This window comes from Streptantibioticus ferralitis, assembly GCF_029223525.1.
Lineage (GTDB): Bacteria > Actinomycetota > Actinomycetes > Streptomycetales > Streptomycetaceae > Streptantibioticus_A > Streptantibioticus_A ferralitis.
Genome location: NZ_JARHTQ010000005.1, coordinates 1 through 377,281, shown reverse-complemented (window position 1 = coordinate 377,281; position 377,281 = coordinate 1). Strand labels below are relative to the sequence as shown.

The window sequence follows — 377,281 nt, the reverse complement described above, 5'->3', positions numbered from 1 at the left end:
ACCCCAGCCTGCCGCTCAAGCAGCCGACGCACGACGGCAGCAGCGTCCAGCAAGCCATCAACCCCGATGACCGGGACATTCCCTCCCGTCAACTCGTCTATGTGTGCAGTACGGCTTGCTCCTTGAGTGGTGGGCCAACTGCCTGAGGCAATGGCGTGGCATCGCCACCCGCTACGCGAAGACGGTGACCATCGACCTGGCTGGACTCCGCATTGCCGGGATCTCCCTGTGGACCGCGTGGTGATCCCAACCAAGCCACCCGGTCCCGAGGCCTGGCGGCACGAGAATTCCGGCCGCGGTACCTGAGGGTCGTACGAGTGAAAGGGCGGAAATGAAGGCATGCGGAGTGACCGGGAGTGAACAGGACGTCGTTCTCCTGGAATTGACTGACCCGCCTTCTCCCGCCACTGGTCAGATCCTGGTCGAGGTCGAGGCGGCTGGGGTCGGGCCGTGGGACCGGCTGCTGAACGGCAGCGGCTGGAACGTCGATCTGCGGCCTCCCGCCGCCCTCGGAGTGGAGGGCGTGGGCCGCGTGCTCGCGGTCGGTCCTGATGTCCACGAGTTCGCCCTCGGCGATCGGGTGCTCGCGCATGAGGCTCCACTGGCCGGCGGAAGCGGATTCTGGGCCGAACGCGTCCTGATCACCGCGGCTCATGCGACCCGATGCCCTACCGGACTGGATCCCGTTGAGGCGGCCGCGCTGCCGGTCAACGGCCTCACCGCGTGGCAGGCCCTCGCCATGCTGGCGCTTGGTCGAAGCGAGCGGCTCCTGGTCACCAACGGAGGCGGCAACACCGGGTCCCTGGCAGTTCAACTGGCCGCGGCCATGGGGATCGAGGTGACCGCGACCGCATCGGCCTCCGCCACCGGCCGCCTGCGCAGCCTCGGGGCGCCGCACGTCGTCGACTACCACGACCCGGACTGGCCGAGCCGTGTCAGCCCACCGTTCGACGGTGTGCTGGCGGCGGCCCCCGGTACCGCCGAAGTCGCCCTGCCCCTGGTACGTGACGGCGGCCGGCTGTGCTCCCTGACCTCGGACGCGCCCCCATCGGAGCGAGGCATCACCAGTACGGACATGTACGTCCAACCCGACCCCGCCCAACTCGCCGCACTGGCGGAGCGACTCAGTGAGGGAGCCTTGCAGATCACGCCGGAACCTCTCCCCCTGAGCGAGGGGCCGGCCGCATTCGCACGGGTGGTCGCCGGACAGGCCGGCGGCAAGAAGATCGTTCTCGTTCCCTCCGCGTCTCGTTGACGCGGGGGCCGGTCCTTCCGATGAGCCTCTTCTCTTCATCAACCAGTGCTCGTAGCAGGGCAGTAGCCATGGCCGCGTGGTGGCTCGGGCGGGGATCCTGAGAGTGCGTCGAGGGGGAGGCTGATGGGGACTGCGAGGTGCATCCCGATGGGGGTGGCGGCGACGGCGGCCAGGCAAAGGCGGTGGCAAAGGGGACAGCAGCGGTGGCAAAGGAAGCGGCAGTGCCGGTGAGGCCAGCGGTGGTGGCGGGGCCAGCGGCAGTGGCGGAGGCGGCGTCAGTGGAGGCGGGTGAACAAGTGCTCAGCCCCGCGCAGTTGAGCGTGCGGCGTTGGCACCTCGGGGCTATGGGCTGACCAGTCGGCAGGGGATGTCGAGGTCTTCGGTGAGGTGATAGGCGGCGCAGACGCGGTGATATCCGTCGACGATGAGCAGCGGCGCCCCACGGACGAGGAGGACTGGGCTGAGCTTCTTGCCGTCGCGGACCTTGTGGATGTTGTGCCGCACGTGGACGTTGTCTGCGGGCAGCAGCGGTAGTTGGGACGCCCGCATGACGTCCTTCGCCTTCTTGGCCCGCGTCGGGGCTTCGCGGAGCCGGGCCACGATCCGCTCCACCTGATCCGCGTCGACGATCAGGTCCAGGTAGTCGGCCGCCGCCGGAAAATCATGCTCCTCGGGATCCGGAAGCCACAGGTCCGCGGCAGACATGGTGGTGGTCACGGCTTTCTCCCCATGGCCGGAATGCGCTTACTGAGATGGTACGGCGGGCTTGTCGCCAACCGGGCGCATACGTACCGCAACACGCCTGAACGCCGACAGCGAGCCGCGGTGACCGAGCGAGGAGCCTCCCGCCGAGCTCTCGTGGGCCACGCCGTCTCCCAGCGTGCCGCCTTGTCCCTCGGCGGCCCAGAGATCTGCCCCTCGCCCGCCCAGAGAGGTGTGGGCCGTCGGTCAGGCGCCCGCGTGAGCGGTGAACGCAGCCGCGTCCCAGTTCCCGCCAAGGGCGGGCGCCAGCCAACCGGCGGCCGCCTTGCGGAAGTCGGCGGGCGACAGGGCTCCCGCCCCCCGCGGAACCGCGCCCAGCAGCGGTGCGCCAGCCACCTCCGGCAGATCGGCTAGATTGCACCGCGCCGCAAGATCAGGCCGCTCGGGCCAACTGCCCACCACCACGCCGAGGCAGTCCACCCCCCGGCCGCGCAGCTCTCGCGCGGTCAGTTCGGTCGTGTTCAAGGTGCCCAGTCCGGCCGCCGCGACCAGCAGCACCGGCGCGCCGACCAGCCCGGCGGCGTCCGCCAGCGTCCCGCCCCGCTCGTCGAAGCGCACCAGCAGCCCGCCCGCGCCCTCCACCAGGACGAGGTCGTGGTCGATGGCCAACTTGCCTGCGGCGTCCGCGATCTGCTGCGGATCCACCGTGGGCAGACCGGCGCGCCGGGCGGCGGTGCCCGGGGCCAACGGCTCCGGATAGCGCGCGAGTTCGCACGACGTCACCTCTCCGGCCAGCCGGGCCACCTCGGCGGCATCACCGGTCTCGTCCGCCGCCACACCGGTCTGCGCCGGTTTGAGGACGGCCACTGTGCGGCCGAGCGCCAACGCGGTCGCGGCCACGGCGGCGGTCACCACCGTCTTGCCGATCTCCGTTCCGGTCCCCGAGACGACGATCACCGGCATGTCGTACCCGTCTTCCGTCCTCAACCTTGCCGCGCCGCGGCCAGTACCGCCGCGCAGATCCGTGCCACGTCCTCGTCCCCGGTGACGTACGGCGGCATCGTGTACACCAGATCACGGAACGGCCGCAGCCATACGCCACTGCGGACCGCGGCCCGGGTAGCGGCCGCGATGTCCACCTCGTGGTCGAGTTGGACGACTCCGATCGCACCCAGGACCCGTACGTCGCGTACCCTCGCGATCGACGACGCGTCCGCCAGCCCCTCGCGCAGGCCCGACTCGATCCGCTTGACCTCCAACGCCCAGTCCTGGCCGAGCAGGAGGTCGATCGAGGCGTTGGCGACCGCCGCCGCCAGCGGATTGCCCATGAACGTGGGGCCGTGCGCCAGCACCGGCACCTCGCCGCGGGAGATGCCCTCGGCGACCCGGGTGGTGCACAGCGTCGCGGCCATCGTCAGATAGCCGCCGGTCAACGCCTTGCCGAGGCACATCACATCAGGCGCGATCCCGGCGTGCCCGGCCGCGAACAACGCGCCGGTACGTCCGAAGCCCGTGGCGATCTCGTCCAGCACCAGCAGCACATCGTGCTCGTCGCACGCCTCGCGCAGTACCCGTAGATAGCCGGGGGAGTGGAAGCGCATCCCACCGGCCCCCTGCACCACGGGTTCGACGATCACCGCGGCCAGCTCATCGGCGTGCCGCGCGATCAACTCCCGTACGTGTGCGGCGTACCGCGGGTCGGGCGGGTCGTCGAAGCCGCCCGGTGGCGTGTCGGCGAAGACCTGATGGGGCAGTACACCGGACCACAGGTGGTGCATCCCGCCGTCCGGATCGCACACCGACATCGGCTGCCAGGTGTCACCGTGGTATCCGCCCCGCCAGGTCAACAGCCGCCGTTTGCCGGGCCGTCCACGCGAGCGCCAGTACTGCAGGCACATCTTGACCGCGACCTCGACCGATACCGAGCCGGAGTCGGCGAGGAAGACATGGCGCAGCGGTTCCGGGGTGATCTCGACCAGCCGGGCGGCGAGCCGGACGGCGGGCTCATGGGTGAGCCCGCCGAACATCACATGGCTCATCCGGTCCAGTTGGCCGCGCGCCGCCTCGTTGAGCACCGGGTGGTTGTAGCCGTGGATGGCCGACCACCACGAGGACATCCCGTCCACCAGTTCGGCGCGGTCGCCCGCGGGGTCGGTGACCCGCAGCCGGACGCCGCTGGCCGACTCGACCAGGAGCGGCTCCGCACGGCCGGGCATCGGGCCGTACGGGTGCCACACATGCTCCCGGTCGAGATCCAGCAGCTCACGCACCGCGAGCGGCTCAGGCATTGGGCGGCAGGTCCGTGCCCACGCCGCGGCGGCGCACCGCGACCAGGTCGGTACGGGCGGCCGCGGCGGATGCCGCCACCGGCTCCGGCTCCGCGGCGCACGGCGCGCAGGCGCTCTGCTGCGAACCGCAGCCCGACGCACTGGCGCCCTCGTGCGAACCGCAGCCCGACCCCGCGTCGCGCCGGTGCTCGGGCAGGGTGGTGGTGTCCGCGCCCTCCACCTCGAAACCCGCGTCGGCGATCATCTCCAGGTCGGCCTGGCCCGCCTGGCCCTCACTGGTCAGGTAGTCGCCCAGGAAGATGGAGTTGACCAGGTGCAGCGCCAGCGGCTGGAGCGTGCGCAGGTGGATCTCCCGGCCACCCGCCAGCCGGACCTCCACATCCGGACAGACGAAGCGGACCATCGCCAGGATGCGCAGACAGCGCTGCGGGGTCAGCGACCACTTCTCCGCCAGCGGGGTGCCCTCGAACGGGATGAGGAAGTTGACCGGCACCGAGTCCGGGTCCATGTCGCGCAGAGCGAAGACCACATCGACCAGATCGGTGTCGGATTCACCCATTCCGGCGATCAGCCCGGAGCACGCCGACAGGCCCGCGGCCTGCGCCTGCCGGACGGTGTCGACCCGGTCGGAGAAGTCGTGGGTGGTGCAGATGTCGCCGTACGTTCCCTCGGAGGTGTTGAGGTTGTGGTTGTAGGCGTCCGCGCCGGCCGCCCGCAGCCGATCGGCCTGGCCCTCGGAGAGGAGCCCGAGGCAGGCGCAGATCTCCACGTCCTTGTGCTCGTTCTTGATGGCCTCGATGGTCTTCGAGACCCGGTCCACGTCCCGGTCGGTCGGACCGCGCCCACTGGCCACCAGGCAGACCCGCTTGGCGCCGCCCGCGATCCCGGCGCCCGCCGCGCCCGCCGCCTCATCCGGCTTCAGCCACGTGTACTTCAGGATCTCGGCCTTCGAGCCGAGCCGCTGGGAGCAGTACGAGCAGTCCTCGGGGCACAGCCCGGACTTCAGGTTGACCAGGTAGTTCAGCTTCACCCGGCGTCCGAACCACTGGCGCCGGACCTTCCCGGCAGCGGCCACCACGTCGAGCAGTTCATCGTCGGAGGTGGCCAGTACGGCCAGCGCCTCGTCCCGGGTCGGCAGTTCGCGCCGCAGCCCCTTGTCCACCAGCGTGTTCAGCAGGTCCATGGCGATGATCCTCGCCCAGGGGAGCGCCATGGGCCAATGGCAAACCACACAACACCCGCCGAGCAACATGTGTGTATCGCCACACCACGTTTCGCGCCGTACGCCCGTTAGGTTTCACGCAAACCCGGTGCGACCCCGTGCGCCCGCCCGAGCTCCTGGACGACTGGACGACCATGACCCGTGACCCGTTCGACTGGATCGACGCCAGCGCCGAGGCCCGCCGCCGCGCCGGGCTGGTCCGTACGCTGCGCCCCCGGCCCGCCGAGCCGGACCTGCTCGACCTGGCCAGCAACGACTACCTGGGGCTCGCCCGGCACCCCGAGGTCACCGGGGCCGCCGCGCGGGCCGCGCAGCGGTGGGGCGCGGGCTCGACCGGGTCGCGGCTGGTCACCGGAACGACCGAGCTGCACGCCGAACTGGAGGCGGAACTCGCCGCGTTCTGCGGTTTCGAGGCGGCCCTGGTCTTCGCCACGGGCTATGCCGCCAACCTCGCCGCGGTCACCGCGCTCACCCCGTCGGGGGCGCTGATCGTCTCCGACGCCGGCAACCACGCCTCGCTGATCGACGGCTGCCGCCTCTCGCGCGCCGAGACCTCCGTCGTACCGCACCGCGACCCGGACGCGTTCCGCAAGACCCTGGACGGGCATGACGGGCCCGCGCTCGCCATCACCGACTCGGTCTTCTCGGTCGACGGCGACGCCGCGCCGCTGCGTGAACTGGCCGCTGTCTGCCAAGAGGCGGGCGCGGGGCTGCTGGTCGACGACGCGCACGGGCTCGGGGTGCTGGGCGACGGCGGCCGGGGCACGGCGGCCGAGGCGGGGCTGTCCGGTGCGCCCGGCCTGGTGTGCACGGTCACGCTGTCGAAGTCGCTGGGCAGCCAAGGGGGTGCGGTGCTCGGTCCGGCCCCGGTCATCGAACATCTGGTCAACTCCGCACGTACGTTCATCTTCGACACCGGGCTCGCCCCGGCCGCGGCGGGTGGAGCGCTGGCCGCACTGCGCCTGCTGCGCGGCGAACCGGGCCGGGCGGCGCGCGCCCGTACCGTCGCCCGTGAACTGCACCAGCGGCTGACCTCGGCCGGTCTTGAGTCGGCCGCGCCCGACGCCTGTGTGCTGTCGGTACGGGCGCCGGGGCCGCAGGCCGCGGTGCAGTGGGCCGCGGACTGCCGGGCGGCGGGTATCGCCGTCGGCTGCTTCCGTCCGCCGTCCGTGCCGGACGGAATCTCGCGGCTACGGCTCTCCGCCCGCGCCGATATGACGGAGGGTGATATCGCCGAAGCCTGCGACGTGATCATCCGCACCGCCCCGCGCGGCTGAACCTGAGTGTGCCCGCGACGGCCTAACACGGTATTCCCCAATAGAGTTCACCGCTTTGGGGGACAGAGCAAAGCAGCGCTTGGCGGACCACCCGTATCGGCGGCAGCATGGATCGCACTCTGAGAAAAGCAACTGTCCGTAGTCGTGCCACTGACATATCCACAGGCGGCAGGGCGCGGACAGTCCGCTCTCGGAGCCCCAAGCCGGCGGAAGAGGGACAGCGTCGCCATGGCAGATCACCAGGAAGCATCCGTCACCCTGCCGAGCGATCCCGCCTCGGTGACCGTGGCGCGTAGATACGTAACCGGGGTGCTCGACGATTGGGGCCTGCCGGACACCGCGCCGGCCGCGGACACCGTACGGCTGATCGTGTCGGAGTTGGCGACCAACGCCGTGCAGCACACTCTCGGACAGTCGCCGACGTTCACCGTCGATCTGCTCCTCGACCACGACGAGCGGTTGCGCATCGGTGTCAGTGACAGCCATCCGCGCTGGCCCCAACGGCTTCCGGCGGCGGTGCAGCAGGACAACGGGCGGGGGATGGCCATCATCCGCTACCTCACCGCGGAGTCGGGCGGCCGGATGTCCGTCGCGCCGCGACCGGAGGGCGGTAAAACGGTGTGGATCGCGCTGCCCTGGCCCGCACTGTCCGGCGCCCGGGGCGAGTTATGGGACAGGTCGTGCGAACGCACCCCGTGACAGAGCTCGTTGGGCGTTCGGCACGGCGTCCCGTCGGCTGCCCGGTTGCCGTAGCCGCCGGAACTGTCACGCCGCCAAGTCACCACTTGTCCAACGGCGTTGCCGCCAAGGCGGTGGCCCGGGAACCGCGGCGGCAGTCGCAGATGCCGCGGTTCCCGGGCCACCAGGGTCAACGCACCCGTCCGTACCAGACGTGGCGGGTCCAGATCCGTTCGAGGCGCACTCGTGTGCCGGTCTTGGGGGCGTGCAGGATCTTGTTGTGCCCCGCGTAGACGCCCACGTGGTAGACGTAACCTCCGTAGTGGAAGAAGACCAGGTCACCTGGACGGCGGGCGCCGGCAGGGATATGGCGGGTCCGGTAGTACTGGGCCGCCGCGGTCCTTGGCAGTCTGTGGCCCGCCTTCCGGAAGGCGTAGGACGTCAGTCCCGAACAGTCGAAGCTGTACGGGCCCGTGGCGCCCCACCGGTAGGGGGAGCCCTGCTTGGCCGTGGCGATCTTCAGGGCCCTGATGGATACGGGGGAGGCACTCGCCTGTTGTGCGAGCCCCGGGGCCACGATGGTCCCGGCCAGAGCGGCGGTGGCCAGTGCCACGGTCGCGCTGACACGGGAGAGCAGTACAGACGGATTTATCGGCGCACTCATGCGCACCCCTTCGTCGTCCGCCTACGAAGGGTGGCCTGTCGGGTTCGGGCTGGCGAAGTTGCCCGGCCGCCGTGGCGGCTTCACCCCGAGGGACCGTCCTCGGTTTCCCGGACGACCCCGTACTGCTCGGGTCCTCCGCTCCTGCCGTTGCTGCGTCGACTCGGCATCCAGGCGGCGGCAGGACTCGGCGTCCGCCCGGACCGCCCCGTCGCTGTGGCGGGGGCTTGTCGTCGCAGGGATCATTACCCACGAATCACATCGAATCCGACCGCAGGGTCCTCCGTTCGGGCTTCCGGGAGACGGTTCGGACCCGCAATCAGGCCGCTGTCGGCGCTTTTGGGATCCCGCCCGCGAATGGTCCGTCAGAGTGGTGGCGGGGGGATGGCGGGTAGTCGGGTACGCCGCTCGCCGTCCAGCACGCGCAGCGCCCGCACCAGTGCCGGGCCGTGCACTTCGCGCTCGCCGCGCTCGTACATCAGCTCAAGTGCCTCGCGCAGCGCGTTCGCCGTGCCCGTCAGGGCCTGGGCGGCGCGCAGTGCCGAGTACGTTTCGGTGCAGCGGGCCGGGTTGATCCGCCCCAGCAGGTCCACCGTCTCCAGATAGCGGTCCACCAGCGCGCCCTCGGCACGGGTGAGTGCGGGCAGCCGCGGCAGTTCGGGGAGCACCGGCGGTCACCGCTCCCTGAACGGCAGGGCCGTCTTGCGGCTGCTGGTGAGGTGGTCGACCAGCCCGTATGCCAGGGCGCCTTCGCCGTCCAGGACGGTGGCGCGTTCGAGGTCCCCGCGAACCCGTTCCACCGGCTGGCCGGTGTGGTGGGCCAGCAACTGTTCCGTCAACTCACGCTGCCGCTGTACCTCGTTCGCCTGGATCTCCAGGTCCGAGGGTTGGCCGCGCACCGGTTCCGCGATACCCGGCTGGTCGAGGAGGACCCTTGCGCCGGGCAGGGCGAGGCGTTTGCCGGGGGAGCCCGCGGCCAGTAGGACGGCGGCGGCCGAGGCTGCCTGGCCCAGGCATACCGTCTGGATCTCGCAGGAGATGAACCGCATGGTGTCGTACACCGCCGACATCGCGGTGAACGATCCGCCAGGCGAGTTGATGTAGAGCTGGATGTCCTGTTCCGGGGCGGTGTGTTCGAGCTGCAGCAACTGCACCATCACATCGTTCGCCGAGGTGTCGTCGATGGGTGCGCCGAGGAAGACCACCCGTTCGGAGAGCAGCTTGGAGTACGGGTCCATCGTGCGCAGGCCTTGCGTGGTGCGCTCGGTGAACTCGGGAAGGACATACCGGGCGGTCGATTGGATCATGCGGCACCTCCATGCGCGCCAGGGCACCCCTTCGGCCCAAGGGGGCCGGCCTTCTGTGCAAAATGTACAGGATGTACATGACGTTATGATGGGAGCATGGCGTATGAAGTCCCGGTGACACAAGCCCGCGCGGAGCTCGCGGAACTGATCAACCGTGTGGTGTACGGCGGTGAGCGGGTGGTCGTGACCCGGCACGGCAAGCCGCTGGTTGCCCTGGTGTCCGCCGATGACCTGCGACGACTCGAAGAGGGCGAGGAGAAGGAGGGGGAGCGGGTGATCAGCACGGTCTCCACGCATGTCCCCGGCTCGTCCGCCACGGGCGAACGCCGCCGCTTCGGCATCGCCGCCCAGCACATCGACCCGATGGCCTCCCGCCGCGACACCACCTGACGGCTCAGGCACCCCCCATCGCGACCGCGCTAGCTCCTTAACGCGGCGGAAACAGCACCGATCCAGTGGCGTAACCACCCTGCAAAATCCTGAGAACCGGCAGGTGAAACAGGGGTCTGCCACGACTACGGTGCGCGCGGCGCCGCCCGGCGAGGGCGCGGCCGTCCTGCGTTCCGGCCGGTCGCCGGATCAACTGTGAGGTGGTGCGTGTGCAACTGACTCCGCACGAGCAGGAGCGCCTGCTGATCCACGTCGCCGCCGATGTGGCGGAGAAGCGACGGGCCCGGGGGTTGAAGCTCAACCATCCCGAGGCCGTCGCCCTCATCACCTCACATGTCCTGGAAGGCGCCAGGGACGGCAACACGGTGGCCGAACTGATGGCCTCCGGCCGCAAGGTGCTCACCCGCGACGAGGTGATGGACGGCATTCCCGAGATGCTGCACTCGGTACAGGTCGAGGCCACCTTCCCGGACGGAACCAAGCTGGTCACCGTCCATGACCCGATCGTCTGAACCGGCTGACAGGACACGCCACTTCATGATCCCCGGAGAGATACTCGTCGCCGACGAGCCGGTAACCCTCAACGAGGGCCGGCCGGTTACCCGGCTCACCGTGCTCAACGCCGCCGACCGTCCCGTACAGGTCGGCTCCCACTACCATTTCGCCGAGGCCAACCCCGCCCTGCGTTTCGACCGGGCCGCCGCGCACGGCATGCGCCTGGGGATCGCCGCGGGCACCGCCGTACGCTTCGAGCCCGGTATCCCGGTCGAGGTCGCACTGGTGCCCATCGCGGGCGCCCGGATCGTCGCCGGACTGCGTGGACAGACGGCGGGGGCACTCGATGACTGACTCCCTGCGCGAGCCGATCCGGCTGAGCCGTGCCGTCTACGCCGACCTGTTCGGACCCACCACCGGCGACCTCATCCGGCTCGCCGACACCGATCTGCTGGTCGAGATCGAACGCGACCTGTCCGGTGGACCGGGCAACAGCGGTGACGAGGCGGTCTTCGGCGGCGGCAAGGTGATCCGCGAGTCCATGGGACAGTCCCGGGTCACCCGCGCCCAGGGCGCGCCGGACACCGTGATCACCGGCGCGGTGATCATCGACCACTGGGGCATCATCAAGGCCGATATCGGCATCCGTGATGGACGTATCGCCGCCATCGGCAAGGCCGGTAATCCGGAGACGATGGACGGGATTCACCCAGGGCTGGTCATCGGCCCGGAAACCGAGATCGTCGCGGGCAACGGCAAGATCATCACGGCCGGTGCCATCGACGCACACGTCCACTTCGTCTGCCCGCAGATCGTCGACGAAGCGCTGGCCTCGGGCGTGACCACCCTGGTCGGCGGGGGTACCGGACCCGCCGAGGGCACCAAGGCCACCACCATCACCCCCGGCGCCTGGCACCTTGGCAGGATGTTCGAAGCGCTGGAGTCGTCGCCGGTCAACATCGGTCTGCTGGGCAAGGGCAATACGGTCAGCGCCGAGTCGATGTACGACCAACTGCGCGCCGGAGTACTGGGCTTCAAGGTGCACGAGGACTGGGGAGCCACCCCCGCCGCGATCGACGCCTGCCTGACGGTGTGCGAAGCAAGCGGTGCCCAACTCGCCGTGCACACCGACACATTGAACGAGGCCGGGTTCGTGGAGGACACCCTGGCCGCTATCGCCGGACGCGCAATCCACGCCTACCACACCGAGGGCGCGGGCGGCGGACACGCACCGGACATCATCACCGTGGTCTCCCGGCCCAACGTACTGCCGTCCTCGACCAATCCCACCCGTCCGCACACCGTCAACACCGTCGAGGAGCACCTCGACATGCTGATGGTCTGCCATCACCTCAACCCGACGGTGCCCGAGGACCTCGCCTTCGCCGAGTCCCGTATCCGGCCGTCCACCATCGCCGCCGAGGATGTACTGCATGATCTCGGCGCGATATCCATCATCTCCTCGGACTCGCAGGCGATGGGCCGGATCGGCGAGGTCGTGCTGCGCACCTGGCAGACCGCCCATGTGATGAAGAGGCGTCGCGGCTCCCTACCGGGCGACGGCAGGGCGGACAACCACCGGGTTCGTCGCTATGTCGCCAAATACACCATCAACCCCGCGGTCGCCCAGGGCCTCGACGGCGAGATCGGCTCGGTCGAGGAGGGCAAACTCGCCGACCTGGTGCTGTGGGAGCCCGCCTTCTTCGGCGTCAAACCTCAACTGGTCATCAAGGGCGGGCAGATCGCGTACGCGCAGATGGGCGATGCCAACGCCTCCATCCCGACCCCCCAACCCATGCTGCCGCGGCCGATGTTCGGAGCGACCGGTCGGGCACCGTCGGGCAACTCCGTCAACTTCGTGACCCAGACGGCGCTCGACGACGGGCTCGTGGACCGGCTGGGGCTCGGCAAACGGTTCGCCGCCATCCGCAGCACCCGCGCGGTCACCAAGGCGGACATGCGGGAGAACGACGCGCTGCCGCGGGTGGACGTCGACCCGGACTCCTTCACGGTGCGCATTGACGGGGAGGCCATCGATCCGGCACCGGCCGTCGAACTGCCCATGGCCCAGCGCTACTTCCTGTTCTGAGGCCTGCGGGGTACGCCATGACGATCACCACGACGGCACCGGCCAACCGCGCCGCGCTGCTCGTCCTCGCGGACGGGCGCTTCCCGGCGGGCGGGCATGCCCACTCCGGAGGCGCCGAGGCGGCGGTGGCGGCCGGCCGGCTGTATGACGCCACGTCCCTGGAGGCGTTCTGCCGGGGGCGGCTGGACACCGCCGGACTGGTGGCCGCCGCTCTCGCCGCTGCCGCGGCGGCCGGAGTCGATCCGCTGCTGCTGGACGAGGCGGCCGATGCCCGTACCCCCTCGCCCGCGTTGCGGGCCACCGCTCGCAAGCTCGGCCGCCAGATGATGCGCGCGGCCCGCGCCTGCTGGCCGTCGCCCGTGCTGGACGCGCTGGCGGCGGCTCGGCCGCGCGGCGCCCATCAACCCGTGGTGCTCGGGGTGACCGCCAGCGCGGCCGGGCTCGGGCCGCTCGACGCGGCGCACGCGGCGGCGTACGAGGCGGTCAGCGGACCGGCGACAGCGGCGGTGCGGCTGCTCAGCCTCGATCCGTTCGACGCCACCGCCGTCCTCGCCCGACTCGCCCCCGACCTCGACCGCGTCGCCCAACAGGCGGTGGACTCCGCCCGGTTGGCCCTCGACAGCGATGTCGACGCCCTGCCGGCCGCCTCCGCGCCCCTGCTGGAGATCGCCGCCGAGCGGCACGCCGCCTGGCCGGTCCGACTCTTCGCCTCCTAGCCGCCCCGTACCCCCGATCCGCCCGGAGCCGACCATGCATCTGGACCACCCCGAGACCTACCCGCAGCGGTACTCCCACCCGTCGCCCGCCACCGCCCTTTCAGGGAAGCACCCCGCGCCCACCTCTTCGAGCGCTCCGACCGTGCGGCCGGACGGCACCCGACGGGCGCTGCGGATCGGCCTGGGCGGGCCGGTCGGCTCCGGGAAGACCGCCACGGTCGCCGCGATCTGCCGCCAGCTGCGAGACGAGTTGTCCATCGCCGTTGTCACCAATGACATCTACACCCGGGAAGACGCGGAGTTCCTGCTGCGCAACGCGGTGCTGCCGGCCGAGCGGATCACCGCGGTGGAGACCGGCGCATGCCCGCACACCGCCATCCGGGATGACATCTCCGCCAACCTCGAAGCGGTCGAGGATCTGGAGGAGACGGTGGGGCCGCTCGACCTCGTCCTCGTCGAATCGGGCGGCGACAACCTCACCGCCACCTTCTCCAAGGGGCTGGTCGACGCGCAGATCTTCGTGATCGACGTCGCGGGCGGCGACAAGATCCCGCGCAAGGGCGGCCCGGGGGTGTCCACTGCCGATCTCCTGGTGGTCAACAAGACCGACCTCGCCCCGCTGGTCGGCGCCGACCTGGGGGTCATGGCGCGGGACGCCAGGACCCAGCGGGGTGAACTGCCGGTCGCCTTCACCTCGTTGACCGAACCGGATGGGATAGCTCCGGTCATCGGCTGGGTCCGGGAGCGGCTCGCCGGATGGACCGCGGCGGCCGCATGACCGCCGTCGTGCCGACCCGGGCCACCGCACCGGCCAGCGGGGTGCGCGCTGCCGCCCGGATCGTGGCCGCACCGGACGGCCGCGGCGGGACGGCGCTGCCGGTACTCGACGGAGCGGGGCCGCTCGCCCTGCGCCGCACTCGGGCCGTCGCACCGGGCACCGCCCAGGTCACCGTCGTCGGGGCGATGAGCGCGCCGCTGGGCGGCGACCACCTCTCGCTGGACACGCGGGTACGTACCGGGGCCCGGCTCGCGGTGGGCTCGGCGGCGGCCACGGTCTCGCTGCCGGGGCGGTGCGGGCGCTCCGCCACGTATGACGTGCGGCTGACGGTGGATTCGGACGCCGAGCTGTGCTGGCTGCCGGAGCCGTTGATCGCGGCGGCCGGGAGCGATCTGGCGATGACCACCCGGGTGGACCTTGCAGAGGGGGCCCGACTGGTGCTCCGTGAGGAACTGGTGCTGGGTCGGGCGGGGGAGCGGCCGGGGCGGCTGGTGAGCAGGCTGACCGTCCGGCTGGACGGCCGTGCGCTGCTCGATCAGGGACTCGCCCTGGGCCCGGGGGCGCCCGGTTGGTCGGGGCCCGCGGTGCTCGACCGGTACCGGGCCGTCGGCCAACTCCTGGTCGTGGAACCACGGTTCCGGGACCGGCCCTGCCAGGTTGCGGTGCTGCCGTCGGATCCGGCCGAGGGCGAGGCGATGCTCACTCCGCTCGCTGGACCGGCGGCCCTGGTGACCGCGCTGGCCGAGGACGCCCTGATGGTGCGTCGGCTGCTCGACGCCGGCCGGCAGGCCGCGGCGGCCGCCGCGGGGTAGGCCACGCGGAGACGGGAATCCGCCGGACCGGCGCTACGCCGACCGGCGGCATTCGGCTGGCGGAGCGTCAACCCACAAGCCAGTCTTACGAAATGGTAAAGAAATCTCTTGAATATCTGTGCGGATCCTCTAAGTGGACGAAAGGATCTCCCTGGACCTGCTTGATCGCTGCCGCTACCAGCGGCACACCAGCAGAGAGGGGAAATTCTTTGAAACGCATTGCCGTGCTCGGCGCGACCGGTGCCCTGATCGCGGGCACCATCGCGGCAGCTCCCGCGGCCAGCGCGGGGGACCAGACGCCGGGCGGTAGCGCCTACGGCGCGAGTGCCGAGGCGCACGGGGTGGACGTCGCGGCCACGCGCGCCGCGAAGGCCGGAATCCACTGGACCGACTGCCCGTCGGACTGGGGGTTCAAGGCCCCCATCCAGTGTGGGTTCGTGACGGTCCCCATCGATTACGCGAAGCCCGACGGAGCCACCATCAAGCTCGCGGTGGACCGCGTCCGCAGCACCGGGACCCCGGCGCAGCGCCAGGGCGCGCTGCTGTACAACCCGGGTGGACCGGGCGGCTCCGGCATGAAGTTCCCCATGCGGGTCACGACCAAGAACCCGCTGTGGACCAGGACCGCACAGGCGTACGACTTCGTGGGCTTCGACCCACGCGGCGTGGGCCACTCCTCCCCGATCAGCTGCGAGGACCCCCGCGAGTTCGTCAAGGCCCCCAAGGCCGACCCGGTACCGGGCGACCAGGCGGACAAGCTGGCGCAGCGCAAGCTCGCCAAGGAGTACGCGGACGGGTGCGCGCACCGCAGCGGCCCGCTGCTGCGCTATATGACGACGCCCAACGCCGCCCGCGACATGGACGTCATCCGCGCGGCGCTCGGTGAGAAGAAGCTGAACTACCTCGGCGTCTCGTACGGCACCTACCTCGGCGCCGTCTACGCGACGCTGTTCCCGACCCATGTCCGCCGCCTGCTGGTGGACAGCGTCGTCAATCCCAACCCCGACCAGATCTGGTACCAGAACAACCTGAACCAGGACGTGGCTTTCGAGGGCCGGTGGAAGGACTTCGAGAACTGGGTCGCCCAGCATGACGCCGCGTACCACCTCGGTACCACCCGGGCGAAGGTCGAGCAGCAGTGGCAGCGGCTCCGCGCCACCGCCAAGAGCCATCAGCTCGGCGGTGTGGTCGGCCCGGCCGAACTGATCGCCTTCTTCCAGAACGCCCCGTACTTCGACCAGTACTGGCCGATCATCGCCGACGCGTGGGGCAAGTACGCCGCTGGCGACGCCAAGCCGCTGATCAAGGCGGCGGGGCCGGACTACAGCAATGTGGCCGGCAACACCACGGCGGAGAACAGCAACGCCGTGTACACCGCCGTGGAGTGCAACGACGCCCACTGGCCCACCAGTTGGCGCACGTGGGATCGCGACAACACCGCGCTGAACGCCAAGTACCCGTTCCTGACCTGGTCCAACGCATGGATGAACCTGCCGTGCGCCACCTGGACCCAGCCGCAGCACACCCCGCTCGACGTCCGCTCGCGGGGTGGTCTGCCGAGCGTACTGATCGTGCAGAGCACGCGTGACGCGGCAACCCCGTACTCGGGCGCCGTGGAACTTCACCGCAGGCTGCGCGGCTCGGAGATGATCACCGAGCGGGATGCGGGCTCGCACGGTGTGACCGGTCTGGTCAACCCCTGCATCAACGACCGGGTGACCGCCTACTTCGTCGACGGCCGACTCGACGGCCATGACGTCGTCTGTGGTCCGCACGCCGTGCCGACCGAGGCCATCGGCAAGGCGAGCGCCGAGTGACCTTCGGCTAGCCGGAGTTGATGATGGTGCCGCATCCGTACCACGGGTGCGGCACCATTGGTTTGCCGGAGCTGGTCAGGCGATGCGTATGCCCGTCGTCCCGGTGTTGCCGTCACCGTTGTTGACCGTGCCGCGCGGTTCGAACATCAGGATCCGGGTGCCCTGCTCGGCGCGCGGGCGATGCGGAGTGCCGCGCCCCACCGTGAAGACGTCGTTCGGGCCGAGCGTCACCGTGCGGTCCGGCAGATCGAGGTGCAGCCGACCGGCGAGCACGAGGAAGAACTCGTCGGTGTCCGCGTGGACATGCTCGGGGAACTCCCCCTCGACATTGGCGACCTTGACGTCGTAGTCATTGACCTCGGCGACCACATGCGGCAGCCACTTCTCGGCGACCGCGTCCATCACGGAGTCGATGCTGAGCTGGGCGTCTGACATCTCTGCTCCTCCTCGCGCGTCTTCCAGTGGCCGACGCAAGATCAGCCTAGTCAGCGCCGACAGGGCCAGGCCAGCGTATTGCCGGTGACGACTATCGCGATATAACGTGAGTTCTGTCGTTAGCCCGCGCACGCCGTGGAAGAGGATGCCCTGATGCCCGCATCGGCCCCCGTACCCGCCCCGGAGCCCGCTCGGCTGTCCAAACTGCCCGGTGTCGCGCCTGACTTGCGTGCCTCCGACGAGGAGCGTGACCGCGTGGCGGCCATACTCGCGGACGCGCTGGCCACCGGACGCCTGGCACCCGAGGAGCACGCCGAGCGGCTTGAGGCGGTGTACGCCTCCCGCACCGTCGGTGAACTCGCCCCGCTCACCCGCGATCTGCCCGAGCCCGCGGGCGGCCCGGCGCCCGCCGTGCACCTCGATGCCGCCCCGGTCCAGGCGGTGTTCAGCAAGATCCGGCGTGGTGGGCAGTGGCCGGTCCCTCCGGTGACGCTGGTCCGCTCCACCTTCGGCGCCGCCGTGATCGATCTGCGGCATGCGGTGTTCACCCGGCGCGAGGTCGTCATCGAGGCGAACTCCTTCGGCGGCAAGATCGAGATCCTGGTCCCGGACAACGCCCGCGTCTACGACACCGGGACCGCGCTGTTCGGCAAGCGCTCACTGCCCGGCGGCAAGGGCCCGCAGGACGAGGACGGCCCCATCGTCCGGATCACCGGACGGTCGGTGTTCGGCCATGTGCGGGTGATGCGCGGCGGCTTCAGGTGGCCCTGGCACGAATTCCGTTGAGTCGCGGGGCCGTCCAACGGGACCGTCTCGCAGACATGGTCCAGCACGGGGTCGATCGCCGATCCGGTCTCCGCCACGGTCGGCGGGTATGGATCGGCGGCGTTGAGCACCCGCGACCAGGGCCTGCGCGCCGCCAGCGGTACCAACTCCGCGGTGTTCGCGCTGTGGGAGGTGTGGAAGCGGCTCTCACCGCGGTACGCCGGCACCCGCACCGGACGCTTGTCCAGCGCCCGCTTGACGAAGTACAGCTCGCGCGGCAGCCGGGAGCGCGGCCCGTGGACGGCGCCCGCGCGCAGCAGGGCCGTCGGCGGCGCGTCGCCCGCGGCCGTCAACTCCCGTTCCAGAGCTGCCTTCAGGGTCGAGTAACCGCGGTCACCTGCAGGCACGGTGCGCTGTGTCTCCGGCACCGGTGCCGGGTGGGGGGGGAAGCCGTCCGGCTCCTCCTGGATGACGGATCCGCGCCCGCGTTCGTCCCCGTACACCGTGATGCTGGAGATGACGACCGCCGAGCCGATCCGCTCGGACAGCCCGGCCATCTGTCGCATTGCCCCGATCACGAAGACGGTTCCTGCCATGGCAGCGACATCACGCACCTCGGTCGCCGTACCCGGTGGTGTTCGCTGTGCGCTGACTACGCGGCCCCGCGCGGGTGGTGTGCGGTGCCGTTCCGCGTCAACTCGGCCTTGACCTCGGCGGCGTAGCGGTCCACGTACTCCTGGCCGGACAGCTCCATGATCGCGTACATGATCTCGTCGACGATCGAGCGCAGCACGAACCGGTCGCCCTCCAGCCCCTCGAACCGGGAGAAGTCCAGCGGCTTGCCGAACCGGATGGTCACCCGGCGGATCTTCGGCAGCAGCCGTCCCGGCGGCTGGATCTCGAACGTGCCGACCATCGCGCACGGTACGACGGGCGCGTGCGCCTTGAGCGCCATCACCGCCACACCGGTTCGCCCCTTGTAGAGCCGTCCGTCGTGCGAGCGGGTGCCCTCCGGGTAGACGCCCATCAGCTCACCGCGTCCGAGCACGGCGAGTGCCTCCGTCACGGCCGGGTGCGCCGCCTTCCCACCGGTGCGGTCCACCGGGATCTGACCCGCGCTGCGGAAGAACGAGGCGATCAGCGCGCCCTTGAGCCCCGGTCCGGTGAAGTACTCCTGTTTGGCGAGGAAGGTGATCCGGCGCGGCAGGATCGCGGGCATCAGGAAGTGGTCGGAGAAGGAGAGGTGATTGCCCGCGATGATGGCCGGGCCCTCTTCCGGAATGTTCTCCAGGCCTGCGATGCGCGGCCGGAACAGCAGCTTCAGCAGTGGGCCGAGCACCAGGTACTTCAGCAGGTAATAGAACACGGTGGACGCCTCCCGAGTGCACCACGATGACCGCGGTCAGGTCCGGCGGGTCAGTGCGCTGCCCGCGGTCAGCAGACCCAGCACCACCCAGCCGAACCACAGCCACCCGTTGCTGCCCAGCGCGACTGTGTACGCGGTGACCAGCACCAAGACCAGCAACGTGCACACCGTCATCGCCTTCGCGGATCCCGGCATCGTCCCAGCCACCTCCAGGAACCATCGTCGCCCCGCAGCGGTCCCTACCGCTACGGGGCGACAACACCGGAAAACGCGCGATGTCAGCGGCCGCGCCCCTGGAGCGAGGCCAGATAGGCGTTGTACGCCACCAGCTCCTGGTCGCCGTTGCGGTCCGCCGCGCGGTCCTTGCGCCGGGACTGCCGCTGCTCCGAGAAGTACCACTGCATGACCAGCGCGATCAGCACCAGCACCGACGGGATCTCGCTGAACGCCCAGGCGATGGCACCGCCCGCGTGCATGTCGGCCAGCGGGTCCACGCCGAGCGAGGCGGGCGGATGCTCGAAGGTCTTGATCATTGGCTGGCTGGCCATCATCAGCGCGATGCCGAAGAACGCGTGGAACGGCATCCCCATGAACAGCTCCAGGATGCGCATCACATACCCCGGCCGGTGCGGCCCGGGGTCCACGCCCATGATCGGCCAGAAGAAGACCAGGCCCACCGCGAGGAAGTGCACCATCATCGCGATGTGCCCGATCCGGCTGCCCATCAGGAAGTCGAACAGCGGCGTGAAGTACAGCGCGTACAGGCTCGCGATGAACAGCGGGATGGTGAACGCCGGATGCGTGATGATCCGCATGTAGCGGCTGTGCAGCAGGGCCACCAGCAGCTCACGTGGTCCCTTGCGGCCCCGGCCCGCCGTGGGCAGCGCCCGCAACGTCAGCGTCACCGGTGCGCCGAGCAGCAACAGGATGGGCGAGAGCATGCTGATGACCATGTGCTGCACCATGTGCACGCTAAACAGGACCATGCCGTAGTCGTTCAGCTTGGTGCACATCGTCAGGCCCACGGTCAGCACACCGGTGGCGAACGCGACGGTGCGTACCACCGGCCACGCGTCGCCGCGGCGGCGCAGCCGGATCACCGCCCAGCCGTACAGGCCCAGCGCCAGCACACAACCGATCAGGAAGAACGGATCGCCACTGAACTGCAGGCCCCGTCCCAGCGTGAACGGCGGCATATCCATGTCCATGCCGTGCATGCCCGACATGCCGTGCCCGCTGTGATCCATCCGCACTCTCCTGTCGCACCTCGCGCAGGGCGCCCCTTTGTAACCGATTCGACCGGTGCGCCCGCACCAGACTAGAGCCGCCCCCTCCCGAGGCTTCGGGCGGGGGCGGCTCTGGGGTGTCGGGGGAGGCCCTTCGAACGGGGGTCCGGGGGCCGTGCCCCGGAAAGGTCCTCCTTAAGCTGCTGTCACAGCACGCACTCGGCCTCGACGTACCGCTCGGCGGGCACCGTCTTCAGATGGTCGACAGCCTCGGCCAGCGGCACCAGCACGATGTCGGTGCCGCGCAGCGCCGTCATCATCCCGAAGTCGCCGTTGTGCGCCGCCTCCACCGCGTGCCAGCCGAACCGGGTGGCCAGCACCCGGTCGTAGGCGGTCGGCGTACCGCCGCGCTGCACATGGCCGAGGATCACCGGACGTGCTTCCTTGCCGAGCCGCTGCTCCAGCTCGACCGACAACTGCCGGGCCACTCCGGCGAATCGCTCGTGCCCGTACATGTCGGTGCCGCCGGTCTCGAAGGCCATCGACCCCTCACGCGGCTTGGCGCCCTCGGAGACCACCACGATCGCGAACTTCTTGCCCGCCGCGAACCGCTTGCCGACCAGCGCGGTCAGCTCCTCGATATCGAACGGCCGCTCCGGAACCACGATCGCGTGCGCACCGGCCGCCATGCCCGAGTGCAGTGCGATCCAGCCGGTGTGGCGGCCCATCACCTCGACGATCAGCACCCGCTGATGGGACTCGGCGGTGGTCTTCAACCGGTCCAGCGCCTCGGTCGCGACCATCACCGCGGTGTCGAAACCGAAGGTGACGTCGGTCGAGGAGATGTCGTTGTCGATGGTCTTGGGCACCCCGACGATCGGCAGCCCCGCGTCGGACAGCAGCCGGGCCGCCTTCAGCGTGCCCTCGCCGCCGATCGGGATGATCGCGTCCAGGCCGAGGTCCTTGACATGGCCCTTGGCCTGCTCCACACCACCGCGCAGATGGGCGGGCTGCACGCGGGACGAGCCGAGGATGGTGCCGCCGCGGGCGAGGATGCCACCGACCGCGTCCAGGTCCAGCTTGCGGTAGTCGCCCTCGAGCAGACCCTTCCAGCCGTCGTGGAAGCCGATCACCTCGTCACCGTGGTCGGCCACGGCGCGGTGCACCACCGACCGGATGACGGCGTTCAGTCCGGGGCAGTCGCCGCCGCTGGTCAGCACACCAATACGCATTGCTCTCGCTACTCCTGCACCTGCAAGTCAACCGGCGACCGGACCCCGTCGTCCGGAAGGACCCCGCCAGCCTATCCGTACGGGGGAAACATCGGTCCGTCGTGCCGGTTTCGTCCGGATGACGGAACCCCACGCTCCGTGGGGGTGGCCTCAGGCCGACGCCTGCGTCGCGGCCGCGATCCGCTCGGCGCGCAGCGCCTCGTACCACTGCTCGTCGACCGGCGGCAGCGCGTGCACGTCGAGCGCGAGTTTCAGCAGCATGTCGGCGATCAGCGGGTTGCGGGCCATCACCGGGCCGTGCGCGTAGGTACCGAAGACCGTGTCGCACCAAGCGCCCTCGGTGCCGTCGCCGGTGCCGTTGCCGCTGCCGAACCGGAGCCGGGCGAAGGGGCGGGCGCCGGGGCCGACAACCGTATTTCCCTGGTGGTTCTCGAAGCCGGTCAGCGGCGGCAGGCCGAGTCGCTCGTCGATGTCGCCCATGATGTCGCCGACGTGCCGGGAGCCCTCGTTGCGGACGCTGCGCACATCGAGGATGCCCAGGCCCGGCTCGGGGCGGCCGAGGTCGTTGATGAACTCGGTGCCCAGGATCTGGTAGCCCGCGCAGACCGAGAAGACGATGGCGCCGTTGCCCACCGCCCGGTTCAGTCCGCCGTCCCGCCGCAGCCGCTCCGCGGCGAGCCGCTGCGGCCGGTCCTCACCGCCACCGATCAGATAGATGTCGCCCGAGGTGGGGATCGGCTGGTCGGAACGTACGTCGATACGGGTGACGGGGATGTGCCGCTGCTGGGCGCGGCGCTCCACCACCAGGGCGTTGCCCTGGTCACCGTAGGTGCTCAGCAGGTCGGGGTAGACCCACACCAGGCGCAGGCTGGTGTCGCTCATGCTCGCAATCCTTCTGTAGGAGTCCTGGTAGGCGGGTCAGTTGCCCACGACGCGGCGCAGATCCTGGAACGCCGTGTAGTTGGCGATGACCTCGATCTTGCCGGGGGGCGCCGAGCGCACCGCCTCGTCCACATCGGCGCAGACCTGGAACTGCAGTCCGGCCACCTCAAGGCGGACCGCGAGGTCCAGCTTGCGGTCGCCGATCACGTAGATCGGGTGACCGGCGAGCCGGGTGTAGTCCACGTCCCACAGCCAGGAGGTGTCGGTGCCGTCCGCGCCGCGGGCGTTGACGGACAGCAGTACCGGCGCGGGCGGGCCGTCGATCAGCGAGAAGGTCTCCAACCAGCCCGCCGGGTTCTTCGCCAGCAGCAGCCGCAGGTCACGGCCGAGGTACGAGACCACGTCGTACCGTCCGGCGACCGCCTGCACCGCGTACATCCGCTCCAGCGCGATCTTCGGGGCCACGCCGAAGACCGCGGCGACGGCGGCCGAGGTGGCCGCGTTCGCCTTGTTGGCCCGGCCGGGCAGCTGCAGCTGGATCGGCCAGGCGACACCGTCCGGGGCGATGACGTAGTCGCCGGAGAGCGCCCAGGTGGGCTGCGGGCGGCGGAAGCCGCACTCGCCGCAGAACCAGTCGTCACCGGGGCGCTGCAGCACACCGCCGCAGGACGGGCACGACCAGGCGTCGTCCTTCCACTCCTGGCCCGCGGCCACCCACACCACGGTCGGGCAGGAGGACGCGGCCCAGGCCACCAGCGGGTCGTCGGCGTTGGCGATCACGATCGCGTGGGTACCGGCCAGGCCCTCGCGCCACTTCTCGGCGAGCATCCGGGTCTCGGCGGCGCGGTCGAGCTGGTCGCGCGACAGGTTGAGCAACGCGATGGCCTTCGGCGTGACATCGCGGGCGACTCCCGCCAGGTACTTCTCGTCGACCTCTATGACGCCGTACCGGGCGTCCGAGCCGCCCGCCAGGGCGGAGGTGATACCGGCGGGCATGTTGGCGCCCAGCGCGTTGGATACGACAGGACCGGCTGCCCCCAGCGCCTCGGCGATCAGGCGGGTGGTGGTGGTCTTGCCGTTGGTCGCCGACACCAGGACCACGTCCAGGTGGTGAGCGAGCCGGCCCAGCAGCTCGGGGTCGAGCTTGAGGGCCACCCGGCCGCCGATCACCGATCCGCTGCCGCGGCCCGCGGCGCGCGACACCGCCGCCGCAGCCTTGCCCGCCGTCACGGCCAGCTTCGCCCGCGGCGACAGCGGCTCCGAGTTGCCTGCCATCGTCTTTCGATCCTCCTCGCGTCCGGCACCGCGCCTCCGGGCGCGTGGTCCACCACCGCCTGGATGGGGGTGGCGTAGCGCGTCCGCCGGTGCCGCGCCGCGGGTGGGATACCCCCCGCGGTCCGCGCCGGTCCGCCGGGGCGGGAGGCTTCGGTCTCGGATCAGCCTATCGAGTCCTCGGCCCGGCCCCGCACCGCGCCACCGGCCGACGGGCCGCTGGCCGGGCCCGTCGGGGGCCGCCGCCGGGGAGTGGTAGGCCGTCGGGGAGGTGAAACACCCCGGTTGGGGCGGGTGTTGGGGGGGATTGGGGTGCTGAGAGCTCCCGGTGGATCTTCGGTGGGCTGCGCGGGTTGGGCACCGCCGGTCCGCGTGGGCGGACCACTCGGGGTTACGGCGGGCATCGCCGCGGGGTGAGTTCCAACCCTCGGCGGCTCGCCCCCGACAGACTGGTCCGCCGGGGCGGGACCGTAATCTTGCCGCCATGAAACGCGCCGCGATCCCCGGCAGCTCCGGAACCGTCCGGCCCATGCGGCTGCTCGGCGACCCCGTGCTGCGGTCGGCGGCCGCCGAGGTGGCCGACTTCGACCAGGAGCTGGCGCGGCTGGTCGAGGACATGTACGCCACGATGTACGCCGCCGACGGCGTGGGTCTGGCCGCGCCGCAAATCGGCGTACCGGCGAGGGTGTTCGTCTATGACTGCCCGGACGACGAGGACCGCCGCCACCTCGGGTACGTGGTCAATCCGCGCTTGACGGCGGTGGACGGCGTCGTGGTCGCCGGATCGGAAGGGTGTCTGTCGCTGCCTGGTGTCACCGCGGCGACCCCGCGCTTCGACCACGCGGTCGTGGAGGGCTTCGACCTGCGGGGCGAGCCGGTGCGGATCGAGGGGACCGGGTTCTTCGCCCGCTGCCTGCAGCATGAATGCGACCACCTCGGCGGCGAGTTGTTCATCGACCGGCTCACCGGTGTGCGTCGGTGGCGCGCCTTGCGCGCCGCCCGGCGGGTGCGGTAGGTCGCTTCCGGCGGATCCTGGTGGGGGGTGCGGCGGGTTCGGACACCGCTGGTCCCCGCCGCGGGGGTTGCTCGCCGCCGCGGCGGATGTTTTCCTGTGGGCACGCTCCCCACGGACTTTCCGGTCGGGGGCAAGCTCCTGACACCGCCCGGGGCTTGGGGCGCGACCGTCAGCCGGACCCGTACCCGGGAGGTCTGTGGGCTCGCCCCCTAAGAGGGTTCGGGGGGCTCGCCCCAGGAAATCTCCGCCGCGTCGGCGCGCAACCACGGTGTCGTGGTCCGGCGGTAGCCAACTCACCGCACCTGGCGAATCCCGTCCGCCGCGGGCGCCCCCGGTCAGAACCCGGGTCCGCCCGGGGCATCGCCCGCCGCCGCCAGGCGCCCCCAGAGCAGATCGGCCAGATGAGCCACCAACTGGCTGCGCTCGCAGGGGCGTTCGCCGAGCCACCAGTCACCGGCCGCGTGCATCATGCCGACGATTCCGTGGCCCCAGACCCGGGCAAGCTCCTCGCTGTTGGGGCCGAGGTCGAGGCGTTCGGCGATGATCTTCGCCAACTCCTCGCCGAGTCGGCGCAGTAGCGGCGCGGAGTGGCGTCTGGTGTCGAAATCCTTCTCGGCGTCCGCGGCCTCGGTGGGATGCATCAGAAAGCGGTACACCTGCGGGCGCGCCTCGATTGCCGCCAGGTACGCGTCCAAGGTGGCCTCGACCCGCTCGCGGCGGGCGGCCGGGGTGTCCAGCGCGGCACGCAGCGTGTCCAGCAGCGCGTCGGTGTGGCGCTTGGCGAGCGCGCGGTACAGCCCGCTCTTGTCACCGAAGTGGCGGTAGAGGATCGGTTTGGTGATCCCCGCCTCGGCCGCGATCGCGTTCATGGACGCCTCGGGCCCGTCGCGCAGCACCACCCGGTCCGCGGCTTCGAGCAGCTCCCGACGCCTGTTCTCCGCCGCCTGTTGCTGGTCCAGTCGCTGGCTGGTCTGCACTCGAGCCTCCCCGCCCGTTCGATTCCGCGCTGTGCGCAACGTACTGCATTTTCCGCGGAATGCCGCAACGCTCTGCGGCTCTCTCGCGGCCCGGCCCCGGATCCGGCGCGAGTACGGCCGCTGGGCGGACCGCGGTTGACATCCTTACTCGCTGGTAACACACTGCGGTTACCGCAAGTAACAAGCAGGTGGAGGGGAACGATGGGCGACTTCGGCCTGGAGCTCAACGACGACCAGAAGGGGGTCCGCGACTGGGTGCACGGCTTCGCCGCCGATGTGATGCGCCCGGCCGCCGCCGAGTGGGACGAGCGCGAGGAGACCCCGTGGCCGGTGATCCAGGAGGCCGCCAAGATCGGCCTGTACTCCATGGACTTCTACGCCCAGGCGTTCTTCGACCCGACCGGCCTCGGCATCCCGGTCGCCATGGAGGAACTGTTCTGGGGAGACGCCGGCATCGGCCTGTCCATCGTGGGCACCACGCTGGCCGCCGTCGGCGTACTCGCCAACGGCACCGAGGAGCAGATCGGCACCTGGGTCCCGCAGATGTTCGGCACCGCCGACGATGTGAAGGTCGCCGCCTTCTGCTCCTCCGAGCCGGATGCCGGATCGGATGTCTCCGCCATGCGTACCCGCGCGGTCTACGACGAGGCCAAGGACGAATGGGTGCTGAACGGCACCAAGACCTGGGCCACCAACGGTGGCATCGCCAACGTCCATGTGGTCGTCGCGGTCGTCGACTCCGAACTCGGCGCCCGCGGTCAGGCGTCGTTCATCGTCCCGCCGGGCACACCGGGCCTGTCCCAGGGGCAGAAGTTCAAGAAGCACGGCATACGCGCCTCGCACACCGCCGAGGTCGTCCTGGGCCAGGTGCGGGTCCCGGGCTCCTGTCTGCTCGGCGGCAAGGAGAAGCTGGAGGAGCGGCTGGCCCGCGCCCGGGAGAAGCAGCGCGCGGGCGGCGAGCGGATCAAGAACGCGGCGATGGCCACCTTCGAGGCCTCCCGTCCGGCGGTCGGTGCGCAGGCGGTCGGTATCGCCCGGGCCGCGTACGAGGTCGCCCTCGACTACGCCAAGACCCGGGTCCAGTTCGGCCGCCCCATCATCGACAACCAGGGCGTGGCCTTCACTCTCGCCGACATGCGGACACGGATCGACGCCGCCCGGCTGCTGGTGTGGCGCGCCTCGTGGATGGCCACCGCGGGCAAGCCCTTCACCGCCGCGGAGGGGTCGATGTCCAAGCTGTATGCGGGCGAGACGGCGAAGTGGGTCACCGCGTCGGCCATGCAGATCCTCGGCGGCAACGGATTCACCCGTGAGTACCCGGTGGAGCGGATGCACCGGGACGCCGCCATCTACACCATCTTCGAAGGCACCAGCGAGATCCAGCGACTGGTGATCGCCCGCACCATCTCGGGTCTGCCGATCCGCTGAACCATCGCGTTCCCGGTGTCTTGGGCGTCACGTCGGACGGGGGTAGATGTAAGGGGCATCAGTCCGCTATGCTTGCCGTGTCGGGCGCCGCTTCCCCCGTGCGGCGCCCGCATCATCCTTCCCCCGTACGGCAGTTGACGTCGAGGGGCCGGGGCGCCAGGTCTTCGAGCGCCTCCGTGATGGGCTCCGCGGCCCGTGCCGGCACCGGGTCCGCGGGCCGTCCCCGTTCCGCCGCGCCAGCGCCCTCGGCGCCTCGGGTGCGCCGTCGCCAAGAGGGGCCCGGCGCTCGCGGATCGCCTGGGCCCCGGACGCCGTCGCCGAGCGCAGCGCCACGGTGAACGCGTCGGCCTCCGGTTACCGGCGGCGCGTCGCGACCCGGCAGATGAGCCTCCAGTGGCATCCCGCCACGCCCCGTCAAGGTCAGTGCGTCCTTGGCGAGTTCACCCGCCCGGGGTGACGGACCACGGTGCCGCACAGGCTCCGCGCGGGCCCGGCCGACCGCCTGGTCCCAGGCCGGCCGCGCCGAGCGGAAGTCAAGCAGCGCCTCACACACCTGCCGGTGGCGGCGGCGCTCCGCCGGGTGGAGATAGTAAGGAGAATCGCGGCAAAACGGATGGCTCCGTCGTTGTGGGCAGTTCGTGGAGGGGGCGGTGTGGGCCGTGCTCTTTCCGGCCGGATTTCCGGCCGGAAAGATGCGTACCGCATCAACTCGCGCGATGGATACACACCTTCTGGTTCAATGGGGCCATGGCCAGCTTGATTGACACCGCGACGGGTCGTAGTGACCTTGAGCCGTTCTGGCCGTCCCGGCAGGCGCACCACTTCGACCGTCTGTGTTGCCGCGCGACCTCCGCGCGGGCCCGCGTCCACGGCTGAACCGTCAACGGCCACTGCCGTCGTCACCGCCCGGCCCCGCGCACGACGTCCATGCGTCCCCTTCGCGCGAAAGAGCCGAGACCCCATGTCGAACATCTCGAACACCCAGCCCCTGCACGCCCCCGTACCGGCCCGGCAGCGGCTGCGCGCCGTACGCCCTGACGAGGTGGTTCCGGCGCCGGACTTCCTGCCGCCCGGCGCCACCTGGATGCCAGCTCCCGGACACACCCTGCCCGCTGTGGCCGGACAGCCGCCGATGGTCGGCTATCTGGTCCTCGTCCCCGCCGACCAGGCCCCACCTTCGGTGGCGGCCGGGCCCGCGGAGTCGGACGATCCGATCCAGATCGATCTCGACCGCCGCACGGCGAGCATCGACGGCCGTGTGCTGGATCTGACCTATCTCGAATTCGAGCTGCTGGCACACCTGGTGGCCCATCCGCACCGGGTGCACACCCGTGACCAACTGGTGAACACGGTCTGGGGCTACGGCCATGTCGGTGACGGCCGCACCGTCGACGTGCATGTGGCACGGCTGCGCCGCAAGCTCGGCCCCGAGCACCGGGCGGGCATCGTCACCGTCCGCCGGGTCGGATACAAGTACGCGCCGGTCACCCGCGACTGACCGGCGCCCAGCTGGCCGCGGGGTCCGAGCGGCGGGCGCCGCGGCACGGTGGCGTGACCATGGTGCCCCTGGCACCGTTGTTGGTGCTGGGTCGTCCGGGCGGGGAACCAACAGCCGTGGGATGGACGTCCTGACATCCATCACCGATGCTCCGACCGGCTTAAGGATGCGCCAGCGATGAACGCGAACCAGGACGCCGACCGATCAGCGCCGGACACCGCGCCGCCCCCCGAGGCCCCGGAGGACCCCCAGCCGCGGCGCCAGCGGCAACGCGTCGACGTGCGTCGCCGGTTGATGGCGCTGCGCCGCTGGTAGCCCGCGCGAGCCGGCACTCAATGGCCGACCCCGTTCCACCGCCACGGCCGGTCAACCCGTAGCCTTACCTCCGCGTTCACCCGCGATGTGGAAGGCGAGGCACCACCGATGCCCGAAGTCAGCCCACTGGATGCGGCCGTAAGCGGCCCGTTCGGCCCGCACAATCTCCCCTACGGGGTCTTCACCACCGCCGACGCCCCCGGATCACCCCGGATCGGCGTCCGGATCGGTGACCATGTGCTCGACGCGGGCGCCGCCGCCCGAGCCCTCGGCTCCGAGGACGCGGAACTCCTGGCGCATCCGGTGCTCAATCCGCTGATGGCGGCGGGACGGCAGACCTGGCAGCGGGTGCGCGGTGCGCTCACCGAATGGCTCACCGAGCCCGAGCACCGGCGGACCGTCGAACCGCTGCTGCACCCGCTGGAGGCGGTCGTGCTGCGACTGCCGTTCGAGGTCGCCGACTACGTGGACTTCTACGCCAGTGAGCACCACGCCACGACCGTCGGCCGGATCTTCCGGCCGGACGGCGAGGCGCTGACGCCGAACTGGAAGCATCTGCCCATCGGTTACCACGGGCGGGCCGGCACGGTCGTCGTCTCGGGCACCGATGTCGTACGTCCGGCCGGTCAGCACAAGGCAGCCCATGATCCCGAGCCGGTCTTCGGCCCCTCGGCGCGGCTGGACTTCGAGGCCGAGGTCGGCTTCGTGGTCGGCACTCCGTCGCGGCAGGCGGAGCGGGTGCCGCTGGACGCGCTGGCCGACCATGTCTTCGGTGTCTGCCTGGTCAACGACTGGTCCGCGCGCGACATCCAGGCCTGGGAGTACGTACCGCTGGGACCGTTCCTCGGCAAGTCCTTCGCGACGTCGGTCTCGCCGTGGATCGTTCCGCTGGACGCGCTGCAGGCCGCACGGGTCGCACCGCCGCCCCGGGACGCCCCGTTGCTTCCGTACCTCGACGACGCCAAGGCCGAGGGGTGGGGGCTGGACCTGCGCCTTGAGGTGGCGCTGAACGGCGAGGTCATCTCGCGTCCGCCGTTCGCCGCGATGTACTGGACGGCGGCCCAGCAACTGGCCCATATGACGGTCAACGGCGCTTCCTTGCGCACCGGCGACCTCTTCGCCTCCGGCACGGTCAGCGGTCCGGGCGACGACGAGCGCGGCTGCCTGCTGGAGCAGACCTGGAACGGCCGTGATCCGCTGCGCCTTGGCGGCGGAGCGTCCCGGACCTTCCTGGAGGACGCCGACGAGGTCACCATCACCGCGTGGGCACCGGCTCCGGACGGCAAGCGGATCGGATTCGGCGAGGTCACCGGCCGGGTGCTGCCCGCAGTGCGGTAGCCGGCCACCGGCGGGCCCGGTCGCGGTCGGGCCCGCCCGGGGCACGGCGCACAATGGCCCTATGAGCGATACGGAGGGGAACGGCCGGTCTTCGGCGGACGGCCCGGCACACCAGCCCGAGGGAATGCGGCAGCTCGGTGGGCAGTTGCACGCACGGCTCGACCGGATGGAGCGGTTGCTTCAGGACGCGGCGGCCGCCGAGCCGCGCGCCGAGCGGACGGCCGTGCCCGCCTGGCGACGCTCTACACAGGGCGAGCAGCGTTGGGCGGTCACCGTGGCGATCGTCGTCGCCGTCGGCCTGCAGTGGGCACTGCCACCGCGGTTCACCATCCACCCGCACTGGCTGCTGCCGCTGTTGGAGATCATTCTGCTGGTGGGGCTGGTCGCCGCCAGTCCGTACCGGATCGAGCGGCACTCGCGACCGCTGCGCACCGCCAGTCTGATACTGACCGCGCTGGTCAGCGTGGCCAACGGCTGGTCCGCCTTCAGCCTGGTGCGCGCCCTGGTGCGCGGTACGGCGGGGGCGGACGCCGGGCCGCTGCTGATGACGGGTGCCGGAATCTGGATCACCAACATCATTGTCTTCGCGCTCTGGTACTGGGAGTGGGACCGGGGCGGTCCGGCCAGTCGGGCGGCGGGCGCGAGCCCGTACCCCGACTTCCTCTTCCCGCAGATGCAGGAGCGGGAGCTCGCCCCCGCACACTGGGAGCCGGGCTTCCTCGACTATCTGTACGTCTCGTTCACCAACGCGACCGCGTTCAGCCCCACTGATGTGATGCCGTTGTCGCGCTGGGCGAAGATGCTGATGCTCGGGCAGTCCCTGGTGTCGTTGATCACGGTCGTACTGGTCATCGCGCGCGCCGTCAACATCTTCAAGTGACACGGCGCTTGGTGACGACGGCGCCCGGACCGGCTGCGCGGCCCGGGCGACCAATCGCTTTCACGCTACCGCGAGACGACCGTCAGTAGCGGATGACGCTCGGCCGTTTGGCGGGCGCGTGGGGAGTACGGGCGACGCCGCTGCCCTGCGTCATGGAGAACGAGCCGTTGGACAGCGGGCCCGGTGAGTAGCCGCCGCTGGTGAACGTCTGCGGGTTGGCGGCGTCGAACGGCTGACCGTCCACCGTCACTCCGGAGAAGTCCAGCCTGCTGAAGGACGGATAGCTCTGGGTGGGGGACTCGATCACCGCTTCGGCGCTGACGTTCTCGCCGCCGAGGTTCTGGTCTACGTGCTCGGTCCAGCCCTTGGTGTTGTCGGTGAGCGTCAGGGTGTAGCTGCCACCGCCGTTGGAGACCACCGAGGCCGTGATGCTGTCGCCCTCGGATACCGGGTCGTTCCAGTACACCGGCGCGGCGGGGTACATCTCGTACCAGGCGGAGAGCACCGGCGAACCGCTTGAGCAGTCGGTCTGCACGCCGGTCTGCTCGACGGTCTGCGAACCGTAGCCGTCCAGGCCGACCCAGGGGGCGAACAGGTCGTTGCTGCTGTTGCAGGTGACATGCGGTTCGGTCCAGGAGCCGCTGATGGTGCTGAAGCTGCCCGAGGCGACGTAGCCGCCCCAGTTGCTGTCCTGGAAGCGGCCGGCGTGCGGGCCGAAGCCCGCCGCTGTGGCGGCCGCTGACGACCCGGCACCTGCCGGGACGAGAGCGGCGGCCGCGAGCAGCAGACTCGCGGCCGCTGCCCTGCCGGTGAAGCGATTACGTCTTGTTCCTGCATTCGTGCCCATGTACCGGTCTCCTGTGGGGGATGGAGTCGATGTTCGGGGGCCTGTCAGACCGGGGTTCATCGTGGGTCTGGCCTGCGTGAACCCTCAAGAGCCAAGCGCCAACCGGAACCCGCCATGGCGAGAACATGACACAATAGTTGGTGGTGGCGGGTACCGCTCGTCGAGCTTCACCCGCCCGGAACCGAAGGGCGGTCAGGGTGTTCCCAGCCGGTTTCCACACGGTGTCAGGCGGAACCCAGTCGGCCTCTGCGTCAGTGCGCGCGGCCTCGGGCGGTCTGCTCGAAGGCCTTGGCATCCCTGAAGCGGAACAGAACACCTATCTACGTGTACTGGCCTGTCCGCACTGTACGGCAGCTGGTCTCGCCGCGGAGCTCGGCATCACGCCCGACCGCGCCGAGCGACTGCTGGCCGCGCTCACCCAACGCGGTCTGGTCACCCGGCATGACGGCGTTCCGGCCCGCTGGTCGGCCGCCGCTCCGGACGTCGCCGTCGAGGCGCTGCTGCTACGCCGAGAGGAGGAACTGCTGCGAACTCGCGGCCGGGTGAGCGAGCTGATGCGGGCTTACCGGCGGTCCCAGCAGCCGCAGGCGGCCGACCTCGTCGAGGTGGTCACCGGCCAGGCCGCCATCGCCGAGCGCTGGCGGCAGATGCAGGACGGCGCACGGCGGCACCTGCTGCTGTTCGACAAGCCTCCGCACATCTCGCGCACCGACACCGAGCTGGAGCGCTCCTTGCTGGGCCGGGGAGTGCGCATCCGCGCGGTGTACGAGGCGGGTTCGGTCAGTGCCCCCGGCCGACTGGCCGAGATCCGCGATGTGGTGGCGGCGGGGGAGGAGGCCCGGATGCTCCCGGAACTCCCGTGCAAGCTGGCCATGGTGGACGACCGCTGGGCGATGCTGCCGGTCGCCACCGGGTCGGAGTTGAGGGCCGCGGTACTGCTCCGTGCCTCGTCCCTGCTGGACGCGCTGGCCGGGATGTTCGAGGCGTACTGGCACCGGGCGGTACGGGTGCCCGACGTGATCGGCCCGGCGCGGGGGGCGGGCGACCGCAAGGGTGAACTTCTGACGCTGCTTTCGGCCGGGTTCACCGACGACAGCATCGCGCGGCAGTTGGGCGTCTCACCGCGCACCGTCCAACGGTGGGTGCGTGAGGTGATGGACGCGCTCGGTGCGCGCACCAGATTCCAGGCGGGCATCCAGGCGGCTCGCGCCGGACTGCTGTAGCGCCTTACGGTTTGTGATGTTTTGCCGAGGACTTGCCGCTATGAGTGTGGTGTCCGACCGGTGGCGCGCCGGGCGAAATTATTTCTTGAGGAATCCTGCGTAATTTCGGACGGCGGTCGTCGGGCCGGCCAACGCGGGTGACGCTGCGTCAGGCGCCACCCTGAGGCCGCTCCGTTGCCAGCCCTTGGCTAATGCGTTACCGCAGGTAGGTGCAGTTGCGGCAAGGGGCCACGGATGGCGTCGGGTTGGCGGTGTTGCCGCCGGTCGAGGGGTTGCGGATCTCGAACACCCCTTCCATATGGGGGGCGTGGCCTGGTTACATGGGTGTTTCGCGGTGCCCGTGAGGTGGTTGCGGCCTTGTCCCGAGGCGGTCCGTTCGGCTAGCTTCCTAGCGCCAGACACCACTCAGCGGGGTGGCAGTTTCGCTGCATGTCATGGGCATGCCTGACCTGTCATCCATGTGCTACCCCCACCCCTGTCGTGCCCCAATCACGTCAGGGAGCAGCACGCGCACGAGTGGCGATTTCCCGGGATCGCGTCCGGATCGCTCCACCCGACGAGGGTGGCGACCGCGCCGTCCCCATCCCCCCAGGGAGGGCCGTTCATTGCACATATCGTCTCCCTCCGCGCACAAGCGCAAGCGCGGACTTCGTAAGGGCACCATCGCCGCGGCGTCGCTCAGCGCGTTGGTCGCCGGTACCTACGCGCTCGTCGCTCCGGCGGGTGCGGCGTCCACGACGTCGGCCACCGCCAGCCAGCCGCAGGTCAAGCGGATGTGTTCGCAGCCCAGCAAGCCGGGCATGATGGCCTGCCTCGGGCTGGTGCGGACCGACATGGTCAAGCACCACGTGGCCGGCGCCAACGACACCCCGCAGGGCTTCGGCCCCGATGACCTGCGCAAGGCGTACAACCTCACCGGGGACGGCTCGGGCCAGACGGTCGCCATCGTCGACGCCCAGGACGACCCCAACGCCGCGCAGGACCTGGCCGCCTACCGCAAGCAGTACGGGCTGCCGGACTGCGGCGACGGCTGCTTCAAGAAGATCGACCAGAACGGCGGCACCAACTACCCGTCGGCCGACGCCGGCTGGGCCGGTGAGATCTCGCTCGACCTGGACATGGTCTCGGCCATCGCGCCCAAGGCCAACATCCTCCTGGTCGAGGCGAACTCGGCGAACATGAGCGACCTCGGCGCGGCGGTCAACCAGGCCGTCAAGTCCGGTGCCAAGTTCGTCTCCAACAGCTACGGCGGTGGCGAGGACGCCTCGGACGCCCAGGCGGACACCCAGTACTTCAACCACCCCGGTGTCGTCATCACCGCCTCGGCGGGCGACTCCGGTTTCGGCGTGGAGTACCCGGCGGCCTCGCCGAACGTGACGTCGGTCGGCGGCACCTCGCTCACCAAGGACTCCAGCTCCCGCGGCTGGACCGAGAAGGTGTGGGGTACCAGCGGCGGCGGCGAGGGCACCGGCTCCGGCTGCTCGACGGTCGCGGCCAAGCCCAGCTGGCAGAAGGACACCGGCTGCGCGAAGCGTACGGTGGCGGACGTGTCCGCCGTCGCCGACCCGGCGACCGGTGTGGCGGTCTACGACACCTACCAGTCGAACGGTTGGCAGGTCGTCGGCGGCACCAGCGCCTCGTCGCCGATCATCGCCAGCGTGTACGCGCTGGCCGGTGCGCCGTCCTCGGGCAGCAACCCGGCGTCGTTCCCGTACAAGAACCCGTCCGCGCTGAACGACGTGACCTCGGGCTCCAACGGCTCGTGCAACCCGTCGTACCTGTGCAACGCGGGTCAGGGCTACGACGGCCCGACCGGTCTCGGCACCCCGAACGGCCTCAAGGCGTTCACCGGCTGACGTCCGTCAGGTAGTACACCGGGCCCCGGCCGCGCTCCATGCGGCCGGGGCCCGGTGCCATGCGCTGAACCGGCCCGGCGAGGGCTGATTCCCGATCACGCCCACCGGGGTAGCGGTGTGTTGGGGCAGGTGGCCGGGAACTGCCGTGGAACGCCTTGGAGTACGGCCAGGGGGGCCGCCACAGGGTCGAATGTCCCGCTTCGTAGGTGAATTCCGGTCAAGGAGTGGTCATTAGAGGGCAAATAATCACGCAGGGAGGTAAAGCATTTGATAGTAAAAACAAAACACTCTTGTCCTGGTCATGACCTGCCAGATGGGATCGCCGCAGTCGTCTGAGTACGACTTCCCTCCATACAAGGAGAGTTCATGCGAAGAGTTCGTCCCCGGCCGCGCGCCGTGGCCGCAGCCGCCGGGGCCACCGCCCTTGCCGCCGCTGCGGCGATTTCCCCGCTGAGCGGGACAGCGGCCGCCGCGCCGCAGGTCAAGGCGGTCCCGGCGATCGCAGGCCACTCCCTGATCAAGGGCGTCGGTAGCCCGCTGACCACGGAGCAGTGCCAGGCGAAGTGGAAGCTCGCCTGCTACAGCCCGCTGCAGTACCGTCAGGCGTACAACCTGAACCCGCTGTACAAGAAGGGCGTCACCGGCAAGGGGCGCACGATCGTGATAGTCGACTCGTTCGGTTCGCCGACGGTCCAGCACGATCTGGACGTGTACAGCAAGCAGTTCGGCATCCCCAGCACCAAGGTCGAGGTCAAGAAGTGGGGCAACGTCCCGCCGTGGGACCCGAAGAACGCCGACATGACCGGCTGGGCCGGGGAGACCACGCTGGACGTCGAGATGGCCCACGCCATCGCGCCGGACGCGAAGATCGTCCTGATCGAGACCGCGGTGGCGGAGACCGAGGGCGTCACCGGCCTGCCGGAGATGATGGACGCCGAGAAGTGGGCGATCGACCACAACATCGGCGATGTCATCACCCAGAGCTTCGGGGCCACCGAGAACACGTTCCCGGGCTTCGACAAGGGTGACTTCTCCAGCATCAACAACCTGCGGTACGCGTTCAAGGACGCGGCCAAGCACGGTGTGACGGTGCTCGCGTCCTCCGGTGACGGCGGCGCGACCGACAACACCGCGGACGGCAAGGGCTACTACAAGTACCGGGTGAACTCCTGGCCGTCCTCGGACCCGCTGGTCACCTCGATCGGCGGTACCCAGCTGCACCTGAACGACAAGGGCGACCGCATCAAGCCCGAGAGCGTGTACAACGACCATGGCGCCGGCGGTGGCGGGCAGTCACACGTCTTCACCCGCCCGGCGTTCCAGAACAGCGTGAAGAACGTGGTCGGCACCCGCCGCGGTACCCCGGACATCTCCATGGCCGCGGCTGTCGACGGTGGCGCCTGGGTCTACTCCAGCTACGACCCGACCTCGGTCGGCTGGGACGTCTCCGGCGGCACCAGCGAGGCCAGCCCGCTGTTCTCCGGCATCATCGCGCTCGCCGACCAGCAGGCGGGCCACCGGGTGGGCGACATCCACAAGGCGCTGTACAAGCTGAACAGCGAGTCCGCGCACAACCCGAACACCGGGATCGTGGACGTCAAGGACGGCACGAACAACAGCTACGCGGGTGTCACCGGCTACACCGCGGTGAAGGGCTACGACATGGCGACCGGCGTCGGCACCGTCGACGCGGTCCGCTTCGTCCCGGCCCTCGCGCGTGCGAGCTGGATGCGCTGATTCTCCCCGGGGGGTGATGGTTCTCCGGGGGGTTTCAACCCCCGGGTCCCCCGAGTGACCGAAGGCCCGGCCCCCTCTGCGGAGGGAGCCGGGCCTGCCGGTGTTCGGACTTCGATGCGTCGGCCTAGCGGTGCCACGGCTCGCCGGACCGCACCTGGCGGACGTACCGCTCGATGAGCCTGCGCAGCACCCGCACGGTGGCGTCGATGTCCCGCTCGTCGATGTCGTGCAGTGCCTGGTGCAGGCTGTCGCGGTTCGAGCGGCGCAGCCGCGACAGAACGGACGTGCCCATTGGCGTGATCGTGATGTTGCGCGCACGGCGGTCGGTCTGATCGGGGGTGCGCTCCACCAGCCCCTGCAACTGGAGTTGCGCCACCTGGCGGGTCACATGGGAGGGCTCCACCAGCAGTCGCGCGGCCAGATCTCCCACCCGGCAGGAGCCGCCGTCGTTCTCCAGCGCCATCAGCAGGTGTACATCGGACCTGCCTATCTGGACATCCGCCTTGGTCACCGAGCGGTCGTGCGCCTGTGGGCGGGTGAGCAGGTACGACAGCGAGAGCAGAACCCGTTCGAGGGCGGCGGTGGCGTCGTCGGCATCGCAGGCGTCGGCGGCGGCATCGGGCATGCCGGGAACTCTAGCGGCGAAGCGGATCGCGGGCGGCGGATCGCCTGGTATCGGCCAAGTTCTGTCCGGTGCCCCCCGAGCCCTGTTTCGAGGACCGGCACCGGAGTTAGCGTGGCAACAGCATTAATTGCCTTTGTTAGGTATCTAGTTGCCAGGTACCGGGTCGACCCGATGGAGGACAGGCCCTATGCGAGTCAGTGTCGACACTCACCGCTGCTGCGGCTCAGGCCAGTGCGTGCTGGCCGTACCCGAGGTCTTCGACCAGCGCGAGGAGGACGGGATCGTCCGCCTCCTCGACCACCGGCCGCCCGCCGAACTCCACGCCGATGTCCGTACCGCCGCCACCGTCTGTCCGTCCGGAGCCATCGAAGTGCACGAGGCGTAACCGCGCGGGCGCACCCGCACCGGGGCCGTACCGCCGCGTTCCGCACCTGACCGTGAAGGAGATATCCGCGATGACGACCGCGCACCCCGTAGAACCGCTGAGCTTTCCCGCACCCCGGGGCGCCTGCCCCTTCGCCCCGCCACCCGCCTACGAGCAGGCGCGCCGGGAGCAGCCGGTCAGCCGGGTCACCCTGTGGGACGGTTCGCAGTGCTGGATGGTCACCCGGCACGCCGAGGTCCGCACCGTACTGCGCGACCAGCGGTTCAGCTCCGACGCCAGCCTCCCCGGTTTCCCCTTCGTCACCGACGGCCGACGTGCGCTCGCCAACGAGACCATCAGCAACTTAATCCGCCTTGACGACCCCGAACACGCTCGGCTGCGCCGGATGCTCACCGCTGACTTCATGATCAAGAAGACCGAGGTGCTACGGCCGCGGATACAGCGCATCGTCGACGACTTCCTGGACCGGATGGTCGCGCACGGCGCGCCCGCCGACCTCGTCACCGAATACGCCCTGCCCATACCGTCGTTGGTGATCTGTCTGCTGCTCGGGGTCGACTACGTGGACCACGCGTACTTCCAGGAACGCAGCCGGGTCATGCTGCACAACCACTCGACGGTCGACCAGATCCGGCAGGCTCGCGACGAACTGACCGACTACCTGCAGCAGTTGGCGGAGCGCAAGCGGCGCGAACCCGATGACGGCATCATCAGCCGTCTGGTGGCCCGTGGCGAGCTCGGTGACGACGAAGTGGCCACCATGGGCCTGCTCCTGTTGGTCGCGGGCCATGAGACCACCGCCAACATGACCTCACTGTCCGCGCTCGCGTTGCTTCGCGACCCGGCCCAACTGGCCAGGCTGCGGGCCGAACCCGCGCTGGTGAAGACCGCGGTGGAGGAACTGCTGCGCTTCCTCAGCATCGTGCACAGCGGGCTGCCCCGGGTCGCCACCGAGGACATGGTGGTCGGGGGCGAGACCATACGCGCGGGCGAGGGCGTGCTGTGCATGATCTCCGCGGCCAACCGGGACGAGGAGGTGTTCGCCACCGCCGACCAACTGGACCTGGCACGCGAGTCACGCCGTCATGTCGCGTTCGGCTTCGGCGTCCATCAGTGCCTCGGCCAGCCGCTGGCCCGTGTGGAGTTGCAGATCGCCGTGGAGACCCTGTTCCGGCGCCTGCCGGGGCTGCAACTGGCCATCCCCTACGAGGACATCCGCTTCCGTACCGACATGGCGATCTACGGTGTCCATGAACTGCCGGTGACCTGGTGACGCGACCGTCACGGTGACCGGCGGCCCGTAAGGGCCCGGGGCCTGGACCGCTTCCGACCGCTCCGGGGCGGTCCAGGCCCATGCGAGGGCGCCGTCGTGAGGTGCCGTCAGCTGCGAGCGGGCACGCCGGGCGCGTAGGGCTCGGCGGGCAGGATCGGCGTCGTGATCACCGCCGGTGTGCTCGGCGCCGCGGGCACGGTCGGCGTGCTGGGTACGGTGGGCGTGCTGGGTACGGTTGCCGTGCTTGGCAGGGCGGGGGGCTGGGTCGGGCTGGGCAGGTTCGAGACCGACAGACCGCTGGCGGTGAGGACCGCCGAGACGACGCTGACGGTGGACAGCGCGGCGGCGTTGACCGCGTCCAGGATCTTCGTCGGGTTGTTGGTGTCCACGGCGTTGACCACGGAGTTCAGCAGCGCCTCAAGCTGGCTCACCGCCTTGGTGACGAGGTCGTCGGAGGCGTCCGCGGCCGTACGGGGCGCGAGCGTGGCGCCGGCGTGGGGGCTGGGCGAGGCGGACGCCGCCGGGGCGGCGATCTTGCCGGTGGCCGAGCCGGTACCGCCCGGCTTGGCGACCACGCCCGGCTTGGTGGTCTTGCCCGGCTTGGCGACCACGCCCGGCTTGGTGGTCTTGCCCGGCTTGGTGGTCTTGGCGGTCTTGGCGGTCTTGCTGGGTTTGCTGGTCTTCCCCGGTGCGGCGGCGGTGGGGGTGCTGGCGGCCATGGCGTCCAGCTGCCGCTTCGCCTGATTGACGAGTTGGGTGACCTTGGCGGGGTCCTGCTTTCCGGCCATGGCCGCCTGCAGTGACTCGACGACCTTGCTGACCGCGCCGAGGTTGGCCAGCTGACTGAGGGCCGCGTTCGGGTCGGGCGCCTGGACGGCGGGCCGGGCGGGCGGATCAGCGGTGACGGCGGCGGCCGCGGCACCGACGGTGCCGAGCGAGAGCGCGGCGACCGTGGCGGAGGAGACGAGGATGCCGGTCTTCCGGGATATACGCATGTGGGCCAAATCCCTTCACGTACGGGGCGGGCTTCAGACTCGACCACCGTGCGAGAGGTGACCACGCAGCGCAACTGGTGGTGCGCCATACGTGACGAAGGGGCGGGCCCGTGTCGGATACGACGAGGCCCGCACCCAGTGCGCACCGAACGGCAACGTCACACGGCCGGTTGGCCGCTCCCCGCGGGCGGATCACCGAGCAGGGCGTGTATGTAGAGGGCGAGGGTGTCCTCGGTGAAGTACGAGCTGTAGGAGATATCGGGAGTGTCGCCGCCCGTGTGGTAGCCGCCGATCACGCCGATCAGTGCGTAGCCGAACGGGTCTCGCACCAGGAAGGGCCCGCCGGAGGTGCCGTCGATGTACGCCGCGCAGGCGATCTCCAGGAAGTCACCCGGGGCGCCCGGATCCGTGCTGGTGTACTTGTCCGTGGAGGACCAGCAGTCCAGTGGCTTGGGATGGCTGGCGTCGCTGAACCCCGGATATCCGATGAGGCGCACATGGGAATGCGCGTACCCCGGGTAGGGCGCCAGATCGAAGCCGCCGACCACGTCCTCGACCTCACGCCCGTCCTCCCGCGGCGCAAGCCGTTCCACCGAGTAGTCCCAGCGAGCGCCCTTGCCCGAGCCCAGCGAGTAGTACCGGGGATCGATGTAGATCGCCTGAACGGGGAAGATGCCATGCGGCTTGAGTCCGTCGTGGTACTGCGGGACGAACGACAGATACCTCTTGGGGTCCGGGTGGCTCAGGCAGTGCCCGGCGCTGACCACCAGATCGCGCCGCGGGCTGCGGACGACGGTCGCCCCGCAGAAGCGGCCGACGTTGTTCCCGTCGGTCCAGAAGAACGTGCCCACCTGCGGCAGCCCGTTGAACGGATGGCTCGGCGGTACGGCCGCGTCGGACTGTAGCGGCGCCGAACTCGGCTTGCCGTCCGCGACCGGCTGCGCCGCCTCCATGCGCTGCGCCGTCCAGTACGAGTCGACGGTGCCCGCGGCCGCCGGCGCCGAACCGCCGGGCGAGGGGGGTGGCGGCGCGGCGGCGTACGAGGCGGGGCCGGGGTAGACGACGGCCAGCGCTCCGAGGAGCACGGCGGCGAGGGCACGAAGAGCGGTCGATCTGCGCATGAGCGGTTCCTCCACGGGAAACGGGTGCGGGACCGGCGACACGAGCGGCACAACGCTGTCATCGTCTTACGAACGGCAGGTGAGTGACGAGTGGTCAGCGCGCAAAGACCCGGGGGAGGTGGGGGCCACGGGGTCGGCGGGCCGTTCTCAGGAACCGTTCAGGATCGTTCCCTATCAACTCCTCATGCACTCAACGCGAATGACGCAAGTACCGACGACGCATCGCAGGCGCGGCCGGGTCCGGCGCGCTGTTCCGTTCCTGGCCGCCGCCACCGCACTGGTGGCCGCGGCCACCTGTGTCGCGGCCAATGCCGGTCCCACCCGTCCGACCGCCGCGCCGCGGGTCGACGGCAACCGGGTCGACGTCCCCGTCCAGGGCGGTACCGCCACCATCGACACGGCCACCCTGCGGGTGACCGCGCGCACCGACGACGGCCGTTCCGTGCGGCTGTCCGACGCGCCCGCCACCGCTCCCGGTACACCGGGACGTATCACCGTCTCCGACGGCGCCGCCCACTGGAGCTATTCCGGATCCGGGCTGGACTTCACCGCCCGCCCCGACCACGGACGGCTGCAGATCACCGCCGCAGCACACCGCGACACCACCTTGAACTGGCCGGTCACCGGCACCGACCCGGCCGCCGACGCCGTGCAGTTCCCGCGCGGTGAAGGGCTCTCCGTTCCGGTCCATGACCGGTTCTGGAACTCGCCCGCGGCCGGGCTCGCGGGCAGTGACGCCGACATGTCCTCCGACCTGAGCATGCCCATGTGGGGCTACACCATCGGCGGGCGCGGCGTCAGCTACCTCGTCCCCACCGATATCGGCAGCACCCTGCACTTCGCCTCCGACCGGGGTCGGCTGCACACCACCACCAGCCACCGCTTCTCACGCGCCAACGCCACCGGCGACTACACGGTCACCTTCGCCCTGACCGACGGCTCGCCGGTCGCCACGGCCGTCGACTACCGAGGCTGGCTGGCGCAGCACGGCCAACTCGGCAGCCTGCGCGACAAGATCGCCGCCAGTCCGCAGAACGCCAAGCTGCTCGGTGCGTTCCACGCCTACCTGTGGGGCGACGCCCGTACCCCCGACGGCATCGCGCGCCTGAAGAAGCTGGGCGTCTCCCGGATGTGGCTCGGCTACGACGCCGATGACTCACCGATGAGCCCCGCCGCCGTGAGCGCCGCCAAGAAGGCGGGGTATCTGGTCGGCCCGTACGACTCGTTCGCCAACGGCCAGGACCCCAAGACCTCGGACAGCCCCACCTCCACCTGGCCCGGCACGGTGTACCCCGACTTCTGTGTACAGAGCCCGGACGGCAAGCCGTTGAGCGGCTTCCACGGCCGCGGCTGCTACCTCAGCTCGCAGGCGTTCGAACAGGCCGAGCCCACCCGCCACTACCTCGCGGACCGCGCCCGGCAGATGACGGCCAACGGCGTCAACAGCTACTTCCTCGACGTGGACGCCGCGGGCGAGTTGTACCAGGACCACAGCGCCGCGCACCCCATGACCCAGGCCCAGGACCGGGCCGACCGGCTGGCCCGGATGAAGCGGCTGTCCGGTGACGACAAGCTGGTCCTCGGCTCGGAGGCGGCGGGTGCCTGGGCCAACCAGGTCCTGGCCTACGACCACGGCTCCACGACGCCCGTCGCGGACGGCCTGTGGAAGCTGGAGAAGGACAAGCAGGCCTGGGGCGGCTACGCCCCGGCCAAGGCGCCCGGGACCTTCTTCAAGCCGGTGGGCCTGCCCGCGGACCTGGCCACCGCGATGTACGACCCGCGGTACCGGGTTCCGCTCTACGAGACGGCGCTGCACGACTCGGTGGTCAACGTGGAGCGCTGGGAGCTGTCGTTCGACAAGCTGCCGCAGCAGAAGAACACCCGCGCGCTGCTCGCCATGCTGTACAACATCCCGCTCAACTTCGTCCTGGACGGCCCCTCGTTGCAGCAGCACGGCGCCGAACTCGCCGCCCTGCAGAAGTACTTCGCCCCGCTGCACCAGGCCGCGGGCGCCCAGCCCATGACCTCGTTCCGCTACCTCACCGGCGACCACCAGCTGCAGCGCACCGTCTTCGGCGACGGAACGCTGACCGTGACCGCCAACTTCGGCGCCACCCCGCACGACGGGCTGCCCGGCGGTTGCGTCGACGCCTCGTTGCGCGGTGAGCACCGCGCACACCGGCTCTGCCCGGCGGACGTCACCGGCTGACGGAGCGCATGGCCGACCGTAACGATCCGGCCAGGAGCGGGAGAAGCATTTCCGCCATGGGCATGGAAGTGTTGTCACCCGCTGTCCAGAGACAGGAACACCGTGGTCAGAGCAGGTCTGGAGAAGGATCCGGCGGAGGTCGCCGCCATGTTCGACGAGGTCGCGCAAGGTTACGACCGCACGCGTGCCCGGTTGTGGCTCGGCCGGATGAACAGTTGGGGCCGCCGGACGGCCGAGACCGTTCAGGCCGCGCCCGGCCGCCGGATCCTCGATGTCGCAGCGGGCACCGGCACCTCCGGCATGGCGCTGACCGCCCGTGGCGCGCGGGTCGTCGCCTGCGACTTCTCGGCAGGCATGCTGGCCATCGGCCGCCACCGCCATCCGGCGATGGACTTCGTCGTCGCTGACGGTCACCAACTGCCCTTCGCAGAAGGGACGTTCGATGCCGTGGCCATATCCTTCGGGCTGCGCAACGTCGCTGACGCCCCGCAGGTGCTGGCCGAGATGCTCCGGGTCACCCGGCCCGGCGGGCTGCTGGCGGTGTGCGAGTTCAGCCTGCCGGTGACACCGGTGCGGCGCGCGCTGTTCCGTACGTATCTGCGGCATCTCGTCCCGCTGATCGCCCGCAGGGTGAGCAGCAATCCGGAGGCGTACGCCTACCTGGGCGAGTCCATAGAAGCCTGGCCGGATCCGGCGGTCCTCGGTGCGCGCATCACCGCCGCCGGTTGGGACCGCGTCCGCTGGCGTCCGCTCGACGGCGGAGTGGTCCATCTGCACACCGGCACCGCCCCGCACGGCTGACCGCGGCCGATACCGCAGCCTTGGGGGTGACACGTGGACGTGCCGCCCCCAAGGCGGTGCCGTCGTACCCAGCACCCGCCGGGTGGGAGAAGGGCTGTTCCACCGGACGGGTGGACAGCGGCAACGGGACGCGTACGCCATGCGCTCGGCGGGCGGCCAGGGGAAGAATCGGCACATGGCTGACAACGAGATTCTGCGCTGGCACGAAGAGGCGATCGACTTCTTCACCACTGCGGTGCACGCCGTACACGATGACCAGTGGGACGCCCCCACCCCCTGTGCCGACTGGTCGGTGCGCGATCTGGTGAACCACCTGACCGTCGAACAGCTCTGGGTGCCGGACCTCGTGCTCGACGGGGCGACCATCGCGGACGTCGGCGAAGCCTACGACGGGGACCAGCTCGGTGATGACCCGGTGAGCGCCTGGGACCGTGCGTCAGCCGCTTCCTACGAGGCGTTCCGCATGCCGGGCGCACTCGACGGCACGGTCCATCTGTCCTACGGGGACAGTTCGGCGAGCGCCTACTGCGCCCAGATGACCACGGACGCGGCCGTCCACGGCTGGGATCTGGCCCGGGCGATCGGCGCCGACGAGAAGATGCCGGAAGAACTGGCCACCGCGTGTCTACGCGAGGTCGAACCGTATGCGAAGGGCCTGTCCAAGAGCGGTCTGTTCGCGCCGGCGGTGAAGCCGCCGGCCGGGGCGGACGACCAGACCAAGCTGCTGTGCCTGCTGGGGCGGCGCCCCTAGAGGCGCCCGAGCACGGGCCGCCGCGCGTACACCTCGATCTCGATCTTCATACGGGGATCCGCGAGGCCGCACACACGCGATGACCGCAGCCCCCTGGTCGCACGGTTCCTGGAGGTGGCGCGCGATGCGTCCGGCCGGGACGCGAGCGCGCGTCGGGACTGATCCGACGACGGTGGTGCGCGGGTGCGGTCCGGCGGCGGTAGCGCGCGGCGGCGTACCCGAAGGGCCGTCATGCGACGGTCCCCGGCAACTGCCGGGGACCGTCGATCGACAGGCCGCTGGATGGAGCCTGGTCAGAAGTGCCCGAGGAAGCCGCGGTGACCGCCCCAGGCCCAGTTGCCCTGCCAGCCATCGTTCCAGAGGTGGTGGTGATGGTGGTGATGATGGTGGTGGTGGCGGCAGTGCTTCTGGTGCTCGGGGTGGTTCCAGGTCGGAGTCATGGCCTGGGCCACGCCGGCCAGCGGCAGGACGATGGCGGCGGAGAGGAAGGCGGCAGCGGCGCCTCGGGCAAGGGACTTCTTCACGATCGAGCTCCTCGAATCGCGCGAATGGGACGTAAGTGACGCTATGTGCGCCGCGGCGGTCTGTCGCGGCGAGCGGGAGTGTCGCTGCTCCATCGGGGCGGTGCCCGCCGGTGGGATGGGGAGGGGTGGCATGCGGGCATCGCGGAGTGCGGCTCCGAGGAGTGCTGGTGACGGTGCGAGAGGTACGCGAAACAGGTGATTCAGCCGTTGAACGTCACCATTGCGCCGACTGCGGCACGGGTATTCACCTGTTCGAGGGGCATTGCGCCACAAATAGGGCAGCCGTGCGTTGGTCAGTGTCCCAGCCGCCTGTCGGCGGGGAGCGTGATCCGCTGATCTTCATGCATGAAAGGACTCGAGCATGTCGCGTATCGCCAAGGCTCTCGTGGTGACCGCCGTAAGTGGGGCCGCTGTCGCGGGCAGTGCCGGACTGGCTGCGGCCGATTCGGGTGCCGCCGCTGCCGCAGTCGGCTCCCCGGGTGTGATCTCGGGCAATGTCATCCAGGTGCCGGTTTCGGTCCCGATCAACCTCTGCGGCAACACGATCGACGCCGTCGGCATTCTGAACCCCGCTTTCGGCAACGCCTGCATCAACCGGTAAGCCCTCGCGGGGACATACCCCCCGCGACGCGTCCGCTACGGCCGAAGGGCCTGCTGCACGGCGCCCACCCGCGAATTCCCCGGGTGGGCGCCGCCGTGTTCTCGGCGGCCCGCGTGGCCGCAGGCCCGCTGCCTGCCAGGTGGAGGCGGAGCATCAACCGATCGGTGGATGCTGTCCACCAGCCGGTGGGCGCATCGTTTCCACCGGACCGATGCGCCGTCCTATCCGGTCGGGCGAGGCGCGGCGTAGGGTCCGCGCGGGAGGCTCTGAGTGGCCTGACAACGGCGGACGAGGAGCTGATCGGCATGGCGGTCATCGAGGTTGAGGACCTCACCAAGACTTACGGCGGGCGCACAGCCCTGGGCGGGGTTTCCTTCGCCGTTGACGACGGTGAGATCTTCGGTCTGCTCGGTCCCAACGGTGCCGGGAAGACCACCGCGGTGGAGTGCGTCGAAGGGCTGCGGCGCGCCGATTCAGGCTCGGTACGCGTACTCGGCCTGGACCCGGTGCGGCAGGGGCGGCAACTGCGTCGCCAGATAGGCGTACAGCTGCAGCAGGCCCATCTGCCCGACGCCCTACGGGTCCACGAGGCGCTCGAACTGTACGCGTCCTTCTACCCGCGGCCCCGGGACCCCGACGAACTGCTGTCCCAGTGGGGCCTGGAGGACAAGCGCGACACGAAGTTCGGCAAGCTGTCGGGCGGTCAGAAGCAGCGGCTGTTCATAGCGCTCGCCCTGGTCGGCGATCCTCGCGTGGTGTTCCTCGATGAACTCACCACCGGCCTGGACCCACAGGCCCGCCGCGCCACCTGGGACCTGGTCCGGCAGATGCGTGACGGCGGGGTGACGGTCGTCCTGGTGTCGCACTTCATGGACGAGGTGGCGGCGCTGTGCGATCGAGCCGCCATCCTCGACAAGGGCCGCATCGTCGCCGCCGGCACCCCCACCGAGCTGATATTCGGCGCGGGTGAGCAGACCGCACTGAGTTTCCGGCCCACCGCGGAACTGGACCTGGCGACCCTGTCCGCGTTGCCCAGCGTGGCCCGCGTCGAACAGTGCGGAGACACCGTGACGGTCAGCGGCAGCGGAGCCGTGACCGATGAGGTGACCGCCGTACTCGCCCGCAACCAGATCGTCGTCGCCAACCTGCGCATCCACGACCGCACTCTGGACGACGCCTACGCAGCCATCACCGAAGGCACCGAATGAGCGCGCCCACCACCGACCGCGTCATCCAAGCCGCCGCACCGAGCGGCACCACCGTGCACGCCCTGCGCAAACTCACCATCACCGAGGGCCGGTTGTTCCTACGGGACCCGGCCGCGGCGTTCTTCACCCTCGCCTTTCCGGTGCTGCTGCTGGCGATTCTCGGGTCCGTTCCCGCCTTCCGCAAGGCGACGCCGAAACTGCACGGTCTGTCGACCATCGAGGTCTACGCGCCGGTCATGGTGATCTTCACGCTCGTCATGCTGGCGACGAACGGAATCACCCCGGTCCTCACCGCCTACCGCGAAAAGGGCATACTGCGGCGGCTGTCGGCGAGCCCGGCGCCCGCCGCGATGATATTGGGCGCGCTGGTCACCCTGTACGCCATCGTCGCCGTGGTCTCCCTGCTGCTGGTGGCGGTGGTCGGGCGGCTCGCCTTCCATATCGCGCTACCGCAGGCGCCGTTGGCGTTTCTGGTCGCCCTCGTCATGTCCGCGGCCTCGCTGTTCGCCGTCGGCCTGCTGCTCGCGGCGCTGGCGCCGTCCGCCAAGGCGGGCAACGCCATCGGTGTCGCGTCCTTCTTCCCGATGATGTTCTTCTCGGGACTGTGGGTGCCGCGTGACCTGATGCCCGGCACGCTGCGCCGCATCGGGGACTTCATACCCAGCGGCGCCGCCACCCAGGCGGTGCTGGACGCCTGGCACGGCAGTTGGCCGCACGCCGGTGATCTGACGAAAATGGCGGTGTTCGCCCTGGTCGCCGGGTGCGCGGCGGCCAAACTCTTCCGCTGGGAGTGAGTCCGGCAGACCACCAGGGGAAGACAGCCGGGGGAAGGGACCGAACATGCTCGGCACGGTCGAGAGTAGGCCGCTCACGTCCGAAGACGATCGACTGGAGATGTGGGAACGGCGCGTGCAGGCCATGCTGGTCTACCTGCCGTACGCGGCGCTGGTGGTCTCCGTCCTACTGGCCGTCACGGTCCCCGTCCCGACCGCGAAACCCTTCCCGTACAGCCTCACCCTGTCCGCCACAGCGCTCGGTTGGCTGCTGCTGCGGGCGGCGATGGACCGCTATGACCACTACGACAGGCTCGGCGCCGCCGACGGCCGACTGTGGCTGACCGTGCTGCACTTCGCGGGCCTGATCGCGCTGATCTTCCTGATGATCCTGGCCAATCCGGTCTTCGGGTACTTCGGCTTCGCGGGATATCTGCACGCGATGCGCTATCTGCGCGGGAGCTGGCGGAGCATCGGCGGGCTGGTGACCGCGCTGCCGGTGTCCGTCTCACAGACCGGCGGAATGCTGCCGACGTCCACCGCGGCCTACCTCAACCTCGCGGTGACGTTCCTGTTCAACGTGGTCTCGGTCGGCGCGGTGCTCGCCCTGGACGGGATCACCGAGCGGCAGAGCAACCGCCGGAAGCAGTCCAACGCGGCCCTGACCGCGGCCAACGTACGGCTGGCGGCGATGCTCGCCGAGAACCGCGGACTGCACGCCCAACTCATCAGCCAGGCCCGGGAAGCGGGCGTGCTGGACGAACGCCAGCGCATGGCGAGGGAGATCCATGACACCCTGGCCCAGGCGTTCGCCGGGATCGTCACCCAACTCCACGCGGTGGATCAGGCGCGGGAGCGCGGCGGCCACGATGCCGACCGCCGCCACCTGGCGAACGCGGCCCGGCTGGCCAGGGAGGGACTGACCGATGCCCGTCGCGCGGTGCGGGCACTGTGTCCGGAGCCGCTGGAGAACGCGGAGCTGCCCGACGCGCTCGCCGAGGCCGTCGGCCAGTGGCGGGAACTACACGGCACCGAGGCGAAGTTGACCATCACAGGCACCGCCCGACCGCTCCATCCCGAGGTGGAGATAACCCTGCTGCGCGCCGCGCAGGAGGCGCTCGCCAATGTGGCCAAGCACGCCGGAGCGTCCCGGGTCGGCCTGACCCTGTCGTACATGGAGGATGTGGTGACCTTGGACGTTCGCGACGACGGCGCGGGCTTCGATCTGCCGACCCTGCCGGAGCCGGGCAGTGCGAGAGCGGCGGGCGGCGGGTTCGGGCTGACCGTGATGCGCCAGCGGGTGCAGGGCCTCAGCGGGCGGCTGGCGATCGAGTCCGAGCGCGGCGGCGGTACGGCGGTCTCCGCCACGCTGCCCGCGATCACCCGGGGCGGCCTCGATGGTTGAGTCCACGGCGCACGGTGCGCCCCTCCGCTTGCTCATCGCCGACGACCACCCGGTGGTGCGGGACGGGCTGCGCGGGATGTTCGACGGCGACCCCGGCTTCGAGGTGGTGGCCGAGGCGGGTGACGGCGCCGAGGCGGTGACGCTGGCCGAGCGGCTGAGCCCCGATGTGGTGCTGATGGATCTGCGCATGCCGCGGCTCGACGGAGTCGCCGCGATCCGTGCGATGGCGGAACGAGGCCTGCCCGCACGGGTGTTGGTGCTCACCACCTACGACACCGACAGCGATGTGCTGCCCGCGGTCAAGGCGGGCGCCACCGGCTATCTGCTCAAGGACACCGCACGGGAGGAACTGGTCCGCGCGGTGCGGGCGGCGGCGCGGGGTGAATCGGTGCTCTCTCCCGCGGTGGCCACCCGGGTGCTCGGCCAGGTCCGTACCCCAGAGCGGGAACCGCTCAGTCCGCGCGAGGTCGAGGTACTGGGCCTGGTCGCCGCCGGTTCCACCAACCGTGAGACCGCCGCGCGTCTGTTCATCAGTGAGGCCACGGTCAAGACCCACCTGCTGCACATCTACGCCAAGCTCGGCGTCAAGGACCGAGCCGCCGCGGTCGCCGCCGCGTACGAGAGGGGGCTGTTGCGTGTTCCCGGACGGTAACGGCGTTAATTGTTAGGAGTATTGACAGTCGCTTGGTCTAGTCCAATCATGTTCCAGCATCGAGGCTCTCCCCACGCTGCCTCACCCTGCTGGGAGCAAACATGAGACGACTCAGATCGATTCGCGCTGCCCTGACTGCCGTGGCCACGGCCGCGACCTCCGTGGGACTCATGGTGACCGGCGGTGGCGCGGCGCATGCCGCGACTCCGCTTCCCACCCATGTCTTCGCCCCCTACTTCGAGGCCTACAGGGGCGACAGCCCGGCCGCGCTGTCGGCCGCGTCAGGGGCGAAGTACCTGACGATGGCGTTCATCCAGGCCGCGTCGAAGGGCTCATGCACCCCCTACTGGAACGGAGACGCCGGCAAGCCGATCGCCGCCTCGTCGTTCGGCTCGGACATCGCCACCATCCAGTCGAAGGGCGGTGATGTCATACCCTCCTTCGGCGGCTACACCGCGGACAACACCGGCACGGAGATCGCCGACAGCTGTACCGATGTCTCCGCCATCGCCGCCGCGTACGAGAGCGTCGTCACCACCTACGGCATCACCCGCATCGACCTCGACACCGAGGACAACTCGCTCACCAACAGCGCCGGTGTCGACCGCCGCAACAAGGCGATCAAGCAGGTCGAGGACTGGGCGGCGGCCAACGGCCGTACCGTGCAGTTCTCCTACACCCTGCCGACCACCACGAGCGGGCTGGCCGCCAGCGGCCTCGCGGTGCTGCAGAACGCCGTGTCCAACGGTGCGCGCATCGACATCGTCAACATCATGACGTTCGACTACTACGACGGTGCCACGCATGAGATGGCGACGGACACCGAGCACGCCGCCTCGGGGCTGTACGGCCAACTCGCCAACCTCTACCCGTCGAAGACCCCGGCGCAGCTGTGGGCCATGGTCGGCATCACCGAGATGCCCGGGATCGACGACTACGGCGCCGCCGAAACCTTCACCACCGCCGACGCGGCGACGGTCTACAACTGGGCGGTACAGAAGGGGATCAGCAGCCTGTCGTTCTGGGCGCTGCAGCGCGACAACGGCGGCTGCCCGGGCACCGGCGGCTCCGACACCTGCTCCGGCATCGCGCAGAGCCAGTGGTACTTCAGCAGCACCTTCGCCCCCTTCACCGGCGGCGGCGGTCCGGTGGCCGATGACTTCTCGGTGGCCGTGTCACCGGCCGCGGCCTCGGTGCCGCCCGGCGGTACGGCGAGCGCGACGGTCAGTACGGCCGTGACCGCGGGCAGCGCGCAGAACGTGGGCCTCACGGCGACCGGGGCCCCCGCGGGAGTGACGGTGAAGTTCAGTCCGGCGTCGGTGAGCGCGGGCGGGTCGTCGACGCTGACGGCGCAGGTCTCCTCGTCGGCCGCGCCCGGCAGTTATCCCGTCACCGTCACCGGATCGGCTGCTTCCGGGAGCCATTCGGCCACGTACACCCTGACCGTCACCGGATCCGGCGGAGGCTCGGGGACCATCGTCAACGGCGGCTTCGAGAGCGGAAGCCCGAGCCCGTGGACCTGCCAGCCGGGCAGTACCGTGGTCAGCGGCCCTGTCCACTCCGGAAGCCATGCGCTTCAGGTGACCCCGACGCCGAGCCAGACCGGTGAATGCGACCAGTCCCTCACCCTCGCCCCGAACACCGCCTACACGCTGACCGGTTGGGTGCAGGGCGACTACGCGTTCATCGGCGTCAGCGGTGGTGCGACGGCCAACACCTGGGCCTCGTCCACCGGTTGGACCCAACTGACGGTGCCGTTCACCACCGGTTCCACCGGCAGCGTGACGGTCTACCTGCACGGCTGGTACGGGCAGGGCAATGTGTACGGGGACGACTTCTCGCTCAGCTAGCGAGTCGGCCCGGTCGGGCCCGCGTCACGGGTGCGGCAGGCCCGCGGGATGCGATCCCGCGGGCCTGCGGCGTCGTGTCGACCGCCGTCAGGCGGTCCGTGGTCCGGCGGTGAGCGCGGCGACCGTCGCCGCCGCGAGGGCGTCCAGACCGAGCGGGTACTTGAGGCGTACGAGCAGCACACCGGCAAACAGCCGCACCCCGGAACACCGCACGCGGTCTTCCCGACCCGCCCCCGACTCCCAGGCGTAGGCCGTCCGGGTGAATCGCCGGCTGCCGGTCAGCGAATGGTGCGGTGCGGTCTTCGCCGTAGTCGGCCGGAGGCTGGGAATCCGCCTGCGACCCGATCCGGGCGCCCGGCCCGGGACCGTATGCCGGGCCAGCGGCGTCTCGCTCGGGCGGTATCGCAGCGGGTACGCCCAAGTCGCCGCGGACCGCAACTCCAAGGCGGTTTCGCTGGTTTCGGCGCACCAACCGGCAGCGTCTTCACCGGAATCCTACAGACGGCGGGTATCACCAAAGCAGGGCGGTACGCCGTCACCGCCCACTGCTCCACCGGTCCGCACCCGGACTCGGCGGCGCTGACAACGGCTGGAATTCCCGGGACAGCGGTGGGCGGTGCCCATACCGCAGCCGCCCTCGCGTCCGGTCCGCCGTGCTGCCCGCCGCGAACGGCGGACAGGTCTGATCGCCGATCTCCCGATCAGGCTCTGACCGCCGGTGCCCCCGTACCGCCTCAGGCGCGGTACGGGGGCGCTTGTTTCTCAACGCGCTGTGTTCAGGCGTGCCGTGGGCAGTACGTGTCCGCGTCGCCGCACTGTCGCACCACGGTGAACAAGTCGGTCAGCCGGGCAAGGCGCAGCACCCGCTCCAGCCACGGGTCGGTGACGACCAGGGTCACCCGGCCACCCCGACGCCCCATCTGGCAGGCGGTGCGGACCAGCGGTCCGAGACCCGTGGCGTCCATGAAGGTCACCGATCTCAGGTCAACGACGATGTCCGAAGTGGTGAGCGCCGCGGCGGCAAGCAGGCCGGTGGTGCGTGCGGTGGTGAGCAGATCCAGCTCACCGTCGAGCGTCACGGTGGTCGCCATGGCGTGCTCCTCTCCCGAGCGCGCTTCCGCGGACGGTGGGAAGATCAGCCTAGAGGCGTTGGCGCCCACTTCACGGGGATTGCCGAAAGTCGGCCGTCGGCTCTGGAGGCCCATACGGCCAGAGCCCGTTCACCGTGCACCGGTGCGCCGGGCATGCGCCGTGGTCAACCGGTCAGCTCGCGCTCCAGCGGGGTACGGAAACTCGGCCTGATCCGGGTGCCGCCCAGCCATCCGGCGAGCCGGTCGGCCTCGGCGCCGATCGCCGACCGGGCCTGCCGCCCCGCGTCGGTGAGCAGGCGGTAGGCGATGGAACCGTCCGGGCGCTGTGCCCAACCGCCGATCACCCGGCCGTTCCACCACACGGTGGGGCCGATGTTGCCGTTGCGGTCGAAGAGCGGCTGCCGCAACTCCGGGTCGGCGTACCAGTCGCGGTGCCGCCAGCCCATCGCGGTCGGGTCGAGCGCGGGCAACAACGCCGCCCACGGCTCGGGTTCCGCGATGGACTCCGTGTCGTCCGGCAGCAGATGGCCGGTGCCCTCGTCGAGGTCGACGGCGACGGCCCCGGTCGCGGCGATCGCCTTACGGGTGTCGGTGAGCGTCCAACCGGTCCACCACTTCAGGTCGTCGGCCGTGACGGGTCCGAAGGACGCCAGATAGCGGCGGGCGAGGTCGGCCTTCGCCGGGCCTTCCGGCAACCGTGCGAGCGGCTCCGCCACGGCCCACCGGAACTGGCTCGACGTCCAGCCGCCCAGCGGCCTGGCCCGCCGGATCCTGCCCTCCGCCGCGAGGACGCCCAGGATCCTGCTGGACACCCGCTGCCTGGCCTCGTACGGCTTCCCCGGCGAGACCACGATCTGCTCGCGCAGCGCGGGCACATCCGCTGCCAGCTCGGCGGCGCCGGCCTGACCGCGTTCCCGGAGCGCCGCCAGGGCGGCCTCTTCGGCGGCGGCGATCCATTCGGCGGTGAACCCCCCGGCCCGCAGCAGGAGTTTCGCGTGGTGGGCGCGTTCCCGCAACGCGACCGGGCGCGCGGTGGAGGCGTTGACGACCGGGGCGAGTTCGGCGGGGACGACGAACATGGTGCGCCGCATACAGAGCATCCGGGCCAACGTCAGGTCGTCGTACAGGCCGCGCTCGACCTCCGCGACGCTCGGGGCGGTGAGGCGGGCGCACGCGGCGAGGTGGACCGTCGCCGGATCGGTGGCGTGCAGCGCCACGAGCGCGTGCGCGACGTCCTCCACCGCCGCCCCCTTGGCGCCGGGCGCCAGCAGATGCCGGACACCGAGCCGGGCCCGCCGCTGCCCGGCTGCCACCCGCGGCCGGGCACTCACCGGCGTACCGAGCGACGGGCCGCGGTGGGCGGGTTCGTGCGCTGCATACGACAACTCCCGGGAGGGCTGCGGTAGGTCCTGACCAGGCGACCACGGTACCTCTCCCGGCGACGGGCCCGATGGCGCGCCTCGTACCCATGAGCGGACGGATCGCCGACGATTGAGCCATGACGGCGAATGCGGCAGAGGGCAACGCGGCGGGAGGCATCCGGCTGGCCGGTGCGCGCGGACGGTGGGTCCTGCTGGCCACGGTGCTCGGTTCCGGAATGGCACTGCTCGACGGCACGGTGGTCAACGTGGCCCTGCCGCGGCTGGGGGAGAGCCTGCATGCCTCCTTGGCCGCCTTGCAGTGGACCGTGAACGCCTATCTGCTGACCCTGGCCGGGCTCATCCTGCTCGGCGGATCGCTCGGCGACCGGTTCGGCAGGCGCCGGGTCTTCGTGGTGGGCACGGTGTGGTTCGCCCTCGCCTCCGCGACCTGCGGGCTCGCGCCCAACCCCGTCGTGCTGATCGCGGCCCGCGCGCTGCAGGGCGTGGGCGGCGCCCTGCTGACGCCCGGGTCACTCGCGCTCATCCAGGCCACCTATGTCGAGGAGGACCGTTCCCGGGCGGTCGGTGCCTGGTCGGGGCTGGGGGGTGTGGCCGGAGCCATCGGCCCGTTCGTCGGCGGCTGGCTGGTCGACGGACCCGGCTGGCGCTGGGTGTTCCTCATCAACTGTCCGGTGGCCCTGGTGGTGGTGGCGGTCGCGGTGCGCTGGATTCCGGAGAGCCGGGAGGGCGAACGGACCGGTTCCTTCGATGTGGCCGGGGCCGCCCTGGCAGCGCTGGCGCTGGCGGCTCTCACCTACGCGCTGGTCGAAGCGCCGACCGCCGGCGTTTCCGCCCCGGTCCTCGGGTGCGCGGTCGCGGCCTGTGCGTTCGGTGCCGGGTTCGTCGTGCTGGAGCGGCGGCGGGCCCATCCGATGCTGCCGCCCGCGTTGTTCGCGTCCCGGATGTTCACCGTCGTCAATGTGATCACCCTGTGCCTGTACGCGCCGTTGAGCGGGGTCCTGTTCCTGCTGCCGGTACAGCTCCAAGTGGCGTCCGGATACAGCGCGTTGCAGGCCGGTGTCGCCATGCTGCCCATCACCGTGTTGATGCTGGCGCTGTCCGCCCGTGCCGGGGACCTCGCCCGGCGCATCGGCCCACGACTGCCGCTGACCGTGGGGCCGCTACTGGCGGCCGCGGGCATCGCGCTGCTGTACCGGGTGGGCCCCAAGGGCGCCTACTGGAGCACGGTGCTGCCCGCCGCCATCGTGCAGGGGCTGGGGATGGCGCTGTTCGTCGCACCGCTGACCGCCACCGTGCTGGCCGCCGTGCCGGTGCGGTGGGCGGGGATCGCCAGCGGCGTCAACAACGCGGCCGCCAGGGCCGCCGGTCTCCTCGCCGTCGCGGCGCTGCCGCTCGCCGTGGGGCTCTCCGGTGGGCAGTACACCTCCGGGCCCGCCGTGCACCGTGCGTTCCAGGAGGCGGTGGTCATCTGCGCGGTGGTGATGGCCGCCGGGGGCGTACTCGCCTGGTTCACCGTACGGGAACCGCGCCTCGCGGTGCCCTGCGCGCATCCGCAGTGCTCGGTGTACTGCGGCGTCCAGGCACCGCCGCTGGACCCGGGCGGCGGGTAGTCCAGTCCGGCGGTGCCGCTCCCGCCGCGAGCCACGGCACCCCGGTCGTCAAAGCCAAGCGTTCACCGGGTGGACGCGCCCCCATCACCTTGGCAACACCGGAGTCCGGCAGCCTTCTCGGGTCCTGCCGACCGAAAGACGGAACGCTCATGACCACTTCCCCCGTGGACACCGACGAGCAGCTCCCCGCCCCCTCCCGCCTGGCCGACGTCCCTGGCTGGTTCTTCCCGGTCGATCAACTGCTCTTCGACTGGTTCCTGACCCGCCAGCGCCAACGCGACGAATCCGGCGACCTGTTGGAGGTCGGCGTCTATCTGGGCAAGAGCGCGATCTTCAGCGGTGCCTATGTACGCGACGGTGACCGCTTCACCGTGTGCGACCTGTTCGACTCGCCCGCCGAGGACTCCTCCAACAGCGCCGAGATGGCCAAGTCGTACTCCACCTTGACCCGGCGGGCGTTCGAGGCCAACTACCTCTCCTTCCACGACGAACTGCCCACCGTCGTACAGGGCCCGTCCTCGTTCGTCCCGGACCACGTCGACAAGGACAGTTGCCGCTTCGTCCACATCGACGCCTCGCACCTGTACGACCATGTGCACGCCGACATCGTGTGCGCCCGCACCCTGCTGCGGCCGCACGGCATCGTCGCGCTGGACGACTTCCGCGCCGAGCACTGCCCGGGCGTGGCCGCCGCCACCTGGCAGGCGGTGACCAGCGGCGGACTGCAGGCCGTCTGCATCACCAGCACCAAGTTCTACGGCACATGGGGCGATCCGGGCCCGGTGCGCGACGAACTGCTCAGCTGGCTGAGCGGGCGCCGCGACCTGTGGTACGAGGTGCAGTCTGTGGCGGGTGGCCCGCTGATCCGCGTCGACGGCAAGAAGGCCGTCGCCCCGCCGCACCCCGCGTCCCGGCACCCGGCGGCCGACCTGAACCGGCAGGCGTCCGCCCCGGCGGCGAGCGACCGCCCCCGGCCCACGGCACGACGCCTCGCCGCCCGGGTCCTCCCCTCCTCGTTGGCCAAGGCGGTGAGCGCCGCACGACGACGCGGCTGACACAGAAGCATCACGCTGTGTCGTGAAGTGAGCGCAAACCTCCTCGGGTTGGCACGTCCACGTGGCGGCCCGGCGCTTTGCCGGGCATGCTGCGGTGTGCAGGCCACAACCCGGGCGAAGGAGGGACACTGTGGGAACGGCCTTCGCGCTGCCGCTCGTTGGTGTCGCGTTCGCTATGGTGGCGCCGCGGATACTGGCGCGGGCCCGCTGGCAGGACCGCGAACCCGTGGTCGCGCTGTGGGTGTGGCAGTGTGTCGTCGCCGCCGTACTGCTGTGTTTCGGACTGTCCCTGCTCGTCACCGCCGCCGCCCTGTGGGCACCGCTGCGCGACCGGCTCTTCTGGATCGCGCCGCGCGGTGTCCAGGACTCCTACGACCTGACCGTGGGCGGGGCCTGGCGGGGGGTGTTCGCCGCCGTACTGGTGACCGCCGCCATCCACCTCGTACTGCACCTGGTCCGGGAAGCGCACCTCGCCCGCATCAGCCGTCGCCGCCGCTACCACGAACTACGGGAGGCGGCTCCACCGCTGCCGTACGAGCAGCCGCACCGCTGGCGGATCCGGCGGGATGAGCGGCTTTTGGTCATGGAAAGCCCACGACCGCAGGCCTGGTCGCTGCCACTGCCGCGCAAGCCGCTGCAACTCGTCGTTTCCACAGGGGCGATGCGGCGGCTCAGCCGTGAGCAGTTGGACGCGGTCCTCGCCCATGAACGCGCCCACGCCAGGGCCCGCCACCATCTGCTGCTGCAGTCCGCGGGCGCGCTGGCCACCGCGTTCCCCGGTGCGACGCTGTTCACCGCCTACGCGGACCGCTCCGCGCGGCTGGTGGAGTTGGCCGCCGACGACGCGGCGGCGTACCGGCACGGCCATCTGGCCACCGCTCTCGCCCTGTTGGACCTGAACGAGACCCGGCTCGGCACGGCCCGCCCGGTGCCCGCCGTCTGGGCTCCCGGGACACCTCCGCCACCGCCGGTCGAACAGGTCGCCGCGCGCGTCGACCGGCTGCTCACCGGGCCGCCCCGGCTGCGCCCGGTGCAGCGGCTCAACCTGACCGCGGTGGGCCTGATGATGATCATGGTCCCGGTGCTGGTGGCGCTCGCTCCCGGACTGGACACGCTGCTCACGGTGGGCTGGCGAGGCTGAGACCGGCCCCGGCCCAACGGACGCCGGGCCCACATGTGGTAGGCATGCGGCGAACCGGCAACCGCCCGCAGCGTCGCGGGCGGCAGCGGCACCGTAGACACCGGGAGACGACATGAGCGACGCGATGACGGCCGGAACGGTCACCATCACCGCGGGGAACGGCGATCCCATCGAGGCATACCTCGCACGGCCGACGGACCGCCCCGGGTACGGCGGGGTGGTGGTGATCCACCACATGCCGGGTTATGACGCGGCCACCAAGCAGATGGTGCGTGACTTCGCGGCCAACGGCTACGCGGCGCTGTGCCCGAACCTGTACTCGCGTCAGGCACCCGGGGCCAGCCCGGACGACGCGGCGGCCGCGGTCCGGGCCGCGGGGGGCGTCGCCGACGACCAGTTGACCGGTGATGTGGAGGGTGCGGTACGCCATCTGAAGTCACTGGAGGGCGCGAACGGCAAGATCGGGGTGATCGGCCACTGCTCCGGCGGCCGTCAGGCGTTCCTGGCCGCCTGCTCGATGCAGTTGGACGCGGCGGTGGACTGCTACGGCGCCTTCGTCGTCAACGATCCGCCCGCCTCGATGCCCGCCACCATGAAGCCGGTGATCGGCCTCGCGCCGCAGTTGTCGTGTCCGCTGCTCGGCCTGTTCGGCGCCGAGGACTCCTACCCGGCGCCGGAGGAGACCGCCCAACTCGCCGCCGAACTGGAGCGGTTGGGCAAGGAGTACGCGTTCCACACCTACGAGGGCGCCGGGCACGCGTTCTTCTCCGTCGACCGGCCCAGCCACCGGCCGGCGGCCGCCGTGGACGGCTGGCAGCGGATCTTCGACTTCTTCGGCCGCCATCTCTCCGCCTGACACCGTCCCCCTTCCGCCTGACCAGGAGTCCAGCATGTGCACGTACCTCACCGAGAAGATCTCCGTCGAGGGCAGCGGCAAAGGGGCGCGCGGCTGGTTCCCGCTGACCCATGCGACCGTCTATGTCGACCACCCCCAGCACGCGCCGCAGGAGCACACCCTCAACATCGACTTCATCAACCCCGAGCAGGGTCCCGGGGCGCGGGTGGCGGTGGAGTTGACCGAGGAGTCCGCCCTGGCACTGGTACGCGCCATCCACGACGCGCTGGCCGCCGCCCCGCCCGGCCTCGCGTCGGGCGGCGGCACCGTGAGGCCGGGCGGAGCCGCGGTCTCCACGGCGGGACAGCCGGTCAGCTCGTGATCTCGTTGAAGATCCTGGAGTACGCGTATCCGGTGCCCTTGTCGTAGCCGTCGACCTCCCAGAACGACAGTTCCTGAACGCCCTTGGCGGCGGCGAAGCGCTCCAGTGTGGTGGCGTTGGACTGGGTGAAGTTCTCGTTGTCGTCGTTCTTCCCGGCGATCGGGGTGAGCCCGATGCGCCCCCACACCTGCGACGACGAACCGCCGTAGAGTCCGGCGAGCTGGCCGTGCGTGGCGTTGGCGGCCGACTCGGCGTCGGCGAGCGCGTTGTGGCCGTTGCCGAAGTCCATCGTCATGATGTTGACCAGGTTGACCTTGACGCCCTTGCTCTTGGCGTCCCTCAGCAGGTTGAGGGCGTTGGACTCCAGGCCGGTCGGGGCGACCGGCACGGTGTAGTCGATCTGGACCGACGGGTTCGCCTTCTGCAGCGCGGCCAGGGCCTGGTCGCGGCGGGAGTTGGCCGATGAGTCGTCGAGGACGCCGCCTTCGATGTCGAAGTCCAGACGGGTGACGCCGTAGGTGGTGACCACCTTGCTGTACGCGGCGGTGAGTCGGGAGACCGAGGTGCAGGTCTGCGCCAGCTCACCGCCCGCCTCGCCGCCGAACGAGATGATGACATCGCCGCCGGCCGCCTTCAGCGACTTCACCTGGGAGGCGAACGCGCCGAGCGAGTCGCCGCCGTCCTCCCACTGCGGTGTGCACCCCGATTTGGGGGTGAGGAAGGCCAGTGTGTAGTCGCGTACGCCCGTGGTCTTCATGTCCGCCGCCATGTCACCGGCGTCCGAGTGGCTGATCTGGAGGTACGGGGCGGCGTAGTGCGCGGGGAACGAGGCCGCCGCATGGGCTGGAGCGGTGGCGATCAGCAGTGCGGCGGGGATCAGGCCGGATGTCGCCAGTACGGACGCCTGAAATGATCTGCGCATGACAGGAAGCCCCTCATATGCGCCCTGGACGGGCATGGCGGGAGACTGGAAGGAAAGTTTCCTAACTGGTTTGGGTGAGAATGGCCCCGCCGCCAACCGGTGTCAAGGCATGCGACAGGGCCGACCGTTGCCGGTCGGCCGGATCACGTGATGCCGTGCGCTCAGCGGTAGTTGCCGGTGTGGCCCAGGCTGTAGCGGCCGGGCTGCGGGAAGAACGCGAGTCCGTGCGGGTTGGCGCCGACCCGTATCCGGGCCAGCAGCCGCCCGTCGGCGGTGCCGAAGACATACACCTCGTCGTGGTCACGGCCGGAGAGCCACAGTTGTGTGCCGTCGGCGCTGACCCCGCCCATGTCGGGGGAGCCGCCGCCGGGTATTCGCCAGGTGGCCGTCGTGGTGCGTCTGCCGGGGTCCACCACACTGACCGACCCGTCCTGGCGGTTGGACACATACAGCAGGGTTCCGTCCCTGCTGGGGTATATCCCGTGCGCACCGGCCCCGGTGGGGATCGTCCCCTCCTGGCGCATGGTCGCTCCGTCGACAGCGATCAGGTCGCCGTCATGGAAACCGGCGACATAGAACGTGCGCCCGTCCGGGCCGAGCCGGACGTCCTGCGGCATCGCGTTCGGGCCGAGGTCGAGCTCTCCGAGGATCCGCAGCGTGGCCGTGTCGAACTTCAGCAGCTGCCCGGAGAACTCGCAGCTGGCGATGAAGTAGCTGCCGTCCGGCGAGAAGTCGGCGTGATTGATACCGGAACAGGGCGCGGTGACGGTGCGCCGCAAGGCCATGGTGTGCGGGTCCCGGACATCCAGATGGTTCCGGCGCTCCGCCATGACGAGCGCGGAGCCGCCGTCCGGGGTGAAGTACAGGTTGTACGGGGCGTCCACCGGAACCGGCTTGCCGGGCTTGGCGGTTCGGGGGTCCAGCGGTACGAGCTGGTTGCTGCCGCTGGCGTCGACCCAGAGCGTCCGCAGGTCCCAGGACGGGGTGACGTGCTGCGGCAGCCTGCCGACCGGGAAATGGCCGACGATCCGGAAGGACTTGGGGTCTATCACGGTCACGGTGTCGCGGTCGCGGCTGGACGAGATGTTGGTGCCGCCCATGCCGGTCTCGCCGCTGTTGGGCACGTAGACCAGTTCGGGGTCCTTGGCGACGGTGGGGCTGAGCATCCCCGTTCGGGTGAACGCGTAGGCGTCCGCCAGGGCGAGCGGGCGACTGAACGGGTTCGCCGCGCCGGCCTGCGCTATCCAGGGGATGCCGCCGGACGGGTGGTGCACACCGGTGGCGGCGTGCCCGGCCCGCACCGGCGCCGGGCGGCCCGGACGGGTTGACGCGCTGGCGTTGTTGTCGGGGGCGGCCAGCGTACTGACCGCCACGACGCCCGCGGTGAGCGCGAGGCCGCAGACCAATGCGATGCGGAGGGGGCGCGCACGCACAGGGTCCTCCCGTCGTCGATGAACTGGATACGGGACAAACCTAGGCACAGCGCACCGATGGCGCGACTCGCCGCCCCTGGTGCGGCGGGGGTTGGGGCTGCCCTACGAAGATCGACTCGCGGAAGGGCGTGGAAGGACGTAGACGTTCGACGTGCCGGGCGGACAACGGTGACCGCTGCGTGTGTGCCACACGTGGTGCCCGGTCGATAGTGGGGGGACCGGCAGGGCACCACGTGTGGCGGCGGCGAGCTGGACTCGCACTTCCGCAACGCGCCTGCCCCGATCCACATCCGGCAAACAAAATCGATTCCGCACCGGTCCACCGCCGCCTACCGAGGTGTTGACCGCGGGTGTCCGGCAACTCGAATGAGCGGACCGCCGCGATGCCCGGATCGCTGCTCAAGTAGCGGTAGCCGCCAAGCCCCCACGCCTCATGACTCGTCACCGCGTCGGCCACCTTGTACGCGTCGTATCCGTTGGCGTCGCTTCACCAGGCGGTCTGGTTCGGCGGGTCGTACGGCAGTTCGTTCTGGAAGAAGTGCCTCCGCCCGCCGCGGAACGGCTTCTCCCGCGTGGTCGGTGCCTGACCGGCCACGGTGTAGGGCGGGTTGGGGAAGTTGCCGGCGGGCGGATTGGTGTCGCCGACGAACACCATGTTCCAGTCGGACCCGGTCCAGCCTCCCCATTCGGTGTTCCGCGAAAGCCACTGCTGCCGGCTGCCCGACCGCGGCTGCCCGTCGATCACCGAGTCGGCGGTGGAACCACCGCTGGACCAGCCCCCGTCGTACAGGCGCAGCGAACCGCGCAGGTGCTTACTGAGGTACGGCGCCGCCGGGGAGACCGCCCACTGGTCCGTACCCGACGAGGGGTTGGCCGAGAGGTTCTCCGCACCGTGCCTGATGGTGCGTCAAAGCGTTGGCGCGGACTTGACGGCGCCGTCCCGCGTCACGCGCCGGCCGGTCCGGTGGCGGACCGCACCCGCATAGGATGAGCGTCGGATGCCGAATCCCGTGGGGGTCTCCCCGGGAAGCCCCCGGATGGCGATCGAGGAGCCAGGAATGAGTGTCCGCGTCGAGCGCGACGGTCCGGTCACCACGGTCGTACTGTCCCGGCCGGAGTGCCGCAACGCGGTGGACGGGGTGACCGCGGCCGCGCTCGCCGAGGCGTTCCGTGCCTTCGACGCCGATCCGCGGGCGAGGGTGGCCGTGCTGTGGGGCGAAGGCGGAACGTTTTGTTCCGGCGCTGACCTCAAGGCGGTCGGCACCGAGCGCGGCAACCGGGTCGCGCCGGACGGCGACGGCCCCATGGGCCCCACCAGGCTGCGACTGACGAAACCCGTGATCGCCGCGGTGAGCGGGCATGCGGTGGCGGGCGGGCTGGAACTCGCCCTCTGGTGCGACCTGCGGGTGGCCGAGGAGGACGCGGTGTTCGGCGTCTTCTGCCGACGCTGGGGCGTGCCGCTGATCGACGGGGGTACGGTACGGCTCCCGCGGCTCATCGGCACCAGCCGTGCGATGGACCTGATCTTGACCGGTCGGCCGGTACCCGCCGCCGAGGCGCACGCCATCGGACTGGCCAACCGCGTTGTACCGACCGGCCGTTCACGGGCCGCCGCCGAGGAGCTCGCGGGGCAGATCGCCCGGTTCCCGCAGACCTGCCTGCGCGGCGACCGGGCCTCCGTCCTCGCCCAGGACGGTCTCACGGAACAGGAGGCGATGGCCGTCGAGCTGCGGCACGGCCAGGCGGCCATGGCGGAGGCGCTCAGCGGCGCCGCACGGTTCGCCGCGGGCGCCGGCCGGCACGGGGACTTCAGCCAGCTCTGAGGTCCGCCCGGCCCGGGAGGGCTGACGGTACGGCCAGTGTCGGGCGCGGCCCCGGGCTCGCGTACCGCTTGCATCCGCGGACCCAGCGGGTAACGGTGGGTTACGGGGGAGGGCCACGGGCGGTGACCCGCTGTCCGCGGCCGCTGGTGCCTATCCGGAGGAAGGCCGCCATGACCTCGCGAAAATCGCTGGCGGAGTACCACCGCAAACGCGACTTCTCGAAGACTCCCGAGCCCCAGGGCGGCCGGGGCGGCGGACCGCGGGGGTCCCGCTACGTCGTGCAACTGCACGACGCCAGCACCCGCCACTTCGACTTCCGCATGGAGGTCGACGGGGTACTGAAGTCCTGGGCGATTCCGAAGGGCCCCTCCACCGACCCGCACGACAAGCGGCTGGCGGTGCCCACCGAGGACCACCCACTGGACTACCAGGACTTCGAGGGCGTCATCGGCGACGACCAGTACGGCGCGGGAACCGTGCTGGTCTGGGACTCCGGGACGTACCGCAATCTGAGCGAGCGGGACGGCGAGGAGATCCCCATCGCCGAGGCGCTGGCCCGCGGCCATGCCTCGTTCTGGCTCGACGGAAGGAAACTGCACGGCGGATTCGCCCTCACCCGCATCCGTCCGGAGGCCTGGCTGCTGGTGAAGAGGGACGACGGGCACGCGTCCTCGGCGGGTACGCCGGAGCCGGGCCGCGCCAAGTCGGTCCGCACCCGTCGCACCCTGAAGCAGATCGCGGCCGACGCAGAGGCGGCCCGGAAGGACAGGCAGCGTGCCGACGACGCGCATCGGCACGGCACCCGGTCATGACCGTGACCGAGGTGCTGCGGCGGCTGCCGCCGGAGCAGCGTGACCTGCTGCGCCCCGCCCCGCACCCCCGCGAGGTGCGCCCGATGCTGGCCGTGCTCAGCGACCGCAAGTCCTTCGACAGCGGCTGGATCTTCGAGCGCAAGCTCGACGGGGTACGGGCGCTGGGCTTCCGCATCGGTGGCCGCGCGGGTCTGCTGTCCCGTACCGGACGGCCGATGGACTCCACCTACCCCGAGATCATCGACGTCCTGGAGCGGCAGGAGTGCCAGGACTTCCTGGTGGACGGCGAGATCGTCGCCCTGGACGACCAGGGCCGCACCAGCTTCGCCCGGCTGCAGCGGCGCATGGGCCTCACCAAGCCCCACGACGTGCGAATGAGCGGCGTGGCGGTGACGTACTACCTCTTCGATCTGCTCCGCCTCGACGGCCAGGACCTCACGCGGCTGCCGCTGCGCACCCGCGCGTCACTGCTGCGCCGCGCCATCGACGTCCAGCCCCCGCTGCGCTTCACCACCCACCGCAGCTCCGGAGGACCGGAGCTGCTGGCCCGCGCCTGTGAGCAGGGCTGGGAAGGGCTGATCGCCAAGCGGGCCGAGGGACGCTACGTACAAAAGCGGTCAGCGGACTGGCTGAAGCTGAAGTGCTCGGCCGGACAGGAAATGGTGGTCGGCGGGTTCACCGAACCGGCCGGCAGCCGCGTCGGCTTCGGTGCGCTGCTGGTGGGCTACTACGAGGACGACCGGCTGCGCTACGCGGGCAAGGCGGGCACCGGATTCGACACCGCCACCCTGCTGCGGCTCAGAGCCCGCCTCGACGAGCTCGAACAGGGCAGCTCGCCCTTCGCCGAGCCGGTCCGGGAACGGGCGGCGCACTGGGTCAGACCCGAGCTGGTCGCACAGATCGGCTTCACCGAGTGGACGCGCGACGGAAAGCTGCGGCACCCCCGCTTCCTCGGGCTGCGCGATGACAAGAGCCCCCGCGAGGTGGTGCGCGAGCGGGCGACCGGGGCGTAGTCCGCCGGGGCCCGGCGGCCGGCCGTGCGGCGCCGGGGTGGCGGCCCGTCAACCATGCCCGCAACGTCTACTGTGGAATGATCATTCTTGTCAGGTATTGCTCCCCGGCTCACCTTGCCCTCACCTCACCTGGTTCGACCGCGACACGAGGGGTGTATGCACATGGAGTCGCCGCCCGCAGCCGCTCTCGTGACGCCCAAGAACCCCGGTCTCAAGCGAGAGATCGGACTGGTCGGCCTGGTCTGGGCCTCGGAAGGGTCCGTCATCGGTTCCGGCTGGCTGTTCGGGGCGCTCTACGCCGCACAAGCCGCCGGAACCGCCGCATTGCTGTCCTGGGGGATCGGCGCGCTCGCCATCATCGTCCTGGCCTTCGTGCACGCCGAGCTGGGGGCGATGTATCCGGTCGCGGGCGGCACCGCGCGCTTTCCGCACTACGCCTTCGGCAGCGTCGCCGGAGCCTCCTTCGGCTGGTTCTCCTGGCTGCAGGCGGTCACCGTGGCGCCGGTCGAGGTCATGGCCTCGCTGAACTACCTCAGTGTGCACGCCAATTGGGTGCAGACGAGCAAGAACCACCTGACCGCGGGCGGCTACGGGCTGGCCGTCGCCTTCATGGCGTTCTTCGTCGTCGTCAACTTCCTGGGCATCAGGTGGCTGGCCCATACGAACAGTGCCGCGACCTGGTGGAAGATCGCGGTTCCGGTGTTCACCATCGTGGTGCTCGCGGTGACCCGGTTCCACGGCGGCAACTTCGGCTACCAGGGCTTCTCCCCGTTCGGCGCCAAGGGCGTGCTCTCCGCGGTGAGCACCAGCGGTGTCATCTTCGCGCTGCTCGGGTTCGAGCAGGCCGACCAACTGGCCGGTGAGAGCCGCAACCCGGCCAGGGACATCCCGCGGGCGGTGATCGGCTCGATCCTCATCGGCACGCTGCTGTACGCGGCCCTGCAGGTGGTCTTCATCGCGGCCCTGCCGCACAGTGCCTTCGTCCACGGGTGGGCCAACCTCACGTTCAGCGGCAAGGCGGGTCCGTTCGCCGGTCTGGCCGCCTCGGTCGGGCTCGGCTGGCTGGCCGCCCTCCTCTATGTCGACGCGGTCGTCTCGCCGACCGGTACCGGTCTGATCTACGTGACCGCGACATCCCGTGTCTCATACGGCCTGTCCCGCAACGGCTATGTGCCCGAGATCTTCGAACGCACCACCAGGCGCGGCGTTCCGTGGTTCAGCCTGCTGTTCGCCTTCGTCATCGGACTCATCGTCTTCCTGCCCTTCCCCACCTGGCAGAAGCTGGTCGGATTCATCACCTCCGCCAGTGTGCTGATGTACGCGGGGGCGCCGCTCGCCTTCGGCTGCCTGCGCAAGCAGGACCCGGACCGGCCCCGCCCCTACCGGTTGCCGGGCGGAGGGATCTGGGCGCCGGTGGCCTTCATCGTGGCGAACCTGATCATCTACTGGGCGGGGTGGGACACGCTCTGGCGGCTGGGAACGGCGATCGTGCTCGGCTATGTGCTGCTGGGTGGCTCGGTGGCGCTCAAGCTCAACCCGCGGGCCCCGCATCTGGACTGGAAGTCCGCACAGTGGCTGCCGGTATATCTGGTCGGCATGGGCGTGATCTCCTGGCAGGGCGGCTTCTGCAGCAGCGGACCGGCGTCCAAGGTTGCCTGCGGCGCTGCCGACCGTATTCCGCTGTGGTGGGACATCGTCATCATCGCTGCGTTCAGCCTGGTCATCTACTACTGGGCGCAGCTGGTCCGACTGCCCGCTGAGCGGACCCAGGAGTACATCGGCGTCAAGGTCGTACCGGCCGACTGAGCCGACCGCCAACGCGGGCCGTGTACAGCGTGGTTGTGCCGCCGCGGCACAGGAACGGACGTGCGGCCCGTCCCCCGGCCGTGCGGTGCGGGTGCGTCCGTCGACCCTCGGCGTGCCTACCGCGTCACCCCGGCGTCGCGGTTCGATAGCGCCTCTGGCTGACCCCCGGCGTGGGGTCCGGGCACTCGGCTGGCGCCGTGCCTATGGTGAGGCTCCGTCTGAGGGTGGGTCAGCGGGGAGCAGGACTGCGCACGCAGCGCGCAAGTCGACCCTGTCAACCAGCAACGCCGAGGTACCTCAGAGCGAGCCGCGAGTCAAGAGACCGTGCTCCGTGCGCGGTTGGCTCGTTGACCCGTACGACCACGCCGAGCGCAGACCAGCAGAACGCAGCCCTGAAGACCGCAGAACCGAAGGAGGAGGCGTGCCCCCATACGCTCCTGCTGCCGGACCGGAGTCCCGGTCGCGCAGCGCGCCTGCTGCCCCGCGGCAGCGAAACCGGTACGCGTCCGAGTGGCCGGACGGGGAGGATGACGGCTGCGGCGGCGAGCCGCCGGGCCCGCGGTCGGCACGGCACCGGGCGCAGGGCCGGGATCGCCTCGCATGGCTGGTCTGCGCCTGCGTCGGCCTGGGGGTGCTCGGCACCACCGCCCTGTACGCGAATCCAGGCGCGATGTTCCGCTCCAGCAGGTCGGCGTCCGCCGAGGTACGACCCGCGCGCCCGGCGAGCACGGCGCACAGTGCCGCACCGGGTCCGCAACCTCGCCCGTCGGTACGGCGGTTGCCGGGAATCGGCCCGCGGCTCGGCGCCGCGATCCCGGCGGACGCCCGGCAGGCACTCGTGGTGGTCGGCCAGGGGCCGGACTCCTGGATGTCCGCCGCGACGCTGTGGAGCCGTGACGACCACGGGGACTGGCATCCAGGGACGACCTGGACCGCGCACAACGCGCTGCGCGGCTGGACCGCCTACCACCGGACCGACGACCTGCGCAGCCCGGTCGGCGTCTACTCGCTCAGCGCCGCCGGGGGACTCGCCCCGAACCCGGGCACCCGGCTTCCGTATGACCATTCCCCGGCCTTTCGCGCCGTGGGGGCGGGTTTCGAGGGCGAGCCGCTGACCGGCTCCTTCGACTATGTGGTGGCGATCGACTACAACCGTGTCCCGGGCGGTTCACCCCTCGACTCCCGCACGCCGCTCGGCCGGGGCCGCGGCGCGGGGCTGTGGGTGCACGTGGACCACCAGGGCCCGACACACGGCTGTGTCGCGCTGTCCCGCGAGCACATGATCGAGCTGCTGCGAAAGCTGAATCCCGCCGCCCACCCGGTGATCGTCATGGGCGACAGGGCAGCGCTGCGGCAGTGACCGGCGCCGGTTCATGACGATCGGCCGTCGGACAGGGACCCGCGAGGTGACGCGCCCGGCGGCCCGGTGTCAGTGGGGCGCGGGATGATGGCGGTATGGAAGACCCGCCGCGCCACGACGACATCATGGCCCTGGTTACCGCCCGCGCCAAGGAGCGTTGTGCTCCACTGCAACCTCCAGTTTCCGAGGGCGAGTTGGCGGCGGCCGAGAAGGGTTTGGGATTCCCGTTGCATCCGCTGCTGGCGCGACTGTACCGGGAGGTCGCCGACGGGGGCTTCGGGCCCGAGTACGGCCTGTTCCGCCTCTCCACATCCGCCGGCAGCCGGGTGAGCGAGACGGCAGGCCCGCTGACCGCCGCCTACCGGGACCGCCGGGCCCCCGATCCAGGGGATGACGGCTGGTTCTGGCCGGAAGGCGTGGTACCGATCATGACGTGGGGGTGCGGCATGCTCGCCTGTGTGGACTGCCGCAGTCCGCAGGGCACCGTCCTGCTCTTCGAGCCCAACCCGGTCGGCGACGACTGGGCGGACGCCTGGTTTGTCGACTCCAACAGCCTGGCCTCCTGGCTGGAGACCTCTCTCAACGGCACCGGCTGGTACAGCGATCCGGACGCCGAGGACGACTGGGCCGACTTCGACGCCGCCGAGGACACCGCGGCGCCGGAGGCACTGCGGCGCTGGGGCGCGCAGGCCCGGGCCCGGTCCGGCAGTTGACGGTCATTCGGCGATGCCGCGGGTCAGCAGGACCACCGTGACGAACGTCCGGTACAGCCGGATCGGGTCATCGTCGGTGATCCGCACGGTCAGGTTGTCGACGCGGAGCACCCCGGTGATCCAGGTCGCCATCTCGGCGAGATCGGCGTTGCGGAACCGCACGGTCAGCGTCGCGGGCAGTGCGATGCCGGGAGCGGAGAGCTCGGCCAGTCCGCGCGTCGCATCCTCGGCGGCGGCCCTGATCAGCTCGCGCGCCGCCTCGGGGTGCAGACTGTCGGCGGCGAACCGCGACACGGACGTCTTCACGACGGCGCTGCGGATGCCGGGGCAGAACGGCTGGATCTCCGCCGCCGTGATGTCGTCGCCCGTGATCAGCGCCACCGGCACACCGTGTCCGAGCGCGACCAGCGCGTTGATACCGGCCTCGCCCGCCGGAGTACCGTTCAGCCGCACTTCGCTGATGGCCTGCGGGTTGTACGTATGCGACAGCACCGATGACTCGCCGGACATCGAGCCGTGGTAGGAGACGAAGAAGACCCCGTCGAACGAGGCATCCAGGCCCTGCATCATGTACAGCGGCTTGTGGCGGCCCGACAGATAGCGGGCCCGGCCAGCGAGCGCGTCCGGGCGCAGGTTGGCCATCTTCGAGTGCGAGTCGTTGACCAGGAACGCGGACGCGCCAGCCGCCATCGCGCCCTCGATCGCGGCGTTCACCTCCTCCTGGAGCAGGCCGCGGTGGTATCCGTATTCCGCCTCCAGCGGCCTGCACTGGTTCCAGTCCACGATCCCGGCCGTGCCCTCCATGTCGGAGGAGACGAAGATCTTCATCCGGGAGATTTTACCCGTGAACCAGCCTGCGTGGCCTGCGATTTCGCGCCCACCGGAAACTGGCCGCAGGCCAGGAGAACCCCGCGCACAGTGACGGCGTCCTCGACCTCGGGTCCGCCGCCTCGACGTCAGGCGAGGTTCTTCTCCAAAGCGGCGATGTAGTTGTGCATGGAGTGGTCACGCACACCGTCGCTTGCCGGGGCGAAGGCGTCGGCCGTGAGGCCCTTGGCGCGGTCCGCCAGGCCGCCCAGCAACGTCGTCGAGTCGCGAAGCCTGCCGGTGGAGTCGATGTACCTGAGGGTGTCGACGTGGGTGTAGACCGGCTCCGGCGGGAGCTGCGGCACGATGTCGTTGTTGTTGACGAAGCGGTACATGCGGTTCTTGAAGCCCTTGTTGCAGGCGGCGGCGAGGATTCGGTCGCAGGTGCGGGGCTGGCCGAAGGTGTAGACGCCGTCCGCTTGGACCCGCGGCTCCTCCAGGTACATCCGGGCTCCGGCGAGCATCGCCAGCGCGCCGCCGAGGCTGTGGCCGGTGAACCACACGCTCTGGCCGTTGGTGCGCAGCTCCGCCAGGGCCCGCTTGACGTCGGGGAAGATCGACTGCAGGGCCTCGGCGAAGCCGAAGTGGACGTAGCCGGTCTCGGCTGGGCCGGGCCACGGCGGAGTATTGGCGTCCGAGAGCCAGTCGCGGATCTCCCTGGGCTCCGTGCCGCGGAACGCGGTGATGACCATGTGGTCGCTGGCCATGGTGTAGCCCTGGGTGTCCTGGAGCGGAAACGGCGGTGTGAACCGGGTCTGGTGGTGGCGCACGCGGTCGAAGCCCCAGGCGCGGGCCTGCTGGTCGATGGTGGACTCGTCTTTGTATGCGAGGTCGGAGGCTTTGGCGAGCCAGTAGGCGTGCGGAAGGCTGTATCCGGTGGCCTGGTGGTCAATCGCGGACGGTACGGGCATGACGAGGTCCCCTCTCGTGACTGTTCCTGCTGGTCGTCGACATGCGGGCCGACGCGGGCGTTGAGCCCTGTCGTATCCACCCCGAGCCCGTAGCTGGGCGTCGCCGCGCTTGGTTGTCACCCCGATGGGCGTCCCGTGTGCGGTCAGAGCGGCTGCCTCCGTCTTCGGCCGGCAGGGGAGTGGGCAGGCGGCCAGGGAGTGTCCGGTGCGTGATGAGCGGAGCCGCGAGACGACATGCCGGATGAGACAACCGGGCTGTTCATATGACCTTTTCGCCCTGGGAGTTGCCCATTTGGAGGAGGGGCAGCATGACAGCATGATGAGCATTCGCAGAGCCGTATCGGCTCTCTTCGCCGTGGGCATCGCCCTCGGCGTGCCCGCTACCGCGGTAGCCGACGCCGGCGCCGCCGGCCAACCGCCCAGAGCCGCCCATCACTGCTACACGGTCGAGCAGGCCCGCGTCGAGCTCGCCCGCCGTGCAGCGGCGGTCACGCCTGGCAAGAAGGTCCGGCTGATGGTGCCGGTGTGCCAGTCCACCGGTACCGCACGTTGTGACGCGCCGAGCCACACGCTGTTGTGTGGCCAGTTCTGCCAGGACTGCGACGGCCTGGTGTGCTCGCAGCCGTACTTCTCCGAGTACGCCTGCGGAAGCTGCTGACATCGCCGAGTTGGGGGGAATGATGAGATCGGCAAGGGTGCTGCGCAGGTTCCGTGGACCTGCCCTGGCGGCCGCGTCGGCGCTCGTGCTGCTGACGGCGCTGCCTGGCAGTACGCAAGCGGCGAGCGGCTCGTACACGTATGTGACGGCGGCGGGGCAGGGCGTCCAGGTCCTCGACCCGCAGAGTGACACCTGCCTGCCGCTTACGGGCGGCGCGGTGAGGTTCTCGAACGACACCACCGACACGGCATTCCTGTACGGGGACTCCTCGTGCGGCGGGGGCTGGGCCCTGGTGGGGGTCGGCGCTACATGGGACGCGCCCACCGGCGTGCAGGCGTTCGCCGTGCGCTTCGGCTCGACCAGCACGAACAACAGCCCATCGAGGGGAGCCCGTCCATGACACTTCTCAGGCGAGGTGGCAGGGCCCTGGTGACGATGGTCTCCGTCCTGGCCGCCGTGCTCGTCTTCCACACGTCCGCGTGGGCCGGCACCGGGGGCGGTGACGCTGTCCGCTCTGGCATCTCCGGCGACACCCGACCGGGCGTCGCCGCCACCGCGTACAAGTGGTTCAGCTGGGGGGACCTGAAGGTCGGCGACTGCCACCAGACCGGCGGCTACCTGCGGCTCTACTCGGACGGCACGCTCACGTTCAGCGCACGGACCTGGACGGACTTCACGCTCAGCGGTGACATCTGGCACGCGCGCTTCCAGCTGAAGGACTCCTCGGGCCAGAGCCTGTTCACCACGGCCACCTATGACAGCCCGACGATGTGGGCGAGCAAGAAGCACGACTGGACGGCGAACGGCACCTACGAACCCAGCGTCTACAACGCCACCGTCAAGGTGACGCAATGGGCCTCGTGCTGAACGAGCCCCAAGCGGCGGTGGCTTCGCGGCTGACGATGGGTTGCTTGATCACGCGGCGGGGGCGGGTCTGCCGCGCCAGCGGAGGCACATCTCGCCACGGATGCGGGCGCGTTCCGCGCGGCCGTGGTCGCGGTGACGGCGGAGCGAACCCAGAGACGGCAGGCATGGTTGAGCCGGACGTTCCTCATCCAGCGCGCCTCGTAACGCTTGGCTTCATTCCGGAGGAGCCGGTACTTGTGGATCAGGTGGTCCGGCGGGCTGCACTCGTCGGTCTGGCGGTGGGGGAAGCGCTTGCGGATCTTCCGGTTGTTCTCACCGTGCCGGGCCACCTCCCGGAAACGGTGTCGCCGGTAGAAGGCATGAGCACGGGGATTGACCACGAGCACGTCAAGTACCAGGTCCGACCTTCGGTGATGACCTGCCAGCTGCCCGGATCGAAACCGCGCTCCTGATAGGCGCGTTGGTCACAGGGCCCTGCGCGGATGCGTCTCGGGGCCGGTCGACGACCCGGTCATCACCACGTAGGAACTGCCCGCCTGCCCGGCCGCGCCACCGTGCCTGCCGTCCGGGGTGAGGGCGAGTGCCCGCAGTTCGGAGCGGAAGGCGTCCGGCAAGGTGGCCGCGTCCCGGAGCGCGGTGTGGCAGGCCTCGGCGGGATCGTGCCCGGAGGCGAGCAGATCGACGACGGTACGTGCGGTGCCGCCGCGCATCGCCAGCTCTCCGCGCCCGGTGCAGGCGGCGCCGCCCGCCCGTAGGTCGCACCAGTTGCCCGCGCCGGGAATCGCCGAATCGCCCACCCGCCCCGGGTACTTGTACGGGAAGCCGGACGTCGACACGCCGACGCACATCTCGCCGGACGTGTCCAGCGCGATGATGTTGATGGTGCCCCACGGCTCGGCGTGCGGTGCCAACCGGCGGATCAACTCGACGGCGTTGGCGCGGTAGTGGTGGTCGCCGTCGAGCGCCGCCGTGTTCTCGCCCTCGACGGCCTCGGTGGACCACGCGACCTGCTGCCGCCACATCGTCCGTGACTCGTCAGTGATCAACTCTGCGGTCTCGAAGCCGCATTCCCGGGCGAACAACGCCGCCCCTTCGCCCACCAGCAGGCAGTGCTGCGGCAGTTGCTCCAGTACCGCGCGGGCCACCGAAATGGGATGCGGATAGTCGCGCAGCGCCGCCACCGCGCCGAAGCGCCGGGTGGAGCCGAGCATCAGCGAAGCGTCCAGCTCCACCACGCCCTGGGCATTGGGCAGCCCTGCGGTGCCCACGTAATGGTCGTTCGGATTGTCCTCGCAACGGTGCATCGCCGCCTCCACCGCATCGGGGGCGGAACCGCCGCGCCGTAGCACCTCCATCCCCGCCGGCAGGCCGATCTCGCTGCGCTCGCTTCCGATGATGATGGCGTCCGCCATGGCACTCCGTAGGTAGGACGTGCAGATGCTCGGGCGCAGTCTGGCACCGCACACCGCGTCCATACCAGAACGCATGCTGCCTTATGGGCGATTCGCGTCAGAACTAAGGTTGCGCAAGGTGATCGGCGGTAGGTACTCGCGGATCAGCGTGCGCTCCCACCAGGCGCCGGTGAGCCGCAACTCCCGCCAACCGCTGAACCGGTACTCGTAGAGCCGGGCGCGGACATACGTCGGTGGGGAGCCGCGGAACGGATTGGTCCGCAGCAGCTTGATGGTGGGCGGATCGTTGTGCAGCAGTTTGGCGGCGAAGGGCAGGAACCACGACTCGGCGTAGATGGACGACATTCCGGCGAACCACATCAGCCAGTCCAGCCGCAGGTGGTACGGGGCCCACTGGCGCGGCAGCCGCTTCGGGTCGCCCGGCTTTCCCTTGAACTCGTACTCCCGCCACACGGTGTCGGGCGTGATCTCCTGCTCGTCGGTGCCCTCGACGACGATCTCGGTGCGGATGCGGTTGATGCTGCCGAAAGCGCCGTAGGCGTTGACCAGATGGAACCGGTTGAACGAGTAGTTCATCATCTGGCCGCGCGAGACCAGGTTGCGCGCGGGCCAGTAGCTGAGGACGACCACGCCCGCGACGAAGGCGAGCACCAGGACCTCGTACCACAGTGGAGCGGCGGGTAGCGCGGGCGGTTTGGGCAGCGGCAGCACTTCGGCGGCGCGGGAGCCGTCGATGGCGGCGAGCGCGATGACGATCGTCAGCCAGTTCAGCCAGGCGAAGTTGCCGGAGGCGACCAGCCACAGCTGGGTGACGATGATGAGTCCCGCGGCCACGCTCGCGATCGGCTGCGGAGTGAACAGCGCGAACGGCAGCACGAGCTGGGCGAAGTGGTTGCCCGCCACCTCGGCCCGGTGCAGCGGCTCCGGCAGATGGTGGAAGAACCAGCTCAGCGGTCCCGGCATGGGCTGGGTCTCATGGTGGTAGTACAGGCAGGTCAGATCGCGCCAACACGGGTCACCGCGCAGCTTGATCAGACCCGCGCCGAACTCGACCCGGAACACCAGCCAGCGGAACAGCCACAGCACCAGAACCGGCGGAGCGGTACGGCTGTTGCCGAGGAAGACCGCGAGGAAACCGGCTTCGAGCAGCAGGGACTCCCAGCCGAAGCCGTACCAGAGCTGTCCGACGTTGACGATCGACAGGTACAGCACCCACAGGGCGAGCCACAGCAGCATCGACGCCCACAGCGGAACGAGGTCCGCCGCTCCCGCCACGATCGCGGCCGACAGCACCGCGCCGGTCCAGGCGACGAATGCGAAGAAGCGGTCCGAGTAGTGGAGGTGGAACAGGCTGGGCGCGCGGCGGAACGGTGCCCAGGCCAGAAATCGGGGGATGGGCAGCAGTCCGCGCTCGCCGAGCAGCGCCCGGAACTGGTTGGCGGCCACCAGGAAGGCGACGAAGTACAGCGCGGCCAGCGAACGTTGCAGGACCAGCCGGGTCAGCCAGGATCCGGGTGCGGTGAACCAGTCCATGCCAGCCACTCCTGGAAGGGCCCTTGCCTGGGGGCCTGGTGAGGGCGCTCACGCCCCATTGTGTGAACCGCCGCCCCTCCATCCGCAACGCGAACCCTTGCGCACACCTTGTCACCGAGCGCATAGTTGGTTGACGCCAGCTAACTAAATCCCGGCCCGGGGCGCAGCCCAGGAAATGCCGCTGAGCCCCGCGATTCGGGGCCCGGGGGCGGCAGCCTCCGGAAATGCCGCTGGCCCGCAATCTGGTGCCCGGGGGCACAGCCCCAGCAAAGTCCGCTCACCCCCGCGACCCGGGGCCCGGGGGCCATAGGCGCCCGGAAGACCGCTGAACCCCGCGCGGGAGGCGCAATGGCCGGACGCTGGACCGCCGAAGAGCACCCCCGCGCCAAATGGGTGGTGCTGTCCAACACCACCCTCGGCACGCTCCTCGCGATGATCAACAGCTCGGTCGTGCTGATCTCGCTGCCCGCGATCTTCAACGGACTCCGGCTCGACCCGCTTCAGCCCGGCAACATCAGCTATCTGCTGTGGATGCTCATGGGCTACATGCTGGTCACCGCGGTCCTGGTGGTCACTTTGGGCCGCCTGGGTGACATATTCGGCCGGGTCAGGATCTACAACGCCGGATTCCTGGTCTTCACCCTGACGTCCGTGGTGCTCTCGCTCGACCCGTTCCACGGCGGCGCCGGGGCGCTGTGGCTGATCGGCTGGCGGGTCGTGCAGGCGGTCGGCGGCTCGATGCTGATGGCCAGCTCCGCGGCGATCATCACCGACGCCTTCCCGGTCTCCCAACGCGGGATGGCACTGGGCGTCAACGTCGTCGCCGGAATCTCGGGTTCGTTCATCGGCCTGCTGCTCGGCGGGCTGCTCGCCCAGTGGAACTGGCGGTCGGTCTTCTGGGTCAATGTGCCGATCGGTCTGCTCGGCACCGTGTGGGCGTACCGCTCACTGCACGACACCGGGGTCCGTCGCCCGGCCCGGATCGACTGGTGGGGCAACATCACCTTCGCCGTCGGCCTGACCGCGCTGCTCGCCGCGATCACCTACGGCATCCAGCCCTACGGCGGTTCCACCATGGGCTGGGCCAACCCATGGGTACTGTCCGGGCTGATCGGCGGGACCGGGGTGCTGGCGCTGTTCTGCGTGATCGAGGCCAGGTCCGCCGAACCGATGTTCCCGCTGCGGCTGTTCCGCAACGCCACCTTCGCGGGAGGCAGCGCCGGCACGCTGCTCGGCTCGGTCGCCCGCGGTGGACTGCAGTTCATGCTGATCGTCTGGCTGCAGGGCATCTGGCTGCCGCTGCACGGCTACGACTACGCCGATACCCCGCTGTGGGCGGGCATATATCTGATACCGCTGACCATCGGCTTCCTGGCGGCCGGGCCGATCGCCGGGCATCTGTCGGACCGGTTCGGGGCGCGGCCGTTCGCGGCGGGCGGGCTGGTGGTCATCGCGGCCTCGTTCGGCGGACTGCTGGTGCTGCCCACCGACTTCGGCTACACCTCCTTCGCGCTGCTGGTGTTCCTCAACGGACTGGGCAGCGGCCTGTTCTCCGCGCCCAACACCTCGATGATCATGTCGAGTGTGCCCCCGGAGGCACGCGGCGCCGCCTCCGGTATGCGGGCCACCTTCCAGAACGCCGGGATGGTGCTGTCCATCGGTGTCTTCTTCTCCCTGATGGTGGCGGGCCTGTCCGGTTCGCTCCCGGCCACGTTGAGCGGCGGACTCACCGCGCAGGGCGTGCCCGCCCAGGCGGCGCACGCCTTCGCCGCGCTGCCTCCGGTCGGCACGCTGTTCGCCGCGTTCCTCGGGTACGACCCGATCCAGCAGCTGCTCGGACCACAGGTGCTGGGCCAGTTGCCGCCGGGCCACGCGGCGGTGTTGACGGGGCGTGAGTTCTTTCCGCATCTGATATCCGGCCCGTTCCACGATGGGCTGGTGGTGGTCTTCTGGCTGGCGATCGCGATGTCCCTGGTGGCCGCCGTCGCCTCGCTGGTGCGCGGCCGGGCCGGGAACACGGCGGGTACGGATACGGTGAGCGAGCCCGACGCCGCGGCCGCCCGAACCCGCTGACGACCAGGCGGCGTTCACGTACGGCTCCAGGGAGGGCCGCGATGGACATGGCCGATCCGAATCCGGGCAGAATCGATCCTGCGGTGACGTCCCGGCTGCGGCTGGCCATCGCACGCATCCACCGGCAGATGGTCCAGGCATCCAGCGGGCAGGGCCTGACGTTCGCCCAGCTGTCCGCGTTGGCCAGGGTCGAACAGTACGGTCCGCTGCGCCTCGGTGGGCTGGCGGCCCGTGAACGGGTGGCGGCCTCGTCGATGACCAGGACCCTGGCCCCGCTGACCGCGGACGGTTTGGTCGGCAAGGCCCCGGATCCGCAGGACGGCCGGTCCTGGCTGATCGGGATCACACCGCACGGCCGCCAGGTGCTCGCCGAGATCCGCCGGGAGCGCTCGGAGATGCTCGCCGCACGGATGGGCGGACTCACCGCCGACCAGTGCGCGGCCCTGTACGCGGCGATCCCGGTGCTGGAGGCACTGGCCGACGAGCCCGAGTAGCCCGTTCGGGTGCCCGCGGGACGGTGCCTGTGGCCGGGCGCCCCCTGGAGCGGCGCACTTGCGGGTTGGAGGGCACAGTAGGAGGAGCAACCAGGAGGACGACGGGACCATCCCTACGCTTCGCCCGCACGACGGCCCAGGTGCCCTGCGGGTGAGGCAGATGTGGAGCTCAGCGATGTTCGAGGCCGGCGACATCCGGGAGTGGCGCGGTCATGATGTGGTCGACGACGAGGGCAAGCGGATCGGCTTCCTGGAGTCGGTCTATGTGGACACGGCCACGGATCAGCCCGCCTTCGCCACGGTGACGACCGGCATCCCGACCCGGCGCCGACTGGTCTTCGTACCGCTGGCTGGGGCCACGGTCGGGCCCGCGTACCTCAGGGTCAGGTATCCCAGGAGCCAGGTGAAGGACGCCCCGTGGATCGGCACCGACGGCGAACTGCTGGCCACCCAGGAGGCGGCGGTGTTCGCCCACTACAACCTGGAGTACCGGACCGGCGCCGGCGGCGAACGGCGGCTGGCCCGCCGGTGACGGCGGTGCACACCGGGTCAGGCGCGGAAGGAGCGTGAGATGGCACTGATCCTGCTGGTGGTCATCCTGGCGATCGTGTTGGGCGTCATCGGTGTGGTCATCAAGGGGCTGTTCTATGTGCTCGTCATCGGCGTGGTTATCTTCCTCGCCGATCTGGTCTACCTGAGGATGCGGCTGCGCGGCAGGCGGCGGCGCTCACCGCGCTGAACCCTTCTCGGACATGGCACCGGGCCCCGGCCACGCGTTACGCAGCGGCGGGGGCCCGGTGTGCTTGGGCGGGCGGGCGTCAGCCGGTGAAGGCGGCGGTGCCGTTCGGGGTGCCGAGCCCGGTCGGACCGTCGTAGCCCTGCCCCGCGTTGCACAGGTACGACGGGTCGCACGAGCCGTTGGAGCCCGACGTCACGTCGTTCAGCGCGGAGGTGTTGTTGTACGGGAACGAGGCGGGGTTGCTGCCCGAGGACGGGGTACCGGCCAGGGCGTAGACGCTCGCGATGATCGGCGACGAGGCGCTGGTGCCGCCGTAGACGTTCCAACCGCTGGCCTGGTAGCTGTCGTAGACCGCGACACCGGTGGCCGGGTCGGCGACCGCGGAGACGTCCGCGACCGTACGGTTGGAGCAGCCGCTGTCGGTCTGCCAGCTGGGCTTGGCCTCAACGGTGGAGCAGCCGGAGCCGGTGCCGTTGCCGCCGGCGCTGGAGCCCCAGACACTCTCGGACCAGCCGCGGGAGCTGGAGTCCCTGGTGAGCGAGGTGCCACCGACCGACGTCACGTTCGGGGAGGCCGCCGGATACTCCACGCCGTAGCCGCTGTCGCCCGCCGAGGCGGTGATGACGACGCCGGGGTGGTTGAAGTACTGGCTGTCGGCCTGGGTGTCCGACGGGTCCTCGGAGCCGCCGTAGCTGTTGGAGACGTATCCGGCGCCGAGGCTCACGGCCTCGTTGACCGATGTGCCGAGGTCGCTCATGCTCGCCGAGTTCGCCTCGACCAGGATGATGTGCGCGTTGGGCGCGATGGCCGAGACCATGTCCAGGTCGAGGGATATCTCACCGGCCCAACCCGAGTCGGCCGACGGGTAGTTGGTGCTGCCGTCCTGGGCGACCTTGCTGAAGCAGCCGTTGGCGGTCGAGCACTCCGGCAGACCGTACTGCGAGCGGTAAGTGGCCAGGTCTGCCTCGGCGTTGGGGTCGTCCTGCGCGTCGACGATGGCGATCGTCGCACCGGCGCCGCCGTTGGCGGGCAGGTTGTAGGCGCTCAGCAGGTCGGACGGGCCGTAGCCGGAAGGCGTGGCGTTCGGGGACAGCGAGTGGTGCTGCATGATGTCGGTCCGGGCCACCGCGTTGCATGCCATCATGCCGGGCTTGCTGGGTGCCGAGCACAGCCGCTTGACGTGGGGGTGGTGAGCGGCCGGGGTCGCGACCGTGGCGCCGGCCGGAGCGGCGGTCGCCAGGCCCGCGGCGACCAGGGCGGCCACCGACAGGGACGCGGCGGCGGCCTGCCGAACGGCGCGTCTGGACAGCGATGCGGAGATGGTGCGCAAGGAACAGCCCTCCATGGGGGGTGGGGACGACCCACGACAGCGCCTGTGTGGGGTGGCGCTGCCGTACGAGTCCCGGTGCAGGGAAATGGAGCGTGAAGTGCGCTGTGCGAAGAGATCTCGGCAGAGTGCGGGGCGACGGCAGCCAGGGGAAGTAAGCCATGTGCATGACATTCGGCTGCCTGCCACCCCGCAAAGTGGTGTCTGACGAGGAGCAAATTAGCGGACATCCCCCCTGGCCACAAGGGAGTTGACCTAGCGGAGCCCGGTGAACTCGCGCTTATGGCCAGGTGAGCGCCCGTGGTTGACGGGTGGACGACCCCGTCGGGAAGCGGCTCCGGCCCGGATTCAGGGCGCCGAGACCGGCACGTCGGGGCTGTCGGAGAAGGCCTGGATCGGCGACATCGCCACGCCGTTGACGGACACCGTCTTGAACGTGCTGACCTGGGCGCAGGCCTTCGACTGGTCGGCGGTCTGGGCATGCGCGTTGTTGGTCGCCGCCGCGGTGTCGGCCGGTACCGGGCTCGAACTGGGCGGGGCCGGGAAGGCGTTGCCGGTGGTCCAGTCGGTCCCGATCACCAGGGTCACACCGGATACGGAGCTGTCCTGCTTCAGGTGCGCGGCGGGCAGGTGTAGCGCCCGCGCCACCGTCTGGGCCTCCGCCTGCTTGCCCGCCGGGTAGCGCAGCGTGGTGGTCGAGGCGGGGGAGGGGGCGTTGCCGGAACTGGTCGACGGGCTGAACCCCTTGTCCACCAGCGATGCCGCCAGGTCGGCGGCCCGGCCGGTGACTCCGCTGCCGTTCTCCACCGCCACGGCTATCTGCGAGTCCGGCACGCTGCTGGGGGACGGCGAGGGCGTGGAGGTGGCCTTCGAGGTCGCCGCGGCGGCGGCCGAGGACTTGTCGCCGGTACCGGTGGTGAGCGACTGGTCGTTGGCCATGGCGTCGAACAGGTTCTGTGCGGCGGGGGAGACCAGGACCCGGGAGTCGTCCTGCGGGTCCGGGATGTTCTGCATGGTGGTGAAGGTGATGCGGTCGGACGGCACCTTGTTCAGGTCGTTGGCCAAGCCGAGCAGCTTGGGGATGCTGTCCAGTCCGTTGTCCACGGTGAGCGCCTTGGTCGCCGCGTCGGCGAGCCCGTACATGGCGCCCGGGTTGGTCAACGTGCCCGCGCTCTTGAGCGTGCGGATCATTGACGACAGGTATATGTGCTGCCCGTAGGTGCGCCCGAGGTCGCTGCCGTCGCCGAAGCCGTGCCGGGAGCGGACGAACTCCAGTGCCGAGACGCCCTTGAGGGTGTGCGTGCCCTTGGCCAGTTTGAGGTGCGAGTACGGGTCGTAGACGTTGTTGTCCACACATACCGGGACACCACCCACGGCATCCGACATGTTCACCACGCCGGAGAAGTCGACCATCATGAAGTGGTCGATGGGTATGCCGGTGAGTTGGTGCACGGCCGCCACCGTGCACCCGGGCCCGTACTGCAGCGTGCTGTTTATCTGGTCCCGGTGGGCGGACATCGTCGCGCCGCTCTGCGGATCCTTGCAGGCGGGCAGGTTGGTCATGGTGTCGCGGGGGACACTCATCACGGTCGCGTTGGAGCGGTCCGCCGAGACATGGACCACCATCTCCACATCGGCGTTCTGCCCACCCCCGCCGCAGTCGCCGCCCAGCTTGCAGTCCGCGGCGGTGTTACGGCCGTCGGAGCCGATGACCAGGACGTTGATCGGCGTGCGGCCGAAGGCGTCCGGCTTCTCCTTGCCCGCGTCTCCGCTGGCGCCGCCGAACAGCGGGACGCCCTTGATGTTGCCGTTGAGGTGTTCGTAGAGCATGGCGACCCCGCCTGCCGTGACGAGCACCAGCGCTGAGGCGGTTATCGCTATCGTGCGCCCGACCCGGCGCTTGCGCCGCGCCTGACCGGGCCGCTTCGTCCCGCTGCCCTCGGACGCCGTCGCGTCGGTCCCGCTGCCGCGCTGCTCGCTCACTGAAGCGTCGTCGATCGCCACTGGGGCGTCCGTGTTGTCCGTTGCATCAGTCATGCGTCACCCTCACGCGGTCAAGCCGGGTCATTCCGGCATTGGTTACAAGGCGACGGCACGGTGGGACAGGTGCGCGTCGCGGTGCATCCTTGGCGGGGTAGACGAACGAGGTCGAGCGCTGGTTGCACAGTTGCGCAATCTAGCAAGGCTCGCTGTGCCGTCGTACCGTCCCTGGACTGGGGCGATACGTTATGTCAAGCACGTATGGTGACCTTCGCGACGTCCCGGGTGAGCCGTTCGAGCATATGCTGGGCAGCCGTTGTGAGGTGCTGGTCGCTCACGGAGTACACATGGTGGCGGCCCTGTCTGCGGGCATGGGCCACTCCCGCGAGCTTCAGTTTTGCCAGATGCTGACTGACTGCTTGCGGCGTGCCGCCAACCCGTCGCGCCAACTGCGAGACATCGTTCTCTTGCTGTGCGAGGGCCCACACGATGTGCAGACGCATCGGAGACGACAAGAGTGCGAAAGCGGCCGCTGCCAGGTCCAGGGCTTGAGCCGGGGGAACCTCGCGTCTCGCAGCCGGTGCCGCCATCCGTTTCGGACCCCTCCGTCGCCAAAGTGCGTATCCGTGTACCCGCCACGGTCGCCGGGTGGCTCCAGAGTAGCCGAATAACTTGCTACATTGCGCAACTAAGCAAGTAGTGATCCGTTACGCGAAGTGCCCCACGGCGTAGCCGGATCGCCTTGCCCTGCCCACGGGGCAAGCCCAGCACGCCGCCGGACGGACACGCCGGCCGATCGATTGAGGGATTGCGTATGGCGGGCCGCCCAGCCGATGCCTTGGGGGAGAACGCGGAGCGGTGGCAGAACCAGAACGGATCAGGAGCTGAGCCGCTCTCGGCGCGGCGGGTGCCGCAGCAGGCGGCGACCCGTACCGCGAGCCGGTCGCGATCCGGGCGTGTCGCCGGATCCGCCGCACGGGTCCGGGCCGCCCGCGGCGCGGCGATCAGAGCCCGCAGAGGGGAACGGCAACCGGCGCGCGCCAGAGGCGTGGCCCTCCTGCTGGCGCTGCCGGTGATGGGTGCCGCCCTTGACGAGGCGGTCAGCTCCCAACTCGGCTGGGCCTTCCTGCTCATGGCGGTCGCCGCCGCCGCAGTCGCGGCGGCGTCCTGCTCACGGTCCGCGCTGTGGTGGCTGGTGCCCGCGCCGCCGTTGGTGGTGGCCGCGGTGACGGTCACCGCGGAACTGCTGCTCGGCCCGGCCGCGTTCCAGGGCGGCAAGGGGCTGACGACCGGCGCGGTGCGCTGGGGCGTCGACGCGTTCCCCGCGATGGCGGCGGCGGAGGCGGCCGTGCTGGCCGTGCTGCTGGTCCGCTATGCGCGGGCCCGGCTTGGCGGGAGGGCCGGGAGTGCCTGAGCGGGACGATGCCGGTCGGGCGCGGCCGGTCGGGCGCGGCATGCGGCGGATCTCGGAGCGGGTCGCCGGAGCGGGACGTACCGATCACAAGGGGCAGCGCCGCGGGACCACTTCACCGGTGACCCTAGCGGTCCGCATCACCCTGTGCTGCGCGTCGGCGCTGGTCCTGGTGGCCAGCGGCATGGCATGGGGCGCGTACCACTACCTGACCGGTGGTCTGAACACCTCCGACGCACTGGACGCGGTGCGCGGCCGGGCACCCGCGCATCTGGACAACTCGGTGAACCTACTGCTGATCGGCCTGGACAGCCGCAAGGACATGGACGGCAACGATCTGCCGAAGCAGTTCGTCGAGGACGAACTGCACGCCGGGTCCAGCGACATCGGCGGCTACAACACCAACACCCTGATCCTGATGCACATCCCGGCGAACGGCGGCAAGGTCACCGCCTTCTCCGTTCCACGGGACGACTACGTCCAGGTGCTGGACGGCGACGGCACCCCCGGCGGGATGCACAAGATGAAGGAGGCCTACGGACTGGCGAAGGCGGCCGCCGAGGACCGGCTGGCCGCGCAGGGCGTCAAGGGCGCGGACCTGGAGCACCAGAGCCGTGAGGTCGGCCGGGAGGCCACCCTCGCCACCGTGCAGCAGTTCCTCGGCGTGCCGATCGACCACTTCGCCGAGGTCAACCTGCTGGGCTTCTACGACATCACCAAGGTGCTGCAGCCCATCCAGGTGTGCCTGAGGCAGCCCGTCCACGACCGCTACTCCGGGGCCGACTTCCCTGCCGGATACCAGGAGCTGAACCCCCGGCAGGCCCTCGCCTTCGTGCGCCAGCGACACGGTCTGACCGGCGGTGACCTGGATCGTACCCATCGCCAGCAGGCGTTCTTGTCGTCCGTCACGCACAAGCTCAAAGTCCACGGAATCTTCGGCGACCTCAGCAAGCTGCAGGGGCTGCTGGACGTGGTGAAGCAGGACCTGGTCATCGACAGCAGCTGGAACGTCCTGGACTTCGCCCAGCAGGCGCCGAACCTCACCGGCGGGAACGTGGAGTTCCACACGCTGCCGATCGCGGGCTTCGCACAGCGTGGTGGCGAGTCGGTCAATCTCGTCGATCCGGAGCAGATCAGATCCATCGTCGGCAGGATGATCGGCCAGGACCCGGCCACCACCGGAGCACGGCAGAATCCGCCCGCGTCAGGCGCCCAAGGTGGCGCGTCGTTGGTGGTCGACGTGCGCAACGGATCCGGGGTGAGCGGCGCCGCCGCCACCGAGTCCAAGGCGTTGACCGCGTTGGGGTACACCGCGGGAGAGGTCACCAACGCCCCCGAACACGCCACGACCACGGTCGTCTACGGCGCCGGAGCCCAGGACGCGGCGCGGCAGATCGCCCCCGCGGTGGGCGTGGCCGCACCGCTGGCCAGCGCGGCCGTACCGGCCGGGCACGTCGTGGTGACCCTCGGGGCCGGATTCAACCCGCAGGACGCGGACGAGTCGGAATCCGACGACGTGCCGCCCCCGCCCGCCGCGTCCCCCGCGTCCTTCGGCCGGGCCGCTGCGTCGGACGCGCCGGACCCCGTACCGACCACGGCCTTCCAGGGCCAGACGGTCAAGATGGGCGGTATTCCCTGCGTCGACTAGCGCGCCCAGAGCTTGGCCCTACCCACCACAGTCAACCGACGATGCGAGAAGGAAAGGACGGTCGCCCAGCATGCCGCAGGGGGAAATACGTCAGCGGCGGGAGGTCAATCTGCGTATCGGTGCGGCCGTGGCCGAGATAGAGGGCCTGTACGCGGCACTGTTACAGACCACCCGACCGCAGCAACGGATCCGCCTTCTCGCCGAGTTGGCCAGGGCGGGTCGGCGCCTGACCTTCCTGGCGGCGCTGCCACCGGGCCGGCAGCCGCCGCCGAGTGCCCCTGGTTCGCGGCGGCGGCGGCGCCGGGTCCTGGCGGCGCGCGGCGCCGCCTGGATCATCGCCCGGTACGCGGGCCGCGACGGCGGTAACCGGAACGGGGGGTGACCGGCCGCGAACACGTCGGCCAGCGGCGGACCGTCATCTGTTGAACGGCCGCCGCAACCGGCCCCTGGTGGACCGGGCGTGGCGCCGCAGCCGGTGACCGAGCGCCGACTCGGCCGGTACGGTCCGCTGCAACTGGGCTGCCAGCCACTGCGACCGCTTCTCCACGTCGAGCTCGTCCAGCAGCCGGTCGATGCTGGCGATCAGCGCGCCGTGCAGCTGCCAGCCTTCCCACTGCTGCTGCGCCTCCGCGCGCAGCAGCGCGGAGATGTGGTCCCGGTCCTCGCGCGCGTCGCGCAGCGCCTGCTCCAGCTCGGCCTCCGCGCGTTCGGCGCCCGCGGTGACCTGTGCACTGATCAGACGGCCGAAACTGTCCACCGCGTCAGCGATATGGGTCAGCAGATGCTCCAGTTCCGCGGACAACTCGTCCTCATACACCGACTCCTGCTGACTTCGCTCCGTCGACAGGTCGGACAACGAGCGGCACAGTGTGCGCAGCACGACGACGCAGACCTCCAGGGTGTCCAGTCCGCTGCGCAGGATCAGCCGCGCCATCGCGCCCTGGCGGACCCGGGGATTGAGCCGGGTGCTCTCCTCCGCCCGGCGCAGGAACTCGTCGAACCGCGCGATGTCGTTGTCCAGCCGCCGTGCCTCGTGCAGCCAGGCGATGGTCTGGTCATAAGTGGCACCACTACGCAGCTCGATGCCGATACGGAGCAGGAACTGCCGGATCCGGGTGGCCAGTTCGGCGACCGCCTCGCCCGCGGGCTGGACGAAGACCGGGGGAGCGATCACCAGGTTCAACAGCACACCGACCGCGGCGCCGATCACCGTCTCCAGCACCCGGTCCAGCGCCTCGCTCGATGGAGTGGACACCCCGAGGATGAGCATGCCGCTGATGGCGACCTCCGCGACGAACTCGTCCACGCGGATCAGATGGCCGATGAGCAGCGAGGCCAGGATGATCAGGCCGAGGCTCCACCAAGTCAGCCCGAACAGCGCGCTGAACGCCACCGCGATCAGCACCCCGGCGACCACGCTGCCCACCCGGCGGACCCCCGTGGTGAGCGTGGTGTAGAGGGTGACCTGGACGACGAGGAGCGCGGTCAGCGGGGCGGTCAGCGGGCTCGGATTGTTCGACAGCCGCACGGCGGCGACATAGCTGATGACCGCGGCGGCCGTCGACCGCAGCATCTGTACGAGGACGGGTTCGTTGCGGAGCCTGATGAGGCCGACGAGAGGAGCGGGGACTGCGGGCACCTTGCAGCTATCCCCGCCGTGTGCGGCGGGGACACCGATGGGGTAGGCCAGCGGGGTGAATCGGTGCGAAAGCGGTCACTATATGGGCAATATTCGTCAGGCGGTCGACCGCCTGACTTCGCGTCAGGGCAGCACGGCGATGGCCTCCAGTTCCACCAGCGCCTCGCGGTCCCACAGCCGGGAGACGCCGATGACCGCCATCGCCGGATAGTCGCGGCCGACCAGCCGGTGCCAGAGGTGTCCGATGTCGGCGGCGTGCGCACGGTAGTCCTCGATGTCGACGGCGTAGACCGTGACCTTGGCCAGCTGGTCGGGCGCGCCGCCGCTCGACCGCAGCGCGGACAGCAGATTGGCCAGGGCCAACTCGAACTGTTCGACAATGCCGTCGCCGACGATCGCTCCCTGCATGGAGAGCGCCGTCTGCCCGGCGAGGAAGACAAGGGTGCCGCCGGTCGCGCGAACCGCATGGCTGAAACCGGTGTTGGGGGACAGCTGCGGCGGGTTGATCCGCTCCAGCCCGCCGTGCGTCCTGTCCGAGTTCGCGCGTACGCCGCTCATCTACCGGTCCTCTCGCCGCCGATCGCCCACACGCCGGTGATTCGTGTGGTGCTGTGCTGGTCAGTCTGGCGACACCACGACATCACGACGATCCCATTACGCGAATGTAGTCTCTTCGTGACGCATCGTAATGGAGTGAGATCATTCCGTTTGTACCGGCGGGCGCCGCTGGCCGCCACCGCCGCAATGGCCTTCCTCGCGGGCTTGGCCGGGCCGTCCCCCGCCGTCGCGAGTACCTCGGACTCCGCTGGAAACCAACTCACCGATCTGGTCAGCCCGTTTATGGGTACGGCGAACCAGAGCAATACATTCCCCGGCGCCACACTGCCGTTCGGGATGGTGCAACTGTCCCCTGACACCGGTTATGCCACCGGCTACGACTACGCCCAGCACACGATCCGCGGTTTCAGCTCGGTGCATCTGTCCGGCGTCGGCTGCCCGGCGGGCGGCGACCTGCCCATTCTGCCGACCATCGGAGATATCGGTTCCACCGATTACGCGAAATACGCCGTGCCGTACCGGCACCAGCGTGAGAAGGCCTCGCCGGGCTACTACCGGGTGGGCCTGTCCAACGGGATCACCAGCGAGCTGACCGCGACCACCCGTACCGGATGGCAGCGCTACACGTTCCCCGCCACCCGCAAGGCCAATGTGCTGCTCAACAGTGGTCAGGCGCTGCACAAGGTCGTCTCCAGCGAGGTCACCGTGCTCGACGACCACACGGTGGCGGCCACCATCACCGGCAGCGGTTTCTGCTCGGACACCCGGCCCTACTCCCTCCACACCGTGACCCGCTTCAACCGGTCCTTCACCGCGCACGGCACCTGGTCCGGCGGCCGGGTCAGCGACGGGTCAAGCCACTCCAGCGGGGCCGGGCCGCGCGGTGCGTACGTCAGGTTCGACACCCGCGGCGATCGCACGGTGACGGCCACCACCGCGCTGAGCTACGTCAGCCTCGCCGGGGCCCGGCGCAATCTGGAGCGGGAGGGGAGGGGTGACTTCGACACCGTCAGAGCCGCCGCGCGGCAGGCGTGGGAGCGGCGACTGGACCAGGTACGGGTACAGGGCGGCACCGAGGTACGGCGGCGGATGTTCTACTCCGCGCTCTACCGGACCCTGCTGTCGCCGAACACCGGCAGCGACGCCGATGGCTCGTATAACGGCTGGGACGGTCGCGTACATAAGGCCGAGCACTTCACGTACTACCAGAACTGGTCGCTGTGGGACACCTACCGCACCCAGGCGCAGCTGCTGTCGCTTCTCGCTCCCGCGCAGACCCGGGACATGGCGCTGTCGCTGCTACGGGTGCGGGCGGAGGGCGGCTGGTTGCCCAAGTGGGGCTACGGCACCGTCGAGACCAACATCATGAGTGGTGACCCGGTCACCCCGTTCCTGGTGAACGCCTACAACCAGGGGCTGTTGGCGGGGCACGAGGAGGAGGCCTACCAGGCGCTGCGGCAGAACGCCGACTCGGTACCGCCCGCGAACTCCGCCTTCGAGGGGCGCGGCGGCAACCCGCGCTACTTCGCCAAGGGTTACGTCCCCCTGGACACCAACGCACGCCACAAACCAGGCGACTTCGACTCCCTGCACGGCCCGTCGGCCACCTTGGAGTACGCGCTCGCCGACGCCGCGCTGGCCACCATGGCGCGCGGCCTCGGCCATGACGACGACGCCCGGCGCTACGCCGAGCGCGGGAAGAACTACCGCAACGTCTTCGACCGGCGCACCCGGTTCATCCGGGCCCGGGACGCCGACGGCGCCTTCCTCGGCTCGGCGGACCCGAAGGAGAGCGTGGGCTTCCACGAGGGCACGGCCTGGCAGTACCAGTGGCTGGTGCCGCAGGACATGCCCGGCCTGGTCAGGCTGATCGGCGGCAACAACGCGGCCAACGCCCGCCTTGACCAGTTCTTCGCCTACCGCCACCTGCTACGCGACCCGGCGGACACCGCGCGCCACTCATGGGTCAACGGCCCGACCGCGTACTACCACCAGGACCGGTACAACCCCGAGAACGAGCCGGACCTGAACGCCCCGTACACCTATCTGTCGACCGGTCAGCCGTGGAAGACCGCTGACGTGGTGCAGGCGGCGCTGACCCTCTTCAGCGACCGGCCGGACGGCATCACCGGCAATGACGACATGGGGACGATGACGGCCTGGGCGGTGCTGTCCGCGCTGGGCCTCTACCCGGTCGAGCCAGGGATGGCCGTGTGGGGACTGACCACCCCGGCGTTCGGGCGGGTGGACCTCACACTGGACCCCCGGTACTACCCGGGCGGCCATCTGGCCATCACCGCCGTGGGTACTTCGCCGAGCAACCGCTACATCCAGTCGGTACGCGTCGGCGGTCAGCCGCGGTCGGCCACCTATGTCACCGGTGCCGATCTGCGCAGTGCTCACACCATCGAGTTCACCGTGGGCGGTAGGCCGTCCCGCTGGGGCACGGGTGCCGCCGACATTCCGCCGCCCCTCACCGGTCGCTGAGCGGTCGGTCGTCGGCAGATCGCGGCGGGCCCCAACCACCAGTCGGTCGGGGCCCGCCGCGATCCGTCGCGGAACGCGAGCAGGGCCGATGCGGTGTCCGGCACCGCCAGCGCGGCGGCCACCGGGCACCGGCTCCACCACGTCGGTACAGCTGATGTCTCCTCAGGGCCGGTCTGCCAACGGCTCAAAGGAGGTTCGTACGTCTGAGGGGGGAGCGGATGTCCGGGGCCGCCAGGCGGCTACTTGCAGACGTTGCCGATGGCCGGGTTGAGCAGCCCGACCGCATTGAACGTGTTGCCGCAGACGTTGATCGGGATATTGACCGGTACCTGGACCACGTCCCCGGAAAGGATGCCAGGGGAGCCAACGGCGAACCCGGCTGCGTGAGCGCCGCCGGGTTCACCGGCCGAAGCGGCACCGGCGGCGCCGATGACCGCCGCACAGGTGGCCGCGGCCAGGGCGGTGGCCGTGATGATTCGCTTCATTCTCGTCCTCCTCATTCAGGTGGTGGAATCGAATCCGTCATATCAATGAATAGGGCGATAAGCGGTATTTCTCGGCCCTTGCTGGTGTGAGTGCACCCGGAGTGCCTAATGCCGTGGCCCGCTGGCGGCCCTGGGCGCCGATGTGCTCACCGGCCCGCACCGGCGCACCGGCCGGTGAAGGCATGAGGGCCGGGCGGACGCCGTCGCCTGCGTCCGCCCGGCCCGCGTACGGCGACCTGCCGGGAGGAATGGCGGAAGGTCGCCGGGTCTACGGTCCAACCGTCTGAAGAATCGATTCCCCGGACCGGATTCGACATGCTCCGTCAACACGCCCCCACGTGCGACTGCTACTCCTGGTGAACGATCCCCAGCCGTGATCGGCAACGCCCTCCGCCGACTGATCACCTGTCCGGGCGAACGCCAAGGGGAGCCACGGGGCGCCCCGCGGTCACACCGCGGGCCCCCGGTGGGGCAGTCGGGCCGCCGCGACATCGTCGGCACGCCGGATCCGCGGGTGCGGTGCACGGGTGACCGCGGCCGGGGAGGAGGCGGCGCGGCACACCGGCGGCACCGAAGGTACGACCGGCGGCACCGAAGGGGCCGCGGACACCACGCGGGGCCCGTCGTCGACGCGCGCACCGGTCGGTGCGGTCTCACGCGAGAGGGATAACGCCAGCCGCGGCAGCAGGCCCGGCACCGCGAGTCCCGGGAGCAGGTACTTCCACATCTTCGTCACTCGGTACCTCAGGTCGCGCCGTTCGTCGTAGACCTGGGAGAGCAGTTGGATCCCGGTGAACGATCCGACGATGAGCTGCGCGACCTCGCCCGGCTCCACCGTCGCCAGGAGTTCACCGCCCGCCTCCGCCTCCCGGAGCAGGCCGCGGATGACGTCCGCGGAGCTGCGGTAGGGCAGTGCGTCCGGGTGCTTGAACGAGGCCTGACCCAACGTCAGCCGAACCGCCGCACGTAACACGGTGTCGTGCTGTAACCGGTCCGCGAAGCTCAGGGTGAGGTCGATCGCCGCCTGGAGCTTCACCGGGCGCTCGGGCGGCACCAGTGCCTCCGCCTGCGCGGCCACCACCGCGTCCGCGATGGCCTCCTTGGAGGGGAAGTGGAAGTACAGGGCGCCTCTGGTGAGCCCGCATCTGGCGAGGATCTCGGTGGTGCTTGCCCCCTCGTAGCCCAACTCGTCGAAGACGGCGGCCGCCGTCTCCACGATCACCCGGCGGGTCCTCGCGGCCCTGTCCTGCTGCCCCATCTCGTCCCTCGCGTGCCTTGCCCCGGTCATCCCGGTCCCGGGTCGACTGTTCCGCCGTCCGACGGGTGTGCTGTCCGGCTGTGGCAATGCTTGTCTGGTTGTCCCGTCTGGTTGCTGTTCTGTCTGGAAATGCTGTCGGTCCGCTGGCGGCTTCGGCAAGTACGGATCTTCAGCCACAGTGGCATCATCCTTGGCCAACGCAGCGTCGGATCTCGGGGTGAATCTGTATCCGGTGCTGCTGAGGGATCGTCATAGCACCCGTAGCCTGCCACACTGGTTGAATCAGGAATCGCCATGTCGGTCCGCGGATGCCGCCCACCGACGGGCTCGTCGGCCTCAACGCTGAGGAGACGTCGCCGTGATACACCCAGATCCCCTGCCCGGCGATATAGGGCTCGCTCAAATCCCCGGTCCCGTAGGCGTGTTCATCCGTGTCGGGCAGTGGGCGAACGGCAACGGGTTCGCCGACTACGAACACGCCTTCCTCGTACTGCCCGACGGCCAGCTGCTGCAGGCGGAGCCCGGGGGCGCTCGGATGGCCTCACTTGAGGAATACGCCGGGAAGCACACGCTCTACGCTTACCCGGCGGGGCTCACCGACGAGCAGCGCGTGGCGATCTGCACGGCCGCCGCCCGCTATGTCGGTGTGCCGTACAGCTTCCTCGACTACATGGCGATCGGCGCACACCGGTTCCGGCTGCCGGTTCCAGGGCTGCGCAGGTACGTGGCCTCCACCCGGCACATGATCTGCTCGCAACTGGTGGACCAGTGCTACCAGGACGCGGGCGTCCACCTCTTCAGCGACAACCGGTGGCCCGGCTACGTCACGCCGGAGGCGCTCTACGACCTCCTGGCGAGGGAGGAGCGGCAGCGCGCGGCGGCCTGACGTCACGGCGGGAGTCCGTCCGGTGCGCGGGTCGGATCCTACCGCTGCGACGCCGCGGGCTGTCCCGCGGCGGGTGGCGGGCCGCCGTCGAGGAGGCCCTGGCCGCGGTCGGTTTGACCGGTCAGGCGCCGCTGCACCCCTGGCGGCTGTCCGGCGGCACGCAGCAGCGCGTCGCCATCGCCCGGGCCCTGGCCTGCCATCCGCTACTGCTGCTGGTGGACGAACCGTTCGGCTCGGTGGACGCACAAGGTCGCGAGGGGTTGGAGGACCTGCTGCCGGCGGTACGGGACCGGCACCGGATGACCGTTGCGCCGGCCACCCATGACATCGACGGGAGCGTCTGTCTCGGTGGCCGGATCCTGATGCTGAAAGCACCGCCCGGGCGGGTGGTGGCGGAGCTGCCGGTGCCGCTGCCGTCGGAGTGGGGCCAGATCGGCACCAGGGCGCTGCCGGGGTCCGTGTCCCTGCGGGCCACGGTGGGCCGGACGGTACGCGACGGCCGATGCCCTGGGGTCGGCTGAGGCTTCCGCCCCGCACGGCTCACACGCCCGCTCGGCGGTCCGCTTCGGTGCGCGCCGGATGTCGCTCGGCGGCGGAGCCGAGGATCGGCACCTCGATCACCGTGGGACGCCGGGAGCGTAGGGCGTCCGCGATGGCGGGGGCGATCCGCGCGGTGTGCTCGACCCGTACCGCGTCCAGCCCCAACGAGCGGGCCAGCAGCGGCCATTGCACCGCGGGCCGCACCAGGTCGATCCCCGGATAGCCGGCCGCCTCCTCGGGATCCGCCGGTTCCCGGACCGCGCGGTATTCGGCGTTGTTGAGCACCACCACGACGATGGGCGCCTGCTGAGCGGCCGCGCTCCACAGCCCCTGCACACCGAACATCGCCGAACCGTCGCCCACCACCGCCACCACCGGCCGCGTCGGATGGGCGAGTTGGAGGCCGACCGCCGCGCCGATGCCCCAGCCCAGCCCGCCGCCGACGGTGTGGTGGTAGTCGCCCGGGCGTCGTATGCGCAGCGCTCGCCACAGTGCCGGACCGGAGCTGACGGCCTCCTCCACCACCACCGCCGACTCGGGCAGGGCGTCGGCCACCGCCTGCACCGCCGCCCTGTGGTGCATCGGTGCCGCTGCGGCCGCCGCGCGGGACTGCTCCCGCCAGGCCAGCCGCCGCGCGACCAGCCGCTCCCCGATGCGCGCGGCCCGCTGGACGGCCTCGACGGCGGCCTCCGGCCGGCGCCGGGACCGCACCTCGGCGGCCAGTGCGGCGAGCGTCGGGCGCATCGCGCCCACCATGCCGACCTCGACCGGAAAGTTCCTTCCTATCTGCGCCGGATCGGTGTCCAGCTGGACCAGCGTCACCTCCTCCGGCACCGCGCTCTGCGGCCGGAAGTGGTGCGGACGGATGGTGACCCCGGCGAAGAGGACGCTGTCGTGCTCCGCCAGCACGCGATGGACGACCGCGTTGTCCGGCGGCAATGGCCAGGCGGTGAGCGGATGTTCCGAGTCGGCGTTGACCGCGTCGAACATGGGCTGAGGGTAGACCACCGCGCCCAGAACCTCGGCCAGGGCGCGCAGTTCGGCGTCCGCGCCGCCCTGCCCGACCCGGTCACCGGCGACGATCGCGGGCCGCCGCGCCCGGATCAGGACCTCCGCCGCCCGGTCGGCCTCGGGCGCGGTACCCAGCTCGGGCAGCGGGGAGCGCGGTGGGAGGGCCAGCCGGGCCGGAACGGAGAGCACATCGGTGGGGACGGAGACGAAGACCGGCCCCTGTGGTGCGGTCCTGGCCCGGCGGAACGCCCGGCGCATCACCACCGGCAGGTCCTGCGCGTGGTGCACCTGCTCGGCGCAGTGTGCGACCGGCGCGGCCATCGCGACCAGGTCCCCGGTGAGCATCGGCCCCTGGGCGAGGTGGCGTTGGTCCTGCTGGCAGGCGAGGACCACCATCGGGGTGCCGGAGCGCAGTGCGTTGAGCATCCCGATCACACCGTTGGCCAAGCCTCCCGCGGCGTGCAGGCTGACGAACGAGGGGCGGCCGGTGCCGCGCGCGTATCCGTCCGCCATGGACACCGCGGAGTGCTCCTGCAAGGCGAGTACGTACGGCAGGTCGCCCGCCGCCGCCACCTCCCTGATCAGCGGAAGCTCGGTGGTGCCCGGGTTGCCGAACACCCGGTCCACCCCTTCGTCGCGCAGCAGGTCGACCAGGAGCCGGGCAGGCGGCTCCAGGGAACGCTGATATGTCGTCATGCGTGGATCCCCCGTAGTCCTCGTCCTTCCACCGCACGGTGCTCCGGTGGCCATGTCGCCCCAACCGCCAAGGTTTTCCCGGTAGTTGCCCTGAGGAGCGGCCGGAAGCATTGGCAACCACGAACACGCGCAACCGCGAGGGACGGTTGCCTGCGGTCAGTGCCGACGTGCGTACGAGAGGTAGAAGGTGGCGACGACCATGCCGCCGCCGAAGGCAAGGCCCAGGAGGGAGGACTTGAGCAGCGTGGCGCCGCTGAGGTTGATCAGGTATCCCATCGCCATACCGAAGACCACCCCGTAGGCGATCGCCTGGCTCTCCGCCTGCATCCAGCGCTGCCGCCTGCCGATCAGGAAGCAGACCGCCGCCATGACCACCGCGGCGACCAGCCCGCGCAGCGCGGCCGTCCCGGCGGACACGCCGTTGGCCTGTTCGAGGAAGAGTGCGTACGCGCCGAAGATGACGCCGAGCACCGTGGGCACCACCCAGGAGGAGCGGTGAGCTTGCGCGGTCCGGTGGTGCGGCCTGCCGTGCCGCACCGGTCCAGCGGTGTGCGTCGTGCTCATGGCGGGCCTCCGTTCCCCCTCGCCCAGTGCCCCCTCCTCATCAGGTCACACCCGCGGGTCGGGGTCGGCAAGTCGATCAGCGGCTGGCCGGGCCTGGCGGTTCTTCACCCGTGCCGCCGGCTCAGCGCCAACCGGGGACGGCGTACAGGTGGTAGTGCGCCGGTGGGGGTCCGCCGGGCAGGTTGGGGGCGAGGGGCGGCGCGCTGGTGAAGTACCGCAGATGGCGGGCGGCGGCGAAGGCGCGTTCCAGGGAGTCGCGGTTGATCCGCTCGCCGGTCTTGAGCACGACCGCATACGGCCGCCCACCGCGGGCTCGGCTGATGTCCTGCAGGATGAGCCGGATCGGCGGGTACGCGGTGTCGAGGTCGAGTTCCTGTCCCGGCGCGGCCGCCTGCCAGGGCGGCTCCACCAGGTAGATGTCCCGTGGCCCCCGGGGCGCCACGGCCTGCGGGAGATCGCGGCAGTGCACGTTGTGCAGGCGCACACCGGCCCCGGCTCGGGCCAGGTAGGCGTTGCTGACCTCCTGGGTGAAGGCGTCCGGTTCGGCGGCGAACACGGTTCCGCCCAGTCTTCGGGCGAGTTCGAAGCCGAGTGTGCCCGGCCCCCGGAACAGGTCGACGACCAACGGCGGCGCCAGTTGCCGCGGGAGCTGCGTGAGAGCGTTGGAAAGGGCCGTGATGACACGGCTGTCGCAGCCGGTGGACCACGCGCCCGCCACCCTTCGTAACGGTTCGCGCGGGGCCGTCAGCAGCGCGGTGGCCCGGCGGGCGTACGGGGAGACGATGCCGGAGTCCCGGGACAGGCTGCGACCCATCTCGACGAGTTCCTCGTCCGTCAGGAGACGGTTGTAGGCAGGCCAGAGTGGATCGGTTCCCATTCGGCGGGAATCCGCGTGGCGCGGCGGTTCCTGGTGCCCGTGTGTCACGTGTGTCCTCCGCGCGGGGCCGGGGCGGGGAAGGCGCCGCCGGGAGACGTTACCCAGAGGGGGTCGATTTCGGAAGTCACATTCCGCATAGCGGTAGACGTGGCGGTGGCCGGGGCGCCGGACAGCATCGCTCAGTCGCCGTCCGACGCGGTGGCACTGCTCACCAGTACGTCCGGGTTCCGGAACCAGTCCCCCCGTACCGCCTGTTGAACGAGCATCAGCAGTGCGCCGGCCACCAGTGAGCCGACACCGATGACGCTGACCCCGCCGGTGGCGCCGAGCAGCGGCAGGTCGATCGAGGTGTGGCCGTACGACGGGTCCGCGTAGACGTCGAAGGCCGCGTAGCAGAAGAAGAACAACAGCAGCAGGCCGCCGAGACCCGGCAGGATCCCCCGGAACCACGCGTCGCGCATACTGCGGGTCAATGTGCGGCGGAAGTACCAGACGCAGGCGAAACCGGTGAGTCCGTAGTAGAACGCGATGCCCAGCCCGACCGACGAGATGGAGTCGCTGAGCACATTGCCGCTGATCCTGGTCAGCCCGACGTAGAAGGCGATGGATGCCAGCCCCATGCCGACGGTCGACCAGGTCGGGGTGAGGAACTTGCGGTGCACCCGGGCGAACTGGGCCGGGAGCGCCTTGTGCGCCGCCATGGAGAACGCGGTGCGGGCGGTCGGCAGGATCGTGGTCTGGGTGGAGGCGGCGGAGGACGTCAGCACCATGAAGATGAGCAACTTGGCCAGGAATCCGCCGAATCCATGGCCGCCGAAGACGGACGTGCCCAAAGTAGACAGCACATCAGCGGAGTTGTCGGGGTTGGCCAGGCCGAGCCCCCTGGTGCCGACCCCCGCGAAGGCCTGCGCCGAGGTGGCGACCAGGCCGTAGAGGAGCAGCAGCAGGACCGTGGAGGCGACGGCCGCGCGGCCGGGGATGCGCCTGCTGTCCGCGGTCTCCTCGTTCACCGAGACCGCGGTGTCCCATCCCCAGTAGATGAAGACCGCGAGCAGCATGCCCGAGGTGAACGCGCTCACCGAGGCGACGTCGAAGGGGTTGAACCAGGAGGCGGCGATACGGATCGACGTTCCAGGCGGATGACTTCCGTACACCCGCACCAGCGCGGTCACCGAGAGCAGGGCCAGTACCGCGATCTCGACGCACAGCAGCCAGCGCTGCAGGGCGGCGGAAATCTCAATGCCGACGTAGCAGATGACCGTCATCACGACGATCCACGAGACCCCCGCCACGGTGGTCCACAGCGTGCTGGCCGCCAGTGAACCGAGGCCGAGCAGCTGGAAGCCGTACGAGCCCGCGATCTGCGCCAGGTTGGCCATCACGATGATGTCGGCGACGACGATGCCCCAGCCGCCCATCCAGCCGGTACGCGGGCCGAACGCACGAGCGGCCCAGGTGAAGGTGGTCCCACAGTCGGGGTCGACCGCGTTCAACTCCCGGTAGGCGTACGCGATCAGCAGCATCGGGACAAACGCCAGGACGATGATGATCGGCGCCTGCAGTCCGACGCCCGCGACGATCAGGCCGAGGGTCGCCGCCAGGCTGTACGCGGGGGCGGTGGAGGCCAGCCCGATGGCCACGGAGGAGAACAGGCCCAGCGCACCGGTCTTGAGGCCCTTCTCGCCAGCGGTGGAGCCGCCGCTCGCGGGGGCGACGGCCGGGAGGGGGTGGTCGTCGGGAACTGGCGTCATACTCCACTCCCAATTTTGCGCTCAACCTTTTCGTCCTTAATTCTTGTCCCACTGTGGGTCTCGTGCACCCAGAGGGCAAGCCTTCGTACCGGCTTCACAGGTGGGACGAGCCGGGGCTGTTTGCCGTGTCTGCATTACTTCCGGCCGCCCTGCTGCGGCCGTGTTCGACGAGGACTCGCCCCTCAACGCCGCATCGCGCGGATACCTGAGCGCGCTGATGACCGTGGCCGAACCCGCGGTGCCCCGTCAACCGCCCTCTGCCGGACGGACTTCGACGGTGTCCCGTGGGTCGATCACCAGCGGGACGCTGCCGACCGGCCGTCCCGTCGGGAGCGTCTTGTGCAGCACGCCGTCGGTCGCGGTCAGCCGTACCTCGCGGGTCGCCATGCGCAGCAGCGCCGGACGGTGGGTGGTCATCACCACGGTCCGGTCGGTGACCAGCCGGCGCAGTGCGGCGACGACCAGGCGCTCGGCCTCCATGTCGAGCCCCGACGTCGGTTCGTCCAGCAGCACGATCGGCGCGTCGGCGAGCAGGGCCCGGGCGATGCCCACCCGTTGCCGCTGGCCGCCGGACAGCCCGGTACCGCCGTCGCCGAGTCGGGTCTCCAGACCGTCCGGGAGCCGTTGGGCGAAATCGGTGACCAGTGCGGCCTCGGCGGCCTCGGCCACCTCGCGGGGGGAGGCGTCGGGCCGTGAGTAGCGGATGTTGTCCGCCAGCGTGCCGGAGAACAGGAAGGTGTCCTGGAGCACCATGGCGGCCTGGCGGTGCAGCCACTGCTCGGGCAGGTCGGTGGTCGCGCGGCCGTCAATCCGTACCGCACCCCGGGTGGGCCGGTACAGACCGGCGATCAGGGCGAGCGCCGTCGACTTGCCCACACCGTTCGGCCCGGTCAGCGCCACCCGTTCGCCGGGGCTGATGGAAAGGTCCAGGCGGCGCAGCGCGGGCCGTCGGCCGTAGGCCATGGCGACCCCGCTGAAGTCGATCCGCCCGGTGGCACGGGCGGGCAGGTCCGCGGTGGTCCCGCTGGTCGGACGCGGTTCGTCGAGGATCGAGATGATCCGTTCGGCTGATGCCTGCCCCTGACTGAACGTGATGGACAGCTTCGACAGTGACCGCAGCGGGTTGACCATCCCGGCGAGGTAGCTGAGCGCGACCACCAGATGGCCGACACTCCACCAGCCGTGGGTCACGCCCGTGCCGCCGACCCACAGCAGTGACGCGGTGCCGAAGGCCGTCGCCACCTCCAGCATCGGCACCCGCCGGGCCTGGATGTCGGTCGCGTCCAGCCCGGCCCGCAGGGTGCCGTCGCTCTCGGCCGCGAAGTGCTGGTCGTGCAGGTCCTGTCGGCCGAAAGAGTGCACGGTCTTGATGCCGTGCAGGGACTCGGTGACCAGACCGGCCAGCCGTCCTTCGGCCGCCCGCTGCCGTCGCGCCGCCCGATGGCCGAGCCGGTGGTTGCGGGCCCCGGTGACCAGGACCAGCGGAATGCAGCCCAGGCCGATGAGGCCGAACCGCCAGTCGAGGAAGAGCAGGGCGGTCGCGAAGCTGGTGATGGACAGCAGCCCGGGGAACAAGGTGGAGAACAGCGCCACCAGACTGTCCTTGATCCGGCCGCAGTCGGTGATGATCCGGCTCGTCGACTCGCCCACCGACTGCCGGTCGTGATAGCTCATCGGCAGCCGCTGCAGATGGGCGTAGGCGTCCGCACGGATCGCCACGCTGATGCGTTCGCCGGTCCCGTTCATCACCCGGTCACCCGCGTAGTCGAACGCCCCGGACACCACGGCCAGCAGCACCACGGCGGCGGCCGCGGTGGTCAGCATGGCGGTTTTCCCGGTACCGAACAGATCCAGTAGTGAACTGAGCGGATTGTGCGAGGAACTCATTCCGAGTACACGGTCGATGACCGCGGCGACCGGCCACGGGGTCGCCAGGTCCGCGGTCATCTCACAGATACGCAGACCGAATCCCAGCGAAAGTATCCGCAGATACGGCGTGCCGAACCCACGGAATCGCCATAGTGCGTGCTGGGTCTTGTGGGTGCCGCTCATGTCGTCACCACCGGGGTGGATGTGCTTCTTATCCGGGCCCGCAACTCCGCATTGCTGCCCTGCGAATGGATGCCGTGGTCGGCCATGGCGGCCAGCACGGCAGGGGCGAGTACGGGATCGGCGGTGAGGAGTTCGCGCAGCGACTCGGAGAAGCGGTTGCGTCGGTCCTGCTCCTCCCGCACCGGCCCGTCGGACCCGCCGAGCCCCGACAGGCCGCCCAGCAGCATGCGGTTGAAGCGCTCGCTGTCACCGCCCTCCGCCAGCACCCGGGCCCGCGCGGACCACAGGGCCGAGGCCCAGATGGTCCCGTTGGCATGCGCGTGGCCGCTGGACTTGGGCCGGAGGAAGGCCATGGTCCAGCGGGCGTCGAGCTTGCGCCGCCGCGGGTCCCACTCCGGAATGTGCGCCCGGTGCCAGCCGTAGATGTCGGGGGTGCCCAGCAGCAGCGCGGTCAGGAAGTCGGCGGTGCCCTCGTCGAGGGCGACCTTGCCGCTGTGCTGGGCGTCCGGCGGCCGCAGGCGGTTCACCCGGAAGTCGGCGGTGTGGCGGCAGATGTGGTGGCCGACCTCGTGGTAGACGATCGCCGGATTGTGCGCCGGGGCGTGGAAGTACGGTGTGGCCGACCCCAGGACGAAGGCGCGGCCGCTGCCGAGGTGGACTTCTCCGGTCGGCGCCACCGGGTGCGGCTCGGGCGGGTTCGCCGCTCCGGGAAGCCGGTAGTGGCCGCCTCCCCAGCGGGTGGGGGAGGAGTGGGCGCCGATCCGCACCAGCAGGTGCGGCAGCGGTGTCTCCAGCAGGGCGGCGGCCGACCGCAGGGCGCGTTGCGCGTGGTACGCGGCGTTGGTGAGGCCGAACGCCCGCGCCTGCCGCTCCGCCTCGGCGGCGGCCAGCGGGCCGCCGCCCGCCGCCGGGTCGTACACCAGGTCGGCGCCGTGCAGCAGTTCGCCACCGCGTTCGTCGCACACCGTCACCTCGGGCAGCACGAGCTCGGCGGGCCCGACGACCGTCGCGTCGAGTTCCACCTCAGCCAGCCGGCCCGGCCCGGTACCGCCGTCCGGCAGATAGGCGGCGACGCGCATCACTGTGCGAGGGCGTGGTCGGCCAGCAGATCAAGCGCCGCCCCTTCGGCGAGCTGGGCGGGGGACAGTACCGGCAATCCGGTGACGGCGGCGGCCTCGCGCGCCGCCAGCGGGCTGGCCGTCACCAGACCGCTGACGGCCAGCACCGGCACGCCGGTCGACCGGAGCAGATCGACACCGGCGCGGGCGGCGAGCGCGTCGCCCACCGCGAGCACCGTGCCGTGGCAGACCGCGGACAAGGAGGCGGTCAGCAGCCGTGTCTCGTCCTGCAACAACCCGTCCGCGATCTCCAGCACGATCGCGTTCGCCCCGTCGTGTACCAGGGTGTCCCGCATGGCGATCATCGTGGAGCGGAGCCGGTCGGTGGGGTAGCCGAACGTCGAGGACATCCCGAAGTCCAGGAAGTCGACCACATGGGCCGCCCCCGCGTCGATATAGGTCCAGCGGTCCTTGCCGCTGCCGGATCCGGTCACCTTCGCGGCGCCCGCCACCAGCCCGGCGCGGGCCCAGCCGCTGATCAGACCGGCCGCGGTGGTGGTCTTCCCGGAGTTCATCGAGGAACCCACCACCGCGATGGCGTGCGCCCCGGCCCCGGGCTCCGGTAGCTCGGCGGACGCCGCCGCGGGACGGGGCCTGGCGAAGTGCTCCAGGGACAGTGGCAGGTTGTCCTCATTGGTGAGCGCGCCCACGATTTCCAGTTCGGTGGGCGCCAGACAGCTGGTGTGCCAGGAGACGGCGGTGCCGATCACGCCGCCCGCGGTGAGCAGGTGCGCCCGTGGACCGGGCCGGTGGTAGCCCTCGTAGAAGTCGGTCGCATACCGGTTGCCGCATGCGCCGACCACGAGATCACCCTTGTGCAGGCGGACACCCCGGCCGTGGGCGTCCTCCAGCCGTTCATGGCCGCCCACACGGGTAACCTCCGCAACGACCAAATCACCGAGTTGCGGTGGTGAGGCCAGTCCGCCCAGCCGACATCGCCTCATGTCGGGGACTCGGCGGGTGACATGACTCCATTTCGCCGTGGACAAGTCCCTCATCGGTACTCCCAACAGGCCCAAAGCCTCGACCGGCGAGGAGCCTTACGTTGATTTAAAAGCCGCACTGTCGCGGCTCCTTGCCGGAAGCGGAGGCGTTTGCACGGGCATTGCGGCTACGCCGGAATCAGACTGATCGAAAGCTGCGGCAGTGCCATCCGCACAATCATCGTGATTCCTTCCACCTCCCCTCGCAATCCGGCGCGCCAGTCTGGTAGGCCAGCTGGGTAACGTGCCCCATTTCACCGGTGTTCTGACGGGGTGGCGGGTGCCCTCCTGACGGTGAATCGAACACCTTGGCGGCCACGGTGACGGCCGCTTTTGTCGGCCATATGGGCCACGGTTTACGGCAGTTCACCGCGCGGAGCCGTGCTCGGCGCGGGGCGGCGGGCCGGTCTCCTGTCGAGGATGGACGAAATGTCCGGTATGGCAGAGATTCGGATGAGGTTCCCCTCTGCCGGCGGATCGCCGAGCTGGCCGATCGGGTCCCGACAGACCGTCGCGTCGATGTCGCGGGCGTGCGCTCCGGCCGGGTGCCCCAACCCGCTATGCGGCCTCTGTGAGTTAGCTGTGAAGTCGCCGGGACTTCATGGCCGCGCGGTACCCGACGTAAAGAGAAATTCTTGGTAAATTCCCGCCCGTGCATGGCCGGTGCGGTCGCCGGGCGGCCCGATTCTGGAACGGGCCGGAACAGTGCGCGGGGCTTGGCCGCCGGGGGGATGTGGGCGGATGTGCGTAGTTGCCGACCGCTGCCGGTCATCGTGCTCGCTCGTTACCCCGGCGGCGGGGAACCAAATCCCTGGGAATCGCATTCTTGTACAACGGATAACCTCTTCGAGTACGGGAGGGGGGCGCGGCACGATCTGCCGCTGTCGCCTTGCCGTGCCCAGGGCCGGACGGCGTCCGGCAGGTGCCGAAGACGACAAGCAATTCCCGAGGGACCATGACAGACACGAGCCGGCTGCTGCACTCCAAACGGATTGTCAGGATCGGTCGTGCCCCCGACAACGACATCGTCGTCAGCGACCTCATGGCCTCCAGATACCACGCCGAGCTCCACGCCACCGAAGAGGGCGAGTTCGAGGTCGTGGACCTGGACAGCTCCAACGGAACCTATGTCAACGGCCATGCGGTCGAGCGGTGCGCGATAGGTCCGAGCGACCTGGTGGGCATAGGCCAGACCACGTTCCAGCTCGACGACGACCGGTTGGTGGAGCGCGGCGACGCCGAATCCGGCACCTTCACCGCCCGGGAGCTGACGGTCAGGGAACGGCATCGCGGCGAGTACAAGACCCTGCTGGACTCGGTCAGCTTCGATCTGCCGGAGAAGTCCCTGGTCGCGATCATCGGCCCGTCCGGCTCGGGGAAGTCCACGCTGCTGCGCGCACTGACCGGATACCGGCCCGCTGACTCCGGTGAAGTGCTGTACGACGGGCGCGACCTCTACCAGCAGTTCGCCGAACTGCGGCACCGCATCGGCCTGGTACCGCAGGATGACATCCTGCACCCGCAGCTCACCGTGATGAAGGCGCTGCGCTATGCGGCGCGGTTGCGCTTCCCGCAGGACACCGACGCCGCCGAGCGGGACGCCCGAGTCACCGAGGTACTGGCCGAGTTGGGGCTGTCCCACCGGGCCGAGAACCGCATCACCGCGCTCTCCGGCGGCCAGCGAAAGCGCGTCTCGGTCGCTCTGGAACTGCTCACCAAGCCCGCGATGCTGCTCCTCGACGAGCCGACCTCCGGTCTTGACCCGGGTCTCGACCGGCAGGTGATGCAGATGCTGCGAGGCCTCGCCGACGGCGGCCGCAGGGTCGCGGTGGTCACCCACAGCGTGGCCAACCTCCATATGTGCGACCGGCTGCTGGTACTGGCCCCCGGTGGCCGCACCGCGTACTTCGGCCCGCCGCAGTACGCGCTGGACTTCTTCGGACACCAGGACTGGGCCGACGTCTTCCGCGACTTCGACCAGTACCCCGACCGCGACTGGGCCGCCATCTACCGGGAGTCGATCCACCACCGCACTTACACCGCGGGCAAGTCGGAAGAGCCGGACCAACCATCGGACGACGACGCCGTCCAGCCGCAGAGCGTACCCGCCGTACGGCCGCCGAAGCCGCCGAGCTGGGGCTCCCAGTTGGTGACCCTGGTACGGCGCAACTTCTCGGTGATCGCGGCGGACCGCGGCATGTCGGACTGCTCGCCGCGCTGCCGCTGATCATGGGGGTGCTGAGCGCCGCGGTGCCCGCGGCGTACGGCTTCCTGGCCGCGAACCAGCCCAGCGGCCGTCCACTCGCCTGCGGACCGATCGCCAACGTCGACGCCCAGTGCGTACTGCTGGTCCTCGCCATCGGAGCCTGTCTGACCGGCACCGCCAACTCGGTGCGCGAGCTCGTACAGGAGCGGGTGATCTACCAACGGGATCGGGCCACCGGACTGTCCAGATCGGCGTACGTCCTGTCCAAGGTCACCGTGCTCGGAGTGATAACGGCGGCCCAGGGGCTGGTACTCGCCGTGATCGGCCTCGCGGGCCGCCGTCTGCCGACCGCCGGTCTGGTCACCCAACTCTCCGCGGTGGAGCTGGTGTTGGTGGTGGTGCTGCTCTCCATCACCTCGATGATGCTCGGCCTGATCATCTCCGCGCTGGTGCGTACCGCGGAGAAGACCATGCCGCTGCTGGTGGTGTCCACCGTGGCGCAGGTGATGTTCACCGGTGCCATCTTCCCCATGTTCAACGACACCGGGCTGGCCCAGCTGTCCTGGCTCGCCCCGTCCAGGTGGGCGGTCGCGGCGCAGGCCGCCACCATCGACCTGACCAGGATCGGGCCGCCCGCGGACGCCGCGCACCCGAACCTGTCCGATCCGCTCTGGGCGCACACCGCGACCCAGTGGACCCTGGACGTCGGGGTGCTGGTCGGACTCGGCGTGATGGGCGTGGCGGTGGTGACCGGAATGCTGCGGCGGCACGAACCACAGGTCATGCGCCGCCGCTGACCGAGGCCGTCACGTCGTGGCCGTCCCCACCGGGACCGGGCTCGCCTGCCCGGCCGGTCACCCCGCCGCCGACCGTACGGCTCCCAGCAGTGGCTGAAGGCCGCTGCCGCCCCGTCGCCGGGATGCGATCAGCTCCCGGCCGGGGTGCCATGGGACTGAGGAGGTGGTGGTGCCATGGCGCATGCGGTCTGGGGCGGCGCGCTCTCGTTCGGTCTGGTCACCGTGCCGGTGCAGATGTTCGGCGCGACAGAGAGCCACACGATCCGCTTCCACCAGATCCAGCGCGGCACCGCCGACCGGGTGCGCAACAAGCGTGTCAACGAGCGCACCGGAGAGGACGTCGCGCTGTCGGACATCGTCAAGGGCTACGACATCGGGGACGAGTACGTGGTGGTCGAGCCGGACGAACTGGACGAGATCGCCCCCGGCCGGTCGAAGAACCTGGAGATCAGCGGATTCGTCGACCTGGACAAGATCGACCCGGTCTACTTCGACAAGACGTACTACCTGGCACCGCGCGGCGAGGAGTACGCGAAGGTCTACGCCCTGCTGGTGGAAGCCCTGAAGAAGGCCGGAAAGGCCGGGATCGCCACCTTCGTGATGCGCAACCGCGAGTACCTGGTGGCGGTCAAGCCGGTGGACGACGTCCTGGTCGTGCACACCCTGCACTGGGCGGACGAGGTGCGCGATCCGCACCGGGAGATCGGCGGACTCCCGGAGAACACACAGGTCCAAAAGCGTGAGCTGGACACCGCGGTGCAGTTGGTCGACGCACTGAGCGTCGACTGGGATCCCAGGGAATACCGTGACACCTACCAGGAGCGGGTACGCGAACTCCTGGAGGCCAAGCGCTCGGGTGGCACGGTGGAGAAGGCGGAACCGGCACCGCGGTCCACCAACGTCATCGACCTCACCGATGCCCTGCGAGCCAGCCTGGAGCGGGCGAAGGGGAAGGGCGGTGAGGCCGGCGCGAAGAAGCGCGCTCCCGCCCGCGCGGAGAAGAAGACCGACAAGGCGGGTGCCACGGAGAAGAGGCGCGCGAGGAAGACCACCCGGGCGGCGGATCTCGCGGGGCTGAGCAAGACCGCGCTGTATGAGATGGCCGCCGAAGCCGACATCCCCGGCAGGTCCACGATGAGCCGCGAAGAACTGATCGAAGCGCTCTCCGCCGCCGGCCGACGGCGCAAAGCCAAGGCATCGGCCTGACCGCGATGCCGGTAGCGCCGGACCGGCAGGTGCTGGACGTCGACGGCCACCGCCTGGTCCTCACCCATCTGGACAAGGTCCTCTTCCCCGATACGGGCACCACCAAGGCCGCCGTGCTGCACTACTTCGTGCGGGTGGCGCCGGAGATGCTGGACCACTGCGCCGGACGGGCGGCTTCCTTCGTCCGTGCGCCGGACGGCCCCGACGGCCAGATCTGGTACGCCAAGAACCCGCCACCGGGCCTCCCGGACTGGGTCACCACCACCCGGGTGGCCAGCCGGGAGGGCCCGGCGCGCTATGTGGTGATCGACTCCGCCGCGGCACTGCTCGCCATGGTCAACCTCGGCGCCTACGAGATCCACGTACCGCAGTGGACGACCGCGAACGGGCCGGACGCGCACGACCGGCTGGTGTTCGACCTGGACCCCGGCGAGGGCGCCGACCTCGTGCTGTGCTGCCGGATCGCACAGGGCCTGCGGCAACTCCTGGCGGACGACGGCCTGGAGGCCTATCCGGTGTTCTCCGGCTCCAAGGGGCTGCACCTGTACGTACCGCTGCGCCCCGCTCCGGAGAAGCAGGCGTCCGGCTACGCCAGGGCGTTGGCGGTGCGGATGCAGCGGGAGCACCCCGACCTGGTGACGGCGGTGATGACACGCGCCGTACGGGCGGGCAAGGTGTTCATCGACTGGTCGCAGAACGCCTCGGCGAAGACCACGGCCGCCCCCTACACCCTTCGGGTCAAACGACGCCCGGCCGTCACCGCCCCCGTGACCTGGGACGAGGTCATCGCCTGCGAGCACCGGGACGACCTGGCCTTCACACCGGACCAGGTCGCGGAACGCGTCGCCGAGCGGGGTGATCCGCTGGCGGGCCTGGCGGACCCGGCCAACGCAGCCGAGCTTTCGCGCTGATGGGCCTCAGGAACCGGCGGTGCCGCCTGCCGCTCGGGTGAGCCGGGTGCCCAGCGCACCCAGGTACTCGGCCAGTTGCGGCGGCTCGTGCACCTCGAACTCGCAGCCCAGCGCGGCCAGTCGGAGCGTCGGCCACTCCAGGGAGTCCGCCCTGCTGTGCAGTCGGCAGCTGCGCTCGTCGATCGGCTCCAACTGACCGGCGGCGCGGCCCAGTCGGCGCGCCACCTCCTCGACCGGGGCGTACAGCGTCGCCACCGCCCGGTAGCTGGGGGGAAGACCGGACAGCTTGCGGGCGACGTAGGCTGCCGCGTTCCGGGTGAAGAGCTTCGCGGCGGGCATCGGCGTCCAGCTTACTGTGGTGGGTGGCGGGCGGCCTGCTGGCGGTCTTCGCCCTGATGTCCGCGCTGCCGAAGCGGGCGCCGCGGCACGCCGACGAGCCGGTGGCGGTGAACGAGTCCCAGGACGCGCCGCGGGAGACGACCGACGAGCCGGCGCTTGTGAGCTGACCCGTTCGGCGTGCGTCGGCACCGTGACCTCCGGGGGCGGTCACGGTGCCGACGCACGTCCGGTCAGGAACCGCCGATCTGCTTCAGGGAGGGAACGTTGTCGGTGACGTTCGCCCCGTTCTGGCTACCGGCGTTCTTGACGCCGTTGACCGTGTTCTGGATCTGGTTGAAGTCGCTGTCGGTGGCGTTGCCGCCCTTGATCTTCGAGCCCAGGTCCTTGAGCTTGTCGACGCCGCCGGTGAGCGGCGCCACCGCCTTCGACAGCAGCGGGTCGCCCTGGGCGTCGCGGATCGCCGCCTTGAACCGGTTGTATGCGAAGGCCGCGGCCAGACCACCCTTCACCAGGGCGGCGGTGCGCCCCCTGGCGCCCTTCTGGAACGTCCCGGCCTTGTACGGCTTGTAGATCCACTGGTACACGGCGCCTGACGCCAGGCTCGCGTTGGCCACGAACTTCGTCTTGGCGAACCGGACCTTGTCCTGCGAGGCCGACGCCGAGGCCGGGGAGGACGATGTCTGCTTGGTCTTGCTCGAACAAGCGGGCAGCAACAGCAGCAGCGCCGACATCAGTACCGCGAGAACACCGTGGCCTAGCCGGGAGGGTGACGACAGCACCGGATCACTTCCCTTGGTTTCGCGGCTCGTCCCCGCATGCGGTGGGCTGAGCGGTTTCGGGTATCCGTCGAGGCGGTCGCCCCTGATCGGACTCTTTCCCGGCCGTCGGCGCCGCACCACCTCAAGGGCGCCAATCGGGTGAACGGCTGCCACATGCCGCGAAATACTCCAAATGTGGCGAGTCGCACGCTAGCCCGATAGTGTGACGTGACCGACTCATTCGCAGTAAGTGCATCTACTCATCAGGCAGTAGGTGCACTTCGTGACGATGGGAGAAGCGCAGTGAAAGCCATGACGTCCAACTCTGCTCGTCTCGCTGTTGTCGGAGCCCTGTCCGCCGCCCTGCTGGCCGGTGGTACGACGGGCGCGATCGCCGCATCGGCCGCGCCCAAACCCGCGCCCAGCGCGTCCGCCAAGTCGTCGCTCACCATCAAGGTGAGCCCCACCACCGTCAAGGCCGGGCAGCAGGTCACCATCGTCGGCGCGGCCAAGGGCCTGGCGACCGGTAGTACGGTCCAGCTGCAGCACCGGAACGGTTCCAAGTGGACCTCGCTGCAATCGAGCGCCAAGGTGCTCAAGGGCAACATCTACAAGCTGACGGCCAAGCTCAACACCAAGGGCAGGGAAGTGCTGCGCGTCCATGACGGTACGACCACCTCTTCCCCGGTCACCGTAACGGTGCGCTGACGCGCCGCTTCACTCGCACGCCTCATTCAGGGCCGCCCCGCACGCGGGGCGGCCCTGAATGACGTTCCACCGTCACATTCTCATCACACAAGCACCCTACGATCGCCACATGCCCGATGCGCTCGAACTCCCTGACGATCTGATCGCTCTGCAGTGCGCTGCGGACGCGGCCTTGGCGGCACTGGGTGGCCCCGACGTGGGGTCACCCTCGAACTGGTCGCCGCGACAGCGCCGAGAATGGGACGAGCGATGGGAGGCGTACCGGCGGGCGGCATACGCCCTGAACGAGCACCCCCTAATGCGCCGGGCGGCGGTCGAACGCCGCCACCGGGAAATGCGCAACGCACTGCGGGCCGCCGTACGTCATCGCTGACGCTAAGCGGGCGAATTCGACGCCGGGCGTCGAAAGGCCCCGAAAGGAGCAGCCCTTCGGCGGCGTACACACGAATGGGGTGCCACCGCCATAGCCGGGCGTCCGGCCGGAGATACGTTGCGGGCTCCGGAAAACGGCGGCGGAGGCGGCAGTTGACGCTTTCCGCCAGGTGGCTGTGTGGACAGTTCGGAAAACCGACAGAACGACCGCGGCGCAACAGATCTGACGTCTTGCCAATTGTCGGATAATCGCCTAGGGCTTTTGCCATGGCAGTAAACGGCGACGCCATCACTGCCAGTGAGCTCGCCAGGCTTTTTCCTGGTCCGTTTCAGGAGGGCAGGACGGCATGCAGGCAAAGTATCTCGCGTACGGGCTCGCCGCCGCGGTGGCGGCGGGCGCGGTGGGCGCACCGGCAGCGGCGGCCGCACCGGCGGCCCCCGGTGGGTACGCCTCAGGCTCATGGGACCATCTCGCGAACTGCGAGGCCAGCGGTAACTGGCACATAAACTCAGGGAACGGCTACTACGGCGGTCTGCAGATCAGCGGGCACACCTGGCACGCCTTCGGCGGCGGCGCCTACGCCGCGCGCGCTGACCAGGCCAGTCGTTCGCAGCAGATCGCGATCGCCAACAGGGTCCTGTCCAGTCAGGGGCTCGGTGCCTGGCCGGACTGCTCCGCACGAGCCACCGGACTGGGGTACGGCCGCCACCACCTGAGTAGCGGCTACTCGCGCCATACGTACCGGCACGCGTTCCGGTGGCACCGGTACCGGATTCATCTGCGCCACCGGCACTGGTTCCATGCCTATCACCGCTGGTTCCACGGGCGTCACTACCGGCTGCACTGGCGCCGGTACTGGGTTCACCGGCACCGGCACTGGGTCCGCTGACCATCGGGAGACGGCTGACCGGCCGGTCCGCGGGCAACGGAGCCCAAGCCCTGGCGGGCCGGTCGGCCGTCTCACCCGCGTGCCCCGTGCGGCGAACCGGGGGGAAACCGTGCTCCGTTCGAGGGAGTCGGGGCGTGTGAGCGCCGGGCGTGCAGTGCGCCGGGCTGCAATGGCCCAATGGACGCATTTGCACTACTGAGACGCGCCTCGCGATGCCGCTCAGGGCGAGGCGACCGACCTGCGATCTTCGCGGGACCCGGGGACGCTCCCCGGGAGGGCCTGGCGGTCGGAGCCGACTCATGACCGCGCGCCGGCGGCAGCGCCAGCCGGTCGAACGGTCACGGCGCGCTGTGCTGGGCATGGTGGCGATGGCCCTGACCACCGGCGCCGCACCCGCGTCGGCGCTCGCCACCCGCAGGAGTCCCCGGATCGACCCACCGGCCAAGTCCCGAAGCCTGCTCCTCGCGGCCGATCAGGCCAGTGAGCGGGTGCTGGTCCTCGACCCGCACGACGAGTCCTGGGAGGACCGCGGCAGACGCGCCCAGCGGTCCGCCGCGCGGGCGGCGCTGTGGTCCTGGTCGCCGGCTGACGACGGCAGCCTGAACGCCCTTAATCCGCAGCGCAGTTGGCGCAACGTGAGCGAGGCCAAGCACCGGGTGGTCAACGGCCGGCAGTGGCTGCTGACCTGTGCGTCGGGGGGCCTGGCAGCGATGGTGTCGTACCCGCACGGTGATGTCGCGTGGGCCGCCTTGGTCGGCGGAAACACCCACAGCCTGGAGCTCCTGCCCAACGGCAACGTGGCGGTCGCCGCCAGCACCGGAGGGTTCATCCGGATCTACACCGCCTCACAGGGGCCGCGTTCCGCGGGGTACGTCCAGTTCGACCTGCCTGGTGCGCACGGTGTGCAGTGGGACAACGCCAACGACACGCTGTGGGCCCTGGGCGAGAGCGAGTTGATCGGGCTGAAGGTCGACGGTACGGACGCCCGGCCCGAGGTGGAGGCGGGAGCGACCGTCAGCCTTTCCGACCGGGGCGGCCACGACCTGGCGGCGGTGGCGAAGGACGGCAACCGGCTGTGGGTCACCACCACCCACCATGTGCGTCAGTACTCCATCTCCGAAGACGCCTTTGTGGCGTACCCGGGGCAGCGCGGAATCGACCGGGCCGGAGTGAAGAGCGTCGGGGACGATCCGGACACCGGCCAAGTCCTCACGGTGACCCCGCAGTCGGGCAATCCATGCCAGTGGTGCACGTCCACCATTGACTTCCATTCGCCCGACGGCCGCCAGGACACCGCGGGAGCGAGCCTTTACAAGGCGCGTTGGCTGTTGCCGTCCGACGCGGACGGGGAGTGATCCAGTTCCCGTTGGCCGGAGTTGATCTTTTGGTGGGCTGGTCACGCGGCTAGTCTTCGCCGGGGGAGTCTGTCGAATGATCAGCGGGGGGAAGTATGGGCACGGTCAATGTGGGCGTGGTCGGGGTCGGCAACTGCGTTTCCTCGCTGGTACAGGGTGTGCGGTTCTATGCGGATGCGGCGGGTGCGCCTGCCGGATTGATGAACCCCGTGTGCGCCGGTTACGCCGTTTCCGATGTGGTGTTCACCTCGGCCTTCGACGTCAACACCGCGAAGATCGGAAAGGACCTCTCGGCGGCTATCTGGGCGCCGCCGAACAATGCTCGTGAATTCGCCGATGTGCCCCATCTCGGGGTGCCGGTGGTCGAGGGCGTCCTCGGTGACGGTGTCGGTCGGCACTGCGCGGACCGGATCGACGCGCGCGGCGGGGCCACGCTCGACGACGTGGTCCGGCACCTGGAGGACACGGACACCCACGTCGTGGTGAATTTCCTTCCCGTCGGGAGCCAGAGCGCCTCCGAGGTCTACGCCGAGGCGGCGCTGCGGGCCGGGTGCGCGTTCGTCAACTGCATCCCGGCGGTCATAGCGCGCTCGCCGCAGTGGGCGGGCAGGTTCGAGGCCGCTGGTCTCCCGTTGATCGGCGACGACCTCAAGAGCCAGTTCGGTTCCACCCTCGTACACCGCGCACTGCTGGACGTGCTGGCCGCGAACGGGGTGCGGCTGCGGAACACGTACCAGCTGAACAGCGGCGGCAACATGGACTTCCTCAACATGCAGGACGCCGACCGGATGCGGAGCAAGAAGGCCACCAAGGCGGCGGGGATGTCCGCCGGCGCGGGGCGAGGACCGGACATCGCCGCGGAGAACGTCCATGTCGGTGCGGACTACGTTCCGTTCCTGGCCGACCGGAAGGTCGCCTTCATCCGCGTCGAGGGGGAGGCGTTCGGCGGGACTCCGCTCGAACTCGATCTGCGGCTGAGCGTCGAGGACTCCCCGAGCGCCGCGGGCAACGTGCTCGACGCGGTGCGCTACATGAAGTCCGCGTTGGACCGGGGGGAGTCCGGGGTCATCGATCCGATCGCGGCACTGCTGATGAAGGCGGCTCCGCGGCCCGGCCGCTAGGTCAGCCGAGCCACCGGCGCGGTGCGGTCCGGTGCCGGGCGTTGCCGGGCGCTTAAGGCGGTGCTTTCGAGCTATCGAGGATGCCTTACCCGACTCGGACTAACCCCCGTTTGTGGATGGCGAGTTCGCACACGCAGCGCGGCCGGACGCCCGCTCGCGGGCAGTGCGCCGCTGCGCCGGGGGCGGCGCGGGAAAGCGTGGTGGGAAGGCTCAAATTACGCTCAAGTGATTCCCGTGGTCTTGTGACCGGTGGGTAATAAGTGGCTCCGCGTGGTCCCACTGAACTGGACTCTTGACCAGTTCTTTGCTAGTGGCGTGAGGGGCGGCTGAGAGGAGGAGACCTAGGGGAAACACGCAGGACACCAGCAAATTATCTCTGGAAGGTAACTATTCATCGTCGGCTCTTTGCGGACGTATGAACGCTCCCTACTCTGAGGCAACTCTTCTCAGCAAGCTCTGCCATTAATGGAGAGGCCCCTCATGGTCAGTGTTGACAAGTTCGCCCCGCAGACGGCGCGGGACCCCAGTACGCTCCGTCGGGATGTAGGCCTGATCGGACTGCTCTGGGCGTCTGTCGGTTCAATCATCGGTTCAGGATGGTTGTACGGGGCGCAGAAGGCCGTGGTCGTGGCTGGCCCGGCCGCCGTCATCTCTTGGACCATCGGCGCGATCGCGATCGTGCTGCTCGCCTTGGTCCATGCCGAGCTCGGCGGGCTCTTCCCGGTCGCGGGCGGTACCGCCCGCTATCCGCACTACGCCTTCGGCGGACTCGCCGGTATGTCCTTCGGCTGGTTCTCCTGGCTCCAGGCGGCCACGGTGGCCCCGATCGAGGTCGAGGCCATGATCGGCTACGCCGGCCACTGGTCGTGGGCACAGGGCTTCCTTAACAAGGACCAGACACTGACAGTCAGCGGCTTCATCGTCGCGCTGGTCCTCATGGCCGTCTTCGTCGCGGTGAACTTCCTCGGTGTCCGGCTGCTGGCACACACCAACAGCGCCGCCACCTGGTGGAAGGTCGCGGTCCCGCTGCTCGCGATCTTCGTGTTGGCCATCACCCACTTCCACGGTGGCAACTTCACCTCGCACGGCTTCGCACCGTTCGGCGCCAAGGGCGTCCTCGGCGCGATCAGCACCAGCGGCATCATCTTCGCGCTGCTCGGTTTCGAGCAGGCGATCCAGATCTCCGGTGAGAGCAAGAACCCCAAGCGGGACATCCCCCGGGCCACCATCGGCTCGGTGTTCATCGGCGCGGGGATCTACCTGGCGCTCCAGGTGGTGTACATCGGCGCGCTGCCCGCGAGCTCCTTCGCGAAGGGCTGGGCCAAGCTGGACTACGCCGGCATCAGTGGTCCGTTCGCCGGTCTGGCGACCGTCATCGGACTGGGCTGGCTGGCCTGGGTGCTGTACGTGGACGCCATCATCTCTCCCGGTGGTACCGGTCTGATCTACGCCACCTCCACCTCGCGTATCTCCTACGGTCTGAGCAAGAACGGCTACGCCCCGACGCTGTTCGAGCGCACCAACGCCCGCAGCGTTCCGTGGTTCGGTCTGATCATGGCCTTCGTGACCGGCGTGATCTGCTTCCTGCCGTTCCCGAGCTGGCAGCAGCTGGTCAGCTTCATCAGCTCGGCCAGTGTCCTGATGTACGCGGGTGCCCCGCTCGCCTTCGGCGCGCTGCGCAGCCGCCTGCCCGAGCGTGAGCGGCCGTACCGCCTGCCCGGCGGTGGCATCATCTCGCCGCTGTCCTTCGTGATCGCGAGCCTGATCATCTACTGGTCCGGCTGGGACACGCTGTGGCGCCTGGGTGTGGCGATCATCCTCGGCTACGTCCTGCTCGGTTCGTACGCCGTGTACGCCAGCCGGAAGGGTCTGCCGAACGCCCCGATGCTGAACTGGAAGTCCGCGCAGTGGCTGCCGGTCTACCTGATCGGCATCGGCCTGATCTCCTGGCAGGGCGGCTTCGGCAACGGAACCGGCACCATCCCGCTGTGGTGGGACATCGCGATCATCGCGGTGTTCTCGCTGGTGATCTACTACTGGGCCCGTGCCACGGCACTGCCCAGCGAGGAGATCCAGCGGAACATCGACTCGGTGACGGTGGTGGACGAGGGCGGGCACTGAGCCTTCCGCGTCCTGACATGAATGAGCCCGGCCGGTCCTCCGGCCGGGCTCAGTCGTTGCTACGTGGATTCGCCGCGCGCTACGGCGGGCCCTCGGTCCCGGCCGGGAATCCGCTGCCATGGGCGGCGGGACTCGATCTCGGCGGCCAGGCCGAGCAGGGTGTGCTCGCCGCCCAGCGGTGCGACGAGTTGCACCGCGCACGGCACCGCGTGGGACAGGCTGCCCATCGGCACGCTGATCGCGGGCCAACCTGCGAGGTTCCAGGGCGGGGTGAGCGGTGAGTACCGCGTGCTGGTGATCAGGTTCGACAGCCAGCCGCGCTCGTACGACGGGCCCGCCGCCGGGCCGGGACGGGCGAGGGCGGGCATGACCAGCACGTCGTGCCGGGCGAAGAACGGCGCCAGCCGCTCGCGCAGCCGGGTGCGCAGGTCGGCGTGCGGCAGCGGAGTGCGGGCGAGGACCCGCCCGAGTGCGGAGTGCCGCCGGGTGCGCCGGTTGAGCAGCCCGGCGGGCAGCCCCTCGGCGTCAGCGGCGGTGCCCGCGGTCCAGCGGGAGAGCACCGCGGCGCCCAGCCAGACCGGATAGGGCGGATCGGCCGGAGTGACGCGGTGTCCGGCCTGCCCGAGCAACTCGGCAGCGTCGCGGGCGGCCTGGGCGTACGGCGCGGTGACGCCGACGCCCGGCAGCGGGCTGCGTACCGAGACGGCGATGCGCAGCGGGCCGGACGCCGGGCGGTCCGCCCGGGGTGGGTCCTCCCCGGCCAGCACCGAGAACATCAACCGGGCGTCGGCGGCGGTCGTGGCCAGCGGGCCGTTCTCCGACATGCCGAACCAGTCGCCGTCGCCGATTCCGGCGGGCACGGTCCCGAAACCCGGCTTGAGGCCGATCAGTCCGCAGTTGGCGGCGGGTATGCGCACCGAACCCATACCGTCATTGCCGAGGGCGATGGGGACCATGCCGCCCGCCACCGCCGCCGCGCTGCCGCCGGAGGAGCCGCCGGCCGTGCGGGCCGGGTTCCATGGATTGCGGGCGATGCCGTAGACGCTGTCCGTCGTGCCGAAGACGCACAACTCGGGCACGTTGGTCAGACCGACCACAACGGCGCCGGCGGCACGCAGCCGTTGGACCGTGGGGTGGTCGGCCAGGGCGGGGGTGTCGGTGGTGGCCGCGGAACCGTTGCGGTTGGACTCGCCGCGTACCGGCAGGTTGTCCTTGACCGCCACCGGGACTCCGGCGAGCGGCAGTTGGGCGAGATCAGGCCGGGCGGCGACCGCATCCGCCTCGGCCAGGGCGAGTGCGGAGCGCACGGTCCGGAAGGCGCCGATTCCGGAGTCCTCGCGCTCGATGTGTGCCAGATGCCCAGCCACCACCTCGCGGGGCGTGGCCCAGCCCTCGCGTACGGCGGCTGCTATCTCAACGGCGGTACGTCCAGGCCACATTGGCATACGCGCTGACCTTTCCTCGGACCATGGTCGACGGCTGGTGTCGCGGCCCGCCGAGCATATTGCCGGGGCCGCCGGTCAGGCGAGGGCGCGATGCTCGCGCGCCGTCGCATCGTATTCACCGGCAACCGAGCGCAGCAGCAGCACGGCGATGTCGTCCGTGCGGTGCCTGGCCTGCTCCGCGTGCGCGGTGAGGGCGTCGGCCAGGGCGTCCAGCGGTCCGTCGTCGAAGCGGGCGAGTGTGCTGCCCAGCGCGTACAGCGCGTCGTCCATGTCGACGCCGGGCGCCTCGATCAGGCCGTCGGTGTACAGGGCCAGGACCGTGCCCACGGGCATCGCTATCCGGGTGAGCGGATAGCTGGCGATGGCCTCCGCGCCCAGCACTATCCCTCCGGCCACCTTGGGCACCCGTACCTCGCCCTCCGGGGTGCGCAACAGCGGTCGAGGGTGTCCGGCGGTTGCCAGCAGCGCGTACTTACCGCGTAGGTCAACCCGTAGATATATGCAACTCGCGATCAAATTCGTATCAAGGTCATTCATAAGGCGATTGGTCTGGGAAAGAACGGCGCCCGGGTCGGCACCCGCTGTCGCATATGCCCGTACAGCGGTGCGTATTTGGCCCATAAGCGCGGCGGCCGCCACATTGTGTCCCTGGACATCGCCGATGACCGCGCCCGCAGTGCAGCGGTCCACTCGCAGGATGTCGTAGAAGTCGCCGCCGATATCCATTCCCTCGGTTCCCGGGAGGTAGCGGGCGGCTGCCTCCAAACCGGGCAGAACGGGGAGGGCGTGCGGCAACAGGCTTTCCTGTAGACCGTGGGCGAGTTCCAGTTTGGCGTCGTACATCCGCGCCCGGTCCAGGGCCTGCGCGATCAGACCGCCCAGCGAGGTCAGTACCGCGCGTTCATGGACGGTGAAGCGGTGCGGCTCATCGAATGCCAGTACGCAGGTGCCCACCAGCCGTCCCGACGCCACCAGCGGCAGATATGCCCAGGCGGACATGGTGTCCCGCATCTCCGGCCGCACCGGATACATCCGCTCCAGCTCTTCCCGCGACTCGAAGAACGCAGGTGCCCCGGAGATCAGCGCGTGCACGCCCGGAGTCGCGGAGGTCAGGGGCGTGCCGTCGAAAGTGTCGATGAGGCCGGACGGATAGCCGCGGTGCCCGGCGATCAGCAGCCGGTCGCCTTCGGCGATCAGGATCGCCACTGCCTGCGCTCCGAAAGAGGGGACGATCTGGTCGGCGACCAGATCCACCACGTCCACCACTCCGGCGGCCTGGGTGAGCTTACTGGCGAGGTGCAGGATGTGGTAGTAAGCGCCCGAGCGGGTGGGCAGCTCGGCGTCGGCCGCCAGTATCGGGCCCGGCATGTCGTGCGGTGCCACATTGGCCTCGTTGACCCGCACGGTGATCCCGGAGGCATCGGGATAGAGCCGGAAGGCCAGCCACCGGTCGGGCGGCCGGAGCGCCACGAAGGACGAGATCTGCCGACTGGCCAGCGCCGCCCGGTAGCGGTCCTCGTACACCGGATCCCGTAGCCACGGCAGTACGTCCCAGGGCCGGGCGCCCAGCAGTCGGACCGCCGGGGCCCCGAGCAGGCTGGCCGCCCTGGGTGTGACCCAGACCAACCGGCCCCGGGGGTCCAGGGCGCACATCCCCTCCGGCAGCCGCTGGACCATCGCCGCGAGGCTCTCCGGACTGCCCGGGTCGCCGCTCTCCTCGGTCAAGATCAACGGCTGGGGACCGGCCCGCACCGAAAGGCCCGCCACCGCGGCTTCGCGCAGCAGACGGGCCAGGTCGGCGGAGAGTTCCATCAGGGCGTCGTGCTCGGTGTCCGACAGCTCCGGGGAGTGCCAGCCGGGCCAGCATGTGAAGATGGCCCCGATCGCCGCCCCCTCCGCGACCAGCGGTAGGGCGGCGAGCGAGAACGCGTACGGCAGGACCAGCGCGATGGCCGGATACAGCCGCACCATCGCCTCTTCGCTGCCCACCCACACCAGACGGCGGTCGCGCATCGCGTCCGACACCGGTGCCGAAGTGGCCAGCGCCACCCGCTCCCACGGTCCGATGAACTCCCGTGGCATCCCCAGCATCATCACGAGTTCCAGCACGTCCGCACCGGGCACCGGAACGTAGAGCGCGGCCACATGGGCGCCGAGCCGGTCCCTCGCCGCGTCCAGGCGTGCCATCAGAGCGTCGAGAGCCTGGCGAACGCCCGGGTCGATGGCGTCCGTCCCTGAGCCCGGCGAGGCGGACCGTGAGTCGCGAACCATTGCCACCTCCACGTCTGCCCATTCTTGCGCCGATCGCGGCGATGAACGACCGGTGCCGTCCGGCCTTCGGTGGCGGCCGCCGGCAGTGGCTACCGCCACTGTGCGTAGGCGGCCTATTGCGGTTCGTGATCATCATTGGTTCGCGGGCGCCTGGGTTCGCCCCTGGCGGTCAGTGCCGCGGTGGGCGGACGGTCGTCACCCACTCCAGAACGGCCATGGCGCTGGGCAGCTTCATCGCCGCCTGGGTCCAGGCCAGGGACCGCCGACCGTCCAGTACCGCCGGTGAGACCTCGTCCCCTCGATGGGCGGGCAGGTCATGCATGAACCAGGCGTCGGGCCAGCGGTTCACGAACTCCTGGTTCACATGGAAGGGGCGGAACGCCTGCCGCCAAGCCGGGTCCCGCCTGGTGGTGCCGGTGGTCCGCCAGCGTGTCGTGTAGACCACGTCCACCTCGTGCGGCAGGTGGCCCAGATCATGCAGTTGGTCGAGGTGCGCACCCGACCAGGCGGCACGTTTCGCGGCACGGGCCAACTCCGCGTCGGGCAGGCCGTATCCGAGCGGGCAGGCGAAGGTGATCCGGGCGCCGGGCACCGTGCTGAGCCCGTGCGCCAAGGCGACCGCGGTGTTGTTGCCCTCACCGACGTAGAGCAACCGCACCCCGGACAGGTCGCCGAAGCGCAGCTGGAGCGTGGCGAGGTCGCAGATGCCCTGAGTGGGGTGCTCCTCGGCGGCCATGGCGTTGACGGTGGGCAGCTGACCGTACTGGGACAGTACGCGCAGTTCCGTCAGTGGTCCGGCGGTGCGCGCCACCAGGGTGTCCAGCATGGCGCCGAGCACCCGGCCGGTGTCCGGAAGGGACTCGCCGGTGCTGAGTTGCAGATCGTCGGGCCCGTAGGTCACCGGTGTGCCGCCGAGCCGGACCGTGCCGACCGTGAAGGCGGTACGGGTACGGGTCGAGGTCCTGGTGAACAGTACGCCGATGACCTGGTCGCGCAGCGGGCGGTCATGGGCTTCGCGGTCGTCGAACAACTCGGTTGACCGGCTGGCCAGTCGAGTGATGGTCGCGGGTTCCAGGTCGGCCAGCGAGAACAGGCCGGACTCCGGCCCGGGCGGTCTTGACGCGATGTCCATCATGGCGGCTCCGTCTCACCTCGGGAATCGGGATGTCACACCAGAGACAGGGGTTGGCCGGCAACGAGCTCGACGACGACCAGAGGTGACGGCTGTTCCGGCGGGACGGCGGTGCCCGGAGCGCGATCCTGCACAGTGCCCCCTCGGTCGGCGGATCCGGCGCGGATTCAGCCGGTGGAACGTAGCAACCGGATCAACCCGGCACCATGCGCGGGGCAGGGAATCAGCCGGAAGAATCCGGCGGAAAGAGCAGGCGCCAGATCCCTGTCGGTCACCCGGTCGGCCCACCGCCGCGGCCATGAGGAAACCGGCCACTGCTGCGCCCCGGTGAACGCGTCGTCACGGTGCGTGGTTTCCTCCTGCGTGCGGGTAACCATCGCTGGGTGTCGCAACCGCCTGTGGAGGAGACGCCGCTACCCGACGCGGTGAACGCTGCCCGCACGGCTACCGGGGTCGCCGCGGCGGGCCTCGGAAACGCGGAGGTCAGAGGCGAGGAGCGCAAGCTCCACCGCGGACTGGGCTGCTGGGGCCTCGGCGCCATCGGGTTCAGCGACATCGTCGGCTCCGGTTGGCTGTTCGGCGCGATGTATGCCGCACGGATCGCGGGCCCCCTCTCCTTGCTGTGCTGGCTGGCGGTCGGTGCGCTGGCCGGGCTCGTCGCCATGGTGATGGTCGAGCTGGGGGCTTCCCGTCCGGAGGCCGGGGGCACCGTGCGCTGGCCGCTGTACGCCAACGGGCCGCTGGTGGCGAGCGTGATCAGCTGGGCGGTGCTGCTGTCGGTGGGGGCGCACGCCGCGGAGGTGACGGCGATCCTGGGCTACCTCTCGCACTGGCTGCCCTGGCTCTATGACGGCGCAAGGCTCAGCTGGGCGGGGGTGGCGCTGGCCATCGCCATCACCGTCTCGCTCGGTGCGCTCAACTGGTTCGGGGTGCGGCTGTTCGCCCGGGTCAACCTGCTGGTCAGCATCGTGAAGCTGGCCGTCCCCACGCTCACCGTGATCCTGCTGCTGGCCTCCGGCTTCCATCCGCACCGTCTCACCGAGCACGGCGGCTTCGCCCCCTACGGCTGGTCAGCGGGCCTGAGCGCGCTGTCGATGGGCGGCATCATCTACTCGGTCAACGGTTTCCAGGCACCCGTCGAGTTCTCCGGTGAGGCCCGCGATCCCCGGCGGGACGTGCCCCGGGCCGTGCTGACCGCGATCGCGCTGGCGGTACTGCTCTATGTCGGGCTGCAGTTGGCCTATTTGTTCGCCGTGCCGGAACAGGCACTGGTGCACGGCTGGCGGGGCGTCAGGTTCGACTCGCCGTTCGGCCAGCTCGCCCTGCTGCTCAACCTGCACTGGCTCGCCTTCCTGCTGTACGCCGATGCCGTTGTCTCACCCGGCGGCGGCGCCTTCGTCGGCGTGGCGGCGCACGCCCGGCGGACCTACGCACTGGCGAAGAACCGGATGCTGCCGCACTGGTTCATGCGGGTGCACGCCGGTTCCGGCATTCCGCGCCGTGGGCTCGCCCTGAACGTCGCGATGACGCTGCTGTTCCTACTGCCCTTCGGTGGCTGGCAGGACGTGGTCAGCACCGTCGGCGACCTGTTCCTGCTGGGGTACGCGACATCGGCGGTCGCCGCGTACACCCTGCGGGCGGTGGACCGTGGGCGGCTGTCCGGGTGGGTGCCGGGGGTGCGGTGGATCGCTCCGGTCAGTTTCGTGGTGGCCACGCTGTTCGTGTACTGGTCCAGCTGGCACCGTCTGCGGGTGACGCTGCCGCTGGCCCTGCTCGGTGCGCCGCTGTTCTGGCTGGTACGGAGGCATGAGCCAACCGCCGTACTGTTGCGTGAAGTTCGCAAGGGCTGCTGGCTGCTGGCCTGGCTCATCGGATTGCTGGCGCTCTCCGCTCTGGGCGACTTCGGTGGCGCCGGCGCTCTGCCGCAGCCCTACGACTCACTGCTGGTCGCCGGGTTCAGCCTCGGGATGTTCTGCTGGGGTGTGGGCTCGGGCAGACGACACCTCGCCGAGACCGACGCGCTGTCGAGGCCGGAGACGCCCTCCGCCCCGTAGTCGGGACCCCGCGAGTCGGCGCTCCACGCGAGCCGGACGTGTCGCATTTGTCAACTGGTAGGCAGCATGGCGCGTTCCGTTCTCCCCGAACACGATGGCGAGTTCTCTGCGCTGGGCGGAGTTGAGCCCGGTCGACGAACGGGAGCTTGCCAACCGCTGTGCGGAGAGTGGGTCCGGGACGATGCCGTGTACTTCGAGATGGACCGGTACGGCGGGCCGCGTCCGTACGCGATGCCCGCGACGTCGGGCGGCTGTGGCGCGATGAGTTCGACGGCGCCTACTCGCACGGCAGGTTGTTCCAACTCGCCCTGCGTCCACATCTGATCGGGCACCGCTCCCGGCTCATCGTTCTCGAAGAACTGCTGGACTACGTCCACGATCGCGGGGACGTCTGGTACGCCACACACGCCGAGATCGCCGAGTACGTGTGGCGCTGCGCCACGACGGACAACCGGCCGGTCCCCGGCGCTGGAAACCGGACCGGCGCCAGAAGTCGACGCGTGCTAGAAGTTGACCCGTGCCGCCTCGTCGGCACGGCCGACGGACTCCATGCCGTAGGCGCGCTTGTAGGCCGTGCGGATCTCCTCGATGTCCGCGTCCCGGGCGTGGGCCTCGGCCGCCGGGTAGAGCAGTATCAGCTCGTAGGACCGCTCGTGGTTGATGCTGCCGAACCGGTCGCGCCACTGGCCCCGGCCCTTCTGAATGGTCAGTCCCGACCCGAAGTGCGGCGTGACGTGCTGGGCGATGAAGGCCAGGAACTGCTGGTCGGTGACGGGCGGTTCACCGTTGTGCCGCCCGGTGCCGAAGAACAGACGGGTGTCGATGTAGGCGTCGCCGCGCTGCACGCTGACCGCTGGAGCACACCCTCCGGACCCGAGAGCGGCGTGCACGGCGGGTGTTGCGGCGCCGAGCGCGACGAGTGCGATGGTCGCGGTGAGCGCGGCGAGGTACAGACGCGGCTTCGAGATGGGCAACGCGGCGGTTCCCTTCATTCCGGGGGGTTCGAAAGCGGGAGCAGTGCGGAAGGCGGGAGCAGTGCGGCGAGTTGGTGTGCGGCGTCCCGTAGCCGGGCGGGAGTGCCGGACCTCGACTGGATCGTGCGGATGGTGTGCCGCAGTGCGCTGACCGCCCGACCGGACCCGATCCCTCCGGCGTGCGGCATCAGCTGCTCCGCCACGTCGCGGGCCTCGGACCAGGCTCCGGCGTTCACCAGTGCGGAGAACAGCTCGGTGGTGAACAGAACGCGGTAGGGCGGGGAGCCGGGGGCCTGGACCTGTGTGGCACCCCGCAGCAGCGGAATCGCCTTGTCCCACTCCTGGAGTGCGGCGAGAGTGAAGCCGCGGTGGCCGTCGAGCTCGCTTTGGTCCACCCACCATGCCCAGGGCGGATCCTGTTCGGAGAGTCCTTCCTGGAACAGGCTGCCGGCCCGGTCGAACGCGTTCAGCGCGGCGGCTCGTTGGCCCGCCATGGCGAGCGCGCGGGCCTGCCGCACGGCGAAGACCGTCGCGACCCTGGCGGTGGGCGAGGTCTCCAGCCCGGTGGCGGCCGTGCGGAACGAGGTGTGCAATCGGCCGGTGTGCGCTTCCTGCATGCTCAGGTTCGCCAGTACCAGGCGTTCCGTCGAGCGGTCCTCGCACCGCCGGGACAGGGCCAAGGCCCGCTGGTTCAGCCGGTGGGCGAGGGTTTGCTCCTCGGCGTCGAAGAGGATCCAGGCGGCGACCTCCAGCAACTCCGCGACGGCGGCGCACAGTTCATGATCGGCGAGTACCTCGGCGTGCTCTTCTCCGCTTCGCAGCCTCGCGGCGGCGAGCGCGGCGGTCCGGGCCGCCGCCCGGGCGCCGGCCTCGCGGTCCAGGGTGAGCAGTCGCCGGGTCGTCGCGATGACGGACTGACGGCGATGGTGGAGGCCGCTGTTCTCCATGTGCCGGGCTCCTCCCTGGGATCTGGCTCAGCGGTGCGGCGGTCTGCGGAAGCTGTCGGCGACCCGTGTAAGCCAGGCGATCTCCTTGCCGAAGTCCTCGTTGCGGGCACCGGGGAACGCGGTCGTGGGCCCGGTTGGCGGCACCGCGTTGTCGGATCTGGCCCGTAGCGCCGCCTTGAGGCGCAGTGCCTCGTGGGTGGCGGAGGACGGCTCGTCGTGGGCGGGGCCCAACTGCTCGGCCTGCGGCCCGGCCAACGCATGGCAGAGATACGGGCGTAGCGCCAACTGCCCGTCCCTGATCTCGATCACCCGGCGGTATAGGCGGTATTCCAGGTCGCGCGGCGGCAGCAGGTCGAGCAGTGGGGACGGCGGAGGGTCGAGGGCGATGGCGGGAACCGCACGGTACAGAGCCCACCACAGCGGGCGCAGCCGCCGGTAGGACCGGTAGCTTTCGAGCCAGCGGGCGGCGGCCGACAGCCGGGGTCCCCAGGACGGGACGGTCCACCCGAACAGCTGCAGCAGTGAACCGATGTCTCCGGTGAACCAGTACAGCGAGTCCCACGGTGTGGTGTCGAAGCCCAGTCGGGTGGCCGCGATCTCGGCGTACCGGATGGTGCAGTACAGGAGGACGAACGTCGCTCCGGTGGTGACGGACCACATACCGAGCCGCAGCCAGAGCCGGTTGGCGATCCTGGCGTAGCGCAGCGACAGCCGGAAGGCCGCGATCTGCCCGACCGTGCATACGCCGATGTAGTAGCACAGGTATGCGGCGTAGTACGGGTTCTGCATGTTGAGCAGAACCGAGGTCTCCGCTGTCGTCGGGTGCCGGGTGGGGTCGACCACATAGAACATGGTCACCAGCACGACGAGCGCGATGCCGAATCCGAGCAGTCTTCGGCGTGTTCGGCGGCGGGCCTCGGCCGCCGGGTGCGACCAGTGGATGAGCACCACCTGCTGGGCCGCCGTCAGCGCCACCACCGCGGCCTGCACCAGGATGGTGGTGATGTTGGGATAGTCGAGGAGCCGGGAGATGGACGCACGGATGGCGTCCAGGTCCACCAGGAAGCTGAGCCCGGAACTCAGGAAGTAGACACAGAGCGCGAGCATCGCCGGATTGCGGTTGCTGTGCCACAGGGCCGGCAGCTTGTACAGGAACGCCGATAACCCCGCGACGGCACAGGTCCAGGACAGGATCTGGTAGACCATGGTCAGGCCGGTCCGGGGTCGGTGCCGTCGCGGACCACGGCGCAGGCTCCGGGGTCCGGGCCGACCACGCTCTCGATACGGGCGATGGCCTCCGCCTGTTCGAGGGAAGCGGTGGGCACGGGATCCGCGACCTGCCGCCGGGCCCGGGTGAGGATCAGCGAGGCCATCGTCTCGGCTTCCTGCTCGTCGTGGTCCGAATAGCCGGAGCGTTGCAGCATGCCGCGGACCACGTCCGGGCTGATGTCCGGGAACAGTTGCTCGGCCGTGCCGTCGTCGATCTTTCCGCCGCTGTGGTGCCCGCAGAGCATGTGGGAGAGCTCATGGGCGATGATGTGCTCCTGGTGCGGTTTGCTGGTGTGGGCCTCGTAGACGATGAGGTCCGCGACGTCGGTGGCGATCCACAACCCGTACAGCTGGGAACTTTGCAGCTCGACCGGTAAGAGGCGGATCGGGCGGCCGCGTCGTGCGCCGAGGTGCGCGCACAGCTCGGAGATGTCGCAGGTGCCGGGCACCGACAGACTGTCCAGGAGCGCTTCGCACGCGCCGCGCAGGCGCCTCAACTGCCGGCCGGTGGCCGGTTGTCCGGTTCGCCGTGAAGAGGTCATGGTTACTCCTCCACGGGAGGCAGTCCCTGCAGCTTGCGGACCTGGTCGAGAACGGCTGTGATCGCTTCCAGGCTTTCCGGTTGCAGCCCCACGGCACGCAGCGCGACCGCGCGCACGCCCGCCTGGGTCAGCTCCTCCAGGGCCGCGAGTTGGGCGCTGACCCGCTGCGCGTGGTCGGGGTCGACGAAGTAGGCGGGGGAGACCCCGAAGAACTCCGCTATCGCCGTCTGCAACTCCTGGGAGGGATGGGTGCGCTTGCCGGTCCGCAGCGCTGACAGATAGGCGCCGCTGACCCGGATCCGCGGGTACTTCTTCTTGATCTCGGCGGCCACCTCGTCGTTGGTCCACCGGCGGCCCGCGGGTCGGCTCCCGCGGAACAGTCCGTCCAGGCTCGCGGCGAGCGACGGATGTTCCTGACTGCCGGTCATCCGCGCCTCCCGTACAGGACGAAGTGAGTTTGACGAGTGGTTGAAGTCTAACGGCCGCCGCTCGTCCAGCGGTTGACGATGGCGTCAACGGTCTGGCGGCTTCCCGGACGTCTTCAACTGGTAGATGACCTAGCATAGTTGATATCAACCGCTGGTTGGCGGTAGCGGCCACGAAGCGGCTCCAAGGGGAATCCGAAGGCAACGCTTGACGCGGTCGGCGGACGAGGCCCGGGACGGTCTCGCCGCCTTACGGGGAGGCCACCAGCGTGTGCGACATCCTGCGATCCGCCAGTGACGGCCGGGGCCGGAGCGTGCTCATCGAAGGCACCGCGGGCATGGGCCGCACCAGACTGCTGCGCTCCGCCATGGATGCCGCCGATGAGTACGGGCTGCACCTACTGGCCGCGCGGGCCAGGGCGTTGGAGCAGCAGGCCGACTACAGCCTCGCCCAGCAACTCATGGCCGGGGTCGGAAGCATCCTGGACGATGCCGCGCCGGTGCCGGATCCAGGCATCGCCAGCGTGTTACCGGGGTCCGCTTCGGCCTGGAGCGGACACCTGCACTGCCCCTTTCCGTACGATCCGCAACCGGGCGCGCCCGCCCACGCGTTGCATCCTCTGACACGGTTGCTGACCACCGGCGTACCGCTGCTACTGGCCATCAACGACCTGCAGTGGGCGGACACCGCCTCGCTGCGCTGCCTCGGCTACCTGATGGCCCGGCTGGAGAACACACCGGTGGCCGTCATCGCCACGGTCGCACTGGGGGAAACGCCCAATGACCCCGGTCATGGCCGAGGTGCTCTCCGCCTTCCGGCTGCCGCGTCGGCGGGCGGCCACGACCGTGCGGGCCGCCGGCCATCCGGCTACCGTGACCCACGACTTCCGGCCGAAGCCACCGCACGGCACTACCGGTGGCAACGCAACATGATCAACGGCGGGTTGGCGAGGAAGTCGTCCCAGAACCCGGGCGAGAAGACCTGCTCCGCCGCGCCGGGAACCTCCAGCGGCACCCAGGTCACATCGGTGAAGCCCGCCGATGCGAGGGCGCGCTCGTACACCGCGCGCTCCGGGTAGTTGGTGTCGAAGGCGATCGGCGGGTCCAGCAGGGCGGTGATGCGCACCCGGGGGTCGATCGGTCCCGGACCGGTGGGCACGTAGGTGAACCCGTACTTCGCGGTCGTCGCCTCGGTGAACCGGAAGTCCGGGTTCTGGGTCAGTGCCAGGAACTCGCCGCCGTCGCGCAGGTTACGGAAGGCACCGGCGCACATCCGCTCCATGGCCTGCTCGCTGTCCGCGTAGTTGAGCAGATACACGGCGGTCACCGCGTCGAAGCGATCGATACCCGGAAGGTCCGTGGCATCGGCGACGGCGTAGCGCACACCCAGCGGTGCCCGCCACTCGATGGCCCGCGCGGCACCCACCATCTGCGGTGAGATGTCGAGTCCGAGCACGCCCGCCGCGCCGAGCCGCTTGATCTGCCGGGCGTAGAAGCCGGTGCCGCACGCCAGGTCGAGCACCGAGCGGTCGGTCACGTCGCCGAGCATCCGCAGGAAGCTGTGCTGCTCCGGATAGCGGGCCAGCGGCAGGGTCTTGAAACCCTCGTAGGACTCGCCGATGGCGTCGTACTGCTGGTGCCGCCGTGTCTTCAACTCGCTTCCCTTCCAGGGACGATGCTCCCGGGAACGATGCTCCCGGGAACGATGCTTCCCGGAACGATGCTTCCGGGGACGATGCGGGTGGGCGCCGAGCCGGCCGGTAGTGCCGCCACCGCCCGTCCGCGCAGCCGGTCCCCGACCAGCGCCATACGGCGACCCTGGTGGCGGACCGCGGCCATGGCCTGTCTCGTGGGATCCGGTCCGGCCGACAGTGCGTGCGAGGTCCCGTAGGGGTTGCCGCCCGCCGCCCGCACCGCGGGATCGGTATAGCCGGGCGGCACCGCCACCGCGCCGCAGTGCAACAGCATCTGATGCAGTGACAGTAGAGCGGTCTCGCTGCCTGCGTGCGGATAGGGGACGGAGGTGAAGCCGCTGACCGGCTTCCCGGCGAGCGGTCCCGCACCGGACGGTGGAAGCAGGGACTGTACGAAGCTCACCAGCGGGGCGGCCATCGTGCCCAGCCGTGCCTGCGCTCCGAACACCACCGCGTCGGCCCAGTCGATGTCCGCCGCGCTGACGGGGACGGCCGGGGGCGCACCGCTGCGCCAGGTGCGCACCACGGGGTCGGCCACCCGGCGCAGCCGCACCTCGGCGCCGCACTCGCGGGCGCCCGCGGCGCACTCCTGTGCCAGCAGCCGGGTGGCCTCGTCGCCCGCGTGATGGATCACCGCCACCTTCGTACGGCCGACGCCGGGCGGAACCGGTTCGGTCCGGGGCCGTGACCGCGCGGTGATGTCGGCCAGCCGTCTGCCGAGCGCCCAGGCGGCCTGCGACTCCACTGGTTCCGTGACCCGGCCCCGGCGGTAACTCACCGACAGCCCATAGGGATTGCCACCGGTGCCGGGAAACGCGGAGTCGGCGGGATCGGCGCCCACCACCCATGAACCCCAGTGGTACGCCGTCTGGTACAAGGCGAGCAGCGTGGCCTCCTGACCCCCGTGCAGCGAGGTCGCGGAGGTCATACCGGTCACCACCCGGTCGGTCAGCCGCCCCTCGGTCCACACCTTGTCGGTGGAGTCCAGGAACCGCTTGAACGCGGCGGAGACATTGCCGAAGTACGTCGGCGTGGCCAGCACCAGGCCATCCGCCCACAGCAGGTCCTCGGGTGTGGCGGGCGACTCCGCGGGAGCGTCGGACCGGGCGCCGCCGGCCTGGTCCGCGACCCGTAGCAGCCGCACCGTCGCGCCACCGGCCCGGGCGCCCGTCGCCGCGTGCCGGGCCAGCCGCCGCATCGTGCCCGACCGGCTGTGGTAGACGATCGCGACGTGTGTAGTCATGCGTCCTCCCGATCAGATGCCAGGGGGCGGGCGCGCAGTACCAGCCGCACGTCGTCATCGAGCCGTCCCACCGAGTCCAGCCGCAGCCGCCGTGCCTCGCCCAGCGATCGGACCCCGAAGTCGTCGAGCACCGTGCGCCCGCCGGAACCGATCAGAACCGGGGCCACATAGGCGACGACCCGGTCCAGCAGGTCCTGTGCGGCGAACGCGGCCGCCAGCCGACCCCCGCCTTCCAACAGCACGGATCGCACGCCCCGGCGGTTCAACTCGGCAGTCAGCGCGGACAGATCGATGCCGTCCGCGGTCGCGGGAAGGACCAGCGACTCATGGCTGTTCGGCAGCCGCGGCGGTGGAACGGAACGCTCCGTAACGCCCTCCGAACCATTTCCGGCCCGGTACCGAGACAACAAAAGTGCGGCCCTCCTTCCCCTACCGGTGGCAGGGGAGAAGGGCCGCACCGGCGCGTGCGAGCCGCTACGGCTTGGTGGCGAGTCCTGCCACGATGAGCTGTTCCCACACGGTGAGTTCACGCCGCGCGGCGCCCACGTGGGACACGCCGTCCGTGGTGTCGGGCCGCCAGTGCGCGGCCGCGACCACACCGGGCGGCAGGATCTCCATACCGCAGAAGAGGTCGTGGATCTCCTCGTCGCTGCGCCACCGGCCGCGCCCGAACGTCGCCTGGAGCACCCGCTCGGCCTCGGCGGTCTGCGGGTTGTGGCCGCTACGGAAGTGGCTGATGAAGAAGCAGCTGCCGGAAGGCACCTGGTCCTGCCAGTAGCGGACGACCGAGGCGGGGTCCTCGTCGTCGTTGAGGTGGTGCAGTACGGCGCTGAAGACGACCGCGACCGGCTGGTCGAAGTCGATGAGCTCGACGGTGTCCGGGTGCTGCCGGATGCCCTGCGGGTCGCGCACATCGGCGCGGATGACCCTGGTGTTGTCGTTCTCCTCCAGCAGCGCCCGGCCGTGTGCGAGGACGATGGGATCGCTGTCCACGTAGATCACCCGGGCGTCGGGGGTGTGCCGCCCGGCCACCTGGTGGACGTTGTCGGCGGTCGGCAGCCCGCTGCCCATGTCGATGAACTGCCGCACCCCCGTGTGCAGCGCGATGTCGCGGACCGCGCGCACCAGGGCCTGGCGGTTGCAGTGCGCGATGGCGACCGAGCCGGGCAGATCGTTGACGAACTTGTCGCCGATCTCCCGGTCCACCGCGTAGTTGTCCTTGCCGCCGAGCAGGTAGTCGTAGACACGGGCGATGCTCGGCTTCGTCTGGTCCACCTCGGAAACGTCCTCGACCATGTCAACTGCCCTTATCTACTGGGGTGTTCTGAGCAGCCCCATCGTAGGAGAACCAGGGCGGTCACACCCGCCACATCAGTGTCATGGCCGGGGACGACTTCCGGCACCGCGGATCAGCGCAGTGGCAGCGTCAGCTCGGACGGGTCGTTCGCCGGGGAACCGAAGGACACCCGGCTGCCCAGCGTGGTGTCGCTGCCGTACATCGGGTCCTTGGTGTCCAGGACCAGCGCGAGCCGGTGCCCGGCGGGCAGGTCGTAGGCGGTGGCGAACAGCTGGATGTCGAGCGGGACGGCCCGTCCCGGCGTGGTACCCGACCAGCTCTGCGGGGCGTGGGTGATCAGCTTGCCGAGACCGAGCGCGTTCACGTCGTAGAGGTAGGCGAACACGGTGCCCTTCGGTGCGGACGAGGTGACCGTGGTGTGGAACCTGGGCACACCGCGGATGTGCTGTACGTCGGAGTACGGCGCGGACTGCCAGACCGCGGCGACGGCGCGGGGCAGCATCGGGACCTCGACGGTCGGTGGGATGCCCAGGAACTGGTCGAGCCCGCCGGACAGTTCGGTGATGCCGGAGTCGGCGCCCGAATCCACGCCGCCGACGATGGACGTTCGCCATCCAGTGCCGCCCGCACCGCCCAGGGTGCCGGTGCCCAGGGCGTTCGCCGGGCCGAGCCGCAGCCGCTGGGTCCGGGAGCTGATCGCCTGCCAGCTGGGGTAGTCCTCCTGGCCGGCGTTCTCCCTGACCTGCAGTTGCACCGGCGGCTGGCGGTCGCCGGGGCTGTTCTTCAGATGCTGGTCGAACCACTTGCGTCCGTCGTCCCAGGCCGCGTTCTTCAGGCCCAGCATGCCGCCGATCTCCTGGGTGGCATGGTCGCCGGGACGCAGTTCCAACCGCTTGGGGCCGGTCAGCTTCTGGTAGAAGTCGGCGACCTGGCTGGGGTTGAAGATGCTGTCGGTCCAGGCGTTGGCGATGAACACCGCGGTGTGGTGGGCGTTGATGCGGTCCACATAGCTGCCCGGGGACCTGGTCCGGGCCCACTTGATGAGTTCCGGGATGTTCTGGTTGTCGAACATGTCGCTGATCGCCTGGTGGGTTTCCGGGCTCTGGCGGCCGGTCGGGATCTGTACCGCGGTCAGAATGCCGACCGCCCCCACATGCCGGGTCTGCCCGCTGTAGAGTGCGTTGACCAGGTCGCCCCAGGCGCTCATCGCGGCCACCGCCTTGACCCGCGGGTCGAAGGCGGCGCCCATCAGCGACATCCCGGCCCCCAGCGACAGGCCCGTCATGCCGATGCGCTGCGGGTCGGCCGGGGTGTTGGCGATGGTCCAGTCGATGACGGAGGAGATGTCGGCCACGTCCTTGGGCCCCGCGACGTCCACCTGGCCGCCGGAGAGCCAGAAGCCGCGCACCGTGTAGGTGACGACGACATAGCCGTCAGCGGCGAGCTTCCTGCTCTGCGCGAGGAACTCCAGGTCGTTCTGTCCCCAGGAGGCGGGCTCCACGATCGTCGGATAGCGGCCGTGCGCGTCCGCTCCGGGCGTACCGGCGGCGGGGGTGAGCACATCGGCCTTGAGGACGACGCCGTCCTTCATCGGGATGTCGGCCAGTCGGAAGGACCCGGCGGCGTTCGCGGCGGCTGCCTGGTGTCCGGAGTGCGGGGTGGCGGACGCCGGGGAGGCGGCGAAGGTGCCGCTGAGCGCAAGTGCCGTGACGGCCACGGTGCTTGTCACCCAGCGGCGGACGCGGTGCTGGTCGCGGTTGCGGCGTTCTCGGGTGGGGCCGGATCGCGTCATCGGTGTCCCATCAGGCTCGGACCGTGGTGCCCCTGCGGCACGCGTACGGCGGTGTGGTGCTCGGAGCCTAGGGGGGGCCAAGTAGCGGTGGTGAGACGGTGATCAGCCAAATCTACTGGCTGGTAACCGCATGCGGTCCGGTCGTGGCGGGCGGTGCCAATCCGTCAGCACCCCGAGGGGGATCCGTCGGAACTACCGGCGCTCACGGTTCGCCTCTCGGGGGCCAGCAGTGTAAACAGGGGCTATGGCCCGAGGTGAGGGCCGACCCTGGGCCGTGTCGGCCCCTGCGTTCCGCGGTCGGCGCCCCTGGAGTCGGCGTGAGCGCGTGCATACAGAGCGTGAGCGGAAAGATCGCTACGAACAGCAGGCGCCGCAGGCGACGCGGCGCCACGGGTCGCTGCGCCCGATGCGCAGTGTCTCCGGCCAGGTGTTCGTGCTGCAGGTCATCATCGTCCTGCTGCTCGTCCTGGCGGCCGGTGCGGAGCTGATCCTGCAGGCGCAGCATGACAGCCAGCGAGAGGCCAGCAACCGCTCGGTGGCCGTCGCCCAGACCTTCGCGCACTCGCCGGGCATCGTGCCCGCCCTGCAGTCCCCGAACCCGACGGCCATCCTCCAGCCACTCACCGAGGCGGCCCGTATCGATACCGGGGTCGACTTCATCGTGGTGATGAACAAGCAGGGGATCCGCTACACCCACCCCATCCCCAACCGCATCGGCAAGAAGTTCGTGGGCAACATCGGGCCCGCGCTCGCCGGGCAGACCGTCACCGAGACCATCAACGGGACCATAGGCCCCCTGGAGCAGGCCGTGGTGCCGGTCACCGACCAGCACGGCAAGATCGTGGGTCTGGTGTCCGCCGGAATCACGATCAGCAAGGTGAGCGGCGCGGTGAACCGACAGTTGCCGATCCTGTTCAGCGCGGCCGCCGTGGCGCTGGCCCTGGCCACCGGGGGAACGGCATTGGTCAGCAGACGGCTGCGGCGTCAGACGCACGGCCTGGAACCGGCCGAGATGACCCGAATGTACGAGCACCATGACGCGGTGCTGCACGCGGTGCGCGAAGGCGTGATCATCGTCGACGGCAACGGTCGGCTGATGCTGGCCAACGACGAGGCGATCCGGCTGCTGGACCTGCCGCCGAACGCGGAGGGCCGACAGGTCGGCGAACTCGGCATCGCTCCCCGCATGGCCGAACTGCTGGCCTCCGGGCGGGTGGCCACCGACGAGATGCTGCAGTCGGGGGACCGTCTGCTGGCGGTGAACAACCGGCCCACCGACCGCAACGGAGGCCCGCCCGGCAGCGTCGCCACGCTGCGGGACTCCACGGAGCTGCGGCTGCTGTCCGGCCGGGCCGAAGCAGCCCGAAAGCGCCTCAAACTGCTGTACGACGCCGGTGTGGGCATCGGCACCACCCTCGACATCCAGCGGACAGCGGAGGAACTCGCGCAGGTGGCCGTCCCCCGGTTCGCCGACTTCGTCACAGTCGACCTGGCGGAGCCGGTGCTGCGCGGCGAGGAGCCGGAGGTCGACGAGAGCGTGCAGATGGTGCGGGCCGCGCTCGGGGGCGTCCGGAAGGGCCAGCCCTTCTACCCGGTGGGCACCGTGATCGAGTTCGCCCGGTCCACCCCGCAGGCGCGCGGCTTCGGCAGGGGGTCGTCGGTGATCGAGCCCGATCTGCGGCTCGCCACGGGGTGGAAGGCGCAGGACGCGGTGCGGGCCAGAAGGCTGCTCGACTACGGGGTCCACTCCCTCATCACGGTGCCGTTGAACGCCCGGGGCGTGGTGCTGGGGGTGGTCAGCTTCTGGCGCTCGCGGGATCCGAACCCCTTCGACGAGGACGACGTCTCGCTCGCCGAGGAACTCGTCATCAGGGCGGCGGTGTCCATAGACAACGCCCGCCGCTACACCCGTGAGCACAAGATGGCGGTGACGCTGCAGCACAGCCTGCTGCCGCGCGGTCTGCCCGAGCAGAGCGCCGTCGACGTCGCCTACCGCTATCTGCCCGCACAGGAGGGGGTCGGCGGAGACTGGTTCGACGTCATCCCGCTGCCGGGAACCCGGGTCGCGCTGGTGGTCGGCGACGTGGTCGGCCACGGTCTGCACGCCGCGGCGACGATGGGCCGACTGCGTACCGCGGTGCACAACTTCACCACCTTGGACCTGCCGCCCGACGAACTCCTCAATCACCTGGACGAGTTGGTCACCCGGATCGACCGGGACGAGGCGACCAGGGGCGGCGAGGGCGCGATCACCGGGGCCACCTGTCTGTACGCGATCTACGATCCGGTCTCCGGGTACTGCACGATGTCCCGTGCGGGCCACGTACTGCCCGCGCTCGTGACGCCAGACGGCACCGTGCGGTTCCCCGACCTGCCCGCCGGCCCGCCGCTGGGCCTGGGCGGTCTGCCGTTCCAGACGGCGGAACTGCGGCTGGAGCCGGGCAGCCAGCTGGTGCTGTACACCGACGGTTTGGTGGACGAGCGCGACCGGGACATCGGCGTCGGCCTCGATCTGCTGACCGAGGCCCTGGCCCATGCCGACCGCCCGGCGGAGGAGACCTGCGAAGCGGTGCTGGACGCACTGCTGCCAGCGCGCCAGAGCGACGACATCGTGCTGCTGGTCGCCCGCCCGCAGTTCCTGGGTGCCGATCAGATCGCCCAGTGGGACGTGCCGTTCGACCCCGCGGCCGTCGCCGGAGTGCGCGCGCAGGTCACCGAGCAGCTGACGCGGTGGGGGCTGGTCGAGGCGGTGTTCACCACGGAGCTGGTGCTCAGCGAGCTGATCACCAACGCCATCCGCTACGCCACCAGCCCGATCAAGGTCCGGCTGATCCGCGATCGCACCCTGATCTGCGAGGTCTCCGACGCCAGCAGCACCTCTCCGCATCTGCGCTACGCCGCCACCATGGACGAGGGCGGCCGTGGTCTGTTCCTCGTCGCCCAGCTCGCCGAGCGCTGGGGCACCCGGTACACCAGCGGGGGCAAGGTCATCTGGGCCGAACTGCCGCTGACCTAGAACGATGCGGATTCATTGGCCGCCCGCGGTCGCGGCGGCCGGGTCAAGCGATCGGAAAGAAATCCGTCCGGCCATCGCGGAATTGAACCGGAACCACGCCCCCTACGTGTTGTTACCGTCATCCGCGCCTCGGCAAGATCGGTAATCCGACGGGGAGTTAGCCCGGGGCAGCGAAAGAAGTGTGGAGGAGAGTGGCCCCGTGCGCATTTCTCACCTAGCGGTCCTGGCCGCGGCTGGAGCAGCCGTGGCGGTCAGCGCCGCACCCGCCTTCGCCGGCGTCGGAATGGGGCAGATCACCGCCTCGCCGACGACGGTCGGCGTAGGGCAGACAGTGCATATCATGGGCACTTGCCCAAATAACGGCAGTGCATTGCAGTGGGTGGGTTCATCCGCGTTCTCCCCGAGGATGAACGACCAGTACACCGCCATGACCGGATCCGGCGGTTCGGCGTCCATGACGTCCACCAACCCCATGAATTTCTCGGGTTGGGCGAAGATATCCTCGCACGCCAAACCGGGAAGGACCGACGTGGTGGCGCGGTGCGGAGGGGTACGCGTCACCACGCAGATCGTGGTGGTGATAGCGGGCACCGGCGGAATGAAGCCAACCCCCAAGCCCAGCCAGTCCATGACGATGCCGCGTCCCACGATGTCGGCATCGCAGCCGGCCTCCGGGATGATGCCGATGCCTTCGTCCTCGATGTCCACGGCCCCCGGGCAGATCGGCACCATGCCGAGCGGCGCACCCAACACCGGAGCGGTCTCCTCCGGCGTTCCCGGCTACGCCACCGCGGGCGCCGTCGGCGGCCTGCTGCTCGGTGCGGGCGGCGCTGGCCTGCTGCTTCGGCGCCGGGCCAGGGCCCGCCGTTGACGCGGCACTCCGCCAGGGCCAGAACTTCGCCGGGTCGCCGCGGGGGCCGTCTGGCCACCACGGCGGCAGCGGTGATGGCGATGGCCGGAGCGGTCGGGCTCGGATTCGGCTACGCGGACTGGCGAGCGGCGTCTCGGCCCCCCGCGTCGGTCAGCAACCCGGGGAGTTCCGGACCGGCCAGCTCCGCCCCCGGCTCCTCGGCGAAGCCGCCGGGCGGGCTGACCATGGCCAGATCGGTCCCGGTGCGCCTGGACATCCCGTCGATCGGTGTGCACACCTCGCTGATGCAGTTGGGACTGAATCCGGACCGAACCGTTCAAGTTCCGCCCATTCAAAGCAACTCGCCGGCCGGTTGGTATCAGTTCTCACCCACCCCCGGACAACTCGGCCCTTCCGTCATACTCGGCCACGTAACCCTTGGTAATTTCGGCGACGGCGTCTTCTTCCGGCTGGCCGCACTGCACACCGGCGACCGGGTGGAAGTGTCCAGAGCGGACGGCAGTGTTGCCGTTTTCTCGGTGGACCAGACCGCCGAATACCCCAAGGAGAAGTTCCCCAGCCAAGCCGTGTACGGAAACATCGACCACGCCGGACTCCGGCTCATTACCTGTGGTGGCACGAAGAACACGACGACACACGCTTATCCGGACAATGTCGTCGTCTATGCGTCGCTGGTATCGGCCACGTCGGCATCGGCCTGACCGGAATTTCCACGGCAGGCGGGGAGATAGGAGTGAACAAGTGTCCATGCGCGCAGCGGCCGGCTACGCCCGCATAAACAACCCGGTAACCGTCACCAGCGGCGGCGGTCTTCTGACCGCCGCGACCTTCGCCGCCGCACCCCGCGGATGACGCGGGGGGATGGATGGGTTCCCGGACCGCGGACGACGAGACCTTGCGAACGCTGTACGACACGTACGCCGGTTCGCTGCTGAGATACGTACTCCGGCTGACCAGCGGCGACCGGCAGCGCGCGGAGGACGTGGTGCAAGAGACCATGCTCCGGGCCTGGCGCAGCTCCGGCGCGCTGGACCCGGAGCGCGGGTCGACTCGGGGATGGCTGTTCACCGTGGCACGCAACCTGGTCATCGACCAGGAACGGATGCGCCGGGCACGCCCCGCCGAGGTGGGCGACGAGTCGCTGATGCTGCAGCCCTCGTCAACTCCCGGCCCCGACGAGGCGTTCGCCCGCACCCTGTTGTCCTGGCAGCTCGCCGACGCGCTGTCCGGGCTGAGCCCGGACCACCGTGCGGTGCTGCTGGAGCTGTACTACCGAGAGCGCTCGGTCGCGGAAGCCGCCGAAACGCTCGGGATCGCACCGGGCACGGTCAAGTCCCGGGCCTACTACGCGGTTCGCGCGTTGCGTGTCGAATGTGAGGAGCGAGGGTTGAGCCGATGACGTTCTCCGGAACCCACGAGGAGTGCGAGCCGGTTCGGCTCTCGCTCGGCGCCTTTGTGCTGGGCGCGCTGACCACGGGCGAGTCCTTCGACGTGCGCCACCATCTGGCCGCCTGCCCGAACTGCCGCCAGGAGTACGACGAGCTGGCCGGAGTACCCCAGCTCCTCGGACTGGTGTCGAAGGCCGAGGCCGAGGCGGTGTGTTCCGCCTCGGCCTCGGCCGCCGCCCCTGTCCCCAGCCAGTGCATGCCCCTCGGACGGCTGCGGCGGCGGGGACGGCGGCGCAGAAACCGCCGCGGCACCATGGTCGCGGCCGTGCTGGGGGTGTCGGTGCTGGCCGGGATCGGCACTACGTGGTCGCTGAGCGGAGGCGGGCAAGCCGCCCCCGCCCATGTGGCGTCGGCCACCGACGGTACGACCGGCGTGGGCGCTTCCGTATCGGTGCAGCCGGTGGCCTGGGGCAGTCGGCTGACCCTCGCCCTGCACAACGCGCCACCGGGCTCCAGCTGTTCACTGGTCGCGGTGGGACGGCACGGCGAACGCCAGGTCGCGGCGAGCTGGACCGCGAAGTACCGCGGCAACCTCACGATTCCGGGTGCCATCGCGATGTCGCCGGGCGACGTCAGCAGATTCGACGTGGAGACGTTCGACGGTCATCGGCTTGTCTCCGTACCCGAATAGCCGACCGCCGGGGCTATCCGGGCACCCCCTGCTCTTCCAGCGTGCGCCTGAGTGCGCGCAGCCCGTAGTACACCCTTGACTTCACGGTGCCGTTGGGGATGCCGAGCACCGCCGCGGCCTGCTGGATGGTGCGCCCCGCCAGGTATGACTCCACGATGGCCTCGCGGTGCGCCGGGGTCAGGGTGGCCAGCGCGTCCGAAATGGTCATGGCGGACAGCGCGCGGTCGAACTCGTCCGGCCCGGGAAGGAGTTCCAGCGCCTTGTCACCCATCTCCTGCGGACGGGACCGGCGGCTGCGGTAGTCGTCTATCACGATGCGCCGTGCCACGGTCGCGAGCCAGGGGCGGGCACTGCGGGCCGGATCGGTGAGTTGGGCCGCGTGCCGCCATGCCCGTAGCAGGGTCTCCTGGACGACGTCCTCCGCCCAGTGCCGGTCACCGCCGGTGAGCGTCACCACATAGCTCAGCAGCGCGGCGGCGTGCTCGCGGTAGAGCCGTCTGACCAAGTCGGATTCCTCGTTCGCGGTACGAGAACGTTTTGACCGTCTGCGTTGGATTAGCATACGTCAGCCTTCACCCGCCGTTCCCGGTACGCCGATGCCCGTCAACTGGTCCGCCGTTTTATCGGCGGTGATATGCCAGAGGGGCTGGCAGCGGGTGTGCGGCGGTGCGGCCAGCCGGGCGAATTGGTGTACGCCCTCGTCAAAAGGGACACCGGGTAAGGCGTCGGCGATACCAGCCGCCAGACGGGATCCGGACGCCGATGCCGCGGTGGAGCCGCAGCGCTGGTGGGGGGACATGGCAACACGCTCCTCAGCGGGGCAGTCAGTGGCAGTGCGGCGGTCGCGACGTGCCGTGGGGGCGGCGCGCCGCCTGCATGGCGTGCGCAGTGCGTGCATGGAAGGCGACCCGGTAGGGCATGCCTTAGTTGGCGATCACGGGGTGCGGAGATCGGAATAGGAAAAGCCTGCGGGGACCGGGAACATCCAAGTGCCCCTCACTTCGGGGGAGTTACCCCGGAGTACCGCGAAGGTTAACCACAAGCGCGAGTACATATCAATGGGATGACGGCTTGCCCGGCGTGCAGATTCACCGCCAGGGGTTACCCGGCGTCCTGGAGAATTTCGGGAGGATGCGACACGATTCTCCCCGCGGTTCCAGCCAAAGTCCGTGCCAACCGGCAAAGAGACAGTAAATGGAATGTGTTTCAGTGAACCGCGTCCGAGGCCGGGCCGTATTGAACGGTCACACAGCACCGTCCAGCCCGCCTCCCCCGGGACTGGATCGGTGCTGTGTGTACCGGGGAGCCGATACAGCCGGATACAACGGGAGGTCGAGCGATGACCTATCTCGACGAACTGCTGTCCCTGCGCCAGAACGGGCGGGGACGGCACCGCGCGGTTCAGCACAAGCCCATGCCCACCACGACGACCGTGGTCGCCGCGCTGCGTACCGGGTACGCGTGGCTGGGCAGAACGCCGAGCATGGCCGCGCTCGGCGGCTTCCTGCTCTACGTCCTGCTCTCCTCGTACCTGGGCGAGTTGATGAGCCTTCCGGTGCCGGGCCTGTTCAACGTCGGTGTGTTACTGGGTCTGTTGCAGTTCGTCGGGTTCTTCGCGTTGGCCACCCGCGGTCCGCGCACCGACTGCCGGGGAGATCCGCACGGCGGTGAACTCGGTGAGCCCGTGGAGTCGTACCGATGACCAACTCCAACTCGGCTCAGACCGCCGCACTCGTGATCTTCTCCGTACTGGCCACGCTCGCCATGCTGCTGTGCATCCTGGCCGGCTCGGAACCCGATGACCTTGCGGACTTCTACACCGGCTACCGCACCCTGACGCCACCGCGGAACGGACTGGCCATCGCGGGCGACTACGTCTCCGCCGCCACCGTCCTGAGCACTTCCGGAATCGTCGCACTGAGCGGCTACGACGGCGTCGTCCTGGTGCTCAGCACCGTACTGTCCCTGCTGTTGCTGATGCGGCTGCTCGCCGAACCGCTGCGGAACGCGGGGAAGTTCACCATGGGCGATGTGCTGGCCCGTCGCATGCCGGGCCGCGCGGTGCGCGGGGCCGCGTGCGCGGTCACGCTCGTCGCCTCGCTGCCCTTCCTCCTCGTCCAACTGTCGGTGGCCGGATCGCTGCTGACGTTCATTCTGGGCATCTCGGCGGACGGGGCGAAGGCGGCCTGCATCTGCGTGGTCGGCGCCCTGATGATCGGTTACGCCGCGGTCGGGGGCATGAAGGGAACCGCCCTGGTCCAGATCATCAAGATGGTCATGCTGTTCGGCGCCAGCCTTGCCATCACCCTGCTGGTGCTCAGCCGTTTCCACTGGAGCCCCACCGCCTTGCTGTCCGCCGCCCGGGAGGGCAGCGGAGCGGGAGACGCGTATCTGCGCCAGGGGCTTGAGTTCGGCCCCAGCGCCCGCGGCAGACTCGACTTCCTCAGCGCGCAGATCAGCGTCGTCCTCGGAGCCGCCTGCCTGCCGCACGTCACCATGCGGGTGCACAGCGGTGCCGACGCCTCCGCGGTGCGCCGTTCGACGTCCTGGGCGGTCGGGTCGACCGTCGTCATCGCCCTGTTCGTCACCGTGATGGGTACCGCGGCGGCCGCGCTGGTCGGAAACCAGATGATCACCGCGAACGACCCGCAGGGCAGCACCTCGCTGATGCTGCTGTCCCGTGCGCTGGGCGCCGACTACCCCTCGCTCGGCGAGGCCGTGCTGTTCGCGTCCATCGGCGGTGCGATCTTCATGACCTTGCTCACCTCGGTCGCCGGACTGACCCTGGCCGCCGCGACCTCGGTCGCCCACGATCTGTTCGCCGGTACGGTACGCCGCGGGCAGGCCACCGAGCGCGGCGAGTTGGCCGTCGCCCGCTGGACGATCCTCGGCATCGGCCTGGTGGCGATCGTGCTCGCCGCGCTGGTACGCAACTGGAACCTGCAGGTGCTGATCGCCACCGCGTTCTGCATCGGCGCCTCGGCGGTGGCCCCCGCGTTGGTCTACAGCCTGTTCTGGAAGGGCTTCACCCGCGCTGGACTGCTGTGCACACTGCTCGGCGGTACGGCGTGCGTCGTGTTGCTGATGACGTTCTCCAGCGCCGTTTCCGGTACGCCGCACGCCCTCTTCCCCACCCATGACTTCCACTGGTTCCCGTTGCAGACCACCGGGATCGTCTCGGTGCCGGTGGGCTTCCTCAGCGGCTGGCTGGGGAGCCGGGTCCGCTGGCGGACGCTGGTCGGCGCTCTCAGAGAGGCGGACGTCCCTAGTGGATGACGGTCACCGACTTCAACCTGCCCTCCTGCAGAAGCTGCCACATGTGCCGTCGCCGCAGCTTTCCACTGGTGGTCCGCTTGAGCAGGCCGCGTCGCCCGGCGACGAGGGTCAGTGAGGGATCCGGCCCGAGCTCGCCGCGCAGCATCTCGGTCACCGCGTCCGTCCAGGGGCCGGGGGCCGCCTCCACGAAGACGGCCAACCCGGCGCGTCCGTGGTCGTTGACGGCCACCACGGCCGTGCGGTCCTTGTCGAGCCCGGCGGCCGCCGCGACCTTCGCGTCAAGGTCGTCGACGTACACACTGCGTCCGCGCAGCTTGAGGCTGTCGCCCATCCGGCCGAGCACGAACAGCTCTCCGTCGTGCACGAACCCCGCGTCCCCGGTGCGCAGTTCACCGTCGACGAACCGGGTGGACCCCCCGTCCCGGCCGCCGTGGTACCCCTGGGTCACCGAGGTGCCGGTGACGGCGACCTCGCCGAGGTGGCCGTCCGGTAGCGGCTGCCCCTCCTCGTCGAGGATCCGTAGGCCCACGCCGTCCTCGTGGTGCGGGGCGCCATGGCCGACGAGCCAACCCGAGCCCGGCTCGATGGGCTGGTCGCCCAGTTTGCCCGCCGCCTCGATCCGCACGGGCTCGCCAAGCCGCATCGAGGACCACTCGGGGCGTACCACCACGATCGGCGCCTCGGCGCCGGTGACCGCCAGCGTGTTCTCGGCCAGTCCGTACGAGGGCAGATAGGTGCCCAGGGCGAAGCCCACCGGTTCGGCGAACCGGGCGAACGTGTCCAGCGCCGCCGGGTCGACCACCTCGGCACCGACCACCACACTGCGCCAGCCGGACAGGTCCAACTCGGCGAGCCGCTGCGGCCGGACCCTGCGCGCCGCATAGGCGAAGGCGAACGACGGCGAGGCCGAGTGCGCCGCCTTGCCCGGGGCGAAACAGGCCAGCCAGCGCCCCGGATCGCGGATGAACTGTTCTGGCCGCATCAGCCACAGCGGGCTCTGCGAGGCGAAGGGGAACAGCACACAGCCGATCAGACCCATGTCGTGGTGGAGCGGCAGCCAGGAGGCGAAGCCGTCCCCGTCCCGCCAGCCGATCATGCGGCTTTGCAGTGCGTAGTTGGCGGCGAGGTTGTCCCACGACACCCGGACACCGCGTGGCCGGCCGGTGGAGCCCGAGGTGAACTGCAGTAGCGCGATCCCGGTCCGGGCGCTGTCCGGGATGGGGGCCTCGATGGTTCCCTCACGGGGAATCCACGGCGCGTCCGACCGGCCCGCCCGGACCATCGCGTCGGCCGCCAGCGACCTGAACTCCTCGGCGACGACCACCAGGGCGGGCTCGGCCTGCCGGAGGATTCCGGAGACGTACTCGACGTACTCGCCCTCGGACTGGAAGGACGGCGGGAGCAGTGGGGAGACGGTGGCCCCGGCCGCCCAGGCACCGAACAGCGCGGCCAGGCAGTCGCGTCCACTGGGCAGGATCAGGCAGACCACGTCACCGGGGCGCACCCCGGCCGCCGCCATCTCGGCGGCGACCCGGCGGGCCGAGGCGGCCAGTTCCCGGTACGGCACGAACTCCCAGTCGCCCGAGTCGGTGGCGAAGTGCACCCCGCGCTCCGGATGAGGCTGCGTCAGCCAGGAAATGAGACGTGACACGTCGGGAACCGTCCTATCGCTCGATGACCTGAGCGGCGTTCTCCACCGGCTGAGCGGCCTGCGCCGCGGCCGGAATCCTGCCCAGGCGGGGGAAGAAACGGCCGGTCTGCGTGATGTAGCCGCGGTACTCCGCGCCGAACTCGGAGGAGCTCAGACGCCGTTCCTCGCGCGCCGCAGTGGTGTTCAGGGACACCACTCCGTAGACGGCGAACACCAGCGTGCCCCAGTGCGGGAAGGCGAACAGGCTCGCCAGGAAGGCCAGCAGGAACGAGGAGTAGAAGGGGTGCCGGATCCGCCGGTAGGCGCCGTACGTCACGATGTGCCGGGGTGCGTCGTTCTCCTGGTGCCACAGCGCCAGCGGAATGCGGTGGGTGCCCAGCGTCATGAAGATCAGGGCGATGGAACCCACGCTCAACAGCACGGCGACGAGCGTCAGTCCGGTGAGCAGGCTGCCCGAGACGAACGGCTGCCAGCCGACGGCGAGCGCCGCCGCGACGTAGAGCGGGCACAGGAAGAACGGCGCGGCGGTCAGCCACCACTTCAGATTGAAGGTGCCGTCCGAGCGGAAGAAGAGCCGTGGCAGGGCACCGATGAAGATGAAGTTCAGCAGCAGCAGGAGAAGGGCGGAGTCATCCACGTGAGGGTGGATCCTTTCTGGCGGTTACGACCGGACGACGGACTCTTCGGACTCTTGGGTCCTGACGACGGGGGAGGGGCGGTCGGGGCGACCGGGCAGCCACCAGTTCCAGCGGCCCATCAGCTGCATGGCGGCGGGCACCACGACCAGCCGGATGATGGTGGCGTCCAGCGCGATGGCGATGGCGAGGCCGAACCCGAGCTGCTGGATGGGCATGATGCCGGTGAAGGCGAAGGCGCCGAAGACCGCGACCATCAGCACGGCAGCACCGGAGATCAACGGCGCGGTACGGGCCATGCCGTTGGCCACGCTAGTGGTGTTGTCCGCCCCGCTGTCGTACTCCTCGCGGATGCGGTGCAGCAGGAACACCTCGTAGTCGGTGCTCAGGCTGAACAGGATCGCCAGCAGCAGGATGGGAACGAAGTTCTGCAGATAGCCGAACTCCTGGAAGCCGAAGAGGCCGGCGCCGGACTTGTGTTGGAACACCAGCACCAGGGCGCCGTAAGTGGCCCCGAGTGACAGCAGGTTGATCAGGATCGCCTTGATCGGCAGTAGTACGGACCGGAAGGTGATCAGCAGCAGAAGGTAGATCACCACCAGCATGACCGCGACCACCGCGGGCAGCCGTTCCGAGATCGCGGAGTTGGCGTCAATGCCCTCCGCGGTCTCGCCGCCCACCACGGCGTGCAGCCCCGGCGCACCGAGGGTGTCCACGGTGGACCGCATGGCGGTGACGAGGTCGCGGGACGGGGCGCTGGAGGCGTAGTCGTCCGCGATGACCTCCAGCACGATGGTGCGTCGGTCGGCGGATACGAAGTGGTCGATGGTGACCCGGGCGTCGCCGGGCAGCCGGTTGAAGGCCGCGCTGTCCAGCGCGGCGAACGGGCGACCGGGGCTGACCGCCCGTAGCGCGTCCACCGGCGAGTTGACGCCGGTGACGTGCGGGAGCCTGGCCAACTGGTCCCGTAGCGCCAGGATGCGCCCGCTGTCCGACGAGGTGTTCAGCGGGGTGTCCGAGGTGATGACGACCTCGTTGGGCGAGGCGGTGCCCGGCCCGAACTGCTCGCGCATCGCGTCGTATCCCTGGCGGACCGGAGACGACTCGGGCACGATACGCGCGTCCGGGGTGAAGGTGCGCAACGACAGTGACGGCGAGGCGAGCGCCAGCATGGCGGCGATCGCCACCACCAGGAACAGCACGGGCCGGCGCATGATCTGCCGTGCCACGCTGCGCCAGCGGCGCCCCTGCTCCTCGGGCGTCCGCCGCTGCATGGGCAGTCGGCCCCACAGGATCCGATCTCCCAGCAGTAGCAGGACCAGCGGCAGCACGAGGACGGCGGCCAGCACCGCGAACGCCACCACCACGAGGATGCCCAGCGCGATCGACTGGATGACGTTGAGGTCCACCAGGAACAGGCTGGACATGGCCAGGATGACGATGAGCCCGGAGAAGGTGACGGTCTTGCCGCTGGTGCGCAACGTCGCGGCGAGCGCGGCCGTACGATCCCGCCCGCGGGAGAGTTCGTCGGTGTAGCGGGAGATGACGAACAGCGAGTAGTCGACGCTCACCCCCAGGCCGATCATGGTGGCCGCGTTCTCCACGAAGATGGACAACTCGAAGTGCTGGGCGAGTACGGACATCAGCCCGAGGGTGAAGACGATAGCCGTCGCGGAGACCACGAAGGAGACCACCGCCGAGGCGATGCCCCGGTACAGCAGCAGCAGAATCACCAACAGCAGCGGGAACGTGATGAGTTCCGCGGTCTGCAGGCCCTTCTGGCTGAGTGTGTTGATCTCTCCCCACAGCGTTCCGGCGCTGACCAGCGAAACCCGTAGCCCCTGCGGGGCGAAGCGGTGGTCGATGTCCTTCTGCACATCCGGTAGGACGCGACGGGCCGTACCGTCGTCCAGTTTCAGCCCGACGAGGGTGGTGGCGGTGTGCCGGTCCTTGCCGACGAACTGCCCGCGGGACGTCGGCGACAGGCTGAGCCAGCCGTAACTCCCCTTGGCCTCCAGCCGCTTGTCGCCGATGACCTGCCGCATGGCCTGGCCCACCCGCTGGTCGAACGCCGGGGTTCCGGCCGCGTTGCGCTCGTCCCGTACCACCAGGGTCAGATCGCTGGCGCCGCGGTCGGTGAAACCCGACTGGGTGGCGGTGATCGCCTTCTGCGAGCCGGAGCCGGGTACGTACCAGCCGCCGCCGCTCAGCCGGTCGGCGATGGGCAGCGCGGCCACCCCGGCGGCGACCAGCGCCACCAGCCATACGGCCAGCAGCGGCCAGCGGAATCTTTCGATCACGCGGATCAGACGTTCCGACATACCTAGCTCCGGTGAGAGGGGGGAATCCGGCGGGTAGGGGACTGCGGCGGGCGAGAGCCCAGTGGGCGGGAGGAGGCGAGACGGTCCGGGTCAGACCTTCGCGCCCACCAGCCCGGCGAGTTCGCCGAGCGTGGTGATCTCACGCAGCTCGTTCTGGGTGAAGATGGTGTCGAACTCCTCCTGCAGGTCGACCGCCATCTCGACCAGCAGGAAGCTGTCGGCGGCGAGTTCCCGCAGGGTGGTCTGCGGGGTCAGCTTCTCCACCGGTATGGACAGCGTGGAGCTGATGCGGTCGGCGACCTCGTCGAACGTGATCACGGATGGCACGGGTGTCTCTCTTCCTGGTGCGATGGATTGTGGTGTGCGGGTCTCGCCGTGGAACGCCGCGGCAATGGACAACTGCGCGTCGCGCAGCCGGGTGCTCGCATAGCCGAAGACCGCTTCGCGGTGCTGCCGCGTGCGGGCGCGGCCGCGGTGCGCCGCCGCGTCGAGGGTGGTGTAGTCGCGCAGCACGGTGTGCCGGTTGTCCGGATCGGCCTTGAACAGCGCCTCCTTGACCGTCCACAGCCGCAACTGCTCGGTGGCCCTCGCCGTGTCGGGGAGCGAGGCGAGCCAGGACCGCTCGCGCTCGTCCAGGAAGAAGCGAGTGGTGTCCACCCGCGCCTCCCGGTCGGTTTCGAGGTCGACCCCGACGCCCGCCAACTGCCGTGTGTCGCGCACCGCGCCCGCCGCCACCGCCGCCCCCTCGATGTGCGTCAGCGACAACCGGCGGTGCGGAAAGGCGTACCGGGTCGTGTCGAGCGGCAGCCCGAGTACGCCCAGCAGCAGCCGGAGGGCGTGCCGCGAGATCAGCCACTGCCGCCGTACCCGCTGCGGCAGGGCGGCGAGCCGCTCCCGCTCCCGGGAGGTCAGCGCGTCCACGACCAGCGGTTGACGCGTCCACACGGCGAGCACCCGCACGGTCATACTTCGGCGGCGGGAACGCTGAGGTCGACAGGTCCGTCGCCGAGGAAGACGATGCGTTCGCCGTACTCGGCAAGCGTCTTGGCGTAGACCTCCTCGTCGGCCGCGGTGAAGCGGGCGAGCGTGTCGTCGATCAGCTCCTGGCCGTACTTCTGCGCCATCTCCTGCAGCGCGTCGCGTACGTACTTCACATGCCAGCGCTCGTCTTCCATGATCGTCTCAATGGTCTGCCGCACCCGCGGATGGGTGTCCGGCGCCCGCAGGTGGCGGTGGTACTGGCCGATCACCCGCTTCTCGAAGACCTGGGTGATCGCCATGACCTCCATGAGGTTGGCGGGCAGTCCGACGGCTTCGAGGTACTGGTCCTGGTAGGCGCCGGACAGCTTCTCGGCGTTGTAGCCGAGGTCCTCGATGCAGCGCGTCCAGTACTTGGCGTGGTTGGCCTCGTCGGCGAAGTGGTGGGTCACATCGGCCTGCAGCGGGCCGCCGCGCAGGGTACGGGCGACCCGGCCGAAGAACAGGGCGCCGTTGATCTCGGAGGAGCGGTAGAAGCTGAGCAGCCACAGGTCGTTCTCGGAAAGCGTCACGGTGTCTCCTGGGTCCGGCGGCCCCACTTTGATTCGATGAGCCGTATGCAGGTGGTTTCCGCCAGCGCGATCGGGTCGGGGGCCGCGTAGCCGGGCCAGGCGGCCCGCAGTGCGTCGTTGCGGAAGGTCTTCGGTAGGTACAGCTGGTGGGCGAACGGCGAGACCGAGGAGAGCGACTGATGGATCGGGCCGCCGCGCAGCAGGTCGGCGGCGTCCAGCAGATCCTCGAAGCTCTCCTGGTCGCAGGGGAGCGGGCGGATCAACCCGCGCCGCCGGAAGCCCGCGTCACGCTCGAAGACCGTGAAGGCGATGTCGATGAGCTGGTCCAGCGTCGCCGTGTCGGCCGGGTCGGGGCAGATGTGGTAGATGCCGCCGGCGATCGCGGGATCGAGCAGCCTGGTGACCGCCGAGGTGGTGAACGTCGCCGTGGCCAGGCTCAGCGGTGTCGTGCCGTCCCCCGGTAGCAGCGAGAGCAGCCCGTAGTAGAAGAGCTTCAGGGTGTTGTGAAAGGCGTTGTACTGGGTGACCTGGCCGCTGTCGTCGTCGGCGATGAGCGTCGGCAGCCGCAGTACGGAGACCGGAAGGTCGCCGACGGCGTCCAGTACATGGTCCTCGGCGGCCCACTTCGACCACTCGTAGTGGTTGACGAAACCGGCGTCGTCGAACCGCTCCTCGTGGATGTCGCCGCGTCGGCGGCCCGCCGCGTACAGGGTGGACAGCATGGCCAGCCGCTGCAGATTGTCGCAGCGCGCCGCGAACGCCCGCAGCCGCACCGTGCCGTCCACGTTGACGCGCTGCGCGATGTCGCGCTCGACGTTGAAACGGGTGACGGCGGCCGCGTGCACGATACGGGTGATCGCCCGGGTGTCGATGTCCAGCAGCGCGTCGTCCAAGGAGAGGTCGGCCGCGGTGACTCTCGTCCGGCCCACCGCGTCCTGACCGAGTTGCCGGGCCAACCGGTCCTGCTTGGCGGTCAGTTCGGCGTTGTCCTTGGCGCGCACGGCGAGGATGAGATCGTCGTCGCCGTCGGCGAGCAGCGCGGCGGTGAGCCGACGCCCCAGATAGCCGTCCGCGCCCGTGATGAGCGTGGTTCCCCTCATGTCCTGCCTCCCCCCAGGCTTGACCGCACCTTGGTCGCGGCGTCCTCCAGCCTCGGCCAGCCGGCGGGGTCCGTGCCGTGGCGGTCGGTGATGGCGAACAGCCAGCGTTCGATGCCGAAGGCGACACAGCCGCTGTGGGTCGGTTCTCCGCCCCGGGTCAGTTCGAAGTTGACGCCGAAATGGTCGTGGTGGCGGTTGATCGAGGCGATGGCCAGATCACCGCCGTAGGTGGCCTCGTGCTTCACCGGCTCGACGCGCTGCATGATGTACCGCGGATTGGCGCGCGGCCGGAAGAACGGGTCGGTCGCGGTCAGCCACTCCAGCGGCAGGTCGACCAGTTCGAAGAACGCGTCGAGGGCCGCCCTGGCCCGCTGCAGGAAGTCGACGATCTCGGCGCTGGTGCCCAGGCAGACGACCTCCCGCATGGTGAAGCTGCTCAACCGGCGCAGTGGTACGTAGTACCGCTCGTGCCGGAAGCAGGTGTTACGGGTCGTCAGGTAGCGCGGTCCGTCGAACGACTCGCCCAGGTGGTCGCTGAAGACGTGGTAGCAGGCCGCCGGGGTCAGCACCTGGGAGACCGGCGCCAGTTCGGTGACGGCGATGGTGCCGCCCTCGTCGAGGACCGGGCCGTCCAGGAACGCGTCGAGGTTCGGCTCCTCGGGAGCCAGCCGTGCGGCGAAGGTCGCCTGGTGCGGGAACGAGCGCAGGTAGTCGACCCGTTGCAGGCGCTCGGCGGGCAGCGACGCGGGATGCCGCTCCTCGTCGGCCTGCCAGATCCCGGCGAGTGTGACGAAGGCACGGTCGCACTCCTCAGCGAGCCGCAGCAGCGGCCCGCGTAGCGCCGCCTGACCGGATGGCTGCCAGGACAGGCCGAGTTGGGCGAGCTCCGCCGACCGTACCGGATCGACGGCCGGCGCCGGTGCGGCCGTCATGGCGTCGCTCCGGCGTTGCCGAACCGCAGCACCATCGAGTCGATGTCGCGGAAGTCCCCTGGATTCAGGTCCTCCACATCGATCGGTGCGCCGCGCAGTCTCTCCAGTAGCAGGAGCAGTTCGGGCAGATGCACCGACCTGAGGTACCGCTCCTCGAACAGGGCGGTCTGGTCGGTGATCGCGGCACTGTCCCGGTCAGCGGCCTTGGTGAGCACCCAGGACCGCAGGCTGTCACGAATCTCCTGCTCAGAACGCATCGGCGGGCTCCTTGTCGAGAATGCCTGTCGAGATGAGAAAACCGACGACCTTCCTCGACACCTCGCGGCGGTGTTCCCGCTGCGCCGGTGCGGACCATGCTCGTTCGGCGATCTCCCACGGATCTTCGAGTCCGGCGTCCGCGTAGACGTCGGGGTTGTAGTACTCGCGCCAGGAGGCGGTGAAGTACTGCCGCAGATAGCCGCGCAGCTCCGCCACCGTGTCCTCGCCCCAGGACGGGGCGCACGCCTCCCACAGCGCCGTCACCAGACGGCGGCCGAAGATCAGGTGGCGCGACTCCTCGAAGTGGTGGTTGTGGTTGATGAACCGGGCCACCGGGTGCAGCCGGGAGTCCCTGGACTGCACCCAGTTGTAGTTGTCCACGATCTCCTCGAAGACCATGGTCTTGGCGAAGAAGAGGAAGTCCTCGATGTCGCGCGGCCGGGAGTCATGGGACTCCTCGAAGGAGAACTGGCGGCTGCGGTACACCCGTGAGTACCGGGTGCAGAAGCCACCGAAGTAGATGCTGTGCTTGTTCTCCTCGTCCAGGAAGTGGTGCAGGTACTCGGACACATCCAACAGGTCCTTGCGGTACAGCCGTTCGGCCAGGCCCTGCATCAGGGACTTCTCACCGTGGATGTTGAGGCTGTAGAAGTTGGCGGCCTCATGGAAGGCCAGGCGGCACCGAGTGGGCTCGTCCAACCGCTCCCAGTACTCCGTGCCGTACAGGCTCAGATACTCGGGGCTGCTGAACCACTCCTGCTCCGGCCGGACTTCCGCCGGCCATACCTGCAGTTCGGTGTACGGATTCTGGTATGAGCGCTGTGACAGATGGCTGAGCCTGCTGACCGTGGGGCCGAGCGAGGCGAGCGCCTCGGCCAGCTGGGCTTTCGGGACGTTCGAAGTACTCAAGCGGTCCTCATACGATGGAGGGGTGGCGGGTGTCCGGGGTCCCGGGGTCAGTCCCGGGCAGCGGCGGTGGCCACCGCTTCGGTGGCCTCGAGGATCACGCACTGCCAGTTCAACCCGAAGCCGGCCATGATGAGGGCGATGCGCTGGCCCGGGCACACCTGCCCGGTGGCGAGCAGCTCCGCGAGGTTGACCATGTTGTCGGCGGAGATGACATGGCCGACGTCGGGCATGGACGAGAAGAAAACCTTCTCGAAGCCCACCCCCAGCAGCCGGGCCAGGATCTGCCAGGCCTTGTCATTGGTGTTCTGGGTGACCACCCAGTCGAGGTCGGCGGCGGTCAGCCCGGCACGTTCCAGGGTCTCCCGGACCAGTCGGTGGGTGTAGGCGAAGTAGCTGCCCACCGTCTCGTCGTCACCGGCCTGGCCGAGCCCGCCATTGGTTATCTGATGCACCGTCACCAGTCGGAAGGCGGCGGGCTGGCGGCTGACCACACATGCGGCGGCGCCGTCCGAGATCAGGTTGTACGCCTGCTCGTACTTGGCCCCCTCGGGGAACCGGTCGGCCGTCACACACAGCACCCGGTTCCAGTCACGTTCCACCTGGAGCATCGCCTGCGCCAGCCGGACGGAGCCCAACATGGCCGTGCAGGCCTGCTGGTTGAGACCGATGACGACGGCGTTGTGCAGCCCGAAGTCGGCCTGCAGCCGACTGGCGGGGAAGTCCATCAGGTACTTGACGTCCCTGGTGCGCTCCCACTCCCGCGGGTCACCGGCGTTGCCGTTCAGCGGCAGACAGGTGGCGTAGACGATGGCGTCCACGTCGCCCAGCCGATCGGAGTCGGCGAGCTCTCCGGTGACCGCCTTCGCCAAGTCGTAGGCGGTGGTCCCGGGTTCGCACACGTGATGCCAGCGGAAGCCCGCGGACTCAAGGTCCTGCGCGGAAGAGATCAACCGGCCGGCCGCCGCCGTTTCATTGACGTGTATCTTGCGTTCGCCGAGCGAGTAGACGAACGAGTCGACGAAAACATCCGTCACTGACAACTCCCAGCCCCCCGTAACGAACCATGTGCCTGCCGCGGTCGCACCGTCTGCTCCATCGCGGACGGGACCATCGGTATAGGCTCACCGGAAAGCCCATGGTCTTCCGGTGGAGGGCGTCAAACCCTTGCGCCCTCGCGCCCCCTGCTCCATGCTTCCGTCTGGCTCCCTGCCGCGTCGATAGCCGCCTGCTGCGGATTGCTGGGGCCCGACTGTGCACCGAGCACAACAAGCGGTTGCGTGACATCTGCACCCACCAGCGGATCCGGCCGGACTATTCGGTCTCCGCCGAAGTCTGCGCCGAAGTCCGCGCGGGTGTGGTCAGCGGCAGTGTGTGCACCGCCACCAGCGCCATCTGGCAGGCGAGTTGATAGCGGTCGTCGTCCAGGCTGCTGCCGGTGAGCGCCTCCACCCTGCGCAGCCGGTTGAGCACGGTGTTGCGATGGCAGTGCAGCCGCTCGGCGGCCTTGGCGGCCGAACATCCGCAGCGGAACCAGGCGTCCAGCGTGGTCAGCAGTACGTCCCGCTCATCCGGCGGGCAGTCCAGCAGGCGGCCGAAGGCGCGCCGGGCGAGCCGCTGGGCGACGTGCGGACTGGTCACCACGAAGGCCTCCAACAGCCGGTCGTCGAAGGCCGCCACCCCGGTGGTCCCGTAGCGCAGTGTCTGCAGCGCGGTCTCGGCGAAGTGGTAGGCGGTGGCGATGTCGGCGAGGCTGTCGACCTCGCCGGAGATCCCCACCCGGTGCCCGGGATCGACGGAGAGCCAGTCGACCAACCGCCGCAGCGGGGTGCGCCCCAACTCCAGTACGCCGATCTCCCGGTCGGAACGCAGCCGCCAGACGGCCTGCACGGCGTGCGCGGGCAGGGCGGAGCACAGCGTCCGGGACGAGCCGCCGGTGTCCGCGTCCAGTGCGACGACCACGAACCGGCCGCGGGTCGGCAGGCCCAGCGCGACCCGTGCCTCCGCGGCGACCGCGGGCTCGACGCCGCGCCCCTCGATCAGTGCGTCGAACAGCGCGTCCCTGCGTGCCGCGTCCTGGCGGCGGGCGTCCGACTCCGCCGAGCGGTACCCCTCGACGAGCGCCAGCGAGTAGCTGTCCAGTACGTCCCACACCGGTCCGCTCTCGTCGAGGAGCCGTTGCAGCACCTCCGGTGACCTGGCCCGGGCCCCGTCGAAGAGTTTCTCCCACAGTAACCGCGCGGCCAGCCGGTGGACGCGGAGCATGGACTCCAGAGGCACCCCCTCCTGGGCACGGTACCGGCCCCAGGACATGGGCACGGTGAGCGGATCGGCGTCCGCCGTGGGCTTGTCCGCGAGGAACCGCAGGAAGCCCAGCACATGCTCGCGCAGCGAGCGGCGGATGTCGGCCGCGGACAACTGCTGGAAGTGCTCGACATCCCGGCTCGCGGCCAACTCCATGAGCTGCTCGATGAGTTGCGGGGCCTGCCGGATCAGCATCTCGGCCAGGGCCGGGACCACCGTCTCATGCCCGTCCGACGGCCGGGCACGAGGCATGGGTATCACGTCCGACTGGCCCTGCGCGTCGTTGGCGGTGGCGGAGGTGATCGCCCGTACCGAGGCGATGTGCGCGGGTACCGACATCTGTGCTCCTTTGCGCCATGGCCCGCCGAACATCGACGGGTCGCCCTCGTAGACTACGAGGCGTGACGAAAGGGTTGCCCAAAGTTCATGGCTGATGTGGCCAGCGCCACGTCGGCTATCCGCCGGTGTGCCACTCGATGGCCGCCGCCCCGGCGAAGTCCCCAGCGTGCGCGAAGCCGCCGAGGACGACCAGCGCGCCGTCGCTGATCCCGTCCGAGCGGACGGCGTGGTCCAACGTGATCGGGATGGCCGCGCCGAAGAGGTTGCCGCAGCGGTCGAAGGTGTCCGGATGGCGCTCGGGCGGCAGCTTCAACGCGTCCCGCCAGTTGCGCAGGAACATCCTGTTGGGCTGGTTGGTGACCAGCGTGTCGATGTCCGCGGTGTCCCTGCCGAGTTGTCGGCACAGTTCCGTGACCACTTCGGGGACCAGCCGGTTGCCACGGTCCAGCACCTTGCTGACCCCGGTCTCGGTGAAGCCGATCCGCAGCTGTGCCTCGCCCGGCTCCCAGTACCGGCGGCCGTCGTCGCGCACCATCGTCATGTCACCCGCGTACTCGGCGATGTGCCGGACCCGGACGCCCAGCACGGGACTCGGGCCTGAGGCGGTGACGTATCCCACGCCGCAGCCGTCGCCCGGAATCGCGGCCTGGGCGAGCCCGCGCACCTCGGACTGGGTGAACAACTGGCCCGCGGCGCTCTGCGCGTTGCAGATCAGGGCGGTCTTCGCCGTCGTGGTGGTGAGGATCTGCCGGGCCAGCCCCAGCATATGGACGAACGAGGCGCACCCGGCGTTGGCCACGTCGACCAGCCACTCGGGGGCCATCCCGAGCCGGCGGGCCACTTCGGTGCCCGCGCCCACGAACGGCACGTCCGGCAGCTGGCTGTGCACCAGCAGTACGTCCACGCCGCGGATCGCGTTCCGGCCGTGCCGTTCGATCAGCGGCTGGACCGCACGCTCGATCATGTCGACGTTGGTCTCGGCTGCGGCAACATGGTGCCGGAACGGCGGAACCTTGAACATCGGGCTGTCCCGCAGCTTGTCCTCCGCACCGGGGTAGCCGGTGTAGAACTCGGCGGGCACCGGCTCGCCCGGCAGGTAGCCCGACACATCGGTGAGGCTGACCGACGTCACCGGGCCACCGCCCGGACCGGCGGCACGCTGACCGGAAGGCCGTGTCCATGGCGGTGTTCCAGGATCGCCTTGAGGTTGTGCATCTCCACCGTGTGACCGGCGTAGAACAGGTCCCAGTACTCGCCCACCCATCGCCGGTCCGGGCGCGGTGCCCGCTCCGGGTACGGGTTGGCGTCGTAGTACGGATGGCGGCAGTTGGTCCAGGTGATGACCGAGCCCGGCTTGCCGAGCACCAGTGACGCCGGGACCACCCGCATCAGATAGACCATCCACAGTGTTTCGGCCTGGTCCCAGGCGCAGTGGTAATCCACCGTCATCGCCTCGGAGTTGGCCACCACCTTGCAGTAGATGCCGGTGCCCGGCTCCAGCAGGTCGCGGCCGAGCCACAGCCCCGGGGTCCCGGTCGGCCCGAAGTCCCGCAGGCTGCAGGTCCATTCCTCCAGGTGGTGTCCTTGGCGCAGGTAGTCGTAGACCTGTTCCGGCGGGCAGTCGACGTACTCCTCGATGGTGCAGTACCGCCCGTAGACCTGCTCGTGCGGATAGGCCTCCTGGGTCATCCGCGCGCAGTGGGCGGCCAGTTCCTGCGGGCTGGTGTTCTCCACTCGGATCAGCCCGGGGATGTCAGCCAACGTGGAGGGGTCCGCGGTCATCTGTGCTCTCCTCGGTGTGGACGGAATCCTGACCAGCTGCGGTCAGGAAGGGAAGGAACGGGGGGACTTCCCGGTGGTCGAAGTCCATGGCGGCGAGGGCCGGACCGGCACTGGTGTTGCTGCACAGCAGTGCCTGGCGCAGTTCGCGGGCGGATCGCGCCCGGGTCACCTCAAGGCCCGGGAACATGGCGGCCACGCCGGCGGCTATGTCGGACGGCCGGAAGACGTTCTCGGCGCGGGCGCCGCCCTGGAACAACTGCTCGCGGGTCACGCACATGGCGTGCGCGTTGTTGTTGAGGATGACGAAGGTGACCGGAGCGGCGTACTCGATCGCGGTGTGCACCTCCATGCCGTGCATGAAGAACGCGCCGTCCCCGGCCAGTACGTAGGTGCGGCGTCCGGTGGCGAGCGCCGCGCCGATGCCCGCACCGAAGGTGTAGCCCATGCCGCCCATGCCCACCGCCACCACGAAGCGGCCGTCGCGCGGCGCGGGCAGCAGATGGATGGCGCTGGCCCCGATGTTCCCGGCGTCCACGAAGACATGGGCGTCCTCGGGCAGCGCCGCCCCGATCGCGGCCAGCGCATCGGCGTAGGACGTGGCGGCCGCATCGAGCCGCGGCACGGTCAAGGGCCGCGGACCGGCATGCGCCGGTCGCACCCGCGGCCGCCGCTCCAGCCGGTCGACGAGCGTACGCAGCGTCGCGCGCGGGTCCCCCGGCAGCGCGATACCGGGTACGAACGGCGGCTCCGGGTCCACGCAGACCACCGGGGTGCCCAGCAACGCGGGGTCCAGACCGCCGCGTGCCATCAACGGCAGCCGGGTGCCGACCAGCACACAGGCGTCGGCCCGCCGCAGGCAGTCCTCGACGTTCTGATGTCCCATCACCCCGGCCACTCCGACGAACCGGGGGTCGCGGTTGTCGAACACGTCCTTGGCGTCCGGGCTGACCGCCACCCACGCCGCCAACCGCCCCGCCAGCTCGGCCAACTCCGACCGCGCACCGGCCGCGGCCACCCCCTCCCCGGCGATCAGCAGAACGCGGTTCGCGCCGCGCAGCAGCCGCACCGCGCGATCCAGGGCCGACGGATCCGGCCGCGGCGCCGTGGGCTCCGGTGCCGCCACCCGTGTGCTGGGCGCCGTGAGGAGCGCCTGCTGCGCGTCCTTGGGCAGCAGCAGCACCGCCGGGCCCTTGGGATCGCTGCGCGCCGCGCTGATCGCCCGCGCCAACAGCCCAGGGAACGCCTCCGGTTCGGTCACCCGCGCACAGAACCGGGACACCGGCGCGAAGACGTCCGCCGCGTCGAAGGAGCCGCCCTTGCCGCTGGAGTCCTGGAACGCCCCGCGCCCGTCGAGCCCGGTGGGCGGCTGCCCCACCAGCGCCAGCAGCGGAACACGCGAGGCGTACGCCTCCGCCAGCCCCGGCACCAGGTTCATCGCCCCGCCGCCGGACGTGGCGGCGACCACGCCGATCCGGCCGGTGGCGCGGGCGTAGCCGTCCGCCATGGTCGCCGCGGAGAACTCGTGCTTCGCCACCACGCCACGCACCACCCCCGAGGTGCCGTGCACGGCGTCGTACAGATCCTCGATGTTCGCACCGCCGACACCGAAGACGTACCGCATCCCGGCTCGGCCCAACTCCGCGGCCAGGTAGTCGACCAGGCGTACCTGGTCGGCCGCGGTCACAAGCCCACCTCCGCATGGCCGCTGTGGCCCGGCGCGACGATGACACCCGCGGGCGTCAGGACCTGGAAGCGCTGCCGGTACTCGCCCGGGGTGAGCCCCACGGCGCGGTTGAACGACCGCAGGAACGTCTCGGCGGCGGCGAATCCGCAGCGCCGGGCGACATGGCTGACGGGCAGCTCGGTGGTCTCCAGAAGCTCGCGGGCCCGCGCGATCCGCATGCGCTCGACGTACTGGCCCGGCGTCGTCCCCACCTCACGGCGGAACACCCGGGCGAAGTTGCGCGGGCTCATACTGGCCCGCCGCGCCAACTCCGTTACCGGCAGCGGGTGTTCGAGATTCCCCAGAACCCACTCCTGAGCGGCCCGGATCGGCAGCCGGTCGGCCAACTGCGCGTCCAGCACCGCGCTGAACTGCGACTGCCCGCCGTGCCGTTTGAAGAACAGCACCAGGTACCGGGCCGTCTCCAGCGCCACCGCGGCGCCGTGGTCGGCCTCCACCAGGGCCAGGGCCATGTCGATGCCGGTGGACACTCCCGCGGACGTCACATAGCGGCCGTCCCAGACGAAGATCGGCCCCGAGTCGACCGTCACCCGCGGATAGCGGCGGGCGAACTGCTCGCAGTACGCCCAGTGCGTGGTGGCCCGCCGACCGTCCAGCAGCCCCGCCTCGGCCAGCAGGAAGGCCCCACCGCACACCGAGGCGACCCGGCGCGACCGGGCCGCGGCCTGGCCGATCCACGAGATCAACTCCCGATCCCGCAACGCCTCCCGTAAGCCCCAGCCGCCGGGGACCAGCAGGGTGTCGATGGGACCCGCCCCCTCGTCCAGCGGCGCGGCCTCGATCACCAGCCCGGCGGAGGTCCGCACCAGGGGCGCCTCGGCGGAGACGCACTCGATGCGGTAGCCGACCCCCTGATCGGCTAACCGGCGGTTCACCGTGTCGAACACTTCAATGGGCCCGGTGACATCCAGCGCCTGCACGCCGGAGTAGACCACGACCACCACACGTCGCTGGATCACGATCACAGCGTGTATGCGACCGGAGACGGCCGCAATGACAGTCTGTTGATGATTCCTGCCAAACCGCTGACCGAACGCCAACTAGCCGCTGCTGAGCAGCGGTTGACGGGGCGTTCGATCAGCCGGGCGTGAGCGAGGTCACGCCCGTCAGACCCGGTGGCAGTGCCGGGCGGGCGGGCCTGGGTGGTTCCTGATCGCACGGTCCAGATTGGTGGCCGCGCTGATCAGCGCCAGGTGGGTGAAGGCCTGCGGGAAGTTGCCGAGCGCCTCGCCGGCCGGACCGATCTCCTCGGAGTACAGGCCCACATGGTTGGCCTGGGTGATCATCTTCTCGAAGACATAGCGGGCCTCACCCACCCGTCCGGCACGGGAGAGCGCCTCGACGTACCAGAAGGAGCACAGGTTGAAGGTGCCCTCCGAGTCGCTGAAGCCGTCGCTGCCGTCGACCCGGTAGCGGTGCACCAGGCTGTCGCTGACCAGGTACTCCTCGATGCGCCGCACGGTGGTGAGGAACCTCGGGTCCGACGGGGCGGCGAACTTCACCAGGGGCATCACCAGCAGCGAGGCGTCCAGCGTCGAACTGCCGGGGTAGCGCACGTACGCCCCGCGGTCCGGAGCGAAGCACATCTCCTGGACATGGCGGTAGGCCGCCGCCGCGGTGTCCCGCCAGCGCTCGATGGGGGCGGGCATTCCGCGCTGCCGTGCGATGCGCTGGGCCCGCTCGAAGGCGACCCAGGTCATCAACGCCGAGTAGGTGAAGCGCTGGCGCGGTCCGCGCCCCTCCCAGATCCCCTCGTCAGGCTCCTCCCAGTGCTTCTCCAACCACTCCAGCTGCCGGCTCAACGCCTCCCACAACTCATAGGAGATGGGCTGCCCGTACTTGTTGTAGAGGTAGACCGAGTCCATCAACTCGCCGTAGATGTCGAGCTGGAGCTGTCCCGCGGCCGCGTTGCCGATCCGTACCGGCCGCGATCCGCAGTAGCCGTCCAGGTGGTCCAGCACGGTCTCCGGCAGATCCGGCCGGCCGTCGATGCCGTAGAGCACCTGCAGCCCGCAGTCCGGCGGGACCTCCAGGCAGCGGCGCCGCAGCCAGTCGATGAAGGCCGCCGCCTCCTCGGTGAAGCCGAGCCGCATCAGCGCGTACAGGGTGAAGGCGGCATCGCGGATCCAGGTGTAGCGGTAGTCCCAGTTGCGTCCCCCACCGGGTGCCTCCGGCAGCGATGTGGTGGCCGCCGCGACCAGTGCCCCGCTGGGCTGGTAGACCAGCAGCTTCAGCGCGAGGGCGGAGCGCTCCACGATCTCCCGGTATCTGCCCTGGTAGCGGGAGTGCCGCAGCCAGCCGTCCCAGTAGGCCAGCGTGGAGTCCAGCAGCCGGGAGACCTCCGGGTCGCCGATCGGGCGGAGCTCACCACCCCACTCGATGGCGAACTCCAGGGTCTGCCCTGGCTCCAACTCGACCGTCGCCAGCGCCGCGTCGCCCTCGATCCGCAGTGGCGCGGACGACCGCAGCGCCAAGGTGCCGACGGGGCTGGTGAACACCGCCCCCAGACCCTCCACGGTGTGCACCTGGTGCGGCGCGCGGGCGTAGTCGAACGCGGGTCGGCACCGCATCTCCACCACGGCCCGTCCCCTGAGCACCCTGACCTGGCGGATGATCTGCCGGGCGCACGCCTTGGGGCACGAGGGGTGGTCGGGAACCATGAAGTCGTACAGCTCGGCGACGGAGTCATGGGCGAGAAACCGGGTCAGCAGGACGTTGGAGTCCGGCATGTACATCTGCTTGGTGCGTTCGGCCTTCGCGACCGAAACCGAGAAGGAGCCTCCGCGTTTGGCATCCAGCAGCGAGCCGAACACCGAGGGCGCGTCGAAGCGCGGAAGGCAGCACCAGTCGATCGTGCCGTTGTCTCCCACCAGGGCCACGGTGTGCAGATCGCCGATGATCCCGTGGTCCTCTATCGGTGTGTAGTCGGGACATCCACTCTGGGTGACGAGTTGCATGTGCACCCCTCCTCAGGGACGCGCGGACCCCGCCCTTTCCTGTATACCGCCGTACCGGCAGCGACGCGTCCGGTGCGGGCGGCGCACACCGCGCAGTGACCTGGTCCGTCAGGTCCGGTCGCACACCGACTGGAGCCAGGTGGTCTTCGGCTGGGAGCGCTGTACGGCGTCGAGCGTGCCGAGCTGGGTGGCGAGGGTGTCCGGGCGGGCCAGGAAGGTCAGCGCGGCCTGCACGAAGGCATCGCGCATCGCCGGCGGCATGGCGTCGGATCCGTCGAAGCAGTGGACCGCCGTCGAGTCGCGAAGCGTCTCGGCGAGCTTGTGTGTCGTCTGGTCGCCGCCGTAGGCGCTGACTGGCACGTCGGTGTCCGCGGAGAAGCCGTGCTGCTGCAGGCTCCACGTCTGCTGGGTGTCCTTCGAGGCCAGGTATCTGACGAAGTCGGCGGTGCCCGTGGTGCGGCGGAACATGGCCGCCAGGTCACCGGAGACCTCCCAGGTGCGAGAGGGCCGCGCATGCGGGATGAGCTGCGCGGAGGCGACGAAGTCGCCCTTCCCGTTCCTCCAGGGCGGGTCGGTGCGGATGAACGAGGCCTGGTGTTCCAGCCGGCAGATCGGCGGATTGGCGGTCACGCCCGCCGAAGCGGCCGAGTAGTCGTTCCTCAGGGCCCGCTCGGTCTGTGCGTTCTGTCCGGCGCCCACCATCTGCTGCCAGGTGCGCCACGCCTGCTCGACATGCGGATCCTGCCAGCGGATCCTGCCGGTCGCCCACTGCTGGTAGACCTGCCAGCCCGACTGCTGCAGCAGGATGTCCTCGATCCAGTCGGTGGCCGGCCAGCCGGAGGTCGCGTCGGAGCCCATGCCCAGACACCAGTCGCGGGATGCTGTCTTCGCGGCCGTCAGGCGGTCGCCGGGCACCGAAGACGGGTGCCAGACGATGCTCTTGAGGTCTGTCTTGAGCGGGAACCAGTAGTTGTGGGAACCTCCGCCACCGACATCGAGCCGCGACATCCAGGTCTGTCTGCCCTGGCTGTAACCCCGCTGGTCGACAAGGTCCTCCACCGGTTGCAGCTTTCCCATCCGGGCGTAGTCCGCCAGTTCGCCGGGGCCGGGCAGTACCACGATGTCGGGCGGGGTCCCGGCCTCCACATCGGCCTTCAGCACCTGGCTCTCCGCGGTGGTCCCCTGGTAGATGACGTGGACGCCGTACTTCTTCTCGAACGGGGCGATCACAGACGTCCTGAAGAGCGCCTCGTTGTCCCCGCTCCAGTTGGCCAGCACCGTGATGGACGGCTGGGGCCGGAGGGAACTCAGTACGACCACGGCTCCGGCGACCAGCGCCAGGCACACGGCGACTATGGCCAGCGTCCGCGGCTCCGGCCTGCTCATCGGGACCTGAACCCGTAGTCGCTGATGCGCGGTTGGAGCCCCCAGAAGACCAGGACCGCGACCATGGCGCCGCCGAACGGTATCCCGTAGGCGGTGGCGGTACGAAAGGCCGTGCCCCGCATGTCCCGGCCCACCCTCTCCTCGGCGTCGCTGATGTCCGAGGCGGTGAGCGACGGCCTCGGTGGCAGTGCGCTGTGTGCCTTCGCCAGCAGCGCGGTGTGCGCCCTTCCCAGTGCGGCATGGGTCTGCCAGGTGAACAGCCCGAGTACCAGCGGAGCGGCGAGCAGCACGGTGGCCGCCACCAGCGGGCGGTTGTACCGGCGCCGGAACCGCCGCCGCAGGAACAACTGGGCCTCCAGCACACCGACGCTCAAGGCGGCGAACAACACCAGCGTCGCGCCCCACCCCAACCACAGCGGCCAGCCGAAGGACGACTGCCGGCGCACTTCGTCGAGCTGGCGGCTCTGGAGTTGGTCGAGGCGGTCGATGATGCCGGTGCCCGCACTGTTGGTGAGCACACTGCGGGCGTAGCCGAGATAGGCGGTGCGCAGGATCGAGCCCTGCGGCTCCTGGTCCGCCTTCTGCACCCAACCCGTGTAGACCACGATCAGCCCGGCCACCGTCTGCAGGGTCTGCCTGCCCTCCAGCCCTCGGACGTTGCTGGCCGCGGCCTGCGAAAGGCTCTGCCCCGCCACCGACACCTGGGTTTGGAAGTCATCGCTGTCGGCCGCCCCCGAACCCGCCCCCCGTTGCGCCTGGTTCAGCGCGTACTCCGCCGTGTCCACCGCCAGGACCGCCGTCTTGCTGGTGGTGCGCAGCGCGCCCGCGTCGCTGTGCACCCCCTGGTAGGACGCGAAGAGCACGGCGGTACCCACCACGGTGAGCGCCAGCAGCAGTTGGAGCCGCCGGGTCAGATCGCGCCGGGTGGTGCTCACGGCCGCTCCCGGAACCCGCGACCGCATCCGGTGCAGTGACCGGCGTGGGCGGGGGACAGGGCGTCGCAGTCGGGGCAGGACCGGGTGGCGGTCGAGCCGCCCGAGCCGAAGTCGCCCGGGTCGTACGGAGGTTCGGGATCCGGCCCGTAGGTGCTGTGCGTGCTGGCCGTGATGAGGTGCTGGAAGTCGATGTCCGCGAGTTCGGCGCGAAGCCGCACCCGGCCCGCCGGTCCGTCGACGATGTCCACCAGCCGTGCCAGCTGGCGCAGTTGGCGGTCGTCTCGCAGCTGATGGGCGAGTGCGACGGCGGTCCCGAGTTCCTGCCGCGCCTGCTCGCGGTCCTTGGACCGGAAGGCCTGGTACGCCCGCTCCACGGTCCTGGCGAGTTGCTCGCACTGGTCGAAGTGGTCGACCTGACGGTCCGTCCGGGTGGCGGCCACCGGGTCGTCGGTCCACTGGACGACAATGGGCACGGGCTCGGGGTACCGCAACCGCGCCGAGCCGGCGGCCACTTCGACGAAGCCCAGCTGCAGGTCCTCCTCGCGCAACTGGTCGGCCGGGTCGGCGGACAGACACACGTGGTAGCGGCGGAACTCGTCGCCCCAGGCACGGGTGGTGTACTCGACGCTCCCATCGCCGGACGGGTGGCCGCTGTTCGCGAGGTCCATCTCGGTGGGGTACACCTGCTTGAAGAAGCGGATCTGCGCTCCGGGCATCGCGGTCACCCGGATCCGCAGCTCCGGGATGGCCTTGGCCAGCATGTCGCGCATCAACTTCTCGTAGGCGACCGGAAGTTGCGACTCCTCGCGCACGGCGTCGGCCTTGCCGTGCAGGCGACTCGCGATACGGATCAGCTCGTGAGCGTTCCAACCGTCGCCGATGCCCCAGGCGTCACAGATGAACCGCCCCTCGCAGGCCGCCAGTACCTCGTCCAGCGGGCGCTGTTCGTCATGCTCGTTCTTGCCGTCGGTGACCAGCAGCACATGCCGGATCGGCGCGGCCTGGCCGTCGAGCAGTTCTCGGGACAGGTCGAGCCAGGTGCCGATCGCGGTGCCGCCGGACGCGACCAGGCCGTGCACCCTCTCCTGTGCCGCGGCCCGCCGGTCGGGACCGGCGACCGGCATGGACGCGGTGTCCGGGTAGGCCATCTCCGCGACATGGGTGCCCTTGACCACGGCGAAGCGCGTACCGTCCGGCAGCAGCCGCAGCGCCGCGGCGGTGGCGTTCTTGGCCGCTCGGAACTTGGACTGCGGCCAGGTCATCGAGTCCGAGCAGTCCACCACCAGGACCTCGGCGAGACCGGCCGCACCGGACAGCCCGGCCGCCCCGCTCACCTTCACCGTCAAGATGGCGTGCATGCCGTGGTCCCTCGCCCGCACGGAGAGGAACTTCCACTGACTGAGCGCCAGATCCACGGTGCACTCGCGATCCGTACCGGCCGTGTCCGTACTCCTCGCCTCCTCAGGTGCTGGAACTGCCCGTCAGAACGTGCTCATCGGCCGTATGCCGTGGGCCCGGTCGATGAGCTCCGCGCGCTCGTCCGCGGTCCTCGCCTGCCCGGCCAGCTTCCAGAACGACTCCTCCAGCAGCTCGCGCAGCTGTCTGTCGGTGCCGTCCGGGCCGAACAGCCGGCCACCGGGAAACCGCTCGCCCCAGCCGGCCACCGGGCGGGACGCGAACACGGTCTCCCGGATCTCCGCCACCAGCCGCTCCCGGGACTCGCCGTCCGCCTCGCCGCCGTCCAGGTCGAGTTCCGGCAGCCGCTCGACCACCTCGCGCAGCTGGTCCACGGTCGGCGCGCGGTCGGCGAGCAGTCCCGCGTACACCCGCAGCGCGGCGATCCGGGCCGCGTCGTAGTGCCGGGAGGTCTTCGGTACCTGGTCGAGGATCCCGACGGCGCCCGCCCGGTCGCCGTGGCGCAGGTGGACACGGGCCAGCCCGAAGGCCGCGCTGCCCTGCGACCGGTCGCGCTGCCACACCGCCTCGTAGTAGGACCTGGCATCCGCCCCCGACTCGTCCTTGCGCCGCCACTCGGCGCAGTAGCCGAGGGCCAGCTTGGGTGCGTACTCCCCGGGCACCGTGCCGTAGACGGCGCCGAACTCCTCCTGGGCGCCGCTGACGTCACGCCTGCCGAGGCGCAGTACGCCGCGGTGCCAGGCGAGCCGCCAGTCGTACCCGGCGGCATCCGGCCCCAACCGCTTCGTCGCCTCGCCCAGCCAGTGGTCCGCCTGCCCCGGCTCGCCGCGCTGTAGGTAGGCGCGGCACAGCCACAGCGCGACCTCGACCGTCTGGAACCCGCGATCCTCGTTCTCCCGCTCCTCGATGCGCTCCGGGTTGTCCGCGGCCAGGCTGGTCAGCAGGGGGGCGGCGGGATCGTCCGGGCGCGGGATCGGGATCGGCAGCCCGCGGGCCGCCTCGACCGGGTCGGGCGGGTCGATGTCCAGCCGCAGGGGCTGGCCGCCGGTGCGCTCGGTCCAGTGGCTCAGCGGCGGAACCGCCCCCAGCCGGGAGCCGAACAGCACGGCGGTGGGGGTGAACAGCGTGGAGCGCTCCGGGTATTGCTCATGACGGGCCAGCGCGCGGTTCTCCCGCAGTACTTCCCACAGCTGCCGGGACATCTCCGCGGCCGAGCCGAAGCGCGCCGTGCGGTCCTGGTGTTTCGCCCGGTCGATCACCAGCCGGAACGAGCGGTCGGCCAGCCCGGTGGCGGGGACCGCGTGCTCGGCCAGGTACTCCAGGGTCCGGGCGACCGTGTACAGATCGGTGTCGACGTCGAAGTCTCCCCGGTCGCGTTCCGCCTTCGGCGGCGCGAACTTCTCCGTGTGCACCAGTACGGAGTCGTGGTCGTCGACGCGCCGCACCGCGCCCAGGTCGATGACCTTGATCTCCTTGTCGTAGTGGATCACATTGGCCGGTTTCATGTCGCAGTACAGCAGTCCCCGGCCGTGCAGGTACTCCAGTGCCCCGAGGATCTTGCAGCCGTAGGTGATGACATGGTCGAAGAGCATCGGGCCGCCGAAGATTCCCTCCAGGCCTGGGGATTCGAGGAGTTGCTGCAGAGAACGCCCGCCGATGTACTCCATGACGATGTATCCGGTCGGCTCCCGTGCGCCGGGGCCCAGATGCTGAACGTCCGTGATGACGCTGACGATGTCCGGGTGGTGGAGCGTGGCCAGGGAGCGGCGCTCCTCGGCGGCGCTGCGATGTGAGACCTCGTCACGTGTGTTGATCAGCCCCTTGAGGACGACGCGCAGGCCCTGCAGACGTATGTCCTCGGCCAGATAGATCCAGCCCTGGCCGCCGCATGCCAGGCAACCGACCACCCGGTAGTGGTCGACCAGGTCACCGGGGTGCAACTCGGGTACCAAGGAGTAGGCGGTACCGCACCTGGGACAGAAGCCCCGGCTGCGGGCGGGCTGTCTGCCGTAGCCGATGCCGATCAACTCGGTGCAGCCGTCCGCGCCGCAGCGCCGCCCGTGCGTGGGCGGCTGGGGGTCGCGGATGATGACGTCCGCCGGGTCGGGCGGGCTGACCGTCGGCAGCTCCAGCAGCCCATCACGGTCGAGGACGGCGCCGTGGTCATCCGTGGCGGAGCCGGCGGCCTCGGCCGCTCGCCGGTCGGCGGCGGTCCGTTGGGCGGGCACGGCGGACCGTGGTGGACGCCGTCGGCAGGTGTCGCAGAAGCCGGTGGCCATCAACCGGCCCTCGCAGGCAGGGTGTTCGCACGAGGTCATGGCGCTTCACCACCCACCTCGGTTGGTTGGTCCGGCAGGCCGTCCACGTACCGGGTGTAGCGGTCCACCGCCGCCTGCGCGGCAGTGATGTCGCAGGGGGCGCGGTACAGCAGGTGGTACGCCGCCAGATAGCGGGCCGACCCCTCCAGGTCCTCCCGGTCGGAGCCCTCCTGGGCGAGCACCTGGTAGGACTTGAGCCTGCCGCGCAACTCCTCGCGCTGCCGGATCAGTTCGTCGAGGTGCTCGATCATCTGGTTCAGCCGGGTGACCGCCCGCGCGGCGGCGCGTTCGTAGGGGGCCAGATCCACCGCCTGCTCCGGGTCGAGGGGCGGGTCGGCGAGCCGGCTCACATGCTCGCGCAAGGCGTACGCCTTGACCAGCACGTCGGTGGCCCGGCGGGTGTCGGACACCACCTGACTCATCCGCTCACGCAGTTCACCGGCGAGTCGATCGGTGATCTCGGCCAACCGTTCGCACAGCCGGGTCAGCCGCTCCCGCCAGGGACGTACGACGAGTTCGGACTCGGCCTGGTGGCGGCTGGCCGTGTGCGGGTCCCGGAAGACCAGCAGCAGTCGGCTGTCGTGCTCGGCCAGTACGCCCAGCAGTTCGAGCAGCGCCGCCGGGTCGGCGGCCCGGTCCACCCCGACCACGACGATGCTGAGCGTCACCGCGCCGGCGCGGATCCGGTCGGCGGGGGCCTGCCCGGCGCGTACGCCGAGCCCGGTCCGCGCGGCGATCCGCTCGGCGACCTCCGCGACGGTGCGGTCGGTGGCGTCGACCGCGAGGTCGAGACCGCCCGCGGGCGGGATGGTCGAAGGCGGGTGCTGCGATGCCTGGCCGGTCGAGGCGCTGCTGCGCAACTCGCGGTCGGCCAGCTTGATGGCGCGGCGCAACGTGGCGGCCCGGGGGCCGCGCTCATCGGCCACGACGCTGATCTTCACCGGGCGGCCGTGCCCCTCGAACCAGCGTGCCAACCGCTCCGCGAACGGCTGGTCGAGCGGTTCCTCACCGTTGCCGGACACCAGCGACTCGTCGACCGCGGACAGCCCGTGCGTCCACTGCGCCACCCGCGGCAGATGCTGCACGATCGTCTCGGTGGGACTCATGAACGAGAAGCCCGAGCCGTCCCGTTCCCGCACCCGGCTGAGCACCATGCCGATGACCTGGCCGGTCTGGTCGTCCACCACCCCGGCGCCGCTGAACCCCGGCCGGACCAGTTCGTTGCGGCGGACGGGGCTGAGCTGGACCTGGCCGTCCCGGCCGGTACCGCCGACGACATTGGCGCGGAAGTAGATGCCGCCGCTGTAGTCCTTCGGGAAGCCGTACATATGGGCGGTCCGGTGTGTCGGGGACAGCCGGTAGAGGGAGGCGGGCCGCACCCGCGGCCGCGGTTCGGCCAGCCGCAGCAGGGCGACGTCTCCGCTGGGATCCCCGTCCGAGTCCAGGGTCTCCGGAACCCAGCAGTCGGGTAGCACTTCGGCCCGTACCGGCTCCGCATCCGGTTCCCCGACGAACTCCAGGGTGAACCGCTGGTCCATGGGCGCGACATGGGCGCAGGTCAGCACCCGGTCCGCGGCCAGCAAGATGCCCGCCCCCGCGATCGACCCGTCGTCACGGCGGACGCGTACCGCCCAACCCGGCGGCCTGGCACCAAAGTTGCCGGGGAGCTCCCCCTGGTCCCCCATGGCACACCAGGGTACGCAAAGCCGCCCATGCCGTCAGCACTTCCGACACACACGGCCACCTGACCTCACGCAGTGTGTCGCCGCGGCGCGCGCCCGCGCGGCCCGTCACCGGGCTCCCGGCAGGGCGAGGGCGCTCGCCATGCGGCGGGCGTGGACCGCTACTACCGTGGAACGCGGACGTGTCATGAGGAGGCCTGCCATGGACTCGCGATCCGCATGCCGCCAGTTGCCGCTACGGCTCTCCGCCGGGGCCTTCTTCCTGAACTCCGGGCTCGGCAAACGCGGGGCTGACGAGGAGACCGCGCGCAACCTGCACGGCTTCGCCACCGGCAGCTATCCGTTCCTCGGCAAACTCGACCCGCAGCGCTTCGTCCGCCTGTTGTCCGCCGGGGAGCTCGCACTGGGCGCGGCGCTGCTGGTCCCGGTGGTGCCGGCCGCCGTGGCCGGTGCGGGCCTGACCGCGTTCTCGCTGGGCACGCTGGGCCTCTACCTGCGCACGCCCGGCATGCGGGAGGAGGGCAGCCTTCGCCCGACGGAGCAGGGGCTGCCGCTGGCCAAGGACGTATGGCTGGTCGGCATCGGACTGTCCCTGCTCCTCGACGGGCTGACCGGACGCTGCTGCGGTCGGCGGCGTTAGCGCGGAGCGATCCGTACGTGGTCGATGTCGACCGGCAGGGTCGGGAAGCCGTCGCCCGGGCCGTTCTGGTCGTCCTCGCCCGCGGCGGCGATCCTCCGCAACACGTCCATGCCGCCGGTCACTTGGCCGAACGGCGTGTAGGCGGGGGAGAGCTTGGTGTCCTTCCAGACCACGAAGAACTGGCTGCCGTTGGTGTTCGGGCCGGAGTTGGCCATGGCCACGGTGCCCGCCGGATACGTGGCGCCGGACAGGTTCTCGTCGCGGAAGGAGTAGCCGGGCCCACCGCTGCCGGTGCCCGTCGGGTCACCGCACTGCAGCACATAGATCTTCTGTGTGGTGAGCCGGTGGCAGTGCGTCCGGTCGAAGTAGGCGTGCTGGGCGAGGAAGCGGAAGGAGAACGTGGTGCACGGCGCCTTGTCGGTCAGCGCCCGGAAGGTGATACGGCCCTGGCTGGTACGCAGTGTTGCGGAGTACGGCCGAGCGGCCGCGGCGGGGTCGAAGGCGGGTATGCCCTTGAATCTGTCGGCGGGCACCGCCTTGGTGTAGCCGCACCCGTCCGCGGTGGGCCTGGCCGCCGCGGACCGGCGCACGCCGGTCTGCGCGTCCGCGGCCGCGACCGTGGTCAGCGTGAGAACGATGGACGCCGCCGCGGCGACGGGAACCCAGTGCTTGCGCATCATGTGACGGACCTCCGTGGTCTGTGGCACTCGCGGCACTCGATCAGGGGGCGTGCGCCGTCACCCTAAGGGCGCTGCACCGTCGAGGGCCACGGCCCGCAGGCGAGACGGCTGAGTCCCGCACCGGCCACCTTGGTGGCGTCGATGACGCTCTGCGGGGCACGCGGCATCTCGCTCACCGGCTTGAGCAGCAGCACGGCGCCCATGATGGAGTCGTCCCACATGATGGGCGCGGCGCACGAGTTCCAACCGGCCATGCACTCCTGCTGGCCGAGGGCGAAGCCCTGGTCCCGCACCTCGGCGAGCGAGGCCAGGAGCTCGTCGTTGTTCCGGAACACACCGGGGCCGGCCTCCTCGGGGACGGGTTCGGCGAGCACCCTGGCCTGAATCGTGTCGGGCAGGTAGGCCAGGATCGTGCGGCCGGAGGCACCGGTGCGCAGCGAGCGGGTCACCGACAGCACATCGCGCGGGGTCATCCCCAGCTCGACCAGGTCGGAGTCGCCCACGGCCATGTCGATGCACTGGCGCTGGGCGCCTCCGAAGGGCGCGAGCATGTAGAGGAAGGCCAGACCGCCGTCGGTCCGTGCCCGCAGCTCCTGGAGTACGGCCTGCCCGGCGTCGCCCTCGGGGCCGTGGGCCAGCGCCTGCAGGCCCAACTTGGCCGCCGAAAGGCCGAGTTGGTACTGGCCGCGCCCGACCCGGACGAAGTTCCCCTGGTAGACGCCGGACTGCAGAATGCGGTGCACCGCGGAGTCGTCGAGTCCGGTGACCTTGGCCAGTTCGCCGGGGCCGTGCGAGGTGCCGCCCAGCTCGGCGAAGGCCCGCTGCACCCGGAAGACCCGCTCGGCGTGGCTGGTGCCGCCCGATGCCGTCCGACCGTCCCGCGCACTGTGCCTGTTCATGCAGTGAGCCCGCCTCTACTCGCTCTGGCCGTGTCCCCCGGTCCCCCGCGGGGACACAGCCTTCCACGTATCCCGCCCGGTCAGCCGTCGGGATTCGGCCAAGGCGGGCATCGTGGTGAGGGGTGCCCACGGATGGCCCGATCCTACGGTGCCGTGGTCAAAACCAGCTTTCCGGTCTGGGTACGGGCCGCCAGATCGCGGTGTGCCTGGGCGGCTTGGGCCAGCGGGTAGGCGCCGCCGATCACGGGCCGCAGGTCGCCGGAGCGCACTGCGGCGGTCAGCGCCTTCATGCTCATGGGGAGTGCGTTGCGGTCCGAGTACAGGTGCGGCAGCCAGAATCCGGAGACGCTGATGGACTTCTGCATCAGCAGCTGGGTCGGCACGGTGCCGGATTCGCCCGAGGCGTACCCGTACACCGCCAGGCGGCCGCGCGGCGCCACCGCGGCCAGCGTCGCCTGCAGGGTCGGTCCGCCGGTCATCTCCAGGGCCGCGTGTACCGGGCCACCCGCCGCGTCCAGAATCCGCTCGGTGAGGCCTACGGTGGTGGACGAGTCAAGGGCGGCGTCCGCGCCGAGGTCCATGGCCAACCGCCGTTTGGCCTCGGTGCTGGCCAGCGCGATGACCTTGGCGCCGATCTGCTTCGCCAGCTGGACGGCGATACACCCCACGCCGCCCGCCGCGGCCGGGATGACCACGCTCTGACCGCTGGTCAACTGGGCGGCGGTGAAGAGCAGATGCCATGCGGTGTTGCCCTGCAGCGCCAGCGCCGCCGCCTGGTCGTCGGTGACGTCATCGGGGATGTCCCAGGCGACCCGGCGGTGTACGACCGCCTTCTCCGCGTAGCCGCCGCCAATGGTGAGGGCGGCGATGCGGCGGCCATCCGCGGTAATGCCCACGATTTCATTTCCGGGAATATAGGGAAGCGAAATCGGGGCTAGATATGTGTTTCCGCGGACGTGTACGTCAGCGTAATTGACTCCGGCTCGGGTGACATCCACCAGAAGGTGGCCCGCGCGGGCCTGGGGATCGGGCACCTCGGTGAGTTCGAGCACCTCGGGCCCGCCGAACCGACGCATGGTGATCGCGCGCATGTCTCTCCTTGGCTGGACGTTGCGGAGTGCCCGCCCCGACAGGCTAGGTCATGACCTGCCACGGGCCACCGGCGGGTCCGGAGGCCGCTTTCTCGCAGGGCGAGAAAGCGTGGAATCGTTATGTCCGAAACAGGGGATTCCGTTTGGCCTCGTTTCTCGCAGCGTGAGAAACGGGGCCGTCCTTGCGGGTTGACGGGTTTTTTGACATAGTGAAGTCAGTCGCGCTCGGGGTGGCAACCCGCCGGATCCACGGGGGAATTCGTTTCGGTGAGGTTGCTTCTGGGATTTCCCAGGCCCCGAGCGCGACTATTTTTCTTTTGCGCGGATTCTTCTGTGCGGCTTCTTTCGCGGATCGCGCCGACGCCCGGTCGGTGATGACGCCGCGCGTCCCTGTTGCGGAGCGCCGGCCGACCGCGGCGGCTCGACAGCGCGCCGCGTGCGCCAGCCGGTTACCGGTCGCGGTCATGCCTCTGCGGGGCGCGGAGCTTTGGCCGAAACGCTGTTATTCGCCGGGCCTGGCGATGGCATGCTGTTCTCGCCGGGTAACACCCGGCAACACAGTGTTCTTGGGGTGACGTTATGTCGTGGCGACACTGTACGGATCGCGGTGGGGCGGCCGAGTCAGCCGGTGCGCGACTGGCCCGCCAGGCGACGGCGTCGCTCGCGGAGCTGCTGGTGGAACGTGAGCTGTCCCGAAGGGAGCTCGCCGAGCGGATGGGCGTGTCGCCCGGGCGCATCAGTCAGATCCTGTCGGGTGACGAGAACCTGACGCTGAGGTCGATAGCCGCGGTGGCCACCGCCCTGGACGTCGATGTGGAGATCACGATCAGCGAGCCGTCGACGGCCGGACGGGCTCAGGGTGCGCGCGTGTGAGCCGCGCGAGATGCGTAAGCATGTACGAGTGGCGAACGTGTGACCGACTGGCGGGGTGGCGATTTTCGAGCGGTCGTCAGAAGCCGGCGGTGAGCGCCGCCGAACGGCATTCCGCCTGAGTGCCTGCCGGTTGCGGCCGGCACCGAGGCCGGGGGGATTTCGGGCTGCGCCCGGACCTCCGCGCACCGCGGAGGTCCGGGCGCAGCCCGTTTCGTGTCCGCGGCACTAGTCAAGCGGACGGGCGCTCGTGGGGCGGCTCAGCGCCTGGCGTCCGCCGCTGGCGAGCATTCTCACCTCTCCTTTTTCGCTGATCTCGGCCCGGATGATGCCGCTGTCGTCCGTGTACACCGCGCTGCCGCCCGGACCGGCGGTCTCGGTACGGCGGACCACCACCGTGTCGGCTGCTCCCTCCTCCTCACTTTGCGGGAAGGTCAGCTCGTATGCGGCGGGTTGTTGGTCCATGGCACCTCCCATTGAGCACATCAAGAACGCAGGGTGTAACCGCGATGTCCTGAGTTTCGCACCTTTGTCGTGTGGCCGCGCACGGACGGCGATCTTGTGGGAGCTGTTGACTATTGTTCAAAAGTGACCAGTCCTCCAGCCGTCGCCGGTTTCCAACGACCACTGCCGGGCGAGAAGTTGACCCTGGGGCCGCGAGAACACCGCTAACACACCATCGGGAGACCCGGCGAGCGAGGCAACGCGTTTTCGCGCCTCTGCCCTCCAGCGGCGCGGCGGCCAGGGCTACCGGTGCGGCGGTAGCCGGTGCAGCACGACCTCGGTGAGGCGTCCGGCGTCCGTCACGGCGGTCATGTAGGTGTGGAAGGGCTGGCGCCGCCGATCGGTCGGCGACCCGGGGTTCAGCAGCCGCAGGCCCCCGGGGGCCGTGGTGTCGTACGGGATGTGGCTGTGCCCGAAGACCAGCACGTCAAGGTCCGCGAACCGCTCGGCGCAGCGCCGCTCCCGCCCGCGCGCCGGGCCGGTGTCGTGGACGACGCCGAACCGCACCCCGTCCAGTTCGGCCCGGGCGACCTCCGGCAGCCGGGCCCGCAGTTCGGCGCCGTCGTTGTTGCCGTACACGCCGATCAGCCGCTTGGCCCGGGACGCGAAGAGCGTGAGGGTGGCCGCGTCGACCCAGTCCCCGGCATGGATCACCACGTCGGCGAGCGTCATCTGTGCCAGCAGTTCCTCCGGGAGTCGCCTGGCGCGTTTAGGCAGATGCGTGTCGGAGGTCAGGAGCAGACGCATGGACCGACGGTAGCGGCTGCCGCCAGCCGCCTCCGCTCGGCGGGAAGGCCGCCGGGTGTGCGGCTGTCCACGAGCTCGCGGGCGGGGACGTGGCGGAGCTGATGCGGGCCGCGCGGCGTATCCTGACCGAGATGCCGGCCGGGCAGCAGGGTCTGCCGGCCGAGCCGCGCGGGGCCGGTGGCCGGAGCGGGGAGCGGCCATGACTGGCGCCGGCCGTGACCGTGTTGCGAAGCTGTGACCCGTACGAGTGGTACATCCCCCCGGACGGTCGTAGCGTCGACAAGACAACAGCCGTTACGAGCTCCGCCGGAGCGGTTGAGGAGCGAACATGCAAAGTCGCATGTCAAAGACAGCAATCCTGGTCTGTGCTGGTACGGCGCTCGCGGCCGTCGCCGCCCCGTCGTCCGCTTCCGCGTCTGCGATCGCCCGCCCGCAATCGCCTACCCGCGTAGTCGTCGACTGCTTCTACCATCCGCAAGTCCGCCCCGCGACCTTCCTGATCGCCTGCGCCGACGGCAACAACTACCTGACCTCACTGCACTGGTCCCGGTGGGGGCAGAACGCCGCCACCGCCACCGGGCGGGACGTGGTGAACGACTGCAAGCCCTACTGTGCGGCGGGCAAGTTCCACAGCTACCCGGCCGGCGTGCGGCTCGACCGGGTACGGCGGTGGAACGGCCAGTCACAGCACTGGCAGTACGCCAGGTTGACCATCACCTACCCGGGAGCCAGGCCCGCGGACACGCCCAGGTCCATGACGTACCCGCTGTGGAGCTGACGCCTGGACGGGTGTCGGGCTGAACGGCTTCAGGGTGAGCCGTACCCGCCGCCACCCGGTGTCTCGATCACCAGCGCATCACCCGGCCGCACATCGACCGAGTCGCACCCGGCCATATGTGTGACCGTGCCGTCAGCCCGCTCGACGCGGTTGACCCCCAGCGATCCGGAAGAGCCCCCGGCCAGCCCGTAGGGCGGCACCCGCCGATGGCCGGACAGGGTGCTGACCGTCATCGCCGCACAGAACCTGATCCTGCGCACCGCTCCATCGCCGCCGCGCCAGCGGCCCGCACCGCCGCTGTCCGGCCGGATGGCGAATTCTTCCAGCAGTACGGGGAGGCGCCACTCAAGGACCTCGGGGTCGGTCAGGCGGGAGTTGGTCATATGGGTCTGCACCACGGGCGCCCCGTCGAACCCGGCACCGGCACCGGAGCCCGACGCGACGGTCTCGTAGTACTGGTGCCGCTCATTGCCGAAGGAGACGTTGTTCATGGTCCCGGACCCCTCGGCCTGCACACCCAGCGCGGCGTACAGCGCACCGGTGATCGCCTGCGAGGTCTCCACGTTTCCGGCGACGATCGCCGCCGGGTAGACCGGTGCGAGCAGGGAGCCGTCGGGGATGACGATGCGCAGCGGGCGCAGGCAGCCGTCGTTGAGCGGGATGTCATCGGCGACGAGCGTACGGAAGACATAGAGCACGGCGGCCGTCACCACCGACGACGGCGCGTTGAAGTTCGTGTCGAGTTGCCCGGAGGTGCCGGTGAAGTCCAGGGTCGCCGAACGCCGTTCACGATCCACCTGGACACGTACCGAGATCACCGCGCCGGAGTCCATCTCGTAGCGGTAGGCACCGTCGTCCAGCGCGTCGATGACCCGTCGCACCGCTTCCTCGGCGTTGTCCTGCACGTGCCGCATGTACGCCTGCACCACGTCAAGACCGAAGTGCCGGATCATCTTGCCGACTTCGTCAACGCCCTTGTGGTTGGCGGCGATCTGGGCGCGCAGATCCGCGAGGTTGGTGGCCGGGTTGCGGGACGGGTACGGCGCCCCGGTGAGCAGCCGTAGCGTCTCCGCCTCGCGCAGCGTGCCGTTCTCGACCAGCAGCCAGTTGTCGAACAGCACGCCCTCCTCGTGGATTTCGCGGCTGTTGGCGGGCATGGAGCCGGGTGTGATTCCGCCGATTTCCGCGTGGTGGCCGCGGGAGGCGACGAAGAACAGGATCCGCTGCCGACCGTCCGCTCCGGAACCGAAGACCGGGGTCACCACGGTGATGTCGGGCAGATGGGTGCCCCCGTGGTAGGGGTCGTTGACCGCATAGGCGTCGCCCGGCTTCATGGTTCCGGTGCGGCGCCGGATGACTTCCTTGACGCTGGTGCCCATGGAGCCGAGGTGCACCGGAATGTGCGGTGCGTTGGCGATGAGATTGCCGTCCGGGTCGAAGAGGGCACAGGAGAAGTCCAGCCGCTCCTTGATGTTGACCGACTGCGCGGTCGACTCCAGCCGTGCGCCCATCTGCTGGGCGATGGACATGAAGAGATTGTTGAAGATCTCCAGCATGACCGGGTCGGCCTCGGTTCCCACCGCCGCCTCGGCGCGCGCGTGCACCCGCTCAACCAGGAGATGTCCGAACGGCGTTACCGACGCCCGCCATCCGTCGTCCACCACGGTGGTGGCGTTGGCCTCGGTGATGATCGCCGGGCCGGTCACGGTCTCACCGGGGCGCATCCGCTCCCGTTGCCGTAGCGGTACGTCACGCCAGGCGTCCCCGGTGTACATATGGGCGGTGGCGGTCTCCTCGGACTCCGGGGTGGTGGCCGACGGGCCGAGGTGGTCCAGGTCGGGGCGCTCGGTGAGCCCGGTCGCCTCGACCGAGAGCGCCTCGACGATGATCGGACGGTCCATCAGGAACGAGTAGGTGGACCGGTGACTCTCCTCGAACGCGGCGGCCATCTCGTCCGGCTCCGCCAGTTCGACCGGCACGGCGGTGTCGGTACCGTCGTAGCGCAGATGGGCGCGGCGGGTCACCCGGATCCGCCCCTCCGGCACGTCCTCGTCGAGCAGTTCACCGCGCGCCGCCGACTCCAGCCCCGCCGCCACCGAACGCACCCGCTCCATCGCGTCGGGCGCCAGCCGTACCTCCACCGACTGCTGCCGCATGGCGGTGGTGTCGGCCAGGCCGATGCCGAGCGCGGAGAGCACACCCGCCATCGGCGGCACCAGTACCGTGCGGATGCCGAGGGAGTCCGCGACGGCACACGCGTGCTGGCCTCCGGCGCCGCCGAACGTGGTCAGTACGTACTCGGTGACATCGTGGCCCTGCTGTACGGAGATGCGTTTGACCGCGTTGGCGATGTTGGCGACGGCGATCTGCAGAAATCCCTCGGCGACCTGCTCCGCCGAGCGCTCGTCGCCGGTCCGGGCCCGGATGCCCGCGGCCAGCTCGGTGAACAACCGGTGCACGATGTCCTCGTCCAGCGGCTGGTCGCCGTCCGGCCCGAACACCTGGGGAAAGTGCTCGGGTTGGATGCGGCCCAGCATCACATTGGCATCGGTGACGGTCAGCGGGCCGCCGCCGCGGTAGCAGGACGGTCCCGGATCAGCCCCCGCCGAGTCCGGGCCGACCCGGTACCGGCTGCCGTCGAAGTGCAGCACGGACCCGCCTCCGGCCGCCACCGTGTGGATGTCCAGCATCGGGGCACGCAACCGGACGCCCGCCACCTGAGTGTTGAACACCCGCTCGTACTCGCCCGCGAAGTGCGACACATCGGTGGACGTGCCGCCCATGTCGAAGCCGATCACCTTCTCGAATCCAGCCTGTTGCGACATCCGGACCATGCCGACGATGCCCCCGGCCGGACCCGACAGGATCGCGTCCTTGCCCCGGAAGTGCCCGGCCTCCGCCAGCCCACCGCTGGACTGCATGAACATCAGCCGCACGCCCCGCATTTGCTCCGCGACCTGCCGTACGTACCGCTGGAGGACCGGGGAGAGATACGCGTCCACCACCGCTGTGTCGCCACGCGGTACCAGCTTCATCAGCGGGCTGGCCTCACTGGACAGCGACACCTGGGGAAAGCCGATCTGCTCGGCCAGCTTGCCGATCGCCTGTTCGTGGGCGGGGTGCAGATAGCTGTGCAGACAGACCACCGCGACCGCGCGGATGCCGTCGTCGTACGCCTGCCGCAGTTCTTCGCCCAGCCGGTCGAGATCCGGCGCGCGCAGCACCGTACCGTCCGCCGTGATCCGCTCGTCGGCCTCGATGACCCGGTCGTACAGCAACTCGGGGAGGACGATCTCACGGGCGAAGATCCGCGGCCGGTTCTGGTAGCCGATGCGCAGCGCGTCGCGGAACCCCTTGGTGATGACCAGTACGGTCCGCTCGCCCTTGCGCTCCAGCAGCGCGTTGGTCGCCACTGTCGTACCCATCCGTACCGCGTCGACCCGATCCGCTGGAACGGGATCGTCCGCGGAGAGTCCGAGCAGCGTGCGGATGCCCGCGACCGCGGGATCGCGGTAGCGGGCAGGGTTCTCCGACAGCAGCTTGTGCGTGGTCACCCGGCCGTCCGGGCCGCGGGCGACGATGTCGGTGAACGTGCCACCTCGGTCCACCCAGAACTGCCAACCCGCACCTGCCACGCCGGTTCCCCTTCCCCGTCGCGATCTATCGCAAACGATCGCGGCGCACCGCGGCCGATCAAGGCGGCCGACACACCCTCCGTTCCGCCGTGGATCACCGGTCGGCGCCCTGTGATCCTTGGGCCAAAGGGGGCTGGTCATCAGGTACAACCGGGCGGTCGGTGGGTATTTTCAGGCCATGAGGCTCACGGCTCGCGCGGCTCGCAAGGGGCGTTCGGGCGGCAGTGGCACTCTCCTTCCGCGCCCATGGACCGTGCGGCCGCCAAGGCGCCCGGTGGGTTGCGCATCCCTCGACCAAGGAGAAGCCGTGCACACCACAGCGTCGGGAACGGGCGGCGGCCCCGCCACCTCGGTCCAACCGGAACGCCTGCGCCGCGGCGCACTGGGCCTGGCCGACATCACCGCGTCCACCATGGCCAACATCGGACCGGCGATGAGCTTCTTCTTCGGCTTCGCGCTGATCGCGCAGACGGCGGGGGTCGCCTCCCCGCTGACGATCCTGGCGGCGGCGGTCGTGGTCGCCCTGCTCGGCAACACCCTCGCCGAGTTCTCCCGGTCCATACCGTCCACGGGTTCGTTCATCACGTTCATCGGCAAGACGTTCGGTCCGGTCGCCGCCATCACCACGACGATCGTGGTGTCGCTCGGCTACATCATCGCGATCTCCGCCGTGGTGGCCATCTCGGGCGGCTGGACATCGACCATCATCGCGCACTACACCGGGGTGCACATCGCCTGGCAGTGGTTCACCGCGCTCCTGACGCTGGCCTCCTTCGTGCTGGTGGTCAAGGGGGTATCGGTCTCCACCAAGTGGGCGGGTGCGCTGTTCGCCTTCGAGATGGGGCTGCTGGTCCTGGTGAGCGTGTGGGTGCTGGTCCGGCACAGCGGACATCTGACGATGGCTCCCTTCGACCCGGGCAGACTGGCGGGCGGATTCAAGGGACTCGGCCTGGGATTCCCGCTCGCCGTCTTCCTGTTCATCGGCTGGGAGAACTCGGCGGCGCTCGCCGAGGAGACCAACGACCCGCGCCGTGCGGTGCCTCGGGCGATCTACCTCTCCATCGCCGCGATGACGGTCAGCTATCTGCTGTTCGCCTACGTCACGGTGGTCGGCTTCGACTACGACACCGCCGCCCTCGCCAAGTCCGATGTGCCGTTCGTCGACGTCGCCCTGGGAATCCTCGGCGGCGGTGCGTTCCTCGCCTACCTCGCGGGGTTCACCTCGATCACCGGATCACTGATCTCGGCGGCCAACTCCCAGTCCCGGCTGATCTTCAACTCCGGCCGGGAGGGCCTGCTGCCGTCCGTCGTCGCCAAGGTCACCCCGCACACCCGTACCCCGTGGGTGAGCTTCGTCGTCTATCTCGCCGTCGCGCTCGGACTGGCCTTCGGCTGGGGCTGGAACATCGACCCGGTCACCTACTTCGGGCAGTCGGCCACCTTGGGCACCATCCTCATCGTGGTCACCTGGCTGGCGGCCAACCTCGCCCTTCCGGTGTACTACCGGCGCCACCACCGTGAGATGTTCTCGGTGGTCCGGCATCTGATCCTGCCGCTCGTCGGTGTCGCGGCCATCGGCTACCCGCTCTACCAGCTCGTCAAGCCGGGCCAGCCCGCGCCCTTCGACACCTTTCCGCCGATCAGCGGCGCCATCATCGCGATCGCACTGGTCTACGCGCTGGTGCTCAACGCGCGCGATCGCACACTGGGGGAGCGGGTGGGGTCGATCGTGGCCGACCTCGACTAGCGCCTTCTCCGGCGCGGATTCCTCGTTGGGCTACGGCGGGTTCACCACCGCCGGTCCACATCGAGGGGGTTGCCCGCCGTCGTGGCGGCAGAGGGTGTCGGGGGCAAGTCCCCGACACCCCCGGGGAGCTTGCCGCCCGCGCTGCGAGCGACGACGGCGGTGGGGCGAACCGGCCGCGAGGTGCGGTTCAAAGGGTGACCGCCAGTAGGTAGCCGCGCTTGGGGACGGTACGCACCAGCGCCGCGTGCGGACCGAGCGCGGCGCGCAGCCTGGCCACCGCGGCGTCGACCGCGTGCTCGTCGGCCCGCGTGGCGGGCCACACCCGGCGCAGCAACTCCGCCCGGCTGACCACCCGTCCCGGCTTGTCGGCGAGCGCCCGCAGCAGTGCCGCCAGCACCGGCGGCAACCCCACGGGCTCGCCGTCGAGGAACACCGCCCCACCCTGCAGCGCCACATGCAGCGAGCCACTCACCAACTCGCGGCGACCGCGGGCGGGCAGCGCCTCGGCGAGCGTACGTACCAGCGCGCCGAGGCGCCCGCGCTCCGGCCACACCGCCTCGACGCCCGCCTCCCGCAACGGCCGTGCGCACAGCGGGCCGACGCACACCGCCAGCACGTCGTCCCGCAGCGCGGCGAGCACCTCGGCCCGGCGGTCCAGGGCGTCCGCGGTCGCCAGCAGGGCGTCGATCGCCGGGGCGCTGGTGAAGGTCAGACAGTGCAGTTCGCGTCGTACGGTCAACTCCACCAGCCGCCGTACCGCCTCCGGGTCCTCGGGCGGTCCCCAGCGGTAGACCGGAACCGCGATGACCTCGGCACCGCGCTCGCGCAGCGCGGCGCTGAAGCCGTCGAGCGGCATCCCGTGCTCCTGTACGGCGATCCGACGGCCGCGCACGTCACGGGCGAGCAGCCAGGCGAGCAACTCGTCGTTGGCCTCGGACCCTGGTGAGTACGCCTCGTGCAGACCGCTGGCCCGCACCGCGCCGGTGGCTTTCGGGCCCCGGGTGAGGACGACCGCGCCCTGGCAGGCCTCGGCGAGACCGCCGCCGAGGCCCCAGCCGTCCGCCGCGCTCATCCAGCCCCGCCAGCCGACGCCGGTGGTGGCGATCACGTAGTCGAGCGGCGCGGTCAGGCACCGCTCGGTGGCCTGGCGCAGTGCGGTGTCATCGCCGAGCGGCATGATGCGCATGGTGGGCGCCTCGACCACGCGGGCGCCCCGGCGTTGCAGGAGTGCCACGAGTTCCTCGCGGCGGCGCGTCGCGGTCACCCCGACGGTGAACCCGGTCAGCGGTCCTGGTTGCAGTGGTGCCGTCGTGCCAGTTCCCATGGGGTGCAGGGTCAGCCAGCCGCGTTACGTACTGATTACCGACCGGTCACATGAGCGTTAGGGGCGGGCCCCCGGGCGTTACGGAAGATGTCCGTCCTCTCACCCCCTCCCGACTGCGGTGTGAGCAGGCCGTACCGTCACCGCAACACAGGTGACCCGGCCGCGTAACGGCCCGACGCGACGCTCACTGCATGACGACGACCGACACGCACTGCCCGTACTGCTCGCTGCAGTGCGGTATGCGGCTGGGTGCCGAGCGCGGCGGTGCGGTGCAGATCCTGGAGCGGCCCGAGTTCCCGGTGAACCGCGGGGCACTGTGCGGCAAGGGCCGCACCGCCGCCGCGGTGCTCTCGCCCGCGGCCCGGCTGACGGTTCCGCTGGTACGCGACGGGCGCCGGGGCAGGCTGCGGGAGGCGTCCTGGCCGGAGGCGCTGGACCGGGTGGCGCAGGGCCTGCGGCGCACCGCGCAGCGGCACGGCCGGGATGCGGTCGGCGTCTTCGGCGGCGGCGGGCTGACCAACGAAAAGGCCTATCTGCTCGGCAAGTTCGCCCGGGTGGTGCTGCGGACCGCCAACATCGACTACAACGGCCGGTTCTGCATGTCGTCCGCGGCCGCCGCGCACAAGGCCGCTTTCGGACTCGACCGCGGTCTGCCCTTCCCGCTGGCGGACATCGCCCGCACCGGCTGCGTGATCCTGGTCGGCGGCAATCCGGCCGAGACCATGCCGCCCGCGCTGCGCTACTTCCGGGAACTGCGGGAGAACGGCGGGCGGTTGATCGTCATCGACCCGCGCCGCACCCGCACCGCCGAACTGGCCGACCTCCATCTGCGGCCGGTGCCCGGCACCGATCTCGCGCTGGCGCTGGGGATGCTGCATCTGGTGATCGCCGAAGGGCTGGTGGACGAGGAGTTCGTCAGCACCCGCACCCGCGGCTTCGAACCGGCCACGGCGTCGGCCATGGCCCACTGGCCGGAGCGCGTGGAGCGGCTGACCGGGGTATCGGTGCCCGCCATGCGCGAGGCGGTGCGGATGTTCGCGCAGGCGGAGACCGGCATGGTGCTCACCGCACGGGGCGCCGAGCAGCACAGCAAGGGCACCGACACGGTCGGCGCCTGGATCAACCTGTGCCTGGCGGTGGGCAAGGCAGGGCGGCCGGGCTCCGGCTACGGCTGCCTGACCGGCCAGGGCAACGGGCAGGGCGGCCGCGAACACGGCCAGAAGGCCGACCAACTGCCCGGCTACCGCTCCATCGAGGACCCGGCGGCCCGTGCGCACATCGCCGAAGTATGGGGGATCGACCCCGACGAGCTGCCCGGACCGGGCCGTTCCGCCTATGAACTCCTGGACACCGCAGGACAGGACGGCGGTATACGGGCGCTGCTGCTGATGGGCTCCAACCCGGTGGTGTCCGCCCCCCGCGCGGGCCATGTGGCCGAGAGGCTGCGGGAGTTGGACTTCCTCGCCGTCAGCGATGTCGTGCTCTCGGAGACCGCACGGCTGGCCGATGTCGTCCTGCCGTCCGCGCAGTGGGCCGAGGAGACCGGCACCACGACCAATCTGGAGGGCAGGGTGATCCTGCGCCAGGCGGCGCTGACCCCGCCGCAGGGCGTACGCACCGATCTGCACGTGCTGCGCGAACTGGCCGCCGGGCTCGGCGTGGACAAGGGCTTCCCGGAGGATCCCGAGGAGGCGTTCGAGGAGCTGCGGCGCGCCTGCGCGGGCGGACCCGCGGACTACGCGGGCATCAGCTACCAGCGGATCCGCGCCGAGGACGGCGTCTTCTGGCCGTGCCCCGACGAGCACCACCCGGGCACCCCGCGTCTGTTCCTGGACCGCTTCGCGACGCCCGACGGCCGGGCCCGGTTCGCCGCCGTCTCGCACCGGCCGTCGGCGGAGGAGCCGGACGACGAGTATCCCGTGTACCTCACCACCGGGCGGGTGGTCTCCCAGTACCAGAGCGGAGCGCAGACCCGCCGGGTCCCCGAGCTCAACGAGGCCGCGCCGGGACCGTTCGTGGAACTGCATCCGCATCTGGCGCAGCGGCTGGGCGTCACCGACGGCGAACTGCTGACGGTGCGCAGCCGCCGCGGCCGCGCGGTCGCCCCGGCCCGGGTGACCGACGCCATCCGCCCGGACACCGTCTTCATGCCGTTCCACTGGGACGGCGCGGGCCGGGCCAACTCGCTGACCAATCCGGCCCTGGACCCCGTCTCCAGGATGCCGGAGTTCAAGGTGTGCGCGGTGAGCGTGGAGCGGGCGGCGGCGTCATGAGCGCGGTGTCGAACGGCGCCCGGCGCCGACGGATCGCGGTGGTCGGCGCGGGACTCGCGGCGGCCCGCTTCGCCCAGCAGTTCCTGGAGTCGGGCGGCGAGGCCGAGTTGACGCTCTACGGCGCCGAAGCCCGCCCCGCCTACAACCGGGTGCTGCTGGCCGACGTGCTGACCGGGCGGTACGACCCGGAGGCGATCACCCTGCCGTACGGCGAGCCCGGCGCCCGACTGCGCACCGGAACCGAGGTGGTGGCCATCGACGTCCGCGGGCGTACCCTGCGCCTGGCGAACGGCGAGAGCGCCGCATACGACGAACTGGTGCTGGCCACCGGCGCCAACCCGGTGCTGCCGCCGCTGCGCGGCCTCTATGCGGACGGCGAGTTGACCGCCGGGGCGCACTCCTTCCGTACCCTCGCCGACTGCGCCCGGCTCGCCGAGGACGCGGTACGCGCCCGGCGCGCCGTGGTCATCGGGGGCGGGGTGCTCGGGGTGAGCGCCGCCCGCGCGCTAGCCGCGCTCGGGCTGCCCGTGGAGATCGTCCACCAGGCGCCCCATCTGATAGAGCGACACCTCGACGAGCAGGCAGGCCAGGCGCTGCGGCGCGGCCTGCTGGCACTCGGGGTGGATGTCTACCCCGGCAACCGCGCCCGGGCACTGCACGGCGATGGGCGGGTGACCGGAGTGGAACTCGCCAACGGCTATGTGCTCGCCGCTGATCTGGTGGTGATCGCCTGCGGCGCCCGGCCGCGCACCGGCCTGGCCCACAGCGCGGGGCTGGCGGTGCGCAGGGGGGTGGTGGTCGACGATTGCCTCGCCACCTCCGCGCCCGGGGTGTACGCGATCGGGGACTGCGCCGAGCACCGCGGCACCGTGCACGGCCTGGCCGGACCCGCCTGGGAGCAGGCCGATGTGCTGGCCGCCCGGCTGTCCGGGGCGGACCCGGCCGCCCGGTACACCGGCTCCCGGCCGCTCGCCCGGCTGACCGCGGGGCCGCTGGAGTACGCCGCGTTCGGCGAGGTCGGCGAGGACCTGCCCGGCACCGACGTCCTCCGGCTCGCCGACGCCACCCGCGGCTCGTACAAGAAGCTCGTGCTGCGCGGCGACCGGCTCGTCGGCGGCATCCTCCTGGGCGACCTGGGCACGGTCGGCGCCCTGACCCGGGCGTACGAGCGGGACGACCCGCTGCCCGCTGACCCCCTGCACCTGCTGATCACGCAAGGAGCCGCGCAATGGTGAAGAAGGACCTGGTACTCATCGGCCACGGCATGGTCGGGCAGCGCTTCCTGGAGGCGTTCCTCGCCCAGGACGGGGCGGCCTGGGACTGGCGGGTGACCGTCCTCGCCGAGGAGCCGCGCCCCGCCTACGACCGGGTGCATCTGACGTCGTGGTTCTCCGGCACCTCGGCGGAGGAGCTGTCGCTGTGCCCGGCGTCGTTCATCGACGAGCACGGCATCGACCTGCGGCTCGGCGACCCCGCGGTGGCCGTGGACCGCGACCGCCGCACCGTCACCACCCGCTCCGGGCAACTGCTGCCGTACGACGCGCTGGTGCTGGCCACCGGCTCCTATCCGTTCGTACCGCCGGTTCCCGGCCATGACGCGCGCGGCTGCCATGTGTACCGCACCATCGAGGACCTTGCCGGGATCAAGGAGGCCGCCGCGACCGCCCGGGTGGGCGCCGTCGTCGGCGGCGGACTGCTCGGACTGGAGGCGGCGGGCGCACTTCGGGCCATGGAACTGGAGACCCATGTGGTCGAGTTCGCTCCACGGCTGATGGCGATCCAGGTGGACGACGGCGGTGGAGCGGTCCTGCGCCGCAAGATCGAGGAACTGGGCGTCATCGTGCACACCGGCGCCGGCACCCAGGCCGTCGACGTGGACGACGACGGCGCGGTGCGCACCATGCAGCTGTCCGACGGCACCGAACTCGCGGCGGACCTGGTGGTGTTCTCAGCCGGCGTGCGGCCGCGCGACCAACTCGCCCGGGACTGCGGCCTGTCGGTGGGCGAGCGCGGCGGTATCACCGTCGACGAGCGGTGCCGCACCAGCGATCCGCACATCTGGGCCATCGGTGAGTGCGCACAGGCCGCCGACGGGCGGGTCTACGGGCTGGTCGGCCCGGGGTACGCAATGGCGGAGGCGGCGGCCCTCGATCTCACCGGCGGAGCTGGTTCGTTCACCGGAGGCGACACCTCCACCAAGCTCAAGCTGCTGGGCGTGGACGTGGCCAGCTTCGGGGACGCACACGGCACGACGCACGGAGCGCTGGACGTGCTCTACACGGACAGCAGGGCGGGGGTGTACAAGAAGCTCGTCATCGGCGCCGACGGTGCGCTGCTCGGCGGAGTCCTGGTCGGCGACGCCGACGCCTACAGCGTGCTGCGTCCGCTCGCCGCCAGCGGCGCCGAACTGCCCGCCCCGCCCGAGCAGCTGCTGCTGCCCGCCTCCGTCGGCGCCCCCGGAGCGGGCGCGCTCCCCGACGAGGCGGTGGTCTGCTCGTGCCACAACGTCAGCAAGGCCGCCATCCGCGCGGCCGTCGGCGAACAGGGCTGCACCAGCGTGCCCGAGGTGAAGAAGTGCACCAAGGCCGGTACCGGCTGCGGAAGTTGCGTCAAACTGATGACCGGCATAGTCGAGGAGGAGCTCGCTGCGTCCGGAGTCGAGGTGGCGCGCGGGATCTGCGAGCACTTCACCCGCACCCGCGCCGAGTTGTACGAGATCATCCGGGCCAAGGGCATCACCTCCTTCTCCCGGGTGCTCGACGAGCACGGCACCGGCGAGGGCTGTGACCTCTGCAAACCTGTTGTCGCCTCGATCCTGGCCTCGCTCGGCAGCACCTACGTACTGGACGGTGAGCAGGCCGGACTGCAGGACACCAACGACCACTTCCTGGCCAACCTGCAGCGCAACGGCTCGTACTCGGTCGTACCCCGCATCCCCGGTGGCGAGATCACTCCCGACGGACTGATCACCATCGGGCGGATCGCCCGCGACTTCGGCCTCTACACCAAGATCACCGGTGGTCAGCGGATCGACATGTTCGGCGCGAGCGTCGACCAACTGCCGTTGATCTGGCAGCGCTTGGTGGACGCCGGATTCGAGTCCGGCCACGCCTACGGCAAGGCGCTGCGCACGGTGAAGTCCTGCGTCGGGCAGACCTGGTGCCGCTACGGCGTACAGGACTCGGTGGCGCTCGCCATCGAACTGGAGCTGCGGTACCGGGGGTTGCGCTCCCCGCACAAGCTGAAGGCCGCGGTCTCCGGCTGCGCCCGTGAGTGCGCGGAGGCGCAGAGCAAGGACTTCGGGGTGATCGCCACGGCCGAGGGCTGGAACCTGTACGTGGGCGGCAACGGCGGCATGACGCCCCGGCACGCCGATCTGCTCGCGGCCGACCTGGATCGCGAGTCGCTGATCCGCACCATCGACCGCTTTCTGATGTTCTACATCCGCACCGCCGACCGGCTGGAGCGCACCGCACCGTGGATTGAGCGGCTGGAAGGCGGACTTGACCATCTGCGCTCGGTGGTCTTGGACGACTCGCTCGGCATCTGCGACGATCTCGACGAGCTGATGGCCCGTCATGTCGGGACATACCAGGACGAGTGGGCCACGACCCTCGCCGACCCCGACCGAGTCCGCCGGTTCGTGTCCTTCGTCAACGCCCCCGGCGTACCCGATCCGACCGTGCGCTTCGTGTCCGAACGCGACCAGATCCGCCCTGCCCGCCCCGCGGAGGGCGGCCGCACCCTGGCACCGGCGCTGGTCGCCGGTCCCGAACTGGAGGTACGTACCCGATGACGATCCTGCACGAGACCAGGCCGACGGTCGCGACGGCGGTTGTCGAGATCGAGCACGACGGACGGTGGAAGCCGGTGTGCGGCTACGCGGACCTGCTTCCCGGCCGCGGGGTGGCCGTCCTGCTCGGCGCCGAGCAGGTGGCCCTCTTCCGCGACCGCGCCGGGCTGCTCTACGCGGTGGGCAACACCGATCCGTTCAGCGGCTCCGCGGTGATCTCCCGGGGCATCATGGGCAGCCGCGGCGCCGCGCCGGTGGTCGCCTCGCCGATGTACAAGCAGGCCTTCGACCTGCGCACCGGGGAGTGCCTCGACGAGGCCGCGACCCCCGACGGAAGCCCCGCGCGGCTCGGCGTCTGGCCGGTACGGGTGGTCTCATGACCACGCTCACCTCATCCGCGCCGCGCGCCGGGCTGACCCGGGCCATCGACGACTGGCGTCCCGAGGACCCGGCGTTCTGGGCGCGGACCGGCGCCAAGGTGGCGCGCCGCAATCTCGTCTACTCCGTCTTCAGCGAGCACATCGGCTTCTCGGTGTGGAGCCTGTGGTCGGTGCTGGTGCTCTTCCTCGGCCCGAAGTACGGCATAGACCCGGCGGGGAAGTTCGTGCTCACCGCGGTCCCCACGGCGGTCGGCGCGGTGCTTCGGCTGCCGTACACCTTCGCGGTCTCGGTCTTCGGCGGCCGGAACTGGACCGTGGTCAGCGCGCTGCTCCTGCTGGTGCCGACGGTGCTCGCCGGGCTGGTGCTGCGTCCCGGCGTCAGCTACGGCACGCTGCTCGCGGTGGCGGCGGTGGCCGGGGTCGGCGGCGGCAACTTCGCCTCCTCGATGGCGAACATCAACGCCTTCTACCCGCAGCGCCTCAAGGGCCGGGCGCTCGGGATCAACGCGGGCGGCGGCAACCTCGGTGTCGCCGCGGTGCAGTTGGTGGGCCTGCTGGTGCTGGCCACCGCGGGCGCCGCGCACCCCCGGCTACTGCCCCTGGTCTACGTTCCGCTGATCGTCCTCGCGGCGCTGGCGGCGGCGCTGCGGATGGACAACATCAGCGTCCAGCGCGACGACCGGCACGCGATGCGCGAAGTGGCCAGGAACCCCCACACCTGGGTGGTCTCCCTGCTCTACATCGGCACCTTCGGTTCCTTCATCGGCTTCGGGTTCGCCTTCGGCCAGGTGCTCCAGGTGCAGTTCCAGCACGACTTCAACACCCCGGTGAAGGTCGCGTACCTGACCTTCCTCGGGCCGCTGCTCGGTTCGCTGGCCCGCCCGGTCGGCGGTGCGCTGGCCGACCGGTGGGGTGGAGCCAGGATCACGCTGTGGAACTTCGCCGCCATGGCGCTCGGGGCGCTGACGGTACTGGTGGCCTCCCGGCAGGGTTCGCTGCCGCTGTTCGTCATCGGCTTCGTCGCCCTGTTCGTGTTCAGCGGGGTGGGCAACGGGTCCACGTACAAGATGATTCCGGTGATCTTCCAGAACCGGGCCAGGGCCGCCGTGGCCGCGGGCGTCGAGCCGCACCGGGCGGAACGCGACGCGCGTCGCCATGCCACCGCGGTGATCGGTCTGGCGGGGGCGGTGGGCGCGCTCGGCGGCGTACTGGTCAACATCGCCCTCCGCCACTCCTTCCAGGTCTCGCACAACGGCGACACGGCGTATCTGGTCTTCCTCGGCTACTACGCGCTGTGTCTGGGCGTCACATGGTCGGTGTACTGCCGACGGCACTCGGCGTCCCCGGCCGGGGACGCCGCCGCCGAGCCGGAGGGCGCGCGCTCGGTGTGAGGTCACCGTGAGCGGTGCCCCGGGATGCGCTGGCGGAGCACGCGGCAGCGACAATGGCCGGGTGAACCCCGTGAACTACCAGCAGATCCTGCACGACGCGATGGAGGCGGCCCGGCCGGTGCTCGGCCATGGCCGGGTCGCCGACTACATTCCGGCGCTGGCCGCGGTGGACCCGCAGGCGTTCGGCATGGCCCTCGCGACGAACGACGGTGAGTTCTACGGGGTAGGCGACCATGACACGCCCTTCTCCATCCAGAGCGTCTCCAAGCTGTTCACCCTGGCGCTGGCCCTCCCGGAGGGCGGCGTCGGCCTGTGGAAGCGGGTGGGCCGGGAACCGTCCGGCAACCCGTTCAACTCGCTGATACAGCTGGAGACCGAGCACGGCATACCGCGCAATCCGTTCATCAACGCCGGTGCCATCGTGGTCACCGACGTCCTGCACAGCCTGACCGGCGACGCGAGCGGTGCCGTACGCGACTTCCTGAGGGCCGAGTCGGGCAACCCGCTGATCGACACCGACCCTGAGGTCGCCGCCTCCGAGTCCGAGCACGGACTGCGCAACGCCGCGCTGGCCAACTTCATCGCCAGCTTCGGCAATCTGGAAAACCCCGTCGAGACGGTCCTTGAGCACTACTACGCACACTGCGCCCTGCGCGCCAGCTGCCGTGACCTGGCCCTGGCCGGGGGGTTCCTCGCCCGGCACGGCCTACGGGCGGACGGCACCCGGCTGCTCACCCGCAGCGACGCCAAGCGCGTCAACGCCGTGATGCTCACCTGCGGCACCTACGACGCGGCGGGCGACTTCGCCTACCGGGTCGGCCTGCCCGGCAAGAGCGGGGTGGGCGGTGCGATCCTCGCCATAATTCCTGGCGTGGGCACACTGTGCGCCTGGAGTCCGGGCCTGGACACCGCGGGCAACTCCGTCGGTGCGGCGGTGGCGCTCGACCACTTCACCACCGCCACCGGCTGCTCGGTGTTCTGAGCCGGGCCTCGGCCTCGTGGACGTGACTCAGCCGATCCTGGCCAGCAGTCGGTCGACCTGGTCCGCGGTGGCGTGCCCGCGGGCCAGAACGGCGCCCCGGTCGCCGTCGACGGCGAGCAGGGTGGGGTAGCCGTCCACGCCGATCTCGTGGGAGCGGCGGAAGTCGGCCTCGGCGGCAGCCTGAGCCGCGGGCGACCGCAGCGCGGCGACCACCCCGTCCGCGTCCAGCCCGGCGCTCTCGGCGATCTTCCGGTACGTCGCCGGATCCGACAGGCTCAGGCCGTCCACATAGAACGCCTCCTGCAGGGCGGCGGCCAGATGCACGGCACGGTCCGCCGCGGCGGTACGCAGTGCGGCCATACCGCGGGCGGCCGCCCCGGAGTCCATGACGAACGAACCGTCGGCGATCAGCCGCTGGTAGGCCGCGCCGAACCGGACTCCGGTCAGCTCGCTGATCTTGGCGTTCGAGTCCTGTACGTAGCCGAACTCGCGGATCGGTACCCGGCGGGCGCCGGTGAACAGGCCGCCGGAGACGACCTCGACCGGCAGCGCCGGGTGGCGGCGGGCGATCTCGCTCATGGCGGGGGCGAACCCGTACGACCAGCCGCAGTACGCGTCGAAGACGTAGACAAGCTTCATAGGGACCTTCCGAGGGATGGCGCGGACGCGATTCACCTGAGGGAACAGTATCTGACTCGTCAGGTATTCCGGCTGGTGGGCCCTGCGCCGGGGCTCAGCGCAGCCGGGGCAGCATGTCGCGAGCGCAGTGGCTGAGGGTGCGCAGATCGGCGGCGAACCGCTCGCGATGCGCCGCGGGCAGCGGGTCGAGGAAGTACCGCTGAACGTTCTCCGCATGCACCCGGGCCGCCCGCACCGCGGTCCGCTCCCCGAGCGGGGTCAACCGGACCAGTTGCATCCGCCGGTCGTCCCGCGCCGGTTCCCGGCTCACCAGCCCCGCCGCCTCCATCCGGTCCACCAGGCGGGTCGCCCCGCCGGTGGTCAGCACCTGCTCCTGGGCGATGCTCCGCATCGGCAGTCCCTCGCCGCCCGCCCGGCCCAGGATCAGCAGCACTTCGAACATCAGGTGGCTGATGCCGCACTCCTCCTCGATGGCGCGGCCGAGGATGTACTCCAGGCGGTTGGCGGCTCCCAGCAGGCGGCCGAACGCCAGCACCCGTGCGTCGTTGGCCGCCTGCTCCGCCGTCGCGATCCCCGTGTCGTCCGACACCTGCCCACGCCCTTCCCGCCGTACGTCACGCGTCTGCGCACCGGTCCATCATCCATCGAGGCCGGGTGCCGGGCGGGAGGGGAGGGGAGGGGTCAGACGGTCGGCGCCTTGGCGCGCAGTACCTCGATGAAGGCCCGGATCCACGCCGGGTGGTCGGGCCAGGCACGGGCCGAGACCAGAACGCCGTCCACCACGGCCTCGCCGTCCTCGTAACGGGCCCCGACCGCCGCGACCTCCGGCTCGATGGCGGGATAGGCGGCGGTACGGCGGCCCTTCAACACCCCTGCCGCGGCGGAGATCTGCGCGCCGTGGCAGATTTGCGCGACGGGCTTGTCGGCACCGAAGAAGTGCCGGACGATCCGCTGGAGTTCGGGATCGTTGCGCAGGTACTCGGGCGCCCGTCCGCCGGGGATGACCAAGGCGGCGTAGTCGGCCGGGTCCACCTCGGCGAAGGCGAGATCGGCGGGCCAGGTGTAGCCCGGCTTCTCGGTGTAGGTGTCGAAGCCGTCCTCGAAGTCGTGGACGACGAAGCGCAGCTGCTTGCGCTTCGGCGCTGCGATCTTGACGTCGTAGCCTTCTTCCCGAAGCCGTTGGTAGGGGTAGAGCACCTCCAGTGACTCCGCCGCGTCACCGGTGACTAGCAGGATCTTCGCCGCCATGGTCAGCACCGCCTCGTGATCGTGTTGGTGTGCTCCGACTGCCGTCGTCCCAGGGTTCCTTGGGACGGCGCCGGGGAACAACCTCCCGTATCGCACAGCGCTCCGCAACCATCCGCCGACCGTCCGTGACGCGGTGGAGATGACGGTGGTGGCGGCGCATGTGCGCGCCCCCACCACCGCGTCCCGGAGCCGCGGCTCATGGGGCCGGTTCTACTGCTGCGGCTGCTGGCTGGGCCCGGCGTACTCCTGGTGTCCGCATTCCATGCAGTAGGCGATACAGCTCTGGCCGTCGTCCTGGACGACCATGGGGCCGTGGCCGTTTTCGGACACGAGGGCTGTCCGACGCTCATTTCCCTCGCCTCGATTCTTGTCAGTGACAGATGAACCTGTACGTGCCTCCCCGCTCCAGCGCGGTCACCGGAAGAGGACAGCCTGCTGGGCAAGGCGGAGACGGGCGTTCCCTGTGCGCGGGGGTCTTACAGATGGAGCAGTACCAGCACGGTTCATGCGGGTACGTGACGTCCCACCACATCGGGTTATGGCAGGCGCGACACAGCATCAACGGAGGGTTCGGCGCGGGCGTCGTCATGCGGCGCATGATCCCTCAGGTGACCGTTTCAGGCGTCCGGATGGCGGCAGCGCCACTCGAACGGGTTGCGGCGGATGCACATGTGCGCTCCTTCGATGGTCGGTTTCCTGGAGCCCGCCCCGGCCGTTGGGGCCGTCCGGCGGTTGGCACGGCCGGGGCAAGGGCTTATGTGGCGCCGTTGGCTGTGGCGCCCACGTACAGAACGAACGCGATGATGCCGACGGCGGCGAGGAACTGCAGCAGAGCGGCCACCCGCGGGCGCCCGTTCACGGCAGCATGGGGGCCGAGGTGAGGCGGCCCGTCGGAATCCACTGGCCGTCCGCGGTGCGCTTCTCACCCTGGCAGGTCTCCACCCAGCCTCCGCTTAGAAGGACGCGCCGCATCATCACTCCGCGGATACGCTCGTTGTGAGAGAGACGCCCCCAGCCGAAGATCAGGCATACCCGCGGGCGGTCGCTTCCGGCGTCCTGCATCGCATGGAGAAGCAAGTCGAAGGCGGGCCTGCGGTCCGTCAGGGCCTCCTCGCCTTCATCGACCCACCATCCCCCGAAGCCCCAGCCCTGCGCGCTGGTGTACTTGGCGCACGCTTTGAGGCGCGCTTCGAGGAGTTCTCTGTGCGATGTGGCGCGGCGGTCATAGATGAACGCCAGCGGCTGATCGGCTGTCATGGTCGGCTCCACGCCCAAAGGGATTTACGTGAGGTAACCGACCGTAGACAGTTCGTGATAGGCCGCTCAATGGCACTTCCCATGCCCCCGGCCCGGAAGTGCCACCGAACGCTACACGTGCATGCCCACCGCGTCCGCGAGTTCCCGCATGTCCGTCGTCAGGGTCCGTCGCTTCGTGATGATCCGCTCCACGATGTCCCGGGCGTACCGCTGGTGTGGCAGCCACTGAGGCGCCACGCCCCGGATGCCCTTCAGCACGTCCACGGCGTCCGCGTACTGGCGCTGCCGCACGTGGGCGTTCGCCACATCGAGCCGGTGCCGATTGACGTTATTCGAGGTCGGCCGCAAACCCTTGGTTGGGATGGCGGCAGCGAGCTTCAGCACCTTGTCGGGCTCATCGGCGATCATCGCGGTCTCTGCTCGCTTCAGCGCAACCGTCACCGGTCCGAAGGTGCGCAGGAAGTCGCCCGGGGTCCGCTCAGCCCCCATGGCGACGGCCGCCGAGCGGGCGAGCCGTAGCGCGTCCTCGGCCTCACCGGGCCGATTATCGCGAATGGACGCAGCCGAAGCGCGAAGCAGCAGCCATCCCCACGCGCTCAGTTCCTCCGGGGTGGCACGTGACATGCGCGGCTCCACCTCGTCAGCCCACCGGATAGCGAGGTCCCTGGCGTCGGCGACGCGGCCCCGCCGTAGCATCAGCCAGCACTCGATGCTAACCGTCGTAGCACCGTCAAGCCGGTCGCCCGCATCGTCCATGGCCCGCTCCAGTGCGGTGGCCGCAGCATCGAACTGGCGCGTCTGCGTGAGCAGCCATCCAGTCAGTTGCAGCAGCCGACCACGGATGCGGCGCCCCTCCGGGGTGATCTCCACAAGGGTGTCGGCGTCGCGCAGCAGCGCGGGTAGAACCGTGCCCAGTTCCGCAAACTGGTCGGAGGCGAACAGTGGGAGAGCAGCGTCGATAGCCTGGCGAACCCCATTGGCGGTAGGCAGTTCACCAGGACCGGGGGGACCGGGCGTCAGCAGCGCGCGCCGCACGGCGCCCCAGTGGTCCATGGTGGTGGCGTCAGCACCGTCTTCGGGGTGTTCGGCGATGAAGCGGGTTGTGGGCACGCGCAGGGCGACGGCGAGTTGCCGGGCGGTCTCCAGCCGTGTATCGGCCCGCTCGCCCTGCTCCAACTTGCGGATGAGAGACAGGGAGACCCCGGACGCGGACGCAAGCCCCCGCTGCGTCAGCCCCCGCCGCTTTCGGACTTCCCTGAGCCGCGCGCCGATGTGGGAGTGAGTCTCCTCGGGCATACCGGACTCCGTTCTGACCTCGACAATCAGAACGGTACCCCCAGTCGGCTATGGGGGAACGATCGTTGGCCCTCGCTTCGGCGGGGGTCAACGCGTTTCATACGCCCTGCGGGGCCGGGCAGAGGCTCGATCCGTTTGCGGTCCCGCAGGCCGGTGTCCCGCACGGAGCCAGGGCCAATCTCGTAAGTTTCCTGCGGCACTCGCCCCGCGTTGAGTTCCTTCCCTCAGAAAGCCCGCAGGCCCTCCAGCCGCGCGATCTCGGCTTCGATCGGGGCCCGCGCTTTCGCTTCCTGTTGCGCGCGACGCTTTATCTGATCCATGTGCTCCGGATCAGAAAGCACCTTGATCACAATAGCCTTTACGTGCTTGTCCAGCACGCGCTGATCCGCGATGATCCTGCCGCAGCCGCCGTTATCCTTCGAACAGCAGTAACGCCGGGTCGGCTTGCCGTCCTCGTAATGGATGACCTTGCAGCCCGTATCCACCGAGCCCTTCAGCGTGTTCCCGCAGTTGCCGCATACGACGGCCCGCTGACCCGAGCACAACTGCGCCCCCGTGAAGGGGCGCCCGCCGCGCGCCTCGTGCCACTGCATAACCTGCTGCCCGATGGTCGGGTCCAGGATTGGGTCACCCCTGAGCCGCTCGACTATCCAACCGTTACGGCGAATGTAACCAGCCAGCCGCGGGTTGAGCATTACTCAGGTTGAACTCGTGATGTCCGCGTCCCGGTGACGTTCCTTGATCCCTGCGGTACAAGGGGTCCATGCGGTACGCGCAAGGGGGCGGGTTGACGCCGGGAGAGCAGGAGAAGCGGGAACGGGTGCGGCTGGAGGCCGCGGAGCGGTTCGCACGCGGTGAGAAGACCGAGGCCATCACGAAGGAGTTACGGGTGACCTCACGCTCGGTGCGGCGCTGGCGGCATATGTGGCAGCAGGGCGGTGTGCAGGCGCTGCGTTCGAGGGGGCCGGTGTCGGTCGAGCGGCTCAGCGCACGGCAATGGGCGCGGCTGGAGCAGGAGTTGAAGCGCGGTCCGCTGGCGCACGGGTGGGACGATGAGTTCCAGGGCTGGACGCTCAAGCGGGTCAAGCTGCTGATCGGGCGCATGTTCCATGTCCGTTACACGATTCAGGGCGTGTGGAAGCTGCTGCGCCGGCACGGCTGGTCCGCTCAGGTCCCGCCGCGGCGGGCGATCGAGCGCGACGAGGAGGCCATCGAGATGTGGAGGACGGGGGTGTGGCCGCGGGTAAAAGGACCGCGGCGGACCTGGGAGCCCACATCTGTTTCGAGGACGAGGCGGGCCAGGGGCTGAGGCCGCCGAAGGGACACACCTGGGCGCCCCGCGTGGCCCGGCCGGTGGTGCGGGTACGCGGCCGCAACCGGGGGCGGGTCAACATCGCGGGGGTGGTCTGCTACCGGCTGAGTACCTACCCGAAAGGCGACGCGGAAATGGCCGACCCTCGCGGTATCTCGCTTTGGAATTCGCTGACAATCGAGAGGAGATTTATTCCTGATCAGGGGCGCGTGACCTATCAACCACGCCAGGACTGGTTTACTATCGTGGCTCTTCTGCGAGGCTTATGCCAGTTTGAATACCCGGACGGTTCAGGCTGGCACCAGACCACACTCGTCTGCGGAGATACCTCTCGCCTCGTCGGTAAGAGCGCGGTTCGGCTTTGGCGGCCGCAGTCAGGGAAGCAGCGCGTCGAGGTGGCGTTCATCGCACTGCCTACGCAGCTCTTTCGGTACTACGCGGACGAACATCCGGAAGTCACCGTTCGTGACCTGTCGGCCCTGGAGACTCCGCGGGTTTTCGACCCCGTGGCCGCGGCCATGGCCCCCGGTTTGCTGCGTGCCCACGATGCGGGGGTGGGCGAGCACTACGCGTACAGAGCGGCGCATTACCTGACAGCCCATATACTCCATCCGCTCCACGACCTACAGTCGGACACTCCGGGCCTGAATCCGGAGCGACTTCTCACGGTGACCAACTACATGCACGAACACCTGGCGTCGCATATCACACTCGAAGACATGGCCAAGGAGGCCTTACTCAGCCGCTACCACTTCGTACGTCAGTTCGCTGCCGCCACGGGAAAAACGCCAGTACAGTACCTGACCGAGTTACGTGTCGATACCGCGTGTCGTCTCCTCACCACGAGCAACGAACTCATATCCCAGGTCGGCAGCCGCTGCGGCTTCCCCAATCCGGAGAATTTCGCCCGCGTCTTCAAAAAACACCTGGGCTGCTCACCACTCCAGTACCGGCAGCGATCCCTTCCGGCCTGACGCTCCCGAGTCACTGTCCCTCCGGTCACGACCGGTGGCAGTGAGGCGCTCCCGGACAGGTGGATCCGCCATCGGACCCGGAGCGCTTCAGTGGAAGCTGATCGGAAAATCGAGATGTGGGAGGGCAGGCGGCAGCATCCGGGCCGCTTGCGGACCGGATGTCGGTGGAGGCGGTCGGGACGATGTCGGGGTGAGGGTGACCTGGTGGCCGAGGGCCTGGAGCCGGCGGACAGGATCGCGGGTCTCGCGGAGCGGACCTCGGCCTCGGAGTCGACCTGACGAGCTGGCTCTTCATCGACGGGCCGAACGGCGAGGACTCCGCCAGAACGCGGACCCTGGTCGGCACCACCATGGAGCGGGCGCGGCATCACGAGCCAGAGGACATCGCCGCCCCACCCGAGGCCGTAACGGTCTCACTCGGCGGCTGCCTTGGCGCGGACGCCACCGAGATGGGTGTCCCGTCCTGCGGACGCCAGCCGGGTTCGCGGAACACGCGACCGACCCGCTCGCTCCAACTGTCGGCCATCTTGACGTCCTTGGCGATGGCCATGTACTCGTGCGAGGCCACCTTCAGCGGGTTGTACGTCCGGATGTTCTTGGTCAGCCCGTAAACGGGCCGCTCCATCTCCGCGACGAACGATCCGAACAGCCGGTCCCAGATGATGAGGACCCCGCCGTAATTGCGGTCCAGATAGTTTCCCTGGGACGCGTGGTGCACACGGTGGTGCGAAGGCGTGTTGAAGACGAACTCAAACCACCGGGGCATCTTGTCGATGCGCTCGGTGTGGATCCAGAACTGGTAGACGAGGTTCAAGGAGGAACAGAATGCCAGCACCGCCGGGTGCACACCGACAGCGACCATCGGGAGCAAAAAGAACCCTACGGTGAACGTCATCCAGGGTTGGCGCAGCGCGGTGGTCAGATTGAACTTCCGGCTGGAGTGGTGGACGACATGGCAGGCCCACAGGATCCGGATGACGTGGTGGCTTCGGTGGGACCAGTAGGAGAAGAAGTCCTGCGCGAGCAGCATCAGCGGAAGGGTCCACCACGATAACGGCACCCGCAGCGGCGTCAGTTCGTAGATGACGCCGTAGATCGCGACATCCTGGAACTTCCACAGGAAGCCGAAGAAGAGACTGCCGAGCCCCATGCTGACACTGGTCACCGCGTCCTTGGCTTCATATCCGGCGTCCTCCTCGTCGGGATGCAGCCGGACGAGGATGATTTCGACGACGGCGAGCAGAACGAAGGCAGGTATGGACCAGAATACGACGTCGGGGAGGTTCGACATGGACAGGAATGATAGGTCGCCCTCCAACCCGGGAGTTGACATATGTTGCCTGGTGGGCGCCTGGTATTGCTGCCGCAGCGCGGGCTGTCCATCCTGACGGTCCGCCAGGCGGCGTGTATGACGCGCCTGACGTCCTGGAGCTTCTTGCCGAGGACGGCGCCGTACTCCTTGATCGGACCCTCGTTGACTGCGTGTTGCCCCGCGATCGACACGTTGCGACCGCGCCGCTTCGACCGCCGCTCGTCGCTCTCGCGAGCGTAGGAGTCGAGCACAAGACCGCTGGTCGCTCCGCAACCATCCGCCGACGGCCCGTGACGCGGTGGAGATGACGGTGGTGGCGGCGCATGCGCGCGCCGCCACCACCGCCTCCCGGAGCCGCGGCTCAGGGATCCTGGCGCACCGTCAGTTCGGCGATACCGGGATGGCTCTGGCTGTCGGCCGCGCGCAGCGTCACCCGCGCATAGCGGGCGAGCGGCGATGCCGACGGCCGGTCGGAGCCGGGCTGGGGGGTCCAGTGCCTGCCGTCCAGCGAGGTCTGCACGCTGTACGAGGCCGGACGGGTGGCCGTCCAGCGCGGTGAGATCCCGGCGATGCGCACCGTCCGCCCGAGGTCGACGGTCAAGGTGCCCTGGCTGCCGCTCGGCACCCACGCCGTGGTGGTGTTGCCGTCCAGCGCGGCTTCCGCGTACATGCCTGGCTGCTCCGAACTGGCCGTCGCCTTCGCGCACCTGGCGACGTTCGTGGTGGCCGCGAGGTCGGGGCGCCGTGTCTTCAGCACCGCGGGCACGGACCGGCTCACCACCTGCCTGCCTTGCGGGGACTCCACGTCGAAGGGCCTGCCTCCGGTCAGACGTACGGTGGTGGCGTGCGCCCCGATGGCGACGTCGAACGTACGGCCCTGCCAGTGCAGACCCCTGAGCGTGACACCGTCCTTCAACTGCGGCGGCAGCGTGGGGTCGAGCCGCACTCCGTCCTCGCTCCAGCGCAGCCCGCCCAGGCCGTTGCCGAAGGTCTGCAGGAAGCCGCCCGCCCCGGTGAGGAAGTCCTGCGCGGGCGCGCCCGACAGCGGGTCCGCGGCCCCGGCCTTGCTGCCGCGCGCCTCGGAGAACTCGTCGAACGGGCCCCGGATGAACGGCTCGACCGAGCGCATCAGATACGTGTACGTCGAGCAGCCCGGCTCGCCGATGGTGGCGGCGTCGATCGCGTGGATGGAGTCCGTCATGGCCGGGCCGTCCGGATCGGTGCGCGCCGCGTAGTAGTCCAAGGTGGCCGCGGCCGACGTGCGGGACATCGGCCACTGCAGCGGATACATCAGCATGACCGCGTCCGCCTGCTTGATCAGCGAGCCCTTGTAGCCCGCGTACTGCTGGAAGACGTGGCTGCTCGGGTCGTACGGGATGCGCAGACCGTTGGCGATCTGCGTCCAGTCGGCGGGTGCGCCGCGGCCGAGGACCCGGGCGGCCCGGGTGGCGTCGCGCAGCGCCGTCGCGGCACCGGCGTTGGTGAACACTGCGTCGGTGACACCGTTGCTGTACTCGTCGGGACCGGCGACGTTCTTGATGGAGTAGCTGCCGTCGCCGTTGTGCGTGACGCGCCCGGCCCAGAACTCGGCGATCCCGTTCAGCACCGGCCAGCCGCGGTCACGCAGCCAGGCCGTGTCGCCGGTCGCCTGGTAGTACTGCCAGACGGCCAGCGCGATGTCGCTTTGCAGATGGATCTGGGTGACGCAGTGCGGCGGGCTCCAACTCTGGCACTCCGCCCACAGGTTGCCCTGACCGCCGCTCTCCCACGGGTAGAACACGCCCTGGTAACCGAGTTTCCGCGCGTTGGCCCGCGCCCCCGCCAGGGTCCGGTAGCGGTAGTCCACCACCGACTTGGCCAGTTCCGGGTGGTACGCGAGCAGGCTGGGGAACATCCATGTCTCGGCGTCCCAGAACACCAGCCCCGCGTAGTTGTCGGCGCTCAGACCAGTCGGCGCGATGCTGTTGGCGGAACCGGCGCGGATGCTGGAGAGCAGTCCGTACTCCGAGGAGCGGATCCACGACTGCAGTTCGGGCTGCCCGGCGACCTCGATGTCGCTGCGCCAGAGCCGGTCCCAGGCCGTCGAGTGCGCGGAGAACAGCGCGGACCAACCGCGCGCCGCCGCCTGCTGCGAGGCCGCCACGGCGGAGTCGTCCGGGGTACGGGAGGTGAGCCCGGTGTCAACGCCGACGTACTTGGTCAGCGTGTACGTGTGGTTGCCCCGCACCGGGAAGCCGACCGACTGACGTGCCGTCAAACCCCGCTGGCCCTGGGCCGATTGGGACGGCTGGACATCCCCGCTGGTACGCAGGGTGGAGGCGACGGCGCCCTCGGTCCCGGTTCCGTCGGTGCGGAACCCCACCCGCATGGTGTGTCCGCCCGGGCGGGCCCCGGCGCCGACCGGGGAGAGCATCCTGGCGCCGCGGCCGTCGACCAGATCGGTGACGGTCGCCTGCCCGCTCCAGTGCGGAGTCATCCGCAGCCGGACGGCGCCCACGTGCGGGTCGGCGCGGTCGGCGAAGACGTCGTAGACCAGGTCGGTGGCGTGACCGTCCGCCGCGGTCCAGGTCAGTGAGGTGCGGACCAGCCCGCAGCGCAGATGCAGGCTCTGCCGGTAGTGCGAGATGCGGGCGGTCGGGGTGTCCCCGCTGAACGTCTCGCCGCCGGTGCTGACCGTCATCCCGGTCCAGGCGGGGATGGCGGCGATGACCTGCCGGCCGCTGGCGGTCTGCTTGTTGTGCGCGTAGAGGCCGGAGACGAACGAGCCGTCGTAGCGCGGTGTGAACAGCGGCCAGCCGGTCTTGGCAGTGGACTCGAAGTAGCCGCTGCCGGTGTCCGGCACCCGCTGCCCCAGGTAGCCGTTGCCGACGAAGGCGTGGTAGCTGTCCTTCCGGTCGATCGCAGACGAGGAGAGCGTCCAGCCGGGGTCGGCGACGGTCCCGGTCCCGGTGCAGGGACTGTCGGCGGGAGCGTTGCTGGTGGTGGCGGCGTCCGGTCTGTCGGCCGCGGCGGCGACCGGCGAGGCGGAGGTCGCCGCCGCGATCAGCAGGACCGCCAGCGCGGGCGCGACCAGTCGTGGACATCGTTGCAGACGTGCGGGGCGTGCTCGCAGCGCTGGCAGGTTGCTCATCGTGGTCCGTTCTCGCTTTCCCTCGGTTCGCGATCACCGGCGAAGGCCGCTGCGAACATAAAGGGGTGAACGTGACGCGTCAATAAGCGGCGCACACCGTTCAAGAACTGAACGAACGACGGTGGCTGTAGACGCTCCTCTACCGACCTCTATCCCTTACTGACTGGTTTTGCAGCTCTTCATCACCCGTTAGGGACCTCTCGGCCCGATGCGGAGTTGTACGTCGATTTCCTGATCACCGTGGATCAGACCGTGTTCCGCCACGGTGAACGAGTCCTCAAGGGCGTGCTCCACCTTGCGCACCGCGTCCGGGCAGCCCTGGAGGTCCGCCGTGACCGAACCGGCCAGCGGTTCGGTCGAGGCGGCGTGGGTTCCATGACTCGATACGTCGAAGCTCTCGATCCACACGGTCTGCTGGCCCTGCCGAGTGCTGATCGGTGCCGCCGGAGCGCCGCTGGGGGAGGCCGGGAAGGCGGCGGTGAGCGAGCGGAACACCGTGTCGGCGTCTTCAGCCGCGCAGTCGTTGAGGACCACGGTCACCTGGGCCGCATCCTGCTGGGTACTCATGGCACGCTCCTTCGCTGGGACGCTCCTCGCCGAGGCGTGGGACGGGGTGCTCCGTCCATAACCGACGGTAAGCCCGCGCAGGCCAGGGTGCCTACCGGACCACCGGCGGAGGGAGGGCGGCCAGCCGCCCCAGGGGGTAGTCACAGCTGATCCGCAGAGCGTGACGTATGGTGCCCGGATGTCCGAAAACAACAGTGAAACGAGGAGTGACATGCCGGAAGTGATGCAACTGTCGCAGAAGACCGCGTCGGCGGAGCCGTCGCGCACCGACGCGCCGCAGGCGGCCGAGTCGCGGTCATCCAGCCATGAAGAGCCGAGGTCGCTGACTCCGGTGTTCAACGCGCTGGTTCGGGACTGGCGGGCCGAAGGCCGCGACATCCCGCTGCGACATAAGCCGGCGGTCTCCGCGCCGGCACGAGGTGCCGCCGCGTAAGAGCCGCCCGAGCACCAGTCGGCGAAGCGGTTACGTCAGGAACGGGCGCCCTGCCACACGCCGTTCACCAACGGCGCGACGGAGGGAGCCTGTTCCCGCCCGGCCCGCGCCGCGTCAGCACGCTTCGCCGGGTCCAGCACGTTGCGTCCTATCGCCTGGCGGGCGGACGCGTCCGGCGCGATGACGGCGACCTGGGCGCCATCGCGGCGCAGTCGGTCGGCCTGCTGGCTGGGGCCGGGCATCAGCGGGGTGTGCAGGGCGATCGGAGCCAGCACCACGACGCGCCGGAAGCCATGCGCGAGGTCGGCGTTGGCGCTGCTGCGTATGCCGCCGTCCATCCACTGCCGTCCGTCGATGGTCACGGAAGGCCACACTCCGGGCACCGCGCAACTCGCGGCCACCGCGTCGACGAGGGGTACCCCGCTGGCGCCGCTGAACGCCGTGAACTCGCCGGTCCGCGCGTCCACCGCGGTGACCAGCAACCGCTTCTCACGGGGCCACTGGTGTGAGGTGAGCCGTGACTCGATGGCCTTGCGCCGCTCCGACTCGGGCACGGTGTGCGCGGTGAGCGCCATTCGCCCGACGTGCCTGCGCGCGGAGCGCACATCCGGCGAGACAAGAGCGCTGCCGGCCATGGTGAACATGGTCCGTGCGCCGATCGCCATCGGTATCTCCCCGTCAGGCGGGGCGAGTTGCCGCTGGTAGAGCTCCTCCAGCGGTGTATCCGAGGTGAGCTGCGCCCCGACGACCGAACCAGCCGAGGTACCGATCACCAGGTCCGCGGCACCGAGGTCGAGTCCGGCGTCCGCCAGTCCGGCCAGCAGCCCCAACTCCCAGGCCACCCCGGTGACTCCGCCGCCGCCCAGAACCAATGCCCGCTCGCCCATGTCCACCCGGCTTCCCTCGGCGTTTGTGCCAGAGTAATGCGCCCCCGCCCGCTGCGCGACAGGCCCCGAGCCGCGCGAGTCCAACCGGTGGGCCCGCATCGGGTGCCGGTAGCGTCCATGGACATGCAGACGACGCTGTACGGCACCTCGGTCACCCTGCGGCCGGCGACGGTCGCCGACATCCCCGCGCTGGCCGACATCCGTACCACACCAGAGGTGTACCAACGGTGGCGCGGCGGCGAGGACTTGGTGGCGGCGGTGGCGGAGGACCTGGCCGAACCGGGCTCCCACCATCTGGCGATCGAGTACGAGGGCCGGGTGGTCGGCGCGATCCAATGGGCCGCCGAGCTGGAACCGGACTACCGCCATGCCAGCATCGACATCTACGTCGACCCGGCCGTGCACGGCCGCGGAGTGGGCACCGACGCCGTCCGTACCCTCGCCCGGCACCTGATCGCCGACCACGGACACCACCGCCTGGTGATCGATCCCGCGGCCGACAACACCGCCGCCATCCAGTGCTACCGCAACGTCGGCTTCCGGCCGGTCGGCATCATGCGGCAGTACGAACGCGGTCCTGACGGCAGCTGGCACGACGGGCTGCTGATGGATCTGCTGGCGGACGAGCTGACCGATCCTTCGCCGAAGAAGGAGGATTAGGAGGCTGTCCAATGCGGGACTTCGGCGCGGCCGAAGGCTGCCGGAGGCCGGACAGGACTCAGGCCTCGAACTGCCGCTGTGCGAAGCGGCGCAGGCGCACCGGCTGATCGAAGGCCGCACCACCACCGGCAGGTTGCTGCTCCGGATCGGGGGAGAGGGTTAACCCATCCGGCGCCCATCCGGCGGAATCCTCAGTACCCCGGCTGCTTGTGCGGCGCGGCGTCATGAGACCGCGTACGCCCGATGACCAGCGGCGACTACACAAGGTGGTCGTCGGTGGTCATCGCGTTAGCGGCCGTGGGGTCACTTCAGGCCGCCGGCCTTGGCGCACTGCCAGGCGCCCGGGCCCTGCATGGCCAGGAGCTTGTTGGCGACGGTGATCTGCTGGTCCTTGGAGGCGTAGTCGGCGCGGGGGGCGAACTTCAGGCCGCCGGCGGCTGCCCAGCTGGAGGGGGAGAACTGCAGGCCGCCGTAGTGGCCGTTGCCGCCGGTGTTGTGGTTGGACCAGTTGCCGCTGGATTCGCACTGGGCTACGCGGTCCCAGGTGGCGGTGGTGGCGGCGGAGGCGGTGGTGGCGCTGAGGACGGGGATGGTGATGGCGGCGGTGGCGATGCCGGCGAGCGTGGCGATGCGGGTGGTCTTGGAGGCATGGCTGAGCTTGGGCATGGGTGTGGTTCCTCACCGACGCCTGCGAGGTCAGCTGTCGGGTTCGGGCTGGTGAGTGCCCGGTCGCGGCTGGTGTGGCGCGCGGCTTTACCCCTAGCCGGTCCGTGTCGTGGGGTGGACCGGCGGTGGACCTTGGGTCCCCCGCTCCTGCCTTCGGCGCTGTCGCGTCGGGTGTTCCCGTCGGTTGGCGGCAGGATTCGGCGTTCCGACCGGCGGGGCCCGCGGCAGCGGGCGATGTCGACAGAAACATGGATCGCGGGGGTGGGGCAAGACCCCCCTGAAGGGGAGAAAACGGGCACTCGGTGATGCGGAATAAAGGAAACTGCAGGTCAGGGGGTATGAAGTCCGGAAATGAGGCTATTGGTCCGATATGCCGGAGAGAGGTAAGTCACACCCCCGACCCCGCGCATGCCCCTTTTGGTGTGGCCTGGCCCACACCTTCGTCGTGGCCTGGCCCACACCGGAAGCCGTACCCCGAGGGCGGGTCTCACCAGCGCAAGGCGGTGAAGTCGACAGGTTCGGGTCGCAGTTGCTGAACGCGCTTGGCCAGCCCCCGCAGCCGTTCGGTCATCTCCTCGGCGGGAAGGTACTGGCGGTCGCCGTGTCCCGGTAGCAACCACTCGAAGCGGAGCCGATCGACGCTGCGCGCGAGAGAGGCCGCCAACACCTCGATGGAGTACCAGGTGACGCTCTGCGCCACTTCGATGTCCTGCGTGCTGCGCGACCAGTAGAAGCTGTCGCCGCTGAAGCAGTAGCGCTGGTCCGCGACGTAGAGCACGCTCCCCTCGGTGTGCCCGGACAGCGGGTGTGCGATGACGCCCTCGGACACCTCGACCGGTTCGGTGCCGCGCAGTACCCGGTCGGCGTCTGGAGCGGCGTCCAGGTCGCCCTCGTGGATCCAGAGCCGGGCGCCGAAGCGGTCCGCGTAGCGTCGGCCGTGCGCGACATGGTCCCGGTGGGTCAGCAGCACCTCCGTGACCGGCCCCCATGCCTCGTACCGCGTGGCCAGCGCATCACTCCAGCGCGGGGTGTCGACCATCAGGTTCCCCGAAGGGCGAAGAAGCAGATAGGAGTTGGCCCCGGCGTTCTGCCGTGAGTTGTGACCGCAGAAGTACACACCCTCGTCCAGCCGCAGCGGATACGGATCGAGCGCCGGGTCGAGCTGTCGGGAGGGATGGCGGATCGACCGGGTGTGGCAGGCGTACGCGGCGGCGTGCAACTGCCGCGACTCCTCCGCGTTCCGCGGCTGGTGCAGGATCCGTGAGACGCCGTCGACCTCGCCGATCAGTCCCGGGGCGAGTTGCCGCGCGACATCGCAGTTCGTACAGCGGTCGTCCACATACCAGCCGCCCGGGTCGTCGGATGGTCCGTTGGGCATGGTGCGCCCCCTTCTCTCATGTCTGACGTGCGGCGATGGCCGATGGCCCAACTCATGGATATCGCCTGGCCGACGAAGAAGAGAAGGGGGTCCGCTCCTTGTGCTTTGCCGCGCGATCGTCTCTCTCCACACCGCCCCGCACCGGCGATCAGGAGTTCAACCCCGCGGTCGCCACCTCCACCGCCCAGTACGTGAGGATGATCGTGGCGCCCGCCCGTCGGATCGAGGTGAGCGTCTCCCGGATGGCCCTGTCGCGGTCGATCCACCCGCGCGCGGCGGCCGCCTCGACCATGGCGAGCTCACCCGAGACCTGGTAGGCGGCCACCGGGAGGTCGCACCGGTCGGCGACGGTGCGGAGCACATCGAGGTAGCCCATGGCGGGTTTGACCATGACCATGTCGGCGCCCTCCGCCAGGTCCAACCGCAACTCCCGTAGCGCCTCGGCCGCGTTGGCGGGATCCATCTGGTAGGTCTTGCGGTCTCCGCGCAACTCGCACTCCACGGCGTCCCGGAACGGACCGTAGAAGGCCGAGGCGTACTTCGCCGTGTAGGCCAGGATCGACACATCGGCGAAGCCCGCGCCATCCAGTGCGGTCCGGATCGCTGCGACCTGGCCGTCCATCATGCCGCTGGGGCCGACCGTGTGCACTCCCGCCCGGGCCTGGGCGACCGCCATGTCGGCGTACCGCTCCAGCGTCGCGTCGTTGTCGACCCGGCCGCCCGCGTCGAGCAGTCCGCAGTGCCCGTGATCGGTGAACTCGTCGAGGCACAGGTCGCTCATGACCACCAACGCGTCGCCCGCCTCGTCAACGGCCTCATGGATGGCCCGCTGCAGAATGCCGTCGGGACTGGTGGCCTCGGAACCGACGGCGTCCTTGCGGCTCGGCACGGCGAACAGCATGATGCCGCCGACGCCCGCGTCAGCGGCCTCGCGGACCGCCTTCCGTAGTGAAACCAGGCCGTGTTGGACCACTCCGGGCATGGCGGGAATCGGCCGCGGCTCTCGGAGGTCTTCCTTGACGAAGACGGGCAGCACCAGGTTCTTGGCGTGCAACCGGGTTTCCGCGACGAGTTCGCGGATGGCCCCGCCGCTGCGCAGCCGACGGGGCCGAAGTGCGGGGTGAGCGGAATCGGAGGTCAACTTCAGGCTCCCGTCGAGGTGTTGTGGTCGGCCAGCAGGGTGTCGGCCAGGGTGTGGCCGGTGGCCGTGGCGTCGGTCGGGGACGCGGACATGGTCCGGTAGGTGCGGTGCCGTCCGTCGGGTGAGGTGATGACGGCGCACAGTTCCAGCCGGGCCCGGGACCGCGCGATCCGGGCATGGGCGCCGACCGGTGCGCTGCACCCCGCTTCCAGCCGGGCCAGGACCGCCCGTTCCGCTTCGACCGCACACCGGGTGTCCCGGTCGTCCAGGGCGCTCAGCAGCGCCAGCAGCCCCGGATCGTCCGAGCGGCACTCCACCGCCAGTGCGCCCTGGGCGGGGGCGGGGACGAAGGCGTCCGGGTCCAGGATCTGGCTGGCCTCGGCCAGCCGGCCGAGCCGGGCCAGGCCGGCGGCGGCCACGACGACGGCGTCCAGTTGTCCGCTACGGACCCTGCCGATCCTGGAGTCGACATTGCCGCGCAGTGGTACGACGTCCAACTGAGGATGCATCGAGAGCAACTGCCCCGCGCGGCGCGGCGATCCGGTGCCGACCCGTGCACCCGGCGGCAGTTGGGCCAGCGTACGGCCGTCGGCGGCGACGACGGCGTCCCGTGGATCCTCCCGGACCGGGACGGCCGCGATGGTGATGCCGTCCGGTACGGCGGTCGGCAGGTCCTTGTAGGAGTGCACCGCGAAGTCGATCTCCTCGGCCAGCAGGGCGGCCCGTACGGCCTGGACGAAGACCCCGGTGCTGCCCATCGTCGCGATGGCCGCGTTGCTGGTGTCGCCCTGGGTGGTGATGCCGACGGTCCGTACGGAGGCTCCGCTCACTTCGCTGAGTGCCGCGGCGAAGGAGGAGGACTGCGCCAGTGCCAGCGCACTGCCGCGGGTCCCCATCCTCAGTACGTGCGTCGAGGCCTGAGTGGTCACCGTTCTCCCCCGTTGCTGTTCGATGTGCGGGCGGTGCCCGCTGGCTCCGGCCCGAAGAGGTCGTGCAACACCTCGACATAGGTGTGGCCACCGGTTTCGGTGGCCATCTCCCGGACGCGGACCGTCGGCCGGTGGATGAGCTTGCGCGCGATCCGCCGGGCGGTCTGCTCGACCTCGCCGCGGAGCTGGCCGGGCAGGGTGGGCACCCGGTGCAGCAGGCGGTCCACCTCCTCGTCCACCACGGCCATCGCGGACTTCCGCATGGCCACGATGGCCGGTGTGGCGGCGTCCCGGTGGCGTTCCGTCTCGTAGCAGCGGGCCTCCGCGGCCACGATGCGGTGGGCCTCGGCGATCGGCACCCGCTCCGAGGCCTCCTTCAGCCGGGTCTCCAGCCGGACCAGGTCGATCAGCCGCACGCCTGCCAGTGAGGCGACGGACGGATCGATGTCCCGGGGGAGGGCCAGATCGATGAGGACCTTGGTGCTGCCGGGCCGTTCGGCGAGCGCGGCCACCACGAGATCGCGGGTCAGCACCGCGTTCCTGGCCCCCGTCGCCGAGACCACCAGCTCCGCACGGCACAGCGCCTCGGGCAGTTGGGCCCAGGCGACGGTACGGATGCCCAGCTCCGCGGCGAGCCGTTCGGCCGCCCGCGCGGTCCGGTTGACCACGGTGACCTCCGCCAGGCCTGCCCGGTGCAGTGCCACCGCGCTCAGGCTGCCCAGATTGCCGGAGCCGATCACCAGGGCCCGATGTCCTTCCAGCGGCCCGGCGAGTTCGGCGGCGGCGTCCAGGGCGATGGCGACCAGACCGGACGCCGCCCCGCCGAGACGGGTCTCGGTCTCCACCCGCTTGCCGGCGCGCAGCGCCCGCTGGAACAAGCCGTGCAACACCGGCCCGACGGTGCCGTGTTCGCGGGCCAGGTTGTACGCGGCGCGGACCTGGCCGCGGATCTGGTGGTCGCCGACCAGCAGCGAGTCCAGCCCGCTGGCCACCGTGAACAGATGCTCGGCGGCGCTCTGCCGCCGTCGGACGCGCAGCATCGACCGCAGTTCGCCGGTATCCTCACCGCCCGTCTCCGCGAGCGCGGCCACGAAGTGCGCCAGTACGGTGTCGGCGTCCTCGGTGTCGGCGTACAGCTCGGTACGGTTGCAGGTCGCCAGGACCACCGCCTCCGCCACGGCGGGGGACTCGGCCAGCCGGTCGAGCAGGCGGATGACGTCCGGGGTGGTGAGCGCGGTCGCTTCCAGGGTGGTCAGGGGAGCGGAGTGGTGACTGGTGCCAATGCTCAGCAGGGTCATCGACGTGCCTCATGAGGAATTGTTGCCGCGCGGTCGTCCGGGGTATCGGCCTCGACGGCCAGCCAGTCCCTCGGGCGCAGGTAGTCGGCCAGCCGGTCCTCGGCGCTGCCGGGCTCCGGCTGCGGGCGGAAGGTCCAACCGGCCAACGGCGGAAGGGACATCAAGATGGCGTCGATGTTGCCGCCGGTCTGCAGGCCGAACTGGGTGCCCCGGTCGTAGACCAGGTTGAACTCGACGTAGCGGCTGCGGCGGTGCAACTGCCAGCGCCGCTCGCGTTCGCCGTACTCGGTCTGCGTTCGGCGCAGCACTATCGGCAGGTAGCCGGGCACGAGACTGGTCAGCCCGTCCTCGACGAAACGCAGCGCACGGTCCCAGCCGTGCGGGCCCGGCGGACGCAGGCGGTCGAAGAAGATCCCTCCGACCCCGCGGGTCTCCCGCCGGTGCGGGAGGTAGAAGTAGCGGTCGCACTCCTGCTTCGCCGGGCCGTAGAAACCCGGCTCGAAACGGTCACAGCAGTCCTTGAGCGTCTGGTGCAGATGCCGGGCGTCCTCCTCGAAGCCGTACGACGGCGTCATGTCCGCACCGCCACCGAACCACCAGGTCTGCCCGTCATCGACCTCGAAGTAGCGGAAGTTGGCGTGGAAGGACGGAACCCAGGGGTTGCGGGGATGGACCACCATGGACAGTCCGGTGGCGAAGAAGCCGCGGTCCAGTTCACGGCCGGGTTCCGTCCTGGCGATGGACGGCGGTACGCGGTCGCCGTGCACCGCTGACACGTTCACACCCGCCCGCTCGAAGACCGCTCCGCCCTCGAGTATCCGAGCCCAGCCGCCGCCTCCCGCGGGGCGTTGCCAGTTGTGCTCCTGGAACCGTTCGCTGCCGTCGCACTCCTCGAAGGCGGCCACCAGTCGAGCCTGCTGGGCCCGTAGCAGGGCCAGCACCTTGTCGTGATCCCTCACCGGGTCTCCCTGTGGGTGGCTGCCTGCCGGCGGTCGAACGACCGGACGGCCTCGATGAGGTGACTGACATGGTCGGGGGGGACGTCAGGGCGGATGCCGTGCCCCAGGTTGAAGATGTGCGGCCCGCCGATCCCATGCCGCAGCACGTCATGTGCCAGTTCGGTGATGAGGTCCGGGTCCGCTGTCAGCACCGTGGGGTCGAGGTTGCCCTGCAGTGTCCTGGCGGGAAGCGCGGGCCGCACGGCGGACAGCGGAGCACGCCAGTCGACGCCGATCACCTCCGCGGGCAGGGTGGCCAACTGCTCCAGCAGATGATGGGTGTTGGTCCCGAAGTAGATGCGTGGGACGGACAGGTCACCGAGGCCGGCCAGTACCCGGGCCGCGTAGGGCCGGCCGAAGCGGGCGTAGAGCGCCGACGGGTGGACACCCGCCCAGGAGTCGAAGAGCTGGATCGCGTTGGCCCCCGCCGACACCTGCATGCGCAGATAGCGGATCGTCACCTCGGTGAGCTTGCCCAGCAGCGCGTGCGCCGCCGTGGGCTGCTGGTGCAGCCAGGACCGGAGCGCTGGGAAGCCGTCACCGCTGCCTCCGCTTTCCACCAGGTAGGCGGCGAGGGTGAGCGGCGCACCGGCGAATCCGATCAACGGTACGTGTGCGGCCTCGCGCACCATGGGAATCGCCGCGGCGACAAAGGGAGCGATCTCTTCCTGGTCCGGAACGCGCAGTCGCGCCACGTCAGCGGCGCTGCGTATCGGATGGGCGATCACCGGGCCCGGGGCGAAGTCGATGTCGACTCCCATCGCGGCCAGCGGGACCATGATGTCGCTGAACAAGATCGCCGCATCGAGATCGAACCGGCGCACCGGTTGCAGGGTCACTTCGGTGACGGCTTCCGGATTGCGGCACATTTCAAAGAATCCGTACCGCTCTTTGATAGCGCGGTACTCGGGAAGGTAACGGCCTGCTTGGCGCATGATCCAGACGGGCGCCCGCGCCGTGTCTTTGCCTAAGGCAACGTCCAGAAACAGACTCACCTGCGTTCCCCCAGTCCGACAGGAAGTTTGGACCTTAGACAGGTTGCAACTCCCTTGTCGGGCTGTCAAGTTGATGCAACAATCGCTGACTTGGCCATCAATGCCTGCTCGGTGCAACGAACCTGCCACGGAAGCACGCCAGTTGGGAATCCCGCATTCCGGGCGTTGATTCGGAGTGGCGCCGGGTGGCTGGATCACGCGCGAACTGGGGGAATGTTCGATGGTGAATCAGGAGCCGACCGGAATCGTTATGTTGAATCTCGGAGGGCCTCGCTCGCTCGACGAGGTCGAGCCATTTCTGCGCAACCTCTTCCTGGACCGGGAAATCATTCAACTGCCGGTGCAGGAGAGGCTGGGGGCGTTCATCGCGAAGCGCCGTGCGCCGAAGCTCCGCAAGCTCTACGAGGCCATCGGCGGCGGTTCGCCGCTGTACGACTGGACCGCCCGGCAGGGGCAGGGGATGGCCGAGCGGCTTGACGTCCTGTGCCCCGAGACCGCGCCGCACCGCTTCTACCTGGCGTTTCGCTACACCGATCCGACGAGCGAGCAGGCCCTGCGGCGGATGGCGGCCGACGGGGTACGGCGTGCGGTCGCCTTCGCGCAGTATCCCCAGTACTCCTGTACGACGACGGGGTCCAGCCTCAATGAACTGTGGCGCACCGCACGGCGGTTGGCGCTGGCCGAGTCCTTCGAATGGAGCGTCATCGACCGCTGGTCGGCCCACCCGGCCTTCGTTCGGGCCATGGCGGCGAAAGTCCGCGAAGGGCTGGCCCGCTTCGACGAGGCGGTCCGTGACGATGTCGTGCTGCTGTTTAGCGCGCACTCGCTGCCGCGCCGGGTCATTGACCGCGGGGACCCCTATCTCCAGGAAGTCGCGGCAACGGTGCATGACGTCATGTGTTCGATCGGCGGCGACCACGAGTACGCGTTGTCCTTTCAGGCCGATGTCGGGCCGGTGGCCTGGCAGGGGCCGAGTACGGAATCGGTGATCCGGGCTCTCGGTGCGCAGGGGCGGCGGCACGTATTGATTGTGGGAATCATTTTCACAACGGACCATCTGGATACGCTCTCCGAGATAGACATGGAGTTCGCCGAGGTGGCCCGGGAAGCCGGAGTCACCGATTTCCGCCGGGCGCCCGCGCCCAATGACGACCCGGTGTTCCTCGACGCGCTCGCCGAAGTGGTCGCCGACCATCTGCACGGCGAGCGCGGCTGCTCCCGCCAGTTCTCCCTGCGCTGCGCGGGCTGCACCAACGCGCAGTGCCGAGAGATCCTCAACCCGGCGCGGCCACACCGCCAGCCGCCGCTGCACCGCACCGAGCCGGTGCCCGGCGTCGGACGGCAGCCCGCGCTGCCCGGCTCCCGGTGAACGGCCGCCGTCCGCGTGTCGCCGTCATCGGCGGCGGCATCACCGGGCTGGTCGCCGCCTTCGAACTCGGCCGGACCCAACCGCTGTGCGAGGTAACGGTGTTCGAGGCGGCTGACGTGATCGGCGGCAAGATCGCCAGCCACTCGGCCGACGGATACACCGCGGACCTTGGCCCCAACGGCTTCCTCGACAGCGGCTCGGACCTGCGCCGGGTGGTGGACGCGTTGGGCCTCGCCGATGAGCTGGTCCCCGCGGCGGACCAGGCGCGCGACCGGTTCATCCTGACCGGCGGCCGTCTGCTGCCCGTGCCGTCCACGGCACGCTCGGTGCTGTCCACCCCGCTGCTGCCCGCGACCGCCAAGGCGCGGCTGCTCGCCGAGCCGCTGGTCGGCCGCGTCGAGGGGCCGGAGGAGACGGTTCACGCCTTTCTGGCCCGGCGGTTCGGGCGCCAGGCCGCCCAGTTGCTCGCCCCGCTCCTGGTGCACGGGGTGAGCGCGGGTGACCCCAGAATGATCAGCCTGGACGCGGCGTTTCCCCGGATCCGCGAGCTGGAGCGGCAGCATCGCGGTCTGCTGGCACTGGCCGCGCGCACCCGCTGGCGCCAACTGCGTTCCGGAACGGCCGCGGCCACCCGGCTGACCAGCTTCCGCGGCGGAATGCGCGTCCTGGTCGACGCGCTGGCGGCCAGGCTCGCCGGCGCCGTCCGCACCCGTTCCCCCGTGGACCGCCTGGAGCGGTGCGCCGCGGGAGGCTGGAGCATCTGGACGCCGCACGGCGAGATCCGCGCCGACCAGGTACTGCTGGCCGTCCCGGCCCCGGCCGCCGCCCGCCTGCTGCGGCAGCATCTCCCGTGCGCCGCCCAGCGGTTGAGGGCCGTCCACTACGCGCCGATCCGGGTCACGGCACTGGGGTACCGTCGGCGGGGCCTGCCCATGGTGCCGCGCGGGTTCGGCTTCCTGGCCGCGCCCGGGGAGCACACCCGGATGTTCGGCACGGTCTACAGCTCCTCCGTCTTCCCGGACACCGCACCGGCCGACGGCGTGCTGCTGCGGGTGTTCGCGGGCGGAGTCGAGCACCCGGAACTGACCCGGCTGCCCGCCGACCTGGCGATCGAGCGGTTCCACCGGGACCTGGCCCCGCTGCTCGGCCTGACCGAGCCGCCCGAGTTCACACATGACCATGTGTGGCGCGAGGGGATACCGCAGTACGAGCTGGGCCACCAGGCCCGGATCCAGAGCGTGTTGAGCGAGCTCGCGACCCTGCCGGGGCTGCACGCCGCGGGCAGCGCGTACCACGGTGTGGCCGTCAAGGACTGTGTGAGCGATGCCCGCCGGGCCGTCGCGGAGATCCGGTCGGCGATCAGCGCAGCAGGCGGCAGCACGACGCCCACCACGGGCAGCACCACATCCACCACGGGCAGCACCACGCCCACCACGGGCAGCACCACGCCCACCACGGGCAGCACCACGCCCACCACGGGCAGCACCACGCCCACCACGGGCAGTACCACATCCACCACGGCATGAGGGGGAGAGACTGATGGAGGACAAGAAGGCCCAGACCCGCCGGATGCTCAGCGAACGGCTGCAGCGCTATCTGGAACTGCGGGCCGAGCATGGTGCGGACAAGGCCAGGGAGATCCTGCTGGACGGCTACCCGCAGCGGCAGGCCGCCCGAATAGGGCCGCTGATCACCGGATGCTCGCTCGCCGAGGGAATCGGCAAGGCCCTGCCGAGGTTCGAGGCCATGGGCTTCCTCGAGGAGGCGATCGATGTCTCGACCGACACGGAGGACGCCGTCCTCGAAGCCTGCCGCACCTGTATGTGCCTGATGGCCGCCGAGGACCTGGGCCTGGAAGAGCCGCTGCCGATCCTGTGCGAGCTGGACTTCGAGGCGACCCGCCGGGCCTTCCCCGAGATGACCGTGGAGAGCCTGCGCCGGCAGACGGACGGCCACCACGTGTGCGCCTTCCGCTACGCCAGGCCGCGACGGGACTGATGGCCAGGGCCTGCCTCGCGATGTCCTTCCGGTCGAAGGGCAGGCCGGAGGTCCCGGCTGGGCGTCGGGGTCAGGCCCCGGGAGACGGCGCGGCGAGCAGCCCGGACGTCAGCAGGAGTCGTAGATCCGCCATGACCGTGCGCACCGCCTCCGGTGACCTGAGCACCTGCTCGCGTGCCCCCGCCAGCAGGTGCATCAGCAACTCGGCGTGCCGTTCCGGGTCGACCTCGGAGCGGAAGACGCCGTCCCGCCGCCCGCTGTCCAGCACCTCGGAGAGCAGGTGGCGCAGCCGGTCGGTGTGGTGGGTCATCCGCGCCCGGATGCTCGGGCTGATTCCGGCGGCCTGGAACTCCAGGGCGCGGGAGCGCCGTTCTGGCCGGGCGAAGTACTCCAGATGCGTCTGTATGAACGCTGTCAACCGCTCGCAGGGGCCGCCCGCCCGGTCCAGTCGGGAGCGCAGGTGCGCGTAGAACAGGTCCACTTCATCCTGCACCACGGCCAGCAGGACGCCCTCGACATGGCGGTAGTAGTTGTAGAGCGTCGCGCGTGAGACGTCCGCCCGCTCCGCGATCGCGGCCATCGTGGTGTTGGCCAGCCCCTTCTCCACCGCCACCTCAACCGCCGCCTGCTTGATGCGGGCCCGCACCTGTTCCTTGTGCTCGGCCACCACCTTGTCCCAACTGGAAACCATGACACCCCTTAGACAACTTGTCAGTTGATTTGCGATCCGTCTACGCTTTCCATCAAGCGTCGAACCGGAACAGCGTGCAGCGTAAGCCGTCCGAGCTCAGCCGGGGAACCGGACGATGCCGTGGAACGAGACGACAGGCGGAGGCTGACAGAGGTGAGTTCGCGCTTAGGCACGCGCGGGGGCCGGATCGGCACCGGCCGGTTGCGCCTGCTGCTGTGGGCCGTTGTGGTCGGCTGGCTCGGTGCGGCCGCCGCACTGGGCCCGGTCCAGGCCGAGTTGTCCAAGGCCGAGAGCAACGACAACGCCGCCTTCCTGCCGCGCTCGTCGGAGTCCGCGCAGGCAGCCCGGACGCTCACCGCGCGCTTCGCGACCGGTGACTCCCTCCCGGCCCTGATCGTCTACCAGCGTTCGACCGGACTGACCCCAGCCGACCGTGCCGCGGCGGTGGCGGACGCGGCCCGGCTGCGCGGGGTGGCGGACATCGGCCACCCGACGCTGCCGCCGCCCGCCACGGCCAGCGGCGCGCCGCGACTGGTGTCCGCGGACGGCACGGTCGCGGTGACCGTGGTACCGGTCACCGCGCACGGCCTGAAGGTCCGGCAGACCGTCGACGCCGTCAAGCGGCAACTGCGGCCGGTGCCCGGGCTGCGGACCTACGTCACCGGTCCGGCGGGCATCAGCGCCGATGCCATCAGCGTCTTCAGCAGCATCGACTTCCGGCTGCTGGCGGCCACCGTGGCGCTGGTGCTCGTACTGCTGCTGGTCGTCTACCGCTCCCCGGTACTGGCGCTCGTACCGCTTCTCGTTGTGGGCATGGCCTACGTGCTGGCGTCCGGCCTGGTCTACCTGCTGGCCACGCGGGGCGGCCTGCTGGTCAACAGCCAGGCGACCTCGCTGATACTGATCTTGATGTTCGGCGCCGGAACCGACTACTGCCTTCTGCTGATCGCCCGTTACCAGGACGAACTGCGCCGCCATGAATCCAGCGCGGCGGCCATGCGTTCCGCCCTGGGCAGGGCGTGGAGTTCCATCTTCTTCAGCGGCCTGACCGTCATCGCCTCGCTGGCCGCCCTGTTCGCCACCCGGCTGGGATCGACCAGGGTGATCGCCCCGGTCGGCATCATCGGCCTCGGCTGCGTCCTGCTGTCGGCGTTCACCCTGCTTCCCGCTCTGCTGGTGCTGCTCGGGCGCCGCGCGTTCTGGCCGCGGCCGCTACCGGTCGCCGCACCGGAGGTCCCCGATGCCGCCGCGGCCCTCGGTAGATGGGAGCGCATCGCCCGGGCCGTGCTCGCCCGGCCGTGGTGGGCCGTGGTGGGCACACTGGTGCTGCTGGCCGTCGGATCCCTCGGCGTGCTGCGCTACACCGACGACGTCAACCTGCTCAACGCCTTTCGCGCGCAGACCTCTTCCGCCGCCGGTTACCAGGCCATCGCACACGCCTTCCCGGCGGGAACGGCGGCGCCCACCACCATGCTGGTCGAGCGCACCGACGGACCGCTGCGCGACACCGACCTGACCCGCGCCACCGCGGCCCTGGGCAGGGTGCGGGACATCGCCTCCGCCGCGCCGCTGCCGGTACGTTCGCGGGACGGGCGGATCGGTGAAGTGCAGGTCGTGCTCACCATGGACCCGTACGGCGGCGCGGGACTGTCCCGGGTCGCCGACATCCGGCACGCGGAGTCCGCCCAACTCCCACCCGGAGTCAGGGCGTTGGTGGGCGGTGACCCCGCGGTGCAACTGGACACCATGCGCGCCGCCGATCGCGATCTGCGGGTCGTCGTACCGCTGGTCCTGGCGATCATCCTGCTCATCCTCGCGGCACTGCTGCGCGCACTGCTCGCCCCGCTGTATCTGATCGGCACCGTCATCGCCTCCTTCTTCGGTGCCTTCGGGATCTCGGTGTTCGTCTTCCGCGATCTGCTGCACCAGCAGGGGATCAACCCCGTGGAGCCGACCTTCGCGTTCCTGTTCCTGGTGGCGCTGGGCGTGGACTACAACATCTTCCTGATGGCCAGGGTCCGTGAGGACACCCGCGGCCATGACACCCGTACGGCGGTGGCCACCGGACTGCGCGCCACCGGTTCCGTCATCACCAGCGCCGGTGTCATCCTCGCCGGGACCTTCGCGGTACTGATGGTCCTGCCGCTGGTCATGCTGTTCCAACTCGGCTTCACCGTCTGCGTCGGCGTCCTGCTGGACACCTTCCTGGTGCGTACCGCGCTGGTGCCCGCGGTCACCTACCTGCTCGGCGACAAGGCGTGGTGGCCGGGACAGGCCAGCGGCCACCGCGACGGCGTGAACCCCCTGCCGCCGCAGCGGCGAGTGGCCCTACGGAGCGGACCGGCCGTGTCGCAGCATCCATCAGCGGCCCCCGGCCGCGGGGGACCGCAACCCGGTGAAGATCCGCCGAGCGGGCTTTGACGACCCAGTCCACCACGACAGTTCACCGGGAGCGGACTCCGCCATGGCCGATACGGAAAGCACCCAGTCGACGCTGAGCGAGGGCGAGCGGCGGCCCGCCGTCGACCGCGCCGCGTGGCGGCAGCTCGCGGCATGCACCGCGGTCGCCACACTGCTGCAACTCGACGGCACCATCGTCACGGTGGCGCTGCCGTCGGCGGGCGGCCACTTCGGCACCACCTCACAAGGCCAGTCCTGGATCCTCACCGCCTACTTCGCCACCTACGCCATCGGTCTGCTGCCCGGCGGCCGGGTCGTCGACCGCTTCGGCCCAAGACTCGCGGCGGTGCTCGGGCTGGCGGTGTTCGCCGCCGGAACCCTGATGGGCGCACTGGCCGGATCCCTCGCCATGCTCATCGCCTCACGGGTCGTGCAGGGCGTCGGCGCGGGCCTGGCCAGTCCCGCCGCGCTCACCGGCGCGGTCGGCGGCTTTCCGCCCAAGCGCCGCGGAACCGCCCTGGGCATCTGGGGCGCCGCCTCCGGTCTGGCGAACCTCGTCGGCCCGCTGGTCGGCGGCCTGCTCACCGCGGGCTGGGGCTGGCGCGCCAACTGGTGGACGCTGTTGGTACTAGGGCTGTTGGCGATCACCGCGACCCTCGGATGGGTACGGCTCGGCGCCACCGCCTCGTCGCCGAGCGCCGGTGCCGAGCGCACCGCGATGCGCACCGCGCGCGCCGCCTCGGTCACGGCCGCGCTCACCTTCGCCATGATGATCGGGACGTTCTTCGCCATCGAGCAGTATCTGCAACAGGCCGCGGGCTACGGGGCGTTGCCCGCGGCGGCGGCGCCCATGGTGCTCGCCCTGTTCATCGGCGCGGCCAGCCCCGTCGCCGGACGGACCACCGACCGGTACGGGGAGCGCGGCCCAGCGCTGTGCGGCTTCCTGGCCGCCGCCGCGGTGTTCGCGGTCTACGCGCTGCCCGCGCTGCCGCTGCACGGTCCCGCGCTGATTCCGGGCGGCGTGGTGCTCGGCTTCGCCCTCGGCCTGCTCTTCCCGTCGACCTCCCGCGCCGCGCTCAACTCCGTACCGGAGACGATGCACGGCCGCGTCTCGGCACAGCTGTCCGGCGGTCGGCTGGTGGGCGCCGCCGCGGGCGTGGCACTGGCCGGTTGGGCGTTCCGGCAGAACGTCACCGCAGATCGGCTGCACTGGGCGCTGGTCGGCGGTGCGGTACTCGCTCTCGCCGGAACCACGGTGGCGGCCACCGGGTTCCGCTCGGTGAGCGCCGCGCCTCAGTGATCGTGCGCCGCAACGCCGATCACGCCGTCGCCGTCGCCATCTCCTTCGCCGGCCGGTGCGGCAGCAGGGCCGCCACCAGTCCGCCCAGCAGTACGGCACCGGCGCCGACCAGTTGACCGGCCCGCAGACCGCTGGCGATGGTGTGGAGGTCGCCGCCGGTGCGCCCGGCGGCATCGTGACCGCCGAACTGGTCGAGGAGGTCCTCCACATCCCCTGCCGCGTCATCGACGACCCGGAGACGGGCACCCCGCTGGTCATTCCGACGGCGCGGCGACAGCCGTCCGTTCGACCAGAGCCTGCCGCCGCCTCGGGGTCGGCACGACGAGCGCACTGAACGTGAGCACGGTGCACACCGGATAGACCCAACCGAGGGCGACCAGGTACCAGGGCCGGGGGATGGTCCAGATGGACGGCTGCGCGGCGACCAGCCATGAGATGACATGGCTGCCGAGGGCAACCGCCCATGCCGTCAACGCGACAGTGTGTCCTCGGCCCCTGGCCGGTGCGTGGACCAGGGCGATCATCGCGGCCACGCACCAGACCCAGTGGTGGCACCAGGAGATGGGAGAGGCCAGCAGCCCGAACAGCTGGACCGCCACCAGCACCCCCAACCGGTCGCCCCGGCGCGCCGACCGGACGCAGGCGGCCAGCGCCAGGACCGCCGCCAGCGACACCGCGACCCACCATGGCGCGGTCAACCCGACGTCATGGCCGAGCGTCCTGGACAGCGCGCCGCGCAACGACTGGTTGGTGGCCGAGGCCACCGGCCCGATGCGCGAGGTGTCCGCGAGGACGTGGAACCAGAACTGGGCCGACACCTGCGGCGCCACCCACCAGGCCGCCGCCACGGTGGCCGCGAGACCGGCCGCGGACCAGCAGGCCGCGGACCATCGCCGGTGCGCCAGGAAGTACAGCGCGGTGACAGCGGGCGTCAGCTTGACGCCCGCGGCGGCGCCGACTCCCAGTCCCGCGCCGAGCGCCGACCGCCGTGCGATGCTGAGCACCGCGACGGCGGCGAGGATCAGGTTCACCTGCCCGAACCAGAGCGTGGCGTGCACCGGTTCGGCCCACAACGCGCCCGCCGTCCACAACAGGATCCGGCTGCGGCCCCGCGGATCCCGCCAGCCCGGCTCACCCGCCAGCTGCAGGCACCCGCTGACCAGCACCGCCAGGCACACCACGGAAAGCAACTGCCAGGCGCAGGCGAGGACGAGCCAGGGGACGGTCCGCAGCGGCAGGAACACCATCGCCGCGAACGGGGGATAGGTGAACGGCAACGGGAACATGCCCGGCCCTGACTCGTAGAGCCGGAACCCGTACAGGTCACCCGTCAACAGGTGGGGCGCGGCGAGCTGGTAGACGCGCAGGTCGAACATCCGCGGCCCCCGGCCGAGCTCGGTGAGCGGATGTAGCGCGAGCGAGAGGGCGCACACCGTGCCCGCATGGCGCCACAGCCAGCGCCGCCCGCCTGCCGGCCAGCGCTGGATCATGCCGGATCTTCCGTTCACTGCTTCTCTTCTCTGGTGGCCGATACCACTCCCGTGACCATCGGTAGCAGATGTACGCACGGGAAACTCTTGGTAAGTAAAACCAGGCGTGGCGGATCAGCGGCCGCAAAACCAAGGCAACATGAACAAGGAGTCATTCATGCGTCAACGCGCAATCCGGCTGGGTGTGGCGGTCGTTGCGGTTCTCGGTGTGTCGGCGGCCTTAGCCCCCGCCTCGTACGCCGCAGCGCCCGTGGAGTGCCGGAAGGGCAACTTCTGCCTGTTCAGCGGACCGCATCAGACGGGTGAGGTGCTGTACCAGGCCGACGCGAAGGTACGGAAGACCAAATTCACGTTCCCGGATGTCGACGCGCTCGAACTGCCCGCCAACCCGCGGTCGGCGCGCAACCCGATTCCGGACAGCTTCGGCTGCATCGTGCGCCTCAACGACAAGGCGCACTTCGCCGGTGACGAGCAGGAAATCGACGGTGGTGACTCGGAATTGTCCGGCGCACCGGTGGCGTCGATGACCGCTGACTGCGGCTGACGTCAGCCCGCCGGCCGCCATACGTAGCGGACATCGGGCTCGCGTTCCTCGTTGCCGTGCCCGTCGGTCTGCTCCGCGACGACGAAGCCGTGTCGCTCGTAGAACCGCCGTGCCGGACCGTTGACCTGGAAGGTCCACAGCTCAAGTCCCTCCGGCCGGAGGGACTTGGCCAGCGCGATGAACCGGTCGCCGATGCCTCGGCCCCGCCACACCGGATCCAGGTAGAGCTGGCTGAGCAGGCCCTCGGCCAGGACCATCATCCCCACCACCGAGCCGTCGGCGACCGACACCCAGGTCTCGCGTGCCGGTACGACCACATCGCGGATGTACGCCCGTACCTCCTCGTCCCCGCGGGGGCGGCGCACGGTGGGCAGCGCCGAGGCGAACGAGCGCAGCCAGACGTCCGCCACGGCGGACGCGTCGGAGTCGACAGCGCGGCGGATGACCAGATCGTCGATGCTCACAGTCGGGCACACTCGCACAACCGCGCTGTCGACGCATCTGGTTTCGCAACGGCTGCCGCGGCGCGCGACGACGCCTGACCACGATGCCGCGGACCGGCGGGCAGGCACCTGCCGGTGCCCCACGACATCGCGGGGCAGCAGCCGCCGGACCGGCTAGGAACGCAGCACGGCGGGGTCCTCGACGATGCGCCTTATGGCCGCCATACCGGCGCCGAGCAGCGGCCCCCGCCGTCCCAGCGCGGAGACCAGCAGCGCTTCCGGCTGCCAGGGCCGCAGGGTCCGGGCCGTCAGTTCCTGCCGTATCACCGGCAGCAGCCAGTCACCGAGCTCGGCGTACGCACCACCGAGCACCACGGCAGCCGGGTCGACCAGATTGACCGCCCCGGCAAGCGTCGTGCCCAAGGCCCTGCCCGCCCGTTCCAGCGCCGCCAGCACCCGGCGGTCGCCGTCCCGGGCCCGGTCCGCGAGCCGGTGCACGGCGTCCTCGGTCCGTACCAGACCCGCCTGTCGCAGCACCGCCTCCTCGCCCGCGTACTGCTCCAGGCACCCGTGGGCCCCGCAGGCGCAGGCCGGGCCGTCCGGACGCACCGGCATATGGCCGAGTTCGCCCGCGAAACCCCGCGCCCCGCGGAACAACCGGCCCCCGACGACCAGCGCGGCACCGATGCCCGCCGCGGCCGAGACATGGATGAAGTCCGTGGCCGCCGCACCCTGCCACAGCTCGGCCAGCGCGCCCAGATTGGCCTCGTTCTCGACCTCCAACGGCAGTTCCTGGGACCACAGTTCGGAGGCGGCGACATCGCGCCAACCCAGGTTCGGGGCGCGCCCCACCGTCCCGGGCACATCGCCGACCAGACCGGGCACCGCCAACACGGCGGCGATCGGGCGCAGTCGCATGTCCTGCGCCTCATGTACCGCGCGCTGGGACACCTCGGCCAGCTCGGCCAGGACCTCGCTCGGGGGCCGGTTCCGGTTGCTTGCCGCCACCTGCCGCCACACTCTGACCTCGCCGCGCAGATCGACGACGCAGGCGCCCAGATGACCCACTCCGACCTCAAGCCCCAGTCCGGCCGGGCCCTGCGCACTGAGGGCCAGCGCACGGCCGGGGCGGCCGACCCGACCGCTGGGCGCCGCAGCCAACTCGGCCAGCAGCCCGGCCGAGTTCAGTTCCTCCACCAGACTGGACACGGCGGCCCGGGTCAGTCCGGTACGGTCCGCGACTGCGGCCCGGGATATCGGCCCGTGCGCGGCCACGGTCGTCATCACCAGTGCCAGGTTCTGCCGCCGCATGCCCTGCTGGGAGGCGGCCCGCCCGGTGTGCGCCGGGGGCGCCCAGCCGTGGCTCATCGCGCGGGTCCGCGGGCGGAGGTGAACAGCGCCCCCGCGCCGCGCAGGGTGTCCTTGATCCGCTCCAGGGTTTCGGTGTCCCGCGGCGTCGGCTCCAGCAGCACCCCGTCGCGGGCACCCCAGCGCCGGGCCACCTCGTCCGGCGCCTCGCCGGTGAGCAGCCCAGCGGCCTGTGCCGCGGCACCGAGCGCCACCAACTCCTGGGCCGCGGGCACACACACCGGTCGGCCGGAGAGCCTGCGCACCGTGGCCCGCCAGGCCGCGCCCTTGGCGCCGCCGCCGACCAGCAGCAACGGAACCGCCGGGTCAACCGGCTCGCCACCGGCGCGCAGTACGTCGTCGACCGCCGTCAGCAGCGAGTAGGCGGCGCCGTCATAGGCGGCCTGTAGCAGCTGGCCCGGGCTGGTGTCATGGCGAAGGCCGTGCAACAGCCCTGACGCGTAGGGGAGGTTGGGGGTGCGCTCACCGTCCAGATAGGGCAGCACCACGGCGCCCCCGCCGGGTTCGACGGCCTCCCGGTCCAGGCTCAGCAACCCGGCGATCCGGTCCACGGCCAGCGTGCAGTTGAGGGTGCAGGCCAGCGGCAGCCAGTCGCCGCGCGCGTCGGCGAAACCGGCGATGGTGCCGGAGGGGTCCCGCGGCCTGCCGCGGGTGACCGCGTAGACCGTGCCGGAGGTGCCGAGGCTGACCACCGGCATGCCCGGCTCAAGGCCCAGGCCGAGCGCCGCCGCCATGTTGTCACCGGTACCGGCCGCCACCAGCGCGCCCTCCCGCAGCGGTGTGCCCGCACGGACCGCCCCGGCCGCCGTCCCGGGCGCCAGCACCTCGGGGAGCAGCGCGGGGTCGAGGCCCACGCGGTGCAGGATGTCCTTGTCGTAGCCCCGCGGCGTCCACCACCCGGTGCCCGAGGCATCGCCCCGGTCGGTGACCGCGACACCGGTCAGTCGCTCGGTGAGGTAGTCGTGCGGCAGCCGCACGGCGGCCACCCGGTCGGCGGCCTGGGGTTCGTTGGCACGCAGCCAGGCCCACTTGGCCACGGTGAAGGCGGCCGTGGGCGCACTACCGGTACGGCGTGCCCACTCCTCGGCGCCCAACTCCTCCAGCAACGCCGCGGCTTGCGGGGCGGAGCGCACATCGTTCCAGAGCAGCGCGGGCCGTACCGGCACGCCCCGCGAGTCCAGCGCCACCAGGCCGTGCTGCTGGGCGCCGACCGAGACGGCCGCCGCGCGGTCGGCGTGGCCGGTCCCGCGCACGGCCTCGGTGAACGCATCCCACCACTGCTCGGGTTCGCTCTCCCGGGCCGCTCCGGTGCTGACGGAGTGCGGGGCGCGGCCCACACCCAGCACGGCACCGGTGTCCACGTCGACGGCGACCGCTTTGGTCGCCTGTGTGGAGCTGTCGACGCCGATGACCACGCGCTGTACGGCCATCCCTGCCTCCTCGCCCATCCGTGCCCTCGTACATCCGCGGGGCTTCCCCGCGGTGCCCGCGCATACTAATTTGTTTTCCGCCATGACGAATAGGGTCTGGCGAACAAGGCCCAGCACCTGAGCACTCTCCGGCAACCGGGAGCCCCCGTGACCGACCACCTGACCCCCGTCCCCGAGGACAAGTTCACCTTCGGCCTGTGGACCGTGGGCTGGCCGGGCCGAGACCCGTTCGGCGAGGCCACCCGCGCCGCACTCGATCCGGCCGAGACCGTGCGGCGGCTCGCCGCGCTGGGCGCGTACGGGGTCACCTTCCATGATGACGACCTGATCCCGTTCGGTAGCGGCGAGGCCGAGCGCGAGGCGCACATCAAGCGCTTCCGGCAGGCGCTGGACGCCACCGGCATGAAGGTGCCGATGGCCACGACCAACCTGTTCACCCACCCGGTGTTCAAGGACGGTGCCTTCACCGCCAACGACCGCGACATCCGCCGCTACGCGCTGCGCAAGACCCTGCGCAACATCGACCTCGCCGCGGAACTCGGCGCATCGGTCTACGTCGCCTGGGGCGGTCGCGAAGGCGCCGAATCCGGTGCCGCCAAGGACGTGCGGACGGCCTTCGACCGGCTGAAGGAAGCGTTCGACCTGCTGGCCGAGTACGTGCAGGCGCAGGGCTACCCCCTGCGGTTCGCCATCGAACCCAAGCCCAACGAACCGCGCGGGGACATCCTGCTGCCGACCGTCGGCCACGCCCTGGCGTTCATCGAACGGCTGGAGCGTCCGGAGCTGTTCGGGGTGAACCCCGAGGTCGGCCATGAGCAGATGGCCGGCCTGAACTTCCCGCACGGCGTCGCACAGGCGCTGTGGGCGGGCAAACTGCTCCATATCGACCTCAACGGTCAGTCCGGCATCAAGTACGACCAGGACCTGCGGTTCGGCGCGGGCGATCTGCGCCAGGCGTTCTGGCTGGTCGACCTGCTGGAGTCGGCGGGCTACAGCGGGCCGCGGCACTTCGACTTCAAACCGCCGCGTACCGAGGACCTGGACGGCGTATGGGCCTCCGCCGCCGGATGCATGCGCAACTACCTCGCGCTCAAGGCGAAGGCCGCGGCCTTCCGCGCCGACCCCGCGGTCCAGGACGCCCTGCGCACCGCCCGGCTGGACCGACTCGCCCAAACCACCCTCGCACCCGGGGAGACCGTCACCGACCTGCTCGCCGACCGCTCCGCCTTCGAGGACTTCGACGTCAGTGCGGCAGCCGACCGCGGGATGGCCTTCGAACAGCTCGACCAGCTGGCCATGGACCATCTGCTCGGCCTTCGCTGACCTCCGGCGGCTCCCGGACGGTCGGCCCGGTCCCGGTCTCCGGCCGGCCGGGCCGTCGGCACGTTCGGACTGGTGATTCCGCATCCCTGTGTACCGCGTTTAGGGAGCGCACGTACGCTACCTCCCGCCCAGCATGAGTCACCGATGAGCGCGGTCCTCGACCACAGGGCCCGGAGAGCAGAACCAGGAGATACATCCATGCCCAGTCCGGACGGCCCCGCCGTGCAGCTGAACCATGGCACCGACAGGTACCCCGGCCGGGCCGCGAGCCGTCGGGGACAGACGGCCAGGCCGAGCGCCACCGGCTCGCCCGGGCGCGCCCGCTCACGGCGCGCCGCGAGCGGGCAGCAGCGAGCCGCTGCCCAACAACCCGGCGGCGTCGGCGGCGCGCTGGTGCGGCTGGGGCAGCTCATCGCCCTCGTGGTGGTGTCGTCGGTGATCCTCTTCGTGATCGTCGCCGTCGTCGGTGGGATATCGCTGTTGGTGTACACCAACAGCAAGTGACACCGCGGCCGATTCGGCCGTGGTCCAACTCCGCTACGCCCCCTGGACGTTCCACCGGTACAGATGCTCCGGGCGCCCGGTGGTCTACGGGCTGATCGTGGCGGGTGCCCTGTGCCATTGTCTTCGGTCCGTTGTTCACCGCCTACATCTGGCCGTGGGTGAGGGCGGAGATACCCGAATCCGCTCTGGCGGCTTTCACCACCACCACCGTGAGTGAGGACTGTGCGGACGGCGCGCCCCGCCGTGAACTGCCGTGCTTTTCGCTGACGATCGGCACCGTTCTGCTCCCCATCGCCCTGATGATGCTCAAGGCGGTCCGCGACACCGCCCAACCGTCGTCGGGGCGGGCGGCGGCTATTCGCAGGCGCTGCAGGATTCCGGAGTCGGCAACGCCATAGCCATGGCGGCGCGGCACTTCCACATCCCGCTGCTGCTACTCGCCTGGCTGGTCGCGGCGTTGAGGCGTACCGCCGCCGGTTCGGGCACCGTCGCCGCCGTCGCCGCGGCCGGAACCATCGGCCCGCTCGCACACGGACTCCCTCCGACGCAGACCGCACTGCCGGCGCTCGCGCTCGGCTCCGGCGCGGCCTTCCTCGGCCGTGGGGACCAACGGAGCAGCCGTTGGCGCTAAGCACTTGATCTTGGGGCGCGGGGAGTAGCGGAACGAAAATTAGCGGTAGGTCCTGGGCTCCTGTATCTGCCGTAGACCAGGACCCTTGGCGTCGCTCCCGCGCATAGAGTGAGCGGTATGCGATGGGGGACGCAGCCGCGCTGGGCGCGATGGGTGGCAGTGGTGTACATCATCGGATTCGTCGAAGGGACCGGCTCACACGCCTACGACTTGTTCGTCGGCGGGCTCCACGCATACCGCGGCTCGCCTTTGCCGAGCCAACTGCTCTTCCATGCGCTGCTCGGGCTCGACCTCTTGGCCGCCGCATGGGTCGCCCTGACGCGTCCGGCCGGCCCGATCCTGGGCGCAGCCATCATGGTGGCGGACCTGACGGCGAACTGGTGGGGGAACTGGACGGGCATCCTGCGCCACCCGCTCGACTACCTCCAGCCCGTCGGGCTGACGCCGATGACGCTCTTCGGGCTCTTCGTCTTCGCCACCGTGGCCCCGCTTCACCGGTCGTTCAGGGCTCCCTGGCTGCGGTCTTCTTCGGCTGACGGGGGACGGTCTTCTCGCGGTTGAGGTGTCCATAGACCGTGGAGCGGGGGACGCCGAACAGGTCGGCGATCTGCTGGACGGTCTTCTCGCGGGCGTCGTAGAGCTGCTGGGCGAGCGAGGCCTGCTCTGGGCTGAGACGGGGGCGCCGGCCGCCGACACGGCCGCGGGCCCGGGCCGAGGCGAGACCGTCCATCGTGTTCGCCACGATCAGCTCGCGCTGGAGCTCGGCGAGCACCGACAGCATGCCGAACATCGCGCGGCCTTCCACAGTGGAGGTGTCGATGCCCTGCTCGATGACGTGCAGCCCGATCCCGCGTTCGCGTAGCTCTGCGCCGAGGGTCACCAGATGCAGCACGGACCGGGAGAGCCGGTCGAGCCGGGTGATCTTCAGAGTGTCGCCGGGCCGCAGCAACTGCAGAACAAGTTCGAGCTTCGGGCGGGACGCCTTCGCGCCGCTCGCGGTGTCGACGTGGATGTCGCTGCGGTCCACACCGTGCCGCAGCAGTGCGTCGATCTGATGATCGGGGTTCTGGTCGGCGGTCGAGACGCGCGCGTAGCCGATGAGCATGTGTCGGAATCTATCTGACGGGCCGTTCTCCGACATTGAATTCCGACACCAGTTGCCGACACTGCCCACCTGCGGGTTCGTGATCGCGGTTGTCAGCTTTCGAAGTCGGCTGCGCTGATGTCCGAAGTCGGCTGCACTCGCTGACGGCGGATCATGCTGGGGTCAGCCAGGGTGTTGGCTGACCCCTCTCTCATCAGGCCTTGGTCACCGGTTCCTGGAGCTCGGTCACCCACTCGTTGTGATTGTCGGGGCATTCCAGGTTGACCTCCCGCGGGTAGCCGGTCGAGCGGTAGCCATTGGCGTCGATCCAGCGGCCCAGGGTCTGGATGGTGGGTAGGACGGTCTCCATCGAGCCGCGGTGCACGATGGTCGCCGCTCGCTCGACGGGAGGCAGGTCCACGATCCGCAGCCCGTCATCCTCCCTGAGGGACACAGCGACCTCGACGCCCGCGTGGATGAGGACCCCGCCGTCCGGGGCGTCCTCGTAGTAGGCGATACCGGGCCCGGAGGGAGCGATGGCCGCCCCCTCCAGACGCCGGAACAGCTCGCCGTACAGCGGCTGGATGACGGGTCCGATGGTGTCGAAGTCCGGTGCCACACCGGTAAGTTCGGCGACCCGAACGCTCGGCAGGCTTTTCAGTACGACGTCGTTGCTGGGCATCTGCCCCTCGCTCTCGATCGAGCGGAGCCTCGCCTCGACCTGGACCAGCCGGGCAGCCGTGGCCGTCATTGCAGCCTCCAGTTCGGCCCGTCGCAGCCGGAGCATGGCGCGCAGTTCCTCGGTTGTGACCTTCTCGTCCAGGATCTCCTGGACCTGCTGGAGGGTGAAGCCGAGGTCCTTGAGCGCGATGACGCGGTTGAGGCGGGCCAGCTGGGCGGCCGTGTAGTAGCGGTAGCCGGTGGATGGGTCGACGTGGGCCGGGCGCAGTAGGCCGGTCGCGTCGTAGTGACGCAGCATCCGGACCGATACGCGGCCGTGCCTGGCGAAGTCTCCGATGGTGAACATGATGTCTCCGAGTTGACCGCCTGACACGGTGAGAGGGTCAAGAACCTACTTCACGGCCGGGCGGCGGCTGCGGCGTGGCCGCAGTCAGCGGGGCGAGCAGTGCGCCAGCTGCGGTTTTGCCGCTTCTTGCCGCGGTCATCCCTGTAGGTAGCGGTGCAGGGAGGTCTTGGGGATGCCGGTCTTGGCGCTGATCTCGCCGTAGCTGGCACCCTGGCCCTTGAGAAGCCGGGCGTACTCGATCTTGTCGGAGGGGTGGGCGACAGGGCGGCCGATGCGGCGGCCGGCGGCTTCGGCGACGGCGCGGGCGTGAGCGGCGCGTTCGGCGGTGAAGGTGCGCTCCATTTCGGCGAACAGGGCCAAGAGAAGGAAGGCGATACGGCCCATTCCCTCGTCGGCGGTGTTGATCGGCAGCGGGTCGGCCAGCGAGCGCACCCCAATCTTCTTCTCGCCGAGGTCGTGGACGAGGTTGAGGACTTCGCGCAGGTTGCGGCCAAGCCGGTCGAGGGTGTGCACGACGATGGTGTCGCCGGGGCGGGCGTAGGCGAGTAGGTCGGTCAGGCCGGGGCGGTCGACGGTGGCGCCGCTCTTTTTGTCGACGTAGACCCGTTCGTCGGGAAGGCCGGCGTTGCTCAGGGCGTCGAGTTGGCGTTCCAGGCTCTGTTTGGTGGTGGAGACCCGGCAGTACCCCAGTTCGAGCCCCCCGGTGGGGTGGCGCTGATCGGTCGGCATGGCCGGAGCGTACCGGAAGTCGGCTCCGTGCGAGGTTTTCGGAACGCTTGTTGTGGAACGACATGCGGAACGGTCGGCGTGACGATCGGCCCAGGAATCAGTCTTCCTGACGGAGTGCCGGGCCGTGTGTTCCACTTCCAAGGATGTGGAACACGGTCAGATGAGATCGTGGCGGCCCAGTTCACGGGCGCTGGGCAGGAAGCCGGCCGGGATGCCTTCCCCGCAAAGGGAGGAGCGTTCCTGCTCGAAGGCGGCAAGCGTGCGGCATCCGCCGGTGAGCAGGCCGAGAAGTTGCCGTGCGGAGGCCGGGTCGGTGCGGGCTGAGGCGAGTGCCTCTTCCCACGTGTCCATGACGTCCTGCCAGGCGCGCTGGAGCGGGGAGGGCTCGTCGCCGCCGTAGACGGAGTGGAGCGGGGTCTGCAGGGCAGAAGCGAGACGCCCGCGGACGGTGATCAGGCCGTCGGCGGCCAGCTGGACCGCCGCGGCGGCGGCATCCCACATCGCCTCCCGAACCTCGTCTCGCAGCTGCTCGAAGGGGCGCCAGACGTTCAGGCCCGCGCGTTCCGGGTGGCCGGTGGTCTGCCAGATCAACCGCAACACGTCTTTTCCGTGGGCGCCTTGGGTACTCGTGGCGAGGCTGACCTCGTCCAGGAGGGAGCGCAGGAGGCGGAACCACACCCCGGCGTGCACGTTCCGGCCGGGCAAGGCGACCCGGCCGGTGGTGAGGGCCTGGTGGGTGTAGCGGTCCAGGGCGGCACGTGGCGCCTCCAGCGGCTCCCGGTGCATTTCCCGGCCCAGGATCAGCGCGGCGCGGACCTCGGAGATCTCCAGGAGGCGGCAGTCGTGCTCGACACAGCTCGAAATCAGCGCCAGCCGCCAGACCAAGGAGATGCCCCGGCCGGGGTCGGCGGCGCAGACCGGGCAGGCTCGCAGGGCGCCGGGGTAGGGAAGAAGCCACGGTCCCGCCCATTCCGGCTTGAAGCGCAGTACGTGATGCGTTCCAGCTTTGCGGGCGAAGAGGACGGAGTTGTCCCTCACGTAGGTGTCGAAGACCTGCTGCGCGTCCTGGACGCGTACGGGCAGCGTGTCGAAGAGCCAGGGCACCCAGCCGGCCAGGGTCATCGACCGCAGCCGGGCGAGTTCCACACCGGTCTTCTCGGCGAGCACCGCGAGCATCGCCATCGGCGGGTCGAGGTCGAGATCGCCAGGCAGGGCCAGGCCGACGAGACCGAGGTTGTGCAGCAGCAGGTCGTGCACGGGCATCTCGTAGAGCTCGGCGAGCCTGCCCAGCCACGACGACAGTGCCTCCAGCGGGCCGGGCTGAGGGTGCAGCGGCCAGCGGCGAAGGAGGTTCACGTCAGCTCGCGCTCGAACAGGCGGCGCCGTTCGCTCGGCCCGGCGTATGGCGCCAGCAGCAGGGTGCGCTGGTTGATGGCCTCCTCGCCGGACTCGATCGCCGCGACGGCGGCGTCGGTGAGCAGATGGGCCAGCTCTCCGATCGTGCCCTCGCTGCGGGTGAGCAGGTAGCCGGCCATCTCGGCGGTGGCGATCGACGAGGGCTGGCGCAGCGGGAACGACGCGGCGAAGCTCGCCAGCAGCGAGCAGGCGTCCTCGTCGGCTTCCGGCCCCGGGGATCAATCGAACCGTGGTTGGCGCTGAGATTGATCATGGTCCAGTCGACGCGAGGGTGCTGACCCGGTTCTCGTACTCGCGACGGGCCTTGCGCTGGGCGGGGACCGTCGGGGCGCCATGGCCGCCGTCGAGCGGCTGGCAGCGGGCGAGGAGTCCGCGGTGCACGGCGGGGACGGCGCTGACGCGGAGTGTGTAGCCCTGGCCGCGCCGTACGGTCACGCCCTGGTCGAGCGCGGCCCGCTCGGCGGGCTCCAGTTCGGCGGTGCGGAGGAAGTCGGCGACCTTGCCCGGCATGTCGAGGGTGACCGCGCTCTCCGGTGCTGGGGTGTCCTGCTGCTCGATGGCGGTGTGGTCGGGCATGAGGTCGGCCACGGCGGTGCGGATGGCGCCGCGGCTGACGCCGTGGTCGCGGGCGAGGGCGGCGATGGAGCGGCCTTCCAGGTACGCGGTGCGCACGTCGTCGGTCTTCGCGGCCGCCACGGCGGGGCGGCGTCCGCCCTTGCTGCCCTTGGCCTCGGCGGCCCGCAATCCGTCGTAGGTCAGCTCGCACTGGAGGTCGCGCTGAAGTTCGCCGGCGGCGGCGAGGGTCTGCACCATGAACTTCACGGTGGACAGCAGCTCACCGGTGCGCGGGTGGCGGGCGGTGAGGTCCATCGCGGAGAACGCGCCGTCATGGATGCGCAGGGCGAGGTGGTCGCGGTGGAAGACGTCGAGCACGTCGAGGATGTGCCCGGTGCCGCGTACGAGGCGGAACATCTCGGAGATGTGCACGGTGTCGCCCGGCCGCGCGTACGTGAGCAGCTCGCTGAACTTCGGACGTTGGAGCGGGTGGAGGCGGCTGGAGGTGCCCGGGTTCTCCTCGAAGACGACCGGGTCCTCGATTCCGGCCTCCTCCAGGACGAGGTTCTGCCGGGCGGTGGACTGCTGGTCGGTCGAGACCCGCTTGTAGACCAGGTTCGCCACCGAGGGCCCCTTCCGTGTGGAGGACCGGACCCTATCTGTCGTCAAACCCTGTCAGCAATCACCATCGGATCTGATTGGATTCGGGCCGCCGCGAACCCCCGGATTGCACGGGTTCATTGGACGCGTCGACAGCCTGTCGTCAAACGATCCTTTGCCGACAGGGAGCCCGTAGTCACGAGCCTCCGGCGGGATCGCTGCGCCCGCCCCCAGTCGTTAGCAACTCGGGTTGACTATCCTCGTTAGTCAACTACAGTTGCTTGCATGTCCGTCGGCGAGAATTCCCTTCCCCCTGAGCCCGCTGACGCTCTGGCGGCTGTCGTGGCGTTGCGGCGCCTTGCCGATCAACTGGAGGACGCCGCTGTCGAGCAGGCCATGCGGGCGGGCTGGAGCTGGCCGCAGGTCTCCGAGGCGCTCGGTGTCACCCGCCAAGCCGTCCACAAGAAGCACGCCAAGCGGCTCATCGCCGCCGGAGTCAAGCTGAGGAGGCGCGGCGATGAGCGCGTTTGACAAGTACCTGCATGCGGTCATCGTGCGGGCGATGGACGAAGCTCAGGATGATGGGTCGGCGACGATCGACGCGCACCATCTTCTGTTGTCGCTCGCCGCCGATCAGGGGTCTACCGCTCAGCAGGTCCTGACCTCGGCCGGGCTCGATCGCGCCACTGTCCGCGAGGCACTGGATCGAGAATTCGAGCACAGCCTGAGCATGGTTGGAGTGTCTCCGGCCGCCTACGGCCTTCCCGGGCCGAGCCACGCTTCCCAGCAGCCAAAAATGGGTGCGTCCGCCAGACTCGCGCTGGAGCGGAGCTTCGCCTGCGCTCGCAAGAAGGACCTGCGGTCAGCACATCTGCTGCTCGGGATCCTGCAGGCTCAATTCGGCACCGTGCCACGTGCTCTCGCCTTGGCCGGCATCGATCAGGCCGAGCTGGAGGACCACGTTCGGCAGACGCTCACCAGCCAGGAGTAGTGACCACCGGGATCAGCTGACGCGGCCAGTTCACCCCGCGGCCGTGCCCCTTGCCGTGATGTGCAGCGGGTCCGGTAGGCGTGCGCGAAGCGTCGCTCGCTGCGCTGGGCGTTAAGCCCCTGCTGAGAGCCGGTGGGCCAGTGAATCACGCCGTGGAGAGGGGCCGGGCGGTCATCCACGGGTCACACACGACAAGGAGGAGGACCACATGCACCAGCACACCGCTCATACAGACAGCGGCCGGCCGGGCGCCGAACCGGCCAAGGCAGGGGGCACGGTATCTGAGTCGGCGCCAGCCTCAGGGGCCGAGGGCCACGAGGCGGTCCAGCGCTTACTTCAGCAAGCTGTGGCTCAAGGCGGCCTTCCCGGCATTCTCGCTGAGGTTTGCGACGGCGGCCGACAGTGGTTCGGGACCGCAGGAGTGGCCGACACCCGAACCGGCCGCAAGCGTTCACCGCAGGACCGGTTCCGCATCGGCAGCATCAGCAAGACGTTCGTGGCCACCGTCGTGCTGCAGCTGGCGGCGGAAGGCAGACTGAGCCTGGACGACACCGCGGAACTGTGGCTGCCCGGGGTGGTGAATGGCCATCACCACGACGGTGCCAGGGTGAACGTCAGGATGCTGCTCAACCACACCAGCGGGATCTTCAACTACACCGATGACCAGGAAGCACTGAACCGTTACGAGACACACTCGCCCGAGTCACTGGTGCAGATCGCCATGTCCCATCCGCACACCTTCGCACCGGGTTCGGGCTGGGCGTATTCCAACACCAACTACGTCCTCGCAGGCCTGATCATCGAACGGGCCACCGGCCGTGCGCTTGCCGAGGAGATCACAGAGCGGATCTCCCGCCCATTCGGCCTGACTGGTACGTACCTGCCGCACGGCAGCGACCCGATGATCCACGGGCCACACTCCCGGCACTACACGAAGCTGTTCCAGACCGACCCCGGCGCGCCGGTCCACGACGCGACCGAGCTCGATTCATCCATGTTCTGGGCAGCCGGCGGCATGATCTCCACCGCCGGAGACCTCAACCGGTTCTTCCGCGCCCTGCTGGGGGGCCGGATACTGCCACCGGACCAACAACGCGACATGTTCACCACCGTGCCCACCCGCGGCTGGATTTCCAATGCCGCCTACGGCCTCGGCGTTTCCTCAGTGAGACTGCCCTGCGGGGAAACGGTCTGGGGCATGGGAGGTGCGCTCTTCGGATCGTGGTCCTACGCATACGGCGCTCGCCATGGCGAACGGATGGTCACCACCAACGTCAACGGCGACTGGAGCAATGGCGGTTGGGACGACCCCATCGGGATCTTCACCGATCTACTTGAGACGAAGTTCTGCCGCCGGAGCGATACCTGAACACCGGTCACGGGTCGGGCCTGGCCGGCTCCTGATACTCACTCACGCCCGCCGTCCTCGTCCTCGTCCAGCTCCGGCGCACCCGGGTCGCGCAGCGGGCGCAGGCCGCCGTCGACCGGGGTGGAGGAGCGGAAGCTGTAGCGGCCGAGCACGTTGAGGTTCGCGTGCTTGAGCGGGGAGACGCGGGCGACGTCTTCGTCCAGGACGTCGTGCTCGCGCTCCTCGGCGGGCAGGGCCCGCAACTCCTCGACTGCGGCGTCGAGATAGCGAGTCGTCCACAGTACGGCGGCATTCAGCACAAGACCGAGCGCCCCGAGCTGGTCCTCCTGTCCCGTCTTGTACGCCTGCATGATCTGCCCGCGCTTGCCGTGGCAGATGTCGCGGGCGAGCTTGTGGCGGGACTCCTGCACGGTGAGCTGCCGGTTCATCTGCCTGCGATAGGTGTCGTCGACCGGGTCGACCACGCGCAGCAGGTGCAGGGTCTTGGCGATCCGCCCGTACTCGGCGAACGCGGTACCCAGCGGGGTGGGACGTCCCTCGCGGCCGAACATCCGCAACAGGTCGTACGCCCGCACCTGCCCGGTGACCAAGGAGCCGACCACCCGGAGCATGTCCGGCCAGTGCGTGACCACCTTGTTCAGGTTCACCTTGTTGCAGGCCAGCGGCTCCAGTGGCCCGTACCCGCCGGTGTCCACGCCGGGCAGCTCCGCCCGCCAGAACCTCTGGTCGGCCAGGTCGCGGAAGCGGGGCGAGAAGTTGTAGCCGAGCAGGGAGAACAGGCCGAACACCATATCGGAGTAAGAGGCGTTGTCGGTGGCCACCATGTCCGGTTTCACCCCGGCGTCGAGGTTCAGCAGGGTGTCCAGGATGTGCAGGGAGTCGCGCGGGGTGCCGGGCACGACCATCTGTCCGATGCCCGCTACCTGGTCGTTGACTGCATTCAGCCATGTAATTCCGCGTTTGAAGTGGTAGTACTTCGGCGACGGCCCGGCGTTGATGGTTCGCTTCGGCACTACGAACCGCAGCCCGTCGACGGACGCGAGCAGGCCCTCGCCCCAGTGCTCCACGATCGGCACCCGCCCCTGGGCCTCGATCAGCTTCGCGTTCGCCGCAGCGATGGTGTCGGCGCGCAGGTAGTACTGGTCGACGTGGACCAGCCGGGCACGGGTGAGCGCCTCGTCGTCGGCATCGATGACGGGGGTGTAGCCGATGTTGCACGCCTCGCTCACCAGCAGCGCCACCAGGGACGTCTTCAGGTTCTCCATGCGGGTACGGCCGTCCCCCAAGTGCACGAAGGCGTCCAGGAATCCGGTCCAGGAGTCGACCTCGAACAGCAGGTCCGGCAGGTCGATCTTCGGGAGCATCTTCGCGGTGGTCCTGCGCAGCCACTTCAGAGACTCGCTCTCGCCGAGCGCGCCGAGCCGGTCGACGTTCAGCTTCAACCGGCCATTGGGCTGGACCTCGAAGCTGAGCTTCGCGTCCTGCCCGGCCTCCTCCAGACGCTCCGTCATCAGCTGCCAGGCCGCGTCCAGGGCCCGCACCCGCCCCGCCAGGTGTTCCTCGACCGGCTCGTCCAGGCTCAGGCCATGCAGTACGTCCTCGGAGACGGCCTCCCACTGCTTGCCGTCCAACAGCCGCGCCCGAGGGTCCGCCCACCGGTTCGACGGCGAGGCGAACACGTCGCGCCGGTTCAGCGCGCGGAACAGCTGCTCCAGCACGCACACCACGTACGCGTCACGGTCCACCGCCCCCTCGGGCAGCTCCGGGTTGGAGTACACCGCCTTCTTCCACGCCGCCGGCACCAATTTGGCGTCGATCTCACGCGGCAGCAGCGGCTTGGCCTTCACCTTCCGCCTCGCCAGCGCCGGGAGCCGCTTCACCGCCTCCAGAATCCGCTTGCCGCCGGAGGCCGCCCCCAGCGCCGGCGACTCCCCGAGCAGCGACAGGAAGGGGCGGACCGTGTTGTAGCGGGTGGCCAGCAGACGCCGCATCTCCGCCTCGGCCTCCTCGTCCGCGGGCCCGATCAGCTCTCCCAGCAGCGCCGAGGCGGCCATCACCTCCTCGCGCGGCCCGATCTCCGTCTCCAGCGCCCGCCACATCGCGCCCGCGTCCAGATCGGCATCGCTCTCGGTCACCAGGTCCAGCTGCTCGCTCCACAGCCGGAACACCCCATCGAGCATCCGCGACGCCTTCGCCACGCGAGGCCGGGCCGCGAGCCAGTCCCGGTCCGTCGCCCGCCGCGCGGCGCTGATCAGCTTCACCTGCATCAGCACCGAGAACAGATCCAGCGCGTCGTCGATCGCGGACGCCTCCAGGTGCCGCACCACCGACGTCAGCAGCGCCGTGCGCTTCGGCTCCGGCGTTCGCTCCATGATCGGCGCCTTCGACCCCAGACCGACCCGCGCCAGCGTCGCCAGCCGGTTCGGCGGCACCTTGTCCAGCTTCACCCGGCCCAGCCGGAACGCCGAGATCTCATCCACCCGCTCCAGCGCCTTCGCCAGGCTCGCGCCCGTCGTCCGCGTCGGCGGTCGGCGCAGCCGCTCCAACTCCGAGATCCGCCGCCCCTCCGGCACCCCGAGCAGCGCCACCAGATCCTTCGACAACGACGCGTCCGCCCGCCGCGCAGCGCCCGCCACCGTCGCGTACAGCCGTTTCTCCGCGACCCGACGTACAGATGCGACCTGCTTCGCCAGCACGCTCACGCCCGGCAGCAGCACCCGGTGGCGGCGCAGCCATCCCACCGCTTGGTTGAACAGAGCCACCGGTCCCTCGGCGCCCGTCCACGCCCTCCCGTGCAGGAACGCGCGGAACTTGCGCCCCCACTCCTCGTCCTCGAACGGGTGGTAGCCGTAGGCGTCCCGAATTTCCCACGCGTGTTCGTACGCGGTCTTCGCCCGCTCGGTGTACCGCTTCACCACCGACGCGTCCTCGATCTGCAACTGCGCGGCCAAGTGCTCGATGACCGACCACGGCACGTCCAGCGGATCGTCCACCAGGAACCGGCCGACGTACCGGACGGTGCACATCTGCACCGCGAAGCCCAGCTGGTGCGCCGCCGTGCGGCGCAACGCGATCAGGTCCCGGTCCATGTCGTCCAGGAAGAAGAACCGCTCCAGCTCCGGCCGCGTCGGCTCCTCCACGAACCGTCCGTACGCCGCCGCCTGCACATCAGTAAGAAATTCCACCGGCACGCGGCGGACGGTAGCCACCCGTCATCCGAGCCCACCGGACTTCCAGAGAAACCTGCCACCGCATCCCGGAACTGTGTTAAACGACGAAGATCAATCTCAGCGCCAACCACGGTTCGATTGATCCCCAAGGCCGGCTTCCCAGCGCGCCAGTGTCAGCGGCGCGAACCGGTTCTCCAGCTGGTCGTCCGCGCGGATGGCCAGGTAGGCGTCCCGGGTGCCGACGCCGACCAGCGGGATGCGCAGCTCGTTGCCCAGGTACCGCAGCAGGTTCAAGAACTCCCGGCGCCGGTCGCCGCTGCCGCCGAGCACGTTGTGCAGTTCGTCGATCACCAGGATCCGCACTATGGCCGAGCGCAGCAGCCGCAGCACCGTCTGCTCCAGGTCGGCTACCCGGTAGCCGGTCCTCAGCGGGGCGCCGAGCGCCGCCAGCAGCGCCGTATAGAAGCGGATGACCGACGGCTCGGAGGGCATCTGCATCACCAGGACCGGGATCTCTTCGCGGTCCGGATGCGACACCGGCGGGTGAGCGCGGCGGAACTTCTCCACGATCATCGACTTGCCGTTGTTGGTAGGCCCGAGCAGCAGCAGGTTCGGCATCCGCTGCTTGGACGGCCACGCCAGCAGCGTCTCCAGCCGCCCCAGAGCCTCGGTGGCACGGGGGTAGCCGATCCACCGGTCCGCCCGTACATAGCGCAGCCGCTCCCCGTCCGGCAGCCGCGCGATCTGCTGCGCGGCCGGGCACAGGTGCGACACGTCCACCGGAGAGTCCTCGTCCCTGTTCACCACTGCTCGATCACCTCGAACGGCCGGGCGCCGGCCTCGTCGTCCTGGCCCACGTCCGGGGCAGGCGGCTTCGCAGGCGTCACCTCCGACTGCGGCCGGGAGGGTGCCTCAGTGCACCGCTGCCGATCTCGGCGGGCCTTGCGGGTGGTGACTGCGGCGGTCTCGGTAATCTCGCGCATCTGCGCCACCATGGCGAACAGAGTGTTCTCGTCGACCTCGGCGCGGCCCAGCTCACGCAGTCGCGCGGCGGCGGCCTTCTGCTCCCACGCGCTGATCGGCGGCCGTGACAGCGTCCGGTAGGGCACCTCCACGTACTCGGTGCCGTCTGGGTCCAGAGCCCAGACGCGGCTGATATCACGCGGGTCGCGGCGCAGGACGAACCGGTCCAGCCGTTCACGGCGGGCGATCCAGGGCCTGAGCGCGTTGCAGTGGTACTGAACATGGTCGATCACGAACCCCGAGCGCGACAAGGTCCTGCGGATCACCGGCAGGAAGTCCACCAGGAAGGCGGTCTCGTTGGTCACCGTCACCGGCCTGCCCGCTCCGGCGGCCTTCTCGGCCCAGACCCCGGCCGGGGTGCGGCTCGGCGTCTCGTGGACCTGGCCGTGGTAACAGGCCACCGCCAACGCCATCCAGCGCTGCAACTCCCGTAGGGTCAGCGCCGCTTGTTCGTCGCTGTTGTAGGCGCTGCGCTCGGCGGTGCTGGAGAACGTGGTGCCCGGCAGCTCGTGCACGAGCTGCATCATGGTGCCGATCAGCCGCTCGATGATCCCGCCGAAGTGCGGCTGGCCGGGCGGCCGGTAACGCAAGGCGATGCCGTGCTGGTCGCAGCCACGGCGCAGGGCCTCGCTCTTGAACTCCGCGGCGTTGTCCACGTAGAGCTCGTGCGGCTTGCCGCTCATCGGCCAGAGCGCCTCCACGCCCAGCCGCTCCAGCCATGGCCGCTTGTCCATCGCCGCGTGCGCCAGGCACAGCCCGACCGAGGTTGCCGACGGCGCCTCCAGCGTCACAACCAGGCCCACCACGCACCGGCTGGCTACGTCGATCGTCGCCGTCAGACACGGACGGCCGATCGGCAGCCGGTGCCGCTCGTCGACCACGATCACATCCACTGGCGTGTGGTCGACCTGGACCTGCTCCAGTAGCCCGGTGACCGGCGGCGGCACACCCCCTGCCGACCGCAGCGGCCGGGTCGCCTCGCTTCCCTCACGTGCCGCGAGCGAGGACACCGGATCCAGTCGTGTGATCCGGCGGACCACCGTCCCCCTCGACGGAACCCTCAGGCCGCGGCTCCGGCACTGGCGCGTGATCTCCTTGCAGACCGCCGCCACCGAGCGGCGCTGCCGCGTCAAGTACCGGGTGCGCAGCACTTCCTGAACGATCGTCTCGACCTCGCTGGACAGCCGCCCGCCGCCACGGCCTCCGCTGGAACGGCCCGGCAACAGGTCCGACACTACTCCCTCGCCAGCACGCCACCGCCGGAGCAACACGTACACCTGGCGCCGGGAGATCCGCAGCCGCTCAGCGGCCTCGTCCGCATCGGCCAGCCCCACTGTGGCCTTCTCTGCGAGCGGCCCGATCACCTCGGCCTGCCGCACCGCGGTCTCCCATATCTGGGTCGGCGCGGACAACACCCCGCGCTCGGCCACCGGCTCCTCCGCCATCCGGAAGCCTCCTCGTCGCGCACACGACTACGGCCAAATTGACCGTAGCGCAGGCGACTTCGACCCGTCCGGGAGTCCGCAGCTCCCTGCACGCGGCAACAAAACCCCAGCTCATCCGTGCAGGCAACTACGAACATTCACAGCGGTGCCGAGTGTCGACAGACGGTCGTTTTTCGACACCAGTCTCCGAGGTGATCTTCACGGTTCTAGAGTTGGCACCATGGTTGAGCAAGGGGGCACAGCGGCGGCGGAGACGGATCATTCCGGGCGGCGCCGTCACGCGAGGCGTCGTTCGGGGGCCGCGTCCGGGGGGCTGCTGCGCTCGTCCGCATTGATGGCGGCGGGCAGCATGGTGTCGCGCGGAACGGGGATGTTCCGATTGATGCTCCAGGCCGCCGCGCTGGGCACGCTGGCAGTCGGGGGCGCGTACAACACTGCGAACACCCTGCCAACCAGTCTCTACACGCTGTTGATCGGCGGTGCGCTCAACTCGGTGCTCGTGCCGCAGCTTGTCCGGGCGCGTACCGAGCATGCTGATGGCGGTCAGGCCCACGAGCAGCGGCTGGTCACCTTGGTGCTGAGCGTGCTTGCGGTCGGGACCGTCGTCGGCGTGGTGCTCGCTCCGTTGATCGTGGGCCTCTACATGCCGGACACGCCGGGCAATCACCAGCTGTTCGAATTGACGGTGGCCTTCGCCCGGTTCCTGTTGCCGCAGATCTTCTTCTACGGGCTTTTCTTCATGCTGGGCCAGGTTCTCAATGCCCGCGGCAGGTTCGGGGCGATGATGTGGACGCCGGTCCTGAACAACATCGTGTTGATCACCATGTTCGGCCTGTACCGGTGGCTCGTGCCGGCCCCCGGTGACGCCGCGTCTGTGACACCGGCCGAGGTGCGGCTGCTGGGAATCGGCACCACGATCGGGATCGCCCTGCAGGCGGTCTGCCTGATCCCATACCTCGCCGAAACAGGGTTCAGGTGGCGCCCGCGCTTTGACTGGCGCGGCACGGGCCTGGGCAAGAGCGTGGCCGCGGCACGCTGGACCCTGCTGTTCGTGGGGGTCAACCAGGTCGCCCTGACAGTGGTGACGCGCTACGCCAACGCGGTAGACGCGGTCGCACCGAAGGCCGGCGCGGGCAACAGCGCCTACTTCTTCGCGCAGAACATCTGGATGCTCCCGCAGGGCATCATCACGGTCTCGGTGGTCACCGCGATGCTGCCGCGGATGAGCCGAGCGGTGGCCGAGCATCGTCTGGGCGACGTCCGCGAGGACCTGTCGCGGGGCCTGCGGGTGACCGGTGTGGCGATCGTCCCGGCCGCCTTCTTCTTCCTGGCCTTCGGACCGCAGATCGCCACGGTGATGTTCTCCTACAGCAGCAGCGGAGCGGCCTCGGCACAGCCACTGGGCCAGATGCTGCAGGCCTTCGCACTCGGCCTGGTCCCCTTCTCCGCCCAGTACCTGCTGCTACGCGGCTTCTACGCGTTCGAGGACACCCGCACCCCCTTCTGGATGGCGGTCTGGATCTCCGGCCTCGACATCATCCTGGCCACCGGCTGCCACCTCTTCCTGCCCCCGCGCTGGGCCGTCATCGGCATGGCAGCCGCCTATGCAGCGTCCTACGCCGGCGGCCTGCTCGTCACCGGGCTCAAGTTGCGCCACCGTTTGGAAGGCCTCCTGGACGGCAAGCGGCTCGTACGTACGTACGGGAAGCTCACGGCTGCGGCGGGCGCCGCCAGCGCCGTCGGCTGGGCGGTGGCGCGCATCTGCTCCGGTGCCGTCCCTGCTCCGGTCGTCGGCTCTGTGCTGGCGCTAGCTGCCGGCGGTGTCACGATGCTGGTGCTGTTCGTGCTGCTGGCCCGCCTGCTCCGCGTCTCGGAACTGCGGAGTCTGCCCGGTCTGGGCTGACCCAGTAGCCGCGGGGCGCGGGCATATCGGCAGATCTTTCTCGCACCGACGCCGCGACCTGCTGTCCCGGTCTGAACCGCGCGCCGTACGCTCCGGGTGCCGGGCGGGGAGTGTGAGGCCTCGCCCCGGCGTCCGGCTCATTCCTCCGCGCCGACGTCGTCATCATCGAGATAGACCGCGTCCGGGTCACGCAGGGGCCGCAGCCCATCGACCGGCTGGGAGGCGGTGAAGCTGTAGCGGCCCAGGCAGTTCAAGTTCCGGTGCTTGAGCGGGGACAACCGGGCGACATCCTCGTCGTGGATCTCGTGGCCCTCGGCGCGGAGCTGGGCGACGGCGGCGTCGATGTAGCGTGTCGTCCACAGGACAACTGCGTTCAATACGAGGCCAAGTGATCCTAGTTGGTCTTCCATTCCGTCCCGGTATGCCTGGTGGATGGTGCCCTTCTTGCCGTGGCAGATGTCGCGGGCGAGCTTGTGGCGGGACTCCTGGACGGTGAGCTGCTTGTGCATCTGTCGTCGGTAGGTGTCGTCGACCGGGTCGACGACGGCGAGCAGGTGCAGGGTCTTGGCGATCCGCCCGTACTCGGCGAACGCCTGCCCCAGCGGGGCGGGGTGGCCTTCACGGCCGAACATCCGCAGCAGGTCGTAGGCGCGGACCTGGTTGGTGACCAGGGAGCCGGCCACCCGCAGCATGTCCGGCCACGCCGTGAGCACCTTCTTCACGTTCACCTTGTTGCGGGCCAGTGCCTCCAGTGGCCCGTAGCTGTCCAGGGCCTCGCCGCTGGGCATCTGGGCCTTCCAGAACCGCTGGTCTTCGAGGTCCTTGAAACGCGGGGAGAAGCGGTAGCCGAGCATCTTGAAGATGCCGAACACCATGTCGGAGTAAGAGGCGTTGTCGGTGGCGACCATCTCCGGCTTCACCCCGCCGTCCAGGTTCAGCAGCGCGTCCAGGATGAACAGTGAGTCGCGCGGGGTGCCGGGCACCACCATCTGCCCGATCCCGATGACCTGGTCATTGACCGCGTTGAGCCAGGTGATGCCCTTCTTCTTCGCGAAGTACTTGGGGCTCGGCGCGGCGTTGATCGTGCGCACCGGGACGACGAAGCGCAGGCCGTCCACGGAGGCCAGCAGGCCCTTGCCCCAGAACTTCACGATGGGCACTTGGGCCTGGGCCTCGATCAGGGCGGCGTTGGCCGCGGCGATGGTCTCCGCACGCAGGTAGTACTGGTCGACGTGGACCAGGCGGGAGCGGGTCAGCGCCTCCACGTTCGGGTTGATGACCGGGGTCATCCCGATGTTGCACGCCTCCGAGACCAAGAGCGCCACGAGCGAGGTGGTGAGGTCCTTCATGCGGGTCTTGCCGTCGCCCAAGTGCACGAAGGCGTCCAGGAACCCGGTCCAGGCGTGCACCTCGAACAGCAGGTCCGGCAGGTCGATCTTCGGGAGCATCTTCTCGACCCGCTTGCGCAGCCAGGTCAGCGACTTCGGCTCGCCGAGCGCGTGGAGCTTCTCCACGTTCAGCTTCGCCCGCCCGTTGGGCTGCACCTCGATGCTGATCTTCGCGTCGTCGCCGGCCTCCTCCAGGCGCTCGGCCATCTGCTTCCACGCCGCGTCCAGAACGGCGACCAGGTCCCGAAGATGCTGCTCGGCGTCCGCGTCCAGGCTCAGGCCCGCCAGGACGTCCTCGCGGACTGCCTCCCACTCTTTGCCGTCCAGCAGGCGGGCACGCGGGTCGGACCAGCGGTGCGAGGGGGAGGCGAAGATGTCCCGGCGCTTGAGGGCGCGGAAGAGCTGCTCCAGCACGCACACCACGTACGCGTCGCGGTCCACCGCGCCCTCCGGCAGATCGGCGTTGGCGTACACCGCCTTGCGCCACACCGGCGGCACTAGCTTGTCGTCGATCTCGCGCGGCAGCAGCGGCTTCTCCGTCACCCGGCGCCGGGCCAGGGCGGGCAGCCGCTTCACCCCGGCCAGCACCCTCTTGCCGCCCGTCGCCGCCCCCAGCGCCGAGGTCTCGCCCAGCAGGGCCAGGAACGGCTTGACGGTGTTGTAGCGCATTGCCAGGGCATTGCGCATAGCGATCTCCGCCGAGTCGTCGTCCTCCGGGACCAGGCTCACCACCGTGGCCGCCGCGCTGGACAGCGTTACCCGCGGCGCGACCTCCTCCAAGGCCCGCCACAGCGCGGTCACGTCCACGTCGCAGCCGGTCTCCTCCAACAGCTCCAGCTCCTCGATGAACACCTTCGACGCGCGGGCCACGAGCCTGGACGCCTTCTCCAGCTGCGGCAGCGTGGACAGCCGTTCCTTGTCTGTGGCCCGCTTCGTCGTGCTGATCAACCGGGTGGCCATCAGCACCTCGAACAGGTCCAGCGCGTCATCGATCGCCTTCGCCTCCAGGTGCCGCATCACCGCGGTGAGCATTGCCGTGCGCTTCGGCTCACTGGCCCGCTCCAGCTTCGCCGCCTTCGTGCCCAGCCCATACCGGGCCAGCGCCGACAGCCGGTTCGGCGGGACCTTGTTCAGCTTCACCCGCCCCAGCCCGTACGCGGCGATCTCATCCACCCGCTGGAGCGCGCTCTTCATCGCGGTGCCCGTGGTCCGCGTCGGCGGCCGGCGCAACTGCTCCAGGTACGAGTACCGCTTGTCCTCCGGCGTCTTCAGCAACGCCACGAGGTCTCCCGGCAACGCCGGGTCCGCCCGCCGAGCAGCCTTGGCGACCGTGGCGTGCAGCCGCTTCTCCGCGATCGCACGGACCTCCGCCACCTGCCGGGCCAGCACCGAGACACCCGGCAGCAGCACCCGGTTCCGGCGCAGCCAGCCCACCGCGTGGTCGAACAGAGCCTTCGGCCCCTCCGAATGCGCCGTCCACGCCCGCCCGTGCAGGAAAGCCCTGAACTTCCGGCCCCACTCGTGATCCTCGAACTGGTGGTAGCCATACGCGTCCCGAATCTCCCACGCATGCTCGTACGCCGTCTTCAGCCGCTCCGTGTACTCCTTGACGCAGGAGACGTCCTCGATCCCCAGCTGCCCGGCCAGGTGATCGACCACCGGCCACGGCACATCGAGAGGGTCCTCCAAGAACAGCCCGACATACCTCACCGTGCAGAGTTGGAGAGCGAAGCCAAGGCGGTTGTGATCCCCACGCCGCTTCGCAATCAGCTTCCGGTCCTCGTCATCCAGGAAGAAGAACCGCTCCAGCTCGGGCCTCGTCGGCTCCTCGGCGAACTTCCCGTACGCCCCAGCCTGCTCATCAGATAAGAATTCGACCGCCACGCCCGGACGGTAGCCAGGCCCTACCCGTGATCAAGGATCTTTCCCTGAACCCGAGCGCCGGACCGTGTCACCGTGCTAACCGACCAAGATCAAGTGCTTAGCGCCAACGGCTGTTCCGTTGGTCCCCACGGCCGTTCCTCGGGCATGTGAACGACGCCCGGCCGCGACGGCCACATGATCGCCACCGTGTGCACCAGCGAAGCGTTCGGCGCGTTTCAGCCAGTGGCTGGACCAGGTGTCATCCCGATCACCGCGATGACTCGGCAGCCTGGGGCGCTGGCGAGAATCCGTTGGTACCTGTCATTCCAGCCCATGGTTCGAGCCCTGCCGCACTGCCTAGCGTGAGTGCGACAGTTACGGACCGAGAGAAATGAGGCGCGCACCGATGCTTGCCCAGTTCGTCGTCTTCGATGGCTTCGACTCGCTGGATGTCATCGCGCCTTTCCAGGTCTTCAGCGCCGCGAGGGCCCGCACCGCCCGGGTGGACGTCGAACTGGCCTGCGCCGACTGTGCGATCACGCGCCCACCCCGGTAAGCGCCTGACTCGTTCCCCCGTCCTCGAACCGAAAGCGCGCACGCACGCGTCATGACGAAAACCCTCCTCGCCCTCCACGTACTCGCGGCGATCATCGCTGTCGGACCGGTCGCCGTCGCGGGCAGCATGTTTCCTGTAGCGGCCCGCAAGGCCGCCGAGGCATCCGAAAGGCACGAAGCGATCGCCGCCGTGCGGGTGCTGCACCGCATCTGCCGCGTCTACGCCCTCATCGGCCTGACCATCCCCGTCTTCGGCTTCGCCACCGCCAGCAACCTGCATGTCCTGGGCAGCGCCTGGCTGATCGCCTCGATCGCCCTGACCGGGATCGCCGCCCTTGTGCTGGCGCTGCTGGTGCTGCCCGCCCAGGTGAGAATCCTCGCCGGCCTGACTGACTCCCCGTCCACTGCCGCGGCGGCGGCATCGGGTGTCGAGCGCGCCCTGACCGCACGGCTGGCCATGCTGACCGGCTCCTTCAACCTGCTGTGGGCGACGGTCACCGTTCTGATGATCGTCCGCCCTGGCTCCACCACGGGAGTGTGACCCATCACCGCCACCACCACCCCGACGGCGCGGCGCCCGCACCTGCCGCTACGCATCTGCGCGACGATCGAACTGATCAGCCTCGCCGTCCTGCTCCTCAACATGGCCACCCTGAACGCCCGGCAGATCGCCGCGCTGATCGGCCCCGTCCACGGTGTCGCCTGGCTGTTCGGCGTCATCGCCACCTGGCGCACCCCCCGCCGCACCACCGGCACGGCTGTGCGCGCCGTCATCCCCGGCATCGGCGGCATGCTCGCGCTCCGCGCGCTGGACCGCGCCGACGCACGTCCCGCCGAGGACTGAACACGTCGGCGGATCCGGCGACCGCGCGGCCGACGCCTACCCGGCTGACATGGCATCAGGAAATCCATGGAGACACCACGCAGGGGATGGCGGGCGAACGACCACCGCCACCCTGGCGCGGCTGCGAATCGTGCCCATCACGCCAGGTCAGTGCGCGCTGCAGCGAAGGCGGCGATCAGCCGAGCCGGCAGGGCCGGGACGGTGGCGGTCGCGGCAGCCCCCACGGTTGTCTTCGTCCTGTCCCGCATAGCCGTGGCCCGCTACCGGAACGCCAACTCCCGGGGCCGTGGTTCTCCAATGCCCAGAAGTAGCGGCCGCGGTCGCCGCCGTCGGCCAGGACGTATCCCGGCCATCACCTACGTGTCGGCTCCGGGTGGGTCCGGGGAGGCGAAACTTCCCGCCGCGGTGCCTGCGGCGGGGGACGTGGCGGCGATGAGTTCGGCGAGGAAGGCGTCGTCCACGGGGCGTCGCGCGATCAGTGCCTGGTAGAACAACGGGCCCACGATCCGGGCGAATGCCGCGTCACTGAGAGGACCGGTCGCCGTGCTCAGTGCCTTCTGGCGCAGTTCGGCGACCTGGCGCAACGCCTGCTCGCTGCCCGGGCTGCGTTCTGCCTGGGCCGCCAGCGCCGTCAGTGCCTCGATCGTGCCGGGTGCCCGCAGGTTGTCCCGTACGGCATGCAGGAAGTCGCCCACGCTGGTGGCGGGTTCGTGGGGGCCGGCGCCCCCGTGTTCCTGCTGATCCTCCAGGTAGTAGCGCAAGGTGAGGTCCACCAGAAGCTGTTCGGGCGTGGCCCAGTGGCGGTACAGGGTGTTGCGGGTGACGTGTGCCTCCCGGGCCACCGCGCTGAACGTCACCGCGTCGGCCCCCCGTTCCAGCAGGATCCGCCGCGCGGCGGCAAGGACGTGACGACGCGTGCGGTCGATCCGCGGATCCATCTGACACCTCCCTCGTTCCACCCTATCTATAGAACATGGTGTGCCATAAAGCGCAACCTGTGTGATAGTGAGGAGAGGCCACCCTCCGATCGAAGCGAGAGAGAGGCGACAGATGGCACCATCGAACGCTTCCGCCAGTGCACGGACCGCCCTGACCGCAGTCCGCGTCTTCGACGGGCAGCGGTTGACCGAGCCATGCACCGTCGTCATCGACGGGGATGTGATCGGCACCGACCCGAGCGGTGCCCGCGTCATCCGTGCTGAGGGGGCAGTGCTGCTGCCCGGCCTGATCGACGCCCATGTGCACCTCCACGGTCGTGACACCCTTGAGCAGTTCGCCACCTGGGGTGTGACCACCGGTCTGGACATGGCCACCTGGCCCGCCGAACTGCTCACCTCGCTACGTGGCATCGCGGGCGCGTCCGGCCTCGCGGACCTCCGTAGCAGTGGCCTGCCGGCCATCGGCCCGGACGGCCCCCACTCCAGGATCCCCAACATTCCGTCGGAAGCCGTCGTGACCAGCCCGGAGCAGGCCAGGCGATTCGTTGCCGACCGAGTGGCCGAGGGCGCCGACTACATCAAGGCCGTCGCTGAGGCTCCCGGCCGCGGTGGCCTCTCGCAGGACGTCCTCAACGCCCTGGTGCGCGCGGCTCGCGAGCAGGGCAGGAAGACGGTCGTCCATGCGGCGAGCCCCGGCGCCTACACCATGGCGGTGCGCACCGGGGCCGACATGATCACGCACATCCCCGTCGACCGCCCGCTGCCCGACGAGGAGATCGCCCGGATGAAAGCCGTCGGGCAGGTCGTCATTCCGACGCTGTCCATGATGGAAGGGATTGCCGCAGGCGCCCCGCTGTCCGCCGCCCTGCACAGCGTGGCCGCTCTGCGGAAGGCGGGGATTCCGGTCCTGGCCGGCACCGATGCCAACAGTCAGCCCGGCGTCCCCTTCCGGGTTCGGCACGGCGAGAGCATCCACCACGAACTGGAACTCCTGGTCGCCGCGGGCCTGAGCCCCGTTGAGGCACTGCGCGCGGCCACCGTACTGCCCGCCCGCCACTTCGGGCTCGAAGACCGCGGCGCCGTCACGCCGGGGCTACGCGCCGATCTGCTGCTGGTCGACGGCGATCCCACCACCGACATCCGCGCCACCCGCCAGGTCCGTGCCGTCTGGACGGCCGGCCAGGAGATCAGCGCCGCCACCAACTGAACAGCGAGCAGGGGCTGTTACGGAGGATCGCACCGTCATGACCGACATCGTCGACATCACTCAGCTCGTCCTGCATGAACGCCAGGGACGTGACCGCTCCTGGTGGGATCAGATGCGGGCCTGCTTCGCCCCGGATGCCACCGTACGTCTGAGTTGGTTCCGCGGCAGTGGCGCTGACTTCGTCACCGCCTCCCAGGAAATGACCGGGCGTGGCGAGGTCGCCACCCACCGCCTGTCCCCGCCCGTCGTCCACCAGCACGGCGACCGGGCCGTCGTGGAACTGCCCGCCGCCATCGAGATGCGGACCGTACTCGACGGCACCGAGGTCGACCTCACCTCCTACGCCCGTCTGCTGTACCGCGTCGAACGACGTGAGGGCGGGTGGCAGATCGTCTCGCTCGACTCGGTCTACGAACGGGACGTCCTCACCCCCGCGCTGCCCGGAGCCACCCTGGTCGTCGACCACGATGCGGTGGCCGCCTTTCGACGGCCCTACCGGCTGCTCGCTTACACCCTCACCCGGCGCGGTTACCAGATCGGGGACGACCTGTTCGGCGACGACCGCCCCCGGGAGGTCGCCGCCCTCTACGACGCGGCTCACACCTGGCTCGCCAACTCGCCCGGTTGATGGGCCTTCTGGACGCGTTCTTCGTCTAATTCATACGGACCTGGCCCGAGGACCGGCCACGGACCAGGGCATCCGTGGGCACCGGCTGGCAGCAGGCGCTCGATGGCCTATATGACCTCGTGAACCGTTTCGGCCGCTGTACGGAAACCCTTTCGGAGTGCCCCGCGCATGCGTCGGCTACGCTGAACCTGACATAGACGTCAGAGTCAAGTGATCTGTCGCGGGCCAAAAGGGAGGCGCTGATGCGCATCGGCGAGCTGGCCGCCAAGGCAGGCGTGAGCGTGCGGGCGCTGCGGTACTACGAGGAGCAGCAACTCCTGGTCTCGGAACGCAGCCCCGGCGGGCAGCGGCACTACGCGGAGAACGCGGCCGACCGCGTCCAGCTGATCCAGCAGCTGTACGCCGCGGGGCTGACGAGCAAGTCGATCCTGGAGATCCTGCCGTGCGTGGTGACCGGCGAGGTGAAGCCAGCGCTGCTCGACCGGCTGAAGGCGGAGCGGAACCGCATCGACGCGCAGGTCAGCACTTTGATCGACGCCCGGGACAGGCTCGACGGCATCATCGAGACCACGACCACGGTCTGGAGCACCGGCCAACGCTGCCGTCCTCAGTGAGTGACGGAGCTCGCTGGGGCGCCGGTGTCGCCGCGCACGGCAGGCCTTCGCCGTGGGGCGGCGCAAGGGGGAGGCCCCGGCAGGCGACGTCACGCCGGCAGGCGCGGATGAAGGAACGGCCCGGCCGTAACCTCCATCCGCGCCCACGCCGCGGGTCAGTACTGGTGGCTGGTGTAGTCGAGGTACCCGGTGTCGCCGCCCTGATAGAACGTCGCGGTGTCGGCTTCACGCAGCGGTGCTCCGGTGCGGAACCGCTCGACCAGGTCGGGGTTGGCGAGGTAGGCGCGCCCGTAACCGACCAAGTCCGCGCCCTGGTTGAGCCAGTGCTCTCCGATCGCCTGGTCGGTCGGCTTCGGGCCGATCTGGCCGCCGGGGTTGATGATGAAGGCGCCTGGCCATGCCTTGCGCAGGGCGATGAGTACGTCGTCTTCGGTGGTGGCCAGGACGTGGATGTAGGCGAGGCCGAGTGGGGCGAGGGCGTCGATGAGGGCCCCGTAGAGCTGGGGTACGTCCTCTTCGATCGTGTCCCAGACGGTGCCGCCGGGGGAGAGGCGGATGCCGACGCGGTCGGCGCCGATGGCGTCGGCGGTGGCCTCGGCCGCTTCGACGGCGAAGCGGATGCGACCGGTGACGGACCCGCCGTAGATGTCGTTGCGCTGGTTGGCGCCGGACGACAGGAACTGCTGGATCAGATAGCCGTTCGCGCCGTGCAGTTCGATGCCGTCGAACCCGGCGTCGATCGTTCGGCGTCCCGCGTCGGCGAAGACCTGCACCTCGCCCTTGACCTCGGAGGTGGACAGGGCGCGGGGGACGGGCGCGGGCAGCATCCCCTTGGCGCCGGTGAACAGTTGGCCGTTCAGGGCGATCGCGGACGGCGCCACCGGGTGGTAGCCAACGGTTTCCGGATGTCCGACGCGTCCGGCGTGCATGAGCTGGGCGAAGATCCTGCCGCCGTTGGTGTGCACGGCGTCGGTCACCGGCCGCCAGGCGGTGACCTGTTCATCGCTGTGCAGGCCGGGGGTGTTGGGGTTGGACTGGCCCTGCAGGCTCGGTTGTACGCCTTCGCTGACGATCAGTCCGGCGGTGGCCCGTTGGGCGTAGTAGGTCGCCGTCGAGGCGGTCGGTATGCCGTCCGCGCTTGCCCGCGCCCGGGTCATCGGGGCCATCACCAGGCGGTTGGGCAGCTTGAGGTTTCCGAGCTGATAGGTATCGAACAAGCTGGTCACGACGTGGTCCTGCGCCTTTCTGGAGTGCTTGAGGAGTGCGTGACCCACGCTAAAACCTGACGTTGACGTCAGAGTCAAGTGATGTGTCGCAGCTCACACGGCAGGCGTCGATGCGCATTCGCGAGCTCGCGGCGAAGGCAGCGGGCATCGCTGTGTACCTGCTGGAGCCCCGAAAGGGGCGAGCCCTCTTTGGTCTGGGCTGATCCGATAATCTCCGGGTATGGAGGAAACCGATCTCGAGCGTCGGCTGGCTGCCATGGAGCAGACCCAGCAGCGACTGCAGGCTGACTTGTCCCGGCTTGAGGAGGCCGTTGAGAACGCGAGGCGCCCGACGCTCTCCTTCCTGGTACGTATCGCTGTCTGGCTGATCGGGCTCGGTGTGCTCGTTGAGTTCATACCGGGCTTTGTGTTGGCAGGGGGCACCTCGCTCTACCGCTTCGGGGGACGGGGTGCTGTGTGGGGTGTTGTCCTCGGCTGCTTTGCCCTGCTTGCCATCGGCCTCGTCGTGGGGTCGACCGTACGTAACCGGGCGGCTCGCCGCCGGTAGTGGCCGAACCCGGCTGAGCGCAGGCGAGTCGGCGTGCTGCCGGCGCGGAGGAGGTGGCGCTCCTGATGGATGGGTTGTCGACCAAGACCGCCATTCCGCCTGGAGCTTCGTGTGCTTGTGCACCCAAGGTGGCAGCGTTGCCGTGAAGGGGATCAGGCCCTTGCGCGCGATCCCGACGGGACCGCGCGTGGCTCGTTCATGCCGCGTTGCGACCGCCGTCGACATCGAGGATGGCGCCGTGGACGAAGGTCGCGTCCTCGCTGACGAGATAGGTGATGGCGGCGGCGATCTCCTCGGGTGCCGCCGGTCGTCCGGCAGGAGCTAGTGAGGCGAGCTGGTCGACCTGGTCGCCGAACCGCCGGGTCCCCTCGGTGCGGGTCGGCCCCGGGCTGACCGCGTTGACCCGCACGCCGCTGGGACCGAACTCGGCCGCCCAGGCCTTGGTGAGCAGAGTCAGCGCCGCCTTGCTGGAACCGTAGAGTGCCATCCCGGCCACTCCGAAATGGGCGACCATGGTCACCACGTTGACGATGGCCCCCTGGCCGCGTGCTGCCATCGCGGGTGCGAGTTCGGCGACCAGGAGGAACGGCGCCCGGACGTTGACCGCGTACGCGCGGTCGATGTCATCGGCGGTGGTGGCGCAGGTGGGTCCGGCGGGATAGACGCCGGCGTTGTTGACGAGGATGTCGAGGTGCCCGCCGCCGATGTCGATGGCCTGGCGGGCCAGCGCCCGGACGGCGTCGGCGTCACCGAGGTCGCTCGCGATGAAGTCGGCCTTGCCTCCCAAGGAGCGGATCGAGGCGACGACGTCGTCGCCGCGGGCTTCGTCCCGGCCGCTGACGATCACCTGGGCGCCGCGTCTGGCGAGCGAGACGGCCGCCGCGCGGCCGATGCCGCTGGTGGCGCCGGTGACCAGCGCGGTGGCACCGGCGAGTTCGGTCGAGGTCATCGAATGTTCCCTTCGCTGTGTGGGTCTCGCCGCAACTGGGTTGGCTGACCCGTGGTCTGAATCAAAGCTGTTGCGCTTGACGGCCGCTCTCGTCAGCAGAGGCTGCTCGGCTGTGGAGATCTGCATCGTCGGTGCCGCGCCGGGGCCGACGGCCCTACCAGGCGAGAGAGTTGACGTAGCGTCAGGAACGGTCAGCCCGCCCTGCGCAGGATCGCTGCCAGTTCACCGGGCCGGTCGAACATCGGCCAGCGCCAGCCGGGCAGCTCCCGGCAGTCCAAGCCGTCGGTCGCCGTGTGTCGGAAGGCGGGGGACGCGGCGGCTTTCGCCCGAAGCCGCTCCATCGGAAAGCCGCGCAGCATGTGCAGCCGCGGCAGCCTCTCCCAGGCCCCGGACCAGAACCCGGGGAGAAGTGCGTAAGGTGCCATGCCGCACACGCTAGGACCGATACCGGACAGGATCCGCCCGGTATTCGCGGGATACTTCCAGGTATGAATCGACCGACCGCCCGGGTGCTCGCCCTGCTGGAGATCCTGCAGGCCGGCGGCACCCGCACCGTCGCCGACCTGGCCGACCGGCTCGGCGTGGACGAGCGCACCGTTCGGCGCTACGTCGACCACCTGATCGATCTGGACGTCCCGGTCCGGTCGGTGCGCGGCCGGTACGGCGGCTACCGGCTCGCCCCCGGCTACCGGATGCCCCCGCTGATGCTCACCGACGAGGAGGCGCTGGCCGTGCTGCTCGGCCTGGTCGCCGGTCGGCGGGCCGGGCTGGTGACCACCACCATCGCGGCGGCGGAGAGCGCCGCCGCCAAGGTGCGCCGCGTGCTGCCCGAGGCGCTCGGGCGCCGACTGGACGCGCTGCTGGCGACCGCCGACTTCACCGCCCCGCCCCGTCCCATGGTCATCCCGGAGACGGACGTGCTGCTGATGCTCGCTGAGGCCGCACGGCACCGCCAGCCGGTCGAGGTCGGCTACACCGCCTGGAAGGGGCGGCGCAGCGAGCGAACCGTGCACCCGTACGGGATCGTTGCCCACTCCGGGCGCTGGTATGTGACCGGGGCCGACTCGGCCAGCGGCGAGGTACGCACGTTCCGGCTGGACCGGATCCAGACCGCGAGGGTGCTGCCGGGCTCGTTCGAGGTGCCCACCGGATTCGACCCGGCCGGTCGGGTGTTGGCCGGGATCGCCGGGGTGCCCTACCTGCACGAGGTGGCGTTGCGGGTCCAGGGCACGGCCGAGCAGGTCCGCGCCCGGATCCCGGCCGGGCTCGCCACCGTGCGAGAGCTCCCGGATGACCCGACGCACGATCCCGCCGTGGCGGCAGCCGGTGATGCGTCTGAGCCCTGCGGACCACCAGCCGTCTCCGGGGCGCAGGAGGGTGCCGGGTGGGTGCGGGTCCAGCTGCGGGCCGAGCGGCTGGAGTGGGTGCCCTCCCTGCTCGCCTGGCTGGACCGCCCGTTCGTGATCGAGTCTCCGGAAGCCCTGCGCGACCACGTGCACGCCCTGGCCCGCCGGCTCGCCGCCTACGCCGACGCGGTCTCCGGTGCAGACGAAGGCGCGGGGCCAGCCCCGTCGAACCGCCCGTCGACCGCGATGGCACGGCCCGCACCAGCCCGGCGGCGCACTTCCGGAAGGACATATTCACAGGCCGGTCGCGGATTTGCCGAGGGGGAGGGGGGGCACTAGGCCACGACCTGTGCGGATGATCAATCGGCACCCGCACCGATGGGTGAGAGCCAGTGGCGTCCTGCGCGAGGCGCCGGATGCAGGGCCGCACCCTGAGCACGCCCTGTCCCGGGCCGGACGTTCCCGAGCCCGCACGACATCTGCTGCGCCTGGCCCGCCGCACCTCCGCGTGGCGACGCCTTCCTTGATCAGGGAGTCTCCTGGACGGTGGCGACCATGGCGTCTGCCGTCCCCGGCAGGTCCGGCGAACCCACCATAGACTCAAGGGGACGGACCTCACCGAGGGACCGCCCTGCTGATGACTCCACCGCCGGTTGGTGCGCAGGTAGGGGACGTACATGTCAGGTCCACCAAAGAGGCGCGCACGTGTGGGGCTGGTGCCCCTCACCGCCGTCGCCGGTGGGTTGCTGGTCGCGCTGATCGGGCTTGCCTTCACGCTGGTCCTCTGGTCGATCGTCGGCCTCGGTGAGTCGACGGCTTCCGAACGCCATACCCATACGGCACTCACTCAGGCGAGGACGGCCGAGGGGCTCATCGTCGACCTGGAGACAGGTCAGCGTGGCTTCGTCATCACCGGGCAGAACCAGTTTCTTGAGCCATGGGAGACCGCCCGGACCACGTTCTCCGGCCAGGCACAGCAACTCGTACGCCTCAGCACCACCCCCGGCCAGAGGAGACTGGCCCAGCAGATCAGCCAGGCCGGCGAGTCCCTGATCCGTGACTACTCGATTCCACTGGTCGCGGCGGCACGCCGAGGAGACCCCACTGCGCGCGGCGTGGCGGCGACGCTGGAAGGGAAGCGGCGCGTCGACGCGCTCAGGCAGCAGTTCCTCCGGTACGACTCGCGCCAGGAGGCTCTGATAGCAGCGCGTGAAAGCGCGGCCGACGATGACGTCCGGGAGGCGGTCGTCGCAGCGTCGATCGGCCTCACCGGCTCAATACTCCTGATCGCGGCCTTCGCCGGGTACGTGATCCGGGCCGTTGTCTGGCCGGTCCGCAAGGCGGCCGACGTGGCGTCCCGGCTCGCCGGCGGCGACCTCGCCGTGCGAATGCCCGAAACCGGCAGGGGCGAGATCGGGCAGCTCGGGACCGCGTTCAACACCATGGCCGGCTCACTTGAGGAGAGCCGTGAGCAGGCACGCCACGCTCACGAGCGCCTCAGGCTGTTGTACGAAGCCAGCTTTGTCATCGGCACGACTCTCGACGCGGAGCAGACCGCACAGGAACTGGTGCGCGTGGCAGTCCCCCGGTTCGCCGACTTCGTCACCGTCGACCTGGCCTTGCCCGTCCTGCTCGCCGACGAACCGCTCACGGACCACGGCACACAGGCTCGCCGCGTCGCCCTGGGCGGGGTCCGCGACGACCCCCCGCTCGACCTCGTGGGCTCACAGATCGCTCTCTCCTCCTTCACGCCGCACATCCGTGACATAGCCGGCGCAAGCGCGACCTTCGTGCCGGACCTTCGTACCTCCTCCGCATGGCAGGTCCGTCACGGCCGCCAGGCCCGCAGGCTGCTGGACTACGGCATGCACTCGCTGATCACCGCCCCGCTGTACTCACGGCGCATGCTTGTGGGTGCGGTCGGCTTCTGGCGATCGGAGAACCCCAGCCCGTTCGAGGAGGACGATCTGTCCGATGCCCAGGAAATCGCGGCCAAGGCCGCCGTCGCGATCGACAACGCCCGCCGCTACGCCCGCGAGCGCGACACCGCCTTGACCCTGCAGCGGAGCTTGCTGCCCCGCAGCCCCAAACCCCCAAGCGGTATCGAGATCGCCCACCGTTACACGCCCGCCTCCGACGGCAGTGAGGTCGGCGGCGACTGGTACGACGTGGCCGCCCTGAGCCCCGACAAGGCCGCCATCGCCATCGGCGACGTCATGGGGCACGGCATCCCCGCCGCCGCTGTCATGGGGCAGATGCGCTCCACACTCCGCGCCCTCGTCCGCCTGGACCTGCCACCCGACCAGCTCCTGCATCACCTTGATCAGGCCATGCAGGACCTCGACAGCCCCATCCTGGCCACATGCCTGTACGGCGTCTGTGACGCCGCAGCCAACCGCTGCTGGCTCGCCCGGGCCGGACACCCCCCACCTGCCCTGATCACCCCCGACGGCACCGCCCGCCTCATCGACCTACCCCCTGGCGCACCGCTCGGCATCGGCGGCATCACCTACACGACCACCGAGATCCCCGTCACTCCCGGGACCGTGCTCGTCCTCTACACCGACGGGCTCGTCGAAGCCCGCGGATACGACCTCGATGAGCGCCTGGAGGAGCTCACCCGCCTCCTCACCGGCATCCATCCGTCCCTCGACCAGCTCGCCGACACCCTCATCAACCGCCTCGCCCCAACCCCCGCGCAGGACGACATCGCCATCCTCATCGCCCGCGTCGGCACCCCGAACCCTCGGTGATCGCCCAAGGGACCCCCGGAGTCCCGAACAGCGCCATCGTGCGCCAGGGGCGCTTCGGGCACGCGCTCGCGGGAGGGAGGTGGCAGCCTGCCGCTCCCGGGGGGCGCGGTTCACGTCGGCTCGCCCAGTTGCAGGGAGATCTTCGCGAGCTGGTCGAGGCGGCGCTGCAGACTGGGGTGGGTGGAGAACAGGCTTGCCAGGCTGGCGCCTTCACCGAGAGCGGGGCTGAAGAAGAAGGCGTTGAACGGCTGCGCGGTGCGCAGGTCTTCCGTGGGAATGCGGGCGATGTCACCGCTGACCTTGGTCAGGGCGGAGGCCAGCGTCGAAGGGCGGCCGGTGAGCATGGCGGCGGAGCGGTCGGCGGCCAGCTCCCGGTAGCGGGACAGCGCCCTGATCAGCAGAAAGCTGATCACGTAGACAACGGCGGAGACGGCCATGATGATCGCGAGGAGGACGGCGGTGTTCTGGTCGTTGCGCTGGCCTCGGCCGCCGAACAGTTCCGAGTAGAACGCGAAGCGGACCAGAAGCCCGGCCAGCACCCCGAGGAACGAGGCGATCGTGATCACGGCCACGTCGCGGTGGGCGACGTGGGAGAGTTCGTGGGCGAGCACGCCTTCCAGCTCCTCGACCTCCAGTCGGCGCAGCAGGCCGGTGGTGACGCACAGGACCGCGTGGTCGGCGTTGCGGCCGGTGGCGAACGCGTTGGGCATGTCCATCTCGGAGATGGCCACCCGTGGTTTGGGCATGTCCGCGATCGCGCACAGCCGGTCGACGACGCCGTGCAGGCGAGGCTGCTCCTGTGCGCTCACCTCATGGGCGTGCATGGCGAACAGGGCGATCCTGTCGGAGTACCAGTACTGGGCGGCCAGCAGCCCGGCCGCGATGACCACGACCAGGACCCAGGACCTCAGCAGGGCGACCAGGGCCGCGATGAAGGCGACGTACAGCAGTCCCAGCAGGAACAACGTGACCAGCATGCGTGCGGTCAGCTGCCGGTCGGCGCGGAAGTGGCTTCGCATCGCACTCATCGCATGATCAAGCTCGCATTGGCCAGGAGCGCGTGCATTCGCCCGAGGCCGGTGTCGTGTTCGGGCAGTACCGGTACCGAGGGTGCGGGCGTCTCGGCAGGCAGCGGAGTCCCGAGGCGGTGCACGGTCGCCGGCAGGACTCGCGAGGCGGCTGCGAACGCCTGCTCGTTCGCAGCCCCAACGGCGTTCTGGAGTCGGGTGTCAAGCTGATTGAGCTCATCAAGGTGCGTTTCGGCGATGCCGTGCTGGCCTGCGCCGAGAATGCGAACGATCATGACTTCCTCTCCTCCGGCGAAGTGGCGGGCCCGTCCCCGGCATCCAAGGCCGGCGCGGCGGAAGAGGCCCTTAGCCGCGCCTTCATCCGGTCCAGCTCCGCCTCGATGTCGTGGCCCTCGGTGACGGCGTCGAGCTGGGCCTGCACGTCGTCGCGCCCTGCCGGAAGCGCGGCGTCCTCCAGCGCCCCCGAGGCGAGCAGCTCGTCCAGCGCGCCCGCGCGGGCCTGCAACTGCTCGGTCTTGTCCTGGGCACGCTGCATGGCCATCCCGATCTCGCCCATCTCCTCGGAGACGCCGGTAACAGCTTCGCCGATGTGGGTCCCGGCCTCGGCCGCGGTATGGCTGGCCTTGATCGTCTCCTTGCGGGTACGGAACGCATCCACCTGCGACTGCAGCCGCTGCGAGGCCAGCGTGAGCTTCTCCTCGTCCGCCTGGAGCGACACTTCCTGCTCCTGTAGATCGGTGATCTTTGACGTCACGGCCGCGCGCCGAGCCAACGCCTCGCGGGCAAGATCCTCACGTCCGACCGCCAGCGCCTGCTGCGCCCGGCCCCCCAACTTCGTGCCCGACTGGTTCAGCTGGGTGATCTGGCTCTCGACGCGTTTGCGGCTGGTGGCCACGTCCACCATGCCGCGCCGTACCTTCTGCAGCAGGTCCAGCTGCTTTTCGTAGGAGTAGTCGAGAAGCTCCCGCGGGTCCTCCGCGCGGTCCAGGGCCTTGTCCACCTTGATCCTGAACAGTGCCGCGATACGGCGGGTGATGCTGGTCATCGCGACCCACCTCCTCATCCTGCGCGGCCGCGCGCGCCCGCGCAGGTGTCTCGCCCCTACTGCCATGGTCGCTCCGCCCTCGTCGCAGGCGCAGGGGCCGGACGGCCCCTGGCGTTCGTGGCCGCGGTAGCAGGCCGATGGAACAGCACGATCGCGGGACCGCCTCCCGCTTCCGAGGGGGCGGCACGGCTCATGCGCATCAGGTCTGCGGATCCATCGTCCGTCCTGCGACGGCTCGACAGCGGGTGCCAGGACAGTGCCCCTGACGGACGCCGTAGGGGAGACGGGAGGTGCGGCAATGCAGTGCCTTCGGGAGCGCAACGACAACCTGACGCTGGATGAGGTGGCGCCGAAGGCCAACCTGGACGCGTGGCGGCGCTGCCTGGCCGACCACGAGCTACAGGAGCGGGTGGCCCACCGCTCCGGGAGCGAAATGAACGGGCCCGGGCAATGGGATGGGAGCCTCGTCCGCCTGCCCGTCGAGCGCCGCCCGCGCCCTGCGGTCTGTTCGAGGCAGCGGTCAGAGTCCCAGCGCCACGTACTTGGTCTCGAGGTACTCGTCGATCCCGGCGACCCCGCCCTCGCGACCGAGACCTGAATGCTTCACCCCGCCGAACGGAGCTGCGGCATCCGACACCAGACCTCGGTTCAGCCCGACCATTCCCGACTGGAGTTGCTCCGTGAGCCGGATCGCCCGGCTGATGTCGCGCGTGTAGAGGTAGCTGACGAGCCCGAACTCGGTGTCGTTGGCAGAACGGATCATCTCCTGCTCGTCGGTGAACGACGAGATCGGTGCCACCGGGCCGAAGATCTCTTCTCGGGTCAGACGGGCGGAGGCCGGGACGTCGGCGAGCACCGTCGGTGGGTAGAAGTATCCGGCCCCGCTCGGCGCCTTGCCTCCGGTGACGATCCGGGCACCGCGGCTCACGGCGTCGTCGACGAGTCCGGCGACCCTGGCCCGCTGGGTGGCGTCGATCAGGGGCCCGACCTCGGCTCCTTCGTCGACGCCCCGCCCGATGGTCAGGGCGGCCATGCGGGTGGTCAGCTTCTCGGTGAACTCCTCGGCAACGTCGGCGTGTACGAAGAACCAGTTGGCGGCGATGCACGCCTCACCGAGGTTGCGCATCTTCGCGATCATCGCGCCGTCCACCGCCGCGTCCACATCGGCGTCGGCGCACACGATGAACGGTGCGTTGCCGCCCAGTTCCATCGACGTCCGCAGGACGTTGTCCGCCGCGCTCTCAAGCAGTGTCCTGCCCACCGCTGTCGACCCGGTGAACGACAGCTTCCGCAGTCGCCTGTCATGGATCAGGGGCTGGGTGACCGGCCCGGCCGCGGAGGTGGTCACCACGTTGAGCACGCCCTCCGGTAGGCCGGCTTCGGTCAGGACGTCGGCGAGCAGCAGTGCGGTCAGCGGCGTCTGGGGTGCCGGCTTCACGACCATCGTGCACCCCGCGGCGATCGCCGGCCCGATCTTGCGCGTCGGCATCGCCAGCGGGGCGTTCCACGGAGTGATCAGCAGACAGGGACCCACGGGCTGGCGCATGGTGACGATGCGGCCGTTTCCGGCACCGTTCACCTTCCACTCGCCGGAAATGCGGACTGCCTCCTCGGAGAACCACCGGAAGAACTCGGCGCCGTAGGAGACCTCGGCCCGCGACTCGGCCAAGGACTTGCCCATTTCGAGCGTGATCAGCAGCGCGATCTCCTCGGCGCGCTCGGTGAGCAGTTCGTAGGCGCGCCGGAGGATCTCGCCGCGTTCTCGGGGCGCCACCGCGGCCCAGGACGCCTGGGCAGCACTGGCGGCATCGAGGGCTGCCATCGCGTCCTCGGGCGATGCGTCCGCGACCTCGCACAGCGCCGCACCCGTCGCGGGATTCTCGACCGCGAACGTCCGGCCCCCGGTGGCGGCACGCCACCGTCCCCCGATGAAGAGCTTCTTCTCAACGCGCCCGATCACTGTGGTTTCGGAAATGGTGGTGCTCATCGGATCGAATTCCTCGCTCTCCACGTGCGGATCGAGACCTGCGACCAGTTCGCCGCACGGCCTCTGAGTTGTCGGTTCTCCCGGGGGTACGCGGTTCACCAGCGGCGCCGCGAGTTCTCGTTCTCACGCCGAGCACCTGGACGTGCTCGACAGCGGTCGTCGCCCGTCCACCGTCGAGGGGTGATCTCCACGGCGCCGCACGGACGTTGCCGACCCGAGCGATCTGCCGCCGTCGGCTGCGCACCGGGTTGATCGTGTCCTGCAGGTCTGTGTGTAGCCATGGCAGGGTCGCGGCGACGGCACTCCCGGCGCGGACGTGGACAGTGCGTTCGCCGTGGCGGACGGCACCGCTCGCGCTGGTTGACGCACCGCTGGACCACGTTCCGGCCGGCATCGAGGTCGAAGCGGGGTGGGCGGCCGCCGCGAGCGCTTGTCTCCCGACGCCGGCTGATCTGGCCGTCGTGTTCGGGGCTGGGGAACCCGATCCTGCGGGGCGACACGCCACCCTCGCCGAAGGATGGGGTGCGTACCTGGCCGGTACCCCGTGCGGCCTGCGATACAGCGAGAGTGCTTCGCCGAAGGGGCGCAGGACCGCGGACTGCGGTGATCCGCGGATGCCGACTCCGGTCTGACGGCACCCGCGGCCAGGCGACGGCCGGGGGACCGCGCTACAGCGGCCCCGCCGGGTTGGTCTCGACACGGAGGGGCCGGTGCAGCGCCCGCCAGCAGCAACCCTGTCGGCGGGTGGCTCCCGAGTCGACACCGTTCCGCTGATGCGACGCCTGCTCAGCCGAGCGCGGTGAGGACGGCGTCGGCCATCGCGCCACTCGATGCCGGGTTCTGACCGCTGATCAGGTGTCCGTCGCGCACGACGTTCGGCGCCCACACCGGACCACCCTCGAACTGCGCGCCCCGCTCACGCAGCCGCGATTCCAACAGCCAGGGGGCCTTCGCCGCGGTGCCGAACTCGGTCTCCTCCTCATCGGTGAGGCAGGTCAGCCGACGGTCGGCGAACAGCCACCTCCCGTTGGAGTCGGTAGCGCTGAGCAGGGCGGCCGGGCCGTGGCAGACCGAGGCGATGATCTTCCCGGCGGCGTCCGCGGCGGCGAGCAGACGGCCCATCGCGCGGTCGTCGGCCAGGTCTTCCATCGGCCCGTGCCCACCCGGGATCACCACCGCGTCGTAGCCGGCGACATCCACATCGGCCAGCTTCAGGGGGAAGCCGAGCATCTCGGAGAGGGAGTCGACGTACTCCGAGTAGTGCGCGGCGTCCGGTCCGGCGACGTCCGGCGTGAAGCTGAGCGGGTCCGGGGTCGGCCGCCGGCCGGCCGGGGTGGCGACCTCAACGGTGTGCCCGGCCTGGGTGAACTTCTCGTGAGGCACCACGAATTCCTCGGCCCAGTACCCACTCGGGTGCTTGGTGCCGTCGGCCAGGGTCCAGTGGTCGGCCCCGGACAGGACGATCAGGATGTTGCTCATTGGCCTCTCCTTGCTCTTTGGCAGTTGGTTCGGTTTGCCGCGTCGCCGGGTCACCAGAGCGCCTCAGCGCCCGTCCCACGACGTCGTGGGCTCGGTGTGGAGTGCAGTGGCCGTGGCGTGGCCGGCGGTGTTCCCCCCGGCCTGGTCGCCGGGCGGTCCGCTGAGGGGTTCGCCGATCAAGGCGGCGAGGACGCGGTCGGTGTGGCGGTTCATCGCCACCGTGACGCGGAGGCGGGGCTGGCGGTCATTGAACGGTCGTCAGGACCATCCGGAAGCGCGCGTCGTTGGACATCATCCGGTCGTAGGCCTCGGCGGCCTTCTCCAGCGGCATGGTCTCCACCATCGGGCGGACGCCCGTGATGCGGCAGAACCGCATGGTGTCCTCGGAGTCCTGCGAGGAGCCCGACGGGTGGCCGGCGACGGAGGTGGCCGGTCCGATGAGGTTCAACGCATTGAGTTCGATCGGCGTCTCGGCGGCTCCGAGCACCACCACCTGACCGCGCGGGGCGAGACCGGCGACCGTCGAGGCCACGGCCGACCCGCTGGTGGTGGTGGCGACGACGACGTCGGCGCCACCCAGTTCGGCGAGCGCCTCGCCGGCATCGCGGGCCTGCGAGTCGATGTAGTGGTGAGCGCCGAGCCGACACACCAGCTCCGCCTTCTCGGGCCCGCGCGAGATCGCGACGACCTCGCAACCCATCTTGACCGCGAACTGGATCGCCAGGTGCCCGAGCCCACCGACGCCGACCACCGCGACGCGGTCACCGGGACGCACCGGGCTGGAGCGCAGCCCGTGGAAGGCGGCGACGCCCGCGCACAGCAGCGGTGCGGCATCCTCGGCTGAGAGCTCGTCGGGCACTCGCGCCAGCGCGTCGGCCGGCACCACGACCGCCTCGGCGTATCCACCGTCGAAGGTGATGCCCGGGATCCGCCCGTTGCGACAGGTGATGAAATCTCCGCGACGGCACCGCTCGCAGTGGTAGCAGGCGCCACCGAACCAGCCCACACCCACCCGGTCACCGGGCGACCACGAGCCGCTCACCCCTGGGCCCACCTCGTCGATCAGGCCGACCACCTCGTGGCCCGGGATGATCGGAAACGGCGTGGCCTCGCCCATGAGGCCCTCCTTGGCGAACATGTCCGAGTGGCAGACCCCACAGGCCTGCACCCGCACCCGGACCTCGCCCTCGCCGGGCTCCGGCAGATCGCGCTCGACGAGCTCAAGGGGCCCTCCGGCCTTGGAGACCTGCACCGCTCGCATCGTGGCCATGCTCGTCCTCTCAAATGTCGGGATACTCAACGGATTTCGCTGCTCCGCGATCCCGATGCGGGACCGCGGACGCCCGGACGACCAAAGCGGAAGTCCGGCGAGCGAGGTGGCTCGCGTCCACCGCCATCAAGGCAATCAGGCTGGATACCGTTGCCCTCGCCCAAATCCGGCCCTGATCGACCTGGGTCCGGTCGACCACGGTTCGACAGAACCACCCTCGTCGGTCCCTGCCGCACGCCCGGTGTCGCACACTGGGGCAATGGAGCAGAACCTGGAGCTGAAGGAGTTCCTGAGCAGCCGCCGGGCCCGCCTCGACCCGCTCGACGCGGGGTTCGACACCCGCGCCGGCGTGCGCCGGGTACCCGGGTTGCGCCGCGAAGAGGTCGCGCAGTTGGCCGGGGTGAGCCCGGACTACTACAGCCGCCTGGAACAGGGCCGTGCCCTCCGTCCCTCCGACGAGGTGCTCGACGCGGTGGCCCGCGCCCTGCGCCTGGACCCGACGGAACGGGCCTATCTGTTCCAGATCGCCCAGGCTCCCCGGCAAACCCGCCGCAGGCCGCCTGCCCGCGTGCAACGGGTTCGCCCCGGCGTCCGCCGGCTCCTGGAGAGCCTCGGAGAAACAGTGCCGGCGTTCGTCTTCGGGCGCCGTATGGACGTCCTGGCCATCAACCGCCTTGCCGCAGCTCTCCTGACCGACTTCGAAGCGCTCCCCCCGCGCGACCGGAACATGCTCCGCTACACCTTTCTCGACGAGTCGGTCCGCGAGCTCTACGTCGACTGGGAGACGGTGGCCAGGGACAACGTCGGCATCCTGAGACTGGACGCCGGACGCCATCCCGACGATCCTCTCCTGGCGGAACTGGTCGGGGAACTCGCCGTCAAGAGCCCCGAGTTCCGCCGCTGGTGGGCCGACCACAACGTCCGCGAGCGCAGCCACGGCACCAAGCGGTACCACCACCCCGTCGTCGGTGACCTCACCATCGACTACGAATGCCTTCCCCTGCCCGGAGACCCGGACCAGACCCTGTGCACCTACACCACCGAAGCCGGCTCCCCTTCCGAAACCGCGCTGCGACTCCTCGCCAGCTGGACCGACCAACCGCACCACGCCCCGGCAGTGGACACGCCGCAGTACGACTGAGCCCGAACCCGGAGGCCGAGGTCGCCCTCCATGGGCGTGACGCCGAGCTTTGGGGGCAGGTGGTGGCCCCTGAAGGCACGGCGAGGCGATCCGGTGTCCACGGGGCATGGCCGCAACGTCGTATCCAGGAGGTTTGACGATGACCCCGGTCGTCCACACCGGCCGATCCCCGTTCTCCCTGCTCACCCACCTCGCGGGTGACCAGGAGCAGCTGGAGATCTTCTCCGGGCGCAGCTCGGTCGAGGGCTGGCTCGCCGCCGAGCGGGCGCTGGCCTGGGCCCAGGCCGAGCACGGCGTGATCAGCGACTCTGACGCCGACGCGATCGCGCGCGTCGCCGTCGTCGACACCATCGACCCCGAGGTGCTCTGGAAGACCGCCCGCAACGTCGGGTACCCGATCCTCGGCCTGGTCCGGGAAGTCGCCGCGGCGCTGCCGCCCGGCCCGGACGGCCGGGTGCACTACGGCGCCACCACCCAGGACATCATGGACACTGGCCTGGCCCTGCAGATGGCCCGGTCAATGGTCGCGCTGGACCGGCGGCTCAGCCTGCTCGGAGACGCCCTCGCCGAGCAGGTCGCCGAACACGCCCGCACCGTGATGGCCGCCCGCACGCACGCCCAGCAGGCCGTCCCGACCACGTTCGGCGCCACCCTCGGCGCCCTGCTCGCGCAGTTCACCCGGCAGCGCGAGCGGCTGGCGCAAGCGGCCCCGCGGATCGCCGTGATCTCGCTGTTCGGCGCCGGCGGCACCGCGGCCGCGCTCGGCCCGCACTCCGCCGAGGTCCGGGCGAGCATGGCCCGCCGGCTCGGCTTGTTCCACACCGACGTGCCGTGGCACGTCGACCGGGACGGCGTCGCCGAGTTCGGCTGGCTGTGCACGACGATCACCGCCACCTGCGCCAGGCTGGCCCGCAACGTCGTGGACCTGTCCCGCACCGAGATCGGCGAGGTTTTCGAGCCGTTCGAGAGCCACCGCGGTGCGTCCTCGACGATGCCGCAGAAGGTCAATCCGATCTCGTCGGAGATCGTCATCGGGTTGACCGGCACCGCGGGCGCGCTTGCCTCCTCGCTGGCCCGGCTGCAGGAGGCGGGCCACGAGCGGGCCGCCGGAGAGTGGCAGATCGAGTGGCAGGTGGTGCCGCAGCTGGCCGTGCTGGCCGGCACCGCGCTGTCCGAGACGCTCCTCGTTGTCCAGGGGATGCGGGTCGACGCCGAGCGGATGCGCGTCAACCTTGAGCAGGACGGCGGCCTGGTGATGGCCGAGGCTCAGATGATCTCGCTCGCCGGCGCGATGGGGCGCGAGCACGCGCACGACCTGGTCTACGAGGCGTCTGCACGGGCTCGCCGTACCGGCCGCACGCTGGCCGAGGTGCTGGCCGAGGTCGCCGACGAGCAGGGCAGGCGCGAGCTGCTGCCCGACCCGCCGGTCACCGCCGACGACTACGTCGGCGAGGCTGGCCGGATCGCCGACGCCGCCGTTCGCGGCTGGTCCGCCACCACCGCCCTCGACCTCGCCGCCGCGCCACTGTCGGAGCTGGCGTCGTGAGCGCCCGCGTCGGTGGTCCGGAATCACTTCGACCTGTTCCGCTCCCGGATCGACGGCCGAGCCGTCCTACGTATACCGCGCAGGGGTGTCCCAGGACACGAGTGAGGCCCACGCCCACCTGCCCCCCTGAGCAGGGGCACTGCTCGAAACGCTCGGGGGCGAGGTCAGCTGCGCGAGCGTGGGTCTGACGTATCGCCTCTGGACGCTTTCGGGGAGGTCACCGGTCGGCCTGGCCCGGTCCCGTGCTGGCGGGGCGGGCCCGTACGTGCATGCGCTCGCCCTGCGCTCCGAACAGGGAGAGGAACTCGACGGGCCGTTCGCCGGCGTTGGCGAAGCCGTGGGGCGTGCGGGTGTCGAACTCGGCGGCCTCGCCGGCGGTGAGGACGAGATCGTGCTCGCCCAGGGCCAGCCACAGCCGGCCGGACAGGACATAGAGCCACTCGTAACCCTCGTGCACTCCCAGCCCGGGCCGTACGCCTTCAGCCGCCTGCCGGGCGGGGATGATCTGCTTGTAGGCGTGCAGGCCGCCGAGGTGGCGGGTCAGCGGGATGAAGGTCTGGCCGTGGCGGGTGTAGGGGCGCGGGTGGATGCGGGGGTCGCCGGTGGGCGGCGCGCCGACCAGCTCGTCCAGCTGTACGCCGTGGGCCTTGGCCAGCGGCAGCAGCAGTTCCAGGGTGGGCTTGCGCTGTCCGGACTCCAGACGCGAGAGGGTGCTCAGCGAGATTCCGGTGGCCTGGCTCAGCTGCGCCAGGGTGGCGCCGCGCTCACGTCGCAACGCCCGCAGTCGCGGGCCAACTGCCGTCAGCACGCTGGGAATGTCGTCGTCTGCCACCCCTCTATTTGCCATGACAGCAAGAATGTTTGTCAAGTCGACGAATGCGGGCTGAGGATCTCCGGTGAACGGAGGTAGGAGATATGACGAAGCAGCATCAGCAGGTTCCGGGCGCGGTTTCCACGGGCCCGGAGCGGACTTATGACGTGGTGGTTGTCGGCGGTGGAGCGGCAGGGCTCAGCGGTGGGCTGGCTCTGGCGCGGGCGCGGCGTTCGGTGCTGGTGGTCGACGCGGGCGAGCCGCGCAACGCCGCGGCCGCGGGCGTGCACAACTACCTGGGTCGCGAGGGCACACCCCCGTCGGAGCTGCTGGCCACCGGCCGGGCGGAGGTGGCGCGCTATGGCGGGACGGTTCTCGCCGGTCGCGTCGTCTCGGCTCGGCGTCTGGCCGACGACGGAGGCGACCGCGAGGGCTTCGCGGTGGCGCTCGCCGACGGCACGCAGCTGGTGGCGCGGCGGCTCCTGGTGGCCGACGGCCTGGTCGACGAGCTGCCCGACATCGCCGGGCTGGCGCGGCGATGGGGGCGCGAGGTGCTGCACTGTCCCTACTGCCACGGTTGGGAGGTCCGCGATCAGGCGATCGGTGTACTGGCCACTGGGCCGAGCGGGGTGGGCCAGGCCCTGATGTTCCGGCAGTGGAGCGCGGAGGTGACCCTGTTCCTGCACACCGCGCCCGACCCGACCGACGAGCAGTGGGAGCAGCTCGCCGCGCGCGGCATCGCCGTGGTCCACGGCGAGGTCTCCGGGGTGGACATGACGGACGACCGGCTCACCGGCCTGCGGTTGCGCTCCGGTCGGGTGGTCGCGTGCCAGGCCGTGGCCGTCGCACCCCGGTTCACCGCCCGAAGTGATGTGCTGGCTTCCCTCGGCGTCGAGGTGGTCGAGCGGAAGGCGGGGGACCACGTCCTCGGCAGCGTCGCGGCGGCCGACCCGACCGGGGCCACCGAGGTGGCGGGAGTGTGGGTGGCCGGCAATGCCGCGGACCTGTACGCCGGCACGATCCAGGCCGCCGCCGGCGGGCTCACCGCCGCAGCCGCGATCAACGCCGACCTGATCGCGGAGGACACCGCCCGCGCCGTGACGGCCTTCCGCGCCCGAGTTCCGGCGACGCTCGAGCCGTTCTCCGCCCAGATGGAAGCGGACGTGTGTGAGCGCGTACTCGGTGACCGTCGCCATGGCCTGTGACGACGTAGGCCCCGGCACGCGAGGCGCGCAGCGCGGAAGAGCGACGATGACCGGTGAACTCCACGGCGAGGCCGAGTAGTTCTGGGAGTCGCGCTGCCCGGGACATGAACGCCTGTGGAGCGGGTGGCGAACCCCGTCCTGGTCGATGTCGCCGGACCGCGGCCGGCAGGTACGGCCCTGGACCTCGGCTGTGGTGAGGGAGGTGATGCGATCCGGTTGGCCGGGCCACCGCTGTCGACGTGCCCGGCACCGCGCTCGCCCGGGCCTCGGCCCAGGCAGCCGCAACCGGCATCGGGGACCGCATCGACTTCCGGTGACGCAACTTGTCCCACCCCGTCCCCGCCGGCCCCTTCGCCCTGGTCGGCGCCCAGTACTCGTAGTCGCCGTATGGCGTCGATGTCGGCTCCGGCCAGGACGGTGTCGATGCTGCGCTGGACCGGCCGGCGCGGTCCCGTACGGGATACCTGAAGTTCGCCGCAATGTCGCCGAGGTCGACCATCGGGTTGCCGGCATGCTGGGTGGTCCACGGTCCGTTGGGGTGGTCGGTGACGTCGAGGATGTGTGCGTATCGGGTGCCGACTTCCCTGGCGAAGAGGACTTAGCGGCGTTTCAGAACCAGCCGGTGCTGCCGCAGCGGCTTTGGGGGGCAGCCGGATCAGCGCGGCGAGAAGCACGCGGTCTGCCCAGTCCAGGCGCGGCCTTGGTGTGCTGCGGCGCAGGAGCGAGACCTCGTTGTGCGGTGCGAGCAGTTTGACGTCCTTCGATGCCGAGGAGCGGGCGACCAGCACGAACCAGCTCAGGACCCAGGTGAAGACCAGCTAGGCGAGGCGCAGCGACGCGACCCGTGATCATGCCCCGATGTCGGCTCCGTACGCATCGCCGCCGGTCAGAGAAGCGAGCCGAGTTCTGGAACCCCACACGCCCGCATGGCGGGGGTTCTTATGTCATATTGCGGACATACTCCAACGAAAGGCATGTCATGAAGTTCGCAGTCATCGGCGGTACCGGGCTGATCGGGTCGCAGGTCGTCAAGAAGCTGAACGCCGCCGGGCACGAGGCGGTACCGCACTCGCATTCCACCGGAGTCGACGTCATCAGTGGTCAGGGGCTGGACGAGGCGGTGGCGGGAGCTGATGTCGTCGTCAACCTGACGAACTCCCCGACCTTCGACGAAGCCTCCCCGGCCTTCTTCCAGACCTCGATGGACAACCTTCTGGCCGCGGCCCAGAAGGGCGGCGTCGGCCACTTCGTCATCCTCTCGATCGTCGGCACGGACCAGGTGCCGGAGCTGGACTACTACCGGGCCAAGGCGCTCCAGGAGAAGATCCTCGCGGCCGGGCCGATCCCCTACTCGATCGTCCGGGCGACGCAGTTCATGGAGTTCATGGACGCCGTCCTGTCCTGGACCGCCGACGCCGACACCGTCCGGTTGCCCGCCACGCCGATCCAGCCGATCGCCTCCAAGGACGTGGCCGCCGCGGTGGCGGAGGTCGCCGCGGGCGCCCCGCTGAGGGGCATTCGCAACATCGCCGGCCCCGAGATCTTCACCCTGGACGAGCTGGGCCGGATCACCCTGTCCCACAAGGGCGACAACCGCACCGTCATGACCGACCCCACCGCCGGCATGTTCGCCGCCGTCAAGGGCGACGTCCTCACCGACAAGGACGCCCACCTCGCCCCCACCCGCTACACCGACTGGCTCTCCTGACTCGCTCGCGCCTTCTCAGGCGCGCAGACCGCAGACCGCAGAGAGTCAAGCCCTGGCCCTTCGTGGGTGATGACAAGAACTCGGCACGGCGGCCAGGGGTGGTCTATGCCGCCTACTAACGGCGCGACGCGAGCACACAGTCACCACACAGTGCGCCCGTGGCGTCGGGTGCGGCGCGGTAGATCAGGCAGCAACTGTGGCGCCGGAACCGCCCGTCGCCGCTCGTCCGGGTGTGCGTGTCGCGTAGCGGAGGCTGTTCCAGCAGAACGGTGGCCACATCGCGTGCGTGTTCCGTCCATGCGGGCGCCGAGGCGGCGATGGCTGTCGCTGCTCCGTTGATCGCTGAGGCGACATTCCCCCACAGGACGTGGCGGGACACCGACAACCGCCTGGCTGCTTCGACGAGTTCCAGGATCGGTCCGTCGAGCAGGTTGGCCGCCATCTGGCCAGTCGAGCGGCGCACAATCTGCGCCTCCCGGGCCAGCGCTTCTCGTGGTATCGACAGGGGGAAGGCTCCGCCGAGCGAGGGCTGCCAGCGCAGGCTTTCGAGGCTGAGGGACAGCGGCAGGCCGTGCAGCGTGGCGACGGCCAGAACCGGGGAGACGAGGCGGGCGACCAGTCCCAGGTGGGTCACGGAGGCGGCGACTCGTAGCTCGACGGCCTCTGGTTGCCGACCGCTGCCGGCGGCGAGGAACGCGCGGACGGAGGTGACGCGGTCCAGCAAAGTGTGCGGTTCCCGTACCAGTTCGCTCATGGGCCGCCAGGGTTCCGTGGTGGTGGAGTCCTGGTCGTGGGTGTCGAAGGCGAAGAACGGTCCGAGGGCCGCGACCTGTTCGAGCGTCGCGGCCGTCGGGTCCGTCATGCCGCGCCGACCGGCTCGGGCTGTACCGGCGCGGGGTCCGCCGATGCCTGCTTGGCCGGGCTGAGCAGCCGCTCGGCCATGGGTCCGAAGACCAGGCCCAGGGTCGCCCACAGCAGGACCTGGGTGGCGACGGAGTAGAAGCGGAAGGAGAACAGTACGTCTGCGGGGAAGCCCGGGTAGACGATGGCGCCCTTGGGGTTGGTCAGGGGCAGTGGTGTCTCGGTGGCGTGGTGGCCGAACTCCTGCACGTTGGCGGAGAGTTCACCGAGGGCGGGCAGGAGTGCCATCACGATGCCGATCGCGATGATGTATCCGGCGCCAGCAAGGAGGGTGGCGTTCCAGTTGCCGAAGCGCGGCTGGAGTCGTTTGCCGAGCCAGGTGGCGGCGACGAGGAAGACCACCGAGCAGACCACCATGGCCAGGTAAAGGTTGCCGCGGTCCTTGATCGTCTCCGGGTGGCCGATGGATGGCGGGTTGGCCGGGTACTTCACGAAAGGCACGAAGTAGATGCCGAGGAACCCGCCCAGGGCAACCACGAGTGCCAGGTTGCGGGCGCGCAGGTTGCCGACCCGGCCGAGGCAGACGGCGTAGGCGACGGCGAACAGGGCTCCCATGGCGATGCCGAAGAAGACCATGCCCACGCCGATGCCGACGTTGGCCTGGATCGTCCGGCTGAAGATGTCGGGACCTGCCGCCTGTGGCGTGAGGCCCGCGGCTTTGTCCAGAGTCTCCTGGGCGGCGTCACGCCCGCTCTCGTAGTTGATCGCCGAGGCGATCTGCGGTTCGGCGAAGATCCGCGCGAAGACGAAGGCGAGCAGACCGGCCACTGCGCCGGCGATGACACCGCGCAGGATGAGTTTCTTCTCCATGTTTCAGACGCTCGTGCTTCCGTTGGTCAGTGGCAGGGGAAGCCGAGGAAGTGGCGGGAGTCGTGCACGAACTCGTGGATGTGCATGTCCTTGCCGAACACGGAGTACGCGCCCTGGTCGACACCGATGAAGTAGTAGACGGCCAGCGCGATCAACGCGGTACCGACCAGCCAGAGCACTGCCTTCGAGACCGGCAGGACGACCGGCGTCGTAGCGGCGGCAGGTGCGGACAGACTGCTCATCAGTGAGCCTCCTTCAGGGGATCGAGCGTCCCTCAGTCAGTGGAGCGTCGTGACGGCCAAGTGTCTGACTTCAGGTCCCTCTTCCGGGGGTCTGTTCACAGTGGCGCGACCGTGCTGGATTCTCACCAGCTTCCTTATGCCATCACTACAAGCGGAGCGTACGGATGCCCAAGGCGGTCCGTCAATCACGCAAATGGCCGAGACGGGACGGTCCTCGTGGCTGCCGCCCCGCGTCGCCCCGCCCGCGGTCCAGTCGCTGGCGCATCGCGCGACGCTGCCGACATCCGCGCTGTCGGCGACTTGAGCCTCCATCACCAAGACGGCCCGGGGGACGGGCGCGGTGGTCCTACCCGTCCCCCGAGGCTGCCGGGATCAGACCGCAGGGGTCTCCGCGGTGGCAACGATCGTCGCCCGACCCAGGATGTGCGACGCGATATTGAAGCCGAGGAACGCCGGGGTGCCCTCGGCGGGGACGCCGATGTCCGCCACATCCAGGGCGTGCACGGTGATGAAATAACGGTGTGGGCCATGACCGGCTGGCGGCGCGCCGCCGACGAAGCGAGCCATCCGTGCATCGTTCGGTAGCTGGAAGGCACCGGCCGGCAGGCCCGACCCGCTGTCGTCCCCGGCTCCCTCGGGGAGATCGGTGACATCGGCCGGGATATTCGCGACGGCCCAGTGCCAGAAGCCGGACTGCGTTGGCGCATCCGGGTCGTACACGGTCACCGCGTAGCTCTGCGTGCCCTCGGGCGCGCCGGACCAGCTCAGCTGCGGCGAGCGGTCCTCGCCGCCCGGAACTGCGAACATGCCGGACATCTGCGCAGCCGGCAACGCCTCGCCGGCCCGCACGCTGGTGCTGGTCACGGTGAAGGCAGACGCCGATGGCAGCCCGGCGAAGGGATCGTTCCCGTTCATTCCCCTGTGTTCCTCTCCCTGGGATCTCCGATCGATTATTACACGGATAATCGATTATCTGCTAGGGTCGGACCATGACAGGACGCGGATCACCTTCGGAGCGGCTTTACACCACGCTGCGCGCGGCCATCCTGCACGGGGTGTTCACGCCGGAGCAGCCACTCAAGCCGCAGGAACTGGCAAACGCCGAGAAGGTCAGCCTCGCCGTTGCACGCGAGGCATTGCTCCGCCTGGTGGGCGAGGGCTTGGCAACCCGGCTGCCAAACCGGGGGTTCGCGGTCCCGGCGGTGAATGCTGAGCGCTGGCAACAGCTCGCGGAGGCGCGTGCCGTCACCGAGCCGGTGATGCTTCGGCTGTCGATCGAGCGAGGCGGCGTCGACTGGGAGGTGCGAGTCCGAGCCACCCACCACCACCTTGCCCGCACGCCGTTTCGGGAACCGGGCGGTACGTTCGTCTCCGATGAGTGGTCCGAGGCGCACCGCCAGTTCCACCGCGCGCTGCTCGAGGGCTGCGGCAACCCGGTACTTCTGGACAACTTCGATCGCATGTGGACAGCGAGCGAGCTGGCCCGGCGTTGGTCCGGCGCCATCGTCCCGGAGCGAGACGGCACCAAGGAGCACGGCGCTCTGGAGGAGGCTGCCCTGAGCCGGGACGCTGAACGCGCTGCCGACCTGCTCGCCCGGCACGTCCGGCATACCGCCCAGAACTTGACCGTACGCAAGGACTGACGCCGTGCGGCAGCTGAGACGCATTCAGGAGATGAACATGGATATGACCGCTGGCCGCCGCTGCCACAACGTCGTCAATCCCCTGCACGTAGCCATGTACTTCGCACCGGAGCTGGCGGACGAACTCGCGAAGCTCGGGCTGGAACGAGGGGCCATGGCCTACCTCGCGGGCCGCGCGGCCCCGCTCGGGACGGTCGGCGCGGGCACGGTCACGGCGACGTTCTACAACTTCAACCACGAGCACGTGGCCCGGCACATCCCCGCAGCGTGGACGGTCACCACGCCGGAGGCGGTGCTCGCTGCGCGGCTGCGCGGCGCGGACGGGATGCTGCGGCGGCTGCTCGGGGAGGAGGCCCTCGCGTCGAAGGAGATGGCCGAGGCGGCCGAGCTGGCGCTGCGCGCCACCGAGGCGTGCCGCCGCGAGGCGCGGCCGCTATACGCCGCGAACGCCGGCCTTCCCGTGCCCGAGGAGCCGCACCTGGCCTTGTGGCACGCCGCGACACTCCTGCGCGAGCACCGGGGTGACGGTCACCTCGCCGCTCTGGCGGTGGCCGGCCTCTCCGGGATCGAGGCGCTGGTCCTGCACAACGCCACCGGCAAGACGGTGACGTCGGCCGTGCTCAAGCAGACCCGCGGATGGTCCGCGGAGCAGTGGGCCGCCGCCCAGGACCGGTTGCGCGAACGCGGTCTGCTGGACGAGGCGGGGGACCTCGCGGAGGCAGGGGTGGCCCTGCGCGGTGAGGCCGAGGCGCTTACCGATCGCCTCGACGCCGCCCCGTACGACCACCTCGGCCCGGTCGCCACCGCACGCCTCACCGAGTTGGCCGACGGCTTCACCCGGACCGCGATGGCCGCGGGTGCCTTCCCCACGCAATTCTTCGGCAAGGGCTGACGCACCCGGCCGCGCCGCCCACGACGGCCCCCGACCGGGCAACGGGCCGGGCCGGAACCACGCATTCGCCATGGGCGAGCTGCATAGGCGTCCGGCGGGTGATCGCCAGGTCGGTGAGTTCGGACTCGGCTGCGGCGAGTTCGCTGGCGAGCTTGGCGATCTGCTGCCGCAGGTCGTCGGCGGCAGCGTTCGCGGCGGCCTGGCGGGTGGTGATCAGGTCCAGATTCCGGATGGTGATCAGGCCCGGATTCGTCGCCGTGTTCACGCCGGGTCCCGCCGGGACGGTGTGCTGGTGCCGGTCAACCGCCGGACCAGGTTCACGGTTGACGCCCAGAGCGTGCCTGACACCGACGACCCCGGCAGGCTCTCGCACTCGCGGGTTACGTAGACGACGGTGCGGCATCATCGTGCCGTTGGTCTGCTCCACCACCCGGCGGCGTTTGACCGGAACGAACCCGGGCGTGATGTCGCTGCGCTTGACCACTTCGACGTCGATGCCCAGGCACGCGCCGTGGATCGCGACGTCGTGCTGGAACCCGGCGCCCACCCAAGCCCTGGTGACCGTCGGGGTGTGCTCGACGACCTGGTCCAGCAGGCGGATCCCCAGCACGTTGTCGGTGACCGAGGCCGCCACCACGACCACGGCGATGATCAGCCCTAACGCGTCGGGGCCAAGCCCCGCTGACGACCCGACACCTTCTTCGCGGCGTCCTTGCCGGTGGTCGCGGCCAGGACGTGGTTCGCGCGCGGATCGACTGGGTGTCCAACACGACCGCGCTCGGGTTCTCGGCCCGGCCGGTCCGCTCCCGCGCCTGACAGCGCAGCAGATCATGAATGGCCTGGTCGGTGCCGTCGTCACGCCACAATGCGAAGTAGTAGTACGTCGCGGGCTTCGGCGGTAGGTCGTGCGGCAGATACGCCTACTGGCACCCGGTCCGGTTCTGACAGAAGATCGCGTTCACGACCGGTGATGCGAACATACGAAGACTGGCATGCAGGTCCTCGAGATCGAAGCCGAAGCCGTAGAGGACGAGCACTCTTCCCCTGGTGCGGGTCTCCCTTGCCCACCTCAAGCCTGACGGCCCCAGGAGCCACCTCAATGTCCTGCCGGCTGACGGGGCTTGGCCGCGCGGGTCGCCCACCGATGTCGACGCGCCTGCTGGCCGTGCCCCGTGGCCGGGTCAGAAGAAGCCGCCATCGGCCGCGATGGTCCGGCCGGTGATGTAGGAGGCGTCGTCGGAGACCAGGAACGCGGTCACGGCGGCGATCTCCTCAGGACTGGCCAGACGGCCGAGCGCGCCGTGCATCTTCTCCCACTCCGGCAGCGTTATGTCGAGCAGTGGGTGCCGGTAGTGGATGGCGTTGGCGGCGGACATGCCGGTGGCGGTACCGCCCGGGGCGATGGCGTTGATGGTGATCCCGCGTTGCCCCAGTTCGGCGGCGAGGTTGAGCACCATGCCGTTGACTGCGGCCTTGCTTGCCGCGTACAGCGTGTGGTGGAAGACCGAACGCGTGGCGCTGACGGACGAGGTGAGCACGATCCGGCCGCCGGCGCCGAGGTGGCGGGCCGCCTGCTGGGTAACGAAGAGCTGGCCCTTGGTGTTGATGGAGAACACCCGGTCGAAGTCTTCGGGGGTGATTTCGTCCAAGGGGGCGAAGTGCTCGATTCCGGCGTTGCTTACCAGGATGTCGAGCCTGCCGTAGGTCTCGACGACCTGGTCGACCAGGCGCCTGATCTCGGACAGGTCGGCCACATCCGCGCGGATCGCGGTCGCCTGGCCGCCGCGCTTCTCCAACTCCGCGACCAGTTGCTCGGCATCGGCCGTGCTGCTGCGGTAGTTGACCGCCACAGTGGCACCGTCCTCGGCCAGCCGTACGGCGACGGCCCTGCCGATGCCCCGGGCCGCCCCGGTGACCAGAGCGACCTTCCCACTGAGTCCTGCCATGCTCCGCCACCCCATCCGGCGACCGGGTCCTCCGGAGGACACCCTGGTACAACGGTACTGCCGAACGGGTGCCGGGCGGGCAGCGCTCTGCCAAGCGCGCCGGGTCGACGCTGCCTTCGACCACGTCCTCCCTGCCCGTGTCCCGGCCGACACGGCGCGGCCTCGTGACGCAGGCAGGCAGGGGCGGGGAGTCTCCCGCGCGTCGCAGCAACACAATCGCTCATCATGCCCGGTAATGCTGACTGGCGGTGATACCGCCTACCGAACGTTGGCAAGACAGCGCTGCCCCGTCGATGACCTGCACGGATGGACTTCTCGAAACCCACAGCCACAGGGCGCTGAGGGCGGCGCCCGGCAGGCGCTCGCACGCCGTGCGCGACGGAACGACAGGGCCCATCAGAGGCCGTCCGTGGTATGCCTCCTCCCTGCGAGCACCGGGCAGATCACGCACGACTTCACCCCCGTCGACCGAATCTGGACGGCCGACTCGCTCCTGCTCGCGGCCGGTGCCCGCTTCGACGTGCTCGTACAAGGCGGTCCGGCCGGGACGCACGCGCACCTGCAGACACTCCCCTACAGCACCGGACCGGCCGACAACCAGTTCCCGCGGGAGACCTCGGCCACCACGGTCTCCCAACGCACGCCGACACACCCGGCCGCGCCGCCCACCACGAACTACGCACCCACCGTGGACCTCAACCACGCCACGCGGTCAGCAACGACAGGAAACGGCCTCACAGGGGGGCATCAGCGACGACTTCCCCTACCGGGGCCGGTACGAACTGTCGCGCGCTGGAAAAAGTTGTGGAGGCCAACTCGCCGTCGCTGAGGGGCCGCACGTCCCGCTGCCCCCGCTGCCCTTGGCGACCCGATGGGCCGGTTGGCGGCGCTGGAGGCCAGGCCCCGTACAAGGCGCCAGCCGTTCAGTATCGCTCTGGAGCTGGACACGAAGACCAGCACCTGGCAGCTGGGCGGGGACTGAGGCATCTTCGCCGTGGAGGAGGCCAAGGCCGCGATCCGCCGGGCCTGCGCATCCATACTTGACCACATAAGATCCCATATCGGCAGCATGTCCACCGGAAGGGACCACTGCATCGTGACCACGTCAGTCATCGTCGGAGGAAGCGGCGGCCTGGGACGCGTTCTGGCGCAGCGATTCGCCGACCGCGGCGACACCGTCATCATCACCAGCCGCACCAGCGCTCGCGCCGAGACCGCGGCCGCGGAAATCGCTGGCAAAGTCCGGGGCCTGGCCGTTGACCTGTCGAGGCCGGAGACCATCAACGGAGCGCTCGTCGACGTACCGGAAGTCGACAACCTGGTGATCACCGCCATCACGGAGGATTTCACCACTGTCGCGGACTTCGACATCGCCAAGGCCGTCCACGCCGTGACCACCAAACTGGTGGGGTACACGGAGACCGTGCGAGTCCTGCGTGACCGGTTCACCCCCGCCGCGTCGGTCGTGCTCTTCGGCGGCCTGGCCAAAGAACGCCCCTACCCCGGCTCCACCATGGTGACCGCCATCAACGCAGGTATCACCGGACTGGTGAAGACCCTCGCAGTGCAGATCGCACCGCATCGCGTCAACGCCATCCACCCGGGCATGGTGGGCGACCATCCGAGGTGGCGCGACGTGCGCGAGAACCCTCAGGTATCACGTACCCCCATCGGGCGCCTCGTGACGATGGCGGAGGTCGCCGACGCCACCGACTTCCTCCTTCGCAACACCGGCGTCAACGCGCAGGATCTGTTCGTCGACGGCGGAGTGCGCGTCACCTGATACAAGTGCCGTACGTGGTTCCGCCCGCCAAGTCGCAACCAGCCTGCGCCGACCGGCCCCCGCCATCCAGAGCGCGCGGGGCCGGCGTTCGGCCGGGCGGTGCTCCGGCTCGGGTCGGCAGTGGCTCGGTGAGGGGGTGGACCTGTGCGACTCTGCCATCCGATTCATGGAGGCGACCGAGTCGATGAACGCGGCCCGCGCTTCCGTAGCGGGCCGTCAGGTGTGTGGCAGGTCAGCCGAATCGGGCGTCAGGGTCCGGTGCCGCTCAAAATGTGATCGCCGCAGGCGGGCGAGGGCGGTCGGTCCGCTGGGATCGTGTCGGCGTGATGGTGTCCTCGCTGAACCAGGTGACCTGAAAGGCCCGCCGCCCAGAGAACCTCTTGGATCGTGAGCGGCGCCGACCTGCTCGTAGTGGTGGATGGAGGACGCCGGGTGGTCGGCGACCCTAAGTCCCGTGCGGGCAAACGGGAGATCGTGCTCCCGGCCTTCCTGCACGTCGACGTAGGACGACACCCGGAGTGGTTCGCCCAGCCGGGGCGCGAAGGGCTGGTGTTCGTCGGAGAGAAGGGGGCAGCCCTGCGCGGCACTACCTTCGGCCGCAAGTGGCGCGAGGCTGGCGACAGGGCCGGGCTGCCCAAGCACGTTCGCTCCCACGACCTGCGGCATACGGGCAACACCCTCGCCGCCGACGTACGCCGCCGTCAGGCGAAGGCCGCAGAGGAGAACGGCGAGGGTGCGACCGTCCACCCCCTGGTCCCACGTCAACGCGACGTCGAAGGGTTGGCCGGGCGGGAGATGTGATCCGCCTATGAGGGGGCCCCGGCAGTTCTCGCCGAAGAACAACGCTGAGCGCGTAGGCCCAGACGGGGGGAGGGGCTGATCACTTGGCGGGCCCGCCAAGTCATCGGGTCTATCGCGATTTAGCCCCCATCTGAGCGGAGGGTCATCGTCCGCCCGTGGGGAGGGTGATGGTGAAGGTGGCGCCAGGGCTGGTCGGTGCGAGTTGGATGTCGCCGCCTGCGGCTCTTGCGAGGCGGCGTGCGAGGGCGAGGCCGAGTCCGGCGCCGTCGTGGTCGTCGGTGGGGTCGGCGCGGCGGCCGGGTTCGAAGACCGCGTCGCCGATGTCTTCGGGCACGCCGGGGCCGTCGTCACGGACGGTGACCATTACGGCGTTGGGGAGTTGGGTGCACTCGATGGTGATCGTGTGGGTGGCGTAGCGGCGGGCGTTGTCCAGGAGAGGGGTGAGGATGCGTTCGGCGACCGTTGCGGAGATTCCGGCGGTGGCGGTGGTGCCGTGGACGGTGATGGGTGGACTGTCGGGGTGTTCGGTGGTGTTGCGTCGGGCGAGGTCGCGGGCCAGTTCGATCATGTCGCAGCGGCCGGGGAGGTGTCCGCTGCGGGTGCGGGCCTCACTGAGCAGGCTTTCGCAGATGCGTTGCATGTCGGTGGCGGCGGCTGCGATGGCCTGGTGCGAGGTGTGTTGTTCGGATGGGGTGCGTGGGCGGGTGGTCAGCCAGTCGATCTCGGCGGTGATCCTGGCCAGTGGGGTGCGCAGTTCGTGGGAGAGTTCGGCGGTTTGCTGTTGCTCGTGGCGCAGGACGGTGGCGAGGTGGTCGAGGAGTTCGTCGAGTCTGGCGGCGAGCGCGGCGAGTTCGGCGGGGCGGGAGGCGGCGCCGAAGCGTTGTGCGGCGCCGGTTTGGCTCCACTGGGTGGCTTGTTCGCTCATCTCGGCGACGGGGCGCAGTGCCCGTCCGATGACAGCGCGGGTGACCAGGTAGGTGCCGCCGAGGAGGAGGACGGCGAGGCTGATGGAGCATGCCAGGGCGGTGTCGGTGGTGCTGCTGTAGGGGTCGAGGTTGACCGAGGAGACGATGGTGCCGACCTGCCCGGTGTCGTACTGGATGGGCAGGGCGAACAGCCGCATGGCGTGCGGCTCGGGGGTCTGTGCGTAGCCGCGGCCGTGTCCGACGAGCCGGTCGGCGGCGGCCCGGGTGGGGCCGGGGCCGGGGGAGCCCGCGATCAGTCGGCTGCCCTGGTAGATCCAGATGCCGCTGTCCAATGCGCGGTGGTGCGTGGGCTCATGCAGCACGACACTGCCGTCCGACCGCGCCTGCACGGTGGTCGACACCGCTTGGGCGCGGCTGCGCAGCAGCTTGTCGGCCTGCTGGTGCAGTCTCACCGCCAGCGCGATGTTGAACGCCACAGCAAGCAGGATCACCCAGACCGCGGTGGCCGCGAGGGCGAGCAGCGCCAGACGGTGACGCAAGGTGGCCGGTCGACGGGGATGGATCCTCATGCGAAGCGGTAACCCACGCCACGGACGGTTGCGATGATGTGCGGGCTGTCGGCCTCGCGCAGCTTGCGTCGCAACCGGGCCAGGTACTGGTCAAGGGTGTTGTCGCTGACCCGTGCGCCCTCGGGCCACGCCGCGCGCAGCAGTTCCCGCCTGCGCACCACTGTGCCCGGTGCTGCCATCAGGCAGGCCAGGAGCCGGAACTCGGTGGGCGTCAGGGGGACCGGCACGTCCCGTACCTGGAGCAGGTACCGCGTCGGGTCGAGCCGCAGCCCCGCCAGCTCGACGGCAAGATCGCACCCGGCCCGGCGCAGGGCGGCGCGCACCCGTGCCGCCAGCTCAGCCAGGTGGAACGGTTTGGCCAGGTAGTCGTCGCCGCCCGCGGAGAACCCGGAGAGCCGGTCGGTCAGCTTGTCGTGCGCGGTGAGGAAGATCACCGGGGCGTCGATGCCACCAGCCCGCATGGCCTGGCACACATCCCGACCGTCCGAATCGGGCAGCCCGACGTCGAGCACCACCGCATCCACTCCTTTGCGCACGGTCCGCAAGGCGCCGGCTCCGTCGGCGGCGGTGAGGACCTCGAAGTTCTCCTCCCGCAGGCCGCGGGCCAACACGTCGCGCAGCCCGTGATCGTCCTCGACGACCAGGACACGGTGGGTGGTCATCTGGCCAGTATCACGCACGCCGCGACGGGACCAGGTTGCCCGCAGCGAGGTGTTCAGGCTGCTTACAGGTCGGCCGCCGCACGCTCGTCGGTAGTCCCAACCCAGATGACGCAAGGGGAGATCACATGACCAAGACTTCCGTTCCCCGCGTGGCCGCCTCCGCGGCGGTGGCCGCGGCGACCACACTGCTGCTCTCCGCCTGTTCAGGCATCGCCCAGGCACACACCGCACCCGGGCACAGCGCTTCCACCACGGGCACGCCTCCGGCGATCTCGCTGCGCAACGGCGAACTCGTCTACACCCCTGACGCGCGAGGCGACCAGATACCGGACTACGCCACGGCCGGCTACCGCGGGGGAGCCACGTCACCGCCGTCGGTACCGGTCAAGGCACACGTGGCAGGACCGAGCGGCGGGGATGACACTGCCGCGATCCAGCAGGCCGTCAACCAGGTCGCGGCACTGCCGCCCAACGCACAGGGACTGCGCGGCACGGTGTTGCTCGGACCGGGTAAGTACACCATCGCCGGAACGGTGCACCTGACCGCCAGCGGCGTGGTTCTGCGCGGCTCGCTCAACCACGGCGGCACGCCGGCCACCACTCTGGCGGCCTCGGGCAAAGCACACTCGCTGATCGTGGTCGGTGGGAGCGGCAACTACCAGCAAACAGGAGGCACATACAAGGTTTCCGACTCCTACGTGCCCATCGGCGCGACCAGTTTCCATCTCGCATCGACCTCCGGACTGAAGGTCGGCGACACCGTTATCGTTCAGCACCCGCAGACTCAGGCGTGGATCAACGCGGTCAACATGGGCACCTACTGGAAGCCCGGCGCGGGGCTGCTGGCGGCCCGTACCATCACCGCCATCCATGGCGACCAGGTGCACATCGACGCCCCCCTCACGACCGCCCTGGACTCCTCCCTCGGCGGCGGAACCGTCTGGCACTACACCCTTCCCGGACAGGTCGACAACGTCGGAGTCGAAGACCTCGCGGCCGACGCCACGGCATTCACCCAGGACCCCGGATACGCCCAGAAGTCCGGCGGCAAGTCAGCCAACTCACCTGAGTTCCACGCCACGTTCATCCAATGGGCGGCCTCCCGCGACACCTGGGCCCAAAACGTCACGGCCTCCCACTTCGGCTCGTCCTTCAACGTCGGCCCCACCGCCTCCCGTGTGACCATCACCAAGGCCGACAGCCTGAGCACCGACGCGTCACTGAAGGTCGCCCCGCCCACCGCCTTCAAGGTGGCCGGCCAGCAAGTCCTGGTCAGCGACTGCCAGGTCTCCGGCGACCACCTCCACGCCTGGGCCACCGAAGCATGGAACCCCGGCCCCAACGTGTTCACCCACTGCACCGCAACCGCGGACACCCCCGCAGGGGGTGACGGCTACATCAACGGCGGCCCCCACCAACGCTGGGGCTCCGGCACCCTCTTCGACGACCTGAAGATCACCGGCACCACCAACAGCTCCTTCGACGTCATCAACGACGGCACCGGCGGCACCGGCCACGGCTGGGAAGGCGCCAGCGACATGTTCTGGAACGACTCGGCCGCCAAGTACTCCATCGAACAGCCCGCCACCGCCTACAACTGGGCCTACGGCGTCCAAGGCAAAAAGGTCCCCGGAAAGCACCACAAGAAGGTGCACCCCACCCCCGCACCCGGCGTCATCGTCGGCCCCGGAACCCCCGTCCAGCCCCATAGCCTCTACCAGCAACAACTCAGCGAATCCCACAACTCCACCACCAGCAGCGCTGACACACGCTGAACGAGGCATGACATGACACGTGACAGCTCGTGTTGCACCGTCCCAAGGCGTCCGGACACCGCTTGGACACCGGAGGCCGCCCAGCATGGGCTCAACAGCACTCGGACGACGTTGCCGGGTTCTCACAGGCGCCCATTGCCGGGCTGACAACGCGCGATAGAACGCTCAGGGTGGGCCGCATGGTCGATGCGTGAGCAAGCGCAGGGGCACATGTCTGCCTTCGAGGGTTCGCTGACGCTCTGACCCGCGCATCGCGGTGGCTATCCCCCGTGCGAGCTACCGGAACCGTTGACCCGAGGGCGATTCGCCAGCCGCGCGGCGTTCCTGGCGTTGTCAGTGGGTCGCCACCCGGGCGACCGATGCCAAGGGGAGACCATGATGCGCACGACGTCCACGACACACCACGATGCAGGCCGCGACCGGCGTCCGGGCGGCTCCGGGCCTGGCCTCGGTCGCCTCACTCGGATCGCCCGCCATCCGGTGGGCTGGATGTTGCTGGCATCGTCGGCATCGGCCTGGTGTCGGGCCCGACCGCGAACGGACCCGGCCCGCTACCGCTGGTGGGTGCGGCCGCCGCGGTGGCCGTGTACTAGGCGGTGATGCGCCATGTCGCGCGGCGGCCCGTACCGGAGATCGCCAAGCGCGGGGCGGCGCGCGAGGTGTCGCTGGGCGGCGGGATCGGCCTGGGGTTCGTGCTCCTCTCGGCCCTCGTGATCACCGTGTTCGGGGGTGCTCGTTCTCCTGGGCCGGGCATGGCGTCGTGTCCGTGGTGGCGTCCGGGGTGGTGACGGCGGCGGGTGCGGCGGTCACGGAGGAACTGATGCTCCGCGGGCTCGCCCTGCAGGCCCTGGAGCAGCGGTGGGGCAGCCGCGCCGCCGTCGCGGTCACCGCGCTCTTCTTCGGTGTCGCGCACCTGGCTGGCCCTGACGCCGAGACACCACCGAAGGTGCTGGTCGTCACCACATTCAACGTCGACGCCTACGTCTATGACGCACTGAAAGCCGGAGCCTCCGGCTTCCTCCTCAAGGACTCACCTCCGGCGGAACTGGTGGCGGCCATCCGCACGGTGGCCCGCGGCGAATCACTCCTGGCACCCGCCGTCACCCGCCCGCTCATCGGCCACTTCGCCGAACGACTGCGCCCGGCGGACGCCTCCCGGCCGGCCAGGGAAGAGATCACCCGGGCCCTGACGCGCCGCGAACTGGAGGTGCACCAACTGATCGCCGAGGGTCTGTCGAACGCGGAGATCGCCACAGCCCTGTTCATCGCGCCCGAGACGGTCAAGACGTACGTCTCGCGCATCCTGACCAAACTCGGCCTGCGCGACCGCGTCCAGGCGATCGTCCTCGCCTACCGGGCCGGGCTGGTGCCCGGCCCGGTCTGACGCGGCACGGCCGCCGGCCAGCCGTCATGCCCCCTCGGCCGTGAGCCGGCCGATGGCCCGGATGACCTGACGCCTGGTGGCCAGGCGGCGGGCGAGGAAGGTCATCACCCGGTTCATGCGCCCGGCGATGACGCTGGGCGGCGGATTCCTGCGGTCCAGGGCGGCCAAAGCGGTGCGGACGACGTCGCCGGGCGATGCGAGCCTGGTCCCTCCGGCGGCCCGCGTGGTGCCCACGACGTCGAAGAACTCGGTTCGGGTGGCGCCGGGGGACAAGGCCAGCACCCGCAGACCGGTGCCGCGCGACTCCTCCCACAGCGCCTCGGTGAGGCTCAGCACGAAAGCCTTGGCCGCTCCATACAGCGCCATGCGCGGATTGGGCTGGTAGGCGGCCATGCTCGCCACGTTGACCAGCACCCCACGCCCCGCCTCTCGAAGCTGCTCGATGAAGGCACGGCTGATGTCGGCCACCGCAGCCACATCGACGGCGATCTCCTGGCGCAGCCGTACCGGATCCGCGAGGTGGTAGGGGCCGAACGTGGCGAACCCGGCGTTGTTGATCACGCTGGTGACGTGCAGGCCGAGTCGCTCCACCTGCTCGGCCAGCGCCTGTCCGGAGTCGTCCGTGGCCAGGTCCATGGCCAGCACCTGTACCTGGACCCGGTGCTGTGCGCGTAGTTCCTCGGCCAGTTCGTCCAGGCGGTCCTTGCGTCGGGCGACCAGCACCAGGTCGGAGCCTCGTGCGGCGAGTTGACGGGCGAACTCGGCGCCGATACCCGCACTGGCGCCGGTGATCAGCGTGGTCTGTCCGTGGTAGTCGACAGCTGTCATGACTTCCTCTCTTGCAGTCACTGCTTTTCTGACAGTTAATGCCAACTGCGCAGCGACTGTCCAGAGGGTAGCCTGACTCACATGACGACCTTGTGGGACCGTTCGCGGCAGGTCGCCGTCCAGGAGATCGTGGATACGGCGGTTCGCCTGTTCGCCGAGCAGGGCTATGAGCACACGACAATCGCGCAGATCGCGCGGGAGGCGGGGATCTCGCAGCGCTCTCTGTTCCGCTACTTCGGCACCAAGGAGGACCTGGTCTGCGGGGACCAGGCGGCGCTGGGCGAGCTGCTGAAGCGGACCGTGCAGCAGCAGCCGGCCGAGGTGTCCGTCTGGGATGCCCTGCGCGCCGGATTCGAGGTCATCCTGACCGCCAACCACACCCCGGAGCGGGTGCTGGAGCTGTCCCGCCTGATCTTCAACACCCCTTCGCTGCACGCCCGCTACATCGAAAAGCGCCTGTGCTGGCAGGCCGAACTCGTCCCGATCGTCCAGGCGCGGTTGGGCAGCGGCCCGGAGTCGACCCCCGACCCGCGCGCCAAGGCAATCGTCGCGACGGTCTTCGCCTGCGTCGACGCGGCAACCGAGCTCTGGGCGGACCACGACGGATTCCTCGACCTGGCAGACCTCTACGATCAGTGCCTCGCGGCGGTGCGGGGCCACAGTTAAGGCGCGAACCCCCTGCGTCCGGCGTCAATGCCCCAGGCGGTCGCAGGGCGTCGCGCGTCGGATGACGGTGGACCACGGGGCGGCCGGTGACCTCGGTGACGGGCGCAGTGATGGCTGCCGTCGTGGTGAACTCCCCGCAGTCGGCACCCGATCCGCCAATTCGGGTGCCAACACCTACGCCAGAATGAGGATTTCGGCCGCCAGCCATGCCGTCGTCCAACGCATCGAGAGCCTGCAGACCGAGCGCGGCGGGGCCGATACCGAGTAGCGGCCGAGAGGGTACTCAGTGCCCCAGCGGGGGCCTCAGTCGCTATGGGCGACCGGCTCGGGATCGGCGTCGAGCGCATCGAGCACTGCGTCGCCGTTCGCCCTCGCCCACTCGGTCAGCATGTGGATCGGATCGATCAGCGTCGCCCCGAGCGGGGTGAGCTCGTACTCGACGCGGGGCGGCACCTCGGCGTAGGCGTGGCGGCGGATGAGTCCGTGCGCCTCGAGCCGTCGGAGCGTCTGGGTGAGCATCTTGCGGGAGATGCCGCCGATCACCTCGATCAGCTCGCCATGGCGCACCGGGCCCCTGCTGAGGCCGTAGAGCACGACCACCGTCCACTTGTCGGCGATAAGCTCGACCGCCAGACGCGCCGGACAGTCGGCGAGAAAGGGATCGCCGGGACCGAAACCGCTCATGGCGCCAAAGGTACCTGCTGGTTCCTATCGGAAACCTAGCCTGGGTTCTCTCCCCCCTCCAAAGCCAGGAGAGTCATGCGAGTCATCACCCAGCAGACGCTCGGCGGTCCCGAGGTGCTCACCATCGTGGACGCGCCCGAGCCCCGGCCCCTCCCGACCGAGGTTCTCGTCCGCGTCAAGGCGATCGGGCTGAACCCGCTGGAGGCGCGCCTGCGCGCCGGCGAGTTCCCGCTGATCGGCCAGCCGCCGTTCATCCTCGGCTGGGACATCAGCGGCGTGGTCGAGGAGGCGCCGCGGACGTGGCGGTTCAGGCCCGGCGACGAGGTGTTCGGGATGCCGCTGTTCCCGCGGGCGGCGAGCGCGTACGCCGAGGTCGTGTCGGCGCCGGCGTTGCACCTGGCACGCAAGCCGGCATCGCTCTCGCACGTCGAGGCGTCGGCGCTGCCGATCGTCGGGCTGACGGCGTGGCAGGGCCTCGTCGACCTCGGCGGCGTGACCGAGGGCGACCGCGTCCTGGTCCACGGCGGTGGTGGCGGGGTCGGCCACGTCGCGATCCAGATCGCGAAAGCGCTCGGCGCGCACGTGATCGCGACCGCCAGCGGGAGCAAGCGGAAGTTCGTCGAGGGGTTCGGCGCCGACGAGGTGATCGACTACACGGCGGTCGACTTCACCGAGGCGGTCCGCGACATCGACGTCGTGCTCGACACGATCGGCGGCGACACCGTCGAGCGGTCGCTCGAAGTGCTCCGCCCAGGCGGTCACCTGGTGACGGCGGTCGCCGAGGAGGATTCGGAGCTCGCCGCCAAGTACGAGGCGGCCGGCAAGCGCTTCAGCGGCATCGCGGTCGACCCCGATCCGGTCGCCCTGCGAGGTCTCGTCGAACTCGTCGAACAGGGCAGGCTCCGGGTCCATGTGCAGGAGACGTTCCCGTTCGAGCGCGTCGCCGACGCGCACCGGCTGCTCGACGGCGGTCACCTCCAGGGCAAGCTCGTCCTCACCGTCTGATCCCGTCGTGGGGGGGGGGGGGGGGGGGGGGCGCGCGTGAGCGAGCCCCCACTGATGAACGGCTGGTAACCTCCCGCCTGCGGCGACCCGGCAAGAGTTGATGAGACGAGAGATCCGCGACGCAGCGGATCGACTCTTCATGCAGCGAGGGATATCCGCGGTCGCCCTCAAGGACGTGGCAGCAGAGGTCGGCATCTCCAAGGCCGCGATCTACCACTACTTCGACGCCAAGGACGACCTCGTGAGGTTCGTCTTCGGGGACCGGGCCGAGCAGTCCGCCGTCCCGTTCCAGGAGATCGCGGACTCCGGCGACGATCCCGAGACCAAGCTTCGTCGCTTCACCGCTCTCCGGATCTCGCAGCCCAATAACCCGCCAACGCTGTCGGTGAGCGACCTGCGGAGTCCTCGGGGCCTACTGCCGAGGCCAGCCACCTTGGCTTGACCGGCATGGACCCGCTCCGCTGGCGACGCTCGTGAAACGCGCTGGAGTAAACGCCCATGACCGAACCTGTGCACGAGCCAGTGTTCTGGACCGACGATTCGCCGGTCTGCGAGCCCATGGCACACGGCGAGGACATCGCCGCGCACTTCCATGACTATGGCCAGCTACCCTCGCCGGCCTCCACCTTCGCGGCGCGATGATCTGGATCAAAGACCTCACCAAGACCACCCCTTGATCACAACCGAATACGCGCCCTAGTCGAGCGCGGCCATCGCGGCGCGGAGCTCGTCGAATGTACGGCGCGTGAGTTCGGTGAGCGTCTGCTGGTTGGCCGGATCGGCCCACTGGTCGAAGGCGTGGTGGAAGGCGCGGATGCCGAGTTCGGCGGCGAGGCCCGCGACCGGTTTCGGCACGCCGCGCTCGTGGAGTGCGTTCGTCACGGCTTCGGCGAGTTTGGCGCGCTTCAAAGCGGAGCGCTCTTGCAGTTCGCCGTGGCCGGCGATGACCGGGCGGAGCTTGGCGCTGAACTCACGGCGGTTGTCCGTGAAGGTGGCCGCGAGGGCGTCGAGGGCCGCGCGAACCGCTTCGAGCGGCGTGGCCGGGCTGGGCGCCTCGATGATCGCGTCGGTGAGGAGCCGAGCGTGCGTGTCCTGGCCGGCGAAGAGCACTTCCCGTTTGTCGGGGAAGTGCCGGAAGAAGGTGGTCTTGGTCAGACCGGCTCGATCGGCGATCTCGCTGACGGTGGTGGCGTCGTAGCCCTGTTCGGTGAACAGGTCGAGTGCGGCGCGCACCAGCCGTTCCCGTGCGTTCGGTTCCCATCGAGCCATGTGGACAGCCTAAGTGATGTTACTTGGTACCGTCACATCGGCTATGGTGACGGTACCAAGTAACATCACTTCGCTCCGCCCGAGCGCGGCGCCCCATCCCAGGAGAGCCACTCATGCGCGTATTCGTCACCGGCGCCAGCGGCCACATCGCATCGGCCGTGGTGCCCGAACTGATCCAGGCCGGACACCAGGTCGTCGGCCTGGCACGGTCCGGCGCCTCGGCCGCCACCGTGCAAGCCCTGGGTGCCGAGGTGCACCGCGGCGACGTCGACGACCTGGACCGCCTGCGTGAGGCCGCGGCCGACGCGGACGCGGTCATCCATCTCGCGTTCAACCATGACGCCATAGCCGCCGGGAAGTTCGCCGACGCGGTGGCCACCGACCTGGCCGTGGTGCAGACGCTCGGCGGCGCTCTGGCCGGCACGGGCAAGGCCCTCTTCGGCATCGGCTTGACGCACACCGGCGACACGAAGCGCGACGCGGCCATCGACGCCAACCCCCGCTCCGCCGTCGCGCGTGCGATCGCCGCATTCAGCGAACGCGGCGTGCGGACCGTGCTCGTCGCGATCCCGCCGGTCACGCACAGCACACGGGACGAGAGCGGCTTCATCCCGAGGCTGATCAAGATTGCCCGCGACACGGGCGTGTCCGGCTACGTCGGCGACGGAGCCAACCGCTGGCCCGCCGGTCACGTCCTGGACATCGGCCGCCTCTACCGGCTGGCGCTGGAGAAGGCCCCGGCCGGCTCCCAGCTGTACGCCGCGACCGAAGAAGGCATCACGGTGCGCGAGATCGCCGAGGCTATCGGCCGACGTCTCGACGTCCCGGCCGTGAGCATCCCGGCCGAGCAGGCCGCGGACCACTTCAGGGCCTTCCCGTTCATCACCCTCGACATCACGATGCCCAACGCGGACACCAGGCAGTTGCTGGGCTGGGAGCCGGTCCACCTCGGCCTGATCGCCGACCTCGAAGACGGCCACTACTTCACCACCGACTGACAGTGCCGGCCCGCCCCTCCAGCCCACCCGGCGTTCGTACGACGACTGGGCTGGCGGGGCTTCGGAGCCTCCGTCACATGATCGGCCGGACAGCCGCGGGTCGGCGCTTTTCTCGAGCAGCGGCAGGAAGGCATGGATGAGGCGGATGTAGCCGACGACGTTCGTCAGTAGTACCTCGGTCATGTCGTCCGCCGTGTGGTCGTGTGGGTCACGCAGCGGACCGGTGATGCGGGCGTTGTTGACCAGCACGTCGAGGTGCCCGGTGGCCGGCTCGATGGAGTCGGCGGCGTGACGGACCGACTCGTCGGAGGCCACGTCCAGTTCGAGGAAGTGCGCGCCAACGGCCTCGACGGTGGCCTGTCCACGCTCGCTGCAGCGGGCGGTGAGATACACGCGGTACCCGGCCTCGACCAGACGCCGGGCCGTCTCCAGCCCGATACCCCTATTGGCGCCGGTGACCAGCACGACGGGTGTGCTCACCGATGCCGCGCTCACCTTCGGCTCCTTCCTGCCGATCGCATATCCACCCTGACACCCGGTCGACCGGGCAACGTGGCCCAGTCCGGGCCCCCCTCGTAGAGACCGAAGGTCGATAATGGGGTAATGGGCGACACACCGAATCTGGCGATGCTGCTGCGCTCCTGGCGCGCTCGCGTCCAACCGGCAGATGTGGGCCTCCCCTTCAGACAGGGGTCGCGCAGGACGCCGGGATTGCGTCGCGAGGAGGTCGCCTGGCTCGCAGGCGTCTCACCGGACTACGTCAAACGTCTCGAGCAGGGCCGCGCGCATCCCAGTGCTGCCGTCCTGCGCGCGCTCGCGCGGACGCTGCGCCTGTCCGACACCGAGTACGAACTGGCATGCCGCCTGGCAGGGCACGCCGCCGAACGAGGCGGACTGGTGCCGCAGCACATCGGCCCGAGCGTGCAGTGCCTGCTCGACCGTCTCGCGGACACCCCGATGGCCGTCTTCGACGCGGCCTGGACGCTGCTAGAGCACAACGATCTGTGGACCGCACTGCACGGCGACATGCGCGGCCGCGGCGGCCGGTCGGCGAACCTCGTGTGGCGGTCCTTCCACGACGACACAGGATGGGTGCGACATCCGTTCCCAGACGACCACAAGAAATCCCTCGTCGCCGACCTGCGCGACGTAGCGACGCGCTACCCAGCCGACCGCGAGCTGGCGGACATGATCGGCGCACTGCGCACATCGAGCCCCGAATTCGCGCGCCTGTGGGAACGCTCCACCGTCGCGCACCATGGGAACGAGCGTAAGACCGTCGACCATCCCGAAGTCGGCGAACTCGAACTCGACTGCGACGTGCTCTCGGTGCACGGCGCGGACCTGCGCATCATCGTCTTCACAGCCGCACCCGGCAGCGAAGCAGCCGACAAGCTACGACTGCTGACCGTTCTCGGGACCGAGGACATGACCGCGCCACGATTGCCCGGAGCCCTATAGAAGCCCACTCCAACGCCGCGGCGCAGCGCCGGACATGACATAAGACCCCGTAGTGCTCCGGGAATGGCTTCACTGGCTCTGGGCTGGAGACTTTGGTGCGTCGTCAGCTGGCTCTGTGGTACTCGTTGATGAGATCGTTCGACGTTGTGTGTCAGAGGGGCGGGCATCCATGGGTCGGTTGTTTGACGGCTGATCTGTTCTGCGGCGTCGGCTCTTGACGACGCAGTCCCGATGCGCCGTCAGGGCGCGGGACGCCACAGCCGACGGCCCAGGAGGACGGCTCCTGTGCCCGCGATCAACGAGGCGGGGGCGATGCCGGTGAGTGCGGTCTCGGTCCGGGCGTCGTGGGTGGAGCCGGTGGCGGCCAGCGCAGGTCGGGCGGAGTCGGCCGCCGTGGCGGCTTGGAGGACGACGTCGGTGACCGCTTGGGGGTGGGCGATCATGGCCACGTGGGAGGAGTCGATCTCCACCGTGTGTGAGCCCGCGCGTTTCGCCTCGAAGCGTTCCTGGTCGGGGTTGATGGTCTTGTCCTGCTTCGCGACGAGGAACCACGATGGGATGTGCTTCCAGGCGGCCACCTTGGCCTTCTGCGAGAACGCGGTCGTTGCGGCGGGCCGTTGGGTCACCGCCAGGACCCTCGTGGTGCTCTCCGGCAGGTCGGCGGCGAAGACCTGATGGAGCCTGTCGGGCTTGAGGTACAGGTCGGTCCCGCTGACGCCGCCGTCGGCCCGGTAGGGAACGGACTTCGTGGCGGTGTCGAGTTCGCTGGGGAACCTGGTGGCCAGGGACATGCCGCTCTCGCCCACGTCGGGCATCAGTGCCGACACGTACACCAGGGACTTCACCCGGGGGTTGCCCGCGGCGGCCGAGCTGATCACGGCGCCGCCGTACGAGTGACCCACCAGCACGATCGCGCCCTTGATGCTGTCCAGCACGGAGGCGATGTAGGTGGAGTCGTTGTACAGCCCGCGCAGCGGGTTGGCGGGGGCGATGACGGTGTAGCCACGGCGTTCGAGCCGTTCGACGACCCCGTTCCAGCTGGAGGCGTCCGCGAACGCCCCGTGCACCAGCACGATGGTGGGTTTGGTCGTGGTCGAGGTCGTGGCGCCGTCCCCGGCGGCACGGGCCGCCACGGCCGTCGTGCACAGGGCCATGGCGCACCCGGCCGCCATGACGTGTGTGCGGCGTATTCGGCGCCGTGCGCCGGGGAGCGGAAATGCGGCCATGTCGCTCTCGCTTTCCGTGAGACCTATGGCACCTGAGTGTTCACCCATCCGTACCCGGCAGGCACGGCCACGTCCTCCAACCGAGTCACAAAAGTGGGCCATGGGAGTGAATTCCGGAGTCAACGGGTTTCCAGAACCTACGTCGTGAGCTGTGTGTATTCCGATGACCGTCCAGCGCAGTGCGCAGAGCCCTGGCTCGACTGGCTCTCCGCCGTAGAAACCGTGCCACTGCGCAGACTTCCGTTCGCCTCTGGGGCACGTCACTCGATGGGCCAGATCGCCATCAGCTCTGTGTCATCGGCCATCGCGATCCGTGAACATGGGCCCACCTGAGGTGTTCTGATGTTCACGAACACGCCCGCACCCACGGCATCGGCAACGCCCTGGCACAGTCAGGCGTGCGCTGCCGGGCCGACAAGGGCTACCAAGTCGTCGACACCGTGCGGGTTCCCTACCGCGATCGCCGGTCGGCCGGGCTGCGGGGCGGCCACACTCGTGGGCCGTGTGGAACCTGGTGGTCTTGGCACCGACGCGGGACCTTCCCACACCGTGGTCATTGGCTACGACGCAGCACGTCTGATGAACGCGCAGGCCACGTGTCCTGTCCGCGCGTTCCCCGCTACGGTGGCGGCCGGTACAGCAGCAGAGCTCGGCCGCCCGAACACCGAGACTCGCGTGCCGCTGACCCCCAGCTGTCGTGCTTCCGTGACTTCTACCTCTGTACAGACGGCTACTGACGGTGTGACTGGTAACCGTCAGAAGACGGCGAGCGGGTTGACGGGCACTCCCGTCAGTCCGTGAATGCGCGGTGGCGCCACCGTGAGCAGGAAGGCGTAGCGGTCCAACTCGGCGCAGAGAGTGGCGAGCTCGTCCACGGCGGCTGCGTCGATCAGGGGCATGCCCATCAGCGGCAGGGCGACCCGGTGCAGCGGGGATGGGCAGGCGGGGTCCAACGGCGGATGGGCATCGCCGATGTCGCCTGCGTAGAGCGACACGCCGCGCCGGTGCATCCACCGCACCGCGTCCAGGCCCATCCCCGGCATCGGCCTGCCGGGCTCGGGCGTCGTGGTCCACCCGAAGCGGACCACCAGGGCGTCCCCGGACTCAGCCGCACGCTCTGGCGCTCCTCGGCTGCGTCGAGGTCCCGCGAGGTGACCGCATAGCCACCGGGCAGCGGACCGTCGGCCGCCAGGTCGAGCAGGACCCCCCGGGTGACCACCCCGGAGACGAACGCCGTCGTGGAGCCGTGCCGCACGCCGGCCGGCGTGACGCTCTCGGCCAGGGCGCGTCCCGGGTAGACCTGACCCCCGCGCGCCTGGTGCCCGAGCGCGTCGACGTGCGTCGAGCGCGGGTGGTGGTTGGTGACCACCATGATGTCAGCCGTCGCCATCGTCGGAGAACCGGTGTACACCATCACCTGCTGAACCGGCGAGGCGTCCTCGGTGGACGGCGCGAAGGGGCCGCTGATGAGCGGCGTCGGCTGGATCGGCACCGCCAGCGATACCGCCCGCCCCGTGCGGACCTCCGCGGCGCCCCTGGCCCGGGCTGTCTCGGTGATCAGGTTGAGCGTGCCGCGCTGGTCATCCTCGCCCCATCGGCCCCAGTTGCTCGGTAGGTCCTCTGCGCCGCTCGCTATGGCTCCTGTGTCTGGTAAATCCATGCCAGTGATCGTACGAGCTTGACCGAACAGAAGACACTGTTCGTGCCCTGTAGATGGATCGCTCCTCACGCAAGGCCGACGACATCGAGCAGGCCCTATCCGGCAACGACCTATCGGAACGAAGGCCGATGCCGGCGGCAGCGCCTGCCGCACGAGGGGCGGCAAGACCGCCGCGAAGTACCACACCCCGCTTCGTCCCAGTCCCCGCGCTGCGCGAAGAACCTCGAAGTGCCGCTGCCCGCCGACGACGGCCCCGGCCGCGCCTGGAAGAACACCGCGGTGCCGCACGAGGGCGTGGAGCAAGCGTTCGTCGTCGAGCAGGCCTCACCGTGTGACACCCAGACCGCGGCATCGTTCGAGGACCGGGCCGGCGGACTTGGAGGCGCAGAGGCAGCGTCACCGCTGATTGAGTTTGCCTGGGTGTAGCTGCGGACGGCAGCCCTGGTGACACCTGTAGTGGGGATATCGAGGGTCCGCGCTTCGCGCTGATCGCGGCCGGGTGGCCGGCCTGCATCGGCTGCCTGGCCGAAGTCAGTGCGGTCGGCGCAGTCCTGCGATGAGGAGCTCTACCATGCGGCGTGCGTCGTAGCGGGGATCGTGGTCGGCGCCGATGCAGAGGTTCCCGACGCCGCGCATGAGCTCGTAGGCATCCACGTCGGAGCTGATCTCGCCAGAACCGGCCGCAGCGTCGATCAGCTGGGTGCACACGGGCAAGAGGCGGTCCAGGAAGTAGGCGTGCAGCGTGTCGAAGCCGGCGTTGTCGGACTGCAGCACGGCGGCGAGTCCGTGCTTGGTGACCAGGAAATCAACGAAGAGGTTGATCCAGCGCCCTAGTGCGGCGTGAGGAGTCGCGCAGGCCGCCAGTAGGGCTGGACCGGCCTCGGCGAGGGCCTCGACCTGGTGCCGGTAGACGGCGACGATGAGATCCGCTCGCGTCGGGAAGTGGCGGTAGATCGTACCCATCCCGACGCCGGCCTTGGCCGCGATGTCGCGTACCGGCGCTTCCACGCCCGACGCGACGAAGACCGCGGCGGCCGCGTCGAGCAGAGTCTCCTTGTTACGCCGGGCGTCCTTCCGCTTGGACTGGGCTGCGTGTCCTGCGCCCTCGTCGCTGTCGTTCACCGCGCCGCTCCCTCCGCTGCCGAGCCTGCCAAGCGGAGCAACGTTCCGTCTCGTTGTCGGAGCAATTTTCCGGTTACTCATGATGCCAGAGCGGGGCCCGTCAGCCAAACCACGCATTGTCACCACGCAATGCCACCGCCCTTCATTCGCAATGGAGGAACGTTGTCATGTACCGCACCTTGAGGCGCACCGGTGTGCAGGTCCGAGTCCGCGGGAATCGCGCGGATGTCCAGAGAAGCTGTCCTTCCTCCAGCTCGCCGACGTCCGCCGAGATGGACGTGCTGCAGCTCGTCGTGGGTTGAACACCGAGTCGCAGTCGGCTGAGCGGGCACTCCTGGCCGCTCACTCGGACGGGAAGCCAACCCCAGGCGGCGAACCGAGTCGAGTCACCTTCGTGCGTCGTAAATCTCCGCAAGGTCGATGACATCAGTTGTGGCGCCCGTCGGGGTGCGAAGCGGCTCATTCGGGTGCGTCACAGCGCGAAACCGTGAGTGCCGCGCCCGCGGTCCACTGAACCCGGACCGCGGGCTGCTACAGACCGCGCAAGCCCCCGGCGCTGGCTCGCCTCACCCATGCGCGGCTCTCTCGATGGCTGCGACTTGCTAAGTGGAGCGCTGTTCCGCATCGTTCCAGAACGGAGCTCCGTTTAGTGGATCGATCGTGACGCCGGAGCGGTCGACCCAGCATCACCTGGCCGTGACGCCACGAAGCTCGACAGCGGCCTGCGCCGCGTCAACGCCGACCACGTCAACCACGAAATGACAAGGAAGATCTTCCTGTGAGCGAATCAGCCATGGCGATTACGGACGTGGCCATTGGTGCGCCCGCTCCGGTCATCTCGGCGACGGTGTGCCGGGTACCACGACGGCCTTGGACGCGGCGAAGCAGACCCGCGGGAAGTAAGCGCGGGCCGGCCGTGGACGTGATAGGGCTGATCATTGTCGCCGAGGTCATGGCCGAGAGCGCGCACGACAACGTGATCGGCACGGCGCTGCTCGTCAGGGGTGAGGCCGAAAACCCCACGGTGAGCGAGGTGTTCGTGGATGCCGGGTTCAAGGACGAGGCCGTCATCCACGGTGCGACGCCCGTGATCGACATGCAGGTCGTCGCCGGGTCGGGCGGCAGAGCGGGTTCCGGCCGCTGCCGAAACGGTGGGTCGTCGACCGGACCCAGGGCACGCGCTGATACTGCACCGGCATCCGGTGCGCGACTATCCTGCTCGGTGTCCCAGCGTCCCAGCTTGTCCGCGCCCACCGGCTCGACAGAAAAGGAACGCGCACCCCATGCACAGGGTCAGTTCGTCACGGCAGATTCCGATCCCCGGTCCCACAGGACAACAACGGAACACGGCAACTCCCGTCAGCCGTGCCACGAAACCGGACGCAGGTGACCGGTCCGTGGGGGCGTGGCTGATGAGCATGCAAGGCAGCCTGGGGAACGCCGCAGTGAGCCGCATGATCACGCAGGCGCGTGGGCGGGGAGTAGCTGTGCAGCGGAAGGTGCCCGGGCCAGACGCACCTGACCGCCATCACACGGCCGACCCGACCGCGCATCCGGAGTGGCCGTTGTTCCATACCTTGATGACAGAGGCGGGTTTCTCCAAGGACGTGGTGCAGAGCCTGTGGCAGCTCGTGCTGGGTGGGCTCCGGGAACAGGAGACCATCAACCCCGCGTCAGCGGACCCGACGCTCACCCGGACCGAGCGACGCCGACGGCGCGAAGACAACTCGTGGTACCACCAGGCGGTCGAGATGCTGCGCGAGAACAACGGGTTCGCGACGCCGAAGATGGCGCTGTGGTCCGGAGGGCTCGACGTGTGCCGGTACGCGCAATCCAAGGGCTACACGCCGATGGAGTTCACCCGAGCCGGAAAGGCGTTCAACGAGCTCGAATACCATCGGGACTGGCAACTGCAGGGACCACTATGGAACATCCTGTCGAAGTTCTACGTCGAGCAAGCCACCGGCCCGGTCCACATCTTCCTGCGCACTTACGACCCGGACAGCGTCCTCATGGGGCGTGAAGTGCCCCACCTACGACAACTCCAGCGGATCAACCCCGACGTCGAGCTCCTCTGGCACCCTCTCTACACGACCGAGCACGGGCAGATCATGGAGATCTCCCGGAACCGGGAACTCGTCGACGAAGCGGTGTTCCCCACGCGGGACATGTGCGTCGCCGTGCTCTACGAGTACCTGCAGTACCACCACAACGAGCGCAATGCGCGGGCGGCACGGTCGTACGAGGAGATGCACAAGGAACTGTCAAAGAACATCCATGGGAAAAGCGCTCAAGGCTGACCCGTGAACCAGTGACGTCATCGTCCGTGGCCGGCTCCAAGCTGCTCGGCGTGACGGAGCGGCGCGCGCTGGCGCCGCTGCGGGGTGAGGCGAACGGGCCGCGCTACTACGCCAAAGCCAGCCACCGGACCGCGGTGCCGGACGGGACGGTCGACCGGGCCAGCGATGCTGAGGTGTTGGCCCTGCTGCGGGCCGCTTACCTCGCCGTCAAACACTGCGATTGGCGTGTGGCCTCTGGCGGACCCGCTACTTGACTGGGAGGTCCTGACATGTCCAGTAAGTTCACCGAGCTTGCGATCGACTGTGCCGATCCCAACGGTCTCGCCCGGTTCTGGTGCTCGGTCCTTGACTACGAGGTGCAAGACGAAGACGACGGAATTGTCACAATTGGCTCCCCTGTGGTGCCTGAAGGCAATAACCACCTTGGTCCAGTGCCACCGACGTTGACATTCGCGCACGTGCCCGAGGGCAAGACCGTCAAGAACAGGCTCCACCTCGACATCAACCCAACCGACAGGGAGCAAGACGAAGAGGTCCGTCGCCTGCTCGACCTAGGTGCTCGACACGCCGACGTCGGCCAAGGCGATGAGAGCTGGGTCGTACTTGCCGACCCAGAGGGGAACGAGTTCTGCGTCCTTGCGGACCGCCGCCCCTGATCGGAGGCCGCACACCGCGCCACACCTACTTCCGGTCGCCTACCCACGCTCACGCGAACACGATAGGGAGCCCCTCCAAAGATGGAGAAAACCGACCCGAGCGAGATCAAACTCTGCGAACTTCTCGACTCATGACCGCTGCTGTTGGGCGATCATTGCTGCTCAGCGTTCAAGTAGTCGTCTGACGCGACTCGTTGTATTCCGTTCACCTCGTCGGCGGGCGAGGTACCAGCGTCGGCCAGTGGCGAAGGCGCGCCGTGCCGTGCGTACGGCAGCGATCTGAGTGGCAAGGTGGAGTTGGTGGTGCCAGGGGCTCTGGCCGCCGTGGCGTACGGACATGGCGTGCGCGAATGAGACCGCATCGCGGTCGAGGTACTGGTCCACGTGCTCGAACCACGCCATGCTCGTGCGCGCTGCTGCCTGCACCGGGTGGAGTTCCGCGCGGCGATGGCAGTCGTACTCTCGCAGCGCGTCCTCCACCTCAAGGTTCTCGCGCAGGCTGTGTGCGAGGACGACCGCGTCGATGAGCGCCAGTCTGGTGCCTGACCCCAGAGTGAAGTGGGTGGTGTGGGCGGCGTCGCCGACGAGCACCGTCGCGCCGTGGTACCAGGTTTCGTTGGTCACGTGTGTGAAGTGCTGCCAATTCGCCGGTGCACCCCGTGACCGGTTGAACAGGCGGTGGCCGTCGAGCGCGCGTTGGAAGGTGCCCTCGAGCAGCTGTACCCCCTCGTCGGGGCCGAGCAGGTCGAGTCCCAGAGCCTGCCAGGTTTGTGGTGAGCATTCGACGATGCAGGTGCTGATCCCCGCGACCGAGGGATAGGCGTGGAACCAGATCCACCCGGCGGACGTCTGCTCGAAGCTGAACACGAAACTGTCGAACACCTGGTCCGTGCCGAGCCAGATATAGGGATTGAGACCGACATCGATGCGAGTGCCGAATTCTTCGTGGTGTCTCCGGATCCGGCTGTTCGCACCATCGGCGGCAACGAGGAGGTCAGCCTCGGGAAGCGTCGAGAGGTCCTCAACGTGATGGCCGTACTGGACGTCGACGCCGAGCTGCGACGCACGTCGAGCCAGGACGCCGAGCAGTGACGCTCGGCTCATGCTGTACCCGTAGCCCCCGAAGTACGCCGTCTGCTCGCCGCAGGCGCCGTGCACGCGCACCTCCTGGTCCTGCCACAGCACAGACCTGGCGCTGACCTCCCGGGCGCTTTCCGGATCGTTGCGGTAGAGGACGTCCAGCAGGTCGTCCCAGTACACGACCCCCCAGCCATAGGTGGCCGCGGGCGGGTCGCGCTCCAACACGGTGATCTCGTGCCCGGCATCGCGCAACTTGGCCGAGATCGCGAAGTACAACCCCGCGGGCCCCGCACCGACGCACACGATCCGCACCGCTACACACCACCCCGACTACGGGCCGGATGGGACGCCTGCCGCTCCAGATGTGTCCGGATGCCCGAGAAACTCGGGCATCCGGATGCGGCACTCACAAACTGCCGCGTGTTGATCGCGAACTCACTGCGCCGGAGTCTCAGTGGCCATGGCCGCCGCCACCGCCGTGGTCGCCGCCAAAGCCACCGCCACCGCCACCGCCGAAGCCGTGGTCGCCGCCATAGCCACCGCCGAAGCCATAGCCACCGCCATAGCCACCGCCGAAGCCATAGTCACCGCCGAAGCCGTAGTCGCCACGGAAGCCGTGGTCGAAGCCCCAGCCCCAACCCCAGCCGTCATCGTAGTGACAGCGGAAACTCCAGCCCCAGCCGTCACCGAAGTAGCAGCGGTGTCCCCAGCCCCAGCCGCCGTCGTGAGATGAGACGGAAGTGACGGGGGACGACGAAGGAGTGGCGGTCGCGCTGACAGCGCCGGCTCCGGCCGCGATGGCGATGATGGGTGCCGTGCAGACCGCGGCGGCTATTCGCCGCATCCTGGTCGTTTTCGCGCGCATGATGAGCTCCCCCTTCGGGGGGTCGAGAAAGAGGTGTCGGGCGTTCACAGCGGACGCCCGTACGCACCAGATCCTGCGCGCGGGTCTGGTGCGCGGTGATCCACCCGCCGGAGGTGCTCATCCACGTCGCGGTGATTCCCTGGCGGGCTTGCGGGATCTTACTATTTAGTACAAGAGGTGGTGTACGGTACGAAACGCCTCGTATCGCCACAATAGGTCCACTTCCCGGGCGAGTCAAAGGGCGCACCAATGGCCCACAAAGGGGGCATACGGTGACTACTCCCAGGCAGCAGCACGGCCGTCAGGACCCTTTGGGGCCTGAGCACGTCGACCAGCGGAACCGCGTCGCGCCTCGCTCCAGGCGGCGGCGACGAGAGTCTCACGAAGCCGTGCTCCGAGCCACGAAAGCCTTGCTCAGTGAGGTCGGCTACCAGCGTCTTTCCTTCGAAGGCGTCGCGCGGCGGGCCGGAGTCAGCAAGGCGACGATCTATCGGTGGTGGCCGAACAAGGCTGCGCTGGTGATCGAAGCCCTCAGCGGGGACGTCCCGCTTCCTCCCATCCATGAGACCGGCGACCTGGAAGCCGACCTGCGCACCGCCGTCCGCCTCACCATCGAGCTCGTCTCCGCCATGCCCACGTGCCTGATACTCCCGGCGCTGCTCGCCGATGTGATCGAGGACCCCACCGGTACCGGAGCCTTCGCCGAACTCATCGAACCGCGCCGCGCGTCGGTCGTGGACCTATTGGAGCGGGCCCGCCTCGAAGGCCGGTTGCCGCCCGACACGGATACGTCACTGATGGTCGACATCTACTCCGGAACCGTCGTCTACCTGGCCGCGGTGAACCGCGAACCGCCGGGCGAGGCGGTGATAGACCAGATCGTCAGCCTCCTCCTGCACGGCCGCATCCCAGCCCGGCAGCCCTCTCACGACAGCGACGAGCCGGAGCAAGGCGGCCTGCCCAAGGCGGGTGCGGCGGCGCCATCGCCCGTCCCCCCGGGCGCGAGCCTCGTAGGCAAGCACCTGACCGAGGAACGGCGCGCCCGCTGATGCAACGATGAATCGCGGCCATCGGGGTCGCCTCCTGGTAGCCCGTCGGCCCCGGAAGGACCACCACCGCCAGCACCCCGATCAGGCTCTGGAATGCTTCCGCTTCCGGCCCCGACAAAACCCACTGCCAGGTACTGCCGCTACAACCGCCGCCGCATCGCCGGTCCCGAACTCCCGCCAGATGGCGGCCAGTCGGCTCGAAGCGCTCAAGAACGCCACTGACCAGTGAGCCGCCGCTGGGACCCGGCCACCGCCGTTGAGCACGGTGCGGGAGGCGTCTGACGACGTTCTGCCGCTTGATCGCCTTGACCGTGGGGCTTTGCAGCTGAGCGTCACGTAACAGCCGATGCGCCTCGCGTGTTCGGCGGTGATGGCAATGCTCCGGTGTCGAATGTTGTCAGGTGTATGGCGTTGCGCCACGGGGCTGTAACAGGCGCCGACTTGGGCAGTTGTGCATGCCAAAGTCATTGCTGCCACCGGTGTTCGTGCGCGTCCGGGGGCGGGATCGCACTCATCGCCACCGGATGCGGGGCGACAACATCGAAAGCGAAAGAAGGACACCATGCCCACTAGGACTGCCCGTTGGGGCCTGTCGACTGCCGTGCTCGTCGCCGCGGGGATGGCACTGACCGCGTGCGGCCCCAACGATCCGACCTCCGCCCCCACCTCCTCCTCCAGCGCCACGCAGCCCACCGCCGGATCTGCGACGGGCGGCGGCACCACGGGAAACACCACCTCGGACCCAAACCACTCCACAGGCAACGGCTCCGGTACGGGTGGCGGCTCCGCGGCGGGGGCGACGTGCCGGACCGCGAACCTGTCCTTCAGCAGCTCCGGAGGCATGGCGGAGGGCGAGGTGCTGATCAACCTGAAGAATGTCGGGTCCAAGACCTGCTCGATGCACGGCTTCCCTGGCGTGGACCTCAAGGGCAAGGACGGCACGGTGAGTGCCGTGCGCGGCAAGATGACGGCGCCCAAGGTCACGCTGTCGCCCGGGCAGACCACCAACTTCACTTTGCATTACCCGCCGAACAACTCCGGTGGCAGCGGGGTGACGTTCACCAGCGTTGTGGTCACGCCCCCGAACGAGACCCATTCACACACATTGTCCTTTGGTATCAACGTCCCCGCCGAGAGCAACTCGGCCCCCACTATCACGGTGGACCCGGTGGGCGCTGGCAAATGACCGCGTGGACGGCACGCCGTGAGCGTTCCTCTGGGCGCAACGGCCAAGGTGTGCCGCCCGCGGTCCGCCCCGCCACCCGGCGCCCCCGACCCGTCGGTGCGCGCGGCGAGCCAGTACCGCGTCAGACCTCACGGCCTTAACGGTCAATCTGCGATGGTCAGTTGGGTCGGGAAGGCGCTGTTTTCATCGAACGACCGGCGGGCTTTGAGACAGTGGTAGAGCTGGCCGAGTATGCGGTTGAACAGGTGCCGTTGGGCCGCCGCGCGCCAGTTCGAGTGCTCGTCGCGTCGGCGCCGGTGGCTAGAGGCATCGAGTTCCTGGTTCGATTGAGACGTCCGTCCGGTGTCCACACGACCGCCACCACGACGTGTGCCGGCCGTCCGCCGTTCTGATGCAGGACATCAGTCGCCAGGCAGCGTTTGGACATCACGGTCCGGTACTCGAACAGCGCGGCCAGGCTCATGCCGTCTCGTGGCGCTACAGGAATCAGGCAACGTTCGCCCTGCTGTGGATGTCCTGCGCGAGCGGACCGAAGAAGAGCAGGACGAGGGCGGCCTCCTGCTCACCGAGGGACCAGTAGTCCACGACTCCTTGCGCCTGCACTGGACGAAGAAGAGCAGTCAACGCCCTCCACACGGTCGTTTCGTCCGTCACCTGGCACAGGCTCGCCTCCGAGAAGGACCCGTGTTGCGGCAAGGACTGGAACTCAGGGGCGGAGCGGGGTCAGCTTTCGCGGAGAGTCGACACCGCTGGGCGCGGTGTCCCTCGAGTTCGCCTCACGGCTCCCGTTTCGAGGCCGCACGCACGATGCGGGCAACGTGGTCGCGGCGGGCGATTTGCCTTAGGCGTTTGCGGTCCGGCCGACCTTCTCGCCCGGGGTAGAGCCAAAAGTGGAGGTAGCCGGCCCATACGAGCCCGGCGAAGGTGGTTTGGGACGCATCCACCGGGCCGGTGGATTGCACGATCGCATCCAGTCGGGCCCTCGCGTCGGCGGCCCGGGCAGTGTCGACAACGAACCACTTGGTCTCCGAGAGCAAACCCAGCACGCTGCGACGCTCAGCGCGGAGCACGCCGACCTCCGAAAGCCGCGCCAAGTAGGACTCGATGAGATGGGGCCGTCTTCGGGCCACCCACTTTACGGACCGCGGCGCATGCCGCGAAGTGCGGATGTCGACAAGAGCGGCGTCCAACAGCGGATCACCGGTGGACGTCGCGTCCAGCACGACGATCCGCTTCCTGACGATAGCGACCCGACGCGCCGCCGCCAGGCGCACGAGCTCCGACCCTGACACGATCTTCCGTAGGTACTCCGGCTGCCTGACCCTCCCCTCTCGCCCAAGGGCCAGCAGAACGATGTCATCCCCTAGCGTCTGCATCGTGGTGACGATAGCTCGGTTCTTGCGGCACTGGTAGAACCCGTAGCACGATCATGGTTGATGGTTCCTGAGGTGTCGCCAGCAGGTCTGTCCGGAGCCGAACCCGGTTTTCAGCGGCAGAAGTTGCCAGGCGATGTCGTTGTAGAGGACGTACAGGATGCCTTGCAGGCAGTGCCGGGCCGCCACCGGCCGAGGGCCGGGCGCCCTCTGCGGCCGCGGCGCACCCCGGCGCCGGCGGCGGTCGGGGCAGCGGCCGAGGCATCCGAGCGAGCGAGCCTGCGGAGGTGGGTGAGGATGCGTCAGTTCTTCAGGTCGGCGACATCGGCCCACTGGCCCCACACCGATGTGGGGTCGGTGGGTGGCCTGGTTTTCGCCGAGTGTGGCTGACAGTTCGCTCGCTGTGTGGTGCGCGTCACTGGCGATGACGTCACGGTTTCGGGCTGTGCGGTGTCTACACGGTGATCAAGGTTCGCGTAGGAGGGTGATGGACATGCGGGGTGGGTGTTGAGCGAGGGGCGGGTCTTCGCCGAGTGTCGGGCGCTGCTGTTCACGATCGCCTACGAGATTCTCGGTAGCGCGGCCGACGCCGAGGACGTCGTGCAGGACAGCTATATCCGGTGGCACGCTGTGAGTCGGGAACATGTCGAGCATCCGCGTGCCTATCTGGTGCGCACGGTCACTCGGCAGGCGTTGAACCATCTGCGCGCGGTGCGGCGGCGCCGAGAGGATTACGTCGGGCCCTGGCTTCCCGAGCCGGTCCGCACCGGGCCGGACGTGAGCGAGGACGCCGTGCTCGCGGAGTCGGTGTCCATGGCGATGCTGCTGGTCCTGGAGACGCTGAGCCCGGATGAGCGCGCGGTGTTCGTACTGCGCGAGGTGTTCGGCTACTCGCATCGTGAGATCGCTGACTTGGTCGGTAAGACCGAGACCGCGGTGCGGCAGATCGCGCACCGTGCGCGCGAGCACGTGCGATCGCGGCGCAGGCGCTTCCACCACGACCCACGCGCGGCGCAGGAGGTGGTCGGCCAGTTCCTGGAAGCGGCCGGCACTGGCGACGTCACGGCCCTGATGAGCCTGATGGCGCCGGGGGTGGTCCACATCTCCGACGGCGGGGGCCGGGTCACCGCCGCCCGCCGCCCGGTCAGGGGGCGCGAGAACGTCGCACGGTTCATCGCCGGGGTCGCCAGGACCAGCGGGCCCGGCGCCTGGTTCGAGTTCACGAGCTACAACGCCTTGCCCGCAGTGCTGTTCCGCGAGGGCAATCGGCTCGACTCCGTGCTGATCTTCGAGATCGCCGACACCTTGATCCACGGCATGTACGCCGTGCGCAATCCCGACAAGCTGGGCGCGGCCATCGCTCCGCGCCCACTGGCCAGGAGAAAGGACGAGACATGGAGACCGTGACGGTGCGACGTGTCATCGCAGCGCCGATCGCCGACGTATTCGATTGGTGCGCCACAACCACCAACTACACCCGCTCGCCGTTCGTCCTCAGGGCACGATTGGCCCGGCCGGGCGCAGGCGCGCCCTACGGAGTGGGCGCTGTCCGGCTGCACACGTGGCTCATCGGCTGGTTCCGCGAACGGATCACTGTGTACAACCCGCCGCACGACTTCGACTACGTCGTCGAACGCAGCCTCCCGCCAGCTCGGCACGAGCTGGGCCGCATGACCTTCACCGAAGTCGCCGAGGGCACCCAAGTCGTCTGGACGACTACCTTCCAGGTCCCTTTCCCCTTCGGTGAGGCCGCGACCCGCGTACTCGTCGGACCCGTCATCGCCCACGTCTTCGGCAAGATCCTCCACGCCGCTGACACAGCACTCACAGCTAACCCAGCCAGCCACACCTGACGTTGTGGGTGCCGATAAATACGTCCGCGCGGCAGGTCAGGCGGTCGTATGCGGGTGTGGGGGAGCCGGGCAAGTTCGATGAGCGCGGCGATCGGCTTGTCGATCGGCAGGCGGCCGGTCTGATACGGGTACGTCCACTTCTTCGTCACCAGCCTGCGGTGCCACCGCGTGACCGTGTCGGGTGTGACCAGACGGTGCTGTCGCAGCACCCTGGGGAGCGGTCGGACCAGTGCGGCGGGGTACGCGCGGTCGGTCCAGGCCAAGCATGGCTTTGGGTTCGTGCGGCGTAGCACGGTGGCCTCGTGACGCGGTGTCAGTGACTCGATGTCCTTGGATGCGGAGGATCGGCCGAGGAGAACAGACCAGCACCACCTGTGAGAGCCCATGGGAAGGCTCGGGGCGAGGTGGGAAGGAGCACAAGGGGGGTGTGGACGGAGCAGAAGGGGGGTGTGGTTGTTGGCCAGGTGAAGACCGTCGCCGCTCCGGGGCCTGCATGCTGAAGGTGCGCACTGCTGTGATTGTGGCCGTCGCCGGTGCGAGGGCCGCCGCACCAGCGAGGGCCGCGCGAGCGCAGACGACCGTGGTCGAAGCGTCCCTTGCCGCTTCCGCGGCTGCCCGGTGACTTGTTGTTCGTTGCGGGGCGGGGCCTAACTCGGCCCCGCTCCGCGTCGTGTGATCCGTTGTGTTGTGGTGTTATGGCTTTGACGTTGCCGGTCCAGTCCTGGTCGAGGTCCCTCGGTTCCTCCCTCCAGGGGTTCAGGCTCGTGCCGTGCGGTAGAACGCATCGGCCCCGTATGTGGATTTTGGCCCCACAGCCGTGGGCGAGTCAGCCGTCCAACGCCGCGTGCGTCAGGGGCGCGCTCGATGTGCAGGTACTCGTTGGACCAGGTCCGTGATACGGCGCGTCGAGTTCCTAACGCACGGGCTCGGAGGGGCGGACATGGCTCTGGCGGCCACTGGCAGGAACCAGCCGGCGCCGGCATTGTGCGGTCCTGGAAGCCCAGTCGGCTGTCGCTGCGGCTTGATGTTGTGTCAGCTGTGGCCGTGGTGCCCGTGCTCGCCGTTACCGTGCCCGCCGTGCTCGTGGTTGCCTTGCCCGTGCTCGTTGTGGTCGAGGCACCAGTCCGGGGCCCGTCCGACGTTGCGGATGTAGCGGGCGGCGGACCAGCCGTGTGTCTTGTCGGCCAGCTTGTACCAACGTGGGTTGCCGTTGATCCATTCGCCGTTCACCTTGCAGCGGATGGTGACGAGGGAGCCTTCGGGGTTGAGGCCGATGATGTGGCTGTGGGTGGTCGGCTGTTTGCGTACGTTGAGGCCGCCGTGGGCGATGATGCGGCCCTGGAAGTAGTGATGCTGGTTGTGGTTGGGCTGGTTACGGCGGTCGTTGCGGTCGAGGCACCAGTCCGGGGCTGGCCCGACGTTGCGGATGTAGCGGGCGGCGGACCAGCCGTGTGTCTTGTCGGCCAGCATGTACCAGCGTGGGTTGCCGTTGATCCATTCGCCGTTCACCTTGCAGCGGATGGTGACGAGGGAGCCTTCGGGGTTGAGGCCGATGATGTGGCTGTGGGTGGTGGGCTGTTTGCGTACGTTGAGGCCGCCGTGGGCGATGATGCGGCCCTGGAAGTGGTGATGCCCGTTGTGGTCGGGCTGGTGATGGCGGCCGTCGTGGTCGCGGTGGTCGCCGTGGTGTTGGTGCTGGTTGTGGGGGTCGTGGTGGGCGGTGTTCGCCGGGGCGGGGTGTTCTTGCGCGGCCGCGGGGGCAACGGAGGCGGCGGCGAGGATCGCGCTTGCGGCGGCGAGAGTAATCTTGATGTGCTGTGCATACGGAGACATCTGCTCACTCCTGAGGGGCAAGGGCCGGGAAGGTGCTGGGGCTGCCCGGCCTTCGAAGAAACAGAGATGTGATTCATATCGATGTAGTGCGTAACAGACTGTTTGTCGCAACCAGACTGTTGTGCGCCTGACGCTAGATTCGTTAGCCAGCGCTTCAAAGAAGGCGCTGTGTGATAGGCGGATTAATCACCCGTGTGCGGCGTCCCTGCAGGTCAGGGCCTGGCAGGTCGGAGCCTCGTTTGGTGGTCAGGGCTCTGACGGGTGTCAAAGCTCCGGTCAGGCTGTTGATCTGGGCGCTTGGTGCGGCGGGCTCGTGATGACCGGCCCAAGCCGGGTTGCGTCCACGGAGGTGGTGTAAGGGCGGCGGCGAGGATCAGCTACCGTCAGGTCAGCGGCGGTGACGAAGCCATCATGCCCGGGAACCGGCCCGCACCGACGGTCGGGCAGGTCCGGTGTCTGTCGAATTGCCGGCATGCCGGGCTGGGGGCGCCGGCTGTCGTGACGGCGCCCTCACGCTGGTGTACGGCGACTGACGTACCGCTCCAGCACCGCCAGCGTCCGCTGCCAGGAGTCCTCGGCCGCCTCGGCGTCGTACGCCTCCTGCCGCTGCTCGTTGAAGAAGCCGTGACCGGCGTCGGGGTACGTCACCTGCTCGTGCGCGACCCTCGCGGCCTTGAGCTGATCACCGATCCGGTGCCATTCGTCGAGCGACATCACGTAGTCGTTCGCGCCGAAGAAGCCCAGCAGGAACCGGCGTTGGAGGCGATTTCCGCGCCCCGCCTGATCGGGGCGCCCGGCTCGGCCAGTGGGAGCCCACCGTCCAGCAACCAGCCTCCGTAGTAGCTGACCACCAGGTCGAACGGCATCGAGGTGGCGGCGAGCACCGCGAGGTGCCCGCCGAGGCTGAAGCCGAGCGCGGCGATCCCGCCGCCACCTGCGTGCCGCACGGCCAGGATTCGCGCCGCAGTGAGGTCCTCGATGACCTTCTCCCGCCGCAGGCCGCGCATCAGCTCCATCGCCCGAGCACGTGACTCCTCGTCGAACGCGAAATCCGGCCCTTCGCCCGTGCGCGCATAGAAGTCCGGGCACACGACGGCGTACGCCTCGTCGGCCAGCCGCTGTGCGACGCTGCGGAGTTGGTCGTCGACGCCGAACATCTCTCCGGCGAGGACCACCGCCCCATGAGGCTCGCCCACGTCCGGAAGCACCGAATACGCCTTCGGCCACGCTCCGTCCGTCAGCCGGACCCACTCAGCCGTCATCACGTCGCCCTCACGCAATTGACTCTGAGCACACCTCAAGCGTGGCCGGATTACCGGGAATTCCCCCGTCGGGCCGCTGCGGTCAGCATGATGTCGCGGGCCAAGGGCCGCGCCGCTGGAGGTGGTCCCGGATGCTCACAGTCGCGGAGGTGAGGCGCCGTTGAGGTCGGGGATCGCGCCGGACGCCCAAGTCGCCTCGGCTGATGCCGGGTAGACCACGGCGGCGGCGACCTCCTCAGGTGCCGACCCTGCCGAACGGGCTCTGGCCGCGCAGCGTGTCGCCCGAAACCCCGGCGGTCAGTGTTACCCGGCCAGGGGCATGCGCCCGAGGACTCGCTCGGTGGCGATGAAGCCGGGAGCCACCGAGGTCACCGAAATTCCGTGGGGTGCCAGCGCCATGGCCAGAGACTGACCTCAGGCATGCAGCGCTGCTTTGCGCGCCCCGTACGCAGGACGGTCCGGCTCACCGCGGAACGCGCCGCGGGAACCGATGTTCACGATCCAGCCGGGCGTGCCGCGGTCGATGAGATGACGTGCGACGCAGTAGCTCAGATTCGCCGCGCCGAGCAGGTTCACGTCGACCATCTGCCGCCAGATCCGCTGCCAGTCCGTATACGACGCCTCGGCCACGCGGTGCTGGTTGGGTTCCGACGTGGCGATGGGCGCGTTGTTGACCAGCACGTCAAGACCGCCCAATGCGGCTGCTGCGAAGTCCGCGATCCGTTGTGCCTCGTCGGGATCGCTCAGATCGCCGCCCCTGCGCCGAGGTGAGCCTGGGTCGCTCCACGAATCTCCGAGGAGCGACCCTGGCGTGCGGCCCGGAGAACTGACCACGTGTGTCTTGGCCTTGGATTCGCCCCGCTGGGCTCACGGCTTCATCACCCGGCTGTCCGTACCGACGAAGAACTTCAGGATCGTCAGCACCGCGACCAGCTGCATCAGCACCCAGGCGACCTGCGCCGAGAACCCCCGCATCTGGTAGATCGAGAGCAGCAGCCCGAAGCGGCTGGGCCAGAAGCGGCGTTCGGTGCGGAAGGTGTCCGCGTCCATGGCGAGGCTGGTGAGAGTCAGTACCAGAAGCATTATGACGATGGAAAAACCCGCGTGGTCGACATCCTGGTCGGTCACAAGACTGCCCAGGATGCCCAGGATGATCAGCAGGGTGTAGGCGACCACCAGGGCCAGAGCGCGCGACGGACCGCGGCGTCCCGGCAGCAGGCGCCAGAGCGCTCCCAGCACCAGGCCCGCGCCCGCGAAGGTGAGCTCCCAGGACACGAACGTCCACACCATGTCGGGTGCGCCGAAGAAGAGTTGTCTTGTGCGCATCCACTGCTGCTGCGACGCGTAGGACAACCAGACGATGACGACGCTGCCGGGAAGGCCGAAGGCGGCCGCCAGAAGCGCGGCTCGCCGTGCGTTGTCCCACCACTTGGTATAGGGCCCCCAGCTCAGGGCGACATCCACGACCGTGACTTTGCTGGGCAGCCAGGGCCTTGGGGTATTGCCGGCTCCGGTCACCGGCCGCCAGCGGTGCAGCTGGTTGAGTTCCTTCTCCACCGCGGGCCGGGTGACCGGGCCCTCACCGCGCCCCTGGCCCAGGTCGCGCAACGTGGCGATCAGCTCCCGGTAGCACCGAGCCCGCGCGATCAGATCGTTGCGCCCCGCCTCGGTGATCGCTTCGCTCAGAGGTGGGGCGGCGTCGTATCCCTCCAGGTGTTGTGCGAGCACCGCCCATCGCTGTCCCACGGCCAGTAGGGCGGTCAGCGCGGCGATGTCCAGTACCAGCCACAGGCTGGCGAGTACCTGGCTGCCCGCATAGGAGCCCTGGCGATAGGCCACCACGATGGCGAAGAAGACGGCGAGCAGCAGGCAGTCCAACTTGTTGGGGCTCGCGTAGGGGACGGGGAGCCCGAAGTCCCGGGCCCGCAGTAGCGCCAGGATCGCGAATCCCGTAAGTACCCATGTGTGGGAGTAGCACCAAGTTGGGATCTGGTAGGCGAAGGACGTCAGGCCTTGGCTGAGGTAGACCAGATGCCGCGAGTGGTACACCGGTGCGGTGCGGTCGCTCAGCCAGCTGATGCGCTGCCAGCGGCGCTCGTCGGCCCACAGCGCCCAGCCCAAAAGCAGCAGGGTGGCCACGGTCACCGCTGGTCCGATCCGGCTCAGCCGCAGAGGGTGCGAGGGTGAGCGTAGAAGTCCGCCGTCACTCGCGAACAGTCGGACCCACAGGATCAGGCCGGTCAGCCACAGCCACAGCATCGCCGCCGCCGTCACCAACAGCATGGCGACGGCGGAGGCGGGCGGGCTTTTGGCCGGAACGAACTGCGGGGGAAGCCCGAACAGGGACGGTAGCGCGACTGCCAGCCCTCCGACCACCGCCACCAGCGAGGCGGCCAGCAGCACCGGCCTCCTCGGGCGGGCGGAGGCCGTAAGAGCCCAGCCGACCAGCAGACCGATCAGGATCGGCCAGCGTTGCTCATAGCCCAGCCAGCGCGGAGTGCCGATCGTCGCCCTGGTCGTGTCGAGGATCGTCTTGTACAGCAGCAGAATCACCAGGCCCATGACGGCATTGACCAGGCCCCACCGCAGGAGGGCGTTGCCGCTGCTGAACTCCAGCTCGGTGGCCCGCTGGCCGTCGGCGGGCTGGCGCCGGGCCCGCAGCGCAGCGATCACGACAACGGCTGAGGTGCCCACCCACCAGGTGGCCTCCCCGGCCGCGTTGACGACCAGCCACGGCTCGCTGTTCGTACTCGTCGCCGCCCAGGCGCGCTCCCAGGGGGGAACCATCTGCACCGTCACCATCTGGCTGGGGCCCCTGGGCTGCCCGAGCCCGTCCCACACCAGGGTTCCGTTGCTGTCTTCCGAGGGCCGTGGAGACACCTTGAAGGCGTTCAGACCACCCAGGTCGATCTGGATCTTGTCCCAGAGGGCGCGCTGCAGCGCTGTCGGCGGGGCGAGGGCCAGCTGCCATCGCCCTTTGCGCACATCAATCGCCCACGGACCCACATTGAAGTGGCCGCCGTGGTCGAACCAGAAGAGCGCGTCGTACTGGACCTTGACCCGGGATGACTCCTCGGTCACCTGGGGGCTGTGCATACGCCACTCATCGGCGCGGACGTACTGGGTGCTCTGCTGTTCCCGCAGCAGGCAGCGCATCGCGTGCAGGTACGCGTCGGAATCCTCGCTGAGCAACAAGTCGTTGGCATACGGCCAGGTCGTGGGCACCTGGACGGTCATGCGTCCCGAGGCGCCCACGACGGCCTGGTCATGGGCGACGAGACGCAGATCGGCGTCCGTTTCGGCTTTGACGAGCTGCTCCGCATGGCAGCCAGCGGCCGGGGTTTCGGCATGGACGGGCCATGCGCCCCACCACGCCGGGCTCACCAGCAGCAGAGCGACGCACCATCTCCAGCAGGGTACCGCTGCCCTGATACCTCGTCGCATGTGGGCCGGTGTGAAGGGCGATCTCAACGCACTTTGCTCTGGCTTCCGGGACACCCACTGACCGGATTGCACTGCAGGATCACCTGGTAGGCGTGACTTTCGACCTTCTCGCCGCCGGTGCTGCCGGGGTTCTTCACGAACCGCCACTGGGAGGGCTTGGAGTGTTTGGTGGTACCTGCCTTCTCGACCTGGACTTGGAGCGTGCGCGCGCCGGTGTCGTGCGTCTCGACCAGGACCTCGTCGGCGGCGAGGGGGAAATGGTCGTGCAGCAGGCACAGGCCGAAACGGTCGAGGTTTCCATGCTTTTCCAGCACCGCCACGAGATCGCGCACGAACTCGCTGTCCTGCGGGCCCAGACCTTCGGCCTCCTCGAAACGAGGTAGCGCTCGCCCGGCGATCGTCCGGTTCTGCATAGCTGACTCCAACATGTCGCCCGAGTGGTAGAAGGAGCGTAATAGGTAGATATGCACCTGGAATATGAGGCACGGCCGGGAGTGCCGCCCTTCCCCTCGTCGCCGACGCCTCCTCACCCATACAGGTGTACGGTCGGCCACCAGCGTGATCGGTGCGACCTCGATGACGCGACCGTCACCCTCAAGGAAGCCGTCCGCCGGGATACTCGGCGAGCCCGGTCCCGCCCGACAGGCAGTCAGGGAAGGAGTGCCTTTCCGCGCCAGTTCGCCCGGGGCCGGCGTCCTCCAGCGGGGCCTACCGCTCCTCCGCCAGTACCGGAGCGTTCAGTCAAGTGCGCTCGATCGGGGCCGAGTTGGGCTGGCCGGGTGGGCGGGTGGCGCACATCAGAACAACCTGCTCAACACCGGACCCAAGGGCCTGGACTACGCGGTATCCAGCTGGACGAGGCCAGGGTCGCGCCCACCAGCACCGTCGGCGGAGTGACCATCACGTCGATCGGAGCCCCACCGGCCAACGGAACCCGCATGTGCAAGCAAGGCCACCGGACCGGCCTCACCTGCGGCATAAAGCTGGGCACCCACGGAATCTGGTTCACCCACCTCATCTGGACCGACGGCGGTGACTCCGGCTCGCCTGTCGTCGACGGCCAGACGCTGGTCGGCAACGCCTGGGGCGCCCAGCACAGTTCGCCGATCCTGAGCATCATCGACGAGATGAACGCCAACGGAGGAGTCGGCGCGGGCTTCCACCTCGCGACCTGAACCGCTCCGGGAGTTCCCGGCTCTGCTTCGCCTTCATGTCAGAAGATCCGCGAGCAGCACATGCGGACCGCCGTCGCCGGATCCTCCTGTGGCTCAAATCCACTGCGCTGCTTGAGGGGGCGCAACCTTCCCGCAGTGTCGCGTGTCATACAGGACCTAGGGGCCGTTACGGCTCTATCCGGGAAGGTTTCTCATTCAGCGAAGTAGGGGGATGAACATGTACACAACTGGCGTACGCCGCGTCGCCGCGGCGGGCATGGCCGCGATGCTGGCGGGTGCGGTGGCTCTGACCGCCGCCTCGTCGGCCGTGGCCACGACCGTGCCCACCAGCTCGACCCATCAGGCACCGTCCGCCGTCAAGGCCGCGGAGCCGACGGGAAGGGTGGTCTCCAGGATCAACCTGTCGATCCGCGAACAACCGACCGCCAACTCGAAGTTCCTCGGTTCGGTCCGCCCCGGCACGGTGATCGCACTGCACTGCAAGAAGGTCGGCCAGAACGTTGACGGCAACCACCTGTGGTACCTCCTCGGCGCGCACAAGCCCGGTTATGTGAGCGCGCGTTACGTCAAGAACCTGGCTGCGGTGCCCTACTGCAAGTAGCGGGCCGCTTTCGGCAACACCGCACCGTCTGGGGGCGTGTTGTGTTGTCCGGGCTCCTGCGATGGGTCGACCGCCCATCGCAGGACGCTCGTGTGTGGACCGTGCGCCCGATCCGCTACGTGGCGCGGCGGCGCCGCGCGCGGCGGGCGTAACGGACGGACCAGACGCCCACCGCGGCCAGGACCATCGGTTCGATCAGCTGGCCCACGCCCGCTGTGACGGTGATCGGCAGTGCGTAGACCAGCGCCAGCCGCACCGCCGATTCCACCAGAAGTACGGTTCCCCAGACGGCCGTCTGCACGGTGTGGGCTCGTCGTGCGGTATCGGGTTCACTTGCCCGCTGAGGGAGCCGTATCCGGTCGCTGAGCAGCCTGATCGCCGGGCGGCCGACGGCACAGCTGCAGAGGAAGACCAGCCCGGCGAGCGCGCTGGTGGCAGGGTCCCGGGCGAGGAGCAGCCGTTCGTCATGTGCCAGGAGCGTGATGGTCAGCATGACCACGTAGCTGCCGAGGACAAAGGCCGCGATGACATCAGGTTTTCGATCGCGCACGGCGGTGCCCACCACACGCGCGGTGGCGACCGCGGTGGCGATCAGCAGCGAGGCGCGCATGCTCAGCCCCGACCCCTGCGCGCCGTAGAACGTCGCGGGCGCGAGGCCGACATCGAGCGCCAGGGCCAGCCGCGAGGGTCGGTGGAGACCAGGCCGGGGTAACGGATCCGCGGTGTCGGGCGCAGGCTCGGGGGCCCGCGGCGTCAGCTGTAGATGTCGTGGCCGCCTGGAGAGCGCGGTACCGCGACCGGGCGGCTGGCCCCGCCCTGCGACATACATGCTGAACACCGGGAAGTCCGGCGTGGCAGCAATGGGCCCACCGCTTCGCGACTCGGTCGCGGTGGACGGGGCGTGGTGTCGCTCGGTGGATGGCATCGGGGCACACTCCTCACCTCAGCACGGCGGCGGACCGTGCGCTGTCCCGGTTTGCGAACTACTCAGGACGCTAGTCACCAGGCCGGAGAAGTCGTTCCACCCAGGGGTGGAACCCCGGGTGGAGTTCCGCGGTGCCGGGTGGAGGCGCCTCTCCACCCTGGGGGTGAGAAGTGCGGTGCGGCCGAGCTCCCGGGGGGCCGGAGGCTCGGCCGCGCTGAGCGGCAGGTGTTACTTCAGACCGATCTTGACGCAGTCGGTCGCGTACTGCTCGGTGCAGATCTGGTCAACGGTGTAGAGGCCATCGGCGATGACCGTCTGTCTTATGTTCCTGCTGTCCATGATGGTGGTGGCCACCAGCTTCGCCGGAATGTTCTTGTTGGTGGCGCTGCTCACCCGGCTGTCGGCCACCACGACGGGCTGGTTGGTGGCCAGTTCGATCGCCATCTGCGCCGCGGTGTTCGCCTCCACCGCGTATGGCTTGTAGATGGTGAAGGACTGCAGACCGGCCACGATCCGCTGGGCCGCGTCCAGTTGTGCGTCCTGGCCGCTGATCGGAGGCAGCGGGCTGACATGAGAGGTGAGCAGGGCGCTGACGACTCCGGCCGCCATGCCGTCATTGGCCGAGTAGACGGCGGCGATGTTGGCCTTGCCCAGCCGGGTGATCGCGCTGACGACTTCCTTGTTCGCCTCGGTCGCCTGCCAGCCGGTGGTGTCGTACTCGGCGGCGATCCTGACCTTGCCGTTCAGGACGCTGTGCGCACCGGCCTTGTACTGGGCCGCGTTCGGGTCGGCGCTGTCGCCGTTGATCATGACGATCGGAGTGCTCGGGGTGGCCTTGCTGCCCAGGGCGTCCAGCAGGCCCTGAGCCTGCTGCTTGCCGACCTGGGTGTTGTCAAAGGAGACGTACCCGTCGATGGGCCCTTGCGAGAGACGGTCGTACGAGATGATCTTGATGCCCTTGGCATGTGCCTTCTCGACCGACGGCTGGATCGCCTTGTAGTCGACCGGGTCGAGGATGATGACCTTGTCGCCGTCGTTGATCAGTGTGTCGAGCTGCGCTTCCTGGGTGTTGGCGTTCTGGGTGGCGTTCTCGTAGTCGATCTGGCATTTCGGGCAGAGCGCGCGGAGCCTCTGCTGGATCTGCGGTCGGTCGACCGCCTCGTAGCGGGTGGTCTGGTTCTCCGGGAGTGCCAGACCGATCCGGAAGCCCTGGCTGACGTCCGCCGCGCTCGGCTTGGCGGCGTCGCCTGCCTTTTTGCCGCACGCCGTCATGCTGAGCGTTATGGACACTGCCGCGGTCGCGATGACGGCGCGACGCAGAGTGGTGTTCACGAGGGGTACCTCCCTGACAGGGCCGCGATGGTGCGGCCGAGGTGGAGGTGAGTAGAACTCCGGTAACTGCATGTAGTCAAGAAGTAAATGCTTAACGAGATGGCAACGTTGCGATTTGTTATCAAGGCGAAGTCAAGTGCCGTCCGGCTCCTTTGTCTGGCAGTTGCCATTGGCATCGGGGCGACGGACGGCATGTCTGGTGCCGAGCGCCAGTGGAATCGATCAAGTCGCGGATATTTTCCGGGACATGGCGATGGTTTCAACACGTCGGCGGCGTTGCCGCGTCGACGGGTGACGTGATTACGCCGGGCGGCGTCAGTCGCCGGCTGGCTGACGTCGGCGTGCTGGAATCCTGGTGGCTTACGGTAAACGGCCGTGCCGTCGTGGTCCGGTGGGTTTTCCGGCGTGGCGGCAGGCGCGGATCAGCGGACCATGGCTTCGGCTCGGAATGCGATACCGGCGCATGCCACCCCCTCCGCGGCTTCTCGCGAGATGGGGGACGGTACCACGCGAACCCCCGCGGTGCTGACCGGGGTCCGCATGGCGGTCCGCCGGGTTGCTCGGGCCTTCGATAATCGATCATGATGGTGCAGCGGTGATTGCGCTCTCGCGCAATTTGGCGTGCACGGGTCAACATTTGGTGTGGATCAACTTCCGGGTTTGTGTGGGGCCTGCTCCACGCACTACGGCGTGCACCCCGGCGTGCTCTCGAACGTCATGGCCCAGAAAGCCGCCGATTGATCCTAATTTAGGGAATCGGGCACATCTGCCCGGTGCGGTCCGGGACGATGGCAGCATGAGCGATCAGGACTTCTTGGCGCGTACCGAGCGGTTCGCGCGTCATCTTGCCGAACTCGGACGTCGTTTGGACAAAGAGTCGTTTGCGCTGCTGCTGCGCATCTTGGGCGGCGTGAACGAAGCTTTGGTGCAACACTCACGGAGTGTCGATATTCCCTTTGAACCGGGCGACAAGGAGTTGTTCACCTCCGAGTTGGGCCGGGAATTGGAAACGCTGATGGACCTGCTCGGCCCGCGCGGCATGCGCATGGTTGTCGACGTGGACGAATCGGCAGGTGGGGGCGGTGTCGGCGGCTTCGACGGGCCGCCGAGAGGACTGCTGGCGCTGGCGGAACGGCAGCGCGACCGGCGCGAGGTCGAAGCCATTGTCCGGGCCAGCGGAATGGAACTCTGACGACGTGGCGGCTTTGCCGTCCCTAGAGGAAGGCGACGCCCTGGGCCAGCGGCAGTTCGGCCGAGTAGTTGACGGTGTTCGTAGCGCGCCGCATATACGCCCGCCATGCGTCGGAGCCGGATTCCCGGCCACCGCCGGTCGCCTTCTCTCCACCGAACGCTCCGCCGATTTCCGCGCCGGAGGTGCCGATGTTCACGTTCGCGATACCGCAGTCGGAGCCGTCGACGGCCAAGAAGCGCTCCGCCTCCCTCTGGTCGCGGGTGAAGATACTGGAGGACAGGCCCTGCGGAACATCGTTGTGCAAGACGATGGCCTCCTCGAAGGTGCGGTAGGTGAGCACATAGAGGATCGGGGCGAATGTCTCCGCTCGTACGATCTCGGTCTGGGTGGGCATCCGGACCACGGCCGGTGTGACATAGCGGGCCTGCGGAGCCTCGTCCCGCAGCCGTGGTTCGCCGCCGGTCAGCAGCTTTCCGCCGTCGGCCCGCGCGCGTTCGAGCGCCTGGGTCATCGCCTCGTAGGCCTGCGCGTCGATCAGCGGTCCGACGAGGGTGGCGGCCGCGAAGGGGTCGCCGACCGGCAGCCGGTGACAGGCGTGGACGATCATGTCCACCAGTTGGTCGGCGACGTCCTCGTGGACGATGAGGCGGCGCAGCGTGGTGCACCGCTGGCCCGCCGTTCCGGCGGCGGAGAAGACGATGCCGCGTACCGCCAGGTCGAGGTCTGCCGACGGTGCCACAACCGCCCCGTTGTTGCCGCCCAGTTCGAGGACGCAGCGGCCGAAGCGCGCGGCGACACGCGGTGCGACCTCGCGGCCCATACGCACCGAACCGGTGGCGCTGACCAGGGCCACCCGGGCATCGTCGACAAGGCGCTCGCCGGTGGCGCGGTCGCCCAGGACGAGCTGGTGCACACCGGCGGGCATACCGGTGTCGGCAGCCGCCCGGGCGAGCAGCGCGTCGCAGGCGACCGCGGTCAGCGGTGTGCGCTCGGACGGCTTCCACACCACGGTGTCGCCGCACACCAGGGCCACGGCGGTGTTCCACGCCCACACCGCCACCGGGAAGTTGAAGGCGGAGACGACCCCGACGACACCCAGCGGATGCCAGCACTCGGTCAGCCGGTGACCGGGCCGCTCCGACGGCATGGTGCGCCCGTAGAGCTGACGGGACAGCCCGACGGCGAAGTCGCAGATGTCGATCATCTCCTGCACTTCGCCCAGCGCTTCGGAGCGGATCTTCCCCGCTTCGAGGGTGATCAGATCGGCCAAGTCCCCTTTGTGCTCGACGAGTAGCTCACCCAGGCGTTTGACGAGCCGACCGCGCTGCGGCGCGGGAGTGGTGCGCCAGGTGCTGAACGTCGCGTGCGCGGTGGTGACCGCCGAGTCGATCTGGTCAGGTCCGGCGCACGGCAGGAAGAAGAGCGTACCGCCGGTGACCGGGGTGCGGCAGACCAGATCACCACTGTCGCCCTCGGCGGGCGGCTCGGCGCCGCAGCGATTGAGACTCTTGGCGGCCAGAATGCGCAAGGCGTCGGTGTCGGGCAGCGCCGCGGTGTACGGGTCGGTCACGGATGCGCCTCCTCGGCTGGCGTCCGGTCGTCCCGTCGGACGCGGTGTCAGATGATGGTGGTTTCCGGGCGGGTGGCGCTGGTCGTGAACCGGGTGGCGGCCAGTGGCGCCACATCGATGAACGGGGTCCGGTGCAGGAAGAGATCACGGATGATCTCCCCAACGGCGGGGGCCTGAAGAAAACCATGGCCGGAGAAGCCGGTGGCGTAAAGGAATCCGCGTACATCGGGCGCCTCGCCGATCAGCGCATTGCGGTCCGGCGTCATCTCGTACAGCCCCGCCCAGCCGCCGGTGATGTCCACCCCGGCTAGCTCCGGCGCACGTCGGGCCGCCGCCGCACGGAACAGCGGCAGCCAGTCGAGGGTGAAGGACCGGTCGAACCCGGGCGGCTGCCGCGGATCCGATATGCCCAGCAGCAGGCCCTGGCGACCGTCGTTGTGGAAGTACAGGGTGGAGCCGAAGTCGAGCGTGCACGGAATGCGCGGCGGAGCCTGCCGCAGTGGCCCGGTGAAGGCGATCTGCCGCCGCAACGGTGTGACCGGTAGCCGCACCCCGGCCATCTCCCCGACGCGGCCGGACCAGGCGCCCGCCGGGCAGACGGCCGCAGGGGTGCGCACCGTTCCGTACGGGGTGCGCACCGCGGTCACGACCCCGTCGGCGGTGTCGATTCCGGTCACCGCGCAGTCGCCCCGCACGGCGACGCCGAGGCGGACCGCCGCCGCGAGGTATCCGGCCACCGCCGCACGCGGCAGCGCGTAGCCGTCGGCAGGCGAGTAGGCGGCGGCGACCACCGCCTTCGGATCGAGGTACGGGCACAACTCGTGGGCCTCGCGCGGGGTGATGACGCGGCTCGGTACTCCCAGGGCGTTCTGCACCGCGACGCTGTCCTCGAAGAAGGCCACCTCGTCGGCGTCGCCGAGGAGGAAGAGGTAGCCAACGCTGTCCCATCCGACGTCGTTGCCGGGGCGTTCGGCGAAGTGGCGGAACGCCGCGATACCGCGCTGGCCGAGCCGGATGTCGAGCGGATCGGTGAACTGCGCCCGCACGCCGCCGATCGGCTTGCCGGACGAGCCGCTTCCGGGCCGGGCACGGTCGAGCACCAGCACATCGCGTACCCCCGCCTCGGCCAGATGGAAGGCGACGCCGGCCCCGACCACCCCGGCTCCGATGACCACGACCGCGGCGTCACCGGGCGGCGGAACGGATTCGGGAACGGCGGGGAAGTCCTGACCGGCGGTGGAATCCATTCCGTTCGTCATGGCCTCTCCAGTCTCCGCGCCGGTGTGGCGCGACGGCAGACGCTCAGTGCGGACCCGCCCGGCCCTGGATCAGCCGCCCAGCAACCGCCGGGCGGCCGCGGTGATGTGGGTACGGGAGATACCGGCGGTGTCCAGCAGTTCGGCGGGCGTACCCGAGGCGGGCATGTCCCGTACGGCCAGATGCGCGAAGCGGGGGATGGTGGCGCGGTCGGCGAGTGCGTGCAGTACGGCCTCACCGATGCCGCCTTCGGGGTGGTGGTCCTCGGCGACCACCAGCGCTCCGGTCTGCTCGGCAGCGGTGGCCAACGTATCGGCGTCGATCGGCTTGACCGAGTACAGATCGATCACCCGGGCGTGGATGCCGTCGGCCGCGAGCGTGTCGGCCGCCGCCAGGCACTCGTGCAGCGTCACTCCGGCGCCGATGAGCGTGACCTGGTCGTCGGCGCCGGACCGCGGTGTCTTGGACCCGCCGACCGGGAACGTCTCCTGCGGGGGGTACAACACCGGATAGGCACCGCGGGTGGTGCGCAGATAGGAGATCCCCTCCAGGTCGGCCATGGTGGCGGTGAGGCTGGCGGTCGTGGTGGCATCGCTCGGATAGAACACCGTCGAGTTGTGCACGGCCCGCATCATCGCGATGTCCTCCAGGCCCATCTGCGAGGGGCCGTCCGCGCCGATCTCCACACCGCAGTGCGAACCGCACAGCGCCAGCCGGGCCCGGGAGATGGCGGCCATCCGGATGAAGTCGTGCGCGCGGGTGAGGAAGGCGGCGAACGTGGCCGCGTACGGGCGCCAACCGCGTACCGAAAGGCCGACCGCGGTGGCCAGCATCTGCTGCTCGGCGATGAAGGACTGGACGTAGCGGCCCGGATAGGCCGCGGCGAACTCCTCCGCGTGGGTGGAGTTGCCCACCTCGGCGTCGAGCGCCACCACCTCCGGGTGAGCGCCCATCGCCGCGAGCGCCTTGCCGTAGGCGGACCGGGTGGCCACCTTCTCGCCGGGTTCGAACTGCGGCAACCGCACCGGCTGGGGCGCCGGGCGGGGCGGCGCCTGGTACGGCCGCGGCCCCGGACCCCTCACGGTCAGGTGGCGTACTCCGCCGAGTTCGCCGATCGCCCGCTCGGCCATGTCGGGGGGCAGCGGTTTGCCGTGCCAGCCCTCGGCGTCCTCCACCTCGCTGAAGCCGCGGCCCTTGATGGTCCTGGCCAGGATGACCGTGGGGTGCCCGGTGTGGGAGGCGTACTCGAACGCCTTGTCGACGGCCGCGACATCGTGGCCCTCGACAGTCAGCGCCGTGCAGCCGAAGGCCTCCACCCGGTTGGCGTAGGCCTCCAGGTCCCAGCCGAGCTCGGTGGGGCCGCGCTGGCCGAGCCGGTTCACATCGACGATCGCGGTGAGGTTGTCCAGTCCGTAGCGGCCCGCCTTGTCCAGCGCCTCCCAGATGGATCCCTCGGTCATCTCGCTGTCCCCGCACAGCACCCAGACGCGGTAGGGCGCGTGCTCCAGCTTCCGGCCCGACAGCGCCACACCGATGCCGTAAGGCAGTCCCTGGCCCAGCGAGCCGGTGGCGACGTCGACCCACGGCAGCACCGGGGTGGGATGCCCCTCCAGGCGCGATCCCGCGCGGCGGTAGCCGGTCAGCAGTTCCTCCTCGCTGACCACGCCGGCCGCCTTGAACATCGCGTACAGCAGGGGCGAGGCATGCCCCTTGGAGAAGATCAGGTGGTCGTTGCCGGGGTCGTCGGGCCGCTGCCAGTCATAGTGCAGATGGCGGGCGAGCAGCACCGCCATCAGGTCGGCGGCGGACATGCTCGACGTCGGATGTCCGGAACCGGCGGAGGTACTCGCCCGTACCGAGTCGATCCGCAACTGCTGGGCGAGTTCGAAGACATCCGTCAGGTCGGAGTGGGGTCCGACCGTCCCGGTGGGTCCGTTGGGCGAAGCGGCAGTCATGGACGTTCCTCGGATCGTGGAGCTCTGCTCGGGGTCGGGCGCCGTTGCGGCCGTGCACGATCTCATCGCGCGAGCTGACGGCAGGCGCCCATTGCTCCGTAAGGGGGCGTGGCCGCCGCGGACTCACGCCGCTGACCCGGTGTGGTGCATGACGTGCTTGGTATGGGTGTACCCCTCCAGCCCGTACAGGGCCAGGTCCTTGCCGTAGCCGGAGTGCTTGAAGCCGCCACGGGGCATCTCCGAGGGGAACGCGAAATGCGTGTTGCCCCAGACGCAGCCGTAGTCCAGACGCAGCCGTAGTCCAGACGCTGGGTGAGGCGCATGGCGCGGGCGTGGTCGGTGGTCCACACGGAAGACGCGAGACCCCGTTTCGATTCGCCGGTGGAGCCGGAGGTCTGAGTGAAGACCCATGCGGCGTCGTACGGGCCGCCGCCGTCCTGCGCCGTCTGTGGGGCGTCGCACCGCACCACGTCCTCGAAGCCGAGGTGCGGTGTGGTGCCACCGCACACCGTGATCACCTTCCGTGCCGCGCGGTCCAGCGGTGGCCCGGACAGGAGCGCGGCCAGCGGGGCGGTGGTGACCACCACCGCGGGCTCGCGCTCCCTGAGTCGGGCCAGGAGTTCCGGCTTCTTGAGTTGTGGATCCAGCGCCTGCACGGTGGCCCGAAGTGCGGCGGTGCCGAAATAACTCACCATGAACTCAGGGCTGTTGGGCAGCACGATGGGCACGAGATCGCCGGCTGCGACCCCGAGGCGGCGTAGCCCGCGTCCGAATCCCCATATCGGCGCAGCGAGTTCGGCATAGCTGAGACGGAGATCGCCGTAGGCGATGGCCATGCCGTCCGGGTTGGTCGGGACGGTCCGGCGCAGCATGCCGTCGATCACCGTTTCCCTCCCTTCCGCGCAGCGCCGTCAGCCGGATGCCGTGGTGCTGCCGGACCCCTCGCTCTCCCGTAGCCGCAAGTGGGTGATGACATAGTGCTCGACGCCACTGACCCGGTGAATGGCCTGTGCTTCCTGCTGGTGCCTTCGCCGATGTCGGGATGCTCGCCGCCGCCATCCAACTCGGCCTGGGCGGCGGCCCTCCGATGGAGCGCCCGTCCGCCACTAGCCCCGGCGCAACATCGCACGCGCGGCGGTGTTCGATTTCACCTGCCGCCAGGCCTCGCTGCGGCCGCTGGACGGTGATTTCGAGCGTCTGCCGCGCGTCGTCGGCGGCGACCCGTCGGCCACCGAGCGCTTTCTCGGGGGCTGGTCGGCAGCCGCGGCATCGAGGAATTCCTGGCGCTCGCCAACCCGGCCGCCGACGGAGTCCAACCGGCCCGGCGAATTCATGAGTAGGGCCCGGAGTTACGGGCATCCTATGAATGATGTCGGGAGGTTTGCAGAAGCCGGGGAGCAGCTGATCGCGTCTCCTGTAGCATCCGTCATCCATCAGTCGTACCAAGCTGGAGAAACTCGTGGCACAAAAGGTTCAGGTCCTTCTCGTCGACGACCTCGACGGCGGCGAGGCAGACGAGACGGTGACGTTCGCGCTGGACGGCAAGTCCTACGAGATCGACCTCACCACCGCCAACGCAGAGAAACTCCGCAGCTCCCTTGCGGATTTCGTGAAGTCGGGCCGCCGGGCCGGTGGGCGGGCCGCCGCCGGACGCGGCAAGGCACGACCGGTGGTCGGCGGAGCGCAGGACACCGCCAAGATTCGCGCGTGGGCCAAGGAGAACGGCTACAACGTGAACGAGCGCGGCCGGGTTCCCGCCGAAATCCGCGAGGCCTACGAAGCGGCCACCGCGGGCGCGTAATCGGCGGGCCATGTTACGGGGTTCGCGGCGCACGGGTTGACTGGAGCCGCGAACTCGCCGCCATGAATGTCTGCTTCGGCATCGCCGCGAGTGCTGGGTGCGGCTCCGCTGACGACCACGCGGCCGTGCCCGTTCCCGGCTGCCCGCCCGCCGGGGCGGCCGACGGTTCCCCCGTCATGGCCGGTGGATACTGATCCGATTTTCCTGTGAATTCTCTGTGAGTTCCGGATTTCGGGCGGCGTGTGGCTCATTATGGCCGTCGCTTGATCCTTTAACGAAAGCGCGTTCCACCGCGCGCCGGGTGCGCCGCCGCATGTCATCCGGGGGCGCGATCGACGGCATCACGGTGCGTGTGGAATGTGAAGTGGGCGCCGGTGCTGGACACTTCTCGCTACTTCCGCCGAACGGCAGCGCACAGTTCCCCGAGCGCCGCGGAATGTGACCGGCGAGCGCGGGTATGACCCGCGCTCGGCCGCTGCTGTCCACCGGAATTGGGGGATTTCCGGTAGCGCAGGACTGCGCATCGCACGTCCCGGAAGCACCACGGGATCCACTTCACCGAGCAGCCACGCCGGTCTTTGGCGTGCCTGCCCGCACCGTTGACCGGAGCAGCGTCGACACCATGGCCTGGAAAACGCGTGCCGTCGCACTGTCCGCCGTCACCGCGCTGTTGGCCCGCGGCGCGCGACCGCCCGACTCGCCGACGAGCGGGGGATGGCGGTGGGGTTGAAGAACGACCTTCCGCAAGTCCCGCAACTGGTGGGTGACTTCGACTTCGCGGTCAACGAGCAGTGCGCCCAGTACCGGGAGTGCTCAGCGCTCGCGCCCTTCGTGCGGGCCCGAAAGGCGGTGTTCCACGTCGAGTACGAGCTGGCTCCGCACGACTTCTGCCCCACCGCGCGACGCCTGCGCCTGAGTTCCCTGCGGAAGCACACCGATCTCGGCGCCTGGCGGCGGCCCTGCTGACCGTACACCGAGGGCCTGCCCGGCCGTTGCGGCGGGACAGGCCCTCGGGAGATGCGATGGGTCAGCCCTGCGGCAGGGAGTTGACCGAAAGTCGCTGGTCCAGCCAGCGGACGGCCTGCGGGTATCCGCTGGTCTGGGTGGTGGCCTGCGGGAGGGAGTCGACCTTGGTGGGCGACTTGGCGCTCTGCTTGAACTGCGCGGTGGGCCCGTCGCTGCCCGCGACCAGCAGGGAGACCGGGGGCGCGGGCATGTGCTGCAGCCGCCAGATCAGCTCGCTCTCGTTCTTGACCTGGGCGTTGCCCGCGTAGAGGTCACCGCTCCTGCCGTCCTGCCGGGGCGAGTAGGCCGCGGCGGACAGGCTCGCGCCCGCTCCGAAGCGGGTCGGGTTGGTCATGGGGAGCTTCAGCGCGCAGTAACCGCCGGTGGCGTCGCCGAGGGTGCCCCAGGAGCCGGGGGTGCCGCTGGTGCGGTACTGACCGGCGACCGCCATCGGCAGGTCCTGGTTGAAGAAGGCCAGTGCCTGCGGGCCGCCCGGGACGTCGACGCAGTCGATGTCCCGGCCGGGGACGAGGGCGGGGCGCAGCATGACGTAGATGGTCGGCTTGATCTTGTTGGCGGCGATGTCGGCGGCGACGGTGCGGGGCAGTGCCCCGCTCGGCTGGCCGCTGAGGGCGACGACGACCGGGAACGTGTCGTTCTGGTGGGCCTTCTGGAAGTACTGCGGCGGCAGGTAGACGAAGCCGTCGGTGGTCAGCCCGGAGGACGGGCCGTGGAAGGTGACCTTCTGGACCGTACCGGCCTGTGTCCTGCCACCCGACAGGCCCGCATTGATGGTGCCCTTGACGGTGACGGTGACCGGACGTGCCCCGCCGGGGCCCGCGGTCAGCACCTGCTTGCCCGCGGAGGTGCCGAGCAGATCGGTCCACGAGGAGTAGAAGCCGAAGCTCTTGTTCGCTCCGACCAGGATCACGCCCAGGATCGCGATCTGCGTCGCCGCGATCAGCCCGAGGCGGCCGAGCCACTGAACCGGGCCCTTCTTCGCGGCACGCGGCCACAGCCACAGCGCCAGCGCGACCACCGCCAGCGCGGTGATCACCAGCACTATGAGGAACACATTGGACGTGAGTCCCACAGTCATCGCTCTCTCTTGGAGTAATCCTTCCAAAGAGAGGATAGAAATCCGCCCTGATCGGTTTCCTCAGCGGGGGGCGAGATTCCCCCCATGAGCGGACACCGCGACTGCCCCGGGCAGCGGGATGGCGGGCCGCCGGAGCGGCGGCATCAGTGGGCGCTGATGAGCGGCGCCTGCGTCGGCACCGTGGGCGCCGAGGCCGCGGCCGGCGCCTGCCGCTGGACACCTCGCCCGGACGGCGCCGCCGCTGATCGTCCGCTAGCCGCAACCCGCAACCCGGCTACCCGCGTCGCGCGAGCGCGTCGCGTACCGCGTCCTCGCTGCGCGCCACCGATGCCGTGCCGTCGTCCGCCGTGATGATCGGGCGCTGGATCAGCCGCGGATGCGCGGCCAGCGCCTCGATCCACCGGCCGCGCGCCCCGGGATCGCGCGGCCACTCCTCCAGCCCCAGTTCCTTGGCGTCCGGCTCCTGCGTACGCACGATGTCCCACGGCTCCAGGCCCAACCGGTCCAGCACCTCCCGTAGCTCCTGGGCGCTCGGCGGGTCGTCCAGGTAACGGCGCACCGTGTAGTCGGCGCCTTCGTCGTCCAGTAGCCGCACTGCCGAGCGGCACTTGGAGCACGCGGGGTTGATCCAGATCTCCATGCGCACACCCTAGACGGCCGGATGTGTCGGAACTCTTTGACGTGTCGGGATTCTCCGACGTATCGTCGTGGCCGTGCCAACAGACGTCTTCAGCGCACTGGCCAACCCGGTGCGCCGCAAGCTGCTCGAATCACTGCGCGAGGGACCGCGTGCGGTCAACGATCTGGCCGGCCAGTTCGCGTTGAGCCGACCGGCCGTGTCCGAGCACCTCCAGGTGCTCCGGCACGCCCACCTCGTACGAGAGGAGCCGAGGGGCCGCCAGCGGTACTACCACCTGGTGGCCGATCCCCTCGCGGAGGTGCACGACTGGCTGCACCCCTTTGAGCACTACTGGCGCGAACGACTGCGCTCGCTGCGTGACCTACTCGACGAGGAGAACCCATGACCGACCCCGCCGTCATCCACTGCGACCAGTTCCTGGCCCATCCGCCCGCCGTCGTGTGGCGCGCGCTGACCGATCCGCAGTGGCACGCGCGCTGGTGGGCCGCGGGCGACGTCCGGCCGGTCGTCGGCCACCGCTTCGCCCTCGACATGGGGCCCTGGGGATCGCAGCCGTGCGAAGTGATCGCGGTCGAGCCACAGCGCATGATCCGCTACAGCTTCGCCGAGGGCTCCCTCGACACCACGATCACCTGGCGGCTGGAGCCCGAGGGCGACGGCACCCGGCTGCTCCTTGAGCACGCCGGATTCGACCTCGACTCCCCCATGGGCAAGAAGGCGTTCGACGGCATGGGCGGTGGCTGGCTCGGCGTACTGCGCGGCATCGGTCCGGCACTGACGAGCCTGACCGCCTGACACCGGTCGGCAACCGTTGCGCCGCGCACGTACGGTGGTGCGATGCGTGTGGGGTCGAAGAGGACGCGGTTGATCGTGCTGCGGGGCAACTCGGCCTCGGGGAAGTCCACGGTCGCCCAGCAGGTGCGGGACCACTGCGGCCCCGGCGTGGCCCTCGTCGGACAGGACACCGTCCGGCGCACGATCCTGCGGGACGAGGATGTACCGGGGGCGGCCGCGATCGGGCTGATCGACGTCGTCGCCCGCTACGCGCTGGACCACGGCTACCACGTGGTCGTCGAGGGGATTCTGTCCGCCGCCCGATACGGAGCCATGCTCCAGGCCCTGCGGCGTGACCACATCGGCCACAGCCGCTTCTACAACCTGGTGACATGGAACGCCTCGGTGGGTGCCGCGAAGACACCGAGCCGGTCGATGTCGGAGCCCTTGTGGGCGAGACCGTAGGCGGTGGAGCCGACGGTGCCGGACAGCAGGACGTGCATGGTTGCTCCGCTGGAAGGTCGGTGACGGGCAGGAGGAGGAAGACGGCCCGGCGGCGCGATCGGCTCCACCGCGGGCCGGATTTCCCGCACCAGCACCACGCCCCGGCCGCAGAGTCGACCGGGGCGGACTTCACCAGCCGCACGCCGTCACACCGATGGCGTGCGCCGGCCCGGCGTCACCCGTGCCGGGTGCGCAACGGTGTCAGCTGGTGGATGTCGTAGCACGCGCGCAGTTCCGCGATCGCCGCCATGTCCGGTGGGCCGTCGCACGACAGGATCTCCAGCAACTCCTCGAAGTAGCGCTCGTGCGCGGGGGGCGGAGAGGCCTGGAAGAGCATCCTGGCCTCCTTGTCCGTCGGATTGGCGAAGGCATGCGGGCAGCCGGGCGGCACATGGGCCACGGTGCCCGGGGTGGCGCGTACCGGCCGCATGCCGGAAGAAGACTCCCAGGTCCGCCAGCTGTCCGGGGTGCGGACCCGGGGCTCGAAGGCCAGCAGGTCCAACTCGCCCTCCACCACGTAGAACAGTTCCTCGCTGTTGGCGTGCACATGGGCGCCCACGTCGAACCCGGGGGGCACGACCACTTCGAACAGCGAGCCCGCCGTACTGCGCTCGCCGGTGACCTTGAACGTGACCGCCTGGGCGGTCGTCACCAGCGTCCGGCCCTCGCCCGGCGGCACCACCAGCCCCTCCAACGCATTCACTGTGAGCGTGCTCATCGTGTCCTCCACCTCACTTCAGCGGGTTGCGGGAAGGCACCTCACCAGGCCACCGGAAGTGCTTCCGGCCCACGGATGAGCTCGCCACGCCGCCATCGGATCTCTTCCGGGGGAACCGCGAGCCGCAGATCGGGAAAGCGGTCCAGCAGCGCGCGGAGCATCACCTCGGACTCCATCCGGGCCAGCGACGCCCCGACGCAGTAGTGGGGACCGTTGCCGAACGCCAGGTGTGGATTGAAGCCGCGGTCGAAGTCGAGGGCGTGCGGGTCGTCGAACCGGTCCGGGTCCCGGTTGGCCGCGAGATACGAGGCGTACACCGGCTCACCACGGCGGATCGTCACCCGGCCGACGGGAATGTCCTCGGTGGCGACGCGCGCCATGCCCACCGCGTTCCGGTGCGGGATGAAGCGCAGCAGTTCCTCGACCGCCTGCGGCAGCAGATGCGGTTCACGGCGCAGCCGGGCGTACTGCTCGGGATGGGTGAGCAACAGGTAGACCATGTTGGCGCTGTTGAACCGCACCGAGTTCATCCCGCTGATCTGCATCAGGACCGCGAAGGCCACCAGTTCCCGGCGGGTCAGCTCGCCCTCGCGCTCGGCGGCGGCCATATGGCTGAGCAGATCGTCCTCGGGCGCCTCGCGCCGCCGGGTGGCCAGCGTGTCGAAGTACTCGCCGATCTCGTCCTTGGCCCGCTCGCTGCTGCTGCGACCGACGCCCGCGGAGATCACCTTGCGGGTCCAGTCCGCCATCTTCGGCCAGTCCTCCTCCGGCACGCCCATCAACTCGCTCATCCCGGCGAGGGAGAAGGGGGTGTTGAGGTGCGCCATCACATCGGCGGGCGGCCCGCACCGCTCCATCTCGTCGAGCAGGCCGTCCACGATCCGCTCGGCGTGCGGCCGCAGTTGCGCGATGCGCCGGGTGGTGAACACCTTCGAGACCGTCTTGCGCAGCCGGGTGTGCTGTGGCGGATCGGCGAAGCCCACCGCGTCGTCCAGCGGGATGAAGTGCGGGGCGAGCCGGGTGACGTTCCGCCCGACCAGGGCCTCCCGGCTCAGCCGGGGGTCGCAGGTGGCGAACTTGACGTCTTCGTACTTGGCCGCGAGCCAGGCCTCGCCCTCGCCGTGCGGCAGACGGATCCGGGCGAGCGACTCCTCCGCCAGCATCTCCTTCATCGCCGGGTCGAAGTCGAGGCCGTGCACATCGTCGACGGCCCAAAAACGTGCCGGCGGCGGGTCCATCGGCTGCCTGCTCATGGGATGCCTCCCGGGCGGACTTGCGACGTGCGCTCACGTCGCGGACTGATGCCTCGTCGAGTGGTGGGGTGAGTGCGGTACCGCCGACGGGTGGACTTCTCGCGGCATCCGCGGCCGGCAGCCGAAGGGCGGGGACGGGGGCGTACATGGACCGCGCCCGCACGGTGCGGCCCTGGCCAGGCCGGGGGACATGCCGCCCTCGGCACCGTAGGCGGGACGATCTCCCGGTCACCATACGGCAGGTCGCCCGGCGCCGCATGCGCACGTCCATGCGGCCCAGCCAGGGGCAACACGCTGAAGTTACTCCGGTTGCCGCACACCGAGCACCGGCGCATCATGATCGATGACCACGATATCCAGGACAGCGGTCGTGGTGGGCTGCGTCACCCGTACCGGGTGCGACACGGCGCACACACGGTCGCCAAGCCGCTCGGCGATGTCCCAGGTCGCCAGTGGCGTCCGACGGCCCGCGGATTCACCGCGGGCCGCAACCAGGAGATCGCGATGCTCCCTACTGAATCGCAACTCACAACCACCCAAGAGGCCCCAGACCCCACAGGAGTTGACTGGACGCGCTGCGGCCAGTGCCGAACCATCGTGTACGGCCGTCGGTTCGCCCGCGCGGCCAACACCTGCCCGGACTGCGGCTGGCACGGGCCGCTGACCGCCGCCGAGCGCCTGGAGTGGCTGTTGGGCCGCGAGAGCGCACGCTGCGTGCGGCCGGGCCGTACCACTGACGACCCGTTGGAGTTCACCGACTCCAAGCCCTACGCGCAGCGCCTGGAGCAGGCCCGCGAGACCATCGGGATCCCCTCCGCCGTCCTGGTCGGACAAGGCCGCATCGACGGCTGCCCGGTCGTCGTCGCGGCGATGGACTTCCGCTTCATGGGCGGCAGCATGGGCAGCGCAGAGGGTGAGGCGATCACCACGGCGGCCGAATGCGCCCTGGAACACCGGATCCCGCTCGTACTGGTGACCGCCTCCGGCGGAGCACGCATGCAGGAGGGCGTCTACTCCCTGCTGCAGATGGCCAAGACCGCCCAGGCACTGGCCGCCCTGGACGAGGCCGGGATCCTCACCATCAGCCTGATCACCGATCCCACCTACGGCGGTGTGGCGGCCTCCTTCGCCACCCTGACGGACATCGTCATCGCCGAACCGGGCGCGCGACTCGGCTTCGCCGGGCCGCGGGTGATCGAGCAGACCATCCGTCAGAAGCTGCCGGACGGGTTCCAGACGGCGGAGTTCCTGCTCGCCAACGGGCTCGTCGACGCGGTGGTTCCGCGCTCGCGGCAACGCGAAGTGCTTGCCACCCTGCTGCGCTCGTACAGCGGGCGGTTCGCTGACGCCCAGACCACGGCGCCAGCCGCGGAAGGCGAGGCGCCCGCCGCAGACAGCCGGCCCCCGGTCCTCACCGACCCCGGGCAACTGCCCCGGCGCGCCGCGTGGGACGTCGTACAAGTGGCGCGGAACATCAACCGGCCCACCACCCGGGACTACCTCAGCCACATCCTGGACGGCGACGGATTCCTCGAACTGCACGGCGACCGGCTGAGCGGCGAGTGCCCGGCGATCGTCTGCGGATTCGGCACGCTCGCCGGTCGGCCGGTGGCCCTCATCGGCAACCAGAAGGGCCACACCACAAGGGAGTTGGCCGACCACTCCTTCGGTATGGCCACACCGGACGGCTACCGCAAGGCAGCCCGGATGATGCGGCTGGCCGCGAAGCTGGGCCTTCCCGTGCTGGCGCTGATCGACACCCCGGGAGCGCATCCCGGCATCGAGGCCGAAGAGGGCGGGCAGGCGGTGGCGATCGCCGAGAACCTGCGCCTGATGGCCTCGCTGCCGGTTCCCGTGGTCGCGGTGGTGACCGGTGAGGGCGGTAGTGGTGGCGCACTCGCGCTCTCGGTCGCCGACCGCGTTCTGATCTGCGAGAACGCGCTCTACTCGGTGATCAGCCCGGAGGGCTGCGCGGCGATTCTCTGGCATGACCGCGGATCGGCCCCGGCCGCGGCGGAAGCGCTCCGCCTTGACTCCCGGTCACTGATGGAACACCGGCTCGTGGACGGTGTGGTACCGGAGCCGCAGGAGGGCGCCCACACCGATCACGCACAGGCCGCCGACCTACTGCGGCGGGCCGTCTCACACTGCCTGGACGAACTGTCGGGCAAGGACGGCGAAGAACTCATCCGGGACCGCAGAGCGCGGTTCCGGGGCATCGGAGCCACAGCCGGATGATCTTTACGGAAGGATGGTCATGACAGATTCCGTGTCAAGGCTCGACACACGCCACGGCGGCCACGACGGTCTGGGCAAACCCAGCCACACCCCCGAGGGCCTGGCCAGAAACGGCCCCGCCCACTCCGTGGAGCGGCTGGCGGAGACCGCGTCCCGACTGGCCGCGATGGTGCACGCGCCACTGCGTCGAGTCCGCATCCAGTACGGCGAGGCGGTCGTGGAGCTGGAGTGGCCGCAGGAGCACCCCGCGCCCGGCGAGGTGGCGCCGCGCGGCCTCGCCACGACCGCGCCGGAAGGCAGCCCGGAACCTGCCGCGCGCACCGATTCCGGCCAGTCGCAGCACCACCACGTCACCGCACCGATGGTCGGCAACTTCTACCACGCCCCCGAACCGGGTGCGCCGCCCTTCGTCAACGTCGGCGACCTGGTGGAGGAGGGGCAGGACATCGGCATCGTGGAGGCCATGAAGCTGATGAACCCGGTGCAGGCCGAATGCTCCGGCCGCGTCGTCGCCGTACTGGTCGAGGACGGCAACCCGGTGGAGTACGGACAGCCCTTGATCGCTCTGGAACCGACCGAGCCGGTCGAGGATCCCGAGTGACGCACACGGGGCGGAGGTAACGGGCGGGGGACGAACAACACGGCACGACGACAAGGCGTCTCACCGCCTGCGGAGGGAGCACCATGTTCAGGACCGTATTGATCGCAAACCGAGGCGAGATAGCCGTCCGGGTGGTGCGTGCCTGCCGGGAGCTGGGCATCCGCAGTGTGGTGGTGCACTCCACCGCGGATCGCGAGTCCGAGGCCCTGCGGCTGGCCGACGACGCCGTGCAGATCGGCCCGGCCCCGGCACGCCGAAGTTACCTCAACCCCGCGGCGGTGATGTCCGCGGCCCTGCGGGTGGGAGCCGACGCGATCCACCCCGGATACGGATTCCTCTCCGAGGACCCGGACTTCGCGGAGATCTGCACGGCGTACGGGGTGACCTTCATCGGGCCACCTGCCGCGCTGATGCGGCAACTCGGGGACAAGGCCGAAGCCCGCTCCATGATGGCGCAGGCCGGTCTGCCGACCCTGCCCGGCAGCGACGGTGCCGTACTTGACGAGGCGTCCGCCCAGCGGGTGGCGGAGCGCATCGGGTTCCCCCTGATCATCAAGGCGGTGGCCGGTGGCGGCGGCCGGGGCATGACCGTTGTCCGCCACCCGGACGACCTCGTCCCGGCCTACCGCAAGACCCATGCCGACGCGGTGGCGCTGTTCGGCGACGGCCGGGTCTACCTGGAGAGCTACATAGCGACCGCGCGCCATGTCGAGGTGCAGGTCATCGCCGACGGCCAGGGCAACGCGATCCACCTGGGCGAGCGCGACTGCTCGGTACAGCGGCGCCACCAGAAGCTGCTGGAGGAGACCCCGGCCCCCAACCTCCCCGCGGACCTCACCGACCGGATGAACGAGGTGGCGGTGCAGGGAGTACGGGCGCTCGGCTACACCGGGGCCGGTACCTTCGAGTTCCTGGTGGATGACGACGGCCGCTTCACCTTCATGGAGATCAACTGCCGAATACAGGTGGAGCACCCGGTCACCGAGCAGGTCACCGGCATCGATCTGGTGCAGGAGCAGATCAAGGTGGCCGCCGGTCTGCCGCTCTCACTCACCCAGCAGGATGTGACGCGGCGCGGCGTGGCGATGGAGTGCCGGGTGAACACCGAGGACCCCGACCGCGACTTCGCGCCCACCGCCGGCACGTTGACCGACTACCGGCCGCCCGGCGGACCGTTCACCCGGGTGGACTCCCATGCCTTCACCGGCTGGCGGGTTCCCGCCGACTACGACTCCCTGCTGGCCAAGGTCGTCGTCTGGGCCCCTGACCGGGCCAGGGCCCTGGTCCGGATGGACCGGGCGCTCGGCGAGATGGTGGTTGCCGGGCCCGGCGTGTGCACCACCTCCGAATTCCTGCGCCGGGTGCTGGCGGACAGCAGCTTCCGGGAGGGCAGTCACACCACGTCCATCGTGTCCCAGATGGCCGCCGCCGAGCGGAACCGGGCGGCGCTGGAGTGCAACTGATCCGGCATCGGGTCCGGTCGCCGGTGTCACGGTGACCGCCGGTTCTGCCGCCGGGCCGGGCCGTGGCCGCGCTGCTGCAGGGCGTCGACGGCGGTTACGCCGAGCGCTCCGAGCAGACTGAGGTTGGTCAGGAAGGCGTTGCGGTGCGCGGCTCGGCGTCCCTCGTCGTGCTCGGTCCAGAACGGGTGAACGACGGCCGTGGCACCCATCAGGCACACCCCGAGGACGACGGTTCCGGCCACCGGGGCCGCTCCGGTGGCCAACGCGACCGATCCGGCGAGCATCGCCGAGGCGGTGGCGTTGGTCGCCATCCGCCCGCGGGGCACCCCCAGCCGTTCCACGGCATGCGGCAGGTGCCCGGGGTTGCGCAGTGCGCTGACCCCTCCCACGAGGAAGCTGCTGGCGAGCAGCGATCGTCCGGCCCAACGGCAGGCCATGGCGGCACGGTGACGCATCGGGGTCATCCTCCTCTTGCGTGCTGCGGACTGGCTACCTGATCAGCATCACCACCCCGGGCCGACAGGGCGCGCTGGACTACGCCAACAGACCGACGGCCGGTGGCGCGTGAACATCCGCACAGCGTCGTGTGGCGGGGCCTGCACGGGCGGTTCGGCGCCTATCGTGGCGGGCATGAGTGGACACTTCGACGTCGTCGTACTGGGTGCCGGTCCTGGTGGATACACCGCAGCGGTCCGCTGTGCCCAGCTCGGGCTCACCGTGGCAGTGATCGAGGAGCGGTACTGGGGCGGGGTCTGCCTCAACGTGGGGTGCATCCCCTCGAAGGCGCTGCTGCGCAATGCCGAGTTGGCCCACATCTTCACCCAGGAGGCCAAGACGTTCGGCATCCGGGTCGACGGCAATGTGAGCTTCGACTACGGCGAGGCGTTCGCCCGCAGTCGGCGGGTGGCGGACGGGCGCGTCAAGGGCGTGCACTACCTGATGAAGAAGAACAACATCACCGAGTACACCGGCACCGGTACGTTCACCGACGCCAGCACGCTGTCGGTCAGGACCGCCGACGGCGCCACACAGACCGTCAGCTTCGACCACTGCATCATCGCCTCGGGTGCGACCACCAAGCTGCTGCCCGGTACCTCGCTGAGCGAGCGTGTCGTGACCTACGAGGAGCAGATCCTCAGCGAGGGACTGCCCCGCAGCATCGTCATCGCGGGCGCCGGGGCGATCGGCGTCGAGTTCGCCTATGTGCTGCACAACTACGGTGTGCAGGTGACGCTGGTGGAGTTCCTGGACCGGGTCGTGCCGCTGGAGGACGAGGAGATCTCGGCGGAACTCTCCCGCCGTTACCGCAAGTTGGGTATCAACGTCCTCACCTCGACCCGTGTCGAGTCGATCGACGACTCGGGGGAGCGGGTGTTGGTGCACGTCTCGACGGGCGGGCAGCGCCAGGTCCTGGAGACCGACAAGGTGCTGCAGGCGATCGGGTTCCAGCCTCGGGTGACGGGCTACGGCCTGGAGAACACCGGAGTCCAGCTGACCGAACTCGGCGCCATCGCCGTCGACGGCCGCTGCCGGACGAACGTCCCGCACATCTTCGCCATCGGCGATGTGACCGCGAACCTGATGCTCGCGCACGCCGCCGAGGCGATGGGCATCGTCGCCGCCGAGACCATCACGGACGCGGAGACCATGGAGCTTGAGTACGTCATGATCCCGCGCGCCACCTACTGCCAGCCGCAGATCGCCAGCTTCGGCTGGACCGAGGCCCAGGCCCGCGAACGAGGCTACGACGTCCAGGTGCAGAAGTTCCCCTTCACGGCGAACGGCAAGGCCCACGGCCTCGGCGACCCGGTGGGCTTTGTGAAGATCCTCTGCGACGCCCGCCACGGTGAACTGCTCGGCGCCCATCTGATCGGACCCGAAGTCACCGAACTGCTACCGGAGTTGACGCTGGCGCAGCAGTGGGACCTGACCGTCCATGAGGCCGCCCGCAATGTGCACGCCCATCCGACGCTTGGTGAAGCCGTGAAGGAGGCGCTGCACGGACTGGCCGGCCACATGATCAACATGTAGTCGGCGTCGTCGCGCTGGGCGCGGCGGGGGAGGGCGCGATCGGGGGGACGGCCATCGTCGTGGCCGTCCCCGAGCCCACTTCGCCCGGCGCGTGCGAGCCGCGTTCCGGATTGCGTTCGCGCGTCGCCGCTACGGACCGCTACGCCAACGCGCGTCTGATCACTGCCACAGCCGCGCGGGGGCGGGTTCGGTCTCCCGCGGCTCCATGCCCTCGTTCTCGTCGATCTCCTGGGCCGCCTCGCGCAGTAGTTTGCGGGACAGATCGGCGAGCGCCCGGCCCGCGGCCAGCTCGTCGCCGATCTCGTGCACCTGCGGGTCCCGCGGGTTCTTGCGCGCCTCCCCGTCGCCGGTGAACTGGGCGGTTGTCGTGTCCAGGGTCGCCTTGGCCCTGGTGACGTTGCCCTCCTCGACGACGTACAGGTGGGTGCTCCACTCCGTCTCGTGACGTGTCATGACTACGGCCTCCTGGCCCCCCGAGTGGTATCGCTGATGTAGAGGAACCCGTCGATACCGATCATTCCCCTCGGCACGGCTGCGGGGAAGTGGAGGGCGCCGGTGGGCTGGACGATGCCCGCGTTGGGTGCAATTCCTGTCACTCAGGGTGGTCATCCGTGCCGCCGGGGAACGAGAGGCTCGGTATGAAGGCTGACGAAGGCACCCCACGGGCCGGCGCGCCCGACCGGACCCGCGAGCGGGTACCGGTCCAGCTGATCATCGGCCTGGCCCTGGTGGCCTCGTTCTGGGGGCTGTACTGGACGGTCGTCAACGGCTGGACGGAGATCTTCTTCTTCGGGCTGTGGCTCGGCTACGTCCTCACGGTCGATGGCGTGGTCAAGCAGCGGACCGGTACGTCGATCCTTACCAGGAGCCCCCCGCAGTTCGCCCTCATGTTCGGCTACTCGGCGCTGTTCTGGTGGGTGCACGAGTGGCTCAACACGTCACTGCGCAACTGGTACTACGTCCAGCCCGCCGCCCAGAGCGAGCCGGTACGTATCCTGCTGTTCTCCCTCAGCTTCAGCACGGTGCTCGCGGCCCTGTTCGAGAGCGCCGAACTGCTGCGGTCCACCCGGATGTTGAGCCGTACCCGGCCGTGCCGGGCGCTGGGACAGACCCCGGCCCGGCTCTACGGAGTCAGCGCACTAGGCGCGGTTCTGCTCGCCGCGATCCTGGTCTTCCCCCGGCAGCTGTTCTTCCTGGTCTGGCTGTGTCCGCTGCTCATCCTCGATCCGATCAACGCCCGACTGGGCCTGCCGAGCCTGTGGAGCCAACTCGCCCGGGGCCGCTGGCAGACCCTCCTGGCGCTGGCCTGCGGTGGCCTGATGTGCGGGTTCTTCTGGGAGCTCTGGAACTTCCGGGCCGTCGGGGCGCACTGGATCTACCGCCTCCCGGCATTCCTGTCGTACGTCCGGCTGTTCCGGATGCCGGTGCCCGGCTACCTCGGCTACATCCCGTTCGCCCTGTCCGCCTACGCCTGGTACCAGACCGTTCGGGGTCTGGTCGGCCCTCGCTCGGGCGACCCCCTGAACCTCACCTGACGCACGCGTTGCCGAGGGCCGGGGACTATCGTCGGGAGACGATGGACGAAAGACGGAGCATACGCATCTCGAAGTACCTGGCGAAGCATCTGCGGCATGAGCCCGAACGGATCGGGATCACGCTCGACCCCCAGGGCTGGGTGGAGATCGACGCACTGGTGGCCGCGGCCGCCGCACACGGATTCCGCTTCACCCGTGCCGAGTTGCAGCAGGTGGTGGCCACGAACGACAAGCGGCGCTACGCCGTTGACGGCGACCGGATCCGCGCGAATCAGGGCCACAGCGTCGACGTCGACCTCGCGCTACCGGTCGCGGAGCCGCCCGCGTACCTCTACCACGGCACGGTGGAGCGCCACTTGGCCGCGATCCGGGCCGAGGGGCTGCTGCCGATGGGCCGCCACGCGGTCCATCTGTCTCCCGACCGCGAAACGGCGATCCGGGTGGGTGCCCGCCGCGGCAAGCCCGTGGCGCTGTCGGTCGACGCGGCCGCGATGCGCCGCGCCGGACATGAGTTCCGGCTCAGCGCGAACGGAGTCTGGCTGGTCGACCACGTCCCCGCCGAATTCCTCCGCTTCCGGGACTAGCGCGAACTAGCGCCCGTCCGGACCAGGGGCAGAGCCCCGCTGGCCCGGACGGGTGGGGTGCGGCGTGGAACGGCTACGCCGCGGCGACCCGTGCGGAGGCCGTGCACTTCTCTGCCGCGTTCAGCCAACCGGCGAGGTCCTGACGGGCGCGGGCCACCCGGGAGCGTACGGTGCCGACCGGACAGCCGACGACCGCCGCCGCGTCGGCGTACGGCAGCCCGACCAACTGGGTGAGCACGAAGGCCTCGCGGCGCACCGCGTCCAGCCCGTCCAGCAGTTCGTTCAGTGCGACCCCCTCGTCGAATCCCGGCAGACAGCTCGGCTGCGCCCGTTCCGCCGCGGCCTGCCAGTCCGCGGCGTCGACGGTACGGGGGCGGGCGGCGGCCGACCGGTAGCGGTCGATGACCACCCGGCGGGCGATCGACAGCAGCCAGGTGCGCGCGCACGACCGCCCGGCGAACCTCGGCAGGCTGGTCAGTGCCCGCAGATAGGTCTCCTGGGTCAGATCGTCCGCACCGTGCACATCGCCGCTGAGGTGCGCGACGAACCGCCAGACGTCCCGGTGGGTGGCCCGTACGAAGCGCTCGACGGCGTCGGGGTCGCCGCCTCGCGCGGCCAGCGCCCATCCCGTCAACTGTTCGTCGTCCATGGCGGTCCGTGCTCGGCGGGCCGGGCCGACCAGGGCAGGAATCATCGCAAAGTGTCCTTCGGTGACTACGGGGCCGCACCAGGCGATGGCACGTCCCCGTCGAGACACGGCACCCCGAACGCACCCGCGCCGAAGGCACGACGGGCAGGCCGGAGAGCCGCAGGGGCAAGGGGCCGGCGCACGCGTCACCGCGCCGTCGCCATGGCGAGGGCATCGCTCACGACAACGGGGCGTGTGGGTACGCCGTTACTCCGCCCGCCACCGGATCACCGCGCCAGGCGGTACGGGGACGAGCGGTCAGCAGCAGAGCTGAAGGCCCGGTGGACCCCTGCGGGAGACGGCGTACTGCAACAGCACCCCGCGCAGGCACCGCACGGGAGCGATGGCGACCACGCCCGCCGGTGGCCGCGGGCCGCCGGTCCAACCCAGCGTCGTCAGCACCAGCAGCAGCGGGGTGAACAGTGCGGCCGCCAGGCTGCGGCCGATCCGGAACGCGGCGGCCTCGCCGCGCCACAACCACAGCCCGCACACCAGCGCGGCCAGCAGATGGGCCAGGAACATGCCGAGCCCGCCATGGCCGGAGTGCGTCATCGGCAGTTGGCTCAGGGCGCCGGACACACCGTCAACATGCCCCATGTCCATGCCGGGCATATCGGCCATGCCCGGCATGCTTCCCATGGTGGTGGGCGGCGGCCGGTGCGCGGCGGCCGAGCTGAGCCCAGACTGCCGCAGGAGTTGGACGGCCGCCGCCTGCGACATGTGGGCACGGGACGTACCCGTCGCATCGCACAACAGCGTCGCCGCCCACTGCCGTTCGGGTGAGCCGCCCATGCCCGCTGACGCCTGCGCCAGGCTGAACAGCGAGTGCAGGCCGAGCTGCGCGACCACCGTGGCACCGGTGACGACAAGCGCTCCGCGCTCCCGCGCGGCCAACGACCAAGCCGCCGCGCCCGTTCCGCAGAAAGCGGCGGTCAGGGCCCACCACGGCACGGTGTCCCCGGACATCAGCGCGTGACCCAGAGCCGTGGTCACCACACAGACGGCCGCGAAGACCGCGGCTCGTACAGTGCGTGCTATCGGCCCGGTGGTCATGTCCGACATCGTGCCATCCCCGCCCTGCGCCCCGACAAGGCGGGTACCGCGCTTTCCCGGGGGCCGCCCCCGGACCCCCGCAAGCGGCTTCGCCGCTTGTCCTCAAGCGCCGGACGGGCTGACTTCAGCCCGTCCGGCGCTTGAGGTTCACCCTGCGAACGCCTTCTCCATCTGGCCGGCGGCCTTGCGGTAGACCGCGATCAAGTCCAGGTCCTCGCCTGGGTAGTTGACGATGTTCAGCTGCCTGGCGCCGGAGCCGGGCAGCACGGTCCCGGTCGACATGTTCTCGTTGTCCAGCACGAACTGCGGCTTCTTGGCGGACAGCTGCGACAACTGGGCGGGCGTGACCTGGTTCGGGCCGTAGGTGCCGGCCAATTGGGCCCCGGCGAGCTTCGCCGCCCAGGTGGTGAACGCCTGCGCGACCACCACCGGGGGCTTGCCGCCTGGCCAGGTGCTCTTCACCTGCTGGGCCAGCGCCTGCCAGCGCGCGGTGAAGCCGGTGTTCCACTTCGTCGCGTCCCGCTCGGTGCCGAACAGCTTGCCCAGCTTGGTGACTTCGGCCGATGTCGTGGCGGGGTCGTTGTCCAGGTTGACGTCGACCAGCTTCGCCTTGGAGCCCGCGGCGTCCTTGATCCGGGCCGCGAACGGCTCGAAGGGGGCGTAGAGCACGTAGTCGGCCCCGGCGACCGCCGCCAGGTCGGACGGCTTGAGGTCGTAGTCGGGAGCGTGCCGGATCGACGCGGGGACGATGTACTTGACGGTCCCGGCCCCGGCGGCCTTGGCCAGTGCCGCCTCCCAAGTGGAGGTGGCCACCACGACGGGACCGCTCTTCGATGACCCGGACGTCCCGTTCGCGTCCGTGGCGGCCTTGCCGGAGCCATCGCAACCGGTCAGGACGAGCAGCCCCGCGCCGAGCGCGGCGAGGGTGCGGACGAGGACGCGGGCAGGCGCCATGAGGTGGTTCTCCGTTCAGCCAGCGGACAGACGAGCGACCGGGGCGAGCGCCCCCGCGGGGAACGGTCGGCGCGCATCGCGCCGACCGTTCCCCGATTCGCTCCACGGCCCAGTAGTCGGTCAGCCGGGCCACCGGGTTCCCGCGGGTTTCCGTCCGGACCGGACGGTTCAGTCCGTGCCGCCCTCCAGGTCGCCCTCGGTCTCCAGGAACGCCTGCCGCAGACCGTCGAGCATCGCCGGATCGGGCTTGGCCCACATGCCGCGGCTCTCGGCTTCCAGCAGGCGTTCCGCCATGCCGTGCAGGGCCCAGGGGTTGGCCTCCTGGAGGAAGGCCCGGTTCTCCGGGTCGAGGACGTAGGTCTGGGCCAGCTTGTCGTACATCCAGTCGGCGACCACGCCAGTGGTGGCGTCGTAGCCGAACAAGTAGTCCACGGTGGCGGCCAGTTCGAAGGCCCCCTTGTAACCGTGGCGGCGCATCGCCTCGATCCAGCGGGGGTTGACGACCCGGGCCCGGAAGACCCGGGAGGTCTCCTCCAGCAGGGAGCGGGTGCGCACGGTTTCCGGGCGGGTGCTGTCACCGATGTACGCCTCGGGGGCGGTGCCGGTCAGCGCCCGTACGGTGGCCACCATGCCGCCGTGGTACTGGAAGTAGTCGTCGGAGTCGGCGATGTCGTGCTCGCGGGTGTCGGTGTTCTTGGCGGCCACCGCGATACGCCGGTAGGCGGTCTCCATCTCCTCCCGGGCCGCACGACCGTCCAGGCCGCGGCCGTAGGCGTACCCGCCCCAGGCGGTGTAGACCTCGGCGAGGTCGGCGTCGGTGCGCCAGTCGCGGCTGTCGATGAGCTGGAGCAGTCCCGCACCGTAGGTGCCGGGCCGGGAGCCGAAGATACGGACGGTGGCGCGGCGTTCGTCACCGTGCAGGGCGAGGTCGGCGCGGGTGTGCGCGCGCAGGAAGTTGTCCTCGTCGGACTCGTCGAGCCCGGCGGCCAGCCGTACCGCGTCGTCCAGCAGTGCGACGACATGCGGGAACGCATCACGGAAGAACCCGCTGATGCGCAGCGTCACATCGATGCGCGGACGCCCCAACTGGTCCAGCGAGACCGGCTCGACACCGGTGACCCGGCGGGACGCGTCGTCCCACACCGGGCGCACCCCCAGCAGCGCCAGGGCCTCGGCGACGTCGTCGCCCGCGGTGCGCATGGCGCTGGTGCCCCACAGGGACAGGCCGACCGAGCGCGGCCAGTCCCCGTTGTCCGTGCGGTAGCGCTCCAGCAGGGAGTCGGCGAGCGCCTGGCCGGTCTCCCAGGCGAGGCGGCTGGGCACGGCCTTGGGGTCGACGGAGTAGAAGTTGCGGCCGGTGGGCAGCACGTTCACCAGACCGCGCAGCGGAGATCCCGACGGGCCCGCCGGAACGAAGCCGCCGTTCAGCGCGTGGACGGCCGCGTCGATCTCGTCGCCGGTGCGGGCCAGCCGGGGCACGACCTGGCGGGCCGCGAAGTCCAGTACCCGGCCCACCTCGTCGGGCAGTCCGGCACAGACCTCCGGAACCGCCCGCGGATCCCAGTCGGCGTCCTCCATCGCCTGGACGAGCGCACGGGCGCGGTCCTCCGCCTCATCGGCGCTGGTCCGCGTCGCGGCCGACTCGTCCAGGCCCAGCGCCTCGCGCAGCCCCAGCAACGCGGTCGTACCGCCCCAGATCTGGCGGGCCCGCAGGATGGCCAGCACCAGGTTGACCCGCTCCGGACCGGTCGGGCCGTGGCCGAGGACATGCAGTCCGTCACGGATCTGGGCGTCCTTGATCTCACAGAGCCAGCCGTCGACATGCAGCAGGAAGTCGTCGAACTCGACGTCGTGCGGCCGGTCTTCGAGCCCGAGGTCATGGTCGAGCTTGGCGGCCTGGATCAGCGTCCAGATCTGGGAGCGGATGGCCGGGAGCTTGGCCGGGTCCATCGAGGCGATGGAGGCGTGCTCGTCGAGGAGTTGTTCCAGCCGGGCGATGTCCCCGTAGGAGTCGGCCCGGGCCATCGGCGGTACCAGATGGTCGACGAGGGTGGCGTGCACCCGGCGCTTGGCCTGGGTGCCCTCACCGGGGTCGTTGACCAGGAACGGGTAGATCAGCGGCAGGTCGCCGAGCGCCGCGTCCGGCGCGCAGGCGGCGGACAGCCCCGCGTTCTTGCCCGGCAGCCACTCCAGGTTGCCGTGCTTGCCGAGGTGGATCATGGCGTCGGCGCCGAAGCCGCCGTCCTCGCGCCCGGCGGAGATCCAGCGGTAGGCGGCCAGGTAGTGGTGCGACGGCGGCAGATCGGGGTCGTGGTAGATCGCGATCGGGTTCTCCCCGAAGCCGCGCGGCGGCTGGATGAGCACGAGCAGATTGCCCGCGCGCAGGGCGGCCAGCACGATCTCGCCCCGCGGGTCGCGGCTGGTGTCCACGAACAGCTCGCCGGGCGGCGGACCCCAGTGCCGCTCCACGCTCTCGCGCAGTTCGGCGGGCAACTGCCCGTACCAGCGGCGGTAGTCGGCGGCCGGGATGCGGATCGGATTGCGGGCGAGCTGCTCCTCGGTGAGCCACTCCTGGTCATGACCGCCCGCGTCGATGAGGGCGCGGATCAGGTCGTCGCCGACGCCGGAGGCAAGGCCGGGCAGCGCGTCCGGGCCGTCCTGCGGGCCGAGGTCCCAGCCCTCCTCGCGCAGCCGCCGCAGCAGGGCGACGGCGCTGGCAGGGGTGTCGAGGCCCACCGCGTTGCCGATCCGGGAGTGCTTGGTGGGATATGCGGACAGCACCAGCGCCAGGCGCTTGTCCGCGGCCGGGATGTGCCGCAGGCGCGCATGGCGTACGGCGATCCCGGCGACGCGCGCGGCGCGCTCCGGGTCGGCAGCGTAGACCGGCAGGCCGTCGGCGTCGATCTCCTTGAAGGAGAACGGGACGGTGATCAGCCGCCCGTCGAACTCCGGCACCGCGACCTGGGTCGCGGCGTCCAGCGGCGACAGGCCCTCGTCGTTCTCCTCCCAGGCGGCGCGCGGCCCGGTCAGGCACAGCGCCTGCAGGATCGGTACGTCGAGGGCGGCCAGCGCGCCCGCGTCCCAGGCGTCCTCGTCGCCTCCGGCGGAGGCGTCTGCGGGGCGGGTACCACCCGCGGCCAGCACGGTCGTGACGATGGCGTCGGCGGCGCCGAGCGCCTCCAGCAGTTCCGGTTCCGGTGCGCGCAGGGAGGCGACGTACAGCGGCATCGCCCGCCCGCCCGCGTCCTCGATCGCCGAGCACAGCGCCGACACGAAACCGGTGTTGCCGCTCATGTGGTGCGCCCGGTAGTAGAGCACCGCGACCACCGGACCGGTCGCCCCGGGATGCGGCTCGCGCTCCAACGGGCCCCAGGCGGGCGCCGGTTGGGGCGCGGCGAAGCCGTGGCCGGTCAGCAGCACGGTGTCGGAAAGGAACCGGGCGAGCTGGTCGAGGTTGTCCGGACCGCCGTGGGCGAGGTAGGCATGCGCCTCGGTGGCGATGCCGATGGGCACCGTGGAGGATGCCATCAGCTGGGCGTCCGGGGTCTGTTCACCGGTGAGCACGACCACCGGACGCTCACCGGACAGCAGCAGGTCGAGCCCGTCCTGCCAGGCGCGGATCCCGCCGAGCAGTCGTACGACGACCAGGTCGGTGCCGTCGAGCAGCGCGGGCAGTTCGTCGAGGGACAGCCGCGCGGGGTTGGCCCAGCGGTACGGCACGGGACCGCCCGCCGCCCGGGCGCTGAGCAGGTCGGTGTCGGACGTCGACAGCAGCAGGATCACGTCGGCACTGCCTTCCTCGGGGTCCGCGCCCCGGGCTGGTGAAGGACGGCGTGGAGTTCCTGGCTTCCGCGACAGGAGATGCGAACCGCATCATCGAGGCACGGTGACAGTGGCGGGACCGCACCGGATTCGCGCCGGTTTCCTCCCAATTGCCGTCACGGGCAAGGACGTGCCGTGCTGGAACGTCCGCGAGCATAGTAAGGCTTGCGACAGTCGCCCAGGTCCTACATGCTGAGACCTCCCGCCGATCGCCCCCGCCGCCCTGCCCAACGACCCTCGGAGCCGCCGTGACCAGCCCTTTCGGCGCGCCCGCGGTCGGTCGCGGGCGGGACGACGCCTGCCCCGGCGCGCTGCGGCTGCACTCGGCGGACGACGGTGCGCTGGCCCGGGTACGGTTGCCCGGCGGCCTGCTGACCGCCGCTCAGGCCGAGGCGCTGGCGCGACTCTCGGTGGAGCTGGGCGACGGACATCTGGACCTGACCTCACGCGGGAACGTCCAACTGCGCGGCCTTTCGCCGGACGCGGGCGGCGAACTCGGCGCCCGGCTGGGCGCGGCGGGCCTGCTGCCGTCGATCCGGCACGAGCGGGTGCGCAACGTCGTCGCGTCACCGCTCGCGAGGCTGGACGGCCGCGGACACGCCGACGTACAGGCGTGGACACATGAGGTGGACGCCCTGCTGTGCGCGAGTGACGCCTTGACCGACTTGTCGGGCCGGTTCCTTTTCGTCCTTGATGACGGCCGCGGCGATGTGGCGGCGCTCGGCGGCGATGTGACATTGATCGCGCGACCGGGCGGCGCCGCGGTGCTCCATGTGGGGCCGGTCGCGCCGGACTCCGGTATCGCCGTACCCGCCGAGGACGGTCCGCGCTGGGTCCTGCGGGCCGCCGAGGAGTTCCTCCGGTTGGCGCGCGGCGCCGGTCAACGCGCCTGGCGGGTGCGGGAGGTGGACCCGGACGGGAGCCGGATCCGGGCCCGGCTCGGCGGACCGCAGGCCCCGGCGGAAGCGGTCGCCGACTGCCCGCCTCCGGCCTTCGGGGTCGTTCGTGACGCGTGCGGCGAAGGCGTCGGCCTGTCGCTGGGCGTGCGGTTCGGACGGTCGTCCGCACGGCAGTGGCGGCTGCTGGCCACGGTGGCGGCACGCGGCAGCGGCGAACTGCGGCTGACACCCTGGCGTGGTGTGGTGCTGCCCGGCCTGACCGCGGCCGACGCGCTCGCCGCCTCGCATGAGCTGTCCGAGGCGGGGTTCATCACCGATCCCGCCTCACCCTGGCAGGGCGCGAGCGCCTGCACCGGGCTGCCCGGCTGCGCGAAGTCCCTGGCGGATGTGCGCCGTGACGCGGCTGACGCGCTCGCCGCACAACCGCCGTACGACACACCGCGGTTGCCGGTGCACTGGTCCGGCTGCGAACGGCGCTGCGGACACCCCGGTGGACGCTGGGTCGATGTGCTCGCCACCGCGGACGGCTACCAGGTCACCGTGCACGGAACGGATCGGGCAGACTTGCCCGGCACCCAGCAGACATCGGCCGCCATCGCGGCGGCCCGCAGCACACTCCAGACGAGGACCACGTGATCGAGTACGAGAAGGACGGCCCGGCGATCTACCGCCAGTCCTTTGCCACCATTCGCGCCGAGGCGGATCTGAGCGGACTGCCGGACGACGTGGCCCAGGTCGCGGTCCGCATGATCCACGCCTGCGGAATGGTCGACCTGGTGCGTGACCTCGTGTACAGCCCGGCCGCGGTACGGAACGCGCGCGCTGCGCTGCGAGCGGGTGCCCCGATCCTGTGCGATGTGGCCATGGTCGCCAGCGGGGTCACCCGCAAGCGGCTGCCCGCCGGCAACGACGTGGTGTGCACCCTGTCCGACCCCACGGTGCCGGCGCTGGCCGCCGAGTTGGGCACCACGCGCTCGGCCGCCGCCATGGAACTGTGGCGGGACCGGCTGGACGGCGCGGTGGTCGCGGTGGGCAACGCGCCCACGTCGCTGTTCCGGCTGCTGGAGATGGTGGAGGCGGGCGGCCCGCGCCCGGCCGCCGTGATCGGCGTTCCGGTCGGTTTCGTCGGCGCCGTCGAATCCAAGCAGGCGCTCGTCGAACACCCGTCAGGCCTTGAGCACCTGGTGGTACGGGGACGGCGCGGCGGCAGTGCGATCGCCGCCGCCGCGATCAACGCGATTGCGAGCGAGGAAGAGTGAACACCCAAGCCGCGCAACCGGCAGGCCGCCTCTACGGGGTCGGCCTCGGCCCCGGCGACCCGTCGCTGATGACCGTACGGGCGGTGGAGGTGATCAACGGCGCCGACGTCATCGCTTACCACAGCGCCCGGCACGGCCGCAGCATCGCCCGCTCGATAGCGGAGCGCTATCTTCGCTCGGACCACATCGAAGAACCGCTGGTCTACCCGGTGACCACCGAGACCACCGACCACCCTGGCGGATACCGGGGTGCGATGGAGGAGTTCTACGCCGAAGCCGCCGCCCGGCTCGCCACGCACCTGGACGCCGGACGCACGGTCGCGGTACTCGCCGAGGGCGATCCGATGTTCTACGGCTCGTACATGCACATGCACAAGCGGCTCGCCGACCGCTACCCGACCGAGGTAGTGCCCGGTGTCACCTCGGTGAGCGCCGCCGCGGCGCGCCTGGCGCGGCCGTTGGTGGAAGGCGAGGAGGTGCTGACCGTCCTGCCCGGCACCCTCCCCGAGGACGAACTCGCCGCCCGGCTGGCCTGCGCCGACTCGGCGGCCGTCATGAAGCTGGGCCGGACATTCCCAGCGGTCCGCAGCGCACTGGAGCGGGCAGGCCGGTTGGACGACGCGCACTATGTGGAGCGGGCCACGATGGGCGCGGAACGCGTCGCGCCACTCGCCGACGTCGACCCCGAGACGGTGCCGTACTTCTCGATGGCCGTACTGCCCAGCCGGGTCGACGCACGAACCGCGGCGCAACAGTCCTCCGGCGGCGAGGTCACCGTCGTCGGGCTCGGCCCCGCGGGGCCCATGTGGCTGACCCCGCAGGCCCGTTCGGCGCTCGCCGCCGCCGAGGATCTGGTCGGCTACACCACGTACATGGACCGGGTGCCGCACCGGCCCGGACAGCAACGCCACGCCTCGGACAACCGGGTGGAGGCCGAACGCGCCGAGTTCGCTCTCGACCTGGCCCGCCGCGGCCGGAAGGTCGCGGTGGTCTCCTCGGGGGACCCCGGCGTGTTCGCCATGGCGACGGCGGTACTCGAGGCCGCGTCCGCCGAACCGTACCTCGGCGTACGGGTACGGGTGGTGCCCGGTGTGACGGCCGCCCAGTCGGCCGCCGCGCTGGCCGGCGCGCCGCTCGGCCACGACTACGCCGTGGTCTCGCTCTCCGACCGGCTCAAGCCCTGGCAGATCATCGAGGACCGGCTGCGCGCCGCCTCCGCGGCCGATCTGGTGCTGGCGCTGTACAACCCGGCGTCCAACAGCCGCAAGACGCAGTTGGAGACCGCCCTCAAGGTGCTGCTGGAGGCACGTGCGCCGCAGACCCCGGTCGTGGTCGCCCGTGACGTCGGCGGTCCGCAGGAGGAGGTCCGGATCAGCACGCTGGACGAACTCGACCCGGCCACCGTCGACATGCGCTGCATCCTGCTCGTCGGTTCCTCGCAGACCCGTGCGGTGCGGCGCGGTGACGGCTCCACGGTGGTATGGACGCCACGTAACTACCCGGAGACCGGGGGGTGAGACCGGGTTTCCGGTTGCGGAAGGTTGGGCACCGCCGGTCCTGCGTCGTCGCTGCTCGCCGTCGCGGCGCAGTCTTCGTGCCGCCGCAGCGGCGCGTAGCCTCCGCGGCGCGGACCGGCGGTCCGGAGCCTCCCGCCCGCCACGGGAAATCCGCCGGAGGCCCTACGACGGCGTGCCGATCCACGCGACCGCCCCGGTCACGTCGGGGGCGACGGGCACGCCGGACGGTACCGGCGGTCGCCGCACGACAATGACCGGCACGCCCGCCTCGCGGGCGGCCGTGAGCTTGGCGGACGTCGCCGGGCCGCCGCTGTCCTTGGTCACCAGCACATCGATACGATGCCGCCCGAGCAGCTCGGACTCGCCCTCGACGGTGAACGGCCCCCGGTCCAGCAGCACTTCCATCCGCGCCGGGCACGGCGGCTCGGGCGGGTCGACCGAGCGGACCAGGAACCACAGCTCGCCCAGCCCGGCGAAGGCCGCCAGGCCCATCCGGCCGGTGGTGAGGAAGACCCGCTGTCCGAGCGACGGCAGCAGGCCCGCCGCCTCGGCCAGCGAGCCCACCTCGTGCCAGCGGTCGCCCGGACCGGACACCCACCCGGGACGGCGCAGGGCGAGCAGGGGAATATGGGCGAGGGCGGCCGCCGCGGCCGCGTTGAAACTGATCTTCTCGGCGAAAGGATGAGTGGCGTCGATGAGCACGTCTACCCGGTGTTCGCGCAGCCACTGCGCCAGGCCTGCGGCCCCGCCGAATCCGCCGATGCGCACCTGTCCCGCGGGCAGCCTCGGCTGGGCCACCCGTCCGGCCAGTGAACTGGTGACCAGCAGGCCGGGTTCGGCGTTCAGTTCGGCGGCCAGCCGCCGGGCCTCGGCCGTACCGCCGAGGATCAGTACATGGCGACGCGTACTCATCGGGCCGTCCGTTGGCTGAGGGTACGAAGCCGAAGGGCGGCCGGTCGGCGCAGCTCGAGCGCACCGGGCTGCGGCACGGCTGGACCACGGGCGCGTGCGCCACGGCGGCCACCACGGCCGCGTACACCGCGCTGCTGACCGGTGAGTTCCCGGACCCGGTGACCGTCACCCTGCCCAAGGGACAGCGGCCCGCATTCGCCCTGGCCGCTGAGGAGCTGGCCGATGGGCAGGCCATGGCGGCCGTGGTCAAGGACGCCGGAGACGACCCGGACGTCACCCACGGCGCGCTGGTCCGCGCCACGGTGCGGCGCGGTGGTCCCGGCACCGGCGTGGTATTCCGCGCCGGGCCAGGCGTGGGCACGGTGACCCGCCCCGGACTTCCGCTGCCGGTCGGCGAGCCCGCGATCAACCCGGTGCCGCGCCAGATGATGCGCGAGCACATCGCCGAGGTCGCGCGGCGGCACGGCGGATCCGCGGACGTCGAGATCGAGATCTCGGTGGACGGCGGAGAGGAGATCGCCCGCAGTACCTGGAACCCCCGTCTCGGCATCCTCGGCGGGCTGTCCATCCTCGGCACGACCGGCATCGTCGTGCCGTACTCCTGCTCGGCATGGATCGACAGCATCCGGCGCGGGGTGGACGTGGCACGCGCCGCCGGACGGACCCATGTGGCCGGGTGTACGGGGTCGACGTCCGAGAAGGTCGCGGTCGCCGTGCACGGACTGCCGGAGGACGCGCTGCTCGACATGGGCGACTTCGCCGGGGCCGTACTGAAGTACCTTCGGCGCCATCCGGTGCCCAGGCTCACCATCGCCGGTGGCTTCGCCAAACTCTCCAAGCTCGCTGCCGGCCATCTCGACCTGCACTCCTCTCGCTCCCAGGTGGACAAGGGCTTCCTGGCCGGACTCGCCCGGCAGGGCGGCGCCGACGACGCACTGGCCGTGGCGGTCGCGGGCGCCAACACCGGTCTGGAAGCCGTGCAGTTGTGCGCCGCGCACGGTGTGCCGCTGGGTGACCTGGTGGCCGAGGCCGCCAGGGCCACCGCCCTCGGTGTGCTGCGGGAGGCGCCGGTGGCGGTCGATGTCATCTGCATCGACCGCGCCGGGACCATCGTCGGCCAGGTGGAACCCGGTAGGGCCTACGGCTGATCGCAGGCCGCGTGCGGCCGCTCGCGCTCCGCGGAGTACAGATGGCTGTCGCGGAACTGCTCGGCGCCGAGCGTACGACCGACCAGGATCACCGCGGTGCGTACGATGCCCGCCGCCTTGACCTGCTCGGCGATGTCGCCGAGGGTGCCCCGCAGCACCAGTTCATCGGGTCGGCTGGCCATCGCGACCACCGCGGCCGGGCAGTCGGCGCCGTAGTGCGGAAGCAACTCCTCCACGATGCGGTCGGCGTAGCGGGCGGCCAGGTGCAGGACGAGCAGTGCGCCGCTGCGGCCGAGGGTCGCCAGGTCCTCGCCGTCCGGCATCGGCGTCGCGCGGTGGGCCAGGCGGGTCAGGATCACGGTCTGCCCGACGGTCGGAACGGTCAACTCCCGCTTCAGCGCCGCCGCTGCCGCCGCGAAGGCGGGCACACCGGGTACCACCTCGTACGGCACGCCCGCCGCGTCGAGGCGGCGCATCTGCTCCGCGACCGCGCTGAACACCGACGGGTCGCCGGAATGCAGCCGGGCCACGTCGTGCCCCTGCTCATGGGCGCGGACGAGTTCCCCGGTGATCTGGTCCAGGTTGAGCTGCGCGGTGTCGACCAACCGGGCGTCAGCCGGGCACTCGGCCAGCAGTTCGCGCGGCACCAGGCTGCCCGCGTACAGGCACACCCCGCAGCGGGCCAGCGTGCGCTGGCCGCGCACGGTGATCAGGTCGGCGGCGCCTGGGCCGGCGCCGATGAAGTAGACCGGCAAAGTTTCTCTCCTCGGGCCGCGCCCAGTGGGGGCCGATGATGGGCGGCGGCACCGCACTCTACTGAGCCGCGGCGGTAAACCGCTGGTCGGGGCCCGCGTCGGCGCGTAACGGCCCGGTCCGTGCCGAGGCGGGCCGCAGCGCGTCAGCGCACGTCGCGCAGCACGACGAACCTGCCGTGCAGTTGACGGCCGCTGACCAGCGGCCTGTCCGCCCCGGTCGTCCACGGCTCGCCCCGGGCGTCGGTGACCCGGGCCCCGGCCTCGCGGACGATCAGCGTTCCGCCGAGGAGATTGGTGTCATCGGTGCCGTATATCCAGAAGGCGTCGAGCCGCCCGGCCACGGTGTCGGCGATCTGCCAGGAGGTGGGGCCGAGGTTGCGGATGGCACCGACCTCGGGCAGCAGCGCGCTGTAGGACCGCCCGGCCCAGGCAATGGCGGTGGGCTGTTCGGCGGCGATCACCGGGTGGCTGGTGGCGATGACCGTCGCGGACGCCTCGCGCTTGGCCGACGGGGCGATCGGCGCACTGTCGCGAGTGGCGCCGTGGCCCGCGGCGGCCGCGTAGGTCTCACCCAGCGCCGGTGAACGCGGTACTGCGGCCACCGGTGCCCGATCGCGGACCAGGGTGATGGTGACGCACCACTGCGGCAGCCCTTGCGGATACTGCACGGCGCCGTCCATGGCGTCGGTCACCCAGACCATCGACACCGTCCTGGTCGGCAACGCTGTCAAACGCCCCGGCTGGGCAACCACCCAGCAGACGCGGCGGCTTGACCGCCGATGACGGCGGAGCCGGGGCTGGTGCTGAGGAGCCGCTCAATTCGGGCCAACTCCGCGCCGTAGGAAGGCGGCTGACCGCAAAGCCACCGATACCGCCGGGCAGTCGGCCGCCTTGGAGGTATGCCCCGGTGGCTGGGGGACGGGCGGCCTGGGCCCTCTGGCCGGTGATCAACCCCGGTGACGGTGGCCCCGATGACCAGAAGGTAGCTTCAGCGTGCGGAAGATTTTGCGTTGCCTTGTGGATCCTCCAGGTTCACACCCCGTCAACTCAATGTTAAGGATGCGCCATTGCTCCGCCCCCGCCCCCGCCCCCGCCGCCTGCTGCCCTGCGCCGCCGCGACCGCCGTGTTCGCCGCCCTCCCCGCTGCCCCGGCGTACGCCGACTCGACCACCCGGCACCTCGATGCCGTGGAACGGACACTGCGCGAGGTCTCGCCCGGCCTCGAAGGGCAGGTGTGGCAGCGCACCAGCGGCAACAGCCTGGATGCGCCAGCCGGTGACCCGGGCGGCTGGCTGCTGCAGACCCCCGGGTGCTGGGGCGACGCCGGCTGCGCTGACCGCGTCGGTACGCGGCGGTTGCTCGCCAAGATGACCGAGAACATCGCCAGGGCGCAGCGCACCGTCGACATCTCCTCACTCGCCCCGCTGCCCAACGGCGCCTTCCAGGAGGCGATCGTCTCCGGCCTCAAGGCATCGGTGGCGGCCGGGCACAAGCCGCGGGTACGTGTCCTGGTCGGGGCCGCGCCGGTCTACCACCTCAACGTGATACCGGAGCTGTACAAGGCCCAGTTGCTAGGCAAGCTGGGCAAGGCGGCCTCCGGCATCACCCTCAACGTCGCCTCGACGACCGCGTCGAAGACGTCGTTCTCGTGGAACCACACCAAGCTCATCGTGGTGGACGGCCAGACCGTGATCACCGGCGGCATCAACGACTGGAAGGACGACTACATCGACACCGCCCACCCGGTGTCGGACGTCGATCTGGCCTTGCGCGGGCCCGCCGCCCGTACCGCCGGGAAGTACCTCGACACGTTGTGGACGTGGACCTGCCGCAACTCGGGCAACCCCAACGCGGTCTGGCTCGCCTCCTCCAACGGGGTCGCATGTATGCCGACGTTGGAGCAGGACGCGAAGCTCGCCCCCGTCAAGGCCGAGGGAGATGTCCCGGTCATCGCGGTCGGCGGCCTCGGCGTCGGCATCAAGGTCTCCGACCCGGCATCGGCCTTCCGTCCCAGCCTGCCCACCGCGTCGGACACCAGGTGCGGCATCGGCGTGCACGACAACACCAACGCCGACCGCGACTACGACACCGTGAACCCCGAGGAGAGCGCCCTGCGGTCGCTGATCGGCAGTGCCCGCAGCAGAGTTGAGATCTCCCAGCAAGACCTCAACGGCACCTGCCCACCGCTCCCTCGCTATGACATCCGCCTGTACGACACCCTGGCCGCGAAACTCGCCGCGGGGGTGAAGGTCCGTATCGTGCTCAGCGACCCGGCGAACCGCGGACTGGTGGGCAGCGGTGGCTACTCGCAGATCAGGTCCCTGTCGGAGATCAGTGACACGCTCCGCGAACGCCTGGTCCGCCGCACCGGCGACCGGCGGTCCGCAGCCGCGACGATGTGCGCGAACCTGCAACTCGCGTCGTTCCGCAGCGCCCCGACGGCCAACTGGGCCGACGGCCACCCGTACGCGCTGCACCACAAGGTGGTATCCGTCGACGACTCCGCGTTCTACATCGGCTCGAAGAACCTTTACCCGTCCTGGCTGCAGGACTTCGGCTACATCGTCGAAAGCCCGGCCGCCGCACGGCAGTTGCGCACCCAGCTGCTCGACCCCGAGTGGACGTACTCGCGGCAGACCGCCGCGGTCGACTACACGCGGGGGACCTGCCCTCGCTGATCCCACACCGTGAGCGCACCGGATCCAGACCGCCGGGCCGATCGACGATCATCCGTCGGCCCGCGCGGCTTCCGCGGGCGGACCTGCCACGCCACGGTTGCGTGGTGGCGCCCGCACCGTCCGCTCGGACTACGCGCGCAGTCGCTGAGCCGCCCGCTCCACCCGCAGCCGCTCCCGCTCGGTGACCGCCACCGAAAACGCCCAGGACACCGCCGCGGACTCCGGGTCCCCGCGCAGATCGTTCCGCTCCGCCATCGCCCTGTCCAGCAGCCGAACCGCCTCCAGACGGCCACGCTCCCGGTTCTCGATCTCCGTCGTGGAGTCACCAACGGTCGCCACCCGGCCACACCGCGGACACCACCAGCGATCAGGCGCGCTCGCAGGCGGAGACTTCATCACGGTCCGGCAGTTCGGGCACTTCACCGGCAGCTCCTCCTCAACATGACCACACGACGCGCACACCCAGCCGTCCCGCTGCCGCCACATCGTGCGCAGACAACGCGGACACCCCGTCGTGGCAATCCCCGCCGGGCCCATCACCGGCGGATCGGGCGTCGAATCCGCGTACTCGATGATCTGCGCACGCATCCGGGCATCCACCGTGTTCGCCATCCGCAACAGATGCGCGGCACGCGACCGCGCCTCATCCGCAAAATCCGTCATGGTTCGGGCAGGTTACGCCCCTACGACCCGCACGGGGCGATTGTCCGGGCCTGATCACGCGGAGGAGTGAGGCGGGTTTGATTGGTCGTAGATCGTGCGCCGTAGGTCATGGGTAGTAGGTCATGCCCACCGTCAGGTCGCCGCGCCTGCCGAGGGTCCGGCGAACCGCCGTGACCAGGGACGATGGTGCGGGCCCCGGGTGCTGACGGTCCGGTAGCCCGGGCCGGCGGACACAGCGTCAAGCCGGAGTCTGCAGATTATGTCAGTTTTATGGTGATTTGCTTGTAGATGTGGGTTAAGTGGGCACATCCTGGAGTGGAGGAGCGGCAACCCGCCGCGCCCGCAGAAGTAAGGAGAGCGCCATGCGCAAGCCGATACGGCGCCTCGCCGTGGCTGCGGCCACCGGGGTTCTCACCGTCGGAACGTTCGCGACCGCCGGGAGCCTGGCCACCGCGTCAGCCACGCCGCACACCGCGACACATGTCGCCACTGCGAGCATCCGCGGCGGTGGTGGTGGCGGTGACTGGGGTGGCGGCTACTTCGGCCATGGCCGCGGCTTCTTCGGTCGAGGTTTCGACCACTTTGGCTTTGGCTACTTTGGCGGCCGCGGCGGCTACGGCTGGGGCGGCGGCTACGGCTGGGGCGGCGGTGGCTACGGCTGGGATGACGGGGGCTACGGCTGGGGCGACTACGGCGGTGGCGACTACGGTGGCGGCGACTACGGTGGCGGCTACGGTGGTGGCGACTACGGTGGTGGCGACTGACCACGGCCACAGTCACGGCCTAGGTGTTCTGGCCTGATGAAGGCTGGTGAGCGGTTGGTAGGCGGGAAGCGGCAAGCGACCCGGCCCGCCAACCGTTCAGTCGTGTGTCGCGACTGCGGGTCGGCCCGACGAACCGTCGCGGTTGTCCGGCTATCTGCCCCGGATCCGGCTTCGAGGTTTGCCGCGTGATCGCTGAGTCGAGGCAGCAGCTATGACCGAAGAGAACAGGGTGCAAGCGGCGGACGCGGCCCGCGGCTACTACGAGACCGCTGATGTCGACGGCTTCTACGCCACCGTATGGGGCGGCGAGGACATCCACACCGGAATCTACGCGCATGCGCGTGAGGCGATCGCCACGGCTTCGCGACGCACCGTCGAGCGGGTGGCGGCAAAGGCCGCCAACCTGCTGGGGCCCGGCCGTACGGTGCTGGACATGGGCTCCGGCTACGGCGGTGCGGCCCGCTACCTGGCCGCACGCTTCGGCTGCCGGGTCGTCGCGGTGAACATCAGTGAGGCCCAGAACCGGCGGCACCGCGAGATCAACGCCGCACGCGGCCTTGACGAACTGGTGGAGGTGGTCACTGGGTCCTTCAACGACCTTCCTGCATCTGACGGGAGCTTCGACGTAGTCTGGTCTCAAGAAGCCCTGTGTCACAGCGGCGACCGGACCAGGACGCTGGATGAGGCCGCGCGCGTGCTGAGGCCCGGTGGTGAACTGGTCTTCACCGACATCATGGCGACCGGGGACGCTCCCGCCGGGGAACTGGCGCCGCTGACGGCGCGTCTCGCGATGGGGGAGTTGGCTACACCCGGCTTCTATCACCGGCGGCTCAGTGAACTGGGAATGGCACGGGTCGACTTCGAGGACCTGAGCGACCATCTGGTGACGCACTACGTCCGTCTCACCGAGGAAGTGCAAGAGCGTGGCGATCAGTTGACCGACGCCATCAGCCCCGCCTACCTGGACCGTCTTCGGGAGAACCTGCCGCTGTGGGTGCGCGCTGCCCGAAATGGCCATCTGGTGTGGGGGATCTTCCATGCTGTGACCGGTGATAGCGGCCGGTAGCCGAAGGTGGAGCGCGGGCCCATGCGGAGCGTCACCGTCAGGCCGCGCTACGCATACGGACGGTTGCCGATGCCGAAGCGGGGTAGGTGCTCAACGTCAGCCGGAAAGGGCCTCTGGGGGATATCCCCGGAGCCAAGCGGGACCGTCGCTGAGAGTCCTGTGCAGGGCCGCGCCCGGTGGAACCCGCATCGGAAAGATGCACGCCGGATTCGGAGGGCATCATGATCGTCCTCGGCGTCATTGTGCTGATCGTCGGTTTCGTGGCCAAGATCGCCATCCTGTGGACCATCGGCATCATCCTGGATGCCATCGGAGCGATCTTGTGGCTTCTCGGTTCCCCGGGCCATGCGGTTTTCGGACGACGGCACTACTGGTAGAGCAACAGGAAAGGAGCCGCGCTCATGAAGGTCGCCTTCCTTGTAGCCCCCGAAGGCGTTGAGCAGGTGGAGCTGACCGATCCGTGGGAGGCGGTGTACGAGGCCGGGGGAACGCCCAGTCTGCTCTCCACGAAGCCCGGGCGGGTCCAGGCCTTCAACCACCTCGACAAGGCCGACACCTTCAAGGTCGACATGACCGTCACCGACGCCTCGGTGAAGGACTTCGACGCTCTCATCCTCCCCGGAGGCGTCGCCAACCCGGACATCCTGCGTATGGACGGCAAGGCCGTCGCGTTCGTCAAGAGCTTCTTCGGCGCGGGCAAACCGGTCGCGGCGATCTGCCACGCCCCGTGGACCCTGGTCGAAGCCGATGTCGTACGCGGCCGCACGCTCACCTCGTGGCCCAGCCTCCAGACGGACATCCGCAACGCCGGTGGCAACTGGGTCGACGAACAGGTCCAGGTCTGCACCTCGGGACCCAACGTCCTGATCACCAGCCGCAAGCCCGGCGATCTGAAGGCCTTCGAGGATGCCTTCGTCACCGAGTTCACCAAGGCCGGCAAGTGAGCCCCGGCCAGCGGCCAAGTCCACTCACACGGGTGGACCTGGCCGCCGGTCAGGGGTCAACGGGCTCGTTGGCGGCGATTCGGCCGCATGGAACGCGGACACCTGCGCGTCGCTGCCGCACATGTTCAGCGTGCCGTTGTCGATGCCGCCGCTGACCGGTGCCTTCACCGTCTTCGTCCACCGGACCCGTTCGCTGTGGAGCCGGTCCCGAAGTGTTGGCCCGGACTGCCGTTCGCCGTGGGCGCGTTGGTGTTCGGCGCGGAGCTCGCGCTGCATGCGATGGAGGAACCGGAGGAGCCGGAACCACCGTTGCTCGCGCTGTTGTCCCCACGCAGGCGGTCAGGCTCAGGCTCCCCGCCAGGAAAGGCGGTGCGGGTCATGGCGCGTTTTGCGCCAACGACCGGCGAAAGCAGGCAAGTCGGCGTCCGGCGCACTGGAGTGCGGGCAGGATCGGCACATGCCCGGGAGACGTAGGCGCGGCACGCTGGCGGCCGCCTTCGTAGGAGTCCTGGTCGGCGGCGTCGCTGCCCTGGCGGACCTGTGCGAGGGTCGGTTGCCGGTAGAGCCGCACCGCGCTGTCGCCGCAGCGCCTCGGCGTTGAACTGCCCGAACCGTATGTGAACGCCAGTTCCCGCGTTCAAACCCGCGGGTCATCCACCATCGGCGATTCCGCTGAGAGCGTGCGCTGGTTCTCAAGGCGGGTGGCGACGGGCAGAGTCACCGTCATGAGGCTGTTGATGTTGGGTGGTACGGAATTCGTCGGCCGCGCTGTCACCGACGAGGCGCTGGCACGGGGCTGGCAGGTGACGGTGTTCCACCGCGGTCATCATCCGCCGCCGCCGGGCGTGGTCGCCGTCCACGGTGACCGCAGAGCCGTGGACTCTCTGGCGTCCCTCGGTCAGGGGGAGTGGGACGTCGTCGTCGACACCTGGGCCAGCGCGCCGTCGGCCGTGCGCGACGCGGCCCGGTCGCTGCTCGGCCGGGTCGGGCGGTACGTGTACGTCTCCAGCCGCTCCGTCTACCGGTATCCCTGTCCGGCGGGGCTGCCCGAGGACGGCCCGCTGGTGGACGCCTCACCCGATGACGGCGAGGTCGAGTACGGGCGGGCCAAGCGCGGAGGTGAGCTGGCCGCCTCAGGGGTCTTCGGCGACCAGGCGCTGCTGGTGCGGGCGGGGCTGATCCTCGGCCCGGGGGAGAACATCGGGCGGCTGCCCTGGTGGTTGGGCCGCGTCGCCCGTGGCGGTCCGGTGCTGGCGCCCGGGCCGCGCGAGTCGGCGCTGCAGTACATCGACGTCCGCGATCTCGCCGTCTGGACCCTGGATGCCGCCGAGCGGGGGCTCGACGGCCCCTACAACCTCGTCAGCCCGCCGGGGCACACCACGATGGGCGAGCTGCTGGACGCCTGTGTACGCGTCACGGGGGCCGGTGCCGAGCTGCGCTGGACCGACCCGGAAGCGATCCTCAAGGCCGGTGTCGAGCCCTGGACGCAGCTTCCCGTCTGGCTGCCACCGGGCGAGCTGTACGACGCCGTGCACCAGGGGGACGTGTCCAAGGCGCTTTCCGCCGGGCTGCGCTGCCGCCCCGTCGAGGAGACGGTGGCCGACACCTGGAGCTGGCTCCGGGGGCTGGGCGGGGTGCCTCCCCAACGGCCCGACCGGCCCCGTGTCGGGCTGGACCCGGCCGTGGAGGCGGCGGTGCTAGGGGGCTGACCGGCCCTGGTCCTGCGACGGGGGCCAGCGGTGCGTGGTTTCGCCCGGCGCGAGGCGGGCCACCACCTCGGCCAGCGCCTCGCAGGCCTGCTGGATCCTGCGGTGGGTGTTCTTCTGCTCGCTGATCACTGCGGCCAGCAGCAACGCGGTCAGCGCCGCGGAACCGTTGAGGGCCTGCAGGTTCACCATGACGGCGAAGAGCCCGTGGTGGGCGAAGGGCCCGGACTGATGGGTCGCCGCCACCACCGCGAGCACCGACATGAACAGGACACACGGCGCCGCACCGGCCAGTTGGAAGCGCAGGGCCGCCCAGATGAGCACGGGGAAGATCAGGAACAGCAGGGACATCCGGGTGTTGGTCACCAGCAGGGTGACGGCGACCGTGCTGACGAGCAGCGCCGCCGCCTCCACCCACCGGTACCCATGGATCTCCCGGGGCAGCCGGGCCCTGCGCAGGACGAGCAGCAGCGGGGTGAAGACCAGAACGCCCATCGCGTCACCCGCCCACCACGCCGACCACGTCGGCCAGAACCCGCTCACCGGCAGCGAACCGGCGGCCACCAGCGAGCCGGTCCCCAGGGTGGCGCTGACCAGCATGCCTGTCAGCGCGCCCAGGAACACCAGTGCCGCTCCGTCCCGCAGCCGTTCCAGATCGACCCGGAAGTCAACCCACCGGAGCATCAGAAAGGCGCATACCGGGGCGAGTGTGTTGCCTACGATGATGCCGACGTCGGCGGGTTGCATCGGCCCCAGCGACCAGGTGACGAGCAGGGTGCCGAGAGTGATCCCCGGCCAGATCCGCGGCCCCGTGAGCAGCAGGCAGGTCAGTGCGATGCCGGTGGGCGGCCAGAGCGGTGTGACCACCGCACCCGCGATGGTCACCCGCTGTAGCAGGCCGAGCCGGCCGGTCACGAAGTAGGCGGCGGCGACGGCAAGGATCCGAGCAGCTGTTGCGGCGTGACGCCGGATGTCCTCGTTGCGCACCACAGCAGCCATCAGACAGCCCTGCCACCCGGCGTCGGCCGTGACACGCGCTGTGGAGGCGCTTACGTCACCCGGTACCGTCCGTCGCCCCTGTATGGCTCAGGACGAGGACCGCGGCGTCGTCCGTGTGGCCGGTGAGATCGGCCACCTTGATCACTTGGCTGGCCAGCTCCGCCGGATCGGTGCCGACTCCCGCCTTGACCAGCCGCGTCACCTGCTCAAGACCGGTCTCGATGGAGAACGAGGGCCCCTCCACCACACCGTCCGTGAGCAGTACCAGGACTTCCGTCTCCGACATCCGACGCCTGGTCACCGGGTACGCCTCACCAGGCAGGATACCGAGCGGTACGCCCCCGGCGTTCTGGACGATTCCGCCGTCGCCGTCCGCCGTGGCCCACACCGCGGGCACATGTCCGGCGCGAGCGTCGGCCAGCTCTCCGGTCGCCGGGTCGAAGCGGAGGAAGCTGCAGGTCGCGAAGAGGCCGCGGTCCATCGACAGCAGCAGGTCATTGGCCCGGCTCAGCACCTCACCCGGATCGTCCACGGCGGCGGCCACCGCCCGCAGACCGATGCGGATCTGCCCCATGAAGGCGGCCGCCTCGACGTCGTGCCCCTGCACATCGCCGATGGAGAACCCGATGGCCCCGTCGGGCAACCAGAAACCGTCGTACCAGTCGCCGCCGATGTCCAGGCCGTGCCGGGCGGGCGCGTACCGGGCCGCGGAGCGCAGTCCCGGCACCTCCGGCAGCGCGGACGGAAGCAGCTCGCGCTGCAACGCCACCGCCAGCTCCACCCGTGCCTTCTGCAGCTCCGCCCGTTCCAGCGCTTGGGCGGTCAGCCGCCCGAGCGCGGTCAGCAGGTCGTCGGCGGACCGGGTGGGACGGCGTCGGGTCATGGACCCTCCGAGGTGCGTCGGGTCATGGGCCGCTACGGGGAAATACCCGCGCGGCGTATGCCTTTGTCTGAACCGACCCGGCCGGCGCCTCACCGTACCGGCGGGCCTGGCCCGAGCTGGACCTTTGGCAGCCCAGGGAACCCCGCGGTCATCATATCCGCGCCGGGTGGCTTCCGCCGTTCCGCTGCCTACCCCTCCAACGCCAGCCGCAGGCCGAGCGCCACCAGCACCCCGCCCGAGATCTGCTCCATCCGACGCCGCACCGAAGCACGGTCGAAGAGCGACTTCATACGGTGCACGAACCAGACGTACGTTCCGTAGAAGGCGACCTCGAAGAGCGCCTGCAGCGTGGCGAGCCCTATCACCGTGGGGAGTTGGGGCGCACCGGCCGGAACGAACTGCGGCAGGAACGACATCGCGAAGATCGCCGCCTTGGGGTTGGCCAGGTTGACCCAGACACCGGTGCGGTACGCCCGCCACACCGAGCGCGCCGCCGCGGCGGGCTCAGCGGCCTCGTCGGCCCCGCCGGTGCGCCGCGCGGCCCGCAGGGCCTGCAGGCCGAACCAGATCAGCACCGCGGCGCCGGCGTACCGCATGACGTCGTACGCAAGCTGCGAGGCGGCCAGCAGCGCGGTGAAGCCGAGCGCCGCGGCCACACCCCACAGGAAGACCCCGGTCTCGTTCCCGAGGACCGTCGCGAATCCGGCCCGTCGTCCGCCCCGCAGGGAATGGCGGATGATCAGCGCCGTACTCGGCCCCGGCACGGCGGCGATGACCACACACGCGCCCAGGAAGGGGAGGAGGATGCTCAACATCCCGTCATCTTCCCCGTCGTTCGATCGCGAGGCGACCGGAATACCGCGGGGCCCCAGAGCCGGCCAACGCCCTTCGGGCGGTGGGGAACCGACTTGCGCGCACATGTCGTGCCGGGACAATCGGCGTATGCAGACCATCTCATACGCGGAAGCGGCCACCCCGCCGCGGTACCGTCGGCAGGTCATCGCCCTGCAGCACGAGGCGTGGCCGACCGAGGATGCCGCGGCGCGTCAGGTCGATGGGCTCACCCATGACCCCGAGTTGCGGCCCGTTTCGGTGCTGCTCGTCGAGGACGGTACCGTCCTGGCCGCGTTGGACATCCTCTCCCGGCAGATCGCCCACGCCGGTCGGCACTTCCTCGCCGGAGGCCTGAGCACAGTGGTGACGCGCAGCGAGATGCGCGGGCAGGGCCTCGGCCGCCAACTGGTGGCGGCGGCCCGGGAGATGATGGCCGCGGGCGCACTGGATCTGGGCCTGTTCACCTGCGACCGTCCGCTGCGCGCGTTCTACGAGAGCGCTGGCTGGCAGCCGCTGCCCGGCGCCGTGCTGGTGGGCGGGACGCGGCAGTCGCCATTTCCCAGCGACCGGCCCGGCTTTGACAAGGTCACCATGGCGGACTTCTTCTCAGCCGAGGGCCGCCGCCATCGCAGCGCGTTCGAACAGGCCCGCATCGAGTTGTATCCAGGCGAGATCGACAGACTGTGGTGAAGGTGGAGCGGGGCTCTTCGCCCCGCTCCACCGCTTCGGGGAAGGAGCTCGCGGCTGCTTCCCGGGGTGGCGCCACTGAAAGACGTTTGCGAACGCGAATGCATCCGGGCAGCGGGAACTCGGCTGTGAGCGGGTAGCCGGGCGCTCGGCCGACCCGGAGACCGCATTGGTGCGATGCTGGGAGGACCACCGGCTGGCCGCGAAGAAACGCGCCGGGGAAAGGAGAGGCGACGCCTTTCATGAACAGGTGGACGACGTAGCGCGATGGGCACCTTCGACCGCACGACCACAACGCCCGGAGGGCCCGTGCCGCCCTTCGACTTGATGGGCGTGGCGATCGCGGCGGTGGACGCGAAGGGCCGCGTCGTCAGTTGGACCAGGACCGCGGAGGCGGTACTCGGATATCCGACCGCCGAGGTGCTGAACCGACCCGTGGCCCGCCTGCTGATGGACGAGCGGGACGCCGCCCGGGTGGTGGCCACGGTCCGCGGGCGGGAAACGCCGGAAGGCTGGTTCGGCCTGGTCGACGTACGGCACCGGGACGGGCACCCGCTGCGGCTGGGGCTGTGGATCTGGCCGTTGGACGACCCGCGCGGTGAACACGGCTGGCTGCTCGCCGCCATCGACATCGGCCGGACCCCGTGGTGGGAGGTCAACCGCTCAATGCTGGAGCGGTTCCTCGACAGTTCACCGGTGGGCATGGCCGTGATGAGCCCGGATCTGCGCTACGTGTGGCTCAACGACGCGCTGGAGCGCACCGGCGGGGTGCCGCGCGAGCAGCGGTTCGGGAAGCGCTTCGGCGAGGTGCTGCCGAGGCTGGACGCCGAGAAGATCGAGGGGCAGATGCGGGAGGTGCTGGAGACCGGGCAACCCGTGATCGACTTCGAGTACCGCGGTTACACCCCGGCCGACCCGCACCGCGAACACGCCTACTCCACGTCGTTCTTCCGCCTCGATGACACCTACGGCCGGGTGCTGGGCGTGTGCTACATGGTCGTCGACGTCACCGACCGTTGGCGGGCCCGGGAACGGCTGGCCCTGCTGAACGAGGCGGGGGCACGGACCGGCAGCACCCTGGACGTCGGCCGCACCGCACAGGAGCTCGCCGAGATCGGGGTACCGCGGCTCGCCGACTTCGCCGCCGTGGACCTGCTCGACACGGTGCTGCGCGGTGACGCGCCTCGCGCTGGACCGCTCCTCGACATCAGGCAGCTGCGACGGGCCGGACAGAAGTCGGTGCTGGAAGGCTGCCCGGAGTCGATCGCGGCGACGGGGGAGACCGTCAACTTCGCCCCGTCCTCGCCGTGGGGGCGGTGTCTGGCCGACGGCACCTCGTACCTGGAGCCCGTGCTGGACACCGGGCCCGACGGATGGATCACTGAGGACGAAACCCGGTCGGCCAGTTTGCGCAGGTTCGGTCTGCGGTCGCTGATGGTGATTGCGATCCGGGCCCGCGGCAACGTACTGGGCGTCGCCACGTTCATCCGCTGGCAGCGCCCCGACCCCTTCGAGCAGGACGATCTGCTGCTCGCCGAGGAGGTCGTCGCCCGGGCGGCCGTCAACATCGACAACGCCCGCCAGTTCACCCGCGAGCACAGCACGGCGCTCGCCCTGCAGCGTGATCTGCTCCCGCAAAAACTGATCACCCGTACGACGTTGGAGGTCGCGTCGCGCTACATGCCCGCGGGCGCCACCGGCGGCGTGGGCGGTGACTGGTTCGACGTCATCCCGCTGTCCGGGGCCCGGGCCGCCCTGGTCGTCGGTGACCTCGTCGGACACGGGATCAATGCCGCGGCCTCCATGGGCCGCTTCCGCACCGCCGTCCGCACGCTCGCCGACATGGATCTGCCACCGGACGAACTCCTCGCCCACCTGGACGACCTGGTACTCCCACCGGCCGGGGAGGAGCTCACGGAGGAGGACGCACAGGCCTCCGCGGGAGTGGGCGCCACCTGCCTGTACGTCGTCTACGACCCGGTCACCCGCAAGTGCGCGATGGCCCGGGCAGGCCACCCGCCGCCCGCGATCGTGTCACCGGAGGGCACGGTCAGCTTCCCGCCACTGCCCGCCGGGCCGCCGCTCGGGCTGGGCGGCATGCCGTTCGAGAGCGTCGAATTCGAACTCGCCGAAGGCAGCCTGCTGGCCCTGTACACCGACGGCCTGCTGGAGGCCAACGGACGGGACCCGGAGGCGGGACTGGCCCAGCTGCGCTCGGTTCTGTCCCACCCGGACCAACCGCTGGAAGAGCTCTCCGGAGTGGTGCTGGACACGATGCTCAGCGGGCCTCCCGATGACGACGTCGCCCTGCTCCTCGCCCGTACCCACGCCCTCGGTGCCGACCATGTGGCGTCCTGGGGGCTGCCGTCCGATCCGGCGGTGGTGGCCGAGGCACGGGTCCTGGCCACCCGCTGTCTTGAGGGGTGGGGCCTGGAGGACCTGGTGTTCACCGCCGAAGTGATCGTCAGCGAGCTGGTCACCAACGCCATCCGCTACGCGTCGGGCCCGATACAGCTGCGCCTGATCCGGCAGGCCTCGCCGATCTGCGAAGTCTCCGACTCCAGCAGTACCTCGCCGCGACTGCGCCATGCGCGTACCACCGACGAAGGAGGCCGCGGCCTGTTCCTGGTCGCCCAGCTCTCACGGCGCTGGGGTACCCGCTACACGCCCGACGGAAAGATCATCTGGGCGGAGCTCTCCCGGAACGCTGCGTAACCCCCCGGATGGTCGACCCGCGGCGTGCCGAATGACCGGTTTTCGACCCGCGTTCTACCATTGGTTTCTCGCCGACGCTACAACCTGCATGGTATTGCTCAGCGTGACCGACGGCAGCAAGGAGAGGCTTGCATGACCCGTAGGCGGACCAGCACCGTACCGGGCAAGAGCCGCTTCGACGACATCTACGACCAGCCGGACCCACGCGCCTACTTCCGCAGGCTCGAACCGTTGGCATACCGCATTCCGCACCACGCCCAGCCAGTGTTCCGGCGTGTGCTCACCGCACGTGACGCGACGCCCGGCCCTCGGGGTCCGTTCGCCGTGCTCGACCTGTGCTGTTCGTACGGGATCAACGCCGCGCTGCTCAACCACCATCTGACGCTGGATGAGCTGTACGCGCACTACACCGGCCCGGAGGCGCGGGCGTGCTCGCGAGCCGAACTCGTCGAGCGGGACAAGGAGTTCTACACGTCCCGCCGCCGAGCCGACCCGATCCGTGTCCTCGGGCTGGATGCCGCCGGAAACGCCGTCCGGTACGCGCAGGACGTCGGACTCCTGGACGACGGCTTCGTCGAGGACCTGGAGTCCGCCGAGCCAAGTCCGCGGCTGCGGCGCGCCATGGCCGGTGTCGGCCTGATCACCGTCACCGGCGGAGTGGGCTACATCTCCGCGCGCACCTTCCAGGCGCTGCTGGAGTCCGCCCAACTCCCGGTCTGGGTGGCGGCGTTCGTGCTGCGCGCCGTGCCGTACGAACCGGTGGTCCGCTGCCTGGCCGCCCATGGGCTCGCCACCGAACGGCACACCGCGCGCACGTACCCGCAGCGGCTGTTCACCGGCACGTCCGAGCAACGCAGCGCCATCGAGGCGCTCACCGCCGCGGGCCTGGACCCGGCGGGCAAGGAGGCGGACGGCTGGTACCACACGGCGCTGTACCTGTCCCGGCCCGGGCAGGCGCAGCCGGGGTTGGAGGTCCTGGTGTCCGAGGCGGGCATCGGATGACGGTGTGTCACCAGCCGGGTGGCGACAGCCTCATCAGGGGTCGTGCCGTCGGCGGGTGAGCATCGCCACCGACAGCGCCAGCAGGGGCCCCTCGACGACGAGGCTCAGCACGCCCAGCGGCTCGCCCCAGTTGCCGAGGCAGAAGGGGTCCTTCGCCCCCGGCACTCCGCCCTGGTCCACCACATGGATGGTGGCGACCGCAGCAGGGCCCCCGGCCCACCGCGGCGCCCGGGCGGACGCCAAGCTGTCGTATGGCGCGGTCATACGGTTCACCGCCTCCCAGCGGGGATGTATGCCCCTGTATGGTCCCTGTTCCCCCGATATCGATATGGGCCGACTCTAGAGCGACGAGGCGCTGTTGAACGTCAGATACAGCCCGAGTCCCGCTGAGATGACGGTCGCGGCGCCGACCGCCAACCCGGCCGCGAGGCGGGATCGGGCCTGGGCCGCAGTGGTCGCGAGCGGCAGCAGCAGCGGGAAGACCGGGAGCAGGAAGCGGGCGCGCGACAGGAACGCCCCGGCGTCGCCGAGCGTGATGGTCAGCATCGCGGCGCTGAACACCAGAAGTACCGCCGGCTGTCCCTCAGTACAGCAGTAGCCGAACAGCACGACCGCCGCCAGCAGCACCACCGTGACCGCGATGGCGCTGATCCCGCAGGCCATGGGGTTCCGCAGGACCTGGAAGACCTGCTCGGCGGTGGTGACCCCGAAGTCGAAGTGGGAGTTCCACGCCAGCTGCACGGCGAAGTACCCGTCCCAGCGCCCCAGGCGGTGTCCCACCCACCCCACGAAGCCGAACCAGCCGAGGGGCGCGATGACCGCGCCCAGCACCGGCCGCCAGCGGAATCGTGGCTGCCGTCGCAGCCACCACGGTACGGCCTGCCCGTGGCGCCGCCGCCACAACTGCCCCGCGGCCGCGGCGGCCACCGCGGCGGCCACCGCGATCCCGGTCGGCCGGGTCAGGCATGCCGCTGAACTCAGCCCGCCCGCCCAGAGCCAACTGCGGGTCAGTACCGCGTACAGCGCCCACGCGGTCAGCGCGGCGAAGAGGGCTTCGGTGTAGGCCAGGTTGGCCACTACCGCGTGCGGCAGCGCCGCCCACTCCAGTGCGGCGGCAACCCCCGTCCGGCGGCCGTACAGATGCGCGGCGACCGCGAAGATCCCGCACGCCGCGGCCCCGGCCGACACCCATGCCACCAGGAGTGCGGCCCACGGAACGGACACCGGCAACGCCGCGTGCACGGCCTTGACGGACATCGGGTACAGCGGGAAGTACGCGAGATCGGAGTAGCGGTGGCCGTGCGCGTCCGGCGTGGGCAGGGCCTCCGGGTAGCCCCGGGCCGCGATGCGCAGATAGGCGGTGGCGTCCCACAGCGTCCCCATCCGGTGCCACACCGGTACGGCCCGCCATGCGCCCCATGCCGTGAACAGCGCCAGGCTGACCGCCCGGATCGCGGCATAGCCCGCCAGCGCGGGGGCGGCATGGCGTAGCGCCCCGGGCCACTGCCGGGGCAGCCGGGACGGTCGGGCGTCGAGCGGTGGCTCGGCGGCGGCCTGCGGCGGATCGCCGACCAGGCGGGTGTTCTGTGTGAGTGTGGACATGGGGGAGCGTGTGGGGGGATCGGGCCGCGGGGGTGAGCCCAAGGCGGGGACGGGTGCTGTCGCGCTGGTCGCCTGTCGGGATGGCCGCGTCAGCTGTTCGGCGGCGGTGCCGAGGCGGGTAGCGTACTCGCGTATTCCGTCCCGGCCGGTGCACGTTGACGGGGAGTTGACCGCGACCTCGATTCCCAGGCCGGGGTCGGTGGGCGGACCCCCTGGTCGGTGCCCAACTAGGGCCCGCGGCCCACCGGGTAACGCGACGAAAGGTGCCGCCCACCGGATTCCACCGGCGGACGGCACCTTTCGTCGTGCGGGAGGGCGATGTACCTCAGTGGGTGGCGATCGCCGGGTCGCTCGTGCTGACGTGACCGGTTTCCACGTGACCGGCCAGGCGGCGCAGGAACGTGCTGTCGTGGTCGGAGGAGACGGACAGGTCGTACCAGCCGTGGCCGCGGCGGGTGTTCGCGGTGTGGACGACCTGCGCGCCGGGCCGCAGGTGGTACGCGGCCCGGTGGTCGTTCCCGTAGCCGTCGGTGACGGTGAGCTTCACGGTCGTGGTGCCCGTGTTGGTGAGGACCAGCCGGACCTGCCCGCTGCCCGCCTCGTTGCGAGCGCTGACCTCGGGGCCCGCACCGGCCGGGCGGCCCTTGAACTGCCGTACGAAGCCGTTGGGCCCGTGCGCCGTGAAGTCGTACTCCGCGTGCTGCGACGAAGCGAGGCTCCAGTGGCCGGACAGCTGCCGTCCGGCCTGCACGGTGTAGGTCCACGGTCCGTCCGCATGTGCGGCGGACGCGACGTAGAAGGTGGCACCGGCCTTGCCGTGGCTGGCGAAGTCGATCGACAGCTGGTCGCCGCGGGTGCTGATGTGGCTGTCCGCGGACAGGTCGTACGGCAGCGGCCGGGCGGGTCGCAGTCCCGGCTCCTGCTTGGGCAGCGCGGGGTTCGCCGGGAGCTTCGGCACGTAGTCGGGGTGCCGGTTGTGGTCCGGCGGGATGTAGCCGCTGGTGTCCGGCAGCGTCGGCACCTTCACGTTCGACTTCGAGAAGTCGAACGCCGTGGTCAGGTCGCCGGTCACCGCGCGGCGCCAGGGGGAGATGTTCGGCTCGTGGACCCCGAAGCGCTCCTCCATGAAACGGATGATCGAGGTGTGGTCGAACACCTGGGAGCAGACGTAGCCGCCGGTGCTCCAGGGCGAGACCACGAACATCGGCACCCGCTGGCCCAACCCGTAGGGTCCGGCGACGCTCTTGTCGGACCCGGAGGGGCTGAACAGATCCCCGGTGACGTCCACCGTCGACTGCCCCTGCGCCTTCGAGGACGGCGGGTACGGCGGCACGACGTGGTCGAAGAAGCCGTCGTTCTCGTCGTAGGTGATGAACAGCGCGGTCTTGCTCCAGACCTCGGGGTTCGACGTCAGCGCGTCCAGCACCTGGGAGATGTACCAGGCGCCGTAGTTGACCGGCCAGTTCGGGTGCTCGGTGAACGCCTCGGGCGCCGCTATCCAGGAGATCTGCGGAAGCTTGCCGGACTTGACATCGGCCTTGAGGATGTCGAAGAAGCCCTGCCCCTGCTTGGCGTTGGTGCCGGTGCGGGCCTTCTCGTACAGCGGGCTGCCCGGGGCCGCGTTGCGGTACGCGTCGAAGTACAGCAGGGAGTTGTCGCCGTAGTTGCCGATGTAGGCGTCCTGGGTCCAGCCCCAGGAGCCGTTGGCGTCAAGGCCGTCGCCGACGTCCTGGTAGATCTTCCAGGAGATCCCGGCCTTCTCCAGCCGCTCCGGGTAGGTCGTCCAGGAGTAGCCCTTCTCGGCGTTGTCGATGACCGGGCCGCCGCCGGTGCCGTCATTGCCGACGTACCCGGTCCACATGTAGTAGCGGTTCGGGTCGGTGGGGCCGAGCAGCGAGCAGTGGTAGGCGTCGCAGATCGTGAACGTGTCGGCCAGCGCGTAGTGGAACGGGATGTCCTTGCGCGTGAGGTAGGCCATCGTGGTCGCGGTCTTGGCCGGTACCCACTGGTCGTACTTGCCCTGGTTCCATGCCTTGTGGCCGCTGTCCCAGCCGTGGTCGAGATCCTGGAGGAACTGCAGGCCGAGGTTGTCCGCGTCCGGGTGGAACGGCAGGACGTCCTTCGCGCCGTCGGACTGGTACCAGACCGGCTTGCCGCTGGGCAGGACCACCGGACGCGGGTCGCCGAAGCCGCGTACGCCGCGCATCGTACCGAAGTAGTGGTCGAAGGAACGGTTCTCCTGCATCAGCACGACGATGTGCTCGACGTCCTGCAGGGTGCCGGTACGACGATGGGCCGGAATCTCCGCCGCGCGGGCGATGGCGCCGGTGAGCAGAGAAGTGGCGGCTGTGCCGCCAGCCAGTTGCATGAATCTGCGGCGGTTGATTCCGGTCATGAAGAGCGCGTCTCCTTGGCTGGGCTGCGGTGTTACAGGTCCGGTGGGAGTCTCATCAAGCGATCGAGAACGGTAGTCGGCGGAGGCGGAAATCCATGGGAAAGCCTCCGTTAACCTCCACCCTTCATGATCATCTGCCACTGGTTCCGGGCATCAGTTCTACCGTCCCGAGGCGCACGAATCCATGGGTGTGCGGTCAACGACCGTGGCGAGAAGGTGAGCTGAAGATCACTACGATCGTCTGGTGATCAACAGAAGACGGTACGCGGCCGGCCTGCTCAGCATGCTGGCCGCTTTGACGATGCTCGGCGCGCCCCCTGCCGCCGCCGACGAACCCACCACCAAGGAACCGCCCAAGGTCGAGCTGGTGCTCGACGACAGCGGCTCGATGCGAACCGCCGACATCGACGGCCGCAGCCGGATCTCCGTCGCCCAGCAGTCCTTCGACGAGGTCGTGGACGCCCTCCCCGACCAGACCCAACTGGGCATCCGGGTACTCGGTTCGACGTACCCGGGCAACGACAAGGCGGTCGGCTGTCAGGACACCCGGCAGATATCGCCGGTCCGCCCGGTCAACAAGACCGAGGCCAAGACCGCGATCGCCACCCTGCGCCCCACTGGCTGGACCCCCATCGGGCTCGCGCTGCGCGCCGCCGCCAAGGACCTGGGGACCGGTGAGACCACCCGGCGGATCGTCCTGATCACCGACGGCGAGGACGACTGCGCACCCCCCGACCCCTGCGACGTCGCCCGGGAACTCGCCGCCCAGGGAACCCACTTGGTGGTCGACACCCTCGGTCTCACCCTGGACGACAAGGTCCGACGGCAGCTCACCTGCATCGCCTCGGCAACGGGCGGCACCTACACGGCCGTTCAGAGCCAGAACCAGCTCACCGGCCGACTCGACCAACTGGTGCACCGGGCCAACGACACCTACCAGGAGACCCCGCAGCAGGTGTCCGGGACCGAACAGTGCGCCAGCGCACCGATCCTGGCACCCGGTGTCTACGCCGACCGCGAGCGGTTCGCCGAGCACCGCTGGTTCCGGGTGCCGGTGCGACCCGGGCAGGAACTGCGTGCCTCGGTGAGCGTCGCGCTCGACCGCGCCCTCAACCCGGACTACGGGGTGCTGCTGCGCGCCACCGCCCAGGACGGGCGTGAGCTGGTCCGCGGAACCGACGCCGGCAGCGGGCGCACCGATGTGCTGTCCGCCGGGCTGCGTTGGTCGGACCAGGGCGCCCCGGCGACCCCCACCGCGTCACCCTCGCCCTCCGGTTCGGCGCCGAACACCGTCTGCCTGGTGGTCAGCAACTCCTTCTCCGCGCAGACCGCCGCGCAGCCCGCGCCCGGCATGCCCCTGGAGCTGACCGTCGACGTGGTGTCCTCCTCGGCCGCCCCGCACGGTCCCGACCTGGGCCGCGGCTGGGCGCTGCTCGCCATGCTGGCCGTGGTCGGCCTGCTCGCGGGTCTGCTGACCGGTTGGCTCGCCCGCTGGCGGATCGCGGTCTGGAAGGAGAACTGACCATGCGCGCCATGCCACTTGCCGCGGTGCCCGCCGCGGGCGTCGTCCTGCTGCTGTCCGCCGCCGGACCGGCCGCCGCCGACGGCTCCGCCTCGCCCAGCCCAAGTCCCAGTGCGAGCTCCACGGTCACCACCGCGGGCACGTCCTTCCTCACCGCGACCACCGTGCGGCCCGGACAGTCGGCGAAGCTGTCCGCCTCGACCGGCGACTACCTGTACTGGTCGTTCGCCGCCGCGGCCGGTCAGACCGACCGGGTCGAGGTGACCATCACCCTGCCGCCCGCCGCCAGCCGCCACGGCAACGCGACCTGGACCGTCGAGGCCTTCGACGGTCTGCGCCGCCGCCAGGCCTGCACCGCGGGCGCGCAGACCGTCACCGCGGCAACCGGTGACACCACCGTCTCGCTCGGCTGCACCCTCAGGCAGGTCCGCTCATGGGCCGAGTCCTGGTCCGGCGATCCGCTGCCGGGCACCTACTACCTGCGGCTGTCCGCGACCGATCTGCCCGAACCGGACCTCGGTCTGCCGATCCAGACGGATCTGCGGATCACCGCTCAGAACGGCGACGCCCAGCCGGACGGCGCCACCCTCAAGGCCCCGCTGTCGCCCCCGGTCAACCCCGGAGCGACGCTGGCGCCGGACGCGGTCCCCTCGTCGGCTCCTTCGGCCGCCGCCTCCGCGCCGCGCCCGGTGGAGCGGGCCAAGGGCTGGTTCTCCAGCCTGTCCACCCGATGGCTGTGGACCACCGCGGGCGGCGTGCTCGCGGCCGTCGCGGGCGTGGCCGGGTACAGCCTGACCCGCCACCCGCGCCGCTGGTTCTCCACCGCCCGCTGATCGGGTCCGGCCAGGGGGTCGCATGCGCCCTCTGGCCGGGGTGGTCCGCCTAGACCGGACGCCGGAGCCCTGCGAGCCAGCCGGCTATCGCACGGGAGATGGGAAGTCCGGCGGCCAACTCGATGAATCCGAACTGGCCGGAGGCGTTGCATTCCAGGAAGTGCCAGCTCTCATCGGCGGTGACCGCGAAGTCGAATGCTCCGTACACCAGTCCGGCGAGCTTCATAAAGCTCTCGGTCTTCTTCCTGATGTCCGGCGGTACGGCGACGCCGCGCCACCGTACGGTCTGCGGATCCGCGTAGCGCCAGTCCAATTCCGCCTGCCCCGGGGAGGACTGGTCGGCGCGCGCGCAGAACATTTCGGATCCCACAACGGTCAGGCGTATGTCGCTCCGCTTGTCCACCAGCGTCTGCAGACAGGTGGGCGCTTCGGCGACGGCCGCGAAATCCGTGCCGTCGGGTACCGGCGTGGTGGGCAGGGCCAGTGGCGGATCGTTCGGCGCCTGGCCGGAGACCGACTTGCACACCAGCGGCCCATGGGCTTCCGCGAAGCCTTTCGCGTCAACGGGCACACTGGTGAACGCCGTTGCCGGGACGTTGAATCCGACCGTCTGGGCGAGTACGAGCTGCCGCATCTTGTAGCGGCACGCGGTGTGCGCGTCCGGGTGGTTCATCCATCGCACGCCGGTCAGCGCCCGCAGCGTCCCGTACCAGGCGTGGTCCGATTCCAGCGCCACCCAAGCCGCCTGGGCCCGCGCGCCGTTGCCCGGCGGGCCCGGGCGTCGCACCCAGATCGCTCGAACATCGCGAAGGTCGGTGCTGTGGTGTTCGGTGGTGATCCTTCCGGTAAGGGCGCCGGACGCGAAGCTCGCGGTGAGGGACACCCTTTCCGGGAAGTCGGCCGGGTCGACACGCAGCACCGGTGCGTCCATCGCGTTGAGATGGTCGACGACCATGTCGGCGGTGACATCCTCAGGACGGGTGAGGATCAGAACCGTCATCAGTCGTCGAAGTGTGTCTTGGACCCGGCGGTCGAGGTCGTGGAACCGGCTTCGAGCAGAACCTTGTGGTTCCGCACCGCCGGGGTGCCGTCGGCGAGGACGTTCAGCTGCTGCTCCGGGTCGTAGGCGAAGGACGTCTCCGGCTCAGGTATCGGGCGCCGGGCGTAGGTGAGGGCAAATGGTCGCATGGCCTTTCCAAGGTGTCGGGGGATGCCCGCGTTCGACGCGGTTCTCCTGTGGCTCCGGGGAGTGCTTTGCGGTGCCTTCAGTCCGCTGGGCTGCGACGCGCGGATGGTGGATCCGGTATGCCGGTCACCGCGACCAGAACCGCTTCGTTGACGCGGAACTCCGCCTGCAGGACCTGGAATTCGGCGAGTCCGGGAGCCACGGATATCGGGCTCCAGGTGATGACTATGCCCACGGCACCTTGGTCGAGGGCCGCCTTGACCCGCGTCCACCCTTCGCGCTTGTTCAGCGGGGCGTTCGGGGTCTGCTCGATCACGGTGTCCACAACCCACCACGCCCGCTGCGCCGCATGGATCCGGCAGAGATCCGCCAGCCGCTCAGCGGTTGCGGTATCGGGTTCGCAGACATAGACGATCGTGGGGATGGGACCGTGCCTGCCTGGAGCACCGTCAGTTACCGGTGGATAGCCGTTAGTTGCCATCAGTCGCCAATTCCTGCATCTCTTCGTGCGCGTCTGCGCCGCGAACCATCGGGCGCGCACAGTCAATGGAACATACGAGGAAGCGCGGGAGTGGGTTCGAAGGCGCCGCCGGCCGGGGCTCCTTCTTCTCCACCGCCGCCAGGGCGGTGTCCGGGACACGGCAGGGAAACCACCGGCGACCGTTCCGACCTGAACCCGGTCGTGGCCGGGTAGTTGAATATAACGGCCGTCGGCTGGTGCTCTGCCAGGCGTGCGGGGGGATCGGGGCTGACACGACAGGAATGACGACGCCAGGGCCGATACGGTTGCGAAGCCGCCCAGTTGAATCAGGAAGTCCCGATGGGTGCTGAATTCCCGGACGGTGGGTGGAAGCGCAGGCGGGTTGACGGAATGCAGCCGCGTGCCCACCAGGAGTGATGTGGCTCGATGGTAGTCGGTGGACTTCCGCGGTAGCGACAGAACCATCCGCTCCGCGCGCCCCGAGCGGCTCACGGCTATCGGTATTCGGAGGGGCGATATCCGCGTGCCTATTGGATATCGCTGGGCCGGCGGGCGTGCGGCGGCGGTCAAACGGCCGCCGCCTGCGCGGGTCGCCGGCGGTCCAGCCGCGTAGGGTGGCCGCCGACTCGTGAACTCGGCGCCCGATCCAAGTCGTTGGGCTCATGAGTGAGATCTTTACGATGAAGGCTTAAGTGCCAACGCGGATGACGGCACATCACATCGTGACACCGCGGGAGACCCCATGCACCACCTCGGCATTGTCGCGCACAGCTCTGAAGGTGCCGCGCTGTGCTTCCGGTCCTTCTGTCAGGAAGGTTTCCGTGAACTTGGCCCGCATGAACATCCCGATGTGACACTGGACTTCATCGCCCTGGCACGCAGCATGCCGGCCTGGGACGAAGGGGACTACGGCTCGATCCGTGCCACGCTGTCCGTGAGCGTCCGGCGCGTCGCCCGCGCGGGCGCGGACTTCTTCGTCTGCCCGGACAACACGGCGCACCAGGCGCTCGAACAGCCCGGGGAGGATCTCGCGCTTCCCGGCCTGCACATCGCCGAGGTGGTCGCCGACCGGGCCGCCCGCGACGGACGCACCCGCGTGGGCGTGCTGGGCACCAGCTATCTGATGGACGGTCCGGTCTACCCCAGGGCCCTGGCCGGTCGCGGCATCGGCTGCGAAGTTCCGGAGGCGGCAGACCGCCAGGTCATCAGCGGCATTATCTTCGAGGAGCTGGTGAACGGCGTCCTCACCGACAGCTCGCGGCGCAGTTACCTGCGTGTCATCGAGCGACTGGCCGCCCGGGGCTGTGACGCGGTCGCCCTGGCGTGCACCGAGATCCCGCTCCTGGTCACGCCCGACGACTCCGCGCTGCCCACGCTGGACTCGACCCGCCTGCTGGCCCGTGCCGCCTTCGACACCGCCGTCGGGCATCGCGCGCTGCCGACATGGCGCGGTGGGCCCGTCGCGGACTGACGGCGGGACGGATGGCGACGGCCGTACGCCCGGATGCGGGCCCCGGTCCACCGGCGGTACTGCCATGGGGTGAGCCCGTAGCGCTGTCGGGGTGAAGGACGTCCACGGCCGTCTCGCACCGCCAGGTCGCCCGGGTAGCCCACAGGTCGGAGGGGTCTCATTCCGACTTGGCTGGAGGAAGCATGAAATCGTCCGCCGCTGCCCTGAAGCTGCGGGAAAGCCGGGAAATCCAGGGCGATGTACTCGCCGGTTTCCGGAAGGATCAGATGACGCTGCTGTTCCTGAAGTTCCAGGACGAAGCGAAGGCGCGCAGGTGGCTCAAGGGCCTGATCCCGCAGATCTCGACCACCAGGCAGGTCGCGGCGTTCAACAAGTCGTTCAGCGACGCGCGGCGCCATTCGGGCGGCGACGATCCGGGAGCGATGAACGCGACCTGGATCAATGTCAGCTTCACCCATCCCGGTCTGAAGTTCCTCACCGGCGGCAAGGAACCCATTCCCGGCAACCCCGCCCCGGGCACCACCCGGGCGTTCAAGGAAGGCGCGGCCTATCGGGCCGGAATCAACGGCGACACCGGTGACAATTCACCGGAGGACTGGCTGTTCGGGAACAGCGTGGGGGAGGAGGTGCACGCCGTACTCACCGTCGCGGCGGATCGGCCCCAGGACCTGCGGGCCGCCCTCACCAACCAGCGTGAGGACGCGGTGCGGAACAAGGTCCTGATCATCTTCCAGCAGGACGCGGCGACACTTCCGGTGCCCCGGCGGGGACACGAGCACTTCGGCTTCAAGGACGGCGTCAGCGAACCCGCCGTCCGCGGTTTCGACGAGGCCGATCCAGCCGATCCGGACTACGAGCACGGAAAGCCCGGAACCCGGATCATTCCCGCCGGAGAGTTCGTCATCGGCGAGGAGCGCGCCAGCGAGCATCTGTCGGCGGTTCCCGAATGGGCGCTGAACGGTTCCTTCCAGGTGGTGCGGCGGCTGGCCCAGGATGTTCCCGGCTGGTGGGCGCAGGTGCGGGAGCAACTGGAGGTGCTCAAGGAGCGCAAGGCCGTGGACCGCGGTGCCACCGCGGAATGGCTGGCCGCCCGGATGGTGGGCCGCTGGCGCTCCGGCACACCGGTGGCGAAGTGCCCGGACGCCGAGAACTTCTCCGATCCGGACGCGGCCACGGACAACGACCTCAGCTTCAAGGACGACCCCGACGGGCTGCTGACCCCGCTGTTCTCCCACATCCGCAAGTGCAATCCGCGGGACGGCCTGGTGGACGGCGGTGAGCTCGTCGACGAGAAGTTCATGGCCCGGCGCCGGATGATCCGGCGTGGCGCGCCGTACGGCCAGCCGTTCGACCCCGCGGGCGGTCAGGGGTGCGGCCCGGACTCCCCACGCGGGCTGCTGTTCATCTCCTACCAGGCCGATCTGGTCACGCAGTTCGAGTTCTGCCAGCAGGCGTGGGTGAACGACCCCGACTTCCCGCACGGCCGCGGGAACCCCGATGACCCGGACGGCGACCGCACACCCGGCCGGGACCCGATGATCGGCCTGGAGAGCGAGATCGCCTTCGAGGGCGAGTCGGGTACGACGAAGGTCACCTTCGGCCAGTTCGTCAGAACCGAGGGCGGCGTCTACACCATCGTCCCGTCCATGACGACGCTGAAGAGGCTCTCCGGCGGTCGGCTCCCGGACAACCTGGTGGTCTGTGCCCCGACCGTGTTCAAGGCCGGTGACACGGTCGACTCGGGCCAGGCGCGGCTGGTGATGGAGAAGGACGGCAACCTCGTCGTACGGGGCCGTGGCGGCAAGGTCCGGTGGTCGACGAACACACCGGGCAAGGGCAACCAGGCGGTCTTCCAGAGGGACGGCAACCTCGTCGTCAAGGACAAGAAGGGCAAGACCGTGTGGCAGTCGGACACCGCCGGCCGCAAGGGCGCGCGGCTCGTCGTGCAGACCGACGGCAACGTGGCGATCTACTCCAACTCCAACGGCAAGCCGGTATGGCACACGGACACGGCCGTCTGACCCATGACGACCAGGGTCCCGGGACCGTGCACCAACCCTGCCGGGCCCCGGGGCCCAAAGTCAAGGCAACGGCGGGTTGGGGGTCCCAAACCAAAACACCCGACCGGGTGTTCTGTTACCACGAGTCCCAGCTAGGCACCCCCCCGCCGGGGATCACGAACAAAAAATTCTATACCCG

The 377,281-nt window shown here is 69.9% G+C and carries 356 protein-coding genes, 11 pseudogenes and 4 riboswitches; of the genes and pseudogenes, 173 read left to right on the top strand and 194 right to left on the bottom strand.

Annotated elements, in window-relative coordinates; translation table 11 throughout:
* Positions 1–346 precede the first annotated feature (346 nt).
* Entirely contained in the window at positions 347–1,255 is a 909-nt protein-coding gene (locus P2L57_RS10930; RefSeq protein WP_275811929.1) for an NADP-dependent oxidoreductase, read from the top strand.
* 342 nt (positions 1,256–1,597) lie between these two features.
* On the opposite strand, the gene P2L57_RS10925 is transcribed toward P2L57_RS10930, so the two are convergent.
* The 4 genes from P2L57_RS10925 to bioB all read right to left on the bottom strand — a co-directional run bounded on the left by P2L57_RS10925 (position 1,598) and on the right by bioB (position 5,428).
* On the bottom strand, positions 1,598–1,972 hold the full coding sequence (locus P2L57_RS10925) for a hypothetical protein (protein ID WP_275811927.1): 375 nt from the start codon (positions 1,970–1,972) through the stop codon (positions 1,598–1,600).
* Between the two features lie 231 nt (positions 1,973–2,203).
* Positions 2,204–2,920 carry a dethiobiotin synthase gene (gene bioD / locus P2L57_RS10920; RefSeq protein ID WP_275811974.1) on the bottom strand — a complete coding sequence of 239 codons (717 nt, stop codon included), beginning with the start codon at positions 2,918–2,920 and terminating at the stop codon, positions 2,204–2,206.
* A gap of 20 nt (positions 2,921–2,940) precedes the next feature.
* The gene (locus tag P2L57_RS10915) at positions 2,941–4,245 is read right to left on the bottom strand and encodes an adenosylmethionine--8-amino-7-oxononanoate transaminase (RefSeq protein WP_275811925.1); all 1,305 of its coding nucleotides are present in this window, start codon (positions 4,243–4,245) and stop codon (positions 2,941–2,943) included.
* Positions 4,238–5,428 (bottom strand): biotin synthase BioB, encoded by a 1,191-nt coding sequence (gene bioB / locus P2L57_RS10910; RefSeq protein ID WP_275811971.1) that lies wholly within the window; start codon positions 5,426–5,428, stop codon positions 4,238–4,240. Before bioB ends, P2L57_RS10915 begins: the two co-directional genes overlap by 8 nt.
* Before the next feature lie 173 nt (positions 5,429–5,601).
* On the opposite strand from bioB, the gene P2L57_RS10905 reads away from it, so the two are divergent.
* Positions 5,602–6,744, top strand: coding sequence for an 8-amino-7-oxononanoate synthase (locus tag P2L57_RS10905; RefSeq protein WP_275811969.1), 1,143 nt, complete (start codon positions 5,602–5,604; stop codon positions 6,742–6,744).
* A gap of 228 nt (positions 6,745–6,972) precedes the next feature.
* Entirely contained in the window at positions 6,973–7,443 is a 471-nt protein-coding gene (locus P2L57_RS10900; protein WP_275811923.1) for an ATP-binding protein, read from the top strand.
* A 169-nt stretch (positions 7,444–7,612) separates the two neighbouring features.
* Here P2L57_RS10900 and P2L57_RS10895 read toward each other — a convergent pair whose 3' ends face one another.
* From P2L57_RS10895 to P2L57_RS10885, 3 genes are all read right to left on the bottom strand, one after another.
* Positions 7,613–8,086, bottom strand: a complete 474-nt coding sequence (locus tag P2L57_RS10895) for a C40 family peptidase (RefSeq protein WP_275811920.1) — start codon at positions 8,084–8,086, stop codon at positions 7,613–7,615.
* 35 nt (positions 8,087–8,121) lie between these two features.
* A riboswitch (cyclic di-AMP (ydaO/yuaA leader) is annotated at positions 8,122–8,182 on the bottom strand.
* A 266-nt stretch (positions 8,183–8,448) separates the two neighbouring features.
* A complete protein-coding gene (locus tag P2L57_RS10890) occupies positions 8,449–8,751 on the bottom strand; it encodes a hypothetical protein (protein ID WP_275811918.1) in 303 nt (100 codons plus the stop codon).
* Between the two features lie 6 nt (positions 8,752–8,757).
* Positions 8,758–9,390 (bottom strand): ATP-dependent Clp protease proteolytic subunit, encoded by a 633-nt coding sequence (locus P2L57_RS10885; RefSeq protein ID WP_275811915.1) that lies wholly within the window; start codon positions 9,388–9,390, stop codon positions 8,758–8,760.
* Positions 9,391–9,486: 96 nt separating this feature from the next.
* Here P2L57_RS10885 and P2L57_RS10880 point away from each other — a divergent pair, with 96 nt between their 5' ends.
* The 8 genes from P2L57_RS10880 (at position 9,487) to P2L57_RS10845 (ending at position 16,487) form a co-directional block, all read left to right on the top strand.
* Complete coding sequence (locus P2L57_RS10880; protein WP_275811912.1) at positions 9,487–9,780, top strand: type II toxin-antitoxin system Phd/YefM family antitoxin; 294 nt, start codon at positions 9,487–9,489, stop codon at positions 9,778–9,780.
* A gap of 209 nt (positions 9,781–9,989) precedes the next feature.
* Positions 9,990–10,292: an urease subunit gamma gene (locus P2L57_RS10875; RefSeq protein ID WP_275811910.1), complete on the top strand. Its 303-nt coding sequence runs from the start codon at positions 9,990–9,992 to the stop codon at positions 10,290–10,292.
* A gap of 25 nt (positions 10,293–10,317) precedes the next feature.
* Positions 10,318–10,629 (top strand): urease subunit beta, encoded by a 312-nt coding sequence (locus P2L57_RS10870; protein WP_275811908.1) that lies wholly within the window; start codon positions 10,318–10,320, stop codon positions 10,627–10,629.
* Positions 10,622–12,364, top strand: a complete 1,743-nt coding sequence (locus tag P2L57_RS10865) for an urease subunit alpha (protein ID WP_275811906.1) — start codon at positions 10,622–10,624, stop codon at positions 12,362–12,364. Before P2L57_RS10870 ends, P2L57_RS10865 begins: the two co-directional genes overlap by 8 nt.
* 17 nt (positions 12,365–12,381) lie before the next feature.
* Positions 12,382–13,080, top strand: coding sequence for an urease accessory protein UreF (locus tag P2L57_RS10860; protein ID WP_275811904.1), 699 nt, complete (start codon positions 12,382–12,384; stop codon positions 13,078–13,080).
* Positions 13,081–13,114: 34 nt separating this feature from the next.
* A complete protein-coding gene (gene ureG / locus P2L57_RS10855) occupies positions 13,115–13,858 on the top strand; it encodes an urease accessory protein UreG (RefSeq protein ID WP_275811902.1) in 744 nt (247 codons plus the stop codon).
* Complete coding sequence (locus tag P2L57_RS10850) at positions 13,855–14,670, top strand: urease accessory protein UreD (protein WP_275811900.1); 816 nt, start codon at positions 13,855–13,857, stop codon at positions 14,668–14,670. Before ureG ends, P2L57_RS10850 begins: the two co-directional genes overlap by 4 nt.
* Positions 14,671–14,879: 209 nt before the next feature.
* Positions 14,880–16,487, top strand: a complete 1,608-nt coding sequence (locus tag P2L57_RS10845; RefSeq protein WP_275811898.1) for an alpha/beta hydrolase — start codon at positions 14,880–14,882, stop codon at positions 16,485–16,487.
* Positions 16,488–16,562: 75 nt separating this feature from the next.
* On the opposite strand, the gene P2L57_RS10840 is transcribed toward P2L57_RS10845, so the two are convergent.
* The gene (locus P2L57_RS10840) at positions 16,563–16,922 is read right to left on the bottom strand and encodes a cupin domain-containing protein (RefSeq protein WP_275811896.1); all 360 of its coding nucleotides are present in this window, start codon (positions 16,920–16,922) and stop codon (positions 16,563–16,565) included.
* Positions 16,923–17,075: 153 nt separating this feature from the next.
* Here P2L57_RS10840 and P2L57_RS10835 point away from each other — a divergent pair, with 153 nt between their 5' ends.
* Together P2L57_RS10835 and P2L57_RS40155 are read left to right on the top strand one after the other, a co-directional pair.
* Positions 17,076–17,708 (top strand): DUF1707 SHOCT-like domain-containing protein, encoded by a 633-nt coding sequence (locus P2L57_RS10835; RefSeq protein WP_275811894.1) that lies wholly within the window; start codon positions 17,076–17,078, stop codon positions 17,706–17,708.
* Positions 17,709–17,810: 102 nt separating this feature from the next.
* Positions 17,811–18,074 carry a hypothetical protein gene (locus P2L57_RS40155; RefSeq protein ID WP_308292451.1) on the top strand — a complete coding sequence of 88 codons (264 nt, stop codon included), beginning with the start codon at positions 17,811–17,813 and terminating at the stop codon, positions 18,072–18,074.
* A 265-nt stretch (positions 18,075–18,339) separates the two neighbouring features.
* Here P2L57_RS40155 and P2L57_RS10825 read toward each other — a convergent pair whose 3' ends face one another.
* The 6 genes from P2L57_RS10825 to P2L57_RS10800 form a co-directional block, all read right to left on the bottom strand.
* Complete coding sequence (locus P2L57_RS10825; protein ID WP_275811891.1) at positions 18,340–19,053, bottom strand: lysophospholipid acyltransferase family protein; 714 nt, start codon at positions 19,051–19,053, stop codon at positions 18,340–18,342.
* 36 nt (positions 19,054–19,089) lie between these two features.
* Positions 19,090–19,248 (bottom strand): hypothetical protein, encoded by a 159-nt coding sequence (locus P2L57_RS10820; protein ID WP_275811889.1) that lies wholly within the window; start codon positions 19,246–19,248, stop codon positions 19,090–19,092.
* An 83-nt stretch (positions 19,249–19,331) separates the two neighbouring features.
* Complete coding sequence (locus P2L57_RS10815; RefSeq protein ID WP_275811886.1) at positions 19,332–20,300, bottom strand: cytochrome c oxidase assembly protein; 969 nt, start codon at positions 20,298–20,300, stop codon at positions 19,332–19,334.
* Between the two features lie 185 nt (positions 20,301–20,485).
* Positions 20,486–21,511: a 6-phosphofructokinase gene (locus tag P2L57_RS10810; protein WP_275811882.1), complete on the bottom strand. Its 1,026-nt coding sequence runs from the start codon at positions 21,509–21,511 to the stop codon at positions 20,486–20,488.
* Positions 21,512–21,661: 150 nt separating this feature from the next.
* Positions 21,662–22,393 (bottom strand): type 1 glutamine amidotransferase, encoded by a 732-nt coding sequence (locus P2L57_RS10805; protein ID WP_275811880.1) that lies wholly within the window; start codon positions 22,391–22,393, stop codon positions 21,662–21,664.
* 36 nt (positions 22,394–22,429) lie between these two features.
* Positions 22,430–23,668: a Mur ligase family protein gene (locus P2L57_RS10800; RefSeq protein WP_275811878.1), complete on the bottom strand. Its 1,239-nt coding sequence runs from the start codon at positions 23,666–23,668 to the stop codon at positions 22,430–22,432.
* Positions 23,669–24,149: 481 nt separating this feature from the next.
* Here P2L57_RS10800 and def point away from each other — a divergent pair, with 481 nt between their 5' ends.
* The gene (def, locus tag P2L57_RS10795) at positions 24,150–24,680 is read left to right on the top strand and encodes a peptide deformylase (RefSeq protein ID WP_275811876.1); all 531 of its coding nucleotides are present in this window, start codon (positions 24,150–24,152) and stop codon (positions 24,678–24,680) included.
* A gap of 335 nt (positions 24,681–25,015) precedes the next feature.
* Here def and P2L57_RS10790 read toward each other — a convergent pair whose 3' ends face one another.
* Positions 25,016–25,657, bottom strand: coding sequence for a TetR/AcrR family transcriptional regulator (locus P2L57_RS10790; protein WP_275811874.1), 642 nt, complete (start codon positions 25,655–25,657; stop codon positions 25,016–25,018).
* Positions 25,658–25,858: 201 nt separating this feature from the next.
* On the opposite strand from P2L57_RS10790, the gene P2L57_RS10785 reads away from it, so the two are divergent.
* The 6 genes from P2L57_RS10785 (at position 25,859) to P2L57_RS10760 (ending at position 31,116) form a co-directional block, all read left to right on the top strand.
* Entirely contained in the window at positions 25,859–27,085 is a 1,227-nt protein-coding gene (locus tag P2L57_RS10785; RefSeq protein WP_275811872.1) for an acyl-CoA dehydrogenase family protein, read from the top strand.
* Between the two features lie 747 nt (positions 27,086–27,832).
* Complete coding sequence (locus tag P2L57_RS10780; protein WP_275811870.1) at positions 27,833–27,961, top strand: hypothetical protein; 129 nt, start codon at positions 27,833–27,835, stop codon at positions 27,959–27,961.
* An 85-nt stretch (positions 27,962–28,046) separates the two neighbouring features.
* Positions 28,047–28,583, top strand: a complete 537-nt coding sequence (locus tag P2L57_RS10775; RefSeq protein WP_275811868.1) for a winged helix-turn-helix domain-containing protein — start codon at positions 28,047–28,049, stop codon at positions 28,581–28,583.
* Between the two features lie 177 nt (positions 28,584–28,760).
* Entirely contained in the window at positions 28,761–28,898 is a 138-nt protein-coding gene (locus P2L57_RS10770; protein ID WP_275811866.1) for a hypothetical protein, read from the top strand.
* A 108-nt stretch (positions 28,899–29,006) separates the two neighbouring features.
* Positions 29,007–30,236, top strand: a complete 1,230-nt coding sequence (gene fahA, locus P2L57_RS10765) for a fumarylacetoacetase (protein ID WP_275811865.1) — start codon at positions 29,007–29,009, stop codon at positions 30,234–30,236.
* Between the two features lie 61 nt (positions 30,237–30,297).
* Positions 30,298–31,116 carry a hypothetical protein gene (locus tag P2L57_RS10760; RefSeq protein WP_275811863.1) on the top strand — a complete coding sequence of 273 codons (819 nt, stop codon included), beginning with the start codon at positions 30,298–30,300 and terminating at the stop codon, positions 31,114–31,116.
* Between the two features lie 82 nt (positions 31,117–31,198).
* Here P2L57_RS10760 and P2L57_RS10755 read toward each other — a convergent pair whose 3' ends face one another.
* Positions 31,199–31,963, bottom strand: coding sequence for a G1 family glutamic endopeptidase (locus P2L57_RS10755; RefSeq protein WP_275811861.1), 765 nt, complete (start codon positions 31,961–31,963; stop codon positions 31,199–31,201).
* Positions 31,964–32,217: 254 nt separating this feature from the next.
* On the opposite strand from P2L57_RS10755, the gene P2L57_RS10750 reads away from it, so the two are divergent.
* The 3 genes from P2L57_RS10750 (at position 32,218) to P2L57_RS10740 (ending at position 36,779) form a co-directional block, all read left to right on the top strand.
* Positions 32,218–33,186, top strand: a complete 969-nt coding sequence (locus tag P2L57_RS10750) for a helix-turn-helix domain-containing protein (RefSeq protein ID WP_275811859.1) — start codon at positions 32,218–32,220, stop codon at positions 33,184–33,186.
* Between the two features lie 605 nt (positions 33,187–33,791).
* A complete protein-coding gene (locus tag P2L57_RS10745; protein WP_275811857.1) occupies positions 33,792–35,042 on the top strand; it encodes a S53 family peptidase in 1,251 nt (416 codons plus the stop codon).
* A 366-nt stretch (positions 35,043–35,408) separates the two neighbouring features.
* The gene (locus P2L57_RS10740) at positions 35,409–36,779 is read left to right on the top strand and encodes a S53 family peptidase (RefSeq protein ID WP_275811855.1); all 1,371 of its coding nucleotides are present in this window, start codon (positions 35,409–35,411) and stop codon (positions 36,777–36,779) included.
* A gap of 124 nt (positions 36,780–36,903) precedes the next feature.
* Here the strand turns inward: P2L57_RS10740 and P2L57_RS10735 are convergent, their stop codons facing one another.
* Entirely contained in the window at positions 36,904–37,404 is a 501-nt protein-coding gene (locus P2L57_RS10735) for a MarR family winged helix-turn-helix transcriptional regulator (RefSeq protein WP_275811853.1), read from the bottom strand.
* 187 nt (positions 37,405–37,591) lie between these two features.
* Between P2L57_RS10735 and P2L57_RS10730 the strand changes: the two genes are divergently transcribed.
* On the top strand, positions 37,592–37,789 hold the full coding sequence (locus tag P2L57_RS10730) for a ferredoxin (protein ID WP_275811851.1): 198 nt from the start codon (positions 37,592–37,594) through the stop codon (positions 37,787–37,789).
* Between the two features lie 70 nt (positions 37,790–37,859).
* Entirely contained in the window at positions 37,860–39,062 is a 1,203-nt protein-coding gene (locus P2L57_RS10725; protein ID WP_275811849.1) for a cytochrome P450, read from the top strand.
* Positions 39,063–39,169: 107 nt separating this feature from the next.
* Here P2L57_RS10725 and P2L57_RS10720 read toward each other — a convergent pair whose 3' ends face one another.
* The gene (locus P2L57_RS10720) at positions 39,170–40,057 is read right to left on the bottom strand and encodes a hypothetical protein (RefSeq protein WP_275811847.1); all 888 of its coding nucleotides are present in this window, start codon (positions 40,055–40,057) and stop codon (positions 39,170–39,172) included.
* Between the two features lie 158 nt (positions 40,058–40,215).
* On the bottom strand, positions 40,216–41,178 hold the full coding sequence (locus P2L57_RS10715) for a trypsin-like serine peptidase (RefSeq protein WP_275811845.1): 963 nt from the start codon (positions 41,176–41,178) through the stop codon (positions 40,216–40,218).
* Between the two features lie 199 nt (positions 41,179–41,377).
* On the opposite strand from P2L57_RS10715, the gene P2L57_RS10710 reads away from it, so the two are divergent.
* From P2L57_RS10710 to P2L57_RS10700, 3 genes are all read left to right on the top strand, one after another.
* Complete coding sequence (locus P2L57_RS10710) at positions 41,378–43,387, top strand: glycoside hydrolase (RefSeq protein ID WP_275811843.1); 2,010 nt, start codon at positions 41,378–41,380, stop codon at positions 43,385–43,387.
* Positions 43,388–43,489: 102 nt separating this feature from the next.
* The gene (locus tag P2L57_RS10705; RefSeq protein ID WP_275811841.1) at positions 43,490–44,188 is read left to right on the top strand and encodes a class I SAM-dependent methyltransferase; all 699 of its coding nucleotides are present in this window, start codon (positions 43,490–43,492) and stop codon (positions 44,186–44,188) included.
* Positions 44,189–44,363: 175 nt separating this feature from the next.
* The gene (locus tag P2L57_RS10700; RefSeq protein ID WP_275811840.1) at positions 44,364–44,939 is read left to right on the top strand and encodes a TIGR03086 family metal-binding protein; all 576 of its coding nucleotides are present in this window, start codon (positions 44,364–44,366) and stop codon (positions 44,937–44,939) included.
* 293 nt (positions 44,940–45,232) lie between these two features.
* On the opposite strand, the gene P2L57_RS10695 is transcribed toward P2L57_RS10700, so the two are convergent.
* Positions 45,233–45,463 carry a hypothetical protein gene (locus P2L57_RS10695; RefSeq protein ID WP_275811838.1) on the bottom strand — a complete coding sequence of 77 codons (231 nt, stop codon included), beginning with the start codon at positions 45,461–45,463 and terminating at the stop codon, positions 45,233–45,235.
* Positions 45,464–45,824: 361 nt separating this feature from the next.
* Between P2L57_RS10695 and P2L57_RS10690 the strand changes: the two genes are divergently transcribed.
* The 6 genes from P2L57_RS10690 to P2L57_RS10665 all read left to right on the top strand — a co-directional run bounded on the left by P2L57_RS10690 (position 45,825) and on the right by P2L57_RS10665 (position 51,952).
* Positions 45,825–46,064: a chaplin gene (locus tag P2L57_RS10690; protein ID WP_275811836.1), complete on the top strand. Its 240-nt coding sequence runs from the start codon at positions 45,825–45,827 to the stop codon at positions 46,062–46,064.
* A 305-nt stretch (positions 46,065–46,369) separates the two neighbouring features.
* Positions 46,370–47,272 (top strand): ABC transporter ATP-binding protein, encoded by a 903-nt coding sequence (locus P2L57_RS10685; RefSeq protein WP_275811834.1) that lies wholly within the window; start codon positions 46,370–46,372, stop codon positions 47,270–47,272.
* On the top strand, positions 47,269–48,066 hold the full coding sequence (locus tag P2L57_RS10680; RefSeq protein WP_275811832.1) for an ABC transporter permease: 798 nt from the start codon (positions 47,269–47,271) through the stop codon (positions 48,064–48,066). Before P2L57_RS10685 ends, P2L57_RS10680 begins: the two co-directional genes overlap by 4 nt.
* A gap of 100 nt (positions 48,067–48,166) precedes the next feature.
* Complete coding sequence (locus tag P2L57_RS10675; RefSeq protein WP_275811830.1) at positions 48,167–49,450, top strand: sensor histidine kinase; 1,284 nt, start codon at positions 48,167–48,169, stop codon at positions 49,448–49,450.
* Positions 49,443–50,102 carry a response regulator gene (locus P2L57_RS10670; RefSeq protein ID WP_275811828.1) on the top strand — a complete coding sequence of 220 codons (660 nt, stop codon included), beginning with the start codon at positions 49,443–49,445 and terminating at the stop codon, positions 50,100–50,102. The genes P2L57_RS10675 and P2L57_RS10670 overlap by 8 nt, the downstream gene beginning before the upstream one ends.
* A 101-nt stretch (positions 50,103–50,203) precedes the next feature.
* Positions 50,204–51,952: a carbohydrate binding domain-containing protein gene (locus P2L57_RS10665; RefSeq protein WP_275811826.1), complete on the top strand. Its 1,749-nt coding sequence runs from the start codon at positions 50,204–50,206 to the stop codon at positions 51,950–51,952.
* 776 nt (positions 51,953–52,728) lie between these two features.
* On the opposite strand, the gene P2L57_RS10660 is transcribed toward P2L57_RS10665, so the two are convergent.
* The gene (locus P2L57_RS10660) at positions 52,729–53,043 is read right to left on the bottom strand and encodes an STAS domain-containing protein (protein WP_275811824.1); all 315 of its coding nucleotides are present in this window, start codon (positions 53,041–53,043) and stop codon (positions 52,729–52,731) included.
* Positions 53,044–53,207: 164 nt separating this feature from the next.
* Entirely contained in the window at positions 53,208–54,374 is a 1,167-nt protein-coding gene (locus P2L57_RS10655; RefSeq protein ID WP_275811822.1) for a winged helix DNA-binding domain-containing protein, read from the bottom strand.
* A gap of 167 nt (positions 54,375–54,541) precedes the next feature.
* Between P2L57_RS10655 and P2L57_RS10650 the strand changes: the two genes are divergently transcribed.
* From P2L57_RS10650 to P2L57_RS10630, 5 genes are all read left to right on the top strand, one after another.
* Positions 54,542–56,035, top strand: coding sequence for an MFS transporter (locus P2L57_RS10650; RefSeq protein ID WP_275811820.1), 1,494 nt, complete (start codon positions 54,542–54,544; stop codon positions 56,033–56,035).
* Positions 56,036–56,184: 149 nt separating this feature from the next.
* Positions 56,185–57,090 (top strand): class I SAM-dependent methyltransferase, encoded by a 906-nt coding sequence (locus P2L57_RS10645; RefSeq protein WP_275811818.1) that lies wholly within the window; start codon positions 56,185–56,187, stop codon positions 57,088–57,090.
* A gap of 130 nt (positions 57,091–57,220) precedes the next feature.
* Complete coding sequence (locus tag P2L57_RS10640) at positions 57,221–58,231, top strand: M56 family metallopeptidase (RefSeq protein ID WP_275811816.1); 1,011 nt, start codon at positions 57,221–57,223, stop codon at positions 58,229–58,231.
* A gap of 112 nt (positions 58,232–58,343) precedes the next feature.
* On the top strand, positions 58,344–59,087 hold the full coding sequence (locus tag P2L57_RS10635; RefSeq protein WP_275811814.1) for a dienelactone hydrolase family protein: 744 nt from the start codon (positions 58,344–58,346) through the stop codon (positions 59,085–59,087).
* 34 nt (positions 59,088–59,121) lie between these two features.
* Complete coding sequence (locus P2L57_RS10630) at positions 59,122–59,448, top strand: DUF6295 family protein (protein ID WP_275811812.1); 327 nt, start codon at positions 59,122–59,124, stop codon at positions 59,446–59,448.
* On the opposite strand, the gene P2L57_RS10625 is transcribed toward P2L57_RS10630, so the two are convergent.
* The 3 genes and pseudogenes from P2L57_RS10625 to P2L57_RS40680 form a co-directional block, all read right to left on the bottom strand.
* Positions 59,438–60,370 carry a chitinase gene (locus P2L57_RS10625; protein ID WP_275811810.1) on the bottom strand — a complete coding sequence of 311 codons (933 nt, stop codon included), beginning with the start codon at positions 60,368–60,370 and terminating at the stop codon, positions 59,438–59,440. The two genes, P2L57_RS10630 and P2L57_RS10625, sit on opposite strands and share 11 nt — an antisense overlap.
* A 161-nt stretch (positions 60,371–60,531) precedes the next feature.
* Positions 60,532–61,803 carry a YncE family protein gene (locus tag P2L57_RS10620; RefSeq protein WP_275811808.1) on the bottom strand — a complete coding sequence of 424 codons (1,272 nt, stop codon included), beginning with the start codon at positions 61,801–61,803 and terminating at the stop codon, positions 60,532–60,534.
* A gap of 556 nt (positions 61,804–62,359) precedes the next feature.
* Positions 62,360–62,692, bottom strand: a pseudogene (locus P2L57_RS40680) (coagulation factor 5/8 type domain-containing protein); the annotation flags it as partial.
* Between the two features lie 169 nt (positions 62,693–62,861).
* Here P2L57_RS40680 and P2L57_RS10610 point away from each other — a divergent pair.
* The 6 genes from P2L57_RS10610 to P2L57_RS10585 all read left to right on the top strand — a co-directional run bounded on the left by P2L57_RS10610 (position 62,862) and on the right by P2L57_RS10585 (position 69,330).
* Complete coding sequence (locus tag P2L57_RS10610; protein WP_275811806.1) at positions 62,862–63,626, top strand: crotonase/enoyl-CoA hydratase family protein; 765 nt, start codon at positions 62,862–62,864, stop codon at positions 63,624–63,626.
* A gap of 170 nt (positions 63,627–63,796) precedes the next feature.
* Complete coding sequence (locus P2L57_RS10605) at positions 63,797–64,438, top strand: DNA polymerase ligase N-terminal domain-containing protein (RefSeq protein WP_275811804.1); 642 nt, start codon at positions 63,797–63,799, stop codon at positions 64,436–64,438.
* Complete coding sequence (ligD, locus tag P2L57_RS10600) at positions 64,435–65,451, top strand: non-homologous end-joining DNA ligase (RefSeq protein ID WP_303656125.1); 1,017 nt, start codon at positions 64,435–64,437, stop codon at positions 65,449–65,451. Before P2L57_RS10605 ends, ligD (P2L57_RS10600) begins: the two co-directional genes overlap by 4 nt.
* Before the next feature lie 156 nt (positions 65,452–65,607).
* Positions 65,608–67,257 (top strand): APC family permease, encoded by a 1,650-nt coding sequence (locus P2L57_RS10595; RefSeq protein ID WP_372515677.1) that lies wholly within the window; start codon positions 65,608–65,610, stop codon positions 67,255–67,257.
* A gap of 421 nt (positions 67,258–67,678) precedes the next feature.
* Positions 67,679–68,617, top strand: coding sequence for a L,D-transpeptidase family protein (locus P2L57_RS10590; protein ID WP_275811800.1), 939 nt, complete (start codon positions 67,679–67,681; stop codon positions 68,615–68,617).
* A gap of 95 nt (positions 68,618–68,712) precedes the next feature.
* Positions 68,713–69,330: an SMI1/KNR4 family protein gene (locus P2L57_RS10585; protein WP_275811798.1), complete on the top strand. Its 618-nt coding sequence runs from the start codon at positions 68,713–68,715 to the stop codon at positions 69,328–69,330.
* A gap of 3 nt (positions 69,331–69,333) precedes the next feature.
* Here the strand turns inward: P2L57_RS10585 and P2L57_RS10580 are convergent, their stop codons facing one another.
* Positions 69,334–70,158: a M55 family metallopeptidase gene (locus tag P2L57_RS10580; RefSeq protein ID WP_275811796.1), complete on the bottom strand. Its 825-nt coding sequence runs from the start codon at positions 70,156–70,158 to the stop codon at positions 69,334–69,336.
* 128 nt (positions 70,159–70,286) lie between these two features.
* A complete protein-coding gene (locus tag P2L57_RS10575) occupies positions 70,287–71,108 on the bottom strand; it encodes a lipase family protein (RefSeq protein WP_275811794.1) in 822 nt (273 codons plus the stop codon).
* 316 nt (positions 71,109–71,424) lie between these two features.
* Between P2L57_RS10575 and P2L57_RS10570 the strand changes: the two genes are divergently transcribed.
* From P2L57_RS10570 to P2L57_RS10555, 4 genes are all read left to right on the top strand, one after another.
* Complete coding sequence (locus tag P2L57_RS10570; RefSeq protein ID WP_275811792.1) at positions 71,425–71,766, top strand: hypothetical protein; 342 nt, start codon at positions 71,425–71,427, stop codon at positions 71,764–71,766.
* A gap of 37 nt (positions 71,767–71,803) precedes the next feature.
* Positions 71,804–72,166: a hypothetical protein gene (locus P2L57_RS10565; RefSeq protein ID WP_275811790.1), complete on the top strand. Its 363-nt coding sequence runs from the start codon at positions 71,804–71,806 to the stop codon at positions 72,164–72,166.
* Positions 72,163–72,633, top strand: coding sequence for a DUF6294 family protein (locus P2L57_RS10560; RefSeq protein WP_275811788.1), 471 nt, complete (start codon positions 72,163–72,165; stop codon positions 72,631–72,633). Before P2L57_RS10565 ends, P2L57_RS10560 begins: the two co-directional genes overlap by 4 nt.
* Positions 72,634–72,797: 164 nt before the next feature.
* Entirely contained in the window at positions 72,798–73,085 is a 288-nt protein-coding gene (locus tag P2L57_RS10555) for a hypothetical protein (protein ID WP_275811786.1), read from the top strand.
* Positions 73,086–73,097: 12 nt separating this feature from the next.
* Here the strand turns inward: P2L57_RS10555 and P2L57_RS10550 are convergent, their stop codons facing one another.
* Both P2L57_RS10550 and P2L57_RS10545 read right to left on the bottom strand, forming a co-directional pair.
* A complete protein-coding gene (locus tag P2L57_RS10550; protein WP_275811784.1) occupies positions 73,098–74,045 on the bottom strand; it encodes a glycosylasparaginase in 948 nt (315 codons plus the stop codon).
* A gap of 81 nt (positions 74,046–74,126) precedes the next feature.
* The gene (locus P2L57_RS10545) at positions 74,127–75,578 is read right to left on the bottom strand and encodes a lipase maturation factor family protein (protein ID WP_275811782.1); all 1,452 of its coding nucleotides are present in this window, start codon (positions 75,576–75,578) and stop codon (positions 74,127–74,129) included.
* 348 nt (positions 75,579–75,926) lie between these two features.
* Here P2L57_RS10545 and P2L57_RS10540 point away from each other — a divergent pair, with 348 nt between their 5' ends.
* The 4 genes from P2L57_RS10540 to P2L57_RS10525 all read left to right on the top strand — a co-directional run bounded on the left by P2L57_RS10540 (position 75,927) and on the right by P2L57_RS10525 (position 78,884).
* Entirely contained in the window at positions 75,927–77,651 is a 1,725-nt protein-coding gene (locus tag P2L57_RS10540) for an MFS transporter (protein ID WP_275811780.1), read from the top strand.
* A gap of 41 nt (positions 77,652–77,692) precedes the next feature.
* Complete coding sequence (locus P2L57_RS10535; RefSeq protein ID WP_275811778.1) at positions 77,693–78,145, top strand: MarR family winged helix-turn-helix transcriptional regulator; 453 nt, start codon at positions 77,693–77,695, stop codon at positions 78,143–78,145.
* A gap of 175 nt (positions 78,146–78,320) precedes the next feature.
* Positions 78,321–78,677: a PRC-barrel domain-containing protein gene (locus P2L57_RS10530; RefSeq protein ID WP_275811776.1), complete on the top strand. Its 357-nt coding sequence runs from the start codon at positions 78,321–78,323 to the stop codon at positions 78,675–78,677.
* A 39-nt stretch (positions 78,678–78,716) separates the two neighbouring features.
* A complete protein-coding gene (locus P2L57_RS10525) occupies positions 78,717–78,884 on the top strand; it encodes a hypothetical protein (protein WP_275811774.1) in 168 nt (55 codons plus the stop codon).
* 79 nt (positions 78,885–78,963) lie between these two features.
* Here the strand turns inward: P2L57_RS10525 and P2L57_RS10520 are convergent, their stop codons facing one another.
* The 3 genes from P2L57_RS10520 to P2L57_RS10510 form a co-directional block, all read right to left on the bottom strand.
* Positions 78,964–80,214 carry a S53 family peptidase gene (locus tag P2L57_RS10520; protein ID WP_372515676.1) on the bottom strand — a complete coding sequence of 417 codons (1,251 nt, stop codon included), beginning with the start codon at positions 80,212–80,214 and terminating at the stop codon, positions 78,964–78,966.
* A gap of 345 nt (positions 80,215–80,559) precedes the next feature.
* Positions 80,560–82,248, bottom strand: coding sequence for an LCP family protein (locus P2L57_RS10515; protein ID WP_275811770.1), 1,689 nt, complete (start codon positions 82,246–82,248; stop codon positions 80,560–80,562).
* 194 nt (positions 82,249–82,442) lie between these two features.
* On the bottom strand, positions 82,443–82,781 hold the full coding sequence (locus P2L57_RS10510; protein ID WP_275811768.1) for an ArsR/SmtB family transcription factor: 339 nt from the start codon (positions 82,779–82,781) through the stop codon (positions 82,443–82,445).
* 224 nt (positions 82,782–83,005) lie between these two features.
* Here P2L57_RS10510 and P2L57_RS10505 point away from each other — a divergent pair, with 224 nt between their 5' ends.
* The 3 genes from P2L57_RS10505 to P2L57_RS10495 all read left to right on the top strand — a co-directional run bounded on the left by P2L57_RS10505 (position 83,006) and on the right by P2L57_RS10495 (position 85,632).
* Positions 83,006–83,605, top strand: a complete 600-nt coding sequence (locus P2L57_RS10505; protein ID WP_275811766.1) for a DUF6542 domain-containing protein — start codon at positions 83,006–83,008, stop codon at positions 83,603–83,605.
* A 118-nt stretch (positions 83,606–83,723) separates the two neighbouring features.
* Positions 83,724–85,250 (top strand): LCP family protein, encoded by a 1,527-nt coding sequence (locus P2L57_RS10500; protein WP_275811764.1) that lies wholly within the window; start codon positions 83,724–83,726, stop codon positions 85,248–85,250.
* A 70-nt stretch (positions 85,251–85,320) separates the two neighbouring features.
* The gene (locus P2L57_RS10495; RefSeq protein ID WP_275811762.1) at positions 85,321–85,632 is read left to right on the top strand and encodes a hypothetical protein; all 312 of its coding nucleotides are present in this window, start codon (positions 85,321–85,323) and stop codon (positions 85,630–85,632) included.
* A 33-nt stretch (positions 85,633–85,665) separates the two neighbouring features.
* On the opposite strand, the gene P2L57_RS10490 is transcribed toward P2L57_RS10495, so the two are convergent.
* Complete coding sequence (locus tag P2L57_RS10490; RefSeq protein ID WP_275811760.1) at positions 85,666–86,889, bottom strand: FUSC family protein; 1,224 nt, start codon at positions 86,887–86,889, stop codon at positions 85,666–85,668.
* 123 nt (positions 86,890–87,012) lie between these two features.
* Positions 87,013–87,447 carry a RidA family protein gene (locus tag P2L57_RS10485; protein WP_275811758.1) on the bottom strand — a complete coding sequence of 145 codons (435 nt, stop codon included), beginning with the start codon at positions 87,445–87,447 and terminating at the stop codon, positions 87,013–87,015.
* A gap of 186 nt (positions 87,448–87,633) precedes the next feature.
* Between P2L57_RS10485 and P2L57_RS10480 the strand changes: the two genes are divergently transcribed.
* Positions 87,634–89,934: a GH92 family glycosyl hydrolase gene (locus tag P2L57_RS10480; protein ID WP_275811963.1), complete on the top strand. Its 2,301-nt coding sequence runs from the start codon at positions 87,634–87,636 to the stop codon at positions 89,932–89,934.
* Positions 89,935–90,173: 239 nt separating this feature from the next.
* Here P2L57_RS10480 and P2L57_RS10475 read toward each other — a convergent pair whose 3' ends face one another.
* Both P2L57_RS10475 and P2L57_RS10470 read right to left on the bottom strand, forming a co-directional pair.
* Positions 90,174–90,419, bottom strand: a complete 246-nt coding sequence (locus P2L57_RS10475) for a chaplin (protein ID WP_275811756.1) — start codon at positions 90,417–90,419, stop codon at positions 90,174–90,176.
* 448 nt (positions 90,420–90,867) lie between these two features.
* Positions 90,868–91,677, bottom strand: a complete 810-nt coding sequence (locus P2L57_RS10470) for a ScbR family autoregulator-binding transcription factor (protein WP_275811754.1) — start codon at positions 91,675–91,677, stop codon at positions 90,868–90,870.
* A gap of 358 nt (positions 91,678–92,035) precedes the next feature.
* Between P2L57_RS10470 and P2L57_RS10465 the strand changes: the two genes are divergently transcribed.
* Together P2L57_RS10465 and P2L57_RS10460 are read left to right on the top strand one after the other, a co-directional pair.
* Entirely contained in the window at positions 92,036–92,563 is a 528-nt protein-coding gene (locus P2L57_RS10465) for a hypothetical protein (RefSeq protein WP_275811751.1), read from the top strand.
* Positions 92,446–93,084 carry an ATP-binding cassette domain-containing protein gene (locus P2L57_RS10460; protein WP_308292450.1) on the top strand — a complete coding sequence of 213 codons (639 nt, stop codon included), beginning with the start codon at positions 92,446–92,448 and terminating at the stop codon, positions 93,082–93,084. Before P2L57_RS10465 ends, P2L57_RS10460 begins: the two co-directional genes overlap by 118 nt.
* Positions 93,085–93,103: 19 nt before the next feature.
* Here P2L57_RS10460 and P2L57_RS10455 read toward each other — a convergent pair whose 3' ends face one another.
* The 7 genes from P2L57_RS10455 to P2L57_RS10425 form a co-directional block, all read right to left on the bottom strand.
* A complete protein-coding gene (locus P2L57_RS10455; RefSeq protein WP_275811748.1) occupies positions 93,104–94,810 on the bottom strand; it encodes a thiamine pyrophosphate-binding protein in 1,707 nt (568 codons plus the stop codon).
* Between the two features lie 156 nt (positions 94,811–94,966).
* Positions 94,967–95,374: a hypothetical protein gene (locus tag P2L57_RS10450; protein ID WP_275811746.1), complete on the bottom strand. Its 408-nt coding sequence runs from the start codon at positions 95,372–95,374 to the stop codon at positions 94,967–94,969.
* A gap of 121 nt (positions 95,375–95,495) precedes the next feature.
* Positions 95,496–96,251, bottom strand: coding sequence for a hypothetical protein (locus P2L57_RS10445; RefSeq protein ID WP_275811744.1), 756 nt, complete (start codon positions 96,249–96,251; stop codon positions 95,496–95,498).
* Positions 96,252–96,430: 179 nt separating this feature from the next.
* Positions 96,431–98,002, bottom strand: a complete 1,572-nt coding sequence (locus tag P2L57_RS10440) for an APC family permease (protein WP_275811742.1) — start codon at positions 98,000–98,002, stop codon at positions 96,431–96,433.
* Positions 98,003–98,248: 246 nt separating this feature from the next.
* Positions 98,249–100,054 carry an ABC transporter ATP-binding protein gene (locus P2L57_RS10435; protein WP_275811740.1) on the bottom strand — a complete coding sequence of 602 codons (1,806 nt, stop codon included), beginning with the start codon at positions 100,052–100,054 and terminating at the stop codon, positions 98,249–98,251.
* Positions 100,051–101,136 carry a hypothetical protein gene (locus P2L57_RS10430; protein WP_275811739.1) on the bottom strand — a complete coding sequence of 362 codons (1,086 nt, stop codon included), beginning with the start codon at positions 101,134–101,136 and terminating at the stop codon, positions 100,051–100,053. The genes P2L57_RS10435 and P2L57_RS10430 overlap by 4 nt, the downstream gene beginning before the upstream one ends.
* Positions 101,133–102,041 (bottom strand): DUF1611 domain-containing protein, encoded by a 909-nt coding sequence (locus P2L57_RS10425; protein WP_275811737.1) that lies wholly within the window; start codon positions 102,039–102,041, stop codon positions 101,133–101,135. The genes P2L57_RS10430 and P2L57_RS10425 overlap by 4 nt, the downstream gene beginning before the upstream one ends.
* A gap of 1,069 nt (positions 102,042–103,110) precedes the next feature.
* Between P2L57_RS10425 and P2L57_RS40675 the strand changes: the two genes are divergently transcribed.
* The 4 genes from P2L57_RS40675 (at position 103,111) to ligD (P2L57_RS10410) (ending at position 107,275) form a co-directional block, all read left to right on the top strand.
* Complete coding sequence (locus P2L57_RS40675; protein ID WP_372515674.1) at positions 103,111–104,382, top strand: ATP-binding cassette domain-containing protein; 1,272 nt, start codon at positions 103,111–103,113, stop codon at positions 104,380–104,382.
* 2 nt (positions 104,383–104,384) lie between these two features.
* Positions 104,385–105,158: an ABC transporter permease gene (locus tag P2L57_RS40670; RefSeq protein ID WP_372515673.1), complete on the top strand. Its 774-nt coding sequence runs from the start codon at positions 104,385–104,387 to the stop codon at positions 105,156–105,158.
* Between the two features lie 174 nt (positions 105,159–105,332).
* On the top strand, positions 105,333–106,364 hold the full coding sequence (gene ku, locus P2L57_RS10415; RefSeq protein ID WP_275811735.1) for a non-homologous end joining protein Ku: 1,032 nt from the start codon (positions 105,333–105,335) through the stop codon (positions 106,362–106,364).
* A 5-nt stretch (positions 106,365–106,369) separates the two neighbouring features.
* Entirely contained in the window at positions 106,370–107,275 is a 906-nt protein-coding gene (ligD, locus tag P2L57_RS10410) for a non-homologous end-joining DNA ligase (protein ID WP_275811733.1), read from the top strand.
* A gap of 6 nt (positions 107,276–107,281) precedes the next feature.
* Here ligD (P2L57_RS10410) and P2L57_RS10405 read toward each other — a convergent pair whose 3' ends face one another.
* Positions 107,282–107,614, bottom strand: a complete 333-nt coding sequence (locus P2L57_RS10405) for a WCX domain-containing protein (RefSeq protein ID WP_275811731.1) — start codon at positions 107,612–107,614, stop codon at positions 107,282–107,284.
* 23 nt (positions 107,615–107,637) lie between these two features.
* Between P2L57_RS10405 and P2L57_RS10400 the strand changes: the two genes are divergently transcribed.
* Positions 107,638–107,781 (top strand): hypothetical protein, encoded by a 144-nt coding sequence (locus tag P2L57_RS10400; protein WP_275811729.1) that lies wholly within the window; start codon positions 107,638–107,640, stop codon positions 107,779–107,781.
* A 63-nt stretch (positions 107,782–107,844) separates the two neighbouring features.
* Here P2L57_RS10400 and P2L57_RS10395 read toward each other — a convergent pair whose 3' ends face one another.
* A complete protein-coding gene (locus P2L57_RS10395; protein WP_275811727.1) occupies positions 107,845–108,393 on the bottom strand; it encodes a hypothetical protein in 549 nt (182 codons plus the stop codon).
* 291 nt (positions 108,394–108,684) lie between these two features.
* On the opposite strand from P2L57_RS10395, the gene P2L57_RS10390 reads away from it, so the two are divergent.
* The 6 genes from P2L57_RS10390 to P2L57_RS10365 all read left to right on the top strand — a co-directional run bounded on the left by P2L57_RS10390 (position 108,685) and on the right by P2L57_RS10365 (position 114,939).
* Positions 108,685–109,080 carry a hypothetical protein gene (locus tag P2L57_RS10390; RefSeq protein ID WP_275811725.1) on the top strand — a complete coding sequence of 132 codons (396 nt, stop codon included), beginning with the start codon at positions 108,685–108,687 and terminating at the stop codon, positions 109,078–109,080.
* A 109-nt stretch (positions 109,081–109,189) separates the two neighbouring features.
* Positions 109,190–109,453 (top strand): hypothetical protein, encoded by a 264-nt coding sequence (locus tag P2L57_RS10385; protein ID WP_275811723.1) that lies wholly within the window; start codon positions 109,190–109,192, stop codon positions 109,451–109,453.
* 346 nt (positions 109,454–109,799) lie between these two features.
* The gene (locus P2L57_RS10380; protein ID WP_275811721.1) at positions 109,800–110,342 is read left to right on the top strand and encodes a transglycosylase family protein; all 543 of its coding nucleotides are present in this window, start codon (positions 109,800–109,802) and stop codon (positions 110,340–110,342) included.
* 299 nt (positions 110,343–110,641) lie between these two features.
* Positions 110,642–111,697, top strand: coding sequence for a DUF6528 family protein (locus P2L57_RS10375; protein ID WP_275811719.1), 1,056 nt, complete (start codon positions 110,642–110,644; stop codon positions 111,695–111,697).
* A 95-nt stretch (positions 111,698–111,792) separates the two neighbouring features.
* On the top strand, positions 111,793–112,818 hold the full coding sequence (locus P2L57_RS10370) for an inositol-3-phosphate synthase (RefSeq protein ID WP_275811717.1): 1,026 nt from the start codon (positions 111,793–111,795) through the stop codon (positions 112,816–112,818).
* Between the two features lie 480 nt (positions 112,819–113,298).
* Positions 113,299–114,939, top strand: a complete 1,641-nt coding sequence (locus P2L57_RS10365; RefSeq protein ID WP_275811715.1) for an APC family permease — start codon at positions 113,299–113,301, stop codon at positions 114,937–114,939.
* Between the two features lie 59 nt (positions 114,940–114,998).
* Here P2L57_RS10365 and P2L57_RS10360 read toward each other — a convergent pair whose 3' ends face one another.
* The 3 genes from P2L57_RS10360 to P2L57_RS10350 form a co-directional block, all read right to left on the bottom strand.
* On the bottom strand, positions 114,999–116,384 hold the full coding sequence (locus tag P2L57_RS10360; RefSeq protein WP_275811713.1) for an amidase: 1,386 nt from the start codon (positions 116,382–116,384) through the stop codon (positions 114,999–115,001).
* Between the two features lie 75 nt (positions 116,385–116,459).
* Positions 116,460–118,655: a SpoIIE family protein phosphatase gene (locus P2L57_RS10355; RefSeq protein WP_275811710.1), complete on the bottom strand. Its 2,196-nt coding sequence runs from the start codon at positions 118,653–118,655 to the stop codon at positions 116,460–116,462.
* 169 nt (positions 118,656–118,824) lie between these two features.
* Positions 118,825–119,790: an ornithine carbamoyltransferase gene (locus tag P2L57_RS10350; RefSeq protein WP_275811708.1), complete on the bottom strand. Its 966-nt coding sequence runs from the start codon at positions 119,788–119,790 to the stop codon at positions 118,825–118,827.
* Positions 119,791–120,170: 380 nt separating this feature from the next.
* On the opposite strand from P2L57_RS10350, the gene P2L57_RS10345 reads away from it, so the two are divergent.
* Positions 120,171–121,841: an APC family permease gene (locus tag P2L57_RS10345; protein ID WP_425574853.1), complete on the top strand. Its 1,671-nt coding sequence runs from the start codon at positions 120,171–120,173 to the stop codon at positions 121,839–121,841.
* A gap of 503 nt (positions 121,842–122,344) precedes the next feature.
* Here P2L57_RS10345 and P2L57_RS10340 read toward each other — a convergent pair.
* From P2L57_RS10340 to P2L57_RS10320, 5 genes are read right to left on the bottom strand one after another with little or no spacing between them, the layout of a single operon-like run.
* On the bottom strand, positions 122,345–122,815 hold the full coding sequence (locus tag P2L57_RS10340; protein WP_275811706.1) for a DUF3574 domain-containing protein: 471 nt from the start codon (positions 122,813–122,815) through the stop codon (positions 122,345–122,347).
* A 14-nt stretch (positions 122,816–122,829) separates the two neighbouring features.
* On the bottom strand, positions 122,830–123,762 hold the full coding sequence (locus tag P2L57_RS10335) for an NsdA family TPR-like regulatory protein (RefSeq protein ID WP_275811704.1): 933 nt from the start codon (positions 123,760–123,762) through the stop codon (positions 122,830–122,832).
* A 27-nt stretch (positions 123,763–123,789) separates the two neighbouring features.
* Positions 123,790–124,968, bottom strand: coding sequence for an MAB_1171c family putative transporter (locus tag P2L57_RS10330; RefSeq protein WP_275811703.1), 1,179 nt, complete (start codon positions 124,966–124,968; stop codon positions 123,790–123,792).
* A 2-nt stretch (positions 124,969–124,970) separates the two neighbouring features.
* Positions 124,971–125,573, bottom strand: coding sequence for an ImmA/IrrE family metallo-endopeptidase (locus tag P2L57_RS10325; RefSeq protein WP_275811701.1), 603 nt, complete (start codon positions 125,571–125,573; stop codon positions 124,971–124,973).
* A 2-nt stretch (positions 125,574–125,575) separates the two neighbouring features.
* A complete protein-coding gene (locus P2L57_RS10320) occupies positions 125,576–126,001 on the bottom strand; it encodes a helix-turn-helix domain-containing protein (protein WP_275811699.1) in 426 nt (141 codons plus the stop codon).
* 266 nt (positions 126,002–126,267) lie between these two features.
* Here P2L57_RS10320 and P2L57_RS10315 point away from each other — a divergent pair.
* Positions 126,268–126,738, top strand: a pseudogene (locus P2L57_RS10315) (ATP-binding protein); the annotation flags it as partial.
* A gap of 170 nt (positions 126,739–126,908) precedes the next feature.
* On the opposite strand, the gene P2L57_RS10310 reads toward P2L57_RS10315, so the two are convergent.
* The 5 genes from P2L57_RS10310 to P2L57_RS10290 form a co-directional block, all read right to left on the bottom strand.
* On the bottom strand, positions 126,909–127,652 hold the full coding sequence (locus P2L57_RS10310) for a class I SAM-dependent methyltransferase (protein WP_275811697.1): 744 nt from the start codon (positions 127,650–127,652) through the stop codon (positions 126,909–126,911).
* Positions 127,649–128,935, bottom strand: coding sequence for a flavodoxin family protein (locus tag P2L57_RS10305; RefSeq protein ID WP_275811695.1), 1,287 nt, complete (start codon positions 128,933–128,935; stop codon positions 127,649–127,651). The genes P2L57_RS10310 and P2L57_RS10305 overlap by 4 nt, the downstream gene beginning before the upstream one ends.
* A complete protein-coding gene (locus tag P2L57_RS10300) occupies positions 128,932–129,342 on the bottom strand; it encodes a RibD family protein (RefSeq protein ID WP_275811693.1) in 411 nt (136 codons plus the stop codon). The genes P2L57_RS10305 and P2L57_RS10300 overlap by 4 nt, the downstream gene beginning before the upstream one ends.
* A 67-nt stretch (positions 129,343–129,409) precedes the next feature.
* Complete coding sequence (locus P2L57_RS10295; protein WP_275811682.1) at positions 129,410–130,231, bottom strand: SAM-dependent methyltransferase; 822 nt, start codon at positions 130,229–130,231, stop codon at positions 129,410–129,412.
* Between the two features lie 113 nt (positions 130,232–130,344).
* Positions 130,345–132,024: a CocE/NonD family hydrolase gene (locus P2L57_RS10290; protein ID WP_275811680.1), complete on the bottom strand. Its 1,680-nt coding sequence runs from the start codon at positions 132,022–132,024 to the stop codon at positions 130,345–130,347.
* 406 nt (positions 132,025–132,430) lie between these two features.
* Here P2L57_RS10290 and P2L57_RS10285 point away from each other — a divergent pair, with 406 nt between their 5' ends.
* Positions 132,431–135,040: a SpoIIE family protein phosphatase gene (locus tag P2L57_RS10285; protein WP_275811957.1), complete on the top strand. Its 2,610-nt coding sequence runs from the start codon at positions 132,431–132,433 to the stop codon at positions 135,038–135,040.
* Positions 135,041–135,250: 210 nt separating this feature from the next.
* Here P2L57_RS10285 and P2L57_RS10280 read toward each other — a convergent pair whose 3' ends face one another.
* Positions 135,251–135,748, bottom strand: coding sequence for a hypothetical protein (locus tag P2L57_RS10280; protein WP_275811678.1), 498 nt, complete (start codon positions 135,746–135,748; stop codon positions 135,251–135,253).
* Here P2L57_RS10280 and P2L57_RS10275 point away from each other — a divergent pair.
* Positions 135,741–135,911 (top strand): hypothetical protein, encoded by a 171-nt coding sequence (locus tag P2L57_RS10275; RefSeq protein ID WP_275811676.1) that lies wholly within the window; start codon positions 135,741–135,743, stop codon positions 135,909–135,911. The two genes, P2L57_RS10280 and P2L57_RS10275, sit on opposite strands and share 8 nt — an antisense overlap.
* A 109-nt stretch (positions 135,912–136,020) precedes the next feature.
* Here the strand turns inward: P2L57_RS10275 and P2L57_RS10270 are convergent, their stop codons facing one another.
* Positions 136,021–136,167 carry a hypothetical protein gene (locus tag P2L57_RS10270; protein WP_275811674.1) on the bottom strand — a complete coding sequence of 49 codons (147 nt, stop codon included), beginning with the start codon at positions 136,165–136,167 and terminating at the stop codon, positions 136,021–136,023.
* Here P2L57_RS10270 and P2L57_RS10265 point away from each other — a divergent pair.
* The 3 genes from P2L57_RS10265 to P2L57_RS10255 all read left to right on the top strand — a co-directional run bounded on the left by P2L57_RS10265 (position 136,154) and on the right by P2L57_RS10255 (position 137,990).
* Entirely contained in the window at positions 136,154–136,612 is a 459-nt protein-coding gene (locus P2L57_RS10265) for a class F sortase (RefSeq protein ID WP_275811672.1), read from the top strand. The two genes, P2L57_RS10270 and P2L57_RS10265, sit on opposite strands and share 14 nt — an antisense overlap.
* Before the next feature lie 164 nt (positions 136,613–136,776).
* Positions 136,777–137,310, top strand: coding sequence for a sigma-70 family RNA polymerase sigma factor (locus P2L57_RS10260; RefSeq protein ID WP_275811670.1), 534 nt, complete (start codon positions 136,777–136,779; stop codon positions 137,308–137,310).
* The gene (locus tag P2L57_RS10255) at positions 137,307–137,990 is read left to right on the top strand and encodes a zf-HC2 domain-containing protein (protein ID WP_275811668.1); all 684 of its coding nucleotides are present in this window, start codon (positions 137,307–137,309) and stop codon (positions 137,988–137,990) included. The genes P2L57_RS10260 and P2L57_RS10255 overlap by 4 nt, the downstream gene beginning before the upstream one ends.
* Before the next feature lie 13 nt (positions 137,991–138,003).
* Here the strand turns inward: P2L57_RS10255 and P2L57_RS10250 are convergent, their stop codons facing one another.
* Positions 138,004–138,552, bottom strand: coding sequence for a sigma-70 family RNA polymerase sigma factor (locus P2L57_RS10250; protein ID WP_275811666.1), 549 nt, complete (start codon positions 138,550–138,552; stop codon positions 138,004–138,006).
* Positions 138,553–138,555: 3 nt separating this feature from the next.
* On the bottom strand, positions 138,556–138,789 hold the full coding sequence (locus tag P2L57_RS10245) for a hypothetical protein (protein WP_275811664.1): 234 nt from the start codon (positions 138,787–138,789) through the stop codon (positions 138,556–138,558).
* Positions 138,790–139,329: 540 nt separating this feature from the next.
* Here P2L57_RS10245 and P2L57_RS10240 point away from each other — a divergent pair.
* Together P2L57_RS10240 and P2L57_RS10235 are read left to right on the top strand one after the other, a co-directional pair.
* Positions 139,330–139,692 (top strand): DUF485 domain-containing protein, encoded by a 363-nt coding sequence (locus tag P2L57_RS10240; protein WP_275811662.1) that lies wholly within the window; start codon positions 139,330–139,332, stop codon positions 139,690–139,692.
* Entirely contained in the window at positions 139,689–141,266 is a 1,578-nt protein-coding gene (locus P2L57_RS10235) for a sodium/solute symporter (protein WP_275811660.1), read from the top strand. Before P2L57_RS10240 ends, P2L57_RS10235 begins: the two co-directional genes overlap by 4 nt.
* Here the strand turns inward: P2L57_RS10235 and P2L57_RS10230 are convergent.
* The 21 genes from P2L57_RS10230 to P2L57_RS10130 all read right to left on the bottom strand — a co-directional run bounded on the left by P2L57_RS10230 (position 141,256) and on the right by P2L57_RS10130 (position 167,485).
* Complete coding sequence (locus tag P2L57_RS10230) at positions 141,256–142,917, bottom strand: AMP-binding protein (RefSeq protein ID WP_275811658.1); 1,662 nt, start codon at positions 142,915–142,917, stop codon at positions 141,256–141,258. The two genes, P2L57_RS10235 and P2L57_RS10230, sit on opposite strands and share 11 nt — an antisense overlap.
* Positions 142,918–142,930: 13 nt before the next feature.
* Complete coding sequence (locus tag P2L57_RS40150) at positions 142,931–143,554, bottom strand: methyltransferase family protein (RefSeq protein WP_275811656.1); 624 nt, start codon at positions 143,552–143,554, stop codon at positions 142,931–142,933.
* Between the two features lie 24 nt (positions 143,555–143,578).
* Positions 143,579–145,873 carry an MMPL family transporter gene (locus P2L57_RS10220; RefSeq protein ID WP_275811654.1) on the bottom strand — a complete coding sequence of 765 codons (2,295 nt, stop codon included), beginning with the start codon at positions 145,871–145,873 and terminating at the stop codon, positions 143,579–143,581.
* A gap of 90 nt (positions 145,874–145,963) precedes the next feature.
* Entirely contained in the window at positions 145,964–146,839 is an 876-nt protein-coding gene (locus P2L57_RS10215; RefSeq protein WP_275811652.1) for a 4'-phosphopantetheinyl transferase superfamily protein, read from the bottom strand.
* Positions 146,836–147,423: a ferritin-like domain-containing protein gene (locus P2L57_RS10210; RefSeq protein ID WP_275811649.1), complete on the bottom strand. Its 588-nt coding sequence runs from the start codon at positions 147,421–147,423 to the stop codon at positions 146,836–146,838. Before P2L57_RS10210 ends, P2L57_RS10215 begins: the two co-directional genes overlap by 4 nt.
* On the bottom strand, positions 147,420–148,523 hold the full coding sequence (locus P2L57_RS10205; protein ID WP_275811647.1) for an SDR family oxidoreductase: 1,104 nt from the start codon (positions 148,521–148,523) through the stop codon (positions 147,420–147,422). Before P2L57_RS10205 ends, P2L57_RS10210 begins: the two co-directional genes overlap by 4 nt.
* On the bottom strand, positions 148,520–149,455 hold the full coding sequence (locus tag P2L57_RS10200; RefSeq protein ID WP_275811645.1) for an aminoacyl--tRNA ligase-related protein: 936 nt from the start codon (positions 149,453–149,455) through the stop codon (positions 148,520–148,522). Before P2L57_RS10200 ends, P2L57_RS10205 begins: the two co-directional genes overlap by 4 nt.
* A complete protein-coding gene (locus P2L57_RS10195; RefSeq protein ID WP_275811643.1) occupies positions 149,452–149,712 on the bottom strand; it encodes an acyl carrier protein in 261 nt (86 codons plus the stop codon). Before P2L57_RS10195 ends, P2L57_RS10200 begins: the two co-directional genes overlap by 4 nt.
* Positions 149,702–150,622 (bottom strand): diiron oxygenase, encoded by a 921-nt coding sequence (locus P2L57_RS10190; protein ID WP_275811641.1) that lies wholly within the window; start codon positions 150,620–150,622, stop codon positions 149,702–149,704. The genes P2L57_RS10195 and P2L57_RS10190 overlap by 11 nt, the downstream gene beginning before the upstream one ends.
* Before the next feature lie 47 nt (positions 150,623–150,669).
* Positions 150,670–151,656 carry a 3-oxoacyl-[acyl-carrier-protein] synthase III C-terminal domain-containing protein gene (locus tag P2L57_RS10185; RefSeq protein WP_275811639.1) on the bottom strand — a complete coding sequence of 329 codons (987 nt, stop codon included), beginning with the start codon at positions 151,654–151,656 and terminating at the stop codon, positions 150,670–150,672.
* 277 nt (positions 151,657–151,933) lie between these two features.
* Complete coding sequence (locus P2L57_RS10180) at positions 151,934–153,262, bottom strand: PucR family transcriptional regulator (protein ID WP_275811637.1); 1,329 nt, start codon at positions 153,260–153,262, stop codon at positions 151,934–151,936.
* A 115-nt stretch (positions 153,263–153,377) separates the two neighbouring features.
* Positions 153,378–154,394, bottom strand: coding sequence for a 3-oxoacyl-ACP synthase III family protein (locus P2L57_RS10175; RefSeq protein ID WP_275811635.1), 1,017 nt, complete (start codon positions 154,392–154,394; stop codon positions 153,378–153,380).
* Positions 154,391–155,044: an SRPBCC family protein gene (locus P2L57_RS10170; RefSeq protein WP_275811633.1), complete on the bottom strand. Its 654-nt coding sequence runs from the start codon at positions 155,042–155,044 to the stop codon at positions 154,391–154,393. The genes P2L57_RS10175 and P2L57_RS10170 overlap by 4 nt, the downstream gene beginning before the upstream one ends.
* Entirely contained in the window at positions 155,016–156,728 is a 1,713-nt protein-coding gene (locus P2L57_RS10165; RefSeq protein ID WP_275811631.1) for a thiamine pyrophosphate-binding protein, read from the bottom strand. Before P2L57_RS10165 ends, P2L57_RS10170 begins: the two co-directional genes overlap by 29 nt.
* Positions 156,725–157,747, bottom strand: a complete 1,023-nt coding sequence (locus P2L57_RS10160) for a GlxA family transcriptional regulator (RefSeq protein ID WP_275811629.1) — start codon at positions 157,745–157,747, stop codon at positions 156,725–156,727. Before P2L57_RS10160 ends, P2L57_RS10165 begins: the two co-directional genes overlap by 4 nt.
* 147 nt (positions 157,748–157,894) lie before the next feature.
* A complete protein-coding gene (locus tag P2L57_RS10155; RefSeq protein WP_275811627.1) occupies positions 157,895–159,745 on the bottom strand; it encodes a glycoside hydrolase family 15 protein in 1,851 nt (616 codons plus the stop codon).
* Between the two features lie 108 nt (positions 159,746–159,853).
* Positions 159,854–161,131: an ABC transporter substrate-binding protein gene (locus P2L57_RS10150; protein WP_275811625.1), complete on the bottom strand. Its 1,278-nt coding sequence runs from the start codon at positions 161,129–161,131 to the stop codon at positions 159,854–159,856.
* Positions 161,128–162,066: a GlnX family signal transduction membrane protein gene (locus P2L57_RS10145; RefSeq protein WP_275811623.1), complete on the bottom strand. Its 939-nt coding sequence runs from the start codon at positions 162,064–162,066 to the stop codon at positions 161,128–161,130. The genes P2L57_RS10150 and P2L57_RS10145 overlap by 4 nt, the downstream gene beginning before the upstream one ends.
* Positions 162,063–163,424 (bottom strand): vWA domain-containing protein, encoded by a 1,362-nt coding sequence (locus tag P2L57_RS10140; protein ID WP_275811621.1) that lies wholly within the window; start codon positions 163,422–163,424, stop codon positions 162,063–162,065. Before P2L57_RS10140 ends, P2L57_RS10145 begins: the two co-directional genes overlap by 4 nt.
* A 123-nt stretch (positions 163,425–163,547) precedes the next feature.
* Positions 163,548–165,800: a tetratricopeptide repeat protein gene (locus P2L57_RS10135; protein ID WP_275811619.1), complete on the bottom strand. Its 2,253-nt coding sequence runs from the start codon at positions 165,798–165,800 to the stop codon at positions 163,548–163,550.
* Positions 165,797–167,485, bottom strand: coding sequence for a S1 family peptidase (locus P2L57_RS10130; protein ID WP_275811617.1), 1,689 nt, complete (start codon positions 167,483–167,485; stop codon positions 165,797–165,799). The genes P2L57_RS10135 and P2L57_RS10130 overlap by 4 nt, the downstream gene beginning before the upstream one ends.
* A gap of 199 nt (positions 167,486–167,684) precedes the next feature.
* On the opposite strand from P2L57_RS10130, the gene P2L57_RS10125 reads away from it, so the two are divergent.
* Positions 167,685–168,122: a hypothetical protein gene (locus P2L57_RS10125; RefSeq protein WP_275811615.1), complete on the top strand. Its 438-nt coding sequence runs from the start codon at positions 167,685–167,687 to the stop codon at positions 168,120–168,122.
* On the opposite strand, the gene P2L57_RS10120 is transcribed toward P2L57_RS10125, so the two are convergent.
* From P2L57_RS10120 to P2L57_RS10110, 3 genes are all read right to left on the bottom strand, one after another.
* Positions 168,119–168,802 carry a peptidylprolyl isomerase gene (locus P2L57_RS10120; RefSeq protein ID WP_275811613.1) on the bottom strand — a complete coding sequence of 228 codons (684 nt, stop codon included), beginning with the start codon at positions 168,800–168,802 and terminating at the stop codon, positions 168,119–168,121. The genes P2L57_RS10125 and P2L57_RS10120 overlap by 4 nt on opposite strands.
* Before the next feature lie 62 nt (positions 168,803–168,864).
* On the bottom strand, positions 168,865–169,701 hold the full coding sequence (locus P2L57_RS10115; RefSeq protein ID WP_275811611.1) for an IclR family transcriptional regulator: 837 nt from the start codon (positions 169,699–169,701) through the stop codon (positions 168,865–168,867).
* 143 nt (positions 169,702–169,844) lie between these two features.
* Positions 169,845–170,792, bottom strand: a complete 948-nt coding sequence (locus tag P2L57_RS10110; RefSeq protein WP_275811609.1) for a quinone oxidoreductase family protein — start codon at positions 170,790–170,792, stop codon at positions 169,845–169,847.
* A 579-nt stretch (positions 170,793–171,371) separates the two neighbouring features.
* On the opposite strand from P2L57_RS10110, the gene P2L57_RS10105 reads away from it, so the two are divergent.
* Complete coding sequence (locus P2L57_RS10105) at positions 171,372–171,665, top strand: helix-turn-helix domain-containing protein (RefSeq protein WP_275811607.1); 294 nt, start codon at positions 171,372–171,374, stop codon at positions 171,663–171,665.
* A 225-nt stretch (positions 171,666–171,890) separates the two neighbouring features.
* Here P2L57_RS10105 and P2L57_RS10100 read toward each other — a convergent pair whose 3' ends face one another.
* Both P2L57_RS10100 and P2L57_RS10095 read right to left on the bottom strand, forming a co-directional pair.
* A complete protein-coding gene (locus P2L57_RS10100; RefSeq protein WP_275811605.1) occupies positions 171,891–172,127 on the bottom strand; it encodes a DUF6296 family protein in 237 nt (78 codons plus the stop codon).
* A 282-nt stretch (positions 172,128–172,409) separates the two neighbouring features.
* Positions 172,410–172,913, bottom strand: a complete 504-nt coding sequence (locus P2L57_RS10095; RefSeq protein ID WP_275811603.1) for a metallophosphoesterase family protein — start codon at positions 172,911–172,913, stop codon at positions 172,410–172,412.
* Positions 172,914–173,253: 340 nt separating this feature from the next.
* Between P2L57_RS10095 and P2L57_RS10090 the strand changes: the two genes are divergently transcribed.
* Entirely contained in the window at positions 173,254–173,691 is a 438-nt protein-coding gene (locus tag P2L57_RS10090; protein ID WP_275811601.1) for a hypothetical protein, read from the top strand.
* Between the two features lie 29 nt (positions 173,692–173,720).
* On the opposite strand, the gene P2L57_RS10085 is transcribed toward P2L57_RS10090, so the two are convergent.
* On the bottom strand, positions 173,721–177,326 hold the full coding sequence (locus P2L57_RS10085; protein WP_275811599.1) for a hydantoinase B/oxoprolinase family protein: 3,606 nt from the start codon (positions 177,324–177,326) through the stop codon (positions 173,721–173,723).
* A 307-nt stretch (positions 177,327–177,633) separates the two neighbouring features.
* Between P2L57_RS10085 and P2L57_RS10080 the strand changes: the two genes are divergently transcribed.
* A complete protein-coding gene (locus tag P2L57_RS10080; RefSeq protein WP_275811597.1) occupies positions 177,634–179,073 on the top strand; it encodes an APC family permease in 1,440 nt (479 codons plus the stop codon).
* 187 nt (positions 179,074–179,260) lie between these two features.
* Here P2L57_RS10080 and P2L57_RS10075 read toward each other — a convergent pair whose 3' ends face one another.
* A complete protein-coding gene (locus P2L57_RS10075; RefSeq protein ID WP_275811595.1) occupies positions 179,261–180,397 on the bottom strand; it encodes a uroporphyrinogen-III synthase in 1,137 nt (378 codons plus the stop codon).
* A gap of 191 nt (positions 180,398–180,588) precedes the next feature.
* Here P2L57_RS10075 and P2L57_RS10070 point away from each other — a divergent pair, with 191 nt between their 5' ends.
* The 6 genes from P2L57_RS10070 (at position 180,589) to P2L57_RS10045 (ending at position 189,216) form a co-directional block, all read left to right on the top strand.
* Positions 180,589–182,670, top strand: coding sequence for a molybdopterin oxidoreductase family protein (locus tag P2L57_RS10070; RefSeq protein ID WP_275811593.1), 2,082 nt, complete (start codon positions 180,589–180,591; stop codon positions 182,668–182,670).
* Entirely contained in the window at positions 182,667–183,905 is a 1,239-nt protein-coding gene (locus tag P2L57_RS10065; protein WP_275811591.1) for an NAD(P)/FAD-dependent oxidoreductase, read from the top strand. The genes P2L57_RS10070 and P2L57_RS10065 overlap by 4 nt, the downstream gene beginning before the upstream one ends.
* Positions 183,899–186,466, top strand: coding sequence for a nitrite reductase large subunit NirB (gene nirB, locus P2L57_RS10060; RefSeq protein WP_275811589.1), 2,568 nt, complete (start codon positions 183,899–183,901; stop codon positions 186,464–186,466). Before P2L57_RS10065 ends, nirB begins: the two co-directional genes overlap by 7 nt.
* Positions 186,463–186,843, top strand: coding sequence for a nitrite reductase small subunit NirD (nirD, locus tag P2L57_RS10055; protein WP_275811587.1), 381 nt, complete (start codon positions 186,463–186,465; stop codon positions 186,841–186,843). Before nirB ends, nirD begins: the two co-directional genes overlap by 4 nt.
* Positions 186,840–188,234 carry an MFS transporter gene (locus tag P2L57_RS10050; protein ID WP_275811585.1) on the top strand — a complete coding sequence of 465 codons (1,395 nt, stop codon included), beginning with the start codon at positions 186,840–186,842 and terminating at the stop codon, positions 188,232–188,234. The genes nirD and P2L57_RS10050 overlap by 4 nt, the downstream gene beginning before the upstream one ends.
* 70 nt (positions 188,235–188,304) lie before the next feature.
* Positions 188,305–189,216, top strand: a complete 912-nt coding sequence (locus P2L57_RS10045) for a glutaminase (RefSeq protein WP_275811955.1) — start codon at positions 188,305–188,307, stop codon at positions 189,214–189,216.
* 27 nt (positions 189,217–189,243) lie between these two features.
* Here P2L57_RS10045 and P2L57_RS10040 read toward each other — a convergent pair whose 3' ends face one another.
* The 6 genes from P2L57_RS10040 to P2L57_RS10015 form a co-directional block, all read right to left on the bottom strand.
* Positions 189,244–189,855: a DsbA family protein gene (locus tag P2L57_RS10040; protein ID WP_275811583.1), complete on the bottom strand. Its 612-nt coding sequence runs from the start codon at positions 189,853–189,855 to the stop codon at positions 189,244–189,246.
* Positions 189,856–189,949: 94 nt separating this feature from the next.
* Entirely contained in the window at positions 189,950–190,444 is a 495-nt protein-coding gene (locus tag P2L57_RS10035) for a MarR family winged helix-turn-helix transcriptional regulator (RefSeq protein WP_275811581.1), read from the bottom strand.
* Positions 190,445–190,536: 92 nt separating this feature from the next.
* Positions 190,537–191,103 carry a DJ-1/PfpI family protein gene (locus P2L57_RS10030; RefSeq protein WP_275811579.1) on the bottom strand — a complete coding sequence of 189 codons (567 nt, stop codon included), beginning with the start codon at positions 191,101–191,103 and terminating at the stop codon, positions 190,537–190,539.
* Positions 191,104–191,958: 855 nt separating this feature from the next.
* Positions 191,959–192,360: a recombinase family protein gene (locus P2L57_RS10025; protein WP_275811577.1), complete on the bottom strand. Its 402-nt coding sequence runs from the start codon at positions 192,358–192,360 to the stop codon at positions 191,959–191,961.
* 111 nt (positions 192,361–192,471) lie between these two features.
* Complete coding sequence (locus P2L57_RS10020) at positions 192,472–193,656, bottom strand: helix-turn-helix domain-containing protein (protein WP_275811575.1); 1,185 nt, start codon at positions 193,654–193,656, stop codon at positions 192,472–192,474.
* A 224-nt stretch (positions 193,657–193,880) separates the two neighbouring features.
* On the bottom strand, positions 193,881–194,351 hold the full coding sequence (locus P2L57_RS10015) for a hypothetical protein (protein WP_275811573.1): 471 nt from the start codon (positions 194,349–194,351) through the stop codon (positions 193,881–193,883).
* Between the two features lie 68 nt (positions 194,352–194,419).
* Between P2L57_RS10015 and P2L57_RS10010 the strand changes: the two are divergent.
* Positions 194,420–195,072 (top strand): annotated as a pseudogene (locus P2L57_RS10010) (winged helix-turn-helix domain-containing protein); the annotation flags it as partial.
* Between the two features lie 30 nt (positions 195,073–195,102).
* Positions 195,103–195,942: a helix-turn-helix domain-containing protein gene (locus P2L57_RS40145; protein ID WP_425574854.1), complete on the top strand. Its 840-nt coding sequence runs from the start codon at positions 195,103–195,105 to the stop codon at positions 195,940–195,942.
* Between the two features lie 367 nt (positions 195,943–196,309).
* Here the strand turns inward: P2L57_RS40145 and P2L57_RS10000 are convergent, their stop codons facing one another.
* From P2L57_RS10000 to P2L57_RS09990, 3 genes are all read right to left on the bottom strand, one after another.
* Positions 196,310–197,233: a sterol desaturase family protein gene (locus P2L57_RS10000; protein ID WP_275811567.1), complete on the bottom strand. Its 924-nt coding sequence runs from the start codon at positions 197,231–197,233 to the stop codon at positions 196,310–196,312.
* A 382-nt stretch (positions 197,234–197,615) separates the two neighbouring features.
* Entirely contained in the window at positions 197,616–200,384 is a 2,769-nt protein-coding gene (locus tag P2L57_RS09995) for a discoidin domain-containing protein (RefSeq protein ID WP_275811565.1), read from the bottom strand.
* A 189-nt stretch (positions 200,385–200,573) separates the two neighbouring features.
* Positions 200,574–200,951: a hypothetical protein gene (locus P2L57_RS09990; protein ID WP_275811563.1), complete on the bottom strand. Its 378-nt coding sequence runs from the start codon at positions 200,949–200,951 to the stop codon at positions 200,574–200,576.
* A gap of 211 nt (positions 200,952–201,162) precedes the next feature.
* Between P2L57_RS09990 and P2L57_RS09985 the strand changes: the two genes are divergently transcribed.
* Complete coding sequence (locus P2L57_RS09985; RefSeq protein WP_275811561.1) at positions 201,163–201,384, top strand: hypothetical protein; 222 nt, start codon at positions 201,163–201,165, stop codon at positions 201,382–201,384.
* Between the two features lie 35 nt (positions 201,385–201,419).
* On the opposite strand, the gene P2L57_RS09980 is transcribed toward P2L57_RS09985, so the two are convergent.
* Positions 201,420–202,271: a patatin-like phospholipase family protein gene (locus P2L57_RS09980; protein ID WP_275811559.1), complete on the bottom strand. Its 852-nt coding sequence runs from the start codon at positions 202,269–202,271 to the stop codon at positions 201,420–201,422.
* Between the two features lie 123 nt (positions 202,272–202,394).
* Between P2L57_RS09980 and P2L57_RS09975 the strand changes: the two genes are divergently transcribed.
* Positions 202,395–202,931: a GNAT family N-acetyltransferase gene (locus tag P2L57_RS09975; protein ID WP_275811557.1), complete on the top strand. Its 537-nt coding sequence runs from the start codon at positions 202,395–202,397 to the stop codon at positions 202,929–202,931.
* Positions 202,932–203,240: 309 nt separating this feature from the next.
* Here P2L57_RS09975 and P2L57_RS09970 read toward each other — a convergent pair.
* The 7 genes and pseudogenes from P2L57_RS09970 to hemE form a co-directional block, all read right to left on the bottom strand.
* Positions 203,241–203,597 (bottom strand): annotated as a pseudogene (locus tag P2L57_RS09970) (transglycosylase family protein); the annotation flags it as partial.
* A 4-nt stretch (positions 203,598–203,601) separates the two neighbouring features.
* Positions 203,602–203,766: riboswitch (cyclic di-AMP (ydaO/yuaA leader) on the bottom strand.
* Positions 203,767–204,084: 318 nt separating this feature from the next.
* Positions 204,085–204,975 carry an MBL fold metallo-hydrolase gene (locus P2L57_RS09965; protein WP_275811555.1) on the bottom strand — a complete coding sequence of 297 codons (891 nt, stop codon included), beginning with the start codon at positions 204,973–204,975 and terminating at the stop codon, positions 204,085–204,087.
* 148 nt (positions 204,976–205,123) lie between these two features.
* Positions 205,124–206,116, bottom strand: a complete 993-nt coding sequence (gene hemB / locus P2L57_RS09960) for a porphobilinogen synthase (protein WP_275811553.1) — start codon at positions 206,114–206,116, stop codon at positions 205,124–205,126.
* 2 nt (positions 206,117–206,118) lie between these two features.
* Entirely contained in the window at positions 206,119–207,012 is an 894-nt protein-coding gene (gene hemC, locus P2L57_RS09955) for a hydroxymethylbilane synthase (RefSeq protein ID WP_275811952.1), read from the bottom strand.
* 29 nt (positions 207,013–207,041) lie between these two features.
* Complete coding sequence (gene hemA / locus P2L57_RS09950; protein ID WP_275811551.1) at positions 207,042–208,343, bottom strand: glutamyl-tRNA reductase; 1,302 nt, start codon at positions 208,341–208,343, stop codon at positions 207,042–207,044.
* Complete coding sequence (gene hemF, locus P2L57_RS09945; protein WP_275811549.1) at positions 208,340–209,302, bottom strand: oxygen-dependent coproporphyrinogen oxidase; 963 nt, start codon at positions 209,300–209,302, stop codon at positions 208,340–208,342. Before hemF ends, hemA begins: the two co-directional genes overlap by 4 nt.
* Positions 209,299–210,336, bottom strand: coding sequence for a uroporphyrinogen decarboxylase (gene hemE / locus P2L57_RS09940; RefSeq protein WP_275811548.1), 1,038 nt, complete (start codon positions 210,334–210,336; stop codon positions 209,299–209,301). Before hemE ends, hemF begins: the two co-directional genes overlap by 4 nt.
* A 250-nt stretch (positions 210,337–210,586) precedes the next feature.
* Here hemE and hemH point away from each other — a divergent pair, with 250 nt between their 5' ends.
* The 3 genes from hemH to P2L57_RS09925 are packed head-to-tail and all read left to right on the top strand — an operon-like array spanning position 210,587 to position 213,703.
* On the top strand, positions 210,587–211,705 hold the full coding sequence (gene hemH, locus P2L57_RS09935; RefSeq protein ID WP_372515669.1) for a ferrochelatase: 1,119 nt from the start codon (positions 210,587–210,589) through the stop codon (positions 211,703–211,705).
* Positions 211,702–213,231, top strand: a complete 1,530-nt coding sequence (gene hemG / locus P2L57_RS09930) for a protoporphyrinogen oxidase (protein ID WP_275811544.1) — start codon at positions 211,702–211,704, stop codon at positions 213,229–213,231. The genes hemH and hemG overlap by 4 nt, the downstream gene beginning before the upstream one ends.
* Before the next feature lie 13 nt (positions 213,232–213,244).
* Positions 213,245–213,703, top strand: coding sequence for an L-2-amino-thiazoline-4-carboxylic acid hydrolase (locus P2L57_RS09925; protein WP_275811542.1), 459 nt, complete (start codon positions 213,245–213,247; stop codon positions 213,701–213,703).
* Between the two features lie 70 nt (positions 213,704–213,773).
* On the opposite strand, the gene P2L57_RS09920 is transcribed toward P2L57_RS09925, so the two are convergent.
* Positions 213,774–214,394 (bottom strand): TetR/AcrR family transcriptional regulator, encoded by a 621-nt coding sequence (locus P2L57_RS09920; protein WP_275811539.1) that lies wholly within the window; start codon positions 214,392–214,394, stop codon positions 213,774–213,776.
* A gap of 153 nt (positions 214,395–214,547) precedes the next feature.
* Here P2L57_RS09920 and P2L57_RS09915 point away from each other — a divergent pair, with 153 nt between their 5' ends.
* Both P2L57_RS09915 and P2L57_RS09910 read left to right on the top strand, forming a co-directional pair.
* Entirely contained in the window at positions 214,548–216,815 is a 2,268-nt protein-coding gene (locus tag P2L57_RS09915; protein WP_275811537.1) for an MMPL family transporter, read from the top strand.
* A gap of 43 nt (positions 216,816–216,858) precedes the next feature.
* Entirely contained in the window at positions 216,859–218,094 is a 1,236-nt protein-coding gene (locus P2L57_RS09910) for an MFS transporter (RefSeq protein ID WP_275811535.1), read from the top strand.
* Positions 218,095–218,113: 19 nt separating this feature from the next.
* Here the strand turns inward: P2L57_RS09910 and P2L57_RS09905 are convergent, their stop codons facing one another.
* Positions 218,114–218,302, bottom strand: a complete 189-nt coding sequence (locus tag P2L57_RS09905) for a hypothetical protein (protein WP_275811977.1) — start codon at positions 218,300–218,302, stop codon at positions 218,114–218,116.
* Positions 218,303–218,348: 46 nt separating this feature from the next.
* Positions 218,349–219,584, bottom strand: a complete 1,236-nt coding sequence (locus P2L57_RS09895) for a glycosyltransferase 87 family protein (protein WP_275811533.1) — start codon at positions 219,582–219,584, stop codon at positions 218,349–218,351.
* Positions 219,585–219,690: 106 nt separating this feature from the next.
* Here P2L57_RS09895 and P2L57_RS09890 point away from each other — a divergent pair, with 106 nt between their 5' ends.
* Positions 219,691–220,128: a hypothetical protein gene (locus P2L57_RS09890; protein WP_275811531.1), complete on the top strand. Its 438-nt coding sequence runs from the start codon at positions 219,691–219,693 to the stop codon at positions 220,126–220,128.
* Between the two features lie 2 nt (positions 220,129–220,130).
* Here the strand turns inward: P2L57_RS09890 and P2L57_RS09885 are convergent, their stop codons facing one another.
* From P2L57_RS09885 to xylB, 3 genes are all read right to left on the bottom strand, one after another.
* Positions 220,131–220,586, bottom strand: coding sequence for a GNAT family N-acetyltransferase (locus P2L57_RS09885; RefSeq protein WP_275811949.1), 456 nt, complete (start codon positions 220,584–220,586; stop codon positions 220,131–220,133).
* A gap of 159 nt (positions 220,587–220,745) precedes the next feature.
* Positions 220,746–221,939, bottom strand: a complete 1,194-nt coding sequence (locus P2L57_RS09880) for an ROK family protein (protein WP_275811529.1) — start codon at positions 221,937–221,939, stop codon at positions 220,746–220,748.
* The gene (gene xylB / locus P2L57_RS09875) at positions 221,936–223,369 is read right to left on the bottom strand and encodes a xylulokinase (protein WP_275811527.1); all 1,434 of its coding nucleotides are present in this window, start codon (positions 223,367–223,369) and stop codon (positions 221,936–221,938) included. The genes P2L57_RS09880 and xylB overlap by 4 nt, the downstream gene beginning before the upstream one ends.
* Positions 223,370–223,528: 159 nt before the next feature.
* Between xylB and xylA the strand changes: the two genes are divergently transcribed.
* The 5 genes from xylA to P2L57_RS09850 all read left to right on the top strand — a co-directional run bounded on the left by xylA (position 223,529) and on the right by P2L57_RS09850 (position 226,388).
* A complete protein-coding gene (gene xylA / locus P2L57_RS09870; protein ID WP_275811946.1) occupies positions 223,529–224,692 on the top strand; it encodes a xylose isomerase in 1,164 nt (387 codons plus the stop codon).
* A 198-nt stretch (positions 224,693–224,890) separates the two neighbouring features.
* Positions 224,891–225,196, top strand: a complete 306-nt coding sequence (locus P2L57_RS09865; RefSeq protein WP_275811525.1) for a hypothetical protein — start codon at positions 224,891–224,893, stop codon at positions 225,194–225,196.
* 104 nt (positions 225,197–225,300) lie between these two features.
* Positions 225,301–225,594 (top strand): GntT/GntP/DsdX family permease, encoded by a 294-nt coding sequence (locus P2L57_RS09860; protein WP_275811523.1) that lies wholly within the window; start codon positions 225,301–225,303, stop codon positions 225,592–225,594.
* A 2-nt stretch (positions 225,595–225,596) separates the two neighbouring features.
* Complete coding sequence (locus P2L57_RS09855; RefSeq protein ID WP_275811521.1) at positions 225,597–225,827, top strand: GntT/GntP/DsdX family permease; 231 nt, start codon at positions 225,597–225,599, stop codon at positions 225,825–225,827.
* A gap of 117 nt (positions 225,828–225,944) precedes the next feature.
* Complete coding sequence (locus tag P2L57_RS09850; RefSeq protein WP_275811519.1) at positions 225,945–226,388, top strand: hypothetical protein; 444 nt, start codon at positions 225,945–225,947, stop codon at positions 226,386–226,388.
* Here the strand turns inward: P2L57_RS09850 and P2L57_RS09845 are convergent.
* The 6 genes from P2L57_RS09845 to P2L57_RS09820 form a co-directional block, all read right to left on the bottom strand.
* Complete coding sequence (locus P2L57_RS09845; protein ID WP_275811517.1) at positions 226,330–226,932, bottom strand: recombinase family protein; 603 nt, start codon at positions 226,930–226,932, stop codon at positions 226,330–226,332. The genes P2L57_RS09850 and P2L57_RS09845 overlap by 59 nt on opposite strands.
* Positions 226,933–227,125: 193 nt before the next feature.
* Complete coding sequence (locus tag P2L57_RS09840; protein WP_275811515.1) at positions 227,126–227,938, bottom strand: MerR family transcriptional regulator; 813 nt, start codon at positions 227,936–227,938, stop codon at positions 227,126–227,128.
* A 135-nt stretch (positions 227,939–228,073) separates the two neighbouring features.
* Positions 228,074–228,667, bottom strand: coding sequence for a recombinase family protein (locus tag P2L57_RS09835; protein ID WP_275811514.1), 594 nt, complete (start codon positions 228,665–228,667; stop codon positions 228,074–228,076).
* Between the two features lie 156 nt (positions 228,668–228,823).
* Complete coding sequence (locus P2L57_RS09830) at positions 228,824–230,023, bottom strand: TniQ family protein (protein ID WP_275811513.1); 1,200 nt, start codon at positions 230,021–230,023, stop codon at positions 228,824–228,826.
* Positions 230,020–230,202: a hypothetical protein gene (locus tag P2L57_RS09825; RefSeq protein WP_425574858.1), complete on the bottom strand. Its 183-nt coding sequence runs from the start codon at positions 230,200–230,202 to the stop codon at positions 230,020–230,022. Before P2L57_RS09825 ends, P2L57_RS09830 begins: the two co-directional genes overlap by 4 nt.
* 130 nt (positions 230,203–230,332) lie before the next feature.
* Positions 230,333–231,262: a recombinase family protein gene (locus P2L57_RS09820; RefSeq protein WP_275811512.1), complete on the bottom strand. Its 930-nt coding sequence runs from the start codon at positions 231,260–231,262 to the stop codon at positions 230,333–230,335.
* A 261-nt stretch (positions 231,263–231,523) separates the two neighbouring features.
* Here P2L57_RS09820 and P2L57_RS09815 point away from each other — a divergent pair, with 261 nt between their 5' ends.
* The 3 genes from P2L57_RS09815 (at position 231,524) to P2L57_RS09805 (ending at position 233,598) form a co-directional block, all read left to right on the top strand.
* Complete coding sequence (locus P2L57_RS09815; protein WP_064456845.1) at positions 231,524–231,769, top strand: hypothetical protein; 246 nt, start codon at positions 231,524–231,526, stop codon at positions 231,767–231,769.
* Entirely contained in the window at positions 231,756–232,229 is a 474-nt protein-coding gene (locus P2L57_RS09810) for a Clp protease N-terminal domain-containing protein (protein WP_275811510.1), read from the top strand. The genes P2L57_RS09815 and P2L57_RS09810 overlap by 14 nt, the downstream gene beginning before the upstream one ends.
* Positions 232,230–232,437: 208 nt before the next feature.
* On the top strand, positions 232,438–233,598 hold the full coding sequence (locus tag P2L57_RS09805; RefSeq protein ID WP_275811508.1) for a serine hydrolase domain-containing protein: 1,161 nt from the start codon (positions 232,438–232,440) through the stop codon (positions 233,596–233,598).
* A 38-nt stretch (positions 233,599–233,636) separates the two neighbouring features.
* Here the strand turns inward: P2L57_RS09805 and P2L57_RS09800 are convergent, their stop codons facing one another.
* The 3 genes from P2L57_RS09800 to P2L57_RS09790 all read right to left on the bottom strand — a co-directional run bounded on the left by P2L57_RS09800 (position 233,637) and on the right by P2L57_RS09790 (position 239,236).
* A complete protein-coding gene (locus P2L57_RS09800) occupies positions 233,637–236,789 on the bottom strand; it encodes a Tn3 family transposase (RefSeq protein WP_275811506.1) in 3,153 nt (1,050 codons plus the stop codon).
* 96 nt (positions 236,790–236,885) lie between these two features.
* Positions 236,886–237,572 (bottom strand): TniB family NTP-binding protein, encoded by a 687-nt coding sequence (locus tag P2L57_RS09795; protein ID WP_275811505.1) that lies wholly within the window; start codon positions 237,570–237,572, stop codon positions 236,886–236,888.
* Positions 237,569–239,236 (bottom strand): TnsB C-terminal domain-containing protein, encoded by a 1,668-nt coding sequence (locus tag P2L57_RS09790; protein WP_275811503.1) that lies wholly within the window; start codon positions 239,234–239,236, stop codon positions 237,569–237,571. Before P2L57_RS09790 ends, P2L57_RS09795 begins: the two co-directional genes overlap by 4 nt.
* Before the next feature lie 220 nt (positions 239,237–239,456).
* Here P2L57_RS09790 and murJ point away from each other — a divergent pair, with 220 nt between their 5' ends.
* The gene (murJ, locus tag P2L57_RS09785) at positions 239,457–241,139 is read left to right on the top strand and encodes a murein biosynthesis integral membrane protein MurJ (protein WP_275811944.1); all 1,683 of its coding nucleotides are present in this window, start codon (positions 239,457–239,459) and stop codon (positions 241,137–241,139) included.
* A 137-nt stretch (positions 241,140–241,276) separates the two neighbouring features.
* Here the strand turns inward: murJ and P2L57_RS09780 are convergent, their stop codons facing one another.
* Complete coding sequence (locus P2L57_RS09780; protein WP_275811501.1) at positions 241,277–244,411, bottom strand: Tn3 family transposase; 3,135 nt, start codon at positions 244,409–244,411, stop codon at positions 241,277–241,279.
* Between the two features lie 385 nt (positions 244,412–244,796).
* Here P2L57_RS09780 and P2L57_RS09775 point away from each other — a divergent pair, with 385 nt between their 5' ends.
* From P2L57_RS09775 to P2L57_RS09765, 3 genes are all read left to right on the top strand, one after another.
* Entirely contained in the window at positions 244,797–244,946 is a 150-nt protein-coding gene (locus tag P2L57_RS09775) for a hypothetical protein (RefSeq protein ID WP_275811499.1), read from the top strand.
* Positions 244,947–244,997: 51 nt separating this feature from the next.
* Entirely contained in the window at positions 244,998–245,486 is a 489-nt protein-coding gene (locus P2L57_RS09770) for a hypothetical protein (protein WP_275811497.1), read from the top strand.
* A 102-nt stretch (positions 245,487–245,588) separates the two neighbouring features.
* A complete protein-coding gene (locus P2L57_RS09765; RefSeq protein ID WP_275811495.1) occupies positions 245,589–245,789 on the top strand; it encodes a hypothetical protein in 201 nt (66 codons plus the stop codon).
* A gap of 356 nt (positions 245,790–246,145) precedes the next feature.
* Here P2L57_RS09765 and P2L57_RS09760 read toward each other — a convergent pair whose 3' ends face one another.
* A complete protein-coding gene (locus P2L57_RS09760; protein WP_275811493.1) occupies positions 246,146–246,727 on the bottom strand; it encodes a TetR/AcrR family transcriptional regulator in 582 nt (193 codons plus the stop codon).
* 112 nt (positions 246,728–246,839) lie between these two features.
* Here P2L57_RS09760 and P2L57_RS09755 point away from each other — a divergent pair, with 112 nt between their 5' ends.
* The 3 genes from P2L57_RS09755 to P2L57_RS09745 all read left to right on the top strand — a co-directional run bounded on the left by P2L57_RS09755 (position 246,840) and on the right by P2L57_RS09745 (position 249,176).
* On the top strand, positions 246,840–247,934 hold the full coding sequence (locus tag P2L57_RS09755) for an amidohydrolase family protein (protein WP_275811491.1): 1,095 nt from the start codon (positions 246,840–246,842) through the stop codon (positions 247,932–247,934).
* Positions 247,935–247,971: 37 nt separating this feature from the next.
* Entirely contained in the window at positions 247,972–248,562 is a 591-nt protein-coding gene (locus P2L57_RS09750) for a nuclear transport factor 2 family protein (protein WP_275811489.1), read from the top strand.
* A gap of 242 nt (positions 248,563–248,804) precedes the next feature.
* Positions 248,805–249,176: a MerR family transcriptional regulator gene (locus tag P2L57_RS09745; protein ID WP_275811487.1), complete on the top strand. Its 372-nt coding sequence runs from the start codon at positions 248,805–248,807 to the stop codon at positions 249,174–249,176.
* Positions 249,177–249,331: 155 nt separating this feature from the next.
* Here P2L57_RS09745 and P2L57_RS09740 read toward each other — a convergent pair whose 3' ends face one another.
* Positions 249,332–250,402: an alkene reductase gene (locus P2L57_RS09740; protein ID WP_275811485.1), complete on the bottom strand. Its 1,071-nt coding sequence runs from the start codon at positions 250,400–250,402 to the stop codon at positions 249,332–249,334.
* 220 nt (positions 250,403–250,622) lie between these two features.
* Here P2L57_RS09740 and P2L57_RS09735 point away from each other — a divergent pair, with 220 nt between their 5' ends.
* Positions 250,623–250,949, top strand: a complete 327-nt coding sequence (locus tag P2L57_RS09735) for a hypothetical protein (RefSeq protein WP_275811483.1) — start codon at positions 250,623–250,625, stop codon at positions 250,947–250,949.
* Between the two features lie 196 nt (positions 250,950–251,145).
* On the opposite strand, the gene P2L57_RS09730 is transcribed toward P2L57_RS09735, so the two are convergent.
* Positions 251,146–251,898: an SDR family NAD(P)-dependent oxidoreductase gene (locus tag P2L57_RS09730; protein WP_275811481.1), complete on the bottom strand. Its 753-nt coding sequence runs from the start codon at positions 251,896–251,898 to the stop codon at positions 251,146–251,148.
* 191 nt (positions 251,899–252,089) lie between these two features.
* Entirely contained in the window at positions 252,090–252,323 is a 234-nt protein-coding gene (locus P2L57_RS09725) for a hypothetical protein (RefSeq protein WP_275811479.1), read from the bottom strand.
* Positions 252,324–252,386: 63 nt separating this feature from the next.
* Between P2L57_RS09725 and P2L57_RS09720 the strand changes: the two genes are divergently transcribed.
* Together P2L57_RS09720 and P2L57_RS09715 are read left to right on the top strand one after the other, a co-directional pair.
* Entirely contained in the window at positions 252,387–253,583 is a 1,197-nt protein-coding gene (locus P2L57_RS09720; protein ID WP_275811477.1) for a helix-turn-helix transcriptional regulator, read from the top strand.
* Between the two features lie 368 nt (positions 253,584–253,951).
* Entirely contained in the window at positions 253,952–255,997 is a 2,046-nt protein-coding gene (locus tag P2L57_RS09715) for a SpoIIE family protein phosphatase (protein WP_275811475.1), read from the top strand.
* A gap of 110 nt (positions 255,998–256,107) precedes the next feature.
* Here the strand turns inward: P2L57_RS09715 and htpX are convergent, their stop codons facing one another.
* The 7 genes from htpX to P2L57_RS09680 all read right to left on the bottom strand — a co-directional run bounded on the left by htpX (position 256,108) and on the right by P2L57_RS09680 (position 262,806).
* A complete protein-coding gene (htpX, locus tag P2L57_RS09710) occupies positions 256,108–257,016 on the bottom strand; it encodes a zinc metalloprotease HtpX (protein ID WP_275811941.1) in 909 nt (302 codons plus the stop codon).
* A gap of 5 nt (positions 257,017–257,021) precedes the next feature.
* Positions 257,022–257,300: a PspA-associated protein PspAA gene (gene pspAA, locus P2L57_RS09705; protein ID WP_275811473.1), complete on the bottom strand. Its 279-nt coding sequence runs from the start codon at positions 257,298–257,300 to the stop codon at positions 257,022–257,024.
* Positions 257,297–258,070: a PspA/IM30 family protein gene (locus P2L57_RS09700; protein ID WP_275811471.1), complete on the bottom strand. Its 774-nt coding sequence runs from the start codon at positions 258,068–258,070 to the stop codon at positions 257,297–257,299. Before P2L57_RS09700 ends, pspAA begins: the two co-directional genes overlap by 4 nt.
* Before the next feature lie 520 nt (positions 258,071–258,590).
* Positions 258,591–260,057, bottom strand: a complete 1,467-nt coding sequence (locus P2L57_RS09695; RefSeq protein ID WP_275811469.1) for an NAD-dependent succinate-semialdehyde dehydrogenase — start codon at positions 260,055–260,057, stop codon at positions 258,591–258,593.
* Between the two features lie 786 nt (positions 260,058–260,843).
* Positions 260,844–261,536, bottom strand: a complete 693-nt coding sequence (locus P2L57_RS09690; RefSeq protein ID WP_275811467.1) for a type 1 glutamine amidotransferase domain-containing protein — start codon at positions 261,534–261,536, stop codon at positions 260,844–260,846.
* Positions 261,537–261,599: 63 nt separating this feature from the next.
* Positions 261,600–261,749, bottom strand: a complete 150-nt coding sequence (locus P2L57_RS09685; protein WP_275811465.1) for a hypothetical protein — start codon at positions 261,747–261,749, stop codon at positions 261,600–261,602.
* A gap of 31 nt (positions 261,750–261,780) precedes the next feature.
* Complete coding sequence (locus P2L57_RS09680) at positions 261,781–262,806, bottom strand: alcohol dehydrogenase (protein ID WP_275811463.1); 1,026 nt, start codon at positions 262,804–262,806, stop codon at positions 261,781–261,783.
* 259 nt (positions 262,807–263,065) lie between these two features.
* Here P2L57_RS09680 and P2L57_RS09675 point away from each other — a divergent pair, with 259 nt between their 5' ends.
* Positions 263,066–263,947, top strand: coding sequence for a helix-turn-helix domain-containing protein (locus P2L57_RS09675; protein ID WP_275811461.1), 882 nt, complete (start codon positions 263,066–263,068; stop codon positions 263,945–263,947).
* Between the two features lie 139 nt (positions 263,948–264,086).
* Positions 264,087–265,493: a class-II fumarase/aspartase family protein gene (locus P2L57_RS09670; RefSeq protein WP_275811459.1), complete on the top strand. Its 1,407-nt coding sequence runs from the start codon at positions 264,087–264,089 to the stop codon at positions 265,491–265,493.
* 217 nt (positions 265,494–265,710) lie between these two features.
* Here P2L57_RS09670 and P2L57_RS09665 read toward each other — a convergent pair whose 3' ends face one another.
* A complete protein-coding gene (locus P2L57_RS09665) occupies positions 265,711–266,340 on the bottom strand; it encodes a helix-turn-helix domain-containing protein (protein WP_303656124.1) in 630 nt (209 codons plus the stop codon).
* Positions 266,341–266,408: 68 nt separating this feature from the next.
* On the opposite strand from P2L57_RS09665, the gene P2L57_RS09660 reads away from it, so the two are divergent.
* Together P2L57_RS09660 and P2L57_RS09655 are read left to right on the top strand one after the other, a co-directional pair.
* Positions 266,409–267,509 carry an NAD(P)/FAD-dependent oxidoreductase gene (locus P2L57_RS09660; protein ID WP_275811455.1) on the top strand — a complete coding sequence of 367 codons (1,101 nt, stop codon included), beginning with the start codon at positions 266,409–266,411 and terminating at the stop codon, positions 267,507–267,509.
* 979 nt (positions 267,510–268,488) lie between these two features.
* A complete protein-coding gene (locus P2L57_RS09655) occupies positions 268,489–269,217 on the top strand; it encodes an SDR family oxidoreductase (RefSeq protein ID WP_275811454.1) in 729 nt (242 codons plus the stop codon).
* Between the two features lie 115 nt (positions 269,218–269,332).
* Here the strand turns inward: P2L57_RS09655 and P2L57_RS09650 are convergent, their stop codons facing one another.
* The 4 genes from P2L57_RS09650 to P2L57_RS09635 all read right to left on the bottom strand — a co-directional run bounded on the left by P2L57_RS09650 (position 269,333) and on the right by P2L57_RS09635 (position 272,105).
* Positions 269,333–270,079, bottom strand: a complete 747-nt coding sequence (locus P2L57_RS09650) for a (2Fe-2S)-binding protein (RefSeq protein WP_275811452.1) — start codon at positions 270,077–270,079, stop codon at positions 269,333–269,335.
* Positions 270,076–270,948, bottom strand: coding sequence for a CbtA family protein (locus P2L57_RS09645; protein WP_275811450.1), 873 nt, complete (start codon positions 270,946–270,948; stop codon positions 270,076–270,078). Before P2L57_RS09645 ends, P2L57_RS09650 begins: the two co-directional genes overlap by 4 nt.
* 26 nt (positions 270,949–270,974) lie before the next feature.
* Positions 270,975–271,190: a CbtB domain-containing protein gene (locus P2L57_RS09640; protein ID WP_275811448.1), complete on the bottom strand. Its 216-nt coding sequence runs from the start codon at positions 271,188–271,190 to the stop codon at positions 270,975–270,977.
* A 38-nt stretch (positions 271,191–271,228) separates the two neighbouring features.
* Positions 271,229–271,361: riboswitch (cobalamin riboswitch) on the bottom strand.
* A 201-nt stretch (positions 271,362–271,562) separates the two neighbouring features.
* The gene (locus tag P2L57_RS09635) at positions 271,563–272,105 is read right to left on the bottom strand and encodes a YbhB/YbcL family Raf kinase inhibitor-like protein (RefSeq protein ID WP_275811446.1); all 543 of its coding nucleotides are present in this window, start codon (positions 272,103–272,105) and stop codon (positions 271,563–271,565) included.
* 74 nt (positions 272,106–272,179) lie between these two features.
* Here P2L57_RS09635 and P2L57_RS09630 point away from each other — a divergent pair, with 74 nt between their 5' ends.
* Together P2L57_RS09630 and P2L57_RS09625 are read left to right on the top strand one after the other, a co-directional pair.
* The gene (locus P2L57_RS09630; protein ID WP_275811444.1) at positions 272,180–272,833 is read left to right on the top strand and encodes a GntR family transcriptional regulator; all 654 of its coding nucleotides are present in this window, start codon (positions 272,180–272,182) and stop codon (positions 272,831–272,833) included.
* A gap of 37 nt (positions 272,834–272,870) precedes the next feature.
* Positions 272,871–273,725 carry an SCO6745 family protein gene (locus P2L57_RS09625; RefSeq protein WP_372515668.1) on the top strand — a complete coding sequence of 285 codons (855 nt, stop codon included), beginning with the start codon at positions 272,871–272,873 and terminating at the stop codon, positions 273,723–273,725.
* Here the strand turns inward: P2L57_RS09625 and P2L57_RS09620 are convergent.
* Together P2L57_RS09620 and P2L57_RS09615 are read right to left on the bottom strand one after the other, a co-directional pair.
* Positions 273,667–274,368, bottom strand: a complete 702-nt coding sequence (locus tag P2L57_RS09620; protein WP_275811442.1) for a hypothetical protein — start codon at positions 274,366–274,368, stop codon at positions 273,667–273,669. The genes P2L57_RS09625 and P2L57_RS09620 overlap by 59 nt on opposite strands.
* Positions 274,369–274,906: 538 nt before the next feature.
* The gene (locus tag P2L57_RS09615) at positions 274,907–275,671 is read right to left on the bottom strand and encodes an SDR family NAD(P)-dependent oxidoreductase (RefSeq protein ID WP_275811440.1); all 765 of its coding nucleotides are present in this window, start codon (positions 275,669–275,671) and stop codon (positions 274,907–274,909) included.
* Positions 275,672–276,767: 1,096 nt separating this feature from the next.
* Here P2L57_RS09615 and P2L57_RS09610 point away from each other — a divergent pair.
* A complete protein-coding gene (locus P2L57_RS09610) occupies positions 276,768–277,454 on the top strand; it encodes an SDR family oxidoreductase (protein WP_275811438.1) in 687 nt (228 codons plus the stop codon).
* 387 nt (positions 277,455–277,841) lie between these two features.
* The gene (locus P2L57_RS40140; RefSeq protein WP_308292449.1) at positions 277,842–278,255 is read left to right on the top strand and encodes a site-specific integrase; all 414 of its coding nucleotides are present in this window, start codon (positions 277,842–277,844) and stop codon (positions 278,253–278,255) included.
* A gap of 142 nt (positions 278,256–278,397) precedes the next feature.
* On the opposite strand, the gene P2L57_RS09600 is transcribed toward P2L57_RS40140, so the two are convergent.
* Together P2L57_RS09600 and P2L57_RS09595 are read right to left on the bottom strand one after the other, a co-directional pair.
* Positions 278,398–279,720: a sensor histidine kinase gene (locus tag P2L57_RS09600; RefSeq protein ID WP_275811436.1), complete on the bottom strand. Its 1,323-nt coding sequence runs from the start codon at positions 279,718–279,720 to the stop codon at positions 278,398–278,400.
* Between the two features lie 26 nt (positions 279,721–279,746).
* Positions 279,747–280,412 carry a response regulator transcription factor gene (locus P2L57_RS09595; protein WP_275811434.1) on the bottom strand — a complete coding sequence of 222 codons (666 nt, stop codon included), beginning with the start codon at positions 280,410–280,412 and terminating at the stop codon, positions 279,747–279,749.
* A gap of 125 nt (positions 280,413–280,537) precedes the next feature.
* Here P2L57_RS09595 and P2L57_RS09590 point away from each other — a divergent pair, with 125 nt between their 5' ends.
* Together P2L57_RS09590 and P2L57_RS09585 are read left to right on the top strand one after the other, a co-directional pair.
* The gene (locus tag P2L57_RS09590) at positions 280,538–282,187 is read left to right on the top strand and encodes a peptidoglycan-binding protein (RefSeq protein WP_275811432.1); all 1,650 of its coding nucleotides are present in this window, start codon (positions 280,538–280,540) and stop codon (positions 282,185–282,187) included.
* Positions 282,188–282,947: 760 nt separating this feature from the next.
* Complete coding sequence (locus P2L57_RS09585) at positions 282,948–283,571, top strand: LuxR C-terminal-related transcriptional regulator (RefSeq protein ID WP_275811431.1); 624 nt, start codon at positions 282,948–282,950, stop codon at positions 283,569–283,571.
* Positions 283,572–283,595: 24 nt separating this feature from the next.
* On the opposite strand, the gene P2L57_RS09580 is transcribed toward P2L57_RS09585, so the two are convergent.
* Positions 283,596–284,399, bottom strand: coding sequence for an SDR family NAD(P)-dependent oxidoreductase (locus P2L57_RS09580; RefSeq protein WP_275811429.1), 804 nt, complete (start codon positions 284,397–284,399; stop codon positions 283,596–283,598).
* An 81-nt stretch (positions 284,400–284,480) separates the two neighbouring features.
* Between P2L57_RS09580 and P2L57_RS09575 the strand changes: the two genes are divergently transcribed.
* Positions 284,481–285,065, top strand: coding sequence for a TetR/AcrR family transcriptional regulator (locus tag P2L57_RS09575; RefSeq protein WP_275811427.1), 585 nt, complete (start codon positions 284,481–284,483; stop codon positions 285,063–285,065).
* A gap of 303 nt (positions 285,066–285,368) precedes the next feature.
* Here P2L57_RS09575 and P2L57_RS09570 read toward each other — a convergent pair whose 3' ends face one another.
* Entirely contained in the window at positions 285,369–285,749 is a 381-nt protein-coding gene (locus P2L57_RS09570) for a winged helix-turn-helix transcriptional regulator (RefSeq protein WP_275811425.1), read from the bottom strand.
* A 75-nt stretch (positions 285,750–285,824) separates the two neighbouring features.
* Between P2L57_RS09570 and P2L57_RS09565 the strand changes: the two genes are divergently transcribed.
* From P2L57_RS09565 to P2L57_RS09555, 3 genes are all read left to right on the top strand, one after another.
* A complete protein-coding gene (locus P2L57_RS09565) occupies positions 285,825–286,754 on the top strand; it encodes an NADP-dependent oxidoreductase (protein WP_275811423.1) in 930 nt (309 codons plus the stop codon).
* Between the two features lie 100 nt (positions 286,755–286,854).
* Positions 286,855–287,196, top strand: coding sequence for a TetR/AcrR family transcriptional regulator (locus P2L57_RS09560; protein WP_275811421.1), 342 nt, complete (start codon positions 286,855–286,857; stop codon positions 287,194–287,196).
* Positions 287,197–287,252: 56 nt separating this feature from the next.
* Positions 287,253–287,396: a hypothetical protein gene (locus P2L57_RS09555; RefSeq protein WP_275811419.1), complete on the top strand. Its 144-nt coding sequence runs from the start codon at positions 287,253–287,255 to the stop codon at positions 287,394–287,396.
* 54 nt (positions 287,397–287,450) lie between these two features.
* Here the strand turns inward: P2L57_RS09555 and P2L57_RS09550 are convergent, their stop codons facing one another.
* Positions 287,451–288,023, bottom strand: coding sequence for a TetR/AcrR family transcriptional regulator (locus P2L57_RS09550; RefSeq protein ID WP_275811417.1), 573 nt, complete (start codon positions 288,021–288,023; stop codon positions 287,451–287,453).
* A 113-nt stretch (positions 288,024–288,136) separates the two neighbouring features.
* Between P2L57_RS09550 and P2L57_RS09545 the strand changes: the two genes are divergently transcribed.
* A complete protein-coding gene (locus P2L57_RS09545; protein WP_275811415.1) occupies positions 288,137–289,021 on the top strand; it encodes an SDR family oxidoreductase in 885 nt (294 codons plus the stop codon).
* Between the two features lie 117 nt (positions 289,022–289,138).
* Here P2L57_RS09545 and P2L57_RS40665 read toward each other — a convergent pair.
* Positions 289,139–289,486: pseudogene (locus P2L57_RS40665) on the bottom strand (SDR family NAD(P)-dependent oxidoreductase); the annotation flags it as partial.
* A gap of 138 nt (positions 289,487–289,624) precedes the next feature.
* Here P2L57_RS40665 and P2L57_RS09540 point away from each other — a divergent pair.
* Positions 289,625–290,482 (top strand): MmyB family transcriptional regulator, encoded by an 858-nt coding sequence (locus tag P2L57_RS09540; RefSeq protein WP_275811413.1) that lies wholly within the window; start codon positions 289,625–289,627, stop codon positions 290,480–290,482.
* A 239-nt stretch (positions 290,483–290,721) separates the two neighbouring features.
* Here the strand turns inward: P2L57_RS09540 and P2L57_RS09535 are convergent, their stop codons facing one another.
* From P2L57_RS09535 to P2L57_RS09525, 3 genes are all read right to left on the bottom strand, one after another.
* Complete coding sequence (locus tag P2L57_RS09535) at positions 290,722–291,708, bottom strand: alpha/beta fold hydrolase (RefSeq protein ID WP_275811412.1); 987 nt, start codon at positions 291,706–291,708, stop codon at positions 290,722–290,724.
* Positions 291,709–292,463: 755 nt separating this feature from the next.
* The gene (locus P2L57_RS09530; RefSeq protein WP_275811409.1) at positions 292,464–292,613 is read right to left on the bottom strand and encodes a hypothetical protein; all 150 of its coding nucleotides are present in this window, start codon (positions 292,611–292,613) and stop codon (positions 292,464–292,466) included.
* Positions 292,613–293,368, bottom strand: a complete 756-nt coding sequence (locus tag P2L57_RS09525) for a cyclase family protein (RefSeq protein ID WP_275811407.1) — start codon at positions 293,366–293,368, stop codon at positions 292,613–292,615. The genes P2L57_RS09530 and P2L57_RS09525 overlap by 1 nt, the downstream gene beginning before the upstream one ends.
* An 18-nt stretch (positions 293,369–293,386) precedes the next feature.
* On the opposite strand from P2L57_RS09525, the gene P2L57_RS09520 reads away from it, so the two are divergent.
* Positions 293,387–293,794, top strand: a complete 408-nt coding sequence (locus P2L57_RS09520; protein ID WP_275811405.1) for a hypothetical protein — start codon at positions 293,387–293,389, stop codon at positions 293,792–293,794.
* 105 nt (positions 293,795–293,899) lie between these two features.
* Here P2L57_RS09520 and P2L57_RS09515 read toward each other — a convergent pair whose 3' ends face one another.
* Positions 293,900–294,490: a TetR/AcrR family transcriptional regulator gene (locus P2L57_RS09515; RefSeq protein WP_275811403.1), complete on the bottom strand. Its 591-nt coding sequence runs from the start codon at positions 294,488–294,490 to the stop codon at positions 293,900–293,902.
* A gap of 916 nt (positions 294,491–295,406) precedes the next feature.
* Here P2L57_RS09515 and P2L57_RS09510 point away from each other — a divergent pair.
* From P2L57_RS09510 to P2L57_RS09495, 4 genes are all read left to right on the top strand, one after another.
* The gene (locus P2L57_RS09510; protein WP_275811401.1) at positions 295,407–295,880 is read left to right on the top strand and encodes a hypothetical protein; all 474 of its coding nucleotides are present in this window, start codon (positions 295,407–295,409) and stop codon (positions 295,878–295,880) included.
* Between the two features lie 190 nt (positions 295,881–296,070).
* Positions 296,071–296,790 carry a hypothetical protein gene (locus P2L57_RS09505; protein ID WP_275811399.1) on the top strand — a complete coding sequence of 240 codons (720 nt, stop codon included), beginning with the start codon at positions 296,071–296,073 and terminating at the stop codon, positions 296,788–296,790.
* Between the two features lie 11 nt (positions 296,791–296,801).
* Positions 296,802–297,044 carry a hypothetical protein gene (locus P2L57_RS09500; RefSeq protein ID WP_275811397.1) on the top strand — a complete coding sequence of 81 codons (243 nt, stop codon included), beginning with the start codon at positions 296,802–296,804 and terminating at the stop codon, positions 297,042–297,044.
* 15 nt (positions 297,045–297,059) lie between these two features.
* Positions 297,060–297,446 carry a VOC family protein gene (locus P2L57_RS09495; protein ID WP_275811395.1) on the top strand — a complete coding sequence of 129 codons (387 nt, stop codon included), beginning with the start codon at positions 297,060–297,062 and terminating at the stop codon, positions 297,444–297,446.
* Between the two features lie 162 nt (positions 297,447–297,608).
* Here the strand turns inward: P2L57_RS09495 and P2L57_RS09490 are convergent, their stop codons facing one another.
* Both P2L57_RS09490 and P2L57_RS09485 read right to left on the bottom strand, forming a co-directional pair.
* Entirely contained in the window at positions 297,609–298,829 is a 1,221-nt protein-coding gene (locus P2L57_RS09490; protein WP_275811393.1) for an FAD-dependent monooxygenase, read from the bottom strand.
* Positions 298,830–298,977: 148 nt separating this feature from the next.
* Entirely contained in the window at positions 298,978–299,391 is a 414-nt protein-coding gene (locus tag P2L57_RS09485; RefSeq protein ID WP_275811391.1) for a hypothetical protein, read from the bottom strand.
* A 389-nt stretch (positions 299,392–299,780) separates the two neighbouring features.
* Here P2L57_RS09485 and P2L57_RS09480 point away from each other — a divergent pair, with 389 nt between their 5' ends.
* A complete protein-coding gene (locus tag P2L57_RS09480) occupies positions 299,781–300,440 on the top strand; it encodes a TetR/AcrR family transcriptional regulator (RefSeq protein ID WP_275811389.1) in 660 nt (219 codons plus the stop codon).
* A gap of 562 nt (positions 300,441–301,002) precedes the next feature.
* Entirely contained in the window at positions 301,003–301,626 is a 624-nt protein-coding gene (locus P2L57_RS09475) for a DUF4232 domain-containing protein (protein ID WP_275811387.1), read from the top strand.
* 143 nt (positions 301,627–301,769) lie between these two features.
* On the opposite strand, the gene P2L57_RS09470 is transcribed toward P2L57_RS09475, so the two are convergent.
* The 3 genes from P2L57_RS09470 to P2L57_RS09460 form a co-directional block, all read right to left on the bottom strand.
* Positions 301,770–301,976 (bottom strand): hypothetical protein, encoded by a 207-nt coding sequence (locus P2L57_RS09470; RefSeq protein ID WP_372515666.1) that lies wholly within the window; start codon positions 301,974–301,976, stop codon positions 301,770–301,772.
* A 426-nt stretch (positions 301,977–302,402) separates the two neighbouring features.
* Entirely contained in the window at positions 302,403–303,002 is a 600-nt protein-coding gene (locus P2L57_RS09465) for a GOLPH3/VPS74 family protein (protein WP_275811385.1), read from the bottom strand.
* A 51-nt stretch (positions 303,003–303,053) separates the two neighbouring features.
* Complete coding sequence (locus P2L57_RS09460; protein ID WP_372515665.1) at positions 303,054–303,332, bottom strand: transposase; 279 nt, start codon at positions 303,330–303,332, stop codon at positions 303,054–303,056.
* Between the two features lie 171 nt (positions 303,333–303,503).
* On the opposite strand from P2L57_RS09460, the gene P2L57_RS09455 reads away from it, so the two are divergent.
* Complete coding sequence (locus tag P2L57_RS09455) at positions 303,504–304,406, top strand: RNA polymerase sigma-70 factor (protein ID WP_372515664.1); 903 nt, start codon at positions 303,504–303,506, stop codon at positions 304,404–304,406.
* On the top strand, positions 304,394–304,852 hold the full coding sequence (locus P2L57_RS09450; protein WP_275811381.1) for an SRPBCC family protein: 459 nt from the start codon (positions 304,394–304,396) through the stop codon (positions 304,850–304,852). The genes P2L57_RS09455 and P2L57_RS09450 overlap by 13 nt, the downstream gene beginning before the upstream one ends.
* A gap of 1,032 nt (positions 304,853–305,884) precedes the next feature.
* On the opposite strand, the gene P2L57_RS09445 is transcribed toward P2L57_RS09450, so the two are convergent.
* The 6 genes and pseudogenes from P2L57_RS09445 to P2L57_RS09420 form a co-directional block, all read right to left on the bottom strand.
* Positions 305,885–306,685: an SH3 domain-containing protein gene (locus P2L57_RS09445; protein WP_275811379.1), complete on the bottom strand. Its 801-nt coding sequence runs from the start codon at positions 306,683–306,685 to the stop codon at positions 305,885–305,887.
* A gap of 510 nt (positions 306,686–307,195) precedes the next feature.
* Positions 307,196–307,399: a dienelactone hydrolase family protein gene (locus tag P2L57_RS09440; RefSeq protein WP_275811377.1), complete on the bottom strand. Its 204-nt coding sequence runs from the start codon at positions 307,397–307,399 to the stop codon at positions 307,196–307,198.
* A complete protein-coding gene (locus tag P2L57_RS09435) occupies positions 307,399–307,947 on the bottom strand; it encodes a dienelactone hydrolase family protein (protein ID WP_275811375.1) in 549 nt (182 codons plus the stop codon). The genes P2L57_RS09440 and P2L57_RS09435 overlap by 1 nt, the downstream gene beginning before the upstream one ends.
* A 135-nt stretch (positions 307,948–308,082) precedes the next feature.
* Positions 308,083–308,781, bottom strand: a pseudogene (locus P2L57_RS09430) (SDR family NAD(P)-dependent oxidoreductase).
* 33 nt (positions 308,782–308,814) lie between these two features.
* Positions 308,815–311,391 (bottom strand): DUF6185 family protein, encoded by a 2,577-nt coding sequence (locus P2L57_RS09425; protein WP_275811371.1) that lies wholly within the window; start codon positions 311,389–311,391, stop codon positions 308,815–308,817.
* Between the two features lie 23 nt (positions 311,392–311,414).
* The gene (locus P2L57_RS09420; protein WP_275811368.1) at positions 311,415–311,861 is read right to left on the bottom strand and encodes a hypothetical protein; all 447 of its coding nucleotides are present in this window, start codon (positions 311,859–311,861) and stop codon (positions 311,415–311,417) included.
* A 468-nt stretch (positions 311,862–312,329) separates the two neighbouring features.
* On the opposite strand from P2L57_RS09420, the gene P2L57_RS09415 reads away from it, so the two are divergent.
* Positions 312,330–312,566, top strand: coding sequence for a hypothetical protein (locus P2L57_RS09415; protein ID WP_275811365.1), 237 nt, complete (start codon positions 312,330–312,332; stop codon positions 312,564–312,566).
* Positions 312,567–312,783: 217 nt separating this feature from the next.
* On the top strand, positions 312,784–313,167 hold the full coding sequence (locus P2L57_RS09410; RefSeq protein WP_275811362.1) for an SH3 domain-containing protein: 384 nt from the start codon (positions 312,784–312,786) through the stop codon (positions 313,165–313,167).
* 115 nt (positions 313,168–313,282) lie between these two features.
* Here P2L57_RS09410 and P2L57_RS09405 read toward each other — a convergent pair whose 3' ends face one another.
* Positions 313,283–314,092: a VC0807 family protein gene (locus P2L57_RS09405; protein WP_275811360.1), complete on the bottom strand. Its 810-nt coding sequence runs from the start codon at positions 314,090–314,092 to the stop codon at positions 313,283–313,285.
* A 228-nt stretch (positions 314,093–314,320) separates the two neighbouring features.
* Positions 314,321–315,424, bottom strand: coding sequence for a sugar ABC transporter substrate-binding protein (locus P2L57_RS09400; protein ID WP_275811356.1), 1,104 nt, complete (start codon positions 315,422–315,424; stop codon positions 314,321–314,323).
* Between the two features lie 796 nt (positions 315,425–316,220).
* Here P2L57_RS09400 and P2L57_RS09395 point away from each other — a divergent pair.
* A complete protein-coding gene (locus P2L57_RS09395) occupies positions 316,221–316,616 on the top strand; it encodes a hypothetical protein (RefSeq protein WP_275811354.1) in 396 nt (131 codons plus the stop codon).
* Between the two features lie 22 nt (positions 316,617–316,638).
* Here the strand turns inward: P2L57_RS09395 and amaB are convergent, their stop codons facing one another.
* From amaB to P2L57_RS09370, 5 genes and pseudogenes are all read right to left on the bottom strand, one after another.
* A complete protein-coding gene (gene amaB, locus P2L57_RS09390) occupies positions 316,639–318,186 on the bottom strand; it encodes an L-piperidine-6-carboxylate dehydrogenase (protein ID WP_275811351.1) in 1,548 nt (515 codons plus the stop codon).
* A 47-nt stretch (positions 318,187–318,233) separates the two neighbouring features.
* A complete protein-coding gene (locus P2L57_RS09385; protein WP_275811348.1) occupies positions 318,234–319,445 on the bottom strand; it encodes an NAD(P)/FAD-dependent oxidoreductase in 1,212 nt (403 codons plus the stop codon).
* Positions 319,446–319,514: 69 nt separating this feature from the next.
* Positions 319,515–321,398: a transketolase gene (locus P2L57_RS09380; protein WP_275811345.1), complete on the bottom strand. Its 1,884-nt coding sequence runs from the start codon at positions 321,396–321,398 to the stop codon at positions 319,515–319,517.
* Between the two features lie 123 nt (positions 321,399–321,521).
* Positions 321,522–321,760: pseudogene (locus P2L57_RS09375) on the bottom strand (aldehyde dehydrogenase family protein); the annotation flags it as partial.
* Positions 321,761–321,778: 18 nt separating this feature from the next.
* Positions 321,779–322,270, bottom strand: a pseudogene (locus tag P2L57_RS09370) (AMP-binding protein); the annotation flags it as partial.
* A 587-nt stretch (positions 322,271–322,857) separates the two neighbouring features.
* On the opposite strand from P2L57_RS09370, the gene P2L57_RS09365 reads away from it, so the two are divergent.
* Both P2L57_RS09365 and P2L57_RS09360 read left to right on the top strand, forming a co-directional pair.
* Complete coding sequence (locus P2L57_RS09365; protein WP_275811343.1) at positions 322,858–323,199, top strand: histone-like nucleoid-structuring protein Lsr2; 342 nt, start codon at positions 322,858–322,860, stop codon at positions 323,197–323,199.
* 681 nt (positions 323,200–323,880) lie between these two features.
* Positions 323,881–324,165 (top strand): annotated as a pseudogene (locus tag P2L57_RS09360) (endo alpha-1,4 polygalactosaminidase); the annotation flags it as partial.
* Between the two features lie 61 nt (positions 324,166–324,226).
* Here the strand turns inward: P2L57_RS09360 and P2L57_RS09355 are convergent.
* Together P2L57_RS09355 and P2L57_RS09350 are read right to left on the bottom strand one after the other, a co-directional pair.
* Positions 324,227–325,303, bottom strand: coding sequence for an alpha/beta hydrolase (locus P2L57_RS09355; RefSeq protein ID WP_275811340.1), 1,077 nt, complete (start codon positions 325,301–325,303; stop codon positions 324,227–324,229).
* 274 nt (positions 325,304–325,577) lie between these two features.
* Positions 325,578–325,943, bottom strand: coding sequence for an arsenate reductase family protein (locus P2L57_RS09350; RefSeq protein ID WP_275811336.1), 366 nt, complete (start codon positions 325,941–325,943; stop codon positions 325,578–325,580).
* A 73-nt stretch (positions 325,944–326,016) separates the two neighbouring features.
* Here P2L57_RS09350 and P2L57_RS09345 point away from each other — a divergent pair, with 73 nt between their 5' ends.
* The 3 genes and pseudogenes from P2L57_RS09345 to P2L57_RS09335 all read left to right on the top strand — a co-directional run.
* Positions 326,017–326,328: an ArsR/SmtB family transcription factor gene (locus tag P2L57_RS09345; protein ID WP_275811334.1), complete on the top strand. Its 312-nt coding sequence runs from the start codon at positions 326,017–326,019 to the stop codon at positions 326,326–326,328.
* Positions 326,325–326,738, top strand: coding sequence for an SRPBCC family protein (locus P2L57_RS09340; RefSeq protein WP_275811331.1), 414 nt, complete (start codon positions 326,325–326,327; stop codon positions 326,736–326,738). The genes P2L57_RS09345 and P2L57_RS09340 overlap by 4 nt, the downstream gene beginning before the upstream one ends.
* A gap of 42 nt (positions 326,739–326,780) precedes the next feature.
* Positions 326,781–327,014: pseudogene (locus P2L57_RS09335) on the top strand (AAA family ATPase); the annotation flags it as partial.
* A gap of 95 nt (positions 327,015–327,109) precedes the next feature.
* Here P2L57_RS09335 and P2L57_RS09330 read toward each other — a convergent pair.
* The 3 genes and pseudogenes from P2L57_RS09330 to P2L57_RS09320 form a co-directional block, all read right to left on the bottom strand.
* Positions 327,110–327,220, bottom strand: a pseudogene (locus P2L57_RS09330) (DNA polymerase beta superfamily protein); the annotation flags it as partial.
* 176 nt (positions 327,221–327,396) lie between these two features.
* Positions 327,397–327,939: a cupin domain-containing protein gene (locus P2L57_RS09325; RefSeq protein WP_275811328.1), complete on the bottom strand. Its 543-nt coding sequence runs from the start codon at positions 327,937–327,939 to the stop codon at positions 327,397–327,399.
* Between the two features lie 41 nt (positions 327,940–327,980).
* The gene (locus P2L57_RS09320) at positions 327,981–329,192 is read right to left on the bottom strand and encodes a cytochrome P450 (protein WP_275811325.1); all 1,212 of its coding nucleotides are present in this window, start codon (positions 329,190–329,192) and stop codon (positions 327,981–327,983) included.
* A 336-nt stretch (positions 329,193–329,528) separates the two neighbouring features.
* On the opposite strand from P2L57_RS09320, the gene accD reads away from it, so the two are divergent.
* The 3 genes from accD to P2L57_RS09305 all read left to right on the top strand — a co-directional run bounded on the left by accD (position 329,529) and on the right by P2L57_RS09305 (position 333,494).
* On the top strand, positions 329,529–331,430 hold the full coding sequence (gene accD / locus P2L57_RS09315; RefSeq protein WP_308292448.1) for an acetyl-CoA carboxylase, carboxyltransferase subunit beta: 1,902 nt from the start codon (positions 329,529–329,531) through the stop codon (positions 331,428–331,430).
* A 19-nt stretch (positions 331,431–331,449) separates the two neighbouring features.
* Complete coding sequence (gene accB / locus P2L57_RS09310) at positions 331,450–332,031, top strand: acetyl-CoA carboxylase biotin carboxyl carrier protein (protein ID WP_275811322.1); 582 nt, start codon at positions 331,450–331,452, stop codon at positions 332,029–332,031.
* Positions 332,032–332,114: 83 nt separating this feature from the next.
* On the top strand, positions 332,115–333,494 hold the full coding sequence (locus P2L57_RS09305) for an acetyl-CoA carboxylase biotin carboxylase subunit (protein ID WP_275811319.1): 1,380 nt from the start codon (positions 332,115–332,117) through the stop codon (positions 333,492–333,494).
* A 26-nt stretch (positions 333,495–333,520) separates the two neighbouring features.
* On the opposite strand, the gene P2L57_RS09300 is transcribed toward P2L57_RS09305, so the two are convergent.
* Positions 333,521–333,949, bottom strand: coding sequence for a DoxX family protein (locus P2L57_RS09300; protein ID WP_275811316.1), 429 nt, complete (start codon positions 333,947–333,949; stop codon positions 333,521–333,523).
* Between the two features lie 175 nt (positions 333,950–334,124).
* On the opposite strand from P2L57_RS09300, the gene lpdA reads away from it, so the two are divergent.
* Positions 334,125–335,525: a dihydrolipoyl dehydrogenase gene (gene lpdA / locus P2L57_RS09295; RefSeq protein WP_275811312.1), complete on the top strand. Its 1,401-nt coding sequence runs from the start codon at positions 334,125–334,127 to the stop codon at positions 335,523–335,525.
* Between the two features lie 159 nt (positions 335,526–335,684).
* Here lpdA and P2L57_RS09290 read toward each other — a convergent pair whose 3' ends face one another.
* Positions 335,685–335,978 carry a dsRBD fold-containing protein gene (locus P2L57_RS09290; RefSeq protein ID WP_275811309.1) on the bottom strand — a complete coding sequence of 98 codons (294 nt, stop codon included), beginning with the start codon at positions 335,976–335,978 and terminating at the stop codon, positions 335,685–335,687.
* 185 nt (positions 335,979–336,163) lie between these two features.
* Here P2L57_RS09290 and P2L57_RS09285 point away from each other — a divergent pair, with 185 nt between their 5' ends.
* Both P2L57_RS09285 and P2L57_RS09280 read left to right on the top strand, forming a co-directional pair.
* Positions 336,164–337,060 carry a hypothetical protein gene (locus tag P2L57_RS09285; RefSeq protein WP_275811306.1) on the top strand — a complete coding sequence of 299 codons (897 nt, stop codon included), beginning with the start codon at positions 336,164–336,166 and terminating at the stop codon, positions 337,058–337,060.
* A 41-nt stretch (positions 337,061–337,101) separates the two neighbouring features.
* Positions 337,102–337,644 (top strand): RNA 2'-phosphotransferase, encoded by a 543-nt coding sequence (locus P2L57_RS09280; RefSeq protein WP_275811303.1) that lies wholly within the window; start codon positions 337,102–337,104, stop codon positions 337,642–337,644.
* 73 nt (positions 337,645–337,717) lie between these two features.
* On the opposite strand, the gene P2L57_RS09275 is transcribed toward P2L57_RS09280, so the two are convergent.
* From P2L57_RS09275 to cobN, 4 genes are all read right to left on the bottom strand, one after another.
* On the bottom strand, positions 337,718–338,338 hold the full coding sequence (locus P2L57_RS09275) for a sigma-70 family RNA polymerase sigma factor (protein WP_275811300.1): 621 nt from the start codon (positions 338,336–338,338) through the stop codon (positions 337,718–337,720).
* Between the two features lie 252 nt (positions 338,339–338,590).
* Positions 338,591–339,385, bottom strand: a complete 795-nt coding sequence (locus P2L57_RS09270; RefSeq protein ID WP_275811297.1) for a PE-PGRS family protein — start codon at positions 339,383–339,385, stop codon at positions 338,591–338,593.
* Between the two features lie 147 nt (positions 339,386–339,532).
* On the bottom strand, positions 339,533–340,339 hold the full coding sequence (locus tag P2L57_RS09265; protein WP_275811294.1) for a TroA family protein: 807 nt from the start codon (positions 340,337–340,339) through the stop codon (positions 339,533–339,535).
* Positions 340,340–340,507: 168 nt separating this feature from the next.
* Positions 340,508–344,122 (bottom strand): cobaltochelatase subunit CobN, encoded by a 3,615-nt coding sequence (gene cobN, locus P2L57_RS09260; RefSeq protein WP_275811291.1) that lies wholly within the window; start codon positions 344,120–344,122, stop codon positions 340,508–340,510.
* Between the two features lie 30 nt (positions 344,123–344,152).
* A riboswitch (cobalamin riboswitch) is annotated at positions 344,153–344,314 on the bottom strand.
* Positions 344,315–344,409: 95 nt separating this feature from the next.
* Between cobN and cobG the strand changes: the two genes are divergently transcribed.
* The 3 genes from cobG to P2L57_RS09245 are packed head-to-tail and all read left to right on the top strand — an operon-like array spanning position 344,410 to position 347,836.
* A complete protein-coding gene (cobG, locus tag P2L57_RS09255; RefSeq protein WP_275811288.1) occupies positions 344,410–345,696 on the top strand; it encodes a precorrin-3B synthase in 1,287 nt (428 codons plus the stop codon).
* Positions 345,693–346,319, top strand: coding sequence for a precorrin-8X methylmutase (locus P2L57_RS09250; RefSeq protein WP_275811285.1), 627 nt, complete (start codon positions 345,693–345,695; stop codon positions 346,317–346,319). Before cobG ends, P2L57_RS09250 begins: the two co-directional genes overlap by 4 nt.
* Positions 346,316–347,836, top strand: a complete 1,521-nt coding sequence (locus P2L57_RS09245; RefSeq protein ID WP_275811281.1) for a precorrin-2 C(20)-methyltransferase — start codon at positions 346,316–346,318, stop codon at positions 347,834–347,836. The genes P2L57_RS09250 and P2L57_RS09245 overlap by 4 nt, the downstream gene beginning before the upstream one ends.
* A 162-nt stretch (positions 347,837–347,998) precedes the next feature.
* On the opposite strand, the gene P2L57_RS09240 is transcribed toward P2L57_RS09245, so the two are convergent.
* Positions 347,999–348,748, bottom strand: a complete 750-nt coding sequence (locus P2L57_RS09240; RefSeq protein ID WP_275811278.1) for a cobalt-precorrin-6A reductase — start codon at positions 348,746–348,748, stop codon at positions 347,999–348,001.
* A gap of 11 nt (positions 348,749–348,759) precedes the next feature.
* Between P2L57_RS09240 and P2L57_RS09235 the strand changes: the two genes are divergently transcribed.
* Positions 348,760–349,896, top strand: coding sequence for a cobalt-precorrin-5B (C(1))-methyltransferase (locus P2L57_RS09235; protein ID WP_275811276.1), 1,137 nt, complete (start codon positions 348,760–348,762; stop codon positions 349,894–349,896).
* Here the strand turns inward: P2L57_RS09235 and cobM are convergent.
* Positions 349,887–350,651 carry a precorrin-4 C(11)-methyltransferase gene (cobM, locus tag P2L57_RS09230; protein ID WP_275811273.1) on the bottom strand — a complete coding sequence of 255 codons (765 nt, stop codon included), beginning with the start codon at positions 350,649–350,651 and terminating at the stop codon, positions 349,887–349,889. The two genes, P2L57_RS09235 and cobM, sit on opposite strands and share 10 nt — an antisense overlap.
* A 143-nt stretch (positions 350,652–350,794) precedes the next feature.
* A complete protein-coding gene (locus P2L57_RS09225) occupies positions 350,795–351,352 on the bottom strand; it encodes an inositol monophosphatase family protein (protein WP_275811270.1) in 558 nt (185 codons plus the stop codon).
* Positions 351,353–351,718: 366 nt separating this feature from the next.
* On the opposite strand from P2L57_RS09225, the gene P2L57_RS09220 reads away from it, so the two are divergent.
* Positions 351,719–353,329, top strand: a complete 1,611-nt coding sequence (locus P2L57_RS09220) for a phospholipase D-like domain-containing protein (RefSeq protein WP_275811267.1) — start codon at positions 351,719–351,721, stop codon at positions 353,327–353,329.
* 129 nt (positions 353,330–353,458) lie between these two features.
* On the opposite strand, the gene P2L57_RS09215 is transcribed toward P2L57_RS09220, so the two are convergent.
* Positions 353,459–353,992, bottom strand: coding sequence for a hypothetical protein (locus tag P2L57_RS09215; protein ID WP_275811263.1), 534 nt, complete (start codon positions 353,990–353,992; stop codon positions 353,459–353,461).
* Between the two features lie 362 nt (positions 353,993–354,354).
* Here P2L57_RS09215 and P2L57_RS09210 point away from each other — a divergent pair, with 362 nt between their 5' ends.
* From P2L57_RS09210 to P2L57_RS09195, 4 genes are all read left to right on the top strand, one after another.
* Positions 354,355–354,756 (top strand): hypothetical protein, encoded by a 402-nt coding sequence (locus tag P2L57_RS09210; protein ID WP_275811260.1) that lies wholly within the window; start codon positions 354,355–354,357, stop codon positions 354,754–354,756.
* 211 nt (positions 354,757–354,967) lie between these two features.
* Complete coding sequence (locus tag P2L57_RS09205) at positions 354,968–355,822, top strand: SAM-dependent methyltransferase (protein WP_275811257.1); 855 nt, start codon at positions 354,968–354,970, stop codon at positions 355,820–355,822.
* Between the two features lie 221 nt (positions 355,823–356,043).
* Complete coding sequence (locus P2L57_RS09200) at positions 356,044–356,199, top strand: DUF6131 family protein (RefSeq protein ID WP_275811254.1); 156 nt, start codon at positions 356,044–356,046, stop codon at positions 356,197–356,199.
* Between the two features lie 24 nt (positions 356,200–356,223).
* Entirely contained in the window at positions 356,224–356,766 is a 543-nt protein-coding gene (locus P2L57_RS09195; protein ID WP_275811251.1) for a type 1 glutamine amidotransferase domain-containing protein, read from the top strand.
* A 24-nt stretch (positions 356,767–356,790) separates the two neighbouring features.
* On the opposite strand, the gene P2L57_RS09190 is transcribed toward P2L57_RS09195, so the two are convergent.
* Positions 356,791–357,042, bottom strand: a complete 252-nt coding sequence (locus tag P2L57_RS09190) for a hypothetical protein (protein ID WP_275811248.1) — start codon at positions 357,040–357,042, stop codon at positions 356,791–356,793.
* A gap of 449 nt (positions 357,043–357,491) precedes the next feature.
* Between P2L57_RS09190 and P2L57_RS09185 the strand changes: the two genes are divergently transcribed.
* On the top strand, positions 357,492–358,475 hold the full coding sequence (locus P2L57_RS09185; protein ID WP_275811245.1) for an NAD-dependent epimerase/dehydratase family protein: 984 nt from the start codon (positions 357,492–357,494) through the stop codon (positions 358,473–358,475).
* Here the strand turns inward: P2L57_RS09185 and P2L57_RS09180 are convergent.
* The 3 genes from P2L57_RS09180 to P2L57_RS09170 form a co-directional block, all read right to left on the bottom strand.
* A complete protein-coding gene (locus P2L57_RS09180) occupies positions 358,464–359,462 on the bottom strand; it encodes an MASE1 domain-containing protein (protein ID WP_372515679.1) in 999 nt (332 codons plus the stop codon). The two genes, P2L57_RS09185 and P2L57_RS09180, sit on opposite strands and share 12 nt — an antisense overlap.
* 64 nt (positions 359,463–359,526) lie before the next feature.
* Positions 359,527–360,354: a PP2C family protein-serine/threonine phosphatase gene (locus P2L57_RS09175; RefSeq protein ID WP_275811239.1), complete on the bottom strand. Its 828-nt coding sequence runs from the start codon at positions 360,352–360,354 to the stop codon at positions 359,527–359,529.
* A 188-nt stretch (positions 360,355–360,542) separates the two neighbouring features.
* On the bottom strand, positions 360,543–361,169 hold the full coding sequence (locus P2L57_RS09170; RefSeq protein ID WP_275811236.1) for a LysE family translocator: 627 nt from the start codon (positions 361,167–361,169) through the stop codon (positions 360,543–360,545).
* A 127-nt stretch (positions 361,170–361,296) separates the two neighbouring features.
* Here P2L57_RS09170 and P2L57_RS09165 point away from each other — a divergent pair, with 127 nt between their 5' ends.
* The 3 genes from P2L57_RS09165 to P2L57_RS09155 all read left to right on the top strand — a co-directional run bounded on the left by P2L57_RS09165 (position 361,297) and on the right by P2L57_RS09155 (position 365,592).
* Positions 361,297–361,878 (top strand): GNAT family N-acetyltransferase, encoded by a 582-nt coding sequence (locus P2L57_RS09165; protein ID WP_275811232.1) that lies wholly within the window; start codon positions 361,297–361,299, stop codon positions 361,876–361,878.
* A gap of 306 nt (positions 361,879–362,184) precedes the next feature.
* Positions 362,185–364,590 carry a SpoIIE family protein phosphatase gene (locus P2L57_RS09160; protein ID WP_308292447.1) on the top strand — a complete coding sequence of 802 codons (2,406 nt, stop codon included), beginning with the start codon at positions 362,185–362,187 and terminating at the stop codon, positions 364,588–364,590.
* A gap of 132 nt (positions 364,591–364,722) precedes the next feature.
* Positions 364,723–365,592 carry a hypothetical protein gene (locus P2L57_RS09155; protein ID WP_275811229.1) on the top strand — a complete coding sequence of 290 codons (870 nt, stop codon included), beginning with the start codon at positions 364,723–364,725 and terminating at the stop codon, positions 365,590–365,592.
* 33 nt (positions 365,593–365,625) lie between these two features.
* Here the strand turns inward: P2L57_RS09155 and P2L57_RS09150 are convergent, their stop codons facing one another.
* From P2L57_RS09150 to P2L57_RS09140, 3 genes are all read right to left on the bottom strand, one after another.
* A complete protein-coding gene (locus tag P2L57_RS09150) occupies positions 365,626–365,856 on the bottom strand; it encodes a hypothetical protein (RefSeq protein ID WP_275811226.1) in 231 nt (76 codons plus the stop codon).
* Between the two features lie 75 nt (positions 365,857–365,931).
* Positions 365,932–367,194: a putative hexosyltransferase gene (locus tag P2L57_RS09145; protein WP_275811223.1), complete on the bottom strand. Its 1,263-nt coding sequence runs from the start codon at positions 367,192–367,194 to the stop codon at positions 365,932–365,934.
* A 325-nt stretch (positions 367,195–367,519) separates the two neighbouring features.
* Positions 367,520–369,589 (bottom strand): phosphocholine-specific phospholipase C, encoded by a 2,070-nt coding sequence (locus P2L57_RS09140; RefSeq protein WP_275811220.1) that lies wholly within the window; start codon positions 369,587–369,589, stop codon positions 367,520–367,522.
* Between the two features lie 244 nt (positions 369,590–369,833).
* On the opposite strand from P2L57_RS09140, the gene P2L57_RS09135 reads away from it, so the two are divergent.
* On the top strand, positions 369,834–371,111 hold the full coding sequence (locus tag P2L57_RS09135) for a VWA domain-containing protein (protein ID WP_275811217.1): 1,278 nt from the start codon (positions 369,834–369,836) through the stop codon (positions 371,109–371,111).
* Positions 371,112–371,113: 2 nt separating this feature from the next.
* Positions 371,114–371,944, top strand: a complete 831-nt coding sequence (locus P2L57_RS09130; RefSeq protein WP_275811214.1) for a peptidase — start codon at positions 371,114–371,116, stop codon at positions 371,942–371,944.
* Positions 371,945–371,993: 49 nt separating this feature from the next.
* Here the strand turns inward: P2L57_RS09130 and P2L57_RS09125 are convergent, their stop codons facing one another.
* The 3 genes from P2L57_RS09125 to P2L57_RS09115 form a co-directional block, all read right to left on the bottom strand.
* Complete coding sequence (locus P2L57_RS09125; RefSeq protein WP_275811210.1) at positions 371,994–372,944, bottom strand: MvdC/MvdD family ATP grasp protein; 951 nt, start codon at positions 372,942–372,944, stop codon at positions 371,994–371,996.
* Positions 372,944–373,132 carry a putative ATP-grasp-modified RiPP gene (gene tgmA, locus P2L57_RS09120; RefSeq protein ID WP_275811208.1) on the bottom strand — a complete coding sequence of 63 codons (189 nt, stop codon included), beginning with the start codon at positions 373,130–373,132 and terminating at the stop codon, positions 372,944–372,946. Before tgmA ends, P2L57_RS09125 begins: the two co-directional genes overlap by 1 nt.
* A gap of 77 nt (positions 373,133–373,209) precedes the next feature.
* Complete coding sequence (locus tag P2L57_RS09115; RefSeq protein ID WP_275811205.1) at positions 373,210–373,611, bottom strand: hypothetical protein; 402 nt, start codon at positions 373,609–373,611, stop codon at positions 373,210–373,212.
* 850 nt (positions 373,612–374,461) lie between these two features.
* Between P2L57_RS09115 and P2L57_RS09110 the strand changes: the two genes are divergently transcribed.
* Both P2L57_RS09110 and P2L57_RS09105 read left to right on the top strand, forming a co-directional pair.
* Positions 374,462–375,082: an aspartate/glutamate racemase family protein gene (locus P2L57_RS09110; RefSeq protein ID WP_344184818.1), complete on the top strand. Its 621-nt coding sequence runs from the start codon at positions 374,462–374,464 to the stop codon at positions 375,080–375,082.
* Positions 375,083–375,264: 182 nt separating this feature from the next.
* Positions 375,265–377,103, top strand: coding sequence for a Dyp-type peroxidase (locus P2L57_RS09105; protein ID WP_275811199.1), 1,839 nt, complete (start codon positions 375,265–375,267; stop codon positions 377,101–377,103).
* The last annotated feature ends 178 nt before the right edge of the window (positions 377,104–377,281 follow it).

What these genes read in the sequence shown, in the direction of transcription:
- bioD (WP_275811974.1), bottom strand. Translation starts at nt 2,920, where the DNA reads ATGCCGGTGATCGTCGTCTCGGGGACCGGAACGGAGATCGGCAAGACG.
- P2L57_RS10915 (WP_275811925.1), bottom strand. Translation starts at nt 4,245, where the DNA reads ATGCCTGAGCCGCTCGCGGTGCGTGAGCTGCTGGATCTCGACCGGGAG.
- bioB (WP_275811971.1), bottom strand. Translation starts at nt 5,428, where the DNA reads ATGGACCTGCTGAACACGCTGGTGGACAAGGGGCTGCGGCGCGAACTG.
- P2L57_RS10905 (WP_275811969.1), top strand. Translation starts at nt 5,602, where the DNA reads ATGACCCGTGACCCGTTCGACTGGATCGACGCCAGCGCCGAGGCCCGC.
- P2L57_RS10900 (WP_275811923.1), top strand. Translation starts at nt 6,973, where the DNA reads ATGGCAGATCACCAGGAAGCATCCGTCACCCTGCCGAGCGATCCCGCC.
- P2L57_RS10895 (WP_275811920.1), bottom strand. Translation starts at nt 8,086, where the DNA reads ATGAGTGCGCCGATAAATCCGTCTGTACTGCTCTCCCGTGTCAGCGCG.
- P2L57_RS10885 (WP_275811915.1), bottom strand. Translation starts at nt 9,390, where the DNA reads ATGATCCAATCGACCGCCCGGTATGTCCTTCCCGAGTTCACCGAGCGC.
- P2L57_RS10880 (WP_275811912.1), top strand. Translation starts at nt 9,487, where the DNA reads ATGGCGTATGAAGTCCCGGTGACACAAGCCCGCGCGGAGCTCGCGGAA.
- P2L57_RS10870 (WP_275811908.1), top strand. Translation starts at nt 10,318, where the DNA reads ATGATCCCCGGAGAGATACTCGTCGCCGACGAGCCGGTAACCCTCAAC.
- P2L57_RS10865 (WP_275811906.1), top strand. Translation starts at nt 10,622, where the DNA reads ATGACTGACTCCCTGCGCGAGCCGATCCGGCTGAGCCGTGCCGTCTAC.
- P2L57_RS10860 (WP_275811904.1), top strand. Translation starts at nt 12,382, where the DNA reads ATGACGATCACCACGACGGCACCGGCCAACCGCGCCGCGCTGCTCGTC.
- ureG (WP_275811902.1), top strand. Translation starts at nt 13,115, where the DNA reads ATGCATCTGGACCACCCCGAGACCTACCCGCAGCGGTACTCCCACCCG.
- P2L57_RS10850 (WP_275811900.1), top strand. Translation starts at nt 13,855, where the DNA reads ATGACCGCCGTCGTGCCGACCCGGGCCACCGCACCGGCCAGCGGGGTG.
- P2L57_RS10840 (WP_275811896.1), bottom strand. Translation starts at nt 16,922, where the DNA reads ATGTCAGACGCCCAGCTCAGCATCGACTCCGTGATGGACGCGGTCGCC.
- P2L57_RS10835 (WP_275811894.1), top strand. Translation starts at nt 17,076, where the DNA reads ATGCCCGCATCGGCCCCCGTACCCGCCCCGGAGCCCGCTCGGCTGTCC.
- P2L57_RS10820 (WP_275811889.1), bottom strand. Translation starts at nt 19,248, where the DNA reads ATGCCGGGATCCGCGAAGGCGATGACGGTGTGCACGTTGCTGGTCTTG.
- P2L57_RS10815 (WP_275811886.1), bottom strand. Translation starts at nt 20,300, where the DNA reads ATGGATCACAGCGGGCACGGCATGTCGGGCATGCACGGCATGGACATG.
- P2L57_RS10810 (WP_275811882.1), bottom strand. Translation starts at nt 21,511, where the DNA reads ATGCGTATTGGTGTGCTGACCAGCGGCGGCGACTGCCCCGGACTGAAC.
- P2L57_RS10805 (WP_275811880.1), bottom strand. Translation starts at nt 22,393, where the DNA reads ATGAGCGACACCAGCCTGCGCCTGGTGTGGGTCTACCCCGACCTGCTG.
- P2L57_RS10800 (WP_275811878.1), bottom strand. Translation starts at nt 23,668, where the DNA reads ATGGCAGGCAACTCGGAGCCGCTGTCGCCGCGGGCGAAGCTGGCCGTG.
- def (WP_275811876.1), top strand. Translation starts at nt 24,150, where the DNA reads ATGAAACGCGCCGCGATCCCCGGCAGCTCCGGAACCGTCCGGCCCATG.
- P2L57_RS10785 (WP_275811872.1), top strand. Translation starts at nt 25,859, where the DNA reads ATGGGCGACTTCGGCCTGGAGCTCAACGACGACCAGAAGGGGGTCCGC.
- P2L57_RS10780 (WP_275811870.1), top strand. Translation starts at nt 27,833, where the DNA reads ATGGCCAGCTTGATTGACACCGCGACGGGTCGTAGTGACCTTGAGCCG.
- P2L57_RS10775 (WP_275811868.1), top strand. Translation starts at nt 28,047, where the DNA reads ATGTCGAACATCTCGAACACCCAGCCCCTGCACGCCCCCGTACCGGCC.
- P2L57_RS10770 (WP_275811866.1), top strand. Translation starts at nt 28,761, where the DNA reads ATGAACGCGAACCAGGACGCCGACCGATCAGCGCCGGACACCGCGCCG.
- fahA (WP_275811865.1), top strand. Translation starts at nt 29,007, where the DNA reads ATGCCCGAAGTCAGCCCACTGGATGCGGCCGTAAGCGGCCCGTTCGGC.
- P2L57_RS10760 (WP_275811863.1), top strand. Translation starts at nt 30,298, where the DNA reads ATGAGCGATACGGAGGGGAACGGCCGGTCTTCGGCGGACGGCCCGGCA.
- P2L57_RS10755 (WP_275811861.1), bottom strand. Translation starts at nt 31,963, where the DNA reads ATGGGCACGAATGCAGGAACAAGACGTAATCGCTTCACCGGCAGGGCA.
- P2L57_RS10740 (WP_275811855.1), top strand. Translation starts at nt 35,409, where the DNA reads ATGCGAAGAGTTCGTCCCCGGCCGCGCGCCGTGGCCGCAGCCGCCGGG.
- P2L57_RS10735 (WP_275811853.1), bottom strand. Translation starts at nt 37,404, where the DNA reads ATGCCCGATGCCGCCGCCGACGCCTGCGATGCCGACGACGCCACCGCC.
- P2L57_RS10730 (WP_275811851.1), top strand. Translation starts at nt 37,592, where the DNA reads ATGCGAGTCAGTGTCGACACTCACCGCTGCTGCGGCTCAGGCCAGTGC.
- P2L57_RS10725 (WP_275811849.1), top strand. Translation starts at nt 37,860, where the DNA reads ATGACGACCGCGCACCCCGTAGAACCGCTGAGCTTTCCCGCACCCCGG.
- P2L57_RS10720 (WP_275811847.1), bottom strand. Translation starts at nt 40,057, where the DNA reads ATGCGTATATCCCGGAAGACCGGCATCCTCGTCTCCTCCGCCACGGTC.
- P2L57_RS10715 (WP_275811845.1), bottom strand. Translation starts at nt 41,178, where the DNA reads ATGCGCAGATCGACCGCTCTTCGTGCCCTCGCCGCCGTGCTCCTCGGA.
- P2L57_RS10710 (WP_275811843.1), top strand. Translation starts at nt 41,378, where the DNA reads ATGACGCAAGTACCGACGACGCATCGCAGGCGCGGCCGGGTCCGGCGC.
- P2L57_RS10700 (WP_275811840.1), top strand. Translation starts at nt 44,364, where the DNA reads ATGGCTGACAACGAGATTCTGCGCTGGCACGAAGAGGCGATCGACTTC.
- P2L57_RS10690 (WP_275811836.1), top strand. Translation starts at nt 45,825, where the DNA reads ATGTCGCGTATCGCCAAGGCTCTCGTGGTGACCGCCGTAAGTGGGGCC.
- P2L57_RS10685 (WP_275811834.1), top strand. Translation starts at nt 46,370, where the DNA reads ATGGCGGTCATCGAGGTTGAGGACCTCACCAAGACTTACGGCGGGCGC.
- P2L57_RS10680 (WP_275811832.1), top strand. Translation starts at nt 47,269, where the DNA reads ATGAGCGCGCCCACCACCGACCGCGTCATCCAAGCCGCCGCACCGAGC.
- P2L57_RS10675 (WP_275811830.1), top strand. Translation starts at nt 48,167, where the DNA reads ATGTGGGAACGGCGCGTGCAGGCCATGCTGGTCTACCTGCCGTACGCG.
- P2L57_RS10670 (WP_275811828.1), top strand. Translation starts at nt 49,443, where the DNA reads ATGGTTGAGTCCACGGCGCACGGTGCGCCCCTCCGCTTGCTCATCGCC.
- P2L57_RS10665 (WP_275811826.1), top strand. Translation starts at nt 50,204, where the DNA reads ATGAGACGACTCAGATCGATTCGCGCTGCCCTGACTGCCGTGGCCACG.
- P2L57_RS10660 (WP_275811824.1), bottom strand. Translation starts at nt 53,043, where the DNA reads ATGGCGACCACCGTGACGCTCGACGGTGAGCTGGATCTGCTCACCACC.
- P2L57_RS10650 (WP_275811820.1), top strand. Translation starts at nt 54,542, where the DNA reads ATGACGGCGAATGCGGCAGAGGGCAACGCGGCGGGAGGCATCCGGCTG.
- P2L57_RS10645 (WP_275811818.1), top strand. Translation starts at nt 56,185, where the DNA reads ATGACCACTTCCCCCGTGGACACCGACGAGCAGCTCCCCGCCCCCTCC.
- P2L57_RS10635 (WP_275811814.1), top strand. Translation starts at nt 58,344, where the DNA reads ATGAGCGACGCGATGACGGCCGGAACGGTCACCATCACCGCGGGGAAC.
- P2L57_RS10630 (WP_275811812.1), top strand. Translation starts at nt 59,122, where the DNA reads ATGTGCACGTACCTCACCGAGAAGATCTCCGTCGAGGGCAGCGGCAAA.
- P2L57_RS10625 (WP_275811810.1), bottom strand. Translation starts at nt 60,370, where the DNA reads ATGCGCAGATCATTTCAGGCGTCCGTACTGGCGACATCCGGCCTGATC.
- P2L57_RS10610 (WP_275811806.1), top strand. Translation starts at nt 62,862, where the DNA reads ATGAGTGTCCGCGTCGAGCGCGACGGTCCGGTCACCACGGTCGTACTG.
- P2L57_RS10605 (WP_275811804.1), top strand. Translation starts at nt 63,797, where the DNA reads ATGACCTCGCGAAAATCGCTGGCGGAGTACCACCGCAAACGCGACTTC.
- ligD (WP_303656125.1), top strand. Translation starts at nt 64,435, where the DNA reads ATGACCGTGACCGAGGTGCTGCGGCGGCTGCCGCCGGAGCAGCGTGAC.
- P2L57_RS10595 (WP_372515677.1), top strand. Translation starts at nt 65,608, where the DNA reads ATGCACATGGAGTCGCCGCCCGCAGCCGCTCTCGTGACGCCCAAGAAC.
- P2L57_RS10585 (WP_275811798.1), top strand. Translation starts at nt 68,713, where the DNA reads ATGGAAGACCCGCCGCGCCACGACGACATCATGGCCCTGGTTACCGCC.
- P2L57_RS10580 (WP_275811796.1), bottom strand. Translation starts at nt 70,158, where the DNA reads ATGAAGATCTTCGTCTCCTCCGACATGGAGGGCACGGCCGGGATCGTG.
- P2L57_RS10575 (WP_275811794.1), bottom strand. Translation starts at nt 71,108, where the DNA reads ATGCCCGTACCGTCCGCGATTGACCACCAGGCCACCGGATACAGCCTT.
- P2L57_RS10570 (WP_275811792.1), top strand. Translation starts at nt 71,425, where the DNA reads ATGATGAGCATTCGCAGAGCCGTATCGGCTCTCTTCGCCGTGGGCATC.
- P2L57_RS10560 (WP_275811788.1), top strand. Translation starts at nt 72,163, where the DNA reads ATGACACTTCTCAGGCGAGGTGGCAGGGCCCTGGTGACGATGGTCTCC.
- P2L57_RS10555 (WP_275811786.1), top strand. Translation starts at nt 72,798, where the DNA reads ATGGTTGAGCCGGACGTTCCTCATCCAGCGCGCCTCGTAACGCTTGGC.
- P2L57_RS10550 (WP_275811784.1), bottom strand. Translation starts at nt 74,045, where the DNA reads ATGGCGGACGCCATCATCATCGGAAGCGAGCGCAGCGAGATCGGCCTG.
- P2L57_RS10545 (WP_275811782.1), bottom strand. Translation starts at nt 75,578, where the DNA reads ATGGACTGGTTCACCGCACCCGGATCCTGGCTGACCCGGCTGGTCCTG.
- P2L57_RS10540 (WP_275811780.1), top strand. Translation starts at nt 75,927, where the DNA reads ATGGCCGGACGCTGGACCGCCGAAGAGCACCCCCGCGCCAAATGGGTG.
- P2L57_RS10535 (WP_275811778.1), top strand. Translation starts at nt 77,693, where the DNA reads ATGGACATGGCCGATCCGAATCCGGGCAGAATCGATCCTGCGGTGACG.
- P2L57_RS10530 (WP_275811776.1), top strand. Translation starts at nt 78,321, where the DNA reads ATGTTCGAGGCCGGCGACATCCGGGAGTGGCGCGGTCATGATGTGGTC.
- P2L57_RS10525 (WP_275811774.1), top strand. Translation starts at nt 78,717, where the DNA reads ATGGCACTGATCCTGCTGGTGGTCATCCTGGCGATCGTGTTGGGCGTC.
- P2L57_RS10515 (WP_275811770.1), bottom strand. Translation starts at nt 82,248, where the DNA reads ATGACTGATGCAACGGACAACACGGACGCCCCAGTGGCGATCGACGAC.
- P2L57_RS10510 (WP_275811768.1), bottom strand. Translation starts at nt 82,781, where the DNA reads ATGGCGGCACCGGCTGCGAGACGCGAGGTTCCCCCGGCTCAAGCCCTG.
- P2L57_RS10505 (WP_275811766.1), top strand. Translation starts at nt 83,006, where the DNA reads ATGGCGGGCCGCCCAGCCGATGCCTTGGGGGAGAACGCGGAGCGGTGG.
- P2L57_RS10495 (WP_275811762.1), top strand. Translation starts at nt 85,321, where the DNA reads ATGCCGCAGGGGGAAATACGTCAGCGGCGGGAGGTCAATCTGCGTATC.
- P2L57_RS10485 (WP_275811758.1), bottom strand. Translation starts at nt 87,447, where the DNA reads ATGAGCGGCGTACGCGCGAACTCGGACAGGACGCACGGCGGGCTGGAG.
- P2L57_RS10480 (WP_275811963.1), top strand. Translation starts at nt 87,634, where the DNA reads ATGGCCTTCCTCGCGGGCTTGGCCGGGCCGTCCCCCGCCGTCGCGAGT.
- P2L57_RS10475 (WP_275811756.1), bottom strand. Translation starts at nt 90,419, where the DNA reads ATGAAGCGAATCATCACGGCCACCGCCCTGGCCGCGGCCACCTGTGCG.
- P2L57_RS10470 (WP_275811754.1), bottom strand. Translation starts at nt 91,677, where the DNA reads ATGGGGCAGCAGGACAGGGCCGCGAGGACCCGCCGGGTGATCGTGGAG.
- P2L57_RS10455 (WP_275811748.1), bottom strand. Translation starts at nt 94,810, where the DNA reads ATGACGACATATCAGCGTTCCCTGGAGCCGCCTGCCCGGCTCCTGGTC.
- P2L57_RS10450 (WP_275811746.1), bottom strand. Translation starts at nt 95,374, where the DNA reads ATGAGCACGACGCACACCGCTGGACCGGTGCGGCACGGCAGGCCGCAC.
- P2L57_RS10445 (WP_275811744.1), bottom strand. Translation starts at nt 96,251, where the DNA reads ATGGGAACCGATCCACTCTGGCCTGCCTACAACCGTCTCCTGACGGAC.
- P2L57_RS10440 (WP_275811742.1), bottom strand. Translation starts at nt 98,002, where the DNA reads ATGACGCCAGTTCCCGACGACCACCCCCTCCCGGCCGTCGCCCCCGCG.
- P2L57_RS10435 (WP_275811740.1), bottom strand. Translation starts at nt 100,054, where the DNA reads ATGAGCGGCACCCACAAGACCCAGCACGCACTATGGCGATTCCGTGGG.
- P2L57_RS40675 (WP_372515674.1), top strand. Translation starts at nt 103,111, where the DNA reads ATGACAGACACGAGCCGGCTGCTGCACTCCAAACGGATTGTCAGGATC.
- P2L57_RS40670 (WP_372515673.1), top strand. Translation starts at nt 104,385, where the DNA reads ATGGGGGTGCTGAGCGCCGCGGTGCCCGCGGCGTACGGCTTCCTGGCC.
- ku (WP_275811735.1), top strand. Translation starts at nt 105,333, where the DNA reads ATGGCGCATGCGGTCTGGGGCGGCGCGCTCTCGTTCGGTCTGGTCACC.
- ligD (WP_275811733.1), top strand. Translation starts at nt 106,370, where the DNA reads ATGCCGGTAGCGCCGGACCGGCAGGTGCTGGACGTCGACGGCCACCGC.
- P2L57_RS10405 (WP_275811731.1), bottom strand. Translation starts at nt 107,614, where the DNA reads ATGCCCGCCGCGAAGCTCTTCACCCGGAACGCGGCAGCCTACGTCGCC.
- P2L57_RS10390 (WP_275811725.1), top strand. Translation starts at nt 108,685, where the DNA reads ATGACGTCCAACTCTGCTCGTCTCGCTGTTGTCGGAGCCCTGTCCGCC.
- P2L57_RS10385 (WP_275811723.1), top strand. Translation starts at nt 109,190, where the DNA reads ATGCCCGATGCGCTCGAACTCCCTGACGATCTGATCGCTCTGCAGTGC.
- P2L57_RS10380 (WP_275811721.1), top strand. Translation starts at nt 109,800, where the DNA reads ATGCAGGCAAAGTATCTCGCGTACGGGCTCGCCGCCGCGGTGGCGGCG.
- P2L57_RS10375 (WP_275811719.1), top strand. Translation starts at nt 110,642, where the DNA reads ATGACCGCGCGCCGGCGGCAGCGCCAGCCGGTCGAACGGTCACGGCGC.
- P2L57_RS10370 (WP_275811717.1), top strand. Translation starts at nt 111,793, where the DNA reads ATGGGCACGGTCAATGTGGGCGTGGTCGGGGTCGGCAACTGCGTTTCC.
- P2L57_RS10365 (WP_275811715.1), top strand. Translation starts at nt 113,299, where the DNA reads ATGGTCAGTGTTGACAAGTTCGCCCCGCAGACGGCGCGGGACCCCAGT.
- P2L57_RS10360 (WP_275811713.1), bottom strand. Translation starts at nt 116,384, where the DNA reads ATGCCAATGTGGCCTGGACGTACCGCCGTTGAGATAGCAGCCGCCGTA.
- P2L57_RS10355 (WP_275811710.1), bottom strand. Translation starts at nt 118,655, where the DNA reads ATGGTTCGCGACTCACGGTCCGCCTCGCCGGGCTCAGGGACGGACGCC.
- P2L57_RS10350 (WP_275811708.1), bottom strand. Translation starts at nt 119,790, where the DNA reads ATGATGGACATCGCGTCAAGACCGCCCGGGCCGGAGTCCGGCCTGTTC.
- P2L57_RS10335 (WP_275811704.1), bottom strand. Translation starts at nt 123,762, where the DNA reads ATGGAGAACAGCGGCCTCCACCATCGCCGTCAGTCCGTCATCGCGACG.
- P2L57_RS10330 (WP_275811703.1), bottom strand. Translation starts at nt 124,968, where the DNA reads ATGGTCTACCAGATCCTGTCCTGGACCTGTGCCGTCGCGGGGTTATCG.
- P2L57_RS10325 (WP_275811701.1), bottom strand. Translation starts at nt 125,573, where the DNA reads ATGACCTCTTCACGGCGAACCGGACAACCGGCCACCGGCCGGCAGTTG.
- P2L57_RS10320 (WP_275811699.1), bottom strand. Translation starts at nt 126,001, where the DNA reads ATGACCGGCAGTCAGGAACATCCGTCGCTCGCCGCGAGCCTGGACGGA.
- P2L57_RS10305 (WP_275811695.1), bottom strand. Translation starts at nt 128,935, where the DNA reads ATGACTACACACGTCGCGATCGTCTACCACAGCCGGTCGGGCACGATG.
- P2L57_RS10295 (WP_275811682.1), bottom strand. Translation starts at nt 130,231, where the DNA reads ATGGTCGAGGACGTTTCCGAGGTGGACCAGACGAAGCCGAGCATCGCC.
- P2L57_RS10290 (WP_275811680.1), bottom strand. Translation starts at nt 132,024, where the DNA reads ATGACGCGATCCGGCCCCACCCGAGAACGCCGCAACCGCGACCAGCAC.
- P2L57_RS10285 (WP_275811957.1), top strand. Translation starts at nt 132,431, where the DNA reads ATGCGCAGTGTCTCCGGCCAGGTGTTCGTGCTGCAGGTCATCATCGTC.
- P2L57_RS10275 (WP_275811676.1), top strand. Translation starts at nt 135,741, where the DNA reads ATGTCCACGGCCCCCGGGCAGATCGGCACCATGCCGAGCGGCGCACCC.
- P2L57_RS10270 (WP_275811674.1), bottom strand. Translation starts at nt 136,167, where the DNA reads ATGTCCAGGCGCACCGGGACCGATCTGGCCATGGTCAGCCCGCCCGGC.
- P2L57_RS10260 (WP_275811670.1), top strand. Translation starts at nt 136,777, where the DNA reads ATGGGTTCCCGGACCGCGGACGACGAGACCTTGCGAACGCTGTACGAC.
- P2L57_RS10255 (WP_275811668.1), top strand. Translation starts at nt 137,307, where the DNA reads ATGACGTTCTCCGGAACCCACGAGGAGTGCGAGCCGGTTCGGCTCTCG.
- P2L57_RS10250 (WP_275811666.1), bottom strand. Translation starts at nt 138,552, where the DNA reads ATGCTAATCCAACGCAGACGGTCAAAACGTTCTCGTACCGCGAACGAG.
- P2L57_RS10245 (WP_275811664.1), bottom strand. Translation starts at nt 138,789, where the DNA reads ATGTCCCCCCACCAGCGCTGCGGCTCCACCGCGGCATCGGCGTCCGGA.
- P2L57_RS10240 (WP_275811662.1), top strand. Translation starts at nt 139,330, where the DNA reads ATGACCTATCTCGACGAACTGCTGTCCCTGCGCCAGAACGGGCGGGGA.
- P2L57_RS10235 (WP_275811660.1), top strand. Translation starts at nt 139,689, where the DNA reads ATGACCAACTCCAACTCGGCTCAGACCGCCGCACTCGTGATCTTCTCC.
- P2L57_RS10220 (WP_275811654.1), bottom strand. Translation starts at nt 145,873, where the DNA reads ATGTCGGAACGTCTGATCCGCGTGATCGAAAGATTCCGCTGGCCGCTG.
- P2L57_RS10215 (WP_275811652.1), bottom strand. Translation starts at nt 146,839, where the DNA reads ATGACCGTGCGGGTGCTCGCCGTGTGGACGCGTCAACCGCTGGTCGTG.
- P2L57_RS10205 (WP_275811647.1), bottom strand. Translation starts at nt 148,523, where the DNA reads ATGAGGGGAACCACGCTCATCACGGGCGCGGACGGCTATCTGGGGCGT.
- P2L57_RS10200 (WP_275811645.1), bottom strand. Translation starts at nt 149,455, where the DNA reads ATGACGGCCGCACCGGCGCCGGCCGTCGATCCGGTACGGTCGGCGGAG.
- P2L57_RS10195 (WP_275811643.1), bottom strand. Translation starts at nt 149,712, where the DNA reads ATGCGTTCTGAGCAGGAGATTCGTGACAGCCTGCGGTCCTGGGTGCTC.
- P2L57_RS10180 (WP_275811637.1), bottom strand. Translation starts at nt 153,262, where the DNA reads ATGTCGGTACCCGCGCACATCGCCTCGGTACGGGCGATCACCTCCGCC.
- P2L57_RS10170 (WP_275811633.1), bottom strand. Translation starts at nt 155,044, where the DNA reads ATGACCGCGGACCCCTCCACGTTGGCTGACATCCCCGGGCTGATCCGA.
- P2L57_RS10155 (WP_275811627.1), bottom strand. Translation starts at nt 159,745, where the DNA reads ATGCAACTCGTCACCCAGAGTGGATGTCCCGACTACACACCGATAGAG.
- P2L57_RS10150 (WP_275811625.1), bottom strand. Translation starts at nt 161,131, where the DNA reads ATGAGCAGGCCGGAGCCGCGGACGCTGGCCATAGTCGCCGTGTGCCTG.
- P2L57_RS10140 (WP_275811621.1), bottom strand. Translation starts at nt 163,424, where the DNA reads ATGCACGCCATCTTGACGGTGAAGGTGAGCGGGGCGGCCGGGCTGTCC.
- P2L57_RS10135 (WP_275811619.1), bottom strand. Translation starts at nt 165,800, where the DNA reads ATGACCTCGTGCGAACACCCTGCCTGCGAGGGCCGGTTGATGGCCACC.
- P2L57_RS10130 (WP_275811617.1), bottom strand. Translation starts at nt 167,485, where the DNA reads ATGGGGGACCAGGGGGAGCTCCCCGGCAACTTTGGTGCCAGGCCGCCG.
- P2L57_RS10125 (WP_275811615.1), top strand. Translation starts at nt 167,685, where the DNA reads ATGGACTCGCGATCCGCATGCCGCCAGTTGCCGCTACGGCTCTCCGCC.
- P2L57_RS10120 (WP_275811613.1), bottom strand. Translation starts at nt 168,802, where the DNA reads ATGATGCGCAAGCACTGGGTTCCCGTCGCCGCGGCGGCGTCCATCGTT.
- P2L57_RS10115 (WP_275811611.1), bottom strand. Translation starts at nt 169,701, where the DNA reads ATGAACAGGCACAGTGCGCGGGACGGTCGGACGGCATCGGGCGGCACC.
- P2L57_RS10110 (WP_275811609.1), bottom strand. Translation starts at nt 170,792, where the DNA reads ATGCGCGCGATCACCATGCGTCGGTTCGGCGGGCCCGAGGTGCTCGAA.
- P2L57_RS10105 (WP_275811607.1), top strand. Translation starts at nt 171,372, where the DNA reads ATGTCGTGGCGACACTGTACGGATCGCGGTGGGGCGGCCGAGTCAGCC.
- P2L57_RS10100 (WP_275811605.1), bottom strand. Translation starts at nt 172,127, where the DNA reads ATGGACCAACAACCCGCCGCATACGAGCTGACCTTCCCGCAAAGTGAG.
- P2L57_RS10095 (WP_275811603.1), bottom strand. Translation starts at nt 172,913, where the DNA reads ATGCGTCTGCTCCTGACCTCCGACACGCATCTGCCTAAACGCGCCAGG.
- P2L57_RS10090 (WP_275811601.1), top strand. Translation starts at nt 173,254, where the DNA reads ATGTCAAAGACAGCAATCCTGGTCTGTGCTGGTACGGCGCTCGCGGCC.
- P2L57_RS10075 (WP_275811595.1), bottom strand. Translation starts at nt 180,397, where the DNA reads ATGGGAACTGGCACGACGGCACCACTGCAACCAGGACCGCTGACCGGG.
- P2L57_RS10070 (WP_275811593.1), top strand. Translation starts at nt 180,589, where the DNA reads ATGACGACGACCGACACGCACTGCCCGTACTGCTCGCTGCAGTGCGGT.
- P2L57_RS10065 (WP_275811591.1), top strand. Translation starts at nt 182,667, where the DNA reads ATGAGCGCGGTGTCGAACGGCGCCCGGCGCCGACGGATCGCGGTGGTC.
- nirB (WP_275811589.1), top strand. Translation starts at nt 183,899, where the DNA reads ATGGTGAAGAAGGACCTGGTACTCATCGGCCACGGCATGGTCGGGCAG.
- nirD (WP_275811587.1), top strand. Translation starts at nt 186,463, where the DNA reads ATGACGATCCTGCACGAGACCAGGCCGACGGTCGCGACGGCGGTTGTC.
- P2L57_RS10050 (WP_275811585.1), top strand. Translation starts at nt 186,840, where the DNA reads ATGACCACGCTCACCTCATCCGCGCCGCGCGCCGGGCTGACCCGGGCC.
- P2L57_RS10040 (WP_275811583.1), bottom strand. Translation starts at nt 189,855, where the DNA reads ATGAAGCTTGTCTACGTCTTCGACGCGTACTGCGGCTGGTCGTACGGG.
- P2L57_RS10030 (WP_275811579.1), bottom strand. Translation starts at nt 191,103, where the DNA reads ATGGCGGCGAAGATCCTGCTAGTCACCGGTGACGCGGCGGAGTCACTG.
- P2L57_RS10025 (WP_275811577.1), bottom strand. Translation starts at nt 192,360, where the DNA reads ATGACAGCCGATCAGCCGCTGGCGTTCATCTATGACCGCCGCGCCACA.
- P2L57_RS10020 (WP_275811575.1), bottom strand. Translation starts at nt 193,656, where the DNA reads ATGCCCGAGGAGACTCACTCCCACATCGGCGCGCGGCTCAGGGAAGTC.
- P2L57_RS10015 (WP_275811573.1), bottom strand. Translation starts at nt 194,351, where the DNA reads ATGCTCAACCCGCGGCTGGCTGGTTACATTCGCCGTAACGGTTGGATA.
- P2L57_RS40145 (WP_425574854.1), top strand. Translation starts at nt 195,103, where the DNA reads ATGGCCGACCCTCGCGGTATCTCGCTTTGGAATTCGCTGACAATCGAG.
- P2L57_RS10000 (WP_275811567.1), bottom strand. Translation starts at nt 197,233, where the DNA reads ATGTCGAACCTCCCCGACGTCGTATTCTGGTCCATACCTGCCTTCGTT.
- P2L57_RS09995 (WP_275811565.1), bottom strand. Translation starts at nt 200,384, where the DNA reads ATGAGCAACCTGCCAGCGCTGCGAGCACGCCCCGCACGTCTGCAACGA.
- P2L57_RS09990 (WP_275811563.1), bottom strand. Translation starts at nt 200,951, where the DNA reads ATGAGTACCCAGCAGGATGCGGCCCAGGTGACCGTGGTCCTCAACGAC.
- P2L57_RS09985 (WP_275811561.1), top strand. Translation starts at nt 201,163, where the DNA reads ATGCCGGAAGTGATGCAACTGTCGCAGAAGACCGCGTCGGCGGAGCCG.
- P2L57_RS09980 (WP_275811559.1), bottom strand. Translation starts at nt 202,271, where the DNA reads ATGGGCGAGCGGGCATTGGTTCTGGGCGGCGGCGGAGTCACCGGGGTG.
- P2L57_RS09975 (WP_275811557.1), top strand. Translation starts at nt 202,395, where the DNA reads ATGCAGACGACGCTGTACGGCACCTCGGTCACCCTGCGGCCGGCGACG.
- P2L57_RS09965 (WP_275811555.1), bottom strand. Translation starts at nt 204,975, where the DNA reads ATGCCCAACGGACCATCCGACGACCCGGGCGGCTGGTATGTGGACGAC.
- hemC (WP_275811952.1), bottom strand. Translation starts at nt 207,012, where the DNA reads ATGGGGACCCGCGGCAGTGCGCTGGCACTGGCGCAGTCCTCCTCCTTC.
- hemA (WP_275811551.1), bottom strand. Translation starts at nt 208,343, where the DNA reads ATGACCCTGCTGAGCATTGGCACCAGTCACCACTCCGCTCCCCTGACC.
- hemH (WP_372515669.1), top strand. Translation starts at nt 210,587, where the DNA reads ATGTTGAATCTCGGAGGGCCTCGCTCGCTCGACGAGGTCGAGCCATTT.
- P2L57_RS09925 (WP_275811542.1), top strand. Translation starts at nt 213,245, where the DNA reads ATGGAGGACAAGAAGGCCCAGACCCGCCGGATGCTCAGCGAACGGCTG.
- P2L57_RS09920 (WP_275811539.1), bottom strand. Translation starts at nt 214,394, where the DNA reads ATGGTTTCCAGTTGGGACAAGGTGGTGGCCGAGCACAAGGAACAGGTG.
- P2L57_RS09910 (WP_275811535.1), top strand. Translation starts at nt 216,859, where the DNA reads ATGGCCGATACGGAAAGCACCCAGTCGACGCTGAGCGAGGGCGAGCGG.
- P2L57_RS09895 (WP_275811533.1), bottom strand. Translation starts at nt 219,584, where the DNA reads ATGATCCAGCGCTGGCCGGCAGGCGGGCGGCGCTGGCTGTGGCGCCAT.
- P2L57_RS09880 (WP_275811529.1), bottom strand. Translation starts at nt 221,939, where the DNA reads ATGAGCCACGGCTGGGCGCCCCCGGCGCACACCGGGCGGGCCGCCTCC.
- xylB (WP_275811527.1), bottom strand. Translation starts at nt 223,369, where the DNA reads ATGGCCGTACAGCGCGTGGTCATCGGCGTCGACAGCTCCACACAGGCG.
- P2L57_RS09865 (WP_275811525.1), top strand. Translation starts at nt 224,891, where the DNA reads ATGCCCAGTCCGGACGGCCCCGCCGTGCAGCTGAACCATGGCACCGAC.
- P2L57_RS09855 (WP_275811521.1), top strand. Translation starts at nt 225,597, where the DNA reads ATGGCGGCGCGGCACTTCCACATCCCGCTGCTGCTACTCGCCTGGCTG.
- P2L57_RS09850 (WP_275811519.1), top strand. Translation starts at nt 225,945, where the DNA reads ATGCGATGGGGGACGCAGCCGCGCTGGGCGCGATGGGTGGCAGTGGTG.
- P2L57_RS09845 (WP_275811517.1), bottom strand. Translation starts at nt 226,932, where the DNA reads ATGCTCATCGGCTACGCGCGCGTCTCGACCGCCGACCAGAACCCCGAT.
- P2L57_RS09840 (WP_275811515.1), bottom strand. Translation starts at nt 227,938, where the DNA reads ATGTTCACCATCGGAGACTTCGCCAGGCACGGCCGCGTATCGGTCCGG.
- P2L57_RS09835 (WP_275811514.1), bottom strand. Translation starts at nt 228,667, where the DNA reads ATGCCGACCGATCAGCGCCACCCCACCGGGGGGCTCGAACTGGGGTAC.
- P2L57_RS09825 (WP_425574858.1), bottom strand. Translation starts at nt 230,202, where the DNA reads ATGGCCGGCTACCTGCTCACCCGCAGCGAGGGCACGATCGGAGAGCTG.
- P2L57_RS09815 (WP_064456845.1), top strand. Translation starts at nt 231,524, where the DNA reads ATGTCCGTCGGCGAGAATTCCCTTCCCCCTGAGCCCGCTGACGCTCTG.
- P2L57_RS09810 (WP_275811510.1), top strand. Translation starts at nt 231,756, where the DNA reads ATGAGCGCGTTTGACAAGTACCTGCATGCGGTCATCGTGCGGGCGATG.
- P2L57_RS09805 (WP_275811508.1), top strand. Translation starts at nt 232,438, where the DNA reads ATGCACCAGCACACCGCTCATACAGACAGCGGCCGGCCGGGCGCCGAA.
- P2L57_RS09790 (WP_275811503.1), bottom strand. Translation starts at nt 239,236, where the DNA reads ATGGCGGAGGAGCCGGTGGCCGAGCGCGGGGTGTTGTCCGCGCCGACC.
- murJ (WP_275811944.1), top strand. Translation starts at nt 239,457, where the DNA reads ATGGTTGAGCAAGGGGGCACAGCGGCGGCGGAGACGGATCATTCCGGG.
- P2L57_RS09775 (WP_275811499.1), top strand. Translation starts at nt 244,797, where the DNA reads ATGCTTGCCCAGTTCGTCGTCTTCGATGGCTTCGACTCGCTGGATGTC.
- P2L57_RS09770 (WP_275811497.1), top strand. Translation starts at nt 244,998, where the DNA reads ATGACGAAAACCCTCCTCGCCCTCCACGTACTCGCGGCGATCATCGCT.
- P2L57_RS09765 (WP_275811495.1), top strand. Translation starts at nt 245,589, where the DNA reads ATGGCCACCCTGAACGCCCGGCAGATCGCCGCGCTGATCGGCCCCGTC.
- P2L57_RS09760 (WP_275811493.1), bottom strand. Translation starts at nt 246,727, where the DNA reads ATGGATCCGCGGATCGACCGCACGCGTCGTCACGTCCTTGCCGCCGCG.
- P2L57_RS09755 (WP_275811491.1), top strand. Translation starts at nt 246,840, where the DNA reads ATGGCACCATCGAACGCTTCCGCCAGTGCACGGACCGCCCTGACCGCA.
- P2L57_RS09750 (WP_275811489.1), top strand. Translation starts at nt 247,972, where the DNA reads ATGACCGACATCGTCGACATCACTCAGCTCGTCCTGCATGAACGCCAG.
- P2L57_RS09745 (WP_275811487.1), top strand. Translation starts at nt 248,805, where the DNA reads ATGCGCATCGGCGAGCTGGCCGCCAAGGCAGGCGTGAGCGTGCGGGCG.
- P2L57_RS09735 (WP_275811483.1), top strand. Translation starts at nt 250,623, where the DNA reads ATGGAGGAAACCGATCTCGAGCGTCGGCTGGCTGCCATGGAGCAGACC.
- P2L57_RS09730 (WP_275811481.1), bottom strand. Translation starts at nt 251,898, where the DNA reads ATGACCTCGACCGAACTCGCCGGTGCCACCGCGCTGGTCACCGGCGCC.
- P2L57_RS09725 (WP_275811479.1), bottom strand. Translation starts at nt 252,323, where the DNA reads ATGGCACCTTACGCACTTCTCCCCGGGTTCTGGTCCGGGGCCTGGGAG.
- P2L57_RS09720 (WP_275811477.1), top strand. Translation starts at nt 252,387, where the DNA reads ATGAATCGACCGACCGCCCGGGTGCTCGCCCTGCTGGAGATCCTGCAG.
- htpX (WP_275811941.1), bottom strand. Translation starts at nt 257,016, where the DNA reads ATGCGAAGCCACTTCCGCGCCGACCGGCAGCTGACCGCACGCATGCTG.
- pspAA (WP_275811473.1), bottom strand. Translation starts at nt 257,300, where the DNA reads ATGATCGTTCGCATTCTCGGCGCAGGCCAGCACGGCATCGCCGAAACG.
- P2L57_RS09700 (WP_275811471.1), bottom strand. Translation starts at nt 258,070, where the DNA reads ATGACCAGCATCACCCGCCGTATCGCGGCACTGTTCAGGATCAAGGTG.
- P2L57_RS09695 (WP_275811469.1), bottom strand. Translation starts at nt 260,057, where the DNA reads ATGAGCACCACCATTTCCGAAACCACAGTGATCGGGCGCGTTGAGAAG.
- P2L57_RS09690 (WP_275811467.1), bottom strand. Translation starts at nt 261,536, where the DNA reads ATGAGCAACATCCTGATCGTCCTGTCCGGGGCCGACCACTGGACCCTG.
- P2L57_RS09685 (WP_275811465.1), bottom strand. Translation starts at nt 261,749, where the DNA reads ATGAACCGCCACACCGACCGCGTCCTCGCCGCCTTGATCGGCGAACCC.
- P2L57_RS09680 (WP_275811463.1), bottom strand. Translation starts at nt 262,806, where the DNA reads ATGGCCACGATGCGAGCGGTGCAGGTCTCCAAGGCCGGAGGGCCCCTT.
- P2L57_RS09675 (WP_275811461.1), top strand. Translation starts at nt 263,066, where the DNA reads ATGGAGCAGAACCTGGAGCTGAAGGAGTTCCTGAGCAGCCGCCGGGCC.
- P2L57_RS09670 (WP_275811459.1), top strand. Translation starts at nt 264,087, where the DNA reads ATGACCCCGGTCGTCCACACCGGCCGATCCCCGTTCTCCCTGCTCACC.
- P2L57_RS09665 (WP_303656124.1), bottom strand. Translation starts at nt 266,340, where the DNA reads ATGGCAAATAGAGGGGTGGCAGACGACGACATTCCCAGCGTGCTGACG.
- P2L57_RS09660 (WP_275811455.1), top strand. Translation starts at nt 266,409, where the DNA reads ATGACGAAGCAGCATCAGCAGGTTCCGGGCGCGGTTTCCACGGGCCCG.
- P2L57_RS09655 (WP_275811454.1), top strand. Translation starts at nt 268,489, where the DNA reads ATGAAGTTCGCAGTCATCGGCGGTACCGGGCTGATCGGGTCGCAGGTC.
- P2L57_RS09650 (WP_275811452.1), bottom strand. Translation starts at nt 270,079, where the DNA reads ATGACGGACCCGACGGCCGCGACGCTCGAACAGGTCGCGGCCCTCGGA.
- P2L57_RS09645 (WP_275811450.1), bottom strand. Translation starts at nt 270,948, where the DNA reads ATGGAGAAGAAACTCATCCTGCGCGGTGTCATCGCCGGCGCAGTGGCC.
- P2L57_RS09640 (WP_275811448.1), bottom strand. Translation starts at nt 271,190, where the DNA reads ATGAGCAGTCTGTCCGCACCTGCCGCCGCTACGACGCCGGTCGTCCTG.
- P2L57_RS09635 (WP_275811446.1), bottom strand. Translation starts at nt 272,105, where the DNA reads ATGAACGGGAACGATCCCTTCGCCGGGCTGCCATCGGCGTCTGCCTTC.
- P2L57_RS09630 (WP_275811444.1), top strand. Translation starts at nt 272,180, where the DNA reads ATGACAGGACGCGGATCACCTTCGGAGCGGCTTTACACCACGCTGCGC.
- P2L57_RS09625 (WP_372515668.1), top strand. Translation starts at nt 272,871, where the DNA reads ATGGATATGACCGCTGGCCGCCGCTGCCACAACGTCGTCAATCCCCTG.
- P2L57_RS09615 (WP_275811440.1), bottom strand. Translation starts at nt 275,671, where the DNA reads ATGGCAGGACTCAGTGGGAAGGTCGCTCTGGTCACCGGGGCGGCCCGG.
- P2L57_RS09595 (WP_275811434.1), bottom strand. Translation starts at nt 280,412, where the DNA reads ATGACCACCCACCGTGTCCTGGTCGTCGAGGACGATCACGGGCTGCGC.
- P2L57_RS09590 (WP_275811432.1), top strand. Translation starts at nt 280,538, where the DNA reads ATGACCAAGACTTCCGTTCCCCGCGTGGCCGCCTCCGCGGCGGTGGCC.
- P2L57_RS09580 (WP_275811429.1), bottom strand. Translation starts at nt 284,399, where the DNA reads ATGACAGCTGTCGACTACCACGGACAGACCACGCTGATCACCGGCGCC.
- P2L57_RS09575 (WP_275811427.1), top strand. Translation starts at nt 284,481, where the DNA reads ATGACGACCTTGTGGGACCGTTCGCGGCAGGTCGCCGTCCAGGAGATC.
- P2L57_RS09570 (WP_275811425.1), bottom strand. Translation starts at nt 285,749, where the DNA reads ATGAGCGGTTTCGGTCCCGGCGATCCCTTTCTCGCCGACTGTCCGGCG.
- P2L57_RS09565 (WP_275811423.1), top strand. Translation starts at nt 285,825, where the DNA reads ATGCGAGTCATCACCCAGCAGACGCTCGGCGGTCCCGAGGTGCTCACC.
- P2L57_RS09560 (WP_275811421.1), top strand. Translation starts at nt 286,855, where the DNA reads ATGAGACGAGAGATCCGCGACGCAGCGGATCGACTCTTCATGCAGCGA.
- P2L57_RS09555 (WP_275811419.1), top strand. Translation starts at nt 287,253, where the DNA reads ATGACCGAACCTGTGCACGAGCCAGTGTTCTGGACCGACGATTCGCCG.
- P2L57_RS09550 (WP_275811417.1), bottom strand. Translation starts at nt 288,023, where the DNA reads ATGGCTCGATGGGAACCGAACGCACGGGAACGGCTGGTGCGCGCCGCA.
- P2L57_RS09545 (WP_275811415.1), top strand. Translation starts at nt 288,137, where the DNA reads ATGCGCGTATTCGTCACCGGCGCCAGCGGCCACATCGCATCGGCCGTG.
- P2L57_RS09540 (WP_275811413.1), top strand. Translation starts at nt 289,625, where the DNA reads ATGGGCGACACACCGAATCTGGCGATGCTGCTGCGCTCCTGGCGCGCT.
- P2L57_RS09535 (WP_275811412.1), bottom strand. Translation starts at nt 291,708, where the DNA reads ATGGCCGCATTTCCGCTCCCCGGCGCACGGCGCCGAATACGCCGCACA.
- P2L57_RS09530 (WP_275811409.1), bottom strand. Translation starts at nt 292,613, where the DNA reads ATGGGCATGCCCCTGATCGACGCAGCCGCCGTGGACGAGCTCGCCACT.
- P2L57_RS09525 (WP_275811407.1), bottom strand. Translation starts at nt 293,368, where the DNA reads ATGGATTTACCAGACACAGGAGCCATAGCGAGCGGCGCAGAGGACCTA.
- P2L57_RS09505 (WP_275811399.1), top strand. Translation starts at nt 296,071, where the DNA reads ATGACAGAGGCGGGTTTCTCCAAGGACGTGGTGCAGAGCCTGTGGCAG.
- P2L57_RS09495 (WP_275811395.1), top strand. Translation starts at nt 297,060, where the DNA reads ATGTCCAGTAAGTTCACCGAGCTTGCGATCGACTGTGCCGATCCCAAC.
- P2L57_RS09485 (WP_275811391.1), bottom strand. Translation starts at nt 299,391, where the DNA reads ATGCGCGCGAAAACGACCAGGATGCGGCGAATAGCCGCCGCGGTCTGC.
- P2L57_RS09475 (WP_275811387.1), top strand. Translation starts at nt 301,003, where the DNA reads ATGCCCACTAGGACTGCCCGTTGGGGCCTGTCGACTGCCGTGCTCGTC.
- P2L57_RS09465 (WP_275811385.1), bottom strand. Translation starts at nt 303,002, where the DNA reads ATGCAGACGCTAGGGGATGACATCGTTCTGCTGGCCCTTGGGCGAGAG.
- P2L57_RS09450 (WP_275811381.1), top strand. Translation starts at nt 304,394, where the DNA reads ATGGAGACCGTGACGGTGCGACGTGTCATCGCAGCGCCGATCGCCGAC.
- P2L57_RS09445 (WP_275811379.1), bottom strand. Translation starts at nt 306,685, where the DNA reads ATGTCTCCGTATGCACAGCACATCAAGATTACTCTCGCCGCCGCAAGC.
- P2L57_RS09440 (WP_275811377.1), bottom strand. Translation starts at nt 307,399, where the DNA reads ATGTCGCTCGACGAATGGCACCGGATCGGTGATCAGCTCAAGGCCGCG.
- P2L57_RS09435 (WP_275811375.1), bottom strand. Translation starts at nt 307,947, where the DNA reads ATGACGGCTGAGTGGGTCCGGCTGACGGACGGAGCGTGGCCGAAGGCG.
- P2L57_RS09425 (WP_275811371.1), bottom strand. Translation starts at nt 311,391, where the DNA reads ATGCGACGAGGTATCAGGGCAGCGGTACCCTGCTGGAGATGGTGCGTC.
- P2L57_RS09415 (WP_275811365.1), top strand. Translation starts at nt 312,330, where the DNA reads ATGTGCAAGCAAGGCCACCGGACCGGCCTCACCTGCGGCATAAAGCTG.
- P2L57_RS09410 (WP_275811362.1), top strand. Translation starts at nt 312,784, where the DNA reads ATGTACACAACTGGCGTACGCCGCGTCGCCGCGGCGGGCATGGCCGCG.
- P2L57_RS09405 (WP_275811360.1), bottom strand. Translation starts at nt 314,092, where the DNA reads ATGCCATCCACCGAGCGACACCACGCCCCGTCCACCGCGACCGAGTCG.
- P2L57_RS09395 (WP_275811354.1), top strand. Translation starts at nt 316,221, where the DNA reads ATGAGCGATCAGGACTTCTTGGCGCGTACCGAGCGGTTCGCGCGTCAT.
- P2L57_RS09385 (WP_275811348.1), bottom strand. Translation starts at nt 319,445, where the DNA reads ATGACGAACGGAATGGATTCCACCGCCGGTCAGGACTTCCCCGCCGTT.
- P2L57_RS09380 (WP_275811345.1), bottom strand. Translation starts at nt 321,398, where the DNA reads ATGACTGCCGCTTCGCCCAACGGACCCACCGGGACGGTCGGACCCCAC.
- P2L57_RS09355 (WP_275811340.1), bottom strand. Translation starts at nt 325,303, where the DNA reads ATGACTGTGGGACTCACGTCCAATGTGTTCCTCATAGTGCTGGTGATC.
- P2L57_RS09350 (WP_275811336.1), bottom strand. Translation starts at nt 325,943, where the DNA reads ATGGAGATCTGGATCAACCCCGCGTGCTCCAAGTGCCGCTCGGCAGTG.
- P2L57_RS09340 (WP_275811331.1), top strand. Translation starts at nt 326,325, where the DNA reads ATGACCGACCCCGCCGTCATCCACTGCGACCAGTTCCTGGCCCATCCG.
- P2L57_RS09325 (WP_275811328.1), bottom strand. Translation starts at nt 327,939, where the DNA reads ATGAGCACGCTCACAGTGAATGCGTTGGAGGGGCTGGTGGTGCCGCCG.
- P2L57_RS09320 (WP_275811325.1), bottom strand. Translation starts at nt 329,192, where the DNA reads ATGAGCAGGCAGCCGATGGACCCGCCGCCGGCACGTTTTTGGGCCGTC.
- accD (WP_308292448.1), top strand. Translation starts at nt 329,529, where the DNA reads ATGATCGATGACCACGATATCCAGGACAGCGGTCGTGGTGGGCTGCGT.
- accB (WP_275811322.1), top strand. Translation starts at nt 331,450, where the DNA reads ATGACAGATTCCGTGTCAAGGCTCGACACACGCCACGGCGGCCACGAC.
- P2L57_RS09305 (WP_275811319.1), top strand. Translation starts at nt 332,115, where the DNA reads ATGTTCAGGACCGTATTGATCGCAAACCGAGGCGAGATAGCCGTCCGG.
- P2L57_RS09300 (WP_275811316.1), bottom strand. Translation starts at nt 333,949, where the DNA reads ATGCGTCACCGTGCCGCCATGGCCTGCCGTTGGGCCGGACGATCGCTG.
- lpdA (WP_275811312.1), top strand. Translation starts at nt 334,125, where the DNA reads ATGAGTGGACACTTCGACGTCGTCGTACTGGGTGCCGGTCCTGGTGGA.
- P2L57_RS09290 (WP_275811309.1), bottom strand. Translation starts at nt 335,978, where the DNA reads ATGACACGTCACGAGACGGAGTGGAGCACCCACCTGTACGTCGTCGAG.
- P2L57_RS09285 (WP_275811306.1), top strand. Translation starts at nt 336,164, where the DNA reads ATGAAGGCTGACGAAGGCACCCCACGGGCCGGCGCGCCCGACCGGACC.
- P2L57_RS09280 (WP_275811303.1), top strand. Translation starts at nt 337,102, where the DNA reads ATGGACGAAAGACGGAGCATACGCATCTCGAAGTACCTGGCGAAGCAT.
- P2L57_RS09275 (WP_275811300.1), bottom strand. Translation starts at nt 338,338, where the DNA reads ATGATTCCTGCCCTGGTCGGCCCGGCCCGCCGAGCACGGACCGCCATG.
- P2L57_RS09270 (WP_275811297.1), bottom strand. Translation starts at nt 339,385, where the DNA reads ATGACCACCGGGCCGATAGCACGCACTGTACGAGCCGCGGTCTTCGCG.
- P2L57_RS09265 (WP_275811294.1), bottom strand. Translation starts at nt 340,339, where the DNA reads ATGGCGCCTGCCCGCGTCCTCGTCCGCACCCTCGCCGCGCTCGGCGCG.
- P2L57_RS09240 (WP_275811278.1), bottom strand. Translation starts at nt 348,748, where the DNA reads ATGAGTACGCGTCGCCATGTACTGATCCTCGGCGGTACGGCCGAGGCC.
- P2L57_RS09225 (WP_275811270.1), bottom strand. Translation starts at nt 351,352, where the DNA reads ATGGTCTGGGTGACCGACGCCATGGACGGCGCCGTGCAGTATCCGCAA.
- P2L57_RS09215 (WP_275811263.1), bottom strand. Translation starts at nt 353,992, where the DNA reads ATGACGGATTTTGCGGATGAGGCGCGGTCGCGTGCCGCGCATCTGTTG.
- P2L57_RS09210 (WP_275811260.1), top strand. Translation starts at nt 354,355, where the DNA reads ATGCGCAAGCCGATACGGCGCCTCGCCGTGGCTGCGGCCACCGGGGTT.
- P2L57_RS09205 (WP_275811257.1), top strand. Translation starts at nt 354,968, where the DNA reads ATGACCGAAGAGAACAGGGTGCAAGCGGCGGACGCGGCCCGCGGCTAC.
- P2L57_RS09200 (WP_275811254.1), top strand. Translation starts at nt 356,044, where the DNA reads ATGATCGTCCTCGGCGTCATTGTGCTGATCGTCGGTTTCGTGGCCAAG.
- P2L57_RS09195 (WP_275811251.1), top strand. Translation starts at nt 356,224, where the DNA reads ATGAAGGTCGCCTTCCTTGTAGCCCCCGAAGGCGTTGAGCAGGTGGAG.
- P2L57_RS09190 (WP_275811248.1), bottom strand. Translation starts at nt 357,042, where the DNA reads ATGCAGCGCGAGCTCCGCGCCGAACACCAACGCGCCCACGGCGAACGG.
- P2L57_RS09185 (WP_275811245.1), top strand. Translation starts at nt 357,492, where the DNA reads ATGAGGCTGTTGATGTTGGGTGGTACGGAATTCGTCGGCCGCGCTGTC.
- P2L57_RS09175 (WP_275811239.1), bottom strand. Translation starts at nt 360,354, where the DNA reads ATGACCCGACGCCGTCCCACCCGGTCCGCCGACGACCTGCTGACCGCG.
- P2L57_RS09170 (WP_275811236.1), bottom strand. Translation starts at nt 361,169, where the DNA reads ATGTTGAGCATCCTCCTCCCCTTCCTGGGCGCGTGTGTGGTCATCGCC.
- P2L57_RS09165 (WP_275811232.1), top strand. Translation starts at nt 361,297, where the DNA reads ATGCAGACCATCTCATACGCGGAAGCGGCCACCCCGCCGCGGTACCGT.
- P2L57_RS09155 (WP_275811229.1), top strand. Translation starts at nt 364,723, where the DNA reads ATGACCCGTAGGCGGACCAGCACCGTACCGGGCAAGAGCCGCTTCGAC.
- P2L57_RS09150 (WP_275811226.1), bottom strand. Translation starts at nt 365,856, where the DNA reads ATGACCGCGCCATACGACAGCTTGGCGTCCGCCCGGGCGCCGCGGTGG.
- P2L57_RS09145 (WP_275811223.1), bottom strand. Translation starts at nt 367,194, where the DNA reads ATGTCCACACTCACACAGAACACCCGCCTGGTCGGCGATCCGCCGCAG.
- P2L57_RS09140 (WP_275811220.1), bottom strand. Translation starts at nt 369,589, where the DNA reads ATGACCGGAATCAACCGCCGCAGATTCATGCAACTGGCTGGCGGCACA.
- P2L57_RS09130 (WP_275811214.1), top strand. Translation starts at nt 371,114, where the DNA reads ATGCGCGCCATGCCACTTGCCGCGGTGCCCGCCGCGGGCGTCGTCCTG.
- P2L57_RS09125 (WP_275811210.1), bottom strand. Translation starts at nt 372,944, where the DNA reads ATGACGGTTCTGATCCTCACCCGTCCTGAGGATGTCACCGCCGACATG.
- tgmA (WP_275811208.1), bottom strand. Translation starts at nt 373,132, where the DNA reads ATGCGACCATTTGCCCTCACCTACGCCCGGCGCCCGATACCTGAGCCG.
- P2L57_RS09115 (WP_275811205.1), bottom strand. Translation starts at nt 373,611, where the DNA reads ATGGCAACTAACGGCTATCCACCGGTAACTGACGGTGCTCCAGGCAGG.
- P2L57_RS09105 (WP_275811199.1), top strand. Translation starts at nt 375,265, where the DNA reads ATGAAATCGTCCGCCGCTGCCCTGAAGCTGCGGGAAAGCCGGGAAATC.